Raw genomic sequence first — 426362 nt, 5'->3', positions numbered from 1 at the left:
GTTCCTCTGTTCCGGGCTCGTGCGAACGGGCTCGTGGCCGTCACTCGCACCTGTGGATAAGTGCCCGAGCAACGCTAGTCAGGGCAGCGGCTCAGAGCAAACTCCACTGTAGTTCCGGGGGTGTGTCACTTCCTGAGGGTTATCCCCATGTTGTGGATAATGACACGTTCGTCGCTCAGTTTGAGTTCTGGGCTCCGCCGTCGTAGCCTTAGTCGGTTGACTTATGCCTGTTAGGCAGTCCCATCCAGTCCCCGGTGTGAGCGTTCCGGTGACAACCCCGTCCGGAGTGATTCCATGAGCAAGCGCACGTTCCAGCCCAACAACCGCCGCCGCGCCAAGAAGCACGGCTTCCGCGCCCGCATGCGTACCCGTGCCGGCCGCGCGATCCTTTCGGCTCGCCGCGCCAAGGGTCGCACCGAGCTCTCGGCCTGACCCCCGGCATTGCTCTCGCGGCCGAACCGACTGACTGACGGCGCCGAGTACAGGGCTGTCGTCCGTCGTGGCGCGCGATGCGCCGGTCCCCACGCGGTCACCTATGTGGTGTCCACGGGAGAGGACCGCGCGGCGCGCTTCGGCTTCATCGTGAGCAAGAAGGTCGGTACGGCGGTCGTGCGTAATCGCGTCCGTCGTCGGCTGAAAGCCATCTGCGCGTCCGCGCTCCCGTCCATGGGCCGGGGCGCGGATGTCGTCATACGCGCCCTCCCGGGTGCAGGCCAGGCGAGCTTCCAGGAGCTCGATTCGCACGTGCATCGTTGCCTTGCGCGGAGTTCGGTATGACCACGTCGACCCTTCCGGCCGCTTCCGTGGGCTCGGCGCATCTGCCGGAGCACGCGTGGATCCGCGCGATCCCGCTGCTTCCGCGCAACGCTCTGCTCGGCGTGCTGCACGCGTACCGCGCGACGGTCTCCCGACTGTACGGAGACGTCTGCCGTTACTACCCTTCCTGTTCGGCGTACGCCGTGGGAGCCGTGCAACAGCACGGCGCGATCAAAGGAGCAGCCTTCGCGGCGGCCCGGATCGCACGCTGCCACCCGTGGGCGGAGGGCGGGATCGATGATCCCCCCGCTCGCGCGAGTTTTCCGCATGCTCTGACCCGGCACGGTTTCGTCGTGCCACTGAGAAAGGACTGATCCCCGTGGATCTGGTACTTGCCACCGCCGCCGCCCAGTCTTCCGGCGGCTTCGACCTGCTCGGGACCATCCTCTGGCCCCTCAAGTGGCTGGTCGAACTGGTCCTCGTCTCGTGGCACTCGCTGCTGACGCTCGTCGGCTTCGCCTCGGACTCCGGAGCCGCCTGGGTCCTCTCCATCGTGGGCCTCGTGATCGTCGTGCGCGGGGCGCTCATCCCGCTCTTCGTGAAGCAGATCAAGAGCCAGCGCAAGATGATGGAGATCGCTCCGGAGCTGCGCAAGGTCCAGGAGAAGTATCGCGGCAAGAAGGATCAGCTCTCCCGTGAGGCCATGAGCCGGGAGACCATGGCGCTGTACAAGAAGCACGGCACCAATCCGGTATCGGGATGTCTGCCGCTGCTCGTGCAGATGCCGATCTTCTTCTCTCTGTTCAGCGTCCTGAACGACGTCGCCAAGCACGCCAACCTGGGCACCGGTGGCGTGGGTCTGCTCAATGCGGAGCTGACGGCCGAGTTCTACAACGCGAAGCTGTTCGGCGTCGCGTCGCTGCACGAGACGCTGATGGGGGCGTGGGGTCAGCCCGACGGGACGCTCACCGTCATCATCCTGCTGGTGCTCGTCGTCCTGATGATCGCCTCGCAGTTCTTCACGCAGCTGCAGATCATCTCGAAGAACCTGTCCCCCGAGGCCAAGACCGGCCAGGCGTACCAGATGCAGCGCATCATGCTCTACATCCTCCCGCTCGGCTTCATCTTCTCCGGTGTCTTCTTCCCGCTCGGCGTGGTCATGTACTGGTTCGTGAGCAACCTCTGGACGATGGTGCAGCAGTTCCTCGTCATCCGGAACCTGCCCACCCCGGGCTCCGAGGCCGCGAAGGCTCGGGAGGAGCGTCTGGCTCGCAAGGGGAAGGCGCTCGACTCCAACGGCAAGATCATCTCGCTGGAGAAGTATCAGGCCGAGCAGGCTCGGCTTCTGGAAGAGGCCGAGCGCAAGCGCGCCGAAGCCCCGAAGCGTCAGCAGCCGGTGGGTAAGCAGCGCGCGAAGAAGCAGGCACCGAAGCAGCAGCCGGGCAAGCAGCCGGGCAAGCAGCCGGCGGCGAAGCAGCAGCCGGCCAAGCAGACTCCGCCCCCGAAGAACGAGTCGGGCGACCAGTCCCCCGCCACTCCGTCCGCGTGAACAGCAAGGAATCCGGAATGACCTCTGAGACCACGCACACCGCTCCCGCTTCCGAGACGATCGAGCAGCTCGAACAGGAAGGCGACGCCGCCGCCGACTTCCTCGAGGGCCTCCTCGACATCGCCGACATCGGCGGGGATCTGGCCATGGACGTCCGCGCGGGCCGCGCATACGTCTCGATCGAATCGGACGGTGACGACTCCCTGCGCCTCCTGGCCGATCCGGACACCGTGTCCGCGCTCCAGGAACTCACCCGGCTCGCGGTGCAGAGCAGCACCGGTCGTTTCTCCCGCCTGATCCTCGACGTCAGCGGCTCGCGGGATGCGCGCCGCCGCGAACTCGAGGGTCTCGTCGAGCGCGCCGCCCTCCGCCTCGATGAGGGTGCGTCCCAGGCATCCCTCCCGGCGATGTCCAGCTACGAGCGGAAGCTCGTGCACGATATCGCGGCCGAACGCGGACTGGTCTCGGAGTCGTACGGAGAGGGTGCGCAGCGTCACACGGTTCTGCGTCGCGCGTGAATGTTTCACGTGAAACATCTATGAACGACCTCGAGCCGGAACCGGCCGCCGCGGCTCGGATCTTCGGCGACCGCCTTGATCTCGCCCGTCTCTTCACGAGGAACCTCGCCGATCAGGGCGAGACGCGTGGACTGATCGGACCGCTGGAGGTGCCGCGACTGTGGAGTCGGCACATCCTGAACAGTGCCGTCATCGCCCCACTCTTCCCGGCCGGACTGGTCGGCGACGTGGGGTCGGGTGCCGGGCTTCCCGGTCTGGTGGGAGCGATTGCGCGCCCTGACGTGGAATGGGTCCTGATCGAGCCGATGGAGCGCCGCACCACCTGGCTGCAGGAACAGGCGGACGAGCTGGGCCTCGACAACGTGCGCGTCGTCCGCGCCCGCGCGGAGGACTGGGCTGAAGGTCCGACCCTCGACGCTGTCACCGCGCGTGCTGTCAGCGCACTGCGGAAGCTCTTGCCGCTCACTGCTCCGCTGGTGCGCGACGGGGGAGAGGTCATCCTGATGAAGGGGATCTCCGCAGAGGCCGAGATCGAGAAGGCCGCGAAGCAGATCCGTGCTGCGCGTCTGCAGGACGTGCGCACGGAGATCATCGGTGAGGACCTCCTCACCGACCCCACCCGTGTCGTCCGAGGAACCGTCCGCCGGACCTGAGCCACAGATGTTTCACGTGAAACATGACGGTCTCCGTTTCACGTGAAACATCGGACGTCGGTTGTCAGGGACGCCGACTACAGTTGAGAGGTCCGTGCGCATGCGAAAGGTGATCCGTTTCACGTGAAACATTCCGACAACGCCGTGACCTCTTTCGATGACGACACCCCGCTGGCCAAAGAACTCGCCGACCTCCGCGCCCGGCGGCGCGCGCTCGAGAGTGTGACGCCCGCGCTGCCGACCGCGACCCGCACGTTGACGGTCTCCAATCAGAAGGGCGGGGTCGGAAAGACGACCACCGCCGTCAACATCGCTGCAGCCCTCGCCAGTGTGGGTGCCCGGGTACTGGTGATCGACCTCGATCCGCAGGGCAACGCCTCCACGGCGCTCGGCGTGCCGCACACCGCGGACGTCCCGAGCGTGTACGACGTACTCATCGATGAGTTCCCCCTCGCGGACATCGTGCAGACCAGCCCGGAGTCCCCGCTGCTGACCTGCGCACCGAGCACGATCCACCTGGCCGGTGCGGAGATCGAACTGGTCTCCCAGGTCGCCCGCGAACACCGCCTGCGCCGAGCCCTGGACGAATACCTCGCGAGTGCCGAGGAGCCACCCCACTTCGTGGTGATCGACTGCCCGCCCTCGCTCGGTCTCCTGACGATCAACGCATTCACCGCTGCTCACGAGGTGCTCATCCCCATCCAATGCGAGTACTACGCGCTGGAAGGGCTCAGCCAACTCCTCGGCAGCGTGAAGATGATCCAGAAGCACCTGAATCCGCCCCTGCACGTCTCGACCATCCTGCTGACCATGTACGACGGGCGCACCCGTCTGGCTCAGCAGGTGGCCGAAGAGGTCCGCACGCACTTCCCGGACGAGGTCATGAAGACCGTCATCCCGCGATCCGTGCGCGTGTCGGAGGCGCCGAGCTTCGGACAGACGGTCATTGCCTACGACGGACAGTCGGCCGGTGCGGTCGCGTACCGCGAAGCCGCGGTCGAGCTGCTCGCCCGGGGTGCGCGTGACGAAGGCGGCTCTGCCGCGTCGATGACAGAAGGAGATAACTGATGGCGAAGCGAACCGGTCTCGGCCGAGGAATCGGTGCACTCATCCCGACGACGTCGGAGGCGCGACCCGTCGACGTGTTCTTCCCCGGTGCGCCGACCGCGGCTGCGGCGGCGGATCCGGTTGTCGAATCGCCCGGTGAGGCGCCCGCTGATTCGGCGGCGGCGGAGGCCGCTTCCGATGGACTGGTAGCCGTCCCCGGTGCGCGCCTGATCCAGGTCGACCCGCACGCCATCGTCCCGAATCCTCGTCAGCCGCGTACGCACTTCGACGCCGACGACCTCGCCGAACTCGTACACAGTGTGCGGGAGTTCGGCGTCCTGCAGCCGGTGGTCGTCCGCGACACCGGCGAGGGCACGTACGAGCTCATCATGGGGGAGCGCCGTACCCGCGCCGCCCGTGAGGCGGGACTCGAGACGATCCCGGCGATCCTCCGGGAGACCGCTGACGAGGATCTCCTGCGGGATGCTCTCCTCGAAAACCTCCATCGTTCGCAACTGAACCCGCTCGAAGAAGCCTCTGCATACCAGCAGCTGCTCGAGGACTTCGGGATCACCCAGGAGGAACTCGCGGGTCGGATCGGTCGGTCCCGTCCGCAGATCTCCAACACGATCCGTCTCCTCCGGCTGCCGATGCCCGTGCAGCAGCGGGTCGCTGCCGGCGTGCTGAGCGCCGGCCACGCGCGCGCCATCCTGGCTCTGGACGACAACGACGCGATGCAACGCCTGTCGGACAAGATCGTCAACGAGGATCTCTCGGTACGTGCGGCGGAGGCGATCGCGAAGGGATCCGCCGCTCCCGCACGGCTGGCGCCCAAGGCCGGGGCCCGCCGGGGCCACCTCGATGAGGTGGCGGACCGGCTGGGTGACCGGCTGAACACGCGCGTGAAGATCTCGCTCACGGCCAGAAAAGGCCAGGTCATCATTGATTTCGCGACGATCCAGGACCTGAACCGCATCCTCGCCGAAATCGGTGAAGAGGGTCTCGGGGGGAACTGACTCCGCCGTTCTGGCGGTCCTGTCCGCGCGCTCGGCGCGTAGGCTTGTCGGGTGACTTCCGAGCAGATCCGACGCCGCGCCAGCCTCGAGCTGTTGCGCGCCGAGGCCGCGGATGAGATATCCGTCCTCGTCGATGAGCGGTTGCGGTCGGGCGAGGACCCGTGGGATTTCATGGAGGACCTGCCGACCGTCGACGAGCTGGTCGTCTTCATGCTGCGGGCGGAGAACATCGCGGAGGCCGGCAACGGGCGCCCGAGCGCGGCGCGGCACTACCGTGTGCTCCGTCAGATCGCACTGGACTACCCGCCGCTGACGACCGCTGTGTGGCGGCTCCTGGGCCAGACCAACACGTCCCGGCGCTGGGACGCCATGGTGCGCCCAGAAGCCGGCTGAGCGCCTCTCCGGGGCACTACAGGCTCCGTCTGGGCGCCACCACGGATCCGGGCACGAGAAAGCCCCCACGCCGGCCGGCGCGGGGGCTTCGTCGTCTGTTCGGTCAGCCGATGAACGGAGCGAGGTCCTGTTCGAGGGCGAACTTCGGCTTAGCGCCGATGATGGTGGTCTTGACCTCTCCGCCCTGGAACACCTTCATCGCGGGGATGGAGGTGATCTGGTACTTCATGGCCAGGTCGGGGTTCTCATCCACGTTCAGCTTGAGGATGGTGATCTTGTCCGGGTTCTCCGCCTGGATCTCGTCCAGGACGGGAGCGACCATGCGGCAGGGGCCGCACCAGGCAGCCCAGAAGTCGACCAGGACCGGTCCTTCGGCGTTCAGGACGTCCTGGTCCCACGTGCTCGAGCTCGTCGCCTTCGCAGTCATTTGTGATTCTCCTTCGATGGAAGTCTTGTCGGATGGAACGCGTGCCGTGCGCGCCGTGTTCCCGTCAGACGACGGGGAGGCCTTCGATCTGGTCGGCGCCGGAGGCGGGGGCGCCTGCCTCATCCAGCGCGGCCAGGAAGTGCTCGGCGTCGAGGGCCGCGACCGTTCCGCTCGCGGCGGCCGTGACGGCCTGCCGGTAGGTGGGGTCGATCACGTCACCGGCGGCGAAGACACCGGGCACGGAGGTCCGCGACGAGCGCCCGTCCACCCAGATGGTTCCTTCCGGCGTCAGGTCGAGCTGGTCGTGCACCAGGTGCGTGCGGGGATCGTTCCCGATCGCCACGAACAGTCCCTCCAGCGGCAGTTCGCGGGTGGAACCATCGACGGTGGAGGTCAGCTGCACGCCGGTCACCGCGTCATCGCCCAGGATGTCGGTGACGGAGCTGTTCCAGATGAACTCGATCTTCTCGTTCGCGAACGCGCGCTCCTGCATGATCTTCGACGCGCGCAGTTCCTCGCGGCGGTGGATGACGTACACCTTGGACGCGAAGCGGGTGAGGAAGGTGGCCTCCTCCATCGCGGAGTCGCCTCCGCCGACGACGGCGATGGTGCGGTCCCGGAAGAAGAAGCCGTCACAGGTCGCGCACCAGGACACGCCGCGGCCGGACAGGCGTTCTTCGCCCTCGATGCCGATCTTGCGGTACGCGGAACCGGTGGCGAAGATGACGGCATCCGCTTCTTCGCTGCGTCCGCTGCCGAGCGAGACGCGCTTCACCGGGCCGGTGAGATCGAGCGCGGTGACGTCGTCGTAGACGATCTCGGCACCGAACTTCTCGGCCTGCTCCTGCATCTTCTGCATGAGCTCGGGGCCCTGGATGCCTTCGGGGAACCCGGGGAAGTTCTCCACCTCGGTGGTGTTCATCAGTTCACCGCCGACCTCGACGGAGCTCGCGATGACGAGCGGTGAGAGGTTGGCACGGGCGGCGTAGATGGCGGCAGTGAAGCCTGCCGGGCCCGAGCCGATGATGATGAGCTGACGCACGTGCGGTTCTCCCTTGTGGTGCGATGACATTCTGAGTGCTCAACACATGCTAGCCGCGCGACATTCCCGGGCGGGGGTCCGCCTGTCGCACGATGGAAAGGTGGATCGCCGCTTCAGCGCCGCGGCAGGAAGCGGCGCAGCATGCCCAGCGCCGGCGTCAGCTCGGGCGTGCGCATCGCGGTGAGGACGGCGAGGTACACGATCAGGCTGGCGAGACCGATGATGCCGGTCCCCACCGCACCCAGGATCTTGTCCGAGACGGTCCAGCCGGTGTCGCCGCCCAGCAGCTGGTAGACGCCCCATCCCGCCGCGCCGGCGGGGACGGCCGCGACCGCGTAGCGCAGGATGCCGCGCATCCAGGAGGCGGTGCCGACACCGCCGAGCCTGCGGTGCAGCAGCCAGGTCGCCACGACCACCTGGATCGTGATCGCGATCGACTGCCCGAGGGCGACGCCGGTGGCGAGCCACATCGGCGGGAGGGTCCAGGAGGCGATGAGGGCGGTCAGCACCACGACGACGCCCTGGATGGTGGTGAACACGAAGGGCGTGCGGGTGTCGTCGTAGGCGTAGAACGTGCGCTGGATGATGAACAGCACGGACAGCGGGAGGAGGCTCACGAGGTACGCGATCAGCACCGGCGCCGCATCCGCCGCATCCTGCGACTCGTTCACGAAGATCCGGGAGGCGGGTACCGCCGCGACGGCGACCGCCACGGCCGCGATCACGATGAACAGGCTCACGATGCGGATGCTGCGCGTGACGTCCGCGCGCACCTCCAGATGACGACCCGCAGTGGCGTGCTCGCTGATCTGCGTGAAGTAGGGCGTTCCGATCGACAGCACGATCACGGAGTAGGGCAGCATGAAGATCAGCCAGGCATACTGCATGGCCGCCACCGAGGCGCCGTCGCCGGACGCATCCGTGATGACCTGCGTCTGCACGAGACCGGCGATCTGACCGACCACGACCATCGCCGCCGTCCATCCGGCCAGGCGGGCCATGTGCCGGAAGCCGAGGCCCCGCCAGCGGAAGTCGGGCCGCAGCCGCAGCCCGGTACGCCGCCAGAACAGCAGCAGGATCAGCGCCTGCACGGCGATCCCGAAGGTGGCGGTTCCACCGAGCGCGGCCACCATGCCCGGTGTCCACTGCGCCACCTCGGTGAGGTTGGAACCGAACGCGGCCATGATGGCGACGAAGCCGGCGATCGAGACCAGGTTGTTGACGATGGGCGCCCAAGTGAACGGGCCGAACACCCGGCGCGCGTTCAGCGTCTCCCCGATGAGGGAGTACAGGCCGTAGAAGAGGATCTGCGGAAGGCACCAGTACGCGAACGCCGTGGCCAGCGCGTGCTGCTCGGGGGTGAACGCCGGTGCGTAGAGGGAGATGAGCAGGGGCGCGCACAGCGTGACGATCGCCGTCACGACCACCAGCACGACCACGCCGGCGGTCAGGAGGGCCGAGATGAAGCGCTGTCCGCCGTCCTTGCGTGCGCTCTCCCGGACGATCTGCGGAACGATCACGGCGGTGAGGACACCCGCGGAGATGATCGCGTAGACGTTGTTGGGCAACTGGTTGGCCAGGGCGAACGCGTCGCCGGCGCGGGACGCGAAGGACCCCAGCACCGCGACGAGCATGACCGAGCGGATGAGGCCGGTGACGCGGGACACCATGGTCCCGGCGCCCAGCAGTACGCTCGCGCGTCCGAGTCCGCTCATTCGTGGCTCTCCTCTGCGGCGGTCGCCCTGCGGCGACGTCGCCGGATCGTGCGGATCACGCCGATGATGAGGAACCCGGCGACGAGCACCACCATCGCGATGAGACCGATGCCCTCCCAGTCCGCGCGGACGTTGACGTCCACCGTCTGATCCGTGCCGATCGGCTCCAGGGTCGGGCTGCGCAGGCTCAGATCGATCTGCACCTCCCCGTTGCCCAGCCGGGCGCGTACGGGGACCTCGACGGGGGTGTTCGAGGACGCGGCCGCGGCGGTCACCACGGTCTCCCGTTCGATGTCGAGGCGCAGGTCGTCCGGGACCGCGTAGAACACGACGTTGACCGGGTACGGCAGTTCGTTGTGGATCCAGAAGCGCAGGTTGGTGCCCGCGGTCAGGAGGTTCAGCGCGCTGGAGGGCAGGATGCCCACCGACGACAGGGTGTTCTCGGTCGCCGCGCGGTGCCGGGCGACGGCATCGGGCCAGTCCGCATCCGGGTCCAGCCATGCCGCGCCCAGCACCTGCAGGATGCCGGCGCGCTGCGGTCCGGTCAGCAGCGCCGGGTCGTCGAGGATGGTCGCGAAGCGGGCGATGCTGTCGGCCTCGGAGCCGAGGACCGGAACGACCTCGGTGCGCGCGGGATCGGTCGCCGTCTCCGCCACCTCCACCTCGGCCGCGGGTGCGGCGACGAGCGCGTCGAGGCCGACGGCGGAGATCCCCGGCACCGTGGTCGCCGCCGTGATCGCCGCGCGCAGGCCCTGCCGCGTGCGCTGGGCCTCGCGTTCGACCGTCACGAGCAGCGGTGCGCCTCCGGTCGCGCCGGCCGCGAGGGTGAGGCCGGCGGAGACGGCGGCCAGGTCGGCGGCGCGCTCGGCCGTGTCCGTGTCGAGGGAGGCCGCGTACAGGGACGCGGACACGGCGGCGTCGCTGAGCAGCACGCCGCCGTCGCCGGCCGTCCCCCGCGCGGCGACGGGACCCGCGTCCTCGGTCAGGGTCGTCGTGCTCAGCAGGGTCAGAGCGCCCTCGGCCGTCCCGGCCAGCGTCGACACGACCTGAGGGCCTGCGACGCCACCGGCGGGCCAGTAGACGACGGGCGCGTCCGGGGCGCCGATGTCCAGCAGGGCGGTGAGGTCGGGCACGACAGGAACGCCCTCCTCCGGATCGGCCGGTGCGGTCACGCTGGGGGAGGGGGTGGCCGTCGGTGTCGCCGGGGAGGAGAGGGCGTCCTGGTCGACGTAGGCGAGCAGGGAGGTCGGCTGCAGGGGTTCCGGCAGCCCGGCGTCGATCTGCGTGGCGACGTCCGCGTCGCCGAACTGCAGCGCGAACCGGGAGTTCGGCAGCGCCATCAGCCGGCTCAGCCACTCCAGGGCCTGCGCGGGTGCGGACGTGCCGAGGACCCGGATGGCGGCGGGGACCGCGGGGTCGACCGCGAGGATCGCCGGCGTGCCCTCCACCGCATCCAGGACCGCGGTGAGGGCGCCATCCTCGGCCGTGAGGGTCTCGATCTGCTCGCGGGTCAGGAGGCCCCGCACCAGGGGCCCGGCCGTCACCGGCACGACGACCCCCACCGAGCCGGACACGGAGCCGGTCACGGTCACGACGGTGCGGGCGGTGAGTTCCCCGATCGTCAGCCAGAGCGGGTACACGCCCGGGGCGCGGTCCTGCAGCGCCGGGTCGGTCGGCGGCACCTGCACCCCGCCACCCGTGGTCTCCCCGGATGCGGCGGCTTCCACGACCGCCGTGCCGACCGGCTGTCCGGCCGGGTCTGCGCGTGATCCGTCCAGCCAGGAGGAGAGCCCGTCCCGATCGGCGAGGGGAGCGTCACCCAGGTACAGCGTCGCCTCTCCGCCCGGGAAGCGGGACCCCGTGCCGTTCTGGAGCGAGAGGAAGGCGGTGAGCGTCTCCCCGGGGGTGAGCAAGCCGTTGCCGAGCACGGCGACGCTGAGGAGGGTCTCGCCGGACAGGGTCGGCGACGGCGTGGGCGTGGTCTCCGCCCGTGCCGGGGATGCGGTGGGGATCGCCATCCCGAGGATGACCAGGAGGGCGAGGAGCGCCGCGAGAAGGCGGTGGCGTGGTCGCGTCGCGGTGATGCCCGCGTGGGCCGAGGTCGGGATCATGCGTCAGAGAGCTCCTGTGCGATGAGCGACCGCACGGTCGTCTGTGATTCTACGGGGGCGGATCCTCCGCATCCGGTGAGTGCGCGCGGTGGGTTGCCGGAACGGTTGAATGGTCGGTATGGATTCCGCCCACGCCCGACTGCTCGCCGAGGACCTCGCCGAGGGCGGCCCGAGCGATGCGCGGCTGCGGATCCGGGTCGGTGTCCCCGCCCTGGAGGCGCTGCAGCGCGGCGACGCGGCGCCGGCGCGACGGGCGCTGCGGGGGAGCACGGACGACCCGACGGCGACGCTCGCGCGCCTGTTCGTCCTGGGTGATGCGATGCCCGCGGCATCCGTCGCCGACGCACTTCCGCGGCTGGGCCTGACCGGCGCCGAGCAGATGGGGGTGCTCAGCCGTCGCGACGGGCTGGTCGTGCCGCTCGTCGCGATCCGGCCGCATCAGTTCGACGAGCAACCGGGCTGGATCGCGAGCGATCTGGACGAGCTCGCCGGGGTGTTCCCGCTGCGCGCCGATCATGTGCTCGGCGTCGGGGGCGCCGGCCGTACGCTGGCCGCCATGCTGCCGCCGTCCGGTTCCGGGCGGGCGCTCGACCTCGGCTGCGGCTGCGGGGTGATCGCCCTCCACCTGCGTCGCCGCGGCTATGACGTGGTGGCGACCGACATCTCGGAGCGTGCGCTGTGGTTCACCCGCCTGAACGCGGAGCTGAACGGCCTCGGCGGCATCGACACGCGCCTGGGCAGCCTGTTCGAGCCGGTGGCCGGTGAGCGGTTCGACCTGATCGCCTCGAATCCGCCCTTCGTGATCACCCCGCGCACGGATGGCGTGCCGCAGTACGAGTACCGGGACGCCGGGGCGACCGGGGACGCGCTGATGGCGCAGGTGGTCGGCCAGGTCGCCGCACACCTGGCTCCCGGCGGTTCGGCGCGGCTGCTGGGCAACTGGGAGGACGCCCCGGGGGTGCCCGGCCTGGAGCGCGTCCGCGGGTGGACCGCGGGTCTCGGGGCATGGGTCGTGGAACGCGAGCATCTGGACCCGGTGCGCTACGCCGAGCTGTGGGTGCGCGACGGAGGCACCCGCCCGGGCACGGCGGAGCATCAGGCGCTCATGGACGCCTGGCTGGACGACTTCTCCGCCCGGAAGGTGGACGGGATCGGGATGGGGTGGGTCGTGCTGGCCGATATCCCCGGTCTCGCCCGGTTCGAACGGGTGCCGCAGCACGTGGACACGGCGCACCTCGGCTCGCACATCGCGGAGGTGTTGACGACCGCCGAGCGACTGGCCCGACTGGACGACGCCGGGATCGCGGCATCCGTCCTGCAGGTCGCCGGCGATGTGACCGAGGCGCGTCATCATCTTCCCGGCGCCGAGGCGCCCAGCGTGCTGGAGCTGCGTCAGGGCGGCGGTCTGGCGCGCACGGAGGACGTCGACCCGGCGCTCGCCGGGCTCGTCGGGGCCTGCGACGGGGACCTGCCGGTCGGCGTGCTCATCGACGCGATCGCGGAGCTCCTGGAGGCGGATGCCGAGGCGTTGCGCCAGGACCTCCTGCCCCGGGTGCGCGAGCTGCTGCTGACGGGGATGCTGCGCTTCCTGTGACGGTGCACCCGAACGGGGCGGGACCCGGTCCGGGCGACCGGAGGCGGGCCGGCCGGACCGGGCGGAGCGCACCCGGCGGTTAGGCTCGAAAGCATGCTGAACATGGCCGAAGGCATGGCGCGCCTGGGCGCGCTCGCCGAATCCCGCGTCGTTGCGACGCTCGGCCGCGCGTTCGCGGACGCCGGATTCGAGTTGGCGATCGTGGGGGGCCCGGTCCGTGACGCGCTGCTGGGCCGACCCACCCACGACCTGGATTTCACGACCGACGCGCGTCCCGACGACATCCTGCGGATCGTGACCCCGATCTCGACCGCGCAGTGGGACATCGGGCGCGCCTTCGGCACGATCGGCGCGCGCATCGCCGGTGAGCAGGTCGAGATCACGACCTACCGCGCGGACAGCTACGACGGCGTCACGCGCAAACCCACGGTCGCCTTCGGCGACACGCTCGAGGACGACCTCGTGCGCCGCGACTTCACGGTCAACGCGATGGCGTTGCGCGTTCCCGGTCCCGCGCTCGTCGACCCGAACGGCGGCGTCGAGGACCTGCTGGCGGGGATCCTCCGCACGCCCACCGACCCGCAGGTGAGCTTCGGCGACGACCCGCTCCGGATGCTGCGCGCCGCTCGGTTCAGCTCCCAGCTCGAGTTCGAGGTCGACCAGGGCACGGTGTCGGCGATCGAGGAGCTGCGCGAGACGATCCGGATCGTCAGCCCGGAGCGCATCCAGGGCGAGCTCGTACGGCTGCTGCAGACACCGGACCCGGTCCGCGGCATCCGGTTGCTGGTGGAGACCGGCCTGATGCAGCAGTTCCTCCCCGAAGTCCCGGCGCTGCGCCTGGAGGTGGACGAGCACCACCACCACAAGGACGTGTACGAGCACTCGCTGACGGTGCTGCGGCAGACGATCGAACTGGAGGCGCTCCGGTTCCCGGATCAGGCTCCGGACGTGCCGCTGCGGCTGGCGGCGTTGCTGCACGACATCGGCAAACCCTCGACGCGCAAGCTGGAGGCGGGCGGCGGCGTCACCTTCCATCACCACGATGTCAAGGGGGCACGCATGGCGCGCAAGCGCCTGCGCGAGCTGCGCTTCGACGCGGCGACGATCGACAGCGTCACCCACCTGATCGAGTTGCACCTGCGGTTCTTCGGCTACGCCGAGGGGGCGTGGACGGATGCGGCGGTGCGCCGTTACGTCCGCGACGCCGGCGCGGAGCTCGACCGGCTGCACATCCTCACCCGCGCGGACGTGACCACGCGCAACAAGCGCAAGGCCGCCCGTCTCGCGCACGCGTACGACGACATCGAGAACCGCATCGTGACCCTGCGCGAGCAGGAGGAGATCGACTCCATCCGCCCGGACCTCGACGGGAACGAGATCCAGCGGATCCTCGGCATCCCGCCCGGCCGGGAGGTCGGCGAGGCCTACCGTTTCCTGCTGGACCTGAGGCTCGACGAGGGCCCGCTCGGCCCGGAGGAGGCCGAGGCGCGACTGCGCACCTGGTGGTCTGCCCGGGGATGAGCGTCCGGCGTGCCCGCGGGTGCGTCGCGCGGCCCGCGGGCACGCCGGGGTAGGGTCTCAGGCCACCCGGGCGGCGATCTCGCGGCCGGATCGCACGGCCGCGGACTCCGCGGTGCGCTTGAACTCCGCGGCGGTCTCGGTGAAGGCGTCGAGGGCGGGATTCACGCCCACGAGCGTGAACGGCCGGTGCACGATGCGCAGGTCCAGCCCCCAGACGTCCTCCAGGACGCGCCGGAGCCACGCGGTCGAGTGGTCCCAGCCCTCCTTGGGTGAACCCTCGGCGTAGTTCCCGCCGAGGACGGTCACGAGCGTGGCGGGCTTGCCGCGCAGCTCGGTGCCCTGCGGGTCGATGCCCGGCACCGTGTAGGCGAGGTCGAACCACGTCTTGAAGTGCTGGGAGACGCCGTAGTTGTAGAGAGGCACGGTGAACAGCAGCGCATCGGCGCTCAGCAGCTCATCGGCGAAGGTGCGAGCCAGCGCGAGCGCCGCCGACTGCGCGGGCGTGCGCTCGGCCTCCGGCGCGAAACCACCCAGCACCGCGTCACGCCAGGCCGTCGCCGGCACCGGCTCGTCGGCCAGGTCCCGTCGCTGCACCGGAACGGAGGGATGCGCCGCGGCCCATTCGGCCTCGACGAGATCGCCGAGCTCTCGGCTGGCGGAGGTCGCGGGCAGGATGCTGGCGTCCAGGCGGAAGAGGGTCATCGAAACTCCGATCTCGTAAACAATAGTCACTAAGAAAAGCAAAGCGGCTACGGGGACACTAGCACGATACGATGAGGGGGTGACGGCGGAAGAACACGAGGCACCCGAGTGCGACGCGGCGATCTCGCTGGCGTTCTCGATCCTCGGCAAGCGCTGGAGCGGGATGATCGTGGACGCGCTCAGCAAGGGCCCGCTCTCGTTCGTCACCCTGCGGCGCACCGTCACGCGGATCAGCGACGCCGTCCTCTCCGACCGCCTGTCGGAACTCGCCGGGGCGGGGCTCGTCCTCCGTGAAGTCGACCCCGGGCCACCGGTGTCCGTCACCTATGCGCTCACGCGGCAGGGCCGCGAACTGATCCCCGTACTGCAGCAACTCGGGAAGTGGGCGAGCGAGAACCTGGATGTCGCTGCGCGCGACTGAGGCAGACCGCTCCCGATCCGCCCGCCACTGCGCCGGCATCCCCGCCTACACTGGACGCACGCTCCACCGACGTCGATCGGAGCACGATGTCCTCGCCTTGGTCGCTGCAGCCGGAGGGATCGCCCGAGACCTCTCGACTGATCATCGAGCGCGCCCACGAGGACCTCGTGACGGGGAACGCGGGTGAGGAAGGACTGCGCGCCGTACGCGATCTGGTGCGCGACTCCTGGCGGCGTTCGCTCGCGCACCTGGTCGGGGCCGAGGCGCCGCCCCCGCTCGATCTGAGCGCGGAGGAGCTGGCGGAGTACCGGCGCACGCATCCCCTCGCCGGCGTGATGGAGATGGTGCGCGGACTGCTGCTGCCGGGAGAGGCGACCGAGTCCGGGGTGGTGGTGGCCGTCGGTGACGCCGCCGGCCGGCTGCTCTGGGTCGAGGGGGACCGCCGGGTGCGGACGCTGACGGGCGACATGGGTTTCGTCGCCGGCGCGAACTGGTCCGAGGACGTGGTCGGGACGGCGGCACCGGGCACGGCGATCGCGCTCGACCGTTCCGTGCAGATCCGGCAGGCAGAGCACTTCAACCGCCTCGTGCACCCCTGGTCGTGCACGGCGGCGCCGGTGCACGACCCCGAGACGCGCCGGCTGCTGGGCGTGATCGACGTGACCGGGGGCCTCGAGGCGGTGACGCCCCAGGCACGGCTGCTGGTCGACGCGACGGCCCGTGCCATCGAGGGCGAGCTCCTGGTGGGGCGGCTCCGCGCACGGGCGGAGCACCCTGGACCGGTCCGCCGACCGCCCCGCCGTACCAGCACGGGGCGGGCGATCCTGCGGGTGCTCGGACGGGACCGAGCGGTGCTCGAGGTGACGGGCGAAGGACTCGAGACGGCGACCGAACTGAGCGTGCGGCACGCGGAGCTGATGCTGATGATGACCACGCATCGCCAGGGCGTCTCCGCGGAGAGGCTGGGCGAACTGCTCTACGGCGACCCGTCGGCGGCGGTGACCGTCCGGTCCGAGGTGGTGCGGCTGCGGAAGGTCCTGAAAGACGCCGCGCCCTTCCTGGAGATCTCCTCACGCCCGTACCGGCTCGGTGCCGAGGTGCGGACCGACGCGCACGAGATGATGTCGCTGCTGGATCGGGGCGCGCACCGCGTGGCGCTGGCGGCATATCGCGGTGACGTGCTGCCGGACTCGCTCGCACCGGGCGTCGAGGAGGTGCGGGATTCGGTTCGTCGCGCCCTGCGCGAGGCGCTCATGAGCGAGGCCCGGATCGATGTGCTGCTCGCGTTCGTCGACACGGATGCCGGCGCGGACGACGTCGAGCTGCTGCGCCTGTGCCTGGCGATGCTGCCGCCCCGCTCGCCCCGCCGCGCGGGGCTCGTTGCGCGCCTGGAGCGGCTCGAAGCGTCCTGACCCCCGGACACCGGCGGGTGCAACCGGATGCAACGTCGCGCGGCCTACCGTGGCGGCATCCGGGCGACAGGGCTGTCGCCCACTCATGCAACGTCGAAGGAGACACACATGACCATCGTCGAAGAGGGCGTCTCGAGCGTCTACGCCGCCCCCGGCCAGAAGGGCGCACTCGCCGAATACCGGTCCCGCTACGGGCACTACATCGGCGGCGAGTTCGTCGAGCCGGTCAAGGGACAGTACTTCGAGAACATCACGCCCATCACCGGCAAGCCGTTCTGCGAGGTCGGTCGCGGCACCAGCGAGGACATCGACCGTGCCGTCGACGTCGCCTGGCAGGCGTTCGCCTCGTGGAAGAAGACGACGCCCGCCGAACGCGCCGTCATCCTGAACAAGATCGCCGACCGCATCGAGCAGAACCTCGAGATGATCGCGGTCGCCGAGACGTGGGAGAACGGCAAGCCGGTCCGGGAGACGCTCGGTGCCGACATCCCGCTGGTGGTCGACCACTTCCGTTACTTCGCCGGGGTGCTGCGCGCGCAGGAGGGCTCGCTCAGCCAGCTCGACGAGGACACGGTGGCCTACCACTTCAACGAGCCGCTGGGCGTGGTCGGCCAGATCATCCCGTGGAACTTCCCCATTCTCATGGCGACGTGGAAGCTCGCCCCGGCGCTCGCCGCGGGCAACTGCGTCGTGCTGAAGCCGGCCGAGCAGACCCCGGCGTCGCTGCTGTTCCTGTTCGACCTCATCGGCGACCTGTTGCCGGCCGGGGTCGTCAACATCGTCAACGGCTTCGGGATCGAGGCCGGGGCGCCGCTCGCGCAGCACAAGCGCATCCGGAAGGTCGCCTTCACCGGGGAGACCACCACCGGCCGGCTGATCATGCAGTACGCCTCGCAGAACCTCATCCCGGTCACGCTCGAGCTCGGCGGGAAGAGCGCGAACGTCTTCTTCGAGGATGTCGCCCGTTCCACGGACGACCCGTACTACGACAAGGCGCTGGAGGGTTTCACGTTCTTCGCCCTCAACCAGGGGGAGGTGTGCACCTGCCCCTCTCGCGCCCTCATCCAGCGTTCGATCTACGACCAGTTCCTCGGCGACGGACTCGAGCGGGTCGGCAAGATCGTGCAGGGGAACCCGCTGGACCCGGCCACGATGCTCGGCGCACAGGCGTCGAACGACCAGCTCGAGAAGATCCTGTCCTACATCGAGATCGGCAAGGAGGGCGGGGCGAAGCTGCTCGCCGGCGGCGAGCGGGTGGACCTCGGGGGCGACTTGAGCGAGGGCTACTACGTCGCGCCCACCGTGTTCGAGGGGACGAACGACATGCGGATCTTCCAGGAGGAGATCTTCGGTCCGGTGGTGTCCGTGACGTCCTTCTCGGACTTCGACGACGCCATCTCCCTCGCGAACGACACGCTGTACGGGCTCGGCGCGGGCGTGTGGAGCCGCTCGGGCGACATCGCCTACCGCGCCGGCCGCGGGATCGAGGCCGGGCGCGTGTGGACGAACACGTACCACCAGTACCCCGCGCACGCGGCGTTCGGCGGCTACAAGCAGTCCGGCATCGGGCGGGAGAACCACCTGAAGATGCTCGATCACTACCAGCAGACGAAGAACCTGCTGGTGTCGTACGCCGAGGGCCCGATGGGCTTCTTCTGATCCGGAGCGCCTGATCCCGCGAGACTGCACGCGGGGCACGAGACGGATGTCGCCACGCTCCGTCTCGTGCGTACCGTGCAGTCTCGCGGGAACGGGGCCCGGGAACGGGGCTTGGGTACGAGAGAGCGAGAGAGGGAGGGTGCGGGATGGTCGGCATCGGCACGTACCAGCGCGTGGACGTCACCGAGGCGGCGGGGGATCTCCTCCGGCCGCTCACGGAACAGTACGGTCCGCTCATGTTCCACCAGTCCGGCGGATGCTGCGACGGCTCGGCACCCATGTGCTACCCCGTCGGGATGTTCCTGACCGGGCCGAGCGACGTGAAACTCGGTGAGCTGGAGGTGAGGGGTCTCGACCCCATCGAGGTGTTCATCTCCGAGGCGCAGTTCGAGTACTGGAAGTACACGCACATCACCATCGACGTGGTGCCGGGGCGCGGTGCGGGCTTCAGCGTGGAGGGGCCCACCGGCAACCGGTTCATCATCCGCTCCCGGATGCTGAACGACGCGGAACTGGAGTACTTCGGTCTCGCGCCGAAGCCCGCGGCCCCGCCGCGGTGACCCCTGCCGGGGACGGCACTGCTCCGGCACCGTCCCGCAGGCGGATCAGGCGGAGACGACCTCGATGACGGTGTGCTGCTCGACGGCGGACTGGCTGGCCAGGCTGTTCGCGTTCTTGTCGGAGTGCGAGGCGCGGAACGAGTCCGAGCGCATCCATGCCATGAAGTCGTCCTTGGAGTCGAACTCCATGGTCGACACGTACGGCAGTCCGTCGGCCTCGGGGCGCAGCAGGGTCGCGCGGGTGAGGCCCTGGACGCCGGCCAGGTTGTCGCGCATCGACGCGCCGAAGGTCTGCTCGAACGCCTCGGCGTTCTCGGGGGCGACGGTGATGCGGTTGGTCACGATGTACACGTGTTCTCCTTCGTTCGGGTACGCCCGAAGAGTAGTCCTCGTACGTGGGAGAAGACTCGGATGGCGGCACCCGGTGCCAGCGCATCGGAGTTCCAGTCTCATTACGAATCGTGCCGCGCTGTTGTCAGGGCCGCCCGTGTGGGTTCAGGATGATCGCCATGCATCGCGCGATCCCGCGCGGTGATCCCCCAAAAGCAGAGGTACACACATGTCACTGCACCACAGCACGCGCGGGCGCCTCGGTCTCGCGGCCGGAGCGCTCGGCGCTTCGGCTCTCCTCCTGGCCGGTTGCGCCGGCGGCGGCTCCGGCAATACCGACGGCGAGGCATCCGGAGAACCCATCATCGTCGGCACCACGGACAAGGTCACGACGCTCGACCCGGCGGGCTCGTACGACAACGGTTCGCTCGCCGTCCAGACGCAGGTATTCCCGTACCTGGTGAACACCGACTACAACAGCACCGAGGTCGTCCCGGACCTCGCCGAGACCGCCGAGTTCACGTCGCCGACCGAGTACACGGTCACCCTTCCCGAGGGCCTGACCTGGGCGAACGGCAACGAGCTCACCTCGTCCGACGTGAAGTTCTCCTTCGACCGGAACCTCGCCATCGCCGATCCGAACGGCGCATCCAGCCTGCTCTACAACCTCGAGAGCGTCGACGCTCCCGACGAGACGACGGTCGTCTTCAACCTCAAGGCCGCGGACGACCAGGTCTTCCCCTTCATCCTGACGAGCTTCCCCGGCGCGATCGTCGACGACGAGGTCTTCGCCGCGGACGAGCTCACCAGCGACCAGGAGATCGTCGACGCCAACGCCTTCGGCGGCCCGTACTCGATCACCTCCTGGGACTTCAACAAGACCGTCGAGTTCACCCCGAACGAGAACTACCAGGGTCTGCTGGACGAGGCCGTCAACGGCGGCGTCATCCTCAGCTACTTCGCCGAGTCCTCCAACCTGAAGCTGGCCGTGCAGCAGGGCGACATCGACGTCGCCTACCGCAGCCTGTCGGCCACGGACGTGGACGACCTCAGCGGGAACGACGACGTGCAGGTCATCGACGGTCCCGGTGGCGAGATCCGCTACATCGTCTTCAACTTCAACACGCAGCCCTACGGCGCCACGACGGCGGAGGCGGATGAGGCCAAGGCGCTCGCCGTCCGGCAGGCCGTGGCCGACCTGGTCGACCGCGAGGCGATCTCGGAGCAGGTCTACAAGGGCACCTACACGCCGCTCTACTCCTTCGTCCCCGAGGGCTTCGCCGGCGCCACCGAGGCGCTCAAGGGCCTCTACGGCGACGGCGACGGCGGTCCGGATGCCGGCAAGGCGGCCGAGCGCTTGGCCGCAGCGGGCGTCGAGACGCCCGTCCAGCTCAGCCTGCAGTACAGCCCGGACCACTACGGCCCCTCGTCGGGCGACGAGTACGCGCTGGTCAAGTCGCAGCTGGAGGCCGACGGTCTGTTCCAGGTCGACCTCAAATCGACGGAGTGGGTGCAGTACTCCAAGGACCGCACCTCCGACGTGTACCCCGCGTACCAGCTCGGCTGGTTCCCGGACTACTCGGATGCCGACAACTACCTGACGCCGTTCTTCCTGACGGACAACTTCCTGGGCAACCACTTCAGCGACGCCGAGACGGAGCAGCTCATCCTGCAGCAGGCCGTCGAGACCGATCCGGATGCCCGCACGCAGGAGATCGAGAACATCCAGGAGCGGGTCGCAGGGCTCCTCTCCACGGTTCCGCTGCTGCAGGGCGCGCAGGTCGCCGTGGCCGGCACGGATGTGGACGGGGTCATCCTCGACACGTCGTTCAAGCTGCGCTTCGCTCCCATCACCAAGTAGGGACGACACCCTCGCTGATGGGGCGGTTCGCACCCCGAACCGCCCCATCGGCCTGTGTCCAGCCGACATCCGGGCGCCCCCCGGCCCACAGATTGGTTCCCCCATGACGAGTGACGTCACCGTGGCGTCCATCGAGCAGCCGCCACCCGCGCTCGCCGCCACCGGGAAGAGACGCGGAGGCGGTCTCGGCCGCTACATCGTCGTCCGCTTCCTCCTGATGATCCCGACCGTCTTCATCCTGGTCACGCTGGTCTTCTTCCTCATCCGCCTCACCGGCGACCCGATCACCGCGGCCCTCGGTGGTCGTCTGCCGGCGGCCCAGCTCGCCGAGCGCATCACGGAGGCCGGGTACGACCGGCCGATCATCGTGCAGTACTTCGAGTACCTCGGCCAGGTGCTGACCGGGAACTTCGGCAACACCATCACCGACAACCAGCCGGTGACCGACGTGCTGGTCACCTACGGCAGCGCGACGCTCGAGCTCGTGCTCTACTCGCTCGTGGTGGCCCTCATCGTCGGGATCCCCCTCGGGATGGTGGCGGCTGCGCTCCGCGACCGCTGGCCGGACGCCGTCCTCCGCGTGAGCGCCATCCTCTTCTACGCGACGCCGGTGTTCTTCTCCGGCCTCGTCGCCAAGCTGATCTTCTCCGTCTGGCTCGGCTGGCTCCCGGTCAGCGGCCGCGCCGACGTGCGTACCGAGATCGCCCTGAACCGCGAGAGCGGCACCGGGCTGTACCTGCTCGATGCGATCGCCACCGGCAATCCGGCCTACATCCAGGACGTGCTCGAGCACGCGGTGCTCCCCGCCCTCACACTCGGCCTGCTCACCGCCGGCATCTTCCTCCGGCTCGTGCGCACGAACGTCATCGGCACCTACAACATGCCGTACGTGGATGCGGCGCGCTCCCGCGGAGTGAGCGAGTTCCGACTCGTCCGTAAGCACGCCTACAAGCCCGCACTGATCCCGATCATCACCGTGATCGGCCTGCAGATCGCCCTGCTGCTCGGCGGTGCCGTGCTGACCGAGACCACCTTCGAGTGGAAGGGGCTCGGGTTCCAGCTCGCCGCCTACCTCGGGGCGCGTGACTTCGTCGCCGTCCAGGGCATCGTGGCGCTGATCGCCGTCATCGTCGCGCTCACGAACTTCTTCGTCGACATCATCGCCGCGTTCATCGACCCGAGGGTGAGGTACTGATCATGGCTGCACGTGGTCTCGCCGATCGCATCCCCGTCCTCCACCAGCTGCGACAGAGCGTGGGTCTGCAGCGCGGCATGCTCGTCGCGGGCCTCGTGCTCACCGCGGTCTTCCTGCTGTGCGCCCTCCTCGCGCCCTGGATCGCTCCGTACGGTTTCGCGCAACTCTCGGATGCGGACGGCAACTTCGGCGCCCAGCAGCCGCCGAGCGCCGCGCACTGGCTCGGCACGACCGTGGGCGGGTACGACGTGCTCTCGCGCGTCATCTGGGGTGCCCGCACGGCGCTGTACGTCGTCGTCGTAGCGGTCGTCCTCTCGGTGTTCCTCGGCATCGTGCTCGGGCTCGTCTCCGGATACCTCGGCGGATGGGTGGACCGCGTGCTCGTGGTCGTCGCCGACGCGATCTACGCCTTCCCCACCCTGCTGCTCGCGATCGTCGTCGCGATCGCCATCAGCGGCGGTCAGTCCGGCCTCTGGCCCGGGGTGTTCGCCGCGGCGATATCGATCACCGTCGTCTTCATCCCGCAGTACTTCCGGGTCGTGCGGGCGGAGGTCGTCCGGGTGAAGTCCGAGGCCTTCGTGGAGTCCGCGAAGGTCATCGGCGCCTCCACGAACCGGATCATGTTCCGCCACGTGCTGCGCAACTCGACCCGCACCCTGCCGCTGGTCGTGACGCTGAACGCCTCCGAGGCGATCTCGACGCTCGCCGCCCTCGGCTTCCTCGGTTTCGGCATCGAGCCCACTGCCGCGGCGGAGTGGGGCTTCGACCTGAACAAGTCCATCAGCGACGTGGCCGCCGGGATCTGGTGGACCGCCATCCCGCCCGGCATCGCCATCGTCCTCACGGTCCTGGGGGTCACGCTGATCGGCGAGAGCCTCAACGACCTGGCCGACCCGCGGCTGCGCGCCCGCCGCCGCGCGGCGCGGACACCCGCCGAAGCCGTGGCGGCCACGCAACCGGCCGCCCGCGAAGAACTCGGGGAAGTGCAGTGATGACCCACACGAGCGACACCGAACGCGCGGTCGACATCCGCGGACTGGACGTCACCTTCTCCACCGATGGCGGGGACGTGCGCGCGGTGCGCGACGTCTCGCTGCACGTGCAGCGCGGGGAGGTGCTCGCCATCGTGGGGGAGTCCGGGAGCGGGAAGACCGTGACCGCCCGCTCCATCCTGGGACTCCTGCCGGAGACCGCGACGGCCGAGGGTGCGGTGCTGCTGGACGGCATCGACGTCGTCGCCATCGGGCGCGAGGAACTGCGCAAGGTGCGGGGCACGAAGGCCGCCATGATCTTCCAGGAGCCCTCGACCGCGCTCAACCCCGTCTTCACGGTCGGCTGGCAGCTGATCGAGGGGCTGCGCGCGCACCGGAGGATCTCCCGGAAGGATGCCCGCGCGACGGCCGTCGAGATGCTCGGCCGGGTCGGCATCCCCGAGCCGGAGAAGCGGATCGACCACTACCCGCACCAGTTCTCCGGCGGCCAGAAGCAGCGCATCGTCATCGCGATGGCGCTCGCCCTGGAACCGACCGTCATCCTCGCCGACGAGCCGACGACGGCACTGGATGTGACGGTGCAGGCGGAGATCCTGGACCTGCTGCGCCGTGTGCGGGACGAGTTCGGCACGGCCATCGTGCTGATCACGCACAACATGGGCGTCGTCGCGGATCTGGCGGATCGGGTGGCGGTCATGCTGAACGGCGAGGTCGTCGAGACCGCGCCGGCTCGTGAGCTGTTCGCGTCTCCGCAGCACGAGTACACCCGGCGCCTGCTCGCCGCCGTACCCCGGCTCGAGATCGTCGACCGGCAGCCGCCGGCGAGCGTGTCGGACGAGGCCGTCGTCGAGGCGGACGCGCTCGTGATCGAGTACCCCGGCCGGCTCGGCACCCCGACCTTCCGCGCGGTCGACGGGGTCAGCTTCCGCATCGGACCCGGGGAGGTGCTGGGACTCGTCGGTGAGAGCGGATCGGGGAAGACGACGATCGGCCGTGCCATCGCCGGCCTGGCGCCCGTCTCCGGCGGGTCGCTGCGCGTTCTCGGGGCGGAGATGAACGGCATGAAGGAGCGGCGGTTCCGCCGACTCCGGAAGGACCTCGGCTTCGTCTTCCAGGACCCGGCGACGAGCTTCAACCCGCTGCTCACGGTGGCGGAATGCGTCGCCGAGCCCCTCATCGTGCACGGCACCGCCCGCACGGCCGCCGACGCGCGCGACAAGGTGGACGAACTCCTGGAGGCGGTGCAACTCCCCAAGGCGTTCGGGGACCGCTTCCCGCACGAGCTCTCCGGCGGCCAGCGTCAGCGGGCATCGCTCGCCCGCGCGCTCGCTCTGGATCCGAAGCTGCTGATCGCCGACGAACCGACCAGCGCGCTGGACGTGTCGGTTCAGGCGCGCGTCCTCGACCTGTTCGCGGAGCTGCAGGCGCGGTTCGGCTTCGCGACCCTGTTCATCACGCACGACCTCGCCGTCGTCGACATCCTGGCGCATCGCGTCGTGGTGCTGCACCGCGGCCGGATCGCCGAGGAGGGCCGCACCGCGGACGTGCTGGGTTCGCCCAAGGACGCGTACACCCAGCGCCTGATCGCCTCGCTGCCGGTGCCCGATCCGGTCGAGCAGGAGGTGCGGCGGGAGGCGTGGCGGCGCGCCCAGGCCTGAGCCCCCCGCTCTCCTTCTCCCTTTCCTCCCGCGAGACTGCACGCGCGCCACGAGACAGCGCGCGGCTGCATCCGTTTCGTGGTTTGCCTGCAGTCTCGCGGGAAGAGGGGGACGGGACGGGCGGGCTCAGGGCAGCAGGAACGACCAGAGGGATCCGGACTGCGAGAGCAGCCAGAAGGCGACGAACACGATCACCACGACGATCGAGGCCCACGGGATGCCGCGGCGCAGCCGCCTGCCCCCCGCGGCCACACCGGGGGGCGGTCCGAGCAGGGCGGGCGGGGCGGATGACGGCGCGCCGGATGTGGCCGGTGCGACCGCATCCATCGGCGCCGTGCCCGCATCCTGCAGCCCGGCGAGACGCTCATCCCGCCAGCGTCCCCACTGTGCGAGCTTGTCGAGGAGCGCGTCCACGGCATCGAAGAGCCACGCCCACACCGCGGGGTCCGTCGTCGAGAAGTCGCGCTTCGCGTACAGGAAGAGCCAGTCGTCCACGATCTCGACGTCGAGCGCTGCGGCGTTGTCGATGAAGCGGGCCATGATGTCCGGGGTGAACAGGTACAGCGCGTCACGCTCGTACCCGCTCGGACAGGACAGGGTGAAGTAGCGATCGAAGTCCCCCTCGAGGCCGAGCCGCTGATCGGCATCGAACCGTGCCGGGAGGTTCGAGGCGCCGAACAGCCCGTTGTTGCCCTTCGCGTCCAGCACGATGTGCGGAAGCGGAGTGTCGAGGTGGATCGCCACGTACCCCCAGCGGTGCGTGGTGCGGTTCTTGCCCGAACCGGTCGTGTAGCGGTAGTTGGCGAACTCGACGAAGCGCGGTCTCTCCCCGCGCACGACGTACGACGCCTGTCGGCCCGAGCCGATCCCGAAGATCATCCCCGGGAGGGACGGGGAGTCGATCCGGCCGATGTAGCTCAGTCCGTTCGCGCGGGCGAACATGGCGATCCGGTACGCGCGCTCGCCGGAGCTGCGTAGCCCGCGGATGCCGAAGAACCCGGCGACCGCGAGGATCGCGACCAGCACGAGGCCCGGGAGGAGCGACCCCAGGCCCGCACGGTCTTGCGCGACGGCGGTGATGAACGCGGCGGTCACGCCGACGAAGACGGGCAGGACGACCAGCGCGATGACCACCAGGAACACCGCGCCCACGACGATCCCGGCCGCCGGGCTCGGTGCGGTCCCTGCGGCTCGCTGCGCCCGGGAGAAGGCGCGCAGATCGCTCTTCACGACCGGCGTGGTCAGCGGGGACGGATCGAAGCCGGTCCGGTTCACCGGTTCACCGCATCCGCATCCCAGAGCAGCGACGCGTTCGCCGGAACGGGGAGCGCTTCGATCCCTTCGGTCGCGCAGAGCGCGTCCACGAGGTCGGCGGAGCCCGCGACGATCGTCGAGTCCCAGTCCACCTCCGAGACGAGTACCCAGGCCCGGTCGGCCGGCCAGACCAGGCTCGGCGAGTGCGCGGACGGCGGGAAGCCGTGCTCCTCGGCCGCGCGGTCGCGCCACGGAACGTGCAACGGCCAGTCCGGCGCGGTGAACTCGGCGAGGTCCCCCTGGAAGAGCACGTAGTCGCGCCCGGGGAGCGACAACCGCGGGCCGCGGGAGATGTCGTCGGACAGGATGCCCGGTTGCCAGGTGGGCTTGCGGAACGCGTCGTTCAGCGGATCGCGGATGCTGCGCGCGAGCAGAGCATCGTGCGCCTCGTCCCGGGCGGGGCCGCCATCCGAGGCCATCTGCAGGAACGCCCGCGAGGGGGTAACTCCGAGATGGCCGACGAGATCCCCCCACCCCTCCCACAGGGCGATCGCTCCCCGGTCGGGGGTGCCGGTGTGGGCGACGAGGACTCCCGAGACGCGGGCGAGGAGATCGGCGTCCAGCTCTCCCTGCACGGGCTCGCCGTAGCGCCATCCGGCGCCGTCCCGGGGACCGTCCTCGTGCTCCACCACCACCGCGGGCGCGACGAGCGCCTGCCATTGGGCCAGCGGGTGGAAGGCGGTGCCGATCGCCGCCGCGGTCCGCGCCCACCCGACGCGCTCCACGTCGATCTCGACGTCCGCTTGCTGGAAGGCATCCCACTCCCGCCGGTGCGCACCGTACGGAAGGGGCGGCCAGGGGCGCCCCACGGGCCGGTCCCGGGTCGCGGGGTGGAAGATCCGGGCGTAGGCAGGGTACCCGCGCGGGACCGCATCGTGGATGGTGCCGCGCCAGGGTGTGTCGAGGTGGTCACGCAGCCACTGGCCGGAGGAGACGTCCGCGGTCCATTCCATGCGGCCACGCTACCCGGCGCCTCCGCGGCGACGGACCCGCCGAGGCCGTCGGCGGCCTCCTCTCCCCGGTGTCGACTCCTCTGTGTCGACAAATGTGTCGACACAACTCCTGCACGAGACGGGAGGACGGCCCTCGCGGTGACCGGAAGGCAGGATCTGCAGGAGTTGTGCGGGGGAAGCCCCGGGCAGCACCGCACATAGGCGGGTCGCAGACCGGCGGCGACGGCTCGGACCGGGCGCCCGGGATCGACGCGGATGCGGCCGGGACGGGCATCGGCTAGACTGTGGAGGTTGTCCGGTAGCGCCCCAGCGCGCGTAAGCCCGGAGAACGTGCATTGCACCCTCCTGCTGCCGGGAAATGCCCGGTAGCCGTTCTAGTCCGAAGGAGGTGGGTTAGTGACGCACTCGCACCAGTACGAGCTCATGGTCATCCTCGACCCCGAGATCGATGAGCGTCAGGTCGCCCCGAACCTCGACAAGTTCCTGAAGGTCATCACGAATGATGGTGGCACGATCGAGAACGTCGATGTCTGGGGCCGCCGTCGGCTCGCGTATGAGATCCAGAAGAAGACCGAGGGCATCTACGCCGTCGTCAACTTCACCGCGACGAGCGAGGCCACTCAGGAGCTCGACCGTCAGCTGAAGCTCAGTGAGCAGATCATGCGCACCAAGATCCTGCGCGCTGAAGAGGCCATCGCTCTGGTCGCCGCCGAGGCGAAGCGCTCCGAGGAGAAGGCCGCCCGCAAGGCTGCTGCTCCCGCGAAGGCTGCAAAGGCTTAAGCCTCATGGCCGGCGAAACTGTCATCACCGTCGTGGGAAACCTCACGGCCGACCCCGAACTGCGGTACACGCAGAACGGGCTGCCCGTCGCGAACTTCACGATCGCGTCGACGCCGCGCAACTTCGACCGCGCGTCGGGCGAGTGGAAGGACGGCGATGCGCTGTTCCTCCGCGCCAGCGTGTGGCGTGAGTTCGCCGAGCACGTGGCGGGATCCCTGACGAAGGGGAGCCGGGTCATCGCGACCGGTCGCCTGAAGCAGCGCTCCTACCAGGACCGTGAAGGCAACCAGCGCACGTCCATCGAGCTCGAGGTCGACGAGATCGGCCCGAGCCTGCGTTACGCCACCGCACAGGTGACGCGCGCAGCAGGTGGCAGCGGCGGCGGTGGCGGCGGTGGCGGACAGGCCCGCGCCCAGGTCGCGGAAGAGCCGTGGGCGACCCCCGGCTCGGCCGCAGGCAACGCGAACAGCAGCAGCGGTGGCGGCGCCGACGCCTGGGGAGCCCCGGGCACCTACGGCGACGACACCCCCTTCTGATCTCATATTCCGGATGCCGGTGACGAACCGCATCCGACTCGATTCCTAAGGAAACAACATGGCTGGAAAGTCGAGCGGCGACCGCCGCAAGCCGCGGAAGGGCGCGAAGAACGCTGCTCCCGCGAAGGCGATCCGCGTTGGCGTCATTGACTACAAGGACGTCCCCACGCTTCGCAAGTTCATCTCCGAGCGCGGGAAGATCCGCGCCCGTCGTATCACCGGTGTTTCCGTGCAGGAGCAGCGTCTGATCGCCCGTGCGATCAAGAACGCGCGCGAAATGGCGCTCCTGCCCTACGCCGGCGCTGGCCGCTAAGGGGCATCCGATGGCAAAGCTGATTCTCACGAATGAGGTCACCGGGCTCGGTAGCGCCGGTGACGTGGTCGAGGTCAAGAGCGGGTACGCCCGCAACTACCTCATCCCTCAGGGCTACGCAGTGTCTTGGAGCCGTGGCGGAGAGAAGCAGGTCGCTTCCATCCGTGCGGCCCGCGAGGCGCGTGCGATCCACGCCCACGAGGACGCCGTGGCGCTGAAGGACGCGCTCGAGGCGAACAAGGTCAAGCTGACCGTGAAGGCGGGCGCCGAAGGGCGTCTGTTCGGCTCGGTCAAGAACGAGGATGTCGCCAACGCGGTCAAGGCCGCCGGTGTCGGCGAGATCGACAAGCGCAAGGTGACCATCACCTCCCCGATCAAGTCGGTGGGAGACCACGAGGCGACCGTTCGCCTGCGTGACGACGTCACCGCCGTGATCACCCTTCAGGTGGTCGCCGCCAAGTAGTACCGGCCCGTCAGGGCACGCCGGATGGCGCGGAGTCGAGAGGCTCCGCGCCATCCGTTTTTCCCGGGCGCGGAACTGTTCGGAGCACCCCGTCGGAGGCGCCTCAGAACGCCGCTGGAAGCTCCGGTGTCGGCGCCCGGGGTGGCATCCCGCGGGTGACGGTGCGCGCTCCTGGAGGGGGCGCTGAACGGGCTGTTGCCCACAGCCGCCTGTGCACAACTCGCGCCACGCCGCAACCTTCAAGACGGAGTTTAATCACAGTCCCGCCATCGGCCTGTGGAATAATAAACCCCAGGTCAGCAGGTTGAATCCGGTGCGAGTCTGACACACTCTCCGAGTTATCCACAGCAGTTGTACACAGGTAGCACGGCGTTTCACGCAGTCTGTCCACAGAGTTATCCACAGGTGAGTTTGCGTCTGGGGAGGGGCGACCTTACCGTGGGGTGAGCCTCACGGGAACCCGTACGGAACGGGACGAAGGCGTCACCCGATTCCCATGTCCGAGCATCGTGATTCCATCACCACGATGGCCTCGCGACGCGGTTCGCGCGTTCCCCGACGGGCAGGGTTCGAGCAGGCTTCCAGAACGACACCGCCGGAGTGCGGAGAAGGGGAGGGCGGACACTCGTGTCCATCGCCGACATCTCGCAGGAGCGCATGGGCGGACCCCGCGAGAACGAACGCACCCCACCCCACGACACGCTTGCGGAGCAGAGCACCCTCGGCGGCATGCTGCTGTCCAAGGACGCCGTCGCGGACGTCATCGAGAGCATCCGGGGTTCCGACTTCTACATCCCCAAGCACGAACTCATCTTCGAGGCGATCCTCACCCTCTACTCGCACGGTGAGCCCACGGACGTCATCGCCGTCACCGATGAGCTGATCAAGACCGGCGATCTGCAGCGGGCCGGCGGGGCCGACTATCTGCACACCCTGACCTCGATCGTGCCCACCGCGGCGAACGCGGGCTATTACGCGACGATCGTCTCCGAGCGGGCGCTGCTGCGCCGGCTCGTGGAGGCGGGCACGCGCATCGTGCAGATGGGCTACGCGGGGCAGGGCGAGGCGACCGAGCTGGTCAACTCGGCTCAGGCGGAGATCTACTCCGTCACGGGCGCGGAGACGGCCGAGGACTACGTGCCCCTCACCATCGCCGTCGACGCCGCGGTCGAGGAGATCGAGGCGGCCCGTGGCCGGGACGGCTCGATGACCGGTATCCCCACCGGGTTCGCCCAGCTCGACGAACTCACCAATGGTCTGCACGGCGGACAGATGATCGTGGTCGCCGCGCGACCCGCAATGGGAAAGTCGACCCTCGCGCTGGACTTCGCCCGCGCCGCGGCGATCAAGCACGGCATGCCCACGATCTTCTTCTCCCTCGAAATGGGGCGCAGCGAGATCGCGATGCGTCTGATGAGCGCCGAGGGCGCCATCCCGCTGCAGAACATGCGCAAGGGAACCCTCGATCAGCGGGACTGGACGACGGTCGCCGCGACCCGCGGACGCATCAACGACGCGCCCCTATACATCGACGACAGCCCGAACATGACGCTCGTCGAGATCCGCGCGAAGTGCCGCCGCCTGAAGCAGCGGGTCGGTCTGAAGATGGTCATCATCGACTACCTGCAGCTGATGACCAGCGGCAAGAAGGTGGAGTCGCGCCAGCAGGAGGTCAGTGAGTTCTCCCGCGCGCTGAAGCTGCTCGCGAAGGAGCTGCAGGTGCCGGTCATCGCGCTCTCGCAGCTCAACCGTGGGTCCGAGCAGCGCCAGGACAAGCGTCCCCAGGTCAGCGACCTGCGTGAGTCCGGCTCGATCGAGCAGGACGCGGACATGGTCATGCTGCTGCACCGCGACTCGGTCTACGACAAGGAAGTCCGTCCGGGCGAGGCCGACCTCATCATTGCCAAGCACCGTAACGGTCCGACCGCGACGCTCGAGATCGCCTTCCAGGGTCACTTCTCCCGCTTCACCGACATGGCAGCCGGGATGTAGTCACCGTGGGCACCCTTGGTGCGGATGTTCCGAGGATCTCGCCGTGGACCGCGTGATCGTGATGGGGAGCGTCTTCCTTCCGGGGTTCGTGATGGACCCCCTCGTCTCAGCGTTGCGTGAGCGAGGACTGGTGGCCGAGCGGGTCGCTCCGACGTCCGTCGGAAGCCCGGAAGCGGTCGGCGAGGCGTACGCTGACGCGGCGGCGGGACTCGGCGCAACCATGGCGATCGCGCATTCGAACGCCGGCAACTTCGTTCCCACGGTCGCCGCGGGATCGGCGGTCAGGCGGATCGTGTTCCTCGACGCGGTGATCCCGCCGCTCAGCGGTGGCACGTGGCCCGTGATGCCCGCGCGGATGCGCGGCATGCTGCTGGCCACCGCGAGGCGTGGCATGCTGCCGCCGTGGACCCGGTGGTGGCCGCAAGAGAGCGTCCGCCCGCTGTTTCCCGACGACGCCACCTTCGCGCAGGTGGACGCCAGCGCGCCCTCCGTCCCCGCGGCCTACCTCTCGTCGCACATCTCGGCGCCCCGGAAGTGGTCGGCGGAACTCGTCTGCAGCTACGTGGCATTCGGAAGCGGCTACGCCGACGAGGTGGGCATCGCCGCGACTGCAGGGTGGCCCGTGCGCATGCTCGACCTGGGCCACCTCGGAATGCTGCAAGACCCCGCGATGGTCGCGCGCGCGGTGATGCCCACCTGATTAGAGAAGGGTCGGCAGCACGCCACCCTCCGCGCGCACCGCCGCACCGTTGATGGCCGATGACAGTGGACTGGCCAGGAACGCCACGAGCCGGGCGATCTCGTGGCTCCGTACGGGAGCATGGCGCCGGGGATGTCAACCGCGCCTGCCCGCACCTCTTGACAGGCAAGCAGCAGCTTGCACATTGTGTGCAGCTTGACGGACGTGTACCGCGCACTCGCGGATGCGACCCGCCGGCAGATCCTCGACCTCTTGGAGGTGTGGCCCTGCGTCGAGATCCCCGGATCCGCCGTCTTCTTCGGAACAGGGAGGACGGTGCGGGTGGACGCCGATGTGGACGGCGTCCACCTCGCGAATGTGGGCGACAGTGTTCGGGTCGTCGTGACGGTCCGCTGAGGGATTCCTCGCGCCACCCGCATGATCCCCACGGTCGTACCGTTACTTCGGGGCCGGGATGCCGCGCGCGGCGGCATCCTGAGCGCTCTCCCGACGCGCGAGCACCTTCCCCAGGGCCCGGAACACCACGATGCCGACGATCACGACGCCGATCGACGCGATCCGGACCGTCCAGCTCGCGGGAGTGCCGGGATCCGGCCACAGCCCGAGCACGTTCTGCACGAACCCGGGCAGGGACGGCGGATCGACGATGCTGGTGACCAGGCTCCCCGCCGCGACCACCCAGCCGATCACGACCACGACCAGGACAACGACTCTGACGCTTTTCATTGACTTTCCTCTCACTCGCACTGCCGCGAGCCCCCGGATGGTGCCCGCCAAGAGGTAGTTGACACCCTGTTCTCGGAACACACGCAAGTCGAGAACCGCCCGGATCCGGACATCTGCCCGCAGAATTCGCGCCTGATCGCCCGGCCGCGTCACGACTCGCCCGGCGTGCCCTCCCTCCGCCGGGCGTACGCCGCGACCTGGGCGGCGTGCAGGTCGCCCACCCACTCCCATCCCGGTGGCACCGCATCGCCGATCCGCGGATCGTCGAACGGTCCGCCGTCGCGGAGCGCCACCATGTAGGCGCGGTCCCGGGCGATCCGCTCGCGCAGCCCGACCGCGTCGCAGACCGAGCCGTGCCCGGGGACGAAGACGTCCACCTCCCCGGCGACGTCCTCCAGCACCCGCAGTCCGGCGAGGTAGTCGGCGACGGGGTCACCAGCGCCCGCGATGTCCGGCATCGGCACGAACAGGTCCGAGAGCATGTCGCCGCCGATCAGCACGCGGCAGGTGGCGACGACCAGCGCGGCATGGCCGACGGCGTGCGCGGAGTGCTCCAGCATCCGTACCCCCGGCCCCTGCCATGGCAGTCGCGCCGTACCGGGCGGCAAGCCGGTGATGAGGCCGAACGGCTCCAGCGGAACATCCTCGGCGATCTCCGGCGGTAGCGCTTCGCGGGCCCGCTCGCGCCAGTCCGTGTGCGAGCGGAACTCCTCCAGGAACGCCGCGGCGGCGGCCGTGCCGTACCGGGGGGCGTCGCCGAGAACGGGATGCCACAGCACGTGGTCCCAGTCGGGATGCGTGGCGAAGCCCGCCGCCACGGGGCCGAACGGACGCAGATCGTCGGCGAGGCAGCGCATCTCCGCTGCGGTGAGGCCGGGATCGACGACCAGGACGCCCTCGGCGCCGACGACCACGACGGTGTTGTTCTGCAGCAATGCGCTCCGGTGAACGAGCACCCCGTCCGCAACCGCGGTCAGCATGGTGTGACCCCTCCGGGGTGTCGGCGTACCGGGACCTGTGTCGGCGTGATCGTCATCTGGATCTCTTTTCGTGAGGGGCGGGGTCAGGTGCGTGAAGGAACGGGGTCAGTCGAGCGAGAGCGCGATGATGGCGAGCGTGCAGATGCCGATACCGGCACCCTGAGCGGCGCTCAGCCTCTCCCGCAGTACACCGGCCGCCAGTAGGACCGTGACGGCGGGGTAGAGCGAGGTGAGCACGGCGGCCACAGCGAGGCTGGTCGCACCGCTGGAGAGCACGAAGGTGAGGGTCCCCACGGCTCCGAGCGCACCGGAGGCGCCGCCCCAGCCGAGCACCCCACGAGTGGGCCGCCAGGGTTGCCGCAGGAGCCCCGCGACGCCCACGGTCAGCACGGCGCCGGTCGCCTGGTTGACGACGAGCGGGAGCAGGCCCGCGTCCGGTCCGATCTGCGCGAGGCAGATGAACAGCACTCCGAACCCGGCGCCGGCCGATCCGCCATCGATGAGAGCAGACCCCGAGCGCTGCGGACGCTGATGCCCGGACTCCCGCGAGACCAGCCAGATGCCGGGGAGGGCGACGACGATCCCGGCCCAGACCAGCCAGCTGGAACGCTCGCCGAGGACGACACCCACGAGCACCGGCAGGGTCGCGGCGCCGACGGCCGAGATCGGTGCCACCAGCCCCATCCGACCGCGCGCGAGGCCCCGGAACAGGAAGAGCCCGCCGGCGGCCGAGCCGATTCCGGCCAGCACCGCCCAGGCGATATCCGTCACGCTCGGCAGGCCCGGGCGCACCGCTGCCGCGGCCAGTAGGACGAGGGCGCCGGCGACCTGCCCCACCAAGAGGACCTGCCACGGGGATGACCGCCGCGCGCCGATGCCGCCGACGAAGTCCGACGTGCCGTACGCGACGGCCGACGACAGCGCCAGCAGGACCCCGAGGTTCACGGCACCCAGCCTGGGCGAGGAGCGGTCGGGTGGGAAGACCCACTGATGGACACCGGGAGTGGTCCACTTCATACTGGCCGCATGCCTGTGCAGTGGCGGCGCGCCGGTCCCGATCTTCTCGTGGGTCTCGATCCGGATGCCGGGGCGCTCGGTGTGCAGATCCAGGATCAGGTGCGCGCAGCGATCCGCCGAGGTCGGTTGCGTGCGGATGAGCGGCTGCCGTCGACCCGGCGGTTCGCCGCCGCCCTCGGGGTGTCGCGCGGCACGGTCGTCGCCGCATACGAACAGCTGCTCGCGGAGGGATACCTGCAGTCCGCCGCCGGGTCGGGCACGCGTGTGGCGGCCGGACTGGAGGAGCCGGCTGCCCGACCTGCCGAGCCATCCGTCTCCGCGCCGCCCACGGTGGCGGACTTCGAGTACGGCATCCCGGACCTCTCCTCGGTCCCGCTCGCCGACTGGCGTCGAGCGCTGATCGAGGCGACCCGCCGGCTGCGCACCGCCGAACTGGGAGACGGCGATCCCGCCGGATCGATGCATCTGCGGGAGGTCGTCTCGGCGTACCACCGACGCGTGCGGGCGGGATGCGCTGTCGCCACGGAGACCGTGATCGTCGCGGGCTTCCGGGAAGGGCTGTCGTTCGCGCTCGCCGCGCTGAGGCGCCATGGCATCGCCGACGTCGCGGTGGAGGACCCCGGGCCCCACGAGCAGGACGTCCTCGTCCGCCGCGCCGGACTGCGGCCGCTGCCGGTGGCGGTCGATGACGGGGGCATCGACGTCGCCTCGCTCGGACGCAGCGGTGCGCGCGCCGTGCTGCTGACCCCGGCTCACCAGTGTCCGACCGGGGTGGTGCTGTCCCCCGCGCGGCGCCGCAGGCTCATCGCGTGGGCGTCGCGGGTGGACGGCGTGATCCTCGAAGACGACTACGACGCGGAGTTCCGGTACGACCGGCGACCGGTGGGGTCCCTGCAGGGGCTCGCGCCCGGACGGGTCATCGCGCTGGGTTCGGTGAGCAAGACGCTCGCGCCCGCCATCCGGATCGGCTGGGTGCTCGCGCCAAAGCGCTTCGCCGCCGTCATCGCCGACGAGAAGCGTCTGTGCAGCCGAGGCGCGCCGGGCATCGATCAGGAAGCGCTGGCGCTGCTCATCGAGACCGGTCGCTACGACCGGCATCTGCGGCGTATGCGTGATGTCTACCGGCTGCGGCGGGACGTGCTCGTGGCCGAAGCCGAACACGCGTTCGGGCGCGGCAGTATCCAGGGGTCGGCGGCGGGATGTCACGTCCTGCTGCGACTGCCTGAGGGCGTCTCGGAGCGCACGGTCGTCGCGGACGCGGCCGGTCGCGGGGTCAGGGTGCACGGCCTCGAGCGCTATCGCTTCCCGCGGGGTGACGCCGACGTCGCCGCGGCACGCGTCCCGTCCCTCGTACTGGGATTCGGCAACGTCGACGCGGAGCGCATCCGTCAGGGGATACGGGTGCTGGCGGATGCCGCGCGCCGCGCAGCGGCATCCGATCACTGACGCATCGACGCGAGGGTCAGCCGGTGTGAGACGAGCGGTCAGCCGACGGCTCTGGACACGAGGTCGGACACCCGCTCCCGGACCGCCGGCGACCACGTCCGCACGGCGAATCCGATCGGCCACATGTCGCCGTCATCGAGCTTCGCCCGGTCCTCGAAGCCGATGGTCGCGTACCGGGTCTTGAACTTCCCCGCGGGCTGGAGGAAGACGACGATCTTGCCGTCCGCGTTCGCGTAGCCGGGCATGCCGTAGTAGGTCTTGGGGACGAGTCCCGGGGCTACGTCCGTGACGACCGCGTGCAGTCCCTCGGCGAGGGCGCGGTCCGGCGCGTCGAGCTCGGCGATCGCCTTCAGCACGGACGCCAGCCCCGCTTCCCGGTTCCTGCCGGCCTTCTCCTGCTCGCGCAGCTCTTTCGCCCGCTGCTTGACGGCGTCACGTTCCTCCTTCGAGAGTCCGTCGGAAGGGGTCTTCGACTTCTCCACCATGCTCGGCTCCTCTGCCGTGTCCGATCCACCGCGCTCGTGGCGCGCGCCATTCTCGTCCATCTTGAGCGGATTCCCCCCGCGATGTCGATGCCGCCGGGCGGAAGACCCCTCGGTCACCATCCGCCCCCGCACTACGGTGAGCGGAACTCGGTGACGACGCCGTCCGACGGCCCGCCGGGCGGAGAGGCGGGCAGGATCGTGAGGACGCGTGCCGTCGTGCTGGACGAGAACAGCACGGAGTTCGAGATCAGGGAACTGGAGCTGGACGAGCCCGGCGTGGGCGAGGTGCTCATCCGCTACGTGGCCTCCGGGCTCTGCCACTCCGACCTGCACTCCCTGGATCGGAGCATCACGCCGCGGCTGCCGATGGTGATGGGCCATGAGGGATCCGGCGTCGTGGAGCGGGTCGGACCCGGCGTGACGCGACTGAGTCCCGGCGATCACGTGGTCTGCAGCTTCGTCCCCTCCTGCGGGACGTGCCGGTACTGTGCCACGGGGCGGTCGGCTCTGTGCGACCTGGGCGCGAATGCGCTCACCGGGCTGATGCCGAACGGGGGCTTCCGGTTCCACGACGATGCCGGCCGTGACTACGGGGCATGGTGCACCCTGGGAACCCACGCTCAGCGGGCGACCGTGCCCGAGGGCTCCGTCGTGAAGATCGATCCGTGGATCCCCCTGGAGGTCGCCGCCCTCGTCGGATGCGGCGTCCCGACCGGATGGGGGAGCGCCCTCACGGCCGGCGGCGTGGGAGTGGGCGACATCACCGTGGTCTACGGCGCGGGCGGCATCGGAGTCAATGCGATCCAGGGCGCGGTGCACGGCGGCGCGAAGTACGTCATCGCCATCGATCCGGTCGCGTACAAACGGGACACGGCACTCGACTTCGGTGCCACGCACGTCTTCGCCACGGCGGAGGATGCGGCGGAAGCGATCACGGAACTGTCGTGGGGGCAGGGCGCCGATCAGGCGATCGTCACCCCCGGCGTCGCGCACGAGGAGATCATCACCGCGGCCGTGGCGGCGGTAGGGAAGGGCGGGACCGTGGTCCTCACCGCGTTCGCGGGGCTCGACGTCACGAACATTCGGCTGCGCAGCGCGGAGATCACCCAGAACCAGAAGACGATCAAGGGAGCCCTCTTCGGTTCCCTGAACCCGCACTACGACATCGTGAAGCTGTTGCGTCTCTACGACGCGGGCAAGCTCAAGCTCGACGAACTGGTGACGCAGCGGTACACGATGGACCAGGTCAACGAGGGCTACGCCGACATGCTCGAGGGTCGGATCATCCGCGGGCTCATCATCCACGACACGTCGTCGACGGCGCCGGAGTGACCGGGATCGAGCACGGTTGGGCACAACTCCTGCGATAGTCCCGCCCTCACGGCACCGGAGGTGCCGGATGGGGGGTGTTGCAGGAGTTCTGTCGCCGGCTCAGTCGATCGGCGGGGCGGTGACCGCCCCCGGGGGACGTCAGAAGCGCAGGTCGGCGATCGTGGTCACCGGGTAGTGCGCCGGGTCCCCGGCGGTGCGCCGGATGAGGGTGGCGCGCGGGCGGCCGCACAACTCCTGCCGGACCGGCCGTTCCTGCCCGCGAGCACGCGACGCGGCGCGTTCTGCAGGAGTTGTGCAGGGCCCCGGCCGTCCAGGCTCGGCGACGCGTGGAGCGCCGCGCTCAGCCGGCGCACACGACACGCTCGATACAGTGTCCTGTGCCCTCCGTCCCCTCCGATGCCGCCCCCGCACCCTCGATCGACCCCGCAGACCTCGCCATCGCGCTGCGCGTCCTGGAGGAGGCCGAAGCGCTCGATCGCGAGTCGCCGGACTACCTGACGCTGCGGCGCGCCACCGGGAAGCTCTACAAGGCCGTCAAGCAGGAGGGCCGCCGGGCGAAGCGCCAGAAGATCGCGGATGCCGACCGCGCCGTCGTCGCGGCCACCGCCACCGGCGCGCCGGACCGTATCGACGACGAGACCCGCGGCATCCCGCTCGCCGTCCGGGTCGAGGCGCCCATCGCCGGCGAGCTCATCAAGCCGCGCGCGTGCTACATCTGCAAGGAGCTGTACACGCTGGTGGATGCCTTCTACCACCAGCTGTGCCCCGAATGCGCGGCGATGAGCCACGAGAAACGCGACGCCCGCACCGATCTGACCGGCCGGCGCGCGCTGCTGACCGGAGGCCGCGCCAAGATCGGCATGTACATCGCGCTGCGCCTGCTCCGCGACGGTGCGCACACGACGATCACCACGAGATTCCCGCGCGACGCCGTCCGGCGGTTCACGGCGCTCCCGGATTCGGGGGAGTGGCTGCACCGGCTGAAGGTCGTCGGCATCGACCTGCGCGACCCCGCGCAGGTGATCGGTCTGGCCGACGCGGTCGCCGCCGACGGTCCCCTCGACATCCTGATCAACAATGCGGCGCAGACCGTGCGGCGTTCCCCGGGCGCGTACAAGCCCCTCGTGGATGCCGAGCTGGCACCGCTCCCGACCGGGCCGCTGCCGGAACTCCTGACGTTCGGCCACACGAGTGACGCCCACCCGCTGGCCCTCGCGCAGTCCGTCTCGTCGCACCCGATCCTGGCGGCCGCCGCGCGGACCGCGGAGGAGCTGACGGCGGAGGCCATGGCGGCGGGATCGTCCTCCCTGGAGCGGCTGGCGGCGGGCACGGCGATCGACGCCGGGGGCCTCGTGCCGGACGAGAACCACATCAACAGCTGGACTCAGCACGTCGACCAGGTGGAGCCGCTGGAGATGCTGGAGGTGCAGCTGGCCAACATGACGGCGCCGTTCCTGCTCATCAGCCGGCTGCGCGCCTCCCTCGCCGCCTCCCCGGCGCGCCGCACCTACGTCGTCAACGTCTCGGCGATGGAGGGGGTCTTCGGCCGCGGGTACAAGGGGCCGGGCCACCCGCACACCAACATGGCGAAGGCCGCGCTGAACATGCTCACCCGCACCAGCGCCCGGGAGATGTTCGAGACGGACGGCATCCTGATGACGGCCGTCGACACCGGATGGATCACCGACGAGCGTCCGCACTTCACCAAGGTGCGTCTGGCGGAGGAGGGCTTCCACGCCCCGCTCGACCTCGTCGACGGTGCGGCGCGCGTCTACGACCCCATCGTCCGCGGCGAGGCCGGCGAGGACCTGTTCGGCATCTTCCTGAAGGACTACCGCCGCAGCTCCTGGTGAGCCCTCAGCCCGCCAGGAAGTAGGCGAGCGCGAGCGGGGCGACCTCGAGCCCATCGGCGTCGGTGCGTCCGACCCATCGCAGCTCCGCGATCTCCGCGGCGACCACCGGCGTCGCATCGCCGATGTCGACGGCGAACACGTCCGCCACGACCTCGTGCCCGCGTTCGTTGGCCGCCGGGGCGGTGAAGCGCCCGAGCGCGCGCAGGCGCGACTCGGGGACGTGCACGCCGATCTCCTCGGCGAGCTCCCGCACCAGCGTCTGGGCGGGGGACTCACCCGGTTCGGGTTTGCCGCCGGGCTGCATGAACGCGGTCGTGCCGCTCTTGCGCACCAGCAGCAGGCGGCCTTCGGCGTCCGTGATGACGGCGGCCGACACGTGGATGGGCGCGGTCACGCGGGATCCGTCCGATCCGTATCCGTGAGCCAGGCCACGACGATGTCGCCGATCATGCGGCGCAGGTGATCACGGCGCGCGGGATCGAGGAGATCGCGATCGAAGAGGTACCCGAACGTGTACTGGTTCGCGACCTGGAAGAAGCAGTACGAGCTGATGAGCAGGTGCACATCGAGCGCGTCGACGTCGGAGCGGAAGGTCCCCTCGGCGCGGCCGCTGGTCAGGGCGACGTCCAGGACGCCGAGCGCCGGCGCGTTGAGCGTGCGCAGGGATTCGATCTTGCGGATGAAATCGCCCCGGTGGATGTTCTCGATGGAGACGAGACGGATGAAGTCGGTGTGCTCCAGGTGGTGGTCGTACGTGAGCTCGGCGATCCGCCGCACCGCCTCGACCGGCGGCAGGTCTCCGACGTGCAGGGCCTGCTCGGCATCCCGGATGCTGCGGTAGGCGTTCTCCAGGACGGCGAGGTAGAGCCCCTCCTTGCCGCCGAAGTAGTAGTAGATCATCCGCTTGGTCGTGCGGGTGCGCGCGGCGATCTCGTCGACGCGGGTACCGGAGTACCCCGATTCGGCGAACGTCCGCGTCGCGATCTCCAGGAGTTCCGCCCGGGTGCGTTCGGCGTCGCGCTGGCGGATGGCGGGCTCGGTCACACCGCCAGCCTAGTGAGGGCGCGGGGGCCCTCCCCGGCATACTCCCACGGTGCACAACCTAGACTGGAGGCATCCCACCACCCGTCCCGCAGATCCGGATGAGTCCCACCATGACCGACGGTCCCGCCGCGCGCGCCTTCCTGCCGCGCCACGTGCAGATGCTGCGCGCGCTCTTCGCGATCGTCGCCGGCGTGATGATCACCTTCTCGCCGGACCACTCCGCATCCGTCGGACTCTCCGTCTTCAGCGGCTACGCGATCGCGACCGCGCTGGTGATGCTGATCGGCGCGTGGCTCGTGTTCGACCGGGGGAGTCGCGCACTCCCGATCACGCTGGGCGTGCTGGCCCTGCTCGCGGGAATGGCGTCGGGGATACCCGGGTTCCGCACGACCGAGGTGTTCTTCGGCGTGGTGATCGTCTGGGCCCTGCTCTCCGGTCTCGTGGAGGGCATCGCCGGCATCCGTGCGATGCGGCGCACGCCCCGCGGGTCCGCGGAGCACTCGGACGCCCGTGATTCGCTCACCGTCGGCATCGTCGCCGTCGTGCTGGGTCTGGCCCTGCTGTTCGTCCCCACCCGGTACGCACTGTCGTACTACATCGATGAAGCCCAGCAGTCGTTCACGCTGACGGGCATCACGATCGGCGTGGGCCTGTTCGGCGCATACGCCGCGATCGTCGGGATCTACCTGGCCATCGCCGCATTCTCACCGCGCCGCGAGCCGGCTATCCCGGAGGCACAGTCATGACCGATAAACCCACCCGCCGCGACCTGATGAAGCCGGTCCAGCTGCTCGGACTCGCCTTCGTCGCCGCGCTCTTCGCCGGCGTCGTGACCCTCGTCTCGATGGGCTTCTTCCAGAACGGCGACAAGTCCGGCAACGCCCTCATGATCGGCGGGATCGTCGCCGGGATCACGTTCATCGTGGTGCTCGTCGTGACCGCCCTGCTCATCCTCGCTGTGGACCCGGCGGACGTCACCAAGACCCTGGACCGCCCCGTGCTGCTGCCGAAGGAAGAGTCCGCCGGCGACGCGGCATCCGACCCGGACGCGACCCCGGGCAGCACGCCCCCGACGCGCTGACACCCGCCCGTACGGGCGCCCTCGTCATCCCGCGAGACTGCAGGCGATCCACCAGACGGACGTCGTCACGCGCTGTTTCGTGGTTCGGCTGCAGTCTCGCGAGGCGGACTACGGCCGGATGAGCCGGTCGACCAGGGACTCGGCGAGCCCCACGTAGGTCGCCGGAGTCAACGCCAGCAGGCGCTCCTTCGCGGCATCCCCGATGTCGAGGCCCTGCACGAACTCGGCGAGCTCCGCGGCGCCGACCCGGCGCCCGCGGGTGAGTTCCTTCAGCAGCGCATACGGGTCGCTGATCTGCGAGCGCCCCGCGGTGACCTCCGCGCGCACGACGGTCTGGATGGCCTCGGCGAGCACCTCCCAGTTGCCGTCGAGATCGTCCAGCAGCACCGGCCGCGCCAGCGAGATCTCGCTGAGGCCGCGCAGCAGGTTGTCGAGCGCCAGCAGCGAGTGCCCGAACGCGACGCCGATGTTGCGCTGGGTCGTCGAGTCGGTGAGGTCCCGCTGCATCCGGGAGGTGACGAGCGTCGAGGCGAGCGTGGCGAACAGTCCGCCCGCGATCTCCAGGTTCGCCTCGGCGTTCTCGAAGCGGATCGGGTTGATCTTGTGCGGCATGGTCGACGACCCGGTGGCGCCGGCGACCGGGATCTGCGCGAAGTAGCCGAGCGAGATGTAGGTCCAGATGTCCGTGGCCAGGTTGTGCAGGATGCCGCCGGCGTGCCGCGCCCGGTCGTACAGCTCGACCTGCCAGTCGTGGGACTCGATCTGCGTGGTCAGCTCGTTGAAGCCGAGCCCGAGCCCCTCGATGAACGCGCGCGAGATCTCGATCCAGTCGACGTCCGGTTCGGCGGACAGGTGAGCCGACCAGGTGCCGGTCGCGCCGGAGAACTTCGCGAGGAACTCGGACCCGTCGAGCTGGCCGAGCACCCGCTCCAGGCGCCACACGAAGACCGCGAGTTCCTTGCCCATGGTCGTCGGCGTGGCCGGCTGGCCGTGGGTGCGGGCGAGCATCGCCGCATCCTTCAGCTCCACCGAGACCTCGCCGAGGCGCGTCGTCACGGCGCGCAGCTTCGGCAGCCACACCTGCGTGACGGCGCGCTGGACGGTGAGCGCGTACGCCGTCGAGTTGATGTCCTCGCTCGTGCACGCGAAGTGGGTGAGCTCGGCGATCCGGTCGAGCCCGAGCGCGGTGAGGCGATCGCGGACGAGGTACTCCACGGCCTTCACGTCGTGGCGGGTGACCGCCTCGCGCTCGGCCAGCCAGTCGATCTCGGCCTGCCCGAACTCGAGGTACAGCGCGCGCAGGCTCTGCTTCTCGGCGGCGCTGAGCGCGGTCGTGCCGAAGAGGCCGCGGTCGGTGAGGGCGATCAGCCACTCCACCTCGACCTCGACGCGGGCGCGGTTGAGACCGGCCTCGGAGAGGAACTCGCCGAGCGGGGCGACGGCGGCGCGATAACGGCCGTCGAGCGGGCTGAGTGGTTGAACGGGGAAAGTCGACACGGTACTCCGTCGGATGCGGCGCCCGCTTCGCGGCCTACCCCGCGGAGCGGATGGCGGGTTCGAGTTGCCGGAAGAGCGCCCGGCACGCGCTCTCGATCATACCGAGCACCTCGTCGAACGCTTCCGGGCCCGCATAGTACGGATCGGGCACGTCGAGCGAGTCCTCCGGCGCGGACTCGAAGGATCGCAGCAGCACGACCTTGTCGGAGTCCGCCTCCGTCCGCGCCCACGCCCGCAGGTTCCGCTCGTGCGAGCGGTCCAGTGCCACCACGAGGTCGTTGCGGTCGAAATCCGCGTAGGTGAACTGCCGCGCGCGGTGCCGGCTGCCGTCGTACCCGCGGCGCTCGAGCGATGCGGCGGTACGCGGGTCGGCGGGTTCGCCCACGTGCCAGTCGCCCGTGCCGGAACTCGTCGACGTGACCTGCGCGCCTAGTCCCACCGACTCGGCGAACCAGCGGAACACCACCTCCGCCATGGGGGAGCGGCAGATGTTTCCGGTGCAGACGAACACCACGCGGAAGGGCGCAGGCTCGGTCATACCTCCATTGTGCGGCCGTGACCTGTCCTGCACACAAGCCATGCCGTCCGAAAAGTCCCGGATCGGGGTGCAGCCGGGCCTCTCCGAGGCCGGGGACGCACAGGATCTGTGCATGCAATGGACGACCATGGATGCCGCGGACGCGGTGTCCGAGGCGGCGCTCGAGCTCGCGCTGACGCACGCGCAGGCCGCTCTGGCCGCGCTCGAGCAGGTGCGGGCCACCGGGCCCGGGTTGCTCGCGGCCACCGCCTGGGCATCGCCGGCGATGGACGCGTTCCGCGAGCGGCAGGACGAGTGGCTCGCGGGACTCGAACGGAACGCCCGCGCGCTGGGGGCCTTCCTCGATGCTCTCGACGTCGCGCGGGCGGGGTCCGTCGGCTCGTCCGGATCGCTCCTGCGATGACGGACGAGCCGACGATCTCGGCGGGGGGAGCCGTCGCGGTCGACACCGACGAGCTGGAGGCGGCGGCCCTGCGCCTGGATGACGCCGCATCCGGACTGGCGACCGCGGCGGATGAGGCGACGTCCGCGGCGCTGCGCGCGGGCGGCGCGGACGGTGCCCTGCTGCTGTACGGACAGGGACGGACGGCGGCGGAGGCGCTGGAGGCATCCGCCGCGGCGGCGCGCGACCTCGCCCGGGCGCTGCGCCAGGCCGCGGCGACCTACGCGATGGTCGAACTGCGCCTGACCCGGGATGCGGCCGTCGTGGCGGGTGACGACGCGGCCGCACTCCGGGCTCAGGGTGGGATGGACGCCCTGGCGCAGGAGTGGCCCGGCGCCGTCGCGGCGGCGGACGAGGCGCTCGATCGTGCCGGGAGGGTCGGTGGCACGGCGGTGGCCCAGCTGGCCTGGGGTGGCCTCATCGCGGGACCGGCCGGGCTCGGCGTCTTCGGTCTCGGCCTCCTTCCCGCCTTCGCGGCGGGCCTGGCGGCGATCAGGGCGAGCGGGACCGGCACGGTCGGGGCGGGGCGCGCGGTCCTCCCCGGCGGAGCCGCGGCGACCCTGGACCCGCTCTTCACCTCGCAGCGTGTGGTCGCACCGGGGAGCCTCGCGGCGGCGGCCGCGCGCATCCCCGCATCCGGGGCCGCACGCGTGCGCGTCGAGCAGTACCGGTATCCGGACGGGGCCCGTGCCTTCGCCGTCTACGTCGCCGGTACCCGGTCGCTCGGCGGATCGGACCCCTGGGACATCACCTCCAACGTCGGGTCCTTCACGGGGCGCCGGTCCGACGCGTTGGCCACGGTGGAGGCCGCGCTCACGCAGGCGGGTGCGCGTCCCGGCGACCGGCTGTACGCCTTCGGGCACTCCCAGGGCGCCATGATCGCCGGCCAGCTGGAGCAGAGCGGTGTGTACGACGTGCGTGTGCTCGGCACGCTCGGATCCCCGACCGTGGTGGATGCCGGGGAGGCCACCCTGACCGCACAGGTGCGTCATGCCGACGATCCGGTCGCCGCCCTCGCCGTGGGGCACGAGTTGCGCACCGGCGGTCCCGGCGGGTTCGTCGTGGAGCGTGTGGTCGACCCGCCCGCCGGGGTGCACGACCTCGGGCTGCCCGGCCATCACCTGGAGACGTACGTGCAGACCGCCCGCTCGGCGGACGCGTCGGCCGATCCGCGGGTGCTGGCGCTCCACGAACGCCTCGCCGAGCTGGCGGAGGCGGAGCCGATCGAGGTGCGGGAGTACGGTGCCCGCCGCTGAGCGGAGGTCAGTCCTTGCGCTTCGGGCGCAGCAGCACCCCGAAGATCCAGTTGATGAGGCTGATCAGCAGCGCGGCGACGACACCCCACCAGAAGCCCTCGACCCGGAGGCCCCACGACCAGAACTCCGTGATCCAGGCGGTCAGCCACAGCAGGAAGCCGTTCACGATCAGCGAGAACAGACCCAGCGTCAGGATGTACAGCGGGAAGGTGAGCACCTTCAGCACGGTTCCCACGATCGTGTTGACGAGTGCGAAGATCGCCGCGATCGCGAGCAGCGAGATCACCAGCTGCAGCGTCTCCCCCGGGGAGAAGGCGATCACCGAGATCCCGAGGGCCGGGATCAGCGTGACGATCCAGATCGCGAAGGCGTTGATGACGACACGGATGAGGAAGCCCATGGCGCCAGTGTGGCACGGCGCATCCCGCGCGGCGAGGAACCGCACGCAGGTGCCCTCCTAGACTCTGAGGGTGACCGAGCCCACCCCTGTCCGCATCCGTCCCGAGATCGCCGCCCTCCCGGTGTACCGGCAGGGGCGTCAGGCGGGTGCCGAGGCCTTCAAGCTGTCCAGCAACGAGAACCCGTTCGACCCGCTGCCGAGCGTCGTGTCGGCCCTCCACGACGCGATGGCGGTCAACAGGTACCCGGATGCGGCGGCGACCCGCCTGCGCGAGCGGCTCGCCGCGCGCCACGGCGTCACGGCGGACGAGGTGCACATCGGGGCGGGAAGCGTGTCGATCCTGGCGCAGCTGATGCTCGCGGTCGCGGCTCCCGGAGACGAGATCGTCTACGCCTGGCGGTCGTTCGAGGCGTACCCCGGTCTCGTCATCGTCGCGGGGGCGACCCCCGTGCAGGTGCCGCTCACGGCGGACGGGCGCCATGACCTTCCGGCGATGGCTGCCGCGGTGACCGACCGCACGCGCGCGGTGGTCGTGTGCAGTCCCAACAACCCGACGGGTCCGGTCGTCACCCAGGATGAGTTCGACGCCTTCCTGGACGCGGTCCCGGCGGATCTCCTCGTCATCCTGGACGAAGCGTACGCCGAGTTCGTCACGGCACCCGGTGCGGTGGACGGGCTGCGTGAACTGGGTGTCGTCCGCCCGAACGTGGTGGCGCTGCGCACCTTCTCGAAGGCGTACGGCCTGGCGGGTCTGCGAGTCGGTTACGCCGTGGGGCACTCCCGGATCCTCGACGCGGCGCGCGCGGCCGCGATCCCGCTCTCGGTGACCGCGCAGGCGGAGGTCGCTGCGCTGACCAGCCTCGACGCCGAGCCGGAGCTGCGCGAGCGCGTGCGCACGATCGCCGCCCGGCGGGACCGCATCGCGAACGGCCTCCGCGAGGTGGGCTGGAACGTTCCCGACGCCCAGGGCAACTTCGTCTGGCTCCCGGCCGGTGCCGACACGATGGCTGCCGCGGACGCCTTCGACGCCGCCGGCCTCATCGTCCGGGCCTTCCCGGGGGACGGGTTGCGCATCTCGATCGGCGAGGAGGCGTCTGTGGACACCGTCCTACGAATCGCCGCATCCGTTGTGCGGGACCTTCCAGAAGGCCATCCCGGTCGGCGGATAGCGTAGGACCGTGACCCGCCCCGACATGGTGCCCCACGATGCGGTGAGCCCCGAAGATCCGCGCCTCGTGCGCGTCCTCGCGGCTGACGGATCCTTCGCACCCACCCCCGCCGCCGAGCCCTATCTCGATGCGATCGGTGCGCTCGCCGACGCCGACCTCGAGACGTTCTACCGCGACATGGCGGTGATCCGCGCCTTCGACCAGGAGGCGACGAACCTGCAGCGTCAGGGGCAGCTCGCGCTCTGGCCGCCGAGTTACGGGCAGGAGGCGGCGCAGGTGGGTTCCGCCCGGGCGGCGCGCCCGCAGGATCACATCTTCCCCTCCTACCGCGAGCATGTGGTCGCCACGATCCGCGGTGTCGACCCCGTCGACATCATCCGGGTCATGCGCGGTCTCACGCACGGCGGGTGGAACCCGTACGACCCCAAGAACGGCAACACGCACATCTACACGCTCGTGCTGGGGTCGCAGACCCTGCACGCGACCGGCCTCGCGATGGGTCTCGCCTTCGACGGCAAGAGCGGGACGGGCGATCCCGACCGGGATGAGGCGGTGATCGTGTACTACGGCGACGGTGCCTCCAGTCAGGGCGACGTGCACGAGGCGATGGTGTTCGCCGCGAGCTTCCAGACCCCGGAGGTCTTCTTCCTGCAGAACAACCAGTGGGCGATCTCCGTCCCCGTGCGGACGCAGTCGCCGGGCCCGCTCCACCTGCGTGCCGCGGGGTACGGCATGCCCAGCATCCACGTGGACGGCAACGACGTGCTCGCCAGCTACGCCGTCACGCGGCGCGCGCTGGATGAGGCGCGTGCCGGCGAGGGTCCGCGCGCCATCGAGGCGATGACCTACCGGATGGGCGCCCACACCACGAGCGACGACCCGACCAAGTACCGCACCGCGGACGAGGAGCAGTCCTGGGCGCGACGCGACCCGATCGCCCGCATGCGGGCGTACCTGCGCGGACGCGGCGCGAGCGACGCGTTCTTCGCGGAGGTGGATGCGGAGGCCGCCGCGGTCGCCGAGGACACCCGGGTGCGCACCGTCGCGCTGGGTGGGATCTCCACCGACCGCATGTTCGACCACGTCTACAGCGAGGAGCACCCGCTGATCGCGGAGCAGAAGCAGTGGCTCGCCCGGTACGAGGCGTCGTTCGGGGAGGAGCAGGCATGACCGACATCACCACCATGCCCCTCAGCAAGGCGATGAACGCGGGTCTGCGTGCGGCCCTTGCCGCCGACGACCACGTCCTGCTGATGGGCGAGGACATCGGGCCGCTGGGCGGCGTCTTCCGGGTCACCGAGGGGCTGCAGGCCGAATTCGGACCGCGCCGGGTGATCGACACGCCCCTGGCCGAGTCCGGCATCATCGGCACCGCCATCGGTCTCGCGATGGCAGGCTTCCGGCCCGTCTGCGAGATCCAGTTCGAGGGCTTCGTCTTCCCCGGCTTCGATCAGATCACCACGCAGCTGGCGAAGATCACCAACCGGCACGAGGGTGCTCTGCGCATGCCCGTCGTCATCCGGATCCCCTACGGCGGCCACATCGGCGCCGTGGAGCACCACCAGGAGAGCCCGGAGGCGTACTTCACGCACACGCCGGGGCTGCGGGTCGTGAGCCCGTCCACCCCGAACGACGCCTACTGGATGATCCAGGACGCGATCGCCTCGGACGACCCGGTGATCTTCCTCGAGCCGAAGAGCCGGTACTGGCCCAAGGGCGAGGTCGATCTGTCCGGCCGGGCGGCTCCGCTGCACGCGTCGCGGGTCGTGCGCCGCGGCACCGACGTGACCCTCGTCGGCCACGGCGCGATGGTCGCCACCCTGCTGCAGGCCGCCGCGCTCGCCGAGTCCGAGGGCACCAGCTGCGAGGTGGTGGATCTCCGCTCGCTCTCCCCGGTGGACTACGGCCCCATCCTCGATTCCGTCCGGCGCACCGGGCGGATGGTCTACGCGCAGGAGGCGTCCGGGTTCACCTCGCTCGGCTCCGAGGTCGCGGCGACCGTGACCGAGCGTGCGTTCTACTCCCTGGAGGCGCCGGTGCTCCGCGTCTCCGGTTTCGACACCCCGTTCCCGCCGGCGAACCTCGAGAGCGTCTTCCTGCCGGACGCGGACCGCATCCTCGAGGCCGTCGACCGCGTCCTCGCCTACTGACCCCCTGACCGCCCTCCTGACCCCCGACCGCCTCCTGACCGCCTCCGGATCCGTCCCGACCGCTCGTCCCCGCCGCCAATGACCGCGAGACCGCATCCCCACCACGAGACAGCGCGTGATCCGCGCAGTCTCGTGGCCACCGTGCAGTCTCGCGGATGAGGCACCCCGCGAAAGGAACTCGCATGAGCAACCAGACCTTCCACCTCCCCGACGTCGGCGAGGGACTGACCGAGGCGGAGATCGTGTCGTGGCGGGTCGCCCCCGGCGATCAGGTCGCCGTCAACGACGTCCTCGTCGAGATCGAGACGGCCAAGTCGCTCGTCGAGCTCCCCTCGCCGTTCGCGGGCGTCGTCGGGGACCTCCTGGTGGAGGAGGGCAGCACGGTCGACGTCGGGGCCGCCATCATCACGATCGCGGATGCGGACGCCGCATCCGGGAGCGCGCCGGCGGAACCGGCCGCGCCGGCCGAACCGGAGGGCTCCGGCTCGGTGCTCGTCGGCTACGGCGCCGCGGGCCACACCACCTCCCGCCGGCGGAAGCCCGCCGAGCGTCCGGTGGCGACCTCCGTCGGCGTCGTCGCCAAGCCCCCCATCCGCAAGCTCGCCCGCGACCTCGACGTGGACCTCGCCACGGTGACCCCGACCGGTCCCGCGGGGGAGGTGACGCGCGAGGACGTCGTGCGCCACGCCTCGCAGGCGAGCGTCTTCCGCAACATCGAGACGCCGGAGTGGCCGGAGGTCCGGGAGGAGACCATCTCGGTCGCGCCGGAGATCGCCGCATCCGCCGTCGCCCCGCCGTTCCAGGCCCCGTCCACGTCGCCCCGCGACACGGTGGCGCCCGCGGGGGATCGCGAGGAGGCCATCCCGGTCAAGGGCGTGCGCAAGGCGACCTCGAGCGCCATGGTGCGTTCGGCCTACTCCGCCCCGCACGTCTCCGTGTGGACGGATGTCGACGCCACCCGCACCATGGAGCTCGTCAAGCGGCTGAAGAGCTCGCCGGACTACGCCGATGTCAAGATCTCGCCGCTGCTGATCGTCGCGCGCGCCGTGCTCTGGGCGGCGCGGCGCACCCCCATGATCAACGCCGCGTGGATCGACCTCGAGGACGGCAGTGCCGAGATCCGGGTGCGCCACTTCGTGAACCTCGGCATCGCCGCGGCCACTCCGCGCGGGCTGCTGGTACCGAACATCAAGGACGCGCATACGCTCAGCATGCGCGACCTCGCCAAGGCCCTCGAGCGACTCACGCTCACGGCGCGCGAGGGCAAGACGTCGCCCGCCGACCAGCAGAACGGCACCATCACGATCACCAATATCGGGGTGTTCGGAATGGATGCCGGAACCCCGATCATCAACCCGGGGGAGTCGGGCATCGTCGCGATGGGCGCCATCCGGCAGAAGCCGTGGGTCGTGGACGGCGAGGTGCGCCCGCGCTGGGTCACCACCGTTTCGGGATCGTTCGATCACCGGGTGATCGACGGCGACGGGATGAGCCGGTTCATCGCGGATGTGGCGGCGGTCCTCGAGGAGCCCGCGCTCCTCGTGGAGTAGCTCCCGAGCCGGAGGCGTCCGGTCGGTTTTGAGAATCATTATCATTAGCCTTAGGCTGTGACCATGTCCCGAACCCCCCGCCTCGTCCTGCCCGCGCTCGCCGCCGCGTCCGTCCTGGCTCTGGCCGGCTGTTCCTCCGCGACCGCCGATCCCGCCGGGGACGCCGACGCGTTCACGATCGTCGCCTCGACCGACGTCTACGGTCAGATCGCCGAGGCGATCGCCGGCGACGCCGCAGAGGTCACCGCGATCATCACCTCGGCCGCGCAGGACCCGCACGGCTACGAGCCCACCGCCGCGGATCAGCTCACCGTCCAGCGCGCCGATCTCCTGATCGAGAACGGCGGCGGGTACGACGCCTTCATGGACGCCCTGATCGAGGCCGGCGGCACCGACGCCCCCGTGATCAGCGCTGTCGAGTACGCGCACGACTGGCCGGGTGCGGACGACGACGCACACGCAGACGACGCACACGCAGACGACGCACACGCAGACGACGCACACGCAGACGACGCACACGCAGACGACGCACACGCAGACGACGACCACGCCGACGACGAGCACGCCCACGACGAGGACGAGCACGGGCACACCCACATCGAGGGGTTCAACGAGCACGTCTGGTACGACCCGCACACGATCGAGCACGTCGCCGAGGCGATCGCGGCCCAGCTCAGCGTGCAGCTGCCGGACGACGCCGACGCCATCGAGGCCAATGCGCAGGCCTTCATCGCCGAGCTCGAGGGGCTCGAGGCCGCCCTCGCCGAGATCGAGGCCGCACACGCGGGCGAGCGGGTCTTCGTCACCGAACCCGCCCCCGGCTACCTGGTGGCCGCGGCCGGGCTCGTCGATGTCACCCCGGCGGCGTTCAGCGAGGCCGTCGAAGAGGGACAGGACGTCGCGCCCGCGACGCTGCTCGCCGCTCTCGAGGCGGTCCGCTCCGGCGATGTCCGGGTGGTGATCGCCAACGCCCAGACCGGGGGAGCGGAGACCACGCAGCTCATCGACGCCGCCGCGGCGGCGGACATTCCGGTGCTGGAGTTCACGGAAACGCTTCCGGAGGGACAGACTTACATCCCGTGGATGCAGCAGAACATCGAGGAGCTCGCCGGAGCACTCGCGTCGTGACGGCGGGCGACCCGCTCGTCATCACCTCGGCGACCCTGCGACGCGACGGGCGGGAGCTCTGGAGCGGGCTGGATCTCACCGTGGCGCCCGGTGAGCTCATCGCGGTGCTGGGTCCGAGCGGCGCGGGCAAGACGACGCTGCTGCGCGCCATCCTCGGTCTCGACCGGTTGAGCGCCGGACGCATCGTCGCCCTCGGCGAGCCGGTGCACCGCGCGGGCAACCGGCACATCGGGTACATCCCCCAGCAGCGACCGCTGCCGCGGGACACCTCCATGCGCGGGCGGGATCTCGTGGCCCTCGGCGTCAACGGCCACCGGTTCGGACCTCCCTGGCCCCGTCGCGGCGACCGGGCACGGGTCGACGAACTCGTCGAGGCGGTCGGGGCGGAAGGGTTCGCGGACCGACCCGTGGGAGAGCTGTCCGGCGGAGAGCAGCAGCGCCTCCGCGTCGGGCAGGCGCTCGCGGACGATCCCCGCCTGCTCCTCTGCGACGAACCCCTGACGAGCCTCGACCTCGCCAACCAGCAGGCCGTCGTGGGTCTGATCGACCGGCACCGCCGCGAGACGGGCGCCGGCGTCCTGCTGGTCACCCACGACATCAACCCGGTGCTGTCCGCGGTCGACCGCATCCTGTACCTCGCCAACGGTGCGTTCACCCTCGGCGTTCCCGACGACGTGCTCAACTCCCGCGTGCTGAGCGACCTCTACCAGGCCCCCGTGCACGTCCTCCGCGCCGGCGGACGCCTGGTCGTGGTCGGGGCGCCGGATGCCGAGGAGAGCCACCACCACCACGAGGCGCACGAGTGAACTGGGACGACATCTCCGACGCGCTGTTCGGCGGCGCGGCACAGTACGGCGACATCCTCGCCCTGGTGCAGAACTCCGTCTGGGCGGGAGCGGTGCTCGGCATCGTCGGTGGGCTCATCGGGGTGTTCGTGCTGCAGCGGGACATGGCCTTCGCGGTGCACGGCATCAGCGAGCTCTCCTTCGCGGGGGCGGCGGCGGCTCTGCTGTTCGGCTTCGACGTCGTCACCGGCTCGATCGTGGGATCGATCATCGCCGCCGGGCTCATCGGATGGCTCGGCGCCCGGGCCCGGGACCGCAACTCGATCATCGGCGTGCTCATGCCGTTCGGCCTGGGTCTCGGGATCCTCTTCCTGTCCCTGTACAGCGGACGCAGCGCCAACCGGTTCAGCCTGCTGACCGGGCAGATCGTGTCCGTGCAGTCCGGGCAGCTCGGGATGCTCATCGTCATCAGCGCCATCGTGCTGGTCGGGCTGCTGATGATCTGGCGCCCGCTGCGGTTCGACTCGCTCGACCCGCAGTCCGCCGCGGCACGGGGGATCCCCACCGTGTGGGTGTCGTTCGGCTTCATGCTGCTGCTGGGCCTGATCGTCGCCGTCGCGGTGCACATCATCGGGGCCCTCCTCGTGATGGCGCTCCTGGTCACCCCCGCCGCCGCGGCCATGCGGGTCTCCACCGGCCCGCTCGCCGTGCCGTTGCTGGCAGCGGGGTTCGGGGTCCTCTCGGCGGTCGGCGGCATCCTGCTCGCCATCGCCGGCACCCTCCCGGTGAGCCCCTTCATCACGACGATCTCCTTCGCCATCTATCTCGTCTGCCGGCTCGTCGGGTCCCGACGCGACCGGGTGACCCGCGCGGTATGAGCGGCGCCGTCCGGTCGCCTGCCAGGCGCCGCCGGTAGACTCCCGGCCATGGCTCAGCGCAACACCTGGCAGCGTGAGCGCGTCCGCGAGGCCCTCTCGGACGTGCAGGGCTTCGTGAGCGCGCAGTCGCTCCACGCGCGTCTGCGCGAGGAGAACACGGGCATCGGCCTGGCCACCGTCTACCGCGCCCTCGCCGGTCTCGCCGCGCAGGGGGACGCCGACTCGCTGCAGAGCCCGGAGGGGGAGAACCTCTACCGCGCGTGCCTGACCAGCACGCACCACCACCACCTGATCTGCCGCTCCTGCGGACTGACCGTCGAGATCGAGGCATCCGAGGTCGAGCAGTGGGCGCACCGCACCGCGGCCGCGAACGGGTTCACCGAGGCTGAGCACATCGTCGACATCTTCGGCTACTGCGCGCGGTGCGCAGCGACCCGGGCGAAAGAGCGTGACACGCACTGACCCGGGACGCGTGCGCTCCGCGACGTCGCGGGTGCGCCCGCACGGGAACCGCACCCTCGTCGCGCTGAGCATCGGCATCGCGCTGGTCGTCGCGCTCGTCCTCGTCGATCTCCTCGCCCCGGCACTCCTGCCCGGAGACGTCCCGACCCGTCTCCAGGACGGGATGACGCTGGCGCTGAGCGTGCTGATCGAATCCCTGCCGTTCGTCGCGCTGGGCGTGGGACTGTCGATCCTGGTCCAGGTGTGGGTGCCGGCGGGGTGGCTGGAGAGATGGCTGCCGCGACGGGCATGGGCGCGACGGATGGTGCTGTCCTTGCTCGGCATGGTCGTCCCGGTGTGCGAGTGCGGCAACGTGCCGTTCGCGCGGGGACTGCTCATGCGCGGGTTCACCGTCTCGGAGACGATGACCTTCCTCATCGCCGCGCCGATCGTGAACCCCATCGTGATCATCACCACCCATCAGGCGTTCGGCTTCAGCGACGGCATCCTCGTCGCCCGGCTCCTGGGCGGTTACGCCGTCGCCAACCTGATCGGCTGGCTGTACAGCCGGCACCCGTCGCCGGACGCCCTGCTCACCGACCGCTTCCGCGACGCCTGCGCCATCGTCACCGACGAGCCCGGCGGCCGCGGTCGTCGCAGCCTCGCCCAGTTCATCGTCGAGCTGCGCGCCGTGATGCCGGCCCTGGTGATCGGATCCGCCCTCGCCGGCGCCGTGCAGGTGCTCGTGCCTCGTGATGCCCTGCTGGCCATCGGGTCGAACCCGGTGCTCTCGATCGTCGCGATGATGGCGCTGGCCATGGTGGTGGCCATCTGCTCGAACGTGGATGCGTTCTTCGCGCTGTCCTTCGCCTCGACCTTCACGCCCGGATCGCTGGTGGCGTTCCTGGTTACCGGACCCCTCGTGGACGTGAAGATGATCGCGCTGCTGCGCACGACCTTCACTACCCGCGCGCTCGCCGGGATCGTGGCCGTCGTGCTCCTGTTCGCCTTCGCCCTCGGAACGGCGGTGAACCTCCTTGTCTAGAGCGCGCTGGATCGGGACCCGCTGGCTGGGCGTCGGCCTCGCCGCATCCGTCGCCGTCATCACCGTGGTGCTGGCGGTCACCGGGCGCATCGCGCTGTACATCAACCCGGACGGTGCGTGGTTCGCCGTCGGGATGGCGGTGCTCGTGCTCGTCGGAACCGTGCTCAGCTGCCTCGTCCCGCTGGGCGAGGAGGCCGACCACGGCCATGATCACGACCACGGCGGCGCCGGGCACGACCACGCGGACGCCGCCCGGCGACCGCTGTCGGCCGGCCGGATCGCGACGGCCGCCGGCGGGGTGCTCGCATCCGGCATCGTCGTGGGGATGCTGGTGATGCCGCCGGCGTCGTTGTCGGCGGAGCTCGCCGCGTCCCGCGACGTGGGTGCACCTCCGCTGTTCACCGGTTCCGACACGATCACCCTCGCGGCCTCCGGCGACACGGCCGAGTTCGGCGTGGGGGACTGGGCGAGCGTGTTCGCCACGGCGACCAACCCGGAGGCCTTCGACGGCAGCCCGGTCACGCTCACGGGGTTCGTCAGCAAGGACGCCGACGGCGCCTTCGATCTGTCGCGTCTCGTGATCACGCACTGCGTGATCGACGCGCAGCCCGCCAGCATCACCGTGACCGGTGACCAGACCGTCCCCGACGCGGGTCAGTGGGTGGAGGTCACCGGGACGGTCCGGAGCGTCGGGTCCGGTGACCTCGCCATCGTGGCGAGCACCGTCACCCCGATCGACGAACCCGCGGACCCGTATGAGTACTGAGGGCACCTCGCGGCGGACGCGGACGCTCCGCCGCCGCATGCGGACGTACCTGCTGTCGTTCGCCGCCGTCGTGGGGGTCCTCGCCTTCATCGGCACGGCGGCGGCCGTCGCCGGCGCCGTGCAGGGACCGCGGATCACCCAGGTGCAGTTCGACCCCGAGGCGGCGGTGTCCGCATCCGGGTCCCGGCTGATCCTGACCGCCAACCAGTCCCTCGCCGAGGTGCGGCCCGAGCAGGTGCGGGTGAGCCCGGACGCGGAGGTGCGGGTGGAGACCTCGGGGCGCAGCGTCGGCATCCGTTTCACGCTGCCGCTCCGCGACGACACCGAGTACACCGTCACGATCGACGATGTGACGGCGGTCGGCGGGCAGGTCTCGTCGACGTTCCGGGAGACCTTCCGCACCCCGGCGCTCGAGGTCTTCCTGCTGCAGCGCGGGCAGGACGGGGACACCGTGTTCCGGACGGGCCTGTCCGGCGAGGATGCGGTGCCGGTGTTCACGCATCCGCACATCGAGGACTTCCGCGCCACCGCGCAGCACCTGGTCATGTCGGTCAAGGACGACGACGGCGCACCCGGACTCATCGTCACCGACACCGGCGGCGACGGTGCGCGCTCGCTGACCCTGCCCGGGCCGGGGGCCGTGCAGGACCTGCAGACCGCGGACCGGGGGGAGGCGATCGGCTACACCTACACGGACCCGGACATGTCCGCCCCCGGCGCGCGCGGCAGCGTGCTCTACATCGCTTCGCTCGCGGATGCCGCGGCGGATGCCGAGCCGGCCGCCGTCGAGGTCGCCGGTGAGCCGGTGAGCGTCGCGCAGTGGCGTTTCGTCCCGGACACGGACAGCCTGCTGCTGCTCACCTTCGACGGCAGGCTGCTGCTGACCGCGTCTGCCGGGGCGGACCCCGTCGACCTCGGCGCGGCGGCGCAGCTGGAGGGGATAGCCCGCGGATCCGCGACCGCGATCGTGCTGCGCGCGGACGGCCTCTTCCAGGTCGACCTGACCGATGCCTCCGAGACCCCGCTGGTCGAGGCGACCGGTGCGAGCGGATTCCTGAGCAGCGTGGTGCCGCTGACCGGCGGCGAGACACTGCGGCAGTTCACCGAACCGGCGGGCGCGGCAGGAGGCGGGACGACGCTCTACCGGGTCGCGCCGGACGGGGCGGCGACCCCCGTCTTCGCGGTGCAGGGCACCTCCGCGCTCCTCCAGACCTGCGTCTCGCCGTCCGGCAGGTACGCGGCCGCGCTCGTGCAGCCGGATGCGGCCGGCAACCCGTACGACACGTCCTACGACCTGCCGCTCCCCGGGCGGGTGGAGACCCACATCATCGACCTGGACGACGGTGCGGAGATCTCCAGCCTCGAGGCGTTCGACATCTCCTGGTGCCAGGTGCCGATCCGATGACCGCGCACGTGCCGGCCACTCGCGACGACCTCACTGCCCTGCCGCTCGAGGTCGCGCCGCGCCTGCTCGACGCGCACCTGGAGACGGTGGTCGCCGGCGAGCGGGTGGTCCTGCGCATCACCGAGGTGGAGGCGTACCACGGACGCGGCACCGGCGAGGTGGCGGACCCGGGCTCCCACGCCCGGATGGGCCGCACCGCGCGCAACGCCACCATGTGGGGCGAGCCCGGGCATCTGTACGTCTACCTGAGCCACGGCATCCACTCCTGCGTCAACGTGGTGTGTGCGCCGGAAGGGCTGGCCGGTGGTGTCCTGCTGCGTGCGGGCGAGGTGATCGACGGCGCGGAGACGGCACTTCGCCGCCGTCTCGTGCGCGGTGTCGTGCGCGCTCCCCGGGACCTCGCGCGGGGGCCGGGCCGGCTCGGGGACGCGTCGGGCCTGCGGCATCCCGTCCACGACGGGATCGACGCCGTCACCGGCGCCGAACTCGCCGGTGCGCGTGCGCGGCTGCTGCTGGCGGTCGCGCCGCCGCCACTGATCGCGACCGGACCGCGCGTGGGGGTCGCCGGGGTGGCCGGGACGTCCGCGTTCCCATGGCGGTTCTGGATCCCGGGTGACGAGACCGTGTCGCCGTTCCGCCCGGGCAGGGGAGCCACCGAGGTCTGAGCGTCCGCGCAGGACGGGGTCTGGTGCCCGGGCGTCCGGCGCGGGAAAGTGGGGGAGGGAACCGCGGCGGCGGAGGCCCGTCCCGCCGCCCGCCCTTCCGATCTCTCCTGAAGGAGGACTCCATGACCCCGTCCGATTCCGCGTCGCCTGCGTCGGGTGCTGCTCCCTCCGGTGAGCGCATCGAGCGCCTCGGGGAGCAACTGGCCGGTCGTCTGGTGCTGCCCGGTGACCCGGACTGGGATGACGCGCGGGGGGCCTGGCAGCTCCTGGCGGATCAGCAGCCGGCGGCCGTGGTGATCGCGGCGGACGAGCAGGACGTGATCGCGACCGTGGTGGCGGCCCGCCGACTGGATCTCGCCGTCGCGCCGCAGGGAACCGGGCACGCCGGCGGCACGATCCCCTCGATGCGGGACACGATCCTGTTGCGGACGGGCGCGCTCGACGCCATCGACATCGATCCGGAGACCGAACGCGTCCGCGTCGGCGCCGGCGCGGTGTGGTCCGACGTCGTCGAGGCGGCCGCCGGATACGGCCTCGCCGCGGTGGCAGGGATGGCGCCTTCCGTCGGGGTGGCGGGGTTCAGCCTCGGCGGTGGTCTCGGATGGCTCGCCCGCTCCCACGGACTGGCGGCCAACAGCATCCGCTCCCTCGACGTCGTGGACGCGCGCGGACGTCCGCTGCGGGTCGACCATGCCCGGCACGCCGACCTGTTCTGGGCCGCGCGCGGCGGCGTTGCGCCCGTCGTCGTGACGGCGCTCGAGCTGCAGCTCTACCCGATCGACCAGGTCAGGGCGGGGGGATTCCTCTGGCCACTGGAGCGAGCCCGGGAGATCGCGCACGCGTGGCGGGAATGGATCGGCTCGGTGCCGGACGCCGTGACCTCGCTGGTCCGGGTGCTCCGTTACCCGCCGATCCCGGAGATCCCCGAGCCCCTCCGCGGCCGGGCCTTCGTCGGCGTCGAGGTGGCGATCCAGGGCGACGCGGAGGCGGCGGCGGCGCTCCTCGAGCCGCTGCGGGACCTGGCGCCGGAGATCGACTCCGTCCGTACGATGAGCCCCGCGAAGCTCGCCACCGTGCACGGCGATCCCGATCAGCCCAGCCCCGCGTACGGCGAGAGCACCGTCGTCCGGGAGGTCACCGCGGAGACGGTCGATGCGCTGCTGGACGCCGCGCTGGCACCCTCCTCGGATGCGCTGCTGTCGATCGAGCTGCGACACCTGGGCGGGATGCTGACGCCCGGACGCGCCGACGGCGGCGCGGTCTCGTCGATCTCGGGTGCCGGGGTGGTCTACGCGGTGGGCATCGTGCCGTCGCCGGAGGCGGAGGGGCCCGTCCGCGCTGCCGCATCCGCGATCACCGGCCGCATGGCGCCGTACGCGTCCGCGGTGGGCGTGAAGAACTTCGCCGACGACCCGCAACCCGCCGAGGAGCTGTACGGCGAGGCGACGGAACGGCTGCGTGCCACCGCCGAGCACTGGGATCCGGAGCGGCGGATCCGCATCGGACACCCGCTGGACGGACCGCGCTCCGGTGTCGCCCCGGGCGCTGGGTCATCGACACACCCGGAGATGCTAGACTGATCCCTTGTCTGCGCGCACTCCAGCGCGTAGTACGTGTCCATCCCTCTCCTTCAGGTCGGAAACGACCCGGTCAGAGCTGGGCGCAGACAAGGGATCTTGGGTGAAGCCGTCCGGTTTCACGGTACAGAAGGAGACATCACCATGGCAGCAGTGTGCCAGGTGACTGGAGCGGTTCCCGGCTTCGGTCACAACATCTCGCACTCGCACCGCCGGACGAAGCGCCGCTTCGACCCGAACGTGCAGAAGAAGACCTACTTCGTCCCGTCGCTGGGTCGTAACATCAAGCTCAACGTCTCGGCCAAGGGCATCAAGGTCATCGATGCACGTGGCATCGAGTCCGTGGTCAAGGACCTCCTCGCGAAGGGTGTGAAGCTCTAATGGCGAAGAAGGCTCAGGACGTCCGTCCGATCATCAAGCTGCGTTCGACCGCCGGCACGGGGTACACCTACGTGACGCGCAAGAACCGCCGCAACAACCCCGACCGCATCGTGCTGAAGAAGTACGACCCGGTGGTCCGCAAGCACGTCGAATTCCGAGAGGAGCGCTGATCCCATGGCTAAGAAGAGCAAGATCGCGCGCAACGAGCAGCGCAAGGTCATCGTCGAGCGCTACGCCGCCAAGCGCGCGGAGCTGAAGAAGGCGCTCGTCTCGCCGACCTCGACCGACGAAGAGCGCGAAGCCGCCCGCGTGGGCCTGCAGAAGCTGCCCCGCAACGCATCGCCCGTGCGCGTCCGTTCGCGCGACGTCATCGACGGCCGCCCCCGCGGTGTCCTCACGAAGTTCGGCATCTCGCGTGTCCGCTTCCGTGACATGGCGCACCGTGGCGAGCTGCCCGGTGTGACCAAGTCGTCCTGGTAAGCACCCGCATCACCGGAAGGCCCGGAGTTCCTCGGAACTCCGGGCCTTCCGCGTTCCCGCCCCCCGGCATCCGGGCCATTCCTCCCGCGAGACTGCACGCACGGCACGAAACGGACGTAACCAGCCGCTGTTTCGTGCTGCGTATGCAGTCTCGCGGGAAAGGGACGGGGAGGGACGGGGAGGGACGGGGAGAGGGCGGGGAGGGGCGGGGAGGGGCGGTTTCGGGTCCCGCGGGGTGACACGCCGTCATCTCTGGGTCGAAAACCCCGGAAATCCGCGGTTTCCCGGGGAACGTCGGTATATTCGAGCACGGTCGATCCGACCAACCCCGGATTTCACCCCGGGCCGAAGTCAAGCAGCGGCGAACTCGCCGCCTGGAGGACAACCACATGGCCGACAAGTCCATCACCAAGACCGAGCTCGTCGCGAGCATCGCCAGCGCCACGGGCCAGAGCCAGTCCGCCGTCTCGAGCGTGCTCGACTCCCTCTTCTCCACGGTCTCCGAGGCCGTCGCCAAGGGCTCCAAGGTCTCCATCCCGGGCTGGATCGCGTTCGAGCAGGTCGAGACCTCCGCTCGCACCGGCCGCAACCCCCAGACCGGTGCGGAGATCCAGATCCCCGCGGGCAAGCGCGTGAAGGTCACCGCCGGTTCGAAGCTGAAGGCCGCCGTCAAGTAATCGACGAACGACCTGAGAGGGGGGATGCCGCGAGGCATCCCCCCTCTTCGTATCCGCCTAGGCTGGAAGGGTGATCCCCACGGCCACCCCCCAGGGCGCCCGCGCGCTGCGCGAGGCCTCCGGGCGCGGCGACGCCTCCCGCATCCTGCGCATCGCGGGTCCGGTGATCCTGCTCGCCGCCGCCTTCGCGACCCTGGTGGCCGCACTGCTGTTCGGTGGCGGAGCGGCGCCGCTCGTCATCGCCGACGCCGGGCCGGTCGTGCGCTGGGGCCTCCCGATCGTCAAACTCGTCGTGAACATCGCCGCCGCGGGGATGCTGGGCGCCCTCGTGCTCGCCCTGTTCGCGCTGAAGACCGGCGAACGCTCTTTCGACCTGGCGCTCGACACCGCCTCGGTCTCGGCGGCCGTCTTCACGATCGGCTCCGCCGTGACGGGCTTCTTCACCTTCGTCAACGTCTTCAACGCCGCCCCCAGCGCTGATGCCGTCTTCGGTGATCAGCTGGGGCGTTTCCTGGTGGACACCGAGCTCGGCCGCACCTGGCTCATCACCACGATCGCCGGCGCCGTCATCACGGTGCTCGCCTTCGCCGTGCGGTCCTGGACGCCCACCCTCATCGTCGCGCTCCTCGCCGCGGCCGCCCTCGTGCCGATGGGCACCCAGGGCCACTCCGGCGACCTCGCCAACCACGACATCGCGATGGTGTCGCTCGTGATCCACATCATCGCCGCGGCGGTGTGGCTGGGCGGCCTGCTCCTGCTGATCGTGATCCGTCCGGTCACCGACCGGGCCCCGATGATCGCGATCCTGCGGCGCTACTCGGCGATCGCGCTGGCGGCGTTCGTGGTGGTCGCGATCTCGGGCACCGTCCGGGCGACGGTCGCCGTCGGGGACCTGCCGTCGCTGCTCACGCCCTACGGCGGCATCCTCCTGGTGAAGGTCGCCGCCCTGCTCGGGATGGGGCTGTTCGGCGCCTGGTACCGGCTTCGGCTGATCGGCCGGATGGCGGCGGATGCGGCATCCCGGCACTTCTGGATCCTGGTCACGGTGGAATTGGCCCTGATGGGCATCGCGAGCGGTGCGGCGGCCGCACTCGCCCGCACCGCCCCGCCCTCCGAGACCGCACCCGCCTTCGTGCGCACGCCCGCGGAGCAGCTGACAGACGCCCCGGTGCCGCCGGAGCTGACCTTCGACCGCTGGTTCACGGCGTGGAACGTCGACCTCATCTGGGCGTTCGTGGTCGGATTCGGCCTGTTCTTCTACCTCGCCGGCGTCTGGCGCCTGCACCGCCGCGGCGATCGCTGGCCGGTGTACCGCACCGTGCTCTGGGTCCTCGGCATGCTGCTGCTGCTGTGGGTGACCTGCGGTCCGGTCAACGCCTACCAGGACTACCTGTTCAGCGTGCACATGGTCGGCCACATGCTGCTGACGATGGCGATCCCGCTCCTCCTGGTGCCCGGCTCCCCGGTGACGCTGGCGCTGCGCACCATCCGCAAGCGCGACGACGGCACGCGCGGCGGCCGCGAGTGGATCATGTGGGCCGTCCACACGCCGTTCGCGAAGGTCGTCACGCATCCGCTGTTCGCGGCGGCGAACTTCGTCGCATCGCTGTGGATCTTCTACTACACGGACCTGTTCAGGTGGTCGCTGTACGACCACCTGGGGCACGAGTGGATGACGGTCCACTTCCTCATCACCGGGTACCTGTTCGTGCTCTCGCTGATCGGCATCGACCCGGTCCCGTACCGCTTCCCCTATCCGTTCCGGCTGCTGACGCTGGGCGGTGTGATCGCCATCCATGCCTTCTTCGGCGTCGCGATCATGATGCAGACCGGCCTGTTCGCGGCCGAGTGGTTCGGCGCCATGGGCCGCACCTGGGGCCCCACCCCGATCGAGGACCAGTACATCGGCGGCGGCGCCGCCTGGTCGATCGGCGAGATCCCGGCGCTCATCCTGGGCGTCACGGTCGCCATCCAGTGGAGCCGCAGCGACGACCGGCTGCAGCGCAGCCAGGACCGGCACGCGGATCGCACCGGGGATGCCGAGCTGGAGGCCTACAACGCACGCCTCGCCGCTATGGCGGAGAAGGACGCCCGGGCCGGCCGCTGAGCCTCAGCGGACGTCGAGCCCGCCCAGCTGGATCGAGGCGGTGCCGTCGGGCAGCACCATGATCGTGCCATGGAGGAGGAAGGGCACGTCCTCCGAGACCGGGCGCAGGGTGCCGTCCGAGATCGAGCGCACCTGCAGGTCGATGTGCGCGGTGGCCTGGGTGTCCGGGATGCGCCAGCCGGCACCGTCCGGGACGATCGTCACCTCGGGCTGCTGCACGATCGTCCAGGTGGGGAGCTCCTCGACGCGGTTGCGCACCACGTATCCGAACGGGCAGCCGGTGGGCTGGAGCACCTGCTGCGTCGTGCAGGCGGTCAGGAACTCCTCGACGCGCTCCTGCACGACGGCGACGAACTCCTCCGTGGGCTCCGCCTGGACCTGGACCGGCACGTTGACCATCGGGGCGTCCGAGAGCACCGCGATCCCCGGCGTCGTGGCCATCGGGGTGTCCACGGAGACGGAGTAAAGGCCGGGTGAGAACACCAGCATGGACAGCGGTGCCACGGGATCCGCATCCATGCCGTCGGGCGACACCTGGCGCTTGTCCAGCACGAAGGAGTTGACGTCGAAGGTCATCGAACCCAGCACGGTGAGGTTCATGACGGCCAGCGGGCTCTGCGCGAAGCGCCAGGTGGGAGCGACGCCCAGGAGCCCGTCCGAGACGACGCGGAACCGGGTGGTCCCCTGGTGCCCACCGGCGACATAGGTGGCGGTGACGACCGTGTAGGCGCCGTCGACCCGTTCCTCGACGACGGTCGCGTCCGTCAGCGACCCGAGTGCCGCGCTGCGCAGCAGAGCGTCGGATGCGGTGGGCGGAAGGCCGACGGCCTCCAGCTCCGCCCGGTCGAGCGCGACGCCGGGCATCGCGAGCGCGTCGGCAGCACGCCCCGACTCGAGCATGCTCAGGTAGCGCATGACGAACGCGGAGGGGCTGTAGAACTCCCGGTAGAGCACGGCCGCGGCCGCGCCGAACGAGCTCACCAGCAGCACCCCGATCACCGCGAGGATGCTCAGGTCGACGGCCAGGCGCGCGCGACGGCGTCCCCCCACTTCCGCCGATGCGACTCCCACCCGGTCAGTCTAGGAAACCTCCCCGCAAGAACCCGGGGAGCCGCCATCCAGGGCGACAACCCTGTGCACGGGTGCGCCGTACGGCAGTCGCGCCGCCTAGCATGGTCTGGTGAACACCCCGCCTCTCTCCGCCGAGCAGGAGGCGCTCTACCGGCTCATCGAGGACACCCGGGAGCACGTGTTCGTCACCGGCCGCGCCGGGACCGGGAAGTCCACGCTCCTCCAGCACCTGGCCAGGAACACCAGCAAGCAGATCGCCGTATGCGCGCCGACCGGGGTCGCCGCGCTGAACGTCGAGGGCCAGACGATCCACTCCCTTTTCCGCCTCCCCATCGGTCTGATCGCCGGGAGCGACCTCGACCAGAACGACGCGACGCGGAAGATCCTGAACGCCATCGACACGCTCGTGATCGATGAGATCTCGATGGTCAACGCGGACCTGATGGACGGGATCGACCGGTCGCTGCGCCAGGCGCGGGGACGGCGCTCGGAACCCTTCGGCGGCGTCCAGGTCATCATGTTCGGCGACCCCTACCAGCTGGCCCCGGTGCCGCCCCGCGGGGACGAGCTGCGCTACGTGCGCGACCACTACCGCTCGTTCTGGTTCTTCGACGCCCACGTCTGGGCCGGCGAGCCCACCGGCGACGGCCTCGTGGATCTCGGCCGGTTCGGCGCCCAGTTGCACGTCCGGGAGCTGCGCGACATCCACCGCCAGTCCGACCCCGGCTTCAAGGCACTGCTGAACGCCGTGCGCCACGGGCACGTGACCGCCGACATGGCGAAGATCCTGAACGACACCGGCGCCCGGACGCCTCCCGCGGCGACCGGCGACGAGCCCCCGATCATCACGCTCGCGACCCGCAACGACCGCGTCAACGCGATCAACCGGCGGCATCTGGACGCCCTTCCCGGGCGGGCGCAGACGGCGCAGGCGGAGATCAACGGCGACTTCGGCCGCGGGGATGCCGGACACCCGGCGGATGCCGAGCTGCAACTGAAGGTCGGCGCGCAGGTGATGTTCCTGCGCAACGACAGCCAGCCCTTCGGCGAGACCGCCCGGTGGGTCAACGGAACGATCGGGACGGTCGTGAGGATCACCGGCGGGACGGTACGGGTGGAGATCGACGGGCGGGAGCACGACGTCGAGCCGGCCGTCTGGGAGCGCTTCCGGTACGCCTACAACCCCGCGACGCGCTCGCTCAGCCGGGAGATCGTCGCCGAGTTCACCCAGTTCCCCCTGCGCCTGGCGTGGGCGGTGACGATCCACAAGTCGCAGGGCAAGACGTACGACCGCGCCGTGGTCGACCTGGGGTCCGGTGCCTTCGCACCCGGTCAGACCTACGTCGCGCTCTCCCGGCTGACCTCGCTGGACGGGCTGTACCTCTCGCGGCCGCTGCGTCCATCCGATGTCCGGGTCGACCCCGACGTCGAGCGGTTCATGCGGAGCGCGCGCGGCGCCGCATCCTGAAACGCGTCATCGCCCGCTGCGACGGGCGCGGCGGGCGATGACGGCAAGCGGGTGTCAGGCGACGGCGGCGGCCTTCGCCCGGGAGAGGTCCTCGAACAGGTCGGTGTTGAACTGGTAGGCGACCAGGACCTCGTCGATCACGCGCTCCTTCTCGGCCTCGTCCCAGGGGGCGGCGTCGAGCTGCTCGCGGTAGTAGTCCTTGAACGCCTTCGGGTCCGCGATGTCGCCGAAGATGTAGAAGCCGATCCCATTGGTGTCGAATCCGAACAGGCGCTGCATGAGTTTGCCGATGAACTGGCCGCCGGAGAGGTCGCCCAGGTACCGGGTGTAGTGGTGCGCGACGAAACCGCCCGGCCAGGTCGCCCCCACCTGGTTGATCCGCTCCACGTAGCGGCGGGTCGTGGGCAGCGGCTCGATCTGCTCGCGCCAGTCCGGGCCGATGAGGAACTCGAGGTCCGCTTCGAGGGCGGGCAGGCGGGTCAGCTTGTCGTCGATGAACACGGCCGCGATCGGGTCCTGACGCATCCGCTCGGCGGCGCCTTCCAGCGCCTCGTAGATGAACCAGTGCTGCACGACGAGGGCGATGTAGTCCTCGCGGGTGCCCTCGCCCTTCATCAGGTCCGACATGAAGCCGGCGCCTTCGCTGCCGGAGTGCGCGCCGCTGGAACGCTCGCGCAGGGCGGTGGAGAAGCTGATCGGGTCGCTCATGCCGCTTACTATACCTTCAGCTAAGCGGAACCTTACTCACGTGTTCCGAAGGGCGGTCCAGGCCCCGCGGGTCAGTGCGGCCGCGGTTCGACGCCCAGCCGAGCGCAGGCCGCGTCGTACAGTGCGACCACTTCCCGGCGCACCTCGCGGCGCTCCGTGATCGAGCCGCCCGGCCACGGGACGCGCAGCGTCGTGGTCGCGCCCTCGGCGCTTGTGACCGCCCAGTCTCCGCCGTCGCCATCGAACCCCGTCATCGTGGCCGACACCGGTGCCGGATCGGCGCCGAAAGCCTGCGCGATCAGGATGTTGTCATCCGTGTGGTCGGAGTTCATGTGCCCCAGCACGCCGGCCAGGGTCTCATCGTCGAACGTGTGCGCCATCCTCCCAGCCTAGAGAGCGTCGTGACGGTGTTGTGACCTGCGTGTGTTTGAATGCTGGAGCACGATCACGGGGGTGTGCATGCCGAAACGCTCGGGTCTCAGACGACGCGTCGCCGCATCCTTGGCGGGCGCGGCCGTCGTCGTGCTCTCCATCACCGGATGCGGGGCCGATCCGTGGATCGAACTGGACCTCCCCGCGCAGGTCGACGGGGCGTTCCCCGAGGAGACGCAGGCCCAGCTGGAATCGGCCGTGAACTTCGCGATGGCGGCCACCGGGTCCACCGGCGCCGTGGTCGGCGTCTGGTCCCCGTGGAGCGGCTCCTGGGTGTCCGGGGTCGGCGAAGCATCCGCGGAGGACGTCTTCCGCGTGTCCGACCTCACCCGTCCGATGACCTGCGACGTGCTCTACTCGATGGTCGGCGAGGGCGTCGTCTCCCTCGACGACCGGGTGCGCGACCTCGTGCCGAGCGTCGCCGGCCTCTCCGACGTCACCCTCGGGATGCTCTGCGACGGGACGAGCGGATTCGGGTCGTACACGCCGATGCTGCAGCAGAAGTGGCTGGAGGTCCCGACCCGCCGCTGGAACCCCAACGAACTCGTCGCGTACGGCACCGTCGGCCAGGACGAGGCCGCTGTGGGCCAGACCTGGCGCGACTCCGACACCGGCTACGTCCTGCTCGGGATCGCCCTGCAGAACGCCGTGAAGCAGTCCGCCGCGAGCCTGCTCGCGGACAAGGTGTTCGACCCGCTGGGTCTCGAGGCCACCCGGCTCCCGGGCCGCGAGGCGGCGCCCGCCGGCGACCCCGTGCTGCGCGGCTACCTGTCCGAGCCCGGTGAGGACGGCGCGCTGAACTGCGCCGAACCCCGTGACATCACCGAGCTGTCCGCCAGCATCGGTTTCACCAACGGCGGAGTGGTCTCCACGATCACGGACGTCGGCCGGTACACGCAGGCGCTCGCCACCGGTGCGCTCCTGCCCGACGGCGTCGACCGGTTCGGCTCGCCGCACGCGCTCGCCGCCGATCTGCCCTCCTGGCTGACCACGGCCGGCGGGGCGGTCCAGGCAGGCTCCTTGATCGGGCAGTTCGGCTCGGTGCCCGGCTACATCAGTGCCGCCTTCGCCGACCCCGCGACCGGGATGACGGTCGCCGTCGTGCTGAACAACTCGGCCGCATCCGACCTCGTCGGGGCCTACCTGGCCTGGGAGCTCGCCTCCATCGCGTCCAAGGCGCCTGCCGCGAGCGGGGAGACCGCTCCGGACGCCGGTCTGCCCTGGACCGCCCAGCAGTACCACGACGCGATCGCCGCCGCCGCGGTCTGCCCGCTGCCCGAGTCGTGACCCGCACGGTGGCGGGACCCGCCGTCGTCTTCGTGCTCGTCGGTCTCGCCTGCCAGGAGGTGGGTGCGTCCCTCGCCGTGCTGCTGTTCCCGCAGGTGGGCCCGCTCGGCATGGTCATGCTGCGGCTCCTGTTCGCCGCCGTCGTGCTCCTCCTGATCGCCCGGCCGTCGCTGCGCGGTCACTCCCGGGCCGCGTGGGGAGCCGTCGTGCGCTTCGGCGTGGTGCTCGCCACGATGAACGGACTGTTCTACCTGGCGCTCGAGCGTCTCCCGCTGGGCGTCACCGTCACGATCGAGGTGCTGGGACCCCTGGTGCTGTCCATCGTGGCCGCGCGCCGGGCCTCGGCCTGGGTGTGGGCGGTGATCGCGTTCGCGGGCGTGGCGGCCCTCGGCGGCGGCGGGTGGGACCGCCTCGACCTGCTGGGCGTCCTGTTCGCCCTGGGGGCGGCTGCGAGCTGGGCGTTCTACATCCTCGCCTCCGCCCGCGTCGGGCGGGAGTTCCCCCGTCTGGACGGGCTCGCCCTCGCGATGGCGGTCGGGGCGGTGCTCTCACTTCCCTTCGGGATCGTGGATGCGGGGGCGGCGCTCCTCCAGCCGGACCTCCTCGCGATGGGGTTCGCGGTCGCGATGCTCTCCTCGACGATCCCCTATGCCCTGGAGCTCGTGGCGCTGCGGAGGCTGGCGGCATCCGTCTTCGCGATCATGATGAGCCTCGGGCCGGCCACCGCCTCGATCGCCGGGTTCCTGCTGCTCGGCCAGCACCTGAACGTGCTCGAGATCGCCGGCATCGCCCTGGTCATCGCGGCCAGCATGGGCGCCGTGATCACCGGCACCCGTCCCCGGCGGGGCGGCAGCGGCCCGTCCCCGGCGCCGGTGGGCCCCGTCCCGGTGGGTCCGGCGCCGGCCGAACCCCTGGCCTAGCGGGCGAGGATCGTCTCCACGAGGTGGGCGCCGATGGGGGCATCCACCTCCAGCACGACGCGGGTGCGGACCCCCTCGTGGTCCCGCGCCGCCACGCGCTGCCCGCGCAGGTCCGCGATGGTCTGGCCGCGTCCGGGTCCCCAGGACGTGTCCACCACGACGGGGACGCGGGGGGCGCGGGTGGGGGAGACCCCTCCTGCGGCGATCACGGCGGCGAGGGGATCGTGCAGGGCGCAGGTGCGGCGGCCGTAGGTCGCGACGTAGAAGTCGAAGTAGTGATCGAGGATCTCGCCCACGGCGCGGACGAAGGGGCGGTCGTCGGCGAGCAGCATCCCGCGCTGCTCCTCGCTCAGCGTGTGTTCGAGCGTCACGTCGAGCGGCACGAGGGTGACATCCCAGTCCGCCTCGATCAGCGCGGCAGCGGCCTGCGGGTCGTTGTGCACGTTCGCCTCGGATGCCGGGGAGATGTTGCCGGGCGCGAGGGCCGCTCCGCCCATGGCGGTGACCTCGGCGACTCGGGAGGGCAGGGTCGGGTCCTGCTCCAGCGCGTGCGCGATGTTCGTCATCGGCCCGATGGTCAGGACGTGCAGCCGGCCCGCGTACCGGTGCGACAGGTCGATCAGCAGCTCTGCCGCGCTCCGGGTGTCGACCGCCGCCGGGGAGCGGGGGATCTCGACGTCGCCGATGCCGTTCTCGCCGTGCACCCACGCCGCACCGCCGCCGTAGGGGTGGTCCAGGTGGTCGTGCGCACCGAGGGCCACCGGGATGCCGTCGTGCCCGGCGAGGTGGAGCAGGTCGAGGGTGTTGCGCGCTGCCTGCGCGGCCGTGGTGTTGCCGCTCACGGTGCCGATGCCGACCACCTCGACGGCGGGCGAGGCGAGCAGGTACGCCAGGGCGACGGTGTCGTCGATGCCGGTGTCGCAGTCCAGATAGACGGGGATGGGGGTGGTCATGCTGCTCCTCGGATGTCGACGTGACGGTGGACCCCGTTGTCCCGGCGCCCGGCGTACGGGCCCCTTCGGTTATAGCGGCATCGTGTGTCCGGTGCATGACGGGACACCGTCCGCGCCCGCGCCGCGTGGTGGAATGGGTGGATGGCATCTGATCTGGGCGCGCTGTGCGTGGTGGGAAGTATCAACGTCGACGTGACGGCATCCGTGGTCCGCCTGCCCGGAGCGGGCGAGACCGTGCTGGGCGGGACGCTGCGTCGCGATGCCGGCGGCAAGGGCGCGAACCAGGCGGTCGCGGCTGCGCGGCTCGGCGGGCGGGTCCGCATGGTCGGCGCGGTCGGCGACGACACCGACGGGCTGGGGATGCTGCAGAACCTCACCGACGCCGGTGTGGACGCGAGTGGGGTGTGGGTCGTCGATTCGCCCACCGGGACCGCCCTCATCACGGTCGACGACGCCGGCGAGAACCAGATCGTGGTCTGCCCGGGGGCGAACCAGGACGTGACGGTGGACGGCACGGAGTTCGGCGCGGAGGAGGCGGTGCTGGTGCAGCTCGAGATCCCGCTGCCCGTGGTGGAGGCGCTCGCCGCCACCGTCCCCGGCTATCTGGCGATCAACGCCGCGCCGGCGCAGTCGTTGCCCGCCGCTCTGGTCGCCCGCGCCGATCTGATCATCGTGAACGAGACGGAGTACGCCCTGCTGCCGGAGCTGGCGGCGGCGTCCCTCGTCGCAGTCACCTACGGCTCCGCCGGTGCCGCACTGCTGAGCGCCGGGCGCGAGATCGTCCGCGTCCCGGCTCCGGCCGTGCGGTCGGTGAGCTCGGTGGGAGCGGGGGACGCCTTCTGCGCCGCGCTCACGCTGGCACTGCACGCCGGCTGGGAACCCGAGCGGGCTCTGCGGGCCGCCTGTGCCGTGGGCGCGGATGCGGTCACCCACCTCGGCGCCCAGCCACCGCTGCGGAGCCTCGAGACCTACGCCTGAGCGCGGTGCGCACTGCGGTGCGCGGATGGCGGAGGTGCCGTCCGCGCACCGCGGATCGTGCGGATCAGACGGCAGCGCGCGCCGCCACGAGATCGAGCGAGATATCCGTGATCATGTCCTCCTGGCCGCCGACGAGACGGCGGTTCCCGACCTCGACGAGGATGTCCCTGGCGTCCAGTCCGTAGATCTCGCCGGCGCGTTCGGCGTGCCGCAGGAAGCTCGAGTAGGCGCCGGCGTATCCCAGCGAGAGGGTTTCCCGGTCGACCTGCACGGGGCGGTCGTGCAGCGGACGCACGATGTCGTCGGCGGCATCCTGAAGCGTGAACAGGTCGGCGGCGACATCCCAGCCCTGGAGGCGCGCGACCGCGACGAAGGGTTCGATGGGGGTGTTTCCGGCCCCCGCGCCGTGACCGGCCAGCGAGGCGTCGACGCGGTACGCGCCCTCCTCGACCGCGACCACCGAGTTGGCCACCGCGAGCGAGAGGTTCTGATGGGCGTGGATGCCGATCTCGGTCTCCGGGCGCAGGACGTCCCGGTAGGCGCGCACCCGTTCCCGGACCCCGTCCATCGTCAGCCGGCCCGCAGAATCGGTGACGTACACGCAATTGGCCCCGTAGGACTCCATGAGCTTCGCCTGCTGGGCGAGGCTCTGGGGGTCGTTGAGGTGCGACATCATGAGGAAGCCCGAGACATCCATGCCCCATTCCCGGGCGGCCTGGATGTGCTGGGCGGAGACGTCCGCTTCCGTGCAGTGCGTCGCGATGCGCACCGACCGCACACCCAGATCGAACGCCCGTCGCAGGTCGTGGAGGGTGCCGATGCCGGGCAGCAGCAGCGTCGTCAGCACCGCGTTCTTCACGACCCCCGCGACCGCCTCGATCCACTCCCAGTCGCTGTGGGAGCCGGGTCCGTAGGTGAGCGAGCTTCCGGAGAGGCCGTCGCCGTGGGCGACTTCGATCGCGTCGACGCCGGCCGCGTCGAGTGCGGCGGCGATACGGGCCGCCGTGCGGGGGTCCAACTGGTGCCGGATGGCGTGCATCCCGTCACGGATGGTGACGTCCTGCAGGTAGATCTTCGTCATGCGACGGCCTCCTTCGCCGTGCGAGCGGCCATCCGCTCGGCGGTGCGCAACGCGGCGCTGGTCATGATGTCGAGGTTCCCGGCGTAGCTGGGCAGGTACATGGCTGCTCCCTCCACCTCGAGGAAAACGCTCACCTGCGTGTAGCCGCCGGTCTGGACCCGGTCCGCCGGCACCAGGGTGTCCGCTTCGGTCCCCCGGTCGAGGAATTGCACGGTCTGCTTCAGCCGGTAGCCCGGAACGTATTCCGCGACCGCCGCGCACTGCGCCTCGACGGCTGCGACGATTGCGGCCCGCGTCTGCTCGTCCAGCCGTGAGGTGAGCACCTGCACGGTGTCGCGCATGATCATCGGGGGCTCGGCGGGGTTCATCACGATGATCGCCTTGCCGCGTGCGGCACCGCCGACCTCTTCGATCGCCTTCGAGGTCGTCTCGGTGAACTCGTCGATGTTCGCGCGCGTGCCCGGGCCCGCGGACTTGGAGGCGATGGAGGCGACGATCTCGGCATAGTGCACCGGGGTGACCGAGCTGACCGCCGCGACCATCGGGATCGTCGCCTGGCCCCCGCACGTCACCATGTTGACGTCCTGGGCGTCGGGGTGGTCGTCGAGGTTGACGACGGGGACAACGTAGGGGCCGATCGCCGCCGGCGTGAGGTCGACGAGCCTCTTCCCCAGGGGGAGCAGCTTCTCTGCGTTCGCCCGGTGGGCTCCCGCGCTCGTCGCGTCGAAGACGATCTCGATCTCGTCGAATCCGGCGCTGGCGATGAGGCCGTCGACGCCCTCGGCGGTGGTGGGGATGCCCAGACGTGCCGCACGGGCGAGGCCGTCGGAGTCCGGGTCGATGCCCACGAGCATCCCGACCTCGAGCGTCTCGGAGAGGCGCATCACTTTGAACATCAGGTCGGTGCCGATGTTTCCCGATCCGATGATCGCGATCTTGGTCCTGGTCATACGGTTTCCTTCGGTGAGGGATGGACGGAGCTGGGGGCCGTGCTCAGGCGGCGGTGCGCTGCGACGCGATGTGCTGTGCAGCGCTGCGGAGCAGGTTCGCGAGGGAGGTCACGGTCCGGCGATCGCGGGTCGTCATGACCAGGGCGCCGATACCGTCGCCGCCGAGGTCGACGGCGACGGCCACGTCGGTGAGGTCGTGGCGGCGCGGATGCGGCGCCGCGAGGACGACGCCCACGCCCTCGCGGGAGAGGGGGGAGGCGAGCATGCTGATGCCCTTCTCGGACATCTCCGCTGCCGACGTGCTGCGCCCGATGCGGTATTCGATGGCAGCCGTGGCTGCCGCGCTGGCGACCCGCGCGCGTGATTCCGTGCCCGGCAGGACGCCGACGCGTTCGATGATGATGGCTTCCGCGCCGTCGAGCACCGCATACCCGGTCGTGCACTTGGTGCCGGCGAACAGCTCGCACAGGTACGGGTAGGCGTATTCGGCGCTCGTCCCGTATCGGGTCCGCCGGGCCTGGGTGCCGAGCAGCTCCAGGTCGGGGCTCAGCACGTAGCTCGCCCCCGATCGCTCGAGGAAGCCGGACTGCTCGAGCGTGGCCAGGAGCCGGAACGCGGTGGATTTCGGCACGCCGGCACGGCGGGCGAGGTCGGTCAGACCGAGCGGGCCCTCGGCGCCGCGGAAGACGTTCAGCATCTGCAGCACGCGCGTCGCGGATTTACCCCCGGTCGGGTAGCTCGGCTCGTCGCCGGTGCGCCGCGGCAGGGTCTGCGGGATGAGGTCCGTCATTGGTGTCTCCGATCGACACATCGTTGTGTTCCATAGCGCGAACCTGTGCTTCGAGATTTACAAAGTAGGCGCTACAGAGGAAGTGTAGTGATTACTTTGTTGTCGCGCCAAACCCGTCGCGACCTCACGAAAGGAGCGGGCATGCCCACGCAAGAGGGCCACACCGTCGCCGTCGATCCCCAGGATTTCCGGACGGCACTCGGCCACTATCCGACCGGCGTCGCCGTCATCACCGCAGAGGAGGAGGACGGGTCGATCGTCGCGATGGTCGTCGGCTCGTTCGCGTCGGTCTCGCTGGACCCGCCGCTCGTGTCCTTCCTGCCCACCAGGGAGTCGTCGCGCTTCGCGCGCATCCGGGCGGCCGGGCGGTTCTGCGTCAACGTGCTGTCCGCTCATCAGGAGCAGGTCTGCCGCACGGTGGGCCGTCAGGGCAGCGAAGGGCTGGGTGGCATCGCATGGTCCCGCTCCGCGAGCGGGCTGCCCGTGCTCGACGGTGCGGTGGCCGCCATCGAATGCGACCTCGATTCCGTGTCGGACGCAGGTGACCACTACATCGTGCTGGGTGCGGTGACTTCGCTGCGGGTGCTCGACCCGGTGCCGCCCCTGCTGTTCTTCCAGGGTGGATACGGCGCGTTCATCCCCTCCGCCGCGAACCAGCGGCACGACCTCGCGCTGATCGAAGCGGGCCGTGTCGCGGAGCGAGCCCGTGGCGTGATGGCGGAACTGGCATCGGCCGTCTCCGGCGAATGCGACCTGTTGGTCCCCGCCGGTGAGAACCTCGTCGTGGCCGCGACCGTAGCCGCGGAGGGCGTCTCGACCCGCGCCCGGGTGGCCGGCCGGGTGCCGCTCGTGCCGCCGCTGGGCGAGGCGTACGTGGCCTTCGCGGAGAAGCCCGTGCAGGACGCCTGGGTCGGCAACCGTGTGCTGGCCGACGATCCGAGCCTCGTCCAGGAGTGCCGGCGCCGCCTCGAGGAGGTCCGGGCTCGCGGCTGGGCCGTATCCCGTTCGGGCGTTCTCACCGATGCTGACCTGCAGGACGCGCTCAACACCTACGCGTTCGGGACACCGACGCCCGCGAGCCTGCGCGCCGTCCACGAGACCGTGCGTACCTCGGTCGGGCACTACGACCCCCTGGATCTCAACGGGGAGGGCGAGCTGCCGGTGGGCACGCTCGTCGCACCGGTGCTGGATGGCGACGGCGAGCCCACTGCTGTCGTGCGGATCTCACAGATGTCGAGCCCAGCCTCGGCCGCGCAGATCCGGCGCTGGGCCGACGCCCTGACGACGGCGTGCGCCCGCATCGCCGCACTGACCGCACCGACGAACGGAGACCGGCCATGACCACCACCGATCACAGCGCGGGCCTGGCGCTGCGGCACACCCGCACCCGGATCGCCGAGCAGCTTCGCAACGCCGAGGCGTCGGGGCTCCCGATCGTGGCCGTCTCCAGCGCCCACCCCGAGCTCACCCTGGAGGACGCCTACGCCATCCAGGCGATCAACATCGAGCGGCGCCTGCGCTTCGGCGAACGCATCGTCGGACGCAAGATCGGGCTGACCTCCGAGGCCATGCAACGTCAGCTCGGTGTCGACCAGCCGGATGTCGGTGCCATCACCGACCGGATGGTGCTCGCCGACGGTGATGCCATCCCGCTCGATCGGATGATCGCGGGTCGCATCGAGGCGGAGTTCGCGTTCCGCATCGGGCGCACGCTCCCGGCAGGAGAGCCCCGCCTCGATGAACTCGTCGAGGCCATCTCCGGCGTCGCGCTCTCCGCGGAGATCATCGACAGCCGGATCAAGGACTGGAAGATCGGCCTCATCGACACCGTGGCCGACAACGCCTCGTCCGCCTTCATCGCGCACGGAGAATGGCTTCCGGCTTCGGCGGAGCTGCTGGAGAGCCTGCCCGGGACGGTCATCCGGCTCGAGATCGACGGGGTGCAGGCGGCGGAAGGACCGGGATCCGCGGTGCTCGGCGACCCCCTGCGCGCTCTGCTCTGGCTGGCTCGCACGCTCGGACAGTCCGGCGTCGGCCTGGTCGAGGGGGACGTCGTGCTCGCGGGTGCCGTGCATGCGAGCATCGATCTCACCGCGGGCAGCGTCTACACGATCGCCGCTGAGGGCTTCGGTCCGGTACGCCTGACGACCTGACCCCCGCATACGTTGAGGGCCCGTCGCGGAATGCGACGGGCCCTCAACGTATGCACGGCCTCAGTGCGAGGAGACGAAACCCTCCACCAGCCGGTTGAACTCCGCGGCGTGCTCCAGCTGGAGCCAGTGACCACAGCGGTTCATCAGCACGAGCCGGGCGTCCGGGATGAGCTGCACCAGTCTCAGCGAAGCCTCGAAGTGCACGACGCGGTCGTCCCGGCCGTGCAGGGCGAGCGTGGGCACGCGACTCGCGACGAGTGCGTCCCAGTCCGGCGTGTACCGCGGCCGCCGCATCCCCGCGATGAAGTTCTCCAGGTGCTGCGGGTTCTCCCGCGCTGCCGCGGAGCGCGCCTGCACGAGCTCCTCGGTCGCGAACGCCGGGTCGTGCGTCATGATGTCCACCAAGGCCCGCATCCCATCCGGGGACGGATCGCGGTACGCCTGCTGAAGGATCTTCAATCCCTCACTCGGCCCTGCGGGACCGAGGAGGGACGGCCCGCCCGCACCCGAGCCCATCGTGATCAGGTGCGAGACCCGCTCCGGGTGTCGAGCGCTGAGCTGGACGGAGGTCACGCCTCCCATGGAGTTGCCGACGAACGCCGCCCGATCGATGTCGAGCGCATCCAGCAGCTGGATGGCCGCCTTCACGTGGTTCCGCTCGTCCGCCGTCACCGGGTCGGACTTGCCCCAGCCCGGCATGTCGACTGCGATGACGCGGAACTTCTGCGCCAGGTGCGCGATGTTCGGCCGGAAGTTGTTCCAGCCGGTCGCGCCCGGGCCGCTCCCGTGCAGCAGCACGATGGGATGCCCGCTCCCCGCTTCGCGGTAGTGGATGCGCCAATCACGCGTCTGGACGAACTGACCGGGGATCTCCCCCGCATCGATGGTGCTCATTGGTTCAGTCCCTCCAGATCTCACGCGCGGGCGTGCGGCGGCAGCTCGAGTCCGAAGCTGTCCAGTGCCCAGTGCATGTACAGGGGCTCCACCACGTTCGAGATGTGGTTGCGGCCCGCGTGCATGTCGCGCCACTTGCGCTGGATCGGCGCCGACATCTGCAGCGAGTTGCCACCGGAGTGCATGAACAGCTTGTCGGCCGCGTCGACGGCGCGTGCCACGGCCCGACCCTGGTTGCGACGCATCTCCAGGCGCGCCGACAGCGGCACCGTCTCACCCGTGGCGGCGAGATCGAACATCTTGTCCATGTCGGAGATGAGATGCGTGATGCTCGCCTGGATGTCGGCGGCGGCCTCACCGTAGACGGACAACTGGAACGGGTCCTTCGCGACGGCGAGGCCGTTGACGTTCTTGCGACCGCTCGTGTACTTCGCGTACTCGGCCAGCACACCCGCGGCCATGGCGATCGTGCCGGTCGAGATGGCTCCCGAGAACAGCGACTGACGCGGAATCGAGTACAGGGGGTTGGTGAGGCCCACCTCGCGCCCCCGCGTGCCGGCGGCGATCGGGACCTGGTCGATGACCCGGTACTCCGGCACGAAGACATCCTTGATGACGATGTCCTTGCTGCCGGTCCCGCGCAGCCCCATGACGTCCCAGGAATCCTCCAGGATCTCGTAGTCACGACGTGGGATGACGAAGTGACGGGTGTCGTTGCGGTGGTTGACCCCGTCCGCATCCGTCACCCAGCCGCCGATCATCACCCAGTCGCAGTGATCGGTGCCGCTGGAGAACGTCCAGTGGCCGTTGAAGATGTAGCCGCCGTCGACGGGCCGCGCTTCCCCCTGCGGGGCATAGGGTGAGGCCATCCAGACGTCGGGATCCTCGCCCCACACATCGTCCTGGAGCTGTTGGTTGGTCTGCGCGAGCTCGTGCGCGTGGACGCCGACGACGCCGGTCACCCAGCCCGCCGAACCGTTGTTCATGCCGATCGTGAGGCATGCCCGCACGTAGTCCGAGGGGTGGGTCTCGAACCCGCCGTAGGCGGCGGGCTGCAGCATCCGCATCACACCGCTTTCACGGAGTGCGGCGGCGGCTCGGTCCGTGAGCCGACCGAGTTCGTCGCTCGGGCCCTCCTCTTCGGCGAAGACGGAGAGGTACTCGTCCACGCGCTCGAGGACGTTGAAGGTGGGTACCGGGTGAACCGGCGTCGTCACAGCAGTCATCGTTTCTCCGGGTCTCGTTCAGCCGTCGTGCTCGGCAGGATCGGCCGGGTTGATGGGGACGCGCCGCTGGTGACCCCAGTAGTGCGCGGAGCGGTACCGCGTGGGGGTCCAGGTGGCGTCGTCGATCTCGATCCCGCCGGTGCCGTACTCGATACCGAAGTCGGAGGGGGAGCGGACGTAGAAGGAGACCATCTTGTCGTTCGTGTGCTTGCCGAGCGTCGAGAGCACGGGGGCGGCGCCCTCCTCGTCGACCTTGTCCCAGGCCCGTCCGATGATGTCCAGATCCGAGACCTCGAACATGAGGTGGCCGACGACCGGCTCGTGGCCGGGGAGATGCGCGAACGCGACGGTGTGGTGCCGCGGGTTGCAGTGGAAGAAGTTCAGGTCGATCGACCCGTCGGGTCCCGTCTCGATGTGGTCGCTGAGGCGGAAGCCCAGGATGTCGACGAACAGGCGCCGGTACACCTCGACGTCGTTCACCTTCAGGAACGCGTGCCCGAGGCCGCCTTCACCGGTCACGAACGTCGCGCCGGCCGGAGAGACGAAGCGGTCCTGGGACTCGCGGAGCCCGTAATACAGCTCGTAGGTGGCGATCCCGTCCGGGTCGGGGAAGCTCGCCAGCGCGCTGACGCTGCGCTGGCGAGCCTCCTCGCGGGAGTGCACCGCCACCTCGTGCCCGTCGGCCTGCAGGCGGGCGACGATCTCGGCGAGCTCCTCCGGGCCGCCGACCTCCCAGCCCAGCACGCGGATGCCGTTCGTCTCCGCCTTGTTGACGATGAGACGGTACTCCTTCTCATCCATGCGGAAGACGAGTCGGTCGTTCGTGCGCTCCGAGAGCTGGAGTCCGAGCAGGTCCGAGGCGAACGCGACCCACGCATCGAGGTCGGTCGCATCCGTGATCGCGTAGCCGAGGCTGCGGATTCCGGGAGAGGTGGCGGTCATGATTCTTCCTTCCGATTCCTGTTAGTCCTGAAGGGCCCAGACGAGACGCCAGTCGGGCTCGTCGATACCGACCCGGTTGCCCGGGAAGCCGCCCACCTTGTCGCCCACGTACCATCCGAGTTCGTGCGAGAGCAGCGGGATGATCGGCATCCAGGCGGTCAGCTCCTCCTGGAGCTCACCCAGCAGCGCGAAGCGCTTCTGGCCGTCGCCCTCGCTGAGGAGCTTGTCGAGCACGGCGTCGATCTCGGCGTTCTCCACGTGGGTGTAGTTGGCCGGCGAGCCGGAACGGTAGTTGCGGTTGACCTGGTTGATCGCCTCGGCGCGCACGTCCGCGAAGCGGAGCTGGCTGTCGAAGTTGCCCGACTGTGCGTCGGTGACCATGCTGGGCTGGTCCGCGATGGCGATCTCCGCCTTGATCCCGACGTCGTCGAGCATCTGCTGGATGAGTGCCGCCTGACGCTGGAACTCCGGCGGCGACGTCGTGGTGAGGGTGAACGACACGTCGTTCCCGGTCTCGGCGGTGTACTCGGCGACGAGCGCTGCCGCGGCGTCGGGGTCGAAGCCCGGCCACTCGGTGTCGATGTAGGCGGGGTTCGTCTCGGGGAAGATCCCGGTCATCGGAGTGTGCAGGCCCTCGAACACGGTCTGGTTGAGCGCGTCCAGGCTGATCGCCTGAGCGAGCGCCGTGCGGACGCGGATGTCGTCGAACGGGGGCTTCGAGAGGTTCAGCAGGACGTCGTAGTACGTGCCCTGGGGCTGGTGCAGCGCGACCAGGCCGTTCTCGGACGCGTCGCGCAGGTCGAGGCCGGACTGGGTGGGTGCCAGGTCGATGTCGCCGGCGATGGCGGCGGACAGTCGGGACTGGGTGTCCGTGGCGGTCACGAAGCGGATCTCGTCGAGGTACGGCTGCCCCTCGATGCGGTAGTCCTCGTTCTTCTCCAGGACGATGTCGCCGCCGGACTGGAACGACTTGAGCTTGAACGGTCCCACGCCGACCGGGTGCAGACCGATCTGGTCGCCGTAGGTCGCCACCGCGGTGGGCGAGGGGATGAGGCCCGGGCCGCCGGGCTGGCCCCACACGAAGATCCGCGGGAAGAGGATGTTCGGCTCGCGCAGGGTGAAGACCACGGTCTGCGGGTCCGGCGACTCCATCGATTCGATGGTGCGCACGTCGCCCGCGGAACGGGACTGGGAGCCCTCGGCGCCGAGGCGGGTGAGGTGCTGGATGACGGCATCCGCGTTGAAGTCGGTTCCGTCGGTGAAGGTCACGCCGCTCGGGAGCTTCATGGTCCACGTCTTGCCGTCGTCGGTGGTCTCGATCGACTCGGCGAGCTCGGGGACCACGTTGGCGTCGTCGTCGTAGACGAAGAGCGAATCGAAGATCGCGCGCATGGCCACGGCGCCGGTGAACGGAGCCGCGGCGGGGTCGAGGGACTCGACCGGAGCATTCATCGCGGCGGTGAGGGAGCCGCCGGGCTGCGGCTCACCCCGCTCCAGCGTCTGCGCACCGGACGAGGTGACGCCGACTCCGAGCGGGAGGTCTGTCGTGGGAGCCGTGCTGCCGCTGTCGCTGCTGCCGCTGCACCCGGTCAACCCGAGCGCGACCACGGCCGCGAGGGCGAGGAACCGAACTTTCTTCATTGAGAGCCTTCTCCTGGGTAAGCCCGGCGCTGACCGGACTGTTGTGTAGTGGTTACATTGTTGCCACTCGGCCTCCGCAGGCTGTGATCTGTCTCACGCTGCGGACCGCGCGGCCCCACTGGCGCCCCGAGCTGTAGGGCGCTGCGTGGTAGTGTACACACGTGTATACAGCTCGTGATTCCCCGCCCGCGACGCTTGCCGATGCCCTCGCCGGATGGGCCGTGTCCGTGGATCCCGATGCCCTGGACCCGGTTCTGCGCGAGCGGGTGTCGAACTCGATCGTGGACACCGTGGGCGTCGCGGTCGCCGGGGTCCTGCAGCCGGAATTCCAACCCGTCCGATCGTTCCTCGACGGCACCGGTACGGGCGAGAGCGGCGCTTCCTGCATCTGGGGCGACGACGAACGCGTGCCCGCGGCCGTCGCCGCGTTCGCCAACGGGACAGCGGGGCACCTGCTGGACTTCGACGACGTGCACTACCTGATCCACGGGCATCCGAGCACCGTGCTGCTGCCGGCGGTGCTGGCCACCGCGCAGGACGTGGGAGCGGACGGGGCGGCCGTGCTGCGCGGATTCGTCGCGGGACTCGGCGTGATGGCGGCCGTGGCGCGTGCATTCGGTCCGGAGCACTACTCCCGGGGCTGGCACTCGACCTCCACCTGCGGGGTCATCGGGGCCGCGGCCGGATGCGCGGTGACGCGCGGGCTGGACGCGGACCGGGTCGCCAACGCGATCGTGATCGCCGTGTCCATGGCGCAGGGCGTGCGGGCGAACTTCGGCACGCTGCTGAAGCCCATGCACGCGGGCTTCGCCGCGCGCTCCGGGGTGGAGGCGGCGGCCCTGAGTTCCTACGGCGTGGATGCTTCCCGCACCGCGCTCGAAGGGGCGCTCGGCGGTGTGTCCCTGTTCGGCGACGGAAGCTGGAGCCCCGCGGGCGACGATGACTTCGCGCTCCTGCTCCGGGATGCCGCCGAGGCCCCCGCCGATCTGGGCCTCAAGCTCTATCCCTGCTGCCGGGGCTCCCACTACTCCGTCGACGCGGCCCTCGAGGTGAGGGCTCAGCTCCCCGCCGACGTGGCCATCCATCGGATCGATGTCCGGGTCCCGCTCGGGACGAAGACGGCACTGATCTACGACGACCCGACCAGCGGCCTGGAGGCCAAGTTCAGCCTGCCGTACACGATCGCCACGTCGCTCGCGCGCGGCCTCCCGGTCGTTGAGCACTTCGACGACGCCGCGATCCAGGACGTCGTCGTGCGCGACCTCATGTCGAGGATGGTGGTGGAGCAGGACGAGAGCAACGGAGACCTGAGCTCCACCATGGAGGGGCGCTACGCCGACATCACGGTCACGGATGCCGAGGGTCGGTCGTGGCGGGCGAGGGTGGACGATGCCCGCGGATCGGCGACCCGGCCGCTGACGGCCGAGGACGTCGACGCGAAGTTCCGGGCCGCCGTGGCTCCGGTGCGGGGACGCGCCGCGGCCGATACCCTGCTCGGCCGGCTGCGTTCGCTCACGAGCGAACGCAGCGTGCGCACGCTGTTCAGCGTCGCCTGACCCTCACCGTGGACCGCCCCGTACGGCAGGTTCCGCTCAGGCGTCCTCGGCGCTGAGCATGAGCAGGCGCACGTCCCGCGCCGCGAAGAAGTGCTTCAGGGTGACGTCGTAGGCGCCATCGACATCGCGTTGTGCGATCAGGTCGGTGACGGCGGTCTGGAACTCGCGCGTCTGCTCCCAGCGACCGGGGTAGGCGACGGTCGGATTGGCCTCGATGGTCCGTGAGAGCTGGAGCTTCACCCGGGAGAGCGCGTCGACCAGCGCGAGGTTGCGCGAGATGCGCAGGATGAGGTCCATGAATCCTCGCGAGTACTGGACCATGTCGCGGGTCGCGCCGGCGTCCACCGCGTCACCGGCGGCGAGCTTCGCCCGAAGCATCTGCACGTCGCGGTCGGTGCGGCGGTCGGCGGCGGTGCGCGCGGATGCCGCCTCGAGGTAGGCGCGGACCTCGTAGAAGTCGAGGATCTCCTCGGGCTCCATCGCCCGCACCACCAGGCCGTTCTCGTTCCAGGTGACCAGGGCGTCCTGCTCCAGGCGGCTGATGGCCTCCCGGATCGGAGTGCGGCTCACGCCGCACCAGGTGGCGAGGGCGGACTCGTTCAGGGGCTGGCCGGGTGCGAACTCGCCGGAGATGATGGCATCGCGGATCTTCGCGTACGGCACGTATCGGCTGGGAGTGCCGGTGGCAAGGCGGTCCTGGGGGGCCTGAGACGGGGGCATGAGGACGGGTCCTATCGACGAACCGGAAAGTGAATACGAGCGTACCCGCTTGTGCGCATCGGCGCCCCGGACGTGATCAGCTGTCTTCGAGGCCTGCGGCCAGCGCGGCCTCGACCATGACCGCCATCGCGGGCGCGGACTTCTCCAGGGCGAGGTACCGCCGGTCGACGTGAGCGGCGACGAAGAGCCCGTCCGCGACCGCCTCCGCGAAGTAGGCCAGCTCGTCCGCGCACGCCTGCGTGTCCGCGGGCAGCGTGCGGCGGAACAGGGCCGCGAGATCCATGTGCGAGGTGACGCGGATCGTCTCGAGGAGGGCGTGTGCCTCGGTCGTGGAACGGTCGTGGTGGAGCGCCTCCATGTTGAGCACACGGGGCATGTCGGGCTCGAGCAGCATGGCCGTCAGCCAGCGCCGGGAGAACTCCTCCGTCACCTCGGTGAAGCTGCCGTCCGGGATGCTTTCCGCGCGTGGGGCGACGCGGCGCCAGTCGTTGTGGATCTCGGTGATGGAGGCGGCGATGAGCGACGAGCGGTCGTCGAACCACCAGTAGAGGGAGGTCGGCGGCGTCCCGGCGACCTCGCAGATGCGCGCGACGCTGGCGCCGTCCGGCCCGTGCGCCGTCACCTCGGCGGCGGCCGCGCGCAGGAGGGCCTGTTTGACGGTCGTGGGCTCGTCCGGAACCCGTCGTTCGATGGTGCTGGGCGCATCCGGGCTGGGCGGCACGACTCCGGACTCGAGTCGACGCGCGACGGCTTCGAGCGCATGCGCGAGCAGGACGGGCGAACGATCCACCGACGGGCGGCGTGAGGCACGTGAGAGGAAGTGTCCGTCGTGCGCGGCGAGGGTGAGGTGGGTGAGGAACGCGGCGGCGCCGTCCGGGTCCGCGAGGCGGGAGGTGTCGAGGGAGCCGCTCCACCAATGCCGTACGCGATCGATCGTCTCGTTGCGCATGACCGTGAAGGTCTCCAGAGCGGCGGAGTCCCGCCGCTCCAGACTCAGCATGAGTCCGAGCCGCCACGGTTCGTGCTCCGTCAGCTCGTACCCGTCCGGTCCGGCGAAATTGCGCCGCAGTGCGTCCAGCCGCTCGTGACCGGGCTCCGGCGTGATCCAGGTCTGGCCACGCTCGCGGCGCTTGTGGTAGCCGTATTCCACGGCGCGTGCGACGAGATTGTCCTTGTTGCGGAAGTGCCAGTAGACGAAGCTCTCGCTCTGTCCGGACTCCGCCGCGACCGCCGCCATCCGCGTGCCGTCGAACCCGACGCGGGAGGCGATCGCGAGGGCGGTCCTGAGGACGCCCTCGCGATCAGCAGCCGCGTCTTTGCGAGAGCGGGGTCGCTGGTCGGGCACGGCTGCAACAGTACTGCGTCGCCCGCTCCCGCTCCCAGCGCGATTCCAATCCGTGGGACTTCGGCGTCAGAGGAAGCGGCAGCTCACCGAACCGAGGGTGTGGAACTCCGCGTGGAACACGTCGCCGGCCTGCGCGAAGACCGGCCGGGTGAACGAGCCCGACAGGATCGGCACACCGGCCTCGAGCTTCTCGCCGTAGGGGGCGAGGCTGTTGGCGAGCCAGGCGACGCTCGCGGCGGGGTGGTGCATGACAGCTCCCGCCACACCGGACTCCTCGACCGTCTCGTTCAGGTAGAGCATGGCCGATTCCCAGCGCAGGTCGACGTCGTCCGGTCGGGATGGCCGGCCTCCGATGATCATGCCTCCGTTGGCGGCGTTGTCGCCGATGGCGTCGACGATCTTCCGCGCTTGTCCGGTCGTGGGATCGCGCATCTCCAGCCGGGCATCGAGGATCTCGAGCCCGGGCTGCACCCAGCTCGTGGCGTCGAGCACGTCGGTCATGGTGACGTTCGGGCCTTCGAGGTCCCTGCCCAGGATGAAGACGATCTCCACCTCCAGGCGAGGCTTGATGAACGCATCCCGCCGGATGCGCGCGCCGTCGGCGTACATCATGTCGTCGAGGAAGTAGCCGCGATCCGGCTCGTCGACCTCTTGCGCCTTCTGCATCGTGCGGGAGGTGAGCCCGATCTTGCGCCCACTGAGCCGTCGCCCCTCCGCGAGCTTCAGCCGGCGGACGGCCGTCTGGACGGCGTACGCCTCGTCGATCGTCATGTCCGGATGCTGCACCGACAGCTGCGTCATGGGCACGAGCGTCCGCTCGGCCTCGACGAGGCGACGGGCGAGGTCATCGATCTGCTCAGAGGTCAGCATCTGCGGCTCCCCTCAGGAACGGGAGTGCGCCGGCGAGCAAGCCGTCGGGGTCCTCGAACGCGGCCCAGTGCGCGATGTGCGGCATCGGCAGAGCGCGGGCGTCCGGGATCATCTCGAGCACGCGGTGGGCCGTGGTCTCGTACTCCTTGTGATCCTTGCCGGACATCACGATGAGCACGGGGGCCTGGATGGAGGCCCACTGCTCCTCGGTGAGGAGGTTGGCCTGGCGCACGCCGTCCTGCTGCAGGGTCAGCATGCGACCGACCGTGTCCCGCGTGTCCTGGCGACGGTAGATGGCCAGGCGCAGGGCGATGAGATCCGGGATCCGGTTCTGCTCGTCGGCGATCAGGTGGTTGAAGACCGCCTTGATCGACTCCCAGCTCGCCTCGTTCACCGCGCGGGTGCGCTCGCGGATGATGCGGGCCATGTTCTCGGCGGTGGCCATGAGGCCTGCCGGGGAGATCAGGATGACCCGATCGGTCATCTCCGGGTTCTCCAGGGCGAAGCGCGCGGCCACCCAGGAGCCGAGGGACGAGCCGATCACGCTCGTGCGCTCGATGCCGAGGTGACGCAGGACCCCCTTCATGTGCGACACATAGAGGAACGTGTCGTAAGGGATGTCGGGCTTCTCGGAGAAGCCGTTGCCCACCATGTCGTACGCGACGCAGTAGAAGTGCTCGGAGAGGGGGCCGAGGATGCGGGAGAACGCCTCCCAGTGGCCGCCGGTGCCGTGCAGCATCACCAGCGCGGGCTTCGAGGGGTCACCGGCGGTCACCAGTCGGGTGCGTACGCCGTCGATGTCGGCGAACCGCTGCGAGAATTCCACTTCGCGCAGTGCGGTCCACAGCGTCTGCTGCTCGAGGTCGGAGGGTGTGTCAGTCATGATCAGCCTTTCGCGTGATGTGGGGGAAACTGTGCGCGCAGGGCGCGCTGAGCGTGCGCGAGGATCGCGGTGTCCGTGCCGACGCCCACGAATCGGAAGCCGGCGTCGAAGGAGGACTGTCCCGCCTCGGCTCCCTTGACGAGGGTTCCGAGCGGCATCCCGTGGTGGTGCGCGAGAGCGATGAGATCGGTGATCGTGCGGGTGACGTCGGGGTGCCCGGGTTGTCCGAGGTGCCCCATCGTGGCGGCCAGGTCGGCCGCTCCGATGAACACGGCGTCGATCCCCGGGGTGGTGAAGATCCGCTCGGCATCGCGGGCCCCGCCCACCGATTCGATCTGCGCGATCAGGCAGATCTCCGTCCTGGCCTCCCGCAGATACGCCTGGTCCGTGCCCCACGACCCGGCCCGGGTCTGACTCGAGACACCGCGCACCCCGGCTGGAGCGAAGTCGCATGCTCGCGCCAGCGCCGCCGCCTGCTCGCCGGTCTCGACCATCGGCACGAGCAGGGTCTGGAAACCGGCGTCCAGCATCCGCCCGATCTCGTGCGGGTCGTGGCCGCCGGTGCGCACGATCGGGTGCGCACCGTGCAGTCGGGCCGCCGTCTGCCCTGCGACGAGCGCGTCGAGCGAGCGGGGGGCGTGCTCCTGGTCGAGGAGCACCCATTCGAAGCCCGCAGCCGCGGCGATCTCGGCTGCGGCCGCGCCCGGGAGGTTCTGCCAGATCCCGGTCTGCGGCACACCGGCACGCAGCCGGACGAGGAAGTCGTTGCGCATCATGACGCCGCGACGGCGGCCTGCGGCGCGAGGGACTCCTCGAGAGCGCGCACGGCGTCGCGCACCTCGTCCAGTCCGCGGTAGACGCCGTAAAGGTAGCGGTCGGGTCGCACGATGGCGGCGATCGTCTGCTGGTCCGCCAGCCACGCTGCCCCGGGTCCGTCCGCCACGACCAGCCGCAGCGGGCCGCTCTCGATCCGGGCGCGCTCGTCGGCGGTCAGCCCGGCGGCCGCCTCCGCATCGAGGAGCAGGGCGAACTCGTAACCGACGACGTCGTCCAGGAGACGGCCCTCGGCGGTTCGCGGCTGCGGTGCACGGTAGCCGCCGCCGTTCGCGTCGTCGAAGAGACCCGGCCCCAGACGCGGTGTCGTTCCGCGTCCCTCACGGCCGATCCGGCTGTTGAGCGAGTCGATGGCTTCCTTCGTCGGCTTCGTCAGCTGACTGCCGAGCTCCGTGGCGGTCGTGATGAAGTGACGTGCGTGGGCCGATCGCTCGGCGCCGTAGCTGTCCAGCAGGGCGTCCGGCGCGCCGCGGTGCAGCACGTCGCGCAGCCGCCAGGCGAGTGACATCGCGTCACGCACGCCGGTGCACAGTCCTTGACCGAGGAACGGCGGCGTCTGGTGCGCCGCGTCGCCGGCGAGCAGGATGTTGCCCTGTCGCCATGCGTCGACCACGAGGGAACGATGCGTGTACACGGCGCCGCGCACGAGTGTCGCGTCCGCGGGCGAGATCCAGCGGGAGACGCGTTGCCAGATGTTCTCCGGCGCGATCGCGGCCTCGAGGTCCTCGTCGGGACGCGCCCGGAACTCGAAGCGGCGGATGTCGCGCACGACGTGGATGTAGATCGCGGGCGACACCGGATCGGCGTAGTGCGTGTTGATCGGGGGGACGTCGGCGTCCTCGGTCACGACGAAGTCGGCCACGATCCACGGCTGATTCAGCCCGTAGTCCTCGTATGTGGCCCCGATCGCGCGCCGCGTGATGGAGCGGCCGCCATCCGAGCCGACCGCGTACCGTGCCGAGACGACCACCGGCGAACCGTCCCGGAGGTCGGTGGCCGTGACCTGGACGCCGGCGGCGGTGTTCGTCACGTCGGTGACCTCGTGCTGCACGAGCTCCGTGACGCGGGGATCCTTGCGCAGCGCGGTCCGCAGCACCGCCTCGAACTCGGGCTGGTGCACGTTGTACCTGTCCGGCCAGCCCTGCTCGCCTTCGGGGTTCGCCGGCGGGCGGGTCGCGACGACGGCGCCCTCGGCGTCCAGGTACTGCGCACCGCGGAACACCTTGAGGAACGGCTCGAGCTCGTGTGCGAGGCCGAGCGACTGCATCGCCCGCATGATCTCGCCGTCGATCCCGACGCCACGCGGAACCTGCATGATGTCCGGCTCGCGGTCGAGGGCGACGACGGTCAGGCCGCTGTGCGCCAGGAGGTTCGAGATCAGCGCGCCGACCGGCCCGAGACCGATGACGGCGACGTCAGCCTCGACGATGCGCGCGGGGGTCTCCGCACTCATGCCGCGCTCTTCGCGGGCTGGGAGAGGGCGATGCCCATGCCGGTGAGCCATTCGCGTACCGGCTCGTATGCCACGGTGCGCATGCCCTGGGCCCCCGCCGCGTAGGCGGCGAACCACGTCCGCAGCTCGTGCGCCCCGACGCCGGCCGTCTGCAGGAACTCGGACGTGATGTCGTCGACCCAGGACGTGTCGGCCGACTGCATCCGGGTCAGCATCTCGCGATCCCAGTCCGGGCGGATGTCGTCCTTGGCGGCCTCGCGGTGCGCGGCGCTGAGCGCGCGCCGCTCCTCTTCCCCCAGGCCTTCGTCGGTGAGCGCGAGCGTCGGGGGGTTGTGGGACATGCCGCCCGACCCGATGTAGAGGACGCGTTCGTCGGTGGCCTCGAAGTACCGCGCCACCTCGCGGCCGATCGCGGCCGACCGGCCGGGTCGGGTCAGCGGGAGGGTGGCGCAGTTGAGGAAGATCGGGATGAGTGGCCGCGCGTCCAGCGCGCCCAGCACGTCGGCGGCCGTCTGGCCGAAGCCGTGGTCGAGGGCGATGTGGCGGGTGACGGCGATGTCATAGTCCGCGGCGAGCAGGTGCCGCGTCAGATCCTTCGCCAGGGGTGCGGGCACGTCGTAGGGGCCGGTGGGGGACTCGGAGTCGCCGAGGCCCTCTGCGGACTGGACCACGGATGCCGACGGCAGCACCTCACCGAAGGCGCGGCGGTGGTCGGATCCGAAGAAAACCACGAGCGAAGGGTCCCAGTCGCGGACGGCGTCGCGGACCTCGGCAAGGCCCGCGCGGAACGCGTGACCGTAGGTCTCTTCGCGATCCCGCGCGAATCCCGGACTGTGCGACATGCAGAGCGTCATCGCCTCGTAGCTCATCGTTCTCCCCTCTCGTCGGGCGTATACAACGGTATACAGTAGCATGGTGATGCATGGCAACGACTGCCCGATGCCCGGGCGAGATGAGGAGAACTCATGAATGAGGTCACGACGGATGTCGTCGTCGTCGGTGCGGGGAATGCCGCGCTGACCGCGGCGATCTCGGCCGCAGCACGAGGGCGCAAGGTCCTGGTCCTGGAGAAGGCCCCGCAGAGCCAGCGTGGCGGGAACAGCTTCTTCACCGCCGGCGCGACGCGCATCGCCCACGACGGACTCGAGGACCTCCTCGACTTCATCGACCCGGACGACCGCCACGGTGTGACGATCGTGCCCCCCTACTCCCAGGACGAGTACCGGTCCGACCTCGAGCGCATCACCGAAGGGCGCAACGACCCCGCCCTCACCGAGGTGCTGATCTCCGAATCGGCGGACGCGCTGCGCTGGCTGCACGGTCTCGGCGCCCGGTACCGCCTCATGTACGAGCGCCAGGCCTATGACCGTCCGGACGGCAGCTACCTGTTCTGGGGCGGGCTGCATGTCGGCAACACCGGTGGCGGCGTCGGCCTCATCGACGACCTGGTCGCGATCGCCACGCGCCTGAACGTGACCATCCGCTACGACCACGCCGTCGAGGACATCATCGTCGAGGGCGACTCCGTCGTGGGCGTGCGCGGGACGCGCTCGGGCGCTCCCTTCGAGGTACGGGCGGACTCCGTCATCCTCGGCGCGGGCGGATTCGAGGCCAATGCGGACAAGCGCCGCGAGCACCTCGGCGAGGGCTGGCAGAACGCGAAGGTCCGTGGGACGCCGTTCAACCAGGGCGAACTCCTGGACGCCGCACTCGCGATCGGCGCCGGTCGCGGCGGAGACTGGTCCACGTGCCACTCGGTGCAGTGGGACGCCTTCTCTGCCGACAACGAGTCGAACTTCGAGCTGACCAACCGTCTGACGCGGCAGGGATACCCGCTGGGCGTCCTGGTGAACACCGCGGGCGAGCGCTTCCTGGATGAGGGCGCCGACTTCCGCAACTACACCTACGCGAAGTACGGCCGCGAGGTCCTCGCCCAGCCGGGCTCGACCGCGTGGCAGCTCTTCGACGGCGAGCTGCGTCCGCGCCTGCGCTCCGAGGAGTACGACATGCCGGGGATCTCGGTCGTGACGGCGGACACCCTCGAAGAACTGGCGGTGGCGATGGAGGTCCCCGTGGACACCCTCGTGGCGACCGTCTCGGACTACAACGCCTCCATCGACACCTCCGTGCCGCTGGATCTGACGGTGAAGGACGGACGCGCCGCACGGACGCAGCCGCCCAAGAGCAACTGGGCGAAGCCGCTGGACACCGCTCCGTTCTACGCCTACGCCGTGACGTGCGGGATCACCTTCACCTTCGGTGGGCTGAAGTCGGACACCGACGGACGGGTGCTGCGCGAGGACGGGAGCGTCATCCCCGGCCTCTTCGTGTGCGGCGAGATGCTCGGCGGGCTCTTCTCCGCAAACTACCCCGGCGGCAGCGGGCTCGCGGCCGGTGCGGTGTTCGGCCGCCGCGCCGGCGCTCAGGCCTGAGGTCACTGTGACCTCCGGCATGCTGCGGGTGGCGGGGTTCGTGGACGGCGCGTGGCTGGATGCCGCCGCCGACGCGGACCCGCTGCGCGACAAGTTCAGCGGCGACGTCATCGCCGAAGTGGCCGCCACCGACCGGGAGACGATCTCCCGGGCGGTGCGGTCCCTCGATGCCGCCCGCGGACGAGGACTGCTGACTCCGCGCCAGCGCGCGGACGTGCTCGCCCGTGCCGCGGCGGGCGTGGCTGCCCGGCGCGAGGAACTCATCGCCACGGTGCAGGCCGACACCGGGTTCGCCCGGGGCGATGCCGTCAAGGAAGTGGACCGCACCGCCGAGACGCTGACCCTGTGCGCCGAGGAGGCCAAGCGTCACGCCGGGCACCTCGTCCCCGTGGAGGGGACGCCGACCGGCGCCGGGAAGCTCAGCTACACCCGTGTCGATCCGATCGGCATCGTGTGCGCGCTGACCCCGTTCAACTCGCCGCTGAACACCGTCGCGCACAAGGTGGGCCCCGCGATCGCCGCGGGGAACTCCGTGATCCTCAAGCCGGCGTCGTTGACGCCGTTGTCGGCCCAGGCGCTCGTGCAGATCCTGCTCGAAGCGGGTCTCCCGCCCGAGATGATCGCGCTCGTCTACGGCTCGGGTGCGAGCCGGGGGGCTTGGCTCGCGGAGGAGAAGGCGATCGGGTATTACGCCTTCACCGGGAGCACCGAGGTGGGCGCCACCCTGTTCGCCGCTGTGGGGATGCGCCGTACCCAGCTCGAGATGGGGAGCCTGGCGTCGACCATCGTCTGCGCGGATGCGGATCTGCCGCGGGCGGCGGCCGCCATCACCGCGGGCGCCCTGCGCAAGTCCGGTCAGGTCTGCACCTCGGTGCAGCGGGTGTACGCGCATGCGGCGATCCGTGACGAGCTCGCCGGGCTCGTCGCGGCCGGGATGCGTGCCGAGGTCGCCGGTGACCCCGCGGATGCCGCCACCACGGTGGGGCCCCTGATCACCGGACAGGATGCCGCGCGCGTGCAGCAGTGGGTCGACGAGGCGGTGGCGGGCGGCGCCGACGTGGTCTGCGGCGGGGTCCGCGACGGCAACGTCGTGGCACCCACGCTCCTGGCCGGCGTGCGTGACGATGACCGCATCATGCGATCGGAGCTGTTCGGCCCCGCGGTCGTGATGCGGGACTTCACGGACCTGGACGATGCGATCGCCCAGGTCAACGACACCCCGTACGGACTGGCCGCCGGCATCTTCACCGACAGCCTGGCCGGCGCGCTGGACGCCGCCGACGCACTGCAGGTGGGTGCGCTCTATGTGAACGAGACCTCCAGCAGCCGGACGGATGCCATGCCGTTCGGCGGTCTGAAAGCGAGCGGTTTCGGGGGCGCGGAGGGGCCGGCCTACGCCATCCGCGATATGAGCGTCGAACGGGTGGTCACCATCACCCGCCGGTGACGTCCCGTCTTTCCGGGCGGTCGTTCCCGGACGACGAAGGGGGCACGTGCGAATGCGCGTGCCCCCTTCGTACCGGCTGCTGTCAGGCGGACTGGACCCGCTCCTTCAGGACCGGGCGACGGTCGGACACGCCTGCCCGGGCCGCGGTGTCCGCGGTGACGCGGGCATCCCGGAAGAACTCGGTGAAGACCGCCCCGAAGATCTCCGGCTGGTCGGTCTGGCCCTGGTGGCCGCAGTCGTCCGGGTAGAAGAACTGCACGTTGGGAAGACGGTCCTCCTGGAGGAAGCCGTTCTGCACCGGTCCGAGGACGTCCTGCCGGCCGTACAGGTAGATGATCGGGATGGTCAGCTGGTCCAGCCGGCCACGCAGGCGCATCAGCTGACGACGGTTCGGGTCGGCCCACACGGTGCGGTTCCACGCCGCGGCGGCCGCGAAGGACTCCCGCTGCTGCTCGGCGTCCGCGGCGCGCATCGCCAGCACCTCGTCGGTCACCGCCACCTTGCGGTGGATGATGGACATCATCATCGTGCGCATGCCCTCGAGGGATCCGTCCCAGCGCGGCAGGGGGATGCCCGCCACGACGTCCTCGGCGGGCACGTCCAGCGCTTCGTTGAGACCGCTGGTGGCGATCATGGCGAGGTGCGTGACCCGCTCGGGGTGGTTGACGGCGACGTACGCGGCGGTCTGTGCGCCCTGCGAGTTCCCGCCGAGGCGGAAGGTCTCGGCGCCGACGGCGTCGGCGAACTGGATGACGAAGTCGACCCAGCTCATGTGACCGCGCACGGGTCGGTGCTCGGGGCGTGTGTCGGAACGACCGAACCCGGGTCGGTCCGGCGCGTACACGCGGAATCCGGCCTCGGCCAGGGCCGGCAGCATGAAGCGCCATCCGGCGGCGCCGGACGAACCCGGCAGCCCCCCGTGCAGGAGGATGACGGGCTCGCCGTCCTGCGGGCCGGCGGCCATCGCATGCGCGACCGCGCCGGATCGCAGGGTGACGTGCAGGTCCTCCGCGCCGGGGATCTCGATGATGTCCGTGCTCATGGGGAACCTTTCAGTGCGCTGCGGCGGGTGAGGCCGCGGGGGACGAGAGGGGGAAGTGGCAGGCGACCAGGTGGCCCTCCGCGTCCGGGGTCAGCTCCGGGACCTCGCTCCGGCAGCGATCCTGAGCGGCCGGGCAACGCGGAGCGAACGGGCATCCGGCGCTCGTCTGGGAGCGGCTCGCGACCGGAGTCGTCTTCCGATCGCGACTGCCCTCGGGATCGGGGATCGAGTCGAGCAGCAGCTTCGTGTAGTGGTGCCGGGGTGCGGAGTAGAGCGCCCGGGAATCCGCGATCTCGCAGATCCTGCCGAGGTACATCACAGCGATCCGGTCACTGATGTTGCCGACCACCGCGAGGTCGTGCGAGATGAAGATCATCGACAGGCCGTATTCGGCCTTCATCGTCTCGAGGAGGTTGAGGACCTGGGCCTGTACGGACACGTCCAGCGCGGAGACGGGCTCGTCGCAGACGAGCACCTCCGGAGTCTGCGCGAGGGCCCGCGCGATGGAGATGCGCTGGCACTGACCGCCGGAGAGCTCGTGCGGCTTCCGCTTGGCCATCATCTCGTCCACGCCCACCTGCGAGAGCAGCGAGATCGCCTGCGCATCGGCATCACGGACGCCGCGGATGGAGAGGGACTCCGCGACGGTCTCCTGCGCTGTCTTGCGGGGATTCAGCGATGCGATCGGGTCCTGGAAGATCAGCTGGATCTTGCGGCGGAGGGACCGCAGACGCTTCTTCGACAGCGTCGTCAGGTCCTCGTCGCCCAGCCAGACGTGCCCCGACGTGGGCGCCGGCAGCTGCACGATGGCGCGCCCGGTCGACGACTTGCCGCAGCCGGACTCGCCGACCAGCCCGAGGGTCTCGCCGCGTCGCAGCGTCAGTGACACGCCGTGCACGGCGCGGACCGGTCCGGACTTGCCCGGGTACTCCACGACCACGTCCGTGACCGTCAACGCGATGTCGTCCGTCGCGGGGCCTGGGGCCGCCGCATCCGCGATGTCGTCCGCGATGGTGCTCATGCGGCTCCTCCTACCGTGCTGTGCAGGGCCATGCCTTCGACGAGTTCGGGATGGTGGCACGCCACCGTGCGTCCGGGGGCGATCTCCGCGCGCGGGGGGCGTTCCTGCATGCACACATCGGTCGCGAGCGGGCAGCGGGCGGCGAAGGAGCAGCCGGCCGGCAGCGCGGTCAGTTGCGGGGGACGACCGGGGATCGTCCGCAGCAGGGTGTGCGGTTCATTGCTGAGCGCGGGACGCGCATCCTCGAGCATGCGCGTGTACGGGTGATTGGGGGATGCGAAGATCTCACGCGCCCTGCCGGATTCCACGATCCGGCCGGCGTACATCACCGAGACGTCGTCGCAGCGCTCGGCGATCAGCGAAAGATCGTGGGAGACCAGCAGCATCGAGAGGTTGCGCTCTTCACGCAGCTTGTCGAACAGGTCGAGGATCTGCGCCTGGACGGTCACATCGAGTGCCGTGGTGGGCTCGTCCGCGATGATGAGGTCGGGATCGCACGAGAGCGCCAGTGCGATCATCACACGCTGGCGCTGCCCGCCGGACAGCTGGTGCGGATAGACGCGCAGCTTGTCCTCCGGTGCGGGCATCCCGACCTGGTGCAGGAGGTCGCCGGCCAGGGCCATGGCGTCCTTACGGGACATGGAGGGCGTGTGGCGCCGGATCTGGATCACCAGTTGCTTGCCGATGCGCATGACTGGGTTGAGCGCCGTCATCGGGTCCTGGAAGACCATGGACGCGCGCTTGCCGCGCACCCGTTCGCGCAACTGGTCCTCGGTGTAGGAGAGGATCTCGTCGCCGGCCAGGCGGATGCTGCCTTCCTTCAGCGCGAGCGCACGCGTGGGCAGGATGCCGAGAACCGTGCGGGCGGTGACGGACTTCCCGGAGCCGGACTCGCCCACGAGGCCGTGGACGCTGCCTCGCTCGACCGTGAGGTTCACGCCCTGCACGACCCGGGCGATGCCGCGCGGAGTGTTGAAGTGCACCGTCAGATCGGTGATCTGCAGTGCGGGGCTCGTGCCGGTCACAGCGAGGCCTCCTTGATGTCGAACCGCTTGGTGAAGTGTTCGGCGAGGAAGTTGATCGCCAGCAGGGAGATGAACATGAAGAACGCCGGGATCAGCACGATGTGCGGGCTGCGGGTGATCTCGGATCGCCCGGTGCCCATCATCCCGCCCCAGCTGGACGTGGGCGGCGGGACGCCGAGGCCGAGGAACGACAGGCTCGCCTCACCGATGATGGCGACCGCCACCAGCACCAGCGCGTAGCTCGTGACCGGGACGACGACGTTCGGGAGGATCTCGCGGACGAGGATGCGCAGGTGCCCGGCACCCAGTCCGCGAGCGGCGGTGACGAACTCCCGGGGAGCGTAGGTGAGGGTCGCGGCTCGGGCGACGCGGGCGATCGCCGGAGCCGAAACGATCCCGATCCCGATCACGATCGTCGTCAGGCTGGGGCCGAGGAAGACGCTCAGCGCGATCAGGGCGACCAGCGACGGGAAGGCCAGCGAGATGTCCAGGAAGACACCGATCACGCGGTTGGTCGTTCCGGAGAAGTAGCCGGCGAGGATGCCGAGGGGCGCGCCGATGACGACGGCGACCAGCACCGCGAGCACACCCACGGTGAGACTGATGCGCGCACCGGCGATGACCCGGGCGAGCATGTCGCGACCGATCTCGTCCGTGCCCAGGATGTGGCCGGGGGTGAAGGGCAGTGACGCGATCGCTCCGTAGTCGGAACGCGAAGGATCGGGCAGCGGGAGGATGGGCTGGGCGATCGCCGCGAGCACCAGCAGGGCCAGCCAGCTCGCGGACAGGATCACCGCGACGGGGAGCACCTTCGTGCGTCGGCGCGGCGCCGTGCGGATGGGCTTCGTGTGGGGTGCCGAGGGGACGATCTCGGTCGCTGCGGTGATGGTCATGCGCGCACCCTTGGGTCGAGAGCGGTGTAGAGGAGGTCGACGAGGAAGTTGAGGACGACGTACGCCGTGGCGATGAACAGGACGATGCCCTGCACGAGGATGTAGTCGCGGTTGTTGATGCCGGTGTAGAGGAGGGTCCCGATCCCGGGGAGACCCGAGATCAACTCGACGATGAGGGTTCCGCCGATCAGCGTGCCGATGTTGATGCCCACCACGGTGACCAGCGTCGGCAGGGACGGGCGCAGCGCATAGCGGAACAGGATCGTCCGGTGCGAGAGACCGCCGGCGCGGGCGACGAGGATGAAGTCCTCCTGCAGGGTGCGGATCATCTCGTTGCGCAGCACTCTCGTGTACAGCGGGATGAGCGCGGCCGAGAGCGCGAGTGAGGGGATGAGGATGGAGCGGAAGTTCCCCCATGGATCGACATCCATCGGGACGTAACCGATGGCGGGCAGCAGCTTCAGCTGCACCGAGAGGATCACGATCAGCACGAGCGCGACGACGAAGTTCGGCGTCGACTGCAGGCCGAAGGTGAAGACGGCGACGCCCCGGTCGAACAGGGTGTCCCGGCGGCGGGCGGCGGCGATGGCCAGCGGCACGGCGATCAGGAGCGAGATGAGCTCGGCGGCGAGTACGAGCTGGATCGTGACCGGCAGGCGGTCCATGATCTCGGTGAGTACGGGTTGTCCGGTCCGGAAGGACGTGCCGAAGTCGCCGGTGATGACACCGCCGAGCCATCCGAAGTAGCGGACGAGGAGGGGCTGATCGAGGCCCAGTTGGGCGCGGATCTCTTCGACCGCCCCCTCCGTCGTGTTCCCGGTGGCGCCGACCAGGACCTCGGCGGGGTCGCCGGGGAGGAGGTCGAGCAGCAGGTAGACGAGGAAGCTCGCGCCGAGCAGGACGGCGATCAGGTAAAGCAGGCGGGACCCCACTCTGGTGACCAGTTGCAACGTCGCTCCTTCACTGCCGGGAACTGCCCGAGGTCTCTCATCTGCTCGGGTGAACAGCTCCGGGCCACAGTAGACGGAGGGGTGTATGCACGTGCACACCGTTCCACGCGGTGGACCCCGGCGGCGCGCGGGGTGCCGCGCGAGGATGGTTGATGCGTGGAGAACGTGCAGAGCAGCCCCGCCCTCACCCCGTACGAGCGCATCCGGGAGGGCATCTTCAGCGGAGAGTTCGCTCCCGGCCAGCCGTTGACCGAGAAGCACCTCGCTCAGTGGTGCGGGGTCAGCCGGACCCCGGTCCGGGAGGCCCTCGGCCGACTCGAGCGTGACGGACTGGTGACGTGGACCGAGCGCGGCACGGTGGTGCGCGAGCGCACCCCGGAGGAGATCCTCGACATCTACGACGCCCGGGTGGTGCTGGAGGCGCTCGCCGCGCGCACGGCCGCCGAGCGGCGCAGCGAGCACGACCTGATGATGCTGAGCACCATCGTCGACCAGGCCTCAGCCGTCGATCCGCAGGACATCGAGGCGAAGCTGGGTTCCTCCCGCGCCTTCCACACCGCGGTGCGGAAAGCGGCCCACAACGAGTCGCTGATCGACCTGCTCGGGCGACTCAACCTGCAGCTCGCCCGGCACGCCGACGGGCACCCCACTCTGGGGCAGGACGGCCGATGGGGCGACGCCATCGACATGTACGCGAGTCTCTTCCGTGCCATCGAGGGGCGGGACGGGGAATCCGCCCACGAGATCTCCCGCCGCTATTTCATCGAGGCTCGTAAGCTGCGATTGCAGGCGCTCGCCGGGCTCGCCTGACCCGGCTCGCAGGACCTTCATGAGGTGAGGGCGAGTGGATTTCGGCATGTCGGGCGAGGTGCTGAAGCACTCGGCCATATCCAGCGCACCCTCGTCGAGCCGGCACACGATCGCGAGGCGTTCCGGATCGCGGAACCGGCTACGCTGACCAGGTTCGAAAATCCTGGAACCAAGGGAGCCGCATGTCAGCTGCAGCCGGACGCTCGATCCAGTCCGGGCCGCGGCGGTCGCCCGCAGGGATCAGCCTGGTCGCGACGCTGCTGGTGGTGTGCATGGCGAGCTCCACCCTGCTCTCACCGTTCTACCCGCAATGGCAGGAGGATTGGGGACTGAGCACGGTCGTCATGACGATCGTGTTCGCCGTCTACCCCCTCGCACTCCTGGTGACGCTCCTGGTGGCGGGTTCCGTATCCGACCACCTGGGCAGGCGGCCGGTGGCGACCGCCGCCATGGTGATCCTCGCGATCGCGCTCGGCATCTTCGCCGTGAGCGGGGACGCCGGGATGCTCCTTCTCGGCCGCGTGCTGCAGGGCATCTCGACCGGGCTCGCGATGACGACGCTCGGCGCCTATTCCGCAGAGCTCCAGCCCGCGCGGATGCCCGGTCTCGCCGCACTCGTCAACGCTGCCGCTCCGACGGTCGGTCTGGCGCTCGGCGCGGTGCTCGGGGGCGTGGTCCTCGATCTGTGGCGGGACCCCGTCGCCGTGCTGTTCGGCGTTTCAGCCGTGATCTCGCTCGTCGCCGCCTTCACGGTCTGGTTCCTCCCCGAGACGTCGCCGAGGATCCCCGGCGTGGCGCGTTCCCTCATCCCGACGGTGCACGTGCCCGCGGCCGCCCGGAGCACGTTCGTGCGATCCGTCCCGGCGATCGCTGCGGCGTGGGCCACCGGAGGCCTGTTCATCTCGCTCGGAGCCAGCATCGTCGGGCGCCTGTTCCACGAGTCGAGCCACCTTCTGCAGGGTCTCACCATCGGCGTGATCGCCGGGGTGGGCACGCTCTCGGTGATCCTGATGCGGCGATCCTCCGCGGATGCCGGTTTCCTCGTCGGTACGTCGACGCTCGCCGCCGGTACGATCCTCGGCGTGGTCGCCGTGACGCTGCACGCACTCCCGCTGTACTTCGTCGCGCTCGCACTGACCGGCTGGGGGTTCGGCACCGCCTACGCGGGGGCTCTGCGACTGATCCTGCCGCTGGCGCCCGCCCAGGAGCGCGCGGGACTCTTCTCATCGATCTACGTCGTCGCCTACCTGGCCTTCGGGGTGCCCGCCGTCATCGCCGGCATCGCCATCCCGATCGTCGGGCTCGAAGCGACGGCGGTGGGATACGGGGTGCTCGTGGTGGTGGCGGCCGTCGCGGCGACCGCGCTCCGGCTGCATGCCCGCGGTCGGGGGGACGACATCGCGTCGCCCCATCCGGGTCCGGCCTGACACGGGCGTACGGTGGACGGATGGCCACCACAGTGCGTCGCATGCAGGATCTGACCGTCGAAGACCACCTCATCGAGGTGCCCCTCGTCTGGGGGGATCCCGCCGACAGCCGCACGATCGACGTGCACGCGGCCGTCGTGTCGCGCGAGGGCGGGGAGGATCTCCCGATCCTGACCTTCCTGCAGGGCGGTCCCGGAGGCGAGGCGCCCACCCCGTTCCACGCGCCCGCGGCCCCGTCGTGGCTGGACGCTGCGCTCGCGCACCACCGCGTGGTGCTGCTCGACCAGCGCGGGACCGGCAGGTCCACGCCCGTCTCGGACTCCCTCCTCGACCGGATGCCGTCGGCCGAGGTCGCCGAGTACCTCACGCACCTCCGCGCGGACAGCATCGTCCGTGACGCCGAGGCGATGCGCGAGCACCTGGGCGCGGCGACCTGGAGCACGCTCGGCCAGTCGTTCGGCGGGTTCACGACGCTCGCCTACCTGTCGACGGATGCGGCGTCGCTCGCCGACGTGTTCATCACCGGCGGCCTCAGTGCGATCGGCCGCCACCCTGACGATGTGTACGCCCTCTGCTACGACAAGATGCGCGTGATGACCGAGCGCTACTACCGCCGGTTCCCCGCGCACCGCGACGCCATGCGCCGGCTCGTCGACCTGGCGGATGCGGGCCGGATCGTCCTGCCGACCGGAGAGGTCGTGTCCCGCTCCCGGATGCGGTCGATCGGTTCGCTCCTCGGCGGGGACAACGGATGGCAGACCCTGTGGTCGCTGCTCGAGCACGATCCCGGTACGAACGCGTTCCGCTACGACCTCGCGGGCGCCCTGCCGTTCGGCGGCCGGAACCCCCTGTATTACGTCTTCCACGAGTCGAGCTACGCCGACGGCTTCGCGACGAACTGGTCGGCGGAACGGACCGAGCCCGACGACTACCGCGAGGATGTCACTCTGTTCACCGGCGAGCACGTGCGGCGCGAATGGGCGCGGACGGTTCCCGCCTTCCAGCCGTGGGCGGAGGTGGTCGACCTGCTCGCGACCCACGCGTGGCCGGTGCTGTACGACGCGGAGCGCATCGCCGCATCCGGCGCCCGTGGTGCTGCCGCGATCTACGTCAACGACGTCTACGTGCCGCTCGAGTTCTCGCTCGAGACCGCCGCGCTGATGCCGGGGGTGCAGACCTGGATCACCAGCGAGCACGAGCACTCCGGCCTCCGCACCGGAGAGGTGCTGCCGCGCCTCATCGAGCTGGCCCAGCACCGCCGCGTGCGCTGACGCGCGCCGCCGCGCGGGTACGCGCCTCCACATGCATCCAGGCCCGGTCCGCGAGCCGCCCGGCGAGTTCCGCGTAGAGCTCGACGCTGCGCTCGCCCGGCCAGTCCGCGGGCAGCAGCCCGGCAGGCAGGCCCGGATCCAGGTAGGGCAGGATGCGCCAGCTGTCGATCAGGCGGAGGTAGGCGACGAAGGCGTCCCGGTCGTCGGAGACCGGGACGGTGAGCAGCGGTGTGACGGCCGTTTGGAACCGGCGATGCTCTGCGGCGAGGGCATCGAGGTCCCACCAGCGCGCCACCGCCTCCGGAAGCGACCCGTGCACCACGGGGGTGTCGGTGCGGAAGACCGTCGCGTACGCCCACGCGTCGAGGTCGCCGAGGATCTCCTCGGCCTCGTCCTGGAGGTGGCCGGGACAGATCCACAGCCCCGCGGCCACGGCGCCGCATCCGATCCACTGCAGCCGCCGGCGCAGCTGGTGACGCATGTCCCGGCGACTCTCCGGGATGGAGAACGACACGAGGCACCAGGGATCGCCCGTCGCCATCCGGTGCACCGCGAAGATGCGCCGGTCGCCGCGCTCCAGCATGGGCACCGCCGCCGGGTCGAGGCGGTAGCCGATGCCGTCGGCGCGCTCGCCGATGAGCAGTCCGCGTTGCCGCAGCCGGGCGACGGCCGTGCGCGTGCGCGCCGCGGGCACGTCCAGGTCCGCCATCAACCGGACGAGGTCGGCGATCGCGATCCGGCCGCCCAGCCGCCGCAGGTAGAGGCCGATGAACGTGCGGAGGGCGGATGCGGTGCTTCCGGGCCGGGATTCGAGGTCGTCGAGGACGAGGGTCATGCCGCGTCCTGGGCGTCCATCGCGGCATGGATGGCGATGACGCCCTCGAGCGCCTCGCGATGGGAGATGCTCAGCGGGGACAGCCCGACCCGGATGCCATCGGGGAAGCGGAAGTCCGGGATCACCCCCTGTCGCCAGAGCAACCGGGTCACCTCGCGGAAGCTCGCGTGCCCGAACGAGACGTGCCCGCCGCGCTGCGCCGGATCGGCCGGGCTGAGCAGACGGACGCCGCGGGGGGCGAGCAGCCGGTCGTACGCGTCGACCACGAGCCCGGTCAGCGAGACCGACTTCCGGCGGATCGCGTCGATGGATGCTCGCTCCACGAGATCGAGCATGTCCGACAGCGGCACCATCGCGAGCACGGGAGGCGTGCCGCTGATGAACTGCCGGATGCCGGGCGCCGCGGCGTAGCCCTCCTTCATGGCGAAGACGTCCGCCGCGCCCATCCAGCCCTGGATCGGCTGGCGGAGGCGGTCGTGGAGCTCCGCGCGCACATAGGCGAACGCGGGAGACCCCGGTCCGCCGTTCAGGTACTTGTAGCCGCATCCGACCGCGAGGTCGACGCCCCAGGTGTCGAGCTCCATCGGCACGGCGCCGGCCGAGTGGCAGAGGTCCCACAGCATCAGCGCACCGTGACGGTGCACCGCCGCGGTGATGCCCGCCATGTCCGCCAGGGCGGCGGAGCGGTAGTCGACGTGGCTGAGGACGACGACCGCGGTGCGTTCGGAGACGGCCGCGTCGATGTCGGAGAGCTGCACCCCCGCGATCGGATCGGTCTCCAGCCAGCGCAGCGTCGCGCCGGTCTGGGCCGCGACGGACTCCGCGACGAAGCGGTCGGTGGGGAAGTTCGCCCGCTCGACGACGATCTCGTCGCGGCCGGGCATCGCGGTGACCGCGGCGTGCAGGAGCTTGTAGAGCATGACGGTCGTCGAATCGGCCACGACGGTCTGCCCGCCCGCGGCGCCGAGCGCGATGCGCGCGATCCGGTCACCGAGCACGGTCGGGGTGTCCATCCATCCTTCGTCCCAGGAACGGATCAGCCGGGTGCCCCATTCGTCCGCCACGAACCGGGACAGGTGATCGGCGGTCGATCGCACCGGCCTACCCAGCGAGTTGCCGTCCAGATAGGCGGTCACGCCCGGCGCGGGGACGAACTCCTCGAGATAGCCGGCGAGCGGGTCACGGGCGTCGAGGTCCGTCGCCTGCGCACGCAGTCCGTCGAGGACGGGGGAGGGGGATGCGGTCATCAGAGCTCCTGCAGATGGCGGGCGGTGAGCGGGCGGGCGTCCGGCAGGCGGAGCGCGGACGGGTCGTCGCCGGGGATGTGGACGAGGGGAGTGTGCGGCTGGAGCGGGTCGAGCGGGCTCAGCGCGTCGAGGATGTCGGTCGAGGCCATGCCGGCGTCCGCGAGCGCGGCGAGTTCGCGCGCGTTGAGCCCGACGGGCAGCGGCCCGTTGCCCAGGTCGGTGCCGTAGATCACGCGGCCGCCGACGGCACGGAAGCGCCGGATGTTCGAGGTGGCGATCGCGTAGTGCTCGTCGTGGCGCCCCCAGCCGTGGATGTCGAGGGTCGAGATCCAGCCGGTGCCGCGTGCCATCGCCCGCAGGTCGTCGTCCGCGAGCACCTCCGTGAAGGGCGCGTGCGCGAGCAGGTGCGCACCGAGGCGTGCGGCCCGCACCGCCTCACCCGGTCCCTCCGCGTGCACGACGACCGGGAGGCCGTGGCGTCTCGCCTCGGTCACGACGGTGCGGAGGTCCTCGTCGCCGAGCACGGGACCGGCTGTGCTGTTGCCGGCGACCTTGATGAGGGACGCGCCGTGCCCCGCGACGTCGGCGACCGCTGCCCGGATGTCGCCCGCCCCGGCGACCTCCCGGAACGAACCGGCCGCCGCCCAGGTGCGGTCGCTCGGGTAGCCACCCGGAGCGGTGAGGAACGGCCCGGCGAATTCGACGCGGAGACCCGCGCGCTCCGCGGCGTCGGCGGTGGCCGCGAGATGCGCCGGCTCGCCGCCGAGATCGATCACGCGGCCGAGGACCCCGCCGGTCAGCTCCGCCGCGGGGACGAGCGAGAGGTGCACGTGGGCGTCGGTGAAGCCGCCGGTGACGACGCCGCCCAGCCGCGGGGCGGACGCATCCGTACCCTCTCGCAGGGTGAGCCCGCCGTCCGCGCCCGCGTCGACGACGCCGGTCTCCCACGCGCCCGCGCGGGTGCGGAACCGGACGACGGCGCGCGTCGTCATCCCTGTCCGATCTCCGTGCGCACGCGGTACAGCTCCGGGAAGAAGGTGAGCGACAGGGCGCGCTCCAGGAAGCCCACCCCGCTCGATCCGCCGGTCCCGGTCTTCGTGCCGATGGTCCGGCCGACCGTGCGCAGGTGCCGGAATCGCCAGAGCTGGAAGTTGTCCTCGATGTCCACGAGCTCTTCGCACGCCTCGTAGAGGTCCCAGTACTCGGCGGCATTCTCGTAGATCGTCCGGAACACCGGCACGAGCTCCTCGCTGGCGCGGTAGGGCTCGCGCACATCGCGGGTGAGGATGGCCTCCGGCACGGGAAGACCGCGACGGGCGATCAGCCGGAGGAACTCGTCGTACAGGGTCGGCTGCTCCCACTCGGCGGTGAGGTGGGCCAGGGCGGCGGGATCGTCGGCGAAGACGGTCAGCATCCGCTCGTTCTTGTTGCCGAGCGCGAACTCCACCGCGCGGTACTGCGCCGACTGGAATCCGGAGGAGTTGCCGAGGCTGCCGCGGAACTGCGCGTACTCGGTGGGGGTGAGGGTCGCCAGCACGGACCACTGCTGGATCATCACCTCCTGGATGTGCTTGACCCGCGCGATGCGCTTCAGCGCCGTGCGCAGGTCGTCCGCCGCCATGCTGCGGCGGGCGGCGCTGATCTCGTGCAGCACGAGCTTCAGCCAGAGTTCGGTGGTCTGGTGCTGGATGATGAACAGCATCTCGTCGTGATGCTCGGGACGGCTCAGCGGATGCTGCGCGTTCAGGACCTCGTCGAGCGCCAGGTACCGGCCGTAGCTCATGCGATCGCTGAAGTCGGTGACGATGGTCTGTTCGATGTCCCGGGTGTTGTCGTCGCTCATCGTCGCTCCCTCATGCCCGTCTGGGCTCGGTGAAATGTATCAACACCGTGACGGGCGTCACAAGAGTGAAGCGTGCGGGGTGTGACCGGCGAGTCGGCCTCAGCCCTCGAGGTCGGCGTAGACGGTCTTCTCCTTGGTCTCGACGGCGGGGATCGCCTGCCCGAGCGCCCAGACCCGGAAGTGCTCCGTCTGCTTGTGCGCCGCGAAGGCGGCCTCATCCGCGTAGACCTCGAAGACGCGGAACACGTTCGGCTCCGTGGGGTCCTGGTACGGCTGGTAGACGAGGTTCCCGGGCTCGGCGCGGCTCGCGTGGGCGAGGTGCACGAGCGCGTCCCGCACGATGTCGGCCTGACCGTCCTTGACCGTCCAGATCGCGTTGCAGATGTAGGCCATGTGGTTCTCCTGGTCGGTCCGGGTCCGCGCCGTCTCCGGCGGATGTCGGTTCTCATCGTAGGCGGGACGGGTCCGCGCGCTCTGCCGAGACCACCCTCCGGTAGGGGGTGGTCGATACCTCCGGATGATGTGCCCGAGGGGGCGGGGTTCCTAGCGTCGGAAGGTGGACGTCATCAATGAGCTCATCCTGCAGGCCGCGGCATCCCCGTGGCTCCTCCTCGTGCTGTTCGCGGTGGCGGTGATCGACGGATTCTTCCCGCCCGTCCCCAGTGAGACCGTGCTGGTGGCCGCCGCCGCCGTCGCCGCCTCGACCGGGGCGCTGCACACGGTGCTGCCGATGGTGCTGGTGGCCGCCGCCGGCGCGATGATCGGCGACAACATCGCCTACGCCATCGGGCGGGGCGTCGGGACCACCCGGTTCCGGTGGATGCGCCGACCCCGGGTTGCGGCCGCCTTCGCCCGCGCGCAGCACGCGCTGGACCGTCGGGGCGCCGCGCTCATCCTCGGTGCCCGGTACATCCCGGTGGGGCGGGTGGCGGTCAACATGTCCGCGGGTGCCCTCGGCTATCCGCGGCGCCGGTTCGTCCCGTTGAGTGCGGTCGGTGCGGTGAGCTGGGCCGCCTACAGTGCGATCATCGGTGTCCTCGCGGGGCGCTGGCTCGAGGACCAGCCGCTGCTCGGGGCCGTGCTGGGCGTCGCCTTCGCGCTCGCGCTGGGCCTCGCGATCGACCGGGTGGCGTCCGTGCGCCGCCGCCGCGCCGAGTCCCGGGAGGCCCGCACCCCGCAGGAGTCGGCACCGGCCGAACGCCGGTGATGAGGGGCGCATTGCTACGCTTCACACGTCGTTCGCTTGCGATTGGTTGAGGCCTCGGTCTCCCCTGCGCGGCGAGTTCAGCCGGTGGAACGTCCGCTTCAACATGAGGGAAGACCCGTGTTCTTCCCGGTTTCTCGCATCGTCGCGAACGACTGCTACGAAACATCAGTGAAGTGTGAGGTACGTACGTGACGAAGAAGAAGGTAGCAATCATCGGTGCCGGTCCGAGCGGAATGGCGCAGCTGCGCGCATTCGAATCGGCAGAGCGCAACGGACGGGAGATCCCCGAGATCGTCTGCTTCGAGAAGCAGGCGGACTGGGGTGGTCAATGGAACTACACCTGGCGAACCGGCCTCGACGAACACGGCGAGCCCGTGCACTCGAGCATGTACCGCAACCTGTGGTCGAACGGGCCGAAGGAAGCCCTCGAATTCGCGGATTACTCATTCGATGAGCACTTCGGACGTCCCATCTCTTCATATCCACCACGTCCCGTCCTCTGGGACTACATCGTCGGCCGGCTGCAGCACACCGATGTACGCAAATACGTACGCTTCGAAACAGTCGTCCGGTTCATCACATTCGACGAGACATCGCAGCTGTTCACCGTTGCGAGCGAACACCTGCCGAGCGGCGAGACGTCGTTGGAGACCTTCGACCACGTCGTCGTCGCAAGCGGTCACTTCTCCTATCCGCACATGCCGGACGCCCCCGGCATAGAGACGTTCACGGGGTTCGTCGCGCACGCGCATGATTTCCGCGGGGCCGAGGCGTTCGAGGGTCAGGATGTCTTGGTCGTCGGTTCGAGCTACTCCGCCGAGGACATCGGGAGCCAGGCGCACAAGATGGGGGCGCGATCGGTCACCGCGAGCTACCGGTCGAAGCCCATGGGTTATGACTGGCCCGAGGGCTTCGAAGAGCGTCCCGCGATCACACAGATCGACGGCTCCCGCGTGTACTTCGCCGACGGCACGGCGAAGGATGTCGACGCGATCGTCTTCTGCACGGGATACCAGCACAAGTACCCGTTCTTGCCGGATGAGCTCGCCCTGTCGGGCCCCAACACCGTGTACCCGGCCGGGCTTTACCGGGGCGTGGTGTGGCAATCGAACCCGGCGCTCTTCTACGTGGGCGCGCAGGATCAATGGTTCACGTTCAACATGTTCGACGCGCAGGCCTGGTACGTGCGCGATCTGATCATGGGTGTGGCCCCGATCCCGGACGCAGCGGAGCGTGAGCGCTTCATCGAGGAGTGGACCGCGCTCTTCGAGGCGATCCCGGACGTCACGGGTGAGATCGTGTTCCAGGGCGAATACGTGCGCGACCTGTTGCAGCAGACGGATTACCCGGATCTCGACATCGACAAAGTCGTGCAGATCTTCATCAGCTGGAAGCACGACAAGCAAGAAGACATCATGGGCTACCGTGACCGCCGCTATCGGTCCGTCATGACGGGTACGCTCGCCGCCCAGCACCACACTCCGTGGCTGGACGAACGTGACGACAGCATCGAGCGCTATCTCGCAGGTCACGTGGATTCCCAGACCGGAGAGATCACGCTGCCCGACGCACGGACGCTCCTGAGGTCCTGAGCATGGACCCTCCGGGCAGGAGACGCACGATGACGCGGTTCCTGCCCGGAGGCACTCCAGGCCGGCGGTCTCGAGTAGTACCGCATTTCGGGGCGGGGAAACCTTCCCTGGTCCACCCCGTGTGCCGTCAGTATCGGGTGCGCCGCCGGACGAGGAGCAGCACGCCTGCGGTGGTGAGCAGCCCCGCGGCGAGCAACGGTGTGAGCCAGGCACTCGCCGACTGCCCGGTTCTCGGGAGGGTCTGGCCCCGGTCACCGCCGCCGTCTGCCGGTGTGCCGCCGCCGTCTGCCGGTGTGGGGACGTCCGCGGTCACCGTGACGGTGACGTGCGCGGTGGCGTCCGCGTAGTGCACGGTGTCCGGGTGGAAGGTGAGCACCACCGTGTGGGTGCCCACGGGGAGGCCGGCCAGCTGCACGTCTGTCGTTCCGGTGTCCGGGTCGACGTTCCCGGGCGTGCCGATGACTTCTCCGTCGAGAGTGGCGGAGACCGCGCCGTCCAACGGCGCCAGTGCAGCGCGGGCGCGGGCGTCGGCATCCACGGTGACCTGCGCGTGGAGCGTTGCGGTGTCGCCGGCGGCGATCGCGACGTCGGTGGGAGCGGCCTCCAGCCGGGTTGCGCGGGCGACGAGCACGACCGGCTGCGCCGCGGAGTCGGAGGCCCCGAAGCCTGTGGCCGGCAGGAACCGTGCCGTGAACGCGTGGGTCCCCGCAGCCAGCCCGGTCAGTTCGGTGTGGAACCGGCTCACGCCGTCATGCGGGGTGGGGTCGATGTCATCGCCGGGGGAGAGGACGGCGACCACCTCGCCGTCGCGGAGGATTTCGACCTGACCGGCCGGTTCGCGCCGGCTACGGGTGTCGGCGGTGACCGCCACGTCGAGTTCGACGGGGTCGCCGGCACGGCCGGATGCGCTCACCGCGGTGAGCGCGGTGGACGTGGCAGCAGGTGTGACGGTGATGGTGACGGGGGCGGAGTCAGCGCCGTTGTACACGTCGTCGCCGCCGTACACGGCGGTGAGCTGCGTCACGCCGGTCGGCAGCCGCAGGTCGCTGAATGCTGCATTGCCGGCCTGATCGAGGGTGGCCATCGCGATGTGTTCCGTGCCGTCGGCGAGCAGCACGATGCCGGTGGCGGGGACGCCGGCGCCGTCTGCGGGTCGAACGGTGACGGTTGCGGCGAGCGGCTCACCGTACACCGCGGTGGTGTCGGTGGGGGTGAGGATGACGACGGCTTGGTCTTCGAACGCTTCCATCCGAACGGGGGCGCTCGCGGACGCGGCGATGTTCTCCGTGCCCTCGAGCTTCGCCTGCACGGTGAACGGTCCGATGCTGCTGGGTGCGGTGATGGGGATGCTGAATCGTCCTGCCGCGTCGACGGTGCCGACGGTGTCGTGTCCGTTGACGGCGACGGCGATTCGTTCCCCGCCGCGCAGGGCGGCACCATCCGTGGTGACGGTACCGGCGATGGTGACTATGTCCCCGGCGGGAACCCGTAGCCGCGGCTGGTCGAGGGTGGTGAGCGAGTGGGCGGGACCGGGGCCGACGACCACGTCGAGGGTTGCGCTGGCGCGCTGCGTGCGGTCGCGGGAGGTGAACTCCGCTTTCAGAGTGTGGCGGCCCTGCGCGAGGTCGAACCGGAAATCGACCCGACCATCCACAGTGCTGTCGAGGCCGAGGAAGGTGTTGCCGGCGGTGAACATGACGGTACCGGGGGAGGGCACGAGTCCGTTCGTACCGGTGACGGTGACCTGCGCTTCCTGCGGCACGCCTGCCAGGAACAGGGTCGGCGCCGTGAGGGTCAGTTGGACCGGGTTCTGGTACCTGATCTCGACGTAGCCGTCGCTGTTCGCGGAGGTGGTCAGGCGGACGTTCTCCGCGTCGGGGCTGGTGTAGCTGGCGCCCCCGGCACCGCCGCCCCCGACACTCGCAGACAGGAACTTCTTGCCGGATTGGCCTCCGTTCCCGGACGGCCAACCGCCGCCGCCGCCACCACCGCCGCCGGACGCGGTGAGCCGGGCGGCACCGGAACCGTTCGTGCCGGACGTGCCGGTCTGTGTGCCCGGTGCACCGCCCTTGCCCGGGTGGTGCCCGAAGGTGCCGTCTTCACCGGCCAGGTCAGCGCCGCTCGTGCCCCAGCCGCCCGCGCCACCGAACCGCCACGGGTGCGGCTGCGGGATCGTCGGATCCGTTTTCAGGGCACCGCCGACACCGCCACCGCCGCCGGCGACCGCGATCAGGTTCGTGCCGCGCAGGACGGCGGCTGCGCCACCGCCGCCACCGCCGTGCAGCGCGGCGCCGGCCGGGCTGCCCCCGGATCCGCCGTTCAGGTAGCCGATGCCCGCGGACTGCGTATGCGGCGCGCCGCCGCGTTTCGCACCGTACAGACGGAGCGTCTCACCAGGGGTGACATCCAGGTCGAACTCCAGCTGCCCGGCCCGACCGCTCCCAGGGGCGGACTGCCCCTCTCGCACGATGTCGCCGCCGGAACCGCCCGCCATCGTCACCGACACCCGCTGCACACCGGCCGGCGGCGTCCAGTCCACACCCGCCGGGTCGGTGATTCGAACCGTCCTGATCTCCGCGGAGGCGGCCAGGCCGTCCTCCTCAGCGTGCGCCGCGGTCGGGGCGAGCAGGGCCAGCGTCGACATCATCGCGGCACTCAGCAGCACCGCGAGGACGCGGGTGGTGGGATGCGGGCGGAGTCGGGAAACACGTGAAGACATCATCACTTCCGACCCTATCCAGGCGCGGATGCCCGGCCACAATCGTGCTGGTCGAGGGGGGTCGCCGGATCGCGGATGGCGGGACGGGGTGTCACCGATAGGCTTCCGGGGGCCGATGAGCGGAGCCGGGAGAAGAACAATGACGCACCCCACGGGAACACCCGCTGCACAGGCCCGCGCGTTCGCGATCGGCGCGTTCACCGTGGGCCTGCTCTCCCTGGTGGTCTTGATCGTGCTCTTCGGGGTACTCGGCGGAATGGCCCCGCTCGTCGCTGCGAGCATCCTCGGCATCGTGGCCGTCATCCTCGGCATTCTCGCGATAAGACGCGGTGCTGCGCGCGGGTTCGCGATAGCGGGGATCGTGGCAGGTGCGTTGGCGGTCGTGCTCGGGCTCGCGATCCTGATCTTCGCGCTCCTCTTCGTCGGAGCGCTCGGGATCTGAATCCTGCCGACGCAGTCCACCGGGTCTCCTCGCGTGAGCTGATGCTCGGGCACGCCACCGCGGCGGGCTTCACTGGGGTGACGACGCGACCCCACGCCGTCACATTCACACCATCGCGTCTCGGGGTCATGATCGTCACGCACAGGAAGGTGTGGGGCCGAGGTGCTGTCACCCCGGCCCCGCGACCCGATCTGCTTACTGAATGGCGAGCGTCCAGTTACCGTCGGCGGTTACGGCGAGGACTGAGGGGCCCGCCGAGATGGGTACCGTCCCCGAGTACGCTCCGATCTCGTTCACGAGAAGTCCGATGTTGAACAGGTCGGCGGTCTCCTCGATCACGACGAAGTTCCGTGCACCGTCGTGGGTCGTGGTCAGCGCCGCGGCGCCCCCGTCGTACAGGAACACCGCGTCGCCCGCACCGTTGCTCGCCAGCGTCGGCGCAGTGCCCATCGGTGCGATCGTGATCGTCCACTCCCCGTCTGCGGTCACCTGGATGCGGGTGCCGTCCCCGAGCGCGTTGATGCCCCAGGCGGTGCTACCCGTGTAGGACCCGATCGTGTTGACCAGCAGCTCGCCGGTCGATGAGTTTCCGGCGTCGAGCACGGACAGGGCGAAGTTGCGGGATCCATTGTGTGCTGCGGTCACGAGGCCACCGGCGGCTCCTTCCGGGAGGGTGATGAGGCCGTCACCGGTACCCGTGTGCGTTTCGGTGTCGAACACGCCCCATTCCTCGTTCGCCCACGTTGCCGCGGTCGCCTCCGGCTGAGCAGTCTTTTCCGGTGCTGGCTCAGCCTCGGCCGGGGCGCCGGGTACAGCCGCTTCGGCAGCGGGGGCGCCGTCGTCGGCGGTGTCACCCTGCGGTGAGGCACTCCCGTTGACGGACCCGATCACGATTCCGAGCACCACGACCGCGGCCGTCACGCCCCACGCGATACCCCGCATCCGTGCGTAGCCATCGAGGGGGCGACCCTGCTTGTCGCGGGCCGCGCCGGTGAGCACCAGGATGAGGTCCACGAGGGTCCAGATGCCGAAACCGCCCAGCGTGACGAGCTTCAGGACACCGGTGCCGATCTTGCCGAGGTAGAACCGGTCGACTCCGAACGTCCCGAGGAAGAGTGCGAACAGCCAGGCGAGAAGGAACGAGCGCAGGCCGGCGTCGGGTTGCGGTGCGGCCGGTACCGGCGGGGTGGGCGCCGCGTACGGCGTGACGGGAGTGGACATGGTGGGTCTCCTTGTTGTGTCGATGGTGGTTCCGGGGAGCGGTGGGGCGTCAGTACGCCCACTCCCAGCCGGTCGTAGCCCACGGGAGGTAGGCCACCGAGCCGTGGTCCGTGGGCAGGTCGAGGACGACCCAGCCGGCGACGCTCTGCCCCGGACCGATGTCGAGCGGGAGCCGGTCGCCGGAGTCCATGCACCAGGAGGCGTTCCCCAGCGGATCGTTCACTCGGGTGCCATTCGCGTCGAACGCCTGCCACACCCACTCCGAGAAGGTCACGGTGCCGATCTCGGCCTGCGCGAGCTCCGGGGTCGTCTCCACGTTGAGATGGATGCCCACGAAATGGCCGTTCTTTGGCGGATCCGCGTACTGGTCGGTACAGGCGATGTCCACGACGATGTCCGTCACGACGAACTGCGCCACGGGAACGGCGGAATCCTCGCCAAGGGTCATGCCCGCCAGCTGGCCGACCTCTTTCACAAGATTCCCGCGGTCGCTGAGGATCCGGTCGCCGTACGTGGCCTGATCGGGATCGTCTGCCTGAGTGGGGGATGCGGTGGCGACGGGCGCGGTGTCCGGCAGGCGGTCTGAATCCGGCGCGGCGGCCGCACCGCAGCCGGCTGTCAGCATCGTCGCCGTGACGACAGCGGCAAGTGAGAGCGCATGAGTACGACGCATGGGGCCAGTCCTTTCGAGCTCGGGTGAGCGGACGGGCCGGTCCCCCAACATGGGCCCGTCCGCTCCGGCGGCTGTACCGCCAGGGATGACGTTAGAAGCCCGCGCCCACCTGCCGGCCATGGATCATCGCTAAGACCCCTTATCAGTCCTCGAAGGTGCGCGATCTCCCCGCTCGGCGATAGGTTCGGTGCATGAGGGACACCGCCACGCTGATTCGAGAAGACAGGCTTGTCTCCCGTCCCGAGCTCTCGTTGGCCGGCGTCGCGGAACTCGCCGGTGTGCAGCGCCCGGTCGCATCCATGTGGCGGAGCAGATTCGCCACCGGCTCCGACGCCTTCCCACGCCCGGTCGGCCGGCGAAAGGGCGCGTTGATGTTCGATGCCCGCGAAGTCGGACAATGGCTGACCCGGACACGACACGGGAACAACCCGGACGCGGAAGCAGACGCAGCGGCGTCGGCGGCACCCGCAGACCTCGACTGGTCGGAATCGGCGCACGTGGCCGAGCTCGAGGCGCTCATCGCGCTCTCGTCCCACGTCGGAGGGCTGGCAGCGACGACCAGGCTAGAAATGCTGATAGCCGCTCGAGCCGTGGATCCCGCTGATGAGTTGCTCCTCTCCGAGATATCCACACACGTCGCTCGGGGCGCGGATTGGTCGCACTTCACCGACGCGCTGGTCGACGCCGCCTACTCGCCCAGCCGCGCCCTTGCGATCACGCGCTCGCGCCACAGCGCCACTAAGGGCGCCGACGGTTCCGCCGGCCCCCTCACGTCCGCAGTTCGGGACCTTGTCGCCGACGTCGTCGCAACCCTCGCCCGCCGCGATCCCGTCGAACGGGTCGTCATCGACCGAGGCATCGACGACGAACTCGCCGTCGTCCTTGGCCAGAGGCTCGGAGAGGAAGTCGCGCTCGCGACTGTGCCATCGCCTGCCGGTCGCGCCATACGCCGCCAACTCCGCGTCGAGGGCATGTGGGCCGAGACCGACGCCGACACCGTTACCGGACGAACCGTGCGTGTCGCGCGCGTGCCGTCAGAGCCCGGTCACACGGTGCAGCAGATGCTGACCGACGCTGAGTCCGTCGTGTTGTCGATGGAACAGGACGATGCCGCGGTCTTGGTCGGCCCGGCCCGCGCGCTCATCGACGCCCTGCCGGCCCGCGCACGCCTCGTACGCGACGACGTCCTGCGATCAGGCAGACTGCGGGCTGCCGTGCGGCTACCGCGGGGACTCATCACAGCGGCCACACGCGACGCCCTCGCGCTCTGGGTGCTGGGTCCGCCGATCGGCGACGTCGCGTTGGACCAGCGCTTCACAGCGACCGCTGACCTCATCGACTCACCGCTCACCGCCGCCACACGCGAAGACCTCATCAGCGACGTGATCGCCGGCATGGGCAGCGCCGCCGAGGTGCGAGCCCGTACCTTCCGATTCGCGACCCTCACGCGCACGGCATCTCTTCTGGCACGCTCCGGGTCTTTCATCACAAGAAGACCAACTGCGAACGGGCCGCGGTCCTCGTCCGCGGCGACCGCAGCGCGCCTGGACATAGCGGCGCTCGCCGCAGCGGGAGATGTTCCGGACACCATCCGCACAAGCAGCGCCCCCAGTCAGTCGGTGCAGCCGGCGGGTCTACCCGAACTCGTAGCAGCCGGTCACCTGCGTCTCCTGTCAGGCACTCGAATCGCTGACGGACTCACCGGGGGCGCGGGTCTCGTCGTGGTCACAGCAAACGATCTCGATGAACCCTCGAGCATCGGCGCGCGACGTGTCGACCAGTTGGCATTCGCAAGCGCTCATCCCTCTGCGCATCTCACCCTGCCGGGCGACGTCATCTTCCGCACGGGGCCGACTCCTGCCGCGTGGGTCGATACCGAGGGTTCCAAGGTGGTCGCCTATCCGGCGCGGGTGCTCCGCATCACCGCAGCGGATCCCGGCGGACTCGTGCCCGAGCTCGTCGCCGCCGACATCCCCTCGCAGCCTGCAGGCCCAGGCGCCTGGAAGCGATGGATGCTGCGCCGCGTCGCACCCGCATCCATCCGGCCCCTGCGTTCTGCGCTCGCCGATCTCGATGCGGCGCGCACCGAACTCGAGCGCCGCATCGCAGCTCTCGACCAGTACGTCGATACGCTGACAGCCGCCGTGGCAGCCGGCGCCGTCACTCTCTCCGACCCGAACGACGCCGCGACCGCGGCACCCGCACCGCAGTAAGGAACTCCATGCCCCGCACACCGAAAGCCGTCGCGCTCGCGCCGTCGACCATGAAGGAGCTGAAGGACACGCTCTGGAAGGCGGCCGACAAGCTGCGCGGATCGATGGACGCCTCGCAGTACAAGGACGTCATCCTCGGCCTCGTGTTCTTGAAGTACGTCTCGGATGCGTTCGACGAGCGACGCGCGGGCATCCGCGCCGAACTCACCGCGGACGGGTACGACGAGGAGCAGATCGCCGCGCTCATCGACGACACCGACGAGTACACCGGCCGCGGCGTGTTCTGGGTGCCGGCGAACGCCCGGTGGGGGTTCCTCGCCGAGCACGCCAAGGGCGGGTCGGTGGACGGGATCGACAAGTCGATCGGCCTGCTCATCGATGAGGCGATGGATGCCGTGATGCAGGCGAACCCGCAGCTGGCGGGCACCCTGCCGCGCATCTTCAACCGTGACAACGTCGACCAGCGCCGGCTGGGGGAGCTCGTCGACCTGTTCAACTCGGCACGGTTCGCCGGGCAGGGTCAGGGCGGCGCGGACGGGCGCCGCGCGCGTGACCTGCTGGGGGAGGTGTACGAGTACTTCCTGGAGAAGTTCGCCGCGGCCGAGGGCAAGCGAGGCGGGGAGTTCTACACGCCTGCCGGTGTGGTGCGGGTGCTGGTCGAGGTGTTGCAGCCGACGCGGGGGCGGGTGTACGACCCGGCGTGCGGGTCGGGCGGCATGTTCGTGCAGGCGGAGAAGTTCATCGACGCCCACCACGGTGAGGGCAGCGACATCTCGGTCTTCGGGCAGGAGCTCAACGAGCGCACCTGGCGGATGGCGAAGATGAACCTCGCCATCCACGGGCTGACCGGCAACCTCGGCCCGCGCTGGGGCGACACGTTCGCCCGCGACCTGCACCCGGACCTGCAGGCGGACTTCGTGATGGCGAACCCGCCGTTCAACATCAAGGACTGGGCGCGCAACGAGGACGACCCCCGCTGGCGGTTCGGCGTCCCGCCGGCGAACAACGCCAACTACGCGTGGATCCAGCACATCCTCTCCAAGCTCGCGCCCGGCGGGCGGGCCGGTGTCGTCATGGCGAACGGCTCGATGTCGTCGAACTCGGGCGGTGAGGGCAGGATCCGCGCCGAGATCGTCGAGGCCGACCTCGTCTCGTGCATGGTCGCGCTGCCGACGCAGCTGTTCCGTTCGACCGGTATCCCGGTGTGCGTGTGGTTCTTCGCGAAGGACAAGGGCAAGCGCGCCGGCGAGGTGCTGTTCATCGACGCTCGCAACCTCGGGCACATGGTCGACCGCGCGGAGCGCGCGCTCAGCGACGAGGACATCGCCAGGATCGCCGGCACGTTCCACGCCTGGCGTGGCATCGAATCGGATGCTGCGCCCGAAGAGTACGCGGACGTTCCGGGCTTCTGTTATTCGGCCGCTCTCGCCGAGATCAAGGCCGCGGACTACGCGCTGACCCCGGGCCGTTACGTCGGTGCCCCGGAGGTCGAGGCCGACGGTGAGCCGATCGAGCAGAAGCTCGCGCGCCTGCGAGGCGAGTTGGAGTCGCAGTTCGCTGAGTCGGCACGCCTGGCGGATGTTGTGCGTGAACAGCTGGGGAGGATCAATGTCTGAGTGGTCTCGGGTGCCACTGGCATCGGTACTGGACTTCCGCGAGGGACCCGGAATTATGGCGGCTGACTTCCGCGCGGAAGGTGTCCCCTTGCTCCGGCTCTCGGGATTGAAGCGTGACGGAAACCTCCTCAGCGGGTGCAACTATCTTGATCCTGAGATGGTGGAACAGCGCTGGAGCCACTTCCGGGTGCGAAAGGGCGACGTGTTGCTCAGCACCTCGGCGTCCTTAGGGGAAGTAGCGGTAGTGGACGCGCCTGCCGTCGGCGCCATCCCTTATACCGGTCTGATCGGGTTCCGCCCCAAGGATGGTCGCGTGGATCCGGCATTCATTCCGTTAATGCTGCGCGAGCAGTCGTTTAAGGATCAGATCGAGGCCATGGGTGTCGGCAGTGTGATGAAGCACTTCGGGCCTACCCATCTGAAGTTGATGACCGTAACGCTCCCCCCCAGGCCCGAGCAGCAGGCGGTCGCCGAGGTGCTGGGTGCCCTCGACGACAAGATCGCCGCCAACACCGCCCTCATCTCTCTTACGGCGCAGAACGCGGCCGCGATTGTCGGAGGGGGACCTTGCCAGGACGTCCCACTCGCTGACGTCGCTCTCTTCCACAATCGGAGGCGGATTCCACTTTCAGCGAGCCAGAGAGATGCGCGGCCAGGCAACGTGCCGTACTACGGAGCGAACGGTCGGCTAGCAACTGTGGATGGGGCGCTTTTCGACGAGCCGTTGGTTCTCCTTGGCGAGGACGGCTCAGTGGTCCGAGACGACGGCTCGCCGTTCGTTCACTACATCTGGGGCCCCGCGTGGGTCAACAATCACGCGCACGTGCTTACCGGGGCCGGGCTGTCGACCGAGCTTCTCCACGTGGTGCTCACCCGGAGCAAGGTGGACACGCTCGTTACGGGCGCGGTGCAACCAAAGCTCTCAATGGGTAACGCGAAGAGAATAAGCGTGCGCATCCCTGACCGCTCACGCCTGGCTGTCGTCGATCGTCAGGTCTGCGCGCTGTTCGCATCTCGGCGGGCGGCGACGGAAGAGTGCCGCACCCTTACCGAAACACGCGACGCGCTGCTGCCGCAACTGATGTCGGGGAAGCTCCGGGTGCGCGACGCGGAGCGGATCGCTGTCGATGCCGGGCTCTGAGCGCCTGGCGGGATAGATTCACATGACTGCATCGGCGCAGCATCTGGGGAGATGAAGAGTATGACCGCGACCACCGCGTCCTCATCGGCAACGACACGTTCTCCGCGCCCGGTGCGGCGGACGCCCATCTGGGCGAAGGCGCTGCTCGTCGGAGCGCTCTTCCTGCTCGTCGTGGGCGCCGGGTTCGCCGGCGTCAGCGTTGGACAGCTCCTCGGTGCCGACGAGCAGCGTTCCGTACAGGTCACGAAGGCCCTATCAACGGAGGAGCAGGTGATCTTCGTCACATCGGGCATCACCGGTCTCGAGACGAAGCGCGACAACCAGGACTTCTTCGGGTGGTTCGACATCCCGTTCAGCGACCGGGAGATGTTCATCCAGTACGACTTCGACGCGAAGTTCGGCATCGAAGGCCAGGACGTGCGGATCGAGCCGACCGGTGACAAGCAGTACACGGTGACGATCCCCGACTTCGTCTTCCTCGGCTACGAAAACCCCGCGTTCAGCGTGGCGACCGAGTCCAACGGCATCCTCAGTTGGACGACCCCCCAGATCGACACCATTGCGGCGGTGGAGGAGATCCTGACCGACGAGGTCATCTCCGAGCACCTCGAAGGCGTCCGCCCGCTTCTTGAGGTGCAGGCGACGACGTTCTACGAGCGCATCGTCTCCAGCATCGACCCCGACGTCGAGCTCACCTTCGAGTTCGCCGACAACTGAGCCTGACTGCAGCGAAAACGAGAGAGCCATGACCCCGGACCCCACAGCGAAGTCCAACGAGAGCACCCCGACCCCCCCGCTCGACGAGAAGCCCTTCCTCGACGCCCGCGCTGAGGCGAAGTCGCGCTACGGACGCTTCAACCTCGCCATTATCGGCAACTCCGGGGTGGGCAAGTCCTCCCTTGTGAACGCCGTCTTCGGCCGCGACTGGGCGAAAGTGGGAACCGGCCTACCGGTCACCCGTGGGGTGCAGTACTACCACGATGAGTCCCTCGGCATCTGGGACGTCGAAGGCTTCGAGATCGGCTCGATGCTTTCGCCCGCGGAACAGCTGCGCGGCCACCTGAAGATCATCTCGGAAAGACCCGCGAACGAGCAGATCTCAGTCGTCTGGTACTGCGTCAACGCTTCCTCGGCAAGGCTGCAGCAGCCCGAAATCGACATGATCCGCGAACTTGATGCGCAGGGTCTGCCCGTGGTCCTCGTGCTCACCAAGGTTGACTGGACGAAGAACCCCATTACGGGAAAGCGCGACGTCGCGCACGCCCTGAAGGAGTTCGTCGAGTGGCTCGAAGAGCCTGTCGACGAGCGTGGCGAGCCGCTCGCCATCCCGTATGAGCGAGTCATCCTGACCTCGACCACCGATCGGCATGGGAAAGGCAAGGGGCACGGACTCGGTGAGCTCGTTGCGGAGACCCTCGCCCTGTCCCCCGAAAACGATCAAGATGCCTTTCGCATCGCGCAGCGTCTCAACCTCCCCTGGAAGCGCGAGCTCGCCCGACCCGTCATCACCGCGGCTGCGACTGCCGCAGCCGCCGCAGCCGCCGTTCCGATCCCGGTGGCGGACGCCGTGGCGCTCGCGCCGATCCAACTCGGAATGATGGGTCGGATCGCCGCGATCTACGACCTCGAGATGAAGACGATGATGTCGGCGGGGGCCCTGGCTCAGCTGGGCGTGCAGTTCACCGGGCAGGCCCTGGCCAGAAGCGCCTTCAAGTTGATCCCGGGCGCTGGCAGCTTCATCGGAGCCTCGGTCGCCTTTGCGCTGACCGTGGCGACGGGCGAAGGCTGGATGCGCCTGTGCGAGCAGGTCCACACCGGCAAGCTCGACATCGGAAAGGTGACCGAGTCCTGGGGAGACTACGCTCCCGGATTCCTCGACATCATCCGCAAGATGACGATCGAGAAGGCCGCCGGTGGCGCCGGAGGTGATCGGTGAGCACCCTGACCGAGGCCGATTGGGAGCAGGATGCGCTCGACCTCCTCGCGGAGCCGCTGGACTGGCGGCCAATCCGCGGCGAGGACATCGCACCGGGCACCGGTGAGCGCGAGACTTGGGACGACCTCCTCATCCGTCCTCGCCTGCTCGACGCGTTGCGCCGACTGAACCCGGGAGTCCCGGCGCACTACCTGCAGCAGGCGGCGGCAGAGATTGCCTCGCCCACCTCGCAGGACGCGATCACCGAGAACCACCGCATCCATCAGTACCTCGTCGGCGGATACCCGATGAGCTACCTCGACGCGGACGGTGCTGAGCAGAACCCGCGACTGCGGCTGCTGAGCACCGATCCGGCGGAGGATGACTGGCTCGCAGTCAACCAGGTGACGATCCGGCAGGGTGACCTGCACCGCCGCTTCGACATCGTGCTGTACGTCAATGGCATGCCGCTGAGCATCCTCGAGCTGAAGCGTGCCGGCTCGGCATCGACCGGGGTGGCGCCGGCGCACGCGCAGCTGCAGACGTATCTGCGCGAGTTCCCGATGGCGTTCCGGTTCTGCGTCTTCACCCTCGCCAGCGATGGCGTGGAGGCCAAGTACGGCACCCCGTTCACGCCGTTGAACCACTTCGCGCCCTGGAACGTCGACGACGACGGAGCTCCGCTCGCCCAGCCGCGAATCGAGGACGGCGTCTCGGTCGAGCCCATCGACGACGCGCTCAACGGTCTCTTCAACCAGGAGCGCTTCCTGCAGCTGGTGCGCAACTTCACGGCGTTCGATGAGAACGCCGACGGGCTCACCAAGCGCATCGCCAAACCGCACCAGTACTTCGCCGTAACGAAGGCCGTGGGGTCCACCGTGCAAGCGGTGGAGACGAACGGCAAAGCAGGTGTTGTCTGGCACACGCAGGGCTCGGGCAAGTCGATGGAGATGGAGCTGTACGCGAACCTGGTGTCGCGGCATCCGAAGCTGAAGAACCCCACTGTGATCGTGGTCACCGACCGTACCGAGCTTGATGGCCAGCTGTTCCAGACGTTCGACCAGAGCCTGCTGCTCGCCGAGAAGCCGGTGCAGGTGCGGGAGCGTGCCCAGCTCCGCGACGAACTCGGCAACCGGGTCACCGGAGGCATTTACTTCACCACGCTGCAGAAGTTCGGGCTGACGGATGCGGAGAAGCAGTCGGGCCTGCAGCATCCGCTGCTGACCGACCGGCGCAACGTGATCGTCGTCGTCGACGAGGCGCACCGCAGCCACTACGACGACCTGGACGGCTACGCACGCCACCTGCGCGACGCACTGCCGAATGCGACGCTCATCGCGTTCACCGGCACGCCCATCTCCTTCGCGGAGCGGGACACCCGCGCGGTCTTCGGCGACTACATCGACATCTACGACCTCACCCGCGCCGTCGAGGACGGGGCAACGGTCCCCGTCTACTTCGAGCCGCGCCTCATCAAGGTCTCGTTCGCCGACGGCGCGACCGAGGAGGATATCGACCGGGTCGCGGACGAGGTCACGCTCGGCCTCGACGACACCGAACGCGCTCGCCTCGAAGCCTCCGTCGCCGTCGTCAACGCCGTGTATGGGGCCCCGGAGCGTATCGAGACCCTTGCTGCGGACCTCGTCCGGCACTGGGAAGAGCGGCGCGAGCGGATGAAGCCGTTCCTCGAGGCCCCGGGGAAGGCGCTGATCGTCGGGGGTACCCGCGAGATCTGTGCCCGGCTCTACGACGCCATCGTCGCTCTCCGGCCCGAATGGCACTCCGGTGCGCTCGATTCCGGTCGCATCAAGGTCGTGTACTCCGGTTCTGCATCCGATCAGCCGCCGGTGAGTGATCACGTGCGGCGTGATTCGGAGAACAAGGCCATCAAGGCGCGCCTGAAGGACCCGGACGACGAGCTTGAACTGGTGATCGTCAAGGACATGATGCTCACCGGATTCGATGCGCCACCGCTGCACACGCTCTACCTCGACCGCCCGCTGAAGGGTGCGCTGCTGATGCAGACCCTTGCCCGGGTGAACCGCACGTTCCGTGGAAAGCAGGACGGACTGCTGGTTGCGTACGCGCCGTTGGCCGACAACCTCGCGAAGGCGTTGTCGGAATACACGGTGTCGGACCAGGAGAACAAGCCGATCGGGCGCGACGTCGATGAGGCGGTCTCGATCGCGACCGAGCTGGTGGCACAGATCCGCGAGATGCTCGCCGATTGGGACTGGCGCGCCATCGTGGCGCAGGGCGGCTCGCGTGCCTGGCGCACGGCTGCGACTACGGTGACGAACTTCCTGCGGGATGCAGCCAACCCGCTCAACGCCGAGGAGCTCGGCCCCGAGCGGCTGTCTGCTCGGTACCGCGCCGCCACCGCGCGGCTGGCTCGCGCGTGGGCGCTCGCCTCAGGCCGCGAGGGACTCGCAGAGCTGCACGACGAGATCGCTTTCTACGAAGAAGTGCGCGTCTGGATGGCGAAGTTCGATGCCGCCGAACGGCAGGCTCGCGATGAGCCGATCCCGGAGGAGATCTCCCGGCTGCTCGCCACGCTCGTCGCGGAATCGATCGCGCCGGGTGGTGTGCTCGACATCTACGAGGCCGCGGGGCTTCCCCGCCTCGCGCTGGACGACCTCGGCCCGGAGTTCCTCGCGAAGGCGCAGGCCGCGCCGAACGCGCACCTCGCGATCGAGGCGCTGCGGAAATCCTTGACGGATGCCGGGGCAAAGGTGACCCGCGGCAACGTGGTGCGGCAACGCGCGTTCTCGGAGCGCATCGCCGAGATCATGAACCGTTACACCAACCAGCAGCTGACCGCCGCTGAGGTGATCGCCGAGCTCGTGGAGATGGCGAAGGATGTCGCGGCCGAGGCATCCCGTGGCGAGCACTTCACACCCGCGCTCTCGAGCGACGAGCTCGCGTTCTACGACGCCGTCGCGACGAACGAATCCGCGATCGATCTGCAGGGGGAAGACGTGCTCGCGCAGATCGCACGTGAACTCGTCGCGGTGATGCGCCGCGACGTACGCACCGACTGGACCGTACGTGACGATGTGCGCGCGAAGCTACGGTCATCGATCAAGCGGCTGCTGGTGAAGTACAAGTACCCGCCGGACAAGCAGCCCGAGGCGATCAAGCTCGTGATGGAACAGATGGAAGCGATGGCTCCGCGGTACGCGGACGAGCGAGGGCGGTAGGCGACGCCAACCCGCCTGTAGACACATTGGGGGATGTGAAGTGGCAATCGGATATCGCGCGATCCTGCGCCTGACGCCCGACGAAGACGCTGTCGCGGTCGCTGAATCACAACTACGGTCGTGGCTTGGCGGGAAGAAGAACCGCAGGAGCAGCGGGGCGGAGCGGTCGGACTGGGATGGGCCGGGGGTGCACGATCTCGGCGGTGACTCAGAACTGGTCGTCGTGCATGCAGCGGAGAGTCTGGATCAGAGCCGAAGAAGGCTCTATCGACTGCGCGAGCGCAACCGGCACGGAGTTTGGACCGTGTCCCTCTATGCGATCTCCGCTCCGCAGGCGCGCCGTTACCCGCAGTCGCTCGTGATTGAAGCGGGCGTCGACGAAGTACCGACTTCTACGGCTGTTTCAAAGGTCGACACGCCTCGTCTCGCGCGGCAGATTCTTGAAACGACCAACGCGAGGGACGGGGAGACTCCGCTACACGGGGTGCCCTCGATGATCCGTTCTTCCGACATAGACGAGGTGTGGCAGGCGATCGTGGATCCTGCGCGAACCGCTAGCGTCATCGTCGCGCCGGCGCTCGAGGGAGCGCCTCCTGATCGCTGGCAAGAGATCATCACGAGTCTGACGAAGCAGAGCGTGGGCGTGGCAACTACATTCGTGCTGGATCCGGAGGCGACGGAACTCCTCGCGATGCGTTTACCGCATTCGCATCGGATTGAGCGGGGTGTAGTCCGTACCTTCGCGCCTCAAGTGGAGCTCGACTCGGCCGCGGACGGCATCCGACATCGGATGCTCGGTCCCGCCACATTGGCTCGCGCGATCGACGGCACGCGCGTGGCGACCCCGCTGGTGAACAGACATGCGGAATCGACGCGACTGCGCTTCATACAGCGGGATCTTCCGCCTGATGTGCGTCGCTCCCTCGAGATCCTGGCGCGCGCAGATCTCGTCAGTGAGCGTGCTCAGGAGGTGCGCCGGCGGCTCGCCCACCCGACCCCGTCGTCGACGCCGGAACGGATTCGAGACGAAGTTCCTTCCTCCGCGTCGCCGGCACAGGAAACGTCCATCGACCCCGGGTTTGCGGCACGGCTCGGAGCGCTGCTGAAGCGGTGGGTGGGGGTTGAGAAGGTGACTCAAGGTGCCTTGGAGAGTCTGGAGAGTCTGCTCACCACTTCCGCGGCTGAACTGTCTGTCGCTACCGAGCAGATCGACGGGGCCATCGCCGACATCGAAACGAACGATGCGGAGCTCCGCGGGCTCCGCACCAGCGCCGAAGAGCTTTCGTTCGACCTCGCGGTCTCGGACGAGCAGGTCCGGAGCCTCGAGCGGGAAGTGCAGATCCTCCGCCGTCGCCTCATCGAGGCTGACCTGGCTACGGAAACGCATGTGGAACCGGTCGAATCGATCTGGGATCCGCCCTACGACATCGCGGAGCTTGTCGCGCGGATTACGCCCGGGGATGAGGCGCACCCAGCGGCATCCCGCATCGTGTTCACGGGAGACGTCGACACAGCTCTGGAGATCGATGTGCGCGAGAAGACCCCGCGGTATGCATATGCATTCTGGGACTACGTCCACGTTCTGTACGACTACGCGGAAGGAAAGCTCGAAGGAAGGATCACGAGCGGGCTTCATGCCTACCTCAAGTCGGACACGCTCGACGGGCATAAGTGCCCACCCGATCGACATGCCCCGACTGAAAGCGACTCCGTACTAAACCGCGCGCAGTGGCGCGCGGAGCGAATGCTTCCGGTACCACAGGAGGTGTCGGACACCGGCAGGGTACTGATGGACGCGCACTTCAAGCCGACTTGGCGGGACTCCTTCGCGCCCCGCATGCACTACTACGACGACACGGCACGAACCGGGAAGATCTACATCGGCTACATCGGTCGTCACCTGAAGAACACGAAGAGCTAGGGACACGGCTGTGTCCACAACGAGGAGTGCGATGTCCGAGTTTGATGCGCGAGCGCAGATCGAGAAGGCGCTCATCATCTTGAGTGATGGGCTTGAACCGCACGTTGCTGCACGGTTCCACGAGCTTGCGCCCGCGGTCGCGGACTGGACCGACATCATCGGGCACAAGGACCGGCAGGCCGGGCGTGCATACGCCCGCTACAACCCCAAAGACCTATCCTTGCTCCTGCGGGCGTTCACCGAGTCGTTCGGCTCCATCGGTTACCCGTTCGCGGGGCTGCTCACCCGCCAGGCTCAGAACTGTGCGAGTGAACTGCGCAACACCCGGAACAAATGGGCGCACAACGAAGAGTTCTCGACCGCTGAGACCTACCGAGCACTCGACTGCGCGGAGATTCTGTTGCGGGCGCTTCAGGTCGAAGAGCCCGCCGCACGGGTGGGTGAGCTCAAGACGACGGTGATCGCCGCGATGGCAGCCGAAAGCGGGGTGGCGGTCGCGAGCCCGCAGAGCGGTGCCGATACGGAAACGAACGCCACCCAGACCGCGATCGACGACGCCCAGGCATCGAAGCCAAACGTAGAAGCCCCGATCTTCGCGGAGCCGATCCCGGCCGTGCCCGGCGCGACCGCGCATATCTCGGTGAGCTCCATCCCCACCCTCAGCTACGCACACGCGCGCAACTCGATCGCGATCGTCGACGAGGTCACGATCGACTACCGGGGCGAAGAGATGCGCGGAGCCTCGGTCGAAATCGAAGCGATCTGCCGACTCGGATCGCTCGGCGACCCGAAGGTGGTCATCGTCGATCTCGACGGGGCACGCCCCCTCACGCTGCGGAACGCCGACCTCGTGCTCGACCCCGCACGCATGCTCACCGTCGAACACCCGACGCAGGGTGTCGTTCGCGTCATCCTCCGGGATGCGGCCGGTGCCGTCATCGCGCACCAAGATGCCGCGGTGGAAGTCCTCGCCTCCACCCAGTGGCGTGCCAACCCGCCGCAGCTCGGTCTCGAGCTGCTCGCCTCCTTCGTGCAGCCGAACTCGCCCGCCATCGCGCCGCTCCTGGTGGAAGCATCCGACCTGCTGCAGGCGAAGACGGGGAACCCGGCGCTCGACGGCTACCAGCAGGGCTCACGTGAGCGGGTGGACGCGATCGTCGAGGCGATCTACGAGAGCATGCGGGCTCGGGACATCCGATACGCCGAGCCCCCCGCGAGCTGGGGACTGGAGGGGCAGAAGGTACGGACCCCCGCCGAGGTGCTCGAAGGGCGTCTCGGCACCTGTCTCGACACGACCGTCACCCTTGCGGCGGCGCTCGAAGAAGCCGGGATCAACTCGACGCTGTGGTTGATCTCCGGACACATCTTCCTCGGGTACTGGCGAGACGACGCGAGCCTCGACGGGCCGGCACAGATGGATGCTGCGGAAGCAATCAACTACGTCGGCATGGGGCAGATCGAGGTCGTCGAGACGACGTTCCTGACCGGGGGCGTGGCGTCGAAACCGTTCGCCGATGCGCGACGCATCCACCACACCACCACGCTCGCGGGGGATGCTTCGGCGGTGCTCGGCATCACCGACGTCAAACAGGCACGTCTGGCTCGCATCTACCCGCTGCCGAGCCGGGTGGTGGGCGAAACAGGCGACGTGCAGGTGGTCGAGTACGCCGTCGCACCGGCCGCGGAAGCGTTGCACTACGCCCCATCCGCCGAGGCGATCGCGGGAGGTGTGGCACGAGACGTGCCGCCTCGCGTCGCGCAATGGAAGAACGCGCTCCTCGACCTGAGCCTGCGCAACAGGCTCATCAACTACGGCGACAAGTCCGGGTACCCGCTCGCCGTCCCGCAGCCGTCGCTCGCGGCCTTCGAAGACATGGTCAACAACGGCACCACGATCACGCTCGTGCCCAACGACCGCATCCCCACGGTCGACGGCAGTCGCGGCATCCGATACGGCCAGGAGCTCCCCGAAACGGCGCGCGCGGGGATGCTCACCGAGCGCAAGCAGGTCTTCGTCGGTGTCACCGAAGCGACCTACGTCCCCAGGTTGCGCGCGCTCGCCTACAAGGCGCGGACGATCGTCGAGGAAACCGGCGCCAACAACCTGTATCTCGCATTCGGGATGCTGCGCTGGACCTTCAACGATCGAGAACTCCGCTCTCCGCTCGTGCTCATCCCGGTGACCCTCGAGTCGGCGGGTGGGGGAAAGACCTTCCGTCTCAGCATCGATGAGGCGGGGGAATCCACCCCGAACTACTGTCTCCTCGAGAAGCTCCGGTTGAGTTTCGGACTCGACATCCCCGGCCTCGCCAACCCCGCGACGGACGACTCGGGCATCGACCTCCCGGCGGCCTTCGCCGCGACGCGACAGGCACTCGCGGCCGCCCGACTTCCGTTCACGGTCGAGGACACGGTGGATCTGTCGATCCTGCAGTTCGCGAAGTACCGGCTCTGGAAAGACCTCGACGAGAACTGGACGGAGTTCGCCGCCAACCCTCTCGTCAACCACCTCATCCACACCCCGACCGCGGAATTCGCCGATCCGGTTCCGGCGCCGGCCGACGTCGACCTCGACGCGCTCAGCAACGCCGTCCCCGTGCCCGCCGATTCATCGCAGCTCGAAGCGGTCGCCGAAGCCGAAGCAGGCCGCACGTTCGTCCTCGAGGGACCTCCCGGAACCGGGAAGTCGCAGACCATCACCAACCTGCTGGCTCACTCCCTCGCCAACGGCAAGCGGGTGCTGTTCGTCGCCGAGAAGCGAGCGGCCCTCGATGTGGTGAAGACCAGGTTGGATGCGGTGGGACTCGGTCCCTTCTCGCTCGACCTGCACGACAAGGGGGCGCGGCCGGCGGCCGTGCGGGCGCAGATCCGCGCAGCGATCGACGCTGTCGCCCGCCCGGACGGCGCCGCGCTCAAGGCCGACACGGAGACCGCCGCGACCAGTCGCGGATCGCTGAAGCGCTACGCGCAGCGACTGCACGAGCCGAACGCCGCGGGCCTTTCGCTGTACTCCGCTCGCGCGCAACTGCTCGCGTCGGCCGAGGACATCGAACCCCTCGCGATCCCCTCGACCCTCGTTGCGACAGCGTCCGAAGAGCAGTTCGACAGCCTGCGTGACATCCTGCGCACGCTGCCCGAAACCGCAGACCTCGCGCACCCCACGCCGCTGCATCCGTGGGGCTTCGTGACGGCTTCTGTGGTCGACACGATCGACACGAAGGCGCTCCACGCCCCCGCCCGCGAGTTCGACGCTGCGCTCACCGACATCCTTGCTCGGCAGACCGACAACGACCTGGCGGCCCTCGCATCCAGCCCGGCATCCCTCGATCGCTGGGCCGCGTTGGCGAATGCGCCGCGGTACCCGCTCGACGCGATCGACGCCGTGCATGCACGCAACGCCGCCGGAGAGATCACCGCGCTGCAGGAGCGGCTCAACGCGAGCGCCGCCGAGCGCCCGTGGTTCGCGTCGGTAGGACCCGAAGCGCTCGACGGGGATGTGCAGGCGGTGCATCAGGCAGCGGTCGCGGCCGACGCGTCCGGGTTCTTCGGACGCCGCAAGCGGCAGCGCGCCGCGCTCGCCAGCTTCGGCTCGGCGTTGCGAGCTGAAGCCCGAAGCTTCCCTGCCCGCGAGGTGACACCGCTGGCCGCCGAGATCGCCCGGACGGCTGACGAGATCAGCTCGCTCCGCACTGCGTTGGCGGGACTTCCGCTGTCCGTGGTGTCGCCTGACTGGAACCCCCACCTCCGCGAAGGCATCGAGCCTGCGAAGACCACACTCGCGTGGGTCGTGTGGTTGGGCTCCCAGTTGTCCGCCGGGGACGGCAGCGTCGAGCTTCGCAGCGCCCTCCGGCGGTACTACGCGGCGAGTTCCACGGACCCCGCGCTCGCCGCGGCACTCACCCGGCTCGCGACGGCGTGGCGCGCGCTCGCCGCGGCGAGTGGCATCGCCGACTCCGAGAACGAAGGCATCGCGGTCCTGTTCACCTGGGCCGGTGACATGCCGTTCTTCGAAGCGTGGCGAGCTACCGCAGGCGCCCGCAATCTCGTGACGACGGAGCCCGTGTCCCTCGACCGCTGGGTCGCGTTCCAACGGCATCTGGCGCCCCTGCTCCGCTTCGGCCTCTCGGACGCCCACACCGCGCTGCTCACCGGAGCGATCCCGGCGGATCTCGCCTCGCTCGCATTCGACAAGGGCGTCGCGTTGGCATCCATCGCGGAACGCGCGGACTCCCAGGCCATGGCCGCCTTCGACGTCCCCGCTCACAACCGGACCATCGACCGGTTCACCTCCAGTGCTGCCGCTATCCGCAACGCGCTGCCCAAGTGGATTCCGGGCGAGATAATGGCGAAGCGTCGGATCGACCCCGCCTACGAGGGCGGCATGATGGGTGAGCTGAAGCGCCAGCTCGCCCGGCAGCGCGGGGGGATGAGTGTCCGTGCGCTCTTCGAAAACTACGGCGACCTGATCACGCAGATCGCGCCGTGCGTGCTCATGAGCCCCGAATCGGTGGCCCGCTTCTTCCCCGCGAAGGCGAAGATGTTCGACGTCGTCGTCTTCGACGAGGCTTCCCAGATCCGGGTCGCGGATGCGGTAGGGGCGATGGGCCGCGGGGCTTCGGTCGTGGTCGTGGGGGACAGCAAGCAGATGCCGCCGTCCAGCTTCGCCGAGGCGAGCAGCGACATCGACGCCGACACGTCCTCCGTTGCTGACGTCGTGGCAGACGAGGAGTCGATCCTGACCGAGTGCGTGCAGGCACGCGTCCCGCGTCAGTGGTTGTCGTGGCACTACCGCAGCCAGGATGAGTCGCTCATCACCTTCAGCAACCACGCGTACTACGACAGTCGGCTCTCATCGTTTCCCGCCCCGTGGCCGGTGAGCGGATCGACCGGGGACACCGATCACGGCATCTCCCTCGTTCGGGTCGATGGGCACTTCAACCGGTCCGGGCGGGGGAAGGAACTTCGGACGAACCGCGCGGAGGCTGAAGCGATCGTTCGGGAAGTCGCACAGCGGTTCGCCGCATCTCCGGAGGAGACGCCCTCCCTCGGGATCATCACGTTCAACGCGCAGCAGCGTGCGCTGATCGAGACGCTCCTCAGAGAGGCGCCGGACCCGCGGATCGCCCAGGCCCTCGATGAACGCGACGGCCTGTTCGTGAAGAACCTCGAGAACGTGCAGGGCGACGAACGGGACACGATCCTGTTCTCGGTCGCCTTCAGCGCGAACGACCGTGGCGTCATCCCGCTGAACTTCGGGCCGCTGTCCAGAGCCGGCGGAGAACGGCGACTCAACGTCGCGATCACGCGCGCCCGCCGCCAGGTGATCCTGTTCGCAAGCTTCGACCCGTCCGAGCTGCGCGCCGAAGAGACCGCATCGATCGGCATTAAGCATCTCAAGGGCTACCTCGAGCTCGCCGCATCCGGCGTCGAGTCCGCCACCGACAGTGCGCATCGTGAGCGCATGGTCGACCGTCATCGAGACGAGATCGCCGACGAACTGCGCTACCGAGGATTTGCCGTGCAGACCGACATCGGATTGTCGGATTTCCGGGTCGACATCTCGATCGCCGATGCGGCCGAGCCCGAGCAGCCGCTCGTCGCGGTCCTTCTCGACGGTGAGAACTGGCGCGCACGCCGCACCGTTGCGGACCGGGACGGACTTCCGGTCGACGTGCTGAAGGGGCTCATGAGGTGGCCCGGCGTCGAGCGGGTGTGGCTCCCGGAGTGGCTCCAGCAGCGCGACGAGACGCTCGCGCGTCTGGAGAAGGCTGTCACAGAGGCGAGCGGCGTCCTCAAGACGGCGAAGATCGAGGTGCCCGCGCCGGTCGCGCCCGCCGAACGGACATCGGTGGAGAGCGACACGCCTGAGCCGATGCCCGCCGCGGAATCGGGTTTGCTTCGCTCGAGCCTTGCGCCTGCGCCGGAGTCCGCCGGACCCGAGCTTCGGCATCCTCGCCTGCGCCAATACGTCGAGTGGGAACCCAAGCGGTTCGGCACGACGGAGACGCTCGATCGCCTGCCCGACGGCGCTGCCGTGCAGAAGGTGCGTTCGGTGCTGCGCGAGATCATTCAGGCGGAAGGCCCCATCCACAAGACGCGCCTGGCGCGCCTCGCGGCGGAGTCGTTCGGTCTGAACCGGGTTGCCACGGCGCGCGCGGAAGCGATCCTCCGCTGCCTCCCTCCGGAGCACCTGCGCACCACCGACCAATGGTGCGCCTGGCCGTCCGGCATCGATCCCCTTGAGTGGCGGAACGTCCGTCGTAGCCAGCCCGGTGATGGGCGGAACCTCGACCACGTACCGCTCGTGGAGATCGCGAACGCCATGGCCGTCGTGGCCGAGCTCGGGGGCGGCATGAACGAGGACGAGCTCAAACGCCAAGCCCTGTCGCTGTTCGGCGGCAAGCGAATGACGGAAGGTGTTTCGGCGCGTCTGGCCGCAGGCCTGCAGCGCGGCCTGGACACCGGTCGGATCGAGCGTGACGAGCGCGGAATGCTCTTTAGTGTCCGAGGATTGTAGGGCTGGCGAACCGACCAGCGGGCGTCGGATTCCGGAGCATATCGACGCAGGAAGAACCCCATCAAATGAACCCGAGGCGCCGGTACCGAGCGCATGCTGACCCTGGGCCCTTCCGTTCCCCGGCGCGTTTCCTCTGAGACCGTGTCCGGGATCGTCCGAAGTCCGTCGAACTGGCGCGAGGAGGGGTTCGCGCGCCCCTAATCTGGGCGGGTGACCGCTGCTGAACCACCCGCGCCCACCGAGCAGAACCCGAAAGACGCTCGGCCGAATCGTCGTTTCCTCTGGATCGCGTTGATCGTCGTGGTCGCGCTCGTCGTGGCGGCTGCGGTGGTCTGGGTGGTGCAGCTTCCGAAGGGCACGCCTTCCGCGGTGGCAACGGTCGGAGGTGTCGAGGTCCGTTTCGAGCCGGCCGAGACCCCCGAGGACGCGGCGTACGCGCTCAGCGATCTGCAGAACTCTGCTTATCTAGCGCTCCACCCGTTTCAGCGTGTTGGCGACGGCGAGCTGCCGGAGGGTGACGGCGAACTGCGTTCGGAACTTCCCGTGAACCTCCCCGAGGGGGCGATCGCGACGTTCGCCTACTATGACGCCGAGTCGGCGAGCTGGATGCCCGCGCCGACCAGCATCGGGGACGATCTCCGCACGATCCGCACGGCCGTTTCGTCCGGAGGTGCGTCTGCTGACCCCGCGGCCGCGGGGCCGCCGGTGATGAGCCTGGCGAGCACCGGCACCGCGGCATCGCGTGCGACGACCGTCGCTGTGCCGACCGGTCCGCTCGGCGGGCTCTGGACGATCGTCGTCACGGGCACGGCCGCTGCCGTGGAGGCAGCCAACTCGGCGCTCAATGAGGCAGGGGTCGCTGCCGCGGGCTTCGTCGAAGACCTCGGCGAGAACACCGCCGCGGCATGGGCTGACTTTTCGTCCGACTTCGCCCTCGGCTCGCAGTGGGCGATGCGTGCCACGCACGTGCTTCTGGGGAACTCTGCGGACATCCCGGAGTGCGAGCCAGACTCGGAGGGGGCGGTGCCGTGGGTCCAGGATTCTCTCAAGTCCGATAACGCAGCCGTCTCCGGCTTCGGGCTCGACGGCGGGAACGCTGCTGTACTGATCTGTGTTGGCCCTGATCCGGATGACTCCTCGCGTCTGCAAGTGCGAGCGGCCGCGAACCGGTCCTACGGCTTCCCGGTTGTCTTCGCAGACGGCCTCACGACCGTCTACGCCGGCATGGATGCGCTGGAGCCTTCTACCTCGGACCTCATTGGAGCCGGATACCAGATGATCGCCGACGGGGCCAGCCTGCTCCTCAACCCACAGACGTTCATCCTCCCCACCCGCACTTACACGTTCGTCGTCGAAGAGGACGCGGTGCGTGCCTCGCAGCAGCTGACGCAGACGGCGCAGATCGTAGAGTTCCCGATGCCGAGCTTCCCAGAGGTGCTGCTGTCCGGAACGCTGGGTGCCGCTCTCGAGGAGTTGGACCCGGACGACGTCTTCGCCGGCGCCCTGGGCGTGTTCTTCCTCGCCCGGGACTGCGACTTCACCCAGCTCAAGCCAGAGAACGACTGGGCGACGACGGCCAACTGGATCTCCACGTGCGTCGGCGCCCTGGACTCCGACACGCTCCAGGGCGCTGCTGTCGAGGTGGCTGGAAAGGCATCCGGGGAGGCTGCCGAGAAGGCTCAGAAGTTCGTGGGTGGTGCCGCTTCCAAGGCCGGCTCGGTCGTGTCGAAGCTCGCCTGGCTGACCATCACCTCGGCGATCCAGAGCACGATCGACTACATCGGTGATGTCGGGACCGAGGCGGTGTCGGAGTACCCGGCGTGGTTCGTCATCCTGACCCTCAACGCTCCGGCGGCGAAGTGGGATGACTTCGCGGGCACATGGTGCCGGGCGGATGGTTCGTTCTGTCATGACTACCGCCCCGGCACGGTGGCGACCGCGTGGGGGACGTCGACGATCCGGCAGACCGGGATGATGGGGGACTGCTTCGAGGGCCTCGGCGAGGACGATCCGGGAAGCGGCGCGATGGTCGTCTATTGTCCTGCGGGCGTTCCCACGCCGGAGGACGTGCCAGGGGAGGACATCGGGCTTCCCCCGGCCGACGACAACGTCGACTTCGAGCGCCTGTTCGTCTACCAGGGCTTCGGAAATCATGCCAAATTCCGTCAGACCGACCTGGCAGCGCTCAGCGCTCAGTGAGCGCGCCCGCGGCGGTTTCAGGCGGCGACTCGAGGAGTCCAGGCGGCAGCAACGCGACTGCGGCGCACCGGAATTCGGGAACCAGTGACTCCCCGAGGACGACGGACGATGTGCCCGCGCAGGTGCGGGGTGTTGAAAGGGGAACAATGCAGGCTCACTTCCGTGTCTCGACCAGACGGATGAAGAAGACGACGGTGGCGGCGCTGCTGTGCGTCGCACTGACCGCAGGGCTCAGCTCATGCGCTTCTGCGGACCGTGACGGACTGGATGCGCTCACCGATCAGGTCAATGCGATCTACGAGGAAGCAGAAGCCAGGGGTGAACTCGGCGCGATAGAGGTCCACACCTTTCTGACAGAGAGCCTGGCCGACGCCAGCTACCCGGTCGAAACCCTCCTCGCATATGCGGGTACGGCGTCGGAGATGGAGTACACGCTCTCCGTTGGACTGGAGGCACTCTCCGGGTCTGCGTCAGCGTTCGACGGGAAAACGGCCCGTCGCGTACTGGACAAGACGGAGATCAGCGTCGAGAACGTTCTCGCCGAGTTCAGAGGTGACCCACAGTGGCTGGTCGACAACGGCTTCGCCACGGCAGACGAGGCCGTCAAGATGACATCGGCCAGCACGAACGCCTCGGCGGCGCAGCCGGACAGTTGGGGTGAGCCTCTGGGGTGGGACGCCCAGCCGGTACCGCCAGGGTCGCTTCGCCATGTCACCTTTTCCATCGGCATCGATGGCTCGTTCCGTGAACTGGATTACTGGATCGAAGGAGAAGACGAGGCCGGTGCCAAGGCCTGGGCGGCGGGGCTGCCGAGAACGGGTGTGTCCACGCACAATTTCGTCCGCACCTTGAACGGTGACACCAACGTGACGTTGAACTCCGGCGCCAAAGTGAGCCCGGCCCAAGGCCTTCCCGCGCAGTGGCATGCAGCATTGCCCACGGGCGGTTTTGACTACCGGTTCGCCGGTCGCACCTATGAGGTCCGGTACGACGGGAAGCCCTCGAAGCCGCCGGTCTTCCACGTGACCCTGTCAGAGCAGAACCGCATGGACGCGTACGCCGCATGGATCCGTTCTCAGCCCGGCTGGACAGTGAACATCGATGACGGAAAGTTCTTCAGCGCCAGCAGCGCCGACTTCGAGGTGACAGCGCTGAGCGAAGGCGACGGCACAGACAGCGTGACCATCACGGCCATGCGCTGGGATGTACCGGGAACCGACGCGCTCCGCCCAGACAACCACTGAGCATCGATCGCTCGGAATCGGGCCGGGTACGGGGAGGGCCGCGGAGGAATTCGCGGTCCTCCTGTGCGCCTCCCGCAACAGGCAGGGCCCGCCGAGTCCGCCTGGCGGGCCTTGCCTGTTCGAGCTAGCTGTCGTTGCCACCGACCTTCTGAATGGGACCTCATTCGATCAGCACCGTCTCCGGCCGCCGGTGCGCACCGTCATCGCGCGGGAACCGTCGACCAGATTCGGTTCGTGAACCTCATCGTTGATGAGCTGACCCGCATCGGCGTGATGGATCCTGCACGGCTCTTCGAAACCCGGATACGGACCATGCGCCGACTCGAACGGACGTGATTTTCCCTATCCGGACGTCGACGCCTTGGTGCGGACGCTGCGCGACATCCGCGCGACAGCGCCGCATCCGACGTCGTTTCGTTCAGGCGCGGCCGGCCACCAGAAGGTCCTGGTGCGTCGTTGGCACGGTGAGGTCTCGATTCCGAGGAATCTCCAGTCCGGGATACCTCTGGAAAGCGACAACATCGGAGGGGCTGACGGGAATCGTCTTCACCGCCTTCTCCACCCGCGCGCGCCGGTGCGGAGCCTCGGGCGGCGTGGGCCCATCCAAGGGTTCGGTTCACTTCAACACGAAAGCTCCGCCGGGCGGCCTGGCGGCCGCACGTCGGAGCTTTGGAGGGGCTGACGGGAATCGAACCCGCGCTATCTGCTTGGGAAGCAGAAGTTCTGCCATTGAACTACAGCCCCGTACGCCCGGAGGCGTTCCGCAAGCATAGCAAAGGCGAGGCTCGGTAGGCTGAGCCCGTGCTGCTCTCCGATCGTGACATCAAGCAGGAACTGTCCACCGGCCGGATCGGACTGGAGCCGTCGGATGCGGCGATGATCCAGCCGTCCAGCGTGGACGTCCGGCTGGACCGCTACTTCCGGCTCTTCGACAACCACAAGTACCCGTTCATCGACCCGGCCGTCGACCAGCCGGAGCTGACGCGGCTCATCGAGGTCGCCCCCGACGAGCCGTTCATCCTGCACCCGGGGGAGTTCGCCCTGGGATCGACGTTCGAGCTCGTCTCGCTCCCGGACGACGTCGCCGCGCGCCTGGAAGGGAAGTCCTCCCTGGGCCGGCTGGGGCTGCTGACCCACTCGACCGCCGGCTTCATCGACCCGGGATTCTCCGGGCACGTGACGCTCGAGCTGTCCAACGTGGCCACCCTGCCGATCAAGCTGTGGCCGGGCATGAAGATCGGGCAGCTCTGCTTCTTCCGGTTGAGCTCCCCGACCGAGAACCCCTACGGCTCCGGGGTGTACGGCAACCGCTACCAGGGGCAGCGCGGGCCCACCGCATCCCGGTCCTTCCGCGACTTCACCGTCGCCGACGTGGCCGTGACCGAAGCGGGCGCTGCCGGGCACTGACCCGTACACACCCCGGGCACTGACCCGCGGGCGCTCCGGCGCGCTCAGTCCTCGTCGGGGAGTGCGCGCACGGCCTTCCGGTCGGCGATGAGGGTGTCGCGCACGCGCCGTCGCAGGACCTTGCCGATGAGGGACTTCGGCAGCTCCTCCCAGACGACGTAGCTGCTGGGCCGCTTGTACTCGGCCAGGTGCTCGCGCGCCTCGGTGCGGGCCGCATCCTCGTCGAACGTCGCGCCCGGCTCGAGCACGACGACCGCGGTGACCACCTCGGCGCCGCCGCCGCGCGGGACGCCGACGACCGCCGACTCGGCGACGCCCGGCACCGTGTTCACCACGCGCTCCACCTCGCTCGGGGAGACGTTGAACCCACCCGTGATGATGAGCTCCTTCTTCCGGTCGACGACCGTGACGAAGCCCTCGTCATCCTGCACGACGAGGTCTCCGGTGCGCAGCCAGCGGTCCTCGATGAGGGCCGCGGCCGTCTCCTCGGGACGGTTCCAGTACCCCTGGAAGACCTGCGGGCCGTGGATGAGCAGCTCGCCCACCTCGCCCTGTGCCACCTCGCGGGTCGGTTCGTTCGGGTCCACGACGCGGATGTCGGTGGACGGGAACGGGATGCCGATGGCGCCGATCTTCCGGTGCGAGGTGAACGGGTTCGCCAGCGCGACGGGGCTCGTCTCGGTGAGGCCGTAGCCCTCGTTGAGCATGCTCCCGGCCAGGTCCTCCCACCGCTTCACCACCGCGGGGGTCAGCGTCATCGCCCCCGAGATCGCGTACACGACGCCGCTCAGATCGAGCTTGCCCTCGCGCGCCACACGGGCGAGGCGGTCGAACATCGGCGGGACGGCGGGGACGAACGTCGGCGGGAAGCGCTTCGCGGCCTGGGAGACGAGCTCGGGATCGAAGGTCGGGAACAGCACCGCACGGGAGCCGGTCTCGACGGAGTAGATGACCGACAGCAGCACGCCGAACGAGTGGAACATGGGGAGGAGACCGTAGATGTTCCCCTCGCCACGGGTGAAGTCCGGCATCCACGCGGCCCCCTGGCGCGCGTTCGACCACAGGTTGCCGTGCGTGATCATGGCACCCTTCGGGGTGCCCGTCGTCCCGGAGGTGTACTGCAGGCAGGCGAGGTCGGTCACCGACGGGCGCGGGTGGCCGGCCGGCAGCGGCTTGCTGCGCTCGAGACGGGAGAACGGGATGGTGCCGGGTGCCGGAGCGGTGAGCTTCGCCCGCGACTCCCTGGCCTTCGCGACGGGGAGCCGGAGAGCCAGACGGGTGCCGAACGGCATGTCCCGGGTGACGTCGACGGAGACGATGTGGCGGATGCCGAGATCGGCGGGCAGGGCGGCGATCGTCGGGGCGACTTTGTCCCACGCGACCACGACCTGCGCACCGTGGTCGCGGAACTGCACCTCGAGCTCGTCCGGGGTGTACAGCGGGTTGTGCTCCACCACGACCGCCCCGAGGCGCAGCACCGCGTAGAACGCGATGACGTGCGTCGGCGCGTTCGGCATCACGAGCGCGACCCGGTCGCCGCGGCCGACCCCGAGATCGCGGAGCCCTGCGGCGACCCGGGAGACCCGGTCGGCGAGCTCCCGGTAGGTCACGGTGGCGCCGAAGAAGCTGATCGCATCGCGGTCGGCGTACTCGGCCACGCGCTCGTCGAGGAGGTCGGAGAGGGAGCCGGTGACCGTCTCGATGTCGAGGGGGGTGCCCGGAGCGTAGAAGCGGTTCCAGGCGCGCGTGGCGTTGAGGTGCATCATTCCAGCTTAATTGCCGCGACCGGGGCATTCGGAGGCCGCGCTCCCGCGCGGTCCGAGCGCCCCGGTCGGGGTATTCAGGTCAGTCGACGTCGGCGGTGGCGGAGCGCTCGTCCGCGCCGTACCCGTGCCGGCCGCGGTGACCGGGGAACGGGCGGCCGTGCCCGTGCCCGTGGTGGCCGGCGAACGCGCGGCCGTGTCCGCCGTGTCCGCGCCCGCAGCCGTGTTCGCCGTGGCCGTGATGGCATCCCTCGTGGCCGTGGCGGCATCCCTCGTGGTTTCCGCCGCGTCCCTTGCCGCCGTGTCGACGGCGGCGCAACACGCGGGCCGCATCCGCGACGTCGTCGCCGCCGAGGCTGCGGGAGATGGCCTGGAGCGACGCCATCATCGTGGCGAAGTCCTCGGGGCTGACCGCGTCGGCGACCTGCGCCCGCACTCCCGCGACCTTCTCGGCGAGGCGGTCCTTCACGGCACGCCCCTCGGTCGTGAGCGTCCAGGTTCCGTCGGCCCATTCGGCCCAGCCGCGCGCATGGAGAGCGGACAGCCGTCGTCCGCGGTGCACGAACCGGGCGAGGCGCTCGGGGTCCTGCACGTCACCCGACAGCAGGTTCAGCAGCATCCAGTCGCGGCGGTCGACTCCCTCATCCGCCAGCGCCTCCGCGATGCGCGCCGAGATCACGCGGTCGGTCGTGTGCAGCCAGAAGCCGAGCGGGCGGTCCGGGGTGGTCTCATCCTGATCGTTCATGGGGACTCCTCTTCTCGGGCCGCCCGTGTCGGCGGCCGAATACTTGTCATTGTGCATGTACATGCAGTGTGACATGGAAGTCTGACGCATGTCAATATGCATGTAAATTCGAGGTATGACGGATGCGGATGCGACCGGTGCCGACCCCGGCGAGATGATCGCCGCAGCGTTGTCCCGGTTGCGAGGGCGCCGTGGGGGCCCGCGCGGGCCGATGCCGCACGGACGTTCGCACGGCATGCACGGCGGTCCCTTCGGTCACGGGATGCCGGATGCGCCGCCGTGGGCGGGTCCGCACGGACGTCCCGGTGGCGGACCCGCCAGGATGCGGCTGCTCGAGGCGCTCGCCGGTGCGGAGCGACCCCTCTCGGTGAGCGAGATCGGCGAGGCGATCGGCGTGGACCAGCCGCGCGCGTCACGGCTGGTCCAGCAGGGCGTCGAGCACGGGCTGCTGCAGCGGGAGGCGGACCCCGACGATGCGCGCCGCACGCGCATCGTCCTGACCGACGCGGGCCGGAAGGTCGCGCGCGGGATGCGGGGGGAGCGTCGCCAGATCATCGAGGACGCGCTCGCCGGGCTCACCGAACCGGAGCGCGCCGAGCTCGCGCGCCTGCTGACGAAATTCGCGGACGGCTGGCCCCAGTAACCTGCCGGTGCGACGTCACTCATTCGAAGGAGCACGATGACCACGCACCCGCCCGCGAGACCCCCGTTCGATCCTGAGCTGGATGCAGTACTCGAGGCGATCGGGCGGGTGATGTCGCCCACGATCACCCCGGACATGATCCCGGCCGCGCGCCAGGAGCCTTCGCGGCGGCCCACCCCGGAGGCGCTCGCCGCGGCCGGGCTCGAGGCTCGCGACGTCGTCATCCCCGGATACGCCGGCGCCTCGATCGAGGTGTCCGTCGTGCAGCCGGTCGGGCGCACCGGAACGGGGCCCGGCATCTTCCACATCCACGGCGGCGGCATGATCCTCGGCGACCGGTGGTCGGATCTCGAGACGTTCGCCGAGACGATCCTGCGGTACGACGCCGTGTTCGTCACGGTCGAGTACCGCCTCGCGCCGGAGTTCCCCGACCCGGTCCCGGTCGAGGACTGTTATGCCGCCCTCGTCTGGACGGCCGAGAACACCGCCGAGCTCGGCATCGATCCCGACCGGCTCCTCATCATCGGCGTGAGCGCCGGGGGCGGACTCGCCGCGGGCACGACGCTCCTCGCCCGCGACCGCGGCGGCCCGCGGCTGTGCGGCCAGATGCTCTTCTACCCGATGCTCGACGACCGCGACCGGACCGTATCGACCCTGCAGATCGACGGCGTCGGGATCTGGGACCGCACGAGCAACATCACCGGGTGGAGTGCGCTGCTCGGCGACCGACGCGGCACGGACGACGTCTCGATCTACGCGGCGCCGGCGCGGGCGACGGACCTCAGCGGGCTGCCGCCCACCTTCATCGACTGCGGAAGCGCCGAGGTGTTCCGCGACGAGGACGTGGCGTATGCGAGCGCGATCTGGGCGGCGGGCGGCCAGGCCGAGCTGCATGTCTGGCCGGGAGGGTTCCATGCCTTCGAGGGGTTCGTCCCCGGAGCCCGGCTCTCGCAGGAGATGATCGCCGCCCGCGCGAATTGGCTCGCCCGGATGCTGGCCCCCTGACTCCGGGTTCCGATACCGCCCCGCCGACGGCGGGCGCAACCCTCGCGCCCGCCTTCCGAGCCTGGTCCGAGCCTGCCCGCGAGACTGCATCCCCGCCACGAGACGGAGCGTGAGCGCATCCGTCTCGTGGATTCCGTGCAGTCTCGCGGTGGGAAAAGCGACGCGGCGGGAGCGGCGGATCGGTCGCCGAGGGAATTCCCGGGGCCGCATCCCGTTGGGCCCCGTATGACAACAGTCGGAATCATCGGAGCAGGACACATCGGATCCACCCTCGCGCAGGGCCTGGTCGAACGCGGCTACGACGTGGTCATCAGCAACTCGCGCGGCGCGGAGACGCTCTCGGAGCTCGTCGCCGATCTCGGCCCACACGCGACGGCCGGCACCGCGGCCGACGCGGCCGAGCAGGGCGAGTGGGTCATCGTCACGGTCCCGCTGAAGGCCATCGACGCGATCCCGGCGGCGCCGCTGTCGGGCAAGGTCGTGCTCGACACGAACAACTACTACTGGGAGCGCGACGGGCGCATCCCCGAGCTGGACGAGAAGCGCACGACGACCTCCGGGATGCTGCAGGCGCGGCTTCCGGAATCCACCGTCGTGAAGGGGTTCAACCACATCCAGTCGGCGGAGATCCTCACCGACGGTGCCCCGGCGGGCACGGCGGGAAGACGGGCGCTGGCCACCGCGAGCGACTCCCCGCTCGGCTCCGCCTTCGTCACGGCGCTCTACGACGAGTTCGGCTTCGACACGGTGAACATCGGGGCTCTCGACGAGAGCTGGCGGGTCGAGCGCGACCAGCCGGCGTACGGCGTCCGCCAGGATGCGGACGAGCTCGCGGCGAACCTGGCCGGCGCCGCGCGCTGACCGCATCCGTTCCCCCCTCCGGGATCCCGCGAGACTGCAGGCACAGCACGAAACAGCGGCTGGTTACGTCTGTTTCGTGCTGGCTATGCAGTCTCGCGGGAAAGGTCGCGGGCGAGGGAAAGGGAGAGGGCGCGCGGAGAGAGCGGCGGGATCAGCGGATGCGGGGCGGCGGCGGCAGCTTGACGAACAGCAGCAGCACCAGCCCCAGGAGCAGTACCAGGGCGATGCCGAGCACGCCCCAGATCGTCGCACCGAACAGGAAGATCGCCAGTGTCCACATGGCGGGGGCGATGAAGCTCGCCACCCGACCGGTCGTGGCATAGAGGCCGAAGATCTCGCCCTGCATCCCGGCCGGGGTCACCCGCGCCAGCAATGACCGGCTGGCCGCCTGCGCGGGACCGACGCATGCGGAGAGCACGAGTCCGCCGACCCAGAACACGATCGTGCCGAGGTCGTGCAGGGCGAACAGAACGACCGCCATCACGACGAGCCCGGTGAGCGCGGTGATGATCACGGCCCGGGCGCCGAACCGGTCGTCGAGCCGGCCCGCCAGGATCGTCGAGACGCCGGCGACGACGTTCGCGGCGATCCCGAAGATCATCACTTCTGTGGGCGAGAATCCGAACGAGACGGCCGCGAGCACCCCGCCGAAGGCGAACACCGCGGCGAGGCCGTCGCGGTAGACGGCGCTGGAGAGCAGGAACCAGAACGTCGGGCGGTGCGAGTGGAACAGCGCCACGACGTCCTTCACGAGCGTCACGTACCCGGCGAAGAACCCGACCTTCTGCACGCCCGGAACCGCGGGCGCTTCCGGCACGTTGAGGAACAGCGGGATGGAGAACACCAGGGTCCAGACGCCGCATCCCACCGCGATCAGGCGGTAGGCGAGACCGTCCGAGGTGTCCATGCCGAACCAGTCGGCGAAGGTCAGCAGCACGACGATCGTGAGCGCGACGATGCCGCCGATGTAGCCGAGACCCCAGCCGAGGCCACTCACCCGGCCGATGGTCCGTGGGGTGGAGACCTCCACGAGCATCGCGTTGTAGTTCACGCCGGCGATCTCGGAGACGACGGCACCGGCCGACAGCACGATCGCCCCGACCCAGAAGTAGGCGGGGTCGGCGTGCACGAAGAAGAGGCCGAACTGCGCGAGCGCCAGCAGCACGGTGAACACCAGCAGCCAGCGCTTCTTGCGGCCGGAGCGATCCGCCGTCTGGCCGAGCACCGGAGCGAGCAGCAGGATCAGGATGCCGGCGAGGGTGGTGGCGAGGCCGTAGCCGCTGGAGAGGTCGGCGAGGGCGCGTTCCTTCACCGGGTCCGAGGCATCCAGGGCGGCGATCTCCGGCGGCAGGAACGAGTCCGAGACGAGGTAGAGCGAGGCGAACACGAAGGTCAGCAGCACGGAGTTGAACGGCTGCGCCGCCCAGTCCCACATCGCCCACGACCACACCTGCTTGCGCGGCACCACCCGGTCCGGCGCGGATTCCTGGAACAGCGCGCCCATCGGCGCGAGGGCGCCGGTGTTCGCGGTCGGTGGGGGCACGGGTGTGGCGGAGGCGCGGAGCGGCGACTCTGAGTCCATGTGCGTCACGCTGAGGCCCTTCCACGAACGAGCGGTGCCGAGTCGGCGGGGACCGCGGATGCCGCGTCGTTGCGGCAATCGCCAGGGTAGCGCCCGCAGCCGTCCCGGGTGGAAACGCGCCGTTCCGGCCGCCCGGGCCGCGCCATCCCCGGGGGTGTCTCCGGCGGGTTTCTCCGGGAGGAGGACGATCCGCCGGCACGCGGACCGCCGTGGGCGGATCATCCTCTGCTGGACGGAAAGTCCTCGGGCCGGCGGGGCTCGGCTCGGCGGCGGGGACTCCGTCTCCGAGCAAGCCAGGCCCGCCAGGCCCGCCGAGCCCGCCGGACGCCACCGAGGGGACGCCACGCCCGGGCGTGCAGCCAAGGGGATGCCGGGATGCGGCGCCTGCGCCGCATCGTTCCGGGCACCCGCACGGAAAACTTGAGCGCGTTCATGTCAAGTTCACTTGACGGTCGGAAAGCGTGCCGGTACGCTTGAGTCATCGCGGCTCAGGTTTGCGGCCGCCCCCAGACATTACCTATCCATAGAAGGAGAAGCCCATGCCCCGTGCAGTCGGAATCGACCTCGGTACGACCAACTCGGTCGTCAGCGTCCTCGAAGGCGGTGAGCCGAAGGTCATCGCCAACGCCGAAGGCTTCCGCACGACCCCGTCGGTCGTCGCATTCACCAAGGACGGCGAGGTCCTCGTCGGCGAGACCGCGAAGCGGCAGGCCGTCACGAACGTCGACCGCACCATCACGTCGGTCAAGCGTCACATGGGTACCGACTGGCGCACCCAGGCGATCGACGGCAAGGCGTACACGCCCCAGGAGATCTCGGCCCGCATCCTGCAGAAGCTCAAGCGCGACGCGGAGCAGTACCTCGGCGACACCGTCAGCGACGCCGTCATCACGGTTCCGGCGTACTTCAACGACGCCGAGCGTCAGGCGACGAAGGAGGCCGGCGAGATCGCGGGCCTGAACGTCCTCCGCATCATCAACGAGCCCACCGCGGCTGCGCTGGCGTACGGTCTCGACCGCGGCAAGGAGGACGAGCTCATCCTCGTCTTCGACCTCGGCGGCGGAACCTTCGACGTCTCCCTCCTCGAGGTGGGCAAGGACGACGACTTCTCCACGATCCAGGTGCGCTCCACGGCCGGTGACAACCGCCTCGGTGGCGACGACTGGGACCAGCGGGTCGTCGACTACCTCATCAAGCAGTTCAAGGACACGACGGGCGTCGACGTCTCGGGCGACAAGATCGCGCTGCAGCGTCTGAAGGAGGCTGCGGAGCAGGCGAAGAAGGAGCTCTCCAGCTCCACCTCGACCTCCATCAACCTGCCGTACCTCTCGCTCACCGAGTCCGGCCCGGTCTCCCTCTCCGAGACGCTGACGCGCGCGAAGTTCGAGGACCTGACCAAGGACCTGCTCGACCGCACCAAGAAGCCGTTCCAGGACGTCATCCGGGAAGCGGGCATCAAGGTCGCCGACATCGACCACGTCGTGCTCGTGGGTGGTTCCACCCGCATGCCGGCCGTCGCCGAGCTCGTGAAGTCCGAGACCGGGAAGGACGCCAACAAGGGCGTCAACCCGGACGAGGTCGTCGCCGTGGGCGCCGCGCTCCAGGCCGGTGTCCTCAAGGGCGAGCGCAAGGACGTGCTGCTGATCGACGTCACCCCCCTGAGCCTCGGCATCGAGACCAAGGGCGGCATCATGACCAAGCTCATCGAGCGCAACACGGCCATCCCGACCAAGCGCAGCGAGACCTTCACCACCGCCGACGACAACCAGCCGTCGGTCGCGATCCAGGTCTTCCAGGGCGAGCGCGAGTTCACCCGCGACAACAAGCCGCTGGGAACGTTCGAGCTGACCGGCATCGCGCCGGCTCCGCGCGGCATCCCGCAGGTCGAGGTCACCTTCGACATCGACGCGAACGGCATCGTGCACGTGTCCGCCAAGGACAAGGGCACCGGCAAGGAGCAGTCGATGACCATCACCGGCGGTTCGTCGCTGCCCAAGGAGGACATCGACCGGATGGTGCGCGAGGCCGAGGAGCACGCTGCCGAGGACAAGAAGCGCCGCGAGTCGGCCGAGGTCCGCAACCAGGCCGAGACGCTCTCGTACTCGATCGACAAGCTGATCAAGGAGAACGAGGACAAGATCCCCGCCGAGGTGAAGGAGTCCGTCCAGGCCGACGTCGACGCGGTCAAGACCGCGCTCGCCGGTGAGGACGACGACGCGGTGAAGACGGCGTACGACAAGCTGAACCAGAGCCAGAGCGCTCTCGGTGAGGCGATCTACCAGGCCGCGCAGGCGCAGGGACAGCCCGCTGACCCGTCCGCCACCGACCCGGGCGCCGGCACCGTTCCGAACCCCGAAGAGGACGTCATCGACGCCGAAGTGGTCGACGACGACGAAGACAAGAAGTAAGACGAGAACATGACGGACAAGAACTTCGAGACGCCCGAGGGCGACGACGAGGTTCGGCCCGGCGCAGAGGGGTCGGAAGCTCAGGCTTCCGGCCCCGACGCGCAGGAGCCGGAACTGACGGTCGACGACATCCTCGGTGCCGAGCAGAACGTGGATGCCGCCGCCGAGGACGCGACCCTCGCCGACCTCGAGTCGGCGTTGCTGGCGGACCTGAAGCGGTTGCAGGCCGAGTACGCCAACTACCGGCGCCGCACCGAGGAGCAGCGCGAGGTGGAGATCGAGCGCGCCAAGGGCACGGTGGCGAAGGATCTGCTGCCCGTGCTGGACGACCTCGACCGCGCCCAGAAGCACGGCGACCTGGTCGCCGGCTCCGCTTTCACCGCGATCGCGGAGAAGATGCGGACGATGGCCGACCGGCTCGGCCTGGTGGTCTACGGGGAGGCCGGGGAAGCGTTCGACCCGCAGCAGCACGAGGCGATCTTCCAGCAGCCCACTCCCGGTGTGACCGAGGCGACGATCCTCGAAGTGGTCGAGGTCGGGTACCGCCTCGGCTCGACCGAACTGCGTCCTGCGAAGGTCGTCGTCGCCGTTCCGGCGGAGTAGGAGGCTCACGTGGCCAGTCAGGACTGGTTCGACAAGGACTTCTACGCCACGCTCGGTGTCGCCAAGGACGTCTCCGACGCGGAACTCAAGAAGACGTACCGCAAGCTGGCGCGCAAGTACCACCCCGACTCCAATCAGGGCGACAGCGCCGCCGAGGCGAAGTTCAAGGAGATCAGCGAGGCGTACGCCGTGCTGAGCGACAAGGAGCAGCGCGAGGAGTACGACCAGATCCGTGCGATGGGCTCCGGCGCGCGCTTCACGGCGGGCGGTCAGGGTGCCGGTGGCTTCGAGGACGTGTTCTCGAGGTTCGGGCAGGGCCGCGGCGGGGGAGCCCGCTTCGACCAGGCGGGCGACTTCGACGACTTCTTCACGATGTTCGACCGGGGTGGTGCGTCCGGCGGTTTCGGAGCCGGCCGGTTCGGTCAGACCTCGGGCGGATTCCGCGGATACGGCGGCCCCACCCGTGGTGCCGACGTCATGGCGCGCACCACGCTCGACTTCGCCACGGCGGCCGGTGGGGAGACCATCAGCCTGCAGGGTGAGGACGGCAAGCCGTTCAAGGTGAAGATCCCCGCGGGCGTCGCCGACGGGCAGAAGATCCGCCTGCGCGGTCGCGGGCGTCCCTCGCCCGACGGCGGCGAGAACGGCGACATCGTCGTGCAGGTGTCGGTGCGGCCGCATCCGGTGTTCGTCCGTGACGGGCTGAACATCCGTCTGACCGTTCCGGTGACCTTCACCGAAGCGGTGCTCGGCGCCACGATCGAGGTCCCGACGCTCGGCGGCGACACGGTCAAGCTGCGTGTCGCGCCGGGGACGCCCTCGGGCCGGGTGCTGCGGGTCAAGGGCCGCGGCATCAAGACGCAGAAGGGCACCGGCGATCTCCTCGCCGAGGTGCAGGTGGCCGTTCCCACTCACCTCGACGACGCCGCGCGCGAGGCGCTGGAGGCCTTCCAGGCCCTCGAGCCGAAAGAGAACCCCCGGGCCGATCTCATGGCCAAGGCCAGGGTCTGACCCGCCCGCGGTGCCGGCGCCGCCCATGACGGGCGCGGCGCCGGTCCGCGGACACAGAAGAGACAGCAGATGAGGTGAGTGGACGTGTCCGAGGACGAGATCGATGAGGAGACCCCGGTCTTCGCGATCGCGACGGCCGCCGACCTCGCCGGAATGCACCCGCAGACGCTCCGCCAGTACGACCGGCTCGGGCTGGTCGTGCCGGCACGGACGAAGGGCGGGTCGCGCCGGTACTCGGTGCGCCACGTCGAGCAGTTGCGCGAGGTGGGTCGCCTTTCCGCGGACGGTATGAGCCTGCCCGCGATCGCCCGCATCATCGAGCTGGAGAACCGGGTGCGCGATCTGCATGCCCGCGTGTACGAGCTCGAGACGCGGATGCAGGAGGAGCTCGCGCGCCGGCCGGGGGCACGGGTGTTCGCCGCGGGGCCGAGCGGCTCCGTCGTCACACTCCGCTCGGGCACGCGCGTCCGCCGCGCGACGGACGTGGTCGTCTGGCGACCGCGCCGCGAGCTCGCATCCGACGACGACTCGGCGCGCTGAGGCCACTCCGCGGCCCGGGACACGGGTCGATGCACCGACGAGGGGAGCGATCCGCGTCGGGGCGGTGCGGATGTCGGAACGGCGATCTAGTCTGTCTCCGATGCCTCGAGGCCGCCTGGTCCCCTCCTTCCGGCGTCACCGTCCCACCGGAGTGCACGCATGCTCGGAAAACTGCTGGTCCGCTACCTGTCGACGTACCGGTGGCTGCTGCTGGGCGTGCTCGTATTCCAGTTCACCTCGGCCATGGCCGCGCTCTATCTGCCCCGCCTGAACGCCGACATCATCGACCAGGGCGTCGCCCGCGGTGACACCGCCTACATCTGGTCCACCGGCACCTTCATGCTCGCCATCTCGCTCGGGCAGATCACCGCGTCGATCATCGCCACCTACTTCGCGGCCCGCGCGGCCATGGCGGCCGGCCGCGACATCCGCCGCGACGTCTTCGAGAAGGTCAGCGCCTTCTCCGAGCGCGAGGTATCGCAGTTCGGGCCGGGGTCGCTGATCACCCGCAACACCAACGACGTCCAGCAGGTGCAGATGCTCGCGATGATGGGCGCGACCATGCTGGTGACCGCGCCGCTCCTCGCGATCGGCGGTGTCGTGATGGCGCTGCAGCAGGACGTCGGGCTGAGCTGGCTGATCGGCGTGTCCGTGCCGACCCTCCTGGTCATCGCCGGCCTCGTCATCAGCCGGATGGTGCCGCTGTTCCGGCGCTTCCAGACGAAACTCGACGCGGTGAACCGGATCATGCGGGAGCAGCTCACCGGAGTCCGGGTCGTGCGCGCCTTCGTCCGCGAGCACATCGAGGAGGAGCGCTTCCGCGGCGCGAACACGGACATCCTGATCGTCGGGCGCAAGGTCGGTTCGCTGTTCGTGCTCCTGTTCCCGCTGGCCATGCTCGTGCTCAACGTCACGGTCGTCGGGGTCATCTGGTTCGGCGGCATCCAGGTGGATGCGGGGACGGTCGAGATCGGAACCCTCTTCGCGTTCATGCAGTACGTCGGTCAGATCCTGATGGGCGTGCTGATGGCGAGCTTCATGACGATCATGATCCCGCGTGCGGCCGTGTCGGCCGAGCGGATCGGCGAGGTGCTCGCCTCCGAATCCACCCTCACGCGCCCCGCCGAGCCGGTGCGCGTCTTCCCCCGCCCCGGCGCGGTCGAGTTCGACGGCGTCGGCTTCACCTACCCGGGCGCGGAATCGCCGGTCCTGCACGGGATCACCTTCGCCGCCGAGCCGGGTGAGACGCTCGCGATCGTCGGCTCGACCGGATCGGGTAAGACCACGCTCGTCTCGCTGATCCCGCGCCTGTTCGATGCGACCGCGGGTACCGTGCGGGTCGGCGGTGTCGACGTGCGCGAGGCCGATCTCGATCTCCTGTGGAAGGGGATCGGGCTGGTTCCGCAGCGCCCCTTCCTGTTCACCGGCACCGTGGCCTCGAACCTCCGCTTCGGGCGGGAGGACGCCACGGACGAGGAGCTGTGGGCGGCACTGGAGATCGCCCAGGGGCGCGACTTCGTGGAGGCGATGGAGGGCGGCCTCGGGGCGCGCATCGCCCAGGGCGGGACGAATGTGTCGGGCGGTCAGCGGCAGCGTCTCGCGATCGCGCGGGCGATCGTGCACCAGCCCGACCTGCTGATCTTCGACGACTCCTTCTCCGCTCTCGATCTCGCCACCGATGCGCGCCTGCGTCAGGCACTGTGGCGGGAGTTGCCGGATGTCACGAAGGTGGTCGTCGCGCAGCGGATCTCCACGGTCACCGGCGCCGACCGGATCGTCGTGCTCGACGGCGGCCGCGTGGTCGGCCTCGGCACCCACCGCGAACTGCTCGAGACCAGCGCCACCTACCGGGAGATCGTCGAATCGCAGCTGGGGGTGGAGGCATGAGCACTCCGGACCCGCTGACCGAGGAGGAGCGCCTCGAGCTCGAACTGGCCGAACAGGCCCGCCAGTCCTCCGGCGACTGGGACTCCGTCGCGCCGGGCAAGGCCGCCAACTTCGGCCGGTCCTTCGCCCGGCTGGTGGGGCTGCTGAGGCCCCATGCGGTGGCCTTCACGATCGTCTCGCTGCTCGGCGCGGTGGGCGTGGTCCTGGCGGTCCTCGCGCCCCGGGTCCTCGGCGAGGCGACGAACCTGATCTTCGAAGGGGTCGTCTCCTCGGCACTGGGTTCGCAGTTCCCGGCCGGCACGTCGCAGGCGGATGTCGTGGCGGCCCTGCAGTCCGGCGGTCAGTCCGACCTCGCCAACATGGTCGCCGCGATGCCCGGCTTCGAGATCGGGCAGGGGGTCGACTTCGATCGCCTGCGCGTCGTGACGATGTCGGTCCTGGCGATCTACATCGCCTCGGCCTTCCTCACCTGGATCCAGGGCTTCGTCATCAACGTGATCATGGTGCGCACGATGTGGCGTCTGCGGGAATCCGTCGAGGCGAAGATCAACCGGCTGCCGCTGTCGTACTTCGACAAGGTGCAGCGCGGCGAGCTCATCTCCCGGGTCACCAACGACATCGACAACATCACCCAGACGATGCAGCAGTCGCTGTCCACCGTGGTGACGTCCGTGCTCACCGTCATCGGTGTGCTCGTGATGATGTTCTCCATCTCGTGGCAGCTGGCGATCGTCGCCCTCATCTCGCTGCCGCTGATGGCCGTGATCTTCGGGGTCATCGGCCCGCGGTCGCAGAAGGCGTTCGGGACGCAGTGGCGCAAGGTCGGTCGCCTGAACGCCCGCGTGGAGGAGTCCTTCTCCGGGCACGCCCTGATGAAGGTGTACGGCCGGGAGGCCGACTCGCGGGCGAAGTTCGCCGCCGAGAACGAGGAGCTCTACCAGGCCGGCTTCCGCGCCCAGTTCCTCTCCGGGATCATCATGCCGGGGATGATGTTCATCGGGAACCTGACCTACGTCGGCATCGCCGTGCTGGGCGGCCTGATGGTCGCCAGCGGCCAGCTCCGCCTCGGCGACGTGCAGGCGTTCATCCAGTACTCGCAGCAGTTCACCCAGCCGCTTTCCGAGCTCGGCGGTATGGCCGCGGTCATCCAGTCCGGCACCGCATCGGCCGAGCGGGTGTTCGAGCTGCTCGACGCCGAGGAGCAGGAGCCGGACCGGCCCGACGCGCCGCATCCGGTCGGCGGCGAAGGGGTGATCGAGTTCGACCACGTGCGTTTCGCGTACGACCCCGAGCACCCGCTGATCACCGACCTGTCCTTCCGGGTGGAGCCCGGCCAGACGGTCGCGATCGTCGGTCCGACGGGCGCCGGGAAGACGACGCTCGTGAACCTCCTCATGCGGTTCTACGAGCTGGACGGCGGACGGATCCTCCTGGACGGGCAGGACATCGGCGAGATGACCCGCGCCGATGTCCGGTCGCGCACCGGGATGGTGCTGCAGGACCCGTGGCTGTTCGCCGGCACCATCCGCGACAACATCCGCTACGGGCGCGAGTCGGCGACCGACGAGGAGATCGTGGCCGCGGCTGAGGCGACGCGGGTCGACCGCTTCGTGCGCTCGCTGCCGGAGGGCTACGAAACGATGCTCGACGAGGACGCGTCGAACGTGTCCGCGGGCGAGAAGCAGCTCATCACGATCGCCCGGGCGTTCGTGGCGCAGCCCACGGTCCTCATCCTCGACGAGGCCACCTCATCGGTCGACACGCGCACCGAGCTGCTGTTGCAGCACGCGATGGCGGCGCTGCGCGAAGGGCGCACGTCGTTCGTGATCGCGCATCGCCTGTCCACCATCCGGGATGCCGATCTGATCCTGGTGATGGAGCACGGCGACATCGTCGAGAAGGGCACGCACGAGGAGCTCATCGCCGCGCAGGGCGCCTACTGGCGGCTCTACCAGGCGCAGTTCGAGCAGGCGGTGGCCGACCCGGCCGAGGAACTCGTGCCCTCCGCCGCCGGCGGGGAGGACACGGCGCCCGGTCAGCCGAGCGACTCGTAGAGCGCCCGGGTGTACGCATCCGACCGCGCCGACCCGATGATTCCCGGTGACATGCGGTTCATCACGTACGCGAAGGTCACGCGGCGCTCGGCGTCGGCGATGACGATCGATCCGCCCCAGCCGCCCCAGAAGGCGACCCGGCCCTCGGGGATGTGCGGAGTCGATGCGGGGTGGGAGACGGCGTAGCCGAGAGCGAAGCGGAGCGGGAGACCGAGCACCAGGTCGATGCCGTCGGTGTGCTCGGCGAAGACCCGGTCCACCGTCCCCGGCGACAGCAGGCGCACCCCGCCGGACTCCCCGCCCTGCGCGATGAGGGCGTTCAGCTGCGCGACGGACCGCGCGTTCCCGTGACCGCCGGCACCGCCGATCCCGGCGGCCCGCCACTGCGGGGTCCAGGTCATGTCCGCAGCGAGGAGCGGGCCGGAGAGGGTCCGGAACGCCGGGGAATCGGGCGGCAGGGCGTCCAGCCCCGGTGCCGGGGGCGGCGGGACGACGTTGCTGACCCGGTGGAACTCGCTCTCCGGGAGGCCCAGCCAGAAGTCCGCGTCGAGCGGACCCGCCAGCTCCGACGCGACGAATTCGCCGAGGCTCCGGCCCGTCACCCGGCGCACCACCTCCCCGATCAGGGTGCCGTAGTTGAGGAGGTGGCAGCCGCTCGCCTGACCGGCCGGCCACCAGCAGGGCTGGGCGGCGAGGAGCGCGGCCGACGCCGGGCCGTCGAGGATGTCGGCGGCGGTGATGGGCTGCGCCCATCCGGAGACGCCCGAGGTGTGGTTCAGCAGATGCCGCACCCGCACCCCCTCCTTGCCCGCTGCCGCGAACTCCGGCCAGTACCGCGACACCGGTGCATCCGGGTCCAGCTCGCCCCGGTCGATGAGCACGAGCGCGGCGAGGGCGGTGACCGTCTTCGAGATGGACCAGACGTTCGCGATCGTGTCGGCCTGCCACGGCGTCGTGCGGGCAGGGTCCGTCCAGCCGCCCCAGAGGTCCACGACCGGCTCGCCGTCGACGATCACGGCGAGCGAGGCGCCCAGCTCCTCACCGGATTCGAGCTGCCGCGCGAACTCGTCGCGCAGGCCGGCGAAGCGATCATCGACGTGTCCGTCGAGGGGTGCCGTCGTGGTGGGCGGCAGCGGTTGTGCGGTGGACATCGAGCCTCCTTGCTCGTCGCGGACCTGGGGCGTCTCCGGCGCGGCCCGGGTGGAAGACACCATACCGCGCAGTCGGTATGCTGTCACGAACGCGTCGGCGACGGCGAGGCCGCAGCGGAGCGGAACACGTTCCGCAGACGAGGAGGTCAGCGTGCAGATCACGGGAGCAGTGCTCGAGGTGTCCGGCGCGCAGGCCCCCTACGCGCGATCGCGGCCGTTCACCATCGGCCCGGTCGAACTCGACGACCCGCAGGCGGGGGAGCTGCTCGTGCGGATCGAAGCGGCGGGGCTCTGCCACTCCGACCTCAGCGTGGTCGACGGCAACCGGCGGCGCCCCACGCCCATGCTCCTCGGCCACGAGGCGGCGGGGATCGTGGAGCGCGCCGGCCCCGGCGTCGACGACATCCAGCCGGGTACCCGCGTCGTCATGACGTTCCTGCCCCGGTGCGGGGTATGCGCCGGGTGCCGGACCGACGGCCGGCTGCCCTGCGAGGCCGGGACCGCCGCCAACAACGCCGGAACGCTCGTCGGCGGCGGGATGCGGCTGCGGCGGGCGAGTGCCGCCGGTGCGGGAGAGGCGGTCCATCACCACCTCGGTGTGAGCGGGTTCGCCACGCACGCGGTCGTGAGTCGCACGTCGGTCGTGCCGGTCCCGGCGGACGTGCCCCCGGACGTCGCCGCCCTGCTCGGCTGTGCGGTGCTCACCGGCGGCGGCGCGGTCATGAACGCCGCCCGCCCGGCCGCGGGGGAGGCCGTCACCGTCGTGGGGCTCGGCGGCGTGGGGATGGCGGCCCTCCTGGTCGCGCGGGCGCTCGGACACGACGTCATCGGCGTCGACGCGCTCCCCGGCAAGCTGGCCCTCGCGCGCGAGCTCGGGGCCGTGGACGCGCTCGGCCCGGCCGAGGCGATGGAGCGCGGGATCCGCACCCCGGTCGTCATCGAGGCGGCGGGAGCCGCCCGCGCCTTCGAGACGGCGCTCGCGCTGACCGCTCCCGGAGGGACGACCGTCACGGTGGGCCTGCCGGCGCCCGACGCGAGGGCGGCCGTCTCGCCGCTCGTGCTGACCGCCGAGGCGCGGACCGTCATCGGCAGCTACCTCGGCTCGGCCGTGCCGAGCCGGGACATCCCGCGCTACGTCGAGCTGTGGCGCGCGGGACGTCTGCCGCTGGAGCGGCTGGTCTCCGGCCGCATCCGCCTGGGTGATCTCGAGGCCGCCCTGGACCGGCTCGCCACCGGCGCGGAACTGCGCCAGCTCATCGTCTTCTGACCTGCTCTGCCTCGCCCCGTCGAAAGGAATCCCATGACCCGCACCGCCATCGTCACCGGAGCCGCCCGCGGCATCGGTGCCGCCACCGCCCGCCGTCTCGCCGCGGACGGCCACGCCGTCGGCGTGATCGACCTCGACCCCGTCGCCTGCGCAGACACGGTCGCGGCCATCACCGCGGAGGGCGGTCGCGCGCTCGCCGTGGGCGCGGACGTCTCCGACGCGGATGCCGTCACCGCGGCCGTCACCGCGGTCGCGGACGAGCTCGGCGCGCCGACCGTCCTCGTCAACAACGCCGGCATCCTGCGGGACAACCTGCTGTTCAAGATGACGGAGGATGACTGGGATGCGGTCCTCGGCGTGCACCTGCGCGGCGCCTTCCTGATGAGCCGCGCCGTGCAGGCCCACCAGGTGAAGGCGGGCTGGGGACGCATCGTCAACCTCTCCAGCACCTCGGCGCTCGGCAATCGCGGCCAGGCGAACTACGCCGCCGCGAAGGCCGGCATGCAGGGCCTCACCAAGACCCTCGCCATCGAACTCGGCCGGTTCGGGGTGACCGCGAACGCGGTGGCGCCGGGATTCATCGAGACCGACATGACCCGGGCGACGGCCGCGCGACTGGGCGTCGGGTTCGAGGAGTTCGTGGAGGCGATGGTGTCGCAGATCCCGGTGGGACGCTCCGGGCGCCCGGACGACGTCGCCGCCGCGGTCTCCTTCTTCTGCTCCGAGCAGGCCTCGTTCATCTCCGGTCAGGTGCTCTACGTCGCGGGCGGACCGACCTCGTGACCATCGCGGTGGGCTCCGTCGCGGCGCTGACGGATGCGGTGGGCGAGAGTGCCGTGAGCGACTGGTTCGAGATCACCCAGGAGCGGATCCAGGCGTTCGCGGACGCCACGGAGGATCATCAGTGGATCCACGTGGATCCCGCGCGCGCGGCGGTCGGTCCGTTCGGAGCGCCGATCGCGCACGGCTACCTGACGCTCTCGTTGCTGCCCCGCTTGACGGCCGGGCTGCTCGAGGTCGGCGGTGTCGGGCTGGTGGTGAATTACGGGCTCGACCGGGTACGGTTCCTCCAGCCCGTGCCCGCCGGATCCGCCGTCCGTGCGTCCACCCGGATCGACACGGTCGAGCCGAGCGGTGCGGGCATGCGCGTGGGGATGGACACCACGGTCGAGCTCCGTGGTCAGGACCGGCCCGCGCTGGCCGCCCGCACGGTCGCGCTGTTCTTTCCCGCGCAGTGATGACGCGAAGCGGCCGGGCGGTGCGCCCGCCCGGCCGCTTCGGTCCACTCCCGCGCTACAGGCGTTCCAGCACCATCGCCATGCCCTGGCCGCCGCCCACGCACATGGTCTCCAGCCCGTAGCGGCCTCCGGTCGAGGCGAGGCCGTTGATGAGCGTGGCGGTGATGCGGGCTCCGGTCATGCCGAACGGGTGACCGACCGCGATCGCACCGCCGTGCACGTTCAGCCGCTCCTCGTCGACTCCGAGCTCGCGGGCCGAGGGGATCACCTGCGCGGCGAACGCCTCGTTGATCTCGACGAGATCCATGTCGTCGACGGTGAGTCCGGCCAGGGCGAGGGCGCGCCGGGACGCCTCGACGGGGCCGAGGCCCATGATCTCCGGTGACAGTGCGCTCACCCCGGTCGAGACGATCCGGGCCAGGGGCGTGAGGCCGAGCTCCGCCACGACGCGCTCCGAGACGACCACCACGGCCGCCGCGCCGTCGTTCAGGGGGCAGCAGTTGCCGGCGGTCACGGTACCGTCCGGCCGGAAGACGGGGTCGAGCGCCGCGAGGGACTCCGCCGTGACCCCGGGGCGCGGGCCGTCGTCGACGCGGACGACCGTCCCGTCGGGCAGCGTCACCGGATCGATCTCACGCGCCCAGAAACCGCTCGCGATCGCCGCCTCGGCGCGCTGCTGGCTGCGCGCCGCGAAGGCGTCCTGTTCGTCCCGGGTGATCCCCCGGAGGCCGGCGACGTTCTCCGCCGTCTGCCCCATGGCGATGTACGGGTCGGGGAGCGCGCCGGTCGCGCGCGGGTCCGTCCACACCCCGGCGCCCGCGCTGGTGCGGGCCGCGGTGCGCGCGACCGCCTCTGCGAAGCGCGGGTTCTCCACGCTCTCCGGGAAGAAGTCCGCCGATCCTGCGGCGTAGTGACTCACCGACTCCACGCCCCCCGACACGAAGACGTCGCCTTCACCGGCCTTGATCGCGTGGAAGGCCATCCGGGTCGTCTGCAGGGAGGAGGAGCAGTAGCGGTTCACGGTCGTGCCCGGAACGCCGTCGAGTCCGCTCAGCACCGCCACGATCCGGGCGATGTTCATGCCCTGCTCGCCGGCGGGCTGGCCGCATCCGATCATCAGGTCGTCGATCCGTGCGGGGTCGAGCCCCGGCACCTTCTCGAGGGCCGCGCCGACCATGAGCGCAGCCAGATCGTCGGGACGGATGCCGGCGAGCGAGCCCTTCCGGGCGCGGCCGATGGGCGACCGCGCGGTCGCCACGATGTATGCCTCGGTCATCTCCGCACCCCTCAGACGAACGCCGCGATACCGGTGATGGCCCGCCCGACGATCAGGCTGTTCATGTCGAACGTGCCCTCGAAGGTGTACACCGCCTCGGCGTCCGCGAAGTAGCGGGCGACCCCGTGGTCGAGCTGGATGCCGTTGCCGCCGACGATCTCGCGGCACAGTGCCACGGTCTCCCGCATCCGTGCCGTGACGAAGGCCTTCGCCATGGCGGAGTGGTGGTCGGCCTGAATGCCCTCGTCCTGCATCTGGGAGACGCGCATGCACAGCGCGATGCAGGCGGTGATGTTCGCGAGGGCGTTCGCCAGCTTCTGCTGGACGAGCTGGAAGGAGGCGATCGGCTTGCCGAACTGCACGCGGCTCTTCGCGTACGCGAGCGCCGCCTCGTACGCTCCGACGGCGACCCCGAGGCCCTGCCAGGCCACGTCCGCGCGGGTGAGGCGCAGCACGATCGCGACGTCGCGGAAGGAGTGGATCTCCTGCAGGCGGTCGCGTTCGGGCACGACGACACCGGACAGTTCGATGTCGGCGTTCTCCACCGCCCGGAGGGACTGCTTGCGCTCGATCTTGCTGGCGCGGAACCCCGGGGTGGGCGTGCGCACCAGGAAGCCCTTCACCTGGTCGTCCGCGACGTCCCGGGCCCAGATCACGACGAGATCCGCGAAGGCGCCGTTGCCGATCCAGCGCTTGGAGCCGTTGAGCACCCACTCGTCCTCGCCGTCGTCGCGCCGGCGTCGCTCGGCCGTCGTCTCCAGCCCCCGGGCGGTGTCCGATCCGTGCCCCGGCTCCGTCAGCCCGAAGGCGGCGACCAGTTCGCCGGCGGCGAGACGCGGCAGCCACTCCGCCTTCTGCTCGGCGGAGCCGCCGACCGCGATCGCGGTCATGGCGAGTCCGCTGTGCACGCCGATGAAGGTGGCGGTCGAGGGGTCGGCGCGGGAGATCTCCAGGGCGACCCAGCCCCGGAACACCGCGCTGTTGGGGAACTGCGCCGTCTCCGGGAAGGCGTTGCCGAACAGCCCGAGCTCCGCGATCCGGGGGACCAGGTGCCGCGGGCTCTCCGCCCGCTCCCAGTGGTCGTCCGCGAAGGGACGCACCTCGGTGTCGAGGAAGTGCCGGATGCCGGACAGCGCGCGCTGCTCGGGCTCGCTCAGCTGATGCTGGAACGCATAGAAGTCCGCGTCGAGAAGCGGGGCCGCGGGGCCGGTCGTCGCCGCGGTGTCGGGGAGGGTGAACGTCATCGTTTGCTCCGATCGTGGTGATCCTGGTGAGAGTATGCATCATTTCCAGGAATGTTGCACAACAAATCCAGGGACGTTGCAGGTGGGCGTCCGGTTGGCGCTAGAGTGCCCGCATGGTGGTGACCGCATCCGAGACCGTGACGATCGCCGACGTCGGCCTGCGAGCCGCGCCGTCGTGGTTGTCCGAGCGCATCGCGCCGGAGGGGCACGCCGATGCCCAGCGTGCCTTCGCCGCCGCCCGGGAGACGTTCATCGCCGGACGCCGCATCGACATGGGCAGCCTCGCCGCGTCGCTCGGCGTCGACCGTACCTCGCTGTTCCGCTGGGTCGGCAACCGGGACGCGCTGCTGGGGGAGGTGCTGTGGTCGCTCGCCGTGCCCACCCTCGTGCAGGCGGAGCTGGCCAGTGCCCGGCTGCACGGCGGTGAGCGGATCGCCGCCATCCTCACGCACTTCGTCGCCGATCTGAACCAGGCGACGTACTTCCGGCAGTTCCTGCAGCGCGAGTCGGCCCGCGCCCTGCGGCTGCTCACGACCAAGGAGAGTCCCATCCAGCGCCGGTACGTCGCCACCGCGGAGTGGCTGATCCGAACGGACCTCGGCGATGAGCCGCTGGGCGGCGCGATCGATCCGCTCGGTCTCGCGTACCTGCTCGTCCGGCTGTCCGAATCGTTCACCTACACGGACCTCATCTCAGGGGACACCCCGAGCGCCGAGCGGGCGGGCGTCGCCTTCCGGCTCCTGCTCCGCGTCGGCGACTGATCCGCGACGCGGCCGCCCGGGCCGTGTCGCACGACTCGAGGAGGAGTCATGACCACGCCCCGGTACGGCACCCGCCGCCCCTTCGCCACGCGCTGGCGGGACAACGACCAGTACGGACACCTCAACAACACCGTCTACTACGAGGCGATGGACACGGCCGTCAATGCGTGGATGATCGAGGCCGGCGGTCTCCGTCCGCGCGGCGACGAGCCGATCGCCCTGTGCGCGTCCTCGTCCTGCGAGTTCCACGCGTCCGCGAGCTTTCCGGACCCCCTCGAGGTGGGCATCGCCGTGGAGCGCCTGGGACGGTCGAGCATCATCTGGCGCCTCGGCATCCTGCGGGCGGGGGAGGACGGGCCCCTGGCCGAAGGGCGCTTCGTGCACGTGTTCGTCGACCCGTCCAGCCGCGTGCCCACACCGATCCCGGAGGGGATCCGCACCGCGGTGACAACGCATCTCGGGATCGACTGAGCCATCCAAACCGACCGTCCGGTATGCTACCGTTGGCGCAGCCCTGAGAGCTCGGGGCGGTGGAAACGGGAGCGTGTCGATGAAGACCGAGGTGCCAGGGCTCGACGTGGCCGGACTGACCGACTGGCTGGCCGCCGCGCATCCGGAACTCGCCGACGGCCCGCTCACGGCCACCCTCATCACGGGCGGCAAGAGCAACCTCACCTACGCGGTGGACGGTGCCCGCATCCCCCTCATCGTGCGACGGCCGCCGCTCGGCCACGTGCTCTCCAGCGCACACGACATGCGTCGTGAGCACCGGGTGGTCGCGGCGCTGCAGGACACCGCCGTGCCGGTTCCCACCGCGATCGATGTGGTCGACGACACGGAAAGCGGACGCCTGAGCGGGACGGTGCTCTTCGTGATGGAGCGGGCGCCCGGCGTCGTCCTGGCGCACCCCGCGCAGAACGAGGGCTATCCGCAGCAGGCGCTCCGGGCGCTGAGCCTCGGCCTCGCGGAGCATCTCGCCGATCTGCACGCCGTGGACCCGGCCGCCGTCGGTCTCGCCGACTTCGGCCGCCCGGACGGGTACGTCGCCCGGCAGCTGGCCACGTGGCGACGCCAGCTCGACGCCTCCCGCTCGCGGGAGACCCCCGCCCTCGACGCACTGCAGGAGGCCCTGCAGTCCGACCCGCCGGTGTCGTCCGGATCGGCGATCGTCCACGGCGACTTCCGCCTGGACAACGCCCTCGTCGACGGGGAGCCGTCGGCGCCGCGCATCTCCGCCATCCTGGACTGGGAGATGGCCACCCTCGGGGACCCGCTCGTCGACCTCGGGATGCTGGGGCTGTACTGGAACATCGCGGGTCTGCCCGGCGGCTTCCAGGGGGTCGTCCCCAGTGCCGTCGACGAGACGGCCGGCTATGCGAGCTTCGACGATCTGGTCGACGCCTACGTCCGCCGGTCCGGGCGGGACGTCCCGGCGCTCGGCTGGTACCGGGCGTTCGCGGCCTACAAACTCGCGGTGATCGTCGAGGGCATCCACTACCGCTATCTGGCGGGCGAGACCGTCGGGGAGGGATTCGAGGGGATCGAGCGTCTCGTGGACCCGCTCGCCCGGCACGGACTGGAGATGTGCTGATGGACTTCGCGCCCGACGCCCGATCCGTGGAGCTCACCGCCCACGCCCGCGCCTTCCTCGACGAGCATGTCCTGCCGGCGGAGCCGCTGCTCGACGCGCAGCTGGCCGAGACGCCGGGGGAGTGGAACGTCCGGCCGGTCGTCCGGGACCTGCAGGCCCGTGCCCGGGCCGAGGGGCTCTGGAACCTCTTCCTCCCCGGAGAGCACGGCGCCGGGCTCAGCAATCTGCAGTATGCGCCGGTCGCCGAGGTGACCGGGTGGAGCCCGCGACTGGCCCCCGCCGCGTTCAACTGCGCGGCCCCCGACACGGGCAACATGGAGGTCCTGCACGACTTCGGGACGCCCGCGCAGCAGGAGCAGTGGCTCGCGCCGCTGCTGGAGGCGCGGATCCGCTCCGCTTTCTGCATGACCGAGCCGGACGTCGCCTCCTCCGACGCGACCAACATCGAGACGAGCATCCGGCGCGACGGCGACCACTACGTCATCACCGGCCGCAAGTGGTGGTCCACGGGCGCCATGAACCCGGATGCCGCCGTGTTCATCGTGATGGGCAAGACCGACCCGGATGCCGACCGGCACCGGCAGCAGTCGATGATCCTCGTCCCGCGGGATGCGCCGGGCGTCCGGATCGTCCGTCCGCTCACGGTCTTCGGCTACGACGACCGGGACCACGGCGGACACGCCGAGATCGCCTTCGAGGACGTGCGCGTACCCGCCGAGAACATCATCGGCGGCGAGGGAGACGGCTTCGCGATCGCCCAGGCGCGGCTGGGGCCCGGCCGCATCCACCACTGCATGCGCGCACTCGGTATGGCGGAGCGCGCGCTCGCGCTCGCCGCGGCACGGGCGGGCGAACGCCACGCCTTCGGACGGGCGCTGTCGGAGCAGGGCGTCATCCGGGAATGGGCGGCCGAGGGCCGCATCCGCCTGGAGGCGCTGCGCCTGCTCGTGCTCAAGACGGCCTGGCTGATGGACACGGTCGGCAACCGACGGGCGATGACCGAGATCCAGGCGATCAAGATCGCGGTGCCGCGTGCCGCGCAGTCGATCATCGACCGGGCCATCCAGGTGTTCGGCGGCGCCGGTGTGTCCGCGGACACCCCTCTGGCCGAGCTGTACGCGGCCGCGCGGTGCCTGCGCATCGCCGACGGCCCCGACGAGGTGCACCTGAGCAGTCTCGGACGTGCCGAGCTCCGGGTGGGCGCGCCCCGCTAGCCCCAGGAATGGTTCCCGACGACGAAGGAGACGTCATGGCACACACCCCAGATCCCGCGGTCGACGGCGAGGGCTTCGCCACGCTCTCGGTCGCGAACATCCTCGGCGAGACCGCGCGAAGGCATCCCGACCGCCCCGCGCTGCACTTCGCCGGGCACACCATCCCCTACGGCGTCCTCTGGGATCAGACGTGCCGGTACGCCGGCGCGCTGCGGGCGCGGGGCATCGGCCGGGGTGACCGCGTGGCCATGCTGGTGCCGAACGTGCCCGACTTCGCGCGCGTCTACTACGCGGCGCTCTCGCTCGGAGCGATCGTCGTGCCCGTGCACCTCCTGTTCAAAGCGGACGAGATCGCCTATGTGCTGCGCGACTCGGGCGCCGATGTACTCGTGGTCGCCGCGCCGCTGCTCGCCGAAGCTGTCCCCGCCGCCGCGAGCGCAGGAGTCCCCCTCGTCACGGTCCTCCTGCCCGAGGACGCGGGCGTCGACCTGCCGCGGCTGGAGGCCGAGGCGGCCGTGGCCGAGCCGCTGCCGCGGCACACTCCCGTGCGTCCCACCGACGCCGCCACCATCCTGTACACGAGCGGGACGACCGGTACGCCCAAGGGGGCGGTGGGGTCGCACCTGTCGATCGTCGAGCAGGTGCACTGCACCCTGATCGACTCGTTCGACCTGCGCGCGGACGACGTCGTCTTCGGCGGGCTGCCGCTGTTCCACACCTTCGGGCAGACGGCCGTGATGAACATCGCCTTCCGCTGCGGTGCGTCCGTCATCCTGCTGCCCCGGTTCGACCCGGATGAGGCCTTGGCCCTCATGGTCGCCCACGACGCCACCGTCTTCACGGCGGTGCCGACGATGTACGTGGGGATGCTCGAGGCCGCGCAGCGCACGGACGCCCGGCCTCCGCTGCGCTACGCGGTCTCCGGGGGCGCGGCGCTTCCGGTCGCCGTGCTGGAGGCGTTCACCGCGGCCTACGGGGCGTCCGTCCACGAGGGATACGGGCTCACCGAGACCGCGCCCATCGTCTCGAGCAACATCCTCTCCGAGCCGATCCGCCCGGGCACCGTGGGACGGGCGCTCTGGGGGGTGGACATCGCGATCGCGCACCCGGACGTGGAGGACGAGATCCACCTGATCGATCCGGCCGATCTCGGCGAGATCGTCGTCCGCGGTCACAACCTGTTCAAGGGATACCTCGGCAGGCCCCAGGCCACCGCGGAGGCCGTCGTCGACGGATGGTTCCGCACGGGGGATCTCGGGACCTACGTCGACGGGGTGCTCACGATCGTGGACCGGAAGAAGGACATGATCGTGCGCGCCGGGTACAACGTGTACCCGACCGAGGTGGAGGCGGTCATCGCCCGCCATCCGGATGTCGCGGTGTCGGCCGTGTTCGGCGTCCAGGACGACGTGAAGGGGCAGGAGGTGCACGTCGCCGTGGTGGCCCACTCCGAGCGGACCATCGACCCCGCCGAGCTCATCGCCTTCACCCGGGAGCGCATCGCGGCGTACAAGTACCCTCGGGTCGTCCATCTCGTCGACGCGCTGCCGCTCGGAGGCAGCGGCAAGGTGCTCAAGCGGGAGCTCGTCGAGCGGTACACGCCGGTCCGCGAGGGCTGAATGCCGGAACGAGAAGACCCCCGCGGCCCGGCCGCGGGGGTCTTCTCGTTTCAGATCAGGAGGCCGGGAGGCCCTTCCCGGTCAGTGCCACCGGCTGCGGCTCGACCGCAGTCACGGCGCCGCCTTCCACCGCGTAGCTGGCGTCGATGTAGTCCTGCACGCCCTGGTCCACCTTCGTGATGCCGACGCCCAGGTAGGCCGCGTGGTCGTCCTCGCCGAACGAGAGGGGCAGGATGCCGTTGCCCTTCAGGTCACCGGAGGCGACCGCCGCAACGAGGCTCTCCCGGGTCGGATCCTCCCCGGCCGCGGCCAGCGCCTCAGCGAACAGGTAGGCGACGCTCATGCCGTAGATCGTGTTGCCGTCGAAGGCGGCGCCGCCGTTGTACTCGTCGTTCACCGTGCGGAACAGGGCCACCCAGTCGTCATCCGCCATCGGGGCGTAGTTCGTGCCGGTGAAGCCCTGGAGGAGCTTCGGGCCCATCTCCTCGCCGAGGTATCCGACCAGCGTCGGGTAGTCCGCGCCCGAGGACGAGGAGAACCACATCGGGAACCAGCCGAGCTGCGCCGCGGTGCCGACGGCCAGGGCGGTGAACCCGTTGATCGTGGCGAGCATGTTGATCTCGCACCCCGCGGCCTGCATGGCGCCGATCTGCGCCGTCACGTCCTGCGTCGAGACGGAGTAGCGCTGGATGTCGGCGATGCCGTCCGCCCCGATCGCCAGCTCCACGCCCTCGATGAACTCGTCGCCGAAGTCGTCGTCCTGGCCGAGCACGCACACGGTCGCATCCGGATGCTCGTCGGCCGCGTACTGAGCGAGGGCGGCGCCCTCGACGATGTAGTCCGCGTTGTACCCGAAGGTCCACGGGTACTCCTCCGGCTGGTTCCAGGCGGTGGACCCGGACGCCACGAAGAGGTCCGGCACGCCGTTCTGGTTCAGGAAGTCCAGGACGGAGCCATGGGTCGCCGTCCCGAGGCCGTTGACGATGGCGAACACCCCGTCCTGCTGGACGAGCTCACGCACGACGGTCTGCGTGTTCGCCGGGTTGTAGCCGTCGTCCTTGACGATGAACTCGATGCTGCGGCCGTGCACCCCGCCGTTGTCGTTCAGGTAGTCGAAGTAGGCGCTCGCCGCTGCGGAGATCGACGAGTAGCCGGCCGCGGCGGGTCCCGTCAGGGGTGTGTGCGTGCCGATCGTGACGGTGGTGTCGGTCACGCCGGTGGCGTCGCCGCCGCCGTCCTCCTCCGCCGGAGCGGCCGAGGGTGTGCTGCACGCGGCGAGGCCGAGGGCGAGGGCGGATGCCCCGGCTAGCGCTGCGATGCGCCGCCGGGCGGGAATGTGCTGTGACATGGTCACCTCTCTGGTGTCTGTTGCGGATGGGGTTGTGACGTCGGGAGGGGTGCGGGGCGCCGGCGCCGCAGCGCGGCCAGGCCCCCGGGCGCCACGAGCATCACCACGATGAGCAGGGCGCCGAACACGAGGACGGAGAGGTTGCCGGCGAGTCGCTGCTCGAGGTCGGCGGGCAGATCGAGGGCCGCGGTCCCCGCTCCCACCAGCCAGGGCAGCATCACGACGACGACCGAGCCGATGGCGGCGCCGCCGATGCTGCCGAGGCCCCCGATGACGACGGCGACCACGAGCAGCAGGGAGAAGGCGAGCGTGTACGCGCCGGGGCTCACCGACTGGGTCACGAAGCACAGCACGGCGCCGCCCGCTCCTGCGCCGGCCGCGCTGAGGGTGAACGCGGTGACCTTCACCCGTGCTGCGGGAACCCCGTTCAGCCGTGCCGCGGTCTCGTCGTCGCGGACCGCCCGCATCCGGAGCCCGAGCGATCCGCGGCGGACGAGGGCGAGGAGCGTCACGACGACCGCGGTGACGAGGATCGCCACCCAGGCCTGCCACTGCTCCAGCGCGATGAGCCGGTCGAGTCCCGCGGGCACCGGGTCGTATGCCGTCTGCACGCCCTGGTCGCCTCGGAGGACACCGGACCAGACGGTGGCGATGGCCGGGACGGCCACCACGACCGCGAGGGTGAGGCCGGCAAGGTAGGGGCCCCGCAGCCGGGCGGCGGCGAGCCCCAGCAGGAACCCCACGAGGGTGGCCGTCACGACGGCCACGACCAGGGCGACCAGGAACCGTGGCACCCCGGTCACGCCCGCCTCGGTGAGGGCGTTGGCGGTCAGCGCGTAGCCGTAACCCCCGGTGGCCATGAGCGCGGCGTGCCCCAGCGAGAGCTGCCCGCTCATCCCGATCAGGAGGGTGAGCCCGGCGGTCGCGCAGAAGTACGCGGCGGCCGTCGCCAGCTGGAAGTTGCGGAAGGGGTCGAGCAGGAAGGTCCCGGCGAGGGCGAGCACGGTGAGCGCGGCGGCGACGACCAGGACCCGGCGCGTGCCCCGGAGGCCCGGGAAGAGGGTCCGGCGGCGCAGAACGGTGGAGGTCATGCGGTGCGCGCCTCTCGCAGCGAGAACACGCCGCCTGGTCGGACGAGGAGGACGATCAGCAGCAGCACCAGCACGCCGATCGGCGCGATCGTGGAGCCGAGGTACCCGGTGACGACCGTCATCAGGACGCCGACGACGAGCCCGCCCAGCAGGGCCCCGACCGGGGAGTCCAGCCCGCCCACCACCGCGACGGTGAACGCATAGACGAACAGCACGTCCGTGGAGTGCGGGTTCAGCCCCAGCTCGGTGGGGATCAGCAGCATCGCCGCCAGTGCGGCGACGGCGGCGGACAGCATCCATCCGATCGTCACCATGCGGTTCACCCGGACCCCGAGCATCTGCGACACCTCGGGGGCGAACGCGGAGGCGCGCAGCTGCAGGCCGAGCGAGGTGCGGGTGAACAGCACCGCGAGCAGCCCCATGACGCCCAGTGCGACCACGAGCACGAACAGGTCGTACGGCGACAGCAGCGGGACCCCGGCGAAGAAGATCGGGGATTGGTCGAAGGGCGCCGGCATGGGGCGGTAGGCGGATCCCGCCAGGATGCCGAGCAGCGACTGCAGCACCATCACCAGCCCGATCGCGATGATGACGCCCGTCAGTGGGGAGGCGTGCGACGCGCGCCGCATGACCCCGCGCTCGACGACGAACCCGATCGCCGCACCGCCGAGGATGCCGGCGACCAGGCCGGCGAGGTACGAGCCGGTCAGCCCCGTCACCGCGAACGCGAGATAGGTGGCGACCAGGGCCATGGCACCCTGCGCGAAGTTGATGATGCGCGCGGCGCGCCAGATCAGGACGAGCGAGAGCGCGAACAGGGCGAACACGGCGCCGCGGGCGAGGCCCGTGGCGAAGAGGAAGGCGAAGCGGTCCATCAGAATCCCAGGTAGGCGTGGCGGAGGGCGGTGTCGGCGGAGAGGTCGGCCGCGGGGGCGTCCGCGACGACACGGCCGAGGTTGAGGACGACGCCGCGGTCGGCGATCGACAGGGCACTCGTGACGTTCTGCTCGGCGAGCAGGACCGTCATCCCGTCGCGGGCGGCGGTGTCGCGCACGGTCGCCATGAGCTGCGCGACGACCAGCGGGGCGAGCCCCAGGGACGGTTCGTCGAGCGTGAGCACCCGGGGCCGTGACACGAGCGCCCGGCCGAGCGCCAGCATCTGGCGCTCGCCGCCGGAGAGCTGGTGGCCGTCGCTCGTCCGGCGTCGCGCCAGGGGCTCGAACAGGTCGTACACCTCGGCGACGGCCCGCTCCCGCTCGCGTCCCCGATGACGCCAGAGCGTGCCGAGACGCAGGTTCTCGTCCACGGTCAGCTCGGCGACGACGCTGCGTCCTTCGGGCACCTGGCCGATGCCGAGCCGGGCGCGGTCCTCGGGGCGCAGTCGCATGAGGTCGCGGCCGTCGAGGGTGATCATCCGCTCCCGCACCGGCACGAAGCCGGCGAGGGCCCGCAGGAGGGTGGTCTTGCCGGCGCCGTTGGCACCGAGGAGGGCGACGACCTCCCCGGGGGCGAGGGCGAAGGCGACCTCGTGGAGGACCGGCTCCCCGCCGTATCCCACGGTGAGGCCGGAGAAGGCCAGTGCGCCGCTCATGCCGTCGCCTTCACGCCGAGGTAGGCCTCTTCGACCCGCGGGTCGGTCCGCACGTCCTCGGGAGCGCCGTGGGCGATCACCCGGCCGAAATCCAGGACGACGATGTGGTCGGCGACCCCCATGACGAAGTCGACGTGATGCTCGACGAGGAGGACGGCGCAGCCGGAGGCCGCGACGCTGCGGACGGTGGCGGCGAGCGAGGAGATGTCCTCCTCGCCGAGGCCGCCCGCGGGTTCGTCCAGGAGCAGCAGCCGTGCGCCCGAGACGAGCGCACGGGCGAGCGCGACGCGCTTGCGCACCGGATAGGGGAGCACCGAGACGGGGACGTCGGCGACCTCCGTGAGGCCGTGCGCCTCGAGCTGCGCCGAGATCCGCGCGCCGGCCCCGGCGGTGCGTGCCACCGGCACCGCGATGTTCTCGCGTACGGTCAGCCCGTCGAACAGGCCCAGGCCCTGCAGGGTGCGGGCGACGCCGTGACGGGCGAGGGCTACCGTGCGGCGGGGAACGGCGACGCCGTCGAGCAGGATGTCACCGCGCCGGCGGACCAGTCCGCAGATGCTGTTGAAGACCGTCGTCTTGCCGGCGCCGTTCGGGCCGATCAGGGCGACCACCTGGCCGGGGGCGACGTCGAAGGAGACGTCCTGCAGGGCGACGAGGCCGCCGAACGAGACGGTGAGATCGCGGACGGACAGCCGCGGGACGGGTACGGCGGTGGAGGACATCGGCACCTCTTCGTGTCGGGTGCGCCCCACTGTAGCTCATAAACCGACCGGGCGGTATGTTGTGCGCCGGAATGCCCTCCATGCCGTCGCCGCTGCCGCTCAGCGGTGCGGGATGCCGGTGATCATGCCGCCGTCGACCACGAACTCGTCGCCGCTCGTGAACCTCGAGGAATCGCCGGCGAGGAACACGATCGTCCCGGCCACGTCCTCGGGGGTGCCCGGCCGCCCGAGGGGGATGTCGAGCCGGGCGGGGTCGATGCGAGCCGTCATGTCGGTGAGGATGAGCCCGGGATGCACGGAGTTCACCCGGATGCCGGAGGGGCCGAGCTCCACGGCGAGGGACTTCGTGAGGCCGCGCACGCCGAACTTCGCGGCGGTGTATCCGTGCAGGCCGACGCTTCCGCGCATCCCCTCCACCGAGGAGATGTTGATGATGGACCCGCCTCCGGCCGCCTTCATCGGCACGCTCACGGCGCGGCAGCCGAGGAAGGTGCCGGTGAGGTTGACCGCGATCACCGCGTCCCATTTCGCGCGCGTGTAGTGCTCGATGGGGGCGGCGTTCGCGATGCCGGCGTTGTTGACGAGGACGTCGACCGCGCCGAGGGAGCGGACGACCTCGTCGACGAGCGCCGACCAGCCGTCCTCGTCCGTCACGTCGAGATGGCGGTACCAGGCGCGCGGGGCGAGCTCGGCCGCGAGCGCTGTGCCGTCCTCGTCGCGCACATCGGCGATCACGACGTGCGCACCCTCCGCGTGGAGCGCTCGCGCGTAGGCCGCGCCGAGTCCGCGGGACGCGCCCGTGACCAGAGCGACCCGGCCCTCGAGCGCCGTGCCGGTCACGCCCCGACCTCGATCACGATCCGTCCGGTGGTGGTGCCGCCGGCGAGGAGCTGGATGGCGGCCGGCGCCTCGAGGAACGGGACGACCTCGTGGACGACCGGCCGGATGGCTCCTTCGGCGGCGAGGCGGGTGAGTTCCGCGTGTGCCTCCCGCACGAGATCGGGTCGCCGCTGGGCGTACAGCGCCCAGTGCAGGCCGTCGATGCTGTAGTTCTTCACGAGGGCGTGGTTCGCCGCCGCCTGCGGGATCTCTCCGCTCGCGAAGCCCACCACCACCAGCCGCCCCTCGAACGCGATGCACTTGGTGGAGGCGGTGAAGGCCGCACCGCCCACCGGGTCGAACACGACGTCTGCCCCGTGGCCGCCGGTGATCTCCTTCACCCGGGCCGCGATGTCGTCCGCATCCCGGCGGAGCACCTCCTCGGCTCCGGCCGCGCGCGCGACGTCCGTCTTGGTCGCCGAGCCGACCACGCCGATGACGCGTGCTCCGGCTGCGACGGCGAGCTGGACCGCCGCCGCGCCGACGCCGCCGGCGGCCGCGTGCACGAGCACCCAGTCGCCCGCGCGCATGCGCCCGCGCCGATGGAGCCCGAACCAGGCGGTCTGGTACGCGATCATCAGCCCGGCCGCGGCGATGTCGTCCAGCGCATCGGGGGCGGGATGCACGTCGCCGGCCGGCAGCACCGCGAGCTCGGACAGCACACCGATCCCCGAGCCGACGACCCGCTGGCCGGGCGCGAGGCCCACGACGCCGTCACCGACCGAGACCACCGTGCCGCTCAGTTCGATCCCGGGCGTGAACGGCAGCGGCGGCCGCACCTGGTATTCGCCGCGGGACAGCAGCACGTCGGGGAAGTTCGCCGCGACCGCGGCGACCCGGATGAGCACCTCGCCCGGCCCGGGCACGGGATCCGGCACGTCGACGAGTTCGAGGACCTCTTCCGGCTCTCCATGACGGGTGACGTGCCAAGCGCGCATGTGTTCAGTCCTTCGGTATCCGGATGCTGCTGAGGAAGAGCTCGGTGAGCTGCTCGGCGACGAGGGTGCGGCTCTCGGGGCCATGCGGGGAGTACCAGTGCGACAGGTAGTGCACGTCGCTGAAGAAGTGCGCGACGAGCAGCGGGACGGGGATGTCGGTACGGAACAGGCCCGCCTCGCGGCCCTGCTGGATCAGTGCGGCGAACTCGTCGTGGTACTCGCGGCGGCGCCGGGTCACCTCGCCCTGGCGGGGGGTGCTCAGCATGTGCGCCGAGCGGAAGAAGACCGTCCCCTCCGGGAGGTACTCGATCGAGGTCTCCAGCACATCGACGCACGCGGCGCGGAGCACCTCGTCCATCGGACCCCCGCGCGAGATGATCGCGTCGAGGTGCGTCTTCTGCAGGGAGAGCAGGCGATCGTAGATCCCGAACAGCAGGTCGTCCTTGGACTCGAAGTAGTGGTACATCGCGCCCTTGGTGACCCCGGCGGCCTCCACGATCTGCTGCACGCTGGTGTTGGCGTATCCCTGGGTGGAGAACAGCTCCACGGCCGCCCGGGTGACATCGTCGGCGACGCTCGTCTCTTTCATGCGTCCATCCTTCACCCGATGGGGCGCACGGATGCGCCGCCGTCGATGAGCAGTGTCTGGCCGGTGATCCAGGCGGCGTCCGCGGAGAGGAGGAACGCGACCGGTCCGGCGATGTCCTGAGGTTCCCCCAGCCGTGCGAGCGGGTACGCCGCGGCCGCCTCCGCCTCCCGGCCCTCGTAGAGCGCGCGGGCGAAGCGGGTCTTCACGACGGCGGGGGCGACGGCGTTGACCCGGAGGCGCGGTGCCAGCTCGTCGGCGAGCTGCATCGTGAGGTTGATCAGGGCCGCCTTCGACACCCCGTAGAAGGCGATGTTCGGGGAGGCGGCCACGCCGGAGATCGAGGCGATGTTGACGATCGATCGGTCAAGGCCCGCACGGACCGCATCGCGGGTCCATTCCAGGGCGGCGATCACGTTCACCTCGAGGATCTTCCGTGCCGCCGCCGGATCGAGATCCAGGGCGGGGCCGTAGGCGGGGTTGATGCCCGCGTTGTTCACCAGGTGGTCGAGCCGGCCGTGCTGTCGCGCGATGTGGCGGAACGTCTCCTCCCGGTGGTCGGCGTCGTCGGCCCGCCCGGAGACCGCGGTCGCCGAGTCGCCCAGTGCGGCGACCGCCTGGTCGAGTGTGTCCCGGTCGCGTCCGGTGAGCACGACCGCCCCGCCCTCCGCGACGAGGCGCTCCGCGATGGCCAGCCCGATGCCGCGGCTCCCCCCGGTCACCAGTGTCACCGTGCCCTCGAACCTCGTCATCACGCCTCCTCGCGCAGGACCATACCGTCCGGTCGGTTTCAGGCTAGCAGACGAGCGCGGCCGCAGCCGAGCGGGTCAGGCCGGGTCGAGCCGCAGCACGTCGACGGACTCGCCGAGGGGCAGGTCCTCGACCACCCGCAGCGTGCGCGCGAGGGCGTCCACCTCGTCGATCACCGTCCCGAAGCGTTCCCGGTCGCCCCCGACGGCGCTCAGGGTCACGAGGTGCGTGCCGGTGTCCCACGTGTACGTCGCGAACGGGGGCGTCGCCGGGTCGGGCGGCAGCGCCATCACCAGGCGCTCACCGGTCCCGAGGTGAGGGTTTCGGAACGGCTCCGTGTCGTCGTACTCGATCGGCATCATCGCCCGGGCGGTGCGCAGCTGGGGCGTGAGTTCCTGCACCTGCGCGAGGACGACCATGACCTCAGGGTCGGCCTTCCAGACCCACGCCAGCACGCGTCCGGCCGCCTTGCGCATCAGGAAGGGCGTCGCCTGGCTGACCGCCCAGGCGGCGAAGCCGCCACCGGGCCGGGGCGTCGCGCCGGTCGCGGCGTTCGCGCGGCTCAGCAGCATCCGGATCGCCCGTCGGCGATGGCGCCGTCCCCGCAGTCCCACCGACTCGGTCACCGGAACCCAGCGTTCGGGGGAGGCATCGGCCTGCAGTCTCAGCATGATCCCAGGGTAGAGGGGCGCGCCGGGGGTGGCTCCGCGGACGTCCAGACGCCCTCGGGTACAGTAAAGAAGCTTGTGCAGACCCCGCACGCGACACAGAGATTGGCAGCCACCGTACCCGTGACTCCCCACTCGACGCCCGCCCTCCCCGACGGCCCGGTCGATCCACCGCGTCCGCTGACCATCCTCATCGGTGCCGACACGTTCGCGCCCGACGTGAACGGTGCAGCGCGCTTCGCCGAACGACTCGCCGCCGGGCTCGTCGAGCGCGGACACGAGGTGCACATCCTCGCGCCCGCCCCCGACCACCGCCACGTGGGCACGTTCGTCGAGGAGATCGAGGGCGCCCCCATGACCGTGCACCGCGCCCGCAGCTGGCGCTGGTACCCGCACGACTGGCTGCGCTTCGTGGTCCCGTGGCGTTCGCGCCACTACGCCCGGCGCGCTCTGGACACGGTCCAGCCGGATGTCGTCCACTTCCAGTCGCACATCGTGATCGGCCGGGGGCTGTCCATCGAGGCCGAGAAGCGCGGTATCCGCATCGTGGCGACGAACCACACGATGCCGGAGAACATCGTCGACTTCACGAAGATGCCGCACTGGTTCAACAAGATCCTCATCCGCACGCAGTGGAAGGCCGCCGAGCGCGCCTTCGACCGTGCTGAGGCGGTGACCACGCCGACGCGGAAGGCCGCGGAGTTCCTCGAGAGCAACACGCACATCCGGCCGGTGCTGCCGGTCAGCTGCGGGATCGACGCCTCGCACTACACGGCCGATCTGACCCCCCGGACCACCAAGCGCATCATCTTCGTGGGCCGCATCACGTTCGAGAAGCACCTGCACGTCCTGCTCCAGGCGGTCGCGAAGCTCGACCCGAGCGAGTACGACGGCGTGGACATCGTCGGCGGCGGCGACCGGGTGAACGATCTCAAGGCCCAGGTCGCCAAGCTCGGGCTCGAGGATCGCGTCGTGTTCCACGGTCGCGTGGACGAGGGCGAACTGCGCACGCTCTACACGCAGGCCGCGGTGTTCGCGATGCCCTCGATCGCAGAGCTCCAGTCCATCGCGACGATGGAGGCGATGGCGTCCGGGCTGCCGGTCGTCGCCGCGAACGCGATGGCGCTGCCGCACCTGGTGCACGACGGCGAGAACGGATGGCTGTTCGACCCGGAGAGCGCCGACGACCTCGCAGAGAAGCTGCGCCGGGTGCTGTCCGCATCCCCCGAGGAGTACTCGGCGATGCAGCAGGCCTCGCTCAAGGGCGTCGAGATCCACGACATCGCCCGGACCCTGTCGACCTTCGAAGCGCTCTACCGGGGCGAGACCGTCGGCAAGTGACGCGGATGCGCCTCTTCTTCGACGCGCGGTACATCCGCACGGACTTCCACGACGGGATCAGCCGGTACTCGCAGGAGCTCGCCCGCGCCCTCGCGCCCGTCGCGGCGGAAGCGGGCGTGGAACTCGTCTTCCTCATCCACGATCCGGCTCAGATCGTCCATCTGCCCGAGGGTGCGGTGCACCTGCGCATCCACGAGCAGACGTCACCGAAGGAGCCGTTCACGGCCTTCGTGCTGAACCGCTACCAGCCCGACGTCGTCTTCTCGCCACTGCAGACCATGGGTTCACTCGGCCGGAGGTACCGGCTGATCCTGACCCTGCACGACATGATCTACTACCGGCACCGCACGCCGCCGCGCAGCCTCAGTCTGCCGGTCCGCGCGCTGTGGCGACTGTTCCACCTCAGCTACGTGCCGCAGCGGCTCACGCTGAACGGCGCGGACGTGGTGGCCACCGTGAGCGAGACGAGCCGCCGGCAGTTCGACGCCGTGCGGCTGACGAAGCGACCCGTCCTCGTCGTGCCCAACGCGCCGCAGCGGCTGGCCGACCTGCTTCCCCCCGACGCTCCGGTCCCCGGCGGCGCCCCACGGAACATCGTCTACATGGGGTCGTTCATGGGGTACAAGAACGTCGAGACCCTGGTGCGCGCGATGGCGGGGCTCCCCGGACGGACCCTGCACCTCCTCAGCCGGATCTCGCCCGCCCGCCGTGCGGAGCTCGAGGCGATCGCACCCGCGGGCGCGGACATCATCTTCCATGACGGCGTCTCGGACGCCGAGTACGCGCGGCTGCTCGCCGACGACGCGGTGCTGGCCAGCATGAGCCTGGACGAGGGGTACGGGCTGCCGTTGGCCGAAGCGCTCGCGCTGGGCGTGCCCGTGGTCGTCAGCGACCTCGAGATCTTCCACGAGGTCGCCGGACCCGGTGCACGGTACGTGGACCCGCTGAACCCGGCCGCCGTCGCCGAGGCGGTGCGCTCGCTCGACGACGACGAGGAGCGGTCCCGGCTGATCGCCGAGGGCACCGCGCACATCGCGCGCTTCACCTGGGATGCGTCCGCGCGGACTCTCCTCGACGCCGTCCGCACGCTCGCCCGCTGAGTCGTTCCGGTGTCCCGGTCGTCCGTGCGTGCGCCGCGCGGATGGGAGGATGGTGCCATGCGTCGATCCGGAGGGGCCCGCGTCGTCCGCGGTTCGCTCGCGGCATCCGTCGCCACCTTCGTGGCCCTTCTCTCGCACGTCTCGGCCGGGGGTGCCGTCCCCGGGCCACTCGGCCTCCTCGTGCCGTTCGTGCTCTCCGTGTTCGTGTGCACCGTGCTCGCCGGCCCGCGGCTCTCCGCCATCCGGCTGTCCCTCGCCGTGACCGGCAGCCAGGCGCTGTTCCATTCGCTGTTCGTGCTGGGCGTCGTGTCCACCGGGGCGCCGCGCCTGGTGACCGGACACGACCACGCCGCCGTGCCGTCCCCGGCGACCGGTGCCGTCCTGCCCGCGACGGGGGCCCTCCTGCCGGCGACCGACGGACGCATGCTCCTCTGGCACCTGCTCGCGGCCGCGCTCACGACGGCCGCGCTGTACCGCGGGGAACGCGCCGCCCGTCGCCTCCGCGCCCTGGCCGCGGAAGCGCTGGCCTGGCTGCGCCGGTGGGTTCCGTCCCTTCTCGCGGAGCAGTCGCCTGCGCCGCGTCGCGCGCCCATCGATGTACCCCGCGATCACCGCGTGGGCGACCTCGTCAGCCCGCGGGCGAACGGCCGGCGCGGTCCGCCGGTCGCCCTGGCGGCCTGAACGGACTCCGCACGCCCGACGCCGAGGCGATCGGGCGGGTCGCGCCTGTGCCGGCACGGGTTCCGCGCAGCCACCTCTCCTTCTCTCTCGCCGCCGCGACGGCATCGTCCGATCGCCGCGGTCCCCTTTCTGCGGTCCCTCCGCGTCCGCGCTTCGAACGCGCCGCCGCGGCATCCGCATCGTCCTCTGAGGAGACACCATGAACACCCTTCCTTCGCGCCCCCGCCGCCGTCTGCTGACCGGTCTGCTGCTCGGCGGCGGCCTCGCCCTCGCCGCTCCGATGGCCGCCTCGGCGCACATCCACGTGACACCGGATGCGGCGGCCGCCGGCGCGGCATCCTCGCTCACCTTCTCGTTCTCGCACGGATGCGAGCAGTCGCCCACCACGGCTCTGGTCGTGACCATTCCGGACGGCGTCACGAACGTCCTCCCGCTGGCGGACGCGGCATGGACCGTCGACCGCGACGTCACCGAGACCGGCCGGACCACGAGCGTGACGTACACGGCGGTCACGCCGATCGACACGGGGCTGAAGGGGCAGGTTGGGATGGACGTGCGCTTCGCCGAGGAACTGGCCGGGGAGGAGGTCGCGTTCCCGGTCGTCCAGCAGTGCGCGGAGGGTGAGGCGGCATGGACCGAGGTCGCCGAACCCGGCGCCGAAGAGCCCGAGTTCCCGGCAGCCGTCGTCGCGGTGGGGGAGCCGACCGCATCCTCGGACGAGCACGGTTCGCACGGTTCGCACGGTGAGGATGGCGCGCACGCGGCCGACGGTCAGGATGCCGCCGGGGCCGCCGCCCCCGCAGAGACCGAGCCCGCCTCCGCCGCGGCGCTGTGGCTCGGCGGTGCGGGTCTGGGCGCGGGAGTGCTCGCCCTGGTCGTCGCCGTGTTCGCGCTGCGCCGGCGTCGCTGACGGGGTCCGTGCCCGGCGCGGGGTATCGCCTGCGCCGGGCACGTCCCGCGTCCCCGAGTCGGATCAGGGGATGCGACGGATCAGACCGCACGACGGATGAGGCGACGTGACGGTCAGGCGACGCGCCGGATGCCGTGCCGAGGGGAGTCGTCGCGCGGCGTCACCCGGGGGTGGCGGCCTTCGGGGGGAGCGACGGGCGGTTCCTGTGCGGGGACGGACGCGGCGGGCGCTCCGGCGCGGCCGGTCCAGCCGTCCGCGGGCCCGGGATCCCGGTCCGGGATCCGCATCCGGTCGGTACGGACGGGACCGTGCCCGTCCGAGGCGACGAGGAGGATCGTGCCGGCGATGGCGGCGACGACGAGGGCGAGGAGAACGAGGAGAAGAGTCATGGCAGAAAACCTACGACCCGTGCCATAATGTCACGAGTGGCAGGGTGGACACCGTTCGGATGAATCCTGCCACGTCTGATGCGAGGGAGCCGCCATGAAGACCGTCGCCGTGATCGTGCAGGCCGGGTTCACCCCGTTCGAGTTCGGCCTCGCCTGTGAGGCGTTCGGCTTGGACCGGTCCGACGACGGCATCGAGCCCTTCGATTTCCGCGTGTGCGCCCTCGAGCCGGGTGTCGTGCCCTCGAGCATCGGGTACTCCATCAACGTGCCGAACGACCTCTCCTTCGCCGACGAGGCCGATCTCGTCGTGGTCACGCCGGTGCCGCGCGCGGCGTGGGCGGGCGTGGATCTGCGCATCGCCGAGGTGCTGCGCCGCGCGGTCGACCGGGACGCGTGGGTGCTCAGCGTCTGCAGCGGTGCGTTCGTGCTCGCCGCCGCGGGGATCCTCGACGGGCGGCGCGCCACCACGCACTGGAAGTACGCCGAGCAGATGACGCAGATGTATCCGGCCATCGACGTCGATCCCGACGTGCTCTACGTGCAGGACGGCAAGGTCATCACGAGCGCGGGGTCGGCTGCGGGGCTCGACGCGTGCCTGCACCTGCTGCGTCAGGAACTCGGCCCGGAGGCCACGAACACGATCGCGCGCCGGATGGTGGTGCCCCCGCAGCGCGACGGGGGTCAGGCGCAGTTCATCGTCCGCCCGATCCCGGAGACCGCGTCGCTGTCGCTGGCGCCGGTGACGGACTGGATGCTGGAGAACCTCCGCGAGGAGCTCACCGTCGAGCAGCTCGCCGCGAAGGCCCACATGTCCCCGCGCACGTTCGCCCGCCGGTTCAAGGCCGACCTGGGGGCCACCCCGGCGGCGTGGCTCGGCCGGCAGCGGGTGCTGCAGGCCCAGCGGCTGCTCGAGCGGACGGATCTCGGGCTGGACCGGATCGCGTACGAGTGCGGGTTCGGCTCCGCCGCCGTCATGCGCCAGAACTTCACCCGGGTGCTCGGCACCACCCCCACCGCCTACCGCGCCCGGTTCTCCTGCTCCCGCACCCCCGCCCAGCCGTCCGCCCCCGCCCAGCCCGCCCCCGCCCTGGCCTGACCGCCCTCCCTGGCCGCCCTCCCTCCCCGCGAGACTGCATACCTGCCACGAGACAGCGGCTGGTTACGTCCGTCTCGTGGCGTGCGTGCAGTCTCGCGGGAATTGGGGGCGGGACGGGGATGGCGGGGGAGCGGGGGCGGGACGGGGATGGCGGGGGAGCGGGGGCGGAAGCCTCTCGCGCGGCTGAGGGCTCGATGCTAAACTTGAGTGAAACAGACTCAACTTTGAGTCGCAGAGACTTCAGGAGCACGAATGAACGCCACGCAACAGCCCGGGCAGGAGGAGGCGCAGAGCGCCCTCGAACAGTTCGGGATCAACCTCACCGAGCGCGCGCGGCAGGGCAAGCTCGACCCCGTGATCGGTCGCGACAGCGAGATCAGGCGAGTCAGCCAGGTCCTCACGCGCCGCACCAAGAACAACCCCGTCCTCATCGGCGAGCCCGGGGTCGGCAAGACCGCCGTCGTCGAGGGACTCGCCCAGCGCATCGTCGCCGGTGACGTCGCCGAATCGCTCAAGAACAAGGAGCTCGTCTCCCTCGACATCTCCGCGCTCGTCGCGGGCGCCATGTACCGGGGGCAGTTCGAGGAACGCCTCAAGAGCGTGCTCAAGGAGATCACCGAGTCCGACGGGCAGATCATCACCTTCATCGACGAGCTGCACGTACTCATGGGCGCCGGCGGCGGCGAGGGCTCGGTGGCCGCCTCGAACATGCTCAAGCCCATGCTCGCCCGCGGTGAACTGCGCCTCATCGGTGCGACGACCCTCGACGAGTACCGGGAGTTCATCGAGAAGGATGCGGCACTGGAACGCCGGTTCCAGCAGGTCTACGTCGGCGAGCCCTCCGTCGAGGACACGATCGCCATCCTCCGTGGGCTGAAGGAGCGGTACGAGGCGCACCACAAGGTCTCCATCGCGGATGGCGCGCTGGTGGCCGCCGCATCCCTCTCCAACCGGTACATCCCCTCCCGGCAGCTGCCCGACAAGGCCATCGACCTCATCGACGAGGCGGCGTCGCGCCTGCGTATGGAGATCGACTCCGCACCGTTGGAGATCGACGAGCTGCGCCGGCACGTCGACCGCCTGAAGCTGGAGGAGCTCGCCCTCAAGAAGGAGAAGGACCCCGCCTCGAAGGAGCGGCTGGAGAAGCTGCGCACGGACCTCGCCGCCGAGGAGGGCCGCCTGGGCGTGCTGCAGGCGCGCTGGGAGAGCGAGCGCGCCTCGCTCAACCGCGTCGGTGACCTCAAGACCCGGCTGGACGCGGCCCGCGTGGAGGCGGAGCGCGCGCAGCGCGAGGGCAACCTCGAGCGCGCGTCGCGGCTGCTCTACGCCGACATCCCCGCGCTCGAGCGCGAGCTCATGGCCGCGGAGAAGGCGGAGTCCAGCGACGAGCGGATGGTGAACGATCAGGTCACGGACGAGGACATCGCCGCGGTGATCGCGGCATGGACCGGCATCCCGGTCGGGCGTCTCATGCAGGGCGAGACGGAGAAGCTCGTGCACCTGGAGGCCGAGCTCGGCAAGCGCCTGATCGGACAGAAGGAGGCCGTGAAGGCCGTCGCCGACGCCGTGCGCCGCTCCCGCGCCGGGATCAGCGACCCCAACCGGCCGACCGGTTCGTTCCTCTTCCTCGGACCGACCGGTGTCGGCAAGACCGAGCTCGCCAAGGCGCTCGCGGAGTTCCTCTTCGACGACGAGCACGCCATGGTGCGCATCGACATGTCGGAGTACGGCGAGAAGCACTCGGTCTCGCGCCTGGTCGGTGCCCCTCCCGGGTACGTCGGGTACGAGCAGGGCGGTCAGCTGACCGAGGCGGTGCGCCGTCGTCCCTACTCGGTGGTGCTGATGGACGAGGTCGAGAAGGCCCACCCCGAGGTCTTCGACGTGCTGCTGCAGGTGATGGACGACGGGCGTCTCACCGACGGCCAGGGGCGGACGGTGGACTTCACCAACGTCATCCTGATCCTGACCTCGAACCTCGGCTCGCCGATCCTCATCGACCCCACGCTCTCCATGCCGGAGAAGCGCGAGCAGGTGCTGGCGCTGGTGCGTCAGGCGTTCCGGCCGGAGTTCCTGAACCGACTCGACGACACCGTCATCTTCCAGGCGCTGAGCGAGGACGACCTCGCGCAGATCGTGGAGCTGTCCGTCGATGCGCTGCAGCGCCGGCTGAAGGATCGCCGGCTCACGCTCGCCGTGACCCCGGATGCGCGTGCCTGGCTGGCCGAGCGCGGCTACGACCCGGTGTACGGGGCACGGCCGCTGCGTCGCCTCATCCAGGCCGAGATCCAGGACCGCCTCGCGATGGCGATCCTCTCCGGAGGGGTGCACGACGGCGACACGGTACGCGTCGACGTCGCGGTGGACGGGTCGCAGCTGGTGCTCACCAGCACAGGACCCGCCGCGGACGACGTCTCCGACGCGGGCGACGAGGACGAGGTCATCGAGGCGATCCTCGACGACTGACCGTCCCGGCGACGCCCCGCCTCCCGTTCCGGGGGCGGGGCGTCGTCATGCTTGGGCGGGCGTAGGGCGCACGGGGTGCCCGGTGCAAGGGGGCCTCGCGCGGATCGGTCGATCGCGTAGCGTCGGGGCATGACCACGCCCGTCGCCGTCACCGCCCGCGGACTGTGGCAGTCCTCGCATCCCGGGCCCACGTGCGTGGTCACGGCGCTGGCGCTGGCCCTCGGGCTCGCCGCCGGTCTCGAGCCGTGGCGGCTCGTCCTCCTGACGGCCGCCGTGTTCGCCGGTCAGCTCTCCGTCGGCATCTCCAACGACGCGATCGACGTCACCCGCGACCGGATCGTCGGCCGCAGCGACAAGCCCATCGCGCGGGGGGTGGTGAGCGTGCGCGCCGCGTGGGTCGCCGCGGTGGGATGCCTCCTCGTCGCGCTCCTCCTCTCGGTGCCGCTCGGGATCGGCATGCTCGGCGTGCATGCGGTGACCCTGGCATCCGCCTGGGCCTACAACGCCGGGGCGAAGGCCACGCCCTTCTCCCTCCTGCCCTTCCTGGTGAGCTTCGGCCTGTTCCCCTCCCTCGCGACGCTGTCGGCTGCCGAGCCGAGGTTCTCGGCTGGCTGGGCCGTCGTCGCGGGCGCCGCGCTCGGCGCCGCCGTGCACCTGACCAACGTGCTCCCCGACCTCGACGACGACGGGCGCACCGGCATCCGCGGCCTCCCGCACCGCCTGGGCGCCCGTGCGTCCGCGGTGCTCGCCGCGCTGGGCGTCGCCGTGGGAGCCGTGGCGGTGCTGCTGGGGCCGGTGGGCGGCGACGTCGCCGAGGTCGCGCCGGCGTCCTGGGCGTTCTTCGTCGCGGTGCTGGGCGTGGCGGTGCTGGGCGCGGTGGCCGCGCTGCAGGGGGCCGCCGGACGGATGGTGTTCCGCCTCGTCATGCTCTCCGCGCTGCTGCTCGCCGCGCAGCTCGTGGCGACCGGCGGCGCCCTCGCGGCCTGATCCTGACCCTCGCGGCCTGATCCGGCCGCGAGGGTCAGGCGTCGCGATCGAAGCCCATCGCGTACGCCCGCGCGAACAGCATCCGCGCCGGGGGCGCGAGAGCGGCCCGCAGGGCGGCACGGCGCGCAGAGTCGGCGCACGGTCCGAGCGGGCGGCCCAGCGCCGTGTTCAGGGAGGCCAGGGCCGCCGCCGTCCGCGCGGAGGCCACGCGGCGGCGCTCCCAGCGCGCGAGGTCGGCCTCGGGAGCCGCGCCGGTATGCGCCCAGTCGGCCAGGATCGGGGCGAGGGAGGCGGCGTCCAGCAGTCCGAGATTCATGCCCTGGCCGCCGATCGGGCTGACCTCGTGGGCGGCGTCGCCGACGACGACCACGCCTCCGCGCCGCATCCGGGGGACCACCACGCGCCGGATCTGGAAGGCGGATGCGGCGTCCACCCGGCCGGCGGCGTCCTCTTCGCCCGCCGCGGCGAGCGCCCCCTGCAGCCGGGCGAGCCGGGCCTCCGGCCGTTCGTCCGCCGGTTCGGGGTCCCACGTCACGTACCTCCGGCGGGCGTGCGGGAGGGGGAAGGACTCGAGCACCCCGGACCGCTCCAGGCGCACGATGGCCACGGGGTCGTCGGCCGCCACATCCGTGTCCGCCATGAGGTACCGCCCGGCGTAGGCGCGCACGGGCACGGAGCGGCGCCGGTAGACGAGCCCGCGTCCACCCGCGCCGGTGGCGACGACCACGATCCGTGCCGACACCTCGCCGGGCCCGTCCGCGGTGTGGATCAGGATGCGGGTGCTGTCACCGTCAGGCCGGATCCCGGTGACCGAGGTGCCCCTCCGGATGCGGGGCGCATGCGCGCCGAGAGCGGCCTCGGTGGCCGATTGCGGCAGGGTCGCCACGAACGGGAACCGCGTGTCCAGGCGGTCGAACCGCACAGTGCCGAGCAGGTCCCGCCCGGCGCGCGCCTCGCCCCGGCGGACCCGGACGGCGTCGTCCAGGAGTCGCTCGGTCAGCCCGGACGGCTCGAGGGCGGCCAGCACCGGCGCGTGGATCCCGATCGCGCGCGATCCGCCCCCCGCGTCGTCCCGGCGCTCCAGGATCTCCGCGTCCACGCCCCGCCGGCGCAGTTCCGTGCCGATCAGCAGCCCGACCGGGCCGGCGCCCACGACGACGACGTCAGCCATGCCCGTGTCCCACGGCGAGCAGCCGGAACGGTGCGGGGCGGCGGACCGACCAGCTCCCCGTCGGGCGCAGCGCGGCGTCGAGCTCGCCCGTCCGGTAGCTGCGCCGGATGGACCGCAGCCCGTCGGTGCGCAGGAACGTGCCCGGGGCGAGGGGGGTGATCCCCAGTGCGTAGAGTCCGTACGCGGTGCGGCCGCGCTCGATGTCGCCGTGCAGGACCAGGCCTCGCGAGAGCGCCTTGGAATCGTCCGCGAACCGGTGGAGCTCACCGTCGTCGAGGTGGTGCAGCACGTGGTTCGAGACGACGAGGTCGAACCGCTCGCCCTCGGCACGCAGCGTGCCGGAGTCCGTGCAGCGCACCGTGATGTGCGGGCTGCGCCGTGCCCGGCCGGCGGCGACGGCGATGGCGCGCGGATCGGGATCCACGCCGAGCCCCTCGACCGGGATGCCGTCGGCGGTCGCGAGGGTGACGAGGCGGGCGAGCACGTCGCCGCCGCCGCATCCGAGGTCCAGGATGCGGGCGGGTCGTCCGAGCCCGCTCAGATGAGGCCGCGCCCAGCGCCGGTACACGCGCCCCCAGCCGGAGATGAGGCGGTTCACGGTGCCGAACCGCTCCAGCGTCGCCGCGAGGCGCCGCTGGTCGGCGTCCGGATCGTCCATGAGCTCCCGCAGTGCGCGGTCACGTTCGCGCAGGCTCATGCCGTGGCGGGCGCGCGACGGGAGAGACGGGCCGTCTCCACCGTCAGGCCGGGACCGAAGGCGAGCGCGCCGACGGAGGTCTCGCCGGCCGAGGCGTCGTGCAGGATCTCGCGGAGGATGAAGAGGATGGTGGCGCTGGACATGTTGCCGTACTCCCGCAGGATGCGCCGGGAGGGCGTCATCTGCTCCTCGGAGAGGTCGAGCCCGGCAGCCACCCGGTCGAGCACGCTCCGTCCGCCGGGATGAACGGCCCACACCTCGCAGTCCTGGATGGCGGCGGCGGCGCCCCGCACCTCGCGGCCCACGATCCGGGGCACTTCGGCCGACAGCGTCATCTCGAACCCCTCGTCGCCGATGACCCAGGCCATCTCCTCGTCCCCGTCCGCCGTCAGCGCGGTGGCGAACTCGCCGAACTCGAGGCGGGTGCCCCCGGCGAAGCGGTCGTCGGAGGTGACGATCGCCGCGGACGCGCCGTCGGCGAAGACGGATGCCGCGACGATCTGCTGCGGGTCGGACGAGGCGCGCAGGTGCAGCGAGCACAGCTCCGTGCAGACCACCAGGACCACCGCGCCCGGGCGCGCGGTGGCGATGCGGTGCGCGGCGCGGAGAGCGGGCATGGCCGCCGCGCAGCCGACGAAGCCGAGGTGATAGCGCTCCACCCCCGGGTCCAGGCCGAGCTCGCGCACGAGGCCCACATCCGGTCCCGGGGCGTACAGCCCGGTGCACGAGACCGTGACGAGATGGGTCACCGCGTCGGGTTCGAGCGCCGCGTCCGCGAGTGCGCGGCGCGCGGCGTCCGCGAACAGCGCGGGCGCCAGGCGCCGGAACTCATCGTTGCGGCGGGCGGTGGACGGGGAGAGCAGCAGGCCGTCCCGGCGCACCTCGAGCGCCTCCGGGTCGGAGCGTCCGCCCGGCGCGAGATCGCTGAGCACGGTGTGCCGGGTCTCGATGGCGGATGCGTCGAAGGCGGCGTGGATCAGCCGCTTCGTCAGGCGGTCGACACCGGGTTGGGCGGCGAACACCTCGCGGATCTCGTCCTGCGTGAGTCGGGTGGCGGGAACGGCGGTCCCGATCGCCACGATGCTCGGTGTCATGCTTCACGATAGTCACGCGTCGCGCCCCGCAGGCGCGGGCTGGCGAAGTCCGGCCCGGCGATCTAAGGTGCGCGGGATCCCGGCGCGCCGAGCACAACGGCGGGGATCCCTGCCGGCACGCCGGGCCGGAGGCATCCGCCCCGGCGTGTCAACGAAGATCCCCGCCGTTGTGCACCTGCGGCGCGACCCCTAGGCCGGCCGGCGATCAGGCGTCGGCGATCAGGGTTTCCGCGATGGGGCGGCGGGTGCGGGGCGCGTTCTCGCGCTCCCGGATCTTCTCGGACACGTCGGCCGGGTCGCCCAGCACGCCGACCGCGACCACCGAGATGACCTCGAAGCGCGGGTCGATGTCGAACGCCGCGGCGACCTGGTCGCGGTGGAAGCCGCCCATCTGGTGCGTGGCCAGGCCCCCGGCGTGCGCCTGGATGGTGAAGTACGCGGCGGCCTGCCCGGTGTCGTAGACGGCCCACGGCATGGGCTCGCCGTCCTCCCGGGCGATCTCGGCGACGAAGGCGACGAGAGCGGAGGCGGAACCCGCCCACTCCTGGTTGAAGCCCATCAGGGCATCCATGATGCGCTGGTGCTCGGCCGTGCCACGACGCGCGACGACGGCGCGCCACGGCTGGGTGTTGCTGGCCGACGGCGCCCAGCGGGCGGCCTCCAGCGCGCTCCCGAACGCGTCCTCGTCCAGCGGAGCGGATGCGTCGAAGATCCGCGTGCTCCAGCGCTCGGCGAACACGTCGAGGACGGGCCGGTCGGTGATGGCGGTGCGGGAAGAAACAGGGGTCATGAAATGCCTCCGAAGGCTGGTGTGGGGATTCGGGGACGTCGTCGGCCCGCTTTCATGCAACAGCATGCACGTGGCCCATCTTCCCGAATGTCTTCTCCGTCCGCGAAATCCGCCGGTTCTTCCCGGCATCCGGTCCGCCGTCGGCACGGGACCGTCGCCTACCGTGGGCGTATGCCCCTCGCGACCGCTGATCTCTACGACGAACGCGGCGACGAGCTCGACTCGCTCGCCCTGCAGATGCACGACGTCGGCGGGCACGTCGCGTTCCACGGGCCGGTGCGCACGATCCGCTGCCATCGCGACAACGCGCTGGTGAAGGCGACCCTCGCCACCCCTGGCGAGGGGGCGGTCCTGGTCGTCGACGGCGGCGGGTCGCTCGCCTCCGCCCTCGTCGGCGACGTGATCGCCGGCTCGGCCGTGCGCAACGGGTGGGCGGGGATCATCGTGCACGGGGCGGTGCGGGACCGCGTCGCGATCGGCGGGCTGCCGATCGGCGTCAAGGCGCTCGGATCCAACCCGCGCACGAGCGCGAAGGCGGGCGTCGGCGAGGTCGACGTCCCGGTCGAGATCGCCGGGGTGGTGTTCACCCCGGGCAAGCACGTGTGGGCCGACGCCGACGGCGTGCTGGTCGAGCGGTAGCGGCGGGGACAAGCCCTCGACATCCGCAGCACGGGCGAGGATGCTGAGACGCAATCGACCCGAGGAGGGCTCCGTGTTCACTGCCACCGCCGCATTCAGCGGGTTCAGCGTCGACGACACCGCCGCGGCGCGGACGTTCTACGGCGACGTCCTCGGCATGGAGACCACCGACAACCCCATGGGGTTCCTCGAGCTCGTGCTCGGGTCCGGGGCGCGGGTGCTGGTGTACGAGAAGCCCGGGCACGTCCCGGCCGAGTACACCGTGCTCAACTTCCCGGTGCTCGACATCGACGACGCCGTCGACGACCTGCGGGCGCGCGGCGTGGAGACCAAGATCTACCCGGACAGCGAGTTCCGCTCCGACGAGCGCGGGATCGTGCGCGGCGCAGGCCACGGTCCGGACATCGCCTGGTTCCGGGATCCCGCGGGCAACATCCTGGCCGTGCTGCAGACCTGATCGGCCGGCAGCTCCCGCGGCGATCCGCTCAGGGCAGCTCGGGCCATCCCTCCGGGCCGTCGGAGCCTGCGGCGTACTCGTCCAGGGGGACGTCGCCGCGCCGCCACGTGTCCAGGACCGGCTGCACGATGCGCCAGCACTGCTCCGCCGCGTCGCCGCGCACGGACAGGGCGGCGTCCCCGTCGAGGATGCCGGCGAGCACCTCGGCATAGGCGCGCAGCGAGCCGGCGCCCAGCGACGCCTCCACCGACCGGCGCTCCAGCGCGAAGGGATCCTCCCCGCCGTTGACGTTGAGCTCGAGGCTCATCGCATCGGGGCCGAGGGAGAAGCGCAGGCGGGAGCCCGGCGCGGCGCCGGTGAACCCGGCCGGAAGGTGGCGCACGGGGCGGAAGGTGAGCACGATCTCCCTGCAGGGCCGGCCGATCGCCTTGCCCGAGCGGAGGGTGATGGGCACGCCGGACCACCGTGCCGTGCGGACCTCGAAGGTCGCCTCGGCGAGTGTCTCGGTGCGCCGCGACGGATCGACGCCCGGCTCGTCCGTGTAGGCGGGCACCTCCTCGCCGTTGATCCGCCCCGCCGTGTAGCGGGCCCGCCGGGCGGAGCGCACGGCGTTGTCGTCCCAGAGGGCGGTGGCCCGCAGGACCGCCGCCGTGGCGTCGCGCAGATCCGTCTCGTCGAGCGTGGCGGGCGCCTCCATCGCGACGACCGCCATGACCTGCAGCAGGTGGCTCTGGATCATGTCGACGAGTGCGCCGGTGGCGTCGTAGTACCCCGCGCGGTCCTCGAGCGCGAGCGACTCGTCGTAGCGGATGACGATGGATTCGATGTGATCGGCCGACCAGATCGGCTCGAACAGCCGGTTCGCGAATCGCAGACCCAGGATGTTCAGCACCGTGGACTGTCCCAGGAAGTGATCGACCCGGAAGATGCGCTCCTCCGGGACGAGGGAGCGCAGCACCGCGTTGAGCTCGGCGGCGCTCGCGGCATCCGTCCCGAACGGCTTCTCGAGGACCAGCAGGGTGTCGTCGCCGAGGTCCTCCGGGGTGAGCTGCTCGCACGCGCGCTGGGTCACCTGCGGCGGGACGGCGAAGTAGAGGACGGTCCGCCCGTCGATCTCCCCGAGCAGACGCGTGACGTCGGTGCCCACGGTCGGGTCCGTCTGCCGGTACACGGTCGACTTCGCCATGGCGGAGACGGCATCCGACCGCTCGTCGCCGAAAGCCTTGCGCACCTGCGCGCGCCAGGCGGCGTCGGTCAACTCTCCCCGGCCGGCCCCGATCAGGCGCACCGATCGCGCCGGCTCGCGATCCACCAGCTCGGCCAAGGCGGGCAGGAGGAGCCGTGCCGCGAGATCGCCCGTCCCGCCGAAGATCACGAGGGTGGTGTCGTCCGTCATCGCAGCCACGTTAGTGCCGTCGGTTCCCGTCGTCGCCTACGGCGGGGAGGGTTGACATCAGGGCATGATCGGACCGTGAGCCACGCCATCGAGGACTACGCGATCCTCAGCAACTGCCGCACCGCCGCGCTCGTGTCCCGGGACGGCAGCGTGGACTGGTTCTGCGCGCCGCGCTTCGACTCCGCCTCCGTCTTCGGCGCCCTCCTCGGCGACACCGAGCAGGGGTCGTGGCACCTCCGCCCCCGTGATCGGACCGCCCGCGTCACCCGGCGATACGACGGCGACACCTTCGTGCTCGTGACGCGCTGGGAGACGGCCTCGGGTATCGCCGAGGTGCACGACGTGCTGCCGATGGACGGGGGCCGGGTGGATCTCGTGCGCCGGATCATCGGGGTGTCCGGGGAGGTGGAGTTCACGACCCACCTGCGCGTCCGGTTCGACTACGCCCGCGCTCTGCCGTGGATGCGGCAGATCGGCGACGAGACCGGACCGGCGCTCCTCGCGGCCGCCGGTCCGGATGCACTCGTCGTCCGCGGGGTGCAGCTCGGCCCCCACGGGCACGCGCACCGGGGCCGGGTCACGGTGGCCGCCGGCGCGCACGTCGACCTGGTCGCCACCTGGTTCCCGTCCTACGCGCCCGTCCCGGAGCCGTGCGACGTCGATGCCGCGCTCGCGGAGACCCGGGCCTGGTGGATGGACTGGGCGGCCGACATCGACCACTCCGGGCCACGGCGCGAGGAGGTCGTGCGCTCGCTGCTGGTGCTGCGGGCGCTCACGCACGAGGAGACCGGCGGGATCGTGGCGGCGGTGACCACCTCGCTCCCGGAGCAGTTCGGCGGCGCGCGGAACTGGGACTACCGCTACGTGTGGTTGCGGGATGCCGCACTCACCCTGGAGATCCTCGTGTCGCACGGCTTCCTGGGCGTCGCGGAGCGCTGGCGGCAGTGGCTGCTCCGGGCGCTCGCCGGTGACCCGGCGCAGATGCAGATCATGTACGGGATCGCCGGGGAGCGGGACCTCGACGAGCGGGTCATCCGCAGCCTGCCGGGATACCAGGGTGCGGCACCGGTCCGGATCGGCAACGGCGCAGTCGGGCAGTACCAGGCCGACGTCGTGGGGGAGGTGATGGTGGCGCTGGAGGCTTCACGCATCGCCGGGCTCCCCGGGGACTCGTTCAGCTGGTCGTTGCAGCGGGTCCTGCTGGAGGGGGTCGAGGGGAACATCGAGCGGGCCGACAACGGCATCTGGGAGATCCGCGGCGACCTGCAGATGTTCACGCAGTCCCGGGCGATGATGTGGGCGGCGTTCGACCGGGGCGTGCGAGCGGCCGAGGAGTTCGGGCTCGACGGACCGGTGGAGCGGTGGCGGATGCTGCGGGACCGGCTGCGGGACGAGATCGACACCCGCGGGGTGGACCCGGAGGGCGGCTACTTCACGCAGCACTACGGATCGCGGGAGGTCGACGCTTCCCTGCTCCTGCTCGCCCAGGTGGGGTTCTGCGGATACGACGACCCGCGGATGCTGGCGACGGTCGCGGAGATCGAGCGGACCCTGATGACGACGGGCCTCGTGGCGCGGTACCGCACGGAGTCGGGGATCGACGGTCTGGCCGGTGCGGAGCATCCGTTCCTGGCGTGCACGTTCTGGCTCGTGGAGCAGCTGGCGTGCTCGGGGCGGCCGGCGGACGCGCACGCCCTCATGGACCGCGTCTGCGCCACCCGCAACGACGTGGGCCTGCTGTCCGAGGAGTACGACGTGGCGAACGCCCGGCAGGCGGGCAACACCCCGCAAGCGCTGTCGCATCTCGCGCTGGTGCGGGCGGCGGACGCCCTGGGCGGCCACGGCGGACGCGCCGCGCACCGTCGCCGGGTCTGACCCCGCTTCTCCGCGAGACTGCACGCACGCCACGAGATGGACCCTGGCGAGGTCCGTCTCGTGGTTGCGCTGCAGTCTCGCGGGTGGAGGGTGGCCCGCCGCGGCGGTCAGTTCCGGGCGAGGGCCTCCGCGAGCTTCACCCGGGCGCCCATCCGCAGCAGCGAGCGGGAGTAGATCCGGGCGCCGACGAGGATGGCGCCGGCACAGGTGAGGATCAGCACCACCAGCGACACCAGCGGCTCCCACCACATCGCCTCACCGAGGTAGAGGCGCAGCGGCATCCCGACCGGGGCCGAGAACGGCACGTACGACATGATCGTCAGCACGAGCGGGTTGTCGTTGAAGAAGATCACCAGGAAGTACGGGAGCATGATGAGCGTCGTCAGCGGCGCCGTGCTCGTGCCGATGTCCTCCTGGCGCGACACCATCGCGCCGGCCGCGGCGAACAGCGAGGCGAGCAGGATGAACCCGAACAGGAAGAACACCGCGAACCACACGAGCGGCTGACCGAGACCGGTGAGTACCAGGTCCTGACCCGTCACCGTGAGGCCCACGACCGCGATCGCCGCCAGGACGAGGATCTGCGCCATGGCCAGGATGGTGTTGCCGATGACCTTGCCGGCCAGCAGTGCCCGCACCGGGACGGCGGAGATGAGCAGCTCCACCACGCGCGTCTGCTTCTCCTCGACCACGGACTGGGCGATCGTGCCGCCGAAGGTCGAGGCGGCGAGCAGGAACACGATGCCGAAGCCCAGGGCGACGAAGTACCGCAGCAGGAAGTCGGTGCTCGAGGGATCCAGCAGGTGCACGGGCGGGGACTGGCTGAGCAGCGACATCAGCCCCGAGGGCAGGTCCTCGTTCGCCACGATCGTGTAGTCGAATGCGGGGGATGCGGGCGCGGTCGCGCCGGGGACGTCCTCCGAGCGGATCAGCGCGGCACTGACCGTGCCGTCCTCCACGAGGGTGATGGCGGAGGCGGGGGAGTCCGCATCCGTGACCTCCAGGCCGCCGACGCCCTGCACGACCGAGGCGGTCGCGGGCGTGACGGCGACCTTGATGCCCCCCGCAGAGTTGGCGGCGAAGCCGCCCCAGACGACCGCGGCGAGCGCGATGACGAACAGGATGATGGTCGAGACGACGAAGGCCTTGCTGCGCAGACGCGAGCCGATCTCGCGTTCGGCGACCAGCCACACGCTCTGCGCGGTGGAGGGCGCGGCGGGGATGCGGGTGTTCATCGGATGACCTCCCGGAAGATCTGGGCGAGCGAGGGATGCTGCGGGGTGAAGCTGTCCACGTCGCCGGACGCGACGGCGTGCTGGAGGACGCGGTGGGCGACGCCCACCTCGGCCACGTCGAACCGGGCGTGGCCGCCGGCGAACTCGACGACCTCGACGCCCGGCTCGTCACGGAGCCAGCCGAGGTCGCCGGAGGTGACGATCTCGTAGCGGGGGGTCGAGTAGCGCTCGCGCAGCTCGGCACGGGAGCCCGCGGCCCGGATGGTTCCGCCGGCGATGATGACGAGGTCGTCGCACAGGCGCTCGACGACGTCGAGCTGGTGCGAGGAGAAGAGCACCGCGGCACCCTGGGCGGCGCGTTCCTGCAGGACCCCGGCGACCACGTCGACCGCCATCGGGTCGAGTCCGGAGAACGGCTCGTCGAGGATGAGGACCTCGGGGTCGTGCACCAGGGCTGCGGCGATCTGGGCGCGCTGCTGGTTGCCGAGCGACAGCGTCTCGACCGTGTCGTCGAGACGCTCGCCGAGACCGAGCCGCTCGAGCAGTGCGTGCGCGTTCGCGGTCGCCTCGGCCTTCCCGTAGCCGTGCAGGCGGGCGAGGTACGCGATCTGCTCGCCGACCTTCATCTTCGGGTAGAGCCCGCGCTCCTCCGGCATGTAGCCGAAGCGGCGCCGGTCCTCCGAGGTGACGGGTGATCCGTTCAGCTCCACGGTCCCGGCATCCGCTGACAGCACGCCCAGGGCGATGCGCATCGTCGTGGTCTTGCCGGCGCCGTTCCCGCCGACGAAGCCGGTCAGCCGGCCGTCCGCGACGGTGAAGCCGACGTCGTCGAGCACACGGCGGTCGCCGAAGCTTTTGGTCACCCCTGCGAGGTGCAGCATGGTTCCTCCTTGGTCGATGCTTCGACGCTACGGGTCCGCCCCCTCCCGCCACCTCCCCCGGGGAGCGGATTCCGCTCCTCCCCCCGCGGGGGGATGGCGCGGCCGCATCCGCCCGGTTCCCGCGTGCACAACGGCACGGACCCGCCCCGGCGCGCCGGGCGGGCGCCCGCCGGGGCGGGGTGTCGGGGCCGATCCCCGCCGTTGTGCGTCCCTGGCGCTCAGGCGAGGTGGTGGCGGTGGGCGAGGACGACGGCCTGCACGCGGTCCCGGGCGCCGAGCTTCTGCAGCACGTTCGAGACGTGGGTCTTCACGGTCGCCTCGCCGATGAACAGCCGCGCCGCGATCTCGCCGTTGGAGAGGGCATCGGCCATGAGGCGCAGCACCTCCGCTTCACGCTCGGTGAGCCCGGGATCGCCCGGCCACGGACGCGCGGCATCCACCGCCGTGGAGATCCCGCCGCCCGCGGGGCCGCCGGCCACCCCGGTGACCCCCGCCCCCGCCGGACCCGCGGCGCTCCCGGTGGCCCCGGTGGCCCCGGCAGCCCCGCCCGGTACGATCGCGCGGGCGGATGCGGCATCCCCCGCGGCGAAGCGGGCGATCACCCGCCGGGTGACCTCGGGGGCGAGCAGGGCGTCGCCCGCCGCCAGCACGCGGATCGCCCCGACGAGCTCCTCCGGGCCCGCGTTCTTCAGCAGGAACCCGCTCGCGCCGGCCTCGAGCGCGGCGAAGAGATAGTCGTCCCGGTCGAAGGTGGTCACCACGAGGACGGCACCGGACGCCTCGGGATCCGCGACGATGCGCCGGGTGGCCTCCAGCCCGTCCATGTCCGGCATCTGCACGTCCATGCAGATGACGTCCGGATGCAGCTCGCGCGCCTGCTCGACCGCCTCCGCACCCGTCGCCGCCTCCCCGACGACCTCCATGTCGCCGGCGGCCCGCAGGATCGTGCGGAACCCGGCCCGCATCATGGCGTGGTCGTCCACCAGGAGGACGCGGATGCCGCTCATGCCGGCACCTCCGCGCCCAGCGGGATCCGCACCCGCACGAGGTACCCGCCGCCGGAACGGGGCACCAGCTCCAGCGATCCCCCCGATGCGGCGGCGCGCTCCCGCATCCCGATCAGGCCCATGCCGGGCTTCGGGTCGCGCACCGGACGCCCGGTGTTGGAGACCTCGAGCTCGACCTCCTCGCCGTCGTAGCGCAGCCGCACATCCGCGGTGGCACCCGGTCCGCCGTGCCGGCGGGCGTTGGTCAGAGCCTCCTGGGCTATCCGGTACAGGTTCACCTGCGCCGTCTCGGGGACGTCCGTGGGCGTGCCGATGATGCGGAAGTCCGTGCGGAGACCCGCGGATGCCGCCTCGCGCACGAGATCCGGGATGCCCGCCAGCCCCACCGTCGTGGGGGCGGTGTCCGGCGCGTCGGGGGAGGTGCGCAGCGTCTCCAGGAGGTGGCGCAGTTCGCTCAGCGCCGACCGCGCGGAGTCCTCGACCTGGGCGAGGGTCGCGCTCGCGGCATCCGGGTCGTCCCGCAGGATCGTTCGCGCGACGCCGGCCTGCACGCCCATCAGGGAGACGTGGTGGGCGACGACGTCGTGCAGCTCCCGTGCGATGCGCACGCGTTCCAGGGCGACCGCCTGCGCCCCCGTGATCTCGCGCTCGTGCTCCAGCTCCGCGGTGCGTTCCTCGAGGGCCCGGCGCTGCTGGGCGGCCGCCCACGTGCGCTCGCCGAAGTAGTAGGCGCCGCCGAAGTACAGCGCGTTGAGCAGGATGTTGAGGATCATGTACGCGACGTACGGCGAGAACGCCCCGACGCGGGAGAGGCCCTCGTCGGTGGGCTGGGTCGCGTCGACGAACATGACGATCAGCAGCCAGGCGAACATCCCCACGATGATCGCGGCGCGCACGAGGGAGGCGCGGCGGCGCTGCGGCGACCACGCGCCCACCGTGTAGAACGTGATGAACATCGCGATGTTGCCGGCGTAGATCTCCGGGACGCGGAGGGTGACGGCGAGGAAGTAGGCGAGCGCGACGATCACGGCGACGGTCGCCGGCCATCTGCGGCGGAACGCGAGCGGGACCGAGAGGACGAAGGCGTACAGGACGGCGAGCGGCATGCCCGCCTCCTCCCCGCCGTAGATGCCGGACACGGAGGAGAGCGTGGCGCTCACGAGCGCGCCGATGAGCATCGCCGCGGCGAGCAGGACGTCGGCGCGTTGCTGGGTGGGGGAGAGCGGCAGCATCCCTCCACGGTAGGGGCGGGATGCTGCCGCGGCATCCCCCGGGAGACGGAGAACGCGCCGCATCACTTGCTCTCGACGAGCATGCGTCACTTCATGCTGGAGGGGAGCCGGCGCTGCTCGACCGTTTCGCCCCGACCTTCCGCATCCCGGGTGCCCGCGGTGCCCGCCCCCGCCCGCGCGTAGGACTGCCCGGCGGGATCAGCCGAAGATCATGGGTCGGTCGTCGTCGTCATCCGGTCCGGAAAGATCCAGGTCGACGACCACCGGGACGTGGTCGCTGGGGATCTCGCCCTTGCGCTCGTTGCGGTGGATCTCGGCGCCCGTCACGGCGTCGGCCACGGTGTGCGAGCCGAGGATGAAGTCGATGCGCAGGCCCTCGTTGCGGGGGAACCGCAGCTGTTTGTAGTCCCAGTACGTGTATCCGGTGGGCACGAGCGGGCGCACGACGTCCTGGAGCCCCGCGGCTTCGAGCGCCCGGAACGCCTCGCGCTCGGGCGGGGAGACATGGGTCGTCACGCCCTCGATGACGGTCGGGTCGCCGTTGTCGGCATCCGTCGGCGCGATGTTGAAGTCGCCGACGAGGGCGAGCGGCAGGTCGGGCTGCGCGGCGAGCGAGGACCGCGTGTACTCGGTGAGGGCCGATAGCCAGTCCAGCTTGTAGAGGTAGTGCGGGTCTGTGAGGCTGCGTCCGTTGGGCACGTAGAGGCTCCACACCTTCACGCCGCCGATCGTCGCGCCGATCGCGCGCGCCTCCTGCGGCACGTCGGGACCTTCGACGCCCTTGAGGAACCCGGGCATCCCCGGGAAGGCGAGCTCCACGTCCTCGATCGGCTCACGGCTGGCGATCGCCACGCCGTTCCACTGGTTCAGCCCGTGTGCGACGACGTGATAGCCGGCGTCCTCGAACGGGGCGTAGGGGAACTGCTCCGGCTTGCATTTGATCTCCTGCATGGCCAGCACGTCGATGTGCTCGCGCACCGCGAACTCGACGGTACGCACGACGCGTGCACGGATGGAGTTGACGTTCCAGGTGGCCAGACGCATGCCACCAAGCCTAGGGCTCGGGGTGGACACGGACGGTGCCGCGCTCGCCCGTAAACTCGGGGGTGTGACCGCCGCATCCACTCCGGAACTCGAAGCCGACCGCCAGGCCCTCATCGGCCTCATCACCGACGAGGCGGTGTTCCACGGCGACTTCACCCTCTCGAGCGGCAAGAAGGCGACGTACTACGTCGACATGCGCAAGCTCACCCTCGACCACCGCGCGGCACCGGCCATCGGCCGCATCATGCTGGACCTCGTCGGCCGCGTCGACGGCATCGTCGCCGTAGGCGGGCTCACCCTCGGCGCCGACCCGATCGCCAACGCGATCATGCACGAATCCGTGCGTGCCGGCACGCCGCTGGACGCGTTCGTGGTGCGGAAGGAACCCAAGGACCACGGCCGGGGCCGCCAGATCGAGGGCGCGGATGTCGCGGGCAAGCGCGTCGTGGTCGTGGAGGACACGTCCACCACCGGCCAGTCCGCGCTGAAGGCCGTCGAAGCGCTGCGCCGCGAGGGCGCCGAGCCCGTCGCCGTCGCCGTGATCGTCGACCGCAGGACCGGGGCGCAGGCCGCGGTCGAGGCGGAGGGCCTGCAGTGGCTGGCCGCGATCGACCTCGACGACCTGGGGCTCGCCCCGCAGTAGGCCGCTCTGCGGGCGTGGCGGGGCTCAGTCGTCGTCGTCGCGGCGCCGGGAACGGACGTACTGCACGAGGAATGCCACGAGCGTGCCGCTCAGCACCACGGCCGACACCAGCAGCATCAGGGTGCGGTCATCCATGTGCGCTCCTCCTCACGGGCGTCTGCCCGCCGCCGCATCCGCCACGATCCGCGCGATCCGCGCGGTGCGCGTCTCCGGCCGCTTCGCCATCGCGATCTGCGTGAGACCCATCTTCCGGGCGGATGCGGGGAACGCGTCCCACTGGGACCGCGCGGAGGGCACCGCATCCAGCGCTGCCGTCAGCTCGGCCGGTTCGATGCCCGCTTCGGGGCCGTCCAGCACGGTCCACATCCCACTCGCCTTGGCCGCGGCGATGACGCGTCGGCCGGCATCCGTCATCTCGCCCGACATCTCGAGTTCGAGGATGCGGGCCTTGTTCGTCGCGGCCCAGCCGCTGCCCGGCCGTCGCGGCGCGTACCACTGGCCCAGGGTGTGCTCGTCCATCGGGCGCAGGGTGCCGTCCACCCAGCCGAAGCAGAGCGCCTGACGCACCGCGTCCTCGTACCCGATGAGCGGGCGGACGACCCCCGCCCGCGGCCGCAGCAGCCAGACGCCCGTGGACCGGGTGTGGTTCTCCTGCAGCCAGGCCCGCCAGGCCGCCGCATCCGGCAGCGCGAGGCGTTCCGCGTCATCCGGGGCGGCCATGCTCAGAGACCTTCGGGCATCTCGGATTCGAGAGGATCGCGGGAGAGGAGATCGGCCACCGAGGCGACGATCTCGTCGGGCCGGAACGGATAGCGGACGATCTCGTTGTCGTCGCTGATGCCGGTGAGCACGAGCACCGTGTGGAGCCCCGCCTCGATGCCCGCGACGATGTCGGTGTCCATCCGGTCGCCGATCATCCCGGTCGTCTCGGAGTGCGCGCCGATGCGGTTGAGCGCCGAACGGAACATCATCGGGTTCGGTTTCCCGACGACGTACGGCTGCATGCCGGTCGCCTTGGTGATCAGCGCCGTGATGGCGCCGGTCGCGGGCACGACCCCATCCGGCGACGGGCCGGTCGGGTCCGGGTTCGTCGCGATGAAGCGGGCGCCGTGGGTGATGAGGCGGATCGCCTTCGTGATCGCCTCGAAGGAGTAGTTGCGGGTCTCGCCGACCACGACGTAGTCCGGGTTCGTCTCGGTGAGGGTGAATCCGGCTTCGTGCAGAGCCGTCGTCAGCCCGGCCTCGCCGATCACGAACGCGGAGCCGCCCGGTGCCTGGCCGCGCAGGAACTGCGCCGTCGCGAGGGCCGACGTCCAGATCGACTCCTCCGGAACGACGAGCCCGGAGGCGCGCAGCCGCGCGCTCAGATCGCGCGGCGTGAAGATGGAGTTGTTCGTCAGCACCAGGAACGGCGTGGCCTGGGACTGCCACTGCTGGAGCAGTTCCGCAGCACCCGGGATGGGCCGATTCTCGTGCACGAGCACGCCGTCCATGTCGGTGAGCCAGCACTCGATGTCGTCCCGCGTCCGCATGGCCTCAGCCTACGGCTCGGGATACCGTCACCGGGGTCCGCGGCGTGCACGGGCCGGGCTAGTCTCGTCCCTGTGAGCGCGCGCGCCGCGGACTGGGATCCGCGTCAACTCCCGGACCTGCACGGCCGGACGTACCTCGTGACGGGTTCGAACGCGGGGCTCGGGTTCTTCTCGAGCGAGCAGCTCGTGCGCGCCGGTGCCCACGTGATCATGACCGGGCGCCACCCCAACCGGCTCGCCGGGGCGCGGGCGGCGCTGCAGGCGCGGATCGAGGCGGAGACGGATGCGGGCGCGGCGACCCGGGGCGGCACCGCCGAGACCCTGCTGCTGGACACGAGCAACCTGGGCTCGGTACGCGCTGCGGCGGCGACGGTCCGTCAGCGCGGCCGCCTCGACGGACTGCTGCTGAACGCCGGCATCGTGCACCCGCCCCGTTCCCGCGAGACCACGCGCGACGGCAACGAGGTCGTGCTCGCCACCAACGCACTCGGTCACTTCGCGCTCGCCGGCGCCCTGCTCTCGACCCTCGCCGCGCGACGCGGGCGGATGGTGTGGCTCGGCAGCATGTCGACGTCGATGTGGGCGTACGACCCCACCGACCCGCAATTGGTCTCCGGCTACACCCCCTGGCGGGCCTACGTGCAGTCCAAGGTGGTCTGCACGGCAGTCGGGCTCGAGGCCGACCGGCGTCTGCGCGCGAACCGTGTCCCCGTCACGAGCGTGGTGGCCCACCCGGGCTACTCGACCAGCGGCCGGACCCGCGGCATCCGGGGCGTGAACGAGCCGTCCCGGCTGGGCAGGTTCGTCGACAACCTGCAGGCGCCGATCACGCAGTCCAAGGAGTACGGGGCGTGGTCGCTCGTGCGCGCCCTCGTGGACCCGACGGTCGAAGGCGGGCAGCTCTGGGGGCCGAGCGCCATCGTGCGCGGCGAACCGCGGCCGGCGAGCCCGGGCAAGCTCGTCCGGGACCCCGCCGTGGGGGAACGGCTCTGGATGATGTGCGAGAACGCCACGCGGATGCGGTGGCCGTTCGAGTCCGCGCGTCGCTGAGCGGGCGGGTCAGGCCGAGAGCCAGATCGCGTCGTGCGCGTCGCGCGGGAGCACCACCGGCTCGGTGTCGAAGCGGACGGTCGGCGCGGTGCCGGCGGACGCGAGGACGGTGGTGACGCGGCCGACGTCGACTCCGAGCCGTTCCAGCTCCCGGAGCAGGCCCGGGTCGCGGTCGCTCACCCGGAGCACCCGTCCGACGTGACCGGGGGTCGCCTGGCCGAGCATCACGAACGGGACCCGGTCGGTGTGGCCGGCCGCATCCGGGATGGCGTCGCCGTGCGGATCGAAGCGCGGCCGTCCGAGGCGCTCGTCGATCCGGTCGAGCAGGCGGTCGCTCAGGGCGTGCTCGAGGACTTCCGCCTCGTCGTGCACCTCGTCCCAGGTGTAGCCGTACTCCTGCACGAGCCAGGTCTCCACCAGGCGGTGCCGGCGGACGATCGCCGCCGCGCGACGGCGGCCTTCCTCGGTCAGGGTGATGGGCCCGTAGCGCCGGTGGTCGACGAGTCCGGACGCGGCCAGCTTCTGCACCATCTCGGTCACGCTCGAGGGGGCGAGGCCGAGCTGCTGGGCGAGCTGCGACGGGGTGATCCGCTCGTCCTGCCACTCGGTGTGCTGGTAGACGACCTTCAGGTAGTCGTCGACAGCGGGGGAGGAGGGCACGGATCAAGGGTACCCGCCGGTCTGTCCGGCCCCGAGGGCGTGCCCCGTTCCCTGTGTGCCCCCGTTCCCCGTGCCCCCGTCCGCTGCTGTCCCTCCGCCGTTCCGTGTGCCCGTCCGCTGCTGTCCCTCCGCCGTTCCGGGGCGCCCGACCAGCCCGGCACAACTCCTGCAGAAGAACCCGGGTCGGGGCCACCGGGGGCCGATGGGGTGGTGGTGCAGGAGTTGTGCTGACGGACCCGGGCACCGCGGATGTCCCGCCACGCCCGTGCGTCGGTCGGCTGAGGTCGGTGGCCGTCGTCGGCAGCCTCCGTGGCTGGTGCCCTATGGTGGCCCCAGCCCGGCACACAACTCCTGCAGATGGGCTTGTTCGGTTGCCGTCGGTGACTCCTGTGGCGGTTGTGCAGGAGTAGTGCTCGACGGAACGGAACGGAACGGAGCTGTGCTGACGGACGTGGGCGCCGTGGCCCCGCGGCTGACCCTCCCCTCGGGCCGAGGCTGCCAACCCGGACCGGAGGCTCCGCCGACCCGCCGACCCGCCGACCCGGGACCGGAGACCGCGCCGCCGAGGCCGCCCTACCCCCGCCGCCGGGGCGGGGCGCGGATACGCTGGATCGGTGACCGGGAACGACGCGACACCCCCTCCGTCCGCGACCTCGTTGGCCGCGGACGCGGCCGTCGATGCCGGTGCCGAACACCCGGACGCGGCCGTCGAGCCCGGTGCGGAGCTCGCGGACGCGGACACCGCGCCCGCGCACGGTGTCGGTCCCTGGCCGGGCGGTCCCGAAGCGTGGCCGGACGACCCGCACTACGACCCCGAGCTCCTGGCGAACGGGGACACTCGCAACGTCGTGGACCCTTATCGCTACTGGCGGATGGAGGCCATCGTCGCGGATCTCGACGCGCATCGGCATCCGTTCCATGTGGCGATCGAGAACTGGCAGCACGACCTGAACATCGGCTCCATAGTGCGCAGCGCCAACGCCTTCGGTGCCGCGGCTGTGCACATCATCGGCCGCCGACGCTGGAACCGACGCGGGGCGATGGTGACCGATCGCTACCAGCACGTGCTGCACCATCCGGATGTCGAGACGTTCACGGCGTGGGCGCGGGCGGAGGACATCCCGGTCCTCGCCGTCGACAACGTGCCCGGCTCCGTTCCGGTGGACCGGGCCGATCTCCCCCAGCGGTGCGTACTGCTGTTCGGTCAGGAAGGGCCGGGTCTCTCGCCCGAGGCGCTCGCGGTGGCAGCCGGCCACGTCCAGATCACGCAGTACGGCTCGACCCGGTCCATCAACGCCGCCGCCGCCGCGGCGGTGGTGATGTACGAGTGGTGCCGGCGCTGGGCCTGAACGGCGTCCCCCCGGTCACCCCTCGGTAACCATCCACCACCGGCAACGCACCGCCGCCATCCACCACGGCGACGCACCGCCGCCATCCACCACCGGCGACGCACCGCCGCCATCCGCCACGGCGACGCACCTCCGCGTACTCCGGGCTACGCGCCCGCGGTCATCCACCGTGCGCCGCGCACCCGCCAGCCGAGGGTGACCAGCCGCGCCGCCATGTAGACGCCGAAGAACGTCACGGCGAGCCACGCCAGGCCCGCCGAACCCGTTGCACCCGCCCAGAGCACGATCAGCAGGGCCGGCACGAACGGGACGAGATTGGCCACGCCGGCGAGTGCGAGATACCGCGCATCACCCGCGCCGATCAGCACGCCGTCGAGCACGAAGACCACCCCGCACATGGGCTGGGCGACCGCCAGCACCAGCAGGGCGGGTTGGATGAGGGCGGCGATGGCCGGATCCGAGGTGAAGACCAGGCCGATCACGCCCGACGAGGCCGCGATGCCGGCGCCCACCAGCACGCCGAACCAGACCCCCCACGCCACGGTGCGCCCGAGCACCCGACGCGCGAGCGCGGTGTCGCCCGCGCCGAGCCCTTTGCCCACGAGCGCCTGGGCGGCGATGGCGAGGGCGTCCAGCGCGAACGCCGCCGTGGAGAAGAGGGTGAAGGCGACCTGCCACCCGGCGAGTTCCTCGGTGCCGAGAGCGGTCGCGGCGGCAACGGTCGCCAGCAGCGCCCCCCGCAGGGACACGGTGCGCAGGAACATCCACCCGCCCGCACGGGCCGTGCTCGACATCGTGTCGCGACGCAGTCCGACCGCGGCCGAGTGCCGGCGCGCCAGCCGGCCGACGACGGCCACGTACGCCGCGACCATGCCCCACTGGGCGGCGACCGTCCCGGCGGCGGACCCGGCGATCCCCCAGCCGAAGCCGTAGATGAAGAGGGCGTTCAGCAGGGCGTTCATCGCGAACCCCACGCCCGCGATCCAGAGCGGGGTCACGGTGTCCTGCATGCCGCGCAGCAGCCCGGTCGCCGCGAACACGATCAGCATGGCCGGCAGGCCCCACATCGAGATGCCGAGGTACGTCTCGGCATCCGCGGACACGGCGGGATCCGCGCCGAACAGACCCACCAACCCCGGGGTGGCGAAATAACCGAGGACGGCGAGGACGAAACCGAGGCCGAGGGCCAGCCACATCCCGTCGATGCCGGCGGAGACCGCGCTGCCGTGCTGACCGGCACCGAACCGGCGCGCGACGGCCGGGGTCGTGGAGTAGGCGAGGAAGACCATCAGCCCGACGATCGTCTGCAGCACCGCTCCCGCGATGCCGAGTGCCGCCAGCGGCACGACGCCGAGATGGCCGACGAGCGCCGCGTCGACGATCAGGAAGAGCGGTTCGGCCACGAGCGCACCGAGCGCGGGGACGGCGAGGGCGAGGATCTGCCGGTTCAGGGTTGCGGGGGATGCCACGGCCACCCCCCGACTCTATTCACCCCTCCCCGCACGCGCGGTGGAGACGGTACTCAGGACCGAGGCATATTCTGTCGCCATGACCGAATCCCCCCGCGCCGGTCTCGCGCTCGACGAACTGAGTGCCGAGATCCGTCCCCAGGACGACCTCTACCGCTACGTCAACGGCGAATGGATCGACCGGACGGAGATCCCCGAGGACAAGGCCCGCTGGGGGTCGTTCCACCTTCTCGCCGAGCAGGCGGAGAAGGACGTGCGCGCCATCATCGAGGAGTCCCGCACCGCCGAGCCCGGCACCGAGGCACGCAAGATCGGCGACCTGTTCACGAGCTTCCTCGACACCGATCTGATCGAGAAGCTGGGACGCGAGCCGCTCGGCGACCAGCTCGACCGTGTCGACACGGTCACCGACATCCCCTCGTTCCTCCGACTGGTCGGCGAGCTCGAGCGTGACGGCGTGGGCGGCATCATCGACCTCTACGTCGAGCCCGATCCCGGCAACCCGCAGCGTTACGTGCCGTTCTTCGTGCAGTCCGGCCTCTCGATGCCCGATGAGAGCTACTACCGCTTGGACGGCTTCGAGGAGACGCGGACCGCTTTCCGCGGCCACATCGAGCGGATCCTCGATCTCGCCGGTGTCCCGGATGCGGGCGCCGCCGCCGACCGCATCATCGCACTCGAGACCGAACTGTCCGCGCATCACTGGGACAACGTCCGCAGTCGCGACGCGGTGGCCACCTACAACCTGAAGACCTGGGACGAGGTGGTCGGCCTCACGGGCGTCGACCTGCAGCCCTGGCTGGAGGGCGTCGCGCCGAATCACGCCGATGCCTTCACCGAGGTCGTCGTCTCCCAGCCGAGCTTCCTGGAGGGCCTGGGTGCCGCGCTGGGCGAGGACCGCCTCGACGACTGGAAGGCGTGGCTGCGGTTCAAGATCGTGCACGCTGCGGCGGCCTTCCTCTCGGACGCCTTCGTCGAGGAGAACTTCTCGTTCTACGGCACCCAGCTCACCGGCGTGCCGGTCAACCGCGAACGCTGGAAGCGCGGCGTCAGCCTCGTGGAGGCGGCGCTCGGCGAGGCCGTCGGCAAGGTCTACGTGGAACGGCACTACCCGCCGACCGCGAAGGCGGCGATGGACGAGCTGGTCGCGAACCTCATCGAGGCCTACCGCCAGTCGATCTCGTCGCTCGAGTGGATGAGCCCGGAGACGCGCGAGCGGGCGCTGGCCAAGCTCGACGCCTTCACCCCCAAGATCGGTTACCCGGTGCGGTGGAAGGACTACTCGGGTCTCGAACTCGACGCCACGGACCTCGTCGGCAACGTCCGCCGCGCGCACGTGCACGAGCACGACCGTCAGCTCGGCAAGGTGGGTCAGCCGATCGACCGCGACGAGTGGTACATGACGCCGCAGACGGTGAACGCGTACTACAACCCGCTGATGAACGAGATCGTGTTCCCGGCCGCCATCCTGCAGTACCCGTTCTTCGACGCGGAGCGGGATGCGGCGGCGAACTACGGCGGCATCGGTGCGGTCATCGGTCACGAGATCGGGCACGGCTTCGACGACCAGGGCAGCCGTTTCGACGGCGACGGATCCCTGCGGGACTGGTGGACGGATGCCGATCGCACCGCCTTCGAGGAGCGCACGGCCAGCCTCATCGCCCAGTTCGACGCGCTGGTGCCGCGCGGGCTCGGTGAGGAGAACCACGTCAACGGTGCGCTCACGATCGGCGAGAACATCGGCGACCTGGGCGGGCTCGGCATCGCCATCCGGGCGTACCGGCTCTCGCTCGGCGACGAGGAGTCTCCGGAGATCGACGGCTTCAGCGGCATCCAGCGGCTGTTCCTGAGCTGGGCGCAGATCTGGCAGCAGAAGAGCCGGGATGCGGAGACCATCCGGCTGCTGACGATCGACCCGCACTCGCCGAACGAGTTCCGGTGCAACCAGATCGTGCGCAACATCGACGCCTTCTACGAGGCCTTCGACGTGACCGGTTCGGACGGCCTCTGGCTGGACCAGGACCAGCGCGTCACCATCTGGTAACCCGCCCCGAGGGGCGACGGGCATGCGTCGCCGTCGCGGGCTCCGAGCCGGTCCGAGGAAGAGGAAGGACAGCGACCGTGGCCATCCAGCCCGATCCCCCGCGGGGGACGGACGCCCGGGACACCCGGCGCCGGTCGAAGTCGCTGCCGCGGCGCGCTGCGGCGGGCAGGCGCTCGTTCACGTCCACGCTGAAGGCGCTGCGGTCCCTGGCGGAGTCGGGAGCACAGGTCTCGGTCCGTATCGACGACCTGGACCGGGGCGGCTCGGTGCTGGTGGGCGACGACTACCTGAGCCTGCCCATCGCCGGTCTCGGCGTGGTGCCGCTGCTGGTCGAGGTCGCCGCGCGGTTCGACGAAGGCACTCTCGACCCGCTCGAGATCGTGGACCGGTCCACCCTCGAGCCGGTGCATGTCGGCGGTATCTGGCAGCACCTGAAGGCCCCCGCGCTTCCGCTGGTCGACATCGCGGTGCTCGCCGCATCCAGCGGTGACGCCCTCGCCGCCAACGCCCTGCTGGCACGCGTGGGGCTCCCCGCCGTCCGGGCGCGCGCGGAGCGACTGGGCCTGACCCGTTCCGCGCTCATGGACAGCTTCCGGGACCACCGGGGGCCGGATGATGCGCCGCACGTGGCGCTGGGGTCGGCGCGGGAGTACGCGCAGCTGTTCGCGGCGCTGGTGAACTCCTCGGCCGTGAACCCGGCCGTCAGCGCTCAGGTCGCAGAGTGGCTGAGTCGTAACCAGGACCTCTCGCTGGTCGGGTCGGCCACCGGTCTCGATCCCTTCGCGCACGACGACGATCAGCACGGACTCCTCTTCATCAACAAGACGGGCCGGGCCTTCGGCATCCGCACCGAGGCGGGTGTGCTGGCGGGCCCGCGCGCGGGCGTCGCCTACGCGCTGTTCGTGTGCTTCGACGACCTGTCGGTGATCCACCGGCTCCGCGCGCACGAGGCCTTCCGCGTGCTCGGCGTCGAGCTGATGGAATACGTCTACTGACCTGACCCGCCGCCGTTGGCCCCGCCCGGGCGGTCCCCCCTCGGCCGGGTCCCGCCCGGCCCTGTGGCGCTGTTTTCCCGCGAGACTGCACGCCCCGCACGAGACCGACCGTGCCACGCGCAGTCTCGTGGTTTGCCTGCAGTCTCGCGGGGAGAACGGCGGCGGAACCCGGGCGGGCGGGATGCCGGAACCCGGGCATGAGGGAGGGCGGGGGCCCGGGGCGGAGCCGACAGGGGCGGTGGAACCCGGGCGCAGGCGACCCCGCGCGGGAACCGCGGGTCCGGGGAAACGAATCGTTGACCTTCACGAATATCAAGATTTATGATATTTCTTGACTGGTCCCGCCCGGGTCCCGACCTCACAACGATGTGGAGAAGCCATGCGAGCAAAGTTCGCTCTCATCCCGCTGGTGGCTGCGGCCCTGGCCCTCGCCGGATGCGCCGCGTCCGGGGGCGAGACCCCTGCCGAACCTACCGACAGTGCCCCGACCGGCGCGGACGCGCCGCTGTACGACCTCCTTCCCGACGACATCAAGGAGGCGGGCGTCATCACGATGGCGGGCGACACGCACCCGCCGTACCGCACCATCGAGTCGGACGGCGCGTTCACCGGAATCGACCCCGACCTCCAGGCGGCGCTGTCCGCGCAGCTGGGCGTGCCCTTCGAGATGGCCACGTCGTCCGGCCTCGACGCCATGCTCACCGGCATGCTGTCCGGACGGTACGACGGATTCAACGGCCCCGTGCGCGCCACCCCCGAGCGGGAGGCCGACTTCGACGCCATCGTCTGGATGACGACGCGCACGAGCTACGTGTACCCGGCCGACAAGGAGAAGGACTTCCCCGACAGCGAGGCCGTGTGCGGCAAGCGCGTCGCCGGCGTCCAGGGCTCCGTCGTCGAGACGCAGCTCGAACGACTCAACGAATGGTGCGTCGCGGAGGGCCTCGACCCGGCCGAGCTCATCGGTCTCGAGGACACCAACTCCACCGTGCTCGCGATGAACTCCGGCCGCGCCGACCTGGTCGGAACGACCCAGGCCTCGGCCATCGACCTCATCGCCACGCAGGCAGGCAAGTACGGGTACGTCATGCAGACCGACGAGCAGGGCGCGGGCGTCGACCAGCTCGCGATGTTCCTGCCGAAGGGATCCGGGCTCGCCGAACCGATGATGGCGGCGTTCGAGGCCATCTTCGAGGACGGTCAGTACGGGGAGATCATGGCGGCCTACGGCATCGAGGAAGCATCCGTCGACAAGCCCGTCCTGAACCCGTACACCGGCTGAGCCGGACGAGGAGCACACCGTGACCATCCCCATCCTCACGTCGCCCAGAAGTGGCGAGGTGGACGTCGCCGATGCCCGTCCCCGGTTCCGACCGTGGCGGTGGGTGGTCGGTGTGCTCCTCGCGCTGGTCGTCGTCCAGCTGACCATCTTCTTCGTCACCAACCCGCGGTTCGAGTGGAACGTGGTGGCGGAGTACCTCTTCGCCCCGAGCGTGCTGATGGGGCTGCTGGTGTCCCTGATGCTGACGGCGGTCGGCATGATCCTGGGCTCGCTGCTCGGCACGGCCCTCGCCGCCGGCCAGCTGTCGGACTTCGCGCCGGTGCGCTGGGCGTGCGTCGTGTTCGTCGGGGTGTTCCGCGGCGTCCCCCCGCTCGTCCAGCTGATCTTCTGGTACAACCTCGCGTACCTGCTGCCGAAGATCGCCGTGGGGGTGCCCTTCGGGCCGGAACTGTTCGCCTGGAACACCAACGACGTGATCACGCCGTTGACCGCCGCGATCATCGGGCTGTCGCTGCACGAGGCGGCCTACATGGCGGAGATCATCCGTGCCGGGATCTCCTCCGTGGACCAGGGGCAGCGGGATGCGGCGAAGGCCATGGGGTTCTCGCCGTGGCACACGTTCACCCGGGTCGTCCTCCCGCAGGCGATGCGCGTGATCATCCCGCCCACCGGTTCGCAGGTGATCGCGCTCCTGAAGGGCACGTCGCTCGTCAGCGTGATCGCCATGGGCGACCTGCTGCACTCCGTGCAGGTCATCTACAACCGCACCTACGAGGTGGTCCCGATGCTCATCGTCGCCGTCATCTGGTACCTCGTCGTCGTCACGCTGCTGACCCTCGTGCAGCGTCGCGTCGAGGCCCGCTTCAACCGAGGTCTGTCGCGGGAGACGCGCGTCCGGAAGACCGTGCAGCGACTGGAGGTCGCCGAGTGAGCGCCGAACGAACAGCCATCCCCGTGCTCGAGGTCGTCGGCCTGAGGAAATCCTTCGGAGACAACCCCGCTCTCGACGGCGTCGACTTCCGGGTGGAGGACTCCGAGGTCGTGGCGGTCCTCGGCCCCTCCGGCTCCGGCAAGTCCACCCTCGTCCGCTGCATCGACCAGCTGGAGTCGATCGACGGCGGGTCGATGTACCTGGACGGAGAGCTGCTCGGCTACGAGCGGCACAACGGCCACGTCCGGCCGCTGCGCGACGCCGACGTCCAGCGTCAGCGCCGCCGGATGGGGATGGTGTTCCAGCAGTTCAACCTGTTCCCGCACTGGACGGTGCTGCGCAACATCACCGAGGCGCCCATCGCCGTGCACGGCGTCGCGCCCGCCGAGGCGAAGAAACGCGCCCTGGAGCTGCTGGACCGGGTGGGGCTCGCCGACAAGGCCGACGCGCACCCCCGTCAGCTCTCCGGTGGGCAGCAGCAGCGCGTGGCGATCGCCCGCGCCGTCGCGGCCCGGCCGCGCGTGCTGCTGTTCGACGAGCCCACGAGCTCGCTCGATCCGGAGCTCGTCGACGAGGTCCTGCACGTGATGAAGGACCTCGCCACCAGCGGCATGACGATGGTCGTGGTCACCCATGAGATGGACTTCGCCCGCGGCGTCGCCGACCGATGCGTGTTCATGGCGGAGGGCAAGGTGATCGAGGACCGCCCGGCACAGGAGTTCTTCGCGGCTCCGCGCTCGACCAGGCTGAAGGCGTTCCTGACCCGCTCCTCGCAGGCGGAGACGTCTGCGCCATGATCACTCTGCTCGCGACCGGCGACCTCGTCCTCGAGACGCCGGATGCCACTGCATTGCTCGCCGCGGCCGCACCGGTACTCGCCGAGGGCGACCTGGTGGTCGGACACCTCGAGGTCCCGCACGTACGCACGGCGCGGGTGCTGACGACGGATGTCCCCGCCCTCCCGGCGCCGCCGAGCGCGCTGGATGCGGTCGCCGCCGCGGGATTCGACGTGCTGACCCTCGCGGGGAACCACATCTACGACTTCGGGCCGGAGGGCATCGCGGAGACGCAGCGGCACTGCGCCGACCGTGGCATGCTGACCGCGGGTGCGGGGGTGGACCTCGACGCGGCGCTGGCGCCGGCCATCGTGGACCGCGGCGGGCGGCGGATCGCCGTGCTCAGCATCAACTGCGTCGGCCCCCGCGACTCGTGGGCGACGTCGCTGAAGCCGGGCGCCGCGTACATCGAGGTCGTCACGCACTACGAACCCCGCGGCGCCAACCCCGGCGGACCGCCGCGGATCTTCACCTTCGCCGAACCGCGCTCGCTGGCACGGGTGGTCGAGGTCGTGCACGAGACCGCGGCGGAAGGCGCCGTCGTCGTCGTCGCCCTGCACAAGGGTCTCGTGCATGTACCGGTCGAGATCGCCGACTACGAGATCGAGATCGCGCACGCGATGATCGATGCCGGCGCGCACGTCGTGATCGGGCATCACGCGCACATCCTGAAGGGCGTCGAGGTGTACCGTGACCGTCCGATCTTCCACGGTCTCGGGAACTTCGCGACCGTCACGAAGGCGTTGTCCGCCAGGCCCGGGGATGCCGCCGAACGGGCGGGTTGGGCACGTGAGCGGGTGCGCCTGTTCGGGTTCGTGCCCGACCCGGAGACGCCCGACTACCCGTTCCATCCGGAGAGCCGGAACACGGCGATCGCCCGGGTCGAGGTGGCGGCCGACGGTTCTGTGCGCGCCTCGCTCATCCCCTGCGAGATCGACCGCGACGCGCGCCCGGCGCCCACCGGCGCCGGCGAACGCGGGGACCGGGTCGCCGACTACATCCGTCGGATCACCGCCGAGGCGGGCTTCGACACCGAATTCGACTGGCAGGGCGACCGTCTCACGGTCGCAAGGAAGGAAGTGGCGTCGTGAGCGAAGCCAAAGGACCCCTCGAGGGAAAGACGGTGCTCGATCTGACCACCGCGCTGGCGGGCCCCTACGCCACGCTGCTGCTGGCGGGCCTCGGCGCACGGGTGATCAAGATCGAGAACCCGTCCCGGGGCGGGGACTCCTCGCGCAACAACTCCCCGTACGTCACGGCGGACGGGCTCAGCATGCTGCGCACCTCGGCGGACGACATGTCGGTGTCCATGATGGTGCGCGGCCGCAACAAGGAGAGCATCACGCTGAACCTGAAGCACCCGCGCAGCCGCGAGGTCTTCCTCGATCTCGCCCGCGAGGCGGACATCATCGTGGAGAACTACAGCGCGGGCGTCACCGCCCGGCTCGGGATCGACTACGCGGCCGTCCGTGAGGTGAACCCGGCGCTGGTCTACACCTCCATCAGCGGGTTCGGGGCGCAGGGCGTCGAGGGCGACGGCAAGGCGATGGACACCATCATCCAGGCGCTCAGCGGAGTGATGATGACCGCCGGCGAACCCGGCGACGCCCCCGTGCGGTTCGGTCTGCCGGTGGGCGATCTGGTCGCTCCGCTGTTCGCGGTGATCGGCACGCTCTCCGCCGTCATCCACGCGAATGCGACGGGCGAGGGGCAGCACGTCGACGTGTCGATGCTCGGCAGCCTCACCTCCCTCGTCGCCTGCGAACCGTTCGACGCGCTCGAATCCGTCGGGATCCCGCTGCGCACGGGTGCCGTCGTGCCGCGCCTCGCGCCGTTCGGCACCTTCCGTGCCGTGGACGGCTGGTTCGCCATCTGCGCGCCCACCGATGCGTTCGCCGGGGGCCTCCTGCGTGCGCTCGGACGGGAGGACCTGGTCGACGACGAACGCTACGCGACCCGCGACGCCCGCGTCCGGAACGCCGATGAACTGCACGGGCGCATCCAGGAGTGGGCCGCCCGCAAGCCGCTGTCCGAGGTGCTGGCCGCGCTCAGCGGCAACGGCGTTCCCGCGGCGCCCGTGCGGGACACCGCGGAAGCGGTGCGCGACGAGCTGGTCCTCGCCCGCAAGGAGGTCGTCCCCCTCATCCACCCGCAGTTCGGGTTCGTCGAGGGGCTCTACGGGAGCGGGCTGCCGGTGATGTTCTCCCGCAGTCGCACCGACCTGTCGCGTCCCGCGCCCGGTCTCGGTGAGCAGACCGAGGACGTGCTCTCCGAGATGCTCGGGTACGACGACGCCACGATCGGGGGCCTCCGCGGCGAGGGAGTGCTGTGAGACCCGCACCGACGATCGGGATCGTCGGCAACGACGTCCCGCGTCAGCTCGTCTCCGCGGCCGGAGCCGTGCCACGTCGCCTGACCGGCAGCTGGTCGGGCCCGATCGGCGCCGAGGCGGCCGCGCACCTCGGCGCCGTCGACCCGGTCACGGCCCGCATCCTGACCGAACTCCTGGGGCCGGACGCCCCTGCGCTCGACGCGATCGTGGTGTGCAACGACTCGCAGGCGCACCTGCGGCTCTTCTACGTCCTGCGGATGCTGGGCGACCGAGGGATCCCGCCGGTCCACCTCGTCGATCTGCCCCGCCAAGAGGACGCCGCCACCCGGCGTTTCGCGCAGGTCCAGTTCACCCGGCTGGCCGAGTTCTGCTCCCGCGTCACCGGGGTCCAGCCGGGCTCCTCCGCCTGGCGGCGTGCCGCAGCGGGCGAACGGGCCGTCGGCGACGCGCTCACGCGCCTGCGCGGGCGCCGACGCGCGCAGCCGGCGGGCACCGTCTCCGGCACCGCCGCCCTGCAGGCGCTGCTCACTGCTGCGAGCGTAGCGCCGGAGGACGCCGTCCTCGCGCTCGACGCCGCGGAGGAAGAGCCGGATGCCGCATCCCTCCGCGTTCACGTCACCGGCAGCAATCATCCCGACACCGCGCTCTACGTCGCGCTGGAACGGCAGGGCGTCACCGTGGTGAGCGAGGACCATGACACCGGGGACCTGTCCTGGCTGGGCGTCGCGGTGGACGGCGACGACCTCGCCACCGTCACGCAGGGCCTCGTCGCCGCGCACTTCCGGCGGTCGAGCGGCTCCGCCGTCTCGACCATCGCCGAACGTGCCTCGCTCTGCCGCACGAGCGCCGAGACGGCCGGTGCGCAGGGCGTCCTGGCGCTCGTCCGCGCGGGCGACGAGGCCCCGTTGTGGGATCTGGCCGCCTCCGCCACCGTGCTGGGCGCGGCGGGGATGCCGCTCGTCCGACGCCGCGGGCTCACCCCGGAGAACGTCGAGGCCGCGCTCGCGGACATCGCGGCCGAACTGCGTACCCGAGGAGGGGAACCGGCATGACCGACGGTCGACTCGACAGCGCCGTCGCCGCGACGGCCTACCAGCGGGAGTGGTTCCAGGGCCTCCGGGAGGCCACCGCGGGCGGCGCGCCGCTCGCCTTCGTCAACGCCGACGCCCCGCACGAGATCCTGCGGGCCATGGGGATCCCCTACGTCGTGAACCAGTGGTGGGCGTCCGTGATCGCGGCCAAGCGGATGGGGCCGGCGAGCCTCGCCCGGCTCGTCGCCGCGGGCCTGCCGGACGACAGTCGCCAGTACGACGCGCTCGCGCTCGGGGCGCAGGACCTGCCGTCCGAGGAGGCGCCGTGGGGCGGGCTGCCCGAGCCGTCGTTCGCGATCGCCGAACGCGGTGGCGACGTCACGCACAAGATCTTCGAGCTCTGGGGGCGCCGGCCTGCGACGGACACGTATCTGCTGTCCCGCACCGCCGCCGATCCCGCCCCGGCCGGCTGGTGGGCGGACGTCGAGCATCGGTGGGAGGACGTCTTCGGCGCGGACCGGATCGACCTGCTCACCGCCGAGATCCACGGTCTCATCGGCTGGCTCGAAGAACGCACCGGCAGGGTGCTGGATCATGACCGCCTCGCGGAGGTGATGGCGCTCGGTAACGAGCAGGCGGCCTGGAACCGACGGACGCGGGACATGCTGGCCGCCGCCCGCCCGGCGCCCGTGGCCGTGACCGACTCCATCCCGAGCGTCATGGTCCCGCAGTGGCACCGCGGCTCCGCCTGGGCGGTGTCCGCCGCCCGGCGGCTGCACGACGAGGTGGCGGAGCGGATCGAGCGGGGGGATGCGGTGCATCCGGACGAGCGACGCCGGCTGATGTGGATCGGCCGCGGGCTCTGGTCGGACCTCGAGATGTACCGCTCCTTCCAGGAGGAGTTCGGTGCGGTCTTCGTCTGGTCGATGTATCTGGCGATCGCCGCCGACGGGTACGCCCGATACGGCGAGGATCCGGTGCGGACGCTCGCCGCGCGGTTCGTGGGCCTCACCGACCTGCTCTACGTGCCGCCCATGTCCTCGAGCTGGTACGTGAAGGAGGCCCTCGCGCACGGCGTCGACGGCGTCGTGCACCTGGTCGCCGACGACACCCCCGGCGCGTCCTTCATCACCGCCGCGCTCGAGGAGCGCGGGATCCCGGTGCTGGAGATCAGGGCGAACAACGCGGATTCCCGGTCGACGCAGAACGCCAGGGTGGGGGAGCGGATCGCCGGTTTCCTGCGTACGCGCGTGCCGGCCCGCGGCTGACCGGTGCGCGGCTTCGAGGCGTTGCAGCCGTTCCGCAACCCCCGGTTCTCCCTCTACTTCGGTGGACAGGTCGTCTCCAACACCGGGACGTGGTTCCAGAACCTCGCGCTGTCGCTCGTCATCCTGGAGCTGACCGGCAGCGCGCAGGCGCTGAGCGCGGTCACGGTGGCGCAGTTCGCGCCGCTGCTGATCCTCGGGATCCCCGCGGGGCGGCTGGCCGACCGCATCCGGCCGCGGACCATCCTGCTGGTCACCTCGGCGGCCTCGGCGCTGGTGGGACTCGCGCTCGCCGTCGCGGTGGTGGCCACTCCGGTGGACCTCGTGCTGATGTACGCGCTGGTGTTCCTCCTGGGTTGCATCAACACGTTCGACCGGGTGGCCGCGCAGGCGATCATCTTCGAGATCGCCGGACCCGAGACGCTGACCCGGTCCGTCTCGATCTCGACCATCGCGCTGGCCGCGGCGCGGTCGGTCGGCCCCGGTCTGGCCGGCATCGCGTTCTCCGCACTGGGGGCGGGGTGGTGCATGGTGATGAACGCGGGTTCCTACGCGCTCGTGTTCGTCGCCATCGCCCTCATCCGCCCGTCCCGCCTCCATCCTCGCCCCCGCGTCGACCGGACGACGGGGACGGCGCCGGTCGCGCTCCTGCGCAACCGCGCGTTCGTGACGATCCTGGTGGTCAACAGCGCGATCGCGATGCTCGCCCTGAACCTCATGCTGGTCATCACCTCGACCGTCTCGCTGAGCTTCCGCGGGGACGCCACGATGGTCGGCGCGGCGCACGCCCTGAACGCGCTCGGCGCGATCGTCGGCGGGATGCTGGCCGCGACGCCCGCCTCGGTGCCGGTACGGGCGCTGCGGTACGGGTGCGCCGGTCTCGGTCTGGCGCTGCTCGCGAACGCCGCGGCGCCGAACCTCACCGTGTTCCTCGTGCTGGCGCCGGTGCTCGGACTCGGGGTGGGCTTCTACCAGGGCGTCCTGCAGGCGTCCGCGCAGGCGAGCGTCGCCCCCGGCCAGCTCGGCCGGGCGATGTCCTTCGTGACGCTGGGCAGTTACGGGGTGGCGCCCCTGGGCGCGATCCTCATGGGCGGGGTCATCGATGCCTCATCCGGCCAGGTGGCGCTCCTGGTCGGCGGTGTGACCGGACTCGCGTGCGCGGCCTTCGTGTGGTGGCGTACCGGGGGCCGGTCCGCGTCCGGGTGAGGGGTCAGGACTTCCGCTTGGCGCGGGTGCGTTCCGGTCGCCGCCGACGCGACACGGCCTCGGCTTCCGCGTCCTTGTCGCCGAAGTAGCCGCCGGCGAGCAGCGCCGCCGCGCGATCGAGCACCTCGTTGAGCGAGTCGCCGAGCTCCGCGCCCAGCTCGGCGGACAGCCGTTCCTCGCGTTCGCGGAGCTCCTCCGTGCACGCCTCGAGCTCGGTCCAGCCCTTCTCGCTGAGCTTCACCAGTCGCACGCGCCGATTGGTCGGGTGCTCGACCTTCTCGATCAGCCCGGCCTCGAGGAGCTCCTCGGAGACCACGTGCGCGGCCTGCGAGCTCACGAAGGTGCGGCGGGCGACCTGGGCGTTGGACAGCGGCATCCCCTCGCCGAGCACCTGCAGGATCAGCAGCTGCGGCTGGGTGATGCCGCGGGCGAGCGCCGAGTTCTCCGCCGCGCGGTTCAGGGCGCGCGACAGGCGATACGCGGTGTAATTGAGGCGCTTCGTTGCGGGGGTTCCCCGGGGATCTCGACGGACATCGTCCACACCTTCACTGTAGTTCGGCCATCCCATGTCGCGCCCGGAATTGCCGCCCGGCGAGACCCGATGCGCCGGTCGGGTCCACCCGGCAGGCGACCGGAAACTCGAGCGAAGGCATCCCGAACACCGAGCCGGACCGGCCGCCGACCGCCTCGCGCGGGGCGTGTCCCCCGCGGAGAACGGAGATGTGAGGATGGGGCCGTGTCAGAAGCGCTCTCCCTCGGCCGATCCGGGCGACGCGAGTCCCCCGTGCTGCAGGTGCTCACGCTGTTCGGGGACTACTGGTGGGGCGTGACGGAACCCCTGCCCACCGGGGCGATCCTGGCGGCCATGGCGGACCTCGGGGTCAAGCAGCCCGCTGCCCGCGCCACGCTCGTGAGGATGGCGCAGGCGGGGATCCTCGAGGTCTCCCGCTCGGGGCGTCGCACGAGTCACCGGCTGGCCCACCGCGGCGTCGACATGGTGCAGGAGCAGGCGGGGTGGCTGCGCACGTTCGGCAGGATCGAACCGGAGTGGGACGGATGCTGGAGCGTGCTCATGTTCTCGATCCCCGAGGCCGAGCGCGCGCTGCGCCACCGGGCCCGTGCGCTCCTGCGCTGGTCCGGCTACGCACCGCTCTACGACGGGGTCTGGATCTCGCCGACCGGCACCGTCGAGGACACGACTGCGCACCTGCGGGACGCGGGACTGCTCGACGTCACGTCGCTCCGGGCTCCGCTCGCCATGACGGTGCCCGACGGCCCGTTGCGGGCGTGGGATTTCACGGCCGTGCGCGAGGAGTACGCGCGTTTCCTCACCCGCATCCCCGCCCGCGAGGGCCGCGCTCTCGGCGAGGGCGCGGCCCTCGCGGCGCGCACCTCTCTCATGCTCCGCTGGCAGGCGTTCCGTCACATCGACCCCGGCCACCCGGCCGAACTGCTGCCCGCCGACTGGCCGCGCAGCTCCGCGCGGCAGGAGTTCGTCCGCACGTACGACGCCCTGGGCGCAAGAGCGGAGGAACGGATGCGGGACCACGTGCGTGCCGTGGACGAAGCGCTCGACGCGTTCGTCACCCCGCAGCGACTCGGTGAGCGCAGCGCGACCCACTAGTCGAGGTTTCATTGACGAGCGTCATTCGTCTTTCTACTATCGGTCGCACGGGGCAACGGCGCCCCGACGACGACGATGTCGATAGCGGAGGATGCACATGACACACCGACCGTTCGCACGCCTATGGACCTGCACGGCCGCCGTGGCCGGCCTGATCGTCTCGCTCGCACTTCCGTCGGCCGCGGCGGCCGTGGCCGACGAGCCCGGCCTGGACGTCTCCGTGGTCTCCAGCCGGCCCGACAGCGTGACGGGCGGGGATGCGCTCGTCCGCGTCGCGGGTGCCGGCGCGGACGTGCGGGTGACCGCTGCGGGAATCGATGTGACCGACGTCTTCGTGCCGCACGGGGACGGGCTGATCGGGTTGGTCGATGGGCTTCCGCTCGGCGTCAGTGATCTCGCGGTCGAATCCGGCGGCGAACGTGCGGTCGTCGAGGTGGAGAACCACCCGATCACCGGCCCGGTGTTCTCGGGCCCCCAGCATCCGATGTACTGCACCGCATCGGCGTCCCCGTGGAACCTCGGCGAGGTGGATGAGGACTGCCACGTCGTCGCCGCCACCGTGAGTCACCAGTACCGCAACACGGCGGGCCGGTTCGTGGAGTATCCCGCCGACGGGACCGTCCCGGCCGACCTCACCACCACCACCGTCGACGGTCGCACAGTCCCGTACGTCGTCCGGGTGGAGCGGGGGACGATCAACCGCGCGGTGTACGAGACGGCCGTGCTGCACCAGCCCGGTGACCCGGAGCCCGCGCCGGATGCCGCGCCGACCGGCTGGAACGGAAAACTCGCCTACACGTTCGGGGGGGCCTGCGGAGTCGGCTACTGGCAGGGCACCAGCACGGGCGGGGTCCTCACCGACGTGCTGCTGGCACGAGGCTATGCCGTGGCCTCCGCCACGTTCAACGTCTACGCGCAGAACTGCAACGACGTCACCAGCGCCGAGACCGCGATGATGGTCAAGGAGCACGTCATCGAACAGCTCGGACCGGTCACCTACACGATCGGATGGGGCGGTTCGGCGGGCACGATGCAGCAACTGCTGCTCGCGAACAACTACCCCGGCATCCTCGACGGCGTCATGGGCGACATCGGGTACCCGGATGAGCGCACCACGACGGTGACCGGACACGACTGCAGCAATCTGCTGGGCTATTGGGCATCCGCCGAGGGCGCTGGCTGGACTGACGAGCAGAAGCTCGCCGTGACCGGTCAGGCCGTCATGCAGACCTGCGTCGGATTCAGCTGGTTCACCGGAGTGGACACGGATCCGGCCGGATGCAACGCGCTCGTCCCGGTGGAGGCGCGCTGGTCCCCGGAGAACCCCGACGGTCTGCGTTGCACCATCTCGGACATGGTGAAGAACGTCTACGGCGTCGACGAGGAGGGGCGGGCACTCCGCCCCATCCCGGACAGCGTGGGTCTGCAGTACGGTCTGTCGGCACTCCGGGCCGGCGTCATCTCGGTCGATCAGTTCCTGAGCCTGAACGCGAACGCCGGCGGCTTCGACATCGACGGTGCACGCACCACGGCCCGCTCCGCGGCCAGCGTCGAGGCCATCACGCGGGCGTTCGAGACCGGTCGGGTGAACACGATGACGGGAGGGCTCGCCTTCACGCCGGTCATCGAGATCCGCCCCTACGCGGACCTCTCCGGTGACTTCCACGACCGGTACCGTTCCGCCATCATCCGGGAGCGCATGCTGGCCGCGCACGGTGATGCCGACACGCACGTGAGCTGGACGAGCGGGTCGAGCCCGGCCAGCTCCGGGCCCATGCGCGCGCAGGCGCTGACGCAGCTCGAGCAGTGGCTCGACAACATCATCGCGCTGGGTGGGCCGGCTTCGCGCGAGCGCACCGTCGAGGCACGTCCGGCAGGCCTGACCGATGGCTGCTTCGACGCGTCGGGGACGTTCATCTCCGAGCCGCTGGATTATGCCGACCCGGCCAAGACATGCAACCAGCTCTACCCGTACCACTCCGACCCGCGGTTCGAAGCGGGCGAGCCGTTGACGCGTGACGTGCTCAAGTGCGAGCTCATCGCCCCCGTCCGCGGCGACTACCCGGAGATGACGGACGAGCAGTGGCAGGCGCTGCAGGAGGTCTTCGGGGCCGGTGTGTGCGATTGGAGCAAGCCCAGCCAGGGCCGGGCCGAACTGATCGGCACCTGGCTGGACTTCGGCACGACGGAGAGGGCGGAGCTGGGTGAGCCGCGGCTGCGCGGGGACGCGTGGATCGGCCGCGAACTGGCCGTCGAGGTGACGGCCGATCCTGCCGCCACTCTCACGTACCAGTGGCTGGCCGACGGCTCCCCCATCGCCGGAGCCGAGGCCGCGACGTTCGCCGTGACCGAGCAGGAACGGGGAGCGACGCTCACCGTACGCGTCGGGGCGAGCCTGCCCGATCGGGTCGCGGTGACCCGCGTCTCGGCGCCCAGCGCGGTGGTGACCGACGTGCCCGTCGAGCCGACACCGACTCCCACCCCGGACGTCCCCACGCCGGAGCCCACGGAACCGGATGCGGGTGCCTGGGCGAGCGTCGATGTCGGTGACGGCCGGGTCGTGCAGGGCGGCACGCTGCTCGTCCGAGTCAGCGGGCTCGCACCCGGGCAGCAGATCGCCGCCCGGGTGCAGAGCGATCCGATCGTGGTGCGGGACGTGCCTGCGGCGGGCGCGGACGGACGGGTCGAGTTCCGGGTGGCGATCCCGGCATCGTTCCCCGTCGGCGCCCACGCGGTCGTGATCAGCACGGCAGGGGAGTCCGACATCCGAACGCCGATCACCGTGGTCCGCGCGGGCGCGCTGGGGATGACGGGCGCCGAGGCGCCATGGGGGATCGCGCTCCTCGCGGCCGGGCTCCTGTGCCTGGGCGGTATGACCTACGCGCTCCGCGGGCGCCGGACAGTGTGAAGTGTTACGCCGGGTGGACCGTGATTCATCGGTCCACCCGGCGGCCGCGTACCATCGCGGCATGACCGCCACACCGCCCTTCCGTGCCGACATCGTCGGCAGCTTCCTCCGTCCCGCCGCCCTCGCCGACGCCCGCCGCCGCCACGCCCAGGGCACGATGTCCGACGACGAGCTGCGCGGGGTCGAGGACGCGGCGATCACGGAGCTCGTCGAGCGTCAGGCCGAGAACGGCCTCGAGGTGGCGACGGATGGGGAGTTCCGCAGGTCCTGGTGGCACTTCGACTTCTTCGGGTTGCTCGACGGTGTCGACATCGTGGAACTCGATCACGGGATCCAGTTCCAGGGCGTGCAGACCAAGCCCCGCGGCATCGAGATCTCAGGTCCCATCCGGTTCCCCGCGCAGCATCCTTTCCTCGATCACTTCCGCGCGCTCCGGGATGCGGCCGCGCGCACCGGCGCGACGCCGAAGTTCACGATCCCCGCCCCCACCGTGCTGGACTTCCGGCTGGAGCCCGGCCACATCGACCCGGCGTCCTACGACGGGCGGGAGGCGATCACCGACGACCTCGTGGCGACGTACCGTGATGCGCTGGCGGCGTTCTACGACGCGGGCGCACGGTATCTCCAGTTCGACGACACGGCCTGGGCGTACCTGTGCTCGGAGACCGAATTGGCGAAGGCCCGGGAGCGCGGCATCGACACCGATGGCATCGCGGACCGCTACGCCGCCCTCCTCAACCGGATCCTGGACGGCAAGCCCGACGATCTCACCGTGACCACCCACGTCTGTCGCGGGAACTTCCGCTCCACCTGGATCTCGTCCGGCGGCTACGAGCCCGTCGCCGAGGCGCTGTTGGCGAACACCGCGTACGACGGGTACTTCCTCGAGTACGACTCCGACCGGGCGGGCGGCTTCGAGCCCCTCCGCTTCCTGCCCGAGGGCGACAAGCGCGTCGTGCTCGGGCTCGTCACCACCAAGACGGGCGCGCTGGAGGATGCCGACGAGGTCCGCCGTCGGATCGACGAGGCGGCCCGCTTCGCCCCGCTCGGGCAGCTCGCGCTGAGCCCCCAGTGCGGCTTCGCCTCCACGGAGGAGGGCAACGTCCTCACCGAGGACGAGCAGTGGGCGAAGATCCGGTCGGTCGTCGGGATCGCCCGCTCGGTCTGGGGCTGATCCGCGGACCCCGGGGGCGCCCGCTCGGTGGCGGCCCCGGGTGGCTCAGGAGACCGGCTGGTCCCGCAGGATGCGGCCGAGCGCCTGGCGCAGCTGATCCCGCTCGACCGCGGTCAGCATCCCGGTGAGCGTGGCATCCATCTCGTCCACGAGGGGACGCAGCCGGTGGCGCTCCTCGAGACCGAGCGGGGTGAGCGTGACGGTGTTGCGCCGCGCATCGTCCACAGCCCGGCGACGCTCGATCAGACCCTTCCGCTCCATGCGTGCGACGAGGGTCGCGATCGTCGAGCGGTCCAGGTCGATCTCGTCGCACAGCACCCGCTGACTCGCCTCGCCGAGCCGCTCGAGCGTGACGAGGATCGAGTACTGCACGCTCGTGATCTCGGTGGACACGAGACGGGTCCACGCCGCCACGTGCGCCTGCTGCGCGCGCCGGATGAGGTAGCCGGTGTGCCGCTGGGGCTCCGGCTCCTCCATCTCGGCCGGGGTCATCGCCGCGCGGTCGCGCGCTGCTCGACCAGGAAGCCGGCGAAGAAACCGGTGAGCTCGGCGCGGGCCGTGAGCGGGAGCACGTGGGCGACGTACTGATCCGGCCGGACGACGACGACGGCACCGGATGCGGCGATGCCGCGCGCGGCGAAGATGTCGTCCCGCGGGTCGGCGGCCCAGGCCTTCTCCCAGTCCTGAAGGCCCAGCGGACCCGTCCGTGGGATCAGCATCTCCGGCAGCGCGGTCACGTCGATGTCGTGGTGGCTGCCGCGGAAGATCCCGTGCACGTCGATGACGCCGTCCACGTCAGCGCCCTCGGGCCGGAAGCGGACGACCGGCGAATCCTCGGACGTGCCGATCCACTCCGCGAACTCGCGCAGGCCACCACCGTCCGTGCCGTCGAAGGCGTAGATGCGCCACCGTCCGTCGGCGCGGTGGGCGTGACCGAGGTGCACGGGCTTGCCGTCCGCGACTCGCATCACCGGAGCGGAGTGGAAGCGGGTGCCGATCTCGAAGCCCTCGGCGAGGTCCTGGTGCGTGCCGGCGCCGGTGAGGAGCGACGGGAGGTAGCGGGTCGCGAGTCCGGCGGTGTACCGCCCCTGCCGCGCGAACTCCGCCTGCATGGCCTCCGCGGTCACGCCGCCGAGTTCCGGATGCGCCGGATCCAGGGTGGGCTGGGCGACGAAGGCCGACCAGAACTTGTCGAACTCGATGAGGTCCTTCGCGACCGTCTGACGCTCGGCGGTGTAGGTGTGCAGCAGGCTCGCCGCCGAGCGCCCCTCCAGCACCGCGGCCAGCTTCCAGCCGAGGTTGAACGCATCCTGCATGGAGACGTTCATGCCCTGACCCGCCTTGGCGGAGTGGGTGTGGCAGGCATCGCCGGCGATGAACACGTGCGGCAGACGCGCGGGGACGTCCTCGGCGGGCACGTCGTCGAACCGGTCGGCGAGACGCTGGCCGACCTCGTACACCGACGACCAGGCCACGGACTTCACGTCGATCGAGTACGGGTGCAGGATGGCGTTCGTGACCGCCGTGAGCTGCTCGACGGTGGTCTTGCGGATCTCGCTGTCGCCCGCCTCGACGACGCCGAGGTCCACGTAGCAGCGCACCATGTTGCCGCCCTCGCGGGGGATCATGATGAGACTGCCCTTTCCTGCGGACTGGATGACGTTCTTGGTGCGCCAGTCCGGGAAGTCCGTGGTGGCGAGCACGTCCATGACGCCCCAGGCGTGGTTGGCGGCGTCGCCGCGCAGCTCCCGGCCGATGGCGCGGCGGACGTTGCTGCGCGCGCCGTCGCATCCGACGACGTACTTGGCGCGCACGGTGAACTCCTCGCCGTCGCGCGGCCCCTCGGTGCGGCGCAGGGTCACCTCGACCGGGTACTCGCCGTCGCCCACGGTGAGGGTGACCAGCTCGATGCCGTAGTCCGGAGTCAGTCGGCTCGCCGAGCGGGCGGCGTGGTCGAGCAGGTACTGCTGCATCCGGGCCTGGTTCACGATCACGTGGGGGAACTCGCTGAGTCCCTCCGGGGTGTCCTGCACCCATCCGGTGCGCGCGATCTTCGAGCGGTCCGCTTCGGAGGGGCTCCAGAAGCGCACCTCGTTGACCCAGTAGGCCTCGCGCAGGAGTGCGTCGGCGAGGCCGAACGATTCGAACATCTCGACCGTGCGACAGGCGACGCCATCCGCCTGCCCGACCTGGAGCGGGCCGCCGCGGCGTTCCACGATCCGTGTCGTGATGCCGGGGAACGCCGCCAGCTGCGCGGCCAGGACGGTGCCCGCGGGGCCGGTGCCGACGATGAGCACGTCGATCTCCGCGGGGAGGTCGGCGCTGCGGGTCAGCGCCTCCGGCGCCGCCGGCTGCACGTCGGGATCGCCCGGTCGGTATCCGTCACGGTAGAACTGCATGCTGATCCCCTTCGATCGTCGGTCCGACGTGCTGCGGCACCGCAACCATATGCTCAGTACACCAACTATTGCAAGCCGCCCGCCCCGGAAAGACCGCGAGACTGCAGGCACACCACGAGACTGCGCGGATCACGCGCAGTCTCGTGGTGTGCCTGCAGTCTCGCGGGAAGGGACGTGCGGGCGGAGCGGGTCAGTGGTTGCCGGCCAGGGCCTGACGGTCGATCTCCTCCTGGTTCTCCACGTACGGGGTGCCGTGCGTGTGGAAGGTGGCCACCGTCTTCATCCCCCAGGCCTGGCCCTTCGCCCGCTCGGCCTGCGTCCACTCCACGACCGGCCAGTCGGGGTCGAGGATGAGTCGGCCCTGCGCGGTGGCGAACTCGATGCGGTTCCCGCCCGGCTCCCAGACGTACAGGAAGAACGTCTGGTTGATGGCGTGCTTGTACGGGCCGTACTCGATGTAGATGCCGTTCTCCAGGCAGATGTCGGCAGCCTTGAGGATGTCCTCGCGCGAGTCCGGGGCGAAGGCGAAGTGGTGGAAACGCCCGCGCTCCTTCGTCCAGTCGTCGGAGTACACGACGTCGTAGGACTTCTGGTGGAACCGGAACCACCAGGCCGCATAGCCGCCCTCGTCCAGGCGCACCCGCTCCGACTCGCGCACCATCATGGTGTCGCGCCAGAACTCACCGGCCTTCGTGACATCGCTGGCCAGGTAGTTGATGTGGTCGAGGCGGCGGACGTTGATGCCGCGTCCGGGGTACGCCGACGCCTGGTTCTTCAGCGCGGGGCGGTCCTCGTCGTCGGCGACGTAGAGCTCGGTGTCGAAGTAGAGGGCCATGAGGTGCCCGTCCGGGTCCTCGAACTCGTAGGAGCGTCCGACGCCCACCTCCGGCTCGCGCCAGCCGTGGCCGAGGCCCGTCTTCTCGATCGCGGCGACACGGCGCTGCAGCGCCTCCTCGCTGGTCGTGCGGAAGAGCGTGCGTCCGACGCCGTTCGTGTCGGAGGCGGTGAGCTTGAGGGAGTACTGCTGGTACTCGTCCCAGCAGCGCAGGTACGCCGAGTCGCCGATGCGGGCGACCTCGCGCATCGCGAGGAGATCGCGGAAGAAGTGCAGGCTCTCCTCGAACTTGGGGGTGAACAGTTCGATCGCGCCGACGTGGGCGAGATCGAAATTCTCGGAATGGGCCATGGGGTGTCCTCTCTGACGTGGGAAAGAATCCGCCCGCTACCGCCGGGGCCGGGGGAAGACCCGGCCGTCGAAGATCTTGCGGGCGGTGCGGATGGAGGTGGATGCGGCGCGCCAGGTGCCGTCGGCATCCCGGGTCACGCCGACGGTGGCGGAGAAGGTTCCGCTCGGGTGCTCGATGTCGGTGACGTCCGGGTCGGCGAGGACCGCGAGATCGGAGCCGACCGCATCCGGGATGCGGATGCCGGCGGCCACGGAAGCGGCCATGAGCACCCCGATGGAGGTGTGCACGCGGGCCGGGATGAAGGCGCGCGTCGAGATCGCGCCGGCGCGACGCGGGGGCGAGAGCAGGAACATCTTCGGGACCGTCTGGGCGGCGACGTCGCCGAGACCCATGAGCCGCCCCGCCTCGAGCCGCACGCGTTCGAGAGCCTCGTGCAGGTCGGCGCGCTCCTCGAGCTCGGCGGGGGACTCGTCGCCGGAGACCCCGAACTCGTCCGCCCGGAGCAATGCCACCGGCATCCCGTTGTCGATCAGGGTGACGCGGTGTCCGTCGATGTCGTCCGCCGGCCGGCCGGTCGGGAGGAGGGGCTTGTCCCCGCCGGTGAGTTCCAGGGTGATCCGGCCCGCGGTGCCGGGCACCCCGTCGATCGCGGTGTCCCCGTCGTAGTCGGGAAGGCCGCCGGGGGTGGCGAACGTCGCCGTGGCGACGTCGCCGGTGTTGAGCAGGCGGATGCGGACCGTGCTCTCGTCGCCGGATGCCGCCACGAGACCGCGCTCGATCGCGAAGGGGCCGATGCCGGCCAGGAGGTTGCCGCAGGTCTGCGCATCGGCGACCACCGGCTCCTCGACGGCGACCTGCAGGAAGAGGTAGTCCACGTCGATGCCGGGCTCGGTGGAGCGGGAGACGATCGCGACCTTGGAGGTCAGCGGGTGCGCGCCGCCCAGACCGTCGATCTGGCTGGGGTCGGGGCTGCCCATGATCCGGAGCAGCAGGTCGTCGCGCTCGGCGGGGTCCCCGGGCATGTCTTCGGCGAGGAAGTACGCGCCTTTGGAGGTCCCGCCGCGCATCAGCATGCAGGGGATGCCGGTGCGCGCCGTGTCAGCGGCCGCCACCGTCGTACTCCGCTTGGGTGACGTACTCCACGCCGAGGTCCGCGAGGAGAGGCCGCAGCCCCTTGCGGTCCAGGCTCAGCTCCCGGCCGCTGCCGTAGGCGTCGCGGTCGGCCGCCTCCTTCGCCACGCGTGCCTCGGCGGCGGCGACGACCGCCTCCGCCTGCAGCCGCGGCACCACGACGATCCCGTCGTCGTCCGCGATGACCACGTCGCCGGGATTCACGACCGCTCCGTCGACCACGATCGGCACGTTGACCGAGCCGGGCGTCGCCTTCACCGTCCCCTGCGAGTGCACCGCGCGGGACCACACCGGGAAGTCCATCTCGCGCAGGTCCGCGATGTCGCGCACGCCGCCGGTCGTGATCATGCCGCGGACGCCGCGGGCCTTCAGCGCGGTCGCGAAGAGGTCGCCGAAGGCGCCGTCGGTGGAGGGGGAGGTCGTGGCGATGACCAGGACGTCCCCGTCGCGGCACTGCTCGACCGCCGCATGGATCATGAGGTTGTCCCCGGGGGCCTGCAGGATCGTCACCGCCGTGCCGGCGATCCGCACGCCATCCTGGATGGGGCGGATGTCGGGGCCCACGAGCCCCGTCCGTCCCATGGCCTCGTGCACCGTCGCGACGCCGTGCTCGGCGAGGGCGTCGGCGGCTGCCGCATCCGCTCGCGCGATGTCGGTGACGATGACGGGCTGGTTCATCCGAGCACCCCGGTGACCTCCGGGAAGTAGCGCATGTACGCCTCGCCCATCGTCTCGTGCGCCAGTCCCAGGTTCGGGCCGGCGTTCCGCTTGACCTGCACGCCGCGGCGCACCGCGAGGTCGGTGTAGTACGACCACATGTGCTTCTGCGCGGGCAGGCACTCCATCGCGGCGCGCTTGGCCGGGAAGGCGTCGGTGATGTCGAGCAGCACGTTCGGCTTGAAGTCGCACTGCTCGGGCTGGTGCGGTTCGAAGAAGAACACCGGCGGGGCGCCGATGATCTCGTCCTTGGTCGGGACGGAACCGTCGGAGTTCGCGACGCCGATCGCCTGGGCGAGGACCCGCGCCTCGAGGGCCATGCGCGCTGCGGCCGGGTGGTCGCCGTTGTAGGGGTCGGCGAGCGGGTGGGTGAGCACGACCGTCGGCTGCACGCGGCGGTAGACGTCGACGAGCGCCGTCACGGCCTCCGGCGATTCGCGCAGCGGGTAATCGCCCAGATCGAGGAACTCGATCTCGGCGCCGAGGGCTGCCGCGGCGGCTTCGGCCTCGGCGCGGCGGATGTCCTTGATCTCGTCGAGCGACTTGCCCTGCAGCCACTGGCTGGCGGACTCGCCGCGCTCACCGTAGCTGAGGCAGACGACCGTGGCTCGCTCTCCGCGCGCAGTCGCGGCGGCGATCGCGCCACCGGCGCGCCAGACGAAGTCTCCGGCGTGGGCGCTGACCACCAGCAGCGCGGGGGTGACCTCTGACATGTGCACTCCTGTCCGGGATCGGCGCTCGTCGGGACCTCGCCGCCGATCCGAGCATGGGCGCCGACGAGGGCGCCGTTGCCGATTGTTTCCACTCAGCGAACCACAGCGCTGGTGAAATGGTCAAGATTTTGTTTACAATCATGTTGACGAAATTCACTATGGACAGAGGTAAATGGTCTTCCGTACGATCGCGGCTAGGCCTATTCGGACAAGGAAGTCGAGAGTGACACCCATGGCACGTAACCTGCAGGAGCTGCTGGACGAGAAGGGGAACATCGTTGAGATGCTCCGTGACTCCCAGCTCGGAACCTACATCTACCCCGTCGTTCCGGCGGAGTTCACCAACTGGCGGCGCGAGCAGAAGGCGTGGCGCGAGACCGCCGTGCTGTATGACCAGACCCACCACATGGTCAACTTCTTCGTCTCCGGGCCCGACGCGCTGAAGCTGCTCAGTGACACCGGAATCAACTCGTTCGCCAACTTCCCGGTGAACACGGCGAAGCAGTTCGTCCCGACCGCATCCAACGGCGGCGTGATCGGTGACGGCATCCTCTTCCACGAGACGGAAGGGCACTACGTCTACGTCGGTCGCGCGCCCGGCGCGAACTGGCTGCAGTTCCACGCCGAGACCGGCGGCTACAACGTCGAGTTCCGCTACGACGACCGTTCGCCCTCGCGCCCCTACGGCGCGGCGGTGCACCGCGAGTACTACCGCTTCCAGATCCAGGGCCCGAACGCCTGGAACATCATCGAGAAGCTCAACGGCGGGACGCTCGAGAAGGTCAAGTTCTTCCACATGGGCGAGATGACCATCGCCGGCGAGCGGGTGCACACCCTCCGTCACGGCATGGCCGGCGCCCCGGGACTGGAGATCTGGGGCCCGTACGAGCAGCACGGCAAGATCCGCGACGCCGTGCTCGAGGCCGGTCGCGAGTTCGGTATCGAGCCCTGCGGCTCGCGTGCGTACTCGTCGAACACGCTGGAGTCGGGCTGGATCCCGTCACCGCTGCCCGCGATCTACACGAGCGAGGCCGAGCGCGCCTACCGCGAGTGGCTGCCCGCCAACAGCTACGAGGCGATCAACGCCCTCGCCGGTTCGTTCGTCTCGGACAACATCGAGGACTACTACCTCAACCCGTGGGAGCTCGGGTACGGCTCGTTCGTCAAGTTCGACCACGACTTCATCGGCCGCGACGCGCTCGAGAAGGTCGACCCGGAGGCCCAGCGCAAGAAGGTCACGCTGGCCTGGAACGACGAGGACCTCGCGAAGATCCTCACCTCGGTCATCGACCGCGAGGGCGTGGGCTACCAGTTCTTCGACCTGCCCAACGCGAACTACGGGTCGTCGAACTACGACGCCGTGATCGACGCGGACGGCAACAACGTGGGCCTGTCGCTGTTCACGGGTGTGACGGCCAACGAGAAGCGCGGCCTCTCGCTCGCCACGGTCGACCGCGACGTGCCGATCGGCGCGGAGGTGCGCGTGGTCTGGGGCGAGCCGAACGGCGGATCGAAGAAGACGACCGTCGAACCGCACGACCAGATCGCCGTGCGCGCTGTCGTCAGCCCCGTCCCGTACGCGGAGACGGCTCGGCAGGAGTACCAGGGCGGCTGGCGGACCAGCGGAGCGCTCTGATCCGCTGACCCGCAGGGCCGAGGCCGCTCCCGCTCACCCGAGCGGGAGCGGCCTCGCGTCTGCGGTGACGGTCCTGCGGCTCGGACTCAGGGCCCGGTGGCGTCGCCGTGGATCACCTGGAACCTGCCTGAGGAGCCGCGGATGGCGTGCGCCACCGTGCCGAAGAGCCAGTCCAGTGCGGCCGTGTGCTGGGTCGTGGATCGGCGGTAGAGGCTCACGTCGATCGCCGGCATCTCGAACGGAAGCGGCCGGACCACGAGCGGCCAGGTGCGCGCCCAGCCCTCGGCGATCGTGTCCGGCATGGTGGCGATGAGGTCCCGGCTCCCCGCCAGCAGCGGGGGGAGGGCGGCGAAGTGGTTCGCGGCGACCCGCGGTTCGATCGTCACCCCCGCGTTCCGCAGCGCCTGGCCGACGGCCGGCGCGCCCGAGTCGCTCGCGACGACGACGTGGGCGGCGGACGCGTATGCCGCCAGCTCCAGCGGCCCGTCGGCCAGGGGGTGCCGCGCCGACATCACGACCCCGTAGCCCTGCGTCTTCAGCACGACCTTCTCGAAGCGGCCCGGCACCGGAGACGGCGTGACGGCGAGGTCCACCGTGCCGCGGGCGAGCCACTCCGGCAGGGCGAGCACATCCATGGGCGCGACCTCGATCCGCATGGCCGGGGCGTGGGCGCGTACAGCGCGGACGATCGCGGGGAGCCAGCCGATCTCGCCCAGCTCGCTCAGGGCGATCCGGAAGGTGCGCTCGGAGTCCGCCGGATCGAAGCGGTGCACCCCGTCGAGGGTGCGGTCGACGGCCGCGACCGCCTCGCGGAACCCCGGGTAGACGCTCTCGGCCAGCGGCGTCGGTTCCATGACCCGCCCCACCCGCCGGAACAGCGGGTCGTCGAGTTCCCGCCGCAGTCGCCCGAGCGCCTGGCTGACCGCGGGCTGGGTCACGTACAGACGTGCGGCCGCGGCGGTGAGGCTCCGCGTCTCGGCGACCGCGACGAAGACCCGGATGAGGTTCAGATCCATGCCGGCTCCCGCCCCCCGGTCGCGGTGCGGGTGGCGCGGGCGGCACAACTCCTGCACCGGAGGCCCCTGGTCGGCCGGTCCCGGCCCGGCACCCGCGGATTGCCGGAGTTGTGCAGCGCCGGCGACGGAGACCGTCGCGGGCGGGTAAGGCGTCGTTGCCGATCCATAAGCAGTAATTATGCACAACGGCCCCGCGAATGAGCCGGGCTTCCTAACATGGCACTCGACCCGACCGACCGAACGAAGGAGTTCGCCATGACCGAATCCGCTGCAGCCGCCATCGCCCGGGCGGGAAGCGCCGTCGAACTGCTGCGCAACGCGCAGGCGCGGCCGACGATCTTCCCGGTCACGCCGGAGTTCAGTAACTGGCGTTCGGAGCAGCGGTCCTGGCGCGAGAGCGTCGCCCTGCTCGACCAGTCCCACCACATGACCGATCTCTTCATCTCCGGCCCGGACGCCCTGCGCCTGCTGGCGGACACGGGCGTCAACAGCTTCGCGTCGTTCCCGGTCGACGCGGCCAAGCAGTTCGTGGCCGTCAACGACGAGGGCTATCTCATCGGCGACGCCATCCTGTTCCACCTCGAGGAGCAGGTCTACGACCTGGTCGGCTGGTACATGGTGCTGGACTGGGTGCAGTTCATCGGCGAGACCGGCGACTACGACGTCACCTTCGAGCGGGACGCCAACTCCCTCATGCGGGCGGCGGGCGAGGACCCGCGGTTCTACCGCTACGAGCTGCAGGGGCCCCACGCCCTCGCGCTCATGGAGAAGCTGACCGGCGCCCCCGTCCCGCCGACGAGGTTCTTCGGCATGGCGACCTTCGAGATCGCCGGCACCACCGTCCGCTCCCTGCGTCACGGGATGGCGGGCCAGCCGGGGTTCGAGCTGTTCGGGCCGTGGTCCGACGGTGCCCGCGTCCGGGACGCGATCATCGCGGCCGGCGAGGAGTTCGGGCTCGTGCTGGTGGGGTCGAAGGCCTACTCCTCTGCGAACCTGGAGTCCGCGTGGGTGCCCTCGCCGCTTCCGGCGATCTTCACCGGTGCCCGCTCCGGCGACTACCTGGAGTGGCTGCCCGCCGCCCGGCTCGGCTCGCTCGCCGGCAGTTTCGTCTCGGACGACATCGAGGACTTCTACCTCACTCCGTACGACCTGGGGTACGGGCGCAGCGTCGCGTTCGACCACGAGTTCATCGGCCGTGCGGCCCTCGAGCAGCACGCCGCGGGTGACCGGCGCCGCAAGGTGACGCTGATCTGGGACCCCGAGGACGTGGCCGCGGCGCAGCGATCGCTGTACGAGGAGGGGACGCCGGCGAAGTTCATCGATCTGCCCAAGGCCCGGTACGGGCTCTACCAGGTGGATCGGGTCACCGTGGACGGCGTGGATGTGGGAATCTCCCACGACTGCGGCTACATCACCAACGAGCAGGTCTTCGCCTCACTCGCGAGCATCGAGGAGGCATATGCCGAGCCGGGCATGCGGGTGGTCGTGACGTGGGGCGAGCATCCCGTCTCCCGTAAGCCCGCCGTCGAACCGCACCGTCAGGTGGAGATCCGGGCGACGGTCGCCCCCGCGCCGTACTCGCGGTTCGCCCGGGAGAACTACCGGAAGAGCTGAGGCGACGGCCGGGTGGAGGGCGAGCGGGATCCGCTCACTGCCCGGCCGGCGGCGCGCGGTGACCGCGCTCGTCGAGCGACACCCGTGCGCGACGCAGCAGATCCGCGAAGGTGGCGCGCTCGTCCGCGTCGAAGTCGGCCAGCATGAGTTCCTCGACTCCGGCGACCTGCGGATCGAGGATCTCGATCGCCGCCGCACCAGCCTCGGTCAGGAAGAGCAGCATCCGCCGGCCGTGCTCGGGGTCGGGTTCCCGGCGCACCAGTCCCGCCTCCAGCAGCGGGTCGATCGTGGCGGCCATGGTCTGCGCCCGCACGAAGGAGCGGCGGGCGAGTTCGGAGCTGGTGATGCCGGGCCGTCGCTCGAGCACGGTGAGGGCCGTGTACTGGGCACCGGTCATGCCCGCCTCTGCGCAGGCGGCGAGGAAGCGCGGCCGCAACGCCAGCTCGAGCTGCTTGACGACGTACACGATGGTGCTGCGCTGCGGTTCCACGGTGGCCTCCTCGCGGCGCTCACGTTAGCGCACAGGGCGCGGGTCCGGCAGGACACGCCGCTGACCGTTGACGGCTCCGGCGGACCGGGCATAGATTTCAGGTGACCTGTAACTGCGAGCATCGCTGCTCGCGCACGCGAAGACGCGGAAGGACACCACATGTCAGAGGGCTCACCCATGGACACGAGCGACATCCGGCTCGACGGCCGCGTCGCGATCGTCACCGGATCCGGCCGCAGCCTCGGCCGTGCGTACGCGATCGCGATGGCCGCGGCGGGGGCGGCTGTCGTCGTGAACGACGTCGACGCCGAGAGCGCCGCCCGGACCGTGGCGGACATCACGGATGCGGGCGGGCAGGCGACGGCCGTCGTCGCGGCGGTGGGCTCCTCCGAGACCGCGGACCTCCTCGTCGAGACGGCGATCTCCACCTACGGCCGGCTCGACGTGCTCGTCGCGAACGCGGGCGTCCTCCGGGACCGCGTGCTGTGGAAGATGTCGGACGACGACTTCGACGCCGTGATCACGACGCACCTGCGCGGTTCGTTCACGTGCGGCCGTGCCGCGGCCGTCGCGATGAAGGCTCAGGAACAGGGCGGCCGGATCGTGCTCATCGGCTCTCCGGCCGGGCAGTTCGGGAGCTTCGGGCAGACGAACTACGCCGCAGCGAAGGCGGGGCTCGTGGCCATGGCGCGCACGTGGTCGCTGGAGCTCGCCCGGGCGGGTATCACCGCCAACGCGGTCATCCCGACGGCGCTGAGCCCGATGACGGCCACCATCCCCGCCTACACGCAGGTGTACGAGGACTACGTGGCGGGCAAGGGCATCCCCGAGGAGTACCGCCGCGATCACGCGCTGGGTACCCCCGAGGACGTCGCGTCCCTCATCGTCTGGCTCGCCTCCGACCGCTCCGGCGACGTGACGGGGCAGGCGATCGGCATCGGTGGCGACCGCCTCACCCTCTACTCGCACCCGGACGTGCTGGCCACGGCCGACCACCCCGGGGGGTGGAGTGCGGCGGAGATCGACTCGGCGTGGCGGGAGCAGTTCGCCGCGCTGGCGCAGCCGTCCGGGCCGCGCTCGTCCCGCTGACCCGTCCCTCGAACGAAGGAGTTCGGATGAGAGGCCACTACAGCGACATCTGGCAGGCCGTCGCACGGGCGTTCCCGGAGCGCCCCGCCGTCGTCACGCCCGGGGGCGTCCTCACCTACGGGCGGATGCACGAGGAGGCCGGGGCTCTCGCGCGTCACCTGGACGAGCGCGGGATCCGCGCCGGTGACGCGGTGGCGATCCTCCTGTACAACCGCGCCGAGTACGTGGTCACGCTGTTCGCCTGCCTCGCGACCGGCGTGGTCCCGGTGCCGCTGAACTACCGCTACCGGGCTGCGGAGGTGCGCGCGCTCCTGGAGGACTCGGGGGCGCGCACGCTCCTGTACGCCGCGTCGCTGACGGAGACCGTCCGGGAGGCGACCGAGGGGTGGGCGCAGGCCCCGGGACTCATCGTGATCGACGACGCGGAACAAGCCGTCGAACCGATCGCCGGCGGCGTGACCTGGGAGCAGGCCATCGCCGTGGCCGGGGAGCTGCCCGCCGCGCCGCCGCCGGATGGCGAATTGTGGATCTACACCGGCGGGACCACCGGGCGGCCCAAGGCGGTCGTCTGGGGCGCGGACGAGATCCTGTCCGTCCAGCTCTACTCGATCTACGGGACCGTGGGGATGGCTCTGCCCGAGACGATGGACGACGTGCTGGCCGTCGCATCCGATCCCGGCACGCCCCGCGTGACCTCGCTGCCCCTGGCGCCCTTCATGCACGGCACGGCGCTGTTCACGTCGATGAACACGCTGGCCCTGGGCGGGACCGTGTGCGTCCTCGACTCGCCGCGGTTCGATGCGGACGCCACGGTGCGCTTCGCCGTCGAGACCGGGGCGACCCGCATCGTGGTCGCCGGGGACGCCATCGCGCTCCCGCTCGTCGAGGCCGTGGAGCGGGCGGGCCTGGAGCGCTTCGGGCAGGTCGACTCGGTGATCAGCTCCGGGATGCGGTTCAGCCCGCAGGTCAAGCGCCGTCTGCACGAGCGCGGCCCGCTGACGATCACCGATCTGCTGGCCTCGACGGAGGGCGGACCGTATGCCGTGAACGTCACGACATCCGCCGAAGACGTCCCCGGGCGGCTCCGGCTGCTGCCCGGTGCCGTCGTGCTCGACGAGGAGCTGCGGGAGGTGCAGGACGTCGCCGGGGCGAAGGGGCTGCTGGGGTTCCGCGGCACGCTTCCGCGGGGGTACTACGGCGACGAGGAGAAGACCCGGGCCACGTTCCCGGTCATCGACGGTGTGCGTCACGTGATGGCGGGAGACTGGGCCGTCACGAAGGGCGACGGCACGGTGGAGCTGCTGGGCCGGGGGAGCGCCGTGGTCAACACCGGGGGCGAGAAGGTCTACCCGGTGGAGATCGAGGAGGCGCTGATGGAGTTCCCGCCCATCCTCGACGCGGTGGTGATCGGGATGCCGGACCCGCGCTACGGCGAGGTCGTGACGGCCGTGGTCGTGACGCAGGGCGGTGCGGACGTCGACGCCGAGGCGTTGCGCGCGCACCTGGACGCCCGGCTCGCCGGGTACAAGAAACCGCGCCACCTGTTCGTCCGGGAGACGCTCGGACGCAGCCCGCACGGCAAGATCGATCTGCCCGGGCTGAAGGCGGAGCTCGCGGCCGAGCTGGAACAGGCGGGGGCACCCACCGACGCACCCCGGGCCCACCGGTAGCCCGGCGGCGTCCAGGAGCGGGTCACCGCCCCTGCGCGGCGAGGGCCGCGATGTACTCCCAGGACCGTGCCGAGACGCCGGCGTCCGGGCGGGGGCCGTGCAGGGCGACGTCCTCGTCGCCGCTGGCCGCGTAGGTGGCGCGAAGCGCCCGGGTCACCCCGGCGGCCGCGACCCGAAGGGTCTCCAGCACGGCGGACTCCGCCGACCCGTCGTTCGGGATGACGGCCCCCATCGCCGCGTACACGCTCCCGTCGGGACCGTGCACGGGTACCGCCAGCCCGCGCGACTCCAGGTGGATGTGCCCGGCGGCGATGGCGTATCCGTCGACACGGATGCGCCGGAGCACCGCACGCAGCTGCGTGGCGGTCGTGAGCGTCCGCGAGGTGTACGCGCGCAGGCCGCCGGCGGTCAGGGCGTCCACCACGTCCTCGGGGGCGTAGGCGAGCAGGACCAGTCCGTTCGAGGATGCGTGCAGCGGGATCCTGCCCCCGATCAGGGTCGCGTTCACGACGGCGTCCGGTGCGGAGATCCGCTCGACGAACAGCACGTCCGTGCCCGCCCGCACGCCGAGCTGCACGTGCTGCCCGATGCGCGCGTGCGCGGCGGCGACCCAGGGGCGCGCGACCTCGCGGAGGCCGAGCGCCCCCGGAGTCCGGGAGGCGTACTCCCAGAGCCGGACGCCGAGCCGGTAGGTCCGGTCCGGCAGCCGCTCCAGCAGGCCCTCCGCGGTCAGCTCGCCGACGATGCGGTGGGCCGTCGAGGGGGGCATGCCGGCAGCGTCCGCGATCTCGCCGAGCGTCAGGAACGGGCGTAATGCGTCGAAGGCATCGAGCACCCGCAAGTGCCGATGCAGCGCCGACTGACCGGCCGATCCACGCGCCATCGCGTCCTCCTCCCAGGACCCTACACATCCGGCACGCCCCCGGCGCCCTCCTCAGGCGCGATAGACCGTCCGCGCCCACTCGTGGTACGGAGCCGGCGCGACCGTCGCCCGGATCGTCACCTGACGGTGATGCTGGTCGACCGAGTCCTTCGCCGAGATCGGGTCCTCGCCCCAGACCACCTCGACCTCGGTCCCGTCGGCCAGGCCCACATCGACCGTGGCCAGCGACATGTACAGCTGGTCGTAGGCGACGTAGCCGGCATCCGTCGAGATGCCGACCCGCTCACCGCCGCGCCGGACCTCGTCCATCTGGTAGAGGCCGTAGCGGGCCTTCGGGAAGTCCAGGAACTTCGCCGGGGTGCCGGGTTCGAGCTGGGAGCGGACGACGTCGGCGACGTCCTCCGCGTTCCACAGCAGCGTCACCTTCCGCCGCCGGGGGGCGGCGGCGTGCTTCTCGAGCGCCGCCCGTCCGTGGAAGTCATGGTCGAAACGCACCGAACGCCCCAGTCCCAGGTCGTAGGGGGTCAGGTAGAAATCGTGCACGTCCTCGGAGAAGAGTGAGCCGGCCACGGAGCCGATGCGCTCCGCCGGCAGCCACTCGCGGTACTCCGCCATGTCGTCGTCGAAGACGGCGGGGAAGGGGGTGGGGACCCAGCCCGACTCCAGCGGGGTCGCCGAGTACGCCTTCGCCCCGATGCGACGGATGCCGAATCCCTCACCGGCCGCCATGATCGCCTCGAGGACCGCCTCGTTGTCCGCCCACGGGCCGAAGAACTCGAACCCGGGCTGCCCGGCCATCCCGTGGCGCAGCCCCTTGACCTGTCGGCCGGCGATCGTGAAGTCGCCGATGTGGAAGAACTTGACCTCGGGGACGGGCCCGTCGAACAGCTTCTCCATCACGTCGTCCGCGCGCGGACCCTGCAGCTCGTAGCGGTAGAACGTGGGCGGGCCCTGGCGCATGTGCGAGTTCGGTTCGAGGCGCATGTGCACGTCCTTGCCGGCGGCCTGAGCCTTCTCGATCGTGAAGCGCACCCAGTCGATGAGGATGTGGTGTCCGACCAGCACCAGGCCCTCGGCATCGGCCGAGTTGTAGAACAGGATGCCGTCGCCGATCAGGTACCCGTCCCGGTTGACCGAGATCAGCTGCTTGGCGACCCCGGGCCGGAACGTGGCGAACGTGTTCGGCGAGATCGTCTCGAGGGTCGGGATGAGGTCCGCCCCGCCGAGGAAGAGCTGGGTCATGTGGTGGGACTGGTCCATGAGCGCGACCGTGGTGTTCCACGACCGTTGTTCGTCGCGCCAGTTGGTGAACTCCGGGGCGACGGGGAACGTGAATGCGGGCCAGTTCTGATTGCGCAGGAGCTCCACCGGGCTCCCGGTGCGGGCGATGGCGGCTGCCAGGGATTCGGATGTCATCGTCGACCTTCCTGTCGTTTCCTCCGATGGTGCGCCCGGCTGCGGAAGGACGCCAGTCGATTTCGTATGAACGGAAATTCGCGAGTGACCTGCGCTTCTTCTCCCTGCGTCCCGCCGCGCCGGGTACCCCGCAGCCGTAGGGCTTAAGGCACGGTTCGATATCGTCCGCGACGGTGCACGCCAAAATCGTTGACAATCTGAGCGCGGATCCGTACCGTCCCATGAGCGGGGCGGGATCGCTCCGATTCGTCGCGATGAGGCAACGACGGTCGAAAGGTGAGCGATGGCAGCTCGATTGACTCTGCAAGAGGTCAATCTGCGGTTCGGTGGGATCAGTGTGCTCCAGGACGTGGGGTTCACGGTCGAGCCGGGTCAGATCTTCGGACTCGTGGGTCCGAACGGCGCGGGAAAGACCTCGTTGTTCAACTGCATCAGCGGGCACTACCGGCCGAGTTCGGGCTCCATCACGATCGACGGTGAGGAGATGCTCGGCTCGAACCCGGCGAGCCTGGCCCGACGCGGCCTTGCTCGCACGTTCCAGCATCCGGCCCTGCAGCTGAACTCCACCGTCCTCGAGAACGTCCTGCTCGGCGCGCACACCCGGCTCCCCGGCGGCCCGCTCGAGTGGTCGATCCGCGCTCCGCGCACACGTCGCACCGAACGGGAACTGCGTGCAGAGGCGCTCACGCTGCTCGAGCGCACGGGGCTCGACTGGGCGGCGGGCCTGCCCGCGGATGAACTGTCGCACGGGCTCCACAAGGGCATCGAGCTGTGCCGCGCGCTGCTCTCCCGGCCCCAGCTGCTCCTGCTCGACGAGCCGGCCGCCGGGCTCCCGCACTCCGAAGTGGAGCAGCTCATCCAGACCGTCCGGGACATCCGGGATCACGACGACATCACCGTGGTCATCGTCGAGCACCACATGGGTCTGATCGCCGCGCTCACGGACCGCGTCGTCGTCCTCGATCACGGGAGCAAGCTCATGGAGGGCACCGCCGCAGAGGCGCAGTCGGACCCGCGCGTCATCGAGGCCTACATCGGAAAGGACGCCGTCGATGACGTTGCTTGAGCTCGAGGACGTCACCGCGTTCTACGGTCCCGTACAGGTGCTGGAGGGGGTGTCGCTGTCCGTTCCGGAGGGCGGTGCCGTCGGCATCCTGGGCGCCAACGGAGCGGGGAAGACCACCACGTTGCGCGCGATCACCGGCGTGGTGCGCGCGGGCGGGAAGATCACCTTCGACGGCAAGGACATCCGGGGCAAGCGGCCCGAGCAGGTGGCGGCCATCGGCATCGCGCATGTCCCCGAGGGCCGCGGGACGCTCAGCGACCTCACGGTGCGGGAGAACCTGCGCGTCGGGGCGTACCTGCGTAAGGACCGCAAGGGCATCGAGTCCGACATCGAGTACCTTCTCGACCTCTTCCCGAACCTCAAGGAACGCTACCGTTCGCACGGTTCCGCGCTCTCCGGGGGGGAGCAGCAGATGCTCGCCGTCGCCCGCGCCTTCATGGCCCGGCCGCGACTGCTCCTGCTCGATGAGGCATCCTTGGGGCTCGCCCCGAGCACGGCCAAGAATGTCTATGACGCGATCCGCCGGCTCCGCGCGGAGTCCGGGATCGCCATGCTCGTCGTCGAGCAGAACGCCAACCTCGCCCTCGGCCTCGTCGACACCGCCACGGTGCTCGAAGTCGGCCGGAACGTGCTCACCGGCACGTCCGCGGAGTTGCGGGGCATGGACGAGATCCGACGCGCTTACCTGGGAGGCTGACCGATGGGTACCTTCATTCAGCTCGTCGTCGACGGGCTCTCCACCGGCTCGATCTACGCGGCGCTCGCGCTCGCGATCGTGCTGGTCAATCAGGCCACCGGCCTCATCAACTTCGCCCAGGGCGGGATGGCGGTGCTCTCCGCCTACGTCGCGTGGTGGTTCACCGGGATCGGCGTGCCGCTCATCCTCGCCATCCTGCTGGCCGTGCTGTTCTCGTTCGTGATGGGAGCGTTCCTCGAGCGGTACGTGATCCGGAGGTTCGAGCGGGGCGACCCGGACACCGCCGTGGTGGTGACCATCGGGTTGCTCACCCTGATCACCGGGATCTGCGGCTGGCTCTGGAGCTACAACAACCAGCAGATGCCGTCGCTGTTCCCGCTCGACACGGTGCAGGTGCTGGGCGCCTCGATCAGCGTCCGCTCGATCGGGACCACCGTCGTGATCATCGCCATCATGCTGTTGCTGCAGGGCCTGTTCGTGGGCACGAAGTTCGGTCTGGCGCTGCGAGCGGTCGCGGTCAACCCGCAGTCGGCCTCCTTCTCGGGGCTGCCGGTCGGACGCCTCCTGATGGCGGGGTGGGGCCTCGCGGCCGGGCTCGGTGCCGTCGCGGGTGCGCTCGTCGCGCCGCAGCTCACCCTCACCCCCGGGATGATGGACAACGCCCTGGTCTACGCCCTCGCGGCGGTGATCCTCGGCGGCCTGTCGAGCCCCTTCGGCGTCGTCGTGGCCGCCTGGCTCATCGGTGTGCTGGAGAACCTCGCCGCCGTCTACGTCCCCTTCATCGGCTACGACCTCAAGGTCGTCGTGCCGTTCCTGCTCATCTTCGTCGTGCTCCTCGTGCGACCTCAGGGTCTGTTCGGCCGGAAAGCGGTGGTGCGCGTCTGATGTCCGCTGCAACGGAATTCCTCTCCCGCCCCTGGGTGCGGTGGCTCATCGTCGCCCTCGTGGTGGTGCTGCTCATCGTCGCCCCGCTCGGCCTGCCCGAGTTCGCGAACCAGACACTGGCCCGGATCGGTGTCTTCGCCGTGGCCGTACTGGGACTGAACGTGGTGATGGGCTACACCGGCCAGGTGTCGCTCGGCCAGATCTTCTTCGTCGGAGTCGGCGCGTACGCCACGGCGTGGGGCGTCGCCGAGGGCTGGAACATCACCCTGGTGTTCCTGCTCAGCATCGTGGTGCCGGGTGTGCTCGGGCTCGTGATCGCGCTCGCCGCCGCACGGCTCGGCGGCCTTGCCATCGCAATGGTCACGATCGCGCTGCCGATCGTCGGAGTCCCGCTCGCCAAGCGGCTCTCCGACATCACCGGCGGATCGCAGGGGGTCTCGGCGCGGTTCTCGGACGCACCGGAATGGTCGGGGTTGTACGACGATCAGTGGCAGTTCTACCTGGTCCTGATCATCGGCGGGATCGTCTTCCTCCTCACCCGCAACCTCGTGCACGGTAAGTACGGCCGTGCGTTCGCGATCGTGAAGTCGAACGAGGCGGTGGCCTCCTCGATGGGCGTCTCGCCGTACCGCTACAAGGTGATGGCCTTCACCGTCGCGGCGATCATCGGCGGGGTGGCCGGGTTCCTCTACATGGCGGTGGTGCAGTACACCTCGCCCGAGACCATGAGTTTCGGTCACTCCATCACCCTGCTCGCGTCCATGGTCATCGGCGGTGCCGCCAGCATCGTCGGGTCGCTCCTCGGCGGCGCGTACTACGTGCTGGTCCCGCAGTTGACCAACGTCATCGACCCGAACCTGACCGCGCTGCTGCAGGGCGCCCTGCTGCTGTTCGTCCTGTTCGTCCTTCCCGGCGGGCTCGTCTCGCTGCCGCGCCGCATCGCGCGCGCGGTGCGACGGTCCCGCGGCGGCACCGGCCGGTCCGGTTCGCCATCGACCTCTCCGTCTCGGCCCGCAACGGAGCGGACCGTTACGGAGAGCACCAACACAGAGAGGCAAGATCAAGCATGAACATGCGAAAGAGTACGAGGAGTGTCCTCGGCGTCGTCGCCCTGACGTCCGCCGTTGCGCTCGCGCTCAGCGGTTGTGCGCGAGGCGGCGACGGTGGCGGGTCGGATGGCGCGGCCACCGCGAGCCCCGGCATCACGGACGAGAAGATCACCCTGGGCATCACCACCCCGCTCAGCGGTTCCACCGCCGGCCCCGGCACCTGCACCGTCGCGGGGATCACGGCATACTTCGGCGCGGTCAACGCCGACGGCGGTGTCGAGTTCGGCGACGGCAAGACCCGCACGGTCGAGATCAAGGCTCTCGACGACGGTTACGACCCGCAGAAGGCGAAGTCGAACTACGACCAGCTCAAGGACAGCGTCTTCGCGATGACGGCGGGTCTCGGCACGCCGACGAACCGCGCCTATCGCGAGGCCGCGATCGCCGACGAGGTGCCCCAGGTGCTCGTCATGACCGGCGACCCGATCTTCAGCGAGACCGAGGAGAGCCCCTGGCAGCTCGGCTTCGTGCCGATCTACCAGAACGAGGGCGAGGCCTTCGGCAAGCTCCTGGCCGAGTCCGGTCAGGACCACAAGGTCGCCATCCTCGCGCAGAACGACGACTACGGCGAGGGCTACGTCGAGGGCTTCATGGACGGCATCGAAGGTGCCGACAACGTCGAGGTCGTCAAGGAGCTGACCTACGAGGCCACCGACACCTCGGTCGACGCGCAGCTGACGGAGCTCGCCTCCACCGACGCCGACGTCTTCTTCAACGCGATGTCGATCACCCCGCTGGTGATCTCGGCGCTCGAGAAGGCCCAGCAGCTGAGCTGGCTGCCGAGCTGGTTCCTGCCCTCGAACACGTCCAGCCCGGGCGCGATCGTCACCCCTGGCGGCGGCGACGCCTTCCCGGGCGTGTACACCGTCGCGTTCGCCCAGTCTGCGTCCAGCCCCACCTTCGCGGAGGAGGCGGAGGGGCAGCAGTTCCTCGACCAGCTGAAGGAGTACGCGAACTACTCCGACGTCCCGGCCTTCCCGCACTGCGTGTGGAGCTACCAGGTCGGCGCGACGCTGCAGACGGTGTTCGAGCAGATGACCGAGCCGACCCGCGACAACTTCATGGAGGCGCTGCGCTCCGTGGACGGGCTGGAAGCGCCGTTCATGCTGGAGGGCACCTCCGTGAACACCACTGAGGACGGCCTGCCGGCCGTGTCGACCGTGGTCGTCCAGAAGTACAACGGTGCCGGCTACGCCACCGTGCAGGACTTCGGCTGATCCACCGCTGACGAGAAGGGCGGTCCGGCTTTCCCGCCGGGCCGCCCTTTCGCGTCCCGATCACCCGCGAGACTGCATCGGCGGCACGAGACGGACCGTGATCCGCGCAGTCTCGTGCGGAGGATGCGGTCTCGGTGCGGGGGTGCCTCAGTCGAGGTTGCGGAGCATCTGCACGATGCCGGCCAGGTGGGCGCGGGTCGCCGCCTCCGCCGCATCCGGGTCCCGCGCGACGACGGCGTCGATGATGGCGATGTGCTCCGGGGCGGACTGCGTCGCGCGCCCGGGGTGGAAGGCCAGGCGGAACTGGTGGCGCGCGGACTGCGCACGCAGCCGCTCCAGCAGCTGGATCGCGGTCGTGTGCCCGCTGAGCTCCTGGATGCGCCGGTCCATCTCCTGGTTCAGACGGGAGTACTCGACGAGGTTCCCGGCGGCGAGGGCGGCCTCGATCCCGTCCCGCAGCTCGGTGAGCACGGCGATGCCCGCTTCGTCCACGTTCTCCGCGGCCTTGCGCGCGCAGAGGGATTCCAGGCCCACGCGCACCTCGACGATCTCGATGGCCTCCGCCGTGCTGATGGCGCGCACGCGCGCGCCGCGGTTCGGCAGCCGCTCGACCAGGCCCTCGCTGGCGAGGGTGAGCAGCGCCGTGCGCACGGCTGCCCGCGTCGCATCGAACCGCTCGCTCAGGTCCGCCTCGATCAGCCGCTGCTGCGGCGCGAACTCGCCGCCGAGGATGGAGTCCCGGATCTGCTGCGCGAGATCGGGGCGACCGAGGGCATCGACCTCGGGTTCGGGGGTGAGCGTCATCGTCAACCACTTTCCCTCGTGCGGTTCGCCCGGCGTGTCCGGCGCGGATCGTCAGCACTATTGTCGCCGATTTTTGCGACAATCGGGAGGCGACCTTCGGGCCGGCGTCCGGACGCACGCGGAAGGCTGCGCCGGAGCACTCCGGCGCAGGCGGTCCGGCCTCAGGACGCGGAGTGCTCCCGCGCCGCGAGGCGCCAGGTGGCGTCGGGGATGGAGCCGACCGTGGCGACCGTGACCGCCCGGGACGACGCGGCACGCGGCTCGAGGTGTGCCACGCAGCCGTGCGTCGCCTCGATCCGCACGGCCACCCCGTGCGGGCGCAGCACCGTCATGAGGGCGTCCGCGATCTGCTGGCCGAGACGCTCCTGCAGCTGGGGGCGGCGGGCGGCGAGGTCGACGAGGGAGGCGATCCGGCTGAGGCCCGCGATGTGGCGCTCTGGTGCGTAGTAGACGTCCACCACCCCGTCGAAGGGGAGCAGGTGGTGCTCGCACACCGAACGGAACGGGATGCCGGTCATCCCGACGAGCTCTCCGGGGTGCTCGTTCTCGGTGAGGGCGACGGGCGCCCCGAGCGCCGAGGCGGGGTCGACCCCGAGACCGGAGAAGAGGTCGAGCATCAGGTCCGCTACGCGCTCCGGCGTGCGCAGCAGCCCCAGCCGGTCGGCGTCCTCGCCGACGGCCAGCAGCAGGTCGCGGACCGCGGCCACCGCGAGGGCGCGATCGGTTCCCGTCGAAGTGCGGGGCGTCGTCGTCATGTCGTCTCCTCAGTGGCGTCGAGTCGGTCGACGAGCTCGAGCCCGTGCCGGGCCCAGTGGATCTCGCCTCGGGCGCGCTCCACGAGTCCCTCGTAGGCGAACCGCTTGTAGGCGATGGTGCGCTCGCGGTCCTCGTCGGCGGTGACGGCGAGGCGGCGCATGAGCATCGGGTTGTCCACCGCGTCGATGCGGCGGAGCTCACCCTCCCACTGCTCGAGTTCGCCCTCCCACTGGGCGATGTGCGCGCGCAGGAAGGCGCGCGCCTGGTCGGGGGTGGCCGCCTCGAGGTAGGCGGCGCGCAGGTGCGCAGGATCGCGCACGCGCTGGTAGTCGGGGGGAGAGGCCATCCAGTCGAGGAACGCCTGCTCGCCGGCCGGGGTCATGTGGTACATCCGCCGGGTGCCGCGTTCGCCCCGCGCCTGCTCCTCGCCACGGATGAGCCCCTCGCTCTCCATCTTCCGCAGCTCGGGGTAGATCTGCGAGTCGGGTGCGTGCCAGACGTGGCCCACCGACACCGCGAACTGCTTCTGCAGGTCGTAGCCGGATTGCGGGCCCACGCGCACGAGCGCGAGCAGGGCGTATCGCAGGCTCATCGGGTTCCCTCCTGGAGCGCGCCCCCGGGAGGACGCGGGCGCCGTCTGCCGACCCTACCGGCGGGATGCGGCGGATATGGCACGAGGGGCCCGAGCGCATGCGCCCGGACCCCTCGTGGTGGTGGATCAGGCCTTGTCGTAGCCGGTGCGCCAGCCGCCCTGGTACGTCTGACGGGCGACCGTCGAGTACGGGACGGGGCTCACGACGACGCGGACCTCGGTCTGCTCGTGCGGCTCCACGGACGCCTTCGACGTGCCGCCGTTCGGCTCGCCCCAGACGACCTTGAGCTCGGTGCCCTCGGGGACGTTCTGGTCCACGACGCCGAGCGAGAGGCCGCGCTTCTCGTTCGCGCTGTAGCCGGTGAACATCGAGAACCCGACGTTCGTGCCGTCCGCGTCCACGATCGAGTCGTAGTTCGCCGAACCGTAGTTCGCCAGCGGCAGGTCGAAGAACTTGTAGTTCGGGCCGTCGACGTTCAGCAGCGAACCCCAGACCTTCGCGAGGTCCTCGGCGTTCCAGGCCAGCGTGACCTTCTTGCGCTGCGCGTCCTTGTCCATCTTCTCGAGGGCGTCGCGGCCGATGAAGTCGTGGTCGAACTTCACGAAGGAGCCGTAGCCGAGCTCCCACGGGGTCATGTAGTAGTCCTCGATGTTGTCGGAGACGAACGAGCCGGCGAGGGTACCGGTGGCCTCGTAGCTGTCGGTGCCGAGCCACTCGCGGTAGGCGCGCTCCGCCTCGCCGGTGTAGATGGCGGGCAGCGGCGACGGGATCCAGCCCGACTCGAGCGTGTTCGACGGGTACGCGCGGGAACCGACGGGGACGAGGCCGAACTCGGCGCCCGCCTCGACGATCGCGTCGCGGATGAGGTCGTGGTCCTCGTACGGACCCCAGATCTCCAGGCCCGGGGCGCCGGCCATACCGTGGCGGAGCGTGCGGACCTCCTTGCCGGCGATCTGCATCGTCGACATGTTGAAGAAGCCGATCTTCTCGAGCGGTCCGCCGTTGAGCTTCTCGATGACGGCCCAGGCGTTCGGGCCCTGGATCTGGAAGCGGTAGTACTGACGGCTCACCGCGTGGCCGTACGGGCGCGAGGGCGAGCGACGGTCGACGGAGATGTCGAGGTTCTGGTATCCGCCGGTCTCACCGTGGAACAGCAGCCAGTTGGATGCGGGCGCACGGCCGACGTACACGTACTCGTCCTCCGCCTCGCGGAAGAGGATGCCGTCGCCGATCACGTGACCGGATGCGGTGGTCGGCACGTACTGCTTCGCCTTGTTCACGGCGAAGTTGGCGACCGAGTTGATCGCGGTGTCGCTGATCAGCTTGATCGCGTCCGAGCCCTTGAGGAACACGTTGTCCATGTGGTGGGACTGGTCGTACAGGACCGCGGTCTTGCGCCACGCCTGCTGCTCCTTGATCCAGTTCTGGAAGTCCGCCGGCACGACGGGGTAGATGTAGGAGCCGATCTGCGAGTTGCGCAGCATCTCGACGGGGTTGGCCCCGTCGAGCATTTCCTGAAGGTTGTTAGCCACGGATGGAACCTCTCTGTTCTGTCGGTGGACGCCTCGGTCGAGGCGCCCGGTCTCAGGTGAAGACGATGGTCTGGTTGCCGTGCCGGATGACCCGGTCCTCGGCGTGCCACTGGACGGCGCGGGACAGCACGGCACGTTCGACGTACGCTCCCCGGGCCTGCAGGTCCCCCGCGCTCATGGCGTGGGTGACGCGCGCGACGTCCTGCTCGATGATCGGACCCTCGTCGAGGTCCTTCGTCACGTAGTGCGACGTGGCGCCGATCAGCTTCACACCGCGCTCCTTGGCCTTCTTGTAGGGGCCGGCGCCGATGAAGGCGGGGAGGAACGAGTGGTGGATGTTGATCACCGGGACGCCCACGTTCGTGAGGAAGTCGTCGGAGAGGATCTGCATGTACCGGGCGAGGACGACGAAGTCCACGTTCCCGGCGAGCAGCTTCACGATCTCCGCCTCCGCCGCGGACTTGTCCGGTCCCTGCGAGGGCACGTGGAAGAACGGGATGCCGAAGGAGCGCACGTCCTCCGCCGTGTTGGTGTGGTTGGAGATCACCATCGGGATGGTGACGTTCAGCTCACCGCGACGGTGCCGCCAGAGCAGCTCGAGCAGGCAGTGGTCGCTCGTGGAGGCGAGGATCGCCATCCGCTTGGGCACGGACTGGTCGGTCAGCTGCCAGGTCATGCCGTAGGGGCCGAGGGTCTTCTCCAGGTCCGCCTCCAGCTCCGGCATCGCCGCGGACAGGTCCGGGCGGTGGAAGAGGACGCGCTGGAAGAAGGCGCCGCCCTCGGGGTTGTCGGAGTACTGATCCAGCGTGACGATGTTGGCCTTGTTGCGGGTGATCAGACCCGTCACCGCGGCCACCAGCCCGGGCTGGTCCGGACCGTGCACGATGAGGCAGGCGTGGTCGCGCAGGGCGTTCGAATGCAGCGTCATAGGAAGCGTTCTCCTCAGGATCGGGCGGCGACGTAGTCCCGCGCCCACTGAGAGGTCGCGAGCAGCCCGCCGAACGTGTAGAAATGCAGTTTGACATCCCCGGAGGAGGGGTTCTGCGCAAGCAGGGCCGCCAGGTCGGTGACGAAGCGGTCCGGACCCGCGGTGCCCATGAGGTTCGTGAGCGAGAACCCGTACTTCTTCACGATCATCGCGTTCGCGCCGACGCCGAAGCGGCGGGCGAATCCGATCAGGCGCTTGACGCCGGCCGGTCCCGGGGTGCCGATGCGGATCTCGGTCTCGATGCCGCGGTCGCGCACGCCCTGGATCCAGGTCGTGACCGGGTCGGTGTCGAAGGCGAACTGGGTGAGGATGACCGCATCCAGTCCCGCATCCTTCAGGGCGGCCGACTTGTCCTCGAGGTGGCGCCACAGGACGTCGTTCGGGATGTCGGGGTGTCCCTCCGGGTAGCCGGCGATGGACACCTCCTTGACGCCGTACTTCTGCAGGATGCCCGAGCGGATCACCGACAGGGAGTCCGGGTAGGGGCCCTCCGGCTCGGCCGGGTCGCCGCCGACGGCGAACACGTGCTCGGTCGCGCCGACCTCCTGGAGGCGTCCGAGGAACTCCTCGAGCTGCCCCTGGGAGGACAGGCGCCGGGCGGAGATGTGCGGGACCGGGATGAATCCCATGTCCTTGACGGCTTTGGACGCCGCGACGCGCATGTCGAGGTCCTCGTTGCCGAGGAAGGTGACGTTGATCTTGGTGCCGGCCGGGATGGTCGCGCGCGCCTGCTCCAGGCCGGGGATGTCCTTGCCGGTCATCTCCAGCGAGTAGTCGTCGACGAGACGAAGTGAGGCGGCATCGTTTGCTGCGGGTGAAGTGTGAGCCACTGATCGGGTCCTTCCGCTCGGGAGTGCATCGTTGCTGCTCCAATCGCCACATTACCTATGGCCATAGGTAATGGCAAGAGGTATTTCCGCCGGACTCCACCTGGCGGAAGGGTGGACGCTCAGACGCCGACGGACGACGTCGTCGTCGCGGCTCCCACCGGCTCGGGGAGGGCCGCGTCCCGGACCTTCTCGATCATCTCGCGCAACCACGCGTTCATGTCCGCGGTCTGCTGCGCGGTCATGCCGGCCAGGATGATCTCCTGCCCGCTCATCGAGATCGGCAGCATGTCGTCGTGCATCTGCGCGCCGGCGGCCGTGAGGTACAGCGGCCGTGAACCGCGCGGCCCGTCTGCCAGCACGATGAGGTGGCGAGCGGCGAGCACCGTGACGCTCTTGGAGACGACGGCCTTGTTCACCGCGATGAACTCGGACACCTCGGAGGCGGACGCCCCCGGCCACATCGCGAGCGCGGAGATCACCCGCCAGTCGTTGGTGCCGAGCCCGAAGCGCCGGCGCAGCTCGTGCGACTCCCGCCATACCAGGGCGTTCGACAGGAGCGCCAGCAGGCGCGGGGTGAAGTTCTCCGGATCGATGATCTCGTCCAGCGGTTCGGTGACGAGGTCATCGAACCCGTTGTGGTGCCTGCGCGGCGGGTCACTGTGCGACATACCGGTCCTTTCGATGGTGAGGGAGCGACGATGGGGCCCGCCCCCGAAGGGACGGACCCCATCGTCGCGCGTGTGCGGTCAGTGCGCCATTCCGGCCAGCGCCTCCGGATCGATCGTGGCGATGGAGCGGCTGTCCTGGAACGCGCGGACGCCCTCGATGCCCTGTTCGCGGCCGAACCCGGACTGCTTCATGCCGCCGAACGGGGCGCGCAGGTCCAGACGCGTGGCGCCGTGGTCGTTCACCCAGACGTACCCGCATTCCAGCCGGCTGCCGACCCGGTGCGCGGCCGCGGGGTCGGCGGTCCACACCGATCCGCAGAGCCCTGCCCAGGTGTCGTTGGCGAGGCGGATGGCCTCCTCCTCGCTGTCGAACGGGATGAGCGGGATCACCGGGCCGAACTGCTCCTGGGTGACCACGCGCAGTTCCAGCGGCGGGTCCACGACGATGGCCGGACGGAGGAAGTTGCCTCCGGCGAGGTCCCCGCCGGGGAGTTCGCCGAACTCGCGGACGTCCGCTCCGGCCTCCTTCGCCTCGGAGATGATCTCCTCGACGAACGCCTTCTGTGCCGGCTGGTGCAGCGGGCCCATCGTCGTCCCCTCGTCGAGGCCGTATCCGATGACGACCTTCTCGAGGCGGGCGGTGAGCCCGGCGACGACCTCGTCCAGTCGCGACCGGTGCACGAAGACGCGCTTGGCGTTCATGCAGATCTGCCCGGTCGTGTCGTAGATCGCCGCGTACAGCCGGTCGAGGTGCTCGTCGTCGATGATCGCGTCCTCGAGGAAGATCGCCGCGTCGTTCCCGCCGAGCTCCAGCGTCACCCGGGTGAGCGTCTTCGAGGCCATCTCCATCATGCGCTTGCCGCCGTTGACCGAACCCGTGAAGCAGACCTTCGCCACATCCGTGTTCTGGATGAGGCCGGACATGTTCTCGTCCCGCCCGGTGATGACGTTCAGCACTCCCGGCGGCAGCTTCTCGGCGATGCGCTGCACGACGCGGGTCGTGGCGAGCGGTGCCGAGGGCGGCGGCTTCACGATCGCGGTGTTCCCGGCCAGCAGAGCATGCGGAAGGGCGGCGCCGAGGATGGCGATCGGCCAGTTGAAGGGCACGATCACGGTCACGACGCCGAGCGACTGGTAGGCGACCTCGGTGGAGACGGGGATGGCGCCCGGGACGACCGGGAGCGTCTTCGTCGCGTCGACGTCGTCGGCCAGCATGAGGGCGAGGTTCCAGCGGATCTCGAAGACGAGGGCGTCGACCCAGGCCTCGAACCGCACCTTGCCGTTCTCCTGGGAGAGGATGGCGGCATCCTCGTCGCGGTCGTCCGCTATCCCGGCGATCGCCTCCGCCATGAGCTTCGCGCGTTCGGTGGCGCCCATCGCGGTCCAGGCCGGGTAGGCGGACTTCGCCGCGGCGACGGCATCCGCGACGTCCCCGGCGGATGCGGCGGCGGCGTGGCCGACGATCATCCCGGGCTTGGCGGGGTCGGCGACGGCGAGCGTGTCTTCGGTGAACCGCTCCTGCCCCCCGATGTACAGGCCCGTACGCGGGCCGGCCGTGGTCATGACATCAGTCATCTCGACATGCACCTCTCTGTGTGTCGTGGGTGTCGGAGGCGAGCCCCCGCTTTCCGCCCGGGAGGACGGGAAGTCTCGGGTGGATCGACTCCCGGCGAATTGCAGTCGTGGGTCGATTCTGCGGGCTCAGCGCCCGGTCCCTCCGAGTGTAAACAAGTTTAGATACAGTCCTGTTTACTTGTAAATAGGATCGTGCTAACGTCGCTCCCGCCGCGGGCGAAGAAGCCCGCCGGCAACCGAATGAGTGTCGACGAGGACGCCGCCATCGGCGTCGGGATCGGCATCCATGTCATCACCGAGGAGACATGCGATGAGTACGCACACCCTGGACACGGGGAAGATGCACAGCGTCGAGGAGCTCGAGGAGCTCGCGTTCGAACTGCGCACCAAACTGCTGCAGCTCTGCGGCACGTACGAGGGAGCCGTCCACATCGGCGGGGACCTCTCCGCCGCCGACATCTTCACCGCACTGTTCGAGTACGGGCTGCGGGTCGACCCCACCGACATCGCCAACCCGGCGCGCGACCGGTTCGTGCTGAGCAAGGGCCACGCGGCCGTCTGCATGTACATCGCGATGGCGATCCGCGGGTTCTTCTCCTATGACGGGATCGCCGAGACCTACGGGCAGCTGGACAGCGCCTACGGCATGCACCCGTGCAAGGTGCAGCTGCCGGGGGTGGAGTGCTCCACCGGTTCGCTCGGGCACGGTCTGCCGCTGGCGGTGGGGATGGCGCTCGGCGCCCGCCACCGCGGCGAGGGGCACCGCGTCGTCTGCCTGCTCGGCGACGGCGAGACGGGCGAGGGGTCGGTCTGGGAAGCGGCCATGGCGGCGCGCAGCAACGAGCTCGGGAATCTCGTCGCCTTCGTCGACCGCAACCGCCAGCTCATGACGAGCTTCGCTGAGGAGCGGGTCGTGTTCGAGCCGTATCCCGACAAGTGGCGGGCATTCGGCTGGAACGTCGTGCAGGCCGACGGTCACGACATGGCGCAGCTGGTCGCCGCCATCGACGCGCTCCCGCCGGCCGACAGCGACCGGCCCACGGTCGTCATCTGCGACACCGTCAAGGGCAAGGGCGTCGATTTCATGGAGGCGAACCTCGCTTGGCATGCCGGATCCCTCGGCGCTGCCGACCTGGAACGAGCCATGGCCGCACTGGCGGCCTCGCGCGAGAAGGAGACCGTCTGATGCCCGTCACATTCACCTTCGGAGAGATGCTCTCGGCGCGCTCCGTGATCGGCTCCACCCTGGCGGAGCTCGGCGCCGAGCATGAGAACCTGTGGGTGCTGACCCCGGACATCGGGGCGACCCTGGTCGAGTTCCGCGACGCCTATCCGGACCGCTTCCTCGACGTGGGGCTCGCGGAACAGGCCTGCGTCGGCATCGCCGCCGGCCTCGCCTACGACGGGAACATCCCGGTCGTCTCGGGGATGCTCCCCTTCCTCAGCATGCGCGCGCTCGAACAGATCCGCACCGACGTCTGCTACCCCAACCTGCCGGTGAAGATCATCGGCACCCACGGGGGGCTCGTCGGCAACGGCGGCTCGACCCACTACGCCGTCGAGGACCTCGCCCTCATGTGCGCGCTGACGAACATGACGGTCACCTCGATCGGCGACCCGCTGATGGTCGGGGAGATCCTGCGGCAGTCCATGGCGATGACGGGGCCGCTCTACATCCGCCTCGCGGTGGGCAAGAAGGACAAGGTGCTCTACGAGCCGGGGGAGCACGACATCCGGATCGGCAAGGGCATCGTCGCCCGGGAGGGGACCGACGCGACGATCTTCACGCATGGGACGACGGTCGCCCAGGCCCTGGATGCCGCGGACGCGCTCGCGAAGGATGGCAGGTCGGTGCGGGTCGTGGACATGTTCACGCTCAAGCCGATCGATGAGGAGCTCGTCGTGCGGTGCGCGCAGGAGACCGACGGACGGTTCGTCGTGCTGGAGGACCACCTCGCCTACGGCGGTCTCGCCACCCGGATCGCCGACGTCGTCGCCGACAAGGGTGTTCACCTCACGGCGTTCGAACGCCTCGGCATCCCGCAGGTCTACGCCGGCTTCGGGGACGACGAGGAGTTGCGCGACAAGCACGGCTACGGCCTCGACGCGACGATCGCCGCGGTCCGCCGGATCATCGCCGCCCACTGAGCCACCTCGAGTCGACGGAGACGCGGATGAGAACGGTAGCGGTCACCAGGATCGGGAGTCTGCGCGACCCCGACGACACCACACGCGGGCGGGTCGGCGTCGTCGACTTCCCCGAACCTCCACTCGGGGTCGAGGACGTCCGCATCCGGGTGGCGTACTCCGCCATCTGCGGGTCGGATCCGCACCTCGCGGAGGGGTTCTTCGGAACCGACGTCCCGATCGGCCTCGGGCACGAGCTCTCCGGGATCGTGGAGGCGCTCGGCGAGCGGGCGCACCGGAACGGCCTGCGGATCGGGGACCGGGTCGCGGGGAACTTCCTGCGCTTCTGCGGCACCTGTCGTCCGTGCCAGGAGGGCCGGCAGCAGTTCTGCGAGCACATCCAGGACTACAACCGGCCCGGCATGGCCGAGACGGTCACCTGGCACGAGTCGCAGGTCTACCGGCTGCCGGACGACGTCAGCCTGCTGAAGGGGTGCCTGTTGGAACCGACCTCGGTCGCCGTCCGGATCGCGGACAAGACCCGGATGAGGGTCGGCGATCGCGTCGCGATCTGCGGTGGCGGACCCATCGGGCAGCTCGCGCTCCAGGTCATGAAGATGCACGGGGCGACATCGCTGACGATGATCGAGCCGATCGCCGAACGTCGGGCCATGGCGCGGCGGCACGGGGCGGAGTTCGTGATCGACCCCGCCGAGGAGGACCAGTCCGCGCTGGCCGACGAGATCACCGGCGGGCGGGGATTCGACGTGGTGATCGACGCCTCCGGATCCACCCGCGCGGTCCGGGGACTGCTCGACATCGCCGCGCGCGGGGGGACCGTGGTCTACGGGGCGATGTACCCCGAGGACTTCGAGATGCCGCTCAACCTCTCGGACTTCCTCTACCTCAAGGAACTCACGCTCACCGGCGTCTTCGTGTCGCCCTATGCGTTCCCCCGGGCCCTGCAGATCCTGCCGCACCTCGACGTGGACGAGCTCACCGCAGCCGTGTTCCCGCTCGAGGATGCGGAGGAGGCCTTCGCCGCCCATGTCAGCGGGCGCCACCCCAAGGTGGTCCTCCGGTGCAATCAGATCGATGAGGAGGTCCGGCGATGAGCATTCCTACTTATGTAGACGCCCCCGCTTCGGTGCCGTTCATCGCGCCGCTCCTTGAGGTGCGCGGTATCACGAAGCACTTCGACGGTGTCCAGGCGTTGCGCGGTGTCGACCTGGAGGTGCGGCCCGGAGAGATCCATGCCCTTCTCGGGGAGAACGGCGCGGGCAAGTCGACGCTCATCAAGATCATCACCGGGCTGTATCGGCAGGATCAGGGCGAGGTGCTGATGGCCGGCGAAGCCGTCGACTTCCCCAATGTGCGCGCCGCGCACCGCGCCGGTCTCGTCGCGCTCTACCAGGAACTCTCGATCGTGCCGACGATCAGCGTTGCGGAGAACATCGTGCTGGGCGCGGAGGTGCCGGCGATGCTCGGGGTCGTGCGGTGGAAAGAACTTCGCAGGCACGCACAGGCCCTACTGGACCGCCTGGGCCAGCACATCAATCTGCGTCGCCTCGCCGGCGGGCTCTCGCCCGTCCAGCAGACGATGGTCGCGGTCGCCCGCGCCTTGTCGATCGATGCCAAGGTGCTGATCCTGGACGAGCCGACCGCGGCTCTCACCGACACCGAGATCGAGGGACTCTTCGCGGTCCTGCGGAGTCTGCGCGATGAGGGCGTCGCCATCGTCTATATCTCGCACCGCCTCGAAGAGGTGTTCGCCCTGTGTGACCGGCTCACCGTGATGCGCAACGGCCGCACCATCGTGACCAAGAATGTGTCCGACTCGTCGATCGACGACGTCATCTCGACGATGGTCGGTCGCGAGCAGAACGAGCTGTACCCTCAGCGCGGCATGGGCGGAGGCGAGGTCGTGCTGTCGGTCGACGGGCTCTCCGGTCGGCGTGTCAGCGACGTGTCATTCCAGGTGCGGGCGGGCGAGGTCGTCGGCGTCGGAGGTCTCGCGGGATCGGGCCGAAGTGAGCTGCTCCGTCTCCTCGCCGGAGCGCAGAAGAACTCGGCGGGCATCGTGGAGGTCGACGGAACCGCGGTGGTCGGCCGCGGAGTCGGTCGCGCCCTGGACGCGGGCATCGCCCTCGTTCCCGAGGAGCGCCGGGCGCAGGGCGTGATCCTCTCGGCACCGATCGCCGAGAACATCGCGCTCGCGAACCTGAAGTCGGTCAGCCCCGGAGGCATTGTGTCTCAACGACGCATCGTGCAGTTGGCCAAGCGGGCGCTCGCGGACCTGCGAATCAAGGCCAGAAGCGTCCGACAGCCCGTCGGGCAGCTCTCCGGCGGAAATCAGCAGAAGGTCGTGCTGGCGAAAATGCTCGCACGGAACCCGAAAGTGCTGCTCATGGATGAACCCACTCGGGGAATCGATGTGGGTACGAAGGCGGAGATCTACCGCCTGATCCGCGAACTCGCCGCAAAGGGAACCGCGGTCGTTGCCGTCTCGAGCGAACTGCCCGAACTCATCGGGCTTTCGGATCGGATTCTCGTGATGCACGAGGGCCACATCTCCGGCGAAGTCGACGCAGACGGCGCCGACGATGAGCTCATCCTCACGTACGCATATGGAAGGGACGCCTGACATGGCGCAGACAGAGACTCTCACGATCGCCGCGGTGGAACGCGACCGCCCTTCGCCCATGCAGTGGGTATGGCAGGGGAGCACGGTCATCGCGCTCGTCGTGCTCGTCATCGTGTTCACGATCACCGGCGGTGGGGTGTTCCTCACCGCCGGCAACATGACGAACATCCTCAATCAGGTCGCGATTCTGACGATCATCGCGCTCGGGCAGACCTTCGTCATGGTCGTCGGAGACTTCGACTTGTCGGTGGGCACGACGGCGACCCTGTCGGGCGCGTCGGCTGCCGCCCTCATGATCGCCGGTGTGCCCGTCCCGCTCGCGATCATCCTGGCTCTGGTCGTGGGCACGCTCGTCGGCGTGGTCAACGGCATCCTTGTCGCCTACCTCAACCTCTCGGCCTTTGTCGCGACGCTGGCGACCATGACCACCGTCGCCGGGCTCGCGCTGATCGTGACGGGTGGAACGACCCTGTACGGCTGGCCGGAGGAGTTCGGCTTCATCGGGCAGTCGCGTGTGAACGGTGTGCCGTTCCCGGTCATCTACGCGATCATCATCGCTCTCCTCGCTTGGGCGGTGCTGCGGTTCACGACGATCGGTCGACGGTGGTACGCGATCGGTGGCAATGCCGAGGTCGCCCGACTCTCGGGCGTCAGCGTCCGCTCCACTCGCTTTCTCGCATTCGTGGTCGCGGGTTTCCTCTCTGGCCTGGCGGGCATCGTCCTGGTCAGTCGCCTCGGCAGCGCCGGCTCCTCGAGCGCGAACGACCTCATGATGTTCGCGGTCGCCGCGGTGTTCCTCGGTATGACCCTGCTGCGGTCGGGTCAGGCGAACATCGCCGGGACGATCGTGGGTGTCGCGATCATCGGTGTCGTTCAGAACGGCCTCAACATCGTCGGGGTCAACACCTACATCCAGCAGGTGCTCATCGGCGTGATCATCATCGCCGCCGTTCTCCTGTCGGGGCTCAAACAGAAGAACGTGTAGCCGGGCCTCGGAGCACCTCGCCTCCACACACATTCCCCCCGTCGAGGCACCCGTCCCGGCGACTCCCCCCAACGCACAGTAAGAATCACGACAAAGGAGCACGCTCATGCGCACTGTAACCACGAAGCGGCGCCTATCGGCTGCCGCACTCACCATCGCCGCGCTGGTGGCTTTCACCGGATGCGCGGTGACCACCGGGGCATCGAGCGGCGGCACGGGCGCCGAAGGCAAGACTGATGGGCTCGGGGACGACGGCGTCTTCAAGGTGGCGGCGTTCACCGCGGGCTACGCGACCCCCGGTGGAAAGCTGACGCTGGACGAGTTCGTCGAGAAGGGCAACGCTCAGGAGAACTGGGAAGTGACGCTCTACACCAGCGCGTTCGACTACGACAAGATCAACAGCGAGGTCCAGACCGCCATCCAGCAGGGTGCGGACGCGATTCTCGCCGGGTTCCCTGACCCGCGCCAGATCGCCCCCCTCGTGCAGGCCGCACAGGAGGCAGGCATCCCGATCTTCTCGATCGACGGCGGCGTGGAGCCCAACGACGACTTCGTCGTGGACATCACCTTCAGCCAGGAAGTCACCTCGGACCTGACGGTCGGAGCGCTCGAGGAGGCGATGGGCGGCCTGGAGGGCAAGAACGTCATGGTCATCGGGCACGACCCGCACATCGGCATCCAGACCCGGTCGAACCTCGCCCTGGACAAACTCGAGGCGGCGGGAGCGATCATCGCCGGCGGTGACATGAAGCAGGCGCTCGACCCGGGAACCGGACGCACCGAGGCGCTGAACTTCGTCACCGACTACCTGCAGGCGAACCCCGAAGGTCTGGACGGGGTCTGGGTCGGATGGGATGACGCTGCCCTCGGCGCCGCCCGTGCCATCACGGAGGCCGGCCGCGACGACATCTACGTCACCGGCGTCGACGCCCTGGGCGAGACCGCCGTCGAGATCGCGAAGAACGGCCCGATGTACGCGTCCGTCGCCCAGGACTGGGTCAAGGTCGTCGACGACATGATCGTCGAGATGAACGCCTACCGCGACTCGGCGACGCTGCCCGACGTGAACTACATCCCGCTGGACGGGGAGCTCATCGATCGCAGCAACGTCGCGACCTACGAGCCGACCCTCTGAGCGGGCGGTCACGATGACCACGGCACACTCGACCCGCCTGTCGGCACTGCTGGACCTGAGTGGGGACATCGTCGTCGTGACGGGTGCCTCCAGTGGGATCGGGCAGGCGGCGGCGGAGATTTACGCCGCCGCCGGCGCCACCGTCGTCGTCCTCGGACGGAGCGAGGCCCGTGTGGCCGACGTCGCAGCGGGAATCGTCTCCGACGGAGGCACGGCCCACGGGTACGCCGTGGACATCGTCACGCGCGGCGCTGTGGCTGCCGTGTTCGAGAGGATCACGTCCGAAGTCGGTCGTCCCACGGTGGTTGTTGCCAACGCGGGAATCGCCGGTGGCGCGAGTTACCTCGGTGACGGCCGTATGGCGGACTACACGGACGCCGAGTGGGACGAGGTCATTGCGACCAACCTCACCGGAACGTTCGAGACGGTCCGCGCGGCAGCGCGTGTGCTCGAATCAGGCGGCCGGATCCTGGTCACCGCCTCGACGGCGGGGCTTCGGACCGACCCGATGGTCTCCTACGGCTACGTCGCCACGAAGGCGGGGATCCTCAACCTCGTCCGCCAGCTCGCCCTCGAGCTGGCACCGCGCGGCATCCGCGTGAACGCGATCGCACCCGGTCCGTTCAAGGGCACGCGCATCGGCGATGGCAAGACCGAGATCACGCCCGAAGCCGAGGCGGAGTGGGCAAAGACCATTCCCCTCGGGCGGATGGGGACGATGGCCGAAGTGCAGGGGCCCATGCTGTTCCTCGTCGCACCGGCCTCGTCGTTCGTCACCGGAGCCACCCTCGCTGTCGACGGAGGGGCGCTCGCCCTCTCACACACCGGATTCTGAGGAGTCCACCCACCTGTGCCGGCGCGGAGCCCTGCTCCGCGCCGGCACACCATCACGAAGGAGTGTCCAGGATGAGGCTAGAAGGAAAAGTCGCGGTGATCACCGGCGGCGCGAGTGGGATCGGTCGCGCGACCGTTATGAAGTTCGTCCAGGAGGGCGCGAAGGTCGTCATCGCCGACCTCGCCCTCGCCCAGGCGGAGGCGGTCGTCGCCGAGGTCGAGGCCGCAGGGTTCGCTGGAGCCGCCGCAGCGGCGCAGACCGACGTCTCGGTCTACGCGGACGTCGAGGCCGCTGTCGCGCGTGCCGTGGACGAGTTCGGCAAGCTCGACGTCATCTTCAACAACGCGGGGATCGCCGGCGGGAAGGCCCTCCTCGACCACGACCCCGAGGTCGACTACCAGCCGATGATCCGCGTCGATCAGGACGGCGTCTACCACGGCATCCTCGCGGCCGGACGGCAGTTCCGTGCGCAGGGCACCCCCGGAGTCATCATCAGCACCTCCTCCATCTACGGCGAGCAGGCGGCGGAACTCTCCTTCAGTTACAGCGCCGCGAAGGCCGCCGTGATCTCCTTCACGCGGTCCGCGGCGTACGAACTGGCTGCCTACGGCATCCGTGCGGTGGCGATCACCCCGGGCCGGGTGGGGACGCCGATCATCAACCAGTTCAGCGACGAGCTCAAAGCCACCTTCGCTGCCGAGCAGCTGCGCAACAAGATGACTGAGCCTCACGAGATCGCCGATGTCGTCGCGTTCCTCGCCTCGGACGAGGCCAACGTCATCAACGGCACCGTGGTGCACGTCGACGACGGGTACTCGGTGTTCAAGCAGCGGCTCGACCTCCCCGTGTTCTGAGCCATGACCGACCTCGACCTCGACCTCGCCTGCCACCTCAACGTGCTGGTGCCGGACACGGAGCCCGGCCGTCTCACGGAAGCGCTGGGCTCCCTCGCGGGCCTCGGTTACCGCCGCGTCGTGCTCCCTCCGCTCGACGCCGAGAGGACGGATGCGGCGGCCCTCCGGGACCTGTTCGCCGCGCACGCGCTCGCCCCGATCACGATCGCGGGTCAGGCGCCCGGCGCGGACGTCTCCTCCGCCGATGCGGCCGAGGCGGCGGCCGGCGAGGCGATGCTCCGCGCCGGTGTGGAACTCACCGCGGCGCTCGGCGGCGACCAGATGAACGGCGTGCCGTACGGTCTCTTCGGCCACCCGAGCGCACCGCTGCCGGCCGCCCGCCTGGACGCCGCCGCGCGCGCCGTGGGGCGGGTGGCCGACTACGCGCACGAGCAGGGGGTGATGATGACCTTCGAAGTGCTCAACCGCTACGAGACATCCGTGGTGAACACCGCCCAGCAGGCGATGGACTTCGTCGCTCGCAGCGGCTCGGACCATCTCCGCATCCACCTCGACACCTTCCACATGGCGGTCGAGGAGGCGGATCTCGCCGCGGCCGTGCGAACGGCGCTGCCCAAACTGGGCTACCTGGAACTCGGCCAGTCCGGCCGGGGGGCGCTCGGGTCGGGCGCCGTCGATATCCCCGCCCTGATCGCCCGGGCGATCGACGACGGCTACGCCGGACGCTGGGGGGTCGAGGCTTTCTCCCGTTCGGTGCTGGCCGAGCCGGCCGCGGACATGCTCGCGATCTGGCGGGACCCTTTTCACGACGGTGCGGCGCTCGCCGAGGACGCGATCCGGGTGATCCGCCGGGGCTGGGCCGGGAGCGCCGCGGGGAGACGGCACGATCGGATTGCGCGGGGCGGGATTCCCCGCGCGCAGGCAGCGCCCGGTCGGTAGCCTTCCCCCGTGACCCCGTCCGAACGTGCCGCCGCCCAGCGAGAGAGCCTGCGGGCGCTCGGTCCTCACCTCACCCCCGAGATGATCTCGGGGACCACCGCGCTGTGCGCCGCCGCGCTCGATCCCGGGCTGCTGGAGGGTGTCGAGGTGCGCCCAGACCTGGTCTACGGTCCGCACGAGCGGCATCGGCTGGATGTGTACACCTCCGGTGAGGGCGGCGGGCGGCCGGTGCTCGTCTACGTCCACGGCGGGGGCTTCGTGGTCGGCCAGAAGTCGGCGCCGGGGTCGCCGTTCTTCGGGAACCTCGGCGGGTGGGCGGTGCGGGCCGGGTACGTGGCGGTGGTGATCAACTACCGTCTCGCTCCGGAGAGCACGTGGCCCGGCGGCGCGGAGGACATCGCGCGGGCCATCGGCTGGGTGGTCGAGAACGCGGCGGCGCACGGCGGCGATCCGGAGCGGATCTTCCTCGCCGGACAGTCCGCCGGGGCGATGCACGTGGCCGACTATCTCGCGCAGCCGGGCCTGCACGGGCCGCACGGCCGCGCTCTGAGCGGTGCCGTCCTGGTCTCCTGCCTGTACGACGTCGGCCGGGCCACCGACAACCCGATGCACCGCGCGTACTGGGGCGAGGACCGCTCCCGGTGGGCGGCGATGGGGAGTCTCGACGCCCTGGTCGAGCTGGACCTGCCGCTGCTGCTGACCGTCTCCGAGTTCGATGAACCGGAGTTCCTCGACCACGCCAGGCGGCTCGCCGCCACGTGGTGGGAACGGCACAGGGACTACCCGCCGATGCACCTGCTGTCCGGCCAGAATCACCTGTCGCCGATCTACGGCATCGGCACCGACACGGATGTGCTCGGGCCGCTGCTGGAGCGGTTCATCGCCGCGCACGCGCGGCCCGGCGAAAGAGGTGCCCGATGACCGCTGACGTGCGCGGAGGCATGGAGTTCGGGGTGTTCGACTGGGTCGACGCCGCCCCCGGTGAGACCGTGGCCGAGACCTACGCGGCCCGCATCCGGCTCGTCCGCGCTGCGGAAGACCTCGGCTTCTCCCGCTATCACGTCGCGGAGCACCACGGCACGCCGCTCGGTCTCGCGCCCTCTCCCGGACTCTTCCTCGCCGCGGTGGCGCGGGAGACCGCCCGCATCCGGCTCGCGGCGACGACGTTCATCCTGCCCCTGTACGACCCGCTCCGGCTCGCGGAGGAGATCGGCATGGTCGATCAGCTCTCCGGCGGCCGGCTGGAGATCGGGATCGGCAAGGGGTCGTCGCCCATCGAGGCGGCCATGTTCGGACTGGACGGCCCGGGCACCCTGGGGCGTTACGAGGCCGTGCTGGAGGCGGTCCTGGAGGCACTGGCCACCGGGGTGTACCGGCGGGCGGACGGGGAGCCGGTCCCGCTCTTCGTGCGTCCGGTGCAGGAGCCGCTCCCGCCGATCTGGTACCCCACGTCCAACCCGGTCTCCATCCGGCAGGTCGCCGAGCAGGGACGGCACACCATCTTCGGGTTCGGGTTCGTCTCGCCGCCACTCGAGGACATCCGCGTGCACAGCCGCACCTTCTTCGGCATCCGCGCGCAGGCCGGGGGAGCGGGGGACCACTCGCGCTTCGGCATCCTGCGGCACGTCTTCGTCGCCGAGGACGACGGCCGGGCACGCGCGGTGGCGCGCGAGGCGCTCGCCGCCCATTACGAGAGCTTCTCGCATCTGTGGCGGCAGGCCGGGGACCCGCGGTACGGTGCGACGCCCGACCTCGACGATCTGATCGACCGGCACCTGATCTTCGTCGGCTCTGCGGCGTCGGTCGCTGACCAGGTCGCCCACGCCGTGCGTACCGCGGAGGTCAACTACCTCGCCGGTGCCTTCGCGTGGGGGAGTCTGAGCGAGGAGCAGTCCCGCCGCTCCCTGGAGCTGTTCGCGGACGTCGTGATGCCCGCCGCCCGCGCGGCCTTCGCCGAAATCTCCCCCGGCTGACCCCGCCGCCCGCCCGTACCCCCTCGCCCCGCGAGACTGCATCCTCGCCACGAGACAGCGGCTGGTTACGTCCGTCTCGTGGCACTTATGCAGTCTCGCGGGACGAGGGTCGCGGGGCGAGGGTCGCGGGACGAGGGTCGCGGGTCGAGGGTGCGCGGGACGCGGCCTACTGCGCCGCGCCGGGGGCGAGGTTGAACACGATCGAGTGCGAGCGCTGGTACGACTCCATCGCCTCGGGTCCGCCCTCGCGGCCCCATCCGGAGGCCTTCACGCCGCCGAACGGCACCGAGGCATCCATCAGCGCCCAGCCGTTCACCCACGTGATCCCCGCCTGGAGCCTCGCGGCGACCCGGTGCGCCTTCGCGAGGTCGGACGTCTGGATGCCGCTGGCGAGGCCGTACTTCGTCGAGTTCGCCAGCTCGATCGCCTCCTCCTCGGAGTCGAACGGCTGCACCGTGAGAACGGGGCCGAAGACCTCGTCCACGACGGCCTCGGCGTCTGCGGGAAGATCCGCGAGAACGGTCGGCCGGTAGAAGTAACCCCCGCCGAGGTCGGCCTTCTCCCCGCCGGTGACGACCCGGGCGCCGGCGGCGATCGCCCGGTCCACCATCGCGGACACCTTCTCCAGCTGGTTGGCGCTCGCGAGCGGGCCGATCACCGTGTCCGGCGCGGTGATGTCGCCGAAGGGTACCTGCGGCACCGCCTGGCCCAGGATGCCGAGCACGGTCTCGTAGATCGGGCGCTCGACCAGCAGGCGGGGCCCTGCCATGCAGAACTGCCCGGCGTTGAAGACGAACGCCGAGATCACGGTGTGGACGGCGGCATCCAGGTCCGCATCCGCGAACAGGATGTTGGCCGCGTTCCCGCCGAGCTCCGCGGTGAACGGCTTGAGGTTCTGCGCCGCCAGCGCCGCCGCGTGCGCGCCGACCTCGGTCGAGCCGGTGAAGGCGATCTTGTCGACACCGGGGTGGCTGACGAGGTGGTCGCCGAGCGTCGCGCCGGGACCGGTCACCACGTTGACGACGCCGTCGGGCACGCCCGCCTGCTGCAGGATGTCGGCCATGATCAGGGCCGACAGTGGCGTGTCGCTCGCCGGCTTGTGCACGACGGTGTTCCCGGCGATGAGGGCGGGGGCGAGCTTGGACGCGGACAGGATCAGGGGGAAGTTGAACGGCGTGATCGCGGCGACCACCCCGAGCGGCTCCTTCTTCACGTAGGCGTGCGTCGGCCCGGAGGTCTCCCGTACGGTGCCGTCCAGGTGGTGGCCGAGGCTGGCGTAGTACTCGAAGAGTTCCGCCGCGTTGTTCACGTCGACGAAGCGGGCCAGCATGATGGGTTTGCCGACGTCCGCGCTCTCCGCCTGGGCGAGCTCCTCGGTGCGTTCCCGCATGAGCTCGTAGGCGCGCTGCAGGATGCGGGCGCGCTCGCGGCTGGAGAGCCCGGACCACACGCCGGAATCGAACGCCGCGCGTGCGGCCGCGACGGCCGCGTCGACGTCGGCGGTGGTGCCCTTCGCGACATCCGTCAGCTTCTCGCCGGTGGCGGGGGCGATGACGTCCATGCGTTCGCCGCCGGATGCCTCGCGCCACTCCCCGCCGATGAACAGGCGCCCGGGGGCGAAACGGACGGCGGTCGCCGCGCTTTCAGTCATGGTCATGTCGATCTCCTCGTTGAGTCGGATGCCACGAGTATCAGGCAGACCGGTCGGTCGTGGCCACTGTCGGTTCGGTCCTCTTCCCGCGAGACTGCATAGCAACCACCAAACAGCGGCTGGTTACGTCCGTCTCGTGGTTTGCGTGCAGTCTCGCGGGAAAGCGGATGCAGCAGGCCCGGGCTTCCGTCAGGCGGGACGGCGCGCCTCGAGGGCGCGGCCCACCGCCGCCGCGCCGATCGCGAGCAGGGGGAGCAGGGTCATGAACGCCATCGCGGGAACCGCCGTCGCGGTGCCGAAGAGCCCGCCCAGCGGCGAGGCGATCGCACCGAAGGTGAACTGGCTGAACCCGACGAGCGCGGAGCCGGCTCCGGCGGTCCGGGCGGCGCGACCGACGGCGATGGCGGATGCCGTGGACATCACGGCGCCGCAGCCGAGGCAGAACACGGCCATCAGCGGCAGGTAGCCGGACAGGGTCAGTGCGCCGCTCACGGCCAGCACCGCCGCGATCGCCGCGGAGCCCAGCTGCATCAGCTGGGCGATGAGCAGCATCCGCCCCGTCCCGATGCGCTGCGCGATCCGTCCGCTCAGCCAGGCCCCCGCCATGATGCACAGACCCGTGAACGAGAACGTCAGCGAGTACACCAGCGGCGTCGTGCCGAAGATGTTCTGCACGATGAACGACGACGAGCTGATGTACACGATGAGGGTGCCGTAGCCGAGCCCGAAGGCCACGGCGTATCCGACGAACGACCCGTCCCGCAGGAGCCGGCCGATGTTGCCCGCGATCGCGCGGACCGTGAACGGATGGCGCCGCTCAGCCGGCAGGCTCTCCGGGATGACGAGGGCGGTGACCACCAGCATCCCGGTCGCGACGACCGCGACGCCGAGCAGGGCGGCCCGCCATCCGCCGGTCTGGGTGAGCCAGCCGCCGAGCGGCGTCGCCACCGTCGGCGCCAACGCGATCATCGCCCAGAGCATGCTGAACGCGCGCACCGCCTGCTGCTTGTCGGCGATGTCCGACACGATCGCGCGGGCGAGCACGGCTCCGGCGGAGCCTGCGAAACCCTGCACCGCCCGGATCAGGACGAGCACGGTCAGCGACGGGCTCGCCGCCGCCAGGTAGGCGCACGCCACGAACAGCGCCAGGGCCGCCAGCAGCGTGCGCCGGCGGCCCAGCGCGTCCGAGAACGCCCCGATGAACAGCTGCCCCGCCGCGGAGCCGACGAGGAACGCCGTCATCGTCAGCTGCACCGCGGACGCCTCGACCTGGAAGGTCGCGGCGATGTCCGGGAACGCGGGCAGGTAGAGGTCCGTGGAGAGCGAACCGGCCATCGCCACGAACCCCAGGGCCAGCATCAGGCCCGGATCGATCCGGGCCGGGATGCGGGTGGCGGGCAGTCGTGTCACGCGCGTGTCGCGGCGTCCGGACGGAAGCCCTTCTTCGCCAGCTGGATCTGCTCGTAGACGTGGTGGCGCAGCTCCGTGAAGCGGGGCAGCGAACGCGTGTTGAGCTGGTCGCGGTCCTCGGGGAGGTCCACGATGAGGTCCTCCTGCACCACGGTGGGCGAGCTCGAGAGCATGATCACGCGCTCACCGAGGTAGACCGACTCGTCGATGTCGTGCGTGACGAACAGCACAGACAGGCCGAGGCTCTTGCGCACCCGGCGCACCAGGTCCTCGAGGTCGGCGCGGGTCTGCGCGTCGACCGCCGCGAACGGCTCGTCCATCAGCAGCACCTCGGGCTGGTAGGCGATCGCCCGGGCGATCGCGACGCGCTGCTGCATACCGCCGGAGAGCTGCCAGGGGTAGGAGCGCGGCACGTGGTCGAGCCCGACGTTCTCGAGCGCCTCCGCGACGAGGGCCTGGCGTTCGGCCTTCGGCATCCCGGCGTTCTTCAGGGGCAGCTCCACGTTCTCGGCGACCCGCAGCCACGGGAAGAGCGAACGCCCGTACTCCTGGAAGACGACGGCCATCTTCTTCGGTGGGGCCGTGACCGTCTTGCCGTCCAGGACGACCTCGCCGCTCGTGGGCGCGAGCAGGCCCGCGATGCACTTGAGCAGGGTCGTCTTGCCGGAACCGGACGGGCCGACGAGGCACGTGAGTTCGTTCTTGCCCAGATCGAACGTCAGGTCGCGCACCGCTTCGATGTCCCCGCCGTCGGTGCTGTACACCTTCTTGAGGTTGCGCACGGAGAGCAGGGTGTCCGCGGCGGGGAGGGTGCGGCCGTGCGAGACGGTGTCGAGCGGGGTGGTGGTGTCAGACGGCATTCTCGATGTCCTTCAGTCCGTAGTACCAGCGGAGGATGCGGCGTTCCAGGGCGCGGAAGATGACCGCGACGAGGAAGCCGATGATGCCCAGCAGGAGGATGCCCGACCACATCTCGGGGATCGCGTAGGTGCGCTGGAAGCGGATGATGGCCGCGCCGAGGCCGCCGGTGGGGGCGAACATCTCGGAGATGACCATGAGGATCAGGCCGATCGGGAGGCTCTGCCGCACGCCGGCCAGGATCTGCGGCGCAGCCGAGGGCAGCACCTGGTGGCGGACGCGGTTGAACCCGGAGATCCCGTACGACCGGCTGGTGTCGCTTTGCACGGGGTCGGCGGCGCGGACGCCCTCGACCGTGTTCAGCAGCACCGGCCACACCGCCGCCAGCGCGATCACGACGACCTTCATGAGGTCGTTCGGACCGATGATCAGCAGGAGCGGCGGCACCAGCACCGGCGCGGGCAGGGCGCGGAAGAACTCGAACACCGGCTCGGTCAGGGCGCGGAGGGTGCGGTTCAGACCGATCAGCAGACCCAGCAGCACGCCCGCGGCGATCGCGATCGCGACTCCTGCGAGGAACCGGCCGATGCTCGGCAGGACGTCGGCGAACAGGCGCGGGCCGAACCACAGGCCGAAGAAGTCGCCGATGAGCTCGTCCGGCATGGGGACGAAGAAGTTGGGCGCAACGAGCGTCGAGATCCACCAGAGGATGACCAGGATGGCGGGAAGACCCAGGGTGTAGGCGACGCCGACGAGGACCTTTCTCATGTCGTCACGTCCCCTCGTACCGAGGTGTGCCAGGCCAGGAGGCGGCGCTCCATTGCCCGCGCCCCGATGTTGATGAGCACGCCGAGCAGGCCGGTGGCGATCGACAGGGCGTACATCGTGGCGTAATTGCCGGCGTTCTGGGCGAAGGCGATCTCGCGGCCGAGCCCGGGCGTCCCGATGATGAGCTGCGCGGTGATGGCCAGGATGAGGGCGATGGCGGAGGCCAGCCGGATCCCGGTCATCAGGTAGGGCAGGGCGGTCGGGAAGATGATGTCCCGGATGCGCTGCCACTTGGAGAAGCCGTAGCTGCGGCCGGTGCTCATCGCCACCTGGTCGACGTCGGCGACGCCGTAGAGCACCTGGATGAAGATCTGCCAGAACGCCGCGTACACGACCAGGAGCAGGGTCGACTCGATCCGGATGCCGAACAGGAGCACCGCGAGCGGGATGAGTGCGACCGACGGGATCGGCCGCAGGAACTCGACCGTCGAGTTGGTGGCGCGTCGCAGGAACGGCGAGAGGCCGATGATGACGCCCAGCACGCACGCGAGGACGAGCGCGATGAGCATGCCGAGACCCCATGCCAGCATCGTGTCGCCCACGGCCAGCCAGAAGTCGGGGAAGGTCGCGATCTGGAAGAGGTGCGGGATCACCACGGTCGGCGGCGGCAGGTAGGTGGGGTTCACCAGGCCGGTCTGGGAGGCGATCTCCCAGATGGCCAGGAAGACGAGGATGCCGACGATGCCGAGGATGGCGTTCCGCGGCCGGAACCGGCGTCGTGACCGGGCACGCGCGATCGCGACGGTGCGGGTGACCGTCTCGTCGCCGACGGGGGCGAGGGTCATCGGTGTCCTCCTTGGGACGTGGTTCCCGCCGGGGAGCGCTCCGCGGCGTAGCGCGCGCGCAGATCGGCCTTGCGGACCTTGCCGCTGGCGGTGCGGGGGAGCTCGTCGGTGAACACCACCTGCTTGGGGATCTTGTACTTCGCCAGCCGGCCGTGCAGGTGCGCGCGGATCGCGTCGGCGCTCAGTTCGGCGCCCGGGTGCACGCTCACGACGGCCAGGGGCACCTCGCCCCACTTCTCGTCGGGCACCCCGATGAGGGCGACGGAGGAGATCTCGGCGAGCTCCATGATGATGCTCTCGACCTCGGCGGAGTAGATGTTCTCCCCGCCGGAGATGATCATGTCCTTCAGCCGGTCGGAGATGAAGAGGAACCCGTCGGCGTCGAAGTAGCCGAGGTCGCCGGAGCGGAACCATCCGTCGACGATCGCCGAGCCGGTGGCATCCGGGCGGCGCCAGTACTCCTTGATGACGTTGGGGCCGCTGATCCAGATCTCGCCGACCTCGCCGGCGGGCAGGTCGCGCCCGTTCTGGTCGACCACCCGCACATCGGTGAAGAAGTGGCGGATGCCGGACGAGCCCATCTTCTCCTTCGACATGCGCGGGGGCATGGCCGTCGCGCCGGGCGAGGTCTCGGTCATCCCGTATCCGCAGGAGAACGACAGGCCGCGCTGCTCGTAGGCAGCCAGCATCCGCTCCGGCATGGTGGATCCGCCGCAGGTCAGGTGCTGGAGGCTGCTGATGTCGGTGGTCTCCCAGTCCGGATGCTCCTGGAGGAGCTGGAACGTCGTCGGTACACCGGAGAGCATCGTCACCTGCTCGGCCTGGACCGTCCGCAGCACGTCCGCGGGATCGAACCGCTCGTGCAGGATGACCTGCCCGCCCTGCAGGAGCACGGGCAGGGCGCCCATGCTCAGCGATGCCACGTGGAACATCGGGGAGATGAGGAGGACGCGTTCGCCCGCGCTGACGCCGTAGTCGATGAGCGCGTTGAAGCAGTTCCAGGTGAGGTTGCCGTGGGTCAGGACGGCCCCCTTGGGGTGCCCCGTCGTCCCGGAGGTGTAGAGGATGATCGCCGGGTCGTCCGCCGTGACCGGCACGTCGAACTCGGTGTCGGAGCCGGAGGCGAGGACCTCGTCGTAGGACTCCACGGCGGGGTAGGCCTCGCCGTCGACGACGATGCGACGGGTGACGTCGGTGGACCAGGCGCCCGCGCGGGCGAGTTCGCGCAGCTCCTGGGTGAGGATGAGGGTCGTCGCGCCGGAGTCCTCGAGGGCGAAGGTGATCTCCGGAGCGGCGAGGCGCGTGTTCAGCGGCACGAAGATCGCGCCGATCGTCGCGGTCGCGAACAGCGACTCGAGGAACGCGGGGTGGTTGTTGCCCAGGAAGGCCACGCGGTCGCCGGCGGTGACCCCGCGGTCAGCGAGGGCGTGGGCGAGGCGGCGGATCCTGGAGGACAGCTCGCGGTAACCGATCGTCCGGCCGCGGTAGGAGATCGCGACGTCGTCGAGCGATCGCATACTGCGGCGGGAGATCCAGGTTCCGATTCCTTGGTTGTGCACGGGGCCTTCTTCAGCAGGAACGGACGGAGGAGGAAGAGGAGGGGCGGCCCGGCGTCGCCGTCATGACGACGCCGGGCGCGCGGGTCACTCGAGGACGAGCACCTTCTTCAGGTCGGGCTCGGAGTCGAGGAACTCGTACTTGAGGGCGAGGGCGGTGAGGTCCTCGATGATGCTGGGGTCGAGGTCGGCGGAGAGCTTCTCGAGGTTGATGTTCTGGACGACGTCGGCGGGCATCTTCGTGTACGAGACGATCACGTCGCGGTACGCGTCGGTGTCAGCCATCGCCATGTCCGTCGACGCGGCGATGCCGGCGCGGAACTTCTCGACGATCTCGGGGTTCTCGGCGGCGTACGCGGCCGAGGTGAAGGTGACCATCGAGGACAGGCCGGGGATGACGTTGCCCATCGGCTCACCGAGGAGCTCGACGCCCTCGGTCGCGAGACCGGCGCCGACGAAGGGCTCGGGGACCCAGGCGGCGTCGATGTTGCCCTGCTCGAGCTGGGCGAGCTGGTCCGGGAACGCGATCTCGGTGAACTCGACCGCGGCCGGGTCGCCGCCGTCCTGCTCGACCGACCCCATGATGCTGAGGTCGCCCTGGGTGTTGAAGGCGTTGACGGCGACCTTCTTGCCCTCGAGGTCCTTCCAGGTGGTGATGCCGGAGTCGCTCTTGACGAGGACGCCGGTGGGCAGCTTGTCGGCGGGGACGTCGACGCTGGAGTAGCCGGCGATGATGTTCATCTCCAGGCCCTGGCTGGCGGCGACGAGGACCGAGAGCGGGTTGCCGACGGCGAACTGGATGTCGCCGTTCGCGACGGCGGGCAGGAGCGCCGCACCGCCCTGGCCGATCTGGACCGTGACGTCCAGGCCCTGCTCCTCGAACGCCCCCGCGTCGATGCCCATCTGCACGGCCGCCGCAGCGGCGATGGGGAGGAGTCCGACGGTGACGGGGATGAGCTCGCCGGAACCAGAGCTGTCCGCGTCGGGGGCGGACGTCTCGCCGCTGAGCGAGCCGCCGCCGCCGGAGCAGGCGGTGAGAAGGAGGCCGGCGGCGGCCACGGCGGCCACGGCGGTCATTCGAAGTGTGCGCATTTCTCAGTTACTCCCTTGTGACTGACAGCAGGTGCGGGTACGCCCGGAGGCGGTGGAAGGCTGCGTCGCCCTCCCACCACATGAAAACCCATATCGTTGAGTAAGTCAATGATTTACGCTGTCCAACGTTCCGGCTACCATGCTGGAATGGTCACCCCCCGTTCGGCTCCCGCCTCGGCGCGACCGTCGACCCCGTCCGACCGGCTGTGGTCCAGCGTCGTCGGAGGTGACGTCGCGTTCCTGCTGGCGCGCGCCAACGCCCGGTCGCTCGCCCGGGCGAACGTCGCACTGGCGGAGTATGACCTGAAGGTTCGCTCCTACTCCGTGCTGGCGATGGCGGCCGACGGATCGCGTCCGACGCAGCGTGAGCTCTCGGAGTTCCTGCGCCTGGACCCCAGCCAGATCGTGTCCCTCGTCGACGACCTCGAGTCGCGCGGGCTGGCCCGTCGCGAGCCCGACCCGAACGACCGCCGTGCGAACGTCGTCGTGGCCACCGAACGCGGCCGTGACCTGCACCAGCGTGCCAGGATCGCCGCGCAGGCGGCGGAGGAGGACAGCTTCCGGTCCCTCGACGAGTCGGACCGCGACCGGCTCACCGCGCTGCTGCGCGCCATCGCGACCGATCCCGCCGAGTAGTCCCGGACGCGTTCTTCCGCCCTTTCCCGCGAGACTGCATCCTGAGCACGAGACTGCGCGTGGCGACGTCCGTCTCGTGGTGCGCCTGCAGTCTCGCGGACCCCCCGCGCGTGCGCCTCAGTGCCGGGGGTCGAGGACGTACCGGTCGCGCCCCGCGAAGACCCCCACGGTCGACAGGGTGAGCAGGACGAGCAGGAGCACGGTCAGCGACCACAGCCAGCCACCCGTCGCGGCGTGCAGGGCACCGAAGACGACCGGGCCGGCCGCCGCGATCACGTAGCCCACGGACTGCGCCATGCCGGAGAGCGCGGCCGCGGTCCCGTGATCGCGCGCCCGCTGCGCCATGAGCGTCAGCGACATCCCGAGCGTGGCCCCCGACGAGAGTCCCAGGCACGGCGCCCAGAGCAGGATCATGCCCGGGGCGACCATCATGCCGATCACCCCGACGACCGACAGGACCGGGATCAACGCGGGCACCCATCGGCGCGCGCGCCCGCGCAGCAGGAGCGGCAGCAGCAGCGATCCCACGATCGAGAAGATCTGGTACAGCATGACGTCGAGCCCCGCGACGATGGCGGAGCGCCCGATCGAGATCGACATCGGGGCGAGCCACGTGACCAGCATGTAGAACACGGATGCCTGCAGGCCCATGTACGCCGCCACGAGCCACGCGGTGCGGTCGCGCCAGATCCCGGTGGTCGCCTGCCGCCCGGGCGGGCGGGGCGCCCGGGGCGCCTCGGAGCCCCGCGTGGCCCACACCCACGCGACGATCGCGAACGGGAGGAGCGCCCCGCCGGTCACGAGGAGGGAGAACCGCCATCCGGCGGGGTCGGCGGGCCAGGGCAGCTGCGAGATCGGCACGGCGATGCCGGAGGCCACGGCACCGAAGCCGCCGAGGAGAGCGGAGTACACGGCGGTCATCGAGGCCACGTGCCGCGGGAAGTCCCGTTTGACGACGGCGGGCATCAGCACGTTGACGATCGCCAGCGCGATGCCGATCAGGGCGGCGCCGATCCACAGGCTCGCGACCGGGCCGGACAGCGAGCGCACTGCGGTGCCGATCGTGAGCAGGACCAGGGATGCGGTCATCACGCGCGACATCCCGAAGCGTCGGCTCAGATCGTGGGCCAGCGGGGAGACGAGGGCCCAGGCGACCAGCGGTACCGACGCGATGAGCCCGAGGACACCCGGCGCCATGCCGGTGTCGGGGCCGATCTGATCGAGCAGCGGCCCGATCGCCGTGATCGTCGGCCGCATGTTCGCGGCGACCAGACAGACGGCGATGACCATCGCGAGCGACGATCGGCGCCGCACCGCGACTTCAGATTCCATGACTACCGGACTATAACCCAGGACGGCGTCGGCCCCTGCCTGGGCTTCCACCCTGCGCGATGCATACGGTGAGCGTGCGGCTCAGGCGGCGGCGGCCGTGCTCAGCCGCGCAGACGCCTGCTCGGCGAACGCCTTGAGCGCCGCGCCCCGCTGCAGCACGACCTCGCCGGTCACCTCGACGGCCGGGTAGAGCAGTTGGCGGATCATCAGCTCCGGCGCACGTCCGCCGTGCAGGAACACCGGCGCCATGAGCCCGGTCAGCCGGTACCGCCGGTCCGGTTCGATGTCACGGACGTCGAGGACGAACGCGGACGTCGCCATCCGGCGGGTGATCTCGTCGGGGAGCAGGCCCTCGTCGCCCTCGTCGTCGGGCACGAAGCTGGCCGCCCATCCGCACTCGCGGATGTCCGCGAGGTGCCGGTGGTACGCGGCTCGTTGTTCCGGTGAGGCGCCCACCGCCTTGCCGGACCAGGCCTCCTGCTCCGACTCCGGCGACCACGCGACGTAGAGCGCGCCGATCGGGGGGACGACCGGATAGCGCACACCGAGTGCGGTGACGGTCTCACTGCCGGCCCCCGTGGCGGACGCGACGGCGACCGAATCCGAGACGATGCGCGCGAACACGGTGAGCTCGCCGCCGAGTCTGCGTGCGCCGTCCTCCAGATCTGCTCGCAGGGCCTGTGCCCGCCCTACCGCCTCCGAGAGGCCGCGCCCGTCGGGGACGACGATCGACTTCGCCGCGAATTCGCCGTACCCGCCCCGGAAGAAGAGCAGCGGGTTCGTCGGCCGGACGGTCCGCAGGGAGCGGACGTTCCCGAGGGCGATGTAGTGGTCGCCGGCCTCGATGACGTCGTGGAAGTCGCATTCGATCGCCGCGACGACGCCGTCGAGGATGGGGGCTCCGCTCGGAGAGGGGTGCCACGACTCGGCGTCCATCTTCGTCCGGTCGGACCGGGACAGTCGCCGCACGACGTCCTCCTGGTCGTGCGCCAGGACGTTCACGACGAAGCGGTCGCAGGCTCGCAGGTCCGCGAACGAGGACGAGGACTTCTGCGGGAGGAAGGCGATCAGCGGCGGCTCGAGCGACACCGAGGTGAACGTCCCGACCACCATCGCGAGGGCTTGGCCGTCCGGGGCGGTGGCGGTGATGACACTCACACCGGTCGGGTAGTTGCCGAGGACGTTGCGCAGGTGTGCGGGCTCGAGGACGGTGTGCATGGGGCTCCTGGGTGAGGTGGTCAGAGCAGACCGGCGCGGCGCCGGTTGAACTCGACGGTGCGGGGGTCCGGCACGGATCTGGTGTCGGCCATCGCCTGAGAGATGCGGGTCACCGCGGTCAGCAGCGGCTCGACGAGCCGCCGCGGATCGGGGTGCGAGGTGAAGTACAGGATCCCCACCGCTGCCGTGACCCGTCCGTCCTCACCGATGACCGGTGCCGCGATGGAACTCGCCTGCGGGGTCACGGTGCGGTCGGCGATGACGTAGCGGCGGTCCCGGATCTGCTCGAGCTCCCGCCGGATCGAGGCGGGGTCGACGAGGGTGTGGCTGGTGTAGCGGGCCAGCGGCCCCGCGAGATACTCGTCGACGACGGCGGGATCCTCGTTGGCCAGGAGCGCCAGTCCGGTCGCGGTCGTGTGCAGCGGCATCCGACCGCCGATGCGGTTCTGTCCCGTGTAGGTGGGGATCGTCCGCAGCGCCTCCAGGTACAGCACGTCGGCGCCGTCCCGGACGCCGAGCTGCACGCTGACGCCGGCGACCCGGTTCAGCTCCATGAGGTGGGGCAGCGCCCGCTCCCGCAGGTCGAACGCCTTCGTCGAGCCGGAGGCGAGTGCGAGGAGCTTGTTGCTCAGCCGGTACTGCCCCCGCTCGTCCACGTCCACCCCTCCCCACGCGCGCATCTCGTGGACCAGACGGTGGGTGGTCGTGAGCGAGAGGTTCGCGTGGCGGCTCAGCTCGGAAAGTGTCTTCGGGCCATCGCTGGCGCCGAATGCGTCCAGCAGGGCCAGCAGCCGCGACGCGGCCGTCCGCTTCCCGCGCGCGTCCTGTGCCTGGGCGATGACGGAGGGCATCAGGGGCGGATGCGCCGTGGCGGCGGCGGCCGCACCGGAGCCTGTGCCAGGACGGTATTCGGAGATGTGCAGGACATCGGCGCTCATCGGCTCTCCCTCGAGTCGTCATGCGTCTAGGCCCCGGTGTCGGGGGGACGTCGTCATTGTCATCCGGTGTCGGGCCGTCCTGACGAGTCCATTCCGCCTCGCGGAAGGGTGGGGCGTCGCCCCTCCGCGCGGCTGATCCCGCGTTCCGCAGCACGGAATCACAGGTGTCCCCGCTCCTGCTGTGGACATACGGTGGGGCTCCGTGCCGAGGACCGCTACGGCGGCACCGGCCGACAGATCACCAGCCCATCGACGGAGATGTGAGAGCAGTGCGAACGATGACGTCCGCCCCCCGGCCTGATCGGACCCGCGCCGATCACGGGAGGCATGTATGAAGGGCACGGTCCTCCACATCGGGAGGCTCGTGCTCTCCTCGCTGATCCTGTTCGTCGCCGTCCTGACCACGCTGTTCTTCCTGCTCGAGATCGCTCCGGGTGACCCCGTGCAGTCGCTGGTCGGTGACAGCCCGGTCTCGGAGGACTTCCGTGCCCAGATGGTCGCGTCGTTCGGGCTCGATCGTCCGCTCGGGGAGCGGTATCTGATCTTCCTCGGGAACATCTTCACCGGGAACCTCGGATACTCGTTCGGGACCTCGACGACGGTCACGGCGCTCATCGCCGATCGCGTCGGGAACACCATCGCCCTCGCTCTCCCGGCCTTCATCATCTCCACCATCGGCGGCATCGTCCTCGGCACGATCGCCGCGCGCACCCGCTCGAAGGCGCTCGACGGCACGATCTCCGGCCTGTCGGTCGCCCTGTTCTCCATCCCGAACTTCTGGCTGGGCCTGCTGCTGCTCATGGTCTTCTCGATGTGGCTGGGCTGGCTCCCCACGCAGGGCATGAGCCCGTACGGGCAGGAGGGCATAGCGATCCAGTACCTCGTCCTGCCCGTCATCACGATGGCCACCACCGAGCTGGCGTACAAGACGCGCATCATGCGCTCGGCCGTCATCGAGGCGCTCGGCCAGGACTACATCGACACCGCCCGGTCCAAGGGCCTGAGCGATCAGGCGATCCTCTGGCGCCACGCGATGCCGAACGCGCTGCTGCCGATGGTCACGGTCGCCGGCTACAGCCTGGGACTCACGTTCGCGGGATCCGTCGTCGTCGAACGGGTCTTCGGCTGGCCGGGCATGGGGCTGCTGCTCTACGACGCCGTGCAGAAGCAGAACAACCAGGTCGTGCTCGGCTGCGCCGTGCTGATCACCATCACGATCATCGTCATCAACCTGGTCACCGACATCGTGTACGGCATCGTCGACCCGCGCCTGCGGGCGCGCCTGTTCAGCACTGGGAGGGCATCGTGACGAGTCTCAACGAGGAGACGACCCCCACGCTGCGGGCGGGTGAGGCAGCGCTCGACGCGCCACCATCCGGTGTCGTCCCGACCGTCCCCGCGGGCGGGAAGCGCCGCCCGCTGTGGCGACGGTTCGTCGGCCGGCCCAGCAACATCTTCTTCCTGGCCGCGCTCGCCGTCATCTGCGTCGCCGTCGCGATCGGGCCGTTCTTCGCCCCGGACCCGGTCGCCACCAGCAGCGACGTCCTCCGCGCACCGGGCGGCGCCGCGCTGCTCGGCACCGATCAGCTGGGTCGGGATTACCTCTCCCGCCTCCTGCTCGGCGGCCGCGTCTCATTGCTCGTGGGGTTCAGTGTGGCGTTGCTGTGCATGACGCTCGGCCTCGTGCTCGGCGGACTCGCCGGGTTCTACGGCGGATTCGCCGACACCGCGCTGGTGAAGCTCTCGGAGTTCTTCCAGGTCCTCCCCGGCATCGTTCTCGCCATCGTCGCCGCAGCGCTGTTCGGCTCGAACATCCTGCTCATCGTCCTCATCCTCTCGATCACCATGTGGCCGGGCGTGGCGAGGATCGTCCGCGCGGAGGCGATGCGGATCAGTCAGCTCGGCTACGTCGAGTCGGCGCGTGCGGCAGGGATCCACAGCCTTCGCATCCTGTGGTCCGACGTGCTGCCCAACGCGATGCCGCCGGTGCTCGTCGCGACGACGATGACGGTCGGCCGCGCCATCCTGATCGAGTCCTCGCTCGCCTTCCTGGGGATCGGGGACGCGAACACGCCGAGTTGGGGCGCGCTGCTGAACGCCGCACAACCGTATATGGCCACCGGGTGGTGGCTCGCGGTGCTCCCCGGCCTGTGCATCTTCTTCGTCGTGCTCGCCGTCAACATGTTGGGGGACTCCCTGAACGACATCCTCAACCCCACCATCGGGAGGGTGAAATGACCGTCGTCAACAGCGCGGAACCGATGCTCGAGCTCACCTCACTCTCTGTCCGGCTGCCCGCGGGGGAGCGGGAGACCGTGCACGCGGTGAAAGACGTCACCCTGACCGTGCGTCGCGGCGAGCGGGTCGGGATCGTCGGCGAATCCGGGTCGGGCAAGTCCGTGACGGCCCGTTCGATCGCCGGGCTCCTCCCGACGTCGCCGCGGGTGCGGATGGAAGGATCGCTCCGGTTCGAGGGCACCGAGATGATCGGAGCCGCCCCGCGTGCGTGGCGGGAGATCCGTTCGCGTCGCGTCGGCATGGTGTTCCAGGACCCGCTGACGTACTTGAACCCGACGAAACGGATCGGGCCGCAGGTCGCCGAATCGGTCCGCACGAGCGGCCGTGCCCGCGACCGCGGCGGGATCGAGGCCGAGGTGCTCCGTTCCCTCGTGCTCGCCGGACTCGACGACGCCCGGAACGTCGCGGCGAAGTTCCCGCACGAGCTGAGCGGTGGGATGCGCCAGCGCGTGCTCATCGCGATCGCTGTGGCCAAGCGTCCGGACCTGCTCATCGCCGACGAACCCACCACGGCTCTGGATGCGACCGTGCAGGCGGTCGTCCTCCGCGGCCTGGACGACACGGTCCGGACGATCGGGACGTCGCTCCTCCTCGTCTCCCACGACCTCGCCGTCGTCGCCGAGATGACCGACCGGCTGTACGTCATGTACGGCGGGCGGGTCGTGGAGTCGGGACCGACCCGCGCCGTGCTCGACGAACCGCGCCATCCGTACACGAAGGCGCTGCTGCGAGCGGTGCGGAGCCTCACCGACGAGGACACTGCGCTGTACTCCATCCCGCCCGAGCTGCGCGACTGGCTGGTGACCGACACCACGGAGTGCCATCACGAGGCGGAGACGGCGGTGTCGCGGTGAGCGTCGATTCGCGGTCCGCCGGCGGCGGCGCGGTGCTGGAGGTGACCGGTGCCTCCAAGGTCTTCGGCGGCAGGCACGGGGTGACGGCGGTGCAGGAGGCGAGCCTCACCGCCAGGCCGGGCGAGTTCATCGCCATCGTCGGCGAGAGCGGGAGCGGGAAGAGCACCCTCGCACGGATGCTGCTCGGACTCATCCCGCCGACCTCCGGCGGAATCGCGTTGGACGGAGTCGACCTGCGGCGGATGGACCCGACGCAGCGGCGGGGCTACCGGCGCACCGTGCAGGCCGTTCTGCAGGATCCGGCCGGCTCCCTGAACCCGCGAAAGACGGTCAGGAAAGCGCTCGCCGATGTCATCCGCCGGCACGCGATCGCCTCGAGAAAGGACATGGAGCGCGTCGCCAGTGCGGCGTTGGAGTCGGTCGGCCTGTTCCCGGCGTCCGCGTTCCTGGACCGATACCCCCACGAGCTGAGCGGCGGTCAGCGTCAGCGCGTGCTCATCGCCCGCGCGCTCGTGCTGGATCCTCGGATCATCATCGCCGACGAGGCGGTCTCCGCGTTGGACGCGTCCGTGAAGGCGGGTGTGCTGCGCGTCATGACCGCGCTGCAGGCCGAGCGCGGCATCGGGTACGTCTTCATCACCCACGACCTGCCGGTCGTGCAGAAGGTCGCCGACACGGTCTACGTCATGCGTGCCGGCCGGATCGTCGAGCACGGCCCGAAGAAGCGGATCTTCGAGGACCCGCAGCACGAGTACACCCGCACCCTCCTCGCCGCCGCCCCGCGGTTGTGAATCGACCAGAAACCCGAACGAAACGACAGAAAGGCAGCTCGAAGATGAGCATGAGATCATTGCGCGGCATCGCCGCGGTCGGTGTGACCGCCGCGATGCTGGCACTCGCGGCCTGCAGTGGCGGTGGCGATTCGTCCGCGCCCGCCCCGGCGGACGACGTGGAACGTGTCTACATCGAAGCGGTCAGCGCCGACCCCACCAGCCTCAACCCGCAGTTCGCGGGCGGCCCCATCCCGCTGCGCTTCGGCTTCTCGGTACTGGGTACGCTCGTCGAGCTGAACGACGGGTACGAGATCATGCCGGGCCTGGCGAAGTCGTGGGAGTTCAGCGAGGACGGCTCGACCGTCACCCTCGAGCTCGAAGAAGGCGTGCTGTGGCATGACGGCGAGCCGTTCACCTCGGAGGACGTGAAGTTCAACTTCGAGGAGATCATGCCGCTGCAGACGTTCGGCAAGCCGCTCTCGGCTTCGATCGCGTCCATCGATACGCCGGACGAGACGACCGTCGTGCTGAACCTGGCCAACCAGTATGGGCCGTTCCTGGCGGCGCTGTCGCAGCAGGCTCTCGTCCCCAAGCACATCTACGAGGGCACCGACTACGTCACGAATCCCGCGAACATGGCCCCGATCGGAACCGGTCCGCTCATGTTCGAGTCGTTCAGCCCCGGTGAGCAGATCGTGCTCGTGAAGAACCCGGACTGGTGGCGGGGCGACTTCGAGGTCGATCGCGCGATCTACCCGGTCATGACCGACCCGAACGCCCGCATGATGGCGCTGCAGTCGGGTGAGCTGGATGCGGCCGTCGTCGATCCGTCGCAGCAGGACCAGGTCGAGGCGAGCGACAGCCTCGAGCTGGTGCTGCGGGGTGCCCTCCCGCAGATGGTGAACGCGGGCTTCAACGCCTCGCTGCCGGAGCTGTCGACGCCCGAACTCCGTTCGCTGGTGTTCGCTGCGATCGACCGTGAGGCGATCGTCGACCTCAGCCTGCACGGCCTGGGCGAGGCGGCCACGACGGTGTTCCCGGAGGGGATGACGTGGGCAGTCGACAACTCCGTCGACTTCGACAAGTCCTTCGAACGGGACATCGACGCGATCAACGCCGGACTGGATGCGGCGGGCTATCCCGTCGGCCCCGACGGCACCCGGTTCACGCTCGACATCCGCTACATCTCCGCGCTCAGCGACGTCGCCGCCGCGGCGGAGGTTGTGAAGTCCTCGCTGCAGGACGTCGGTATCGGGGCGAACCTCCTCGGCACCGCGGAGCCGGTGTTCATGGAATCCGTCTTCGCGCAGAGCGACTTCGGGATCATGCTGATGCGCTCGGTGGCAGGGGCCGACCCGAGCATCGGTGTCGTCCGGTGGCTCACCTGCAACCCCAACCGCATCCCGGTGAGCAACCCGTCCGGCGTCTGCGACGAGCAGCTCGACCAGGCCGCGACTGCGGCGCTGGCGACCCTCGACCAGGACGAGCGCGCCGCGCAGTTCCGCACGCTTCAGCAGCGCGCGGTCGCGAGCGCCCACTGGCTGCCGCTGGCGTGGACCCACGGCTCCAACTACACCGTGAGTTCCGTGCGGTGGGAGGGGCTGACGGATGCGGTCGGGCAGACCAACAACCCGCCGTGGACGCACATGACCTGGGTCGGCTGAGCGATCCGGACCGGCGGGGCCGTGGGCGGAATGCCCGCGGCCCCGCCGTCGTGTCGGGGCTCGGCGGATCCGAGAATGAGGCGGATGCGCATCGGCAACCGCCCGGACGAGAAGGAGACACATGACGAACGAGGCACCAGTCGCGGTCATCACCGGCTGCGGCAAACCCGACGGTATGGGGGCTGCCATCGCGCGGCGGCTGGCGGCCGAGGGGCGCACCGTCGTCGTGACGGACCGCGAACCCGGCGGCGTCGTCAACGCGGGGCAGACGGCCGACCAGGACCGTGGGCTCGACGAGCTCGTCGCCGAGATCCAGGATGCGGGCGGCACCGCCGAGGCGATGCTCGGCGACGTCGGGTCGCCCGAGGACGTCGAGCGGATCCTGGCGGGGGTGCAGGAGCGTTACGGACGGCTCGACATCCTCGTGAACAACGCGGCGGCACCGCAGGGGGCGGACCGCGCCGATGTCGTGGACGTGCCGCTCGAGGCCTGGGACCTGCAGCTGCGGGTGAACCTCACCGGCGCGTTCCTCATGGCGCGCGCGGCCGTGCCGCTCATGCGCGAGCGGCGGTATGGCCGCATCGTGACGATCTCGTCCATGGCGGGCGTCGAGGCCGCCGGGCGTTCGACCGCGTACTCCGCGTCGAAGGCCGGCGTGCTCGGGATGACCCGTGCGCTCGCGATGGACGTTGCCGGCTGGGGGATCACCGCCAACGCGGTCTGCCCGGGGCTCGTCGCCACCAGCCGTTCCATGCTCGGCCGCACCGGGGAGGATCGGACCGAGGCCATGACACGCATGAGCGAGCGCATCGCGGTCGGCCGGGTCGGCACCCCGGAGGACATCGCCCACGTCGTCGCGTTCTTCGCCCATGAGGCCAGCGGCTACGTCACCGCGCAGACGATCGGCGTCGACGGTGGCGGGTTCAGCCCCTACGCGGTGGGGCGTCCGGCCGAGCGCTGAGCGGATACGCCAGAGGGGGAGGACCGAACCGGTCCTCCCCCTCTGGCGTATCGCCGGTCAGGCCCCCGCGTACGTGCGGTACGTCGCCCGCAACCGCTGCAGGTCGTCCTCCTCGACCTCGAGGCCGGAGCGCTCGCGGAACGTGTCGCCCTCGTATTCCGTGCGGAAGAACCCCCGTTCCTGCAGCTCGGGGACGACGAGGTCGAACACGCGGTTCATCCCCTCCGGGATCGAGGGCATGTTGAGGTTGAAGCCGTCGCAGGCGCGGCCCTCGAACCACTCGATCATCGACTCCGCGATCTTGTCCGGCGTCGCGATCATGACCCGGTGCCCCACCGCGCGGGCGATGTGCACCATGAGGTCACGGACGCTCAGCTCCTTCGCGAGGTCGCGGAACAGCTTGTACCGCTCGATGCGCTCCGGGTCGTCGATGAACCGCTCCTGCGGGATGCGGTCGGTCATCTCGAGGTCGCTGATGTCGATGCCCAGGAAGCCCTCGATGAGCGCGCGGCTGTTGCCCGGGTGCATGCTGTCCTCGAGTTCCTTCGCGAACTCCTCGGCCTCCTTCTGCGTGCGGCCCGTGATCGGCATGATTCCGGGCAGGATCCGCACCTTCTCCGGGTTCCGCCCCTTCGCCGCGACGCGCTCCTTGAACGTGCGGTAGAACTCGACGGCGTTGTGGAACTCGGGCTGCACCGCGTACACCAGGTCGGCGACGGACGTGCCGAGCTCGAGCCCCGCGGGCGACTGCCCCGCCTGCACCAGGACAGGGCGCTCCTGCGGCGAGCGGGGGATCGCCAGCGGACCCTCCACCCGGAAGTGCTCGCCGACGTGGTTGATGCGGTGCATCCGCTCGGTGTCGACCCAGCGGCCACGCTCGTGGTCGTTGATGATCGCGTCACGGTCCCACGAGTCCCACAGCTTCTTCACGACGTCGACGAACTCCGTCGCGCGGTCGTAGCGCCAGTCCTTGGGCGGTAGCTCGCGCCCGTAGTTCTCGTTGCCGTTGATCGCGGTGACGATGTTCCACGCCGCCCGCCCGTCGCTGAGCACGTCGAGCTCGGCGAACTGCCGCGCGACGGTGTACGGCTCGTTGAACGTCGTCGACTGCGTGCCGATGAGACCGATCTTCTCCGTGTAGCCGATGAGCGCGGCGAGCGTCACGACCGGCTCGTACACCGACGCGCCGCGATAGGCGCCCCGCCACAGCGGGTGGGCACTCACGCTATCCGCGATGAAGACGGCATCCAGCTTCGCCCGCTCGGCGGCCTGCGCCATCTCCCGGATGAGCGACAGCTTGCCGATCTCCTCCGCATTGCTGCGCGGGTGCATCCACGCGTCGTTGTGATATCCGAACGCGGTCATGAAGAACGTCAGTGTCATCTGACGATTCGTGCGTGGCGTCATCCGTATCGGCCTCCTCAGCCATGCCTCGATGGGTCGCGGGTAGATACCCGGCCCGCGACTACCGTAGGAAGCGGCCGCCTCGCGTTCCATCGTCCGTTCTGACCGATGGAAGGCGAACTTCGCCGGTGTCGACGGCGTGCATGCCGCCTGCTCGCTGCGATGAGGCGCACCGGGCATAGGGTGACCAGGATGTTCCCGACCTCTCGCCCGGCCACCACGCGGATCGTGCTCGTCGTCGTCACGATCGCGCTGGCCGCCGCGATGCTCCGCTCGCCGATCGTCGCGGTCGCGCCCGTCGCCCCGCAGGTCGGCGCGGATCTCGGGGTGTCGGCGGCTGCGCTCGGTCTGCTCACCAGCATCCCGGTGCTCGCGTTCGCCCTCTGTTCGCCGCTGGCCGTCGCCGTCGTCCGCCGGGGCGGCCCGGACTTCGCCCTCGCGGTGGGCCTGCTCGGCGCGGTCGTCGGCTGCCTCATCCGCTCGGCCGGCGGGTTCGGGACGGCGCTGGTCGGCACCGCCGTCATCGGCGTGTTCCTCACGATCGGCAACGTCGTCGTGCCGGTCGTCATCGCCCGCGAGTTCCCCCCGCACCGCGTGCACGTCATGACCGGGGTGTACACGTCGGCGATCAACGTCGGCACGATGACCGTCACGCTCGCCACCGCCCCGCTCGCCGACGTCGTCGGCTGGCGCGCGGCCATCGCACTGTGGGCCGCGTTCGGCGTCGCCGCCGTCTGCACCTGGGTCGCGCTGCTCGGCTTCCGCGATGTCTGCACGCCACGACGCGAGGCCACCCCGGTCCGGGATGCGGACGCCGCGCCCCGCCGGTCGGTGCTCCGCGCGGGGAGCACCTGGGCACTCGGCGCCGCGTTCGCCGGGCAGGCGTTCTCCTATTACGCGATGACCGCGTGGCTGCCGACGCTGCTGCTGGATCGCGGGTTCGGCCAGGCCGCCGCCGGGGCGATCGCGGCGCTGTTCCAGGTCGCGGGCATCGTCGGCGCCCTCCTGCTGCCGCTCCTATCCCGGTCCAGCATCCTCGCCGGCGTGCTCGCCGTCGCGATCGGCTGGCTCACCGTACCCGTCGGATTCCTCCTCGCGCCCGACCTGTGGGCGCTGTGGTGCGTGATCGGCGGCGCGGCGCAGGGCGGCGGTCTCACCGTGATCTTCATCATGATCAGCGCGCTCGGCGGCACGCAGCACGAGGTGACCGGCCGGTCCGGCATCGTGCAAGGGCTCGGCTACGCGGTCGCCGCGATCGGACCCACCGTCGTCGGCGGCCTGCACGAGCTCACCGGTGGCTGGACCGCGCCGCTGCTCACGGTCACCGTGGCCGTCGTGCTGTTCGGCACGGTCGGCAGTGCGGTGGCCGCCCGCATCCGGCACTGAGCGGCCCCGGCCCCCTCGCCCGCGCGGCTGGGGCGGGCGGGCCAGCCGGCCGCGCCGGCGCGCGCCGGGGGTCAGAGCCGGGTCTCGAAGGGCCAGCCGGTGTACGCCTCCGCGAGGTAGGTGCGACCGGCCTCGGATTCGACGACCGAGCGCAGCTCGCCCTCCTGGCGACGTCGATCGAAGTCCGAGGCATCCGGCGCGACGTGCAGCATGCTGGTCATCCACCAGGAGAAGTGCTGCGCCTTCCAGATGCGGCGGAGCGCCACCTCGGCGAAGGCCTCGAGCGGGCGCTCGTCGCGGTCGTCGAGCAGTGCCGTGAGCGCGCGATGCAGCAGCACGACGTCCGCCACGGCCAGGTTCATCCCCTTGGCGCCGGTGGGGGGAACGGTGTGCGCGGCGTCGCCGATCAGGGCGAGGCGTCCGCGGCGGAGCTCGTGGGCGACGAAGCTGCGGAACCGGAGCACGTCGCGCTGGAAGATGCGTCCCTCCTGCAGCGTCGTGCCGGGCACGCGCGACTGGAGCTCCGCCCAGATGGCCTCCTCGTCGAGTGCGTGCGGGTCTGCCTCCGGGTCGCACTGGAAGTACATGCGCTGCACGGTGGCGCTGCGCTGGCTGATCAGCGCGAAACCGTTCGGGGAGTTGCTGTAGATGAGCTCCTCGGAGCTCGGCGGCGCCTCGCAGAGGATGCCGAACCAGGCGAACGGGTACTCGCGGAAGTAGCCCCCGGTCGAGGAGCCGGTGACGGCGGCCCGCACGACGGAGCGGGAACCGTCCGCCCCCACCACGAAGTCGGCCTCGATCTCGAACGGCCGCCCCTCGCCGTCCGTGCCCACGATCCGCGGACGATCGGATGCGGCGTCGGCGACGTGGTCCACGGTGACCCCGAAACGGAGGTCCTGGCCGTCGGCGAGGCGCGTCGCGACGAGGTCCCGCAGCACCTCGTGCTGGGGGTACAGCCAGACGCTCCGTCCGGTGAGGGAGGGGAAGTCGATGCGGTGCCCCTCGCCGGCGAAGCGCAACTCGATCCCGTCGTGGCGGTGCCCGTCGGTCAGGACGCGGGTGGACGCGCCCGTGGCGGCGAGGAGGTCGACCGTGCCCTGCTCCAGGATCCCCGCACGGATCGTGTTCTCGATCTCCTCGCGGGAGCGCTGATCCACGACGACGGATTCGATCCCGGATGCGGCGAGCAGATGCGACAGCAGGAGCCCGGCGGGGCCGGCTCCGACGATCGCGACTCGGGTGCGTTCGGCGGAAGTGGTCATGACGTCTCCTTCGACGGGTCCATGCGGGACGGCGGTGATCCGCCCAGTGTGCCCGGTCCGGTCCACGATGCCCGGCGGATTCCCGTTGAACGGGCATCCGGGGTCGTCAGCGCCGGTCCTCCCGCAGTGCGGCCTCGATCCCGGACGCGGCCGCCCGCAGCGCCGCGAGTGCAGGTTCCGGCGAGGTCTGCCGCGGCAGGACGACCGAGAGGGCGGCGATGACCTCGCCCCCCTCCCGGATCGGCACGGCGACGCCCGTCGACACCTGCTCGATCGATCCGGGCGTGACGACGAACCCCTGTGCCCGGATGGCTGCGAGCCGCCGGCGCAGGACCGCCGCATCCGTGACGGTCTCCGTCGTGAGCGGGCGGAGCGGCTCGGCGAGCACCCGGTCGCGCAGCGCGCGCGGTGCGTGCGCGAGCAGCACGAGCCCCGACGAGGACGCGTGCAGGGGCAGGCGTCCGGCGATGCGGGTGATGTTCGCGCCCGCCTCCGGGTGTGACAGCCGCTCCAGGAACAGGGCCTCCTCCTGCTCGAGCACGGCCAGCTGGGTGTGTTCGCGGACGACGCTCTGCACGGACTCCATGTGCGGCAGCGCCGCCTGACGCAGCCGCAGCGCGGCCGAGCCGCGGAGGGCGAGCTCCCACAGCCGGAGCCCGAGACGGAGCCGCCGGTCCTCGTCCCGTTCCAGCAAGCCGGCACGGACGAGGTCGTCGACGATGCGGTGGGCGCTCGAGGAGGGCAGCCCGGCACGGCGCCCGATCTGCGCGGCGGTCTGGACGGTGCGCTCCGACGTGAACGTGTCGAGCACCCGCACGATCCGGTCGGTCATCGAGTCGCCGCTGGGCGAATTCGCCATGCGCTCAGCTTCTCATGTGCCCGCCCGCCCGTGCGGATGCGGGTAGCCTCGGTCCATGGCTGAGGGGGTGCTGCGGCGCACGATGCGTGTGCTGGCCGCCTTCACCGAGGACGAGCCGGCGCAGACCGCCGCGGAGCTCGCCCGCCACGCCGGCCTCTCGCTGTCGACCGCGCATCGCCTGCTCGCGCAGCTCGTGGAGGAGGGCGTCCTGGCGCGGGCGCCCGGCCGTCGCTACACGGTGGGGATGCGGCTCTGGGAGATCGGCGAGCTGTCGCCCTTCGCGCACCGCCTGCGCGAGGTCGCCCTGCCGCACATGGTCCGGCTCTACGAGGCGACCGGCGAGAACGTGCACCTGGCCGTCCTCGACGACCCGACGCCCGCGACCGCGATGGCCGTCTTCGCGGGCCGGCTGACCGGGCGGGCATCCGTGCCGACGCTCGGGCGTAGCGGGGGGCGGCACCCGCTGCACACCACCGGGGTCGGCAAGGCGCTGCTCACGACCCGCGATCAGCCCTGGCTCGACGCATACCTGGAGGCTCCGCTCATCCCGGAGACGCGCCTGTCCATCACCGACCCGACGCGATTGCGCGCCGACATCGCGCGGTCCCGCATCCGGGGTTATGCCACGACGCGCGAGGAGATGACCCTCGGGAACATCTCCGTGGCCGCTCCTCTCGGGTCCGTGCCGGGCCTGCCGGCGACGGCGCTCGGCGTCGTCGCCCACCTCGATGAGAGTCAGGACGATCGCCGGCTCGGCCCCCTCGTCATGCAGGCCGCGAAGGACCTGACTCGTGCGCTTCGTCAGTCCTGATTCCCACTCACTGAGAATCTGTTTCGGTGCGGGGTGACCGCGGTGCCACCCTGAACGGACCCGCATGGGAACGTCGAAGGGGACACCGATGACCGAGAATCAGCCGACCGCTGCGGCGCCCGAGTCGCTGCTGGCGTCGCCGGACATGCCGTCGCAGCGCGAGATCAACGCCGAGATGGCGGAGCTGCACGCGGATGCCGCGGCCCGCGAGGAGCGCGGCGAAGCCGTGCCGAAGACGCTGTACGACTTCGCCCCGTACCGCTCGAGCGTGCTGCGCCACCCCACCAAGAACCCGCGGCTCGTCGATCCCGAGACGATCGAGCTGTACTCCCCGGCCTACGGTCAGCGCGACGTCGCCGCGATCGAGGCGGACCTCACCCTCCAGCACTCCGGTGAGCCGCTGGGTGAGCGCATCACGGTGACCGGCCGCGTGCTCGACGCCTGGGGGCGCCCGGTGCGCAACCAGCTCATCGAGGTGTGGCAGGCCAACGCCGCCGGACGCTACATCCACCAGCGCGACCAGCATCCGGCCCCCCTCGACCCGAACTTCACGGGCGCCGGCCGCATGGTCACCAACGACAACGGTGAGTACTTCTTCACCACCATCAAGCCGGGCCCCTACCCGTGGAAGAACCACGTGAACGCGTGGCGGCCGGCCCACATCCACTTCTCGTTGTTCGGCACCGGGTTCACGCAGCGGATCATCACGCAGATGTACTTCCCGGGCGACCCGCTGTTCGCGCTCGACCCGATCTACAACACCATCCGCAGCCAGAAGGACCGCGACCGGCTGATCTCGACCTACGACCACGACCTCACGGTGCCCGAGTTCTCGATGGGCTACCGCTGGGACATCGTCGTCGACGGTCCCGACGCCACCTGGTTCGAGCCCGAGGGAGAGCACTGATGAGCGACACGACCACGAACCCGTCCGGGGCCCTCAGCGACCTGCCCTCGGTGACCGAGGAGTTCCGCAACGAGGGCATCGCCCGTGCCCGCGCGGAGATGTCCCGCCGGAACGGCGAGCCGACTCTCGAGGCGACCGCCGGTCAGACGATCGGCCCGTTCTACGCGTTCGGTCTGCAGTATCCGAAGATGCACGAGGTCGCCTTCCCGCACTCGCCCGGATCGATCGTGCTCTCCGGCACCGTGTACGACGGTGGCGGCGCGCCGATCCCGGACTCGTGCGTCGAGATCTGGGGTGCGAACAGCGACGGCAGTATCTCCCGCGCCCGCGGTTCGCGCCGTCGCGACGACCACACCTTCACGGGTTTCGGCCGGTCCTTCACGACCGACGAGGGCCACTACGAGTTCTGGACGCGCAACCCCGGCCCCACCGAACCGGGCAAGGCCCCGTTCTTCGCGGTGCTCGTCTTCGCACGTGGCCTGCCGAACAAGCTGCACACGCGGATCTACCTGCCCGACGACACCGCGGCGCTCGAGGCGGACCCGTTCCTCTCCTCGCTCACCCCGGACGAGCGCGCTACGCTCATCGCGACGCGCACGCCCGACGGATACCTCCACCACGACATCCGGATGCAGGGCGAGAAGGAGACCGTGTTCATTGCCTTCTGACGTACCGGACGCCGGGGACGCCGCCATCGTGATCGACGAGGGGCTGCTGTCCCCGGTGACCGTCGGAGCCGACGCGGAGGTGACGGATGCCGCCGTGCTCGGCGCGCTCGTCGCCGCCGAGGTGGCTCTGTCCCGGGCGTGGGCGCGCGTGGGTGCAGCGCCCGACATGGCGGCGCTGTCGACCGCCCTCGGTTGGGTCGGGGCGGGTGAGCCCTGCGCCACCGGGGACCTGTCGCTGCCCGCACTCGCCGCAGCATCCGTCGCCGGGGGCAACCCCGTCATCCCGCTCGTCGGCATGCTCAAGGAGCGCGCGCCGCTCGATGTGCGCGGCTGGGTGCACCGCGGCGCCACCAGTCAGGACATCCTCGACTCCGCGCTCATGCTCGTCGCCAGGCGTGCCGGGGAGCGGATCCGGGCCTCGCTGCGGGAGACCGAGCAGCACCTGGCGGAGTTCGCGGCCGCGCACCGGAACGAGGTGGCCGCCGCCCGCACCCTGACCCAGCACGCCGTGCCCACCACGGTCGGCGCGCGGGCCTCCGGGTGGCTGCGCGCGGTGAGCCGGGCCCGGCTCCGGCTCGACGAGACGCTGGCCGCCCTGCCCGCCCAGCTCGGCGGAGCGGGGGGAACGCTCGCCTCGTTCGTCGAGATCGGCGGAACGGAGGCGGCCGCGGAACTGCCCGCCGCCTACGCCGCCGAGCTCGGTCTCGCCGCGCCGGACGCCCCCTGGCACGTCACGCGATGGCCGGTCACCGAACTCGCCGACGCCCTCGTGCAGACCGTGGACGCGGTGGGCAAGATGGCGACCGACGTCGCCACGCTCAGCCGCACCGAGATCGGCGAGCTGGCCGAGGGCACCGGTGGCGGCTCGAGCGCGATGCCGCAGAAGCAGAATCCCGCCGCATCCGTCCTCATCCGCTCCGCGGCGCTGCGAGCCCCCAACCTCGCGGCCACGGTGCACCTGGCCGCGGCATTCGCCGCAGACGAGCGTCCGGACGGGGCCTGGCACGCGGAATGGCCGACGCTGCGCGAACTCCTGCGTCTCGCGCTCGGCGCGACGGCGACGGCGGCGCGGCTCGTCGCGGGCCTTCGCGTCGACGGCGACGCCGTCGCGCGGAACCTCGGGCTCACCGAGGGGCTCATCGTGTCGGAGCGGCTGTCGCTCGTCCTCACGCCGCTGCTCGGCAAGGACGTGGTGGCGCAGATCGTCGCCGATACCGGGCGGGGTGGGGACCTGCGCGCCCTCGTCGTCGAGGCGCTGGAGGCGGCGGTCGATCCCCTGCCCGGCGCGGCGCATCCGGCGGACGGTGTCGACGTGCTGCTTGATCCCGCGCAGTACACGGGCGCCGCGGGTGCGCTGACGGACGCCGCCGTGCGCGATCTGCTCGCCGCCCTCGGTGAGGAACGCGGCATCCGCGACCCTGACCCCGACCCGGGTGCTGCTGCGGGTGGCGGTGCGGGCGCGGGTGGCCGTTTCGGCCAGCGTGCGGGTGGCGGTGCGGCGGCCGAGGTGTCTGTCGGCTCCGGTGCCGCGGCTACGGACGGCACAACTCCTGCAGAACAGCCGCTCGACGGCGGGGACGCCCCGGTAGACCCCCCGGATCGCAGGAGTTCTGCCGGAGCTGGTGCCGCCGGCGGCGGCGCCGGGTCGTGGGCCGGTGCCGCGGGTGGTCCGGGTCCCGGGGGTGGTACCGCCGGGGTGGCTGGGGCCGGTGCTGCGGCAGGAGGCGGCACAACTCCTGCAGAACCACCACCTTTCCGGGCGGATACCCCCGTAGCCCCCGCGGATCGCAGGAGTTCTGCCGGGGGCCGCCCGGCAGATCCCGAGGCCCGCCCGGCGGATCCCGCGGCCCGCCCGGCGGATCCCGAGGCCCGCCCGGCGGATCCCGAGAACCGGCCGGACAACAACGAATCCCACCGAACCGGAGGACTGACGTGACCGTTCCGCAGATCGCCCTGACCGAGGTCGTCGGCGCGGCCGACGCGCCGCTGCTCGTACTCGGGCCGTCACTCGGCACCTCCGCGATCCTGTGGGAGACCACGGCGCCGCTCCTGAGCGACAGGTACCGCGTCGTCGCCTGGGACCTCCCCGGGCACGGCGATTCGCCCGCCCCGACCGCCCCCTTCACCGTCGCCGACCTCGCCGACGCCGTCGCGGAGGCCGTCCGGGGCCTCGGCGCGGACCGGATGCTGTACGCGGGCGTATCCCTGGGTGGCGCCGTGGGCCTCGAGCTCGCCCTGCGGCATCCGGAGCTCCTCTCGGGCGCGGCCATCGTCGCCTCGGGCGCGCAGCTCGGGGATCCGGCGGCGTGGCACGAGCGCGCCGCGCAGGTGCGCGCGCAGTCCACGTCCTCGCTCATCATCGGGTCGGCGCAGCGGTGGTTCGCCCCCGGCTCGATCGAGCGTGAGCCCGAACTCAGCGGCCGCCTCCTGCACGCGCTGCAGGGCGCCGACGACGAGGGATACGCCCTGTGCTGCGAGGCGCTGGCGGCCTACGACGTACGCGACCGTCTCGCCGAGATACGCGTCCCCGTTCGTGCGATCTGGGGACGAGCCGACCAGGTCGCGCCCGAGGCGAAGGCCGTCGAGATCGCCGAAGGCGTCCAGCGGGGTGCCGTCGCGGTGATCGAGGATGCGGCGCACCTGCCGCCGGCCGAGCAGCCGGCGGCGACCGCATCCGCCCTCCGCGCCTTCTTCGACAGCCTCTGATCCGCCCCGAAAGGACCGATCCCATGACCCGACCCGACGGCGCCGGACTGAGCGACGAGCAGCGCTACGACCAGGGGATGCAGGTGCGCCGGGCGGTGCTCGGCGACGAGCACGTGGACCGCGCCGTCGCCGGGACCGTGCCGCTGACGGCGGACTTCCAGGATTTGATCACCCGTTATGCCTGGGGGGACATCTGGTCGCGTCCCGGCTTGGGCCGGCGTGAGCGCTCGGTGGCCGTGCTGACGGCGCTCATCGCGCTCGGTCACCACGAGGAACTGGCGATGCACCTGCGTGCGGCGCTGCGCAACGGCCTGACGCAGGAGGAGGTCGTCGAGGTGATCCTGCAGTCGGCGATCTACTGCGGTGTGCCCGCGGCCAACACGGCCTTCCGGATCGCGAAGGACGTCTACTCGGAGGCGTGACCCGCCCGCGGCTGATCGCACGCCCCGCCGTGACCCGCCCCGCCGTGACCCGCCTGCGGCTGATCGCACGCCCCGCCGTGACCCGCCCCGCCGTGACCCGCCTGCGGCTGATCGCACGGCCCGCTCCGGCGCGTCCCCCGCACGGGCGCCCGCTCCGCCGCACACCTCCCGCGCACAACGGCGGAGATCACCCGCGACACCCCGTCGGCGGCTCCCGGAACCCGGCGCGCCGGGCGGGATCCCCGCCGTTGTGCGCGCCCGAATCCAGATGGGGCCGCCGGACCCGGCGCGTGGAGGGGTGGCATTCGGCATCCGCCGGGCGTATCCTGTGTTCATGATGCGGACGCACGTTCGCACAGCGAACACTCTCGAGGAGGATGCGTGATCGACAAGACCGTCCCGGACGTCGACGCCGCGGTCGCAGGGATCACCGACGGTGCCACCGTCATGATCGGCGGGTTCGGCCGCGCCGGCCAGCCCGTGGAACTCATCGACGCTCTCATCGCGCAGGGTGCGAGCGAGCTGACCATCGTCAACAACAACGCCGGCAACGGCGACCTCGGTCTCGCGGCACTCCTCGCGAAGAAGCGCGTCCGCAAGATCATCTGCTCCTTCCCCCGCCAGTCCGACTCCTGGGTCTTCGACGGTCTCTACCGCGCAGGGGAGATCGAGCTGGAACTCGTCCCGCAGGGCAACCTCGCCGAGCGCATCCGCGCCGCCGGTGCGGGCGTCGGTGCGTTCTTCTCGCCCACCGGTGTGGGCACGCAGCTCGCGGACGGCAAGGAGACCCGGGAGATCGACGGGCGTACCTACGTGCTCGAGTACCCCATCAAGGCCGACTTCGCGCTCGTGAGCGGGCTTCGCGCCGATCGCTGGGGCAATGTGGTCTACCGCGAGACCGCCCGGAACTTCGGGCCGATCATGGCCACCGCCGCGACGACCACCATCGTGCAGGTGGACGGCATCGTGCCCCTCGGCGAGCTCGCTCCCGAGACCGTCGTCACCCCCGGCATCTTCGTCGACCGCGTCGTCGCCGTGGGTGAGCGGGCATGGCTGCGCGACGGGGAGTTCGTCGGCGGCGTCGACATCGAGGGTCGCCCGCTGGCGGCCGCATCCGAAGCGAAGGAGGACGCACGATGACCACCCGGATCTCCCGCAACGACCTGGCCGCGCGCATCGCCGCCGACATCCCCGAGGGCTCGTACGTCAACCTCGGCATCGGCGCCCCGACGCTCGTCGCGAACTTCCTGCCGGAGGATGAGGAGATCATCCTGCACACCGAGAACGGTCTGCTCGGGATGGGGCGGGCCCCCGAGCCGGGGCGGATCGACCCCGATCTGATCAACGCCGGCAAGCAGCCCGTGACGGCTCTCCCGGGCGCCGCGTACTTCCATCACGCGGACTCGTTCGCGATGATGCGCGGGGGACACCTCGACGTCTGCGTGCTGGGCGCGTTCCAGGTCGCGCAGAACGGCGACCTCGCCAACTGGTCCACCGGCGAACCGGGGGCGATCCCGGCCGTGGGTGGCGCGATGGATCTCGCGATCGGCGCGAAGGACGTCTACGTCATGACGGACCTCCTCACCAAGACGGGCGGATCGAAGCTCGTCGCCGAGTGCACCTACCCCTTGACCGGTGTCGGCTGCGTCTCGCGCGTCTACACCGACCACGCCGTCTTCGACGTGACACCGGATGGCTTCGCCGTCCGCGAGCTGTTCGGTGACAACACCGTGGCCGAGCTCCGGGAACTGACCGGACTCGACCTGATCGATGCGACGGTCCCCGTGCCCGACGCCGGTGCGGTATCCGCAGCCCCCGGGCGCGTGGGCCCGTCCGCGACATCCGATGAAGGGAACGACCGATGACCTCCACCTACATCTACGACGCCGTCCGCACCCCGTTCGGCCGTGCCGGCGGCGCCCTGTCCGGCACCCGTCCCGACGACCTCGCCGCCCTCGTGATGAAGGCGACGGTCGAACGCACCGGACTCGACCCCGCCCGCATCGCCGACGTCATCTTCGGTGACGCCAACCAGGCGGGGGAGGACAACCGCAACGTCGCACGCTTCGGGGCGCTGCTCGCCGGGTTCCCGACGTCCGTCACGGGGGTCACGGTGAACCGGCTGTGCGCGTCCTCGGTCGAGGCCGTCGTCCAGGGCTCGCGTGCCATCGAGTCCGGGGATGCCGAGATCGTGCTCGCCGGCGGCGTCGAGTCGATGAGCCGTGCGCCGTTCGTCGTCGAGAAGTCGCCCCGCCCGTGGCCCTCGGTGGGCAACCAGACGATGTGGAACACGTCCATCGGCTGGCGGATGATCAACAAGGCGCTGCCGACGCACTGGACGATCTCGAACGGCGCATCCGCCGAGAAGATCGCCGGCGAGTGGGGGATCTCCCGCGAGGCGCAGGACGAGTTCGCCGTGCGTTCGCACCGCCTGGCCGCCGAGGCCTGGGCGGCGGGCGTGTACGACGGTGAGATCGTGCAGGTGCCCGGTGCCGAGCTCGCCCGCGACGAAGGCATCCGCGACGACACCTCCGTCGAGAAGCTCGCCCGTCTCAAGGCGCTCTTCGCCGAGGACGGGACCGTGACCGCGGGCAACTCCTCGTCGATCAACGACGGGGCATCCGCCGTGCTCCTGGCCGGGGAGGGTGTGCTGGAGGGTGAGCCGCTGGCGCGGATCGCCGGCCGCGGCGCGCACGGGGTCGACCCGGACCAGTTCCCGATCGCCCCCATCGAGGCGGCCAACAAGGCGCTCGCGCGGGCCGGCAAGACGTGGGCGGATGTGGACTTCGTCGAGCTCAACGAGGCGTTCGCCTCGCAGTCCCTCGCCTGCCTGGCGGGATGGCCCGACCTGGATCCCGCGAAGCTGAACATCCACGGCGGAGCCCTCGCGATCGGTCACCCGCTCGGTGCCTCCGGAGGCCGCATCATCGGTCACGCGGCGCACGAACTCGCCCGCCGTGGCGGAGGTGTCGCGGTCGCGGCGATCTGCATCGGGGTGGGTCAGGGTCTGGCCGTGGTGCTGGAGCGCTGACCCGCGCCGCGGCTCGTGCCGCATCCCCGGCGCCGCGGCCCGGCTACTCGTGCGTCCGTGGCCCGGCTACCCGTGCGCCCGCGGCCCGGCTATCCGATGCACAACGGCGGAGATCGGGCGCGACACCCCGGGACCGAGCCCGGACGCCCGGCGCGCCGGGGAGGATCTCCGCCGTTGTGCGGGGAGGGCCGGGCCGGCGGGCCGGCGGGCACCCGGGCAGGGGCGGGCAGGGCGGATGCGGGTGGAATGACGGGGCGGGAGAGGATGGGGTCATGACTCAGGGATCACCGGCGGCGGATGCCGCGGCATCCGGGGAGTTCGTCCAGTCGCTCGCCCGCGGGCTCGCGGTCATCCGCGCCTTCGACGCGGAGAACCCGGACCTCTCGCTCAGTGATGTGGCCCGGCGCACGGGCCTCACCCGGGCCGCGGCGCGCCGATTCCTGCACACGCTCGAGGCGCTCGGCTACGTCCGCAGCGACGGGCGCCTGTTCGCGCTGACGCCGCGCGTGCTCGAACTCGGCTTCAGCTACCTCTCCGCACTGTCCTTGCCGGAGATCGTGCAACCGCACCTGGAGACGCTGTCCCGCGCGGTCGAGGAGAGCGTATCGGCGGCCGTCCTGGACGGTACCGACATCGTCTACGTCGCACGCGTGGCGACGCGGCGCATCATGAGCGTCAGCATCACGATCGGCACCCGCTTCCCCGCGTATGCGACCAGCATGGGGCGCGTGCTGCTCGCGGGGCTCCCGGATGCCGAACGCGATCGCGCGCTCGACGCTTCCGCACGTCTGCACCTCACCGACCGCACGCTCACGGAGCCGGGCGACCTGCGCGCCGAGCTGGATGCAGTGCGCGCGCGCGGCTGGGCGCTCGTGGACGGGGAGCTCGAGCCGGGGCTGCGATCCATCGCGGCCCCCGTGCACGGCCGCGACGGCACGGTCGTGGCGGCGATCAACGTCTCCACGAGCGCCACCCGCGGCAGCGTGGCGGACGTGGTCGAGAACCACCTGCCGCGCCTGCTGGCCACCGCATCCGCCATCGACACCGACCTGCGCCTGCGCTGACGGGCACCGCCGCGACGCCGCCCGTCCGCCGTCCGCCGTCCGCCGACCGCCCGCCGCCCGCGACCCGTCCTCTCCGCGAGACTGCACGCTGGCCACGAGACCGCGCGTGGCACGGTCCGTCTCGTGCTGCGGATGCAGTCTCGCGGGATGGGGGACGACGGGGGCGCGGGGACGACGGGCGCGCGGGAGGGGAGACCCATCCGCGGGACGGATACGAGTCATGGCCGATTCCGGATTGCCGAGCCCCGGCGGCGTTGACACGATGGAGCGTCCCCCGGCCGACGACGGCCGGGTCTTTCACCGTCGCAGGAGGCTCCACGCTCATGGCTCAGGACAATTCTCGGGATGCCGCGCCCCGGATGGAGCAGATCGCCGACCGGGTATGGGCGTACATCCAGCCCGACGGCGGCTGGATGATCAACAACATGGGGCTGATCGACGGCCCCGACGGGGCGACGAGCATCGATGTCACCTCCACGGAGCAGCGCACCCGTGACTACCTGCGCGCCGTCTCCGGCGTGACCGATTCCCCGGTGCGCCGCGTGGTGCTCACGCACTCCCACCCCGACCACTGCAACGGCGCATCCCTGCTCCCGGATGCCGAGATCATCGCGCACCGGACGGTCGCGGCGGACCTCCGTCGCCCGCACGCGATGGCCGCGCACATCTTCGATCCCTACGTACAGGGTGACGTGCAGCCCCGTCTGCCCACGATCGTCTTCGACGAGTCCCTGACGATCGCGCCGGGCGATCAGCGGATCGAGGTGCGCCACCCGGGCGGGCCCGCCCACACGCCGGGCGACGCGTTCGTCTGGCTCCCGCAGGAGCGGGTGCTGTTCACGGGGGACCTCGTCTTCCACGGGGGCACGCCCTTCGTGCTGTCCGGCTCGCCCGCGGGATGGCTGCGGGCGCTCGATCAGATGGCCGCGCTCGAGCCGGCCACGGTGGTCCCCGGGCACGGGCCCGTCGGCGGACCCGAGCTCTTCGAGCCGGTCGCGGACTATCTGCGGTTCCTGATGGGTGCGGCCGCCGATGCCCACGCGCGGGGGCTCACCGCGGCGGAGGCGGCGCGGGGTCTGGATCTCGGCAGGTTCGCGGAGCTCGCGGAGACCGAGCGCATCGTCGGCAACCTGCACCGGGTCCTCGCCGAGCTGGACGGCGGCCACCCCGATTTCGCGGCGGCGTGGCAGGACATGTACGAGTACAACGGATCGCGCCCGCTCTCCTGCCATGCGTAGCGCGACGGCGCCGGGCATGCTGCCGACGACCACGACCACGACGACGACCAGGACGAAGGAGCACGGATGAAGATCGCACGGTGGGACCACGAGGGAGCGACGGGCGAGGGCTTCGTCTCCGAGGGTGCCGTGATCCCCTTCCCGGACGCGCTGACGGTCGCGGAGGTCCTGCGGGGCGGAGTGGCCGCGGCCCGCAGCCTCTTCGAGCGCGCGAGGCAGGAGACCGGGGTCCCGCTGGCGGAGGTGCGTCTGCTGGCGCCCCTCGTCCCGACCACGATCCGTGACTTCGTGGCCTTCGAGGAGCACGTCGAGGGGGTCAGCGCCGGCGTCGAGGGCAAGAGCGACGTGCCGGCCGAATGGCACGAGGCGCCGACCTTCTACTTCACGAACCCGCACACGGTGCGCGCGACCGGCGACGTCGTCGCGGTGCCCGAGACGCGACGTCTCGATTTCGAGCTGGAGCTGGCCGCCGTCATCGGCGGTGTCGACGGCTCGACCGGGGAGAACCTGGACGTGGATGCGGCGGCATCCCACATCTTCGGTTACACCGTGATGAACGACTGGTCGGCTCGGGACCTGCAGGCGCGGGAGATGAAGGTGCGGCTGGGGCCGGCGAAGGGCAAAGACTTCGGGATGACGCTGGGGCCCTGGATCGTCACCGCCGACGAGCTGGATCCGTACCTCGACGGCGAGGGCTTCCTGGCCGTGCGGGCCGAGGTGTACGTCAACGGGGCGCTCGTCGGCGAGGACCTCGTGTCGAACATGGGCTGGCCCTTCCCCGAGCTCGTGGCCTACGCGGCACGCAACTCCGTCGTCGTGCCCGGTGACGTGCTGGGTTCGGGCACCGTCGGCAACGGCGGATGCCTCGGCGAGCTGTGGGGCCGCGGCAGCGCCCTCCCGCCGCTGGAGCCGGGTGACGAGGTGCGCATGCTGATCGAGGGCGTCGGGGAGATCGTGAACGTCGTGGGTGAGCGCGTGCCGGCGCCGGCCATCCCCCGGGCCCGGACGCGCCCGCGGTTGCGGCACCGCTGAGTCGGACCGCCCCTCCGCACAACGGCGGAGATCCTGCCCGACACCCCGCGGCTCCCACCAGGGCCCCGGCGTGTCAGGGGGGATCTCCGCCGTTGTGCGCGCGCGGGGGACGGGCGGCGCGTGCGCGCGCGGGGGACGGCGGGCGCGGGCGGTGCCCCAGAAGGGCGAGCAGAAAGACGGATGCCGCGACCTCAGGGCCGCGGCATCCGTCTTTCGTGGGGTCAGCCGAGCTCGGCGAACGTCTCCGCGATCCAGTCGGCGGTGAACTCGCCGACGTACTCCAGGTTGTCGATGCCGATGTGCTCGGCGCCGCCCTCCGCCTGGGTGAAGATGCGCAGCTCGCGCTTGGGGGAGTTCACCGCGGCCTCGTACTCGTCGTACGCGTACTTCACCGGGATCTGCCGGTCACCCTCGCCGTGGGTCACCAGGAAGGGCACGGTGATCTTGTCGACCACGCCCTCCAGGCGCATGTTCTTCGTCTTCTCGAGGAAGTCCGCCTCGTCGCTCGCGCCGAACACCCAGTAGACGTGGTCCCAGTAGTGCGGCACGGGGTTCTCGCCCTCGCGGCGGCGACGCGCCTCCTGGACGGCGGCCCAGTCGTAGTTCGCGCCCCACGCGACGGCGAGGGCGATGCGCTTCTCGAACGCGGCGGCGCGCGGGACGTAGTAGCCCCCGAGCGACCAGCCGACCAGGCCGACCTTCTTCGGGTCGACGCCGAGCTCCGCGGCGTTCTCCTCGACCCAGTCCATGACGGATGCGGCCCACACCTCGGTGTCGTACCGGGCGTGCAGGTCCCGCATGCGCAGCGCCTCACCGGATCCGGGCGGGTCCATCATCAGCACCGAGATGCCCCGGCGGGCCATCTGCTGCGGGAACCGGGAGGTGTACATCATCTCCTTGGTGGAATCGAGGCCGTTCCACATCACGATGAGCGGACGCGGCCCGTCCCCGGGCGCCCGGTAGAAGTAGCCCGGCAGGGCGGACCCGGCCGGCGCGTCGTCGCCCTTGTAGGGCACGTCCACCGTGGTCAGCGGCACGCCGCCGAGTTCCACGTGCTTGAGCAGCAGGTCGATCGACTGCTGGTACGCGGCCTTGCGGCCCTCCCACTTCGGGGACTGCAGTCGCTCGGACTGCGAGGTGTACAGCGCCGCGCGGTAGTACTTGTCGGATGCGGAGAGCTTCCAGCCGCGTGCCTCGTCGGTCTGGGCGGCGGCGAGGAGGCGGTCGGCGACGGCCTTCCAGGAGGCGTACAGCAGCTCGGTACCCACGTCGTCGCCCTGCTGGGACGCCTCGAGCACGGGGCGGGCGGCCTTGTCGACCTCGTCGATGAAGCCACCGTTGTTGAGCGAGGCGACGACCGCCATGCTCCACACGTAGTTGGTCGGGTAGTACATGAACATAGGGAGAGCTCCTTCGGGGGTACTGCTGGTCGGGGGAAGGTCAGTGGGGGAGTGCGGACGCGGTGGGATGCTGCGCGGAGCGCACCGCCTCGGAGAGGAAGGTGGCGACGCCGGAGCGGAATTGCCCGCCGTCCACGCCGATCTCGGCGCCGGTGACGTAGGCGGCCGCATCCGAGAGCAGGAACACCACGACGTTGGCGACCTCTTCGGGCTCGCCGCCGCGGTGCAGCGGCGCGATCGTCACGTTGGCGTCCAGGAAGGGTGCGGGCGCGTCGGCGGTCATCTCGGTGCGGATGTACCCCGGGTGGACGATGTTCACTCGGATGCCGCGGGGCCCGAGCTCCGTCACGCACGAGTGGGTGAGGCCGCGCAGCGCCCACTTGCTGGTCGTGTACGCGGCGGTGTAATGCCCGGTGAGCCCTGCGGCGGAGCCGATGTTCACGATCGAGGAACCCGGGCCCATGAGCGGGAGGAGGGCCTGGATGCCCAGCATGGGGCCGGTGACGTTGATCGAGAGGACGCGGTCCCAGTCCTCGCGGACGACGTCGCCGATGCGGGTGCGCTGGGTCACGCCGGCATTGTTGACGAGTCCCTTCACCGCACGCCCGGCCAGGGAGTCGGCGAGGTCCTGCCACGCCTCCTCGGACGTCACGTCCAGGCGCCGGTAGGTCACCGACCCCGGCAGGCCGTCCGCCGCGGCCCGCAGGTCGGGGGCGTCCTCCCGTACATCGGCGGCGATGACGTCGGCACCGTTCGCGGCGAGCAGGAGCGCCTCCTGCGCGCCCTGGCCCCCGGCGGCACCGGTGACGACGAAGAGGTTGCCGGAGAGCCCCGGAAGCGCGACGCCGCCCGCGCCCTGCGGGGAGGATGCCGCGATCATGCGCGCACCGGTCCGGGACGGTCCAGGAGTTCGATGAGATTGCCTTCCGGGTCGGTGACGAAAGCGAAGCGCACCCCGGGTTCGGGCGAATCCCCGGGCGGGGTGAGGATGGTGGCGCCGGCGGCGACCACCTGGGCGAACGCGGCGTCGAGGTCGTCCACCCGCAGGCACACGTGCGCCCAGCCGCGGTCCAGCAGCGCGTCCGGCGGCGTCGCGGCGGCACCGCGGACGGAGGCCGAACCGCGCCGCTCCAGCAGCTCGATGGCGATGTCGTCGGGACCCAGGAGGAAGACGCCCCGCAGGCCGACCGGCGCGATCTCGAACGGCCGCGCCGTCGGGAAGCCGAAGGCGCGCTGGTACCAGTCCCGCTGCGCGTCCAGGTCCCCGACGGAGACACCGATGTGGTCGACGTGCATGGTCCGGCTCAGCCCTGGGGTCCGTGCAGCATCAGCCCGTCGCGGACGTCCTCGGGGAGCACCTCGAGCACGTCCGCGCCGAAGCATCCGTCCACGAGGATGAACGCCACCCGGGCGACGTCCTCGCCGCGGTTGGCCCACGCGTGGTCGGTGCCCCGCTGGACGACGATGTCGCCGGCGCGCGCGGTGACCTCGCTGTCGTCGAGCACGAGGGTGATCTCCCCCTCCAGCACGATGCCGTAGTCGATCGATTCGGTGCGGTGCACGGGCGACTGGAGGCCGCGGGCGTCGAGGTGCCCCGGCAGGAACTCGTTGATCCGGATGCGGGTGCCCCGGACGGGCGGCGGGACGGTGATCTCCCCGATCGTCGGGTCGGTGAAGGCCGCGCCGATCGCCGCCGGTGCACCGGCCGTCTCCCACACCTCGTGGAAGGCCACCCCGTCCTGGGGGAGCTCCCGCGTGACGGGGACGGGGGCGTCGCTGACGACGACCGAGACCCCCGCCGCGTCGTGCCCGGTGACGATGCGACGCGGGGTGCGGAACCGGCTCACGGAGCCGGGACCAGCGCCATCAGCGCCTGACCCATGACGCGTCCGGGGTCGGCACCGGGGGTGCCCGGGTTCAGCTCCCAGTGCGCGAGCTGCAGGGAGGCGTCGACGACGCCCTTCACCCGCGGGATGCGGCGCGCCTCGAACGCGTTCAGCAGTTCCTCGAGGTCGCCCTCCTGGGTGACGTACTCCGCGAACAGCAGGGAGTCCTCCACGCACTGCGCGGCGCCCTGGGCGATCAGCGGCGGAACCGCGTGCACGACCTCGCCGAGTGCGACGACACGCCCCTGGTGCCAGGTGTCCGTCGCGAAGATCCACTCGATCTCCTGGAAGTTCAGGAAGGTGTCCTCGGTGATCGACTCGCGCAGGTAGTCGAACGGGCCGTGGAAGTTCGCCATGAGGCGCTTGACCTCCTGCCAGTCCGGCAGGCCGTTGTCCGTGCGCTCCGGTCGGCAGAGCACGAAGATGTAGCACTGGTCGGCGCTCACCGGGGTGTAGCCCACCTTGTAGGCGCCGCCGTCGTCCTCGAACGGGTAGGCGATCCCGCCGGTCATCTCGGGAAGACGCGAGGTGACCGCTCGCCAGATGCCCAGCCCCGAGGGTGCGCGGTCCTCGGTGATGCCGAGCGCGGGACGCGTCTTGGACTTGATCCCCTCGGCGACGATGATGAGGTCCCACGTCTCGGTCGTGCCGTCGGAGAGCACGGAGGTGGCGGAGTCCGCCTGCTGGTCGAACGAGACCAGTTCGCGGCCGAGGCGGATCTCCACGCCGAGCGACTCGGCCTTCTGCACGAGGATCTCGTGCAGATCGGGGCGCAGGGCGCCGATGGTCGCGGGCAGGTCCTCGCCGCCGGTGCGCGGGGTCGGCATCTCCGCCATCACCCGGCCGTCCGCGAAGTAGAGGGTGAGGGAGTTCTCCGGCTGGCCCTTCTCGAGGATCTCGTCCAGGACGCCGAGCTCGCGGAACACCCGCAGGGCGTTGCCCTGGATGGTCAGGCCGTGACCGACGCGGGCCCACGCCTTGGCGCGCTCCACCAGGGTCACTTTCACGTCGCGCTGTGCCAGCGCGATCGCGGCGGTGAGGCCGGTGAATCCACCGCCGACGATGAGCACATTCCGAACCGACATCTTCGTCTCCCACTTCCGGGTGCGACACCGCACCCTGGGGAAGACGCTAGGGGCGCCGGGTCCGTGCCGCCCATCGGCCGGTCCGATGCCTGCTATCGGATGATCAGGAAGGCACGGTCGCGCCCGGGGCGAGCGTCCGGGCGGCGAGTTCGCGGAACCACGCGTGGGCGGGATCGTGCGTGTGGGCGGGGTGCCACCACATGCGCAGGATCAGCTCGACCGGGTCGAACGGCGTGGGGATGGCGACCGTCCCGGTCACCGCCGCGTTCCGCTCCACGAGGCGACGGGGGACCAGTCCGATGAGGTCGGTCCCGCCGACGATCAACGGGACGGAGACGAGGGTGGACGTGGTCACCCGCACGCGGGGGTGCAGGTCCAGTTCATGCAGCCGGCGCTCGATCGGCATGACGTGCGCTCGGCCGAAGTCGCAGCGGATGAAGGGGCTCGCGAGGAAGTCCGCCTCCGAGATCGTGCCGTCGGCCACACGGGGGTTGTCGCGGTCCGCGACCACGACGTACTCGTCGCGGAGCACCTCGAACCCCTCCGCGTGGATGCCGATACCCGGGGTCAGCACGACGAAGTCATGGGCGAGCAGGTGCCGCTCGGCATCCGTCGGCTCGGGGGGCAGTTTCAGGAAATCGAACCGGACGCCCGGTGCGGCGGCGGAGGCCAGGTCGAACAGCGGGCGCAGCTCGATCGCCGCGTAGTCGGAGATCTGGATGCTGAAGCGGCGCCGGCTGGTGGCCGGGTCGAAGAGCTCGTCCTGCCCCAGCGCCTGCGCGAGCAGGGGCAGCGTGAGCTGGACCTGGGGCAGGATCTCGCGGGCCAGCGGGGTGAGCTCGTAGTCCCGGCCCACCCGGACGAGCAACTCGTCCTGGAACACCGTGCGCAACCGGGCCAGGGCCGAGGACATGGTCGACTGGCCGAGGCCGATGCGTTCACCCGCCCGGGTGACGTTCGCCTCCTCCAAGAGGGCGCGCAGCGCGATGAGCAGGTTCAGATCCGGATCACCGTTAGCCACAGATGCATGGTATCCGGACCACGCATGGCCGCCGTGGGCGCGGCGTCATACATTCATGGAGTCGCGCCCTGCGCACCCACCTGCATCCCCGAAGGAAGGTCGAAGATGACTGAGCGGCTCGTTTCCCATCTGCGCTACGCAGCGCTGGCGGTTCCCGACTACGAGGAGGAGCGCGACTTCTTCATCCGGCACTGGGGCCTGACCGAGGCGCACTCCGAGGACGGTCTGACCTACCTCGCGGCCGAGGGGTCCTCCGAGCCGTTCATCCTGCGGCTGCGCCGTGACGAGAAGCGCATCGATCTGGCCGGTTTCGGCGTGCGCGACCGTGCCGACATCCACGCGCTCGCGGACAAACTGCGCGCCGAGGACGTGCAGTTCGTGCACGAGCCCCAGGAGCTGACCGGGTTCAGCGGCGGTTACGGCTTCCGGGTGTTCGACGGCGACGGCCGGGTCCTGGAGTTCTCGACCGGTTATCAGCAGCGCGAGGCCCGCAAGATCCGCGAGCGTGAGCCGATCCCGGCGCAGCTGTCGCACTTCGTGTTCAACTCGTCCGACCTGAACCGGACCGCCCAGTGGTACGTCGACCACCTCGACTTCACGATCTCGGACTCGCTGGTGCGTCCCGACGGCACGGACATGATGCACTTCATGCGGTGCAACCCGAACCACCACTCGATCGCCATCGCGACCGGGCCGCACCACTCGCTGCACCACCTCTCGTTCGAGATGCGCGGGATCGAGGAATGGATGCGGGGCGCGGGCAAGATCCTGCGCTCCGGGGCGCGCATGATCTGGGGACCGGGCCGGCACAACGCGGGCGACAACACGTTCGCCTATTTCCTCTCGCCCGCCGGCAACACGATCGAGTACACGACCGAGCTGCAGGTGCTCGACGAGAAGAACTGGACGCCCGGCCGCCACGACATCTCCCACCTGTCCACACAGGACCAGTGGGGCACCGCGGCCGTGATGAGTGAGCTCGTCGCGCGCGAGTCGTTCAACGACATCGACAAGGGCCTGTTCGTCGCTCCGCCGGTCTGACCGCGCCGCACGGCAGCAGACGAGGCTGGGGGAGGACGATGCGGCGGCTCGAGGGGAAGACCGCGCTGATCACGGGTATCGGCGGGGGGATGGGCCGTGAGGCGGCGCTGCGGTTCGCGGCCGAGGGCGCGCACGTCGTGGGATGCGACCTGGACGAGCGGGCGCTGACCGAGACGATCGATCTGGCGTGCGCGGTCGGCGGCGCCGTCACCGGCTCCGCGCCCGTCGATGCCGGTGACGCGACGGCGGTGGCGGCGTGGATCGACGAGGCGGCCGCCGCTCACGGCGGCATCGACATCCTCTACAACAACGCCTCCATCCAGCGGTTCGGCGCGATCGACGAGATCAGCGTGGAGGACTGGGACTTCGCGATCGGCATGGAGCTGAACATCGTGTTCTACGCCGTGCGCGCCGCCTGGAAGCACCTCAAGGCTCGCGGCGGGGTCATCGTGAACATCGGTTCGATCGCCGGCACCCGCGGTGTGGAGTTCATGCCGCAGAACGCCCATGGCGCCGCCAAGGCCGGCGTGATCAACCTCACCCAGCAGCTCGCCGTGGAAGGCGGCCCGCACGGCATCCGTGCGGTGTGCATCTCGCCGGGGTTCATCCAGACGCCGGCCACGACCTTCCTGGTCGAGGATCCGCCGCCCGCGTTGCGGGCCACCTGGGACCGCATCCCGCTCCGGCGGGTGGGACAGCCGGCCGACGTGGTCAGTGCGGCCGTGTTCCTCGCCTCGGACGAGGCCGCCTGGATCACGGGAGTGAACCTGGTGGTCGACGGTGGCGGGTCCGTGCTCGGATGAGGGGCGCCGCACCGCGACGTTCCGTCGCTCCCGCCCGAACCGGGCTCACCACGCCGATGCTGGTGGGTCTCGGCGGGCTGGCCATGCTGGGACCGTTCGCGACGGACGCGTTCCTGCCTGCGCTGCCGAGCATCGCCGGCGAGTTCGCCGTCTCCGCCGGCGCCGCCCAGCTGACCCTGAGCGGCGTGACCATCGGGATGGCGGTCGGGCAGTTGGTCTCCGGACCCCTGTCCGATGCGATCGGACGGCGGATGCCGCTGCTCGGCGGGAGCGCCGCCCTCGCGGTCTTCTCGCTGCTCGCTGCGGTGGCCCCTTCGCTGCCGGTCCTGACGCTGGCGTGCCTGGTCCTGGGCTTCGGCGCCGCCGCCGGCGCGACGGTTGCGCGGGCGGTGGTGGCCGATCTCGAGACCGGGTCGGCGCTCACCCGAGGATTCGCGCTGCTCGGTTCCGCCATGGCCCTCGGTCCCGTGATCGCACCGGTCGTGGGTGTGGCGCTGATGCTGCTGTGGGGATGGCGGGGCGTCTTCACGGGCATGGCCGTCCTCGCCGCCCTGTCGTTCGTGTTCATCGCCGTGCTGGTGCCGGAGTCCCTTCCCCGATCCCGCCGCGTCCGAGGCGGGATCCGGGCGGTGCCGGCCGCCGTGGCCGCCGCGGCGCGGACGCGCACATTCTGGTGCGGGGCGCTGGTGGTGTGGTTCGCCTTCGCGGCCACCTTCGCCTACATCGCGGCGTCTCCGTACGTGATCCAGGAGATGCTGGGGTTCAGCCCCGTGGGGTACGCGGGCGCCTTCGCCGTCAACGGTGCCGGCGTCGTGGTGGCGGGCCTGATCGCCGCGCGACTCGCCCGGCGGCTGGAGCCTCAGCGGATCGTGGTGCTGGGCTTGTCGGCCCTCACCGTCGGCGTGGTCCTGGTGGTGGCCGCGGTCGCTGCGGGGATGGTGACGGCGTGGCTCGTCCTGCCCGGCTTCTTCCTCATCGCCGCATCCTGCGGGTTCTATATCGGTCCGAGCCTGGCGCTGGCCGTGCACGAGTTACGGAGGACGGCCGGGACGGCGCTGGCCCTGGTCGGGGCGGTGCAGTTCGCGATCGCCGGTCTCGTCTCCCCCCTGGCGGTGCTGGGGGGCCCGGGCGATCTCACGCCGCTCGCCGTCATCCTCGCGGTGGGCACGCTCCTGGCGTGGTGCGGGTGGGCGGCGTTCCGCCCGCGCGCACCTCTCTCCGCCTGATCCCTGGTATCCCGCTGGGCGCGTGGCCCGCGCCCGCGCCGATTCGTAGGCTGACGGTACGGAGGTTCGACGATGACCCAGACCGCACCCGCGTTCACCGGCAGGCTCGCGACGCCCGCCGACGACGACTTCGACGAGGTCGTGCTCGGCCGCGTCTTCAACGCGCGCCGACCCGTCCGTCGTCCCGACGCGGTCCTGCTCGCGCGCACCGAGGACGACGTCCTCGCCGGGGTCCGCCTGGCCGCGGAGAAGGGCTGGACGGTCGCGGTACGCTCGGGCGGCCATGCCTGGGCGGCGTGGAGCGTCCGGGACGGCGGGCTCCTCATCGATCTGGGCGACTTCCGCGGGATCGACTACGACGCGGCCACCGGCATCGTTCGTGCCACCCCGTCCACGAAGGGCGGGGAGGAGCTCAGCCCGTTCCTCGAGGAGCGCGGCCGGTTCTTCAACGGCGGGCACTGCCCGACCGTCGGCATCGGCGGGTTCCTGCTGCAGGGCGGTCAGGGCTGGAACCAACGCGGTTGGGGCTGGGCCGCGGAGAATCTCGTCGCCATCGACGTCGTGACCGCCGACGGCGAACTCGTCCGCGCCGACGAGTCGCACAACGCCGACCTCTTCTGGGCGGCGCGCGGCGCCGGTCCCGCCTTCCCCGGCATCGTGACCCGGTTCCACCTGCGTACCCGTGCCCTGCCGGGCGGCATCGCGCACACGGTGCAGGCCTTCCGCCCGGCGGAGTTCACCGAGGTCATGACGTGGATGTACGAGGCCACGCACCGCATCCCGGGCAATGTCGAGATCGTGGTGGTGGGCAAGCACCTCCCGGACGAGCACGGCGAGCCCGGGTTCGTCGTGACCGGACTCGCCTTCGGCGACTCGCTCGAACACGCGCAGGCGTCCCTCGACGTCTTCCGGGAGAACCCGGCTCTGCCGCGGGCGATCGGCGTGAAGGACGCCGCCCCCGCCACGCTCGCGGAGCTGCGGGAGGAGCAGCTGCGCGCGAACCCCGAGGACCACCACTACCTCACCGACAACGTCTGGCTCGAGGGCGAGCCCAGCGACGTGGTGGAACGCATCCGCCCGCTCTTCACGGAGCGGCCGGCGAAGAAGGCGTTCTCCATCTGGATGTCGAACACCCCCACGCGTCCGCTGCCGGACATGGCGTTCTCCCTGCACACCGGTGCCTACGTGGCGACCTACTGCTGCTACGAGGATCCCGCCGAGGAGGACGCCCACCGTGCCTGGATGGCTGCCGCCCTCGCCGAGGTGCAGCCGGTGACGGCCGGACAGTACCTGGGTGACAGCGACTTCACCACCCGGCAGCTGCGCTTCATGACCGACGAGGCCTACCAGCGCCTGCAGGCCGTGATCGCCCACCGTGACCCCGGGGGCCGCTTCGCGCGGTACCTCGCTGCCGACCCCGAGACCCTCAACCGCAACCACTGGGAGCTGTGACACCATGACCCGCATCCACTTCGCCGCCGACCACGGCGGATACGTCCTCGGCCGTGCGCTCGAGGCACGCGCCGTCGCCGCCGGCTTCGACGTCGTCTGGCACGGCGCCGACGACCTCGACCCGGGCGACGACTACCCTGTCTTCGCCATCCGTGTCGCCCGCGCAGTGGTGGAGGAGCAGGATGCCGGGGTCGACTCCTTCGGGGTCCTCGTCGTCGACGAGGGCTTCGCCGGCGTCGTCGCGGCCAACAAGGTCAACGGCGCCCGCGCGGTGACGGCGGCGAGCCCCCGTGCCGCCGTCGCGACCCGCGAGATCATCGACGCGAACGTGCTGGTCTTCGACGGCATCGCCTTCGAGGAGTCCGCGTGGCTGAGCGTCAGCGCGTTCGTGACCGCGAGCATGCCGCACGTCGTGGACCACGGCCGGCGGATCCTGCAGATCGAGGAGTTCGAGAACGCGGGCACCGTCGAAGGATGGGCGGTCCAGCTGGAGACCGAGCAGATCGCCGTCCAGCACGGCTGAGGCTGGTCGCGCGCGGCCCCGCTCAGTACGCTCGCCACGAGACCGATGAGCCGGCGCACCTCGGGCGCGCCTCGAGGAGGTATCCATGAGCCGCGCAGCCCTGTACGACCGGACCGGGGACCCGGGCGTCCTCTACGTCGGCGAGGTGGAGGACGCCGCCCCCGGCCCCGGGAAGGTCGCCGTCCGGGTCCGGGCGGCGGGTCTCAATCCCTTCGACGCCAAGGTGCGCAGCGGATTCATCCCGACGAAGGCGGCCTTCCCCCGCCGGATCGGCGGCGACCTCGCGGGCACGGTGGAGGCCGTCGGCGACGGTGCCGTGTACTGGGACGGATCGCCCGTGACGGTCGGGGACGAGGTGCTGGGCCGGGCGGCGGGCGCGGTCGGCGAGCGGGTGCTGGCGTCGGCATCCGAGCTCACCCGGCGGCCCGAGGGGCTGCCCGCGGAGGTCGCCGGAGGGCTCGACGTCGCCGCGCTCACCGCGCTGTCGTGCCGTGTGACGGTCCCCGTCGACGAGAGCGACACCGTGCTGGTCGGCGGAGCCGCCGGTGCGGTGGGCTTCCTCGCCGCCCAGCTGGCGCGCGCCGCCGGCGCCCGGGTGGTGGGCACCGCCTCGCCCCGCAACCACGACCTGCTGCGATCGGTGGGGATCGAACCGGTCGCCTACGGGGACGGTCTGGCGGAGCGGCTGGAGGAGTTCGCGCCGTTCACCGCCGTCTACGACTGCCACGGCCGGGACGCGCTCGACGCGGGCGTCGAACTCGGCGTCCCGGTCGGACGCATGGTCGCCATCGCCGCCTACGGCGCCGGGGAGCAGCTCGGCGTGCACGAGGCGGAGCGATCCGCGCGCACGGCGGAGAACCTGGCCTGGATCGCTGAGGACATCGTGGCCGGACGCATCGTGGCGCCGGTCGCCGCGACGTACCCGCTCGACGACGTGGTCGCCGCCTTCGCCGCGCTGGAGGGGGCGCACGCCCCCGGGAAGATCGTGGTCATCCCCTGAGCCGCGCAGGCGTGGGGTGCGCGCCGCACCGCCACGCCCGCGCGCCGCGCTTCGCTAGGCCCTCCACACGGTCTGCAGGTTGCAGAACTCCCGGATGCCGGCAGCGGCGAGCTCGCGTCCGACGCCCGAGTCCTTCACACCCCCGAAGGGAAGCTCGGGGTGAGAGGCGGTCATGCCGTTGACGAAGACCGCGCCGGCGTCGAGGGCGCCCACGAACCAGTCCTGCTGGTCCGGGTCGCGGGTCCAGACCGATGAGCTGAGACCGAACGTCGTCCCGTTCGCGACGCGCAGCGCCTCCTGCTGGTCCGCGACCCGGTGCACCGTCGCCACCGGACCGAACGCCTCCTCCAGATACAGCCGCATGGCGGGTGTCACGTCCGTGAGCACGGTCGGCGCGTAGAACCATCCCGGACGCTCCGGGACGTACCCTCCGGTCAGGGCCGTCGCGCCCTGGGCCAGGGCGTCCGCGACCTGCTCGGCCAGTTCGTTCCGGCCGGACTCGGTCGCGAGGGGGCCGATGTCCGTGGCGGCATCGAGGGGGTCGCCGACGGTGAGGGCGGCCACGCCCTCGGTGAACCGGCGGACGAACTCCTCGTACACGTCGGTGTGCACGATGAAGCGCTTCGCCGCGATGCAGGACTGCCCGTTGTTCTGGTTGCGGGCGGTGACGGCGACGGCGGCCGCGCGCTCGATGTCCGCGCTCGGCATCACGATGAAGGGGTCCGACCCGCCGAGTTCCAGCACGACGTGCTTGACCTCGGATCCGGCGATCGCGGCGAGGGAGCGCCCGGCGGGCTCGGAACCGGTCAGGGTCGCGGCCTTCACGCGCGGATCCCGCAGCACGTTCTCCACCCGGGACGCCGGGATGAGCAGCGAATGGAAGGCTCCCGTCGGGAAACCGGCGCGCTCGAAGAGCGTGTCGAGGTACAGAGCGGCCTGCGGCACGTTGGAGGCGTGCTTGAGCAGGCCGGTGTTGCCGGCCATCAGTGCGGGGCCGGCGAAGCGCAGCACCTGCCAGAACGGGTAGTTCCACGGCATGACCGCGAGCACGACGCCGAGGGGGGCGTACCGGGTGCCGGCGGCGGAGGCGCCCACCCTCGCCGGGTCGGCCAGCTGCTCGGGTGCGAGGAACCCCTCGGCGTGCTCGGCGTAGAAACGCAGGCCCTTGGCGCTCTTCAGGATCTCGGCGCGAGCGCCGGCGATCGGGCGGCCCATCTCCACCGTGATGAGGCGGGCGAGCTCCTCGACGTCCTCCTCCAGCAGGTCCGCGGCCGCCCGCATCCACCCCGCGCGCTCCGCGAACGTCGTCCCCTTGAGGGAGTGGTACGCGGCGTCGGCGGCGGCGATGCGCCGTTCGACCTCGGTGTCGTCGTGCGCCTCGAACTCCTGCTCGGTCCGGCCGGTGAACGGATTGACGGTGGCGATGGGCATGCGGGCACACTCCTGCGTCGATGGGTGAGTCGTGGCGAGCGTACGGCTCCCGGTGCTGCCGAGGCCATCGTCCTCGGCGATGCAACCCATGGCCGGACCGGGGCACGGGTTGGTGCGGGGGCGTATCCCCGCCTGAGCCGGATCCGACACCCTCCCCGGCCGATGCCAGCCATGGGCCGGGGGCGGTGTCGCCCCGGTGTGCGCCCGGCGAGGATGGGGGCGCCGACAAAGGAGTTCTCATGCGTTTCGTCGATCTGTCGATGCCCCTCGACGATGTGATCCCCGTCGATCCGCCGTTCCTCCGGCCCAAGATCGAGTACAAGGACCACATCGGCGGCCGGACGGACATGCACGCCATGTACGGCATCCGCCCCGACCAGCTGCTCGACGAGCAGGGGCTCGCAGCGGAGACCGTGACGATCACCACGCACGCCGGCACGCACGTCGACGCGCCCTGGCACTACCACCCGACGATGAACAACGGCGAGCGGGCATGGACCATCGACGAGGTGCCGATCGACTGGTTCTTCCGCCCGGGGGTCAAGCTCGATCTGCGTCACCTGCCCAGCGGTCACCTGGTCACCCCGGCCGACATCGACGCCGAACTCGAGCGCATCGGGTACGAGCTGCAGCCCTTCGACATCGTCCTGGCCAACACGGTCGCGGCCGCGGCCTACGGGCGCGACGACTACATCGACACCGGCATCGGCTTCGGCCGGGACGCCACCCTGCACCTCACCGGGCAGGGGGTGCGCGTGGTCGGTACCGACGCGTGGGGCTGGGACCTCCCGGTCAGCATCAACCGGCGGCAGTTCGAGGAGACCGGCGATCCGTCGATCGTCTGGGAGGGGCACAAGGCGGGTGCCGAGGTCGGCTACTGCCAGATCGAGAAACTGCAGCACCTCGAGGACCTGCCCCCGTTCGGGTTCACCGTCGCGTGCTTCCCGGCCAAGGTCCGCGGCGCGTCCGCGGGGTGGACCCGCGCGGTCGCGATCTTCGACGAATGACCACCGGCCGGCGCCCGCCGGCCGGCCCACCCACCATCCGCACCCGTGAAAGGACCACCCATGGCCTTCGTATGCAGCGCGACCTGGACCGCCAAGCCCGGACAGGAGGACACCGTGCGCGACGCGCTCGAGAAGCTCTCCCCGGCGTCCCGGGACGAGCCCGGCAACATCTACTACCAGGCCTACCAGAGCCCGGAGGAGCCGAACGTCTTCCGCATCTTCGAGGTCTACACCGACGAGGAGGCCTTCAAGGCGCACGGCACCTATCCGCACTTCGAGCAGTGGGCGCTCGGACAGGCAATCCCGGCACTGGAGGTCCGGCAGCGCGACTTCTATACGACGCTGGACGCGTGATGCCCCGCTTCGCGCGCTATATCGAGAACGGAATCACCCACACCGGCATCGTCCACCACGGCTGCGTGCAGGACCTCCCCGGGGACCCCGACATCCTCGCGCTCCTGCAGGCGCCCGCCGACGTCCGCCGCGACGTCGTGGTGCGGGCGGGCAAGCAGCAGCGCAGGCCGATCCCGGACGCCACCTTCGCGGTCCCCGTGCAGCCGCGTGCGATGCGCGACTTCCTCGCCTTCGAGGGCCACATCGCGGGGATGAAGAAGGGCGAGCCGGGCGACGGCACCGTCCCCGAGCAGTGGTACGAGGCACCCGCGTTCCTGTTCATGAACCCGTGGTCCGTGGTGCCGACGGGCGCCGGCATCCCGATGCCGCCGTTCACCCGGAAGCTCGACTTCGAGCTGGAGGTGGCAGCCATCGTGAAGAACACGGTCCGGGACGTGCCCATCGAGGAGGCGGCGGGGCACATCGCGGGGTACTGCATCTTCAACGACTGGAGCGCCCGTGACATCCAGGGCGCGGAGATGCGCATCGGTCTCGGCCCCGCCAAGGGCAAGGACTTCGCCAACACGCTCGGCCCCTGGATCACGACCCCCGAGGAGCTGGAGCCGTTCCGCGAGGGGGACAGGTTCGCCCTGGAGATGTCCGTGTCCGTCAACGGGGAGGTCATCGGCACCGACAACCTCCGCAACATGTCGTGGTCGTTCGAGGAGATGCTCGTCCACGCGTCGCGGGACGCGTGGGTCGGCGCCGGCGACGTGCTCGCCAGCGGCACGGCCTCGACCGGTGCACTGTCCGAGCGCTGGAGCCGTACCGGAGAGCTCGACCCGCCGCCGCTGCAGGTCGGCGACGTCGTCACCATGACGGTGGAAGGGCTCGGCAGCATCGAGAACCGCATCGTCGAGACGGTGAGCCCCGGCCACACGGTCCCGCGCGCGCGACGCACCTACGGCCCCGACCGCCTCTGAGCCGCCCGCGTCCCGTGCGTCCGCCCCTCCGCGGGCGCGCGGGCCGGTTGGCTATGCTGAGTCCGGGGCGCGGAGGGGCGAATTCGACAGCATGGGTGATCTGCGGGACATCGACATCAACCTCATCGTCGTCTTCGACGCGATCCTCACCGAGCGCAGCCTCACCCGGGCCGGCGAGGCGATCGGACTGACCCAGCCCGCCGTCAGCGGGGCGGTCGCCAAGCTGCGCAAACTCCTCGACGACCCGCTCCTGGTGCGCAGCGGCCGCACCTTCACCCTCACCCCGCGCGCCCTCGCCCTCCAGCCGATCGTGCGCGAGGCCGTCATCGAGGTCGGGCGGACGTTCAACCTGCGGCCGTTGTTCGATCCGCTCACGAGCGATCGTCAGTTCCGGCTGACCGCATCCGACTACGCGCTGTCCGTCATGACCGCCCCACTGCTGCGGGTGCTGGAGACCGAGGCGCCCGGCGTCTCGGTCGAGTTCGGGTCACTGAACAACATCGGACCGGTCGATCTCCTCCGCGAGGACGTCGCCATCGCCTCCGCCGCGCATGGCGTGCCGGGTAAGCGTCAGTCCCTGTTCTCCGACGCCATGACCTGCATCGTCCGGCGTGATCATCCCCGTCTCAAGGACGGTGCGCTGACCCTCGAAGACCTCGCCGAGCTTCCGTACGTGCAGGTCGTTTTCGCCCCGCACGTCGTGATGTTCGCGGACGACGCGCTCGCCGCCGCATCCGTCCGGCCGCCGGTGGCACGCAGCGTCTCGGGATTCCTGCCCGTACCCTTCCTCGTGTCCGGAACCGACATGTTCGGGTTCGTCCCGGCGCGTCTCGCCGACCGGTACGCGGACGATCTCGATCTGCAGATCGCCCGCATCCCGCTGCAGCTGTCCACCCTGGTGGAGTCCGCGTTCTGGCACCCGTCCCGCACGAACGAGCCGGCGCTGCGCTGGTTCCTCGGCATCCTCCGCACCGTCGCCGAGCGCGTGGAGTTCGGCTCCGACACCGATCCGGACGCCGAGGCCGAGCGGTGGGGCGACCGGCCCGCCGGCTGACGCGGACGCACGGGCGATGGCTGGTATCCCGGCCGCAGGCTTCGCGCGCCCGCATCGTCTCCCTAGCGTGAGGCACGTCCGCCGGAGCGCCCGGCGGGACGGGAGGACGACCATGATCGAGAGCGCGCTGCACGCCATGTTCTCGTGCGAAGGGCAGGTGGCGATCGTCACCGGCGGTGCGACCGGTATCGGACGCGGATGCGCCGACGCGCTCGCCGCCGCCGGGGCGCACGTCGTGATCGCCGGGCTCGCCGGCAGCGAACCACGGCGCGCGGCGGAGGAGATCACCGCCGCCGGTGGCAGCGCGAGCGGGGTGGACTGCGACGTCACGGATGCCGGTGCACTCGGTGATCTCGTCGCCGGAACGGTCGCCCGGTGGGGACGCATCGACACCGTGCTCGCTAACGCCGGGGTGGCGCTGGACGACCCCGCGGCGCCCGACCCGCTGGACCGGCTCGACCGGATGTACGAGCTGCACGTGCGATCGGTCGCCCTGCTGGCCGAGCACACGCTCCCGGTGATGGCGGACGGCGGCGGTGGCACCTTCCTGGTCATGTCGAGTCTCGCCGGACTCCGCGGGAACAGCGTGATCGGCGGATACGGCGTGACGAAGGCCGCGAACGCCCAGCTCGCCCGCAACATCGCGGTGCAGTGGGGTCCGCGCGGCATCCGTGCGAACGCCCTGTCGCCCGGTGTGATCGCCACCGACTTCGCCCGGCCGATCACCGCGGACCCGCAGGCGGCCGCCGTCCGTCTGGCCAAGACCCCGCTCGGGCGCTTCGGCGACCCCGTGGAGGTGGGGGCCACGGTCGTCTGGCTGGCATCGTGGGGAGGCGCGTTCGTGAGCGGTCAGAACATCGTCATCGACGGCGGGACGCTCATCGCGGACTGACCCGCACCGCGCTATCCCGGTGGCCCTCCGCCCCGCGGGGCCGCGCCCCTTCTCATCGAACTCGCCGATAGCAGCCATCGGGCCCCTTGCGTTCCGCGCGCGTCGGCGGCCTGGTGTGATGAAGCGCTGGCATAGAAGCCAGTACCCGAAGAGGCGAAGGCGCCGACAGCTCGGTCCTCGCCTCCTGACACAGCAGGAGTGTCTCGTGAGATCACAGAAGAAGTTCGCGATCGCGGCCGGGGTGGCCGCCTTCGCACTCGCCCTCAGCGCCTGTTCCAGCGGCGACGCCGGCGACACCACGGAAACCACCGCACCCGCAGCCGAGATCAGCGCCGAGGCACAGGCCGCTCTCGACCGCGCCTACGAGGGCATCGGCTCCGACCTGGCCGAGCTCGCCGCCGTCGCACCGGAGGACGGGCTCAACCTCTACATCATGTCGTGCGGCGAGGCCATCGCGACCTGTTCCGCACCCGCGTCGTTCATGGCCGAGGCTGGTGAGACGGCCGGATGGAACTCCACCATCGTCGACGGGAAGCTCAACCCCGAGGGCTTCGCCACGGCGATCCGCCAGGCGGTGGCCGGCGGCGCCGACGTCCTCATCCCCGTCGGCATCTCCTGCAGTGCCGCGGCCGCGGCGTTCCAGGAGGCCAAGGACGCCGGCATCACGATCGTCGGAGGCGGCGGCGTGGACGACTGCTCCCCGCAGCTGTGGGACTCGCAGCGCCTCTGGCTCGAGGACGCACCTGTGCCGAGCCCCTTCATGGCGATGGGCGTGCTGCAGGCGGACTACGTGTTCGGCAAGACCGACGGCGACCCGAAGACCGTCGTGGTGAACATGACCAGCAACCCGTGGGGCGGCATGGTGACCGCGGCCTTCCAGGACGAGCTCAAGGCCCTCGGCGGCGGCGAGGTCGTCGAGGTCGTCGACGTCTCCGACTCCGAGGGTGCCGACGGCACCCTGAACCAGAAGGTCGTCAGCGTCCTCCTGGCCAACCCCGACGCGAACTCGCTCGTCATGCCGACCGACGGCTACCTCGTGAACGGCCTCGCCGCAGCGATCGATCAGGCCGGCCTCGCGGACAAGCTCGTCGTCGTCGGTGGCTTCGGCTCCGAGGGCGCGCTCGACATGATCCGCAACGGTCAGCCCGGCATCACGGCCACCGTCGGCCAGGCGCAGGTCTGGGAGTCCTGGGGTTCCGTGGACACCGCCATCCGCGCCCGTGCCGGCGAGGACGTCGCGTACATCGGCCAGACGGTCCAGGTGGTCGACAAGGACCACAACATGCCGAAGTCCGGACCGTACGACGGCAACATCGACTGGAAGTCGAAGTTCCTCGAAGCGTGGGGCAAGTGACCGACGCGATGACGAACCCGGGAGCGGCGGAGAACACCTCCGCCGCTCCCGGCACGCCCGGTGGCGCGGACCTGGCGCTCGACATCCGTCACCTCAGCAAGGACTTCTCCGGCACTCGCGCACTCAACGACGTCTCCCTGAGGGTGCGCCGCGGCACGGTGCACGCGCTCCTCGGGGGCAACGGCTCGGGCAAGTCCACCACCATCAAGATCCTCGCCGGGGTGTACGCGGCGGATGCGGGCGAGCTCGAGATCTTCGGGCGCCCCACCGACCTGCGCGGCTACACGCCGGCGACAGCCCAGCACGCGGGACTCCGTTTCGTGCACCAGGACCTCGGCCTGTTCGACGACCTGTCGATCGAGGAGAACTTCGCCCTGGACAACGGCTATCCGCTGCGCGGCCCCCGCATCGACTGGCGCGGCCTGCGCTCGCGCGTCGCCGCCCTGCTCGACGAGTACGAGCTGGACGTCGACCCCCGCACGCCCGTCCGCAGCCTGCGCCCCTCGGACCAGACCATGGTCGCCATCGCCCGTGCGCTGCAGGACCAGGACGCGTCGCAGGAGCTCCTGCTCGTGCTGGACGAGCCGACCGCGCGCCTGGCGGCCCAGGAGTCCGAGCTGCTCCTCGAGCGGGTACGCCGTCGTGCCGAACTCGGCCAGACGGTCATCATCGTCAGCCACCGGCTCCGTGAGGTGCTGGCCGTCTCCGACGACTACACGATCTACCGCGACGGCCGCGTCGCCGGAGAGCTCGTCGCCCAATCGCCCACCGAGGACGAGCTGATCGAGATCATGGCGGGCCGATCGGTGCGGGCACTGCGCCCCACCGGCGAGGCGGCGCACGCCGAGCGCACGGCCGTCTTCTCCGTTTCGGGGCTGCGCGGCGGCCCGGTGCGCGGCGTCGACCTCACCGTGCACCGCGGGGAGATCCTCGGACTCGCCGGTCTCGTCGGATCCGGCCGCTCCAGCATCCTCAAGATGATCTTCGGCGAACACGCGCCCGAGGCGGGACGCATGGAGCTGAACGGCGCCCCGTACGCGCCGGCGACCATCGGGGACGCCATGTCGGCGGGCGTGGCGCTGGTGCCGGAGGACCGGGCCGGAGAGGCCGCGTTCCCCGACCAGTCCGTCACCGAGAACCTCGCGGTGGCGAGGCTGTCCGAGAACTGGTCGAAGGGCTTCATGCCCCGCGGGCGGGAGCGCAGCACGGCGCAGGCCCTGATCTCCGATTTCGGCGTCAAGGTCGCCGGACCGGACGCCCTCTTCTCCTCGATGTCCGGCGGGAACCAGCAGAAGGTGGTCCTCGCCCGGTGGATGCAGCGCACGCCGGACCTGCTCCTGCTCGACGAACCCACCCAGGGCGTCGACGTCATGAGCCGCGCCGACATCTACGCCATCATCCGCGCCGCCGCCGCCGAAGGCTGCGCCGTCATCGTCGCCTCGAGCGATCTCGGTGAGATCCACGCGCTGTGCGACCGCACCCTCGTCCTCAGCCGCGGCAGGATCTCCGACGAGGTCGCCGCCGGCACCCTCGACGTGGACGGGCTGACCAGCCTGGTCCTCCGCGAGAAAACCGTTCACGACGCCCCCACGGAGGCAACGCCATGACCACCCAGACGAGCACCCCGCCCTCCACGGCGACCGTCTCCATCCCGGTGAAGCGCACGCCCACGCCGGTCCGGCTGCTGGAGAGCTTCGCGCTGCCGCTGCTCGCGATCGTCGTGTTCGCGTTCTTCTCGTTCTTCCCGCTGTCGTCGGCGTCGTTCCCGACGATGAACAACATCAACGTCATCCTGGGCAGCCAGGCCGTCGTCGCCCTGATCGCCATCGCCGCGCTGTTCCCGCTCGTCTGCGGGTACTTCGACTTCTCGCTGGGCGCGGTGGCCATCATGACGCAGGTCATGACCGCCGGCCTGATGTCGGTCTTCGGGCTGCCCCTGTGGCTGTCGATCGTGGTGTCGCTCGTGCTGGGCACCCTGGTGGGCGTCGTGAACGGCTTCTTCGTGACCCGGCTCAACATGAGCCCGTTCGTCACGACGCTCGGTATGTCGATGCTGCTGGCCGGGCTCATGAGCTGGTTCACGGGGGGCCAGACCTTCGTCAGCGGGATCGACCCCGCTCTCATCAAGTTCGGCTCGACGCGGCTGCTCGGCATCCCGGTGGTGTTCTTCATCACGCTGCTGATCGCGGCGATCGCTTGGTACTTCTTCACGCACACGCCGTTCGGCCGTTCCCTGTACGCCATCGGATCGAACGCCACCGCGGCGAAGCTCGTCGGCCTCCCGGTGACGAAGAACGTGTGGTGGAGCTTCATCGTGGCCGGCTTCATCGCGGGCTGCGCGGGCGTCCTGCAGCTCTCCCGGGTGGGCAGCGCCAGCGCCATCGACGGCGGTTCGCTGCTGTTCCCGGCCCTGGCCGCGGTGTTCCTGGGCGCGACCGCCATCCGTCCGGGCTTCTTCAACGTGATCGGCACGATCGTCGGCGCGATCTTCGTGTCGGTGTCGGTGAGCGGTCTGGCCCTGTCGGGGGCGAGCGGCTGGGCGTCGAACGTGTTCAACGGTGCCGCGCTGCTCGCGGCCGTCGGCCTGTCCACCTACCTCGGTCGCCGCAAGCGCACCGGTAGCTGATCCCACCCCTCCCGCCCGCGCACAACGGCGGAGATCATCGGCGACACCCCGGCCCGGCAGCATCCGTGCCGGGGTGTCGGCCCGGGTCTCCGCCGTTGTGCGTGACGGCACGGCGGCCGGGCCGGCGCCGTGGGGCCGTCGGGTGGGGCAGGTGGGTCAGCGCACGCCGCGCATGAGCTTCAGCACGGGCTTCACGCAGAGCACGAGGGCGACACCCAGGGCGATCGCGACGAAGCCCAGGATGGTGAAGTACGGCACCTCATCGTTCGGATCGTAGAACTTGCCGAGCTCGCCGGCGATCGCGGTGCCGAGCGCGACCGACAGGAAGAACAGCGCGATCATCTGGGTGTGGAACACGGCCGGGGCGAGCTTCGTCGACACCGACAGCCCGATCGGGGAGATGAACAGCTCGGCGACGGTGAACACGAACAGGATGCCGATGATGCCCAGCAGCGGGGTGGTGTTCTCGCCCCCGTTCGCCCAGACGAGGAAGAGCAGGAACGCGGCACCCATGATGATCGCGCCGAGCCCGAACTTCACCGGCGTGGACGGCTGGCGGGACCCGAGCTTGGTCCAGACGGCGGCGAAGACGCCGGACAGGATGATGATGAAGATGGGGTTGATCGACTGCACCCACGAGACCGGCATCTCCCACCCGAACAGGTCGCGGTTCAGGCGCACGTCGGAGTAGATGGTGAGCACGGTGAACTGCTGCTGGTACAGCGACCAGAAGCCGACGCTCACGATGAACAGCGGGATGAACGCGAAGACACGGGACCGCTCGATCGGTTCGATGCGGGGCGAGGAGAGCACGACCACGAAGTACGCGATGGCGGCGACGACCGTCACGAGGATCACCACGAGTGCCAGGTTGTCGGCTCGGATGACGCCGGTCACGGTCAGCAGCACGATCGCCGCGACGCCTGCCACGGCGATGCCCGCCCACATCCCGTAACGGCTGCGGGGCAGCGGGTTCGGCACGATCCGCGCGGCGGCCGGAAGGCCCTTGCGGCCGATCGAGTACTGGATGAGGCCGATGCCCATGCCGACGGCGGCGAGGCCGAAGCCCCAGTGGAAGCCCAGCGTGGTCTGCAGGAGCCCCGTCAGCAGGGGGCCGAAGAAGGCCCCCAGGTTGATACCGAGGTAGAAGAGGGAGAACCCGCCGTCGCGGCGGGTGTCCTCGGCGGAGTAGAGCGTGCCCACCACGGAGGTGGCGTTCGCCTTCAGCCCGCCCGAGCCGAGCGCCACCAGCACCAGGCCGACGCCGACGCCGAGCACCCCGGGGATGAGGGCGAGGGCGATGTGCCCGGCCATGATGACCCACGCACTGAAGAACAGCACCCGCTCCGAGCCGAGTAGGCGGTCGGCGATCCACGCGCCGAGGATCGTGGAGAGGTAGACGGCGCCGCCGTAGGCGCCGACGATTCCGGTCGCCACGGACTTGTCGATGCCGAGTCCGCCTTCGGCGGCGGTGTAGTACAGGTAGATCAGCAGGATGCCCTGCATGCCGTAGAAGCTGAAGCGCTCCCACATCTCGACGCCGAACACATGCGCGAGCGCCCACGGCTGCCCGAAGAACCGGGTGTCGCCGTCGGAACTGGTCGCGTAGATGTCCGCAGTGGCGGTGTCGCCGTCCTTCGCCTCGCTCATGAGGTAACGGTACTCCGGCTTCAGTGCGGCAGAGAGGGGTGCGCTTCGTGCGGATCGCGCCGGCTCGGGATGAGCAGCGCGACGACGAGGGCGAACAGCGCGACGAGGCCGCCGAGCACGAACGCCAGGTGGAACGCGTCGGCGGTGGGGATCGGGACACCCTCGAACGGCCGGGTGTTGCCGGCGAGCACCGCGGCGATCACGGCTGCCGCGGTACTGGTCCCCAGCGCCCGGCAGAGCGCGTTCAGTCCGTTCGAGGCACCCGTCTCGGACTGCGGGACGGAGCGCATGATGAGCATCGGCATGGCCGCGTAGCCGAAGCCGATGCCGAAGCCGATCAGGATGTTGGCGACCAGGATGTGCCAGACCTCGCTGACGAACAGCAGGGTGAACGAGTACGCGGCGACGAGGGCGATGGCCCCGAGCACCAGTAGGAGCTTGGGGCCGAAGGTGCGGGAGAGGCGTCCGGACAGCGGGGAGAGGACCATCATCACGAGCCCGGACGGCATCACGATGAGGGATGCGGCCACGAGGGAGAGGCCGAAGCCGGCATCCGTCTCGACCGGCAGCTCGAGCATCTGCGGGAACGCCACGCTCGAGGTGAACAGGGCGAATCCCATCGCGACCGAGGAGATGTTGGTGAACAGCACGGCGGGGCGTGCCGCCGTGCGCAGGTCCAGCAGCGGGTCCGGGACCCGCAGCTGGTACCAGCCCCAGAGGCCCAGCACGAGGAGCCCGCCCAGTCCGCATCCCAGGATCGCGGGAGAGGTCCACCCCCATTCGTTCCCGCGGGACACGGCCAGCAGCACACCGATGAGCCCCACGCTGAGACCGGCCGCGCCGAGGAGGTCGAACCGGCCGGCCGTCCGGAGGACGCTCACCGGCACGATCCACAGCACCAGGACGAAGACGACCGCGCCGAGCCCGGCCGCCAGCCAGAACAGGACGTGCCAGTCGGCGTACTGGGTGACGATCGCGCTGATCGGGAGGCCGATCGCCCCGCCCACCCCGAGGGTGGCGCTGATGAGGGCGATGGCCGGGTCGACGCGTTTCTCGTGCAGCACGTCCCGGAGGATCGAGATGCCGAGCGGGATCACACCGGAGACCGCCCCCTGCAGGGTGCGTCCCACGATCACGCCGATGATCCCCGTCGACAGTGCGGCGATCACCGAGCCCAGCACGAGGAGGGCGAGTAGCACCAGGACGATCCGGCGTTTGCCGTACATGTCGCCGAGGCGGCCGGCGATGGGGGTGATCACGGCGGACGCGAGCAGCGTCGAGGTGATGACCCAGGCGGTGTCGTCTCGGCTCGCATCCAGAAGCTCGGGCAGCTTCGCCTGGATGGGTACGACCAGCGTGAACATGAAGGAGGACGCCATGCCGGCGATCGCGAGGACGGCGACGATCGCTCCCTGCCGAGGCATCCGGGTGAGCTTCCTCCGCCTGTTCTCATCCCGTTCAGCCATCCGATCAGGCTATCTCCGAGACCAGGGGGGTGGTCGCACCGCACCGCCCAGCGGAACCTTCATCTCCGGATCCGTGCCGTCCCCTCGGTGCGGCGCCGCGGGTCGTAGGGTGGGCGGCGTAGGCCCGCGGAGATTCCAGGAGGGGACATGCCGGCACGTCAGCTGCTCCGAGACGACGCCCGGGATACGGGCGCATGACCGAGATCCGCCCCCTCGAGACGCCGGCGCAGGTGGCCGAGGCGAATGCCGTCCTGCGGGCCGTCTGGCAGGGCGACCACGACGCCGTACCGTCGAACACGCTGATCGCCCTCGCTTACGCGGGCAACTACGCGGTGGGGCTCTACGAGGACGGGCGGATGGTGGGTGCGTCCGTCGGCTTCTTCGGACCGCCCGCGGACCTCGTGCTGCACTCGCACGTCACGGGCATCCTGTCCTCCCATCGCGGCCGGGGCCTGGGGAAGGTCATGAAGCGGCATCAGCGGGACTGGGCCCGGGAACGCGGGATCGAACGCATCACCTGGACCTTCGACCCGCTCGTCGGCCGCAACGCCCGCTTCAACCTCGGGGTGCTGGGGGCGCGCGCGACCGCCTACCTGGTCGATCACTACGGGTCGATGGACGACGGCGTGAACCGGGGCGACCAGACCGACCGGATCTTCGTCGAGTGGTCCATCGGCGACCCTGCTCCCGGCCTCGACGGCCCCGGCGCCGTGGTGGTGCCGCCGCAGGACATCGCGGCCGCCGTCGCCGTGCCGGAGGACATCGAGCGGATGCGGGCGGAGGCACCCATCGCGGCCGCGACGTGGCGCCGCATCGTCCGCGACGAGATCCGCGGCCACCTCGCCGAGGGCCTGCGGATCGTCACCTTCGACGAGCGCGGATACCTGTTCAGCCGCTGACGTCCACCCGCTCGGCCCGCCTGCTCCCGCGTGCGGGGTGGGTTCTGCCACACTGGCGGTATGCATCGCACGGGCGGCGACGTCGCCGCGACCCTTGCCCAGGTCACGCCGGCAGCGCGCCGCCGTGACGCGGAAGCGCTGCGCGCCCTGCTGTCCGAGGTCACCGGCCACGAGCCGGAGTTGTGGGCCGGCGGCATCGTCGGGTTCGGAGCCTGCCATTACCGGTATCCGGCGGGTACCGAGGGAGACTCACCCATCCTCGGCTTCGCACCGCGCAAGCGTGCCTGCACGATCTATCTCCTCGACGGGATCGACGCGCACTCCGCCGACCTCGCCGAGCTCGGCGTGCACAGCACCGGTGTCGGCTGCCTCTACCTCAGCGACCTGGGGGCGGTGGATGCGGACGTCCTCCGCCGCATCCTGGCCGCCTCCTTCGCGCGGGTGACCGCGGGTGAGACCGTGGACGCGGTGCTCACCGTCATCGACTGAGCGGCGCTCTCACCCCAGCCGCGGGGGAGAGTACGCGAGCTGCGCCGTGATCAGGCCCTGCTCGCGGCTGACGATCTGCGCCCGTCCGGGCACCGACGGGACGGCCTTCACCCGTCCGATCAGCGGCCCCTCCTCGGGGCTGCCACCGAGCAGGATGCCGGTGACGCCGAGGTCCGTGAACCGCTGGATGATCGGGTCGTAAGCGGCGCGGCTCGCGCCTCCCGTCCGGCGGGTCAGGACGACGTGCAGGCCGAGGTCCCCCGCCTGGGCGAGCAACGGCTGCAGCACGGCGAGCGGGTTCCCCTGGCTCGTCGCCACGAGGTCGTAGTCGTCGACCAGAACGAATCCCTCCGCGCCCTTCCACCAGCTGCGGTCCCGGAGCTGCTCCGGGGTGACGTCGGGACCGGGGATGCGGCCGGAGAAGAACGCCGCGAGCTCCGCCATCCCGCTCGAGGCGGGCTCGTGCGAGGTGAGGTAGGCGCCCAGGTAATCGCTCGGGATCTCGCCGAGCAGGGACCTGCGGTAGTCGACGGCGAAGATCTTCGCCTCGTTCGGGCCGTACCGCCGCATGATCTCCTGGGCGACCCCGCGGAGGAAGGCGGACTTGCCCATGCCGGAGTCGCCGTACACGAACAGGTGCGGTTCCTTGACCGGATCGATGCCGAACGGGGCGAGCTGCGCCTCGTCCACGCCCAGGAGGATCCGCGGGTCGGCCGCGCCCGCCGCCGTCCGGAGCTCGTCGAGCTCGATGTGCTCGGGGAGCAGGCGGAGCTTGGGTCCGGGCGCGCCGCGCCAGGCCGCGCTCACCCGGGCGATCATGTCCTCGACCCCGTCGACGAGCGCCCCCACGTCCGAGGACCCGTCGATGCGCGGGAGCGCGGACAGCATCTGCAGGCGCTTCGCGCTGAGTCCCCGGCCGGGCTGGCCCGCCGGCACGTTGGCGGCCTGCTTGCGGTCGATCTCGGAGTCGGACGGATCGCCCAGCCGCAGCTCCAGCCGGGTCTGGATGAGATCCTTCAGGCTCGCCCGGATCTCCAGCCAGCGGTTGGCCGTGACGATCACGTGGACGCCGAAGCTGAGCCCTCGTGCGGCGATGGTCTGGATGCGGGCTTCGAGGGCCTCGTACTCCGTCCGCAGTGTCGCCCAGCCGTCGACCACGAGGAAGACGTCGCCGTATCCGTCGTCCACCACGCCCTGGCTGCGGCGGAGGCGGTAGGTGTCGATCGAGTCGATGCCGTTCCTGCGGAAGAACCCCTCCCGCTCGTCGATGATGGACTCCACCTCGGCCACGGTGCGGCGGACCGCTTCCGCCTCGGTGCGGGTGGCGACCCCGGACACGTGCGGATGCCGCTGCAGGCCGGTGAAGCTGCCGCCACCGAAGTCGAGCACGTAGAACTGGAGTTCCTGCGGGGTACCGGTCAGGGTGAGCGCGCTCACCAGGGTGCGGGCGAGGGTCGACTTGCCGCTGAGCGGGCTGCCGACGATCGCCACGTGGCCGGCCGCGCCGCCGAGGGACACCACCAGGTGCTCGCGGCGCTGCTCGAGCGGCACGTCGACGATGCCGAGGGGGACGGTGAGTGCGCCGGCGCCGCGCCACGAGGGGGAGACGAGTCCGAGCTGCGGGTCCTCGACGAGGTCCGCCATCAGCTCGTCGAGCGATGCCGGGTCGGTCAGCGGCGGCAGCCACACCTGGTGGGCGGCGGGGCCGCGTCCGGACATCCGCTCGACCGCGATCTGGAAGGTCGAGCGCTCTTCGGCCGGCTGCGGGACGTCCTCGCGCACCGGCCGGGAGCTCTCCTCGACGATCTCCAGGGGCTGCGGGGCGGCGGTGAACAGCTCGATCCGGGCGCCGTCGTCCGTGCTCTCCGCGCCGGTGGCGGAACCGGCACGGATCTTCGTCTTCGGGGTCCCGGAGACGTAGGCGGCCTTGAACTGCACCAGGTTGTCGGTGTCGGCCTTCAGATAACCGACCCCCGGTTCCTGCGGCAGGGTGTACGCGTCCGGCGTCCCGATGATCGTGCGCGACTCCGCCGCGGAGAAGGTGCGCAGACCGATCCGGTAGGACAGGTAGGTGTCGAGGCCGCGGAGCTTGCCCTCCTCGAGACGCTGCGAGGCGAGGAGGAGGTGCACCTGCAGGGAACGGCCCACGCGGCCGATGTTGATGAAGCTCTCGACGAACTCCGGCTTGGCCGCCAGCAGCTCGGAGAACTCGTCCGCGACGATCAGGAGCGCGGGCAGGGGCGCCAGATCGGTGCGCCCGCCCTTGCGCGCCTTCTCGTAGTCCGACACGTTCGCGAAGTTGCCGGCCGCCCGCAGCAGTTCCTGCCGCCGGACGATCTCACCCTGCAGGGCGTCCTGGAAGCGGTCGACGAGCGCGAGCTCGCTGCCGAGGTTGGTGATGATGGCGGAGACGTGCGGCATCCCGGCCATGCCGGCGAACGTGGCACCACCCTTGAAGTCGACCAGGACGAAGTTGAGCTGTTCGGGGGAGTGGGTGAGTGCGAGCGCCAGCACGAGGGTGCGCAGCACCTCCGACTTGCCGGAACCGGTCGCACCGATCATCACGCCGTGCGGGCCCATGCCCTGCTGGGCCGCCTCCTTGAGGTCGAGCATGAGCGGCACGCCGTCGGTGTCCTGCCCGATCGGCACGCGCAGCCGATCGCGTTCCAGGCGTCCGGACCAGGCGCGGTCGAAGTCGATCTCGCGGACGTCCGGCAGACCCAGCAGCTCCACGAGCTCGCGCTGACCCTGCAGGGCGGATGCGGTGTCGGTGAGAGCGGTCGGGTTGGTGTGCAGGGGCATCAGCCGGCGGGCGGTGGCCTCGGCCTCGGCGACCGTCGTCGTGTCCGGGGTGAAGGGCCGCGCTCCCGTCGTGAGGTCGATCAGCTCCGCCCCGGCGTCCGCGGACTCCGCGGCGGGCATGGCGATGCGCAGGACGTCGGGGTTCTCCAGCTCGGACCAGCGGCTGGGCAGCTCGATCACGGTGACGCCCAGCATCCCGTCGCCGCCGACCACGGGGTCGCCGATCGGCAGTCGCACCCCGTCGACCACCAGGAGCACGTGCGGGGTGACGCCGCCGCCGCGCCCGAACCGCGGGCGCTCCCGCAGGCCGGCCGGGAGCAGGTCCTCCAGATCGTCGAGCGACGAGGCGATCAGGCGGGCGGGGCCGAGCTTGTCGGCGGCGCGGGAGGAGAGCGCATGCGGCAGCCACTTCGTCCACTCCCACGCGGGCAGCTGCGCCTCACCGGCGAGGATCGCGACGATGACGTCCTCGGGGTCCTGCAGGGTCGCGGCTCCGATGACCATCGCCCGGGCGAGGGCGCGCACGGCCTCCTCATCCGATCCCACGATCTCGATCTTCGCGTGATCGGTGAGGGTGACCCCGAGGGGGAGTGCGGGCTGCACCTCGTGCGTGAGCATGAACCGGTGCGCAGCGGAGGCGGCCACCGGGTCGAGCTGCGCCAAGGGCGGCAGTTCGGGGGCTTCGAGCGTGATGCACAGCGGCTGATCGGCGGTCCCGATGCGGGTGAGGAGGAAGTTCTCGTCTCCGGGCTGGCGTTCCCAGACGCGCGTGCGCTCCTCCGCGATGAACGGCAGAGCGGAGGGGGCGGGCGTGATCCACCCGCCGTGGCGGCGCTGCTTGCGTGCGGCGGTGCGCACCGTCTCGCGCAGCTCGGCGAGGTACGCCAGGTACTCGCGGCGGTTACCGAGCACCTGGGCGGTGCGCTGCGCCTTCTGGCGCCATCCGTTGACGGCGACGAACCCCAGGGACGAGAGCAGGAACATCCCGCCCGTGATGAATCCGGTGGGACCTGCGTTCGAGATCGTCACCATCACGATCGCGCCGACGCTGCCGAGCATCGGCAGCAGCGAGGTGAGCATGCTGCTGCCACCCTCGTTGGGCACGAGCTCCGGCGGCGGCTGCACGACGATGCGGCCGCTGGGTACGGATGGCGGTGCCAGGCGTGGCCCCTTGCTCACGAGGGTTCTCCGATCAGGCGGCTGACGGTGAAGACGCGGTTCCCGATGCGGATGCGCGTCTCGTCGTCGACATAGGTGCGGGTCAGGGGCGTCAGCGGGCGTGCCGCGCCGTCGTCGTCGATGAGGTCGGTCCCGTTCGTCGACCCGGCGTCGGTGACCCAGGTGCCCGAGCGGTCGTGCTCGAGCCGCAGATGGGTCTTCGAGACGCTCGCATCGGGGTCGTGCACCACGAGCACCGCGTCGGTGGGCTGTGTCTGCTCCGGGTTCCGGCCCAGGTTCACCGCGACCGGCACGGGGAGCTGCACCCGCTGACCCGTGTCGAAGACGAGGAGGAGCTCGCCCGTGGGGACGGCCTCCGCGCCGTCCGGGACCAGGGGCACGGCGCCGGAGGGGCGCGCGGCGGGCTGCCCGGTGGTGTCGACGTCGGTGCCGGCGGGCACCGCGGCCGCGGCTGCGGGCATGGGTGCTCCCCAGTGCGGTGCGAGGGGGACCGCGGACTCCGGCGCGGCCTGCACCGGCGACGCGTTCCCGGCGCGGGCCGCTCCCGCGGCGCCCGGCGACCAGGGGCGTGCGACGACGGTGGGGGAGGGGAGCGACAGCGGCTCCGCCGACGACCCGTGGCGCGGTCCCCGGGGGTCCCGGGACCTGCGCGGCACGGCGACCACGACGGTCTGCGCGGCGCGGTCCGCCCACGACCGCCGCAGGCCGGACCGGTCGTAGGCGGCGGTGGCCTGCACCGCCCATGCGCCGACGGCGAAGACGAGGCCCCCGAGGGCGACGAGGGACCCGCGCACGAAGGAGCGCCCGGCGCCCGGAGAGTACGGGGCGTCCTCCCGGATCACCCGCAGTCCCAGGAGTGCCTTGCCGGGACCGACGCCCGTGCGGGCCTGCAGGATCCAGAGGGCCAGGAGCGCCTCGGCGCCGATCGCGAGCCCGAAGACCGCGGAGGCGGTCACGGCCCACGCCGCTCCGGTCAGGGTGATCACGATCGCCGCGTCGATGCTGAAGGCGGCGAGCCGGGCGCCGACGGATGCGGGCTCTCCGGTGACGAGCGGGGGCAGGCTCATGCGTTCATCACTCCACGCAGGGTATCGATGGCATCGGCGGCGAGCAGCCCCGCCGGAAGGGACAACGCGATCGCGATCCACTCCACGACGTCGCCCACCTTCGACCAGAACAGCGAGTTCGCACCACGGCCCGCCGGGATCACGGCGAATCCCGCCGCGACGCCCAACGCGAGGCAGAGTCCGGCGAGCACCGTGATCTGCAGCTCGCCCGCGTCGCGGGTGGCGGCCAGCACGGCGACGACCACCAGCACGGCGGCCGCGGAACGCGGCATCCAACGCAGGAACGCGATGGAGGACCGCCGAGCGCCCAGGAGCAGAGCCAGCGTCGTCGTCGTCACCAGCGCGATCCGTCCTGCCATCACGAGCGGGTCCGAGGAGTCGAACGAGGGGACGGCGAGCGGGGCGGACGCGGCGGCCGCGACGCTCAGGATGAAGGTGCCGGCCAGGAGACGTCCCGTGGAACGGGCGACCAGCTCCCGCGCGTCCGAGGTCCCGATCGAGGTGATCTCCTCCGGCAGGGTCTGCCGCACGCTCCAGCGGGTGGACTGGTAGCGCCCGTAGTCCACGAACATGCCGGGCGGCACGTCGACGAGGCTCGCCATCAGCACCCGCAGGGCGACGGGGGTCAACCCGACGGTGACGGCCGCCGCTGCGCCGGCATCCAGATGCATCAGGAGGGCGACGGCCCAGACGATGGCGAGGGTGAGCAGGAGGGCGGTGCTCGTGCCGTACTCCGCCCGGAGCGCTGCGGGCCGGGCGACGAGTCGGAGGACACCCGCGAGCACCGCAGCCGTGAGCAGTCCCACGAAGACGGCCAGCGTCGTCGTGGCCGCTGGGAACGCCGGGACCGCGGTGACCCCGGCGGCGAACGCGAGGAGCAGGACGGCGATGATGGCCGGATGTCCGCCGGGGCGCGCCGACCGGGCACGCGCGGAGAAGAACAGGCCGGTGAGCGTCGCACCGATGCCGGCCACGATCGCGACGGCCAGGCGCAGAGCCGGATCGAAGGCCGACGGTGCCCACAGCGAGACCGCGCACAGCAGCACGCCGATGCCCACAGCCGCCCACCATGCCCCGATCGCCTCCCCGGGACCGTCGCCCGGCGCGGGGCCTCGACGCCGTGCGCGCGGCGCCGCCCGGAGGGAGAGATCCACCACGGCGAGGACGGTGCCGTCGGCGACCTCCTCCGCCCGCAGCAGCGGGCTCACCTCGCGCCCGTCCCGTTCCATCAGCACGTCGCGGCCGACCTCGGGGCGGACGCCGATGCGTTGCAGCGCCTCGTTCAGGGTCGCATCGAGCGGCAGCAGCAGGTCATGGCGCTGCGTCCCGTCGACGATCGCGATGCGGCGGCGCTCGGTCACCTCGGTCGTCACCGGTCGGCGGCTTCCGTCGGCGGCACACTGGCGGACGGCGCGCGCCGGGGCGCGGCGACTCCGTCACGGGCGCTGGTCATCGGTGTGTCATCCCCCCGGGGAAAGCAGGCGTCGCGGTCCGCCCAGCGTATCGGCCGCGGGCGGGTCACCTCCGGGTGAAGCGCTTCGCGGAATGGAGGTCGGTCTCGACGTAGCCGTCGGCGATCTGCTCGGTCGAGGCGGCGATGCTGCCGAGCACCGTCTTCATCTGCTCGAACGTCGCGGACCACTGCCGCTGCGCGTTGTCGTAGGCGACGCGGGCGGCGCCATCCCAGTTCACGCGGAGCCGGGCGGCCTCCTGCTCGAGGCTGCGCAGCGCCGCTTCGATCCGCTGACTCTCCCGCCGGAGCTCGGCGGCCGATGCCGTCAACGCCGCGGGGGAGATGCTGAGGTCGCCCATGGTCACTCTCCTCCCATCATCGCGCCGAGTCCGCCGATGGTGGACCGGTGCTGATCCTCGAGCGCGCTCTGATCGCGCTCGGTCTGGCGCAGCGCGGTCTCGAGGTGGACCAGCGTCGCGTTGATCCGGTTCGCGCCGCTCGTCCAGGTCTGCATCATCTCGGAGTACGAGCGTGCCGCGTCGCCCGTCCAGATCGAGAGGATCTGATCCAGCTCGGCCTGCACGCGCCGGGTGCTGTCGGCGATGTCGATGTGCGCTCCCGCGACGGCCTCGGCGCCGCGCCGCAGCGCCCCTTCGGCGGCGGAGATCTCTTTGCTCATGACTGCCCCTCACAGATCTGTGCTCGACGTTCGTGCATCGGTCAGTCCCTTCCCCCGGCGCCGGCGTTCTCGGAGCGCGGGCCGAAGTCCTCGTCGTCCTCGATCTTCGGGGCGATCGGTCCGCCCAATCCTCGGCCTTGCTTCTCGGACCGGCCGCCGGCCCCTGCCGGAGCGCCGCCGCCGCCCATCATCGCGGTGCCGCCGCGTCCCGCTCCGCCATCGGCGCCGGCACCGGCCGCGCCGGTCGCGCCGCCGCCGCGGGCGCCCAGCATCCCGCCGCCGGTTCCGGACCCGGCTCCGGCTCCGGCACCGCCGGCGTTGGCGGTGAGCCCGCCCGCCATGCCCCCGGCGCGACCCAGCCCGCCGGCTCCGCCCGATCCGCCGAGTCCGCCCGCGCCACCCGCGCCGCCCAGGCCGCCGAGGCCGCCGAGTCGTCCCAACCCACCTGCGGCCGCCGCGCGGCCCAGCCCGCCGAGTGCCGCGGCTCCGCCGGCGCCGGCGATGAGTCCGCTGGTGAGGCCGCCGGTTCCGCCGCCGAGTCCACCGGGGGAGGGCACCTGGGTGCCCGGGCCCGGTACACCGCCGGAGATCGGGCCGTCCGGCGTCAGGTCCGGGGGTGCGGGCACGGTGGGCGTCGTGGGCGTCGGGAACACCGGCGGCGTGGGCGTCGTGGGCGTCGGGAACACCGGCGGCGTGGGCGTGGTGGTCACCGGCGGCTGCGGCACCAGGACGGGCGGCTGCCCGGGGACGGGGACGATCACGGCCCCGCCGCCCCCGGATCCGGGAGAGCCCTGGTCCATCGGGTTCACGTTGAAGTTGGGGTAGTTCTCGAAGCTGCGGTTGCCGGGCGGCGGTACGGGCACGGGCTGGTATTCCGGGCCGTCGTACGCGGTGCCCCCGGGACCGACGGGCGGCGGCGGCTCCAGCGGTTCGGGCGCCGTCAAGCCGTCCAGCCGATCGCTGATCTCCTCGACGGCCTTCTGCGCCTGGGATTCCCGGCGATTGCCGAAGAACCAGTTCGCCGCCTGCACGGCGCCCTCGCCGGCGATGATCGAGATCGGTCCGAGCGGGATCGTGGCACCGGTCGCCGCACCCCGGACGAGGGCCTCCTGCTCCGGGGTGAGACCGCCGGAGCCGAGTTCCTGGAGCCGGGTCGCGGCGTCGCGGCGGAGCTCGTTCGCCCGCGCGACGTAGGTTTTCACCTGGACGAGGTAGTTCTTCAGGCGGGCCGCCTCCTTCGCGGCCTCGCTGAGGCTCTCGGAGGCGGCGAGGCCGGACTCGCCGGTCAAGCCATGGTCGGTGGCGGCGCGTCTCAGGACCGGGCGCAGGCTCTCCAGCGCCGCATCCAACTCTTCCTGTGCGGGGAGGTCCCAGGACTCTCCCCCGTGCGCCAGGTTGCGCAGGCGGTTCTCCCACTCGCTCACGGTGTGCCTCCGTTCGGGTTCTTCTTGCTCCGTCTCACCAGGACGATGGTGAGGATGACTGCGCCGACGATCACGATGAGCAGTACGACGGCCCCGATGACGACCGGGACGACCCAGCCGGGCGCGTCCTCGTCGGCCGTGGGGGCGGAGGGGTCCGCGGAGGGCGTCGCCGCCGGTGCCTCGGACGAATACTGCGCGATCTGATCCAGGGACGGCCCGCCGAACCGGCGGTCCATGATCGGGTTCTCGTCGGGGTACTGCGCGGGATCGACACGAAGGAGGTGGCCGAGCGACGCGGCGCCGTATCCGAAGCCGCCGGTCGGGTCGTACTCGAGTTCGTGGTCGTCCGCCCAGGTGTTGTGGATGAGGGACTGGATGAGCTGGTTGCCGCCCGCCTCCGGGTACTTCTGCGACGTGACGGCGAGCATCCCCGCGACGATCGGCGCGGACAGCGAGGAGCCCGTGACCGGGATGGTGTCCGCCCAGCCGCCCGTCGCCGTTCCGACGGTGTCGATGTCGACACCGGCCGCGACCACCGTCACCTCGTTGTCGATGACCGGTGTGCCCTGCGCGTCGGTCTGCAGGTTCCCGTCCACGTCGAAGGCGTTCACGGTGACCACGCCGTTGAACGCACTCGGGAAGTTCGCGAGGGGATCCCCCGCGGCGTCGTTGGAGATGGCCGAGACGAAGACGACCCCCCGGGCGATGGCCTGGGCGATGACCTCCTCATCGGCCGCGGAGAACGAGGACGAGGCGATGGAGGTCGTGACGATCTCCGCGCCGTCGGCCATCGCGCGCTCCAGCGCCCAGCCGCCGCCGGTCAGCCCGCGCTCCTCCACCTCCGCGGGGAGCGGGCAGGCGTCCTCGCCGTCGAAAGCGCCCACGCCCCAGCCGTAGAACGTGACCGAGGCGTCGGGGGCGATCCCGCGGATGGCGCCCCCGCCCTCGCCGTTGCCGATCAGCAGAGCGGTGATCGTCGACCCGTGGTTGGCGTCGTGCGAGAAGTCGGCGCTGACCACCGGCTTGTCGAGGCAGACCGGGGTCTCGTCGACCGTGAGGTCCGCCCCCTCGAAGACCGGCAGGTCCGGATTGATCGCCGCGTCGATGACGGCGACCTTCACGCCCTCACCGGTCCATCCGTCCGCGTGCGCCGCGGGCACGCCGTACAGCTCGTACCACCACTGGCCGTTCTCACTCGCTTGGGCGGGCAGCACGGCGCCGGCGGTCATCGTCGCGGCGATCGCGAGACCCACCAGCAGGCGCCGGGCGCGACGCGGTGACGGACGGGATGGCAGGGATGCCGGGGAGGTGCGGGACACGGCTCAGACGCCGCGGGCGTGCATAGGGGAGCCGGTGGAACCGGCGGTCTGCGAAGGCGTGCCGGGTGCGGCGGGCGCAGCAGGCGGAGCGGTGGGTGTCTCGCTGACGACGATGCCGTCGATGATCGCGGTGCCCTTCGCCGCTTCGCTCGCGCTCAGCCGGTCCGTGTCCTGGAGCTGGGCCACCGTCTCGGTCAGCGCCTCGGCGTTCTGCGCGACGGTCCCCCGGATGTACCCGGTGTGCCGCGCGATGCTGCGGGCCGCGTTCTGCAGGCGCGCGGTCACGTTCGCCGCGGCCGACTCCGACCGGTTCCCCACGACCTCGCGCACGGCGGCGGGGTCCGGCATGCTGGCGGTCTGCTGCCGCAGGCGCGACGAATAGTGGTGGGCCGATTCCCCGTCGATGCTGATTCGCATTGCTGTCATCCCCCGGATGTGTCGGAACAGAAGCTGCGGGCCGGGGCCGGATGCGCACGCATCCCGGCCGCCGACCCGCAGAGGACGTGCGTCAGAGGGCGAAGCGCCCTGCGGCCGACTTGTCGGTCGAGACGTATCCCTGTGAGATCTCCTCGGTCTTCGACGAGATCTGCTCCAGCAGCGTGTTCAGCGCGATGAGCGACTGGTTCCACTTGCGCTGCGCGTCGTCGTACGCGTGCTGGGCCTCACCGTTCCAGGAGGCGCGGAGCTTGCCGACCTCGGACTCGAGCGTCTCCAGCTGGGACTTGATCCCGTTGGCACCGCCCCGGATCTGCTGGGCGAGGGCGATGACCTGCTCCGGACGGACTGACATCGACTGCATGTTCGAAACCCTTTCTTCCCTGCGCCGCGAGGCGTCAGGAGCCCATCATCGACGAGAGACCGGAGATGGTCTGCTGGTGTGATTCTTCGGAGGCCGCCTGGTCGCGCTCGGTTCCTGCCAGAGCGTCCTCGAGAGTGACGAGCACCTCGTTGAGCTTCGTCGTCTCCTGGTTCCAGCGCTGCATGAGCTGCGTGTAGGCACCGGCTGCGGCGCCGGTCCAGAAGCCGGCGACCTGTTCGATCTCGCCGCGGACCTTCTTGACCTGCTGGTCGATGCCGGCCTTGGCCGTGTTCACTGCCTGAGCGCCGCGCTTGAGCGCACCCTCTTCAGCGGAGATCGTGTCTGCCACGGGTGTCCCCCCTCTTCCCTGTTCGATGGGCGTTGCTGTCGGTCGGCCGCGCTCGACGAGAGGAGGCGTATGAACCAACCGGACTAAACGGTATGGACTCGGCGATCACGCCCGCAAGCTCTTGACAGGCGTGTGCGATGAGACTTCTCTCACATTGACGAAACACCGCGTCCACACACGCACAAGGGGCAATTGCCCCCTATCCGGGCGAACTAGACTGCCCGGTGCGACTCGAACCGCACCTACGGACGACGCCGAGCTCGAGGGGGAACCGCACCGTGGCCCAGACGATGAGCGCGCCCCGTGCGCTGCTGCGAATCTCCGTGCAGAGCGAGGGCAGGCGTCTCGACATCGGCGTGCCGGCTCAGGTTCCCCTGATCGAGTTCATGCCCGGGTTCGCCCGCAGTCTGGGGGTGCTCGACCCGACGATGACGTACGCCGGTTACGCCCTGCAGAAGGCCGACGGCACCGTCCTCGACGTCGCGCAGGGCGCCGCGCCGCAGGGCGTGGAGGACGGCGACGTGCTCACCCTCGCGCGCGGCGGGCTCCTCGCCCAGCCGCGGGTCTACGACGACATCGTCGAGGCGGTGATCGACGCGACCGGCCGCCTGAACAAGCCCTGGTCGGCGCAGGACAACGCCCGCACCGCCCTCGCGGTCAGCCTTACGCTGCTCGGTGTCTGCGCCTTCCTCCTGCTCGCAGCAGGCCCGGCCCTCGGGGTCGGCGCGCTGATCGCCGGTGGCGGAGCGGTGGCGCTGCTCACCGTGGCCGCGGTGGTCGGCCGGCTCGGGCAGCTCGAGGCCGGCCAGGGGCTCGGCATCGCCGCCGCGGTCTTCGCGGCCCTCGCGGCGTACCTCGCTGTCCCCGCCGACCTCCCGCTGTGGGGATGGCCCCTGGCCGCGGCAGGGCTCGGGATGCTCGTCGTCGCCGGGATCTCCCTCGCCCTCCTCCCGGACGGCTCGGACGTGCAGCTCGTGCCGCTGGTACTGGGCGGCGTGATCGCCGTCACGGCCCTGTTCGCGGCGATCATGCCGGGGGACGGCACCGGCGCGTTCGCGCTCATGATCGGCGTCGTGGCCACCCTCGGCGGGGCGCTGCCATGGTTGGTGCTGAGCTCGACCCGCATCCGGGTGGTCTCCCCGCAGAGCGACGCGGAGATGTTCGACGACCCGGTCCCCATCGACGCCGATGACGTGGCGCGGCGCGCGGCGCGCGGCCAGCGGATCCTCGTGGCCCTGCGCGTGGCGCTCGGGCTCGCCGTCATCGTCGGCACGCCGCTCGTGGCCGCCGGTTCGCCGGTGGGCGCTGCCCTGTGCGTGCTGGCGTTCGTGGCCATGATGTTCCCCTCGCGTCAGGCATATGCGCGGGCGAACGTGCTGGCCGTGATGGCGGTCGGCACGCTCGGTCTCGCGGTCGCGGGTCTGACCGCCTCACTCGCCCAGCCGGGCCTCCGGCTCGTCCTCATGCTGGCGATCGGGGCCGCCGCGGTGATCGTGGTGACGGTGACGCTCCTGTCGCCGAAGGCCCGCACCCGGCTGACGCGCCTGGCCGACACCGCCGAGCTCGTGGTCGTCGCCGTCCTGCTGCCGCTCGCCGTGATCGCGGCCGGGCTGGCCTGACCCGATGGCCACCAAGAACGACCTCATCGAGGCGCAGACCTTCTCGCGCCGACGTCTGCTCACCGCCTTCGTGAGCGGTGCCCCGGGCGGCAAGGAGCTCGAGCCGACCGCCCCCCTGCGGGCGGTCATCGCTGCGATCGCCCTGACCGTCGCCGTCGTGCTGGTGGGCGTGTTCTGGGGGTTGATCAAACCGGGGCTGCCCAACGGGTGGGACAACGGCAAACTCATCCTCGTCAGCGACACCGGCGCGCGGTTCGTGACCGTGGACGGCAAGCTGCACCCGGTCATCAACACCGCGAGTGCGCGCCTCCTGCTGCCGGCGAGCGACTTCGCCGTGATCTCGACCGACCAGCAGAACCTGGACGGGGTGAGCCTCGGCGAGACGCTCGGCATCGTCGGCGCGCCCGATGAGCTCCCCGCACCGGAGCGGCTCCGGAACGCGGGCTGGAGCGCGTGCGTCGGCGAGGACGCCGTGGTGGACGTGCGCATCGGGGGCGGTTCCGCCGAACCGGCCGGCCGGGCCGTCGTCGTGGAATCGGACGGGGACCGGTTCGTGATCGACGGCGAGCGCAGCTATGCGGTCGACGAGGGCAGCGACGCGATCCTGCGCGCCGCCGGCATCACGGCGCTCGATCCGGTCCAGGTGCCCGCGGACTGGCTCAACCTGTTCACGCCGGGATCCCCGCTCGCCCCCATCGTGGTGGCGGATGCGGGCGCCGCCGTCACCGGCACGGACCTGCGCGCCGGGGACGTGGTCCACATCCGCGGCACCCCCGACGACGACCGGTTCCTGGTGCAGTCCGACGGCACCCTCGCGGAGCTGACGCCGCTGGCCTGGCGCCTGTATCAGCTCGGCGAGGCGGGCGGTGACGAGGCGATCGAGGTGTCCGGCGCCGAGGTCGCGGGGCTGGAGACGACGGCGCGTCCCGCGGGCGGCGCGGACTGGCCGGTCGACGGCTTCCGGTCCATCGCCCCCGACGAGCGCGCCTGCGCCCTCCTCGTCGGTGACGGGGCGCAGGCGCACACCGTCCTGGCGACCCGGCCGGCCGGGGCGGAGATCCGCGCCGGTGTGCACGTGGAGCCCGGCACCGGTGCGCTGGTTCGGGCCGGAGGACGGGGCGCGCAGAGCACCGGCATCGTGACCCTGGTGGACGCGACGGGAACGGCGTTCCCCCTTCCCGGCGCGGACGAGGAGACGGTCAACCGGCTGGGATACGCCGTGTCCGACATCGGTCTGGCCGGGGACGTCTGGATCGACCTGCTCGCGACCGGACCCGCCCTGACGGCCGAGGCCGCGGGTCGCTCCCCGTCCGGCGAGACGGACGCGGAATGAGCGTCCGGCCCCGACTCGCCGCCGCGACCCTGGCGGGTGCCGTCGTCGTGGCGCTCCTTCCGCTCGCCGGTGCGACGGCCGCCGAGCCGGTGCGGGCCGCCGCGCAATCGCAGTGCACCGCCACCACCCGCATCACCGAGACGGTGCCCGCGCTGGAGGTCTCCCAGAGCGAGCTCGCCTGGTCCGTGACGCGGGGGGCGGGCGTCACGGTCGCCGTGGTCGATTCCGGCGTGAACGCCGCCAACCCGCACCTGGTCGACGCGGTCGTGGGCGGGGTGAATCTCGTGCCGGACGGCACGGATCCGTCCGGCTTCAGCGACGTCTACGGGCACGGCACCGCGATCGCCGGTCAGATCGCGGCGCGGCGCATCGACGGCTCGTCCGTCGAAGGTCTCGCCCCCGAGGCTGCGATCCTCTCCGTGCGGGTTTTCGCCGGAACGGAGAACCAGCAGGTCGAGGCGGGGTTCGGGCCGACCGCGCAGCGCCTGGCCGACGGCATCCGATACGCCGCGGACGCCGGAGCGCAGGTCATCAACGTCTCGATGAGCACGACGCGGGACGAGCCGTCCCTGCGCGAGGCCGTGTCATACGCCGTGGCGCGCGGCAGCCTGGTGGTGGGCAGCGCCGGGAACCGCGACTCGACCCTCGCGGTCGAGGAGAGCGACGAGGACGGGCCCCGCTTCCCCGCCGGATCACCGGGCGCGATCGGGGTGGCCGCGGCGGACCTCGGCGGCGTGGTGACCGATGCCAGCATCCACGGTCCGCACGTCACGGTGAGCGCACTGGGACAGCAGATCGTCACGACGTCCTACCAGGGCGGGGACTGCACCTACGCCGCCGAGGTACCGGCCACGAGTTTCGCCGCTGCCTACGTCTCCGCCGCGGCTGCGCTCGTGGCGGCGGCCCACCCCGCGGAGTCCCCCGAGCAGTGGGCGTACCGGTTGGCCGCGACGGCGGTGCGCCCCGACCCGGATGCCAGGGACGACGCCGCAGGGTGGGGCGTCGTGCAGCCCTACGAGGCGATCTCCCTGATCCCGGGTGCCGGGATCCGCGGCCCGTCGAGTCCGTTCGTGGGAGAGTCCCGTCCGGTCCCGTCCGTCGTGGCGGCGGAGCCCGTGCGGGTGGTGTCGGACCCCGGTCCGGATGCCGAGGCGATGGCCCTGGGTCTCGTGGCCGGTATCGGGGGTCTCGTGCTGCTTGCTGCGAGCGGCGCGATCGGGGTCTTCATCGCGCGGCGTCGCCGGCTCGATGCGACCGGGCCCCAGCGAGCCGGTCGCGGTCTCTACGGGGACGACCCGCCCCGCTCCTGATCGCAGGTCGGCGCCGGACTCCGCGGAAGGGTCAGGACGAGGGGGGCTGCAGGACGATGACGGCGTCCCCCAGAACGAACCGGTCCAGCACGGGAGCCGTGCCGTCGGCGGGGACGTGCTGCTCCCGTCCCGCTGCATCCGTGACGGCGACGCCATTCGTGGAGGAGAGGTCGGTCACGGTCCAGGACCGCTCACCCCACTGGAGGCGGGCATGGTGCTTCGAGACCGTGCGTCCGTCGTCGCTGACCGGGACGTACTGGACGCCGGGCTCGGTGGGCTGAGGGTTCCGTCCGAGCACGACGGTCCGGGAAGTGAGGAGGACGATATCTCCGGAGGGGAGCTGCAGCGCCCACCCGACCGGGCCGCGCACGAGCGCGGTGGCGTCGTCGGCATCACGGCGTGCGCGCCGGGAGAGCGGCGCGGGCTCGTCGGCCGGGCCGACCGGTGCCGACGTGGGCGGCGCCACCGGGGCAGGGCTCGCCGACGGGGCAGGGCTCCCCGCCGGCGCGGGACGCGCCGGGGCGGCGGCGGGCGCGAGCGCCGGCGCCGGAACCGACGGCATCGGGCTCGGAGCGGGCGGCGCGGGGAAGGCGAGACCCGGCGGCGGTGCGTCCACGGAGGACTCCGGGGCGGTGGACTCGGTCGCTCCGACGGCCGCCGGACGGGAATGCCCGGAGAGCATCGCCCACACCGGCGGGAGCACCGCGGCGAGCACGGCCCATCCGGCGCCGCGGCCCGAGCGCGCATCCAGCCGGTGCGCGGCGACGCCACGGAGGACGAGAGCGTAGAGATTCACGACGGGCACGAGCAGGAGCGCCGCCCTGACCGGGTCGATCCTCCCGAGACGGAACACCTCGGCGTCGTTGAGCACGGGCACCCACGCCCGCCAGCGATCCGTCCCGTGCCGCGCGAACACGCGGGTGAGCCCCAGGGCGTACCAGATGTGCCATCCTGCGGCGACGATCACCACAACGGTGACGGCCAGCCAGGTCAGCACGGTCGCGACGCTGGCATCGACGTTCACGGCTGTTCCACCCTCATCTGGTCCGGTCCGCACCGGTCGCGCGGACACGTCCGGTCGGACGTCGCTCCAGGCTAACCGAGCGGACCGGGTGGCCCGGTCGTCCGTCCACAGGGCGCGGGCCGTCCCTCAGGCGCCGCGCAGACGCTCCGCGAGGTAGGCGTGCAGGCCCTCGATCGGGACGCGCTCCTGGTTCATCGTGTCGCGGTCGCGCACGGTGACGGCCTGGTCGTCCAGCGAGTCGAAGTCGACCGTGACGCAGAACGGCGTCCCGATCTCATCCTGACGGCGGTAACGGCGTCCGATGGCGCCGGCATCGTCGAAGTCGACGTTCCAGTCGCCCCGGAGCTCCGCGGCGACCTGGCGGGCGAGGGGGGAGAGGCGCTCGTTGCGGCTCAGCGGCAGCACGGCCACCTTCACCGGCGCGAGACGCGGGTCGAGCTTGAGCACCGTGCGCGTGTCCACGCCGCCCTTCGCGTTCGGCACCTCCTCCTCGCGGTAGGCGTCGACGAGGAACGCCATCATCGCGCGGGTGAGGCCGAAGGAGGGCTCGATGACGAACGGCGTGTACTTCTCGCCGCTGGCCTGGTCGAAGTAGGTCAGGCTCTGACCCGATGCCTCGGAGTGGCTCTTCAGGTCGTAGTCGGTGCGGTTGGCGACGCCCATCAGCTCGCCCCACTCCTTGCCGGTGAAGCCGAACCGGTACTCGACGTCGATCGTCCCGGCGGAGTAGTGGGCGCGGTCGTCCTCCGGGACGTCGTACCGGCGCATGTTGGCCGGATCGATGCCGAGATCGATGAACCAGTTCCAGCAGGCCTCCACCCAGTGCTCGAACCACTCGTGCGCCTCGGCGGGCGGCGTGAAGAACTCGATCTCCATCTGCTCGAACTCGCGGGTGCGGAAGATGAAGTTGCCCGGGGTGATCTCGTTGCGGAAGGCCTTGCCGACCTGCCCCACGCCGAACGGCGGCTTCTTCCGGCTGGCCGTGAGCACGTTGGAGAAGTTCACGAAGATGCCCTGCGCGGTCTCCGGGCGCAGGTAGTGCAGGCCGGACTCGTCGTCCACGACGCCCAGGTAGGTCTTCACCAGGCCGGAGAAGGCCTTCGGCTCGGTGTACTGCCCCTTCGTGCCGCAGTTCGGGCACGGGATGTCGGCCAGGCCGTTCTCGGCGGGCCGTCCCTTGCGCGCCTCGAAGTCCTCGATGAGGTTGTCGGCGCGGAAGCGCTTGTGGCACTGCGTGCACTCCACGAGCGGGTCGGTGAAGGTGGCGACGTGGCCGGACGCCTCCCAGACGCGCTTGGGGAGGATGACGGAGGAGTCGAGCCCCACCATGTCCCCGCGGCCGCGGACGAAGGTCTGCCACCACTGCCGCCGGATGTTCTCCTTCAGCTCGGTGCCGAGGGGGCCGTAGTCCCACGCGGAGCGGGAGCCCCCGTAGATCTCGCCCGCTTGGAAGACGAACCCGCGGTGGCGGGCGAGGGCGATGACTTTGTCGAGACGGGACTGCTCGGCCACGGTGGCTCCAATGGTCGGGTGGGAGGAGGCGCGAAGACATGCGGCAGCCGGGCGCCGCATCCTTCGATTCTAGTCCGCGCCGGAGGCAGGTCCCCTGGGTCGTCGGCTCCGGCGCCGCTGCGCGCTCAGCGGCGCAGCTCCTCGCGCGCGACGGTCACGTCGTCGAGCTCCGCGGCGTCGATCGCGATCCCGAGGCCCGGGCCCGTGGGTACGCGCACATACCCGTCCTCCAGCACGATCGGCGCGGTGACGATGTCGCGGCGGTAGAAGCGGTCGGATGCGGAGACGTCCCCGGGCAGGGTGAAGCCGGGGAGGGCTGCCAGGGCGGCGTTCGCGGCGCGTCCGATGCCGGTCTCGAGCATCCCCCCGCACCAGACGGGCACCCCGGCATCCCGGCACAGGTCGTGCACCCGGACGGCCTCCAGATACCCGCCGACACGTCCTGCCTTGATGTTCACCACGGCGGCGGCTCCGAGCGCGAGCGCGTCCCGGGCGGACTTGGCGGAGGTGATCGACTCGTCGAGGCAGAGGGGTGTGCGCAGTCTCCGGGCGAGCGCGGCGTGATCGACGAGGTCGTCCTCCTGGAGCGGCTGCTCGATCAGCAGCAGCCCGAATTCGTCGAGGCCCGCGAGCAGGTCGGCATCCGCGAGGGTGTACGCCGAGTTCGCGTCCACCTGCAGGGGGATGTCCGGGAACGCCGCCCGCACCGCGGCGGTGTCGGCGAGGTCACGGCCAGGGCGGATCTTGATCTTGATCCGCCGGTATCCCTCCGCGAGGTATCCGGCGACGGCGTCCACGAGCGCCGCGGGATCGCGCTGGATGCCGACGGACACCCCGGACGGTACCCGGTCGTGCACGGCCCCCAGGGCGGACGCGAGCGGGAGGCCGGAGGCGCGCAGGGAGGCGTCCAGCACGGCCAGTTCGAGACCGGCCTTGGCCATCCGGTGCCCGACGAAGGGGGTGAGCACGTCGCCGACGTCGCCGGGGGTCAGCCGGTCGCGATCGAGGAGAGCGGGGATCAGCCAGCGGCGTGACACGTCCCAGGCGCCCTCGGTGTACTCGCTGGAGTACAGCGGGGCCTGCTGCGTGACGATCTCACCCCATCCGTCGCCGTCCGGGGTGAGCGCGCGCACGACGATGACCTCCCGCTCGGTCTCGGTGCCGAACGAGGTCGTGAACGGGCTGACGAGGGGGATGCGGAGCACGCGCAGTTCGACGCCGTCGAGGGTGACGGCGGGCAGGTCCTCGGGGAGCGGCATGCGCTCAGAGTACCCAGGCGCCCCCTTCCCGCCGGGTCTTCGCCGGGCAGCCGGGCGCGCGGCGGCCAGGTCAGGCGGTGGCGGCCTTCGCGGCCGCCTTCGCAGCGCGCTTGTTCTCCCGCACCCGGGTGAGCGATTCCGGGCTGACGATGTCGGCGACGCTCCGGTAGGAGCCCTCCTCGCCGTAGGGCGCCGATGCCTCGCGCCATCCCGTCCCAGCGAAGCCGCACTGCTTGCCGAGCAGGGCGAGGAAGATCTTCGCCTTCTGCTCGCCGAACCCGGGCAGTGCCTTCAGCCGCTTCAGGACGGTCGGACCGTCGGGGTCGCCGTCCGTCCAGATCGCGGCGGCATCCCCGTGCCAGGCGCCGGCGACCTCACCGCACAGCTTCTGCACGCGGGCAGCCATGGACCCTGGGAACCGATGGACCGCCGGCGTCTCGGCGAAGGCGGCCGCGAACCGCTCCGGGTCGTACCCGGCGATCTCCTCCGCCTCCAGCGTCCCGATCCGGTCCCGGATCTTCAACGGCCCGGCGAAGGCGGTCTCCATGGCGACCTGCTGGTCCAGCAGCATCCCGATCAGCAGGGCGAGGGGGTCGTTCGTGAGCAGCTCGTCGGCGGCGGGATCGTCGGTGATGCGCAGGGACATGACTCCATCGTCCCATCGGCGGCGCCGGGCCGCATCCGGTCGGGTCAGCCGGCGAGGTCGTCCCGCTCGTCAGCCTCGAGATCGGCGTCGACGGCATCCACACGGATGCCGAGCAGCGTCTCGAGGGCGTCCAGGTACGCCTCCGCACGACCGGCGTCGGCGAGCTCGTGCGCCCGCGCGGTGGGCAGGTGCAGGAGTCTGCCGACGAAGTGCCGCAGCGCTCGCTCGGTGCGTCCGTCGTCCCCTTTGAGGCGGGCGCGTTCGATCTCGGACTCGAGGATCTCGAACACGTGCGAGCGCAACGCCACGACGGCGGGTGCCACCGTGCGTCGTTCGCCGCGCACCGTGAACCGGCGCGCCGCGTCCTGCACGAGCGCGCGTGCCGCATCCGTCGCCTGGAGCTCCTCCAGCGGCGCGTGCAGGCGGATCGTCTCGAGGTCGAGCAGCTCCGTGAAGGGGACCGTCGCCACGTCGGGGGAGACGTTGCGGGGAAGACCCAGGTCGATCACGAGGCGACGCCCGGTCTCCTGCGTGTCGGAGCGGTCGACCGGGTCGGTCGCACCGCCGCCGAGGAGGGCCGCGTCCAGCACGTGGTGCTCGGAGGTCGTGCAGGTGATGACGAGGTCGGACATCCGCGCGGCGGCGGGGTAGGCGTCGGCGTCGGCCCAGCCGATGCCGTGCTTGCGCGCGAACTTCTCGCCGCGGCCGGACGGCGAGTGGACCGTGAGATCGGTCACGCCGCGGTCGCGCAGCGCCGCCAGGGTGGCGGCCGCGTAGGCGCCGGTACCGACCAGGAGCACGCGCAGGCGCGTCCAGTCGGGGAAGCGGCTGCTGGCGAGGTCGAGGCCCAGACGCACCAGGGAGCGCCCGGCCCGGCCGAGGGCGGTCGCGTTCTTCACGTCCCGCTGCGCCTCCGAGGCGCGCTGGAAGAGGCGTTCGAGTTCGGGCGAGGTGGTGCCGTCGGCGCGCGCCTCGATGAGGGCGCGGCGCACCTGCCCGGCGATCTCGCCCTCTCCCACCACGACGGACTCGAGTCCGGAGGCGACGGAGAAGAGGTGCTCGGCGACCGCGTCGCCGGTGATGATCTCGTAGGAGCCGGTGAGCTCCTCCGGCCGCACGCCGGTCGCGCTCTGGATGGCCAGGAGGGCGGCCTCCCGGCCGACGGTGCTCGCGGAGGTGACCGGCTCGTCCATCTCCACGTACGCCTCGAAGCGGTTGCAGGTCGAGAGGACGACGGCACCCTGCACGCACTCGTCGTGCGCGGCGATCACCGGGGCGATGCGAGTGGTGTGGATGCTGAGCCGTTCGAGCAGATCGAACGTCGCGGTCTTGTGACTCGCACTCACACACAGCAGCACCCGGGCAGTCTACGCCCGCCCCCTGAGCCCCGGCCGGGAGGCTCCCGCCGCCCCGAGCAGGCGATCAGGGTGGGATGGGAGGATGTGCGGGTGAATGCCGCCCCGTCTCCTGCGTCCACCGGTCCCTCCTCCGCGGGCGCCGCGTCCGCGGGCGCGCCCCGCCCCGACGCCTCGGCGCTCGTGCGCGCGATCCGCGGAGAACGCATCGATCCGGTCCCGGTGTGGTTCATGCGCCAGGCCGGCCGTTCCCTGCCGGAGTACCGGGAGCTGCGGGTGGGCACCCGGATGCTGGACGCCTGCCTCACCCCCGACGTCGCCGCCGAGATCACCCTCCAGCCGGTCCGTCGGCACGGGGTCGACGCCGGCATCTTCTTCAGCGACATCGTGGTGCCCCTGCGCCTGGCCGGGATCGACGTCGTCATCGAGCCGGGACGGGGCCCCGTCTTCGCCGATCCGGTGCGCACCGCATCCGACGTGGCGAAGATCGTGGCGATCGATCCGGACGAGGTCGCCGCCGCCGCGGAGCCGGTGCGCGAGGCCGTGCGCATCGTCGTGGGCGAACTGGGGGACACCCCCCTCATCGGTTTCGCGGGTGCGCCGTTCACCCTCGCCGCGTACCTGATCGAGGGTGGCCCCTCCAAGGAGCATCTCCGTGCCCGCGCCATGATGCACGCCGACCCGGGGGCGTGGCACGACCTCGCGGGCTGGCTCGCCCGCGTCTCCCACGTGTTCCTGCGCGCGCAGACGGATGCGGGCGCCTCCGCCGTGCAGCTGTTCGACTCGTGGGCGGGATCGCTGTCGGTCGCGGACTACCGCGCCTTCGTCGCGCCCCATTCGCGCGCGGCCCTCGCGGGCGCGGACGCGCCGCGCATCCACTTCGGGGTGGGGACCGCGCATCTGCTCGCCGACATGCGTCTGGAAGGTACCGCGGACGCGGTGGGCGTCGACTGGCGGACCCCGCTGGATGCGGCGGCGGCCGTGCTCGGACCCGACGTCACGGTGCAGGGCAACATCGACCCGGCGCTGCTGCAGGCGCCGTGGGACGTGGTCGAGGCGCACGTGCGGGACGTGATCGAGCGGGGACGCGCGGCGCGCAGCCACATCCTGAACCTCGGTCACGGTGTGCCTCCCGAGACCGACCCGGACGTGCTCACCCGGATCGTCGCCCTCGCGCACGAGGTGACCGCGTGAGCGCGGCGGATCCGCTCGCCCGGCTCGTGTCGCAGGCGCGCGAGACCCGCGCGGTCGTGGTCGGCGGTGGGATCGGCGGTCTCGTCGCGGCGCTGGAGCTCGCCAAGGTGGGTATGCCGGTGACCCTCCTCGAGGCGTCGGACCGCGTCGGCGGACTCGTGCGTTCCGCCGACGTCGCCGGCATCCGCCTCGACGTGGGCGCGGAGAGCTTCGCCACGCGCGGCGGGACGGTGCGCGCGCTGGTCGACGAACTCGGTCTCGGCGGCGACGTCGTCCCGCCCGCCGCGCACGGCGCCTGGGTGGCGGGACTGCCCGGTGGCGGCGCCGCGCCGCTGCCCAAGGGCGGGGTGCTCGGCATCCCGGACAACCCCTGGGATCCCGAGGTGCGGCGCATCATCGGCTGGGGCGGGGCCTGGCGCGCCTACCGCGACCGGCTGCTGCCGCCGCTGACCATCGGCCACGACCGCAGTCTCGGGCACCTGGTGCGCAAGCGTCTCGGCGGGGCCGTGCTCGATCGCCTGGTGGCCCCCGTCACGAGCGGGGTCTACTCCGCGCGTCCGGACGACATCGACGTGGACCTCGCGGCGCCGGGGCTGAACGCAGCGCTGACGCGTACCGGCTCGCTCACCGGCGCGGTCGCGGAACTCCGCGGTGAACGACAGGTCGCCCCGGGCGGCGCGGTCGCCGGGATCGAGGGCGGCATCGCGCGTCTGATCGACGCGCTGGTCGCGCGCCTGAGGGATCTGGGCGCGGAGGTGCGCACCGAGGCGCCCGTGATCGGCATCGCGCCCGCGGAGGACGGGCGCTGGAGCGTCCGCCTCGCGCCGCCGGCCGACGCGGACGCGGAGGAGGCGCTCACCGCCGACATCGTGATCGTCGCGGTGCCCGAGGCGGAGGCGCGGCGGCTGCTGTCCCCCGTGGTCCCCGCGCTGGATCCCGAACCGGGACCGGCCCCGGTGGTCGAGATCGTGACCCTCGTGCTGGACGCCCCGGCGCTGGACGATCACCCGCGCGGCAACGGCGTCCTCACCGTTCCCCACTCGTCCCGGGCCAAGGCCCTCACCCACGTCACCGCGAAATGGGAGTGGGTGCGTCGCGCCGTCGGCGACGGCGTGCACGTCGTCCGTGTGTCCTTCGGTGCGCAGGGTGAGGACCCCGCGACGGCGGACCTCGGCGACGAGGATGCCACCGCGCTCGCCCTCACGGAGGCCGCCGCGCTGCTCGGCGTTCCGTTGGAGGCGAACCGGCTGCGCGGGGCGCATCGTGAGCGGTACGTGCAGTCCTTGCCGGGCTCCGCCCTCGGCCGCGCCGCGGAGGTCGCCGCCGCGCGGGGTGCGGTGCGCGCCATCCCGGGTCTGGGCGCGACCGGAGCGTGGCTGTCCGGCACGGGACTGGCCCAGGTCGTCCCGGACGCCGTCGAGGAGGCCGACCGCGTGCGTCGGGCCGCGCTGTGGGGTCACGGCGAACCACAGGTGTGACCCCGGTTGTCAACCGGATGCCGATTGCGGCATACGGGTCTACGCTGTGACACAGATCAGCTCCACCCACCGACCGTGAGGAGACCCCATGAGGGGCAAGGCAGGACTCGTCATCGGACTGGCCGCGGGCTACGTGCTCGGAACCCGTGCCGGGCGCGAACGCTACGAGCAGATCAAGGAGCAGGCCGAGAAGGTCTGGAACCTCGAACCCGTGCAGAAGCAGGTCGCGAAGGTGCAGGACCTCGGGAAGTCGGCGCTCCTGGCGCTGCCTTCCGCGCTGTGGAACGGTGCGGTGAAGGTCACCAAGGCCGCCAGCACCAAGGGCACCCCGGGCCAGCGTCTGGACGCCGCGCTCGACGCCGGCGACGACGTGAAGGACGAGGTCGCCGACGCGGCGGAGAAGTCCGCGGAGGCGGCCGAGAAGGCCGTCAAGAACCTGACCGAAGGTGCGCGCAGCGCCGGGTCGCGCAGTCCCGGCGCCGCCAAGCGTGCCGGTGGCGGCTCATCCGCCGGCGGGAAGTGACATGACGACGCCCCGAGGTTTCCGCGACAAGTCCGACGAGAGTCTCCTGACGCTCGTCGGAGAGATCCCCGAACTCGTCCGAAACCTGGTCGTCGCCGAGGTGGATGCGGCCAAGGCCTGGGCGGCGAAGGCCGCCAAGGACGCCGGCATCGGCACCGGCTGGGTCGTCGGTGCGCTGTTCATCCTCTTCTGGTCGGTACCGGCGCTCGGGACGTTCGTGATCGCCGGGCTGTCGTCGTGGTGGCCGGTGTGGCTGTCCGCGCTGGTGGTCTTCGGTGCGATGCTGCTGATCGCGATCGTGCTGGCGCTGCTGGGCTTCCTGCGCTTCAAGCGCATCGGCAAGGGGAACCCGGCCATCTCGATCTCCGAAGACGTGCGTGCCGTGAAAGAGGTGGGCGAATGAGTGCTCCGGTCCCCGTGCCCCGCACGGCCGTCCCGCTCGGGATCACCGATCCCGTCGAGAAGGCCCGTGCCGAGCTGAAGGCGGCGCTCGCGGCCATCGAGGAGAAGGGCAATCTGCCCCGTCGCGCCGGCCGGGCCGTCGACAAGCGCGTCGCCCAGCTCCGTGACTTCTCACGCACCGAACCGGTCCTGACCGCCGTCGCCGTGGTCGGTGCCGCGGTGGGCATCGGCGTGGCCGTCTGGGGGGCCGTCCGGCTCTACGTGCGGTAGCACGTTCTCGTCGCGGCACCACCCTGTTTGGTCGCAGCGTGGTGCCGGGGGAGACTGGGGTCATGGATTCCGTTCCCGAGACCGCATCCGCGCATTACACGCTGTGGGCGGTCCTCCGTCGTGACCCGTCGAACCCGGTGACCGAGGCGGACGACGCCGAACTCGCCGCCATTGTGGAGCACATCGAGGCGGGCGGCGTGACTGTGCGCGGCTTCTACGACGTGAGCGGGCTGCGTGCCGACGCCGACCTGATGGTGTGGCTGCACGGCACCGACCCCGAGGACCTGCAGCGGGACCTCCGGCGACTGCGCCGGACCGCACTGCTCCGCCCGCTGCTGCCGGTATGGAACGCCATGGGCGTGCACCGCGACGCGGAGTTCAACCGCGCACACGTGCCCGGCTTCCTCCGCGGGGTCGGCGCGAAGGAATGGCTGTGCGTGTACCCGTTCGTGCGGAGCTACGAGTGGTACCTGCTCCCGGAGGAGGACCGTCGGCGGATGCTGGCCGACCACGGACGCAAGGGGGCGGCCTTCACCGGTGTCGTCGCCAACACGGTCGCGTCGTTCGCACTCGGGGACTACGAGTGGCTGCTGCCGATGGAGGCGGACGAGCTGACCGACCTCGTGGACATGATGCGCGAGCTCCGGTACACGGAGGCGCGTCGTCACGTCCGTGAGGAGGTGCCCTTCTTCACCGGACGCAGGATCCACACATCCGACATCCCGGAGGTGCTGGCGTGAAGGCCGTCATCCGGCTCGGCACCCGCCGGAGCGCCCTGGCGACGGCGCAGTCGCAGCAGGTGGCGGACGCCCTCGCCGCCGTGGCCGGGCGTCCCGTGGAACTCGTCCCCATCACGTCGGAAGGGGACGTCTCCCGTGCGTCCCTCTCCGAGCTCGGTGGTCGCGGCGTCTTCGCGACCCGGCTGCGGGAGGCGCTCCTGGCCGGGGAGTGCGACCTGCTCGTGCACTCCCTGAAGGACCTGCCGACCGCGCCCGCCCCCGGCCTCGTGATCGCGGCGACCCCGGCCCGCGAGGACGCGCGCGACGTGGTCCTCACCCGCGACGGCACACCCCTGCACCTGCTGCGCTCCGGCACGGTCGTCGGCACCGGCTCGCCGCGACGCATCGCCCAGCTCGCGACCCGCAACCCGCGGGTGCGCACCCAGGACCTGAGGGGGAACATCGACTCCCGGATGAAGCGGGTGCGCGACGGTGAGCTGGACGCGGTCATCCTCGCCGCCGCGGGGCTGGCCCGCCTCGGCGGACACCCCACCGATCTCGTCGGCGAACCCCTGGGCCTGAGCGAGTGGCCGACGGCCCCCGGCCAGGGCGCGCTCGCCGTGGAGACCCGGGAGGACGCGGATGACGGACTCCGCGAGGCGATCGCCCGCCTCGACGACCTTCCCACCCGCGTGGCGGTGACCGCGGAACGCGCGGTGCTCGCCGGACTCGACGCCGGATGCCATGCCCCCGTCGGGGTGCACGCCCAGTGGCGGGACGGCATCCTCCGGGTGAGAGCCGTGGTGTACTCCCCGGATGGTTCGCAGCGGCTCGGTGCCGACCGATCCCTCGTGCTGCGCGGCGGGTATGCTGGGGAACCGGGCAGCGGCGATGGTGCGGACGCTGCCGGCGACGCGGACCCGATCGCGCGAGCGTGGCGCACCGGGGACGACATCGCTCACGAGCTGCTCGACCGTGGAGCAGCCGAGGTTGCACCGTGAAAGCCGAAGCCATGCGCGAACAATCGAACCGGCCCGACGCCGAGAAGCCCCTCGCGGGCTGGCGCGTGCTGGTCCCCCGTGGCGGACCGTGGGGTGACGGTGTGGCCGCAGGACTGCGCGCCAAGGGTGCCGTCCCGGTCGTCGCACCGCTCATCAACTTCGCTCCCACGAACGACGAGGAAACCCTCGAGAAGGCGCTCGCCGATCTCGCCGCGGGTGCCTTCGACTGGCTCACGATGACGAGCGCGACCACGGTCGACGTGCTCACCGCGTACCGCGCCGTCATCCCCGCCAAGACGAAGGTGGCGGCGGTGGGGGAGACGACCGCCGCGGCGCTCCAGGCGGCCGGCTACCGGGTCGACCTCGTGCCGGAGCGCGACAACTCCGCCGCGGGCATGGCCCAGCAGATGATCGCGCTGGAGCCCGAGCCCCGCGACATCCTGACCCTGCGCAGCGAGATCGCCAAGCCGGTGCTCACCCGGAGCCTCATCGAGGCGGGTCACCGCGTCCGTAGCGTCGTGGCCTACCGCACCGTCGGGGTGCCGGTGACCGAGCGCATCGCGAACGATGTGGCATCCGGACGCATCAACGTGATCCTGGTGACCAGCGGATCGGTCGCCGAGCAGGTGTACCTGCAGTTCCCGAACATCCCCGCCGACACCGTCATCGCCGCGATCGGCCCTCGGACCGCCAAGGATGCGCGGCAGACCGGGCTCGACGTCGACGTGACCGCCGACCGGCAGACCGTCGATGCGCTGATCGAGGCCGTCTCCCAGTTCGCCCTCCCGCACGCCACGGACGAGTTCCTGCCGTGACCTTCCCCACGCACCGGCCCCGCCGCCTCCGGCAGTCGCCGGCGGTGCGCAGGCTCGTCCGCGAGACGCACCTGGTCCCCTCGCAGCTCGTGCTGCCCGCCTTCGTCCGGGAGGGTCTGACCGAGCCGTTGCCGATCGGGTCGATGCCCGGGGTCGTGCAGCACTCGCTCGACTCGCTGCGCCGTGCCGCCGCCGAGGCGGCGGATGCGGGCGTCGGCGGGATCATGCTCTTCGGCGTCCCGTCCGTGCGGGACGCGGTGGGCTCGGCCGCGGACGATCCGGACGGCATCCTGAACGTCGCCACGCGCGCTGTCGTGGCGGAGGTGGGGGACGCGCTGGTGGTGCAGACCGACCTGTGCCTGGACGAGTTCACCGACCACGGGCACTGCGGTGTCCTGCGCGGGGACGTCCCCACGCCCACTCCACACGGCGCTGGCGCGCCGCGCGGAGCCTCTGGGCGCGTGGGCCCAGCCGTCGACAACGACGCCACCCTCGTGCGGTACGGCGCGATGGCGGTCGCTCAGGCCGAGGCGGGGTCGCACCTGCTGGGCCTGTCCGGGATGATGGACGGTCAGGTCGCGCACGTGCGCGCCGAGCTGGACGCGGCGGGATTCACCGACACGATCCTGCTCGCCTACGCCGCGAAGTACGCCGGGGCGTTCTACGGTCCGTTCCGCGAGGCGGTGGACTCGCAGCTCACCGGCGACCGGCGCACCTACCAGCTCGACCCGGGGAACGGTCGTGAGGGCGTCCGGGAGGCGGTGACGGATGTCGCCGAGGGTGCGGACATCGTCATGGTCAAGCCGGCGATGCCCTATCTCGACGTCCTCGCGGAGGTGCGGGCCGCCGTCGACGTCCCCGTCTGGGCGTACCAGGTGTCCGGCGAGTACGCGATGATCGAGGCCGCATCCGCCCACGGCTGGATCGACCGGCGGGGCGCGATCGGGGAGGCGCTGCTCGGCGTCCGGCGGGCGGGCGCGGACGCGATCCTCAGCTACTGGGCCACCGAGGCCGCGGGTTGGTTGCGCGACGGGCTGTGACCGCGGGTCGCGCGCGGCCGCGGGTCGTGGCGTCGTGCGTCCGCGGCTCCGGGCGGCGCGCAGCGGCGCGAAGCCCGCAGATGCGCGCCGACTCCGCACGGATCGCGGGGGATGCTGCGAGGTTCGTGCGATCCTGCGCGGAAGCCGCGGTGCGGACGACCGGCGGAGTCCCCGCGTCGGGTCGCGGAACCCGGCGGCACCACGGGACGACGAGTGTTCAGACATGAAGGAGTACCTGGATGAGCGACCGTAACGACGAGCTGTTCGACCGCGCCCGCGCGGTGATCCCGGGTGGGGTGAACTCGCCGGTGCGCGCCTACGGGTCGGTCGGCGGCGCGCCGCGCTTCCTCGCCTCCGCACAGGGGGCGTACGTCACGGATGCCGCGGGCACCACCTACGTGGACCTCGTGGCCTCGTGGGGTCCCGCTCTGCTCGGTCACGCGCACCCGGGCGTGGTCGGCGCCGTGCAGGACGCCGCATCCCGGGGTCTGTCCTTCGGCGCCCCCACCGAGGCGGAGATCGAACTGGCCGCGCTGATCGCCGAGCGCGTGCGCGTCGGCGCCGCCGCCCCGGTGGAGCGGGTGCGTCTGGTCTCGACCGGCACCGAGGCCACGATGACCGCGATCCGTCTCGCCCGCGGATACACCGGCCGCGACCTGCTGGTGAAGTTCTCCGGGCACTACCACGGCCACTCCGACGGACTGCTGGCCGCGGCCGGATCCGGGGTGGCGACGCTCGCGCTGCCCGGCTCGGCGGGCGTCCCGGCCCCCATCGCCGCGCAGACCCTGGTGATCGACTACAACGACCTCGACCAGGTGCGTGAGGTGTTCTCCGTGCACGGGGACCGGATCGCCGCGGTGATCGTGGAGGCCGCCGCCGCGAACATGGGTGTCGTCGCCCCGCTGCCCGGGTTCAACGCCGCGCTGGCGGACATCGCCCACGCGCACGGGGCGCTCCTCATCCTGGACGAGGTGCTCACCGGTTTCCGCGTGCACCCGGCCGGCTATTGGGGACTGCAGCAGGAGGCCGGCGAGCGTTACACGCCCGACCTCTTCACCTTCGGCAAGGTCGTCGGGGGAGGGATGCCGCTGGCCGCGCTGGGTGGGCGGGCCGATGTCATGGACGCCCTCGCGCCGACCGGTCCGGTCTACCAGGCCGGGACCCTGTCCGGGAATCCGCTGTCCGTCGCCGCCGGAATCACCACCCTCCGGCTCGCCACACCCGCCGTCTACGCTCGCGTGGATGCGGCCGCATCCACGGTCGCCGCAGCGCTGCACGACGCCCTCGAGAACGCCGGGGTCGTGCACAGCGTGCCGCGGGCGGGCTCGCTGTTCGGTGTCGCCTTCGCCGCCGAGGCGCCGCGCTCGTACGCCGAGGCCACGGCGCAGGAGGCCTGGCGCTATCCGGCCTTCTTCCACGCGATGCTGGATGCCGGGGTGTCCCTGCCGCCGAGCGTCTACGAGGCGTGGTTCCTGACCGCGGCGCACGACGAGGAGGCGCTCGCGCAGGTGCTCGCCGCACTGCCGGCCGCCGCCCGGGCCGCTGCCGCGGCAGAGCGCCCGTGACCGGCGTCGTCGTCCTCGCCGGCGGCGTGGGCGGGTCGCGGTTCACTCTCGGGGTGCGCGCTGCGCTCGCGCGCGCCGGGGCCCCGGAGGCGACGGTCGTCGTCAACACCGGCGACGACCTGTGGCTGAGCGGCGTCCGGCTGCAGCCCGACATCGACTCCGTGCTCTACGCCCTCGCCGGGCAGAACGACACCGAGCGCGGCTGGGGACGGGCCGGCGACACCGAGCGCGTGAACGAGGAGCTGCAGGCCTGGGGGGCGGGGTGGCCGTGGTTCACGCTCGGCGACCTGGACCTCGGCACCCACCTCGCCCGGACGGGCTGGCTCCGCGACGGGCTGTCGGTCTCCCAGGTCGTCGACCGGCTCTCCCGCCGGTGGCCGCTCGGGGTGCGGATGCTGCCGATGACCGATGCCGAGGTGGACACCCACATCGTGCTGACGGACGGCTCCCGGATGCACTTCCAGGAGTGGTGGACGCGGCATCGTGCCACCCTCGCCCCCTCGGCCTTCGTGAATCCCGGGATCGAGGCGGCTGTTCCCGCATCCGGTGTGCTCGAGGCGATCGCGGAGGCGGACGTCGTGCTGCTCGCGCCGTCCAACCCGGTCGTGTCGATCGGGCCGATCCTCGCCGTACCCGGCATCCGGGAGGCGTTGCGGGGCACGTCCGCGCGGGTCGTGGGAGTCTCCCCGGTGATCGGCGGGAAGGTCGTGCGGGGGATGGCGGACGTCTGCCTCGCGGCGATCGGCGTCGCCACCTCCGCGGAGGCCGTCGCCGCGCACTACGGCGCGCGCTCGGACGGGGGAGTCCTGGATGCGTGGCTGCTGGCCGAGGAGGATGCGGAGGCCGCGGCATCCGTGGACGCCCTCGGCATCCGGGCCGTGGTCGCCCCGCTGTGGATGACCGACGTCGAGGCATCGGCCGCCCTCGCCGCCGCCGCCCTCCGGGCCTGACCCGGCCCGCGCCGCCCTCCTGGCCCGGCCCGGCCCGCGCCGCCCTCCCGGCCTGGCCCGGTCCTGCCCGGCCCTGCCTGGGCGTCCCCCGGTCCCTGCTCCGGGCGGACGCTTCACCCGCGAGACTGCATCCTGGCCACGAGACGGATGTAACCAGCCGCAGTCTCGTGCGTACTGTGCAGTCTCGCGGGTGAGGAGCGGACGGTCGGAGGTCAGCCGGCGGGCGGGAGCAGCGCGGTGGTGCGCGGGCCGAGCCCCAGGGTCTGGGCGACCGCGAGCTGCGCGGCGGTGTCGACGTCGTGCCGAAGGCGGGAATCCGCCGGAAGCTCCAGCGGGACGCACCCCAGGGCGACGTGCCGGTCGAACGACTCTGCGCCGAACGCCGAAGCCCATGCCACGCCCGCGCGGGCGGTGACGAGCGTCGATCCGGTGCCGTCGCCATCCGCGGCAACGGCGCGGTCCACGGAGGCGGCCGCCCGCAGCGCCGCGTCCAGGTCCGCCGGGCGCAGGGCGGGCAGGTCCCCGAGCAGCGCCGCCCGCGGCGCATCGGCGGCCGCGGCGACGCCCAGCGCGATCGCCGCGTTCAGTCCGCGCGGGTCCGCTTCCGTGACGATCTCCACGCCGGGGAGAGCGGCCGCGGCCGCCGCCGTCGCCCGATCCCCCGTCACGACGACCACCCGGGACACGGATGCTGCGGCGCTCGCCGCCTCCACCGTGTCCAGCCCGATCGCCCGCACCAGATCCTCGTCGCCCTGCAGCCGGGACTTGCCGACCGCGGCCCCCTTCAGCGGGACGACCACCACCCAGCCCCCGCACAACTCCGGCGAATCGGCGGGTTCGGGTGCCGGCGAGGCCGGACCGTGGGGTTCTGCAGGAGTTGTGCCGGCGGGTGGGACCAGGGACGGGCGCCCGGACGGAGCCTCGGCCTCCGCCGCGCTCGCGCCTCCGGCCGCCTCGGCGGACCTGCACAACTCCGGCGAATCTGTGGGTTCGGGTGTCGGCGAGGCCGAACTGTGGGGTTCTGCAGGAGTTGTGCCGGCCGACCTGCCCCGGGACGGGCCGCCGCCAATGGCCCCGGCCACCTCGGCCGACACGGCCACCCCGGCCGACACCGCCACCCCGGCCGCCCCGGCGGCCCCGACGGGCACGTGGGGGCCGGTCACTCCCCGAACCGGGCGCGCAGGCGCGGCAGGATCTCGGCACCGTACATGCGCAGGAACTCCTCCTGGTCGGCGCCGGGATCGTGGAACACGAGGTGACGGAACCCGAGCTCGACGTACCGCGCGATCTTCTCGACGTGCTCGTCCGGATCGGTCGAGACGATGAACCGGGATGCGGCGCGCTCGATCGGCAGTTCGGCTGCACGCCGCTGCATCTCGATCGGATCGTGGATGCCGGTCTTCTCCTCGGGCGTCAGTGCGAGCGGCGCCCAGAAACGGGTCTTCTCCAGTGCGGTGTCCTGGTCCGGGTGGTAGGACACCTTCACCTCGATGAGCGTGTCGATCGCGTCGGCGGGGCGTCCGGCCTTGCTGAGTCCCTCGTGCAGGGCGGGCAGCAGCGTATCGGTGTACAGCTTGGGGTCCTTGCCGCTGGTGGTGATGAACCCGTCCGCGATGCGCCCGGCCAGTTTCGTCGCGGCGGGCCCCGCCGCCCCGATGTAGATCGGCACCGGCGTCGTCGGGCGGTCGTAGACGGTGGCGTCGGTCACCTGCCAGAAGTTCCCCTCGTAGCTGACGCGCTCGCCGGCCCACAGCTTCTCGATGAGGGTGATGGCCTCCTTCAACCGCTGGAACCGCTCGGGCGGATCGGGCCAGTCCAGGCCCAGGGTCACCTCGTTGAGCGCCTCGCCCGTGCCGACCCCCAGGATGATGCGCCCGGGGAACATGACCCCGAGGGTCGCGAACGCCTGCGCGACGACGGCCGGGTGGTACCGGAACGTGGGGGTGAGCACGGAGGTGCCGAGCAGCACGCGCGAGGTCCGCGCGCCGACCGCACCGAGCCAGGGCAGCGCGGCCGGGGCGTGCCCGCCCTCGTGCATCCACGGCTGGAAGTGGTCGGAGATGAAGACGGAATCGAACCCCATCTCCTCCGCCAGGACGGCATAGTCGGCGAGTTGGTCGGGCGCGAACTGTTCGGCGGATGCCTTGTAGCCCAGCCGCAGCGGAACGGTCATGACTCTCCTCTCGCCCGCGACGCGTCGCGGATCGCTTCGACGGGGAGGAACTCCGACCCGTCGCTCTCGTCCAGCATGGACCGGAAGGCCCGCACCGTGCCCGGCCAGAGCAGCGTGAGCCGGCCCGACCGCCGGTCCACGTACCAGTTGTCGCAGCCGCCGCGGAGCCAGGGGGTGGATGCCGCCGCCGCGTCGATGCGCGCCGTGTAGGCCTCCTCGGCCTCGGGGGCGACCCGGAGCGGCGCGGGACGCCGGTCGGCGGCCGCGGGATCCCGAGCCTCCGCGAGGTCGAGGGCGCGCACGACGTAGTCCGACTGCGCCTCGGCCATCAGCACGGAGGAGTTGTGTCCGAGGGACGCGTTCGGGCCGTTCAGCACGAACAGATCGGGGAAGCCCGGGACGGCGGTCGACCCGTAGGAGGTCATCCCCGCCGACCAGTGCTCGGCGAGCGTCGTCCCGTCCTCGCCGACGACGAGGTCGGCGTACGGCTGCCGGGAGGCGGCGAAGCCGGTCGCGAGGACCAGGGCGTCCGCGCGGTGTCGCGCCCCGGATGCGGCCACCAGCTCGCCGTCCTCGACGCCGACGAGGGCGGATGCCTCGAGCGTGACGGCGTCCGAGGCGACGGCGGGGTAGAAGTCGTCCGAGAGCAGCACCCGCTTGCAGCCGAAGGCGTAGCGGGGGGTCAGCGCCTCCCGCAGCGCGGGATCGGCTATCTGGCGCCGCAGGTGCGCGCGGGCGGTCTCCTCGGCTGCGGCCGCCGCCTCCGGGTCGCCCGAGCGGGAGGCGAACCGCGCCTCGCCCTCGTCGAAGAGCGTGCGGCGAAGGTCCGCAAGTTCATCCGGCTGCCCGGCGAAGCGACGGCGTTCCTCTGCCGTGTAGGCGCGATCCTCGCGCGGCACCATCCAGGCGGGCGTGCGCTGGAAGAGCACGACCTCCGCGCCCCGGCGCACGAGCTCGGGCACGAGCTGCACGGCCGATGCCCCCGTGCCGACGACCGCGATCCGCGTGCCGGCGAGAGGAACGGTGTGGTCCCAGCGCGCCGAGTGGAAGATCGGTCCGGCGAAACCCTCGAGGCCGGCGAGATCGGGGATGCGGGGTTCGGTGAGCCGTCCGCAGGCCAGCACGAGGCGGTTCGCGTGCACGGTGCCGGGGCGGGCGCCCCCCGTCCCGATCGTCCAGTGGTCGCCGCTCCACCGTGCCGACAGCATCGGGCTGTCCAGCAGGAGCCGGTCCCGCAGGCCCTCGGCGTCGGCCACGTGCCGGAGGTAGCGGTGGATCTCGTCCCCGCGGGCGAAGCGTCCGGACCAGTCCGGCCAGGGATGGCGCGCGAGGCCGTAGAGGTGCGAGGGGACGTCGCAGGCGACACCGGGATAGGTGTTGTCCCGCCAGGTCCCGCCCACCGACGATCCGCGTTCGAGCAGGATGAACGACTCCCGGCCGGCGCGGCGCAGGGCGCCCGCCATCGCGAGACCGGCGAACCCCGCCCCGATGATCGCGACGTCCGTCCTCACGCGAGGGCCGCCTTCCGGTCCGCGGGCGGTTCGCGGTAGTCCGTGCTGCGCTGGCGGAACGGCCGGAAGAGCCCGCGTACGAGTCGCGCGGCATCCGGCAGCGGAAGTTCGAGTCCGTACTCGATGCCGGTCTCGGGGCGGACCCGGCCGTCGAGCAGCGTCCCGCCGAGATCGTCCCCGCCCGCGCGCAGCAGCACGGCGCTCGTCTCGGTGCCGTGCCGCGTCCACGGGATCTGGATGTGCGGGATGCTGCCGGACAGCAGCAGCCGGGAGACGGCCACGACGGCCCTGTGCTCGTCGAGTCCGGACCGACCGGAGACCAGCGGGACACCGCCCGCGGGCCCGGGCAGGGGGATCGGGACGAACTCCGCGAACCCGCCGGTGGAGTCCTGGATGCGGCGGAGTCCGCGCAGGTGCGCGACGCGCTCCGCGGCGGTCTCGACGTGTCCGTAGAAGAGGACGCTGGTCGAACGGAACCCGGCCCGGTGGGCGGCGGTGATCGTGTCGGTCCACCGGTCGATCGCGAGGTCTCCGGGCGCCACCAGCGCGCGCACCCGTTCGGAGAGCACCTTCACGCCGGTGCCCGGCACGGTGTCCACCCCCGCCTCGCGCAGCACGGTCAGAGCGCCGTCGATGCCGATGCCCGCCCGCTCGGCGAGGTCGACCACGTCCTGCGGGCGGAAGGCGTGGATGTGGAGGCCGGGGGCCGCGGACCGGATGGCGCGGACGATGTCGGGATAGGAGTCGGGCGACTCCGTGTCCGGCAGCATCCCCTGCACGCAGAGCTCGGACGCGCCGAGGTCCCACGCGTCGCGGGCGATCGCCGCCGCGTCGGCGAGGTCGAACTCGTCGGCAGCGGCGGCCCCGCCACGGCGGAAGCCGGAGGAGGTGAGGTTGCGGTTCACGACCATGCTCACGGCCTCGCCGACGGTGTACCGACGCACCTCGTCGGCCGTGCCCGCGAGGGCGTCCAGGTCGGTCCCGGTGGCCTCGAGCAGGGTCACCCATTCCGCGTCGTCGAGTCCGAGCGGGTCCTCCGCCGCCCGTGCGGCCAGCCGCGGCACGTCCGAACCGGTGCCCGGGCGCGGCGGGGCCGGTGCGGCCGCCGCCCGTCGCTCCGCCGTCGCGGGCGCCGAGGAGGGCGCGGACTCGGCGGCCAGGCCGCTTCCGGGGTCCCGGAGGGCGGCCACGGCGTCGTGCAGGGCGGGATCGATCCAGGTCGCCGCATCCCGCACGAACTCCGGGTGCGCGGTCAGCCGCTCGCGCAGCGTGAACCCCAGTTGGGCCGTGCGCGCGGCCAGGTCGTCGACATGGGGCCAGGGCCGTTCCGGGTTCACGTGATCGGCCGTCAGGGGCGAGACCCCGCCCCAGTCGTCCGCCCCGGCGCGCACCAGCAGATCGAACTCCGTCGTGTCCGAGAGGTTCGGAGGGACCTGGATCCGCATCCGGGCGCCCATGACGACCCGCGCCGCGGCCACCGTCGTGGCGTACTCCATGAGGTCGGCATCCGGGGCGTCTTGCATCGCGGTGCGCGGCTTGGCGCGGAAGTTCTGCACGATCACCTCCTGGATGTGCCCGTGTCGCTCGTGCGCATCCCGGAGCGCCACCAGCGACTCGGCACGGTCCCGCACGGTCTCGCCGATGCCCACCAGGATGCCGGTGGTGAAGGGGATGCGGGCGGCCCCGGCATCCTCGATGACGCGCAGCCGCAGCTCCGGGTCCTTGTCGGGGGAGAGGTGGTGGGCGCGGCCCGGGGTCTCGAACAGGTCCCGGGAGGTGGTCTCCAGCATCATGCCCATCGAGGGCGAGGTGGGCCGGAGCATCCGCAGCTCGTCCGCGCTCATGACGCCCGGGTTCGCGTGGGCGAGCAGCCCCGTCTCGGCGGTGACGAGCCGTGCGACGTGGGCCACGTAGTGCAGGGTGGAGGCGAACCCGTGCTCGTCGAGCCACGCACGGGCCTCCGGCCAGCGGTCCTCGGGCCGGTCGCCGAGGGTCAGCAGGGCCTCCTTGCAGCCCAGCGCCGCGCCCTGGCGTGCCACGGCGAGCACCTGCTCCGGCGACATGAACACGGGCCTGCTCTTCTTCAGCAGCTGCCCGGGGGTGTCCACGAACACGCAGTAGTGGCAGCGGTCGCGGCAGAGCGTGGTCAGCGGGATGAACACCTTCCGCGAGTAGGTGAGGACGCCGGGGCGACCCGCAGCGCGCAACCCCTCGTCACGCAGCAGCGACGCGACGTCGAGCAGACGCTCGCGGTCGTCGCCGGTCGCCTCGAGCAGGGCGAGCGCGTCGCCGGAGTCGAGCCGCCCTCCCGACCGCGCACGCTCGAGGACATCACCGACAGACGACGCGTTCACGTCGCCGAGCGGGGCGGACACGGCTCGGGTCGCACTCGAGGGCACACGTTCAGTCTCTCACCGCAGCTCCCCGCGGAGGCCGCGGATTCGGACGTGATCGTTGCCGGTCTGTGAGCAAAACCTCGACCACGGCGGGGACCGCGCTGGCAGACTATGGGACATGGTGACGCTCATGCTCGATTCCGCACAGCTGGAGATCGTGCTGTCTCCCGCGGAGAAGGCACTGGCATTCCGGAAACGGAATGTGATCGTCCCGCGGGAGCACATCACCCGGGTGCAACTCACCGACGACGCGTGGACGTGGCTGCGCGGGGTGCGCTCACCGGGCACGTTCGTGCCGGCGACGATCGCGATGGGCACGTGGCGCTACGCCGGCGGCGAGGACTTCGCCCTCATCCGTCGCAAGCGGCCCGCCGCCGTCGTCGACCTCGACGGGCACGAGGAGTTCCAGCGGCTCATCCTCAGCACCCGGCACGGCCTCGAGCTCGTGCGGGCGCTCCGCCTGGAGGCGGGCGCCGACGCCACCGACGTCGCGGACCTCGCGACCGCCTGAGCCCGTCGCTCAGGTGATGTCGCGTCGCCAGCTGAACAGGTGCCCGGCGATGACCAGAACGACGCCGTAGGCCAGCAGGACGAGGCCTCCGGCCCACCATTCCAGCCCGCTTCCGGAGTCCATCGCCGCGACGGAGAAGATGCTGGCACCGACCAGCGCGTCGCTCGCCGCTCCCGGCAGGTAGGCGGCGATGTCGCCGAGCTGTGTGACGAACGCGCCGCCGAACCGCAGCAGAGGTTCCACGAACTGGGTGAAGGCCAGCACGATCACGATGGCGGCGACCTGGTTGCGCACGACCAGTCCGATGCCGACACCCACGAAGACCCAGAGGACGAACGCGATCACGATGCGGCCGAGCAGCGCCCAGGTCTCCGACGCGCCCAGTCCGGTCTCGAGCCCGAAGGCGGCGAGTACCCCGGCCGAGGGGCCGGCCGTGACGACGATCGCGACGGCGGCGTAGAGCACGCCCATCACGGCGCCGGCGATGAGCTTCGCCAGCAGCACGCGACCGCGCCGGGGCGTCGCCAGGAACGTGGGGGTCAGGGTCTGGTGCCGGAACTCCCCGGTGACCAGGAGCGTGCCGATCAGGACGGGGAACACGTAGCCGATCGACGACGCGAGGCTGTACAGCACGCTCGCCGCGCCCTCGCCGACCGGGACGCCCTGAGCGTCCCCGATGGCGCCGCTCGCGACGGCGCCGATGGTGAAGGCCAGGCCGGTCGCGGTCAGGCCGACGTAGCCGGCCAGCACGATGGCGAGGATCCACCAGATAGAGGTGGAGAACTGTTTCGTGAGCTCGGAGCGGGTGGCGTGCGCGATGCTCATCGTGCGTCACCTCCGTCGCGGTCCTGGGCGTGGGGGTGCAGGTCCTCCTGCACCTCGGGGCGGGTCTCCGGCTCCTCGGGATCGGGTGTGCCCGATCCGGTCTCCGTGTCCGCGGGCGTGGGCCCGGCCGGGGCGGGATCGGGCGTCGCCGCCTCTTCCGCGGTCGGCTGCGCAGGGGCGTCCGCGTCGGCTGGGGCGGGCGAGTCCGCAGCCGTGTCCGGGCCGGCGGGGGATTCCGCACCGGGCCGGGCGCCGTCCGCCTCCACCTGGGAGAGCGCGGGGACGGCTCCCGTGTCCGCAGCGACGCTGTGCAGGCGCGTACCGTCGACGAGGGCGAGGAAGATCTCCTCGAGGGCGGGTCCCCGGCGCTGCAGGGACGAGAGGGCGACGCCGGCGGCGGCGGCGATCGCGCCCACCTCGACGGGCTCAGCGCCCCGCACGGCGAGACCGGAGCGCAGGGCCTCGGTCGGCAGGCCGGCCGCGGCCAGGGCTCCGGCGAGTGCCGCCCGGTCGGGCGCGTCGACGATCGTCGCGTACTCGCCCGGATCCGCGAGCTCCTCCAGCGCCCCTTCGAAGACGAGGCGGCCCTTCGCGAGGATCAGGATGCGGTCGGCCGTCTGCTGGATCTCGGTGAGCAGGTGCGAGGACACCAGGACGGTGCGGCCCTCCGCGGCGAACGCGCGCAGCAGCGTCCGCATCCACTTGATGCCCTCGGGGTCGAGTCCGTTGGCCGGCTCGTCCAGGACGAGCACGCCGGGATCGCCGAGCAGGGCGGTCGCGAGCCCCAGTCGCTGCCGCATCCCGAGCGAGTAGCCGCCGACCTTGCGGCCGGCCACCTCGCTGAGTCCGACGAGGGCCAGGACCTCGTCGATGCGACGGCGGGGGATGCCGGCCGCGTCCGCGTAGACCTTGAGGTGGTTGGCGGCGCTGCGGCCCGGGTGGAAGCTGGCGGCCTCGAGGGCTGCGCCCACCGTCTGCAGCGGGTGCGGAAGATCCGCATAGTCGACGCCGCCGATCCGGGCGCTGCCCGACGTGGGGGCGACGAGACCGAGCAGGATCCGCATGGACGTGGTCTTGCCTGCCCCGTTCGGTCCGAGGAAGCCGGTGACGACTCCCGGCTCGATGCGGGCGGTGAGCCCGGAGACCGCCTCGACACCGCGAAAGCGCTTGGTGACGTCGACGAACTCCAGCACGTGACCTGCGGGCATGCGGGAACCTCCGTCGTGGGTGTGTCCCCCTATCCTGCCGGAAACAGCCAGCAACCTCATGTTCTGCGCCCCGGCGACCCCCGTGTGGCGTCTTCCCGGGCGCACCGGGCAGGACGGTAACGTTGCGATCGTGACCGACCTGGCAGAACACACCGGCGATGTCCTGGTGCGCGTGGCGCGGGGTGTCGGCCGGCTCACCCTCCATCGTCCGCGTGCGCTGAACGCCCTCGACGTCGGGATGGTCCGCACGCTGCACGCGACGCTCGACACCTGGGAGCACGACAGCGAGGTCGGCATCGTGCTGCTGGACGGCGCCGGCGAGCGGGGACTGTGCGCCGGTGGCGACGTCCGAGCCCTGCGGGAACAGATCGTGGGCGGGGACGGCGCGGCGGCGGAGCGGTTCTTCCGTGAGGAGTACGCGCTGAACGCGCGGATCGCCGAGTACCCGAAGCCCATCGTCGTCTTCGCGGACGGGATCACGATGGGCGGCGGCATCGGCCTCGCCGGTCACGCCGGCTTCCGCGTGGTGACGGAGCGGTCGGCCCTGGCCATGCCCGAGACGCGGATCGGGTTCACCCCGGACGTGGGCGGGTCGTGGCTGCTCTCCCGCGCGCCCGGACGGCTGGGGGAGTACCTCGGCCTCACCGGAGCGACCATGACCGGTGCGGACGCGATCGTCGCGGGCTTCGCCGATCACCTCCTCCCCGTGGAGCGCCTGGCGCAGTTCCGGGACGCCCTCGAGACGCGCGCCGACCCCACCGGGCCGGCCGAACTCGTGCTGCTGTTCGACGAGACGCCGGAGACGTCACCCCTCGAGCGCGCGCGGGGATGGATCGATGAGGCCTTCGCCGCTGACACCGTCGGCGAGATCGTCGAGCGGCTGCGGACGCGCCCGGAGCCGGATGCCGCCGCCACCGCGGACCTGCTCGGCACCCTGTCGCCGACCGCTCTCACGGTGACCCTCGCCGCGGTGCGGCGGGCGCGGACGCTTCCGGATCTCCGCGCCGTCCTGGAGCAGGAGTACGGGCTGGTCTCCTGGTTCATCCAGACGCAGCCCGACCTGCCCGAGGGCATCCGCGCGCAGGTCGTGGACAAGGACCGCACGCCGGCCTGGTCGCCGGACAGCCTCGACCGTCTCCCGGCGGACCTCGCCCAGCAGGCGCTCTCCTTCCGGCCGTCGACCCCGCTCTGGAGCTGAGCGATGACCACGACGCGACCTGATACCGACGCGCCGGTGCGCCGCCGTCGCCGCACCTACTCGCTCGGCATCGCACTGGACTGGTTCTTCTTCGTCTTCGCCGGCCTCGCTGCGGTGTGGCTGGCCTCCCTCAGCTTCACGGAGACGTTCCGGGTGGGCTGGTGGGGGGTGCCGTTCGCCGTCCTGTTCTGGCTGCTGCTGGCCTATCTCGTGCTGCCGCGCATACACCGCATCCTGACCAGCGTGTACGTGCCGGACTACTTCATCGGCCGCACCCGAACGAGCGACGGCCTGCTCGGAGACCCGGTCAACCTGGCGCTGATGGGCTCGGCCGAGCAGATCGAGCAGGCCATGCGGGCGGCCGGCTGGACCAAAGCCGATCCGGTGACCCTCGCCTCGTCCTGGCGGATCGTGACCTCGACCCTGGGCAGGCGCAGCTACCACGAAGCGCCGGTGAGCCCGCTGTTCCTCTTCGGCCGGATGCAGGACTTCGCCTACCAGCAGGAGGTCGACGGCAACCCGGCCCAGCGTCACCACGTGCGGTTCTGGCGCTGCCCCGACGACTGGCTCCTCCCCGGCGGACGCCGGGTCGACTGGCTCGCCGCCGGAACCTTCGACACGGCTGTGGGACTGTCGCTGTTCACGCTGCAGGTCACCCACCGCATCGACGCCGACACCGACATCGAGCGCGACCACATCGTCGCGACGGTCACCCGGGCGGACCCGCGCATCGTGGTCGACGTCATCGCGGACTTCTCCACCGGCTACCACGCCAGAAACGGCGGCGGCGACAGCATCCGCACCGACGGCGACCTGCCGATCATCGATGTCCGCGGGGTGACCGCGTGAGCGCCGGCGGGCGGGAGACGCGCAAGCGTCCCGCGTTCGAATCGCCGGCGCGGCTGGTCTCGCCGGTCGGGTTCGACCCGACGATGAAGCGCCCGGCGTCCACCCTCGCCGGGGTGGTGCTCGTGTACCTGCGGGTGCTCGCCGGCGCCCTCTGGCTGGTGGCGCTCTGGCTCGACCACGCGCTGCTGGCCGACGCGGACCTGAAGATCGAGGGGATCACCCTGACCGCGGAGGACCGCATCCTGGTACTCATCGTGGTCACGGTGGGCATGGGGATCTTCCTCCTCGCGGACGCCGTCCTCGGGTCCCTGATCCTGCGCGGCCGCAACACCCCGCGGGTGATCGTGATGATCTTCTCGACCCTGTCCATCTGCTCCGCGTTCACGGCGTGGTGGGTGCAGGAGGAGGACGTCCACCTCGAGACGACCCTCCTGACCGTCGCGTTCGACATCCTGATCCTGCTCGCGCTGTCCAGCCGCAATTCCGCCGCCTACGCGCGGCGCTTCGAGCGACGCTGACCTCGCGCTCCCGCCGGGCGCGTTAGCCTGGATGTCGGCGCAGGACGCGGAAGGAGGCGGTGTGTTCGACAGTCCGTTGTCCGCGTCGGCGTACGAGGTCCTCGGGGTCGCGGTGGACGTGACCGAGGAGGAACTCCGCAAGGCCTTCCGCACGCGCCTCCGTCAGACGCATCCGGACACCGGCGGCGACGCCGCCGTCTTCGTCCAGGTCCAGCGCGCGTGGGAACTCGTCGGCACGCCGGAGGCGCGGGCTGCCTACGATCGCGGCCGGAGCGGCCGCCCCACCGCCCCGGAGGCGCAGTTCTCCGCGGACTGGAGCACGCCCCGCACGCGCCAGGACACCCGGCCCCGGGCACGTTCGTCCGGGCATCCCGGGGGATGGCGCCGGGAACGCTACCTCGACCTGATGCGCGAGTGGGTGGGCCGGGGCACGCCGCTGGAGGATCCGTACGACCCGCAGCTCGTCCGCTCGGCGCCCCGGGAGATCCGCCGGCTGCTGGCGGACGCCCTGGCGGAGGAGGCGACGGCCCGGACGATCGCCGACCTCGGGATGGGGTTCAGCGTGTGGCACGACGTCGCGGCGGCCGGTCGCGGCGGCACCCTCGACGACAAACTCGATCACATCGTGCTCGGCCCCAGTGGTCTGTACGGTGTGCTGTCAGAGGACTTCGGCGGACCGGTCGGCTTCCGCCGGGGTGAGATCACCGGCCCTGCGGTGCCCGGTGCGCCGGTGAGCGACCTCCTCGTGCGGATGCGTACGGTGGCGCGCGCGGCGGGCGTGCGCTTCAGCGGCGCGATCGTCGTGCTCCCCGACGACGACCTCGCGCAGCCCATCACCGAACTCGGCAAGGTCCGCGGGATGCCGGTCGTCGTCGCCGCGCGGTCGGCGCTGTCGACGGTGCTGCGTCGCGGGGTGACCGGAGCGCGGGACATCGGCGGCAACGAGGTCTTCGACATCCGGACCCGGCTCGACCAGTCCGTGCGCTTCGTCTGAGCCCCTCCCGATCCTTCCGTCCTTCAGGTCCCGGTGGCGCGACGGCCGGGGCGTACGGTGGGGGTGTGGATCCGATCACGGCGACCTTCGTCATCCTGGGCCTGGCGGTCCTCGCCTTCATGTCCGGACGGGTTCCGCTGGGCGTCGTGGCCGTCGGCGTCGTGCTCGCCCTGTGGGCGACCGGCGTGCTCACCCTGTCCGAGGCACTCGGCGGCTTCGCGGATCCCACCGTCATCTTCATCGCCACCCTCTTCATCGTCTCCGAATCCCTCGACGCCACCGGCGTGACGGCATGGCTGGCGCAGAAGGTGGTGCCTCTGGCGGGATCCAACCCGCGGCGGCTGGTCGCGATCGTCATGGGCTGCGTCGCGCTGCTGGCCGCCTTCATCAGCATCAACGGCGCCGTCGCCGCGCTGCTGCCGGTCGTGGTGGTCGTGGCGGTGCGAGCGCAGCTCGTTCCCTCGCGGCTGCTCATCCCGCTCGCTTTCGCCGCGAGTGCGGGATCGCTGCTCACCCTCGCCGGCACCCCGGTGAACCCGGTGGTCTCCGACGCCGCGGTCAATGCGGGCGGACGTGCGTTCGGATTCTTCGAGTTCGCCCTCGTCGGTCTGCCGCTGGTGGCGTTGACGGTGCTGATCGTCATCACGCTGGGTCCGCGGCTGCTGCCGGACCGGGTCCCGGCCCAGCTCTCCGAGTCGGCGCCGGATGTGCGGGCCGCGGCGCACACCCTCCGCCGCGACTACGACGTCGCCGTCGAGACGGCGGCGCTCATGACCGCCCGCGACGGCGTCGCGGAGGTGCTCGTCTCGCCGCGTTCGAGCCTCATCGGACAGGACGTGTTCGTCGGCATGACCACGCACCGCGAGTCCCTCGTCATCCTCGGCGTCCGTCGCGACGAGGACCTGGAGACGGAGAAGCCGGAGCCGGGTGCCGTCACGACCCTCCGGGTCGGCGACGCGCTGCTGCTGCAGGGGCCGTGGGCGGCCCTGGAGGAGTACGTGCGCTCGCCCGACGTGATCGCCGTGACCGCCCCGCACGCCCTGCGCCGGGGCATCCCTCTCGGCCGCGGCGCGAAGCGTGCCCTCTCGATCCTGGCGGTGACCGTGGTGCTGCTGGCGACCGGACTGCTCCCCCCCGCGGTCGTCGGGCTGCTCGCCGCGGCCGCTCTCGTGGTGAGCCGTGTGCTCAGCGGCACGCAGGTGTTCCGCGCCATCCACTGGTCGACGATCGTGCTCATCGCGGGGATGATCCCGCTCTCCAACGCCTTCATCGCGACCGGTGCGGCGGACGTCGTCGCCACCGGCGTGCTGGGACTGTCCGGTACGGCGTCGGCGCAGGTGGCGCTGCTGGTCATCTGCGTCGTCACCCTCGTGCTCGGACAGTTCATCTCGAACGTCGCGACCGTGCTCGTGGTGGCCCCCATCGCGGTCTCGGTCGCCGCGACGCTGGACGTCAGCGTCCAGCCGTTCATGATGGGCCTCACCGTGGCCGGGGCGGCGGCGTTCCTGACGCCGATCGCGACGCCGGTGAACGTCATGGTGATGCAGCCCGGTGGGTACCGGTTCGGGGACTACTGGCGTCTCGGTCTGCCGCTGGCTGCGCTGTTCCTCGCCGTCGCGGTGCTCTACGTCCCCCTCATCTGGCCCTTCTGACTCCATCCTTTCCTTCCCCGCGGGGAGGCGAGCGTTCCGCCGCATGGCAGGCTGGACGGGTGATCACCGACGCGGCCCGCGAGTTCCTGTCCGAATACCACCTGGCGACGCTGTCGACGCTCGGCCGGGACGGCCGCATCCACTCCGTGCCGGTGGGGATCACCTACCGGGACGGCGTCGTGCGGGTGATCGGGTCGCGCGGCACGCAGAAGTTCCGCAACGTCGAGCGCACCGGCCGCGCCAGCGTCAACACCGTGGACGGTGCACGGTGGATCAGCTTCGAGGGACCCGCACGCATCATCGAGGATGCGGAGGCCGTCGACCTCGCCGTCGATCTTTACACCGCCCGCTACCGTGCGCCGCAGCCGAATCCCCAGCGGGTCGTGCTGGAGATCCAGGTCGAGCGGGTGCTCGGCTCGCCCCAGTTCCGCGCCTGACCGGGCCGGGGTCAGACCAGCCCGAAGAGCTGGAGCGGATGGGTCAGCCGCCAGAACGGGCTCGGGTCGTCCACATCGCCGGCCAGGACGAGGTCCACGCTCGCTGCATCCCGCGGCCCCGTCGCGACGAGCGCGCCGACCACGTCGCCCTCGTCGCGGAGGTCGCCGAGCTCGAACGTCGTCTCCACGGACGCGGTGCCGCCGTTCCACAGGACGACCTGCGCGTCGGCGGCCGCCAGGATCGGGACCGCTTCGCCCCACTTGGTCTGCACCTGCCCGACCACGGTGCCCTCGGGCACCGACGGACGTAGCTGCAGCTCCTGCTCGACCTGGGCGAACACGGCGCGCAGCGCCTCGTCCCGGACCTCGCGGTCGGGCTGTCCCAGCATCGCCCCGTAGATCCGCACGGTCGTCTCGCCCACCGTGACGTCCTTCGCCGCGAGCAGGTTGTAGGTGTCCAGCGACCCCGTCTTGATACCGACGACACCGGGATCCGCGAGCAGCGGGTTCGAGTTGCGCACGAGACCGACGCCGGGCAGCTCCGCCTCCGGTGTGCGGACGATCTCGGCGATCACCGGATGGGCCAGCGCACGCTCGCCGAGGGTGAGCAGAGCCTCGGGGGACGCGATGTTGCCGAAGTCGATGCCGGTCGGGTCGGTGATCGTGATCCCGTTGATCCCGTGCTGGGTGAGCCAGGTGTTGGCGGCGCGGGCGAAGACCTCGTCGTTCGGCCAGATCGTGCTCGCGAGGCGGTCCGCGTAGTTGTTCGCCGAGCCCATCAGCACGCCCTGCAGCATCTGGTACTCGGTCAGCGAACCGCCGACCGGGACGTCCAGCGCGGATTCCCCGCGGTCCCGGTAACGCCAGTAGTCCGAACGGTCGGCGGAGGTGAAGCGGAACTCGCGCCCCGCCTCTCCCGGTGCGAGCGGCATCTCCTCGAGGACGAGGAGCGCGGTGACGACCTTCGTGATGCTGGCGATCGACATCGCGTCACCGGTCGAGGCGATCGGGGCGCCCACTCCGGCCACGACGGCCGCCGCGCCCCCCTCCGCGGGCCACGCGCCGACGGCGGCGGGAGCGGGGACGGGCTGGACGGCGATCTGCGCCACCGTCGGGGCGACCGCGTGCAGCGGCCAGAGCAGTGTGGTCGCGCAGTACGCGATGATCACGGCGAGGAAGACCCCGAACGGCACGAGCACGCCCGGCCGCATGGCGGTGCGTCGTGGCGCGCGGCTGAGCAGGTCGGCGGTGACCGGCAGGAAGGCGGGCGTTCCCGACTCCAGCTGCAGGACGTGTGCGCTGCGAGCCGTCAGCGCCTGTTCGTCGACCCAGGCGAGCGGAGGATCGGCCGGAGGGACCACTACGGGGACGGATGCGGGCGCCTCCGGCCGCGGCACCTGGCCGGGGTCGGCGGGCGCTCCGGGGTCTCCGGGATCGGTTCGTGCCGCGGCGGGGGCCTCGGCGTCGTTCCCGGCCGCATCCCGGTCCGCGTCGCCGAGGGCGGCGGCGGCGGTCCGGGCGGGGAGTGCGGATGCGTCGTCGTGGAACGCGAGCTCGACATCGGGGCGCGGCTCCGCCGGGAGGCGCACGGCGCCCGTGCGCAGCGCTCGCCGGGTCGGAGGTGGCGGGTCGGCGACGGTCACCCGCCTACGGTATCGGGCTTCGGCGTTATACTCGGCACGTCAACCACGGGAGTCCGGTGTGCCGGGCTGAGAGGAAGCGAATCCACGCTTCGACCGTCGAACCTGATCTGGGTCATGCCAGCGCAGGAAGGAGTTTCGATGCACACGTCCACGTCCACATCCGCCGCCGCTCCGGTCCGCACGAGGGGGAGCCTGCGCTGGCGGGTCGTCGACATCGTCGTCGCCAGCGTCATCGGCGTCGCGTCCGGCCTGATCTTCCTGCTTTGGAACATCGGCTACCTCGGCCCCAAGGCGCTCCTGGAACCGCTCCTGCCCGGCATGCAGGGACTGCTCGACGGTCCCTGGCTGCTGGCCGGGGTGCTCGGCGCGCTCATCATCCGCAAGCCCGGCGCCGCCGTGTACACGGAGGTGCTCGCGGCCGTGGTCTCCGCACTGATCGGGAACCAGTGGGGAGGCTTCCTCACGCTCGAGGCGGGCCTGGTGCAGGGTCTCGGCGCCGAGCTGATCTTCCTCCTCTTCTTCTACCGTCGGTTCACGCTCCCGGTGGCGATCCTCGCCGGCGCCGGGGCGGCGCTGTTCGGCGGGGTCAACAACCTGCTGCTCTGGTTCGCCGGGGCGGACACGCTGTTCACCGTCGTCTACATGCTCTGCACCGTCGTCTCCGGGGCGGTGCTCGCCGGAGCGCTCGGCTGGCTGCTCGCGCGCGGGCTGGCCGCGACGGGTGCGCTCGACCGCTTCGCCAGCGGGCGCGAAGCGCGCGGGCGCGTCTGAGGGGTGAGCGGACTGCATCCGGCCGCCCTCGAAGCACGCGAGTGGGGATGGCGGCACGCCTCCCGCCGCGCATGGGCTCTGCGGGAGGTGTCGCTGCGCATCCAGCCCGGCGAGCGGGTGCTGCTGCTGGGTGCCTCCGGCGCCGGCAAGTCCACGCTGCTGCACGGGCTGGCCGGCGTCCTCGGCGGAGATGAGGAAGGCGAATCCGCGGGCCGCCTCCTGATCGACGGCGAGGAGGCGTCCGCCGCGCGCGGCCGGGCCGGTCTCGTGCTGCAGGACCCCGATGCGCAGGTGATCCTCGCCCGGGTGGGCGACGACGTCGCGTTCGGCTGTGAGAACCTCGGCGTGCCGCGGGACGAGATCTGGTCGCGCGTCCACGAGGCGCTCGACGCGGTCGATCTGCGGGTGCCCCTCGACCGTCCCACGAAGGCGCTGTCGGGTGGGCAGAAGCAGCGGCTGGCGCTCGCCGGGGTGCTGGCGATGCGTCCGGGAGCGGTGCTCCTGGACGAACCGACCGCGAACCTCGACCCCGCCGGCGTCCTGGAGGTCCGGGATGCGGTGGTGCGCGTCCTCGACGCGACGGGTGCGACGTTCGTCGTGGTCGAGCACCGCATCGACGTGTGGCTCGAGGTCGTCACCCGGGTCATCGTGCTGGGGGAGGCCGGGGTGCTCGCGGACGGTGCGCCGGAGGCGGTGTTCGCCGCCCACGGCGAGGCGCTCGCCGAGCGGGGTGCGTGGGTCCCGGGGCGTCCACCGGTCCATCCCGTCCCGCCGGTCTCCCCGCGCGGCGAGACCCTGCTGTCCGCGACCGCCCTGTCGGTGGGCCGCGTCCGTGGGGTGCCGGTCGCGGGCGGGATCGACATCGAGGTGCGGGCGGGGGAGGTGACCGCGATCACGGGGCCGAACGGGGTGGGCAAATCGACGCTCGGACTCACCCTCGCCGGGCTCCTGCCCCCCGTGGACGGCGTCGTCCGTGCCGCGGACGCGCTCGCCGCCGGCGCGGGTGCGCACCCGGTGTCGTGGCGATCGCGCGAACTGCTCACCCGCATCGGCACGGTCTTCCAGGAGCCCGAGCACCAGCTGCTGTCCACGACGGTGCGCGGCGAGCTCGAGGTGGGTCCGCGGGCCCTCGGTCTGCCGGATGCGGAGCGCACGGCCCGCGTCGACGAGCTGCTCGCCCGGCTGCGCCTGGACGCGCTCGCCGAGGCCAACCCGTACACGCTCTCCGGTGGGGAGAAGCGGCGGGTCACGGTGGGCGCCATGCTCGCCACCCGGCCGCGCGTCCTGGTGCTCGACGAGCCCACGTTCGGACAGGACGCGCGCACCTGGGCGGAGCTGGTGGCGCTGTTCGCCCGGCTGCGCGACGAGGGCTCGGCCCTGGTCGCGATCACCCATGACGAGGAGGTCGTGCGGGCCCTGCACGCCCGCCGCGTCGGCTTGGTCGGTGCCGGGTGACGCTGCTCGACGGGCACGCGCGGGAGGGCCGGTTCGCCCGGGTGAACCCGGTCGCGAAGCTCGCCGCATCCGGGCTCATCGCGATCCCGCTCGTGCTGACCCTCGACGTCGTCTCCGCGGCGACCGCGCTCGTGCTGGAGATGCTGCTGATGCCCTTCGCCGGCGTGCGCTGGCGGGAGTTCTGGGTGCGCACGTGGCCGGTCTGGCTGGCCGCGCCGCTCACCGCCCTCACGATCGCGCTCTACGGGGAGGCGGGCGGCACCGTCCACCTGGAGTGGTTCGTCATCCGGGTCAGCGACGGCTCGCTCGAGCTCGCCGCGGCGACCTTCTTCCGGGTGCTCGCGATCGCCCTTCCCTCGGTCGTGATGTTCCTGACCGTGGACCCGACCGACCTCGCGGACGGGCTCGGGCAGGTGCTGCGGCTTCCGGCACGGTTCGTCATGGGTGCGCTCGCCGGCCTCCGGATGGTGGGACTGTTCATCGACGACTGGCGGGCACTCGAGCTCGCCCGCCGGGCCCGCGGCGTCGCGGACCGTGGCCGCATCCGGCGCCTGTTCGGGATGGCCTTCGCGCTGCTCGTGCTCTCCATCCGCCGCGGCTCGAAGCTCGCCACGGCGATGGAGTCGCGCGGGTTCGGGGCGCCGGGCCGGCGCACCTGGGCGCGGGAGTCGCGCTTCGGGGCGGCGGAGTGGGGGCTGATGCTCATCGGCCTCGCCGTCGCGGGGATCGCGGTCGTGGTGTCGGTGCTCACCGGGAGCTGGAACTTCATCCTCGGCCCGTCCTGATCCCCGCCGGGTGCCGCCGGCGATGGGGGCTCGCGCAGGACGCGCGGCGGCCGGTAGCCTGGATGCTGGTGTGAGTGAAACGCAGTCCCACTGCCGCTGACACTCGATTCCGTCTTCGAAGGAGAGTGAATGGACATCACCGGCACGTCCGCCCTGGTCACCGGCGGCGCGAGTGGACTCGGTTTCGCCACCGCGAGCCGTCTCGCGGCGGCGGGGGCGATCGTCACCATCCTGGACCTCCCCTCCTCCGCGGGGGAGGAGCGCGCGCGGGAGCTCGGCGGCTCGTTCGCCCCGGCCGATGTCACGGATGTCGAGGAGGTCGCGGCAGCGGTCGCCCAGGCCGCGGCGGCGGCGCCGCTCCGGGTCGTCGTGAACTGCGCCGGGATCGCGCCGCCCGCGAAGGTCCTGGACCGTGCGGGAGCGCCCACCCCCCTCGCCGACTTCGAGAAGCTCGTGCGGATCAACCTCATCGGCACCTACAACGTGATCGGGCAGGCCTCCGCGGTGATGGCGGCATCCGACCCGGATCCGGCCGACGGTGATCGCGGCGTCATCGTGAACACCGCCTCCGTCGCGGCCTTCGACGGGCAGATCGGGCAGCCGGCGTACTCGGCCTCGAAGGGCGGCGTGCACGCGATGACCCTGCCGATCGCCCGGGAACTCGCCCGGTACGGCATCCGGGTGTGCACGATCGCCCCGGGCATCATGGAGACGCCCATGCTGAAGGGCCTGCCCCAGGCGGCTCAGGACTCGCTCGGGCAGCAGGTGCCCTACCCGCAGCGGCTCGGCCGGCCGGACGAGTACGCGTCGCTCGTGCTCGAGATCGTCCGCAACGGCTACCTCAACGGCGAGACCATCCGTCTCGACGGCGCGATCCGGATGGCGCCGCGATGAGCGCCGGGCGGCTCGGCGCCATCCCCCGAACCTCCGTTCCGATGAAGGGCGTCACCCGATGAGCGACACGATCCTGCTGCACGTCGAGGCGGGCCTGGCCCGCGTGACCTTCAACCGGCCGGCGCGACTGAACGCCATGGACTTCGAGATGGGCCGGCGCTGGCGCGACGTCGCCCACGAGGTCACCGCCGACCCGTCCGTGGGCGCGGTGATCCTGGATGCCGCCGGTCCCGCGTTCTGTGCGGGCGGCGACGTCGTCATGATGTCCACCTCGGGGGCGGACGGGACGTCGGTCACGGATGCCGCGGACGTCATCCACGAGGGCATCCGCACGTTCGTGGAATCGGACAAGCCGATCGTCGCGGCCGTGCAGGGCGCCGTCGCCGGGGGAGGCCTCGGCCTCATGCTCACGGCGGACTACATCGTCGCCGCCGAGGACGCGAAGTTCGTCAGCCGCTACGCCAACATCGGGCTGACCCCGGACCTCGCCGTCTCGACCCTCCTGCCCCAGGCCGTCGGGCAGCGTCGCGCACTGCAGTTGCTGCTGCAGGATCGGATGCTGAACGCCGCCGAGTCGCTGGAGTGGGGTCTCGTCACGGAGGTGTCGCCGGATCCGGGAGCACGGGCCGAGCAGATCGCGAGGTTCTGGCTGGACGGCGCGACCGCCGCCTACGGGCAGGCGAAGCGGCTCGTCCGCACCGGCGCGGGACGCTCCTTGAACGAGAACCTCGTCGACGAGGCCCGCACCATCGGGGCCGCGTTCGACACCCCCGACGCGCGCGCGCGGATCTCCGCGTTCGCCGCCGCATCCGCCCGCAAGGCCGCATCGAAGGAGTCCTCATGACCGCTCGGACGCTCGCCGGAAAGACCATCCTCCTCTCCGGCGGAAGCCGCGGCATCGGGCTGGCGATCGCCCTGCGTGCCGCCCGCGACGGCGCGAACGTCGCACTGCTGGCGAAGACCGACACCCCGCATCCGAAGCTCGAGGGCACCGTGCACACGGCGGCCGCGGCGATCGAGGAGGCGGGTGGACGGGCGCTGCCCATCGTCGGCGACGTGCGCAACGACGACGACGTGACCGAGGCGGTGCTGAAGACCCAGGGGGAGTTCGGCGGCATCGACATCGTCATCAACAACGCCTCGGTGATCGACCTGTCCGGTTCGCTCGAGCTGTCCATGAAGAAGTACGACCTGATGCAGGACGTCAACGTCCGCGGCACCTTCATGCTGTCCCGTTCGGCCGTGCCGATCCTGAAGGATGCGGAGAACCCGCACATCCTCTCCCTGTCGCCCCCGCTGAACCTGTCGCCGAAGTGGCTCGGTGCGCACACCGGGTACACGCTGGCCAAGTACGGCATGACGATGGCGACGCTCGGGCTCGCGGCCGAGTTCGCCGCCGACGGCATCGCCGCGAACACCCTGTGGCCGCGGACCACGATCGCCACGGCCGCGGTGCGGTTCTCGCTCGGCGGGGAGCGGATGATGCAGGCCAGCCGCACGCCGGAGGTCTACGCGGATGCGGCGTACGAGGTGCTGCTGCGTCCGTCGCGGGAGTACACCGGGCAGACGCTCGTCGTGGAGGACGTGCTCGCCGAGGCGGGGGTGACCGACTTCTCCGGTTACGCCGCCGTGCCCGGCACGCCCGACTCGGAGCTCTTCCCGGACATCTTCCTGGACTGACGCCTCCGCGAGTTCCTGGGCTGGCGCCTCCACGAGACTGCATCCGGGCCACGAGACTGCGCGTGGGCACGTCCGTTTCGTGCTGCGGATGCAGTCTCGCGGGATGAAGGGACGATGCGGACGGCCGGTCAGGGCCGCATGCCCGCCTCGAAGATGTCGACCAGCCGCGGCACCAGTCGCGGGGTCGCGGACCGGATGGCCTCCGGCTGCGGCCGGGTGATCATGCCCATCGCCAGCACGAGTTCGAGCGCGTCCAGATCGGGGCGGACGATTCCGGCATCCTGGGCCACGGAGAGGAGCTCGGCCACGCGGGCGAGCGTGTGCACCTGCGCGTCGCGCACCGGTCCGGAGAGGTCGTCGGCGACGTAGTGGACCAGCGCCTCGGTCAGCGCGCCGAGGTCGAGGTCGACGAGCCGGGTGAAGAACGTGTGCCAGGCCGCTGCCGGGTCCGTCCGGAAATCCGCGAGGGCCTCGACGGCGGCGGATCCCATGTCCGCCAGGATGGCGAGCGCCACCGCGTCGGCCAGCGCGGAGCGGGAGTCGAAGTTGCGATAGAGCGTCGCGATCCCGACCCCCGCCGCCTCGGCGACGCTCTCCAGGGGGACCCCCGCGCCGTGCGCTGCGAACAGCGTGCGTGCCTCGCGGACGATGTTCTCGCGTCGCCGGGTGGCGTCAGATCGCATGGCCTGACCTTCCGTGTGTCTGCATCCATCGTGTCGTGAAAGCCGTCCTCCTGCGACTCACAGCTAAGCGGAGGGATATCCTCCGTACAATGGAGGAAAATCCTCCACTTATCTCCCTCGAATCGGACCCGCCATGACCGTCGTCACCCCCGTCGCCCCCGAAGAACCGGACACCGCCGCCCGGCCCCGCCGCACGCTACCCCCCGTCGCGAAGCTCCTCGCGCTCACGGCCGGACTCGGCATCATCCTCGTGGTCCTGCTGATGCTGTTCATCATGCCCTCGCTCAAGAGCGGCGCCCACGATCTGCCCATCGGACTGGTCGGGTCGCCTTCGGCCGTCGCGCAGGTGGAGGAAGGGCTGGCCACCGCCGCGCCGGACGCCTACGCGACCCGCGCGTACGACAGCGAGGCCGACCTCGAAGCCGCCATCCTCGACCGCGACGTCGTCGGGGGCATCGTCGTGGAAGACGCGGGAGTGCACGCGCTGGTCGCCAGCGCCGGTTCCGCGGTGATCTCCTCGACCATCTCGGCGACCGCGAACGCGCTCGCCGGATCGACCGGCGCCGAGGTCGTCGTCACCGACGTCGTGCCGCTTCCGGATGCGGACCCCACCGGCGTGGGCATCGGCGGCCTGGCCTTCCCGCTCGTCTTCGGCGGCATTGTCCCCGCCGTCGCGTTCCGGAAGGTCTTCTCCCGCAGCCTCCCCTGGGCCGTCGGCGGCATCCTCGCCTTCGCCGCCGTCGGCGGGATCACCGTGTCCGCCGTGCTCATGTTCGTCTTCGGCAGCATCACGACGGGGTTCTGGTCCGTGGCCGCCGCCATGGCGCTCGGGATCGCGGCACTCGCCCTTCCGCTCGCGGGTCTGCAGGAGGTCTTCGGGGGCAAGGGCTTCACGATCGGTGCGATGGCGATGATGTTCCTCGGGAACCCGCTCGCCGGCATCTCGACCACGGCGGCCTGGCTGCCCTCCGGACTCGGTGTGATCGGTCAGATCCTCCCGCCCGGTGCCGCCGGCACGCTCGTGCGCTCCGTCGCCTACTTCGGCGGGGCGGGCGGTCTCACCGCGGGGCTCACCCTCATTGCGTGGGTGGTCGCCGGGCTCGCGCTGCTGGCGCTCGGTATCGTGCGGACCCGCCGCCGGGCCCTTCCGGCGGCCTGACCCCCGCGCCCTTCCCGCGCCCGCCCCCCTTCCCGCCCCCCTTCCCGCCTCCTTCCCGCGAGACTGCACGCGCAGCACGAGACAGACGTAACCACGCGCTGTCTCGTGCTCACCGTGCAGTCTCGCGGTGCGAAACGGGGCGTCAGCCGGCGCTGCCGGTGAACAGCAGAGCCCCGCCGAGGCCGATGATCATGCCGCCGCCGGTCGCGCTGAGGGTCTCGATCCGTTTCGGAGACCGCGCGAACCATCCGCGCGCCGCGCCGGCCAGCAGTGCCCACGCGGCGTCCGAGACCAGCGCGAACACCAGGAAGACCAGGCCGAGCTCCAGCATCTGCAGCGGGATCCATCCGGCGGCCGGATCCACGAACTGCGGGAGCACGGCGACGAAGAACGCGATCGTCTTCGGGTTGGTCACGCCGACGACGAACCCCTCCAGCAGCTGACGTCCGTGCGAACGGGGCGGGATGCCGCCGGCGGCGGCGCGGGTCGACCGCTTGCGGTGCCGGATCGCCTGCACGCCGAGGAAGACGAGGTACCCGGCGCCCGCCACCTTCACGACGGTGAACAGCACCTCCGACTGCGCGACGACCGCGCCGAGTCCGAAGGCGACCGCAAGGACGAGCGGGATCTGACCGAGGACCCCGCCGACCACGCTGAGCAGACCGCCGAGCCGCCCCAGTGCCAGCGAGCGGCCGATCACGAACAGCACGCCCGGGCCCGGGATGACGATGATCACGATCGCCGCGAGGGCGAACGCGAGCAGGTTCTCGAGCGGGACCACGAGCACACCATAGTGCGGTGCCCGTGGGGCGACTGCCCGCCGCACGTCCACCTGGCGCACAGGTGGAGCCTCTTAGCCTGGTCCGATGTCCATTTCCGAACACCGCCCGGGCCGGTTCGGCTCCGACGGCCGTGTCGTCCTGGAAGACCCCCGCGACGAGGAACCCCTGTACCTCAGCGATGTCCGCGAGGACCGCGACGCGGGGGACGAGCGCCCGGACGACGGATCCGCCGCGCCGGACGACGGACCCGGGGAAACGGACGCTGACGCCGGGGGCACCGACGCCGACCCCGAGAGCACGGACGGCGAGCCCACGGGCGCCGACCCCGACACCGAGCCCGCCCGCCCGCGGACCCGGGCAGCCCGCACGGGCCGCCCGCGCCGGCGCATGCCGCTGTCCCGCCGTCTCGCGATCCTCGGTGGCGCCGACGGCGAGGTGCTCGACGACGTGCCGGTGGAGACTCCGCGGTTCGTGCAGATGTTCTTCGTGCTCGCCGGCACCGCGCTGGTCTCCGCCCTGTCGATGGTGTTCGCGCTGATCACGGGCGTGCGCATCTCGCTCTGGCTGGCGTTGCCGCTCGCGATCGTGTGGGCGCTGATCATCTTCAACCTGGACCGCTTCCTCACCTCCACGATGCGCGCGACGCGCAGTGTGTGGCGGCTGCTCGGGCTCGCCCTGCCGCGCGTCGTCATGGCCGCCCTCATCGGCATCGTGGTCGCCGAGCCGCTCGTCCTGCAGATCTTCCACAACGACATCGCCCGCGAGGTGACCTCGGTGAACGTCAGCCAGGCGCTCGCGGATCAGGATGCGGTCACGAGCGGCCCCGAGAAGCAGGCGCTGGATGCCGCATCCGAACGGCTGAGTGCGCTGGAGAACCAGGCCGCCACCGGGATCGTGGCGGGCACCTCCAGCACGTCGTCCGAATCGGCCGCCGCGCAGCAGAGCGTGGATCAGCTCACCGCCCAGCTGGCCGCCCAGCAGGGCGTGATCGATCAGGCGCGCGCCGTGTACCAGTGCGAGCTCACCGGTGAGGGCGCCGGGACGGTGCCCGGCTGCACCGGTGTGCAGGGCGCGGGGGCGAGTTCCGACGCCGCCGAGTCGCAGCTCGCCCGTGCCCAGGAGTCCTACGACGACCTGGCCGCCCAGTTGCAGCAGGCGACCGCGGCCCTCAACGCCGCCAACGCGGCGGGGACGGACGCCGCAGCGGCCTCGGCGACGCAGAACAAACAGCAGGCCGAGGACCAGCTGCCCGCGGCACGCGAGCAGTACGACGCGGCGCTGGCCGCCTACAACGAACGGTCCTCCGCCGTCGCGGACACGAACGCCGGGGCGATGGGGATGCTGAGCCAGATCACGGCGCTCGAGCGCCTGTCGCAGCGCGAGCCCGTCCTCGCCTGGGCGCACTGGCTGATCGCCGCGCTGTTCTTCATGATCGAGCTCCTCCCCGTGCTCGTGAAGGTGCTCACCAGCTACGGGGACCCGTCGCTCTACGAGAAGGCGGACGCGCTCCGCCGGCAGGTGGCGCTCGACCGGGTCAAGGCCCGCACCTGGCGGGAGCGCGCCGCGATCGTCACCGGTCCGGGCGCGGGCTGACCTCGGTGAGCAGCGCGCACCGGGATGCGCGCTCCTCACGGCCGGGCGCGGTGCTGCCGCTACGGTAGCGGTGTGTCCCTCGATCCCCGCCCATGCCGGAGCTGACCGCGCTCGGCTGGGGGGCCCTGGGGCTCGCCGCGCTGGTGATCGGACTCTCGAAGGCAGCTCTCCCGGGTGCGGGCACGGTCGCCGTCGCCCTGTTCGCGGCGGTGCTTCCCGCGAAGCAGTCGACCGGCACCATCCTGCTGCTCCTGATCGTCGGCGACATGTTCGCGCTCTGGGCGTATCGTCGGCACGCCGACCTGCGTGCCCTCGTCCGGCTCATTCCGGCCGTCGTCGCCGGGCTGCTGGTGGGTGTCGTGTTCCTCTCGTTCGCGGGGGACGACCTCGTCCGCCGCGTGATCGGCGTGTTGCTCCTGGGCGTCGTGGGCGTGACCCTCTGGCGGCGGCGCGCGACCCCGGCCGGCGACCCACGACCGCATCCGATCGCGGCCGCGGTCTACGGCACGCTCGGCGGGTTCACGACCATGGTGGCCAATGCCGCGGGACCCGTGATGTCGATGTACTTCCTGTCGATGCGTTTCCCGGTGAAGGCGTTCCTCGGCACCGCGGCCTGGTTCTTCGCGGTCGTCAACATCACGAAGGTGCCGTTTGCGGCCGGCCTCGGCCTGATCACGCCTCCGGGGCTGCTGATCGTGGCGGTGCTCGTCCCGGTCGTCGTCGCCGGCGCGCTCGTCGGTCGGCGGATCGCGACCCGCATCCCCCAGCAGCTCTTCGAGCGCCTGGTCATCGCCGTCACCGTCCTCGGCGCCGTGTACCTGCTGCTCCCGTTCTGAGTGCGCGCCGCATCCGTCGCGCCCCGGGGGACGGCCGTCGGTCAGAGCCGTTTGCGCAGGTAGACCTCCTCGATGCCGTCGCCGGTCGCGACCCGCTCCGTCTCCACATAGCCCTCGCGCGTGTACAGGCGCAGGTTCGCCTCGCTCAGCGAACCGGTGAACAGCTCCGCCTCGGTGCATCCCTGCTCACGGCCGCGCTCCTCGACGGCCCCCAGGAGTGCGGAGCCCACACCCTCACCCTGCACGTCGGGCGCGATCGCGATACGGCCGATCAGCAGCAGCGAACCGTCGTGCCGAGCCCGCACGACGCCCACCATGCGCGGCCCGATGTGGGCGACGCATCCGTCGTTCTCGATCAGCTCCGCCTCGACGGCCGCGAGCGTCTGGGTGAACGCGGGCATCTCGACGGATCCGTAGATCTGAGCCTCCTGCACGAAGGCAGCCCGCTGCAGGGTCAGCACTTCGCCCGCGTCATCCGGACGGACGGGTCGGATCCTCACGTTGCTCACGTCGGCCACGGTATCGCCGGCCGGCGGACACGCATCCGGTCTTGACTCGGCACGCCCCGCCGATGAAGCCCGCGAGACTGCAGGCAAACCACGAGACGGACGTTCTCACGCGCAGTCTCGTGCTCACTATGCAGTCTCGCGGGAAAGGAGTCGGGGGGAGAGGGGGAGAGGGGGAGGGGGCGGGGGCACCGGGGCGGCACTCAGATCCCTCGTCTACCCTGGAAGCATGACCGAAGCCTCTCCCGTGCGCGCCACCACGCCCCGCCAGGTGCGCCCGGCGACCGAGGGCTGGTCGCAGAAGAAGGACACCGAGGGCCGCCCGCTCCTGCAGTTCGCGAGCCCAAAGCGCGGGAAGCCGCCCGTGCACCTCGCCGACCTCACCCCCGAGCAGCGCGTCGAGAAGGTGAAGGAGCTGGGGCTCCCCGGCTTCCGCGCCGCCCAGCTCGAGAAGCACTACTTCACGCACTACACGTCCGACCCCGCCCTCATGACGGACCTCCCGGCCGCGAGCCGCGAGGAGCTCGTCGCGGGCATGCTGCCGCAGCTGCTCACCGAAGTGCGCACCCTCAAGACCGACCGCGGCGACACGATCAAGTTCCTCTGGAAGCTGCACGACGGCGCTCTCGTCGAGTCCGTCCTCATGCGCTACCCCGGCCGGATCACGCTCTGCGTCTCGAGCCAGGCCGGATGCGGCATGAACTGCCCCTTCTGCGCGACCGGCCAGGCGGGACTGACCCGGAACATGTCCGCGGCCGAGATCGTCGAGCAGATCGTGCGGGCCAACCGCATCATCCGCGACGGCGGATTGGGGCCGGCTGAGCACCCGGACGAGCGCGTCACCAACATCGTCTTCATGGGGATGGGCGAGCCGCTCGCGAACTACGCCCGGGTGATGCAGGCGATCCGCGTGATGACCGACCAGAAGCACGGTCTCGGTATGAGCGCCCGAGGGATCACGGTCTCGACCGTGGGTCTCGTGCCCGCCATCCGCAAGCTCGCCGAGGAGGACATCCCGGTGACCTTCGCGCTGTCGCTGCACGCCCCCGACGACCACCTGCGCGACGAGCTCATCCCGGTGAACTCGCGCTGGAAGGTCGACGAGGCCCTCGACGCCGCCCGCAACTACTTCGAGAAGACCGGTCGCCGCGTCTCGATCGAGTACGCCCTCATCAAGGACATGAACGACCACGGATGGCGCGCCGACCTGCTCGCGGAGAAGCTCAACGCCCGCGGCCGCGGCTGGGTGCACGTGAACCCCATCCCCCTGAACCCGACCCCCGGGTCGATCTGGACCGCCTCCGAGACCGCCGTGCAGCGGGAGTTCGTGCGCCGGCTCAACGACGCCGGCATCCCGACCACCCTGCGCGACACCCGCGGCAAGGAGATCGACGGTGCCTGCGGCCAGCTGGTCGCCACGGCCGAGGATGAGGCGCAGGCCGCCGACACCCCCCTAGGCTCGGACCACAGCTAGCGCGCCCCGCGCGCCGACCGAGGGGGACGGATGCCGGCGATCATCTGGTACGCGATCATTGCGATCGTCTTCGCAGGAGGCGCCGCCTGGGTGTCCCGGCGGGTCCTGGACACGCCGATCGGATGGGTGCGTTCGGTCCTGACCGGGCTCGTCGTGTTCGTGGCGGGGACGCCGCTGGCGGTGTGGGCCCTGCAGTCCGCCGACGTCCTCGACGAGGGCGGGGTCGTCGCCGTCGACGACGCGCTCGCCGCGCTCTTCCTCGCCCTCACCGTGGGATGGATGTTCGCGGTCGTCGTGGTGGCGATCGTCACGCTGGAGTTCCTCTGGCCCACCCGGCCGATGCGCAACCCGATCGTCGTCTTCCGGGAGATGTTCCGGCGGCGCGACCGGGCCCGCCGTTATGCCCAGATCCTCGCGATCGCCTCCCGGCACGGTCTCGGCATCGTGCGCCGGCACCGCTCGGGAGCAGGCGACGACCTGCCCGGTGCCCTCGTCGGGGCGTTGAACGAGGCCGGCGTCACCTTCATCAAGATCGGTCAGGTGCTGTCCTCGCGGGACGATGTGCTGCCCCCGGAGCTGACCACCGCGCTGTCCACGCTGCAGATGCAGACGACACCCATCCCGTGGTCGGAGGCGAGGGCCGCGATCGAGGCCCAGCTGCACCGGCCGCTCGAGGAGGTGTTCGCGTACGTCGACGAGACCCCGCTCGCGGCCGCCTCGGTCGCGCAGGTGCACGCGGCGACGCTGCGCACCGGCGAGGAGGTCGTGATCAAGATCCAGCGGCCGAACGCACGGGCGCAGGCGACGACCGACCTCGACATCATCGAACGACTCGCGGCGGATGCGGAGCGGCGCACCGATTGGGGCCGGGAGTACGGCGCGGCGGCGCTCGCCGCGGAGTTCTCCCGTGCGCTCCGGGAGGAGCTGGACTACCGCATCGAGGCGGCGAACACCGAGATGCTGCGCAGCGCGGTCGCCCGGTCCGAGTCTGCCCACGTGCGCATCCCGGCGGTCTACCCGGCCTACAGCACGGCGCAGATGCTCGTCCAGGAGCGAGCGGCGGGCGTCCCCCTGAGCACCTTCGACGCCTCCACCCTCGATCCTGAGGACGCCACGCGGATCGCCGACGGACTGCTGGATGCGGTGTTCGAGCAGATCGCGGTGCTCGGCGTCTTCCACGCCGATCTCCATCCGGGCAACGTGCAGCTCGCCGAGGACGGCACGATCACCCTCATCGACTTCGGCGCCGTCGGCGTGGTGGAGAAGAGCCTGCGACGGATGCTGCTGCCGCTGCTGGTCGCCATGGCCAACGAGGACGACGTGGCCGCCACCGATGTCGTGCTGCTCGTCGTCCCCGCCCCCGAGCTGAGCCCCGCCGAGCAGGCCTCGCTGCAGCACGACATCGGCGTCATCCTGACCCGCATCCACAACGCACGCGGCGACGAGAACATCTTCCGCGCGCTCATCGACGTCCTGCGCCGCCACCGGCTCGCCCTCCCGCCGTCGCTCCTGCTGGTCTTTCGCACCCTGGCGTCGCTCGAGGGGTCGCTGCGGCGCATCCGGCCCGGTTACGACATGGTCGGACGGGCGCTCGAGCGCGCGCCGCACTTCGCGCGTCGTCTCGTCTCACCGGAGTCGCTCGTCATGCTCGCCCAAACCGAGGCCGCCATCGTGGGCGAGCAGTTGCGGCGGGCGCCCCGGCGCATCGAGGCACTGGCGCGGCAGCTCGAAGGGGGGACGTTCTCGATGCGCATGAACGCCTTCGAGGACAGCGGGGAGCGGTCCTGGATCGAGGTGCTCGTGGGCCGGCTCACCACGACGCTCGTGGGCATCGCGCTGGTGATCGCCGCGGTCGTCCTGGGCGTCTCCGTCGAGGGCCCGGAACTCACCCCGGACGTGCCCTTCTACCCGTTCCTCGGCTCCCTCGTCGGCCTCGGCGGGCTGCTCCTGCTCCTGCGCAGCCTGCGCGAGGCGTTCGCACGCCGCCAGTCCGGCCGGTGAGTGGAACCGGGAACTACCTGTCGGTACGCGCCCCCGGAGCTCGGTGCGCGCAACAGGCTGACAGGATGAACCCATGACGGACGCAGTCGTGCGGGTCGAAGACCTGCACAAGACCTATCGCGGCGGATTCGAAGCGCTCCGCGGGGTGAGCTTCGAGATCCAGCGCGGGGAGACGTTCGCCCTCCTCGGGCCCAACGGCGCCGGCAAGAGCACCACGATCGAGATCCTCGAGGGGTACCGGAACCGCAGCGGCGGCACGGTCGACGTGCTGGGCTCGGACCCCCACCACGGCGGGCTGGAATGGAAGTCCCGGCTCGGCATCGTGCTGCAGAACACGGGCGAGGCGCCCGTCGCGACGGTGCGCGAGCTGCTCTCCCACTTCGCCGGGTTCTATCCGAACCCGCGCAACGTCGACGACGTGATCGAAGCCGTCGGCCTCGCAGCGAAGGCGAAGACCAGCGTGCGGAAGCTCTCCGGCGGGCAGCGGCGCCGGGTGGATGTCGCCCTCGGCATCATCGGCAACCCCGAGCTGCTGTTCCTCGACGAGCCCACGACGGGGTTCGACCCCGAGGCGCGCCGCCACTTCTGGGATGTCATCCGGGGCCTCCAGGCCGAGGGGACCACGATCATCCTCACGACGCACTACCTGGACGAGGCGGCGGCACTGGCCGAGCGCGCGGCGATCATCGTCGCGGGGAGGCTCGTGGCGCTCGGTGCCATCGGTGAGATCGGCGGCGCCGACGCACGCGTACCGATCGTGCGCTGGCGCGAGGACGGCAGGGTGTTCGAGGAGCGCACGGAACGGCCCGGCGAATTCGTCGCCGCGCTCGTCGCGCGCGGACCGGTGGAACCGGACCGGCTCGAGATCGTCCGGCCGAGCCTCGAGGACATCTATCTCTCCTTCCTCACCGATGCCGAGACCGCGACGCCTCTGCAGGGAGCCACCGCATGACGGCCACCGACGCGCGACCGGTCGCCGCATCCGCCCGGACGGCGTCCTTCGGCCTCTCGCACACTCTTCGCCTGGGTGCTTCCCGCATCGGTTACGAGGTGCGCTCGTACTTCCGGCAGAGCGACTCGGTGTTCTTCACATTCCTGTTCCCCGTCGTGCTGCTGCTCATCTTCTCCGTCGCCTTCAGCACCCAGAACTTCGGCGGCCCCGGCGACGAACTGAGCGCGGCCGCGTTCTACCTGCCCGGGATGGTCGCGGCGGGGCTGCTCCTCTCCGGCGTGCAGAACATGGCCGTGGACATCGCGATGGAGCGCAGCGACGGGACCCTCAAGCGGCTCGGCGGCACGCCGCTCGGCCCCGTCGCCTACTTCATCGGCAAGCTCGGGATGGTGCTGATCACCGGGTTGCTGCAGGCGGCACTGCTCATCGCCGTGGCGGCGTTGGCCTTCGGCGTGGAGCTCCCCAGCGAACCGGAGAAGTGGCTCACCTTCGCCTGGGTGTTCCTGCTCGGTGTGACCACCTGCGCCATCCTCGGGATCGCGTTGAGCTCCCTGCCGCGCTCCGGCCGTAGCGCCACGGCCGTCGTCATCCCGATCGTGCTCGTCCTGCAGTTCATCTCCGGGGTCTTCATCCAGTTCTCGGCTCTGCCGTCCTGGCTGCAGACGGTCGCGAGCGTCTTCCCGCTGCGCTGGCTGGCCCAGGGGATGCAGTCGGTGTTCCTGCCCGACTCGTTCGCCTCCATGACCCCGAGCGGCACGTGGGACTACGAGCTCATCCTCCTCGTGACCGGGATCTGGCTCGTCGCGGGACTGGTGCTCGCCCGGGTCACCTTCCGCTGGATCCGCAAGGACGCCTGAACGCCGCGTCCGGCGACCCGCGGATGCGGCGGCTGTCGGCGGCGGGCGTCTCATTTCCGTCTCGGTTCTTTATTCACGGCCACTCGCTCAGCCGGAAGGCGACCCTGGATTTACACTGAGGGAAGCCAGCGCCCTCCGGGCACGAACTGACCCCCCCCACCCGTACGGGACCTCCTCGGAGATCCCTCAGGATTCCCCTACTCGCGCGGACCCGACCGCGCAGTACGATCCCGTGCGCTCCTGCGCCCGGGCCCGTCGTGCTGCGTCTCGACGTTCGGGCGCGGTCGGCGTTCGCTACCCGGAGTGCCACGTGAAAAAGTTCCTCAGCGGACTCATGGCGAGCCTGCTCGCTCTCACCCTCGTCGTCGGCGACGTCATCAGCAGCGGGGCGAGTGCGATCGCCGCGACCGAGAACACGCCGTCGATCACCCTCAACGGCACGGTCGGCGAGGGGGACTCCGGCTACCTGACCTCGAAGTCGGTCATCCTCTCCTCCGGCAATGAGACGAAGGTCAACTACCGGCTGGTCCCGAACTACTCCGCGGGCCAGGCGACCGATGTCCGGGTGACCCTGTTCATGCCCTCCCTCGACCTGGTGGGCGGCGAATACCAGGTCGTCCCCCGCGACGCCGCGCCGACGCCGATGGGCGTCCAAGGGCGGGTCAGCTCGGGCGGCGAATGGAACGTCATCTCTGACACGACGGTCAAGGGCGGACCGATCGTGCTCGAGTACAGCGGAGACCTTCGTGCGGGCGCGAACCCCGCGTTCGACGTCTTCCTGACGACCTACAACGACGGCAGCAACGGCACCTACGGGGGAGTCCCCGAAGGAACGGCGTTCGAGATCAACGGGTTCGTCTCTTATGAGATGTTCGATCGGAAGGAGGGGACGGCCTGGCAGACCCCGAATCAGCTCGACGACGACTCCCGCGTCGCGGTCATCTCGTCCGATCTGAAGTGGGACACCACCATCGCGCCGTACGCCTACGGCGGCGCCAGCACTGCGGTCCCGATGTGGGACCGCTACCAGTACTTCGACTACGTCTACACGCTCGACAACGTCTCCACGAACCCCGCCTCGGACATCGACGGCTACTCGGTCACGTTCGACATCGACACCACCGACCACATCAACGGCATCATCCCGTTCGACATCAACCGCTTCGTCTATGGCGAGACCGGCGAGGCGGTGCCGAACGCGGACCCCGAGTACCGGGAGGGCAGCTTCATCGGCGTTCCCGGCGAGGGCGGCGTCCTGATCTACGACGTCACCGACTGGGACGGCGAGAGCGAACTCACGGAGGAGATCCCGTACACGTACTCCGGTGCGGGCATGATCATCATCGACCGTGAGCACGGCGACCAGAAGCAGGGCCTGACCCCGGGCATCAGCCGCAAGTACATGGTCTCGCTCCCGATGAGCCGTCAGGGCTTCCCGAACCTGCCCACCAACTTCAAGCTGACCGCCATCACCAACATCCTGTTCGCCAAGAGTGCGAACTGGACGAAGACCCGCACGGCCGTTCGCGAGGTCACCGTTCCCACTTACGCCCTCACCTTCACCCACGCGCCGGAGAAGGCCAGCGTCGTCGAGGGCGAGGAGACCTACACCCGGATCAACGGCATCGCGAACACCTCGAACGCGCCGATCTTCGACGCGAGCCTCGTCTACACCGTCGACGAGAAGTTCACCGCCGGCCGAGTGGTCTACGAGTTCGACGAGTCGATGGCCGACTCCCTCGGGGACGCGTCCATCGGCTACGTCCACACGGACAGGAACGGGGTCGAGAAGAAGGGCACCATCACGGGCGACCTCGGCGAGAACACCCTCACCTTCGACGTGTCCGAGCTCGAGGATCTCGACTGGAACCGTGAGCTCCTGCTCGACGCCCTGTTCCCGCGCCTCGATCCGGGCGACACCCTCCCGCTCACCATCACGGTCTACGGGTCGGGGCCCACCGCCGGTCTGATCACCCAACCCGCCGTGGCGACGTTCCACGAACGCTACGCGAGCAACGAGGACTACTCCCAGGCGACGGAGTACACCGACGTCGCGCACACGACGAAGAAGGACGCCACCTTCGAGATCGTCGAGCCGAAGCCGCAGGACGTCCTCAAGCCCGTGGTCGACATCATCGGGGTCTACGGCGACCGTCGCACCCGGAACACCACCCTGCTGCCCTATGAGGCCCCGTTCCAGGCCGAATACCAGCTCGGCACGACCGGCGTGGACGCCGCCACCTTCACCTACACGATCGAGACGGGCAGCCCCTCCCAGACCCCGGGCAGCCTCACCGCCACCCGGATCACCCTCACCGACGCCCTCACCGGCGCAGCCGAGGACGTGAGGATCACCTTCATCGACGAGGACGGCAACGAGGAGAGCACCGCGGACGTCGACGTCGCCCTCGGCGACATCGACCTCGACGGCATCGCCAGGATCGTCATCTCCGGGAAGAGACTGAACATCGCGTCCGCCGCCACCATCGCGGTCGTCGACTACGACTCGACCCTGGGAATGGGCGCATCTCAGGCGCTCGAAGCCGACTTCAGCGGCACGCAGGTCCCGCCGGACGAGGCCGTCCGCACCGCGAAGACGACCAACACCGTCTCGATCTCCGAGGCGAAGACCACGGTGAAGATGGAGGGCCTGAACCAGGTCACCCGCCCGCAGGGGGCCGGCAACGCCTACGACCAATGGGTCGAACGGCAGTGGTACTGCGGCTACAGCGGCTGCGGTTCGAAGTGGGACTACACCCTCGACCAGGGCTACAAGTCCCTCGGCGGATTCGCCACCTCGATCACCCGTCCGACCGAGACCTACCGCAACAACGACCAGACCACGGTCATCGACGTCACCTTCCCGGCCGAGCAGTTCGACATGTACTACATGAAGATCCGCGACGACCTGAAGCCGTACCTGCAGACGATCGACATCCATCGCACGATCGATGGCGAGGAGACGCTCTGGAAGTCCATCGACGCGAAGGACTGGGCCGCCAACACCCGCGAGGGCAGCTTCTGGCGGATCGCGACCGCCGACCCGGACGCCGCAGACCTGTACGCGACGTACGACACGGTCGATGCGGAAGGTCACAGCTACTACAAGGACGCATTCGCTGAGGACGTCGTGCCCGAGTCCCCGGTGAGCAAGGTCACGTTGACGCTCGACTTCGAGCGCACGGGCGCGAACGACACCCCGCAGCTCCAGGGCACCACCGGCCGCGTCATCGAGTACATGGGACGGTTCTACGAGACCTCCGAGGAGGGCAAGAAACTCACCTCGGCCACCGTGGTCGACACCATCGGCACGAAGACCGAGATCACGCGCACCGCGACCTCGGTGCCGATCCACTCCATCGTCGGATACCCCTTCGCGCAGTCGAGCACCGGCGCGCAGGACACCACTTCGACCAGCCGCAAAACCGTTTCGATGGGATCCGAGGCCAGTTACCTCGCCAGCATCCGCAACATCAACACCGCCTCGTGGTACGCATACAACGGTCACGGCCCCGACATCCACTCGCCGGTCTGGACGGAGTTCGACGAGTGGCTCTACCACTACGATCCGGCCTCCTTCCATGACCGGATGAGCTACCACTTCACCTACCCGGCCAATCCCAACAAGGATGCGGACGTCAACTTCGAGGCGACGCAGATCGTGCTGCCGAACACCAGCACGCTGCAGTACCTGACCGAGCTGCGCATCGACTTCGACGACAAGACCTCGCAGACCCTCGCGATCGATGACGCGCTGCGTGCGCAGATCCTCACCCAGCCCGAGCTGCGCATCGTCTACGACGGCAGCCTCGCCGAGGGCTTCCATCAGACCGGCGAAGGCGCCTTCGCGGTCTCCGCCGGCGCCGCCGGTATCCACCCGCTGAGCTTCGAGGCCTTCTTCGAGGAGGTCAACGGCTTCGGCGACAACACCGCCGAGTTGAAGGGCGTGACGGGCGACCTGCTCGGAGCGAACCTGAGCGAGATCGACGTCAGGGTCGTCGGCATCGTCAACGGCAACAAGGATCTGGTCGGGAAGACCACGCTGTACCGCGAGCCGGACGACTCCGCGCGCACCGCCATGCACACCAGTCAGGCCACCCTGGTGGGTGCGACGCCGACCCTGGGCGCGACGATGGACATGTCCTTCGACGCGCTCTCCGTCTACGACTACGCCGTGGACGGGATCACCCCGAACACCAGCACGGTGCAGGCGGGCATGGCGAACTCCGCGCAGGCCGACATCACCGGGTTCACGATGAACCTCGCCCTGGACGCCGGCTACCGTTCGCAGACGGTCGCGATCCCCGGCGCCGTGTTCGACGGTGACTGGAAGACCCAGACCGTCACTCTCGTCCAGCCGGGCGGGAAGAGGGTCGACGTGGAACTCGACCGCTTCGAGCTCGACGAGACGACCGGGCGCTACGAGCTGGATCTACGGACCCTGTTCGAGGACGGCACGCTGAACACGGTCACCCACACCGTCACATTCGGCGGAACCGCGGTTCTCCAGCAGCAGGTCGTCAGCAACGTCATCATCACCTTCGCGGCGGCCCGTGACGGGGCGGGGCAGCCGCTCACCCGGATGTGGGGCTCCTTCGCGCGAGAAGCCGACCCTGCCCTGTCCGCACGGATGATCGCGGGAAGCTACGTCTTCGTGACCGGCGACTGGGTCGACGAGACCGCAGCGGGACACAACTGGGACTCGAAGCCCTCGTACCGCACTCAGGGTGCGAAGGTCAGCACCGCCTCGCTCCATTACAGCTCGTTCACCGTCTCGGGATCCGCGTTCGAGAGCCCGCAGCGGTTCACCGCCAACGCCGGCGGCGGCAACGGCGGCATGGCACCCTCCTACCGCCGTTACGACGGTGCCGCCCCTGTCGTCTCGCATCGCCTCACCCAGATGGAGATGCTCGGGATGCACCTGAACGAGGACCTCAGCAGGATCGAGGGGTCCTCCGCCTACCTCTTCGACGCGGACTCGAACGAGCGGATCGCCGCATCCCACATGGTCGTGGGGGACACGTCCAAGGTCCTCTACGAGCTGCGTAACTCGGCGCCCGTCGGCGGTGCCCATCTTCCGATCTTCGAGCCCTCGGCGCACTTCACGGCCCCGAAGGGCCTCGACATCGCGAAGGTCACCGTCGTCGCCCCGGGGACGTCCGCGGCGCTCGACGCCGTGATCGCCGCAGCCGGTCGCACCTCGGTGCCGCTCAGCGACGACCAGTACGCGATCAGCGGCGGCGACCGGAAGAAGCGCACCGATGTGGTCTTCACCGACGTCACCGTCGCGCCGCAGGAGTCCGTGTTCATCCTCGTCGAGTACGTGGCGGTCAACGACTACAGCGCACAACTCGGCGACACCCAGTACAAGAGCGTCCAGCCGTACTCCTACAGCCGCCCCGGCTACCAGCACCACATCCAGAACTACGTCGTCTCCAGTACCGGCGGGGGCGGTGTCTCCGGCGCGACCTCGGCCACGGGCGACTACGACGGTGACGGCACCCAGGAGCACCTGGCGCGCGTGCACACCTCCTACGTCTTCACGAACCCCAACGCCCTGATCGCCGCCGGCGAGTTCACCGACGAGAGCCTGTCCGGCTCGCGCGTGAAGCTCCACATCCGGAAGATCAGCAACGAGATCGTCCACAGCAACACCAACGCGACGCTCGACATCACGCTCGACACCCGTGCCCGCGGATTCCAGCTGACCCGGCTCCCGGAGCCGACGTACCCCGCGGACTTCGAGGGCGAATTCGACGAGCCCCGGGTGCTGATCCGCGTCGGGGACGACTGGGTCGCGTACGACGAGGACGCACACGACCTCGCTGAGGTGAACCAGATCCGCGTCGACTACGGGATCGTGCCGGCTCGCGGCGCCGACGGTGGCGAGTTCCGGATGCCGGACTTCACCATCGACGGTAAGGGTCACTGGCAGCCCTACGGGGGTGCGACCACGAAGAGCTCGCAGATCACCTCGCGCGCCCAGCTCGTCCTGACCCACCACGACGGCTCCCGGGACGACAACCCCGCGGTGGCCTCGTACAAGGTCGTCAACGACAGCACGCTGACGATCTACAAGGCGATCCCCGTGGTGGAGTTCAACCTGCAGTCCTTCGACACGCCCGCCGAAGCGGACGCCGAGTACACGGATGCCTCTGCCGCCCAGGTCGGCAAGACCTCGTACCTACCGGGCGACGACGTGCACGTGAAGCTGACCGCGCGCAACGCCGACACGGCCGCGGCGACCCACACCGGCTACGGCAAGGCGCCCCTGCGGGACCCGGTCATCATCGACAAGCTGCCGGAGTACATCTCCGCCCCGCTCGCCGGGTACGTCCACGACGGCGAGCTCGACGTGGCGGCCGCGGTCGCGAAGGGCGACCTCACCATCCGCCACTTCGACAGGGACGGTCGACTGCGCGATGACGTCGCCCTGCCGGAGGTCGCGGTGACCGCCGTGAAGGGCCGCGATGTGGGCGGCTCGCAGCAGTTCGTCGACGACCGGAAGAACGACGCCTACGGCCTTCTGTCCTCGGTCGAGCCGGCAGCAGGCAAGGCGAACGCGAGGGAGATCGCGTTCCAGACGTTCACCTACACGTTCGGGGACGACCTCGGCCGCGGCGAGCGCATCGAGATCATGTATTCGGGCCTGATCCGCGAGGACGACCTCCCCTACGCGACCTACCAGGACGGCCGCGCCGTCTTCGCGCCGTTCATGGGCTGGTATTCCGGCAACAACCCCATCGCCGGCAACATGCACCAGTACGACATGGACATGGCGGCTCTGCTGCACGACGCCGGTATCTCCGGCTCGCGCGGGCATGAGATGACCTCGGAAGAGTTCCTGTCGCAGTCGTTCTCGTGGCAGTCCGGCAGCAACACCGAGCGCCGCCACCCCGGCGCCAGCTCGTCCACGCTGGAGACCTATTACGATTCCTCGGCGAACAGCATGTACAGCCACAGGGCATACCTGCGCGAGCGCGGCGACAACAGGCTGTTCGAGGGCGCGACCTCGGGCGAGGAGGACGACAACTTCGCCTACGTCGGCACCGCCCGCGTGAACGACGGAACCGTGTCGGCCGACGAGCGGATCCTCTGGGCGCAGGACAACCTGCAGCTCAACCGTGCCTGGCTGTACGGCGCGAGCGAGATGCTGCCGGACACCGAGCGCAAGGCCAGCGGCCAGGATCCGGCGAACTTCTATGAGTTCGACGGTTCCCTCAAGGCCCCCGACAACGGCCTGACCCCGTACTCGGTCGATTCGTACGCCTACGCCGTGCAACTGCACGAGCAGTTCACGGTGCGCCTGCACTCGGCGAACCTCGGGGACCGCGCGATCGGGAGCGGCATCGAGTACCTCGAGGTGCTGCCGGTCGGCATCACGCCGTACGACGAGGACGGGAAGCTGCTCGGCGTCACCGCCTACGACGGCGCCGGCAACGCGATCCCCGACGAGCGCGTCACGATCAAGGTCGAGCAGACCCCCGCCGACGACAAGGGCTACAAGGCTCCCGCCCAGAAGCAGGAAGCGGGTACCCACGGATCCGACACTCTGAAGGACGCGGTTCCCTACGTCATCCGGGTGAAGGTCGCCGGTGAGCTCGGCGGCATGTTCAACCAGGCCACGTCGACGATGAAGACGAAGTACCAGCACGTCGACATCCGCGTGCAGGTGGAAGACGAGTCGACCACCCTCGTGGACGGCAGGTTCTTCTGGTACGACCAGCTGACGGTCACCACCATCGACGAGGAGGAGTACCTCGCCGTCTACGATGCCCGCTACGGGGCACTCGACCGCGCCCCGCACGTGTGGAACCCGAACGAGTTCCCCAACGACGGTATGAAGCAGGGCTTCGACCTGCTCGACCTGAGCTACACGTACAGCAGCTACACGTCGTACTTCTCGATGGAGCCGTACGGCATGTACATCAGCGGCATCAACTCGCAGGGCACCACCGTGGCCGTCGACGAGAAGCCGGCGATCGTGAACGGCGATCACATCGCCATGCGCGCGCCGACCCTGCGCGTCTGGAGCAACGTCGAGAAGGATGCCTACGCGCCCGGCTTCGACGTGTCGCTGCAGAATCTCACGGTGGACCTCTACGAGGAGTTCTCCGTGCACGCCACCGTCGAGAACCAGCAGGTGGAAGCCCACGACGACTACTTCGCCGGGGCCGGCTACACCAACGACCGCTACACCCAGCAGCCACAGACCACCGGTGGCGCCCGAGGCGCCTGGTTCGACCCGACGGTGACGGTGACGCTGCCCTACGGCATCGTTCCCGTGCTGGAGAGCGGCGAGGCGGCCCGCTACTCGGAGGACGTCGCGGATCACCAGAAGGTCGCCTTCACGGCGCACATCAGCGACGTGACGTACAGGTCGTCGACCCCGGTCGCCGACGTGGGCGAGCACCTGAACGTCGAGGTCGAGCGCGTCGAGGACGGGCAGGACGAGCGCTACGTGCTGCACTTCACGGCGAAGGACTCCGCCGCCGCCACGCGCGCCCTGCACGAGATCGCCTTCGGACAGTCGCTGACCGTTTCACCGCGCGTCCGCGTCATCGACGTGCCCGATGCGGCCGACGCGTCGAAGTACCAGCAGATCATCACGCTGGCTAACAGCGAGCGGCCCTCGTTCAAGGCCGTCGTCGTCGCCGCGAAGCCGACCGGCTCGGTGCCCTCGGGGGCGCCCGCGGACAGTCGGCGTCTCGACTCGACCAGCACCTGGTCGTCGAACATGGGCGTCCAGAAGGTCACCGAACGGCTCATCTCCGCGACGCAGACGTACTCGCAGGGCGACCGGATCGCGCTCCGCGACGGCGGCGAATGGAAGGTGGATGCCGCCACCCTGCTCCCGGACGTGGTGTCCGCAGCGGCGACCGACAACGGCGCCTACGGCGGCACCCGCCTCGTGCTTCGCCAGCCGACGATCGTGAACACGACCAAGGCCGGCCTGTACGCGGACGGCACGTTCGTGGAGACGCAACTGGTGGATTCCGCCGGCAAGTTCTGGGTGTCGACCGATATCGAGAACCGTCCCGCAACGCACTCGAATCCCTACGACCGGATCAAGGCCGCCGGCGACGTGCACAACTCGCGTTTCGTCGTGAGCGACCACATCACCACGTACGCGCAGCGCGTCGGTGACCCGGTGCTCGTCGTCGACGGCGAGGTGCTCCACCGCGCTGCGTTCGAGGCACGCGGGTACACCGTGCGGGCGCTCACGTCGGACGAGCGCGACGGAGCGGGGGAGCGCCAGCTCATCCAGTGGCTCGTGACCACGCCGGCCGGCGAGAACGGCACCCGCGGCAGACTCGCCACCGGGGAGAACGTCACGCTGCGCCACCAGATGCAACTCGTAGACGGCCACGACACCGACGAGGACAGGGACGCGCCGACCTGGAAGGACGCCTCGCTCACGATCGACTCGTACGTGTCCGTCGTCGCAGACGACACGGACCTCATCGATGGTGACCAGCGCCGGGACGACTTCATCGTTCAGGACGTGACCGCGATGAACTACGAGACGGCCGTGGTGGAGGCCACCGCGGGAGCCGACGTGGACGGCGACGGGGAGCGAGCCGGCCACTTCGCCCAGGACGACGCCGAGATCGAGATCATCAAGCCCCGGGGTGAGGTGCGGGTGAACACCACCCGGCCGCGTCTGCTGTACTCGAACGGGCTGACCGGTGACCCGTATTTCAACTCCAGCGACACCATCGAGTACCTGGTGACGTACGCGAAGAACACCGGCTCGGGACTGAAGCAGATGAGCTTCGAGCACACCCTGCCGACCCACGAGTCCCACGACCCGGAGACACAGGTCAGCGTGGACGAGATGGACACCACGCTGCTGTATGTGACCAGCGGTACGTGGGAGCTGCCGGCCGAGACGCTGCAGCGCCTCGAGGTCGTCGGCAAGACCGTCGACGAGGTGTTCGAGACCGAGGTGTACATCTCCACGGAGACCGCCGAGGCCGGCTACGAGGACGGCGAGTGGGTGTCGCTGGGCAGGAGCAGCATCCTGACGAACACGACGTTCGACGTCCCCGCCGCCGATCGCCTCGGCCAGCGCAAGGTGCGCGTCGTCGTCCGCTCGCTCGACGCCGACTTCCTGGTTCCCCGCGGCACCCGTCTCGCCGTCGACGCGGACGCCGCCGCTGCGGGTGCGCAGGAGGTTACCGAGACGGACCCGGACAACCGGAGCGTCACGGAGTACCCCCCGGCCATCACCGACAACGCGATGAAGATCGGGATGCACGCGGCATCCGCCCGCAAGGCCACGATGTTCATCTACGACACCGTCCAGATGTGGGGCAACTACGTCGCCGATGCGATGATGCCGCTCGATCAGAGCGACGTGCGCTCCTACCTGACGCCGTCGCGACCGGTCGTGAACGTCTTCCATGACGCCCTCTACTTCCGCTCGGACGGGACCCGGCCGATCGAAGAGCGCTACGGCTGGTCGGACAACACGGCCATCAATCCCGACGTGTCACCCCATCTGAAGTTCCACGGCGAGGTCGTGAACGCCGACGAGACGATGTGGGATCCCGACACCGAGGGCGACACCTACGCCGAGGACACCCTCATAGACCCGACGATCACGTTCGAGCTGCCCGCAGTGATGGCCGCCGGGACGGGCTTCACCTACGTGCCCTCCAGCGACGTCGACGCGGACCACCCGCTCAGTGACGACCACCGTTCGCGGTATTCGCTGACCGATGCGGACGCCTACCTCTGGACGTGGAAGCTCGTCCGGGCCGACGGGTCGGAGGCGAGCGCCGACTCGTACCTCACGCACACCGGCATCCACACGGGGTCCTGGACCGGAACGGACCGCAACGTGGTGACGGTGTGGTTCCAGGGCAAGATCTACCCCGGCGACAAGATCGTGATCGACTTCATCGGCAAGATCGACGCCTACACCCCGGGCGCCCAGTCGGACGATCTCAAGTCCAAGGTGTACGTGACCAACAGCACCGGTCTGGTGCAGCCGCTGAACTCGCATCAGAACGGCGGCAACCGTCTCGGTTACATGACCGACCGTCACGACCTCGACGGCAACGGTCTGCTCAACGACCGTCTGGTCTTCGCGGAACGTGTGCTGTTCGAGTACGAGACGTACGACAACTTCGGCAAGCGCAAAGTCGCTTCCTCGGACCTCAATCGTGCCGGCACGGTGTGGCCGCAGAGCACGCCGGTCCGCGAGGGCGGCAGCTTCACCTACCAGCTGTCCTTGGACAACACCAAGGAGGCGGGTGACGCTCCCTACCCGTACCCGATCATGTACGACGTCCTTCCGCACGCCGGTGACACCGCGATCATGAACGCGAACACCGCGCGCAACTCGATGGGCTCGTCGCTGCTCGACCTCGACAGCGTCACGCTCAGCGTGGACAGCGCACCCGAGCCGGTCGAAGACTGCGAACCCGAGCCGGCCGAAGACTGCGAACCCGAGAAGAACAGGACCACGGTTTACACCGCGAGTGACTACACGCTCTACGTCGGGCCGTTCACGATGCAGGACGGCCAGGTCGTCCCCGCTGAGATGATCGCGAACTCCGAAGCCGGCACCGAGGCGTTCTACGACTCGCTCGGCACCCCGGGAACCGCGTCGGCGGTGCGCGACGCCCACTTCGTCACGCTCGCACAGTTCAAGGCGGCCCTCACGACAAAGCCCGCGCTGCTCTCCGACGTCCGCACTCTCCTGACGCTGTTCAACAGCAAGGACGCAGCACTTCCCGGTCAGTCCAAGCTGACGCTGACGTACGACATGCGGTCACCGCTCAATGCGCCGGTCTTCCTGGAGACCTGGCAGGCCGAGGGGAAGCCCGAGGACGTCGTGCAGTGGAACTCGTTCGTCGGAACGCAGCGCACGACCGGCTTCAAGCCGCAGGAGTCCAACAACGCCGGTACGTACGTGACCGAGCGTGCCGGCTCCGTGTCGATCGGCAACTACGTCTGGCACGACGCGAACTACAACGCGAAGCAGGACGAGGGTGAGCTCGACGTCGACGGCAACGGCCGTGCGCTGCTGAAGCCGACGAAGGACATCGACTTCGACGGGACGATCGACGATCCCGGCATCGACGGTGTGCGGGTCACCCTGCTGTCCCCGAACGGCCGTCTGGTGGATGCCGCCGGCAACTCGGTGGTGCAGAAGAAGGACGGGAGCTGGGTCGTCGTCGACGACGAGACCGGTGACGTCGTGACCGACGATCTGGGCCAGACCACGGCGTCGCCGGGCGCCCTCGTCACGACGACGCGCACGGACATCCACGGCAACGCGGGCTACTACGTGTTCTCCAACATCGCTCCCGGCGAGTACCGCGTGATGTTCGAGTTCCCGAAGAAGGATTACGACCGCTTCTCCGTCACGACGCAGGAGCTCATCTCCGGCGCCGGCGTGACGGTCTACGAGCCGGGCGTCCCCGCGGACATCCCGGCTGCGAACGACACCGGCGCCCTGGTCGCCCTCACCTCGGTCGAGGCGATCACCGAGGAGACCGTCGATGAGATCCGTATGGGCTTCGACATCGGGGTCGGGCCGCTGCTCGACTTCGGCGGCGTCGTCTGGAACGACGTCGACCGCGACGGCGTGCGGGACGCCGGCGAGGATGGCCTCGAAGGCTACACGGTGACGCTGAAGGACGCGGCCGGCGAGACCGTGACCGACATCAACGGCCGGAAGATCGAGCAGGTCTCGGCCGCGTACGGCCGCTACCTCTTCACCGTGCTGCCTCGTGCGGGCGGTTACTTCGTGCAGGTCACGCATCCCGCCGGAACCTACGACATCGATATGCCCGTCACGCCGATCCTGACGACGTTCGACCCCTTCGCGCGCGCCGACGACAATGATGCATTCGTCCAGAAGCGCGACACGGGGGAACGCGTGGTGCGGACGAACGAGTTCGCCTTCGACCTCGAGAGCCTCCACGCGTCCGGCTTCGCCGCCCGTCTTGCCCTCAACGCCGGGTTCTACGGAGGCAGTAAGACGGCCGCCATCGGAAACCGCGTGTGGGACGACCGGAACCGCAACGGCATCCAGGATGCCGGAGAGCCGGGCATCGCCGGCCAGACCCTCGAGCTCGAGCAGTACACGCTCCAGGGGGAGAAGTGGGTGCTCAACGGCACACCGGTCGAAACGACCTCCGGTGAGGACGGCTACTACTTCTTCACCGACGTCGCTGCCTACCCCGGCGAAGACAGGGATGCCACCGAGTACCGCTACCAGGTGGTCGTGAAGGAGCTCGCCCCGGGCTACACCCTCGCTCCGGCCCACCGGGGAGAGGACGCTCAGAACGACTCGGACTTCTTCATGAACGGCACGATGCACGAGGGTGCCGTCGGCGACCACCTCATCTCGCTGGCTGAGAAGGACGGTGAGGTCATGATCGCCGTCGACGACAACACGGTCGACCTCGGCCTGATCGCGCACGCGACCGGCGTCATCGCAGGCGAGGTGTTCATCGACGCGCAGCCGGACGGCATCAAGACCGGCGACGACCTCGCGGCAGAGCGGTACACGGCGACGCTGCAGGTCAGCATCGACGGCACCGAATGGGCTGACGTCGCATCCCAGGTGGGCGTGAACCAGTACCGCTTCGAGGATCTGCAGACCTACGACGAGGCCGCGAAGGCGCTGAACCAGTACCGCGTCGTGGTGACGGAGATCCCGCTGTGGCTGCCGCTCACCGCGCACGGCGCCGGTGCCGACGAGGTGGACAGCGACTTCGTCGAGGTCTCACGCGAGGGGACGTTCACCGCGGTATCGGACAGCTACGTGCTGGCCGAAGAGGTCGAGGGGCACCTGCGGCCGATCGACACCCGCACAGCGCTCACCCACGAGGACGTCGACCTGGGTCTCGTGGAGCCCGCGGTCGTCGTCGGCGGTCGTGTCTGGGAGGACGAGGACGCCGACGGGCTGCAGGACGAGGACGAGCAGAGCATCGCCGGTCAGACGGTGACGCTCTGGGAGCGGATCGACGGCGAATGGGTCGAGGCCGAAGACCTGGACGGCCGCAGCAGCAGCATCAGCGGTGACGACGGCCGGTACTCCTTCCGCGTGAGCCCGACGCACTACGACGAGAGTCACCCGCTTTTCCTGCAGCCGCGGGAGTACCGTGCCACCAGCGACCGCCACAGCCACCAGGAGTGGTCTCCCGCGCGCGTCGGCGACGACCGCACCGTGGACAGCGACGTGACCAGCGACGAGCCCGAGGCGGGGCCGCGGCACCGCGGCTACACCGAGCCGTTCGTGATCGCGGACGTGATCGACGGGCGGGTCGACGTGGCGAGCTTCCGTGACGACACGGAGATGGACATGGGCCTCGAGGACCGCGGGCACCTCGCCACGATCGGCGATCGCGTGTGGCACGACCTCAGCCGTGACGGCATCCAGGATCCGGACGAGCCGGGTATCCCGGACCAGACGTTGCGCCTGCAGCAGTACGAGCAAGTCCGCGGGGAGTGGGTGGTGAACTCCGCTTTCGATCGCACCACGATCTCGGACTCCGCTGGGCACTACTCGTTCACGGATGTCCCGAGTGTGCGTTACGTCCGTTCGGGCGGGCAGCGGCATGCCGTCGAGCTGCGATACCAGGTGGTGGTGGACGAGCTCGCGCCGGGGTACACGTTCGCGCCGGAGCACCGGGCGGACGCCGAGCGCGACTCCGACTTCTTCCTGAACGGCACCATGCACCGTGGCCGCGAAGTGGGCGACAGCCTGCTCTCCATCCTCCGGTACAACGACGGCAGGCCGTGGGGGAAGGACGACGACACGATCGACCTGGGTCTGATGGCGCATGACCTGTCCTCGCTGTCCGGCGAGATCTTCGTCGACGAGCGGGCAGACGGAACGAAGACCGGTGACGAACTCGCCGAGAGCCGTTACACGGCGACTCTGCAGGTCAGGTCCGGTGGCCTGTGGACGGACGCGCTCCAGGACGCGGACGGAGTCATGATCGCTCCGGGCGATGGGACACCCGGGACGGTGATGCGATTGGTCGATGTGAACGCGTACACGTTCGAGAACCTGCGCATCTATGACGACGTGCAGGGGAAGCCATATCGATACCGTGTGGTGGTCACGGAGATCCCCCTGTGGATGGAGGTAACCGCACACGGGGTTCGCGATGACGATGCCATCGACAGTGACTATCGCAAGCGGAGTCGTGGAACCGTGTACACGGCGGTATCGGACAGTTACGTCCTCGGCGCCCCGGTGGACGACGCACTGCTGCCGACGGACACCCGGAGGGGCGTGCCGGCGACGAACGTGGACCTCGGCCTCGTGCCGCAGGAGACGACGGCGACGATCGGCGACCGGATCTGGCATGACGAGGACGGGAACGGGGTGCAGGATCCCGGAGAGCCCGGTGTCGCCGATGTGCCGGTCGCGCTGTACCGTTTGTCGGGCGGGGAACTCGTCCGGGTCGCGACGACGCAGACCGCCGCGGACGGAGACTATGCGTTCGTGGCGGAAGTGGCCGAGACCGACCCAGCGAGCCCGACGTACACGCATCCGCACGAGTACGTGATCGAGTTCACCCTGTCGTCCCGGCAGACCCTGACCTCGTACCGAGTCGGCGGTGACGACGCCGTGAACTCGGCGTTCGTGCCGCTCGGCGCGGGTGCCTCGCAGGTCTATGCGTACAGCGCGGCGACACCATCGGCCGACGTCCGGCACGCCGCCGTAGCCCGGGAACCGGTGACGCTGGTCCAGGCCGACGGCAACGGCTCCGCGCTGTTCGACACCGTCGCGAGCGTGCAGGACATCGACGGCGGCGTGATCCTGCACGATTCCGTGCGCCTCCTGGGCGACACCGTCTATGAGGACCGCGACGGCGACGGAGTGCAGGATGCCGGGGAGCCCGGGATCCCCGGTCTGCCCGTGCAGCTCTACCGGCTCGACCCGGGCACCGGACTGTGGGTGGTGCACGAAGGCGAGGACGGCCGGTCTGCCGCCGTCACCGATGCGGATGGCGGGTACGAGTTCGTCGTGGAGGCGGCAGACCTCGACAAGTCATCGACGTCCTACCGCCAGCCGTGGCGATACCGCGTGCTCATCGACGCGCCCGCGCGCATGCGACTCGTTCAGGTCAACGCCGTGTTCGCGTACGCCGACCTCTCGGATGAGGGCGGGCCCGTGGTCGCGCCGGGGATCCCGCTGCTCCGGCCCTCCAGCACGGTGATCTCCGACCCGGTCACGCTGATCGATACGGCAGCCGATGTGAATACCGGTGTCGAGGAGATCGTGCTGGGCACCGCACGCGACGTGCTCACCGTGGACGCCGGTTTCACCGTGTACGCGGATTCGGTGCTCATCGGCGGTGTCGTCTGGGAGGACGAGGACGGCGACGGACAGCGTGGCCTCGACGAGCAGGTCGACGCAGGTCGCGAGGTCGTCCTATGGGAGCGGGTCGACGGTGAGTGGGTCCGCTCCGAGGATCTCGACGGACGTGTCACGGCGATGACGAGCGCCGCGGGAGAATACCGCTTCCGGGTCAGTCCTCTGTACTACGACGAGACCCAGCCGGACTTCCTGCGACCCCGGGAGTACCTGGTGTCTGCCGAGCGCGAAGCCTGGCAGCAGTGGTCACCCCCGAACGTCGGCGACGATCCGCTGATCGACAGCGACATCACGGCACCCGTCCCGGAGTTCGGCGATATCCATACGGGGATCAGTCGCACCTTCTCCATCGTCGATCACGACGGTGAGCGGGCGGACCTGACCACCGTGCGCGATGACACGCAGATGGACATGGGCCTGAAGGCCCACGATCACCTCGTCGCCATCGGCGGGACGATCTGGACGGACAGCACGGAGGACGGCGAACGGCAGGACGGTGAAGCGCCGATGGCCGGCCGCACCGTCACCCTGTGGGAGCGGGTCGGCGGCGAGTGGACCATCGTGCCGGACGCCACCGGGGCGTCCACGCGCACGACGGACGCCCACGGGCGCTATGCGTTCACCGTGGCGCCCGCGGACTACGACGTGACCTCGGACGGATACCTGCTGCCCCGCGAGTACCGGACGACCGTGGCGGTGCCGCCCGGACACCGGCTGAGCGCCGGCGCGGGCGTGACCGCCACGCTGGACGGCGCGCGCACGGTCTCCGTGGTCGCGGACATCGTCACGGTGGACGCCGACGGAAAGGTGATCATGTCCGCCACCCGCGCAGACCGGACGCTGGACTTCGCCTTCGTCGCCATCCCGCTCGCGATCACGGGTACCGGGCTCATGCTGTGGGTCGTCGTCCCGGGGATGACCCTCATCGTCCTCGGCATCCTTCTGGTGCGGATCCAGCGGCGGCGCAAGCGCGCAGAGGAGACGGCGACGTGACGACGACGGAGCCCTCGCCCCTCTCCCGTAAGGCGCAGCGGACATCGCGGAGGGCCGGCATCGCGCGGAAGGCGTGGGCGATCGGGGCCGGAGCGGTGCTGCTGGCGGCCGTGGTCGTCGTAGCCCAGCTCTGGCCACGGTCGCCGGACGTGCACGTCGTGGAAGTGGCCGGGGTGGAGTACACCACCAACGTGGCGGTGCGGGAGGAAGCGGGCGCCGTCTACGCCTACCTCCCGGTGAACGCTGCCATCGATGAGGTCGTCCTGACGGTCGCCGATCACGCGGACAGTGCGACGATCCGCGCGTTCCTCGATGGACTCGACACCTTCGTCCCGGGGGAGTACGTCATCGAGCTCACGGACGCGCCGCTCCACCTCATCGTGGACGGCATCCCCGAGCAGGAATGACCCCGGCCCGGGATAGCGTGGGCGCATGGTCAACTATCGCCATCTCGGCAACAGCGGGTTCAAGGTTTCGGAGATCACGTTCGGCAACTGGGTGACGCACGCGTCCCAGGTCGAGAACGACGCGGCGATCGCCACGGTCCACCGGGCGCTCGACCTCGGCATCACGAGCTTCGACACGGCCGACACCTATGCGAACACCGCCGCGGAGGTGGTCCTGGGCGAGGCGCTGAAGGGACAGCGGCGCGAGTCCCTCGAGATCTTCACGAAGGTGTACTGGCCGATCGGTCCGATGGGCCCGAACGATCAGGGGCTCAGTCGCAAGCACATCCTCGAGGGCATCAACGGATCGCTCCGCCGGCTCGGCGTCGACTACGTCGACCTGTACCAGGCGCACCGCTACGACTACGAGACCCCGCTCGAGGAGACGATGCAGGCGTTCGCCGACGTCGTCCGGCAGGGCAAGGCCCTCTACATCGGCGTCTCGGAGTGGACCGCGGAGCAGTTGCGCGAGGGGCACCGGCTCGCCACCGGACTCGGCGTGCAGCTGGTCTCCAACCAGCCCCAGTACTCCGCGCTGTGGCGCGTCATCGAGGACAAGGTCATCCCGACCTCGGCAGAACTCGGGATCTCGCAGATCGTCTGGTCGCCGATGGCGCAGGGCGTGCTCAGCGGCAAGTACCTGCCCGGGCGGCCCGTCCCTGCCGGCTCGCGCGCGACCGACGAGAAGAGCGGTGCGGCGTTCATCAAGCGGTTTCTGAAAGACGAGGTGCTCGAGGCGGTGCAGCGGTTGAAGCCCGTGGCTGACGAGGCCGGTCTGACCCTGCCGCAGCTCGCGATCGCCTGGGTGCTGCAGAACCCGAACGTGTCCGCCGCGCTCGTCGGCGCATCCCGCCCCGAGCAGCTGGACGACACCGTCAAGGCATCCGGCGTGCGCCTGGATGCGGACGCCATGGCGGCGATCGACGCGGCGCTCTCCGGCGTCGCGGAGACCGACCCGGCGAAGACCTACGAGGTCTCGCCCAAGGGTCGCCCCGGCGAATGATCCACAGCGCCGGCCTCCTGCTCTACCGGCTCGACCGCGACGAGGTCGAGGTGCTGATCGCGCACATGGGCGGTCCGTACTGGTCGGGCAAGGAGGCCGGCGCCTGGTCGATCCCGAAGGGGGAGTACGACCCGGACGCCGAGGCGGCACAGGATGCCGCGGTACGCGAGTTCCGCGAAGAGCTCGGGATCGACCCGCCCCCACCGCCGTATGCGGAGATCGGCACGTTCCCGTACTCCTCGGGCAAACGCGTGACGGTGTTCGTCGCGGACGGCTCTGGGGTGTCGCTGGACGATCCGGTGTTCGGCGAGTTCGAGATGGAATGGCCGCCGCGCTCCGGGAAGACGCAGACCTTCGCCGAGGTCGACCGTGTCGAATGGGTGCCGCTCGAGGACGCCCGGGACCGGATGGTGAAGGGACAGCGGCCCGCCCTCGACGCGCTGCGGACGGCGATCGCCGCGCTCTGAGCGTGATCCGGACCAGAGTGTGTATACGCAAGGTGCGCGTGATCCGGTAGAGGTGCCTCCCGCGCGGCGATTGTGTATACACTGAAGGCGATGTCTCTCGACGGTGCGACCCACGGACGTGCAGGCGAGCGCGCCTACGCGACGCTGTTGCACGAGATCCAGACCGGCGACCTGGCGCCGGGAACCGTGCTGGGCGAGGTCGAGCAGGCCGCGAGGCTGGGCGTCAGCCGGACCCCGCTGCGTGAGGCGCTGGGGCGCCTCGCCGCGGACGGGCTGGTCACGCAGGTCTCCCCGCGGGTCACGGTCGTCGCGGATCTCCACGCCGCCGGCATCCGCGAGCTCTTCGAGGTGCGCCGCGCTCTGGAGGAGACGGCGGCGCGGCTGGCAGCCCAGCGCGGGGACCGGGCGGTCTTCGCGGACCTGGTCCAGGAGTTCGCCGAGGTCCGGCCGGACCGGGACGCGGACGCCTATTACGCCCTCATCGGCCGCTTCGACCGGGAGCTCGACACGGCGGTGGGTAACGACTACCTGACCGCCGCCCTCCGGACGGTGCGCACGCACCTCGTCCGAGTGCGCCGTCTCGCGCGGGACAACCCGGAACGGCTGTCCGCCTCCGCTGCCGAACATCGCCAGATCGCCGCAGCGATCGCGGCCGGCGACGGGGAGCTCGCCGCACACGCCACGCATGTGCATCTGCACAACGCGCTCATCAGCATCCTGGCGTCCCTCGCGGACGCCGACACCCCCCACCGAGGAGCAGCATGACCGTCACCCACCATCTCCGCGTCCACACGAGCGACGAGAACCTCGCCCGGGAGGGGCAGCTCGCCTGGCACATCGCCGAGGTCGCGGCGGACCCGGTGCCGGTGGACCCGGACGTCGCCGAGATGATCATCAACCGGGTCATCGACAACGCCGCCGTGGCGGCCGCATCCCTCACCCGGCGCCCGGTCAGCGCCGCACGGCAGCAGGCACTGGACCATGCCGTCTCGGTCGGCGGCACCGGCGCGACCGTCTTCGGCTGCGCGCTGGAGCGCCGCACGAGCCCGGAGTGGGCCGCCTGGGCCAACGGTGTGGCCGTGCGCGAACTGGACTACCACGACACCTTCCTGGCGGCCGAATACTCGCACCCCGGCGACAACATCCCGCCGATCCTGGCGGTCGCGCAGCACGTCGGATCCGACGGTGCGGCGCTGCTCCGGGGCATCGCCACCGGTTACGAGATCCAGATGGACCTCGTGCGCGCGATCTGCCTGCACAAACACAAGATCGACCACGTCGCCCATCTCGGCCCCTCCGCCGCCGCGGGGATCGGCACGCTGCTCGGTCTGCCGGTCGAGACCATCTACCAGGCCGTCGGTCAGGCACTGCACACGACCACCGCGACGCGGCAGTCGCGCAAGGGCGAGATCTCGACCTGGAAGGCGCACGCCCCCGCCTTCGCCGGGAAGATGGCGGTCGAGGCGGTCGACCGTGCCATGCGCGGCGAGACGTCCCCCTCGCCGATCTACGAGGGCGAGGACGGGGTCGTGGCCTGGATGCTGGACGGCAAGGACGCCTCCTACGAGGTGCCGCTGCCCGCCCCGGGCGAGCCCAAGCGGGCGATCCTGGACTCCTACACGAAGGAGCACTCCGCCGAGTACCAGGCGCAGGCCTGGATCGATCTCGCCCGCAAGCTCGGGATGGAGAACGAGGCGCTGCGCGACCCCGCGAACATCGCCTCCATCGTGCTGCACACGAGCCACCACACCCACTACGTCATCGGCTCGGGCGCGAACGACCCGCAGAAGTACGACCCCACCGCCTCCCGGGAGACGCTGGACCACTCGATCCCGTACATCTTCACCGTCGCCCTGCAGGACGGTGCGTGGCACCACGTCGACTCCTACGCCCCGGAGCGGGCGTCCCGCCCCGATACCGTCGCCCTGTGGCAGAAGGTGACCACGGCGGAGGATGCGGAGTGGACCCGCCGCTACCACTCGGAGGACCCGGACGAAAAGGCCTTCGGCGGCCGCGTGGAGATCACGCTGACCGACGGCTCCACGGTGGTCGACGAGATCGCCGTGGCCGACGCGCACCCGCTCGGTGCCCGCCCCTTCGCCCGTCAGGACTACGTCCGGAAGTTCCGCATCCTGGCCGAGCCCGTGCTCGAGGAGGCCGAGATCGAACGGTTCCTCGACCTCGCCCAGCGTCTGCCCGAGCTCACGGTCGAGGAGGTCCGGCAGCTGTCCATCGTGGCCAAGCCCGGGGTCATCCTCTCCGCGCCCGCCCCGAAGGGGCTGTTCTGATGCTGTATTCCACCACTCCGGCCGCCGAGAAGCGGCGGCTCTTCCGGGAAAGGCTCGCCACCGGTGAGCTGCTCCGCTTCCCCGGGGCGTTCAACCCGCTCTCAGCCCGGCTCATCGAGCGCAAGGGCTTCGAGGGGGTCTACATCTCGGGCGCCGTGCTGAGCGCTGACCTGGGCCTGCCCGACATCGGTCTCACGACCCTCAGCGAGGTCGCCGGTCGCGGCCAGCAGATCGCCCGGATGACGGAGCTGCCCGCGATCATCGACGCCGACACCGGGTTCGGCGAGCCGATGAACGTCGCCCGCACGATCCAGACCCTCGAGGACGCGGGTCTTGCCGGCGCCCACATCGAGGACCAGGTGAACCCCAAGCGGTGCGGGCACCTCGACGGGAAGGCCGTGGTGGACGAGGCGACCGCGCTCAAGCGCATCCGTGCCGCCGCCGACGCCCGGCGGGACCCCCACTTCCTCATCATGGCCCGCACCGACATCCGCGCGGTCGACGGCCTCGACGCGGCGATCGACCGCGCCAAGGCGCTGGTCGACGCGGGAGCCGACGCGATCTTCCCCGAGGCGATGCGGACGCTGGACGAGTTCGACGCGGTCCGCCGTGCCGTGGACGTGCCGATCCTCGCGAACATGACCGAGTTCGGCAAGAGCGACCTGTTCAGCGTCGATCAGCTGAAGAATGTCGGCGTGAACATCGTCATCTGGCCGGTGTCGCTCCTGCGGATCGCCATGGGCGCCGCCGACCGAGCGCTCGACACGCTGCTCGATGAGGGGCACCTCACGGGCAGGCTCGGCGAGATGCAGCACCGCGCGGACCTTTACGACCTCATCGACTACGAGCAGTACAACCGCTTCGACCAGGACGTCTTCGACTTCCGGATCGAACGTTGACCGCATCCGCGTCCCCCACGAAGGAGTGAGCATGACCGAGACGAACGACATCAAGAAGGGCCTCGCCGGCGTCGTGGCCGACGTCACCGCGGTGTCCAAGGTCAATCCGGAGACCAACTCCCTGTTGTACCGCGGCTACCCGGTGCAGGAGCTCGCGACGACGCAGCCCTTCGAGGCGGTGGCCCACCTGCTGTGGCACGGCGAGCTGCCGACGGATGCGGAACTCGCCGAGCTCCGCCGCACCGAACGGGAACACCGCGCGCTGACGCCGGCCGTGCAGGCGGCGATCGAACTCGTGCCGCTCGACGCGCACCCGATGGACGAGGTGCGCACGGCGGTGAGCCTCCTGGGCGCCGTGGACCTGGCCGGCAGCGGCTCCGTCCTCGACGCGAGCGGCAGCCCCGAGGCGAACCTCGAGCGCAGCATCCGGCTCTTCGCCGCGCTGCCCGCGATCGTCGCGTACGGCCAGCGTCGTCGTCGCGGCCAGGCGCCCGTCGCCCCGCGCGACGATCTCGACTACGCGGCGAACTTCCTCTGGATGACGTTCGGGGAGGAATCCGACCCGGTCGTCATCGACGCGTTCAACCGTTCGCTCGTGCTCTACGCGGAGCACTCGTTCAACGCCTCGACCTTCACCGCCCGGGTCATCGCCAGCACGCTCAGCGACCTCTATTCGGCGGTCGTCGGTGCGATCGGGGCTCTGAAGGGGCCGCTGCACGGCGGCGCGAACGAGGCGGTGCTGCACATCTTCGACGAGATCGGGCAGGCATCGAACGTGTCGGACTGGCTGGAGGAGGCGCTCGCGTCCAAGCGGAAGATCATGGGCTTCGGGCACCGCGTCTACAAGCGCGGCGACTCCCGCGTGCCCACGATGAAGGCCGCCCTCGACGAGCTCGTCGAGCACTACGACCGTCCCGACGTGGGGGCACTGTACGCGGAGCTCGAGTCCGAGTTCGTCGCCCGCAAGGGCATCTACCCGAACCTGGACTATCCCTCCGGTCCCGCCTACAACCTGATGGGCTTCGACACCGCGACCTTCACGCCGCTGTTCGTCGCCGCGCGGGTGACCGGCTGGACCGCGCACATCATGGAGCAGCTGGCGGCGAACGCGCTGATCCGCCCACTCTCCGAGTACGTCGGACCGGACGAGCGGCACATCGAGGGCTACGTGCCGGATGCGGCGGAGGTCGAAGCCGCCGAGCGGCCGGAGGAGCGGGGATGACCGCGCTGCGCACGGCCGTCATCGTCGACGCCGTGCGGACGCCGTCCGGTCGGGGCAAGGCGGGCGGCGCACTCAGCTCGGTGCACCCGGTCGACCTCGCGGCCGGGGTGCTGGAAGCGATCCTCGAGCGCAACGGACTGACATCGGCGCAGATCGACGACGTCCTGCTCGGCTGCGTCACCCAGGTCGGGGAGCAGGCGATGAACGTCGCCCGTCAGGCCGTGCTGGCTGCGGGATTCGACGAGTCCGTGCCGGCGGCGACGATCGATCGGCAGTGCGGGTCGAGTCAGCAGGCGGCGCACTCGGCTGCGCAGGCGGTCATGGCCGGTGCGGCCGACGTGGTGATCGCCGGCGGCGTCGAATCGATGAGCCGCGTGCCGCTGGGCACGTCGCGCTCCGTCGGCGGCTCGTCGACCTCGCCACGGCTGCGCGCCCGTTACCCGGAGGGGCTGATCAACCAGGGGGTGTCCGCGGAGCTCATCGCCCAGCGCTGGGGACTCGGCCGGGACGAGCTCGATGCGTTCGCCGCGCTGTCCCATGAGCGGGCGGCGGCGGCCGCATCCGCCGGGCTCTTCGACTCGCAGCTCCTGCCGGTACGGACGGATGCCGGTGAGGTGACGGTCGACGAGACCGTCCGCGCGGGCACGACGGCGGAGAGGCTCGGCACCCTGCCCGTCGCCTTCCGTACGGACGAGATGGCGGCGCGGTTCCCGGAGCTCGAATGGCGGATCACGGCGGGCTCCTCGTCCCCGCTCACCGACGGCGCATCGGCCGTGCTCATCATGAGTGAGGAGAAGGCGGCCGAGCTCGGGGCGACCCCCCGCGCCCGCTTCCATTCCTTCGCCGTGGTCGGGGACGACCCGCTGCTCATGCTGACCGGTCCGATCCCCGCGACCCGCCGCATCCTGGAGCGCAGCGGCCTGTCCATCGACGACATCGATGCCTACGAGGTCAACGAGGCGTTCGCCTCCGTCCCGCTCGCCTGGGCGGCCGAGGTGGGCGCCGATCCGGCCAAGCTGAACCCGTGGGGCGGTGCGATCGCGCTCGGGCACGCGCTGGGGTCCTCCGGCACGCGGTTGCTCGGCACGCTCCTCGCGCACCTCGAGCACACCGGCGGCCGCTACGGGTTGCAGACCATGTGCGAAGGCGGCGGGATGGCGAACGCCACGCTGATCGAACGACTGTGAGGAAGCCATGACCTACGAGAACATCTCCGTCGAGCAGCGCGGCCGGGTGGGCTGGATCACCCTGGACCGTCCGCGCGCGCTGAATGCGCTCGATTCCGCCCTGGTCGACGAGCTCGCCCGTGCGGTCGCGGCGTTCGACGAGGACGAGGGCGTCGGATGCATCGTGCTGACCGGGAGCGAGCGCGCCTTCGCGGCGGGCGCCGACATCACCGAGATGAGCGAGAAATCCGCGCGGGACATGCTCATGGCCAACCCGTTCGCGGGGATGGAGTCCGTCGCCCGTGCCCGCACCCCGATCGTGGCCGCGGTCGCGGGGTACGCGCTCGGGGGCGGATGCGAACTGGCGATGACCTGCGACATCATCCTCGCCGCGGACACCGCGACCTTCGGGCAGCCGGAGATCAATCTCGGGGTCATCCCCGGGCTCGGCGGGACCCAGCGGCTGACCCGGGCCATCGGGCCCTACAAGGCGGCCGAGCTCATCCTCACCGGTCGCATGATGGACGCCGCCGAGGCGGAGCGCGCGGGACTCGTCTCCCGCGTCGTGCCGGCGGCGGACCTCCTGGACGAGGCCGCGGCGCTCGCCGAGACCATCGCGGGCAAGTCCCTGCCGGTCGTGTACGCCGCGAAGGAGGCCGTCCGTGCGGCGCAGGAGACCACCCTGGCGGAGGGGATGCGCTTCGAGAAGCAGACCTTCGCCGCGCTGTTCGCGCTCGACGACCAGAAGGAGGGCATGGCCGCCTTCCGCGCCAAGCGTGCACCGGAGTTCCGCCACAGGTGAGACCCCGTATCAGGCGCTCGCGTCGTTAGACTCGGAGCATTCCTAAGGAGTCGTCCATGAAGATCGTCGTGCTGGTCAAAGAAGTCCCCGATACCTACGGCGACCGCGTCCTGAACCTCGAGACGGGTCTGGCCGATCGCGCCGTCGGCGACCGGGTGCTCGATGAGATCGGGGAGCGGGCGCTCGAGGTCGCGCTGTCGTACGCCGATGCCCACCCGGGCACGGAGGTCGCGGTCGTGTCCATGGCGTCCGATGCGGCCGCCGCGACCGTGCGGAAGGGGCTGGCGATGGGCGCCGGCTCCGCGCTGCAGGTCGTGGACGAGGCGCTGGCCGGCGCGGACCTCGGATTGACCGCGGAGGTGCTGGCGGCCGCGGTGAAGCGGGTCGGGTTCGACCTCGTGATCGCCGGGAACCAGTCCACGGACGGCTCGGGGGGCGTCATGGCGGCGATGGTCGCGGAGCTGCTCGGCGTACCGCACGCGACGGCCCTGTCGACGGTGGAGATCGGTGACGACACCGTGACCGGCACGCGCACCTCGGACGGTGCGAACATGCAGGTGTCCGCGCCGCTTCCGGCGGTGATCTCGATCACCGAGGCGCTTCCGGACGCACGGTTCCCGAACTTCAAGGGCATCATGGCGGCGAAGAAGAAGCCGTTCGAGACGGTGACCGTCGCGGACCTCGGGGTCGACGCCGACCCGGGCGCGCGGCCGTGGTCGATCATGACCGCGATCGCCGCCAAGCCCGCCCGTGCGGCGGGCACGAAGATCGTCGATGAGGGCGACGCCGGCGCGCAGCTGGCGGAGTTCCTCATCCAGAACCGGCTGGTGTGAGGGTGGATGCGATGACGGATTTCGCTGCGGATTCGATCCTGGTGTTGCTGGATGTGACCCCGTCCGGGGCGCTCGCATCGTCCAGCGCCGGGCTGCTCGGGGCGGCGGCGTCGATCGGCACGCCGGTCGCGCTCATCGTCGGTGACGAGAAGCTCGCGGCGGAGGCCGGGGCGCTCGGCGCCGCATCCGTCCTCGTCGCGTCCGCCGACGCCGCCAGCCTGGGCGTCCCGGTCGTGGACGCGCTCCAGGCCGCGGTCGCACGGGTCCAGCCGGATGCCGTGCTCGTGTCGCACTCCGTCGAGGGGCGCGACGTGGCCGGCCGGTTCGCGGCGCGCACGCGGTCGGCCCTCGCGGTCGACGCGGTGGGCGTCGCGCGGGACGACGAGGGCGTTCTCGCGCAGCACTCCGTCTACGGCGGGGCGTACACCGTGACCTCCGCACCGACGTACGGGACGTTCGTGGTCACGGTGCGTCAGGGCGCCGTCGACGCACGTGCGGAGGCCGTGTCGGACCCGTCCGTCTCCACGCTCGAGGTGACGGCGTCCGGGGCGCCGGCCGCATCCGTCCTCTCGGTGGACGAGGTCGTCCAGACCTCCACCCGACCGGAGCTGCGTGGAGCGGCGAAGGTCGTCTCGGGCGGCCGCGGACTCGGCTCGGGCGAGAAGTTCGCCCTCGTCGAGCAGCTCGCCGATGCGCTGGGCGCCGCGATCGGTGCCTCGCGCGCAGCGGTGGACGCGGGCTACGTCCCGTCCTCGTACCAGGTCGGCCAGACCGGTGTCTCGGTCTCGCCGCAGCTGTACGTCGCGCTCGGGATCTCCGGCGCCATCCAGCACAAGGCCGGGATGCAGACGGCGAAGACGATCGTCGCGATCAACAAGGACGCCGACGCGCCGATCTTCGACATCGCGGACTTCGGGGTCGTGGGCGACCTGTTCACGGTCGTACCGCAGCTCATCGAGGCGCTCGCCGCGAAGAAGGCGTGACCGTGGCGACCTCCGTCCGCCGCGGGCTGCCGCGTCGTCCCGGCGGCGAGCCCTGGCCGCCCGCCGCCACGGTGACGCCCCTCGCCGAGCCCTCCCCTCCGGCCCCCGCCCCGGCCCCGGCCCCCGCCTCCGCTCCGGCTCCCGTCCCAGCTCCGGCTCCCGTCCCAGCTTCCGTCGACTCGCCACAAATCGCGGGTGCTGGGGCGCCGGATGCTGCTTTTGTGGCGAGTGGACCGGGGGAGTACCCGGCGAGGGAGCAGGAGCAGGAGCAGGAGCAGGAGCAGGAGCAGGAGCAGGAGCAGCGCGTGCGCGTGCGGCGGGGTCTGCCGCGTACGCCGTCCGGAGAACCCTGGCCGCCCGCATCCGTGGTGTCCGCGCTCGCCGCTGCGTCGAGCGCGGGCGGCGACGCTGCATCCGTCGGCACCGGCACCGCGACCGCGCCGGCCGGCACCGCGCCGACCGGAGCCACCGCGGCTGCGCCGACCGGAGCCACCGCGGCTGCGGCGTCCGCTGGTTCCGGGTCCGCGGTGACGGATGCCGATTCATCTGTCGCTTCCGAGCCCCTCGAGGTGGTGAACGCGACCGGTGAGCGCGGGGATGCGGGCGGCACCGCGCCCGCCGCCGCCCTGCGCCGGGGTCTGCCCCGCACCGAGGGCGGTGAACCGTGGCCCCCGGCCGACACGGTGCCCGCACCACCCGCGGCTTCCGCGGCGTCGGTGCCGCAGGGGGCCGCAGCGCCCACCACGGCCGCCGCGCCCGCCGACCCGACCGCCGCTCCCGCGCCCGCTCCCGCGCCCGGCGCCGCGACGACGGCTCCCGCGCCCACCACGGCCACCACGGCCGCCGCCGCCGAGCCCGCGTCCACCGCCGCCCCCGCGGGGACCACCGTCGTGCCCGCCGCGCGCACCGCGGAGCCGTTGCCGTTCGAGCGCACCGTGTTCCCCGGACGGTACGCGTTCGCGCGGCCGACGCCGCGGCCCGAACCGGCCCGCTACGGCCCCTTCACGCGCGGACAGTGGGCCGGCGCCGTGCTCGTCGCCGGGGTGGGGCTCCTCTTCGCCGCCGGGATGCTGGTGCTCGCGGTCCGCTGGCTGCTCTCGCTCGAGCCGCTGCAGGACTTCCTCACGACGTACCCCGGCGAGTACCACCTCCCCGAGAGCGCCCCGGTCGGCATCCCCGCGTGGATCGGCTGGCAGCACTTCTTCAACGCCTTCCTCATCCTGCTGATCATCCGGTCCGGGCTGCAGGTGCGCCGGGAGAAGCGTCCCGGCGCGTTCTGGACGCCGAAGTGGAACAGGAAGCGAAAGATCAGCCTCGCGCTGTGGTTCCACCAGTCCCTGGACATCCTCTGGCTGCTCAACGGCGTGGTCTTCGTCGTCCTGCTGTTCCTGACCGGCCAGTGGATGCGGATCATCCCCACCAGCTGGGAGGTGTTCCCGAACGCCCTCTCCGCCACGCTGCAGTACGCATCGCTGGACTGGCCCACCGAGAACGGGTGGGTGAACTACAACAGCATCCAGCAGCTGGCCTACTTCGCGACGGTGTTCATCGCCGCTCCGCTGGCGACCGTCACGGGCGTCCGGATGTCGGGGATCTGGCCGAAGAACGCCACCACCCTCAGCCGGATCTACCCGATCGAGTGGGCGCGCGCCGTCCACTTCCCGGTGATGATCTACTTCGTCCTGTTCATCGTCGTGCACGTCACCCTCGTGTTCGCGACGGGGGCGCTGCGCAACCTCAATCACATGTACGCCGCGCAGGGCTCGGTGGATCCGGACGCCTATGCCGCGAACTGGACCGGTTTCTGGATCTTCGTCGCCTCCGCCGTCGTCATGATCGGGGCATGGGTCGCCGCCCGGCCGCTCGTGCTCGCCCCCATCGCCCGCCTGTTCGGGTCGGTCAGCAGTCGGTAGCCGTGTGCGTGAAGGGATCCGGGGACGTCTCCCCGCCGATGCGGGCCGGATCATGAGCACCGTCCCGTCCGCGGGCGTCCGCGTCATCCGGACGATCGAGCAGGTGCGCGCGTTCGTCCGCGCGGCGCGTGCCGCCGGACGCACGGTGGGGCTCGTCCCCACGATGGGCGCGCTGCACGAAGGGCATCAGAGCCTGATCCGGGCATCCGCCCGCGAGTGCGACGACGTGGTGGTGTGGACCTTCGTCAACCCGACGCAGTTCGACGACCCCGCCGACCTCCGTGCCTACCCGCGGGACGAGGCGCAGGACCTCGCGCTCGCGGCGGAGGCCGGCGCGACCGTGGTGTTCGCCCCGGATGCCGCCGAGGTCTACCCGCCGGGATTCGCCACCACCATCCACGTCGCGGGGATCACCGAGCGGTGGGAGGGCGAGAGCCGGGGAACCGCGCACTTCGACGGCGTCGCCCTCGTCGTCTGCAAGATGCTGCTGATGGTGAATCCGGACGTCGCCTGGTTCGGGCAGAAGGACGCCCAGCAGGTCGCCGTGGTGCGCCGGCTCGTGACCGACCTGGACATCCCCACCGGTATCCGTACGGTGCCGACCGTCCGGGATGCGGATGGGCTGGCCCTCTCCAGCCGGAACGCGCGGCTCACGCCCGCCGCCCGCGACGCCGCTTTGGGGATGAGCCGGAGCCTGCGGGCCGTGATCGAGCACGTCGAGGGCGGGACGACGTCGGCCGCGCTGCTCGCTCGGAGCGGCCGGGCGATCGCGGAGGCCGCCGGTGTCGCGGTCGAGTACTGGGCGATCGTCGATCCGGCGACGTTCGAGCCCGTCGAAGAGGTCGGTGCCCGGCCGGCGCTGGCGATCGTGGCCGGTCACGTGGGGGGCGTGCGCCTCATCGACAACATGCCGCTCCCGCCCGCGGTCTGAGGTGCCGGGTCAGAAGAGGACGGACAGTCCGCCGTCGACGAGGATCGTCTGCCCGGTGATGAACGAGGCCTGATCGGACGCCAGGAAGGCGACGAGCCGGGCCACCTCCTCCGGGCGGCCCCAGCGGCCGAGGGCGGTCCGGGTGCGCACGACCTCCGCCATCCGGGCATCCCGCATCAGCTCGGCGTTCGACTCCGTCGCGATCGTCCCCGGCGCGACGGAGTTCACCCGGTAGCCGGCGGGGCCGAGCTCCGCCGCGAGGGAGCGCGTCATGCCGTCCAGCCCCGCCTTCGCGGCGGCGTAGGCGACATCCCCCGCACGACCGCGCAGCGCCGCCACGGACGAGACGTTCACGATGTTGCTCCCGTCGCGGGAGCCGCCGGGATCGTGCTCGTGCGCGGCGAGGAAGCCGCGGATCACGTCGTAGACGCCGACGAGACCGGCACGCAGGTGCGCATCGAAGCTCGCGGTGTCCATCTCACCGACACCCCGCCGGTCCCGTACGCCGACGCTGTTGACGAGGATGTGCGGCACGTCGCCCGCGCGGCCCGCCCGCTCGAACGCCGCGGCGACGGCCGCGGGGTCCGCGACGTCGGCGATGAACGGATCGGCACGCCGGCCCCGGGCGCGGAGTTCCGCGACGACGGGTTCCAGCGCCTCGGCATCCCGGCCGCCCAGGAGGACATGCGCGCCGCGATCGGCGAGTACCTGTGCGATCGCCCGGCCGATCCCGGTGCGCGCGCCGGTGATGAGCGCGGTCCGGCCGGCGAACTCCGCAGAGCCGTCCCACGCCGGAGGGGCGGTCACGCCTCGCCGTCCAGGGCGCGCTCGAGCTCGTCCGCCGCCATCGTGCTGCTGTGCGCGGGGGTGGGGAAGGTGCCGGTCCGCACGGCGTCCGCGTACTCGTCGAGCGCCGCGACCGCATCGTCGGCGAAGTCCCGCAGGCGGAGCGCGTGCCGCGGGACGAAGTCGGCGTACAGGCCGAGCAGGTCGTGCCAGACCTGCACCTGGCCGCTGCAGTCGGGGCCGGCGCCGATCCCGATCGTGGGGATGTCGAGCCGTTGGGTGATGGCCGCGGCGAGCGGGGCCGGCACCAGTTCGAGCACGACCGCCCACGCGCCCGCCGCCTGGACCGCCAGTGCGTCCTGCAGGACCCGGCGGGCCTGATCGGCCCGGCGCCCTTGTGTGCGCAGCCCGATCGCGTGCACGGACTGCGGGGTGAAACCCACGTGGCCCATGACCGGGATGCCGGCATCCACGAGACGACGGATGGTGGGTGCGACCGTGGCGCCGCCCTCCAGCTTGACCGACTGGCAGCCGCCCTCCGCCATCGCGCGCGTGGCGGCACGCACCGCGTCGTCCTCGATCGTGTAGCTCCCGAACGGCAGGTCGGTCACGACGAGCGGGCGGCTCGCCCCCCGCATGACCATCCGGGTGTGGTAGATCATGTCGTCGAGCGTCACCGGCAGGGTGCTGTCGTGTCCCTGCACCACCATGCCGAGGGAGTCGCCGACCAGGAGGAGCGGGACGCCGCTGCGTGCCACGATCTGCGCGCTGGTGACGTCGTAGGCCGTGACCATCGCGAATTTCTCGCCGGCCGCGTGCATGCGGGCGATCGCGTCGATCGTGAACCGCGTCTCAGCCATGAACGCCTCCGTTCCTGCCCGGATGATCAGCGGACGGGGCCGGGGGATCCCCGGCGCCGCGTCCGCCGCGGATGATCAGCGGACGAAGCGGACCTCGGTGAGGGTCTCCCCGAGGAACGGCTCCGTGTGGCTCGACCCGTCGAGGTGGAACCCGTTGCGCTGGTAGAACCGGTGCGCCCGCGGGTTGTCCTCCGCGACCCAGAGGTAGGCCGGCTCGTCCGGCTCGATGGCGGCGTTGAACAGCCGCTGCCCGATGCCGGTGCCATGGTAGGCGTCCAGGAGGTAGATGAAGTAGAGCTCGCGCGGCCGCGGGGCGTCCCGGTCGCGTGCAGGCCCGGAGCCGACGAAGCCGACGATCTCGCCGTCCACCAGCGCGGCGCTCATCCGGAATTCGGGGCCCTGGACGGCCCAGTGCGTCCACAGCTCGGCGAGTCTCCTCGGTGAGACCCGCTCGAGTGCGGCCTTGCTGATCAGGTGGTCGTAGGTCTCGTGCCAGCACGTCGCGTGGACACGACCGAGGGCTTCGGCGTCCACGTCCCGAACGGGGCGGACGATGACGTCGGTGGTCATATCGGCTTCCATGGCGAGACTCTACGCTCGGCGCATCCCCACCGGAAATCGGGGGTCCGAGGGCGTCATCCGGCCAGGCCGCGTGGTAAAAGGGCCGGTGACGGGCATCTGTGGGAATCGCACAACGGACTGTGATCCGTGCGCGCGGATCAATACGATCCCAGCTCGTGAACGTTCTCTGGCGCACCATCCTGCAGTTGTGGCTGTCCCGTCGCCGACTCCGGCGCGAGGGCACCGTCGCGCCCCTCTCGGTCGGCCGCATCCGCCTGACCACCCTCCCCACCGACCTGGACGTCATGGGGCACATGAACAACGGGCGCTACCTGTCCCTTTTCGACCTCGGCCGCTTCGACCTGCTGATGAGGACGGGTATGTGGGACCTGCTGCGGGCCCGCGGGTGGTATCCGGTGGTGGCGAACTCGACCATCAGCTATCGCAAGTCACTGAACCTCTGGCAGCGCTTCGATCTGGAGTCCCGCGTCATCGCCGCGGACGACCGTGCGGTCTACCTCGAGCACCGGGCGGTGGTGGGCGGGGAGATCTACGCCCGGATGGTGGTGCGGGCACGATTCGTGAAGCGCTCCGGCGGAGTGCTCGCCATCGCCGAACTGCTCCAGGCGATCGGCCAGGACCCGGCCGAGGTCCCCGCACCCGAGGAGTGGATGACCCGCTGGGCGGACGATGTCGCGCTCCCGTCCACCAAGGCTCCCGCCCCCAGCGTCTGGGAGTAGCACCGGCGGTATCGGCGCCCCGGAAAACGCCGTCATTCCGGTCCGCGAGCCTCGCGCGGACGTAGGCTGAGCGCATGTCCCACAGCTTCGAAGACGGCTTCGTCGCGCCACGAGCGCAGACCGCCGAAACCTTCGCCGACGATGCCGTCGCGCTCGCCCGTAGCTGGGTGTCCGAGGCGGCCGCCGCCGACGTCGATCCGGCGGCTCAGCGACTCGCCGGCGTCCTGCGGGACCCGCAGGGCCTGCCGTTCACGCTCGGGTTCGTCGATGGCGTGATGCGCCCGGAGAGCCTGACCGCGGCGGCGGCCAACCTGAGCCGGATCGCTCCCCTCGTACCGGACTTCCTGCCCTGGTACCTGCGCTCCGCGGTGCGCCTGGGCGGTGCGGTCGCCCCCGCCATCCCGGCTCCGGTCGTGCCCATCGCGCGGCGCGTGATGCGCGACATGGTCGGCCACCTCATCGCCGACGCGCGACCGGAGAAGCTCGGTCCGGCGATCGAGAAGCTGCGCGAGGACGGCGCCCGGCTCAACCTCAACCTGCTCGGCGAGGCGGTGCTCGGCGAGGACGAGGCGAAGCGCCGGCTCGACGGCATCCACGACCTGATCCGTCGCCCGGATGTCGACTACGTCTCGGTCAAGGTCTCGGCCATCGCCAGCCACATCTCGATGTGGGCGTTCGACGAGGTCGTCGAGCACGTGGTCGACCGTCTGCTGCCCCTCTATCTCAGTGCCCGGCGCGACGGCACCTTCGTCAACCTCGACATGGAGGAGTACCGCGACCTCGATCTGACGATCGCGGTCTTCACCCGGATCCTGGAGGACGAGCGCCTCACGGATCTCGAGGCGGGCATCGTGCTCCAGGCGTACCTGCCGGACGCGCTCCCGGCACTCCAGGAGCTGACCGCCTGGGCCCGTCAGCGGGTGGCCGACGGCGGAGCGCCGATCAAGGTCCGGCTCGTCAAGGGCGCCAACCTCGCGATGGAGCGGGTGGACGCGGTCATGCACGGATGGCCGCAGGCCCCCTACACCGCCAAGCTGGACACCGACGCGAACTACCTCCGCTGCCTGGACTGGGCGTTCGATCCCGAGCGTGCGGCGGCCGTCCGGATCGGCGTCGCCGGGCACAACCTCTTCGACATCGCCTACGCGTGGCTGCTCGCCGGCGAGCGCGACGTCCGTGACCGCCTGGAGTTCGAGATGCTCCTCGGGATGGCGCAGGGTCAGGTTCAGGCGGTGGCCCGCACCGTCGGCCACGTGCTCCTCTATGTGCCGGTCGTTCGTCCGGACGAGTTCGACGTCGCCATCAGCTACCTCGTGCGCCGCCTCGAGGAGAACGCCTCGGACGAGAACTTCCTGTCCGCCGCGTTCGACCTGGACGAGCGCGACGACCTGTGGATCCGGGAACGGGATCGCTTCATCGCCTCGCTGGAGCGCTCGGCGGACCCGGCCCTCCAGATCGGACCGCGCCGGGTGCAGGACCGTGCGCGCACGGCGCCGGCCCCGACATCCGCCGCCGGGGACCCGGCGATCACGCGCGACCCGGCGGTGACCCAGGAGATCGAGGCGGGTCTGACGCAGGCCGTGCTCGGCATCGCCGCGGACCAGGCCGAGCCCGACGTCCGTTCCGTGCTGTTCGGCGGTGCCGAGTTCGTGGACACGGCCGTCTTCTCGCCGCGGGAGAACGGGACCAGAGCGGCGGGTGCCCCCGGATTCCGGAACACCCCGGACTCGGATCCCGCGCTCCCCTCCGGGCGGGAGTGGGCGCGCGGCATCCTGGCGCGGATCGAGAGCTCGGCCGCGGGCGACGCCGCGATCGCGGCGGCCCTGGTCACCGGCCCCGAGGCGCTGGAGGGCATCATCGCCCGCGTCCGTGCCGGGGCGGCGACCTGGGGCGCCCTGCCCGCTGCGGATCGCGCCGTCGTGCTCCAGGCGGCCGGGCGGATGCTGGAGTCCCGCCGCGCCGAGCTCATCGAGGTCGCCGCATCCGAGACCGGGAAGGTGTTCGCCGAGGCGGACGTCGAGGTCAGCGAGGCGGTGGACTTCGCCCAGTACTACGCAGCCACCGCGCGGGAGCTCGACCGGGTCTCCGGTGCCGTCTTCGAGCCGTCCCGGCTGACGGTCGTCACCCCGCCATGGAATTTCCCGCTGGCGATCCCGGCGGGAGGGGTGCTCGCCGCCCTCGCCGCCGGCTCCGGCGTCGTCTTCAAGCCCGCCCCCCAGGCGCGGCGCTGCGCGGCGGTCATCGCCGAGGCGCTGTGGGATGCGGGCGTACCGCGCGACGTGCTGGCGCTCGTCGACATCGAGGAGGGGGAGCTCGGCGAACGCCTCATCGCGCACCCGGCTGTGGACCGGGTGATCCTCACCGGGTCCTGGGAGACCGCGCGCCTGTTCCGGTCCTGGCGGGCGGACCTGCCGATCCTGGCCGAGACGAGCGGCAAGAACGCCATGATCATCACCCCGTCCGCGGACCTCGACCTCGCCGCATCCGACCTCGTCAAGAGCGCGTTCGGGCACGCCGGCCAGAAGTGCTCGGCCGCCTCGCTGGCGATCCTCGTGGGGCCGGTCGGGCATTCCGCCCGGTTCGCGCGCCAGCTCGTGGACGCCACCCGGTCCCTCCGCGTCGGCCCGCCGAGCGACCCGCTCGCCGAGGTGGGGCCGGTGATCGAGCCGCCCCAGGGCAAGCTGGCCTGGGCGCTGAGCACGCTCGAGGACGGCGAGAAGTGGCTCATCCGACCCGCGGAGGTGGAGGGCCCGCCGGAGTTCGCGGGGCGGCTGTGGAGCCCCGGCATCCGGACCGGTGTGCAGCCGGGGTCCCGGTTCCACCGCGAGGAGTTCTTCGGGCCGGTGCTCGGCATCATGCACGCCTCGTCGCTCGCGGAGGCGATCGCCCTGCAGAACGCCGTCGACTTCGGCCTCACGGCCGGCCTGTACACGCAGAACCCGGACGATCTGGCGCTGTGGCTCGACCGGATCGAAGCCGGGAACCTGTACGTGAACCGGGGCATCACCGGCGCCATCGTGCAGCGGCAGCCCTTCGGCGGCTGGAAGCGGTCGTCCGTGGGAGCGGGGACGAAGGCCGGCGGACCGAACTACCTCATCGGCCTCGGGAGCTGGCGCCCCACCTCCTCCGGCGCCGCCTCCAGCACGCTGCACCTGCGCGGGCTCGATTCGCGCATCACCACGATCATCGAGGCCGCGCAGCCCTCGCTCGACTACGAGCGCTTCGAGTGGCTCCGGCGTGCGGCGCTCTCGGATGCCGTGGAGTGGAACCGCGAATTCGGCCAGATCAAGGACGTGTCCAAGCTCGGCATCGAGCGGAACCTCTTCCGGTACCGCCCGGTCGACGTGTGGGTGCGTGCCACGGCCGGTGCGCAGGTCCAGGAGGTGCTCCGCGTCGCGCTCGCCGGCATCCGGGCCGGATCCGCCTTCACGCTGAGCGTGGCGGAGGGGCTGCCCGGTCCGGTGCGCCGTGCGCTGACCGAAGCGGATGTCACGGTGCACGTCGAGTCCGACGCGGAGTGGATCGCGCACGCCGCGCGCGCGGGAATGGGGAGCGGGTCCGTTCCGAACGGGGAGGATGCCCCGTCCCGTGCGCCGCGGGCACGCCTGATCGGGCCGCGCGAGGACGTGTCGGTGCTGCACCGGTCGCTCGCCGAGGCGGTCGAGGGTGATCCGGACCTCGCGGTGTACCCGGGTGCGGTCACGACCGCGGGGCGCCTCGAGCTGCTGCCGTTCCTGCACGAGCAGGCCATCACGATCACCGCGCACCGGTTCGGCAACCCCGACGCGTGGAGCGAGTCCATCATCTGAGCCGACGGCAGGCTCGCCGCGTGACCGAGACGCGGAGGATCCGCCGAGACGAGGACGATCCGTCGCCGGAAGCCCTCGTCTCGGCCGATCGGCCTCGGCTCGCGCGGGGAGCGGCGTCGGACGAGCGGACCGCCGCACCGGGATGCGACGCTGTACAGTGACCGCGGGGAGGCGGGATGGCACCGACGTTGCACGACGTGGCGCAGTTGGCGGGCGTCTCCATCAAGACCGTGTCGAACGTCATCAACGACTATTCGCACGTGCGTCCGGCGACCCGGGAGAAGGTGCAGCGAGCGATCGCCGAGCTCGGGTACACCCCGAACCTCACCGCGCGGAACCTGCGCAGCGGCCGCACCGGGGCCATCGCGCTCGCGGTGCCGGACCTCGGCGTGAGCTACTTCGCCGAGCTCGCCGCGGCCGTGATCGCCGAGGCGGAACGGCGGGGCGTCGTCGTCCTGGTGGAGCAGACCGGGGGAGACCGCGACCGGGAACTGGAGCTGCTGCGCAGCTCTCGGCGCGTGCTCACCGACGGGCTCATCTTCAGCCCGCTGGGCATGACGCAGGCGGATGCGGACCGCCTCGCGGTCGGATACCCCCTGGTGATCCTCGGGGAGCGCATCTTCGACGGCCCCGCCGACCACGTGACGATGCGCAACGTCGAGGCGGCGCGGGCGGCGACCGAGTTCCTGATCGCCTCCGGCCGACGCCGGATCGCCGTGGTCGGCGCCCGGCCGGACGACACGACCGGCTCCGCGGGACTGCGGCTGCGGGGCTATCGGGAAGCGCTGGATGCGGCCGGCATCGCGCGGGACGACGCCCTCGTGGTGCCCGCCTCCATGTGGCAGCGCGCCGGCGGTGCCCACGCGCTGCACGCCCTCGTCGACCACGGCGTGGATGTCGACGCGGTCTTCGGGCTCAACGACACGCTCGCCCTCGGTGCCCTGCGGGCGCTGCACGAGCGGGGCCGGCGCGTGCCCGAGGACGTGGCTGTGATGGGGTTCGACGACCTCGACGAGGCGCGGTACTCCTTCCCGTCCCTCACCACGGTCGACCCGGGGCAGGCGTGGATCGCCCGCACCGCCGTCGATCGTCTCCTTTGGAGGGCGGCAGGGGATCCGCAGGTCTCCGGCCCCGTCCGCCTCGTCGCGGACCACCGGATCGTCGTGCGGGAGTCCGCGCCGGAATGAGCCGCACCGGTCCGCGGGTTGACAGCCGGCGGCACCGCCCGCATCCTGGATGGAGATTTCCAACGTTGTAAATTTGACCGAAAGCGGATCCATGCCGACTGCCCGACTCGCCCTCGACCCCGCCTTCGCGATCGGACCCGTCCGTCGCCGACTGTTCGGCGGGTTCGTCGAGCACCTGGGCCGGCACGTGTACGACGGCATCCACGAACCCGGACACCCCACGGCGGATGCGGAGGGCTTCCGCAGGGACGTCATCGACCTCGTCACCGAACTCGGGGTGAGCACCATCCGCTATCCCGGGGGGAACTTCGTCTCCGGGTTCCGCTGGGAGGACTCGGTGGGACCCGTCGCCGACCGGCCGCGACGGCTGGACCTGGCATGGCACTCCACCGAGACCAACGAGGTCGGGCTGCACGAGTTCTCGTCCTGGCTGGAGAAGGTCGGCAGCGACCTCATGCTGGCGGTGAACCTGGGCACCCGGGGCACGCAGGAGGCGCTCGACCTGCTGGAGTACGCGAACATCCGCGGCGGGACGACGCTGAGCGATCAGCGCATCGCGAACGGGCGCACGGAGCCGTTCGATGTGCGGATGTGGTGCCTCGGCAACGAGATGGACGGACCGTGGCAGCTCGGACACCGCTCGGCCGAGGACTACGGCAAGCTCGCCTCGCAGACGGCGAAGGGGATGCGTCAGCTGGACCCGTCCCTCGAACTCGTCGTGTGCGGCTCCTCCGGAGCGGGCATGCCGACGTTCGGCGAGTGGGAGCGGGTGGTGCTCACCCACACCTACGAGGACGTCGACTACATCTCCTGCCACGCCTACTACGCGGAGAAGGACGGCGACCTCGACAGTTTCCTCGCCTCGGGCGTCGACATGGACGGCTTCATCGAGGCGGTCGTCGCCACGGCCGACCATGTGCGCGCCGTCACCCGCAGCGAGAAGCGCGTCGACATCTCCTTCGATGAGTGGAACGTCTGGTACATCGATCGCTTCGAGGGCGTGGACAAGATCACCGGGATCGACGACTGGCCGATCGCCCCCCGCCTGCTCGAGGACGTCTACTCGGTGGCGGACGCCGTCGTCGTCGGCGGCCTCCTCATCTCCTTGCTCAAGCACGCAGACCGCGTCGCGAGCGCCTCGCTCGCCCAGCTCGTGAACGTGATCGCGCCCATCATGACGGAGCCGGGCGGGCCGGCCTGGCGGCAGACGACGTTCTTCCCCTTCGCGATCACCTCGCGTCTCGCGCAGGGTGAGGCCGTGCGTCTCACGATCGACTCGCCGACCCACCCCACGGCGCGCTACGGCGACGTCCCGCTCGTGGACGCCGTCGCCACGCACGACGCGGAGGCCGGCCGCAGCGCGGTCTTCCTGGTGAACCGCAGCCGGACCGAGCCGCTCGAGGTGACCGTCGACGTCTCCGCGCTCGGCGACGTCACGGTGCTCGAGGCGCACACCCTCTCGGACGAGGACGTCTACGCCGCGAACACCCTGGACGACCGCGAGCGGGTCGCCCCGCACGAGAACACCTCCGCCACGGCGGCCGATGGTGTGCTCACGGTGACCCTGCCGCCCGTCTCCTGGAGCGCCATCGCCCTCGGCTGACCCGCCCGGTCGCGTCGACGGGAAGAGGGCTATCCGTCGAGACGAGGAGATATCTGCGGAGAGAGCCCTCCTGCCGGCCGGATGCCCTCATCCGGGGATGCCTGAGGAGAGGTGTCGTCCCGGGCGGATGCCCTGGCCGGCGCTGTCAGAGCTCCAGGCCGACCGCGGCGGAGCAGCGGGCGAGCTCCTCGGCGGAGAGCCGCAGCCCGGGCGCCTGCGCGGAGTCGGTGATGGATGCGGCGCGACGGGCGCCGGGGATCGGGATCACCGTGTCGCTCAGCGACAGCTCCCAGGCGAGGACCACGCGCTGCGGGCTCACGCCGTGCTCGCGGCCGATCTCGGCGAAGACGCCGAACCGCTCGCCGACCGCCCGGGCGCCGCCGCCGGTTCCGCCGAGCGGGCTCCAGGGGAGGAACGCGATGCCGCGCTCCGCGCAGTACCGCAGCTCGTCGAAGCTGCCGGGATGCCGCGGCGAGAACTCGTTCTGCACGCTGGCGAGGTTGCCCTGGCCGAGCACCTGCAGGGCGATGTCGATCTCCTCGACGCTCGCGTTGGAGATGCCGACGGCGCGCACGAGGCCCTCCTGTTGGAGGGTCTTCAGGTTCTCCATCACCTCGCCGTAGACCATCCAGCGATCGGGCCGGTGGTACTGGTAGAGGTCGATGACGTCGGCGTCGAGGTTCCGGAGCGAGGCGTGCACCGCCGCGCGCAGGTAGTCCAGCGAGCCGTTGCGGCCCCATGTCTCACCCTCGCTGCGGGTGATCCCGCCCTTCGTGGTGACGACGATCCCCGAGCGGTCGCCGCCCCACGAGGAGAGCGCCTCCGCGACGATGAGCTCGTTGTGCCCCATCTCGTCCCACGCGGGAGCGTAGATGTCCGCGGTGTCGATGAGGGTGACCCCGGCGTCGAGCGCGGCGTGCACGGTGGCGACCGCATCCGCGCGGGAGGGGACGGCGTTGTCGTTGTTCATCGACAGGGGCATGGCCCCCAGACCGATGGCGGACACGGTGAACGGGCCGAGCGTGCGGTACTCCATGGGGCTCCTTCGTCGAGGGGATCCGTCCAGCCTGGCACGGTCCGGACGGATGCGGGGCGACGTCGCCGCGGCAGGTGCCGCCTGCGGAGGAGGCTCGGTGGGCCGAGGAGGCTCGGCGAGCGGAGGAGATCCGGTGGGCGGAGGATGCAGCCGGCCGGGCCCGTCCTCCGCTCGGGATATCTCCTCCGCTCGTCGCGCAGCATCCGCTCTGCGCCACAGGGCATCTGCTCGACACGGAGCGTGGGGCTCGCACCCCTCGCGCAGCGGGTTTCCGGCGCATCCGCGGGCGTGCGTGTGACAATGGATGCCGGCGTGCCCGTGCCGCAGGCTTTCGCAAGCTCCGTCGGGCCCGAGGACAGCGTCCGCCGCTCTTGCCGAAGGAGCACAATGTCCACGCAGAACACTGCCCCCGCCGAGGCGCCCACCGAGACCCGGATCGCCCAGCACCGGCGCTACCTGATGTGCCGACCCGAGCACTTCACCGTCAGCTACACGATCAACCCGTGGATGGAGCCGGCGAACCCGACCGACACCGCCCGCGCCGTCGCGCAGTGGCAGACCCTGTACGACACCTATCTCTCCCTGGGACACGAGGTCGAGCTGATCGACCCGATCGAGGGCCTGCCGGACATGGTCTACACCGCCAACGGCGGGTTCGTCATCGACAACGTCGCGTACGGTGCGCGGTTCCGCTTCGCCGAGCGGGCGGCCGAGGGGCCGGCGTTCATGCGCTGGTTCGCCGAGAACGGCTTCGACGTCGCCGAGCCGGTCGAGGTGAACGAGGGCGAGGGTGACTTCCTGCTCGTCGGCGACACCATCCTCGCGGGCTCCGGCTTCCGGTCCACGGATCACAGCCATCGCGAAGTCGGTGACGTGTTCGGCAAGGACGTCGTGTCCCTGAAGCTCGTCGACCCCCGCTTCTACCACCTCGACACGGCGCTCTCCGTGCTGGATCCCGTCGAGGGCCCCGGTGGGGTCGAGCGCGCCAACATCGCCTATCTCCCCGGTGCGTTCGACGCCGCCGGGCAGGCCATCCTGGCCGAGCGCTATCCCGACGCGATCCGCGTGGACGACGCCGACGGTGCCGTGTTCGGCCTGAACTCGGCGAGCGACGGCTACAACGTCCTCATCTCCCCGCGGGCGAAGGGCTTCGAAGCGCAACTGCGCGAGCGCGGCTACAACCCCGTACTCATCGATCTGTCCGAGCTTCTGCTCGGGGGCGGCGGCATCAAGTGCTGCACGCTCGAACTGCGTCGCTGAAAGGCAACACCATGACGACCACACCGCTGGACACCGCCACGATCGCGATCATCGCATCGGAGGAGGACCACCTCGCCCACAACTACCACCCGCTGCCCGTGGTCATCGCGCGCGGCGAGGGGTCCTGGGTGACGGATGTCGAGGGCAAGCGCTACCTGGACCTGCTCTCGGCGTACTCGGCGCTCAACTTCGGGCACCTGCATCCGGCGATCGTCTCCGTCGCCCAGGAGCAGCTCGGACGGCTCACCCTCACCAGCCGTGCGTACCACAACGACCAGCTCGGGGTGTTCGCCGACTCGCTCGCGCGCCTGTGCGGCAAGGACATGGTCCTGCCGATGAACACCGGCGCCGAGGCCGTCGAGACGGGCATCAAGGTGGCGCGGGCCTGGGCGTACCGGGTGAAGGGGGTCCCGGACGGCCGGGCGGGGATCATCGTGGCCGACCGGAACTTCCACGGCCGCACCACGACGATCGTCGGGTTCAGTGACGATCCCTCGGCGCGGGACGACTTCGGCCCCTACGCGCCCGGGTTCGTCAGCGTGCCCTTCGGCGACGCGGCCGCCATCGAGGCGGCCATCGACGAGAACACCGCGGCCGTGCTCATCGAGCCGATCCAGGGCGAGGCCGGCATCATCGTCCCGCCCGAGGGATACCTGCGCGCGGTGCGGGAGATCTGCACCCGCCACCGGGTCCTGTTCATCGCCGACGAGATCCAGTCCGGGCTCGGCCGGGTGGGCTACACGTTCGCCTGCGAGCGCGAAGAGGTCGTCCCGGACGTGTACCTGCTCGGCAAGGCGCTCGGCGGCGGCATCCTGCCGGTGTCCGCCGTCGTCGCCGACCGCGACGTCCTCGGCGTCATCCGGCCGGGCGAGCACGGGTCGACGTTCGGGGGCAACCCGCTTGCGGCAGCCGTGGCGCACCGGGTCGTGGAGATGCTCGCGACCGGGGAGTTCCAGCGGCGTGCCCTCGCCCTCGGCGAGCACCTCGAGGCGAAGCTCGACGGCCTGATCGGGCACGGCGTCACGGCCGTCCGCGTGGCGGGCTTGTGGGCGGGTATCGACATCGATCCCGCGGTCGGTACCGGTCGCGAGGTCGCCGAGCAGCTGCTCCGGCGTGGAGTGCTGGTCAAGGACACCCACGGTCAGACGATCCGGATCGCCCCGCCCCTCGTCATCCGGGCGACCGAGCTCGACTGGGCGATCGAGCAGCTGCGGCTGGTGCTCCAGGGCTGACCCCCGGCCAGGCTCTTCCGGTAAGTGGAAGGTGCGCCTCTTGGTGCCGCGGACCCGTGCGAGGGTGTTCGCGGAACGGAGGGTGCCGTGCAACTCACCGACGAGGAACGACGCATGCGGGACGGTGCGGAGGGCGACGCGGTCGCGGCCGCCATGGATC

At 70.7% G+C, this 426362-nt stretch carries 380 protein-coding genes, 1 tRNA gene and 1 riboswitch (1 of these 382 cut by a window edge); of the genes, 231 read left to right on the top strand and 150 right to left on the bottom strand.

Annotated features, from left to right (window positions below; translation table 11 throughout):
• The first annotated feature begins 294 nt into the window (after positions 1-294).
• The 9 genes from rpmH to F6J84_RS15320 all read left to right on the top strand — a co-directional run bounded on the left by rpmH (position 295) and on the right by F6J84_RS15320 (position 5932).
• Complete coding sequence (gene rpmH / locus F6J84_RS15360; RefSeq protein WP_022879826.1) at positions 295-432, top strand: 50S ribosomal protein L34; 138 nt, start codon at positions 295-297, stop codon at positions 430-432.
• A 9-nt stretch (positions 433-441) separates the two neighbouring features.
• Positions 442-777: a ribonuclease P protein component gene (gene rnpA, locus F6J84_RS15355; RefSeq protein WP_150892784.1), complete on the top strand. Its 336-nt coding sequence runs from the start codon at positions 442-444 to the stop codon at positions 775-777.
• Entirely contained in the window at positions 774-1130 is a 357-nt protein-coding gene (yidD, locus tag F6J84_RS15350; RefSeq protein ID WP_150974604.1) for a membrane protein insertion efficiency factor YidD, read from the top strand. The genes rnpA and yidD overlap by 4 nt, the downstream gene beginning before the upstream one ends.
• A gap of 5 nt (positions 1131-1135) precedes the next feature.
• Complete coding sequence (gene yidC / locus F6J84_RS15345; RefSeq protein ID WP_238702539.1) at positions 1136-2305, top strand: membrane protein insertase YidC; 1170 nt, start codon at positions 1136-1138, stop codon at positions 2303-2305.
• A 17-nt stretch (positions 2306-2322) separates the two neighbouring features.
• Positions 2323-2823, top strand: a complete 501-nt coding sequence (locus tag F6J84_RS15340) for a Jag family protein (RefSeq protein ID WP_150974602.1) — start codon at positions 2323-2325, stop codon at positions 2821-2823.
• Between the two features lie 20 nt (positions 2824-2843).
• Positions 2844-3476 carry a 16S rRNA (guanine(527)-N(7))-methyltransferase RsmG gene (gene rsmG / locus F6J84_RS15335; protein ID WP_150974601.1) on the top strand — a complete coding sequence of 211 codons (633 nt, stop codon included), beginning with the start codon at positions 2844-2846 and terminating at the stop codon, positions 3474-3476.
• A gap of 123 nt (positions 3477-3599) precedes the next feature.
• Positions 3600-4544 carry a ParA family protein gene (locus F6J84_RS15330; RefSeq protein WP_150974600.1) on the top strand — a complete coding sequence of 315 codons (945 nt, stop codon included), beginning with the start codon at positions 3600-3602 and terminating at the stop codon, positions 4542-4544.
• The gene (locus F6J84_RS15325; protein WP_150974599.1) at positions 4544-5539 is read left to right on the top strand and encodes a ParB/RepB/Spo0J family partition protein; all 996 of its coding nucleotides are present in this window, start codon (positions 4544-4546) and stop codon (positions 5537-5539) included. Before F6J84_RS15330 ends, F6J84_RS15325 begins: the two co-directional genes overlap by 1 nt.
• A 51-nt stretch (positions 5540-5590) precedes the next feature.
• A complete protein-coding gene (locus F6J84_RS15320) occupies positions 5591-5932 on the top strand; it encodes a tryptophan synthase subunit alpha (RefSeq protein WP_150892777.1) in 342 nt (113 codons plus the stop codon).
• 103 nt (positions 5933-6035) lie between these two features.
• Here F6J84_RS15320 and trxA read toward each other — a convergent pair whose 3' ends face one another.
• From trxA to F6J84_RS15300, 4 genes are all read right to left on the bottom strand, one after another.
• Positions 6036-6359, bottom strand: coding sequence for a thioredoxin (gene trxA, locus F6J84_RS15315; RefSeq protein WP_150892776.1), 324 nt, complete (start codon positions 6357-6359; stop codon positions 6036-6038).
• A 64-nt stretch (positions 6360-6423) separates the two neighbouring features.
• Positions 6424-7401 (bottom strand): thioredoxin-disulfide reductase, encoded by a 978-nt coding sequence (gene trxB / locus F6J84_RS15310; protein ID WP_150974598.1) that lies wholly within the window; start codon positions 7399-7401, stop codon positions 6424-6426.
• Between the two features lie 113 nt (positions 7402-7514).
• Positions 7515-9116 carry a murein biosynthesis integral membrane protein MurJ gene (murJ, locus tag F6J84_RS15305; RefSeq protein ID WP_150974597.1) on the bottom strand — a complete coding sequence of 534 codons (1602 nt, stop codon included), beginning with the start codon at positions 9114-9116 and terminating at the stop codon, positions 7515-7517.
• On the bottom strand, positions 9113-11227 hold the full coding sequence (locus F6J84_RS15300) for a DUF6049 family protein (RefSeq protein WP_150974596.1): 2115 nt from the start codon (positions 11225-11227) through the stop codon (positions 9113-9115). The genes murJ and F6J84_RS15300 overlap by 4 nt, the downstream gene beginning before the upstream one ends.
• 118 nt (positions 11228-11345) lie before the next feature.
• On the opposite strand from F6J84_RS15300, the gene F6J84_RS15295 reads away from it, so the two are divergent.
• Together F6J84_RS15295 and F6J84_RS15290 are read left to right on the top strand one after the other, a co-directional pair.
• On the top strand, positions 11346-12821 hold the full coding sequence (locus F6J84_RS15295) for a N5-glutamine methyltransferase family protein (RefSeq protein WP_238702538.1): 1476 nt from the start codon (positions 11346-11348) through the stop codon (positions 12819-12821).
• Between the two features lie 93 nt (positions 12822-12914).
• Complete coding sequence (locus F6J84_RS15290; protein ID WP_150974594.1) at positions 12915-14342, top strand: CCA tRNA nucleotidyltransferase; 1428 nt, start codon at positions 12915-12917, stop codon at positions 14340-14342.
• Positions 14343-14399: 57 nt separating this feature from the next.
• On the opposite strand, the gene F6J84_RS15285 is transcribed toward F6J84_RS15290, so the two are convergent.
• Positions 14400-15044: an FMN-dependent NADH-azoreductase gene (locus F6J84_RS15285; protein WP_150974593.1), complete on the bottom strand. Its 645-nt coding sequence runs from the start codon at positions 15042-15044 to the stop codon at positions 14400-14402.
• A gap of 79 nt (positions 15045-15123) precedes the next feature.
• Here F6J84_RS15285 and F6J84_RS15280 point away from each other — a divergent pair, with 79 nt between their 5' ends.
• The 4 genes from F6J84_RS15280 to F6J84_RS15265 all read left to right on the top strand — a co-directional run bounded on the left by F6J84_RS15280 (position 15124) and on the right by F6J84_RS15265 (position 19096).
• On the top strand, positions 15124-15465 hold the full coding sequence (locus F6J84_RS15280; RefSeq protein WP_150974592.1) for a winged helix-turn-helix transcriptional regulator: 342 nt from the start codon (positions 15124-15126) through the stop codon (positions 15463-15465).
• 86 nt (positions 15466-15551) lie between these two features.
• Positions 15552-16877 (top strand): sigma-54-dependent transcriptional regulator family protein, encoded by a 1326-nt coding sequence (locus F6J84_RS15275; RefSeq protein WP_150974591.1) that lies wholly within the window; start codon positions 15552-15554, stop codon positions 16875-16877.
• Positions 16878-16985: 108 nt separating this feature from the next.
• On the top strand, positions 16986-18536 hold the full coding sequence (gene exaC / locus F6J84_RS15270) for an acetaldehyde dehydrogenase ExaC (protein WP_150974590.1): 1551 nt from the start codon (positions 16986-16988) through the stop codon (positions 18534-18536).
• 146 nt (positions 18537-18682) lie between these two features.
• Positions 18683-19096 (top strand): DUF779 domain-containing protein, encoded by a 414-nt coding sequence (locus F6J84_RS15265; protein WP_150892767.1) that lies wholly within the window; start codon positions 18683-18685, stop codon positions 19094-19096.
• Positions 19097-19141: 45 nt separating this feature from the next.
• Here the strand turns inward: F6J84_RS15265 and F6J84_RS15260 are convergent, their stop codons facing one another.
• Positions 19142-19447: an antibiotic biosynthesis monooxygenase family protein gene (locus F6J84_RS15260; RefSeq protein WP_150892766.1), complete on the bottom strand. Its 306-nt coding sequence runs from the start codon at positions 19445-19447 to the stop codon at positions 19142-19144.
• Positions 19448-19655: 208 nt separating this feature from the next.
• Here F6J84_RS15260 and F6J84_RS15255 point away from each other — a divergent pair, with 208 nt between their 5' ends.
• The 4 genes from F6J84_RS15255 to F6J84_RS15240 all read left to right on the top strand — a co-directional run bounded on the left by F6J84_RS15255 (position 19656) and on the right by F6J84_RS15240 (position 25132).
• Complete coding sequence (locus F6J84_RS15255; RefSeq protein WP_150974589.1) at positions 19656-21287, top strand: ABC transporter substrate-binding protein; 1632 nt, start codon at positions 19656-19658, stop codon at positions 21285-21287.
• Between the two features lie 103 nt (positions 21288-21390).
• On the top strand, positions 21391-22482 hold the full coding sequence (locus F6J84_RS15250; protein WP_150974588.1) for an ABC transporter permease: 1092 nt from the start codon (positions 21391-21393) through the stop codon (positions 22480-22482).
• Positions 22483-22484: 2 nt separating this feature from the next.
• The gene (locus tag F6J84_RS15245; RefSeq protein ID WP_150892763.1) at positions 22485-23474 is read left to right on the top strand and encodes an ABC transporter permease; all 990 of its coding nucleotides are present in this window, start codon (positions 22485-22487) and stop codon (positions 23472-23474) included.
• Positions 23474-25132, top strand: coding sequence for an ABC transporter ATP-binding protein (locus F6J84_RS15240; protein WP_150974587.1), 1659 nt, complete (start codon positions 23474-23476; stop codon positions 25130-25132). Before F6J84_RS15245 ends, F6J84_RS15240 begins: the two co-directional genes overlap by 1 nt.
• A 126-nt stretch (positions 25133-25258) precedes the next feature.
• Here F6J84_RS15240 and F6J84_RS15235 read toward each other — a convergent pair whose 3' ends face one another.
• Together F6J84_RS15235 and F6J84_RS15230 are read right to left on the bottom strand one after the other, a co-directional pair.
• Positions 25259-26407 (bottom strand): hypothetical protein, encoded by a 1149-nt coding sequence (locus tag F6J84_RS15235; RefSeq protein ID WP_150974586.1) that lies wholly within the window; start codon positions 26405-26407, stop codon positions 25259-25261.
• Positions 26404-27399 carry a hypothetical protein gene (locus F6J84_RS15230; protein ID WP_150974585.1) on the bottom strand — a complete coding sequence of 332 codons (996 nt, stop codon included), beginning with the start codon at positions 27397-27399 and terminating at the stop codon, positions 26404-26406. Before F6J84_RS15230 ends, F6J84_RS15235 begins: the two co-directional genes overlap by 4 nt.
• 423 nt (positions 27400-27822) lie before the next feature.
• Between F6J84_RS15230 and rpsF the strand changes: the two genes are divergently transcribed.
• The 7 genes from rpsF (at position 27823) to F6J84_RS15190 (ending at position 32579) form a co-directional block, all read left to right on the top strand.
• Positions 27823-28179, top strand: a complete 357-nt coding sequence (gene rpsF, locus F6J84_RS15225) for a 30S ribosomal protein S6 (RefSeq protein WP_150892915.1) — start codon at positions 27823-27825, stop codon at positions 28177-28179.
• A gap of 5 nt (positions 28180-28184) precedes the next feature.
• A complete protein-coding gene (locus F6J84_RS15220) occupies positions 28185-28715 on the top strand; it encodes a single-stranded DNA-binding protein (protein WP_150974584.1) in 531 nt (176 codons plus the stop codon).
• A 58-nt stretch (positions 28716-28773) separates the two neighbouring features.
• On the top strand, positions 28774-29028 hold the full coding sequence (gene rpsR, locus F6J84_RS15215; RefSeq protein ID WP_047544025.1) for a 30S ribosomal protein S18: 255 nt from the start codon (positions 28774-28776) through the stop codon (positions 29026-29028).
• A gap of 10 nt (positions 29029-29038) precedes the next feature.
• Positions 29039-29491: a 50S ribosomal protein L9 gene (gene rplI / locus F6J84_RS15210; RefSeq protein ID WP_150892758.1), complete on the top strand. Its 453-nt coding sequence runs from the start codon at positions 29039-29041 to the stop codon at positions 29489-29491.
• 627 nt (positions 29492-30118) lie between these two features.
• On the top strand, positions 30119-31483 hold the full coding sequence (gene dnaB, locus F6J84_RS15205) for a replicative DNA helicase (RefSeq protein WP_150974583.1): 1365 nt from the start codon (positions 30119-30121) through the stop codon (positions 31481-31483).
• Between the two features lie 43 nt (positions 31484-31526).
• Positions 31527-32183: a hypothetical protein gene (locus F6J84_RS15200; RefSeq protein WP_150974582.1), complete on the top strand. Its 657-nt coding sequence runs from the start codon at positions 31527-31529 to the stop codon at positions 32181-32183.
• 204 nt (positions 32184-32387) lie between these two features.
• Entirely contained in the window at positions 32388-32579 is a 192-nt protein-coding gene (locus F6J84_RS15190) for a hypothetical protein (protein WP_238702537.1), read from the top strand.
• Between the two features lie 42 nt (positions 32580-32621).
• Here F6J84_RS15190 and F6J84_RS15185 read toward each other — a convergent pair whose 3' ends face one another.
• The 3 genes from F6J84_RS15185 to F6J84_RS15175 form a co-directional block, all read right to left on the bottom strand.
• A complete protein-coding gene (locus tag F6J84_RS15185) occupies positions 32622-32909 on the bottom strand; it encodes a hypothetical protein (protein ID WP_150974580.1) in 288 nt (95 codons plus the stop codon).
• Between the two features lie 149 nt (positions 32910-33058).
• A complete protein-coding gene (locus tag F6J84_RS15180) occupies positions 33059-33889 on the bottom strand; it encodes an MBL fold metallo-hydrolase (RefSeq protein WP_150974579.1) in 831 nt (276 codons plus the stop codon).
• 105 nt (positions 33890-33994) lie between these two features.
• Positions 33995-34834: a DMT family transporter gene (locus F6J84_RS15175; protein WP_191905703.1), complete on the bottom strand. Its 840-nt coding sequence runs from the start codon at positions 34832-34834 to the stop codon at positions 33995-33997.
• Between the two features lie 81 nt (positions 34835-34915).
• Here F6J84_RS15175 and pdxR point away from each other — a divergent pair, with 81 nt between their 5' ends.
• Complete coding sequence (gene pdxR / locus F6J84_RS15170) at positions 34916-36352, top strand: MocR-like pyridoxine biosynthesis transcription factor PdxR (protein WP_150974577.1); 1437 nt, start codon at positions 34916-34918, stop codon at positions 36350-36352.
• A gap of 38 nt (positions 36353-36390) precedes the next feature.
• Here the strand turns inward: pdxR and F6J84_RS15165 are convergent, their stop codons facing one another.
• Entirely contained in the window at positions 36391-36837 is a 447-nt protein-coding gene (locus F6J84_RS15165; protein WP_150974576.1) for an iron chaperone, read from the bottom strand.
• 150 nt (positions 36838-36987) lie between these two features.
• Between F6J84_RS15165 and F6J84_RS15160 the strand changes: the two genes are divergently transcribed.
• Both F6J84_RS15160 and F6J84_RS15155 read left to right on the top strand, forming a co-directional pair.
• A complete protein-coding gene (locus F6J84_RS15160) occupies positions 36988-38169 on the top strand; it encodes an NDMA-dependent alcohol dehydrogenase (RefSeq protein WP_238702536.1) in 1182 nt (393 codons plus the stop codon).
• Between the two features lie 377 nt (positions 38170-38546).
• Positions 38547-40022 (top strand): SDR family oxidoreductase, encoded by a 1476-nt coding sequence (locus F6J84_RS15155; protein WP_150974575.1) that lies wholly within the window; start codon positions 38547-38549, stop codon positions 40020-40022.
• Positions 40023-40026: 4 nt separating this feature from the next.
• On the opposite strand, the gene F6J84_RS15150 is transcribed toward F6J84_RS15155, so the two are convergent.
• On the bottom strand, positions 40027-40416 hold the full coding sequence (locus tag F6J84_RS15150; RefSeq protein WP_150974574.1) for an NUDIX hydrolase: 390 nt from the start codon (positions 40414-40416) through the stop codon (positions 40027-40029).
• On the bottom strand, positions 40413-41066 hold the full coding sequence (locus F6J84_RS15145) for a TetR/AcrR family transcriptional regulator (protein WP_150974573.1): 654 nt from the start codon (positions 41064-41066) through the stop codon (positions 40413-40415). Before F6J84_RS15145 ends, F6J84_RS15150 begins: the two co-directional genes overlap by 4 nt.
• Before the next feature lie 110 nt (positions 41067-41176).
• Here F6J84_RS15145 and F6J84_RS15140 point away from each other — a divergent pair, with 110 nt between their 5' ends.
• Together F6J84_RS15140 and F6J84_RS15135 are read left to right on the top strand one after the other, a co-directional pair.
• Positions 41177-41812 carry a DUF308 domain-containing protein gene (locus tag F6J84_RS15140; RefSeq protein ID WP_150892753.1) on the top strand — a complete coding sequence of 212 codons (636 nt, stop codon included), beginning with the start codon at positions 41177-41179 and terminating at the stop codon, positions 41810-41812.
• Positions 41809-42147 (top strand): amino acid transporter, encoded by a 339-nt coding sequence (locus tag F6J84_RS15135; RefSeq protein WP_150974572.1) that lies wholly within the window; start codon positions 41809-41811, stop codon positions 42145-42147. Before F6J84_RS15140 ends, F6J84_RS15135 begins: the two co-directional genes overlap by 4 nt.
• 108 nt (positions 42148-42255) lie before the next feature.
• On the opposite strand, the gene purB is transcribed toward F6J84_RS15135, so the two are convergent.
• The gene (gene purB, locus F6J84_RS15130) at positions 42256-43644 is read right to left on the bottom strand and encodes an adenylosuccinate lyase (RefSeq protein WP_150974571.1); all 1389 of its coding nucleotides are present in this window, start codon (positions 43642-43644) and stop codon (positions 42256-42258) included.
• A 34-nt stretch (positions 43645-43678) separates the two neighbouring features.
• Entirely contained in the window at positions 43679-44182 is a 504-nt protein-coding gene (locus tag F6J84_RS15125; protein WP_191621793.1) for a low molecular weight protein-tyrosine-phosphatase, read from the bottom strand.
• 112 nt (positions 44183-44294) lie between these two features.
• Between F6J84_RS15125 and F6J84_RS15120 the strand changes: the two genes are divergently transcribed.
• Positions 44295-44585 (top strand): hypothetical protein, encoded by a 291-nt coding sequence (locus F6J84_RS15120; protein ID WP_150974570.1) that lies wholly within the window; start codon positions 44295-44297, stop codon positions 44583-44585.
• On the top strand, positions 44582-45880 hold the full coding sequence (locus tag F6J84_RS15115) for a hypothetical protein (RefSeq protein ID WP_150974569.1): 1299 nt from the start codon (positions 44582-44584) through the stop codon (positions 45878-45880). Before F6J84_RS15120 ends, F6J84_RS15115 begins: the two co-directional genes overlap by 4 nt.
• Before the next feature lie 7 nt (positions 45881-45887).
• Here the strand turns inward: F6J84_RS15115 and F6J84_RS15110 are convergent, their stop codons facing one another.
• Positions 45888-46280: a phage holin family protein gene (locus F6J84_RS15110; RefSeq protein WP_150892748.1), complete on the bottom strand. Its 393-nt coding sequence runs from the start codon at positions 46278-46280 to the stop codon at positions 45888-45890.
• A gap of 70 nt (positions 46281-46350) precedes the next feature.
• On the opposite strand from F6J84_RS15110, the gene F6J84_RS15105 reads away from it, so the two are divergent.
• The 18 genes from F6J84_RS15105 to F6J84_RS15020 all read left to right on the top strand — a co-directional run bounded on the left by F6J84_RS15105 (position 46351) and on the right by F6J84_RS15020 (position 63484).
• Complete coding sequence (locus F6J84_RS15105; protein ID WP_150974568.1) at positions 46351-47454, top strand: histidinol-phosphate transaminase; 1104 nt, start codon at positions 46351-46353, stop codon at positions 47452-47454.
• A 19-nt stretch (positions 47455-47473) separates the two neighbouring features.
• Positions 47474-48619, top strand: coding sequence for a thiamine pyrophosphate-dependent enzyme (locus tag F6J84_RS15100; RefSeq protein WP_150974870.1), 1146 nt, complete (start codon positions 47474-47476; stop codon positions 48617-48619).
• Positions 48616-49599, top strand: coding sequence for an alpha-ketoacid dehydrogenase subunit beta (locus tag F6J84_RS15095; RefSeq protein ID WP_150892746.1), 984 nt, complete (start codon positions 48616-48618; stop codon positions 49597-49599). Before F6J84_RS15100 ends, F6J84_RS15095 begins: the two co-directional genes overlap by 4 nt.
• Positions 49600-49781: 182 nt before the next feature.
• A complete protein-coding gene (locus tag F6J84_RS15090) occupies positions 49782-51149 on the top strand; it encodes a dihydrolipoamide acetyltransferase family protein (RefSeq protein ID WP_150974567.1) in 1368 nt (455 codons plus the stop codon).
• Positions 51150-51212: 63 nt separating this feature from the next.
• Positions 51213-52277, top strand: coding sequence for a metal ABC transporter solute-binding protein, Zn/Mn family (locus tag F6J84_RS15085; protein ID WP_150974566.1), 1065 nt, complete (start codon positions 51213-51215; stop codon positions 52275-52277).
• Positions 52274-53083 carry a metal ABC transporter ATP-binding protein gene (locus tag F6J84_RS15080; protein ID WP_150974565.1) on the top strand — a complete coding sequence of 270 codons (810 nt, stop codon included), beginning with the start codon at positions 52274-52276 and terminating at the stop codon, positions 53081-53083. The genes F6J84_RS15085 and F6J84_RS15080 overlap by 4 nt, the downstream gene beginning before the upstream one ends.
• Positions 53080-53940, top strand: a complete 861-nt coding sequence (locus F6J84_RS15075) for a metal ABC transporter permease (RefSeq protein ID WP_150892742.1) — start codon at positions 53080-53082, stop codon at positions 53938-53940. Before F6J84_RS15080 ends, F6J84_RS15075 begins: the two co-directional genes overlap by 4 nt.
• Positions 53941-53988: 48 nt before the next feature.
• Positions 53989-54402: a Fur family transcriptional regulator gene (locus F6J84_RS15070; RefSeq protein ID WP_150974564.1), complete on the top strand. Its 414-nt coding sequence runs from the start codon at positions 53989-53991 to the stop codon at positions 54400-54402.
• Positions 54389-55426, top strand: a complete 1038-nt coding sequence (locus tag F6J84_RS15065; protein WP_191905702.1) for a permease — start codon at positions 54389-54391, stop codon at positions 55424-55426. The genes F6J84_RS15070 and F6J84_RS15065 overlap by 14 nt, the downstream gene beginning before the upstream one ends.
• Complete coding sequence (locus F6J84_RS15060; RefSeq protein ID WP_150974563.1) at positions 55419-56192, top strand: TIGR03943 family putative permease subunit; 774 nt, start codon at positions 55419-55421, stop codon at positions 56190-56192. The genes F6J84_RS15065 and F6J84_RS15060 overlap by 8 nt, the downstream gene beginning before the upstream one ends.
• Before the next feature lie 37 nt (positions 56193-56229).
• Positions 56230-57597 (top strand): hypothetical protein, encoded by a 1368-nt coding sequence (locus tag F6J84_RS15055; RefSeq protein WP_238702535.1) that lies wholly within the window; start codon positions 56230-56232, stop codon positions 57595-57597.
• Positions 57594-58262 carry a DNA-3-methyladenine glycosylase gene (locus F6J84_RS15050; RefSeq protein WP_150974561.1) on the top strand — a complete coding sequence of 223 codons (669 nt, stop codon included), beginning with the start codon at positions 57594-57596 and terminating at the stop codon, positions 58260-58262. The genes F6J84_RS15055 and F6J84_RS15050 overlap by 4 nt, the downstream gene beginning before the upstream one ends.
• Positions 58263-58384: 122 nt before the next feature.
• Positions 58385-59842, top strand: a complete 1458-nt coding sequence (locus F6J84_RS15045) for an FAD-binding oxidoreductase (RefSeq protein ID WP_150974560.1) — start codon at positions 58385-58387, stop codon at positions 59840-59842.
• A gap of 141 nt (positions 59843-59983) precedes the next feature.
• Positions 59984-60220 carry a 50S ribosomal protein L28 gene (rpmB, locus tag F6J84_RS15040; RefSeq protein ID WP_019180468.1) on the top strand — a complete coding sequence of 79 codons (237 nt, stop codon included), beginning with the start codon at positions 59984-59986 and terminating at the stop codon, positions 60218-60220.
• Complete coding sequence (gene rpmG / locus F6J84_RS15035; RefSeq protein WP_029145259.1) at positions 60220-60390, top strand: 50S ribosomal protein L33; 171 nt, start codon at positions 60220-60222, stop codon at positions 60388-60390. The genes rpmB and rpmG overlap by 1 nt, the downstream gene beginning before the upstream one ends.
• A 4-nt stretch (positions 60391-60394) precedes the next feature.
• The gene (rpsN, locus tag F6J84_RS15030; RefSeq protein ID WP_150892735.1) at positions 60395-60700 is read left to right on the top strand and encodes a 30S ribosomal protein S14; all 306 of its coding nucleotides are present in this window, start codon (positions 60395-60397) and stop codon (positions 60698-60700) included.
• A 389-nt stretch (positions 60701-61089) separates the two neighbouring features.
• Entirely contained in the window at positions 61090-61377 is a 288-nt protein-coding gene (locus F6J84_RS15025) for an HU family DNA-binding protein (RefSeq protein WP_047543944.1), read from the top strand.
• A gap of 163 nt (positions 61378-61540) precedes the next feature.
• A complete protein-coding gene (locus tag F6J84_RS15020; RefSeq protein WP_202980502.1) occupies positions 61541-63484 on the top strand; it encodes a bifunctional copper resistance protein CopD/cytochrome c oxidase assembly protein in 1944 nt (647 codons plus the stop codon).
• A gap of 3 nt (positions 63485-63487) precedes the next feature.
• Here F6J84_RS15020 and F6J84_RS15015 read toward each other — a convergent pair whose 3' ends face one another.
• Positions 63488-64555: a hypothetical protein gene (locus tag F6J84_RS15015; protein WP_238702534.1), complete on the bottom strand. Its 1068-nt coding sequence runs from the start codon at positions 64553-64555 to the stop codon at positions 63488-63490.
• A gap of 109 nt (positions 64556-64664) precedes the next feature.
• Between F6J84_RS15015 and F6J84_RS15010 the strand changes: the two genes are divergently transcribed.
• A complete protein-coding gene (locus F6J84_RS15010) occupies positions 64665-66023 on the top strand; it encodes an ATP-dependent DNA helicase (RefSeq protein WP_150974559.1) in 1359 nt (452 codons plus the stop codon).
• Between the two features lie 54 nt (positions 66024-66077).
• On the opposite strand, the gene F6J84_RS15005 is transcribed toward F6J84_RS15010, so the two are convergent.
• Complete coding sequence (locus F6J84_RS15005) at positions 66078-66731, bottom strand: biliverdin-producing heme oxygenase (protein ID WP_150974558.1); 654 nt, start codon at positions 66729-66731, stop codon at positions 66078-66080.
• Positions 66732-66802: 71 nt separating this feature from the next.
• Positions 66803-67111 (bottom strand): DUF2470 domain-containing protein, encoded by a 309-nt coding sequence (locus F6J84_RS15000; protein WP_150974557.1) that lies wholly within the window; start codon positions 67109-67111, stop codon positions 66803-66805.
• A gap of 79 nt (positions 67112-67190) precedes the next feature.
• On the opposite strand from F6J84_RS15000, the gene F6J84_RS14995 reads away from it, so the two are divergent.
• Both F6J84_RS14995 and F6J84_RS14990 read left to right on the top strand, forming a co-directional pair.
• Positions 67191-68450 (top strand): serine hydrolase domain-containing protein, encoded by a 1260-nt coding sequence (locus F6J84_RS14995; protein ID WP_150974556.1) that lies wholly within the window; start codon positions 67191-67193, stop codon positions 68448-68450.
• Positions 68447-69370, top strand: a complete 924-nt coding sequence (locus F6J84_RS14990) for an EamA family transporter (protein ID WP_150974555.1) — start codon at positions 68447-68449, stop codon at positions 69368-69370. Before F6J84_RS14995 ends, F6J84_RS14990 begins: the two co-directional genes overlap by 4 nt.
• On the opposite strand, the gene F6J84_RS14985 is transcribed toward F6J84_RS14990, so the two are convergent.
• Positions 69367-70323, bottom strand: coding sequence for a nucleoside hydrolase (locus tag F6J84_RS14985; protein WP_150974554.1), 957 nt, complete (start codon positions 70321-70323; stop codon positions 69367-69369). The genes F6J84_RS14990 and F6J84_RS14985 overlap by 4 nt on opposite strands.
• Before the next feature lie 141 nt (positions 70324-70464).
• Between F6J84_RS14985 and F6J84_RS14980 the strand changes: the two genes are divergently transcribed.
• A complete protein-coding gene (locus F6J84_RS14980) occupies positions 70465-71301 on the top strand; it encodes a ribokinase (RefSeq protein WP_150974553.1) in 837 nt (278 codons plus the stop codon).
• A 64-nt stretch (positions 71302-71365) separates the two neighbouring features.
• On the opposite strand, the gene dmpG is transcribed toward F6J84_RS14980, so the two are convergent.
• From dmpG to F6J84_RS14965, 3 genes are read right to left on the bottom strand one after another with little or no spacing between them, the layout of a single operon-like run.
• A complete protein-coding gene (gene dmpG, locus F6J84_RS14975; protein ID WP_150974552.1) occupies positions 71366-72382 on the bottom strand; it encodes a 4-hydroxy-2-oxovalerate aldolase in 1017 nt (338 codons plus the stop codon).
• Complete coding sequence (locus F6J84_RS14970) at positions 72379-73332, bottom strand: acetaldehyde dehydrogenase (acetylating) (RefSeq protein WP_150974551.1); 954 nt, start codon at positions 73330-73332, stop codon at positions 72379-72381. The genes dmpG and F6J84_RS14970 overlap by 4 nt, the downstream gene beginning before the upstream one ends.
• A 43-nt stretch (positions 73333-73375) precedes the next feature.
• Entirely contained in the window at positions 73376-74122 is a 747-nt protein-coding gene (locus tag F6J84_RS14965; protein WP_191905701.1) for a helix-turn-helix domain-containing protein, read from the bottom strand.
• A gap of 141 nt (positions 74123-74263) precedes the next feature.
• Here F6J84_RS14965 and F6J84_RS14960 point away from each other — a divergent pair, with 141 nt between their 5' ends.
• Together F6J84_RS14960 and F6J84_RS14955 are read left to right on the top strand one after the other, a co-directional pair.
• Complete coding sequence (locus F6J84_RS14960; protein WP_150974549.1) at positions 74264-75463, top strand: flavin reductase; 1200 nt, start codon at positions 74264-74266, stop codon at positions 75461-75463.
• The gene (locus F6J84_RS14955; protein WP_150974548.1) at positions 75460-76275 is read left to right on the top strand and encodes a 2-keto-4-pentenoate hydratase; all 816 of its coding nucleotides are present in this window, start codon (positions 75460-75462) and stop codon (positions 76273-76275) included. The genes F6J84_RS14960 and F6J84_RS14955 overlap by 4 nt, the downstream gene beginning before the upstream one ends.
• A gap of 60 nt (positions 76276-76335) precedes the next feature.
• Here F6J84_RS14955 and F6J84_RS14950 read toward each other — a convergent pair whose 3' ends face one another.
• The 4 genes from F6J84_RS14950 to F6J84_RS14935 are packed head-to-tail and all read right to left on the bottom strand — an operon-like array spanning position 76336 to position 80978.
• Positions 76336-77169 carry an alpha/beta fold hydrolase gene (locus tag F6J84_RS14950; protein WP_150974547.1) on the bottom strand — a complete coding sequence of 278 codons (834 nt, stop codon included), beginning with the start codon at positions 77167-77169 and terminating at the stop codon, positions 76336-76338.
• 20 nt (positions 77170-77189) lie between these two features.
• On the bottom strand, positions 77190-78386 hold the full coding sequence (locus F6J84_RS14945) for an acyl-CoA dehydrogenase family protein (protein ID WP_238702533.1): 1197 nt from the start codon (positions 78384-78386) through the stop codon (positions 77190-77192).
• A gap of 27 nt (positions 78387-78413) precedes the next feature.
• Positions 78414-79337 (bottom strand): VOC family protein, encoded by a 924-nt coding sequence (locus tag F6J84_RS14940; RefSeq protein ID WP_150974545.1) that lies wholly within the window; start codon positions 79335-79337, stop codon positions 78414-78416.
• Between the two features lie 21 nt (positions 79338-79358).
• Positions 79359-80978 carry an ABC transporter substrate-binding protein gene (locus F6J84_RS14935; protein ID WP_150974544.1) on the bottom strand — a complete coding sequence of 540 codons (1620 nt, stop codon included), beginning with the start codon at positions 80976-80978 and terminating at the stop codon, positions 79359-79361.
• 161 nt (positions 80979-81139) lie between these two features.
• Here F6J84_RS14935 and F6J84_RS14930 point away from each other — a divergent pair, with 161 nt between their 5' ends.
• Complete coding sequence (locus F6J84_RS14930) at positions 81140-82534, top strand: MmgE/PrpD family protein (protein ID WP_150974543.1); 1395 nt, start codon at positions 81140-81142, stop codon at positions 82532-82534.
• A 36-nt stretch (positions 82535-82570) separates the two neighbouring features.
• Here the strand turns inward: F6J84_RS14930 and F6J84_RS14925 are convergent, their stop codons facing one another.
• The 7 genes from F6J84_RS14925 to F6J84_RS14895 form a co-directional block, all read right to left on the bottom strand.
• Complete coding sequence (locus F6J84_RS14925) at positions 82571-83254, bottom strand: GntR family transcriptional regulator (protein WP_150974542.1); 684 nt, start codon at positions 83252-83254, stop codon at positions 82571-82573.
• Between the two features lie 76 nt (positions 83255-83330).
• Positions 83331-84599, bottom strand: coding sequence for a TetR/AcrR family transcriptional regulator (locus tag F6J84_RS14920; RefSeq protein ID WP_150974541.1), 1269 nt, complete (start codon positions 84597-84599; stop codon positions 83331-83333).
• Between the two features lie 66 nt (positions 84600-84665).
• Complete coding sequence (gene hpaH / locus F6J84_RS14915; protein ID WP_150974540.1) at positions 84666-85469, bottom strand: 2-oxo-hept-4-ene-1,7-dioate hydratase; 804 nt, start codon at positions 85467-85469, stop codon at positions 84666-84668.
• Positions 85456-86352, bottom strand: coding sequence for an alpha/beta fold hydrolase (locus tag F6J84_RS14910; protein WP_150974539.1), 897 nt, complete (start codon positions 86350-86352; stop codon positions 85456-85458). Before F6J84_RS14910 ends, hpaH begins: the two co-directional genes overlap by 14 nt.
• 2 nt (positions 86353-86354) lie before the next feature.
• The gene (locus tag F6J84_RS14905) at positions 86355-87128 is read right to left on the bottom strand and encodes an HpcH/HpaI aldolase family protein (protein ID WP_150974538.1); all 774 of its coding nucleotides are present in this window, start codon (positions 87126-87128) and stop codon (positions 86355-86357) included.
• Positions 87125-88639, bottom strand: a complete 1515-nt coding sequence (locus F6J84_RS14900) for a bifunctional 3-(3-hydroxy-phenyl)propionate/3-hydroxycinnamic acid hydroxylase (RefSeq protein ID WP_191905700.1) — start codon at positions 88637-88639, stop codon at positions 87125-87127. Before F6J84_RS14900 ends, F6J84_RS14905 begins: the two co-directional genes overlap by 4 nt.
• On the bottom strand, positions 88636-89508 hold the full coding sequence (locus tag F6J84_RS14895) for a 3-carboxyethylcatechol 2,3-dioxygenase (protein ID WP_191905699.1): 873 nt from the start codon (positions 89506-89508) through the stop codon (positions 88636-88638). The genes F6J84_RS14900 and F6J84_RS14895 overlap by 4 nt, the downstream gene beginning before the upstream one ends.
• A 96-nt stretch (positions 89509-89604) precedes the next feature.
• On the opposite strand from F6J84_RS14895, the gene tcuA reads away from it, so the two are divergent.
• Together tcuA and F6J84_RS14885 are read left to right on the top strand one after the other, a co-directional pair.
• Positions 89605-91071 (top strand): FAD-dependent tricarballylate dehydrogenase TcuA, encoded by a 1467-nt coding sequence (gene tcuA, locus F6J84_RS14890; RefSeq protein WP_150974535.1) that lies wholly within the window; start codon positions 89605-89607, stop codon positions 91069-91071.
• Between the two features lie 7 nt (positions 91072-91078).
• Positions 91079-92518 carry an aldehyde dehydrogenase family protein gene (locus F6J84_RS14885; RefSeq protein ID WP_150974534.1) on the top strand — a complete coding sequence of 480 codons (1440 nt, stop codon included), beginning with the start codon at positions 91079-91081 and terminating at the stop codon, positions 92516-92518.
• A gap of 82 nt (positions 92519-92600) precedes the next feature.
• Here the strand turns inward: F6J84_RS14885 and F6J84_RS14880 are convergent, their stop codons facing one another.
• Genes F6J84_RS14880 through F6J84_RS14860 form a run of 5 tightly spaced genes read right to left on the bottom strand, consistent with a single transcriptional unit; the run spans position 92601 to position 97449 of the window.
• A complete protein-coding gene (locus F6J84_RS14880) occupies positions 92601-93560 on the bottom strand; it encodes an alpha/beta fold hydrolase (RefSeq protein WP_150974533.1) in 960 nt (319 codons plus the stop codon).
• A gap of 10 nt (positions 93561-93570) precedes the next feature.
• Positions 93571-94581, bottom strand: a complete 1011-nt coding sequence (locus F6J84_RS14875; protein ID WP_150974532.1) for an ABC transporter ATP-binding protein — start codon at positions 94579-94581, stop codon at positions 93571-93573.
• Entirely contained in the window at positions 94578-95606 is a 1029-nt protein-coding gene (locus tag F6J84_RS14870) for an ABC transporter ATP-binding protein (protein ID WP_150974531.1), read from the bottom strand. Before F6J84_RS14870 ends, F6J84_RS14875 begins: the two co-directional genes overlap by 4 nt.
• Entirely contained in the window at positions 95603-96499 is an 897-nt protein-coding gene (locus F6J84_RS14865) for an ABC transporter permease (protein ID WP_150974530.1), read from the bottom strand. Before F6J84_RS14865 ends, F6J84_RS14870 begins: the two co-directional genes overlap by 4 nt.
• Positions 96496-97449, bottom strand: a complete 954-nt coding sequence (locus F6J84_RS14860) for an ABC transporter permease (protein ID WP_202980460.1) — start codon at positions 97447-97449, stop codon at positions 96496-96498. Before F6J84_RS14860 ends, F6J84_RS14865 begins: the two co-directional genes overlap by 4 nt.
• A gap of 156 nt (positions 97450-97605) precedes the next feature.
• On the opposite strand from F6J84_RS14860, the gene F6J84_RS14855 reads away from it, so the two are divergent.
• From F6J84_RS14855 to F6J84_RS14845, 3 genes are all read left to right on the top strand, one after another.
• Positions 97606-98259: a GntR family transcriptional regulator gene (locus tag F6J84_RS14855; RefSeq protein ID WP_150974529.1), complete on the top strand. Its 654-nt coding sequence runs from the start codon at positions 97606-97608 to the stop codon at positions 98257-98259.
• Positions 98260-98441: 182 nt separating this feature from the next.
• Entirely contained in the window at positions 98442-99686 is a 1245-nt protein-coding gene (locus F6J84_RS14850; protein WP_150974528.1) for an MFS transporter, read from the top strand.
• Positions 99687-99706: 20 nt separating this feature from the next.
• Positions 99707-100957, top strand: a complete 1251-nt coding sequence (locus F6J84_RS14845) for an alpha/beta fold hydrolase (RefSeq protein ID WP_150974527.1) — start codon at positions 99707-99709, stop codon at positions 100955-100957.
• On the opposite strand, the gene F6J84_RS14840 is transcribed toward F6J84_RS14845, so the two are convergent.
• From F6J84_RS14840 to F6J84_RS14820, 5 genes are all read right to left on the bottom strand, one after another.
• Positions 100923-101792 carry a PaaX family transcriptional regulator gene (locus F6J84_RS14840; RefSeq protein ID WP_150974526.1) on the bottom strand — a complete coding sequence of 290 codons (870 nt, stop codon included), beginning with the start codon at positions 101790-101792 and terminating at the stop codon, positions 100923-100925. The two genes, F6J84_RS14845 and F6J84_RS14840, sit on opposite strands and share 35 nt — an antisense overlap.
• Entirely contained in the window at positions 101789-103039 is a 1251-nt protein-coding gene (locus tag F6J84_RS14835; protein WP_150974525.1) for a kynureninase, read from the bottom strand. The genes F6J84_RS14840 and F6J84_RS14835 overlap by 4 nt, the downstream gene beginning before the upstream one ends.
• Complete coding sequence (locus F6J84_RS14830; protein WP_150974524.1) at positions 103039-104031, bottom strand: amidohydrolase family protein; 993 nt, start codon at positions 104029-104031, stop codon at positions 103039-103041. Before F6J84_RS14830 ends, F6J84_RS14835 begins: the two co-directional genes overlap by 1 nt.
• Positions 104028-104882, bottom strand: coding sequence for a tryptophan 2,3-dioxygenase (kynA, locus tag F6J84_RS14825; protein ID WP_150974523.1), 855 nt, complete (start codon positions 104880-104882; stop codon positions 104028-104030). Before kynA ends, F6J84_RS14830 begins: the two co-directional genes overlap by 4 nt.
• A 99-nt stretch (positions 104883-104981) precedes the next feature.
• Complete coding sequence (locus tag F6J84_RS14820) at positions 104982-105275, bottom strand: putative quinol monooxygenase (RefSeq protein ID WP_150974522.1); 294 nt, start codon at positions 105273-105275, stop codon at positions 104982-104984.
• 163 nt (positions 105276-105438) lie between these two features.
• Between F6J84_RS14820 and F6J84_RS14815 the strand changes: the two genes are divergently transcribed.
• Both F6J84_RS14815 and F6J84_RS14810 read left to right on the top strand, forming a co-directional pair.
• The gene (locus F6J84_RS14815; RefSeq protein ID WP_150974521.1) at positions 105439-106089 is read left to right on the top strand and encodes a DedA family protein; all 651 of its coding nucleotides are present in this window, start codon (positions 105439-105441) and stop codon (positions 106087-106089) included.
• A 188-nt stretch (positions 106090-106277) separates the two neighbouring features.
• Complete coding sequence (locus F6J84_RS14810) at positions 106278-107681, top strand: NAD(P)-binding domain-containing protein (protein ID WP_150974520.1); 1404 nt, start codon at positions 106278-106280, stop codon at positions 107679-107681.
• 127 nt (positions 107682-107808) lie between these two features.
• On the opposite strand, the gene F6J84_RS14805 is transcribed toward F6J84_RS14810, so the two are convergent.
• Positions 107809-110403: an Ig-like domain repeat protein gene (locus F6J84_RS14805; RefSeq protein WP_150974519.1), complete on the bottom strand. Its 2595-nt coding sequence runs from the start codon at positions 110401-110403 to the stop codon at positions 107809-107811.
• A gap of 136 nt (positions 110404-110539) precedes the next feature.
• Here F6J84_RS14805 and F6J84_RS14800 point away from each other — a divergent pair, with 136 nt between their 5' ends.
• Positions 110540-110842 (top strand): hypothetical protein, encoded by a 303-nt coding sequence (locus tag F6J84_RS14800; protein ID WP_150974518.1) that lies wholly within the window; start codon positions 110540-110542, stop codon positions 110840-110842.
• Between the two features lie 195 nt (positions 110843-111037).
• Here F6J84_RS14800 and F6J84_RS14795 read toward each other — a convergent pair whose 3' ends face one another.
• Both F6J84_RS14795 and F6J84_RS14790 read right to left on the bottom strand, forming a co-directional pair.
• Positions 111038-112063, bottom strand: coding sequence for a TM2 domain-containing protein (locus tag F6J84_RS14795; RefSeq protein WP_150974517.1), 1026 nt, complete (start codon positions 112061-112063; stop codon positions 111038-111040).
• A gap of 49 nt (positions 112064-112112) precedes the next feature.
• The gene (locus tag F6J84_RS14790) at positions 112113-112736 is read right to left on the bottom strand and encodes a DUF4352 domain-containing protein (protein ID WP_150974516.1); all 624 of its coding nucleotides are present in this window, start codon (positions 112734-112736) and stop codon (positions 112113-112115) included.
• 191 nt (positions 112737-112927) lie between these two features.
• Here F6J84_RS14790 and F6J84_RS14785 point away from each other — a divergent pair, with 191 nt between their 5' ends.
• The 10 genes from F6J84_RS14785 (at position 112928) to F6J84_RS14740 (ending at position 134702) form a co-directional block, all read left to right on the top strand.
• A complete protein-coding gene (locus F6J84_RS14785) occupies positions 112928-114949 on the top strand; it encodes a hypothetical protein (protein WP_150974515.1) in 2022 nt (673 codons plus the stop codon).
• A gap of 8 nt (positions 114950-114957) precedes the next feature.
• A complete protein-coding gene (locus tag F6J84_RS14780) occupies positions 114958-116565 on the top strand; it encodes a class I SAM-dependent DNA methyltransferase (protein WP_202980459.1) in 1608 nt (535 codons plus the stop codon).
• The gene (locus F6J84_RS14775) at positions 116528-117706 is read left to right on the top strand and encodes a restriction endonuclease subunit S (protein ID WP_150974514.1); all 1179 of its coding nucleotides are present in this window, start codon (positions 116528-116530) and stop codon (positions 117704-117706) included. Before F6J84_RS14780 ends, F6J84_RS14775 begins: the two co-directional genes overlap by 38 nt.
• Before the next feature lie 60 nt (positions 117707-117766).
• Positions 117767-118423: a hypothetical protein gene (locus tag F6J84_RS14770; RefSeq protein ID WP_150974513.1), complete on the top strand. Its 657-nt coding sequence runs from the start codon at positions 117767-117769 to the stop codon at positions 118421-118423.
• A gap of 28 nt (positions 118424-118451) precedes the next feature.
• Complete coding sequence (locus tag F6J84_RS14765; RefSeq protein WP_150974512.1) at positions 118452-119642, top strand: GTPase family protein; 1191 nt, start codon at positions 118452-118454, stop codon at positions 119640-119642.
• Positions 119639-122821, top strand: a complete 3183-nt coding sequence (locus tag F6J84_RS14760) for a type I restriction endonuclease subunit R (RefSeq protein WP_150974511.1) — start codon at positions 119639-119641, stop codon at positions 122819-122821. The genes F6J84_RS14765 and F6J84_RS14760 overlap by 4 nt, the downstream gene beginning before the upstream one ends.
• A 40-nt stretch (positions 122822-122861) precedes the next feature.
• Entirely contained in the window at positions 122862-124742 is a 1881-nt protein-coding gene (locus tag F6J84_RS14755) for a hypothetical protein (protein ID WP_150974510.1), read from the top strand.
• A gap of 31 nt (positions 124743-124773) precedes the next feature.
• Positions 124774-131259: a DUF3320 domain-containing protein gene (locus F6J84_RS14750; RefSeq protein ID WP_191905697.1), complete on the top strand. Its 6486-nt coding sequence runs from the start codon at positions 124774-124776 to the stop codon at positions 131257-131259.
• Positions 131260-131469: 210 nt separating this feature from the next.
• Positions 131470-133458, top strand: a complete 1989-nt coding sequence (locus F6J84_RS14745) for a hypothetical protein (protein ID WP_150974509.1) — start codon at positions 131470-131472, stop codon at positions 133456-133458.
• A 179-nt stretch (positions 133459-133637) separates the two neighbouring features.
• Positions 133638-134702 (top strand): hypothetical protein, encoded by a 1065-nt coding sequence (locus tag F6J84_RS14740; RefSeq protein ID WP_150974508.1) that lies wholly within the window; start codon positions 133638-133640, stop codon positions 134700-134702.
• Between the two features lie 670 nt (positions 134703-135372).
• Here the strand turns inward: F6J84_RS14740 and F6J84_RS14735 are convergent.
• Positions 135373-135446: transfer RNA gene (locus tag F6J84_RS14735), tRNA-Gly, on the bottom strand.
• 57 nt (positions 135447-135503) lie between these two features.
• On the opposite strand from F6J84_RS14735, the gene dcd reads away from it, so the two are divergent.
• Positions 135504-136109 carry a dCTP deaminase gene (gene dcd / locus F6J84_RS14730; RefSeq protein WP_150892698.1) on the top strand — a complete coding sequence of 202 codons (606 nt, stop codon included), beginning with the start codon at positions 135504-135506 and terminating at the stop codon, positions 136107-136109.
• A 44-nt stretch (positions 136110-136153) separates the two neighbouring features.
• On the opposite strand, the gene F6J84_RS14725 is transcribed toward dcd, so the two are convergent.
• Entirely contained in the window at positions 136154-137872 is a 1719-nt protein-coding gene (locus F6J84_RS14725; protein ID WP_150974507.1) for a long-chain-fatty-acid--CoA ligase, read from the bottom strand.
• 82 nt (positions 137873-137954) lie between these two features.
• Positions 137955-138617: a MarR family winged helix-turn-helix transcriptional regulator gene (locus F6J84_RS14720; protein ID WP_150974506.1), complete on the bottom strand. Its 663-nt coding sequence runs from the start codon at positions 138615-138617 to the stop codon at positions 137955-137957.
• A 115-nt stretch (positions 138618-138732) separates the two neighbouring features.
• Between F6J84_RS14720 and F6J84_RS15720 the strand changes: the two genes are divergently transcribed.
• From F6J84_RS15720 to F6J84_RS14705, 3 genes are all read left to right on the top strand, one after another.
• Positions 138733-139260, top strand: a complete 528-nt coding sequence (locus F6J84_RS15720; RefSeq protein ID WP_238702531.1) for a MarR family winged helix-turn-helix transcriptional regulator — start codon at positions 138733-138735, stop codon at positions 139258-139260.
• 36 nt (positions 139261-139296) lie between these two features.
• Positions 139297-140265, top strand: a complete 969-nt coding sequence (locus tag F6J84_RS14710; RefSeq protein WP_150974505.1) for an alpha/beta hydrolase — start codon at positions 139297-139299, stop codon at positions 140263-140265.
• Positions 140266-140490: 225 nt separating this feature from the next.
• Entirely contained in the window at positions 140491-141126 is a 636-nt protein-coding gene (locus F6J84_RS14705) for an NADPH-dependent F420 reductase (RefSeq protein ID WP_150974504.1), read from the top strand.
• A gap of 151 nt (positions 141127-141277) precedes the next feature.
• On the opposite strand, the gene F6J84_RS14700 is transcribed toward F6J84_RS14705, so the two are convergent.
• Positions 141278-142708 carry an MFS transporter gene (locus tag F6J84_RS14700; RefSeq protein ID WP_191905696.1) on the bottom strand — a complete coding sequence of 477 codons (1431 nt, stop codon included), beginning with the start codon at positions 142706-142708 and terminating at the stop codon, positions 141278-141280.
• Between the two features lie 539 nt (positions 142709-143247).
• Between F6J84_RS14700 and dnaK the strand changes: the two genes are divergently transcribed.
• From dnaK to F6J84_RS14670, 6 genes are all read left to right on the top strand, one after another.
• Positions 143248-145116, top strand: coding sequence for a molecular chaperone DnaK (dnaK, locus tag F6J84_RS14695; RefSeq protein ID WP_150974503.1), 1869 nt, complete (start codon positions 143248-143250; stop codon positions 145114-145116).
• A 9-nt stretch (positions 145117-145125) separates the two neighbouring features.
• Positions 145126-145719 (top strand): nucleotide exchange factor GrpE, encoded by a 594-nt coding sequence (grpE, locus tag F6J84_RS14690; protein ID WP_150974502.1) that lies wholly within the window; start codon positions 145126-145128, stop codon positions 145717-145719.
• Between the two features lie 9 nt (positions 145720-145728).
• Positions 145729-146730 (top strand): DnaJ C-terminal domain-containing protein, encoded by a 1002-nt coding sequence (locus tag F6J84_RS14685; RefSeq protein ID WP_150974501.1) that lies wholly within the window; start codon positions 145729-145731, stop codon positions 146728-146730.
• Between the two features lie 84 nt (positions 146731-146814).
• Complete coding sequence (locus tag F6J84_RS14680) at positions 146815-147270, top strand: heat shock protein transcriptional repressor HspR (protein ID WP_150892690.1); 456 nt, start codon at positions 146815-146817, stop codon at positions 147268-147270.
• Between the two features lie 159 nt (positions 147271-147429).
• Positions 147430-149157: an ABC transporter ATP-binding protein gene (locus F6J84_RS14675; RefSeq protein ID WP_150974500.1), complete on the top strand. Its 1728-nt coding sequence runs from the start codon at positions 147430-147432 to the stop codon at positions 149155-149157.
• Positions 149154-151211, top strand: coding sequence for an ABC transporter ATP-binding protein (locus F6J84_RS14670; RefSeq protein ID WP_150974499.1), 2058 nt, complete (start codon positions 149154-149156; stop codon positions 151209-151211). Before F6J84_RS14675 ends, F6J84_RS14670 begins: the two co-directional genes overlap by 4 nt.
• On the opposite strand, the gene F6J84_RS14665 is transcribed toward F6J84_RS14670, so the two are convergent.
• Positions 151193-152362, bottom strand: a complete 1170-nt coding sequence (locus F6J84_RS14665) for a serine hydrolase domain-containing protein (protein WP_150974498.1) — start codon at positions 152360-152362, stop codon at positions 151193-151195. The two genes, F6J84_RS14670 and F6J84_RS14665, sit on opposite strands and share 19 nt — an antisense overlap.
• Positions 152363-152513: 151 nt before the next feature.
• On the opposite strand from F6J84_RS14665, the gene F6J84_RS14660 reads away from it, so the two are divergent.
• From F6J84_RS14660 to F6J84_RS14650, 3 genes are read left to right on the top strand one after another with little or no spacing between them, the layout of a single operon-like run.
• A complete protein-coding gene (locus F6J84_RS14660) occupies positions 152514-153629 on the top strand; it encodes an alcohol dehydrogenase catalytic domain-containing protein (RefSeq protein WP_150974497.1) in 1116 nt (371 codons plus the stop codon).
• A 33-nt stretch (positions 153630-153662) separates the two neighbouring features.
• Positions 153663-154412, top strand: coding sequence for a 3-oxoacyl-ACP reductase FabG (gene fabG, locus F6J84_RS14655; protein WP_150974496.1), 750 nt, complete (start codon positions 153663-153665; stop codon positions 154410-154412).
• On the top strand, positions 154409-154867 hold the full coding sequence (locus F6J84_RS14650; RefSeq protein ID WP_150974495.1) for a MaoC family dehydratase: 459 nt from the start codon (positions 154409-154411) through the stop codon (positions 154865-154867). The genes fabG and F6J84_RS14650 overlap by 4 nt, the downstream gene beginning before the upstream one ends.
• 55 nt (positions 154868-154922) lie before the next feature.
• Here the strand turns inward: F6J84_RS14650 and F6J84_RS14645 are convergent, their stop codons facing one another.
• Complete coding sequence (locus tag F6J84_RS14645; protein ID WP_150974494.1) at positions 154923-156143, bottom strand: acetyl-CoA C-acetyltransferase; 1221 nt, start codon at positions 156141-156143, stop codon at positions 154923-154925.
• Positions 156144-156154: 11 nt separating this feature from the next.
• Positions 156155-157387: an acyl-CoA dehydrogenase family protein gene (locus F6J84_RS14640; RefSeq protein ID WP_150974493.1), complete on the bottom strand. Its 1233-nt coding sequence runs from the start codon at positions 157385-157387 to the stop codon at positions 156155-156157.
• A gap of 113 nt (positions 157388-157500) precedes the next feature.
• Between F6J84_RS14640 and F6J84_RS14635 the strand changes: the two genes are divergently transcribed.
• The 5 genes from F6J84_RS14635 to F6J84_RS14615 all read left to right on the top strand — a co-directional run bounded on the left by F6J84_RS14635 (position 157501) and on the right by F6J84_RS14615 (position 162572).
• Positions 157501-158148 (top strand): QsdR family transcriptional regulator, encoded by a 648-nt coding sequence (locus tag F6J84_RS14635; RefSeq protein ID WP_150892682.1) that lies wholly within the window; start codon positions 157501-157503, stop codon positions 158146-158148.
• Positions 158149-158196: 48 nt separating this feature from the next.
• Complete coding sequence (locus F6J84_RS14630) at positions 158197-158619, top strand: acyl-CoA thioesterase (protein WP_150974492.1); 423 nt, start codon at positions 158197-158199, stop codon at positions 158617-158619.
• Between the two features lie 79 nt (positions 158620-158698).
• Positions 158699-159739 carry a phosphotransferase family protein gene (locus F6J84_RS14625; protein WP_150974862.1) on the top strand — a complete coding sequence of 347 codons (1041 nt, stop codon included), beginning with the start codon at positions 158699-158701 and terminating at the stop codon, positions 159737-159739.
• Positions 159739-160953 (top strand): acyl-CoA dehydrogenase family protein, encoded by a 1215-nt coding sequence (locus F6J84_RS14620; RefSeq protein ID WP_150974491.1) that lies wholly within the window; start codon positions 159739-159741, stop codon positions 160951-160953. Before F6J84_RS14625 ends, F6J84_RS14620 begins: the two co-directional genes overlap by 1 nt.
• 35 nt (positions 160954-160988) lie before the next feature.
• Complete coding sequence (locus F6J84_RS14615; RefSeq protein ID WP_150974490.1) at positions 160989-162572, top strand: AMP-binding protein; 1584 nt, start codon at positions 160989-160991, stop codon at positions 162570-162572.
• A gap of 55 nt (positions 162573-162627) precedes the next feature.
• Here the strand turns inward: F6J84_RS14615 and F6J84_RS14610 are convergent, their stop codons facing one another.
• From F6J84_RS14610 to F6J84_RS14565, 10 genes are all read right to left on the bottom strand, one after another.
• Positions 162628-163920, bottom strand: coding sequence for an ABC transporter substrate-binding protein (locus tag F6J84_RS14610; RefSeq protein WP_150974489.1), 1293 nt, complete (start codon positions 163918-163920; stop codon positions 162628-162630).
• A gap of 2 nt (positions 163921-163922) precedes the next feature.
• A complete protein-coding gene (locus F6J84_RS14605; protein ID WP_150974488.1) occupies positions 163923-165011 on the bottom strand; it encodes a branched-chain amino acid ABC transporter permease in 1089 nt (362 codons plus the stop codon).
• Positions 165008-165886 (bottom strand): branched-chain amino acid ABC transporter permease, encoded by an 879-nt coding sequence (locus F6J84_RS14600; RefSeq protein WP_150892675.1) that lies wholly within the window; start codon positions 165884-165886, stop codon positions 165008-165010. Before F6J84_RS14600 ends, F6J84_RS14605 begins: the two co-directional genes overlap by 4 nt.
• A complete protein-coding gene (locus tag F6J84_RS14595) occupies positions 165886-166602 on the bottom strand; it encodes an ABC transporter ATP-binding protein (RefSeq protein ID WP_150974487.1) in 717 nt (238 codons plus the stop codon). The genes F6J84_RS14600 and F6J84_RS14595 overlap by 1 nt, the downstream gene beginning before the upstream one ends.
• On the bottom strand, positions 166599-167324 hold the full coding sequence (locus F6J84_RS14590) for an ABC transporter ATP-binding protein (protein ID WP_191905695.1): 726 nt from the start codon (positions 167322-167324) through the stop codon (positions 166599-166601). Before F6J84_RS14590 ends, F6J84_RS14595 begins: the two co-directional genes overlap by 4 nt.
• Before the next feature lie 99 nt (positions 167325-167423).
• Entirely contained in the window at positions 167424-168164 is a 741-nt protein-coding gene (locus F6J84_RS14585; RefSeq protein ID WP_150892673.1) for a glucose 1-dehydrogenase, read from the bottom strand.
• Positions 168161-169141 carry an NADPH:quinone oxidoreductase family protein gene (locus F6J84_RS14580; protein WP_150974486.1) on the bottom strand — a complete coding sequence of 327 codons (981 nt, stop codon included), beginning with the start codon at positions 169139-169141 and terminating at the stop codon, positions 168161-168163. Before F6J84_RS14580 ends, F6J84_RS14585 begins: the two co-directional genes overlap by 4 nt.
• Before the next feature lie 4 nt (positions 169142-169145).
• Complete coding sequence (locus F6J84_RS14575; protein ID WP_150974485.1) at positions 169146-169730, bottom strand: TetR/AcrR family transcriptional regulator; 585 nt, start codon at positions 169728-169730, stop codon at positions 169146-169148.
• A gap of 11 nt (positions 169731-169741) precedes the next feature.
• Positions 169742-170479, bottom strand: a complete 738-nt coding sequence (locus F6J84_RS14570) for an SDR family oxidoreductase (RefSeq protein WP_150974484.1) — start codon at positions 170477-170479, stop codon at positions 169742-169744.
• Between the two features lie 75 nt (positions 170480-170554).
• Entirely contained in the window at positions 170555-171148 is a 594-nt protein-coding gene (locus F6J84_RS14565; protein ID WP_150974483.1) for a hypothetical protein, read from the bottom strand.
• 120 nt (positions 171149-171268) lie between these two features.
• On the opposite strand from F6J84_RS14565, the gene F6J84_RS14560 reads away from it, so the two are divergent.
• The 4 genes from F6J84_RS14560 (at position 171269) to F6J84_RS14545 (ending at position 175177) form a co-directional block, all read left to right on the top strand.
• A complete protein-coding gene (locus F6J84_RS14560; RefSeq protein ID WP_224785868.1) occupies positions 171269-172486 on the top strand; it encodes a glycosyltransferase in 1218 nt (405 codons plus the stop codon).
• 5 nt (positions 172487-172491) lie between these two features.
• Positions 172492-173586 (top strand): glycosyltransferase family 4 protein, encoded by a 1095-nt coding sequence (locus tag F6J84_RS14555; protein WP_150974860.1) that lies wholly within the window; start codon positions 172492-172494, stop codon positions 173584-173586.
• Positions 173587-173643: 57 nt separating this feature from the next.
• A complete protein-coding gene (locus tag F6J84_RS14550) occupies positions 173644-174267 on the top strand; it encodes a hypothetical protein (RefSeq protein WP_150974481.1) in 624 nt (207 codons plus the stop codon).
• A 199-nt stretch (positions 174268-174466) separates the two neighbouring features.
• Complete coding sequence (locus F6J84_RS14545; protein WP_150974480.1) at positions 174467-175177, top strand: DUF1775 domain-containing protein; 711 nt, start codon at positions 174467-174469, stop codon at positions 175175-175177.
• Between the two features lie 113 nt (positions 175178-175290).
• Here F6J84_RS14545 and F6J84_RS14540 read toward each other — a convergent pair whose 3' ends face one another.
• On the bottom strand, positions 175291-175566 hold the full coding sequence (locus F6J84_RS14540) for a hypothetical protein (RefSeq protein ID WP_150974479.1): 276 nt from the start codon (positions 175564-175566) through the stop codon (positions 175291-175293).
• 94 nt (positions 175567-175660) lie between these two features.
• Between F6J84_RS14540 and F6J84_RS14535 the strand changes: the two genes are divergently transcribed.
• The 3 genes from F6J84_RS14535 to F6J84_RS14525 all read left to right on the top strand — a co-directional run bounded on the left by F6J84_RS14535 (position 175661) and on the right by F6J84_RS14525 (position 180112).
• The gene (locus F6J84_RS14535) at positions 175661-176662 is read left to right on the top strand and encodes a GlxA family transcriptional regulator (protein WP_150974478.1); all 1002 of its coding nucleotides are present in this window, start codon (positions 175661-175663) and stop codon (positions 176660-176662) included.
• 252 nt (positions 176663-176914) lie between these two features.
• Entirely contained in the window at positions 176915-179125 is a 2211-nt protein-coding gene (locus F6J84_RS14530) for an ATP-dependent Clp protease ATP-binding subunit (RefSeq protein ID WP_150974477.1), read from the top strand.
• A gap of 129 nt (positions 179126-179254) precedes the next feature.
• On the top strand, positions 179255-180112 hold the full coding sequence (locus F6J84_RS14525; protein WP_150974476.1) for a UbiA family prenyltransferase: 858 nt from the start codon (positions 179255-179257) through the stop codon (positions 180110-180112).
• A gap of 34 nt (positions 180113-180146) precedes the next feature.
• Here the strand turns inward: F6J84_RS14525 and F6J84_RS14520 are convergent, their stop codons facing one another.
• From F6J84_RS14520 to F6J84_RS14505, 4 genes are all read right to left on the bottom strand, one after another.
• Positions 180147-181283: an FAD-dependent oxidoreductase gene (locus tag F6J84_RS14520; RefSeq protein ID WP_150974475.1), complete on the bottom strand. Its 1137-nt coding sequence runs from the start codon at positions 181281-181283 to the stop codon at positions 180147-180149.
• Positions 181276-181980, bottom strand: a complete 705-nt coding sequence (locus F6J84_RS14515) for a methyltransferase domain-containing protein (protein WP_150974474.1) — start codon at positions 181978-181980, stop codon at positions 181276-181278. Before F6J84_RS14515 ends, F6J84_RS14520 begins: the two co-directional genes overlap by 8 nt.
• Positions 181977-183074: a type III polyketide synthase gene (locus tag F6J84_RS14510; protein ID WP_150974473.1), complete on the bottom strand. Its 1098-nt coding sequence runs from the start codon at positions 183072-183074 to the stop codon at positions 181977-181979. The genes F6J84_RS14515 and F6J84_RS14510 overlap by 4 nt, the downstream gene beginning before the upstream one ends.
• Before the next feature lie 205 nt (positions 183075-183279).
• A complete protein-coding gene (locus F6J84_RS14505; RefSeq protein ID WP_150892658.1) occupies positions 183280-183864 on the bottom strand; it encodes a nitroreductase family protein in 585 nt (194 codons plus the stop codon).
• 171 nt (positions 183865-184035) lie between these two features.
• Here F6J84_RS14505 and rraA point away from each other — a divergent pair, with 171 nt between their 5' ends.
• On the top strand, positions 184036-184503 hold the full coding sequence (rraA, locus tag F6J84_RS14500) for a ribonuclease E activity regulator RraA (protein WP_150974472.1): 468 nt from the start codon (positions 184036-184038) through the stop codon (positions 184501-184503).
• A 73-nt stretch (positions 184504-184576) separates the two neighbouring features.
• Positions 184577-184960: a VOC family protein gene (locus tag F6J84_RS14495; protein ID WP_396652337.1), complete on the top strand. Its 384-nt coding sequence runs from the start codon at positions 184577-184579 to the stop codon at positions 184958-184960.
• A 28-nt stretch (positions 184961-184988) separates the two neighbouring features.
• On the opposite strand, the gene F6J84_RS14490 is transcribed toward F6J84_RS14495, so the two are convergent.
• Positions 184989-186356 carry a glucose-6-phosphate dehydrogenase gene (locus tag F6J84_RS14490; protein ID WP_150974471.1) on the bottom strand — a complete coding sequence of 456 codons (1368 nt, stop codon included), beginning with the start codon at positions 186354-186356 and terminating at the stop codon, positions 184989-184991.
• Between the two features lie 75 nt (positions 186357-186431).
• Here F6J84_RS14490 and F6J84_RS14485 point away from each other — a divergent pair, with 75 nt between their 5' ends.
• Positions 186432-188231, top strand: a complete 1800-nt coding sequence (locus F6J84_RS14485) for a glycoside hydrolase family 15 protein (protein WP_150974470.1) — start codon at positions 186432-186434, stop codon at positions 188229-188231.
• Positions 188232-188338: 107 nt separating this feature from the next.
• Here the strand turns inward: F6J84_RS14485 and F6J84_RS14480 are convergent, their stop codons facing one another.
• The 5 genes from F6J84_RS14480 to F6J84_RS14460 all read right to left on the bottom strand — a co-directional run bounded on the left by F6J84_RS14480 (position 188339) and on the right by F6J84_RS14460 (position 193630).
• Complete coding sequence (locus F6J84_RS14480; protein WP_150974469.1) at positions 188339-189466, bottom strand: ABC transporter permease; 1128 nt, start codon at positions 189464-189466, stop codon at positions 188339-188341.
• The gene (locus tag F6J84_RS14475) at positions 189463-190347 is read right to left on the bottom strand and encodes an ABC transporter ATP-binding protein (protein WP_150974468.1); all 885 of its coding nucleotides are present in this window, start codon (positions 190345-190347) and stop codon (positions 189463-189465) included. The genes F6J84_RS14480 and F6J84_RS14475 overlap by 4 nt, the downstream gene beginning before the upstream one ends.
• A gap of 218 nt (positions 190348-190565) precedes the next feature.
• Positions 190566-191354 (bottom strand): response regulator, encoded by a 789-nt coding sequence (locus F6J84_RS14470; protein WP_150974467.1) that lies wholly within the window; start codon positions 191352-191354, stop codon positions 190566-190568.
• The gene (locus F6J84_RS14465) at positions 191351-192586 is read right to left on the bottom strand and encodes a sensor histidine kinase (protein WP_150974466.1); all 1236 of its coding nucleotides are present in this window, start codon (positions 192584-192586) and stop codon (positions 191351-191353) included. Before F6J84_RS14465 ends, F6J84_RS14470 begins: the two co-directional genes overlap by 4 nt.
• A 198-nt stretch (positions 192587-192784) precedes the next feature.
• Positions 192785-193630 carry an exodeoxyribonuclease III gene (locus tag F6J84_RS14460; RefSeq protein WP_150974465.1) on the bottom strand — a complete coding sequence of 282 codons (846 nt, stop codon included), beginning with the start codon at positions 193628-193630 and terminating at the stop codon, positions 192785-192787.
• A gap of 64 nt (positions 193631-193694) precedes the next feature.
• Between F6J84_RS14460 and pyrE the strand changes: the two genes are divergently transcribed.
• The gene (gene pyrE / locus F6J84_RS14455) at positions 193695-194273 is read left to right on the top strand and encodes an orotate phosphoribosyltransferase (protein ID WP_150892648.1); all 579 of its coding nucleotides are present in this window, start codon (positions 193695-193697) and stop codon (positions 194271-194273) included.
• Positions 194274-194420: 147 nt separating this feature from the next.
• On the opposite strand, the gene F6J84_RS14450 is transcribed toward pyrE, so the two are convergent.
• Positions 194421-194993 carry a YdeI/OmpD-associated family protein gene (locus F6J84_RS14450; protein ID WP_150974464.1) on the bottom strand — a complete coding sequence of 191 codons (573 nt, stop codon included), beginning with the start codon at positions 194991-194993 and terminating at the stop codon, positions 194421-194423.
• Between the two features lie 2 nt (positions 194994-194995).
• Positions 194996-195805, bottom strand: a complete 810-nt coding sequence (locus F6J84_RS14445; RefSeq protein WP_150974463.1) for an HAD-IIA family hydrolase — start codon at positions 195803-195805, stop codon at positions 194996-194998.
• 72 nt (positions 195806-195877) lie between these two features.
• Here F6J84_RS14445 and F6J84_RS14440 point away from each other — a divergent pair, with 72 nt between their 5' ends.
• Complete coding sequence (locus F6J84_RS14440) at positions 195878-196855, top strand: SDR family NAD(P)-dependent oxidoreductase (protein WP_150974462.1); 978 nt, start codon at positions 195878-195880, stop codon at positions 196853-196855.
• Positions 196856-196864: 9 nt separating this feature from the next.
• Here F6J84_RS14440 and F6J84_RS14435 read toward each other — a convergent pair whose 3' ends face one another.
• Positions 196865-197515, bottom strand: coding sequence for a metal-dependent transcriptional regulator (locus F6J84_RS14435; RefSeq protein WP_150892644.1), 651 nt, complete (start codon positions 197513-197515; stop codon positions 196865-196867).
• A gap of 656 nt (positions 197516-198171) precedes the next feature.
• On the opposite strand from F6J84_RS14435, the gene F6J84_RS14430 reads away from it, so the two are divergent.
• Positions 198172-198864 (top strand): TrmH family RNA methyltransferase, encoded by a 693-nt coding sequence (locus tag F6J84_RS14430; RefSeq protein ID WP_150974859.1) that lies wholly within the window; start codon positions 198172-198174, stop codon positions 198862-198864.
• Positions 198865-199010: 146 nt separating this feature from the next.
• On the opposite strand, the gene F6J84_RS14425 is transcribed toward F6J84_RS14430, so the two are convergent.
• Positions 199011-200333 carry an MATE family efflux transporter gene (locus F6J84_RS14425; protein ID WP_150974461.1) on the bottom strand — a complete coding sequence of 441 codons (1323 nt, stop codon included), beginning with the start codon at positions 200331-200333 and terminating at the stop codon, positions 199011-199013.
• A gap of 79 nt (positions 200334-200412) precedes the next feature.
• On the opposite strand from F6J84_RS14425, the gene F6J84_RS14420 reads away from it, so the two are divergent.
• The 10 genes from F6J84_RS14420 (at position 200413) to F6J84_RS14375 (ending at position 212255) form a co-directional block, all read left to right on the top strand.
• Entirely contained in the window at positions 200413-202377 is a 1965-nt protein-coding gene (locus F6J84_RS14420) for a M13 family metallopeptidase (protein ID WP_150974460.1), read from the top strand.
• A gap of 77 nt (positions 202378-202454) precedes the next feature.
• A complete protein-coding gene (locus F6J84_RS14415; RefSeq protein WP_150974459.1) occupies positions 202455-203372 on the top strand; it encodes a serine hydrolase in 918 nt (305 codons plus the stop codon).
• 379 nt (positions 203373-203751) lie between these two features.
• The gene (locus F6J84_RS14410) at positions 203752-204654 is read left to right on the top strand and encodes a transporter substrate-binding domain-containing protein (RefSeq protein WP_150974458.1); all 903 of its coding nucleotides are present in this window, start codon (positions 203752-203754) and stop codon (positions 204652-204654) included.
• 19 nt (positions 204655-204673) lie between these two features.
• Positions 204674-205585, top strand: coding sequence for an amino acid ABC transporter permease (locus tag F6J84_RS14405; protein WP_202980458.1), 912 nt, complete (start codon positions 204674-204676; stop codon positions 205583-205585).
• Positions 205582-206382: an amino acid ABC transporter ATP-binding protein gene (locus F6J84_RS14400; RefSeq protein WP_275094017.1), complete on the top strand. Its 801-nt coding sequence runs from the start codon at positions 205582-205584 to the stop codon at positions 206380-206382. The genes F6J84_RS14405 and F6J84_RS14400 overlap by 4 nt, the downstream gene beginning before the upstream one ends.
• Entirely contained in the window at positions 206379-207512 is a 1134-nt protein-coding gene (locus F6J84_RS14395) for a CapA family protein (RefSeq protein ID WP_150974457.1), read from the top strand. The genes F6J84_RS14400 and F6J84_RS14395 overlap by 4 nt, the downstream gene beginning before the upstream one ends.
• Positions 207509-208753, top strand: coding sequence for a CaiB/BaiF CoA transferase family protein (locus F6J84_RS14390; protein WP_150974456.1), 1245 nt, complete (start codon positions 207509-207511; stop codon positions 208751-208753). Before F6J84_RS14395 ends, F6J84_RS14390 begins: the two co-directional genes overlap by 4 nt.
• Positions 208750-209805 carry a 2-hydroxyacyl-CoA dehydratase family protein gene (locus F6J84_RS14385; RefSeq protein WP_150974455.1) on the top strand — a complete coding sequence of 352 codons (1056 nt, stop codon included), beginning with the start codon at positions 208750-208752 and terminating at the stop codon, positions 209803-209805. The genes F6J84_RS14390 and F6J84_RS14385 overlap by 4 nt, the downstream gene beginning before the upstream one ends.
• Positions 209802-211052: a 2-hydroxyacyl-CoA dehydratase family protein gene (locus F6J84_RS14380; protein WP_150974454.1), complete on the top strand. Its 1251-nt coding sequence runs from the start codon at positions 209802-209804 to the stop codon at positions 211050-211052. Before F6J84_RS14385 ends, F6J84_RS14380 begins: the two co-directional genes overlap by 4 nt.
• A 3-nt stretch (positions 211053-211055) precedes the next feature.
• Entirely contained in the window at positions 211056-212255 is a 1200-nt protein-coding gene (locus tag F6J84_RS14375; RefSeq protein ID WP_150974453.1) for an MFS transporter, read from the top strand.
• Between the two features lie 4 nt (positions 212256-212259).
• On the opposite strand, the gene F6J84_RS14370 is transcribed toward F6J84_RS14375, so the two are convergent.
• Positions 212260-212796 carry a MarR family winged helix-turn-helix transcriptional regulator gene (locus F6J84_RS14370; protein WP_191905694.1) on the bottom strand — a complete coding sequence of 179 codons (537 nt, stop codon included), beginning with the start codon at positions 212794-212796 and terminating at the stop codon, positions 212260-212262.
• 195 nt (positions 212797-212991) lie between these two features.
• On the opposite strand from F6J84_RS14370, the gene F6J84_RS14365 reads away from it, so the two are divergent.
• The 3 genes from F6J84_RS14365 to F6J84_RS14355 all read left to right on the top strand — a co-directional run bounded on the left by F6J84_RS14365 (position 212992) and on the right by F6J84_RS14355 (position 217961).
• Positions 212992-213879 (top strand): PaaX family transcriptional regulator, encoded by an 888-nt coding sequence (locus F6J84_RS14365; protein WP_191905693.1) that lies wholly within the window; start codon positions 212992-212994, stop codon positions 213877-213879.
• Between the two features lie 97 nt (positions 213880-213976).
• Positions 213977-216787 (top strand): DUF6351 family protein, encoded by a 2811-nt coding sequence (locus F6J84_RS14360; RefSeq protein ID WP_150974450.1) that lies wholly within the window; start codon positions 213977-213979, stop codon positions 216785-216787.
• A 61-nt stretch (positions 216788-216848) separates the two neighbouring features.
• A complete protein-coding gene (locus F6J84_RS14355) occupies positions 216849-217961 on the top strand; it encodes a 5-methyltetrahydropteroyltriglutamate--homocysteine S-methyltransferase (RefSeq protein WP_150974449.1) in 1113 nt (370 codons plus the stop codon).
• Between the two features lie 45 nt (positions 217962-218006).
• Here the strand turns inward: F6J84_RS14355 and F6J84_RS14350 are convergent, their stop codons facing one another.
• The 6 genes from F6J84_RS14350 to F6J84_RS14325 form a co-directional block, all read right to left on the bottom strand.
• Positions 218007-218453 (bottom strand): MarR family winged helix-turn-helix transcriptional regulator, encoded by a 447-nt coding sequence (locus F6J84_RS14350; RefSeq protein WP_150974448.1) that lies wholly within the window; start codon positions 218451-218453, stop codon positions 218007-218009.
• Positions 218450-220360, bottom strand: coding sequence for an FAD-dependent monooxygenase (locus tag F6J84_RS14345; protein ID WP_150974447.1), 1911 nt, complete (start codon positions 220358-220360; stop codon positions 218450-218452). The genes F6J84_RS14350 and F6J84_RS14345 overlap by 4 nt, the downstream gene beginning before the upstream one ends.
• A 190-nt stretch (positions 220361-220550) precedes the next feature.
• Complete coding sequence (locus F6J84_RS14340) at positions 220551-221546, bottom strand: VOC family protein (protein WP_150892937.1); 996 nt, start codon at positions 221544-221546, stop codon at positions 220551-220553.
• A gap of 36 nt (positions 221547-221582) precedes the next feature.
• Positions 221583-222659 (bottom strand): 4-oxalomesaconate tautomerase, encoded by a 1077-nt coding sequence (locus F6J84_RS14335; protein ID WP_238702529.1) that lies wholly within the window; start codon positions 222657-222659, stop codon positions 221583-221585.
• Positions 222646-223356 (bottom strand): 4-carboxy-4-hydroxy-2-oxoadipate aldolase/oxaloacetate decarboxylase, encoded by a 711-nt coding sequence (locus tag F6J84_RS14330; RefSeq protein ID WP_150974446.1) that lies wholly within the window; start codon positions 223354-223356, stop codon positions 222646-222648. Before F6J84_RS14330 ends, F6J84_RS14335 begins: the two co-directional genes overlap by 14 nt.
• Positions 223353-224108 carry a PIG-L deacetylase family protein gene (locus F6J84_RS14325; RefSeq protein ID WP_150892935.1) on the bottom strand — a complete coding sequence of 252 codons (756 nt, stop codon included), beginning with the start codon at positions 224106-224108 and terminating at the stop codon, positions 223353-223355. Before F6J84_RS14325 ends, F6J84_RS14330 begins: the two co-directional genes overlap by 4 nt.
• Positions 224109-224340: 232 nt before the next feature.
• Here F6J84_RS14325 and ligM (F6J84_RS14320) point away from each other — a divergent pair, with 232 nt between their 5' ends.
• The gene (ligM, locus tag F6J84_RS14320) at positions 224341-225744 is read left to right on the top strand and encodes a vanillate/3-O-methylgallate O-demethylase (protein WP_150974445.1); all 1404 of its coding nucleotides are present in this window, start codon (positions 224341-224343) and stop codon (positions 225742-225744) included.
• Between the two features lie 86 nt (positions 225745-225830).
• Here the strand turns inward: ligM (F6J84_RS14320) and F6J84_RS14315 are convergent, their stop codons facing one another.
• Positions 225831-226760, bottom strand: a complete 930-nt coding sequence (locus F6J84_RS14315) for a LysR family transcriptional regulator (protein WP_150974444.1) — start codon at positions 226758-226760, stop codon at positions 225831-225833.
• 255 nt (positions 226761-227015) lie between these two features.
• Here F6J84_RS14315 and F6J84_RS14310 point away from each other — a divergent pair, with 255 nt between their 5' ends.
• Positions 227016-228374: an aminomethyltransferase family protein gene (locus tag F6J84_RS14310; RefSeq protein ID WP_150974443.1), complete on the top strand. Its 1359-nt coding sequence runs from the start codon at positions 227016-227018 to the stop codon at positions 228372-228374.
• Positions 228375-228408: 34 nt separating this feature from the next.
• Here F6J84_RS14310 and F6J84_RS14305 read toward each other — a convergent pair whose 3' ends face one another.
• Positions 228409-228864: a MarR family winged helix-turn-helix transcriptional regulator gene (locus tag F6J84_RS14305; protein ID WP_202980457.1), complete on the bottom strand. Its 456-nt coding sequence runs from the start codon at positions 228862-228864 to the stop codon at positions 228409-228411.
• A gap of 159 nt (positions 228865-229023) precedes the next feature.
• On the opposite strand from F6J84_RS14305, the gene F6J84_RS14300 reads away from it, so the two are divergent.
• A complete protein-coding gene (locus F6J84_RS14300; RefSeq protein WP_238702528.1) occupies positions 229024-229953 on the top strand; it encodes an SDR family NAD(P)-dependent oxidoreductase in 930 nt (309 codons plus the stop codon).
• Between the two features lie 26 nt (positions 229954-229979).
• Positions 229980-231623, top strand: a complete 1644-nt coding sequence (locus F6J84_RS14295; protein WP_150974442.1) for an AMP-binding protein — start codon at positions 229980-229982, stop codon at positions 231621-231623.
• A 22-nt stretch (positions 231624-231645) separates the two neighbouring features.
• Here the strand turns inward: F6J84_RS14295 and F6J84_RS14290 are convergent, their stop codons facing one another.
• On the bottom strand, positions 231646-232506 hold the full coding sequence (locus tag F6J84_RS14290; RefSeq protein ID WP_150974441.1) for an IclR family transcriptional regulator: 861 nt from the start codon (positions 232504-232506) through the stop codon (positions 231646-231648).
• Positions 232507-232557: 51 nt separating this feature from the next.
• A complete protein-coding gene (locus tag F6J84_RS14285; protein ID WP_150974440.1) occupies positions 232558-233922 on the bottom strand; it encodes an aminomethyltransferase family protein in 1365 nt (454 codons plus the stop codon).
• Positions 233923-234205: 283 nt separating this feature from the next.
• Between F6J84_RS14285 and F6J84_RS14280 the strand changes: the two genes are divergently transcribed.
• Genes F6J84_RS14280 through F6J84_RS14260 form a run of 5 tightly spaced genes read left to right on the top strand, consistent with a single transcriptional unit; the run spans position 234206 to position 238896 of the window.
• Positions 234206-234988, top strand: a complete 783-nt coding sequence (locus F6J84_RS14280; protein WP_150893716.1) for an ABC transporter ATP-binding protein — start codon at positions 234206-234208, stop codon at positions 234986-234988.
• Complete coding sequence (locus tag F6J84_RS14275; RefSeq protein WP_150893718.1) at positions 234975-235685, top strand: ABC transporter ATP-binding protein; 711 nt, start codon at positions 234975-234977, stop codon at positions 235683-235685. Before F6J84_RS14280 ends, F6J84_RS14275 begins: the two co-directional genes overlap by 14 nt.
• A gap of 3 nt (positions 235686-235688) precedes the next feature.
• Entirely contained in the window at positions 235689-236570 is an 882-nt protein-coding gene (locus F6J84_RS14270; protein WP_150893719.1) for a branched-chain amino acid ABC transporter permease, read from the top strand.
• The gene (locus F6J84_RS14265) at positions 236570-237640 is read left to right on the top strand and encodes a branched-chain amino acid ABC transporter permease (protein WP_150893722.1); all 1071 of its coding nucleotides are present in this window, start codon (positions 236570-236572) and stop codon (positions 237638-237640) included. Before F6J84_RS14270 ends, F6J84_RS14265 begins: the two co-directional genes overlap by 1 nt.
• 2 nt (positions 237641-237642) lie before the next feature.
• A complete protein-coding gene (locus F6J84_RS14260) occupies positions 237643-238896 on the top strand; it encodes an ABC transporter substrate-binding protein (protein ID WP_150974439.1) in 1254 nt (417 codons plus the stop codon).
• Between the two features lie 147 nt (positions 238897-239043).
• On the opposite strand, the gene F6J84_RS14255 is transcribed toward F6J84_RS14260, so the two are convergent.
• The 8 genes from F6J84_RS14255 to F6J84_RS14220 form a co-directional block, all read right to left on the bottom strand.
• Entirely contained in the window at positions 239044-239700 is a 657-nt protein-coding gene (locus F6J84_RS14255; RefSeq protein ID WP_150974438.1) for a GntR family transcriptional regulator, read from the bottom strand.
• A 161-nt stretch (positions 239701-239861) separates the two neighbouring features.
• Entirely contained in the window at positions 239862-240455 is a 594-nt protein-coding gene (folE, locus tag F6J84_RS14250; protein WP_150974437.1) for a GTP cyclohydrolase I, read from the bottom strand.
• Positions 240452-241048, bottom strand: coding sequence for a PadR family transcriptional regulator (locus tag F6J84_RS14245; RefSeq protein WP_150974436.1), 597 nt, complete (start codon positions 241046-241048; stop codon positions 240452-240454). The genes folE and F6J84_RS14245 overlap by 4 nt, the downstream gene beginning before the upstream one ends.
• A gap of 126 nt (positions 241049-241174) precedes the next feature.
• A complete protein-coding gene (gene ligM, locus F6J84_RS14240; protein WP_238702527.1) occupies positions 241175-242581 on the bottom strand; it encodes a vanillate/3-O-methylgallate O-demethylase in 1407 nt (468 codons plus the stop codon).
• 52 nt (positions 242582-242633) lie between these two features.
• On the bottom strand, positions 242634-243509 hold the full coding sequence (gene purU / locus F6J84_RS14235; RefSeq protein ID WP_150974435.1) for a formyltetrahydrofolate deformylase: 876 nt from the start codon (positions 243507-243509) through the stop codon (positions 242634-242636).
• Between the two features lie 14 nt (positions 243510-243523).
• Positions 243524-244399, bottom strand: a complete 876-nt coding sequence (locus F6J84_RS14230; RefSeq protein ID WP_238702526.1) for a methylenetetrahydrofolate reductase — start codon at positions 244397-244399, stop codon at positions 243524-243526.
• 119 nt (positions 244400-244518) lie between these two features.
• On the bottom strand, positions 244519-245067 hold the full coding sequence (locus tag F6J84_RS14225; RefSeq protein WP_150974434.1) for a MarR family winged helix-turn-helix transcriptional regulator: 549 nt from the start codon (positions 245065-245067) through the stop codon (positions 244519-244521).
• A 78-nt stretch (positions 245068-245145) separates the two neighbouring features.
• Complete coding sequence (locus F6J84_RS14220) at positions 245146-246630, bottom strand: aldehyde dehydrogenase family protein (RefSeq protein WP_202980456.1); 1485 nt, start codon at positions 246628-246630, stop codon at positions 245146-245148.
• Positions 246631-246952: 322 nt separating this feature from the next.
• Between F6J84_RS14220 and F6J84_RS14215 the strand changes: the two genes are divergently transcribed.
• From F6J84_RS14215 to F6J84_RS14165, 11 genes are all read left to right on the top strand, one after another.
• Positions 246953-247828, top strand: coding sequence for a transketolase (locus tag F6J84_RS14215; RefSeq protein ID WP_150974432.1), 876 nt, complete (start codon positions 246953-246955; stop codon positions 247826-247828).
• Complete coding sequence (locus tag F6J84_RS14210; protein ID WP_150974431.1) at positions 247828-248790, top strand: transketolase family protein; 963 nt, start codon at positions 247828-247830, stop codon at positions 248788-248790. The genes F6J84_RS14215 and F6J84_RS14210 overlap by 1 nt, the downstream gene beginning before the upstream one ends.
• Positions 248791-248816: 26 nt before the next feature.
• A complete protein-coding gene (locus F6J84_RS14205; protein WP_150974430.1) occupies positions 248817-249884 on the top strand; it encodes a zinc-dependent alcohol dehydrogenase in 1068 nt (355 codons plus the stop codon).
• Positions 249881-251413, top strand: a complete 1533-nt coding sequence (locus F6J84_RS14200; RefSeq protein WP_150974429.1) for a sugar ABC transporter ATP-binding protein — start codon at positions 249881-249883, stop codon at positions 251411-251413. Before F6J84_RS14205 ends, F6J84_RS14200 begins: the two co-directional genes overlap by 4 nt.
• A 1-nt stretch (position 251414) precedes the next feature.
• Entirely contained in the window at positions 251415-252398 is a 984-nt protein-coding gene (locus tag F6J84_RS14195; protein ID WP_238702525.1) for an ABC transporter permease, read from the top strand.
• Between the two features lie 106 nt (positions 252399-252504).
• Complete coding sequence (locus F6J84_RS14190) at positions 252505-253533, top strand: sugar ABC transporter substrate-binding protein (RefSeq protein WP_150974427.1); 1029 nt, start codon at positions 252505-252507, stop codon at positions 253531-253533.
• A 13-nt stretch (positions 253534-253546) separates the two neighbouring features.
• The gene (locus F6J84_RS14185) at positions 253547-254368 is read left to right on the top strand and encodes an SDR family NAD(P)-dependent oxidoreductase (protein ID WP_150974426.1); all 822 of its coding nucleotides are present in this window, start codon (positions 253547-253549) and stop codon (positions 254366-254368) included.
• A 71-nt stretch (positions 254369-254439) separates the two neighbouring features.
• Complete coding sequence (locus tag F6J84_RS14180) at positions 254440-255222, top strand: SDR family NAD(P)-dependent oxidoreductase (RefSeq protein WP_150974425.1); 783 nt, start codon at positions 254440-254442, stop codon at positions 255220-255222.
• A 3-nt stretch (positions 255223-255225) separates the two neighbouring features.
• Positions 255226-256161, top strand: a complete 936-nt coding sequence (locus tag F6J84_RS14175) for a sugar phosphate isomerase/epimerase family protein (RefSeq protein ID WP_150974424.1) — start codon at positions 255226-255228, stop codon at positions 256159-256161.
• Between the two features lie 9 nt (positions 256162-256170).
• On the top strand, positions 256171-257082 hold the full coding sequence (locus F6J84_RS14170; protein ID WP_150974423.1) for an alpha/beta hydrolase: 912 nt from the start codon (positions 256171-256173) through the stop codon (positions 257080-257082).
• Positions 257079-258134, top strand: coding sequence for an LLM class flavin-dependent oxidoreductase (locus tag F6J84_RS14165; protein ID WP_150974422.1), 1056 nt, complete (start codon positions 257079-257081; stop codon positions 258132-258134). The genes F6J84_RS14170 and F6J84_RS14165 overlap by 4 nt, the downstream gene beginning before the upstream one ends.
• A gap of 166 nt (positions 258135-258300) precedes the next feature.
• On the opposite strand, the gene F6J84_RS14160 is transcribed toward F6J84_RS14165, so the two are convergent.
• The 7 genes from F6J84_RS14160 to F6J84_RS14130 form a co-directional block, all read right to left on the bottom strand.
• Positions 258301-259791, bottom strand: a complete 1491-nt coding sequence (locus F6J84_RS14160) for an aldehyde dehydrogenase family protein (RefSeq protein WP_150974421.1) — start codon at positions 259789-259791, stop codon at positions 258301-258303.
• 183 nt (positions 259792-259974) lie between these two features.
• Entirely contained in the window at positions 259975-261195 is a 1221-nt protein-coding gene (locus F6J84_RS14155) for a multidrug effflux MFS transporter (protein ID WP_150974420.1), read from the bottom strand.
• Positions 261192-262055, bottom strand: coding sequence for an ABC transporter ATP-binding protein (locus F6J84_RS14150; RefSeq protein ID WP_150974419.1), 864 nt, complete (start codon positions 262053-262055; stop codon positions 261192-261194). Before F6J84_RS14150 ends, F6J84_RS14155 begins: the two co-directional genes overlap by 4 nt.
• A complete protein-coding gene (locus F6J84_RS14145; protein WP_150974418.1) occupies positions 262045-262821 on the bottom strand; it encodes an ABC transporter permease in 777 nt (258 codons plus the stop codon). The genes F6J84_RS14150 and F6J84_RS14145 overlap by 11 nt, the downstream gene beginning before the upstream one ends.
• Entirely contained in the window at positions 262818-263666 is an 849-nt protein-coding gene (locus F6J84_RS14140; RefSeq protein WP_150974417.1) for an ABC transporter permease, read from the bottom strand. Before F6J84_RS14140 ends, F6J84_RS14145 begins: the two co-directional genes overlap by 4 nt.
• The gene (gene menE, locus F6J84_RS14135) at positions 263663-265225 is read right to left on the bottom strand and encodes an o-succinylbenzoate--CoA ligase (protein WP_150974416.1); all 1563 of its coding nucleotides are present in this window, start codon (positions 265223-265225) and stop codon (positions 263663-263665) included. The genes F6J84_RS14140 and menE overlap by 4 nt, the downstream gene beginning before the upstream one ends.
• An 84-nt stretch (positions 265226-265309) precedes the next feature.
• Positions 265310-266314 carry an ABC transporter substrate-binding protein gene (locus F6J84_RS14130; RefSeq protein ID WP_150974415.1) on the bottom strand — a complete coding sequence of 335 codons (1005 nt, stop codon included), beginning with the start codon at positions 266312-266314 and terminating at the stop codon, positions 265310-265312.
• Between the two features lie 147 nt (positions 266315-266461).
• Here F6J84_RS14130 and F6J84_RS14125 point away from each other — a divergent pair, with 147 nt between their 5' ends.
• A complete protein-coding gene (locus F6J84_RS14125; RefSeq protein ID WP_150974414.1) occupies positions 266462-266950 on the top strand; it encodes a MarR family winged helix-turn-helix transcriptional regulator in 489 nt (162 codons plus the stop codon).
• Positions 266951-267067: 117 nt separating this feature from the next.
• Here the strand turns inward: F6J84_RS14125 and F6J84_RS14120 are convergent, their stop codons facing one another.
• The 3 genes from F6J84_RS14120 to F6J84_RS14110 form a co-directional block, all read right to left on the bottom strand.
• A complete protein-coding gene (locus tag F6J84_RS14120; RefSeq protein ID WP_238702524.1) occupies positions 267068-268282 on the bottom strand; it encodes an MFS transporter in 1215 nt (404 codons plus the stop codon).
• An 81-nt stretch (positions 268283-268363) separates the two neighbouring features.
• On the bottom strand, positions 268364-269500 hold the full coding sequence (locus F6J84_RS14115; protein WP_150974413.1) for a flavin reductase family protein: 1137 nt from the start codon (positions 269498-269500) through the stop codon (positions 268364-268366).
• 20 nt (positions 269501-269520) lie between these two features.
• Positions 269521-270438 carry an IclR family transcriptional regulator gene (locus F6J84_RS14110; RefSeq protein ID WP_150974412.1) on the bottom strand — a complete coding sequence of 306 codons (918 nt, stop codon included), beginning with the start codon at positions 270436-270438 and terminating at the stop codon, positions 269521-269523.
• A 331-nt stretch (positions 270439-270769) separates the two neighbouring features.
• On the opposite strand from F6J84_RS14110, the gene F6J84_RS14105 reads away from it, so the two are divergent.
• The 6 genes from F6J84_RS14105 (at position 270770) to F6J84_RS14080 (ending at position 276988) form a co-directional block, all read left to right on the top strand.
• Entirely contained in the window at positions 270770-271747 is a 978-nt protein-coding gene (locus F6J84_RS14105; RefSeq protein WP_150893760.1) for an ABC transporter permease, read from the top strand.
• Complete coding sequence (locus F6J84_RS14100; protein ID WP_150974411.1) at positions 271744-272676, top strand: ABC transporter permease; 933 nt, start codon at positions 271744-271746, stop codon at positions 272674-272676. Before F6J84_RS14105 ends, F6J84_RS14100 begins: the two co-directional genes overlap by 4 nt.
• Positions 272673-273590, top strand: coding sequence for an ABC transporter ATP-binding protein (locus tag F6J84_RS14095; protein WP_150974410.1), 918 nt, complete (start codon positions 272673-272675; stop codon positions 273588-273590). The genes F6J84_RS14100 and F6J84_RS14095 overlap by 4 nt, the downstream gene beginning before the upstream one ends.
• Positions 273587-274381 carry an ABC transporter ATP-binding protein gene (locus tag F6J84_RS14090; protein WP_202980455.1) on the top strand — a complete coding sequence of 265 codons (795 nt, stop codon included), beginning with the start codon at positions 273587-273589 and terminating at the stop codon, positions 274379-274381. Before F6J84_RS14095 ends, F6J84_RS14090 begins: the two co-directional genes overlap by 4 nt.
• Before the next feature lie 44 nt (positions 274382-274425).
• On the top strand, positions 274426-276027 hold the full coding sequence (locus F6J84_RS14085; RefSeq protein WP_150974409.1) for an ABC transporter substrate-binding protein: 1602 nt from the start codon (positions 274426-274428) through the stop codon (positions 276025-276027).
• A gap of 121 nt (positions 276028-276148) precedes the next feature.
• Entirely contained in the window at positions 276149-276988 is an 840-nt protein-coding gene (locus tag F6J84_RS14080; RefSeq protein ID WP_150974408.1) for an SDR family NAD(P)-dependent oxidoreductase, read from the top strand.
• A 57-nt stretch (positions 276989-277045) separates the two neighbouring features.
• Here F6J84_RS14080 and F6J84_RS14075 read toward each other — a convergent pair whose 3' ends face one another.
• On the bottom strand, positions 277046-278371 hold the full coding sequence (locus F6J84_RS14075; RefSeq protein ID WP_191905692.1) for an NtaA/DmoA family FMN-dependent monooxygenase: 1326 nt from the start codon (positions 278369-278371) through the stop codon (positions 277046-277048).
• A gap of 213 nt (positions 278372-278584) precedes the next feature.
• Between F6J84_RS14075 and F6J84_RS14070 the strand changes: the two genes are divergently transcribed.
• The gene (locus F6J84_RS14070) at positions 278585-279778 is read left to right on the top strand and encodes an MFS transporter (protein ID WP_191905691.1); all 1194 of its coding nucleotides are present in this window, start codon (positions 278585-278587) and stop codon (positions 279776-279778) included.
• A gap of 71 nt (positions 279779-279849) precedes the next feature.
• Here F6J84_RS14070 and F6J84_RS14065 read toward each other — a convergent pair whose 3' ends face one another.
• Positions 279850-281040 (bottom strand): 4-hydroxybenzoate 3-monooxygenase, encoded by a 1191-nt coding sequence (locus tag F6J84_RS14065; protein WP_150974405.1) that lies wholly within the window; start codon positions 281038-281040, stop codon positions 279850-279852.
• 106 nt (positions 281041-281146) lie between these two features.
• Positions 281147-281899: an IclR family transcriptional regulator gene (locus F6J84_RS14060; RefSeq protein ID WP_150974404.1), complete on the bottom strand. Its 753-nt coding sequence runs from the start codon at positions 281897-281899 to the stop codon at positions 281147-281149.
• 55 nt (positions 281900-281954) lie between these two features.
• On the opposite strand from F6J84_RS14060, the gene F6J84_RS14055 reads away from it, so the two are divergent.
• The 12 genes from F6J84_RS14055 (at position 281955) to F6J84_RS14000 (ending at position 293778) form a co-directional block, all read left to right on the top strand.
• On the top strand, positions 281955-282710 hold the full coding sequence (locus F6J84_RS14055) for an IclR family transcriptional regulator (RefSeq protein ID WP_150893776.1): 756 nt from the start codon (positions 281955-281957) through the stop codon (positions 282708-282710).
• Positions 282711-282798: 88 nt separating this feature from the next.
• Complete coding sequence (gene pcaH / locus F6J84_RS14050; protein ID WP_150893778.1) at positions 282799-283617, top strand: protocatechuate 3,4-dioxygenase subunit beta; 819 nt, start codon at positions 282799-282801, stop codon at positions 283615-283617.
• Between the two features lie 98 nt (positions 283618-283715).
• Positions 283716-284285: a protocatechuate 3,4-dioxygenase subunit alpha gene (gene pcaG / locus F6J84_RS14045; protein WP_150974849.1), complete on the top strand. Its 570-nt coding sequence runs from the start codon at positions 283716-283718 to the stop codon at positions 284283-284285.
• Positions 284275-286221 (top strand): lyase family protein, encoded by a 1947-nt coding sequence (locus F6J84_RS14040; RefSeq protein WP_238702523.1) that lies wholly within the window; start codon positions 284275-284277, stop codon positions 286219-286221. The genes pcaG and F6J84_RS14040 overlap by 11 nt, the downstream gene beginning before the upstream one ends.
• A complete protein-coding gene (locus F6J84_RS14035) occupies positions 286218-286991 on the top strand; it encodes an alpha/beta fold hydrolase (protein WP_150974403.1) in 774 nt (257 codons plus the stop codon). The genes F6J84_RS14040 and F6J84_RS14035 overlap by 4 nt, the downstream gene beginning before the upstream one ends.
• Positions 286992-287014: 23 nt before the next feature.
• The gene (pcaC, locus tag F6J84_RS14030) at positions 287015-287413 is read left to right on the top strand and encodes a 4-carboxymuconolactone decarboxylase (RefSeq protein ID WP_150974402.1); all 399 of its coding nucleotides are present in this window, start codon (positions 287015-287017) and stop codon (positions 287411-287413) included.
• Between the two features lie 381 nt (positions 287414-287794).
• On the top strand, positions 287795-288553 hold the full coding sequence (locus tag F6J84_RS14025; protein WP_150974401.1) for a 3-oxoacid CoA-transferase subunit A: 759 nt from the start codon (positions 287795-287797) through the stop codon (positions 288551-288553).
• Positions 288550-289278, top strand: a complete 729-nt coding sequence (locus F6J84_RS14020) for a 3-oxoacid CoA-transferase subunit B (protein WP_150974400.1) — start codon at positions 288550-288552, stop codon at positions 289276-289278. Before F6J84_RS14025 ends, F6J84_RS14020 begins: the two co-directional genes overlap by 4 nt.
• On the top strand, positions 289275-290444 hold the full coding sequence (locus F6J84_RS14015; protein ID WP_150974399.1) for a thiolase family protein: 1170 nt from the start codon (positions 289275-289277) through the stop codon (positions 290442-290444). The genes F6J84_RS14020 and F6J84_RS14015 overlap by 4 nt, the downstream gene beginning before the upstream one ends.
• Before the next feature lie 272 nt (positions 290445-290716).
• Positions 290717-291508, top strand: a complete 792-nt coding sequence (locus F6J84_RS14010; protein ID WP_150974398.1) for an IclR family transcriptional regulator domain-containing protein — start codon at positions 290717-290719, stop codon at positions 291506-291508.
• A gap of 323 nt (positions 291509-291831) precedes the next feature.
• Entirely contained in the window at positions 291832-292746 is a 915-nt protein-coding gene (locus tag F6J84_RS14005) for an MBL fold metallo-hydrolase (protein ID WP_150974397.1), read from the top strand.
• A gap of 66 nt (positions 292747-292812) precedes the next feature.
• Positions 292813-293778, top strand: a complete 966-nt coding sequence (locus tag F6J84_RS14000; RefSeq protein ID WP_150974396.1) for a fumarylacetoacetate hydrolase family protein — start codon at positions 292813-292815, stop codon at positions 293776-293778.
• 221 nt (positions 293779-293999) lie between these two features.
• On the opposite strand, the gene F6J84_RS13995 is transcribed toward F6J84_RS14000, so the two are convergent.
• From F6J84_RS13995 to F6J84_RS13970, 6 genes are all read right to left on the bottom strand, one after another.
• Positions 294000-295178, bottom strand: a complete 1179-nt coding sequence (locus tag F6J84_RS13995; protein WP_150974395.1) for an alpha/beta hydrolase family protein — start codon at positions 295176-295178, stop codon at positions 294000-294002.
• A 40-nt stretch (positions 295179-295218) separates the two neighbouring features.
• Positions 295219-296058 (bottom strand): SDR family NAD(P)-dependent oxidoreductase, encoded by an 840-nt coding sequence (locus F6J84_RS13990; RefSeq protein ID WP_150974394.1) that lies wholly within the window; start codon positions 296056-296058, stop codon positions 295219-295221.
• On the bottom strand, positions 296055-296474 hold the full coding sequence (locus tag F6J84_RS13985; protein WP_191905690.1) for a VOC family protein: 420 nt from the start codon (positions 296472-296474) through the stop codon (positions 296055-296057). Before F6J84_RS13985 ends, F6J84_RS13990 begins: the two co-directional genes overlap by 4 nt.
• A gap of 8 nt (positions 296475-296482) precedes the next feature.
• Complete coding sequence (locus F6J84_RS13980) at positions 296483-297025, bottom strand: cupin domain-containing protein (protein ID WP_150974392.1); 543 nt, start codon at positions 297023-297025, stop codon at positions 296483-296485.
• Positions 297022-298182: an FAD-dependent oxidoreductase gene (locus tag F6J84_RS13975; protein ID WP_338037204.1), complete on the bottom strand. Its 1161-nt coding sequence runs from the start codon at positions 298180-298182 to the stop codon at positions 297022-297024. The genes F6J84_RS13980 and F6J84_RS13975 overlap by 4 nt, the downstream gene beginning before the upstream one ends.
• 70 nt (positions 298183-298252) lie before the next feature.
• Positions 298253-299170, bottom strand: a complete 918-nt coding sequence (locus F6J84_RS13970; protein WP_150974390.1) for a LysR family transcriptional regulator — start codon at positions 299168-299170, stop codon at positions 298253-298255.
• Positions 299171-299275: 105 nt separating this feature from the next.
• Between F6J84_RS13970 and F6J84_RS13965 the strand changes: the two genes are divergently transcribed.
• The 6 genes from F6J84_RS13965 (at position 299276) to F6J84_RS13940 (ending at position 305215) form a co-directional block, all read left to right on the top strand.
• Entirely contained in the window at positions 299276-300211 is a 936-nt protein-coding gene (locus F6J84_RS13965) for a VOC family protein (RefSeq protein WP_150974389.1), read from the top strand.
• 38 nt (positions 300212-300249) lie between these two features.
• Entirely contained in the window at positions 300250-301014 is a 765-nt protein-coding gene (locus F6J84_RS13960; RefSeq protein WP_150974388.1) for an SDR family NAD(P)-dependent oxidoreductase, read from the top strand.
• Entirely contained in the window at positions 301011-302240 is a 1230-nt protein-coding gene (locus F6J84_RS13955; RefSeq protein ID WP_150974387.1) for a Bcr/CflA family efflux MFS transporter, read from the top strand. Before F6J84_RS13960 ends, F6J84_RS13955 begins: the two co-directional genes overlap by 4 nt.
• A gap of 72 nt (positions 302241-302312) precedes the next feature.
• Positions 302313-303692 (top strand): FAD-binding oxidoreductase, encoded by a 1380-nt coding sequence (locus tag F6J84_RS13950; protein ID WP_150974386.1) that lies wholly within the window; start codon positions 302313-302315, stop codon positions 303690-303692.
• 4 nt (positions 303693-303696) lie between these two features.
• Positions 303697-304215, top strand: coding sequence for an RpiB/LacA/LacB family sugar-phosphate isomerase (locus tag F6J84_RS13945; protein ID WP_150974385.1), 519 nt, complete (start codon positions 303697-303699; stop codon positions 304213-304215).
• A gap of 85 nt (positions 304216-304300) precedes the next feature.
• Entirely contained in the window at positions 304301-305215 is a 915-nt protein-coding gene (locus F6J84_RS13940; RefSeq protein WP_150974384.1) for an NADP-dependent oxidoreductase, read from the top strand.
• A 54-nt stretch (positions 305216-305269) separates the two neighbouring features.
• Here the strand turns inward: F6J84_RS13940 and F6J84_RS13935 are convergent, their stop codons facing one another.
• Entirely contained in the window at positions 305270-306646 is a 1377-nt protein-coding gene (locus F6J84_RS13935; RefSeq protein ID WP_150974383.1) for an NADP-dependent succinic semialdehyde dehydrogenase, read from the bottom strand.
• A gap of 239 nt (positions 306647-306885) precedes the next feature.
• On the opposite strand from F6J84_RS13935, the gene F6J84_RS13930 reads away from it, so the two are divergent.
• The 8 genes from F6J84_RS13930 (at position 306886) to F6J84_RS13895 (ending at position 314895) form a co-directional block, all read left to right on the top strand.
• Positions 306886-307653, top strand: coding sequence for a cyclase family protein (locus F6J84_RS13930; protein ID WP_150974382.1), 768 nt, complete (start codon positions 306886-306888; stop codon positions 307651-307653).
• A 60-nt stretch (positions 307654-307713) separates the two neighbouring features.
• Positions 307714-308007, top strand: a complete 294-nt coding sequence (locus tag F6J84_RS13925; RefSeq protein WP_150974381.1) for a putative quinol monooxygenase — start codon at positions 307714-307716, stop codon at positions 308005-308007.
• Entirely contained in the window at positions 308007-308969 is a 963-nt protein-coding gene (locus tag F6J84_RS13920) for a fumarylacetoacetate hydrolase family protein (RefSeq protein ID WP_191905819.1), read from the top strand. The genes F6J84_RS13925 and F6J84_RS13920 overlap by 1 nt, the downstream gene beginning before the upstream one ends.
• Positions 308970-309060: 91 nt before the next feature.
• Positions 309061-310023, top strand: coding sequence for a LysR family transcriptional regulator (locus tag F6J84_RS13915; protein ID WP_150974380.1), 963 nt, complete (start codon positions 309061-309063; stop codon positions 310021-310023).
• A 112-nt stretch (positions 310024-310135) separates the two neighbouring features.
• Positions 310136-310915 (top strand): SDR family NAD(P)-dependent oxidoreductase, encoded by a 780-nt coding sequence (locus F6J84_RS13910; protein ID WP_191905689.1) that lies wholly within the window; start codon positions 310136-310138, stop codon positions 310913-310915.
• A gap of 205 nt (positions 310916-311120) precedes the next feature.
• Positions 311121-312269 carry a sugar ABC transporter substrate-binding protein gene (locus F6J84_RS13905; protein WP_191905688.1) on the top strand — a complete coding sequence of 383 codons (1149 nt, stop codon included), beginning with the start codon at positions 311121-311123 and terminating at the stop codon, positions 312267-312269.
• Complete coding sequence (locus F6J84_RS13900) at positions 312266-313876, top strand: sugar ABC transporter ATP-binding protein (RefSeq protein ID WP_150974377.1); 1611 nt, start codon at positions 312266-312268, stop codon at positions 313874-313876. Before F6J84_RS13905 ends, F6J84_RS13900 begins: the two co-directional genes overlap by 4 nt.
• Positions 313873-314895, top strand: a complete 1023-nt coding sequence (locus tag F6J84_RS13895) for an ABC transporter permease (protein ID WP_150974376.1) — start codon at positions 313873-313875, stop codon at positions 314893-314895. The genes F6J84_RS13900 and F6J84_RS13895 overlap by 4 nt, the downstream gene beginning before the upstream one ends.
• Positions 314896-315051: 156 nt before the next feature.
• On the opposite strand, the gene F6J84_RS13890 is transcribed toward F6J84_RS13895, so the two are convergent.
• Both F6J84_RS13890 and F6J84_RS13885 read right to left on the bottom strand, forming a co-directional pair.
• Positions 315052-316545, bottom strand: a complete 1494-nt coding sequence (locus F6J84_RS13890; protein ID WP_150974375.1) for a peptide MFS transporter — start codon at positions 316543-316545, stop codon at positions 315052-315054.
• A gap of 20 nt (positions 316546-316565) precedes the next feature.
• Complete coding sequence (locus F6J84_RS13885) at positions 316566-317969, bottom strand: MFS transporter (RefSeq protein WP_150894318.1); 1404 nt, start codon at positions 317967-317969, stop codon at positions 316566-316568.
• Positions 317970-318205: 236 nt separating this feature from the next.
• Between F6J84_RS13885 and F6J84_RS13880 the strand changes: the two genes are divergently transcribed.
• Both F6J84_RS13880 and F6J84_RS13875 read left to right on the top strand, forming a co-directional pair.
• Entirely contained in the window at positions 318206-318910 is a 705-nt protein-coding gene (locus F6J84_RS13880; RefSeq protein ID WP_150974374.1) for a GNAT family N-acetyltransferase, read from the top strand.
• Positions 318911-318970: 60 nt separating this feature from the next.
• The gene (locus F6J84_RS13875; RefSeq protein ID WP_150974373.1) at positions 318971-319399 is read left to right on the top strand and encodes a DUF1801 domain-containing protein; all 429 of its coding nucleotides are present in this window, start codon (positions 318971-318973) and stop codon (positions 319397-319399) included.
• Positions 319400-319408: 9 nt separating this feature from the next.
• On the opposite strand, the gene eccCa is transcribed toward F6J84_RS13875, so the two are convergent.
• The 10 genes from eccCa to F6J84_RS13825 all read right to left on the bottom strand — a co-directional run bounded on the left by eccCa (position 319409) and on the right by F6J84_RS13825 (position 330470).
• On the bottom strand, positions 319409-323380 hold the full coding sequence (eccCa, locus tag F6J84_RS13870; RefSeq protein ID WP_150974372.1) for a type VII secretion protein EccCa: 3972 nt from the start codon (positions 323378-323380) through the stop codon (positions 319409-319411).
• Entirely contained in the window at positions 323377-324447 is a 1071-nt protein-coding gene (locus tag F6J84_RS15585; RefSeq protein WP_191905687.1) for an RDD family protein, read from the bottom strand. The genes eccCa and F6J84_RS15585 overlap by 4 nt, the downstream gene beginning before the upstream one ends.
• Positions 324444-325820 carry a hypothetical protein gene (locus F6J84_RS13860; RefSeq protein ID WP_191905686.1) on the bottom strand — a complete coding sequence of 459 codons (1377 nt, stop codon included), beginning with the start codon at positions 325818-325820 and terminating at the stop codon, positions 324444-324446. Before F6J84_RS13860 ends, F6J84_RS15585 begins: the two co-directional genes overlap by 4 nt.
• Before the next feature lie 145 nt (positions 325821-325965).
• Positions 325966-326259, bottom strand: coding sequence for a WXG100 family type VII secretion target (locus F6J84_RS13855; protein WP_150974371.1), 294 nt, complete (start codon positions 326257-326259; stop codon positions 325966-325968).
• Between the two features lie 2 nt (positions 326260-326261).
• Positions 326262-326579: a WXG100 family type VII secretion target gene (locus F6J84_RS13850; protein ID WP_150974370.1), complete on the bottom strand. Its 318-nt coding sequence runs from the start codon at positions 326577-326579 to the stop codon at positions 326262-326264.
• Positions 326580-326620: 41 nt separating this feature from the next.
• The gene (locus F6J84_RS13845; protein WP_150974369.1) at positions 326621-328003 is read right to left on the bottom strand and encodes a hypothetical protein; all 1383 of its coding nucleotides are present in this window, start codon (positions 328001-328003) and stop codon (positions 326621-326623) included.
• On the bottom strand, positions 328000-329322 hold the full coding sequence (locus F6J84_RS13840) for a S8 family peptidase (RefSeq protein WP_150974368.1): 1323 nt from the start codon (positions 329320-329322) through the stop codon (positions 328000-328002). Before F6J84_RS13840 ends, F6J84_RS13845 begins: the two co-directional genes overlap by 4 nt.
• A 3-nt stretch (positions 329323-329325) precedes the next feature.
• Positions 329326-329739: a hypothetical protein gene (locus tag F6J84_RS13835; protein WP_150974367.1), complete on the bottom strand. Its 414-nt coding sequence runs from the start codon at positions 329737-329739 to the stop codon at positions 329326-329328.
• Positions 329740-329830: 91 nt separating this feature from the next.
• The gene (locus tag F6J84_RS13830; RefSeq protein ID WP_238702522.1) at positions 329831-330121 is read right to left on the bottom strand and encodes a WXG100 family type VII secretion target; all 291 of its coding nucleotides are present in this window, start codon (positions 330119-330121) and stop codon (positions 329831-329833) included.
• A gap of 34 nt (positions 330122-330155) precedes the next feature.
• Positions 330156-330470, bottom strand: a complete 315-nt coding sequence (locus tag F6J84_RS13825; protein ID WP_150893815.1) for a WXG100 family type VII secretion target — start codon at positions 330468-330470, stop codon at positions 330156-330158.
• Positions 330471-330760: 290 nt separating this feature from the next.
• Between F6J84_RS13825 and eccD the strand changes: the two genes are divergently transcribed.
• The 3 genes from eccD to F6J84_RS13810 are packed head-to-tail and all read left to right on the top strand — an operon-like array spanning position 330761 to position 334732.
• Complete coding sequence (gene eccD / locus F6J84_RS13820) at positions 330761-332089, top strand: type VII secretion integral membrane protein EccD (protein ID WP_238702521.1); 1329 nt, start codon at positions 330761-330763, stop codon at positions 332087-332089.
• A gap of 4 nt (positions 332090-332093) precedes the next feature.
• Positions 332094-333422, top strand: coding sequence for a type VII secretion protein EccB (eccB, locus tag F6J84_RS13815; protein ID WP_150974365.1), 1329 nt, complete (start codon positions 332094-332096; stop codon positions 333420-333422).
• Positions 333419-334732, top strand: a complete 1314-nt coding sequence (locus F6J84_RS13810) for a S8 family serine peptidase (protein ID WP_150974364.1) — start codon at positions 333419-333421, stop codon at positions 334730-334732. Before eccB ends, F6J84_RS13810 begins: the two co-directional genes overlap by 4 nt.
• A 31-nt stretch (positions 334733-334763) precedes the next feature.
• On the opposite strand, the gene F6J84_RS13805 is transcribed toward F6J84_RS13810, so the two are convergent.
• From F6J84_RS13805 to F6J84_RS13785, 5 genes are all read right to left on the bottom strand, one after another.
• Complete coding sequence (locus tag F6J84_RS13805; protein ID WP_150974363.1) at positions 334764-335756, bottom strand: FHA domain-containing protein; 993 nt, start codon at positions 335754-335756, stop codon at positions 334764-334766.
• A 126-nt stretch (positions 335757-335882) separates the two neighbouring features.
• Positions 335883-337268: a glycine--tRNA ligase gene (locus tag F6J84_RS13800; protein WP_150974844.1), complete on the bottom strand. Its 1386-nt coding sequence runs from the start codon at positions 337266-337268 to the stop codon at positions 335883-335885.
• Between the two features lie 125 nt (positions 337269-337393).
• Positions 337394-338527, bottom strand: coding sequence for an o-succinylbenzoate synthase (gene menC, locus F6J84_RS13795; protein ID WP_150974362.1), 1134 nt, complete (start codon positions 338525-338527; stop codon positions 337394-337396).
• A gap of 70 nt (positions 338528-338597) precedes the next feature.
• Entirely contained in the window at positions 338598-339173 is a 576-nt protein-coding gene (locus F6J84_RS13790) for an HhH-GPD-type base excision DNA repair protein (RefSeq protein WP_150974361.1), read from the bottom strand.
• Positions 339174-339217: 44 nt separating this feature from the next.
• The gene (locus F6J84_RS13785; protein WP_150974360.1) at positions 339218-340531 is read right to left on the bottom strand and encodes a glutamyl-tRNA reductase; all 1314 of its coding nucleotides are present in this window, start codon (positions 340529-340531) and stop codon (positions 339218-339220) included.
• Positions 340532-340759: 228 nt separating this feature from the next.
• Between F6J84_RS13785 and hemE the strand changes: the two genes are divergently transcribed.
• From hemE to cofD, 11 genes are all read left to right on the top strand, one after another.
• Entirely contained in the window at positions 340760-341722 is a 963-nt protein-coding gene (gene hemE, locus F6J84_RS13780) for a uroporphyrinogen decarboxylase (protein ID WP_420846202.1), read from the top strand.
• Complete coding sequence (gene hemG, locus F6J84_RS13775; protein WP_150974359.1) at positions 341719-343200, top strand: protoporphyrinogen oxidase; 1482 nt, start codon at positions 341719-341721, stop codon at positions 343198-343200. Before hemE ends, hemG begins: the two co-directional genes overlap by 4 nt.
• 88 nt (positions 343201-343288) lie before the next feature.
• Positions 343289-343723, top strand: a complete 435-nt coding sequence (locus tag F6J84_RS13770) for a hypothetical protein (protein WP_238702519.1) — start codon at positions 343289-343291, stop codon at positions 343721-343723.
• Position 343724: 1 nt separating this feature from the next.
• A complete protein-coding gene (locus F6J84_RS13765; RefSeq protein WP_150974358.1) occupies positions 343725-344126 on the top strand; it encodes a phage holin family protein in 402 nt (133 codons plus the stop codon).
• Positions 344123-344395 carry a hypothetical protein gene (locus F6J84_RS13760; protein WP_150974357.1) on the top strand — a complete coding sequence of 91 codons (273 nt, stop codon included), beginning with the start codon at positions 344123-344125 and terminating at the stop codon, positions 344393-344395. The genes F6J84_RS13765 and F6J84_RS13760 overlap by 4 nt, the downstream gene beginning before the upstream one ends.
• Before the next feature lie 62 nt (positions 344396-344457).
• Positions 344458-345135: a hydrogen peroxide-dependent heme synthase gene (hemQ, locus tag F6J84_RS13755; RefSeq protein WP_150974356.1), complete on the top strand. Its 678-nt coding sequence runs from the start codon at positions 344458-344460 to the stop codon at positions 345133-345135.
• Positions 345132-346115, top strand: coding sequence for a hydroxymethylbilane synthase (hemC, locus tag F6J84_RS13750; protein WP_150974355.1), 984 nt, complete (start codon positions 345132-345134; stop codon positions 346113-346115). The genes hemQ and hemC overlap by 4 nt, the downstream gene beginning before the upstream one ends.
• 11 nt (positions 346116-346126) lie before the next feature.
• Positions 346127-346930 carry a uroporphyrinogen-III synthase gene (locus tag F6J84_RS13745; RefSeq protein WP_150974354.1) on the top strand — a complete coding sequence of 268 codons (804 nt, stop codon included), beginning with the start codon at positions 346127-346129 and terminating at the stop codon, positions 346928-346930.
• Complete coding sequence (hemB, locus tag F6J84_RS13740) at positions 346927-347970, top strand: porphobilinogen synthase (RefSeq protein WP_150974353.1); 1044 nt, start codon at positions 346927-346929, stop codon at positions 347968-347970. The genes F6J84_RS13745 and hemB overlap by 4 nt, the downstream gene beginning before the upstream one ends.
• 239 nt (positions 347971-348209) lie before the next feature.
• A complete protein-coding gene (gene hemL, locus F6J84_RS13735; RefSeq protein WP_150974352.1) occupies positions 348210-349535 on the top strand; it encodes a glutamate-1-semialdehyde 2,1-aminomutase in 1326 nt (441 codons plus the stop codon).
• Positions 349532-350485, top strand: a complete 954-nt coding sequence (cofD, locus tag F6J84_RS13730; protein ID WP_150974351.1) for a 2-phospho-L-lactate transferase — start codon at positions 349532-349534, stop codon at positions 350483-350485. The genes hemL and cofD overlap by 4 nt, the downstream gene beginning before the upstream one ends.
• 212 nt (positions 350486-350697) lie before the next feature.
• Here cofD and F6J84_RS13725 read toward each other — a convergent pair whose 3' ends face one another.
• From F6J84_RS13725 to cofG, 4 genes are all read right to left on the bottom strand, one after another.
• A complete protein-coding gene (locus tag F6J84_RS13725; protein WP_238702518.1) occupies positions 350698-351288 on the bottom strand; it encodes an NTP transferase domain-containing protein in 591 nt (196 codons plus the stop codon).
• Positions 351289-351644: 356 nt separating this feature from the next.
• Complete coding sequence (gene fgd / locus F6J84_RS13720) at positions 351645-352658, bottom strand: glucose-6-phosphate dehydrogenase (coenzyme-F420) (protein WP_150893848.1); 1014 nt, start codon at positions 352656-352658, stop codon at positions 351645-351647.
• A complete protein-coding gene (locus tag F6J84_RS13715; RefSeq protein WP_238702516.1) occupies positions 352655-354169 on the bottom strand; it encodes a flavin-containing monooxygenase in 1515 nt (504 codons plus the stop codon). The genes fgd and F6J84_RS13715 overlap by 4 nt, the downstream gene beginning before the upstream one ends.
• On the bottom strand, positions 354166-356568 hold the full coding sequence (gene cofG, locus F6J84_RS13710) for a 7,8-didemethyl-8-hydroxy-5-deazariboflavin synthase CofG (protein ID WP_238702514.1): 2403 nt from the start codon (positions 356566-356568) through the stop codon (positions 354166-354168). The genes F6J84_RS13715 and cofG overlap by 4 nt, the downstream gene beginning before the upstream one ends.
• A gap of 115 nt (positions 356569-356683) precedes the next feature.
• Between cofG and F6J84_RS13705 the strand changes: the two genes are divergently transcribed.
• On the top strand, positions 356684-357076 hold the full coding sequence (locus tag F6J84_RS13705) for a hypothetical protein (RefSeq protein WP_150974350.1): 393 nt from the start codon (positions 356684-356686) through the stop codon (positions 357074-357076).
• Between the two features lie 9 nt (positions 357077-357085).
• Here the strand turns inward: F6J84_RS13705 and F6J84_RS13700 are convergent, their stop codons facing one another.
• A complete protein-coding gene (locus tag F6J84_RS13700) occupies positions 357086-357901 on the bottom strand; it encodes an ABC-2 transporter permease (protein WP_150974349.1) in 816 nt (271 codons plus the stop codon).
• Positions 357898-359109 (bottom strand): ABC transporter ATP-binding protein, encoded by a 1212-nt coding sequence (locus tag F6J84_RS13695; protein ID WP_150974348.1) that lies wholly within the window; start codon positions 359107-359109, stop codon positions 357898-357900. The genes F6J84_RS13700 and F6J84_RS13695 overlap by 4 nt, the downstream gene beginning before the upstream one ends.
• Positions 359110-359239: 130 nt before the next feature.
• Here F6J84_RS13695 and F6J84_RS13690 point away from each other — a divergent pair, with 130 nt between their 5' ends.
• The 6 genes from F6J84_RS13690 (at position 359240) to F6J84_RS13665 (ending at position 364757) form a co-directional block, all read left to right on the top strand.
• The gene (locus tag F6J84_RS13690) at positions 359240-360307 is read left to right on the top strand and encodes an enoyl-CoA hydratase/isomerase family protein (protein ID WP_238702513.1); all 1068 of its coding nucleotides are present in this window, start codon (positions 359240-359242) and stop codon (positions 360305-360307) included.
• Between the two features lie 3 nt (positions 360308-360310).
• Entirely contained in the window at positions 360311-361156 is an 846-nt protein-coding gene (locus F6J84_RS13685) for an LssY C-terminal domain-containing protein (protein WP_150974346.1), read from the top strand.
• Positions 361153-361674 carry a hypothetical protein gene (locus F6J84_RS13680; RefSeq protein ID WP_150974345.1) on the top strand — a complete coding sequence of 174 codons (522 nt, stop codon included), beginning with the start codon at positions 361153-361155 and terminating at the stop codon, positions 361672-361674. The genes F6J84_RS13685 and F6J84_RS13680 overlap by 4 nt, the downstream gene beginning before the upstream one ends.
• 61 nt (positions 361675-361735) lie before the next feature.
• The gene (locus F6J84_RS13675; RefSeq protein ID WP_150893862.1) at positions 361736-362668 is read left to right on the top strand and encodes a J domain-containing protein; all 933 of its coding nucleotides are present in this window, start codon (positions 361736-361738) and stop codon (positions 362666-362668) included.
• Between the two features lie 65 nt (positions 362669-362733).
• The gene (locus tag F6J84_RS13670; RefSeq protein WP_150974344.1) at positions 362734-364320 is read left to right on the top strand and encodes an SLC13 family permease; all 1587 of its coding nucleotides are present in this window, start codon (positions 362734-362736) and stop codon (positions 364318-364320) included.
• A 59-nt stretch (positions 364321-364379) separates the two neighbouring features.
• Positions 364380-364757, top strand: a complete 378-nt coding sequence (locus F6J84_RS13665) for a PPOX class F420-dependent oxidoreductase (protein ID WP_150974343.1) — start codon at positions 364380-364382, stop codon at positions 364755-364757.
• 11 nt (positions 364758-364768) lie between these two features.
• On the opposite strand, the gene F6J84_RS13660 is transcribed toward F6J84_RS13665, so the two are convergent.
• Complete coding sequence (locus F6J84_RS13660) at positions 364769-366400, bottom strand: D-alanyl-D-alanine carboxypeptidase family protein (protein ID WP_150974342.1); 1632 nt, start codon at positions 366398-366400, stop codon at positions 364769-364771.
• A 35-nt stretch (positions 366401-366435) separates the two neighbouring features.
• Positions 366436-366548, top strand: a riboswitch (TPP riboswitch).
• Between F6J84_RS13660 and F6J84_RS13655 the strand changes: the two genes are divergently transcribed.
• The 6 genes from F6J84_RS13655 (at position 366539) to F6J84_RS13630 (ending at position 371985) form a co-directional block, all read left to right on the top strand.
• A complete protein-coding gene (locus F6J84_RS13655) occupies positions 366539-367171 on the top strand; it encodes an ECF transporter S component (protein WP_150893871.1) in 633 nt (210 codons plus the stop codon). It overlaps the preceding riboswitch by 10 nt.
• 78 nt (positions 367172-367249) lie before the next feature.
• Positions 367250-368626, top strand: coding sequence for an ABC transporter ATP-binding protein (locus tag F6J84_RS13650; protein ID WP_150974839.1), 1377 nt, complete (start codon positions 367250-367252; stop codon positions 368624-368626).
• Positions 368623-369411, top strand: a complete 789-nt coding sequence (locus tag F6J84_RS13645) for an energy-coupling factor transporter transmembrane component T family protein (RefSeq protein WP_150974341.1) — start codon at positions 368623-368625, stop codon at positions 369409-369411. The genes F6J84_RS13650 and F6J84_RS13645 overlap by 4 nt, the downstream gene beginning before the upstream one ends.
• A gap of 129 nt (positions 369412-369540) precedes the next feature.
• Complete coding sequence (locus tag F6J84_RS13640; RefSeq protein WP_150974340.1) at positions 369541-370305, top strand: SDR family NAD(P)-dependent oxidoreductase; 765 nt, start codon at positions 369541-369543, stop codon at positions 370303-370305.
• A gap of 58 nt (positions 370306-370363) precedes the next feature.
• Positions 370364-371149, top strand: a complete 786-nt coding sequence (locus F6J84_RS13635) for an enoyl-CoA hydratase/isomerase family protein (protein ID WP_150974339.1) — start codon at positions 370364-370366, stop codon at positions 371147-371149.
• Positions 371146-371985, top strand: a complete 840-nt coding sequence (locus tag F6J84_RS13630; protein WP_150893879.1) for an SDR family oxidoreductase — start codon at positions 371146-371148, stop codon at positions 371983-371985. Before F6J84_RS13635 ends, F6J84_RS13630 begins: the two co-directional genes overlap by 4 nt.
• A 128-nt stretch (positions 371986-372113) precedes the next feature.
• Here the strand turns inward: F6J84_RS13630 and F6J84_RS13625 are convergent, their stop codons facing one another.
• Positions 372114-372668, bottom strand: coding sequence for a TetR/AcrR family transcriptional regulator (locus F6J84_RS13625; protein WP_150893881.1), 555 nt, complete (start codon positions 372666-372668; stop codon positions 372114-372116).
• A 133-nt stretch (positions 372669-372801) separates the two neighbouring features.
• Here F6J84_RS13625 and F6J84_RS13620 point away from each other — a divergent pair, with 133 nt between their 5' ends.
• On the top strand, positions 372802-373827 hold the full coding sequence (locus tag F6J84_RS13620) for a hypothetical protein (RefSeq protein WP_202980453.1): 1026 nt from the start codon (positions 372802-372804) through the stop codon (positions 373825-373827).
• A 142-nt stretch (positions 373828-373969) separates the two neighbouring features.
• On the opposite strand, the gene F6J84_RS13615 is transcribed toward F6J84_RS13620, so the two are convergent.
• The gene (locus F6J84_RS13615) at positions 373970-374608 is read right to left on the bottom strand and encodes a LysE family translocator (protein ID WP_150974338.1); all 639 of its coding nucleotides are present in this window, start codon (positions 374606-374608) and stop codon (positions 373970-373972) included.
• A gap of 85 nt (positions 374609-374693) precedes the next feature.
• Between F6J84_RS13615 and F6J84_RS13610 the strand changes: the two genes are divergently transcribed.
• Together F6J84_RS13610 and F6J84_RS13605 are read left to right on the top strand one after the other, a co-directional pair.
• Positions 374694-376202, top strand: coding sequence for a DUF4407 domain-containing protein (locus F6J84_RS13610; RefSeq protein WP_150974337.1), 1509 nt, complete (start codon positions 374694-374696; stop codon positions 376200-376202).
• A gap of 92 nt (positions 376203-376294) precedes the next feature.
• Positions 376295-377038, top strand: a complete 744-nt coding sequence (locus F6J84_RS13605) for a sulfite exporter TauE/SafE family protein (RefSeq protein ID WP_150974336.1) — start codon at positions 376295-376297, stop codon at positions 377036-377038.
• Between the two features lie 41 nt (positions 377039-377079).
• Here the strand turns inward: F6J84_RS13605 and F6J84_RS13600 are convergent, their stop codons facing one another.
• Positions 377080-377547, bottom strand: coding sequence for a GNAT family N-acetyltransferase (locus F6J84_RS13600; protein ID WP_150974335.1), 468 nt, complete (start codon positions 377545-377547; stop codon positions 377080-377082).
• A gap of 226 nt (positions 377548-377773) precedes the next feature.
• On the opposite strand from F6J84_RS13600, the gene rlmN reads away from it, so the two are divergent.
• From rlmN to panC, 18 genes are all read left to right on the top strand, one after another.
• Positions 377774-379018, top strand: coding sequence for a dual-specificity RNA methyltransferase RlmN (gene rlmN / locus F6J84_RS13595; protein WP_150974334.1), 1245 nt, complete (start codon positions 377774-377776; stop codon positions 379016-379018).
• Between the two features lie 30 nt (positions 379019-379048).
• Positions 379049-381019: an ABC1 kinase family protein gene (locus tag F6J84_RS13590; protein WP_150974333.1), complete on the top strand. Its 1971-nt coding sequence runs from the start codon at positions 379049-379051 to the stop codon at positions 381017-381019.
• 73 nt (positions 381020-381092) lie between these two features.
• Positions 381093-381971 (top strand): ABC transporter ATP-binding protein, encoded by an 879-nt coding sequence (locus F6J84_RS13585; RefSeq protein ID WP_150974332.1) that lies wholly within the window; start codon positions 381093-381095, stop codon positions 381969-381971.
• Positions 381968-382828 carry an ABC transporter permease gene (locus tag F6J84_RS13580; RefSeq protein WP_150974331.1) on the top strand — a complete coding sequence of 287 codons (861 nt, stop codon included), beginning with the start codon at positions 381968-381970 and terminating at the stop codon, positions 382826-382828. The genes F6J84_RS13585 and F6J84_RS13580 overlap by 4 nt, the downstream gene beginning before the upstream one ends.
• Positions 382829-383138: 310 nt before the next feature.
• Positions 383139-400175 (top strand): SdrD B-like domain-containing protein, encoded by a 17037-nt coding sequence (locus F6J84_RS13575; RefSeq protein WP_150974330.1) that lies wholly within the window; start codon positions 383139-383141, stop codon positions 400173-400175.
• Complete coding sequence (locus F6J84_RS13570; RefSeq protein ID WP_150974329.1) at positions 400172-400582, top strand: hypothetical protein; 411 nt, start codon at positions 400172-400174, stop codon at positions 400580-400582. The genes F6J84_RS13575 and F6J84_RS13570 overlap by 4 nt, the downstream gene beginning before the upstream one ends.
• A gap of 25 nt (positions 400583-400607) precedes the next feature.
• On the top strand, positions 400608-401624 hold the full coding sequence (locus F6J84_RS13565; RefSeq protein WP_150974328.1) for an aldo/keto reductase family protein: 1017 nt from the start codon (positions 400608-400610) through the stop codon (positions 401622-401624).
• The gene (locus F6J84_RS13560) at positions 401621-402091 is read left to right on the top strand and encodes an NUDIX hydrolase (RefSeq protein WP_150974327.1); all 471 of its coding nucleotides are present in this window, start codon (positions 401621-401623) and stop codon (positions 402089-402091) included. Before F6J84_RS13565 ends, F6J84_RS13560 begins: the two co-directional genes overlap by 4 nt.
• A 90-nt stretch (positions 402092-402181) precedes the next feature.
• A complete protein-coding gene (locus F6J84_RS13555) occupies positions 402182-402856 on the top strand; it encodes a GntR family transcriptional regulator (protein WP_150974326.1) in 675 nt (224 codons plus the stop codon).
• Positions 402853-404379 (top strand): MmgE/PrpD family protein, encoded by a 1527-nt coding sequence (locus F6J84_RS13550; RefSeq protein WP_150974325.1) that lies wholly within the window; start codon positions 402853-402855, stop codon positions 404377-404379. The genes F6J84_RS13555 and F6J84_RS13550 overlap by 4 nt, the downstream gene beginning before the upstream one ends.
• Entirely contained in the window at positions 404379-405278 is a 900-nt protein-coding gene (prpB, locus tag F6J84_RS13545; RefSeq protein WP_150974324.1) for a methylisocitrate lyase, read from the top strand. The genes F6J84_RS13550 and prpB overlap by 1 nt, the downstream gene beginning before the upstream one ends.
• A gap of 31 nt (positions 405279-405309) precedes the next feature.
• On the top strand, positions 405310-406500 hold the full coding sequence (locus tag F6J84_RS13540; protein WP_150974323.1) for a bifunctional 2-methylcitrate synthase/citrate synthase: 1191 nt from the start codon (positions 405310-405312) through the stop codon (positions 406498-406500).
• Between the two features lie 5 nt (positions 406501-406505).
• Positions 406506-407687, top strand: coding sequence for a thiolase family protein (locus F6J84_RS13535; protein WP_150974837.1), 1182 nt, complete (start codon positions 406506-406508; stop codon positions 407685-407687).
• Positions 407688-407694: 7 nt separating this feature from the next.
• A complete protein-coding gene (locus F6J84_RS13530) occupies positions 407695-408468 on the top strand; it encodes an enoyl-CoA hydratase-related protein (RefSeq protein WP_150893914.1) in 774 nt (257 codons plus the stop codon).
• 56 nt (positions 408469-408524) lie between these two features.
• Positions 408525-409301 (top strand): electron transfer flavoprotein subunit beta/FixA family protein, encoded by a 777-nt coding sequence (locus tag F6J84_RS13525; protein ID WP_150974322.1) that lies wholly within the window; start codon positions 408525-408527, stop codon positions 409299-409301.
• Positions 409302-409312: 11 nt separating this feature from the next.
• A complete protein-coding gene (locus F6J84_RS13520) occupies positions 409313-410284 on the top strand; it encodes an electron transfer flavoprotein subunit alpha/FixB family protein (RefSeq protein WP_150974321.1) in 972 nt (323 codons plus the stop codon).
• 221 nt (positions 410285-410505) lie between these two features.
• Positions 410506-412197: a cytochrome b/b6 domain-containing protein gene (locus F6J84_RS13515; RefSeq protein WP_238702511.1), complete on the top strand. Its 1692-nt coding sequence runs from the start codon at positions 410506-410508 to the stop codon at positions 412195-412197.
• Positions 412198-412249: 52 nt separating this feature from the next.
• On the top strand, positions 412250-413128 hold the full coding sequence (gene panC, locus F6J84_RS13510; protein WP_150974319.1) for a pantoate--beta-alanine ligase: 879 nt from the start codon (positions 412250-412252) through the stop codon (positions 413126-413128).
• A 9-nt stretch (positions 413129-413137) separates the two neighbouring features.
• Here the strand turns inward: panC and F6J84_RS13505 are convergent, their stop codons facing one another.
• The 3 genes from F6J84_RS13505 to F6J84_RS13495 form a co-directional block, all read right to left on the bottom strand.
• Positions 413138-413935, bottom strand: coding sequence for an SDR family NAD(P)-dependent oxidoreductase (locus F6J84_RS13505; protein WP_150974318.1), 798 nt, complete (start codon positions 413933-413935; stop codon positions 413138-413140).
• Positions 413932-414774 (bottom strand): 3-methyl-2-oxobutanoate hydroxymethyltransferase, encoded by an 843-nt coding sequence (gene panB, locus F6J84_RS13500; protein WP_150974317.1) that lies wholly within the window; start codon positions 414772-414774, stop codon positions 413932-413934. The genes F6J84_RS13505 and panB overlap by 4 nt, the downstream gene beginning before the upstream one ends.
• A gap of 75 nt (positions 414775-414849) precedes the next feature.
• The gene (locus F6J84_RS13495) at positions 414850-415356 is read right to left on the bottom strand and encodes a GNAT family N-acetyltransferase (protein ID WP_150893926.1); all 507 of its coding nucleotides are present in this window, start codon (positions 415354-415356) and stop codon (positions 414850-414852) included.
• Positions 415357-415511: 155 nt separating this feature from the next.
• Here F6J84_RS13495 and F6J84_RS13490 point away from each other — a divergent pair, with 155 nt between their 5' ends.
• From F6J84_RS13490 to arfA, 4 genes are all read left to right on the top strand, one after another.
• Complete coding sequence (locus F6J84_RS13490) at positions 415512-416075, top strand: thioesterase family protein (RefSeq protein ID WP_150974316.1); 564 nt, start codon at positions 415512-415514, stop codon at positions 416073-416075.
• Positions 416076-416149: 74 nt separating this feature from the next.
• A complete protein-coding gene (locus tag F6J84_RS13485; RefSeq protein ID WP_150974315.1) occupies positions 416150-419884 on the top strand; it encodes a proline dehydrogenase family protein in 3735 nt (1244 codons plus the stop codon).
• A gap of 176 nt (positions 419885-420060) precedes the next feature.
• On the top strand, positions 420061-421071 hold the full coding sequence (locus F6J84_RS13480; protein ID WP_150974314.1) for a LacI family DNA-binding transcriptional regulator: 1011 nt from the start codon (positions 420061-420063) through the stop codon (positions 421069-421071).
• Positions 421072-421162: 91 nt separating this feature from the next.
• Positions 421163-422674: an arabinosylfuranosidase ArfA gene (gene arfA, locus F6J84_RS13475; RefSeq protein ID WP_150974313.1), complete on the top strand. Its 1512-nt coding sequence runs from the start codon at positions 421163-421165 to the stop codon at positions 422672-422674.
• Between the two features lie 145 nt (positions 422675-422819).
• Here arfA and F6J84_RS13470 read toward each other — a convergent pair whose 3' ends face one another.
• Complete coding sequence (locus F6J84_RS13470) at positions 422820-423710, bottom strand: aldo/keto reductase (RefSeq protein WP_150974312.1); 891 nt, start codon at positions 423708-423710, stop codon at positions 422820-422822.
• 387 nt (positions 423711-424097) lie between these two features.
• On the opposite strand from F6J84_RS13470, the gene ddaH reads away from it, so the two are divergent.
• The 3 genes from ddaH to F6J84_RS13455 form a co-directional block, all read left to right on the top strand.
• The gene (gene ddaH, locus F6J84_RS13465; protein WP_150974311.1) at positions 424098-424970 is read left to right on the top strand and encodes a dimethylargininase; all 873 of its coding nucleotides are present in this window, start codon (positions 424098-424100) and stop codon (positions 424968-424970) included.
• A gap of 11 nt (positions 424971-424981) precedes the next feature.
• Positions 424982-426202 (top strand): ornithine--oxo-acid transaminase, encoded by a 1221-nt coding sequence (rocD, locus tag F6J84_RS13460; protein WP_150974310.1) that lies wholly within the window; start codon positions 424982-424984, stop codon positions 426200-426202.
• A gap of 87 nt (positions 426203-426289) precedes the next feature.
• Positions 426290-426362, top strand: the beginning of a protein-coding gene (locus F6J84_RS13455) for an aconitase X (protein WP_150893949.1). Its footprint extends 1211 nt past the window's final position; 73 of the gene's 1284 nt are visible here — the first part of the coding sequence; its start codon is at positions 426290-426292; its stop codon lies off the right edge, out of view.

Source organism: Microbacterium caowuchunii (genome assembly GCF_008727755.1).
In the GTDB taxonomy this organism is placed as follows: domain Bacteria; phylum Actinomycetota; class Actinomycetes; order Actinomycetales; family Microbacteriaceae; genus Microbacterium; species Microbacterium caowuchunii.
Note: the sequence above shows the minus strand (reverse complement) of the source record. Positions and strands in the feature narration are given on the sequence as shown.

Coding starts and splice junctions, on each gene's coding strand:
- rpmH (WP_022879826.1), top strand. CDS start 295: ATGAGCAAGCGCACGTTCCAGCCCAACAACCGCCGCCGCGCCAAGAAG.
- yidD (WP_150974604.1), top strand. CDS start 774: ATGACCACGTCGACCCTTCCGGCCGCTTCCGTGGGCTCGGCGCATCTG.
- F6J84_RS15340 (WP_150974602.1), top strand. CDS start 2,323: ATGACCTCTGAGACCACGCACACCGCTCCCGCTTCCGAGACGATCGAG.
- rsmG (WP_150974601.1), top strand. CDS start 2,844: ATGAACGACCTCGAGCCGGAACCGGCCGCCGCGGCTCGGATCTTCGGC.
- F6J84_RS15325 (WP_150974599.1), top strand. CDS start 4,544: ATGGCGAAGCGAACCGGTCTCGGCCGAGGAATCGGTGCACTCATCCCG.
- trxA (WP_150892776.1), bottom strand. CDS start 6,359: ATGACTGCGAAGGCGACGAGCTCGAGCACGTGGGACCAGGACGTCCTG.
- murJ (WP_150974597.1), bottom strand. CDS start 9,116: ATGAGCGGACTCGGACGCGCGAGCGTACTGCTGGGCGCCGGGACCATG.
- F6J84_RS15300 (WP_150974596.1), bottom strand. CDS start 11,227: ATGATCCCGACCTCGGCCCACGCGGGCATCACCGCGACGCGACCACGC.
- F6J84_RS15295 (WP_238702538.1), top strand. CDS start 11,346: ATGGATTCCGCCCACGCCCGACTGCTCGCCGAGGACCTCGCCGAGGGC.
- F6J84_RS15290 (WP_150974594.1), top strand. CDS start 12,915: ATGCTGAACATGGCCGAAGGCATGGCGCGCCTGGGCGCGCTCGCCGAA.
- F6J84_RS15285 (WP_150974593.1), bottom strand. CDS start 15,044: ATGACCCTCTTCCGCCTGGACGCCAGCATCCTGCCCGCGACCTCCGCC.
- F6J84_RS15275 (WP_150974591.1), top strand. CDS start 15,552: ATGTCCTCGCCTTGGTCGCTGCAGCCGGAGGGATCGCCCGAGACCTCT.
- exaC (WP_150974590.1), top strand. CDS start 16,986: ATGACCATCGTCGAAGAGGGCGTCTCGAGCGTCTACGCCGCCCCCGGC.
- F6J84_RS15265 (WP_150892767.1), top strand. CDS start 18,683: ATGGTCGGCATCGGCACGTACCAGCGCGTGGACGTCACCGAGGCGGCG.
- F6J84_RS15255 (WP_150974589.1), top strand. CDS start 19,656: ATGTCACTGCACCACAGCACGCGCGGGCGCCTCGGTCTCGCGGCCGGA.
- F6J84_RS15250 (WP_150974588.1), top strand. CDS start 21,391: ATGACGAGTGACGTCACCGTGGCGTCCATCGAGCAGCCGCCACCCGCG.
- F6J84_RS15245 (WP_150892763.1), top strand. CDS start 22,485: ATGGCTGCACGTGGTCTCGCCGATCGCATCCCCGTCCTCCACCAGCTG.
- F6J84_RS15240 (WP_150974587.1), top strand. CDS start 23,474: ATGACCCACACGAGCGACACCGAACGCGCGGTCGACATCCGCGGACTG.
- F6J84_RS15230 (WP_150974585.1), bottom strand. CDS start 27,399: ATGGAATGGACCGCGGACGTCTCCTCCGGCCAGTGGCTGCGTGACCAC.
- rpsF (WP_150892915.1), top strand. CDS start 27,823: ATGGTCATCCTCGACCCCGAGATCGATGAGCGTCAGGTCGCCCCGAAC.
- F6J84_RS15220 (WP_150974584.1), top strand. CDS start 28,185: ATGGCCGGCGAAACTGTCATCACCGTCGTGGGAAACCTCACGGCCGAC.
- rpsR (WP_047544025.1), top strand. CDS start 28,774: ATGGCTGGAAAGTCGAGCGGCGACCGCCGCAAGCCGCGGAAGGGCGCG.
- rplI (WP_150892758.1), top strand. CDS start 29,039: ATGGCAAAGCTGATTCTCACGAATGAGGTCACCGGGCTCGGTAGCGCC.
- F6J84_RS15185 (WP_150974580.1), bottom strand. CDS start 32,909: ATGAAAAGCGTCAGAGTCGTTGTCCTGGTCGTGGTCGTGATCGGCTGG.
- F6J84_RS15180 (WP_150974579.1), bottom strand. CDS start 33,889: ATGCTGACCGCGGTTGCGGACGGGGTGCTCGTTCACCGGAGCGCATTG.
- pdxR (WP_150974577.1), top strand. CDS start 34,916: ATGCCTGTGCAGTGGCGGCGCGCCGGTCCCGATCTTCTCGTGGGTCTC.
- F6J84_RS15165 (WP_150974576.1), bottom strand. CDS start 36,837: ATGGTGGAGAAGTCGAAGACCCCTTCCGACGGACTCTCGAAGGAGGAA.
- F6J84_RS15140 (WP_150892753.1), top strand. CDS start 41,177: ATGACCGACGGTCCCGCCGCGCGCGCCTTCCTGCCGCGCCACGTGCAG.
- F6J84_RS15135 (WP_150974572.1), top strand. CDS start 41,809: ATGACCGATAAACCCACCCGCCGCGACCTGATGAAGCCGGTCCAGCTG.
- F6J84_RS15125 (WP_191621793.1), bottom strand. CDS start 44,182: ATGACCGAGCCTGCGCCCTTCCGCGTGGTGTTCGTCTGCACCGGAAAC.
- F6J84_RS15120 (WP_150974570.1), top strand. CDS start 44,295: ATGCAATGGACGACCATGGATGCCGCGGACGCGGTGTCCGAGGCGGCG.
- F6J84_RS15115 (WP_150974569.1), top strand. CDS start 44,582: ATGACGGACGAGCCGACGATCTCGGCGGGGGGAGCCGTCGCGGTCGAC.
- F6J84_RS15110 (WP_150892748.1), bottom strand. CDS start 46,280: ATGGGCTTCCTCATCCGTGTCGTCATCAACGCCTTCGCGATCTGGATC.
- F6J84_RS15100 (WP_150974870.1), top strand. CDS start 47,474: ATGGTGCCCCACGATGCGGTGAGCCCCGAAGATCCGCGCCTCGTGCGC.
- F6J84_RS15095 (WP_150892746.1), top strand. CDS start 48,616: ATGACCGACATCACCACCATGCCCCTCAGCAAGGCGATGAACGCGGGT.
- F6J84_RS15090 (WP_150974567.1), top strand. CDS start 49,782: ATGAGCAACCAGACCTTCCACCTCCCCGACGTCGGCGAGGGACTGACC.
- F6J84_RS15085 (WP_150974566.1), top strand. CDS start 51,213: ATGTCCCGAACCCCCCGCCTCGTCCTGCCCGCGCTCGCCGCCGCGTCC.
- F6J84_RS15070 (WP_150974564.1), top strand. CDS start 53,989: ATGGCTCAGCGCAACACCTGGCAGCGTGAGCGCGTCCGCGAGGCCCTC.
- F6J84_RS15055 (WP_238702535.1), top strand. CDS start 56,230: ATGCGGACGTACCTGCTGTCGTTCGCCGCCGTCGTGGGGGTCCTCGCC.
- F6J84_RS15050 (WP_150974561.1), top strand. CDS start 57,594: ATGACCGCGCACGTGCCGGCCACTCGCGACGACCTCACTGCCCTGCCG.
- F6J84_RS15045 (WP_150974560.1), top strand. CDS start 58,385: ATGACCCCGTCCGATTCCGCGTCGCCTGCGTCGGGTGCTGCTCCCTCC.
- rpmB (WP_019180468.1), top strand. CDS start 59,984: ATGGCAGCAGTGTGCCAGGTGACTGGAGCGGTTCCCGGCTTCGGTCAC.
- rpmG (WP_029145259.1), top strand. CDS start 60,220: ATGGCGAAGAAGGCTCAGGACGTCCGTCCGATCATCAAGCTGCGTTCG.
- rpsN (WP_150892735.1), top strand. CDS start 60,395: ATGGCTAAGAAGAGCAAGATCGCGCGCAACGAGCAGCGCAAGGTCATC.
- F6J84_RS15025 (WP_047543944.1), top strand. CDS start 61,090: ATGGCCGACAAGTCCATCACCAAGACCGAGCTCGTCGCGAGCATCGCC.
- F6J84_RS15005 (WP_150974558.1), bottom strand. CDS start 66,731: ATGAGCGACCCGATCAGCTTCTCCACCGCCCTGCGCGAGCGTTCCAGC.
- F6J84_RS15000 (WP_150974557.1), bottom strand. CDS start 67,111: ATGGCGCACACGTTCGACGATGAGACCCTGGCCGGCGTGCTGGGGCAC.
- F6J84_RS14995 (WP_150974556.1), top strand. CDS start 67,191: ATGCCGAAACGCTCGGGTCTCAGACGACGCGTCGCCGCATCCTTGGCG.
- F6J84_RS14985 (WP_150974554.1), bottom strand. CDS start 70,323: ATGACCACCCCCATCCCCGTCTATCTGGACTGCGACACCGGCATCGAC.
- F6J84_RS14980 (WP_150974553.1), top strand. CDS start 70,465: ATGGCATCTGATCTGGGCGCGCTGTGCGTGGTGGGAAGTATCAACGTC.
- dmpG (WP_150974552.1), bottom strand. CDS start 72,382: ATGACGAAGATCTACCTGCAGGACGTCACCATCCGTGACGGGATGCAC.
- F6J84_RS14970 (WP_150974551.1), bottom strand. CDS start 73,332: ATGACCAGGACCAAGATCGCGATCATCGGATCGGGAAACATCGGCACC.
- F6J84_RS14965 (WP_191905701.1), bottom strand. CDS start 74,122: ATGACGGACCTCATCCCGCAGACCCTGCCGCGGCGCACCGGCGACGAG.
- F6J84_RS14960 (WP_150974549.1), top strand. CDS start 74,264: ATGCCCACGCAAGAGGGCCACACCGTCGCCGTCGATCCCCAGGATTTC.
- F6J84_RS14955 (WP_150974548.1), top strand. CDS start 75,460: ATGACCACCACCGATCACAGCGCGGGCCTGGCGCTGCGGCACACCCGC.
- F6J84_RS14950 (WP_150974547.1), bottom strand. CDS start 77,169: ATGAGCACCATCGATGCGGGGGAGATCCCCGGTCAGTTCGTCCAGACG.
- F6J84_RS14940 (WP_150974545.1), bottom strand. CDS start 79,337: ATGACCGCCACCTCTCCCGGAATCCGCAGCCTCGGCTACGCGATCACG.
- F6J84_RS14935 (WP_150974544.1), bottom strand. CDS start 80,978: ATGAAGAAAGTTCGGTTCCTCGCCCTCGCGGCCGTGGTCGCGCTCGGG.
- F6J84_RS14925 (WP_150974542.1), bottom strand. CDS start 83,254: ATGCCCCCGTCTCAGGCCCCCCAGGACCGCCTTGCCACCGGCACTCCC.
- hpaH (WP_150974540.1), bottom strand. CDS start 85,469: ATGCTGACCTCTGAGCAGATCGATGACCTCGCCCGTCGCCTCGTCGAG.
- F6J84_RS14910 (WP_150974539.1), bottom strand. CDS start 86,352: ATGACTGACACACCCTCCGACCTCGAGCAGCAGACGCTGTGGACCGCA.
- F6J84_RS14905 (WP_150974538.1), bottom strand. CDS start 87,128: ATGATGCGCAACGACTTCCTCGTCCGGCTGCGTGCCGGTGTGCCGCAG.
- F6J84_RS14900 (WP_191905700.1), bottom strand. CDS start 88,639: ATGAGTGCGGAGACCCCCGCGCGCATCGTCGAGGCTGACGTCGCCGTC.
- F6J84_RS14895 (WP_191905699.1), bottom strand. CDS start 89,508: ATGAGCTACGAGGCGATGACGCTCTGCATGTCGCACAGTCCGGGATTC.
- tcuA (WP_150974535.1), top strand. CDS start 89,605: ATGAATGAGGTCACGACGGATGTCGTCGTCGTCGGTGCGGGGAATGCC.
- F6J84_RS14880 (WP_150974533.1), bottom strand. CDS start 93,560: ATGAGCACGGACATCATCGAGATCCCCGGCGCGGAGGACCTGCACGTC.
- F6J84_RS14875 (WP_150974532.1), bottom strand. CDS start 94,581: ATGAGCACCATCGCGGACGACATCGCGGATGCGGCGGCCCCAGGCCCC.
- F6J84_RS14865 (WP_150974530.1), bottom strand. CDS start 96,499: ATGACCATCACCGCAGCGACCGAGATCGTCCCCTCGGCACCCCACACG.
- F6J84_RS14850 (WP_150974528.1), top strand. CDS start 98,442: ATGTCAGCTGCAGCCGGACGCTCGATCCAGTCCGGGCCGCGGCGGTCG.
- F6J84_RS14845 (WP_150974527.1), top strand. CDS start 99,707: ATGGCCACCACAGTGCGTCGCATGCAGGATCTGACCGTCGAAGACCAC.
- F6J84_RS14840 (WP_150974526.1), bottom strand. CDS start 101,792: ATGACCCTCGTCCTCGACGACCTCGAATCCCGGCCCGGAAGCACCGCA.
- F6J84_RS14835 (WP_150974525.1), bottom strand. CDS start 103,039: ATGACCGCATCCCCCTCCCCCGTCCTCGACGGACTGCGTGCGCAGGCG.
- F6J84_RS14830 (WP_150974524.1), bottom strand. CDS start 104,031: ATGACGACGCGCGCCGTCGTCCGGTTCCGCACCCGCGCGGGCGCGTGG.
- kynA (WP_150974523.1), bottom strand. CDS start 104,882: ATGAGCGACGACAACACCCGGGACATCGAACAGACCATCGTCACCGAC.
- F6J84_RS14820 (WP_150974522.1), bottom strand. CDS start 105,275: ATGGCCTACATCTGCAACGCGATCTGGACGGTCAAGGACGGTCAGGCC.
- F6J84_RS14805 (WP_150974519.1), bottom strand. CDS start 110,403: ATGATGTCTTCACGTGTTTCCCGACTCCGCCCGCATCCCACCACCCGC.
- F6J84_RS14800 (WP_150974518.1), top strand. CDS start 110,540: ATGACGCACCCCACGGGAACACCCGCTGCACAGGCCCGCGCGTTCGCG.
- F6J84_RS14795 (WP_150974517.1), bottom strand. CDS start 112,063: ATGTCCACTCCCGTCACGCCGTACGCGGCGCCCACCCCGCCGGTACCG.
- F6J84_RS14790 (WP_150974516.1), bottom strand. CDS start 112,736: ATGCGTCGTACTCATGCGCTCTCACTTGCCGCTGTCGTCACGGCGACG.
- F6J84_RS14785 (WP_150974515.1), top strand. CDS start 112,928: ATGAGGGACACCGCCACGCTGATTCGAGAAGACAGGCTTGTCTCCCGT.
- F6J84_RS14780 (WP_202980459.1), top strand. CDS start 114,958: ATGCCCCGCACACCGAAAGCCGTCGCGCTCGCGCCGTCGACCATGAAG.
- F6J84_RS14775 (WP_150974514.1), top strand. CDS start 116,528: ATGTTGTGCGTGAACAGCTGGGGAGGATCAATGTCTGAGTGGTCTCGG.
- F6J84_RS14770 (WP_150974513.1), top strand. CDS start 117,767: ATGACCGCGACCACCGCGTCCTCATCGGCAACGACACGTTCTCCGCGC.
- F6J84_RS14765 (WP_150974512.1), top strand. CDS start 118,452: ATGACCCCGGACCCCACAGCGAAGTCCAACGAGAGCACCCCGACCCCC.
- F6J84_RS14750 (WP_191905697.1), top strand. CDS start 124,774: ATGTCCGAGTTTGATGCGCGAGCGCAGATCGAGAAGGCGCTCATCATC.
- F6J84_RS14740 (WP_150974508.1), top strand. CDS start 133,638: ATGAAGAAGACGACGGTGGCGGCGCTGCTGTGCGTCGCACTGACCGCA.
- F6J84_RS14725 (WP_150974507.1), bottom strand. CDS start 137,872: ATGCACCTCAACGCCACGCGCGCCTGGAACCGCTTCTACGCTCCGGGC.
- F6J84_RS14720 (WP_150974506.1), bottom strand. CDS start 138,617: ATGAACGATCAGGATGAGACCACCCCGGACCGCCCGCTCGGCTTCTGG.
- F6J84_RS15720 (WP_238702531.1), top strand. CDS start 138,733: ATGACGGATGCGGATGCGACCGGTGCCGACCCCGGCGAGATGATCGCC.
- F6J84_RS14710 (WP_150974505.1), top strand. CDS start 139,297: ATGACCACGCACCCGCCCGCGAGACCCCCGTTCGATCCTGAGCTGGAT.
- F6J84_RS14705 (WP_150974504.1), top strand. CDS start 140,491: ATGACAACAGTCGGAATCATCGGAGCAGGACACATCGGATCCACCCTC.
- F6J84_RS14700 (WP_191905696.1), bottom strand. CDS start 142,708: ATGGACTCAGAGTCGCCGCTCCGCGCCTCCGCCACACCCGTGCCCCCA.
- dnaK (WP_150974503.1), top strand. CDS start 143,248: ATGCCCCGTGCAGTCGGAATCGACCTCGGTACGACCAACTCGGTCGTC.
- grpE (WP_150974502.1), top strand. CDS start 145,126: ATGACGGACAAGAACTTCGAGACGCCCGAGGGCGACGACGAGGTTCGG.
- F6J84_RS14675 (WP_150974500.1), top strand. CDS start 147,430: ATGCTCGGAAAACTGCTGGTCCGCTACCTGTCGACGTACCGGTGGCTG.
- F6J84_RS14670 (WP_150974499.1), top strand. CDS start 149,154: ATGAGCACTCCGGACCCGCTGACCGAGGAGGAGCGCCTCGAGCTCGAA.
- F6J84_RS14665 (WP_150974498.1), bottom strand. CDS start 152,362: ATGTCCACCGCACAACCGCTGCCGCCCACCACGACGGCACCCCTCGAC.
- fabG (WP_150974496.1), top strand. CDS start 153,663: ATGACCCGCACCGCCATCGTCACCGGAGCCGCCCGCGGCATCGGTGCC.
- F6J84_RS14645 (WP_150974494.1), bottom strand. CDS start 156,143: ATGACCGAGGCATACATCGTGGCGACCGCGCGGTCGCCCATCGGCCGC.
- F6J84_RS14640 (WP_150974493.1), bottom strand. CDS start 157,387: ATGACGTTCACCCTCCCCGACACCGCGGCGACGACCGGCCCCGCGGCC.
- F6J84_RS14635 (WP_150892682.1), top strand. CDS start 157,501: ATGGTGGTGACCGCATCCGAGACCGTGACGATCGCCGACGTCGGCCTG.
- F6J84_RS14630 (WP_150974492.1), top strand. CDS start 158,197: ATGACCACGCCCCGGTACGGCACCCGCCGCCCCTTCGCCACGCGCTGG.
- F6J84_RS14625 (WP_150974862.1), top strand. CDS start 158,699: ATGAAGACCGAGGTGCCAGGGCTCGACGTGGCCGGACTGACCGACTGG.
- F6J84_RS14620 (WP_150974491.1), top strand. CDS start 159,739: ATGGACTTCGCGCCCGACGCCCGATCCGTGGAGCTCACCGCCCACGCC.
- F6J84_RS14615 (WP_150974490.1), top strand. CDS start 160,989: ATGGCACACACCCCAGATCCCGCGGTCGACGGCGAGGGCTTCGCCACG.
- F6J84_RS14610 (WP_150974489.1), bottom strand. CDS start 163,920: ATGTCACAGCACATTCCCGCCCGGCGGCGCATCGCAGCGCTAGCCGGG.
- F6J84_RS14605 (WP_150974488.1), bottom strand. CDS start 165,011: ATGACCTCCACCGTTCTGCGCCGCCGGACCCTCTTCCCGGGCCTCCGG.
- F6J84_RS14600 (WP_150892675.1), bottom strand. CDS start 165,886: ATGGACCGCTTCGCCTTCCTCTTCGCCACGGGCCTCGCCCGCGGCGCC.
- F6J84_RS14595 (WP_150974487.1), bottom strand. CDS start 166,602: ATGAGCGGCGCACTGGCCTTCTCCGGCCTCACCGTGGGATACGGCGGG.
- F6J84_RS14590 (WP_191905695.1), bottom strand. CDS start 167,324: ATGTCCTCCACCGCCGTACCCGTCCCGCGGCTGTCCGTCCGCGATCTC.
- F6J84_RS14580 (WP_150974486.1), bottom strand. CDS start 169,141: ATGCGCGCTTGGCACGTCACCCGTCATGGAGAGCCGGAAGAGGTCCTC.
- F6J84_RS14575 (WP_150974485.1), bottom strand. CDS start 169,730: ATGAAAGAGACGAGCGTCGCCGACGATGTCACCCGGGCGGCCGTGGAG.
- F6J84_RS14570 (WP_150974484.1), bottom strand. CDS start 170,479: ATGACGAGGTTCGAGGGCACGGTGACACTGGTGACCGGGGGGAGCCGC.
- F6J84_RS14565 (WP_150974483.1), bottom strand. CDS start 171,148: ATGCTGAGACTGCAGGCCGATGCCTCCCCCGAACGCTGGGTTCCGGTG.
- F6J84_RS14555 (WP_150974860.1), top strand. CDS start 172,492: ATGCGCCTCTTCTTCGACGCGCGGTACATCCGCACGGACTTCCACGAC.
- F6J84_RS14550 (WP_150974481.1), top strand. CDS start 173,644: ATGCGTCGATCCGGAGGGGCCCGCGTCGTCCGCGGTTCGCTCGCGGCA.
- F6J84_RS14545 (WP_150974480.1), top strand. CDS start 174,467: ATGAACACCCTTCCTTCGCGCCCCCGCCGCCGTCTGCTGACCGGTCTG.
- F6J84_RS14540 (WP_150974479.1), bottom strand. CDS start 175,566: ATGACTCTTCTCCTCGTTCTCCTCGCCCTCGTCGTCGCCGCCATCGCC.
- F6J84_RS14535 (WP_150974478.1), top strand. CDS start 175,661: ATGAAGACCGTCGCCGTGATCGTGCAGGCCGGGTTCACCCCGTTCGAG.
- F6J84_RS14530 (WP_150974477.1), top strand. CDS start 176,915: ATGAACGCCACGCAACAGCCCGGGCAGGAGGAGGCGCAGAGCGCCCTC.
- F6J84_RS14525 (WP_150974476.1), top strand. CDS start 179,255: ATGACCACGCCCGTCGCCGTCACCGCCCGCGGACTGTGGCAGTCCTCG.
- F6J84_RS14520 (WP_150974475.1), bottom strand. CDS start 181,283: ATGGCTGACGTCGTCGTCGTGGGCGCCGGCCCGGTCGGGCTGCTGATC.
- F6J84_RS14515 (WP_150974474.1), bottom strand. CDS start 181,980: ATGAGCCTGCGCGAACGTGACCGCGCACTGCGGGAGCTCATGGACGAT.
- F6J84_RS14510 (WP_150974473.1), bottom strand. CDS start 183,074: ATGACACCGAGCATCGTGGCGATCGGGACCGCCGTTCCCGCCACCCGA.
- F6J84_RS14505 (WP_150892658.1), bottom strand. CDS start 183,864: ATGACCCCTGTTTCTTCCCGCACCGCCATCACCGACCGGCCCGTCCTC.
- rraA (WP_150974472.1), top strand. CDS start 184,036: ATGCCCCTCGCGACCGCTGATCTCTACGACGAACGCGGCGACGAGCTC.
- F6J84_RS14490 (WP_150974471.1), bottom strand. CDS start 186,356: ATGACGGACGACACCACCCTCGTGATCTTCGGCGGGACGGGCGATCTC.
- F6J84_RS14480 (WP_150974469.1), bottom strand. CDS start 189,466: ATGAACACCCGCATCCCCGCCGCGCCCTCCACCGCGCAGAGCGTGTGG.
- F6J84_RS14475 (WP_150974468.1), bottom strand. CDS start 190,347: ATGCTGCACCTCGCAGGGGTGACCAAAAGCTTCGGCGACCGCCGTGTG.
- F6J84_RS14470 (WP_150974467.1), bottom strand. CDS start 191,354: ATGAGCGGCATCCGCGTCCTCCTGGTGGACGACCACGCCATGATGCGG.
- F6J84_RS14465 (WP_150974466.1), bottom strand. CDS start 192,586: ATGCTGCCGCTCTCCCCCACCCAGCAACGCGCCGACGTCCTGCTCGCC.
- F6J84_RS14460 (WP_150974465.1), bottom strand. CDS start 193,630: ATGCGTCTGGCCACCTGGAACGTCAACTCCATCCGTGCACGCGTCGTG.
- F6J84_RS14450 (WP_150974464.1), bottom strand. CDS start 194,993: ATGGCCGCCCCGGATGACGCGGAACGCCTCGCGCTGCCGGATGCGGCG.
- F6J84_RS14445 (WP_150974463.1), bottom strand. CDS start 195,805: ATGCGGACGCGGGACGACATCGAGTGCTGGCTCACCGACATGGACGGC.
- F6J84_RS14420 (WP_150974460.1), top strand. CDS start 200,413: ATGACCGAATCCCCCCGCGCCGGTCTCGCGCTCGACGAACTGAGTGCC.
- F6J84_RS14410 (WP_150974458.1), top strand. CDS start 203,752: ATGCGAGCAAAGTTCGCTCTCATCCCGCTGGTGGCTGCGGCCCTGGCC.
- F6J84_RS14395 (WP_150974457.1), top strand. CDS start 206,379: ATGATCACTCTGCTCGCGACCGGCGACCTCGTCCTCGAGACGCCGGAT.
- F6J84_RS14380 (WP_150974454.1), top strand. CDS start 209,802: ATGACCGACGGTCGACTCGACAGCGCCGTCGCCGCGACGGCCTACCAG.
- F6J84_RS14360 (WP_150974450.1), top strand. CDS start 213,977: ATGACACACCGACCGTTCGCACGCCTATGGACCTGCACGGCCGCCGTG.
- F6J84_RS14355 (WP_150974449.1), top strand. CDS start 216,849: ATGACCGCCACACCGCCCTTCCGTGCCGACATCGTCGGCAGCTTCCTC.
- F6J84_RS14350 (WP_150974448.1), bottom strand. CDS start 218,453: ATGACCCCGGCCGAGATGGAGGAGCCGGAGCCCCAGCGGCACACCGGC.
- F6J84_RS14345 (WP_150974447.1), bottom strand. CDS start 220,360: ATGCAGTTCTACCGTGACGGATACCGACCGGGCGATCCCGACGTGCAG.
- F6J84_RS14340 (WP_150892937.1), bottom strand. CDS start 221,546: ATGGCCCATTCCGAGAATTTCGATCTCGCCCACGTCGGCGCGATCGAA.
- F6J84_RS14330 (WP_150974446.1), bottom strand. CDS start 223,356: ATGAACCAGCCCGTCATCGTCACCGACATCGCGCGAGCGGATGCGGCA.
- F6J84_RS14325 (WP_150892935.1), bottom strand. CDS start 224,108: ATGTCAGAGGTCACCCCCGCGCTGCTGGTGGTCAGCGCCCACGCCGGA.
- ligM (WP_150974445.1), top strand. CDS start 224,341: ATGGCACGTAACCTGCAGGAGCTGCTGGACGAGAAGGGGAACATCGTT.
- F6J84_RS14315 (WP_150974444.1), bottom strand. CDS start 226,760: ATGGATCTGAACCTCATCCGGGTCTTCGTCGCGGTCGCCGAGACGCGG.
- F6J84_RS14310 (WP_150974443.1), top strand. CDS start 227,016: ATGACCGAATCCGCTGCAGCCGCCATCGCCCGGGCGGGAAGCGCCGTC.
- F6J84_RS14300 (WP_238702528.1), top strand. CDS start 229,024: ATGTCAGAGGGCTCACCCATGGACACGAGCGACATCCGGCTCGACGGC.
- F6J84_RS14295 (WP_150974442.1), top strand. CDS start 229,980: ATGAGAGGCCACTACAGCGACATCTGGCAGGCCGTCGCACGGGCGTTC.
- F6J84_RS14290 (WP_150974441.1), bottom strand. CDS start 232,506: ATGGCGCGTGGATCGGCCGGTCAGTCGGCGCTGCATCGGCACTTGCGG.
- F6J84_RS14285 (WP_150974440.1), bottom strand. CDS start 233,922: ATGACATCCGAATCCCTGGCAGCCGCCATCGCCCGCACCGGGAGCCCG.
- F6J84_RS14280 (WP_150893716.1), top strand. CDS start 234,206: ATGGCAGCTCGATTGACTCTGCAAGAGGTCAATCTGCGGTTCGGTGGG.
- F6J84_RS14275 (WP_150893718.1), top strand. CDS start 234,975: ATGACGTTGCTTGAGCTCGAGGACGTCACCGCGTTCTACGGTCCCGTA.
- F6J84_RS14270 (WP_150893719.1), top strand. CDS start 235,689: ATGGGTACCTTCATTCAGCTCGTCGTCGACGGGCTCTCCACCGGCTCG.
- F6J84_RS14265 (WP_150893722.1), top strand. CDS start 236,570: ATGTCCGCTGCAACGGAATTCCTCTCCCGCCCCTGGGTGCGGTGGCTC.
- F6J84_RS14260 (WP_150974439.1), top strand. CDS start 237,643: ATGCGAAAGAGTACGAGGAGTGTCCTCGGCGTCGTCGCCCTGACGTCC.
- F6J84_RS14255 (WP_150974438.1), bottom strand. CDS start 239,700: ATGACGCTCACCCCCGAACCCGAGGTCGATGCCCTCGGTCGCCCCGAT.
- folE (WP_150974437.1), bottom strand. CDS start 240,455: ATGACGACGACGCCCCGCACTTCGACGGGAACCGATCGCGCCCTCGCG.
- F6J84_RS14245 (WP_150974436.1), bottom strand. CDS start 241,048: ATGAGCCTGCGATACGCCCTGCTCGCGCTCGTGCGCGTGGGCCCGCAA.
- purU (WP_150974435.1), bottom strand. CDS start 243,509: ATGACGCTGCATTCGAACGCCCTGCGCGACCACGCCTGCCTCATCGTG.
- F6J84_RS14225 (WP_150974434.1), bottom strand. CDS start 245,067: ATGTCGCACAGTGACCCGCCGCGCAGGCACCACAACGGGTTCGATGAC.
- F6J84_RS14220 (WP_202980456.1), bottom strand. CDS start 246,630: ATGACCACGGCCGGCCCGCGTACGGGCCTGTACATCGGGGGGCAGGAG.
- F6J84_RS14215 (WP_150974432.1), top strand. CDS start 246,953: ATGAGTACGCACACCCTGGACACGGGGAAGATGCACAGCGTCGAGGAG.
- F6J84_RS14210 (WP_150974431.1), top strand. CDS start 247,828: ATGCCCGTCACATTCACCTTCGGAGAGATGCTCTCGGCGCGCTCCGTG.
- F6J84_RS14205 (WP_150974430.1), top strand. CDS start 248,817: ATGAGAACGGTAGCGGTCACCAGGATCGGGAGTCTGCGCGACCCCGAC.
- F6J84_RS14200 (WP_150974429.1), top strand. CDS start 249,881: ATGAGCATTCCTACTTATGTAGACGCCCCCGCTTCGGTGCCGTTCATC.
- F6J84_RS14195 (WP_238702525.1), top strand. CDS start 251,415: ATGGCGCAGACAGAGACTCTCACGATCGCCGCGGTGGAACGCGACCGC.
- F6J84_RS14190 (WP_150974427.1), top strand. CDS start 252,505: ATGCGCACTGTAACCACGAAGCGGCGCCTATCGGCTGCCGCACTCACC.
- F6J84_RS14185 (WP_150974426.1), top strand. CDS start 253,547: ATGACCACGGCACACTCGACCCGCCTGTCGGCACTGCTGGACCTGAGT.
- F6J84_RS14180 (WP_150974425.1), top strand. CDS start 254,440: ATGAGGCTAGAAGGAAAAGTCGCGGTGATCACCGGCGGCGCGAGTGGG.
- F6J84_RS14175 (WP_150974424.1), top strand. CDS start 255,226: ATGACCGACCTCGACCTCGACCTCGCCTGCCACCTCAACGTGCTGGTG.
- F6J84_RS14165 (WP_150974422.1), top strand. CDS start 257,079: ATGACCGCTGACGTGCGCGGAGGCATGGAGTTCGGGGTGTTCGACTGG.
- F6J84_RS14160 (WP_150974421.1), bottom strand. CDS start 259,791: ATGACCATGACTGAAAGCGCGGCGACCGCCGTCCGTTTCGCCCCCGGG.
- F6J84_RS14150 (WP_150974419.1), bottom strand. CDS start 262,055: ATGCCGTCTGACACCACCACCCCGCTCGACACCGTCTCGCACGGCCGC.
- F6J84_RS14145 (WP_150974418.1), bottom strand. CDS start 262,821: ATGAGAAAGGTCCTCGTCGGCGTCGCCTACACCCTGGGTCTTCCCGCC.
- F6J84_RS14140 (WP_150974417.1), bottom strand. CDS start 263,666: ATGACCCTCGCCCCCGTCGGCGACGAGACGGTCACCCGCACCGTCGCG.
- F6J84_RS14130 (WP_150974415.1), bottom strand. CDS start 266,314: ATGCGCACACTTCGAATGACCGCCGTGGCCGCCGTGGCCGCCGCCGGC.
- F6J84_RS14125 (WP_150974414.1), top strand. CDS start 266,462: ATGGTCACCCCCCGTTCGGCTCCCGCCTCGGCGCGACCGTCGACCCCG.
- F6J84_RS14120 (WP_238702524.1), bottom strand. CDS start 268,282: ATGGAATCTGAAGTCGCGGTGCGGCGCCGATCGTCGCTCGCGATGGTC.
- F6J84_RS14115 (WP_150974413.1), bottom strand. CDS start 269,500: ATGCACACCGTCCTCGAGCCCGCACACCTGCGCAACGTCCTCGGCAAC.
- F6J84_RS14110 (WP_150974412.1), bottom strand. CDS start 270,438: ATGAGCGCCGATGTCCTGCACATCTCCGAATACCGTCCTGGCACAGGC.
- F6J84_RS14105 (WP_150893760.1), top strand. CDS start 270,770: ATGAAGGGCACGGTCCTCCACATCGGGAGGCTCGTGCTCTCCTCGCTG.
- F6J84_RS14095 (WP_150974410.1), top strand. CDS start 272,673: ATGACCGTCGTCAACAGCGCGGAACCGATGCTCGAGCTCACCTCACTC.
- F6J84_RS14085 (WP_150974409.1), top strand. CDS start 274,426: ATGAGCATGAGATCATTGCGCGGCATCGCCGCGGTCGGTGTGACCGCC.
- F6J84_RS14080 (WP_150974408.1), top strand. CDS start 276,149: ATGACGAACGAGGCACCAGTCGCGGTCATCACCGGCTGCGGCAAACCC.
- F6J84_RS14075 (WP_191905692.1), bottom strand. CDS start 278,371: ATGACACTGACGTTCTTCATGACCGCGTTCGGATATCACAACGACGCG.
- F6J84_RS14070 (WP_191905691.1), top strand. CDS start 278,585: ATGTTCCCGACCTCTCGCCCGGCCACCACGCGGATCGTGCTCGTCGTC.
- F6J84_RS14065 (WP_150974405.1), bottom strand. CDS start 281,040: ATGACCACTTCCGCCGAACGCACCCGAGTCGCGATCGTCGGAGCCGGC.
- F6J84_RS14060 (WP_150974404.1), bottom strand. CDS start 281,899: ATGGCGAATTCGCCCAGCGGCGACTCGATGACCGACCGGATCGTGCGG.
- F6J84_RS14055 (WP_150893776.1), top strand. CDS start 281,955: ATGGCTGAGGGGGTGCTGCGGCGCACGATGCGTGTGCTGGCCGCCTTC.
- pcaH (WP_150893778.1), top strand. CDS start 282,799: ATGACCGAGAATCAGCCGACCGCTGCGGCGCCCGAGTCGCTGCTGGCG.
- pcaG (WP_150974849.1), top strand. CDS start 283,716: ATGTCCCGCCGGAACGGCGAGCCGACTCTCGAGGCGACCGCCGGTCAG.
- pcaC (WP_150974402.1), top strand. CDS start 287,015: ATGACCCGACCCGACGGCGCCGGACTGAGCGACGAGCAGCGCTACGAC.
- F6J84_RS14020 (WP_150974400.1), top strand. CDS start 288,550: ATGACCACCCGGATCTCCCGCAACGACCTGGCCGCGCGCATCGCCGCC.
- F6J84_RS14015 (WP_150974399.1), top strand. CDS start 289,275: ATGACCTCCACCTACATCTACGACGCCGTCCGCACCCCGTTCGGCCGT.
- F6J84_RS14010 (WP_150974398.1), top strand. CDS start 290,717: ATGACTCAGGGATCACCGGCGGCGGATGCCGCGGCATCCGGGGAGTTC.
- F6J84_RS14005 (WP_150974397.1), top strand. CDS start 291,832: ATGGCTCAGGACAATTCTCGGGATGCCGCGCCCCGGATGGAGCAGATC.
- F6J84_RS14000 (WP_150974396.1), top strand. CDS start 292,813: ATGAAGATCGCACGGTGGGACCACGAGGGAGCGACGGGCGAGGGCTTC.
- F6J84_RS13995 (WP_150974395.1), bottom strand. CDS start 295,178: ATGTTCATGTACTACCCGACCAACTACGTGTGGAGCATGGCGGTCGTC.
- F6J84_RS13990 (WP_150974394.1), bottom strand. CDS start 296,058: ATGATCGCGGCATCCTCCCCGCAGGGCGCGGGCGGCGTCGCGCTTCCG.
- F6J84_RS13985 (WP_191905690.1), bottom strand. CDS start 296,474: ATGCACGTCGACCACATCGGTGTCTCCGTCGGGGACCTGGACGCGCAG.
- F6J84_RS13965 (WP_150974389.1), top strand. CDS start 299,276: ATGACTGAGCGGCTCGTTTCCCATCTGCGCTACGCAGCGCTGGCGGTT.
- F6J84_RS13960 (WP_150974388.1), top strand. CDS start 300,250: ATGCGGCGGCTCGAGGGGAAGACCGCGCTGATCACGGGTATCGGCGGG.
- F6J84_RS13955 (WP_150974387.1), top strand. CDS start 301,011: ATGAGGGGCGCCGCACCGCGACGTTCCGTCGCTCCCGCCCGAACCGGG.
- F6J84_RS13950 (WP_150974386.1), top strand. CDS start 302,313: ATGACCCAGACCGCACCCGCGTTCACCGGCAGGCTCGCGACGCCCGCC.
- F6J84_RS13945 (WP_150974385.1), top strand. CDS start 303,697: ATGACCCGCATCCACTTCGCCGCCGACCACGGCGGATACGTCCTCGGC.
- F6J84_RS13940 (WP_150974384.1), top strand. CDS start 304,301: ATGAGCCGCGCAGCCCTGTACGACCGGACCGGGGACCCGGGCGTCCTC.
- F6J84_RS13935 (WP_150974383.1), bottom strand. CDS start 306,646: ATGCCCATCGCCACCGTCAATCCGTTCACCGGCCGGACCGAGCAGGAG.
- F6J84_RS13930 (WP_150974382.1), top strand. CDS start 306,886: ATGCGTTTCGTCGATCTGTCGATGCCCCTCGACGATGTGATCCCCGTC.
- F6J84_RS13925 (WP_150974381.1), top strand. CDS start 307,714: ATGGCCTTCGTATGCAGCGCGACCTGGACCGCCAAGCCCGGACAGGAG.
- F6J84_RS13920 (WP_191905819.1), top strand. CDS start 308,007: ATGCCCCGCTTCGCGCGCTATATCGAGAACGGAATCACCCACACCGGC.
- F6J84_RS13915 (WP_150974380.1), top strand. CDS start 309,061: ATGGGTGATCTGCGGGACATCGACATCAACCTCATCGTCGTCTTCGAC.
- F6J84_RS13910 (WP_191905689.1), top strand. CDS start 310,136: ATGATCGAGAGCGCGCTGCACGCCATGTTCTCGTGCGAAGGGCAGGTG.
- F6J84_RS13895 (WP_150974376.1), top strand. CDS start 313,873: ATGACCACCCAGACGAGCACCCCGCCCTCCACGGCGACCGTCTCCATC.
- F6J84_RS13890 (WP_150974375.1), bottom strand. CDS start 316,545: ATGAGCGAGGCGAAGGACGGCGACACCGCCACTGCGGACATCTACGCG.
- F6J84_RS13885 (WP_150894318.1), bottom strand. CDS start 317,969: ATGCCTCGGCAGGGAGCGATCGTCGCCGTCCTCGCGATCGCCGGCATG.
- F6J84_RS13880 (WP_150974374.1), top strand. CDS start 318,206: ATGACCGAGATCCGCCCCCTCGAGACGCCGGCGCAGGTGGCCGAGGCG.
- F6J84_RS13875 (WP_150974373.1), top strand. CDS start 318,971: ATGCATCGCACGGGCGGCGACGTCGCCGCGACCCTTGCCCAGGTCACG.
- F6J84_RS15585 (WP_191905687.1), bottom strand. CDS start 324,447: ATGAGCCTGCCCCCGCTCGTCACCGGAGAGCCCGCATCCGTCGGCGCC.
- F6J84_RS13855 (WP_150974371.1), bottom strand. CDS start 326,259: ATGGGCGACCTCAGCATCTCCCCCGCGGCGTTGACGGCATCGGCCGCC.
- F6J84_RS13850 (WP_150974370.1), bottom strand. CDS start 326,579: ATGAGCAAAGAGATCTCCGCCGCCGAAGGGGCGCTGCGGCGCGGCGCC.
- F6J84_RS13835 (WP_150974367.1), bottom strand. CDS start 329,739: ATGCGAATCAGCATCGACGGGGAATCGGCCCACCACTATTCGTCGCGC.
- F6J84_RS13830 (WP_238702522.1), bottom strand. CDS start 330,121: ATGCAGTCGATGTCAGTCCGTCCGGAGCAGGTCATCGCCCTCGCCCAG.
- eccD (WP_238702521.1), top strand. CDS start 330,761: ATGAGCGCGCCCCGTGCGCTGCTGCGAATCTCCGTGCAGAGCGAGGGC.
- eccB (WP_150974365.1), top strand. CDS start 332,094: ATGGCCACCAAGAACGACCTCATCGAGGCGCAGACCTTCTCGCGCCGA.
- F6J84_RS13810 (WP_150974364.1), top strand. CDS start 333,419: ATGAGCGTCCGGCCCCGACTCGCCGCCGCGACCCTGGCGGGTGCCGTC.
- menC (WP_150974362.1), bottom strand. CDS start 338,527: ATGCCGCTCCCCGAGGACCTGCCCGCCGTCACCCTCGACGGCGTCGAA.
- F6J84_RS13790 (WP_150974361.1), bottom strand. CDS start 339,173: ATGTCCCTGCGCATCACCGACGATCCCGCCGCCGACGAGCTGCTCACG.
- hemE (WP_420846202.1), top strand. CDS start 340,760: ATGCGCCAGGCCGGCCGTTCCCTGCCGGAGTACCGGGAGCTGCGGGTG.
- F6J84_RS13770 (WP_238702519.1), top strand. CDS start 343,289: ATGAGGGGCAAGGCAGGACTCGTCATCGGACTGGCCGCGGGCTACGTG.
- F6J84_RS13765 (WP_150974358.1), top strand. CDS start 343,725: ATGACGACGCCCCGAGGTTTCCGCGACAAGTCCGACGAGAGTCTCCTG.
- F6J84_RS13760 (WP_150974357.1), top strand. CDS start 344,123: ATGAGTGCTCCGGTCCCCGTGCCCCGCACGGCCGTCCCGCTCGGGATC.
- hemQ (WP_150974356.1), top strand. CDS start 344,458: ATGGATTCCGTTCCCGAGACCGCATCCGCGCATTACACGCTGTGGGCG.
- F6J84_RS13745 (WP_150974354.1), top strand. CDS start 346,127: ATGCGCGAACAATCGAACCGGCCCGACGCCGAGAAGCCCCTCGCGGGC.
- hemL (WP_150974352.1), top strand. CDS start 348,210: ATGAGCGACCGTAACGACGAGCTGTTCGACCGCGCCCGCGCGGTGATC.
- fgd (WP_150893848.1), bottom strand. CDS start 352,658: ATGACCGTTCCGCTGCGGCTGGGCTACAAGGCATCCGCCGAACAGTTC.
- F6J84_RS13705 (WP_150974350.1), top strand. CDS start 356,684: ATGGTGACGCTCATGCTCGATTCCGCACAGCTGGAGATCGTGCTGTCT.
- F6J84_RS13700 (WP_150974349.1), bottom strand. CDS start 357,901: ATGAGCATCGCGCACGCCACCCGCTCCGAGCTCACGAAACAGTTCTCC.
- F6J84_RS13695 (WP_150974348.1), bottom strand. CDS start 359,109: ATGCCCGCAGGTCACGTGCTGGAGTTCGTCGACGTCACCAAGCGCTTT.
- F6J84_RS13685 (WP_150974346.1), top strand. CDS start 360,311: ATGACCACGACGCGACCTGATACCGACGCGCCGGTGCGCCGCCGTCGC.
- F6J84_RS13655 (WP_150893871.1), top strand. CDS start 366,539: ATGCACACGTCCACGTCCACATCCGCCGCCGCTCCGGTCCGCACGAGG.
- F6J84_RS13640 (WP_150974340.1), top strand. CDS start 369,541: ATGGACATCACCGGCACGTCCGCCCTGGTCACCGGCGGCGCGAGTGGA.
- F6J84_RS13635 (WP_150974339.1), top strand. CDS start 370,364: ATGAGCGACACGATCCTGCTGCACGTCGAGGCGGGCCTGGCCCGCGTG.
- F6J84_RS13630 (WP_150893879.1), top strand. CDS start 371,146: ATGACCGCTCGGACGCTCGCCGGAAAGACCATCCTCCTCTCCGGCGGA.
- F6J84_RS13625 (WP_150893881.1), bottom strand. CDS start 372,668: ATGCGATCTGACGCCACCCGGCGACGCGAGAACATCGTCCGCGAGGCA.
- F6J84_RS13620 (WP_202980453.1), top strand. CDS start 372,802: ATGACCGTCGTCACCCCCGTCGCCCCCGAAGAACCGGACACCGCCGCC.
- F6J84_RS13610 (WP_150974337.1), top strand. CDS start 374,694: ATGTCCATTTCCGAACACCGCCCGGGCCGGTTCGGCTCCGACGGCCGT.
- F6J84_RS13605 (WP_150974336.1), top strand. CDS start 376,295: ATGCCGGAGCTGACCGCGCTCGGCTGGGGGGCCCTGGGGCTCGCCGCG.
- rlmN (WP_150974334.1), top strand. CDS start 377,774: ATGACCGAAGCCTCTCCCGTGCGCGCCACCACGCCCCGCCAGGTGCGC.
- F6J84_RS13590 (WP_150974333.1), top strand. CDS start 379,049: ATGCCGGCGATCATCTGGTACGCGATCATTGCGATCGTCTTCGCAGGA.
- F6J84_RS13585 (WP_150974332.1), top strand. CDS start 381,093: ATGACGGACGCAGTCGTGCGGGTCGAAGACCTGCACAAGACCTATCGC.
- F6J84_RS13580 (WP_150974331.1), top strand. CDS start 381,968: ATGACGGCCACCGACGCGCGACCGGTCGCCGCATCCGCCCGGACGGCG.
- F6J84_RS13565 (WP_150974328.1), top strand. CDS start 400,608: ATGGTCAACTATCGCCATCTCGGCAACAGCGGGTTCAAGGTTTCGGAG.
- F6J84_RS13560 (WP_150974327.1), top strand. CDS start 401,621: ATGATCCACAGCGCCGGCCTCCTGCTCTACCGGCTCGACCGCGACGAG.
- F6J84_RS13555 (WP_150974326.1), top strand. CDS start 402,182: ATGTCTCTCGACGGTGCGACCCACGGACGTGCAGGCGAGCGCGCCTAC.
- F6J84_RS13550 (WP_150974325.1), top strand. CDS start 402,853: ATGACCGTCACCCACCATCTCCGCGTCCACACGAGCGACGAGAACCTC.
- prpB (WP_150974324.1), top strand. CDS start 404,379: ATGCTGTATTCCACCACTCCGGCCGCCGAGAAGCGGCGGCTCTTCCGG.
- F6J84_RS13540 (WP_150974323.1), top strand. CDS start 405,310: ATGACCGAGACGAACGACATCAAGAAGGGCCTCGCCGGCGTCGTGGCC.
- F6J84_RS13530 (WP_150893914.1), top strand. CDS start 407,695: ATGACCTACGAGAACATCTCCGTCGAGCAGCGCGGCCGGGTGGGCTGG.
- F6J84_RS13525 (WP_150974322.1), top strand. CDS start 408,525: ATGAAGATCGTCGTGCTGGTCAAAGAAGTCCCCGATACCTACGGCGAC.
- F6J84_RS13520 (WP_150974321.1), top strand. CDS start 409,313: ATGACGGATTTCGCTGCGGATTCGATCCTGGTGTTGCTGGATGTGACC.
- panC (WP_150974319.1), top strand. CDS start 412,250: ATGAGCACCGTCCCGTCCGCGGGCGTCCGCGTCATCCGGACGATCGAG.
- panB (WP_150974317.1), bottom strand. CDS start 414,774: ATGGCTGAGACGCGGTTCACGATCGACGCGATCGCCCGCATGCACGCG.
- F6J84_RS13495 (WP_150893926.1), bottom strand. CDS start 415,356: ATGGAAGCCGATATGACCACCGACGTCATCGTCCGCCCCGTTCGGGAC.
- F6J84_RS13485 (WP_150974315.1), top strand. CDS start 416,150: ATGTCCCACAGCTTCGAAGACGGCTTCGTCGCGCCACGAGCGCAGACC.
- F6J84_RS13480 (WP_150974314.1), top strand. CDS start 420,061: ATGGCACCGACGTTGCACGACGTGGCGCAGTTGGCGGGCGTCTCCATC.
- arfA (WP_150974313.1), top strand. CDS start 421,163: ATGCCGACTGCCCGACTCGCCCTCGACCCCGCCTTCGCGATCGGACCC.
- F6J84_RS13470 (WP_150974312.1), bottom strand. CDS start 423,710: ATGGAGTACCGCACGCTCGGCCCGTTCACCGTGTCCGCCATCGGTCTG.
- ddaH (WP_150974311.1), top strand. CDS start 424,098: ATGTCCACGCAGAACACTGCCCCCGCCGAGGCGCCCACCGAGACCCGG.
- rocD (WP_150974310.1), top strand. CDS start 424,982: ATGACGACCACACCGCTGGACACCGCCACGATCGCGATCATCGCATCG.